444 protein-coding genes, 1 tRNA gene and 10 pseudogenes (2 of these 455 only partly in view) are annotated in these 454,169 nt (G+C 64.6%); 242 read left to right on the forward strand and 213 right to left on the reverse strand.

Going from position 1 to position 454,169, the window contains the following annotated elements; genetic code table 11:
• Positions 1-2,589: the 5' portion of an nSTAND1 domain-containing NTPase gene (locus tag LWC34_RS06515; protein ID WP_233723667.1), read on the reverse strand. Its footprint begins 921 nt before the window's first position; only the first 2,589 of its 3,510 coding nucleotides appear in the window; its start codon is at positions 2,587-2,589; its stop codon lies beyond the left edge, outside the window.
• Positions 2,590-3,258: 669 nt separating this feature from the next.
• On the opposite strand from LWC34_RS06515, the gene LWC34_RS06520 reads away from it, so the two are divergent.
• The 3 genes from LWC34_RS06520 (at position 3,259) to LWC34_RS06530 (ending at position 6,014) form a co-directional block, all read left to right on the forward strand.
• Complete coding sequence (locus LWC34_RS06520) at positions 3,259-4,122, forward strand: ArsR/SmtB family transcription factor (protein WP_233723669.1); 864 nt, start codon at positions 3,259-3,261, stop codon at positions 4,120-4,122.
• A gap of 16 nt (positions 4,123-4,138) precedes the next feature.
• Positions 4,139-4,348 (forward strand): MbtH family protein, encoded by a 210-nt coding sequence (locus LWC34_RS06525; RefSeq protein ID WP_233723671.1) that lies wholly within the window; start codon positions 4,139-4,141, stop codon positions 4,346-4,348.
• Between the two features lie 124 nt (positions 4,349-4,472).
• Positions 4,473-6,014 (forward strand): recombinase family protein, encoded by a 1,542-nt coding sequence (locus LWC34_RS06530; protein WP_233723672.1) that lies wholly within the window; start codon positions 4,473-4,475, stop codon positions 6,012-6,014.
• A 343-nt stretch (positions 6,015-6,357) separates the two neighbouring features.
• On the opposite strand, the gene LWC34_RS06535 is transcribed toward LWC34_RS06530, so the two are convergent.
• The 4 genes from LWC34_RS06535 to LWC34_RS06550 form a co-directional block, all read right to left on the reverse strand.
• Positions 6,358-6,660, reverse strand: a complete 303-nt coding sequence (locus LWC34_RS06535; RefSeq protein ID WP_233723673.1) for a hypothetical protein — start codon at positions 6,658-6,660, stop codon at positions 6,358-6,360.
• A 141-nt stretch (positions 6,661-6,801) separates the two neighbouring features.
• Positions 6,802-9,162: an AAA family ATPase gene (locus LWC34_RS06540; RefSeq protein WP_233723674.1), complete on the reverse strand. Its 2,361-nt coding sequence runs from the start codon at positions 9,160-9,162 to the stop codon at positions 6,802-6,804.
• Positions 9,159-9,410 (reverse strand): hypothetical protein, encoded by a 252-nt coding sequence (locus tag LWC34_RS06545; RefSeq protein ID WP_233723675.1) that lies wholly within the window; start codon positions 9,408-9,410, stop codon positions 9,159-9,161. The genes LWC34_RS06540 and LWC34_RS06545 overlap by 4 nt, the downstream gene beginning before the upstream one ends.
• Positions 9,407-9,712 carry a DUF2213 domain-containing protein gene (locus LWC34_RS06550; protein WP_233723676.1) on the reverse strand — a complete coding sequence of 102 codons (306 nt, stop codon included), beginning with the start codon at positions 9,710-9,712 and terminating at the stop codon, positions 9,407-9,409. Before LWC34_RS06550 ends, LWC34_RS06545 begins: the two co-directional genes overlap by 4 nt.
• Before the next feature lie 299 nt (positions 9,713-10,011).
• Between LWC34_RS06550 and LWC34_RS06555 the strand changes: the two genes are divergently transcribed.
• From LWC34_RS06555 to LWC34_RS06565, 3 genes are all read left to right on the forward strand, one after another.
• Positions 10,012-10,800: a GntR family transcriptional regulator gene (locus LWC34_RS06555; protein WP_233723677.1), complete on the forward strand. Its 789-nt coding sequence runs from the start codon at positions 10,012-10,014 to the stop codon at positions 10,798-10,800.
• A gap of 178 nt (positions 10,801-10,978) precedes the next feature.
• The gene (locus tag LWC34_RS06560) at positions 10,979-12,223 is read left to right on the forward strand and encodes an IS701 family transposase (protein ID WP_233726375.1); all 1,245 of its coding nucleotides are present in this window, start codon (positions 10,979-10,981) and stop codon (positions 12,221-12,223) included.
• A 618-nt stretch (positions 12,224-12,841) separates the two neighbouring features.
• A complete protein-coding gene (locus tag LWC34_RS06565; RefSeq protein WP_233723678.1) occupies positions 12,842-13,069 on the forward strand; it encodes a hypothetical protein in 228 nt (75 codons plus the stop codon).
• Positions 13,070-13,323: 254 nt separating this feature from the next.
• On the opposite strand, the gene LWC34_RS06570 is transcribed toward LWC34_RS06565, so the two are convergent.
• From LWC34_RS06570 to LWC34_RS56690, 5 genes are all read right to left on the reverse strand, one after another.
• Positions 13,324-14,415: an IS701 family transposase gene (locus LWC34_RS06570; protein ID WP_443667746.1), complete on the reverse strand. Its 1,092-nt coding sequence runs from the start codon at positions 14,413-14,415 to the stop codon at positions 13,324-13,326.
• A gap of 721 nt (positions 14,416-15,136) precedes the next feature.
• Positions 15,137-15,583: a Scr1 family TA system antitoxin-like transcriptional regulator gene (locus LWC34_RS58715; protein ID WP_372496429.1), complete on the reverse strand. Its 447-nt coding sequence runs from the start codon at positions 15,581-15,583 to the stop codon at positions 15,137-15,139.
• 47 nt (positions 15,584-15,630) lie between these two features.
• Positions 15,631-16,026: a hypothetical protein gene (locus tag LWC34_RS06575; protein WP_233723679.1), complete on the reverse strand. Its 396-nt coding sequence runs from the start codon at positions 16,024-16,026 to the stop codon at positions 15,631-15,633.
• 33 nt (positions 16,027-16,059) lie between these two features.
• Positions 16,060-16,386 carry a hypothetical protein gene (locus tag LWC34_RS06580; RefSeq protein WP_233723680.1) on the reverse strand — a complete coding sequence of 109 codons (327 nt, stop codon included), beginning with the start codon at positions 16,384-16,386 and terminating at the stop codon, positions 16,060-16,062.
• A 204-nt stretch (positions 16,387-16,590) separates the two neighbouring features.
• The gene (locus LWC34_RS56690) at positions 16,591-16,914 is read right to left on the reverse strand and encodes an AMED_5909 family protein (RefSeq protein WP_308199980.1); all 324 of its coding nucleotides are present in this window, start codon (positions 16,912-16,914) and stop codon (positions 16,591-16,593) included.
• Between the two features lie 175 nt (positions 16,915-17,089).
• Between LWC34_RS56690 and LWC34_RS06590 the strand changes: the two genes are divergently transcribed.
• The 3 genes from LWC34_RS06590 (at position 17,090) to LWC34_RS06600 (ending at position 20,801) form a co-directional block, all read left to right on the forward strand.
• A complete protein-coding gene (locus LWC34_RS06590) occupies positions 17,090-18,469 on the forward strand; it encodes a helix-turn-helix domain-containing protein (protein ID WP_233726376.1) in 1,380 nt (459 codons plus the stop codon).
• 87 nt (positions 18,470-18,556) lie between these two features.
• Complete coding sequence (locus LWC34_RS06595; protein ID WP_233722717.1) at positions 18,557-19,741, forward strand: ISAs1 family transposase; 1,185 nt, start codon at positions 18,557-18,559, stop codon at positions 19,739-19,741.
• Between the two features lie 295 nt (positions 19,742-20,036).
• The gene (locus LWC34_RS06600; protein ID WP_233723682.1) at positions 20,037-20,801 is read left to right on the forward strand and encodes a transposase family protein; all 765 of its coding nucleotides are present in this window, start codon (positions 20,037-20,039) and stop codon (positions 20,799-20,801) included.
• An 18-nt stretch (positions 20,802-20,819) separates the two neighbouring features.
• On the opposite strand, the gene LWC34_RS06605 is transcribed toward LWC34_RS06600, so the two are convergent.
• Entirely contained in the window at positions 20,820-21,383 is a 564-nt protein-coding gene (locus LWC34_RS06605; RefSeq protein WP_233723683.1) for an NUDIX hydrolase, read from the reverse strand.
• A gap of 493 nt (positions 21,384-21,876) precedes the next feature.
• Between LWC34_RS06605 and LWC34_RS06610 the strand changes: the two genes are divergently transcribed.
• The 8 genes from LWC34_RS06610 to LWC34_RS06645 all read left to right on the forward strand — a co-directional run bounded on the left by LWC34_RS06610 (position 21,877) and on the right by LWC34_RS06645 (position 27,863).
• Complete coding sequence (locus LWC34_RS06610) at positions 21,877-23,169, forward strand: sensor histidine kinase (RefSeq protein ID WP_233723684.1); 1,293 nt, start codon at positions 21,877-21,879, stop codon at positions 23,167-23,169.
• Positions 23,145-23,798 (forward strand): response regulator transcription factor, encoded by a 654-nt coding sequence (locus LWC34_RS06615; protein WP_233723685.1) that lies wholly within the window; start codon positions 23,145-23,147, stop codon positions 23,796-23,798. The genes LWC34_RS06610 and LWC34_RS06615 overlap by 25 nt, the downstream gene beginning before the upstream one ends.
• Positions 23,799-24,111: 313 nt before the next feature.
• Positions 24,112-24,591 (forward strand): GtrA family protein, encoded by a 480-nt coding sequence (locus LWC34_RS06620; protein WP_233723686.1) that lies wholly within the window; start codon positions 24,112-24,114, stop codon positions 24,589-24,591.
• A 26-nt stretch (positions 24,592-24,617) separates the two neighbouring features.
• The gene (locus tag LWC34_RS06625) at positions 24,618-25,847 is read left to right on the forward strand and encodes a glycosyltransferase 87 family protein (protein WP_233723687.1); all 1,230 of its coding nucleotides are present in this window, start codon (positions 24,618-24,620) and stop codon (positions 25,845-25,847) included.
• Positions 25,848-25,903: 56 nt separating this feature from the next.
• Positions 25,904-26,104 carry a hypothetical protein gene (locus tag LWC34_RS06630; protein WP_233723688.1) on the forward strand — a complete coding sequence of 67 codons (201 nt, stop codon included), beginning with the start codon at positions 25,904-25,906 and terminating at the stop codon, positions 26,102-26,104.
• The gene (gene tsaA, locus LWC34_RS06635; protein ID WP_233723689.1) at positions 26,089-26,583 is read left to right on the forward strand and encodes a tRNA (N6-threonylcarbamoyladenosine(37)-N6)-methyltransferase TrmO; all 495 of its coding nucleotides are present in this window, start codon (positions 26,089-26,091) and stop codon (positions 26,581-26,583) included. The genes LWC34_RS06630 and tsaA overlap by 16 nt, the downstream gene beginning before the upstream one ends.
• Before the next feature lie 566 nt (positions 26,584-27,149).
• Complete coding sequence (locus LWC34_RS06640; protein WP_233723690.1) at positions 27,150-27,326, forward strand: nucleoside/nucleotide kinase family protein; 177 nt, start codon at positions 27,150-27,152, stop codon at positions 27,324-27,326.
• A gap of 171 nt (positions 27,327-27,497) precedes the next feature.
• Positions 27,498-27,863, forward strand: a complete 366-nt coding sequence (locus LWC34_RS06645; protein ID WP_233723691.1) for a gamma-glutamylcyclotransferase family protein — start codon at positions 27,498-27,500, stop codon at positions 27,861-27,863.
• Here LWC34_RS06645 and LWC34_RS06650 read toward each other — a convergent pair.
• Genes LWC34_RS06650 through LWC34_RS06660 form a run of 3 tightly spaced genes read right to left on the reverse strand, consistent with a single transcriptional unit; the run spans position 27,853 to position 29,904 of the window.
• Positions 27,853-29,409 (reverse strand): alkaline phosphatase D family protein, encoded by a 1,557-nt coding sequence (locus tag LWC34_RS06650; protein WP_233723692.1) that lies wholly within the window; start codon positions 29,407-29,409, stop codon positions 27,853-27,855. The two genes, LWC34_RS06645 and LWC34_RS06650, sit on opposite strands and share 11 nt — an antisense overlap.
• 32 nt (positions 29,410-29,441) lie before the next feature.
• Entirely contained in the window at positions 29,442-29,648 is a 207-nt protein-coding gene (locus LWC34_RS06655) for a hypothetical protein (RefSeq protein ID WP_233723693.1), read from the reverse strand.
• Positions 29,649-29,661: 13 nt separating this feature from the next.
• Positions 29,662-29,904, reverse strand: a complete 243-nt coding sequence (locus LWC34_RS06660) for a hypothetical protein (RefSeq protein ID WP_233723694.1) — start codon at positions 29,902-29,904, stop codon at positions 29,662-29,664.
• Positions 29,905-29,907: 3 nt separating this feature from the next.
• On the opposite strand from LWC34_RS06660, the gene LWC34_RS06665 reads away from it, so the two are divergent.
• The 4 genes and pseudogenes from LWC34_RS06665 to LWC34_RS59390 all read left to right on the forward strand — a co-directional run.
• Entirely contained in the window at positions 29,908-30,360 is a 453-nt protein-coding gene (locus LWC34_RS06665) for a hypothetical protein (RefSeq protein WP_233723695.1), read from the forward strand.
• Between the two features lie 23 nt (positions 30,361-30,383).
• A complete protein-coding gene (locus LWC34_RS06670) occupies positions 30,384-30,770 on the forward strand; it encodes a GntR family transcriptional regulator (RefSeq protein WP_233723696.1) in 387 nt (128 codons plus the stop codon).
• Between the two features lie 7 nt (positions 30,771-30,777).
• Entirely contained in the window at positions 30,778-31,074 is a 297-nt protein-coding gene (locus LWC34_RS59385) for an adenosylcobinamide amidohydrolase (RefSeq protein WP_233723697.1), read from the forward strand.
• Positions 31,071-31,148 (forward strand): annotated as a pseudogene (locus tag LWC34_RS59390) (adenosylcobinamide amidohydrolase); the annotation flags it as partial. The gene LWC34_RS59385 and the pseudogene LWC34_RS59390, both read left to right, overlap by 4 nt.
• Before the next feature lie 93 nt (positions 31,149-31,241).
• Here the strand turns inward: LWC34_RS59390 and LWC34_RS06680 are convergent.
• The gene (locus tag LWC34_RS06680; protein ID WP_233723698.1) at positions 31,242-32,423 is read right to left on the reverse strand and encodes a TerC family protein; all 1,182 of its coding nucleotides are present in this window, start codon (positions 32,421-32,423) and stop codon (positions 31,242-31,244) included.
• Between the two features lie 424 nt (positions 32,424-32,847).
• On the opposite strand from LWC34_RS06680, the gene LWC34_RS06685 reads away from it, so the two are divergent.
• Complete coding sequence (locus LWC34_RS06685; RefSeq protein WP_233723706.1) at positions 32,848-38,808, forward strand: ThuA domain-containing protein; 5,961 nt, start codon at positions 32,848-32,850, stop codon at positions 38,806-38,808.
• 55 nt (positions 38,809-38,863) lie between these two features.
• A complete protein-coding gene (locus LWC34_RS06690) occupies positions 38,864-39,394 on the forward strand; it encodes a hypothetical protein (protein WP_233723708.1) in 531 nt (176 codons plus the stop codon).
• A 2-nt stretch (positions 39,395-39,396) separates the two neighbouring features.
• Here the strand turns inward: LWC34_RS06690 and LWC34_RS06695 are convergent, their stop codons facing one another.
• Positions 39,397-39,639 (reverse strand): zinc-ribbon domain-containing protein, encoded by a 243-nt coding sequence (locus tag LWC34_RS06695; RefSeq protein WP_233723710.1) that lies wholly within the window; start codon positions 39,637-39,639, stop codon positions 39,397-39,399.
• The gene (locus LWC34_RS06700) at positions 39,640-42,759 is read right to left on the reverse strand and encodes an AfsR/SARP family transcriptional regulator (protein ID WP_233723711.1); all 3,120 of its coding nucleotides are present in this window, start codon (positions 42,757-42,759) and stop codon (positions 39,640-39,642) included. It lies immediately after the preceding gene.
• Positions 42,760-42,858: 99 nt separating this feature from the next.
• Between LWC34_RS06700 and LWC34_RS06705 the strand changes: the two genes are divergently transcribed.
• From LWC34_RS06705 to LWC34_RS06715, 3 genes are read left to right on the forward strand one after another with little or no spacing between them, the layout of a single operon-like run.
• Complete coding sequence (locus LWC34_RS06705) at positions 42,859-43,401, forward strand: NADPH-dependent FMN reductase (protein ID WP_233723713.1); 543 nt, start codon at positions 42,859-42,861, stop codon at positions 43,399-43,401.
• Positions 43,398-44,558, forward strand: a complete 1,161-nt coding sequence (locus tag LWC34_RS06710; protein ID WP_233723715.1) for an MFS transporter — start codon at positions 43,398-43,400, stop codon at positions 44,556-44,558. The genes LWC34_RS06705 and LWC34_RS06710 overlap by 4 nt, the downstream gene beginning before the upstream one ends.
• A gap of 33 nt (positions 44,559-44,591) precedes the next feature.
• Positions 44,592-45,065, forward strand: coding sequence for a fibronectin type III domain-containing protein (locus tag LWC34_RS06715; protein WP_233723717.1), 474 nt, complete (start codon positions 44,592-44,594; stop codon positions 45,063-45,065).
• Here LWC34_RS06715 and LWC34_RS06720 read toward each other — a convergent pair.
• The 5 genes from LWC34_RS06720 to LWC34_RS06740 all read right to left on the reverse strand — a co-directional run bounded on the left by LWC34_RS06720 (position 45,055) and on the right by LWC34_RS06740 (position 48,852).
• Positions 45,055-45,228 carry a hypothetical protein gene (locus LWC34_RS06720; protein ID WP_233723719.1) on the reverse strand — a complete coding sequence of 58 codons (174 nt, stop codon included), beginning with the start codon at positions 45,226-45,228 and terminating at the stop codon, positions 45,055-45,057. The two genes, LWC34_RS06715 and LWC34_RS06720, sit on opposite strands and share 11 nt — an antisense overlap.
• A 62-nt stretch (positions 45,229-45,290) precedes the next feature.
• Complete coding sequence (locus tag LWC34_RS06725) at positions 45,291-46,085, reverse strand: DUF899 domain-containing protein (RefSeq protein WP_233723721.1); 795 nt, start codon at positions 46,083-46,085, stop codon at positions 45,291-45,293.
• Between the two features lie 89 nt (positions 46,086-46,174).
• A complete protein-coding gene (locus tag LWC34_RS06730; RefSeq protein ID WP_233723723.1) occupies positions 46,175-46,996 on the reverse strand; it encodes an SDR family NAD(P)-dependent oxidoreductase in 822 nt (273 codons plus the stop codon).
• A 110-nt stretch (positions 46,997-47,106) separates the two neighbouring features.
• Positions 47,107-48,003 (reverse strand): alpha/beta hydrolase, encoded by an 897-nt coding sequence (locus LWC34_RS06735; protein ID WP_233723725.1) that lies wholly within the window; start codon positions 48,001-48,003, stop codon positions 47,107-47,109.
• A gap of 27 nt (positions 48,004-48,030) precedes the next feature.
• On the reverse strand, positions 48,031-48,852 hold the full coding sequence (locus LWC34_RS06740) for an enoyl-CoA hydratase/isomerase family protein (RefSeq protein ID WP_233723727.1): 822 nt from the start codon (positions 48,850-48,852) through the stop codon (positions 48,031-48,033).
• 161 nt (positions 48,853-49,013) lie between these two features.
• Between LWC34_RS06740 and LWC34_RS06745 the strand changes: the two genes are divergently transcribed.
• The 10 genes from LWC34_RS06745 to LWC34_RS06785 all read left to right on the forward strand — a co-directional run bounded on the left by LWC34_RS06745 (position 49,014) and on the right by LWC34_RS06785 (position 54,525).
• On the forward strand, positions 49,014-49,466 hold the full coding sequence (locus tag LWC34_RS06745) for a winged helix-turn-helix transcriptional regulator (RefSeq protein ID WP_233723729.1): 453 nt from the start codon (positions 49,014-49,016) through the stop codon (positions 49,464-49,466).
• Positions 49,467-49,498: 32 nt separating this feature from the next.
• Complete coding sequence (locus LWC34_RS06750; protein WP_250109435.1) at positions 49,499-49,804, forward strand: hypothetical protein; 306 nt, start codon at positions 49,499-49,501, stop codon at positions 49,802-49,804.
• Between the two features lie 120 nt (positions 49,805-49,924).
• Positions 49,925-50,248, forward strand: a complete 324-nt coding sequence (locus LWC34_RS06755) for a PadR family transcriptional regulator (protein ID WP_233723733.1) — start codon at positions 49,925-49,927, stop codon at positions 50,246-50,248.
• The gene (locus LWC34_RS06760) at positions 50,245-51,495 is read left to right on the forward strand and encodes a DUF1700 domain-containing protein (RefSeq protein WP_233723735.1); all 1,251 of its coding nucleotides are present in this window, start codon (positions 50,245-50,247) and stop codon (positions 51,493-51,495) included. Before LWC34_RS06755 ends, LWC34_RS06760 begins: the two co-directional genes overlap by 4 nt.
• Positions 51,496-51,666: 171 nt before the next feature.
• Positions 51,667-51,987 carry a cytochrome P450 gene (locus LWC34_RS58720; protein ID WP_372496521.1) on the forward strand — a complete coding sequence of 107 codons (321 nt, stop codon included), beginning with the start codon at positions 51,667-51,669 and terminating at the stop codon, positions 51,985-51,987.
• Positions 51,890-52,333 (forward strand): GNAT family N-acetyltransferase, encoded by a 444-nt coding sequence (locus tag LWC34_RS06765; protein WP_233723737.1) that lies wholly within the window; start codon positions 51,890-51,892, stop codon positions 52,331-52,333. Before LWC34_RS58720 ends, LWC34_RS06765 begins: the two co-directional genes overlap by 98 nt.
• Positions 52,334-52,538: 205 nt before the next feature.
• Positions 52,539-52,892, forward strand: a complete 354-nt coding sequence (locus tag LWC34_RS06770) for an STAS domain-containing protein (RefSeq protein ID WP_233723739.1) — start codon at positions 52,539-52,541, stop codon at positions 52,890-52,892.
• Between the two features lie 18 nt (positions 52,893-52,910).
• A complete protein-coding gene (locus LWC34_RS06775; RefSeq protein ID WP_233723748.1) occupies positions 52,911-53,408 on the forward strand; it encodes a DUF1772 domain-containing protein in 498 nt (165 codons plus the stop codon).
• Entirely contained in the window at positions 53,392-54,165 is a 774-nt protein-coding gene (locus LWC34_RS06780; protein WP_233723750.1) for a DUF3592 domain-containing protein, read from the forward strand. The genes LWC34_RS06775 and LWC34_RS06780 overlap by 17 nt, the downstream gene beginning before the upstream one ends.
• Before the next feature lie 159 nt (positions 54,166-54,324).
• Complete coding sequence (locus LWC34_RS06785) at positions 54,325-54,525, forward strand: carbohydrate-binding domain-containing protein (protein WP_233723752.1); 201 nt, start codon at positions 54,325-54,327, stop codon at positions 54,523-54,525.
• On the opposite strand, the gene LWC34_RS06790 is transcribed toward LWC34_RS06785, so the two are convergent.
• Positions 54,526-57,189 (reverse strand): AfsR/SARP family transcriptional regulator, encoded by a 2,664-nt coding sequence (locus tag LWC34_RS06790; protein WP_233723754.1) that lies wholly within the window; start codon positions 57,187-57,189, stop codon positions 54,526-54,528.
• Positions 57,190-57,507: 318 nt separating this feature from the next.
• Between LWC34_RS06790 and LWC34_RS06795 the strand changes: the two genes are divergently transcribed.
• Complete coding sequence (locus LWC34_RS06795) at positions 57,508-58,947, forward strand: IS1380 family transposase (RefSeq protein WP_233723756.1); 1,440 nt, start codon at positions 57,508-57,510, stop codon at positions 58,945-58,947.
• 601 nt (positions 58,948-59,548) lie between these two features.
• On the opposite strand, the gene LWC34_RS06800 is transcribed toward LWC34_RS06795, so the two are convergent.
• Complete coding sequence (locus LWC34_RS06800; protein ID WP_233723758.1) at positions 59,549-60,361, reverse strand: SAM-dependent methyltransferase; 813 nt, start codon at positions 60,359-60,361, stop codon at positions 59,549-59,551.
• A gap of 74 nt (positions 60,362-60,435) precedes the next feature.
• On the opposite strand from LWC34_RS06800, the gene LWC34_RS06805 reads away from it, so the two are divergent.
• The 6 genes from LWC34_RS06805 to LWC34_RS06830 all read left to right on the forward strand — a co-directional run bounded on the left by LWC34_RS06805 (position 60,436) and on the right by LWC34_RS06830 (position 65,114).
• Positions 60,436-61,389, forward strand: a complete 954-nt coding sequence (locus LWC34_RS06805; RefSeq protein WP_233723767.1) for a phosphotransferase — start codon at positions 60,436-60,438, stop codon at positions 61,387-61,389.
• A complete protein-coding gene (locus tag LWC34_RS06810) occupies positions 61,356-62,297 on the forward strand; it encodes a DNA polymerase domain-containing protein (RefSeq protein WP_233723769.1) in 942 nt (313 codons plus the stop codon). The genes LWC34_RS06805 and LWC34_RS06810 overlap by 34 nt, the downstream gene beginning before the upstream one ends.
• 68 nt (positions 62,298-62,365) lie before the next feature.
• The gene (locus tag LWC34_RS06815; protein WP_233723771.1) at positions 62,366-63,514 is read left to right on the forward strand and encodes a S8 family serine peptidase; all 1,149 of its coding nucleotides are present in this window, start codon (positions 62,366-62,368) and stop codon (positions 63,512-63,514) included.
• Positions 63,515-63,527: 13 nt separating this feature from the next.
• Positions 63,528-64,247, forward strand: coding sequence for a nucleotidyltransferase (locus tag LWC34_RS06820; RefSeq protein WP_308199982.1), 720 nt, complete (start codon positions 63,528-63,530; stop codon positions 64,245-64,247).
• Complete coding sequence (locus LWC34_RS06825) at positions 64,231-64,398, forward strand: hypothetical protein (RefSeq protein ID WP_308199983.1); 168 nt, start codon at positions 64,231-64,233, stop codon at positions 64,396-64,398. The genes LWC34_RS06820 and LWC34_RS06825 overlap by 17 nt, the downstream gene beginning before the upstream one ends.
• Complete coding sequence (locus LWC34_RS06830) at positions 64,395-65,114, forward strand: metallophosphoesterase family protein (RefSeq protein WP_233723781.1); 720 nt, start codon at positions 64,395-64,397, stop codon at positions 65,112-65,114. Before LWC34_RS06825 ends, LWC34_RS06830 begins: the two co-directional genes overlap by 4 nt.
• On the opposite strand, the gene LWC34_RS06835 is transcribed toward LWC34_RS06830, so the two are convergent.
• Positions 65,076-66,050, reverse strand: coding sequence for a TIGR03557 family F420-dependent LLM class oxidoreductase (locus LWC34_RS06835; RefSeq protein ID WP_233723783.1), 975 nt, complete (start codon positions 66,048-66,050; stop codon positions 65,076-65,078). The genes LWC34_RS06830 and LWC34_RS06835 overlap by 39 nt on opposite strands.
• 56 nt (positions 66,051-66,106) lie before the next feature.
• Here LWC34_RS06835 and LWC34_RS06840 point away from each other — a divergent pair, with 56 nt between their 5' ends.
• Together LWC34_RS06840 and LWC34_RS06845 are read left to right on the forward strand one after the other, a co-directional pair.
• Positions 66,107-66,526, forward strand: a complete 420-nt coding sequence (locus tag LWC34_RS06840; protein ID WP_233723785.1) for a CBS domain-containing protein — start codon at positions 66,107-66,109, stop codon at positions 66,524-66,526.
• Positions 66,526-68,291, forward strand: a pseudogene (locus LWC34_RS06845) (thiamine pyrophosphate-requiring protein). The gene LWC34_RS06840 and the pseudogene LWC34_RS06845 overlap by 1 nt, the downstream one beginning before the upstream one ends.
• Here the strand turns inward: LWC34_RS06845 and nrfD are convergent.
• The 6 genes from nrfD to LWC34_RS06875 form a co-directional block, all read right to left on the reverse strand.
• Positions 68,280-69,068 (reverse strand): NrfD/PsrC family molybdoenzyme membrane anchor subunit, encoded by a 789-nt coding sequence (gene nrfD, locus LWC34_RS06850; protein WP_233723787.1) that lies wholly within the window; start codon positions 69,066-69,068, stop codon positions 68,280-68,282. The pseudogene LWC34_RS06845 and the gene nrfD sit on opposite strands and share 12 nt — an antisense overlap.
• Positions 69,068-69,826: a 4Fe-4S dicluster domain-containing protein gene (locus LWC34_RS06855; RefSeq protein WP_233723789.1), complete on the reverse strand. Its 759-nt coding sequence runs from the start codon at positions 69,824-69,826 to the stop codon at positions 69,068-69,070. Before LWC34_RS06855 ends, nrfD begins: the two co-directional genes overlap by 1 nt.
• On the reverse strand, positions 69,823-73,014 hold the full coding sequence (gene fdh, locus LWC34_RS06860; RefSeq protein ID WP_233723791.1) for a formate dehydrogenase: 3,192 nt from the start codon (positions 73,012-73,014) through the stop codon (positions 69,823-69,825). Before fdh ends, LWC34_RS06855 begins: the two co-directional genes overlap by 4 nt.
• A 6-nt stretch (positions 73,015-73,020) precedes the next feature.
• On the reverse strand, positions 73,021-74,727 hold the full coding sequence (gene selB / locus LWC34_RS06865) for a selenocysteine-specific translation elongation factor (protein ID WP_233723793.1): 1,707 nt from the start codon (positions 74,725-74,727) through the stop codon (positions 73,021-73,023).
• Entirely contained in the window at positions 74,718-75,983 is a 1,266-nt protein-coding gene (gene selA, locus LWC34_RS06870) for an L-seryl-tRNA(Sec) selenium transferase (protein ID WP_233723802.1), read from the reverse strand. Before selA ends, selB begins: the two co-directional genes overlap by 10 nt.
• A gap of 15 nt (positions 75,984-75,998) precedes the next feature.
• Positions 75,999-76,093, reverse strand: a tRNA-Sec gene (locus tag LWC34_RS06875).
• A 53-nt stretch (positions 76,094-76,146) separates the two neighbouring features.
• On the opposite strand from LWC34_RS06875, the gene selD reads away from it, so the two are divergent.
• The 3 genes from selD to LWC34_RS06890 all read left to right on the forward strand — a co-directional run bounded on the left by selD (position 76,147) and on the right by LWC34_RS06890 (position 79,944).
• Complete coding sequence (gene selD / locus LWC34_RS06880) at positions 76,147-77,124, forward strand: selenide, water dikinase SelD (RefSeq protein ID WP_233723804.1); 978 nt, start codon at positions 76,147-76,149, stop codon at positions 77,122-77,124.
• 61 nt (positions 77,125-77,185) lie between these two features.
• On the forward strand, positions 77,186-77,710 hold the full coding sequence (locus tag LWC34_RS06885) for a (2Fe-2S)-binding protein (RefSeq protein ID WP_233723806.1): 525 nt from the start codon (positions 77,186-77,188) through the stop codon (positions 77,708-77,710).
• Positions 77,707-79,944 carry a xanthine dehydrogenase family protein molybdopterin-binding subunit gene (locus LWC34_RS06890; RefSeq protein WP_233723808.1) on the forward strand — a complete coding sequence of 746 codons (2,238 nt, stop codon included), beginning with the start codon at positions 77,707-77,709 and terminating at the stop codon, positions 79,942-79,944. Before LWC34_RS06885 ends, LWC34_RS06890 begins: the two co-directional genes overlap by 4 nt.
• Here LWC34_RS06890 and LWC34_RS06895 read toward each other — a convergent pair.
• The gene (locus LWC34_RS06895; RefSeq protein WP_233723810.1) at positions 79,934-80,311 is read right to left on the reverse strand and encodes a winged helix-turn-helix transcriptional regulator; all 378 of its coding nucleotides are present in this window, start codon (positions 80,309-80,311) and stop codon (positions 79,934-79,936) included. The genes LWC34_RS06890 and LWC34_RS06895 overlap by 11 nt on opposite strands.
• Positions 80,312-80,382: 71 nt before the next feature.
• On the opposite strand from LWC34_RS06895, the gene LWC34_RS06900 reads away from it, so the two are divergent.
• A complete protein-coding gene (locus tag LWC34_RS06900) occupies positions 80,383-81,153 on the forward strand; it encodes an SDR family NAD(P)-dependent oxidoreductase (protein WP_233723812.1) in 771 nt (256 codons plus the stop codon).
• Here LWC34_RS06900 and LWC34_RS06905 read toward each other — a convergent pair.
• From LWC34_RS06905 to LWC34_RS06915, 3 genes are all read right to left on the reverse strand, one after another.
• A complete protein-coding gene (locus LWC34_RS06905; protein ID WP_233723814.1) occupies positions 81,041-82,279 on the reverse strand; it encodes an MFS transporter in 1,239 nt (412 codons plus the stop codon). The genes LWC34_RS06900 and LWC34_RS06905 overlap by 113 nt on opposite strands.
• 124 nt (positions 82,280-82,403) lie before the next feature.
• The gene (locus tag LWC34_RS06910; protein WP_233723816.1) at positions 82,404-82,709 is read right to left on the reverse strand and encodes an AzlD domain-containing protein; all 306 of its coding nucleotides are present in this window, start codon (positions 82,707-82,709) and stop codon (positions 82,404-82,406) included.
• Positions 82,706-83,386: an AzlC family ABC transporter permease gene (locus LWC34_RS06915; RefSeq protein WP_233723817.1), complete on the reverse strand. Its 681-nt coding sequence runs from the start codon at positions 83,384-83,386 to the stop codon at positions 82,706-82,708. The genes LWC34_RS06910 and LWC34_RS06915 overlap by 4 nt, the downstream gene beginning before the upstream one ends.
• Before the next feature lie 67 nt (positions 83,387-83,453).
• Here LWC34_RS06915 and LWC34_RS06920 point away from each other — a divergent pair, with 67 nt between their 5' ends.
• Positions 83,454-84,020: a helix-turn-helix domain-containing protein gene (locus tag LWC34_RS06920; protein ID WP_233723819.1), complete on the forward strand. Its 567-nt coding sequence runs from the start codon at positions 83,454-83,456 to the stop codon at positions 84,018-84,020.
• Positions 84,021-84,138: 118 nt separating this feature from the next.
• Complete coding sequence (locus LWC34_RS06925; RefSeq protein WP_233723820.1) at positions 84,139-84,951, forward strand: SGNH/GDSL hydrolase family protein; 813 nt, start codon at positions 84,139-84,141, stop codon at positions 84,949-84,951.
• Positions 84,952-84,976: 25 nt separating this feature from the next.
• Here the strand turns inward: LWC34_RS06925 and LWC34_RS06930 are convergent, their stop codons facing one another.
• Positions 84,977-86,269, reverse strand: a complete 1,293-nt coding sequence (locus LWC34_RS06930) for a PucR family transcriptional regulator (RefSeq protein ID WP_233723822.1) — start codon at positions 86,267-86,269, stop codon at positions 84,977-84,979.
• A gap of 119 nt (positions 86,270-86,388) precedes the next feature.
• Positions 86,389-87,333, reverse strand: coding sequence for an NHL repeat-containing protein (locus LWC34_RS06935; protein WP_233723824.1), 945 nt, complete (start codon positions 87,331-87,333; stop codon positions 86,389-86,391).
• 88 nt (positions 87,334-87,421) lie between these two features.
• Here LWC34_RS06935 and LWC34_RS06940 point away from each other — a divergent pair, with 88 nt between their 5' ends.
• On the forward strand, positions 87,422-88,246 hold the full coding sequence (locus LWC34_RS06940; protein WP_233723825.1) for a TetR/AcrR family transcriptional regulator: 825 nt from the start codon (positions 87,422-87,424) through the stop codon (positions 88,244-88,246).
• Here the strand turns inward: LWC34_RS06940 and LWC34_RS06945 are convergent.
• Positions 88,200-89,114, reverse strand: coding sequence for an NAD-dependent epimerase/dehydratase family protein (locus LWC34_RS06945; protein ID WP_233723827.1), 915 nt, complete (start codon positions 89,112-89,114; stop codon positions 88,200-88,202). The two genes, LWC34_RS06940 and LWC34_RS06945, sit on opposite strands and share 47 nt — an antisense overlap.
• Before the next feature lie 52 nt (positions 89,115-89,166).
• Between LWC34_RS06945 and LWC34_RS06950 the strand changes: the two genes are divergently transcribed.
• The 3 genes from LWC34_RS06950 (at position 89,167) to LWC34_RS06960 (ending at position 91,381) form a co-directional block, all read left to right on the forward strand.
• Positions 89,167-89,739 (forward strand): TetR/AcrR family transcriptional regulator, encoded by a 573-nt coding sequence (locus LWC34_RS06950; protein ID WP_233723829.1) that lies wholly within the window; start codon positions 89,167-89,169, stop codon positions 89,737-89,739.
• The gene (locus tag LWC34_RS06955) at positions 89,736-90,650 is read left to right on the forward strand and encodes an isopenicillin N synthase family dioxygenase (RefSeq protein WP_233723831.1); all 915 of its coding nucleotides are present in this window, start codon (positions 89,736-89,738) and stop codon (positions 90,648-90,650) included. The genes LWC34_RS06950 and LWC34_RS06955 overlap by 4 nt, the downstream gene beginning before the upstream one ends.
• 167 nt (positions 90,651-90,817) lie before the next feature.
• Positions 90,818-91,381, forward strand: a complete 564-nt coding sequence (locus LWC34_RS06960) for a LuxR C-terminal-related transcriptional regulator (protein WP_233723833.1) — start codon at positions 90,818-90,820, stop codon at positions 91,379-91,381.
• A 40-nt stretch (positions 91,382-91,421) separates the two neighbouring features.
• Here the strand turns inward: LWC34_RS06960 and LWC34_RS06965 are convergent, their stop codons facing one another.
• From LWC34_RS06965 to LWC34_RS06990, 6 genes are read right to left on the reverse strand one after another with little or no spacing between them, the layout of a single operon-like run.
• The gene (locus LWC34_RS06965; RefSeq protein WP_233723834.1) at positions 91,422-95,240 is read right to left on the reverse strand and encodes a ThuA domain-containing protein; all 3,819 of its coding nucleotides are present in this window, start codon (positions 95,238-95,240) and stop codon (positions 91,422-91,424) included.
• 11 nt (positions 95,241-95,251) lie between these two features.
• Entirely contained in the window at positions 95,252-96,091 is an 840-nt protein-coding gene (locus tag LWC34_RS06970; protein WP_233723836.1) for a sugar phosphate isomerase/epimerase family protein, read from the reverse strand.
• Between the two features lie 6 nt (positions 96,092-96,097).
• Positions 96,098-97,243, reverse strand: coding sequence for a substrate-binding domain-containing protein (locus LWC34_RS06975; RefSeq protein ID WP_233726378.1), 1,146 nt, complete (start codon positions 97,241-97,243; stop codon positions 96,098-96,100).
• Positions 97,244-97,251: 8 nt separating this feature from the next.
• A complete protein-coding gene (locus LWC34_RS06980) occupies positions 97,252-98,223 on the reverse strand; it encodes an ABC transporter permease (RefSeq protein ID WP_233723838.1) in 972 nt (323 codons plus the stop codon).
• Positions 98,220-99,215: an ABC transporter permease gene (locus LWC34_RS06985; protein WP_372496431.1), complete on the reverse strand. Its 996-nt coding sequence runs from the start codon at positions 99,213-99,215 to the stop codon at positions 98,220-98,222. Before LWC34_RS06985 ends, LWC34_RS06980 begins: the two co-directional genes overlap by 4 nt.
• On the reverse strand, positions 99,212-100,672 hold the full coding sequence (locus LWC34_RS06990; protein WP_233723839.1) for a sugar ABC transporter ATP-binding protein: 1,461 nt from the start codon (positions 100,670-100,672) through the stop codon (positions 99,212-99,214). The genes LWC34_RS06985 and LWC34_RS06990 overlap by 4 nt, the downstream gene beginning before the upstream one ends.
• A gap of 315 nt (positions 100,673-100,987) precedes the next feature.
• On the opposite strand from LWC34_RS06990, the gene LWC34_RS06995 reads away from it, so the two are divergent.
• From LWC34_RS06995 to LWC34_RS07005, 3 genes are all read left to right on the forward strand, one after another.
• Positions 100,988-103,990: an AfsR/SARP family transcriptional regulator gene (locus LWC34_RS06995; RefSeq protein ID WP_233723841.1), complete on the forward strand. Its 3,003-nt coding sequence runs from the start codon at positions 100,988-100,990 to the stop codon at positions 103,988-103,990.
• 208 nt (positions 103,991-104,198) lie between these two features.
• On the forward strand, positions 104,199-104,408 hold the full coding sequence (locus LWC34_RS07000) for a hypothetical protein (protein WP_233723843.1): 210 nt from the start codon (positions 104,199-104,201) through the stop codon (positions 104,406-104,408).
• A gap of 218 nt (positions 104,409-104,626) precedes the next feature.
• Entirely contained in the window at positions 104,627-105,895 is a 1,269-nt protein-coding gene (locus tag LWC34_RS07005) for an IS110 family RNA-guided transposase (RefSeq protein ID WP_233723845.1), read from the forward strand.
• Positions 105,896-105,903: 8 nt separating this feature from the next.
• Here LWC34_RS07005 and LWC34_RS07010 read toward each other — a convergent pair whose 3' ends face one another.
• The 8 genes from LWC34_RS07010 to LWC34_RS07045 form a co-directional block, all read right to left on the reverse strand.
• The gene (locus LWC34_RS07010; protein WP_233723846.1) at positions 105,904-106,398 is read right to left on the reverse strand and encodes a hypothetical protein; all 495 of its coding nucleotides are present in this window, start codon (positions 106,396-106,398) and stop codon (positions 105,904-105,906) included.
• Positions 106,399-106,472: 74 nt separating this feature from the next.
• Complete coding sequence (locus tag LWC34_RS07015; protein WP_233723848.1) at positions 106,473-107,318, reverse strand: STM4011 family radical SAM protein; 846 nt, start codon at positions 107,316-107,318, stop codon at positions 106,473-106,475.
• Between the two features lie 3 nt (positions 107,319-107,321).
• Complete coding sequence (locus LWC34_RS07020; protein WP_233723850.1) at positions 107,322-108,605, reverse strand: STM4012 family radical SAM protein; 1,284 nt, start codon at positions 108,603-108,605, stop codon at positions 107,322-107,324.
• The gene (locus tag LWC34_RS07025; RefSeq protein WP_233723852.1) at positions 108,602-109,402 is read right to left on the reverse strand and encodes an STM4013/SEN3800 family hydrolase; all 801 of its coding nucleotides are present in this window, start codon (positions 109,400-109,402) and stop codon (positions 108,602-108,604) included. The genes LWC34_RS07020 and LWC34_RS07025 overlap by 4 nt, the downstream gene beginning before the upstream one ends.
• Positions 109,399-110,472 (reverse strand): STM4014 family protein, encoded by a 1,074-nt coding sequence (locus LWC34_RS07030; RefSeq protein WP_233723854.1) that lies wholly within the window; start codon positions 110,470-110,472, stop codon positions 109,399-109,401. The genes LWC34_RS07025 and LWC34_RS07030 overlap by 4 nt, the downstream gene beginning before the upstream one ends.
• A complete protein-coding gene (locus tag LWC34_RS07035) occupies positions 110,469-111,419 on the reverse strand; it encodes an STM4015 family protein (protein ID WP_233723856.1) in 951 nt (316 codons plus the stop codon). The genes LWC34_RS07030 and LWC34_RS07035 overlap by 4 nt, the downstream gene beginning before the upstream one ends.
• A 33-nt stretch (positions 111,420-111,452) precedes the next feature.
• A complete protein-coding gene (locus LWC34_RS07040; protein ID WP_233723858.1) occupies positions 111,453-112,355 on the reverse strand; it encodes a cobalamin-binding protein in 903 nt (300 codons plus the stop codon).
• Entirely contained in the window at positions 112,352-112,762 is a 411-nt protein-coding gene (locus LWC34_RS07045; RefSeq protein ID WP_233723860.1) for a hypothetical protein, read from the reverse strand. The genes LWC34_RS07040 and LWC34_RS07045 overlap by 4 nt, the downstream gene beginning before the upstream one ends.
• 248 nt (positions 112,763-113,010) lie before the next feature.
• Here LWC34_RS07045 and LWC34_RS07050 point away from each other — a divergent pair, with 248 nt between their 5' ends.
• Positions 113,011-113,916 (forward strand): SGNH/GDSL hydrolase family protein, encoded by a 906-nt coding sequence (locus LWC34_RS07050; protein ID WP_233723862.1) that lies wholly within the window; start codon positions 113,011-113,013, stop codon positions 113,914-113,916.
• A 617-nt stretch (positions 113,917-114,533) separates the two neighbouring features.
• Here the strand turns inward: LWC34_RS07050 and LWC34_RS07055 are convergent.
• Positions 114,534-115,187: a metallophosphoesterase gene (locus LWC34_RS07055; RefSeq protein ID WP_233723864.1), complete on the reverse strand. Its 654-nt coding sequence runs from the start codon at positions 115,185-115,187 to the stop codon at positions 114,534-114,536.
• A gap of 21 nt (positions 115,188-115,208) precedes the next feature.
• The gene (locus LWC34_RS07060; RefSeq protein ID WP_233723866.1) at positions 115,209-115,598 is read right to left on the reverse strand and encodes a hypothetical protein; all 390 of its coding nucleotides are present in this window, start codon (positions 115,596-115,598) and stop codon (positions 115,209-115,211) included.
• A 368-nt stretch (positions 115,599-115,966) separates the two neighbouring features.
• On the opposite strand from LWC34_RS07060, the gene LWC34_RS07065 reads away from it, so the two are divergent.
• Positions 115,967-116,557, forward strand: coding sequence for an LppU/SCO3897 family protein (locus LWC34_RS07065; RefSeq protein WP_233723868.1), 591 nt, complete (start codon positions 115,967-115,969; stop codon positions 116,555-116,557).
• A 2-nt stretch (positions 116,558-116,559) separates the two neighbouring features.
• Here the strand turns inward: LWC34_RS07065 and LWC34_RS07070 are convergent, their stop codons facing one another.
• The gene (locus LWC34_RS07070) at positions 116,560-117,957 is read right to left on the reverse strand and encodes a DUF6298 domain-containing protein (protein ID WP_233723870.1); all 1,398 of its coding nucleotides are present in this window, start codon (positions 117,955-117,957) and stop codon (positions 116,560-116,562) included.
• 180 nt (positions 117,958-118,137) lie between these two features.
• Positions 118,138-118,725 (reverse strand): TIGR03086 family metal-binding protein, encoded by a 588-nt coding sequence (locus LWC34_RS07075; RefSeq protein ID WP_233723872.1) that lies wholly within the window; start codon positions 118,723-118,725, stop codon positions 118,138-118,140.
• A 94-nt stretch (positions 118,726-118,819) separates the two neighbouring features.
• On the opposite strand from LWC34_RS07075, the gene LWC34_RS07080 reads away from it, so the two are divergent.
• Positions 118,820-120,301 carry an alpha/beta hydrolase gene (locus LWC34_RS07080; RefSeq protein ID WP_233723874.1) on the forward strand — a complete coding sequence of 494 codons (1,482 nt, stop codon included), beginning with the start codon at positions 118,820-118,822 and terminating at the stop codon, positions 120,299-120,301.
• A 307-nt stretch (positions 120,302-120,608) separates the two neighbouring features.
• Here LWC34_RS07080 and LWC34_RS07085 read toward each other — a convergent pair whose 3' ends face one another.
• The 4 genes from LWC34_RS07085 to LWC34_RS07100 all read right to left on the reverse strand — a co-directional run bounded on the left by LWC34_RS07085 (position 120,609) and on the right by LWC34_RS07100 (position 125,822).
• On the reverse strand, positions 120,609-121,673 hold the full coding sequence (locus LWC34_RS07085; protein WP_233723876.1) for an ABC transporter substrate-binding protein: 1,065 nt from the start codon (positions 121,671-121,673) through the stop codon (positions 120,609-120,611).
• 21 nt (positions 121,674-121,694) lie between these two features.
• A complete protein-coding gene (locus LWC34_RS07090; protein ID WP_233723878.1) occupies positions 121,695-122,489 on the reverse strand; it encodes an ABC transporter permease in 795 nt (264 codons plus the stop codon).
• Positions 122,486-123,334 carry an ABC transporter ATP-binding protein gene (locus tag LWC34_RS07095; protein WP_233723880.1) on the reverse strand — a complete coding sequence of 283 codons (849 nt, stop codon included), beginning with the start codon at positions 123,332-123,334 and terminating at the stop codon, positions 122,486-122,488. Before LWC34_RS07095 ends, LWC34_RS07090 begins: the two co-directional genes overlap by 4 nt.
• Positions 123,335-123,842: 508 nt before the next feature.
• Positions 123,843-125,822, reverse strand: a complete 1,980-nt coding sequence (locus LWC34_RS07100) for an APC family permease (RefSeq protein ID WP_233723882.1) — start codon at positions 125,820-125,822, stop codon at positions 123,843-123,845.
• 238 nt (positions 125,823-126,060) lie between these two features.
• On the opposite strand from LWC34_RS07100, the gene LWC34_RS07105 reads away from it, so the two are divergent.
• From LWC34_RS07105 to LWC34_RS07125, 5 genes are read left to right on the forward strand one after another with little or no spacing between them, the layout of a single operon-like run.
• A complete protein-coding gene (locus LWC34_RS07105) occupies positions 126,061-127,047 on the forward strand; it encodes an ABC transporter permease (RefSeq protein ID WP_233723883.1) in 987 nt (328 codons plus the stop codon).
• Between the two features lie 15 nt (positions 127,048-127,062).
• Positions 127,063-128,829 carry an ABC transporter substrate-binding protein gene (locus tag LWC34_RS07110; protein ID WP_233723885.1) on the forward strand — a complete coding sequence of 589 codons (1,767 nt, stop codon included), beginning with the start codon at positions 127,063-127,065 and terminating at the stop codon, positions 128,827-128,829.
• Between the two features lie 55 nt (positions 128,830-128,884).
• Positions 128,885-129,868 (forward strand): ABC transporter permease, encoded by a 984-nt coding sequence (locus LWC34_RS07115; protein WP_233723887.1) that lies wholly within the window; start codon positions 128,885-128,887, stop codon positions 129,866-129,868.
• Positions 129,865-130,881, forward strand: a complete 1,017-nt coding sequence (locus tag LWC34_RS07120; RefSeq protein WP_233723889.1) for an ABC transporter ATP-binding protein — start codon at positions 129,865-129,867, stop codon at positions 130,879-130,881. The genes LWC34_RS07115 and LWC34_RS07120 overlap by 4 nt, the downstream gene beginning before the upstream one ends.
• A gap of 5 nt (positions 130,882-130,886) precedes the next feature.
• The gene (locus tag LWC34_RS07125; RefSeq protein WP_284051418.1) at positions 130,887-131,912 is read left to right on the forward strand and encodes an ABC transporter ATP-binding protein; all 1,026 of its coding nucleotides are present in this window, start codon (positions 130,887-130,889) and stop codon (positions 131,910-131,912) included.
• On the opposite strand, the gene LWC34_RS07130 is transcribed toward LWC34_RS07125, so the two are convergent.
• Both LWC34_RS07130 and LWC34_RS07135 read right to left on the reverse strand, forming a co-directional pair.
• On the reverse strand, positions 131,893-132,249 hold the full coding sequence (locus tag LWC34_RS07130) for a GntR family transcriptional regulator (protein WP_233723898.1): 357 nt from the start codon (positions 132,247-132,249) through the stop codon (positions 131,893-131,895). The genes LWC34_RS07125 and LWC34_RS07130 overlap by 20 nt on opposite strands.
• The gene (locus LWC34_RS07135; protein WP_233723900.1) at positions 132,246-133,103 is read right to left on the reverse strand and encodes a hypothetical protein; all 858 of its coding nucleotides are present in this window, start codon (positions 133,101-133,103) and stop codon (positions 132,246-132,248) included. The genes LWC34_RS07130 and LWC34_RS07135 overlap by 4 nt, the downstream gene beginning before the upstream one ends.
• A 78-nt stretch (positions 133,104-133,181) precedes the next feature.
• On the opposite strand from LWC34_RS07135, the gene LWC34_RS07140 reads away from it, so the two are divergent.
• A complete protein-coding gene (locus LWC34_RS07140; protein WP_233723902.1) occupies positions 133,182-133,934 on the forward strand; it encodes an ArsR/SmtB family transcription factor in 753 nt (250 codons plus the stop codon).
• Here the strand turns inward: LWC34_RS07140 and LWC34_RS07145 are convergent, their stop codons facing one another.
• Positions 133,935-134,588, reverse strand: a complete 654-nt coding sequence (locus LWC34_RS07145) for a hemerythrin domain-containing protein (RefSeq protein ID WP_233723904.1) — start codon at positions 134,586-134,588, stop codon at positions 133,935-133,937. It abuts the gene before it with no gap.
• Positions 134,589-134,835: 247 nt separating this feature from the next.
• On the opposite strand from LWC34_RS07145, the gene LWC34_RS07150 reads away from it, so the two are divergent.
• Both LWC34_RS07150 and LWC34_RS07155 read left to right on the forward strand, forming a co-directional pair.
• On the forward strand, positions 134,836-136,752 hold the full coding sequence (locus LWC34_RS07150) for a hypothetical protein (RefSeq protein ID WP_233723906.1): 1,917 nt from the start codon (positions 134,836-134,838) through the stop codon (positions 136,750-136,752).
• Positions 136,749-137,792, forward strand: a complete 1,044-nt coding sequence (locus LWC34_RS07155; RefSeq protein WP_233723908.1) for a right-handed parallel beta-helix repeat-containing protein — start codon at positions 136,749-136,751, stop codon at positions 137,790-137,792. The genes LWC34_RS07150 and LWC34_RS07155 overlap by 4 nt, the downstream gene beginning before the upstream one ends.
• A gap of 112 nt (positions 137,793-137,904) precedes the next feature.
• On the opposite strand, the gene vanX is transcribed toward LWC34_RS07155, so the two are convergent.
• The 4 genes from vanX to LWC34_RS07175 all read right to left on the reverse strand — a co-directional run bounded on the left by vanX (position 137,905) and on the right by LWC34_RS07175 (position 142,123).
• A complete protein-coding gene (gene vanX / locus LWC34_RS07160; protein WP_233723909.1) occupies positions 137,905-138,513 on the reverse strand; it encodes a D-Ala-D-Ala dipeptidase VanX in 609 nt (202 codons plus the stop codon).
• Positions 138,510-139,550, reverse strand: a complete 1,041-nt coding sequence (vanA, locus tag LWC34_RS07165) for a D-alanine--(R)-lactate ligase (protein ID WP_233723911.1) — start codon at positions 139,548-139,550, stop codon at positions 138,510-138,512. The genes vanX and vanA overlap by 4 nt, the downstream gene beginning before the upstream one ends.
• Positions 139,543-140,574 (reverse strand): D-lactate dehydrogenase VanH, encoded by a 1,032-nt coding sequence (gene vanH / locus LWC34_RS07170; RefSeq protein WP_284051419.1) that lies wholly within the window; start codon positions 140,572-140,574, stop codon positions 139,543-139,545. Before vanH ends, vanA begins: the two co-directional genes overlap by 8 nt.
• A gap of 304 nt (positions 140,575-140,878) precedes the next feature.
• Positions 140,879-142,123 carry an IS701 family transposase gene (locus tag LWC34_RS07175; RefSeq protein WP_233726375.1) on the reverse strand — a complete coding sequence of 415 codons (1,245 nt, stop codon included), beginning with the start codon at positions 142,121-142,123 and terminating at the stop codon, positions 140,879-140,881.
• A 470-nt stretch (positions 142,124-142,593) separates the two neighbouring features.
• Between LWC34_RS07175 and LWC34_RS07180 the strand changes: the two genes are divergently transcribed.
• Genes LWC34_RS07180 through LWC34_RS07190 form a run of 3 tightly spaced genes read left to right on the forward strand, consistent with a single transcriptional unit; the run spans position 142,594 to position 144,820 of the window.
• A complete protein-coding gene (locus LWC34_RS07180) occupies positions 142,594-143,424 on the forward strand; it encodes a transposase family protein (protein ID WP_233722715.1) in 831 nt (276 codons plus the stop codon).
• A 20-nt stretch (positions 143,425-143,444) separates the two neighbouring features.
• The gene (locus LWC34_RS07185) at positions 143,445-144,056 is read left to right on the forward strand and encodes a methyltransferase family protein (protein WP_233723913.1); all 612 of its coding nucleotides are present in this window, start codon (positions 143,445-143,447) and stop codon (positions 144,054-144,056) included.
• 23 nt (positions 144,057-144,079) lie between these two features.
• Complete coding sequence (locus LWC34_RS07190) at positions 144,080-144,820, forward strand: SIR2 family NAD-dependent protein deacylase (protein WP_233723915.1); 741 nt, start codon at positions 144,080-144,082, stop codon at positions 144,818-144,820.
• Here the strand turns inward: LWC34_RS07190 and LWC34_RS07195 are convergent.
• Positions 144,811-145,887 carry a damage-control phosphatase ARMT1 family protein gene (locus tag LWC34_RS07195; protein ID WP_233723917.1) on the reverse strand — a complete coding sequence of 359 codons (1,077 nt, stop codon included), beginning with the start codon at positions 145,885-145,887 and terminating at the stop codon, positions 144,811-144,813. The two genes, LWC34_RS07190 and LWC34_RS07195, sit on opposite strands and share 10 nt — an antisense overlap.
• Before the next feature lie 198 nt (positions 145,888-146,085).
• Here LWC34_RS07195 and LWC34_RS07200 point away from each other — a divergent pair, with 198 nt between their 5' ends.
• The 12 genes from LWC34_RS07200 to LWC34_RS07255 all read left to right on the forward strand — a co-directional run bounded on the left by LWC34_RS07200 (position 146,086) and on the right by LWC34_RS07255 (position 157,524).
• On the forward strand, positions 146,086-146,349 hold the full coding sequence (locus LWC34_RS07200) for a hypothetical protein (protein WP_233723929.1): 264 nt from the start codon (positions 146,086-146,088) through the stop codon (positions 146,347-146,349).
• Positions 146,309-147,745 (forward strand): sensor histidine kinase, encoded by a 1,437-nt coding sequence (locus tag LWC34_RS07205; protein ID WP_233723931.1) that lies wholly within the window; start codon positions 146,309-146,311, stop codon positions 147,743-147,745. Before LWC34_RS07200 ends, LWC34_RS07205 begins: the two co-directional genes overlap by 41 nt.
• Positions 147,742-148,401: a response regulator transcription factor gene (locus tag LWC34_RS07210; protein ID WP_233723933.1), complete on the forward strand. Its 660-nt coding sequence runs from the start codon at positions 147,742-147,744 to the stop codon at positions 148,399-148,401. Before LWC34_RS07205 ends, LWC34_RS07210 begins: the two co-directional genes overlap by 4 nt.
• A 57-nt stretch (positions 148,402-148,458) precedes the next feature.
• Positions 148,459-149,760 (forward strand): SLC13 family permease, encoded by a 1,302-nt coding sequence (locus LWC34_RS07215; RefSeq protein ID WP_233723935.1) that lies wholly within the window; start codon positions 148,459-148,461, stop codon positions 149,758-149,760.
• Positions 149,757-150,887, forward strand: a complete 1,131-nt coding sequence (locus tag LWC34_RS07220; protein ID WP_233723937.1) for a glycerate kinase family protein — start codon at positions 149,757-149,759, stop codon at positions 150,885-150,887. The genes LWC34_RS07215 and LWC34_RS07220 overlap by 4 nt, the downstream gene beginning before the upstream one ends.
• Positions 150,888-151,024: 137 nt before the next feature.
• On the forward strand, positions 151,025-151,753 hold the full coding sequence (locus tag LWC34_RS07225; RefSeq protein ID WP_233723939.1) for a class I SAM-dependent DNA methyltransferase: 729 nt from the start codon (positions 151,025-151,027) through the stop codon (positions 151,751-151,753).
• Positions 151,746-152,786 carry a FecCD family ABC transporter permease gene (locus LWC34_RS07230; RefSeq protein ID WP_233723941.1) on the forward strand — a complete coding sequence of 347 codons (1,041 nt, stop codon included), beginning with the start codon at positions 151,746-151,748 and terminating at the stop codon, positions 152,784-152,786. The genes LWC34_RS07225 and LWC34_RS07230 overlap by 8 nt, the downstream gene beginning before the upstream one ends.
• Positions 152,786-153,559 (forward strand): ABC transporter ATP-binding protein, encoded by a 774-nt coding sequence (locus tag LWC34_RS07235; RefSeq protein WP_233723943.1) that lies wholly within the window; start codon positions 152,786-152,788, stop codon positions 153,557-153,559. Before LWC34_RS07230 ends, LWC34_RS07235 begins: the two co-directional genes overlap by 1 nt.
• A complete protein-coding gene (locus tag LWC34_RS07240) occupies positions 153,556-154,536 on the forward strand; it encodes an ABC transporter substrate-binding protein (RefSeq protein ID WP_372496433.1) in 981 nt (326 codons plus the stop codon). The genes LWC34_RS07235 and LWC34_RS07240 overlap by 4 nt, the downstream gene beginning before the upstream one ends.
• Positions 154,533-155,561, forward strand: a complete 1,029-nt coding sequence (locus LWC34_RS07245; protein WP_233723944.1) for a pyridoxal-phosphate dependent enzyme — start codon at positions 154,533-154,535, stop codon at positions 155,559-155,561. Before LWC34_RS07240 ends, LWC34_RS07245 begins: the two co-directional genes overlap by 4 nt.
• Positions 155,558-156,721, forward strand: a complete 1,164-nt coding sequence (locus tag LWC34_RS07250; RefSeq protein WP_233723945.1) for an ATP-grasp domain-containing protein — start codon at positions 155,558-155,560, stop codon at positions 156,719-156,721. Before LWC34_RS07245 ends, LWC34_RS07250 begins: the two co-directional genes overlap by 4 nt.
• Positions 156,722-156,741: 20 nt before the next feature.
• Entirely contained in the window at positions 156,742-157,524 is a 783-nt protein-coding gene (locus tag LWC34_RS07255) for an alpha/beta hydrolase family protein (RefSeq protein ID WP_233723946.1), read from the forward strand.
• Here LWC34_RS07255 and LWC34_RS07260 read toward each other — a convergent pair.
• The gene (locus LWC34_RS07260; RefSeq protein WP_233723949.1) at positions 157,496-158,650 is read right to left on the reverse strand and encodes an MFS transporter; all 1,155 of its coding nucleotides are present in this window, start codon (positions 158,648-158,650) and stop codon (positions 157,496-157,498) included. The genes LWC34_RS07255 and LWC34_RS07260 overlap by 29 nt on opposite strands.
• Before the next feature lie 1,429 nt (positions 158,651-160,079).
• Between LWC34_RS07260 and LWC34_RS07265 the strand changes: the two genes are divergently transcribed.
• The 3 genes from LWC34_RS07265 (at position 160,080) to LWC34_RS07270 (ending at position 160,909) form a co-directional block, all read left to right on the forward strand.
• Positions 160,080-160,238: a hypothetical protein gene (locus LWC34_RS07265; RefSeq protein ID WP_233723952.1), complete on the forward strand. Its 159-nt coding sequence runs from the start codon at positions 160,080-160,082 to the stop codon at positions 160,236-160,238.
• Positions 160,239-160,301: 63 nt separating this feature from the next.
• Positions 160,302-160,652 carry a group II intron maturase-specific domain-containing protein gene (locus tag LWC34_RS58725; RefSeq protein WP_372496434.1) on the forward strand — a complete coding sequence of 117 codons (351 nt, stop codon included), beginning with the start codon at positions 160,302-160,304 and terminating at the stop codon, positions 160,650-160,652.
• Positions 160,649-160,909, forward strand: coding sequence for an Lrp/AsnC ligand binding domain-containing protein (locus tag LWC34_RS07270; RefSeq protein ID WP_233723954.1), 261 nt, complete (start codon positions 160,649-160,651; stop codon positions 160,907-160,909). The genes LWC34_RS58725 and LWC34_RS07270 overlap by 4 nt, the downstream gene beginning before the upstream one ends.
• On the opposite strand, the gene LWC34_RS07275 is transcribed toward LWC34_RS07270, so the two are convergent.
• Together LWC34_RS07275 and LWC34_RS07280 are read right to left on the reverse strand one after the other, a co-directional pair.
• A complete protein-coding gene (locus tag LWC34_RS07275) occupies positions 160,904-161,431 on the reverse strand; it encodes a UbiX family flavin prenyltransferase (protein ID WP_233723956.1) in 528 nt (175 codons plus the stop codon). The two genes, LWC34_RS07270 and LWC34_RS07275, sit on opposite strands and share 6 nt — an antisense overlap.
• Positions 161,432-161,487: 56 nt before the next feature.
• On the reverse strand, positions 161,488-161,682 hold the full coding sequence (locus LWC34_RS07280; RefSeq protein WP_233723958.1) for a hypothetical protein: 195 nt from the start codon (positions 161,680-161,682) through the stop codon (positions 161,488-161,490).
• Positions 161,683-161,862: 180 nt separating this feature from the next.
• Between LWC34_RS07280 and LWC34_RS07285 the strand changes: the two genes are divergently transcribed.
• Together LWC34_RS07285 and LWC34_RS07290 are read left to right on the forward strand one after the other, a co-directional pair.
• The gene (locus LWC34_RS07285) at positions 161,863-162,387 is read left to right on the forward strand and encodes a TetR/AcrR family transcriptional regulator (RefSeq protein WP_233723960.1); all 525 of its coding nucleotides are present in this window, start codon (positions 161,863-161,865) and stop codon (positions 162,385-162,387) included.
• Positions 162,384-163,538 (forward strand): FAD-dependent monooxygenase, encoded by a 1,155-nt coding sequence (locus LWC34_RS07290; protein ID WP_233723962.1) that lies wholly within the window; start codon positions 162,384-162,386, stop codon positions 163,536-163,538. The genes LWC34_RS07285 and LWC34_RS07290 overlap by 4 nt, the downstream gene beginning before the upstream one ends.
• On the opposite strand, the gene LWC34_RS07295 is transcribed toward LWC34_RS07290, so the two are convergent.
• Both LWC34_RS07295 and LWC34_RS57950 read right to left on the reverse strand, forming a co-directional pair.
• Complete coding sequence (locus LWC34_RS07295) at positions 163,525-164,166, reverse strand: response regulator (RefSeq protein WP_233723964.1); 642 nt, start codon at positions 164,164-164,166, stop codon at positions 163,525-163,527. The two genes, LWC34_RS07290 and LWC34_RS07295, sit on opposite strands and share 14 nt — an antisense overlap.
• Complete coding sequence (locus LWC34_RS57950) at positions 164,163-165,284, reverse strand: sensor histidine kinase (protein WP_233723967.1); 1,122 nt, start codon at positions 165,282-165,284, stop codon at positions 164,163-164,165. The genes LWC34_RS07295 and LWC34_RS57950 overlap by 4 nt, the downstream gene beginning before the upstream one ends.
• Positions 165,285-165,455: 171 nt before the next feature.
• Here LWC34_RS57950 and LWC34_RS07305 point away from each other — a divergent pair, with 171 nt between their 5' ends.
• Both LWC34_RS07305 and LWC34_RS07310 read left to right on the forward strand, forming a co-directional pair.
• Positions 165,456-165,638 carry a hypothetical protein gene (locus LWC34_RS07305; RefSeq protein WP_233723969.1) on the forward strand — a complete coding sequence of 61 codons (183 nt, stop codon included), beginning with the start codon at positions 165,456-165,458 and terminating at the stop codon, positions 165,636-165,638.
• 37 nt (positions 165,639-165,675) lie between these two features.
• On the forward strand, positions 165,676-166,182 hold the full coding sequence (locus LWC34_RS07310; RefSeq protein WP_233723971.1) for a right-handed parallel beta-helix repeat-containing protein: 507 nt from the start codon (positions 165,676-165,678) through the stop codon (positions 166,180-166,182).
• Here LWC34_RS07310 and LWC34_RS07315 read toward each other — a convergent pair.
• A complete protein-coding gene (locus LWC34_RS07315) occupies positions 166,120-166,800 on the reverse strand; it encodes a CDP-alcohol phosphatidyltransferase family protein (protein ID WP_233723973.1) in 681 nt (226 codons plus the stop codon). The two genes, LWC34_RS07310 and LWC34_RS07315, sit on opposite strands and share 63 nt — an antisense overlap.
• A 54-nt stretch (positions 166,801-166,854) precedes the next feature.
• Here LWC34_RS07315 and LWC34_RS07320 point away from each other — a divergent pair, with 54 nt between their 5' ends.
• From LWC34_RS07320 to ribA, 6 genes are read left to right on the forward strand one after another with little or no spacing between them, the layout of a single operon-like run.
• Positions 166,855-167,823 carry a zinc-dependent alcohol dehydrogenase gene (locus tag LWC34_RS07320; protein WP_233723976.1) on the forward strand — a complete coding sequence of 323 codons (969 nt, stop codon included), beginning with the start codon at positions 166,855-166,857 and terminating at the stop codon, positions 167,821-167,823.
• A gap of 29 nt (positions 167,824-167,852) precedes the next feature.
• Positions 167,853-168,251: a 6-pyruvoyl trahydropterin synthase family protein gene (locus LWC34_RS07325; protein ID WP_233726383.1), complete on the forward strand. Its 399-nt coding sequence runs from the start codon at positions 167,853-167,855 to the stop codon at positions 168,249-168,251.
• Positions 168,224-169,300, forward strand: coding sequence for a glycosyltransferase family 4 protein (locus LWC34_RS07330; protein WP_233723978.1), 1,077 nt, complete (start codon positions 168,224-168,226; stop codon positions 169,298-169,300). Before LWC34_RS07325 ends, LWC34_RS07330 begins: the two co-directional genes overlap by 28 nt.
• Positions 169,288-170,091, forward strand: a complete 804-nt coding sequence (locus LWC34_RS07335) for a class I SAM-dependent methyltransferase (RefSeq protein ID WP_233723980.1) — start codon at positions 169,288-169,290, stop codon at positions 170,089-170,091. The genes LWC34_RS07330 and LWC34_RS07335 overlap by 13 nt, the downstream gene beginning before the upstream one ends.
• On the forward strand, positions 170,088-171,005 hold the full coding sequence (locus tag LWC34_RS07340; RefSeq protein ID WP_233723982.1) for a lysylphosphatidylglycerol synthase transmembrane domain-containing protein: 918 nt from the start codon (positions 170,088-170,090) through the stop codon (positions 171,003-171,005). The genes LWC34_RS07335 and LWC34_RS07340 overlap by 4 nt, the downstream gene beginning before the upstream one ends.
• Complete coding sequence (ribA, locus tag LWC34_RS07345; protein ID WP_233723984.1) at positions 171,002-171,622, forward strand: GTP cyclohydrolase II; 621 nt, start codon at positions 171,002-171,004, stop codon at positions 171,620-171,622. Before LWC34_RS07340 ends, ribA begins: the two co-directional genes overlap by 4 nt.
• Positions 171,623-171,665: 43 nt before the next feature.
• On the opposite strand, the gene LWC34_RS07350 is transcribed toward ribA, so the two are convergent.
• Positions 171,666-172,361, reverse strand: coding sequence for a creatininase family protein (locus LWC34_RS07350; RefSeq protein ID WP_233723985.1), 696 nt, complete (start codon positions 172,359-172,361; stop codon positions 171,666-171,668).
• On the reverse strand, positions 172,361-173,191 hold the full coding sequence (locus LWC34_RS07355; protein ID WP_233723987.1) for a transglutaminase domain-containing protein: 831 nt from the start codon (positions 173,189-173,191) through the stop codon (positions 172,361-172,363). Before LWC34_RS07355 ends, LWC34_RS07350 begins: the two co-directional genes overlap by 1 nt.
• A 52-nt stretch (positions 173,192-173,243) precedes the next feature.
• On the opposite strand from LWC34_RS07355, the gene LWC34_RS07360 reads away from it, so the two are divergent.
• Positions 173,244-174,146: a nucleoside hydrolase gene (locus LWC34_RS07360; RefSeq protein ID WP_233723989.1), complete on the forward strand. Its 903-nt coding sequence runs from the start codon at positions 173,244-173,246 to the stop codon at positions 174,144-174,146.
• Here the strand turns inward: LWC34_RS07360 and LWC34_RS07365 are convergent.
• Positions 174,121-174,783: pseudogene (locus LWC34_RS07365) on the reverse strand (aminotransferase-like domain-containing protein); the annotation flags it as partial. The gene LWC34_RS07360 and the pseudogene LWC34_RS07365 overlap by 26 nt on opposite strands.
• Before the next feature lie 96 nt (positions 174,784-174,879).
• Here LWC34_RS07365 and LWC34_RS07370 point away from each other — a divergent pair.
• Positions 174,880-175,698 (forward strand): annotated as a pseudogene (locus LWC34_RS07370) (IS5 family transposase); the annotation flags it as partial.
• 49 nt (positions 175,699-175,747) lie between these two features.
• Here LWC34_RS07370 and LWC34_RS07375 read toward each other — a convergent pair.
• Positions 175,748-176,521, reverse strand: a pseudogene (locus LWC34_RS07375) (aminotransferase class I/II-fold pyridoxal phosphate-dependent enzyme); the annotation flags it as partial.
• Positions 176,522-176,550: 29 nt separating this feature from the next.
• Between LWC34_RS07375 and LWC34_RS07380 the strand changes: the two are divergent.
• Positions 176,551-177,138 (forward strand): LysE family translocator, encoded by a 588-nt coding sequence (locus tag LWC34_RS07380; RefSeq protein WP_233723991.1) that lies wholly within the window; start codon positions 176,551-176,553, stop codon positions 177,136-177,138.
• Between the two features lie 109 nt (positions 177,139-177,247).
• Here LWC34_RS07380 and LWC34_RS07385 read toward each other — a convergent pair whose 3' ends face one another.
• Positions 177,248-178,414: a cytochrome P450 gene (locus LWC34_RS07385; protein ID WP_233723992.1), complete on the reverse strand. Its 1,167-nt coding sequence runs from the start codon at positions 178,412-178,414 to the stop codon at positions 177,248-177,250.
• A gap of 90 nt (positions 178,415-178,504) precedes the next feature.
• Between LWC34_RS07385 and LWC34_RS07390 the strand changes: the two genes are divergently transcribed.
• The gene (locus LWC34_RS07390) at positions 178,505-179,104 is read left to right on the forward strand and encodes a TetR/AcrR family transcriptional regulator (RefSeq protein ID WP_233723994.1); all 600 of its coding nucleotides are present in this window, start codon (positions 178,505-178,507) and stop codon (positions 179,102-179,104) included.
• Here LWC34_RS07390 and LWC34_RS07395 read toward each other — a convergent pair.
• Positions 179,101-180,663, reverse strand: a complete 1,563-nt coding sequence (locus LWC34_RS07395; protein WP_233723995.1) for an AMP-binding protein — start codon at positions 180,661-180,663, stop codon at positions 179,101-179,103. The two genes, LWC34_RS07390 and LWC34_RS07395, sit on opposite strands and share 4 nt — an antisense overlap.
• 170 nt (positions 180,664-180,833) lie before the next feature.
• On the opposite strand from LWC34_RS07395, the gene LWC34_RS07400 reads away from it, so the two are divergent.
• Positions 180,834-181,628 (forward strand): putative protein N(5)-glutamine methyltransferase, encoded by a 795-nt coding sequence (locus tag LWC34_RS07400; protein WP_233723998.1) that lies wholly within the window; start codon positions 180,834-180,836, stop codon positions 181,626-181,628.
• Positions 181,629-181,794: 166 nt separating this feature from the next.
• Here LWC34_RS07400 and LWC34_RS07405 read toward each other — a convergent pair whose 3' ends face one another.
• Positions 181,795-182,283 carry a methyltransferase domain-containing protein gene (locus LWC34_RS07405; RefSeq protein ID WP_235728773.1) on the reverse strand — a complete coding sequence of 163 codons (489 nt, stop codon included), beginning with the start codon at positions 182,281-182,283 and terminating at the stop codon, positions 181,795-181,797.
• A gap of 246 nt (positions 182,284-182,529) precedes the next feature.
• Between LWC34_RS07405 and LWC34_RS07410 the strand changes: the two genes are divergently transcribed.
• Both LWC34_RS07410 and LWC34_RS07415 read left to right on the forward strand, forming a co-directional pair.
• Positions 182,530-183,294, forward strand: a complete 765-nt coding sequence (locus LWC34_RS07410) for a transposase family protein (RefSeq protein ID WP_233724003.1) — start codon at positions 182,530-182,532, stop codon at positions 183,292-183,294.
• Positions 183,295-183,316: 22 nt separating this feature from the next.
• Positions 183,317-184,357 carry a DUF5005 domain-containing protein gene (locus LWC34_RS07415; RefSeq protein WP_233724005.1) on the forward strand — a complete coding sequence of 347 codons (1,041 nt, stop codon included), beginning with the start codon at positions 183,317-183,319 and terminating at the stop codon, positions 184,355-184,357.
• On the opposite strand, the gene LWC34_RS07420 is transcribed toward LWC34_RS07415, so the two are convergent.
• Positions 184,346-184,993, reverse strand: coding sequence for an RraA family protein (locus LWC34_RS07420; protein ID WP_233724008.1), 648 nt, complete (start codon positions 184,991-184,993; stop codon positions 184,346-184,348). The genes LWC34_RS07415 and LWC34_RS07420 overlap by 12 nt on opposite strands.
• A gap of 95 nt (positions 184,994-185,088) precedes the next feature.
• Here LWC34_RS07420 and LWC34_RS07425 point away from each other — a divergent pair, with 95 nt between their 5' ends.
• The 3 genes from LWC34_RS07425 to LWC34_RS07435 are packed head-to-tail and all read left to right on the forward strand — an operon-like array spanning position 185,089 to position 188,223.
• Positions 185,089-186,240 carry a metallophosphoesterase gene (locus LWC34_RS07425; RefSeq protein WP_233724011.1) on the forward strand — a complete coding sequence of 384 codons (1,152 nt, stop codon included), beginning with the start codon at positions 185,089-185,091 and terminating at the stop codon, positions 186,238-186,240.
• A 4-nt stretch (positions 186,241-186,244) separates the two neighbouring features.
• Positions 186,245-186,973: a DUF4184 family protein gene (locus tag LWC34_RS07430; protein ID WP_233724014.1), complete on the forward strand. Its 729-nt coding sequence runs from the start codon at positions 186,245-186,247 to the stop codon at positions 186,971-186,973.
• A complete protein-coding gene (locus LWC34_RS07435) occupies positions 186,955-188,223 on the forward strand; it encodes a sulfite oxidase (protein WP_233724016.1) in 1,269 nt (422 codons plus the stop codon). The genes LWC34_RS07430 and LWC34_RS07435 overlap by 19 nt, the downstream gene beginning before the upstream one ends.
• On the opposite strand, the gene LWC34_RS07440 is transcribed toward LWC34_RS07435, so the two are convergent.
• Positions 188,210-188,734: an NUDIX domain-containing protein gene (locus tag LWC34_RS07440; protein ID WP_233724018.1), complete on the reverse strand. Its 525-nt coding sequence runs from the start codon at positions 188,732-188,734 to the stop codon at positions 188,210-188,212. The two genes, LWC34_RS07435 and LWC34_RS07440, sit on opposite strands and share 14 nt — an antisense overlap.
• Positions 188,735-188,862: 128 nt before the next feature.
• On the opposite strand from LWC34_RS07440, the gene LWC34_RS07445 reads away from it, so the two are divergent.
• Together LWC34_RS07445 and LWC34_RS07450 are read left to right on the forward strand one after the other, a co-directional pair.
• A complete protein-coding gene (locus tag LWC34_RS07445) occupies positions 188,863-190,455 on the forward strand; it encodes an IS1182 family transposase (protein ID WP_233724020.1) in 1,593 nt (530 codons plus the stop codon).
• 344 nt (positions 190,456-190,799) lie between these two features.
• Positions 190,800-191,369, forward strand: a complete 570-nt coding sequence (locus LWC34_RS07450) for a TetR/AcrR family transcriptional regulator (RefSeq protein WP_233724031.1) — start codon at positions 190,800-190,802, stop codon at positions 191,367-191,369.
• Here the strand turns inward: LWC34_RS07450 and LWC34_RS07455 are convergent, their stop codons facing one another.
• Entirely contained in the window at positions 191,370-192,515 is a 1,146-nt protein-coding gene (locus tag LWC34_RS07455) for a 4-hydroxybenzoate 3-monooxygenase (RefSeq protein WP_233724034.1), read from the reverse strand.
• 22 nt (positions 192,516-192,537) lie between these two features.
• Positions 192,538-193,047 (reverse strand): nucleotidyltransferase domain-containing protein, encoded by a 510-nt coding sequence (locus tag LWC34_RS07460; protein ID WP_233724036.1) that lies wholly within the window; start codon positions 193,045-193,047, stop codon positions 192,538-192,540.
• A gap of 458 nt (positions 193,048-193,505) precedes the next feature.
• On the opposite strand from LWC34_RS07460, the gene LWC34_RS07465 reads away from it, so the two are divergent.
• From LWC34_RS07465 to LWC34_RS07475, 3 genes are all read left to right on the forward strand, one after another.
• Complete coding sequence (locus LWC34_RS07465) at positions 193,506-194,078, forward strand: ArsR/SmtB family transcription factor (protein ID WP_233724039.1); 573 nt, start codon at positions 193,506-193,508, stop codon at positions 194,076-194,078.
• Positions 194,075-194,770, forward strand: coding sequence for an SRPBCC domain-containing protein (locus LWC34_RS07470; RefSeq protein ID WP_233724040.1), 696 nt, complete (start codon positions 194,075-194,077; stop codon positions 194,768-194,770). The genes LWC34_RS07465 and LWC34_RS07470 overlap by 4 nt, the downstream gene beginning before the upstream one ends.
• A gap of 93 nt (positions 194,771-194,863) precedes the next feature.
• Positions 194,864-195,997: an MFS transporter gene (locus LWC34_RS07475; protein WP_233724043.1), complete on the forward strand. Its 1,134-nt coding sequence runs from the start codon at positions 194,864-194,866 to the stop codon at positions 195,995-195,997.
• Here the strand turns inward: LWC34_RS07475 and LWC34_RS07480 are convergent.
• Positions 195,966-196,934, reverse strand: a complete 969-nt coding sequence (locus LWC34_RS07480) for a D-2-hydroxyacid dehydrogenase (protein WP_233724046.1) — start codon at positions 196,932-196,934, stop codon at positions 195,966-195,968. The genes LWC34_RS07475 and LWC34_RS07480 overlap by 32 nt on opposite strands.
• A gap of 18 nt (positions 196,935-196,952) precedes the next feature.
• Positions 196,953-197,372, reverse strand: a complete 420-nt coding sequence (locus tag LWC34_RS07485; protein ID WP_233724058.1) for a DUF5134 domain-containing protein — start codon at positions 197,370-197,372, stop codon at positions 196,953-196,955.
• A 68-nt stretch (positions 197,373-197,440) separates the two neighbouring features.
• On the opposite strand from LWC34_RS07485, the gene aroQ reads away from it, so the two are divergent.
• Positions 197,441-197,923 carry a gamma subclass chorismate mutase AroQ gene (gene aroQ, locus LWC34_RS07490; RefSeq protein WP_233724060.1) on the forward strand — a complete coding sequence of 161 codons (483 nt, stop codon included), beginning with the start codon at positions 197,441-197,443 and terminating at the stop codon, positions 197,921-197,923.
• Positions 197,924-198,045: 122 nt separating this feature from the next.
• On the opposite strand, the gene LWC34_RS07495 is transcribed toward aroQ, so the two are convergent.
• A complete protein-coding gene (locus LWC34_RS07495) occupies positions 198,046-198,468 on the reverse strand; it encodes a cupin domain-containing protein (RefSeq protein ID WP_233724062.1) in 423 nt (140 codons plus the stop codon).
• Between the two features lie 360 nt (positions 198,469-198,828).
• Here LWC34_RS07495 and LWC34_RS07500 point away from each other — a divergent pair, with 360 nt between their 5' ends.
• The 5 genes from LWC34_RS07500 (at position 198,829) to LWC34_RS07520 (ending at position 202,531) form a co-directional block, all read left to right on the forward strand.
• The gene (locus LWC34_RS07500; protein ID WP_233724063.1) at positions 198,829-199,089 is read left to right on the forward strand and encodes a LuxR C-terminal-related transcriptional regulator; all 261 of its coding nucleotides are present in this window, start codon (positions 198,829-198,831) and stop codon (positions 199,087-199,089) included.
• A gap of 86 nt (positions 199,090-199,175) precedes the next feature.
• Positions 199,176-199,481 carry a hypothetical protein gene (locus tag LWC34_RS07505; protein ID WP_233724065.1) on the forward strand — a complete coding sequence of 102 codons (306 nt, stop codon included), beginning with the start codon at positions 199,176-199,178 and terminating at the stop codon, positions 199,479-199,481.
• A gap of 83 nt (positions 199,482-199,564) precedes the next feature.
• A complete protein-coding gene (locus tag LWC34_RS07510; RefSeq protein WP_233724073.1) occupies positions 199,565-200,416 on the forward strand; it encodes an LLM class F420-dependent oxidoreductase in 852 nt (283 codons plus the stop codon).
• An 84-nt stretch (positions 200,417-200,500) separates the two neighbouring features.
• Positions 200,501-202,105, forward strand: coding sequence for a flavin monoamine oxidase family protein (locus LWC34_RS07515; protein ID WP_233724075.1), 1,605 nt, complete (start codon positions 200,501-200,503; stop codon positions 202,103-202,105).
• A gap of 84 nt (positions 202,106-202,189) precedes the next feature.
• Positions 202,190-202,531 carry an APC family permease gene (locus LWC34_RS07520; RefSeq protein WP_233724077.1) on the forward strand — a complete coding sequence of 114 codons (342 nt, stop codon included), beginning with the start codon at positions 202,190-202,192 and terminating at the stop codon, positions 202,529-202,531.
• Between the two features lie 41 nt (positions 202,532-202,572).
• Here LWC34_RS07520 and LWC34_RS07525 read toward each other — a convergent pair whose 3' ends face one another.
• A complete protein-coding gene (locus LWC34_RS07525) occupies positions 202,573-203,946 on the reverse strand; it encodes an aspartate aminotransferase family protein (protein WP_233724079.1) in 1,374 nt (457 codons plus the stop codon).
• Positions 203,947-204,045: 99 nt separating this feature from the next.
• Entirely contained in the window at positions 204,046-204,531 is a 486-nt protein-coding gene (locus tag LWC34_RS07530) for an Lrp/AsnC family transcriptional regulator (RefSeq protein WP_233724081.1), read from the reverse strand.
• Between the two features lie 153 nt (positions 204,532-204,684).
• Between LWC34_RS07530 and LWC34_RS07535 the strand changes: the two genes are divergently transcribed.
• Both LWC34_RS07535 and LWC34_RS07540 read left to right on the forward strand, forming a co-directional pair.
• Complete coding sequence (locus LWC34_RS07535; protein WP_233724083.1) at positions 204,685-206,052, forward strand: APC family permease; 1,368 nt, start codon at positions 204,685-204,687, stop codon at positions 206,050-206,052.
• Positions 206,053-206,070: 18 nt separating this feature from the next.
• The gene (locus LWC34_RS07540) at positions 206,071-207,501 is read left to right on the forward strand and encodes a gamma-aminobutyraldehyde dehydrogenase (protein WP_233724085.1); all 1,431 of its coding nucleotides are present in this window, start codon (positions 206,071-206,073) and stop codon (positions 207,499-207,501) included.
• Here the strand turns inward: LWC34_RS07540 and LWC34_RS07545 are convergent.
• On the reverse strand, positions 207,482-208,636 hold the full coding sequence (locus LWC34_RS07545) for a trans-sulfuration enzyme family protein (protein WP_233724087.1): 1,155 nt from the start codon (positions 208,634-208,636) through the stop codon (positions 207,482-207,484). The genes LWC34_RS07540 and LWC34_RS07545 overlap by 20 nt on opposite strands.
• Before the next feature lie 61 nt (positions 208,637-208,697).
• Between LWC34_RS07545 and LWC34_RS07550 the strand changes: the two genes are divergently transcribed.
• Positions 208,698-210,113 carry an aminotransferase-like domain-containing protein gene (locus tag LWC34_RS07550; protein ID WP_233724088.1) on the forward strand — a complete coding sequence of 472 codons (1,416 nt, stop codon included), beginning with the start codon at positions 208,698-208,700 and terminating at the stop codon, positions 210,111-210,113.
• Here the strand turns inward: LWC34_RS07550 and LWC34_RS07555 are convergent.
• The 5 genes from LWC34_RS07555 to LWC34_RS07575 all read right to left on the reverse strand — a co-directional run bounded on the left by LWC34_RS07555 (position 210,094) and on the right by LWC34_RS07575 (position 217,222).
• Entirely contained in the window at positions 210,094-213,060 is a 2,967-nt protein-coding gene (locus LWC34_RS07555; protein WP_233724090.1) for a glycoside hydrolase family 2 TIM barrel-domain containing protein, read from the reverse strand. The two genes, LWC34_RS07550 and LWC34_RS07555, sit on opposite strands and share 20 nt — an antisense overlap.
• Before the next feature lie 9 nt (positions 213,061-213,069).
• Positions 213,070-213,897, reverse strand: coding sequence for a carbohydrate ABC transporter permease (locus LWC34_RS07560; RefSeq protein WP_233724092.1), 828 nt, complete (start codon positions 213,895-213,897; stop codon positions 213,070-213,072).
• Complete coding sequence (locus LWC34_RS07565) at positions 213,894-214,784, reverse strand: carbohydrate ABC transporter permease (RefSeq protein WP_233724093.1); 891 nt, start codon at positions 214,782-214,784, stop codon at positions 213,894-213,896. The genes LWC34_RS07560 and LWC34_RS07565 overlap by 4 nt, the downstream gene beginning before the upstream one ends.
• Positions 214,784-216,058 carry an ABC transporter substrate-binding protein gene (locus tag LWC34_RS07570; protein WP_233724095.1) on the reverse strand — a complete coding sequence of 425 codons (1,275 nt, stop codon included), beginning with the start codon at positions 216,056-216,058 and terminating at the stop codon, positions 214,784-214,786. The genes LWC34_RS07565 and LWC34_RS07570 overlap by 1 nt, the downstream gene beginning before the upstream one ends.
• A 174-nt stretch (positions 216,059-216,232) precedes the next feature.
• Positions 216,233-217,222, reverse strand: coding sequence for a LacI family DNA-binding transcriptional regulator (locus LWC34_RS07575; protein ID WP_233724096.1), 990 nt, complete (start codon positions 217,220-217,222; stop codon positions 216,233-216,235).
• A gap of 107 nt (positions 217,223-217,329) precedes the next feature.
• Between LWC34_RS07575 and LWC34_RS07580 the strand changes: the two genes are divergently transcribed.
• From LWC34_RS07580 to LWC34_RS07615, 8 genes are all read left to right on the forward strand, one after another.
• Entirely contained in the window at positions 217,330-217,932 is a 603-nt protein-coding gene (locus LWC34_RS07580; RefSeq protein ID WP_233724097.1) for a hypothetical protein, read from the forward strand.
• Positions 217,929-218,612: a fibronectin type III domain-containing protein gene (locus LWC34_RS07585; RefSeq protein WP_233724098.1), complete on the forward strand. Its 684-nt coding sequence runs from the start codon at positions 217,929-217,931 to the stop codon at positions 218,610-218,612. The genes LWC34_RS07580 and LWC34_RS07585 overlap by 4 nt, the downstream gene beginning before the upstream one ends.
• A 14-nt stretch (positions 218,613-218,626) precedes the next feature.
• Positions 218,627-219,025, forward strand: coding sequence for a type III secretion system chaperone family protein (locus LWC34_RS07590; RefSeq protein ID WP_233724099.1), 399 nt, complete (start codon positions 218,627-218,629; stop codon positions 219,023-219,025).
• Positions 219,026-219,703: 678 nt separating this feature from the next.
• Positions 219,704-220,615, forward strand: coding sequence for an MFS transporter (locus LWC34_RS07595; RefSeq protein ID WP_233724100.1), 912 nt, complete (start codon positions 219,704-219,706; stop codon positions 220,613-220,615).
• 29 nt (positions 220,616-220,644) lie between these two features.
• A complete protein-coding gene (locus LWC34_RS07600; protein WP_233724104.1) occupies positions 220,645-220,884 on the forward strand; it encodes an MFS transporter in 240 nt (79 codons plus the stop codon).
• A gap of 13 nt (positions 220,885-220,897) precedes the next feature.
• Positions 220,898-221,776: a LysR family transcriptional regulator gene (locus LWC34_RS07605; RefSeq protein WP_233724105.1), complete on the forward strand. Its 879-nt coding sequence runs from the start codon at positions 220,898-220,900 to the stop codon at positions 221,774-221,776.
• Between the two features lie 42 nt (positions 221,777-221,818).
• Complete coding sequence (locus LWC34_RS07610) at positions 221,819-222,874, forward strand: tartrate dehydrogenase (protein WP_233724107.1); 1,056 nt, start codon at positions 221,819-221,821, stop codon at positions 222,872-222,874.
• Positions 222,871-223,737, forward strand: coding sequence for an alpha/beta fold hydrolase (locus LWC34_RS07615; RefSeq protein ID WP_233724108.1), 867 nt, complete (start codon positions 222,871-222,873; stop codon positions 223,735-223,737). The genes LWC34_RS07610 and LWC34_RS07615 overlap by 4 nt, the downstream gene beginning before the upstream one ends.
• Here the strand turns inward: LWC34_RS07615 and LWC34_RS07620 are convergent.
• Positions 223,727-224,077: a YybH family protein gene (locus LWC34_RS07620; RefSeq protein WP_233724110.1), complete on the reverse strand. Its 351-nt coding sequence runs from the start codon at positions 224,075-224,077 to the stop codon at positions 223,727-223,729. The two genes, LWC34_RS07615 and LWC34_RS07620, sit on opposite strands and share 11 nt — an antisense overlap.
• A 70-nt stretch (positions 224,078-224,147) precedes the next feature.
• Here LWC34_RS07620 and LWC34_RS58730 point away from each other — a divergent pair.
• The 3 pseudogenes from LWC34_RS58730 to LWC34_RS07630 all read left to right on the forward strand — a co-directional run.
• A pseudogene (locus LWC34_RS58730) lies at positions 224,148-224,270 on the forward strand (LysR family transcriptional regulator); the annotation flags it as partial.
• Between the two features lie 165 nt (positions 224,271-224,435).
• Positions 224,436-225,022: pseudogene (locus tag LWC34_RS07625) on the forward strand (LysR substrate-binding domain-containing protein).
• Positions 225,023-225,247: 225 nt separating this feature from the next.
• Positions 225,248-226,012 (forward strand): annotated as a pseudogene (locus LWC34_RS07630) (glycoside hydrolase family 16 protein); the annotation flags it as partial.
• A 259-nt stretch (positions 226,013-226,271) separates the two neighbouring features.
• Here LWC34_RS07630 and LWC34_RS07635 read toward each other — a convergent pair.
• The gene (locus LWC34_RS07635; protein WP_233724114.1) at positions 226,272-228,092 is read right to left on the reverse strand and encodes a M64 family metallopeptidase; all 1,821 of its coding nucleotides are present in this window, start codon (positions 228,090-228,092) and stop codon (positions 226,272-226,274) included.
• A gap of 114 nt (positions 228,093-228,206) precedes the next feature.
• On the opposite strand from LWC34_RS07635, the gene LWC34_RS07640 reads away from it, so the two are divergent.
• Positions 228,207-228,815, forward strand: coding sequence for a TetR/AcrR family transcriptional regulator (locus LWC34_RS07640; RefSeq protein WP_233724116.1), 609 nt, complete (start codon positions 228,207-228,209; stop codon positions 228,813-228,815).
• On the opposite strand, the gene LWC34_RS07645 is transcribed toward LWC34_RS07640, so the two are convergent.
• The 3 genes from LWC34_RS07645 to LWC34_RS07655 all read right to left on the reverse strand — a co-directional run bounded on the left by LWC34_RS07645 (position 228,790) and on the right by LWC34_RS07655 (position 232,552).
• Positions 228,790-231,003, reverse strand: coding sequence for a discoidin domain-containing protein (locus LWC34_RS07645; RefSeq protein WP_233724118.1), 2,214 nt, complete (start codon positions 231,001-231,003; stop codon positions 228,790-228,792). The genes LWC34_RS07640 and LWC34_RS07645 overlap by 26 nt on opposite strands.
• Before the next feature lie 341 nt (positions 231,004-231,344).
• The gene (locus tag LWC34_RS07650; protein ID WP_233724120.1) at positions 231,345-232,337 is read right to left on the reverse strand and encodes a LacI family DNA-binding transcriptional regulator; all 993 of its coding nucleotides are present in this window, start codon (positions 232,335-232,337) and stop codon (positions 231,345-231,347) included.
• Positions 232,313-232,552, reverse strand: coding sequence for a hypothetical protein (locus tag LWC34_RS07655; protein WP_233724122.1), 240 nt, complete (start codon positions 232,550-232,552; stop codon positions 232,313-232,315). The genes LWC34_RS07650 and LWC34_RS07655 overlap by 25 nt, the downstream gene beginning before the upstream one ends.
• A 160-nt stretch (positions 232,553-232,712) precedes the next feature.
• Here LWC34_RS07655 and LWC34_RS07660 point away from each other — a divergent pair, with 160 nt between their 5' ends.
• Entirely contained in the window at positions 232,713-233,531 is an 819-nt protein-coding gene (locus tag LWC34_RS07660) for an alpha/beta hydrolase (protein ID WP_308199988.1), read from the forward strand.
• Here the strand turns inward: LWC34_RS07660 and LWC34_RS07665 are convergent.
• From LWC34_RS07665 to LWC34_RS07675, 3 genes are all read right to left on the reverse strand, one after another.
• The gene (locus LWC34_RS07665) at positions 233,516-234,145 is read right to left on the reverse strand and encodes a YidC/Oxa1 family membrane protein insertase (RefSeq protein WP_233724124.1); all 630 of its coding nucleotides are present in this window, start codon (positions 234,143-234,145) and stop codon (positions 233,516-233,518) included. The two genes, LWC34_RS07660 and LWC34_RS07665, sit on opposite strands and share 16 nt — an antisense overlap.
• A gap of 61 nt (positions 234,146-234,206) precedes the next feature.
• Positions 234,207-234,476 carry a DUF6412 domain-containing protein gene (locus LWC34_RS07670; protein ID WP_233724134.1) on the reverse strand — a complete coding sequence of 90 codons (270 nt, stop codon included), beginning with the start codon at positions 234,474-234,476 and terminating at the stop codon, positions 234,207-234,209.
• Positions 234,477-234,502: 26 nt separating this feature from the next.
• Entirely contained in the window at positions 234,503-235,000 is a 498-nt protein-coding gene (locus LWC34_RS07675) for a DUF2000 domain-containing protein (protein ID WP_233724146.1), read from the reverse strand.
• Positions 235,001-235,073: 73 nt separating this feature from the next.
• On the opposite strand from LWC34_RS07675, the gene LWC34_RS07680 reads away from it, so the two are divergent.
• Positions 235,074-235,532 carry an Lrp/AsnC family transcriptional regulator gene (locus LWC34_RS07680; protein ID WP_233724148.1) on the forward strand — a complete coding sequence of 153 codons (459 nt, stop codon included), beginning with the start codon at positions 235,074-235,076 and terminating at the stop codon, positions 235,530-235,532.
• A 64-nt stretch (positions 235,533-235,596) separates the two neighbouring features.
• Positions 235,597-236,070, forward strand: a complete 474-nt coding sequence (locus LWC34_RS07685; RefSeq protein WP_233724150.1) for a PaaI family thioesterase — start codon at positions 235,597-235,599, stop codon at positions 236,068-236,070.
• Here the strand turns inward: LWC34_RS07685 and LWC34_RS07690 are convergent.
• A complete protein-coding gene (locus LWC34_RS07690; RefSeq protein ID WP_233724152.1) occupies positions 236,047-236,325 on the reverse strand; it encodes an enoyl-CoA hydratase/isomerase family protein in 279 nt (92 codons plus the stop codon). The two genes, LWC34_RS07685 and LWC34_RS07690, sit on opposite strands and share 24 nt — an antisense overlap.
• A gap of 131 nt (positions 236,326-236,456) precedes the next feature.
• Between LWC34_RS07690 and LWC34_RS07695 the strand changes: the two genes are divergently transcribed.
• Entirely contained in the window at positions 236,457-236,615 is a 159-nt protein-coding gene (locus tag LWC34_RS07695; protein ID WP_233724154.1) for a hypothetical protein, read from the forward strand.
• 81 nt (positions 236,616-236,696) lie between these two features.
• Here LWC34_RS07695 and LWC34_RS07700 read toward each other — a convergent pair whose 3' ends face one another.
• Positions 236,697-237,344 carry a TetR/AcrR family transcriptional regulator gene (locus LWC34_RS07700; RefSeq protein WP_233724156.1) on the reverse strand — a complete coding sequence of 216 codons (648 nt, stop codon included), beginning with the start codon at positions 237,342-237,344 and terminating at the stop codon, positions 236,697-236,699.
• Positions 237,345-237,442: 98 nt separating this feature from the next.
• Here LWC34_RS07700 and LWC34_RS07705 point away from each other — a divergent pair, with 98 nt between their 5' ends.
• From LWC34_RS07705 to gcl, 7 genes are all read left to right on the forward strand, one after another.
• The gene (locus tag LWC34_RS07705) at positions 237,443-238,108 is read left to right on the forward strand and encodes a DUF998 domain-containing protein (RefSeq protein WP_233724158.1); all 666 of its coding nucleotides are present in this window, start codon (positions 237,443-237,445) and stop codon (positions 238,106-238,108) included.
• A 402-nt stretch (positions 238,109-238,510) separates the two neighbouring features.
• Positions 238,511-239,014, forward strand: coding sequence for a DinB family protein (locus LWC34_RS07710; protein WP_233724160.1), 504 nt, complete (start codon positions 238,511-238,513; stop codon positions 239,012-239,014).
• A gap of 27 nt (positions 239,015-239,041) precedes the next feature.
• A complete protein-coding gene (locus LWC34_RS07715; protein WP_233724162.1) occupies positions 239,042-240,499 on the forward strand; it encodes an FAD-dependent oxidoreductase in 1,458 nt (485 codons plus the stop codon).
• A gap of 29 nt (positions 240,500-240,528) precedes the next feature.
• Positions 240,529-241,989 carry an aminotransferase class I/II-fold pyridoxal phosphate-dependent enzyme gene (locus tag LWC34_RS07720; protein WP_233724164.1) on the forward strand — a complete coding sequence of 487 codons (1,461 nt, stop codon included), beginning with the start codon at positions 240,529-240,531 and terminating at the stop codon, positions 241,987-241,989.
• Between the two features lie 169 nt (positions 241,990-242,158).
• Positions 242,159-242,974 (forward strand): hydroxypyruvate isomerase family protein, encoded by an 816-nt coding sequence (locus LWC34_RS07725; RefSeq protein ID WP_233724165.1) that lies wholly within the window; start codon positions 242,159-242,161, stop codon positions 242,972-242,974.
• Between the two features lie 13 nt (positions 242,975-242,987).
• Positions 242,988-243,866 (forward strand): 2-hydroxy-3-oxopropionate reductase, encoded by an 879-nt coding sequence (locus LWC34_RS07730; RefSeq protein WP_233724167.1) that lies wholly within the window; start codon positions 242,988-242,990, stop codon positions 243,864-243,866.
• 37 nt (positions 243,867-243,903) lie between these two features.
• Complete coding sequence (gene gcl / locus LWC34_RS07735) at positions 243,904-245,601, forward strand: glyoxylate carboligase (RefSeq protein ID WP_443667752.1); 1,698 nt, start codon at positions 243,904-243,906, stop codon at positions 245,599-245,601.
• Here the strand turns inward: gcl and LWC34_RS07740 are convergent, their stop codons facing one another.
• On the reverse strand, positions 245,602-246,108 hold the full coding sequence (locus LWC34_RS07740; protein ID WP_233724170.1) for a methyltransferase family protein: 507 nt from the start codon (positions 246,106-246,108) through the stop codon (positions 245,602-245,604).
• A 79-nt stretch (positions 246,109-246,187) separates the two neighbouring features.
• Between LWC34_RS07740 and LWC34_RS07745 the strand changes: the two genes are divergently transcribed.
• On the forward strand, positions 246,188-246,538 hold the full coding sequence (locus LWC34_RS07745) for a hypothetical protein (protein ID WP_233724172.1): 351 nt from the start codon (positions 246,188-246,190) through the stop codon (positions 246,536-246,538).
• A gap of 190 nt (positions 246,539-246,728) precedes the next feature.
• Here the strand turns inward: LWC34_RS07745 and LWC34_RS07750 are convergent, their stop codons facing one another.
• Positions 246,729-247,961 (reverse strand): IS110 family RNA-guided transposase, encoded by a 1,233-nt coding sequence (locus LWC34_RS07750; RefSeq protein WP_233723301.1) that lies wholly within the window; start codon positions 247,959-247,961, stop codon positions 246,729-246,731.
• 206 nt (positions 247,962-248,167) lie between these two features.
• Here LWC34_RS07750 and LWC34_RS07755 point away from each other — a divergent pair, with 206 nt between their 5' ends.
• Positions 248,168-248,902: a peptidylprolyl isomerase gene (locus LWC34_RS07755; protein ID WP_233724174.1), complete on the forward strand. Its 735-nt coding sequence runs from the start codon at positions 248,168-248,170 to the stop codon at positions 248,900-248,902.
• Positions 248,903-248,952: 50 nt separating this feature from the next.
• On the opposite strand, the gene LWC34_RS07760 is transcribed toward LWC34_RS07755, so the two are convergent.
• Together LWC34_RS07760 and LWC34_RS07765 are read right to left on the reverse strand one after the other, a co-directional pair.
• Positions 248,953-249,306 carry a YciI family protein gene (locus tag LWC34_RS07760; RefSeq protein ID WP_233724176.1) on the reverse strand — a complete coding sequence of 118 codons (354 nt, stop codon included), beginning with the start codon at positions 249,304-249,306 and terminating at the stop codon, positions 248,953-248,955.
• A gap of 78 nt (positions 249,307-249,384) precedes the next feature.
• Positions 249,385-250,266 (reverse strand): DMT family transporter, encoded by an 882-nt coding sequence (locus tag LWC34_RS07765; RefSeq protein ID WP_233724178.1) that lies wholly within the window; start codon positions 250,264-250,266, stop codon positions 249,385-249,387.
• A gap of 259 nt (positions 250,267-250,525) precedes the next feature.
• On the opposite strand from LWC34_RS07765, the gene LWC34_RS07770 reads away from it, so the two are divergent.
• Genes LWC34_RS07770 through LWC34_RS07820 form a run of 11 tightly spaced genes read left to right on the forward strand, consistent with a single transcriptional unit; the run spans position 250,526 to position 258,887 of the window.
• A complete protein-coding gene (locus LWC34_RS07770) occupies positions 250,526-250,897 on the forward strand; it encodes an NADH-quinone oxidoreductase subunit A (protein ID WP_233724180.1) in 372 nt (123 codons plus the stop codon).
• Positions 250,888-251,406 (forward strand): NADH-quinone oxidoreductase subunit B, encoded by a 519-nt coding sequence (locus LWC34_RS07775; protein WP_284051420.1) that lies wholly within the window; start codon positions 250,888-250,890, stop codon positions 251,404-251,406. The genes LWC34_RS07770 and LWC34_RS07775 overlap by 10 nt, the downstream gene beginning before the upstream one ends.
• On the forward strand, positions 251,403-251,882 hold the full coding sequence (locus LWC34_RS07780) for an NADH-quinone oxidoreductase subunit C (protein WP_233724182.1): 480 nt from the start codon (positions 251,403-251,405) through the stop codon (positions 251,880-251,882). The genes LWC34_RS07775 and LWC34_RS07780 overlap by 4 nt, the downstream gene beginning before the upstream one ends.
• Positions 251,879-252,838 (forward strand): complex I subunit 1/NuoH family protein, encoded by a 960-nt coding sequence (locus tag LWC34_RS07785; protein WP_233724184.1) that lies wholly within the window; start codon positions 251,879-251,881, stop codon positions 252,836-252,838. The genes LWC34_RS07780 and LWC34_RS07785 overlap by 4 nt, the downstream gene beginning before the upstream one ends.
• Positions 252,835-253,284 carry a NuoI/complex I 23 kDa subunit family protein gene (locus LWC34_RS07790; protein ID WP_233724186.1) on the forward strand — a complete coding sequence of 150 codons (450 nt, stop codon included), beginning with the start codon at positions 252,835-252,837 and terminating at the stop codon, positions 253,282-253,284. The genes LWC34_RS07785 and LWC34_RS07790 overlap by 4 nt, the downstream gene beginning before the upstream one ends.
• The gene (locus LWC34_RS07795) at positions 253,281-253,805 is read left to right on the forward strand and encodes an NADH-quinone oxidoreductase subunit J family protein (RefSeq protein WP_233724187.1); all 525 of its coding nucleotides are present in this window, start codon (positions 253,281-253,283) and stop codon (positions 253,803-253,805) included. Before LWC34_RS07790 ends, LWC34_RS07795 begins: the two co-directional genes overlap by 4 nt.
• Entirely contained in the window at positions 253,805-254,119 is a 315-nt protein-coding gene (gene nuoK / locus LWC34_RS07800; protein ID WP_233724189.1) for an NADH-quinone oxidoreductase subunit NuoK, read from the forward strand. The genes LWC34_RS07795 and nuoK overlap by 1 nt, the downstream gene beginning before the upstream one ends.
• A complete protein-coding gene (locus LWC34_RS07805) occupies positions 254,116-255,798 on the forward strand; it encodes an NADH-quinone oxidoreductase subunit 5 family protein (RefSeq protein WP_233724191.1) in 1,683 nt (560 codons plus the stop codon). The genes nuoK and LWC34_RS07805 overlap by 4 nt, the downstream gene beginning before the upstream one ends.
• Positions 255,795-257,261: a complex I subunit 4 family protein gene (locus LWC34_RS07810; RefSeq protein ID WP_233724193.1), complete on the forward strand. Its 1,467-nt coding sequence runs from the start codon at positions 255,795-255,797 to the stop codon at positions 257,259-257,261. Before LWC34_RS07805 ends, LWC34_RS07810 begins: the two co-directional genes overlap by 4 nt.
• Entirely contained in the window at positions 257,261-258,685 is a 1,425-nt protein-coding gene (locus LWC34_RS07815; RefSeq protein ID WP_233724195.1) for an NADH-quinone oxidoreductase subunit N, read from the forward strand. Before LWC34_RS07810 ends, LWC34_RS07815 begins: the two co-directional genes overlap by 1 nt.
• Position 258,686: 1 nt before the next feature.
• Positions 258,687-258,887: a hypothetical protein gene (locus tag LWC34_RS07820; protein WP_233724197.1), complete on the forward strand. Its 201-nt coding sequence runs from the start codon at positions 258,687-258,689 to the stop codon at positions 258,885-258,887.
• A gap of 40 nt (positions 258,888-258,927) precedes the next feature.
• On the opposite strand, the gene LWC34_RS07825 is transcribed toward LWC34_RS07820, so the two are convergent.
• The 3 genes from LWC34_RS07825 to LWC34_RS07835 form a co-directional block, all read right to left on the reverse strand.
• On the reverse strand, positions 258,928-259,377 hold the full coding sequence (locus LWC34_RS07825) for a type II toxin-antitoxin system VapC family toxin (RefSeq protein ID WP_233724199.1): 450 nt from the start codon (positions 259,375-259,377) through the stop codon (positions 258,928-258,930).
• Positions 259,370-259,633: an AbrB/MazE/SpoVT family DNA-binding domain-containing protein gene (locus tag LWC34_RS07830; RefSeq protein WP_233724201.1), complete on the reverse strand. Its 264-nt coding sequence runs from the start codon at positions 259,631-259,633 to the stop codon at positions 259,370-259,372. Before LWC34_RS07830 ends, LWC34_RS07825 begins: the two co-directional genes overlap by 8 nt.
• A 92-nt stretch (positions 259,634-259,725) precedes the next feature.
• A complete protein-coding gene (locus LWC34_RS07835) occupies positions 259,726-261,069 on the reverse strand; it encodes a S8 family peptidase (protein WP_233724202.1) in 1,344 nt (447 codons plus the stop codon).
• Between the two features lie 105 nt (positions 261,070-261,174).
• Between LWC34_RS07835 and LWC34_RS07840 the strand changes: the two genes are divergently transcribed.
• Entirely contained in the window at positions 261,175-261,585 is a 411-nt protein-coding gene (locus LWC34_RS07840) for a nucleotidyltransferase domain-containing protein (RefSeq protein ID WP_233724204.1), read from the forward strand.
• Here the strand turns inward: LWC34_RS07840 and LWC34_RS07845 are convergent.
• Genes LWC34_RS07845 through LWC34_RS07860 form a run of 4 tightly spaced genes read right to left on the reverse strand, consistent with a single transcriptional unit; the run spans position 261,550 to position 265,260 of the window.
• Positions 261,550-262,698, reverse strand: coding sequence for an NADH-quinone oxidoreductase subunit D (locus tag LWC34_RS07845; RefSeq protein ID WP_233724206.1), 1,149 nt, complete (start codon positions 262,696-262,698; stop codon positions 261,550-261,552). The two genes, LWC34_RS07840 and LWC34_RS07845, sit on opposite strands and share 36 nt — an antisense overlap.
• The gene (locus tag LWC34_RS07850; protein ID WP_233724208.1) at positions 262,695-263,609 is read right to left on the reverse strand and encodes an SAM-dependent methyltransferase; all 915 of its coding nucleotides are present in this window, start codon (positions 263,607-263,609) and stop codon (positions 262,695-262,697) included. The genes LWC34_RS07845 and LWC34_RS07850 overlap by 4 nt, the downstream gene beginning before the upstream one ends.
• Positions 263,610-263,615: 6 nt before the next feature.
• Entirely contained in the window at positions 263,616-264,164 is a 549-nt protein-coding gene (locus LWC34_RS07855; protein WP_233724210.1) for a PadR family transcriptional regulator, read from the reverse strand.
• A gap of 19 nt (positions 264,165-264,183) precedes the next feature.
• Positions 264,184-265,260 (reverse strand): M20 family metallopeptidase, encoded by a 1,077-nt coding sequence (locus tag LWC34_RS07860; protein ID WP_233724212.1) that lies wholly within the window; start codon positions 265,258-265,260, stop codon positions 264,184-264,186.
• A 25-nt stretch (positions 265,261-265,285) separates the two neighbouring features.
• Here LWC34_RS07860 and LWC34_RS07865 point away from each other — a divergent pair, with 25 nt between their 5' ends.
• The 6 genes from LWC34_RS07865 to LWC34_RS07890 all read left to right on the forward strand — a co-directional run bounded on the left by LWC34_RS07865 (position 265,286) and on the right by LWC34_RS07890 (position 271,836).
• Entirely contained in the window at positions 265,286-266,056 is a 771-nt protein-coding gene (locus LWC34_RS07865; RefSeq protein ID WP_233724214.1) for an SAM-dependent methyltransferase, read from the forward strand.
• A gap of 9 nt (positions 266,057-266,065) precedes the next feature.
• Positions 266,066-266,221, forward strand: coding sequence for a ClpX C4-type zinc finger protein (locus tag LWC34_RS07870; protein ID WP_372496436.1), 156 nt, complete (start codon positions 266,066-266,068; stop codon positions 266,219-266,221).
• 171 nt (positions 266,222-266,392) lie between these two features.
• Positions 266,393-267,970: an IS1182 family transposase gene (locus LWC34_RS07875; protein WP_233724216.1), complete on the forward strand. Its 1,578-nt coding sequence runs from the start codon at positions 266,393-266,395 to the stop codon at positions 267,968-267,970.
• A 262-nt stretch (positions 267,971-268,232) separates the two neighbouring features.
• On the forward strand, positions 268,233-268,691 hold the full coding sequence (locus LWC34_RS07880; RefSeq protein WP_233726385.1) for a (2Fe-2S)-binding protein: 459 nt from the start codon (positions 268,233-268,235) through the stop codon (positions 268,689-268,691).
• On the forward strand, positions 268,691-269,668 hold the full coding sequence (locus LWC34_RS07885; RefSeq protein ID WP_233724218.1) for an FAD binding domain-containing protein: 978 nt from the start codon (positions 268,691-268,693) through the stop codon (positions 269,666-269,668). The genes LWC34_RS07880 and LWC34_RS07885 overlap by 1 nt, the downstream gene beginning before the upstream one ends.
• Positions 269,665-271,836 carry a xanthine dehydrogenase family protein molybdopterin-binding subunit gene (locus tag LWC34_RS07890; RefSeq protein WP_233724220.1) on the forward strand — a complete coding sequence of 724 codons (2,172 nt, stop codon included), beginning with the start codon at positions 269,665-269,667 and terminating at the stop codon, positions 271,834-271,836. The genes LWC34_RS07885 and LWC34_RS07890 overlap by 4 nt, the downstream gene beginning before the upstream one ends.
• Positions 271,837-271,881: 45 nt before the next feature.
• On the opposite strand, the gene LWC34_RS07895 is transcribed toward LWC34_RS07890, so the two are convergent.
• From LWC34_RS07895 to LWC34_RS58735, 3 genes and pseudogenes are all read right to left on the reverse strand, one after another.
• Complete coding sequence (locus tag LWC34_RS07895; protein ID WP_233724221.1) at positions 271,882-273,195, reverse strand: nickel/cobalt transporter; 1,314 nt, start codon at positions 273,193-273,195, stop codon at positions 271,882-271,884.
• The gene (locus tag LWC34_RS07900) at positions 273,192-273,416 is read right to left on the reverse strand and encodes a hypothetical protein (protein WP_233724223.1); all 225 of its coding nucleotides are present in this window, start codon (positions 273,414-273,416) and stop codon (positions 273,192-273,194) included. Before LWC34_RS07900 ends, LWC34_RS07895 begins: the two co-directional genes overlap by 4 nt.
• Before the next feature lie 159 nt (positions 273,417-273,575).
• Positions 273,576-273,782, reverse strand: a pseudogene (locus LWC34_RS58735) (hypothetical protein); the annotation flags it as partial.
• 338 nt (positions 273,783-274,120) lie between these two features.
• Between LWC34_RS58735 and LWC34_RS58740 the strand changes: the two are divergent.
• Positions 274,121-274,291, forward strand: a complete 171-nt coding sequence (locus tag LWC34_RS58740) for a hypothetical protein (protein WP_372496437.1) — start codon at positions 274,121-274,123, stop codon at positions 274,289-274,291.
• Between the two features lie 58 nt (positions 274,292-274,349).
• On the opposite strand, the gene LWC34_RS07910 is transcribed toward LWC34_RS58740, so the two are convergent.
• Together LWC34_RS07910 and LWC34_RS07915 are read right to left on the reverse strand one after the other, a co-directional pair.
• Positions 274,350-275,912: a DUF4331 domain-containing protein gene (locus LWC34_RS07910; protein WP_233724227.1), complete on the reverse strand. Its 1,563-nt coding sequence runs from the start codon at positions 275,910-275,912 to the stop codon at positions 274,350-274,352.
• Positions 275,913-275,998: 86 nt separating this feature from the next.
• The gene (locus tag LWC34_RS07915; protein ID WP_233724229.1) at positions 275,999-276,403 is read right to left on the reverse strand and encodes a hypothetical protein; all 405 of its coding nucleotides are present in this window, start codon (positions 276,401-276,403) and stop codon (positions 275,999-276,001) included.
• Positions 276,404-276,413: 10 nt separating this feature from the next.
• Between LWC34_RS07915 and LWC34_RS07920 the strand changes: the two genes are divergently transcribed.
• The 3 genes from LWC34_RS07920 to LWC34_RS07930 all read left to right on the forward strand — a co-directional run bounded on the left by LWC34_RS07920 (position 276,414) and on the right by LWC34_RS07930 (position 279,596).
• Complete coding sequence (locus LWC34_RS07920) at positions 276,414-276,842, forward strand: hypothetical protein (RefSeq protein ID WP_233724239.1); 429 nt, start codon at positions 276,414-276,416, stop codon at positions 276,840-276,842.
• Positions 276,843-277,017: 175 nt separating this feature from the next.
• Positions 277,018-277,830 carry a hypothetical protein gene (locus LWC34_RS07925; RefSeq protein ID WP_233724241.1) on the forward strand — a complete coding sequence of 271 codons (813 nt, stop codon included), beginning with the start codon at positions 277,018-277,020 and terminating at the stop codon, positions 277,828-277,830.
• Complete coding sequence (locus tag LWC34_RS07930; RefSeq protein WP_233724243.1) at positions 277,827-279,596, forward strand: serine/threonine-protein kinase; 1,770 nt, start codon at positions 277,827-277,829, stop codon at positions 279,594-279,596. The genes LWC34_RS07925 and LWC34_RS07930 overlap by 4 nt, the downstream gene beginning before the upstream one ends.
• Before the next feature lie 109 nt (positions 279,597-279,705).
• On the opposite strand, the gene LWC34_RS07935 is transcribed toward LWC34_RS07930, so the two are convergent.
• Together LWC34_RS07935 and LWC34_RS07940 are read right to left on the reverse strand one after the other, a co-directional pair.
• A complete protein-coding gene (locus LWC34_RS07935) occupies positions 279,706-281,583 on the reverse strand; it encodes an enolase C-terminal domain-like protein (protein ID WP_233724245.1) in 1,878 nt (625 codons plus the stop codon).
• On the reverse strand, positions 281,580-282,686 hold the full coding sequence (locus LWC34_RS07940) for a LacI family DNA-binding transcriptional regulator (protein ID WP_233724247.1): 1,107 nt from the start codon (positions 282,684-282,686) through the stop codon (positions 281,580-281,582). The genes LWC34_RS07935 and LWC34_RS07940 overlap by 4 nt, the downstream gene beginning before the upstream one ends.
• An 86-nt stretch (positions 282,687-282,772) precedes the next feature.
• Here LWC34_RS07940 and LWC34_RS07945 point away from each other — a divergent pair, with 86 nt between their 5' ends.
• The 5 genes from LWC34_RS07945 to LWC34_RS07965 are packed head-to-tail and all read left to right on the forward strand — an operon-like array spanning position 282,773 to position 287,730.
• Positions 282,773-284,128, forward strand: coding sequence for an ABC transporter substrate-binding protein (locus tag LWC34_RS07945; protein ID WP_233724249.1), 1,356 nt, complete (start codon positions 282,773-282,775; stop codon positions 284,126-284,128).
• Positions 284,119-285,033 (forward strand): carbohydrate ABC transporter permease, encoded by a 915-nt coding sequence (locus LWC34_RS07950; protein ID WP_233724250.1) that lies wholly within the window; start codon positions 284,119-284,121, stop codon positions 285,031-285,033. The genes LWC34_RS07945 and LWC34_RS07950 overlap by 10 nt, the downstream gene beginning before the upstream one ends.
• Positions 285,030-285,842, forward strand: coding sequence for a carbohydrate ABC transporter permease (locus LWC34_RS07955; RefSeq protein ID WP_233724252.1), 813 nt, complete (start codon positions 285,030-285,032; stop codon positions 285,840-285,842). Before LWC34_RS07950 ends, LWC34_RS07955 begins: the two co-directional genes overlap by 4 nt.
• Positions 285,839-286,666, forward strand: coding sequence for an NAD-dependent epimerase/dehydratase family protein (locus LWC34_RS07960; protein WP_233724254.1), 828 nt, complete (start codon positions 285,839-285,841; stop codon positions 286,664-286,666). Before LWC34_RS07955 ends, LWC34_RS07960 begins: the two co-directional genes overlap by 4 nt.
• Positions 286,663-287,730 carry a Gfo/Idh/MocA family protein gene (locus LWC34_RS07965; protein WP_233724256.1) on the forward strand — a complete coding sequence of 356 codons (1,068 nt, stop codon included), beginning with the start codon at positions 286,663-286,665 and terminating at the stop codon, positions 287,728-287,730. The genes LWC34_RS07960 and LWC34_RS07965 overlap by 4 nt, the downstream gene beginning before the upstream one ends.
• On the opposite strand, the gene LWC34_RS07970 is transcribed toward LWC34_RS07965, so the two are convergent.
• On the reverse strand, positions 287,681-288,634 hold the full coding sequence (locus LWC34_RS07970) for an anti-sigma factor RsbA family regulatory protein (RefSeq protein ID WP_233724257.1): 954 nt from the start codon (positions 288,632-288,634) through the stop codon (positions 287,681-287,683). The genes LWC34_RS07965 and LWC34_RS07970 overlap by 50 nt on opposite strands.
• A 129-nt stretch (positions 288,635-288,763) precedes the next feature.
• On the opposite strand from LWC34_RS07970, the gene LWC34_RS07975 reads away from it, so the two are divergent.
• The gene (locus tag LWC34_RS07975) at positions 288,764-289,363 is read left to right on the forward strand and encodes a GNAT family N-acetyltransferase (protein WP_233724259.1); all 600 of its coding nucleotides are present in this window, start codon (positions 288,764-288,766) and stop codon (positions 289,361-289,363) included.
• 100 nt (positions 289,364-289,463) lie between these two features.
• Here LWC34_RS07975 and LWC34_RS07980 read toward each other — a convergent pair whose 3' ends face one another.
• From LWC34_RS07980 to LWC34_RS07990, 3 genes are all read right to left on the reverse strand, one after another.
• The gene (locus tag LWC34_RS07980) at positions 289,464-290,621 is read right to left on the reverse strand and encodes an NAD-dependent formate dehydrogenase (protein WP_233724261.1); all 1,158 of its coding nucleotides are present in this window, start codon (positions 290,619-290,621) and stop codon (positions 289,464-289,466) included.
• A 68-nt stretch (positions 290,622-290,689) separates the two neighbouring features.
• A complete protein-coding gene (locus LWC34_RS07985; protein ID WP_233724263.1) occupies positions 290,690-291,601 on the reverse strand; it encodes a LysR family transcriptional regulator in 912 nt (303 codons plus the stop codon).
• Positions 291,602-291,626: 25 nt separating this feature from the next.
• Complete coding sequence (locus LWC34_RS07990) at positions 291,627-292,601, reverse strand: 2-dehydropantoate 2-reductase (protein WP_233724264.1); 975 nt, start codon at positions 292,599-292,601, stop codon at positions 291,627-291,629.
• Between the two features lie 226 nt (positions 292,602-292,827).
• On the opposite strand from LWC34_RS07990, the gene LWC34_RS07995 reads away from it, so the two are divergent.
• The 8 genes from LWC34_RS07995 to LWC34_RS08030 all read left to right on the forward strand — a co-directional run bounded on the left by LWC34_RS07995 (position 292,828) and on the right by LWC34_RS08030 (position 303,052).
• Positions 292,828-294,399: a selenocysteine-specific translation elongation factor gene (locus LWC34_RS07995; protein WP_233724265.1), complete on the forward strand. Its 1,572-nt coding sequence runs from the start codon at positions 292,828-292,830 to the stop codon at positions 294,397-294,399.
• Positions 294,396-294,692 (forward strand): DUF6457 domain-containing protein, encoded by a 297-nt coding sequence (locus LWC34_RS08000; RefSeq protein ID WP_233724266.1) that lies wholly within the window; start codon positions 294,396-294,398, stop codon positions 294,690-294,692. Before LWC34_RS07995 ends, LWC34_RS08000 begins: the two co-directional genes overlap by 4 nt.
• A gap of 78 nt (positions 294,693-294,770) precedes the next feature.
• A complete protein-coding gene (locus LWC34_RS08005) occupies positions 294,771-296,504 on the forward strand; it encodes a thiamine pyrophosphate-binding protein (RefSeq protein ID WP_372496440.1) in 1,734 nt (577 codons plus the stop codon).
• A 20-nt stretch (positions 296,505-296,524) separates the two neighbouring features.
• The gene (frc, locus tag LWC34_RS08010) at positions 296,525-297,754 is read left to right on the forward strand and encodes a formyl-CoA transferase (RefSeq protein ID WP_233724267.1); all 1,230 of its coding nucleotides are present in this window, start codon (positions 296,525-296,527) and stop codon (positions 297,752-297,754) included.
• 4 nt (positions 297,755-297,758) lie between these two features.
• Entirely contained in the window at positions 297,759-299,891 is a 2,133-nt protein-coding gene (locus LWC34_RS08015; RefSeq protein WP_233724268.1) for an acetate--CoA ligase family protein, read from the forward strand.
• Between the two features lie 144 nt (positions 299,892-300,035).
• A complete protein-coding gene (locus LWC34_RS08020; RefSeq protein ID WP_233724270.1) occupies positions 300,036-301,523 on the forward strand; it encodes an Nramp family divalent metal transporter in 1,488 nt (495 codons plus the stop codon).
• A 3-nt stretch (positions 301,524-301,526) separates the two neighbouring features.
• Positions 301,527-302,069, forward strand: a complete 543-nt coding sequence (locus LWC34_RS08025) for a hypothetical protein (protein WP_233724272.1) — start codon at positions 301,527-301,529, stop codon at positions 302,067-302,069.
• The gene (locus LWC34_RS08030) at positions 302,066-303,052 is read left to right on the forward strand and encodes a TerC family protein (protein ID WP_233724274.1); all 987 of its coding nucleotides are present in this window, start codon (positions 302,066-302,068) and stop codon (positions 303,050-303,052) included. The genes LWC34_RS08025 and LWC34_RS08030 overlap by 4 nt, the downstream gene beginning before the upstream one ends.
• 41 nt (positions 303,053-303,093) lie before the next feature.
• On the opposite strand, the gene LWC34_RS08035 is transcribed toward LWC34_RS08030, so the two are convergent.
• Entirely contained in the window at positions 303,094-303,273 is a 180-nt protein-coding gene (locus LWC34_RS08035) for a hypothetical protein (RefSeq protein ID WP_233724276.1), read from the reverse strand.
• A 381-nt stretch (positions 303,274-303,654) separates the two neighbouring features.
• Between LWC34_RS08035 and LWC34_RS08040 the strand changes: the two genes are divergently transcribed.
• Both LWC34_RS08040 and LWC34_RS08045 read left to right on the forward strand, forming a co-directional pair.
• Entirely contained in the window at positions 303,655-304,092 is a 438-nt protein-coding gene (locus LWC34_RS08040; RefSeq protein ID WP_233724278.1) for a GbsR/MarR family transcriptional regulator, read from the forward strand.
• A gap of 368 nt (positions 304,093-304,460) precedes the next feature.
• Positions 304,461-305,900 carry an IS1380 family transposase gene (locus LWC34_RS08045; RefSeq protein WP_233724279.1) on the forward strand — a complete coding sequence of 480 codons (1,440 nt, stop codon included), beginning with the start codon at positions 304,461-304,463 and terminating at the stop codon, positions 305,898-305,900.
• Positions 305,901-306,234: 334 nt separating this feature from the next.
• Here LWC34_RS08045 and LWC34_RS08050 read toward each other — a convergent pair whose 3' ends face one another.
• Positions 306,235-307,413: an MFS transporter gene (locus tag LWC34_RS08050; protein ID WP_233724281.1), complete on the reverse strand. Its 1,179-nt coding sequence runs from the start codon at positions 307,411-307,413 to the stop codon at positions 306,235-306,237.
• A gap of 2 nt (positions 307,414-307,415) precedes the next feature.
• Positions 307,416-308,147, reverse strand: coding sequence for an MBL fold metallo-hydrolase (locus LWC34_RS08055; RefSeq protein ID WP_372496524.1), 732 nt, complete (start codon positions 308,145-308,147; stop codon positions 307,416-307,418).
• A gap of 81 nt (positions 308,148-308,228) precedes the next feature.
• On the opposite strand from LWC34_RS08055, the gene LWC34_RS08060 reads away from it, so the two are divergent.
• Positions 308,229-308,801 carry a CGNR zinc finger domain-containing protein gene (locus tag LWC34_RS08060; RefSeq protein WP_233724285.1) on the forward strand — a complete coding sequence of 191 codons (573 nt, stop codon included), beginning with the start codon at positions 308,229-308,231 and terminating at the stop codon, positions 308,799-308,801.
• A gap of 167 nt (positions 308,802-308,968) precedes the next feature.
• Here LWC34_RS08060 and LWC34_RS08065 read toward each other — a convergent pair whose 3' ends face one another.
• The 3 genes from LWC34_RS08065 to LWC34_RS08075 all read right to left on the reverse strand — a co-directional run bounded on the left by LWC34_RS08065 (position 308,969) and on the right by LWC34_RS08075 (position 311,315).
• Positions 308,969-310,546, reverse strand: a complete 1,578-nt coding sequence (locus LWC34_RS08065) for an IS1182 family transposase (protein WP_233724286.1) — start codon at positions 310,544-310,546, stop codon at positions 308,969-308,971.
• Between the two features lie 191 nt (positions 310,547-310,737).
• Positions 310,738-311,076: a TetR family transcriptional regulator C-terminal domain-containing protein gene (locus LWC34_RS08070; RefSeq protein ID WP_372496443.1), complete on the reverse strand. Its 339-nt coding sequence runs from the start codon at positions 311,074-311,076 to the stop codon at positions 310,738-310,740.
• Positions 311,064-311,315 (reverse strand): TetR/AcrR family transcriptional regulator, encoded by a 252-nt coding sequence (locus tag LWC34_RS08075; RefSeq protein ID WP_233724290.1) that lies wholly within the window; start codon positions 311,313-311,315, stop codon positions 311,064-311,066. The genes LWC34_RS08070 and LWC34_RS08075 overlap by 13 nt, the downstream gene beginning before the upstream one ends.
• Positions 311,316-311,435: 120 nt before the next feature.
• Between LWC34_RS08075 and LWC34_RS08080 the strand changes: the two genes are divergently transcribed.
• Positions 311,436-311,996 (forward strand): dihydrofolate reductase family protein, encoded by a 561-nt coding sequence (locus tag LWC34_RS08080; protein WP_233724292.1) that lies wholly within the window; start codon positions 311,436-311,438, stop codon positions 311,994-311,996.
• Here LWC34_RS08080 and LWC34_RS08085 read toward each other — a convergent pair.
• Positions 311,993-312,415, reverse strand: a complete 423-nt coding sequence (locus LWC34_RS08085; protein ID WP_233724294.1) for a MarR family winged helix-turn-helix transcriptional regulator — start codon at positions 312,413-312,415, stop codon at positions 311,993-311,995. The genes LWC34_RS08080 and LWC34_RS08085 overlap by 4 nt on opposite strands.
• A gap of 69 nt (positions 312,416-312,484) precedes the next feature.
• Between LWC34_RS08085 and LWC34_RS56710 the strand changes: the two genes are divergently transcribed.
• The 4 genes from LWC34_RS56710 to LWC34_RS08100 are packed head-to-tail and all read left to right on the forward strand — an operon-like array spanning position 312,485 to position 315,273.
• On the forward strand, positions 312,485-312,730 hold the full coding sequence (locus LWC34_RS56710) for an NmrA family NAD(P)-binding protein (RefSeq protein WP_284051422.1): 246 nt from the start codon (positions 312,485-312,487) through the stop codon (positions 312,728-312,730).
• Positions 312,731-312,738: 8 nt separating this feature from the next.
• Positions 312,739-313,320 carry an NmrA family NAD(P)-binding protein gene (locus tag LWC34_RS08090; RefSeq protein ID WP_308199990.1) on the forward strand — a complete coding sequence of 194 codons (582 nt, stop codon included), beginning with the start codon at positions 312,739-312,741 and terminating at the stop codon, positions 313,318-313,320.
• A 53-nt stretch (positions 313,321-313,373) separates the two neighbouring features.
• Positions 313,374-315,161 (forward strand): PPC domain-containing protein, encoded by a 1,788-nt coding sequence (locus LWC34_RS08095; RefSeq protein WP_233724296.1) that lies wholly within the window; start codon positions 313,374-313,376, stop codon positions 315,159-315,161.
• Positions 315,121-315,273, forward strand: coding sequence for a hypothetical protein (locus LWC34_RS08100; protein ID WP_233724298.1), 153 nt, complete (start codon positions 315,121-315,123; stop codon positions 315,271-315,273). The genes LWC34_RS08095 and LWC34_RS08100 overlap by 41 nt, the downstream gene beginning before the upstream one ends.
• Here the strand turns inward: LWC34_RS08100 and LWC34_RS08105 are convergent.
• Positions 315,270-315,734, reverse strand: coding sequence for an Lrp/AsnC family transcriptional regulator (locus LWC34_RS08105; protein ID WP_233724300.1), 465 nt, complete (start codon positions 315,732-315,734; stop codon positions 315,270-315,272). The two genes, LWC34_RS08100 and LWC34_RS08105, sit on opposite strands and share 4 nt — an antisense overlap.
• 156 nt (positions 315,735-315,890) lie before the next feature.
• On the opposite strand from LWC34_RS08105, the gene LWC34_RS08110 reads away from it, so the two are divergent.
• The 3 genes from LWC34_RS08110 (at position 315,891) to LWC34_RS08120 (ending at position 321,389) form a co-directional block, all read left to right on the forward strand.
• Entirely contained in the window at positions 315,891-319,265 is a 3,375-nt protein-coding gene (locus tag LWC34_RS08110) for an indolepyruvate ferredoxin oxidoreductase family protein (RefSeq protein WP_233724302.1), read from the forward strand.
• Positions 319,266-319,316: 51 nt separating this feature from the next.
• Positions 319,317-320,786, forward strand: a complete 1,470-nt coding sequence (locus LWC34_RS08115) for a long-chain-fatty-acid--CoA ligase (protein WP_233724304.1) — start codon at positions 319,317-319,319, stop codon at positions 320,784-320,786.
• A 72-nt stretch (positions 320,787-320,858) separates the two neighbouring features.
• Positions 320,859-321,389 (forward strand): DUF4287 domain-containing protein, encoded by a 531-nt coding sequence (locus LWC34_RS08120; RefSeq protein ID WP_233724306.1) that lies wholly within the window; start codon positions 320,859-320,861, stop codon positions 321,387-321,389.
• A gap of 25 nt (positions 321,390-321,414) precedes the next feature.
• Here the strand turns inward: LWC34_RS08120 and LWC34_RS08125 are convergent, their stop codons facing one another.
• The 7 genes from LWC34_RS08125 to LWC34_RS08155 form a co-directional block, all read right to left on the reverse strand.
• On the reverse strand, positions 321,415-322,545 hold the full coding sequence (locus tag LWC34_RS08125; RefSeq protein ID WP_250109436.1) for a S8 family peptidase: 1,131 nt from the start codon (positions 322,543-322,545) through the stop codon (positions 321,415-321,417).
• A gap of 30 nt (positions 322,546-322,575) precedes the next feature.
• Positions 322,576-323,784, reverse strand: a complete 1,209-nt coding sequence (locus LWC34_RS08130; protein ID WP_233724309.1) for an MDR family MFS transporter — start codon at positions 323,782-323,784, stop codon at positions 322,576-322,578.
• The gene (locus LWC34_RS08135) at positions 323,736-324,815 is read right to left on the reverse strand and encodes a PLP-dependent cysteine synthase family protein (RefSeq protein WP_233724311.1); all 1,080 of its coding nucleotides are present in this window, start codon (positions 324,813-324,815) and stop codon (positions 323,736-323,738) included. Before LWC34_RS08135 ends, LWC34_RS08130 begins: the two co-directional genes overlap by 49 nt.
• 92 nt (positions 324,816-324,907) lie before the next feature.
• Positions 324,908-325,231 carry a hypothetical protein gene (locus LWC34_RS08140; protein WP_233724313.1) on the reverse strand — a complete coding sequence of 108 codons (324 nt, stop codon included), beginning with the start codon at positions 325,229-325,231 and terminating at the stop codon, positions 324,908-324,910.
• A 43-nt stretch (positions 325,232-325,274) separates the two neighbouring features.
• Positions 325,275-325,880 carry a response regulator transcription factor gene (locus tag LWC34_RS08145; RefSeq protein ID WP_233724315.1) on the reverse strand — a complete coding sequence of 202 codons (606 nt, stop codon included), beginning with the start codon at positions 325,878-325,880 and terminating at the stop codon, positions 325,275-325,277.
• The gene (locus tag LWC34_RS08150; RefSeq protein ID WP_233724317.1) at positions 325,877-326,998 is read right to left on the reverse strand and encodes a sensor histidine kinase; all 1,122 of its coding nucleotides are present in this window, start codon (positions 326,996-326,998) and stop codon (positions 325,877-325,879) included. Before LWC34_RS08150 ends, LWC34_RS08145 begins: the two co-directional genes overlap by 4 nt.
• Before the next feature lie 210 nt (positions 326,999-327,208).
• Entirely contained in the window at positions 327,209-328,024 is an 816-nt protein-coding gene (locus LWC34_RS08155) for a LysR family transcriptional regulator (protein ID WP_233724319.1), read from the reverse strand.
• Positions 328,025-328,099: 75 nt separating this feature from the next.
• On the opposite strand from LWC34_RS08155, the gene LWC34_RS08160 reads away from it, so the two are divergent.
• Both LWC34_RS08160 and LWC34_RS08165 read left to right on the forward strand, forming a co-directional pair.
• Entirely contained in the window at positions 328,100-328,774 is a 675-nt protein-coding gene (locus tag LWC34_RS08160; protein WP_233724321.1) for a CTP synthase C-terminal region-related (seleno)protein, read from the forward strand.
• Positions 328,771-329,973, forward strand: coding sequence for an MFS transporter (locus LWC34_RS08165; RefSeq protein ID WP_233724323.1), 1,203 nt, complete (start codon positions 328,771-328,773; stop codon positions 329,971-329,973). Before LWC34_RS08160 ends, LWC34_RS08165 begins: the two co-directional genes overlap by 4 nt.
• Here LWC34_RS08165 and LWC34_RS08170 read toward each other — a convergent pair.
• The gene (locus tag LWC34_RS08170) at positions 329,951-330,265 is read right to left on the reverse strand and encodes an ArsR/SmtB family transcription factor (RefSeq protein ID WP_233724328.1); all 315 of its coding nucleotides are present in this window, start codon (positions 330,263-330,265) and stop codon (positions 329,951-329,953) included. The two genes, LWC34_RS08165 and LWC34_RS08170, sit on opposite strands and share 23 nt — an antisense overlap.
• A gap of 12 nt (positions 330,266-330,277) precedes the next feature.
• On the reverse strand, positions 330,278-330,703 hold the full coding sequence (locus LWC34_RS08175) for an SRPBCC family protein (RefSeq protein WP_233724330.1): 426 nt from the start codon (positions 330,701-330,703) through the stop codon (positions 330,278-330,280).
• Positions 330,704-330,861: 158 nt separating this feature from the next.
• Here LWC34_RS08175 and LWC34_RS08180 point away from each other — a divergent pair, with 158 nt between their 5' ends.
• From LWC34_RS08180 to LWC34_RS08195, 4 genes are all read left to right on the forward strand, one after another.
• Positions 330,862-331,470, forward strand: a complete 609-nt coding sequence (locus LWC34_RS08180; RefSeq protein ID WP_233724331.1) for a TetR/AcrR family transcriptional regulator — start codon at positions 330,862-330,864, stop codon at positions 331,468-331,470.
• Positions 331,471-331,623: 153 nt separating this feature from the next.
• Positions 331,624-332,109, forward strand: a complete 486-nt coding sequence (locus tag LWC34_RS08185) for a response regulator transcription factor (RefSeq protein ID WP_233724332.1) — start codon at positions 331,624-331,626, stop codon at positions 332,107-332,109.
• A gap of 10 nt (positions 332,110-332,119) precedes the next feature.
• Entirely contained in the window at positions 332,120-332,638 is a 519-nt protein-coding gene (locus LWC34_RS08190) for a gamma carbonic anhydrase family protein (RefSeq protein ID WP_233724334.1), read from the forward strand.
• A 74-nt stretch (positions 332,639-332,712) separates the two neighbouring features.
• Positions 332,713-333,564, forward strand: a complete 852-nt coding sequence (locus LWC34_RS08195; RefSeq protein ID WP_233722595.1) for an IS5 family transposase — start codon at positions 332,713-332,715, stop codon at positions 333,562-333,564.
• An 18-nt stretch (positions 333,565-333,582) separates the two neighbouring features.
• Here the strand turns inward: LWC34_RS08195 and LWC34_RS08200 are convergent, their stop codons facing one another.
• From LWC34_RS08200 to LWC34_RS08210, 3 genes are all read right to left on the reverse strand, one after another.
• Positions 333,583-334,443 (reverse strand): alpha/beta fold hydrolase, encoded by an 861-nt coding sequence (locus LWC34_RS08200; protein WP_233724336.1) that lies wholly within the window; start codon positions 334,441-334,443, stop codon positions 333,583-333,585.
• Positions 334,444-334,496: 53 nt separating this feature from the next.
• Positions 334,497-335,717 (reverse strand): glycosyltransferase 87 family protein, encoded by a 1,221-nt coding sequence (locus tag LWC34_RS08205; RefSeq protein WP_233724338.1) that lies wholly within the window; start codon positions 335,715-335,717, stop codon positions 334,497-334,499.
• A gap of 188 nt (positions 335,718-335,905) precedes the next feature.
• Complete coding sequence (locus tag LWC34_RS08210; protein ID WP_233724345.1) at positions 335,906-336,568, reverse strand: winged helix-turn-helix transcriptional regulator; 663 nt, start codon at positions 336,566-336,568, stop codon at positions 335,906-335,908.
• A gap of 101 nt (positions 336,569-336,669) precedes the next feature.
• On the opposite strand from LWC34_RS08210, the gene LWC34_RS08215 reads away from it, so the two are divergent.
• The 3 genes from LWC34_RS08215 (at position 336,670) to LWC34_RS08225 (ending at position 339,003) form a co-directional block, all read left to right on the forward strand.
• Positions 336,670-337,818, forward strand: coding sequence for an acyl-CoA dehydrogenase family protein (locus LWC34_RS08215; RefSeq protein WP_233724346.1), 1,149 nt, complete (start codon positions 336,670-336,672; stop codon positions 337,816-337,818).
• Between the two features lie 109 nt (positions 337,819-337,927).
• Positions 337,928-338,419, forward strand: coding sequence for a winged helix-turn-helix domain-containing protein (locus LWC34_RS08220; protein WP_233724348.1), 492 nt, complete (start codon positions 337,928-337,930; stop codon positions 338,417-338,419).
• Entirely contained in the window at positions 338,398-339,003 is a 606-nt protein-coding gene (locus LWC34_RS08225) for an IS630 family transposase (protein WP_233724349.1), read from the forward strand. Before LWC34_RS08220 ends, LWC34_RS08225 begins: the two co-directional genes overlap by 22 nt.
• Before the next feature lie 69 nt (positions 339,004-339,072).
• On the opposite strand, the pseudogene LWC34_RS08230 reads toward LWC34_RS08225, so the two are convergent.
• From LWC34_RS08230 to LWC34_RS08255, 6 genes and pseudogenes are all read right to left on the reverse strand, one after another.
• Positions 339,073-340,377, reverse strand: a pseudogene (locus tag LWC34_RS08230) (FAD-binding oxidoreductase); the annotation flags it as partial.
• Positions 340,364-342,214 (reverse strand): ABC transporter ATP-binding protein, encoded by a 1,851-nt coding sequence (locus LWC34_RS08235; RefSeq protein WP_233724351.1) that lies wholly within the window; start codon positions 342,212-342,214, stop codon positions 340,364-340,366. The pseudogene LWC34_RS08230 and the gene LWC34_RS08235, both read right to left, overlap by 14 nt.
• Complete coding sequence (locus LWC34_RS08240; RefSeq protein WP_233724352.1) at positions 342,207-344,987, reverse strand: type 2 lanthipeptide synthetase LanM family protein; 2,781 nt, start codon at positions 344,985-344,987, stop codon at positions 342,207-342,209. The genes LWC34_RS08235 and LWC34_RS08240 overlap by 8 nt, the downstream gene beginning before the upstream one ends.
• Positions 344,988-344,995: 8 nt before the next feature.
• On the reverse strand, positions 344,996-345,184 hold the full coding sequence (locus LWC34_RS08245) for a DUF6229 family protein (protein ID WP_233724354.1): 189 nt from the start codon (positions 345,182-345,184) through the stop codon (positions 344,996-344,998).
• Between the two features lie 87 nt (positions 345,185-345,271).
• Entirely contained in the window at positions 345,272-345,994 is a 723-nt protein-coding gene (locus tag LWC34_RS08250) for an AfsR/SARP family transcriptional regulator (RefSeq protein WP_233724356.1), read from the reverse strand.
• Positions 345,995-346,092: 98 nt separating this feature from the next.
• The gene (locus LWC34_RS08255; protein WP_233724358.1) at positions 346,093-346,269 is read right to left on the reverse strand and encodes a hypothetical protein; all 177 of its coding nucleotides are present in this window, start codon (positions 346,267-346,269) and stop codon (positions 346,093-346,095) included.
• A 189-nt stretch (positions 346,270-346,458) separates the two neighbouring features.
• Here LWC34_RS08255 and LWC34_RS08260 point away from each other — a divergent pair, with 189 nt between their 5' ends.
• Both LWC34_RS08260 and LWC34_RS08265 read left to right on the forward strand, forming a co-directional pair.
• Complete coding sequence (locus LWC34_RS08260) at positions 346,459-347,583, forward strand: hypothetical protein (RefSeq protein ID WP_233724359.1); 1,125 nt, start codon at positions 346,459-346,461, stop codon at positions 347,581-347,583.
• A gap of 41 nt (positions 347,584-347,624) precedes the next feature.
• Positions 347,625-348,536 (forward strand): helix-turn-helix transcriptional regulator, encoded by a 912-nt coding sequence (locus LWC34_RS08265; RefSeq protein ID WP_233724361.1) that lies wholly within the window; start codon positions 347,625-347,627, stop codon positions 348,534-348,536.
• A 39-nt stretch (positions 348,537-348,575) separates the two neighbouring features.
• Here LWC34_RS08265 and LWC34_RS08270 read toward each other — a convergent pair whose 3' ends face one another.
• The 5 genes from LWC34_RS08270 to LWC34_RS08290 form a co-directional block, all read right to left on the reverse strand.
• Positions 348,576-349,109, reverse strand: coding sequence for a hypothetical protein (locus tag LWC34_RS08270; RefSeq protein ID WP_233724363.1), 534 nt, complete (start codon positions 349,107-349,109; stop codon positions 348,576-348,578).
• Between the two features lie 15 nt (positions 349,110-349,124).
• Positions 349,125-349,430 (reverse strand): hypothetical protein, encoded by a 306-nt coding sequence (locus tag LWC34_RS08275; RefSeq protein ID WP_233724365.1) that lies wholly within the window; start codon positions 349,428-349,430, stop codon positions 349,125-349,127.
• Positions 349,431-349,444: 14 nt separating this feature from the next.
• A complete protein-coding gene (locus LWC34_RS08280; RefSeq protein WP_233724367.1) occupies positions 349,445-349,660 on the reverse strand; it encodes a hypothetical protein in 216 nt (71 codons plus the stop codon).
• A gap of 16 nt (positions 349,661-349,676) precedes the next feature.
• The gene (locus tag LWC34_RS08285) at positions 349,677-350,291 is read right to left on the reverse strand and encodes a hypothetical protein (RefSeq protein ID WP_233724369.1); all 615 of its coding nucleotides are present in this window, start codon (positions 350,289-350,291) and stop codon (positions 349,677-349,679) included.
• A 117-nt stretch (positions 350,292-350,408) separates the two neighbouring features.
• On the reverse strand, positions 350,409-350,804 hold the full coding sequence (locus LWC34_RS08290; RefSeq protein ID WP_233724371.1) for a hypothetical protein: 396 nt from the start codon (positions 350,802-350,804) through the stop codon (positions 350,409-350,411).
• Between the two features lie 202 nt (positions 350,805-351,006).
• Between LWC34_RS08290 and LWC34_RS08295 the strand changes: the two genes are divergently transcribed.
• The 3 genes from LWC34_RS08295 to LWC34_RS08305 all read left to right on the forward strand — a co-directional run bounded on the left by LWC34_RS08295 (position 351,007) and on the right by LWC34_RS08305 (position 355,046).
• Complete coding sequence (locus LWC34_RS08295) at positions 351,007-352,380, forward strand: S41 family peptidase (protein ID WP_233724373.1); 1,374 nt, start codon at positions 351,007-351,009, stop codon at positions 352,378-352,380.
• A gap of 96 nt (positions 352,381-352,476) precedes the next feature.
• Entirely contained in the window at positions 352,477-353,613 is a 1,137-nt protein-coding gene (locus LWC34_RS08300; RefSeq protein ID WP_233724375.1) for a glycosyltransferase family 2 protein, read from the forward strand.
• Entirely contained in the window at positions 353,613-355,046 is a 1,434-nt protein-coding gene (locus LWC34_RS08305; RefSeq protein WP_233724376.1) for a radical SAM protein, read from the forward strand. Before LWC34_RS08300 ends, LWC34_RS08305 begins: the two co-directional genes overlap by 1 nt.
• A gap of 90 nt (positions 355,047-355,136) precedes the next feature.
• Here the strand turns inward: LWC34_RS08305 and LWC34_RS08310 are convergent, their stop codons facing one another.
• Together LWC34_RS08310 and LWC34_RS08315 are read right to left on the reverse strand one after the other, a co-directional pair.
• Positions 355,137-355,292 carry a hypothetical protein gene (locus LWC34_RS08310; RefSeq protein ID WP_233724378.1) on the reverse strand — a complete coding sequence of 52 codons (156 nt, stop codon included), beginning with the start codon at positions 355,290-355,292 and terminating at the stop codon, positions 355,137-355,139.
• Positions 355,293-355,571: 279 nt separating this feature from the next.
• Positions 355,572-355,901 carry a substrate-binding domain-containing protein gene (locus LWC34_RS08315; RefSeq protein ID WP_233724379.1) on the reverse strand — a complete coding sequence of 110 codons (330 nt, stop codon included), beginning with the start codon at positions 355,899-355,901 and terminating at the stop codon, positions 355,572-355,574.
• Positions 355,902-356,090: 189 nt separating this feature from the next.
• Here LWC34_RS08315 and LWC34_RS08320 point away from each other — a divergent pair, with 189 nt between their 5' ends.
• Entirely contained in the window at positions 356,091-358,271 is a 2,181-nt protein-coding gene (locus tag LWC34_RS08320) for a galactose-binding domain-containing protein (RefSeq protein ID WP_233724381.1), read from the forward strand.
• A 41-nt stretch (positions 358,272-358,312) separates the two neighbouring features.
• Here LWC34_RS08320 and LWC34_RS08325 read toward each other — a convergent pair whose 3' ends face one another.
• Genes LWC34_RS08325 through LWC34_RS08335 form a run of 3 tightly spaced genes read right to left on the reverse strand, consistent with a single transcriptional unit; the run spans position 358,313 to position 360,958 of the window.
• The gene (locus tag LWC34_RS08325) at positions 358,313-359,224 is read right to left on the reverse strand and encodes a Rossmann-fold NAD(P)-binding domain-containing protein (protein WP_233724383.1); all 912 of its coding nucleotides are present in this window, start codon (positions 359,222-359,224) and stop codon (positions 358,313-358,315) included.
• Positions 359,221-360,345 carry an aminotransferase class I/II-fold pyridoxal phosphate-dependent enzyme gene (locus tag LWC34_RS08330; RefSeq protein ID WP_233724385.1) on the reverse strand — a complete coding sequence of 375 codons (1,125 nt, stop codon included), beginning with the start codon at positions 360,343-360,345 and terminating at the stop codon, positions 359,221-359,223. Before LWC34_RS08330 ends, LWC34_RS08325 begins: the two co-directional genes overlap by 4 nt.
• Positions 360,329-360,958, reverse strand: coding sequence for a helix-turn-helix transcriptional regulator (locus LWC34_RS08335; RefSeq protein ID WP_233724387.1), 630 nt, complete (start codon positions 360,956-360,958; stop codon positions 360,329-360,331). Before LWC34_RS08335 ends, LWC34_RS08330 begins: the two co-directional genes overlap by 17 nt.
• A gap of 86 nt (positions 360,959-361,044) precedes the next feature.
• Between LWC34_RS08335 and LWC34_RS08340 the strand changes: the two genes are divergently transcribed.
• The gene (locus LWC34_RS08340; protein ID WP_233724388.1) at positions 361,045-361,623 is read left to right on the forward strand and encodes a MarR family winged helix-turn-helix transcriptional regulator; all 579 of its coding nucleotides are present in this window, start codon (positions 361,045-361,047) and stop codon (positions 361,621-361,623) included.
• A gap of 1 nt (position 361,624) precedes the next feature.
• On the opposite strand, the gene LWC34_RS08345 is transcribed toward LWC34_RS08340, so the two are convergent.
• The 5 genes from LWC34_RS08345 to LWC34_RS08365 form a co-directional block, all read right to left on the reverse strand.
• On the reverse strand, positions 361,625-362,470 hold the full coding sequence (locus LWC34_RS08345) for a fumarylacetoacetate hydrolase family protein (RefSeq protein WP_233724390.1): 846 nt from the start codon (positions 362,468-362,470) through the stop codon (positions 361,625-361,627).
• The gene (locus LWC34_RS08350) at positions 362,463-363,353 is read right to left on the reverse strand and encodes a 3,4-dihydroxyphenylacetate 2,3-dioxygenase (protein ID WP_233724392.1); all 891 of its coding nucleotides are present in this window, start codon (positions 363,351-363,353) and stop codon (positions 362,463-362,465) included. Before LWC34_RS08350 ends, LWC34_RS08345 begins: the two co-directional genes overlap by 8 nt.
• Positions 363,346-364,779, reverse strand: a complete 1,434-nt coding sequence (locus LWC34_RS08355; protein WP_233724394.1) for an aldehyde dehydrogenase — start codon at positions 364,777-364,779, stop codon at positions 363,346-363,348. Before LWC34_RS08355 ends, LWC34_RS08350 begins: the two co-directional genes overlap by 8 nt.
• Entirely contained in the window at positions 364,776-365,558 is a 783-nt protein-coding gene (locus LWC34_RS08360) for an acetoacetate decarboxylase family protein (protein ID WP_233724396.1), read from the reverse strand. Before LWC34_RS08360 ends, LWC34_RS08355 begins: the two co-directional genes overlap by 4 nt.
• Before the next feature lie 106 nt (positions 365,559-365,664).
• The gene (locus tag LWC34_RS08365) at positions 365,665-366,327 is read right to left on the reverse strand and encodes a hypothetical protein (RefSeq protein ID WP_233724398.1); all 663 of its coding nucleotides are present in this window, start codon (positions 366,325-366,327) and stop codon (positions 365,665-365,667) included.
• A gap of 130 nt (positions 366,328-366,457) precedes the next feature.
• Here LWC34_RS08365 and LWC34_RS08370 point away from each other — a divergent pair, with 130 nt between their 5' ends.
• Together LWC34_RS08370 and LWC34_RS08375 are read left to right on the forward strand one after the other, a co-directional pair.
• Positions 366,458-367,771, forward strand: a complete 1,314-nt coding sequence (locus LWC34_RS08370) for a glutamine synthetase family protein (RefSeq protein ID WP_233724400.1) — start codon at positions 366,458-366,460, stop codon at positions 367,769-367,771.
• Positions 367,768-369,018 carry a cytochrome P450 gene (locus LWC34_RS08375; RefSeq protein WP_233724417.1) on the forward strand — a complete coding sequence of 417 codons (1,251 nt, stop codon included), beginning with the start codon at positions 367,768-367,770 and terminating at the stop codon, positions 369,016-369,018. Before LWC34_RS08370 ends, LWC34_RS08375 begins: the two co-directional genes overlap by 4 nt.
• Here LWC34_RS08375 and LWC34_RS08380 read toward each other — a convergent pair.
• Positions 369,015-370,370 (reverse strand): alpha/beta hydrolase, encoded by a 1,356-nt coding sequence (locus LWC34_RS08380; protein WP_233724419.1) that lies wholly within the window; start codon positions 370,368-370,370, stop codon positions 369,015-369,017. The two genes, LWC34_RS08375 and LWC34_RS08380, sit on opposite strands and share 4 nt — an antisense overlap.
• Positions 370,371-370,464: 94 nt before the next feature.
• Here LWC34_RS08380 and LWC34_RS08385 point away from each other — a divergent pair, with 94 nt between their 5' ends.
• The 4 genes from LWC34_RS08385 (at position 370,465) to LWC34_RS08400 (ending at position 374,059) form a co-directional block, all read left to right on the forward strand.
• Positions 370,465-370,857 (forward strand): hypothetical protein, encoded by a 393-nt coding sequence (locus LWC34_RS08385; RefSeq protein ID WP_233724421.1) that lies wholly within the window; start codon positions 370,465-370,467, stop codon positions 370,855-370,857.
• A gap of 182 nt (positions 370,858-371,039) precedes the next feature.
• Entirely contained in the window at positions 371,040-372,212 is a 1,173-nt protein-coding gene (locus LWC34_RS08390) for an acyl-CoA dehydrogenase family protein (protein ID WP_233724423.1), read from the forward strand.
• An 81-nt stretch (positions 372,213-372,293) separates the two neighbouring features.
• Positions 372,294-373,259: a helix-turn-helix domain-containing protein gene (locus LWC34_RS08395; protein ID WP_233724424.1), complete on the forward strand. Its 966-nt coding sequence runs from the start codon at positions 372,294-372,296 to the stop codon at positions 373,257-373,259.
• Positions 373,220-374,059, forward strand: coding sequence for a LysR family transcriptional regulator (locus tag LWC34_RS08400; protein ID WP_233724426.1), 840 nt, complete (start codon positions 373,220-373,222; stop codon positions 374,057-374,059). Before LWC34_RS08395 ends, LWC34_RS08400 begins: the two co-directional genes overlap by 40 nt.
• Here the strand turns inward: LWC34_RS08400 and LWC34_RS08405 are convergent.
• Both LWC34_RS08405 and LWC34_RS08410 read right to left on the reverse strand, forming a co-directional pair.
• The gene (locus LWC34_RS08405; RefSeq protein WP_233724428.1) at positions 374,009-374,788 is read right to left on the reverse strand and encodes an SDR family NAD(P)-dependent oxidoreductase; all 780 of its coding nucleotides are present in this window, start codon (positions 374,786-374,788) and stop codon (positions 374,009-374,011) included. The genes LWC34_RS08400 and LWC34_RS08405 overlap by 51 nt on opposite strands.
• A gap of 35 nt (positions 374,789-374,823) precedes the next feature.
• Complete coding sequence (locus LWC34_RS08410; protein ID WP_372496445.1) at positions 374,824-375,615, reverse strand: ABC transporter permease; 792 nt, start codon at positions 375,613-375,615, stop codon at positions 374,824-374,826.
• Positions 375,616-375,676: 61 nt separating this feature from the next.
• On the opposite strand from LWC34_RS08410, the gene LWC34_RS08415 reads away from it, so the two are divergent.
• A complete protein-coding gene (locus LWC34_RS08415; protein WP_233724432.1) occupies positions 375,677-378,076 on the forward strand; it encodes a TIM-barrel domain-containing protein in 2,400 nt (799 codons plus the stop codon).
• 15 nt (positions 378,077-378,091) lie between these two features.
• Positions 378,092-378,739: a TetR/AcrR family transcriptional regulator gene (locus tag LWC34_RS08420; protein ID WP_233724433.1), complete on the forward strand. Its 648-nt coding sequence runs from the start codon at positions 378,092-378,094 to the stop codon at positions 378,737-378,739.
• Here the strand turns inward: LWC34_RS08420 and LWC34_RS08425 are convergent.
• The 11 genes from LWC34_RS08425 to LWC34_RS08475 form a co-directional block, all read right to left on the reverse strand.
• Positions 378,705-380,111 carry an aldehyde dehydrogenase family protein gene (locus tag LWC34_RS08425; protein WP_233724434.1) on the reverse strand — a complete coding sequence of 469 codons (1,407 nt, stop codon included), beginning with the start codon at positions 380,109-380,111 and terminating at the stop codon, positions 378,705-378,707. The genes LWC34_RS08420 and LWC34_RS08425 overlap by 35 nt on opposite strands.
• A 117-nt stretch (positions 380,112-380,228) precedes the next feature.
• On the reverse strand, positions 380,229-381,431 hold the full coding sequence (locus LWC34_RS08430; RefSeq protein ID WP_233724435.1) for an Nramp family divalent metal transporter: 1,203 nt from the start codon (positions 381,429-381,431) through the stop codon (positions 380,229-380,231).
• Positions 381,432-381,501: 70 nt separating this feature from the next.
• Positions 381,502-383,193, reverse strand: coding sequence for a chaperonin GroEL (groL, locus tag LWC34_RS08435; RefSeq protein WP_233724436.1), 1,692 nt, complete (start codon positions 383,191-383,193; stop codon positions 381,502-381,504).
• 8 nt (positions 383,194-383,201) lie between these two features.
• Positions 383,202-384,227 (reverse strand): NAD(P)-dependent alcohol dehydrogenase, encoded by a 1,026-nt coding sequence (locus LWC34_RS08440; RefSeq protein ID WP_233724437.1) that lies wholly within the window; start codon positions 384,225-384,227, stop codon positions 383,202-383,204.
• Positions 384,224-384,892: a metal-sulfur cluster assembly factor gene (locus LWC34_RS08445; RefSeq protein ID WP_233724438.1), complete on the reverse strand. Its 669-nt coding sequence runs from the start codon at positions 384,890-384,892 to the stop codon at positions 384,224-384,226. The genes LWC34_RS08440 and LWC34_RS08445 overlap by 4 nt, the downstream gene beginning before the upstream one ends.
• Before the next feature lie 44 nt (positions 384,893-384,936).
• Positions 384,937-385,971: an amidohydrolase family protein gene (locus tag LWC34_RS08450; RefSeq protein WP_233724439.1), complete on the reverse strand. Its 1,035-nt coding sequence runs from the start codon at positions 385,969-385,971 to the stop codon at positions 384,937-384,939.
• An 81-nt stretch (positions 385,972-386,052) separates the two neighbouring features.
• Positions 386,053-386,436, reverse strand: a complete 384-nt coding sequence (gene mimD, locus LWC34_RS08455; protein ID WP_372496446.1) for a propane 2-monooxygenase effector subunit MimD — start codon at positions 386,434-386,436, stop codon at positions 386,053-386,055.
• A complete protein-coding gene (locus tag LWC34_RS08460; protein WP_233724440.1) occupies positions 386,433-387,602 on the reverse strand; it encodes a ferritin family protein in 1,170 nt (389 codons plus the stop codon). Before LWC34_RS08460 ends, mimD begins: the two co-directional genes overlap by 4 nt.
• Positions 387,599-388,648 carry an NADH:ubiquinone reductase (Na(+)-transporting) subunit F gene (locus LWC34_RS08465; RefSeq protein WP_233724441.1) on the reverse strand — a complete coding sequence of 350 codons (1,050 nt, stop codon included), beginning with the start codon at positions 388,646-388,648 and terminating at the stop codon, positions 387,599-387,601. The genes LWC34_RS08460 and LWC34_RS08465 overlap by 4 nt, the downstream gene beginning before the upstream one ends.
• 5 nt (positions 388,649-388,653) lie before the next feature.
• Complete coding sequence (locus LWC34_RS08470) at positions 388,654-390,303, reverse strand: ferritin family protein (RefSeq protein ID WP_233724442.1); 1,650 nt, start codon at positions 390,301-390,303, stop codon at positions 388,654-388,656.
• Between the two features lie 76 nt (positions 390,304-390,379).
• A complete protein-coding gene (locus LWC34_RS08475; RefSeq protein WP_233724443.1) occupies positions 390,380-390,610 on the reverse strand; it encodes a hypothetical protein in 231 nt (76 codons plus the stop codon).
• A 123-nt stretch (positions 390,611-390,733) separates the two neighbouring features.
• On the opposite strand from LWC34_RS08475, the gene LWC34_RS08480 reads away from it, so the two are divergent.
• Positions 390,734-392,491, forward strand: coding sequence for a sigma-54-dependent Fis family transcriptional regulator (locus LWC34_RS08480; protein ID WP_233724444.1), 1,758 nt, complete (start codon positions 390,734-390,736; stop codon positions 392,489-392,491).
• Between the two features lie 93 nt (positions 392,492-392,584).
• On the opposite strand, the gene LWC34_RS56715 is transcribed toward LWC34_RS08480, so the two are convergent.
• Positions 392,585-393,211, reverse strand: coding sequence for a pyridoxamine 5'-phosphate oxidase family protein (locus LWC34_RS56715; RefSeq protein WP_308199993.1), 627 nt, complete (start codon positions 393,209-393,211; stop codon positions 392,585-392,587).
• Here LWC34_RS56715 and LWC34_RS08490 point away from each other — a divergent pair.
• A complete protein-coding gene (locus LWC34_RS08490; protein WP_233724446.1) occupies positions 393,195-394,118 on the forward strand; it encodes a glycosyltransferase family protein in 924 nt (307 codons plus the stop codon). The genes LWC34_RS56715 and LWC34_RS08490 overlap by 17 nt on opposite strands.
• Entirely contained in the window at positions 394,084-394,725 is a 642-nt protein-coding gene (locus LWC34_RS08495) for a response regulator (RefSeq protein ID WP_233724447.1), read from the forward strand. The genes LWC34_RS08490 and LWC34_RS08495 overlap by 35 nt, the downstream gene beginning before the upstream one ends.
• Here LWC34_RS08495 and LWC34_RS08500 read toward each other — a convergent pair whose 3' ends face one another.
• The gene (locus LWC34_RS08500) at positions 394,726-395,886 is read right to left on the reverse strand and encodes a GAF domain-containing sensor histidine kinase (RefSeq protein ID WP_233724448.1); all 1,161 of its coding nucleotides are present in this window, start codon (positions 395,884-395,886) and stop codon (positions 394,726-394,728) included. It abuts the gene before it with no gap.
• An 81-nt stretch (positions 395,887-395,967) separates the two neighbouring features.
• Here LWC34_RS08500 and LWC34_RS08505 point away from each other — a divergent pair, with 81 nt between their 5' ends.
• On the forward strand, positions 395,968-396,117 hold the full coding sequence (locus LWC34_RS08505) for a hypothetical protein (protein WP_233724449.1): 150 nt from the start codon (positions 395,968-395,970) through the stop codon (positions 396,115-396,117).
• A gap of 58 nt (positions 396,118-396,175) precedes the next feature.
• On the forward strand, positions 396,176-396,634 hold the full coding sequence (locus LWC34_RS08510) for a DUF305 domain-containing protein (RefSeq protein ID WP_233724450.1): 459 nt from the start codon (positions 396,176-396,178) through the stop codon (positions 396,632-396,634).
• Between the two features lie 302 nt (positions 396,635-396,936).
• Here LWC34_RS08510 and LWC34_RS08515 read toward each other — a convergent pair whose 3' ends face one another.
• Positions 396,937-398,670: a DUF2264 domain-containing protein gene (locus LWC34_RS08515; protein ID WP_233724451.1), complete on the reverse strand. Its 1,734-nt coding sequence runs from the start codon at positions 398,668-398,670 to the stop codon at positions 396,937-396,939.
• 239 nt (positions 398,671-398,909) lie between these two features.
• Here LWC34_RS08515 and LWC34_RS08520 point away from each other — a divergent pair, with 239 nt between their 5' ends.
• Positions 398,910-400,226: an ISL3 family transposase gene (locus LWC34_RS08520; RefSeq protein WP_233724452.1), complete on the forward strand. Its 1,317-nt coding sequence runs from the start codon at positions 398,910-398,912 to the stop codon at positions 400,224-400,226.
• Positions 400,227-400,333: 107 nt separating this feature from the next.
• Entirely contained in the window at positions 400,334-400,954 is a 621-nt protein-coding gene (locus LWC34_RS08525) for a hypothetical protein (RefSeq protein ID WP_233724453.1), read from the forward strand.
• A 5-nt stretch (positions 400,955-400,959) separates the two neighbouring features.
• Here LWC34_RS08525 and LWC34_RS08530 read toward each other — a convergent pair whose 3' ends face one another.
• The 4 genes from LWC34_RS08530 to LWC34_RS08545 all read right to left on the reverse strand — a co-directional run bounded on the left by LWC34_RS08530 (position 400,960) and on the right by LWC34_RS08545 (position 404,616).
• Positions 400,960-401,550 carry a LacI family DNA-binding transcriptional regulator gene (locus LWC34_RS08530; protein WP_284051530.1) on the reverse strand — a complete coding sequence of 197 codons (591 nt, stop codon included), beginning with the start codon at positions 401,548-401,550 and terminating at the stop codon, positions 400,960-400,962.
• A gap of 73 nt (positions 401,551-401,623) precedes the next feature.
• On the reverse strand, positions 401,624-402,430 hold the full coding sequence (locus LWC34_RS08535; protein WP_233724455.1) for a carbohydrate ABC transporter permease: 807 nt from the start codon (positions 402,428-402,430) through the stop codon (positions 401,624-401,626).
• Positions 402,430-403,344: a carbohydrate ABC transporter permease gene (locus tag LWC34_RS08540; RefSeq protein ID WP_233724456.1), complete on the reverse strand. Its 915-nt coding sequence runs from the start codon at positions 403,342-403,344 to the stop codon at positions 402,430-402,432. Before LWC34_RS08540 ends, LWC34_RS08535 begins: the two co-directional genes overlap by 1 nt.
• Positions 403,345-404,616, reverse strand: coding sequence for an ABC transporter substrate-binding protein (locus LWC34_RS08545; RefSeq protein WP_233724457.1), 1,272 nt, complete (start codon positions 404,614-404,616; stop codon positions 403,345-403,347).
• A 313-nt stretch (positions 404,617-404,929) separates the two neighbouring features.
• On the opposite strand from LWC34_RS08545, the gene LWC34_RS08550 reads away from it, so the two are divergent.
• The gene (locus LWC34_RS08550; RefSeq protein ID WP_233724458.1) at positions 404,930-406,024 is read left to right on the forward strand and encodes an IS630 family transposase; all 1,095 of its coding nucleotides are present in this window, start codon (positions 404,930-404,932) and stop codon (positions 406,022-406,024) included.
• Positions 406,025-406,046: 22 nt separating this feature from the next.
• On the opposite strand, the gene LWC34_RS08555 is transcribed toward LWC34_RS08550, so the two are convergent.
• Together LWC34_RS08555 and LWC34_RS08560 are read right to left on the reverse strand one after the other, a co-directional pair.
• On the reverse strand, positions 406,047-406,430 hold the full coding sequence (locus LWC34_RS08555) for a hypothetical protein (RefSeq protein ID WP_233724459.1): 384 nt from the start codon (positions 406,428-406,430) through the stop codon (positions 406,047-406,049).
• A gap of 8 nt (positions 406,431-406,438) precedes the next feature.
• The gene (locus tag LWC34_RS08560) at positions 406,439-406,834 is read right to left on the reverse strand and encodes a hypothetical protein (protein WP_233724460.1); all 396 of its coding nucleotides are present in this window, start codon (positions 406,832-406,834) and stop codon (positions 406,439-406,441) included.
• 68 nt (positions 406,835-406,902) lie between these two features.
• On the opposite strand from LWC34_RS08560, the gene LWC34_RS08565 reads away from it, so the two are divergent.
• Together LWC34_RS08565 and LWC34_RS08570 are read left to right on the forward strand one after the other, a co-directional pair.
• A complete protein-coding gene (locus LWC34_RS08565) occupies positions 406,903-408,084 on the forward strand; it encodes an MFS transporter (RefSeq protein WP_233724461.1) in 1,182 nt (393 codons plus the stop codon).
• Between the two features lie 204 nt (positions 408,085-408,288).
• A complete protein-coding gene (locus LWC34_RS08570) occupies positions 408,289-409,587 on the forward strand; it encodes a GGDEF domain-containing protein (RefSeq protein WP_233724462.1) in 1,299 nt (432 codons plus the stop codon).
• On the opposite strand, the gene LWC34_RS08575 is transcribed toward LWC34_RS08570, so the two are convergent.
• Both LWC34_RS08575 and LWC34_RS08580 read right to left on the reverse strand, forming a co-directional pair.
• Positions 409,526-409,918, reverse strand: coding sequence for a winged helix-turn-helix transcriptional regulator (locus tag LWC34_RS08575; RefSeq protein WP_233724463.1), 393 nt, complete (start codon positions 409,916-409,918; stop codon positions 409,526-409,528). The genes LWC34_RS08570 and LWC34_RS08575 overlap by 62 nt on opposite strands.
• Before the next feature lie 214 nt (positions 409,919-410,132).
• On the reverse strand, positions 410,133-412,316 hold the full coding sequence (locus LWC34_RS08580) for a BTAD domain-containing putative transcriptional regulator (protein ID WP_233724464.1): 2,184 nt from the start codon (positions 412,314-412,316) through the stop codon (positions 410,133-410,135).
• Between the two features lie 206 nt (positions 412,317-412,522).
• Between LWC34_RS08580 and LWC34_RS08585 the strand changes: the two genes are divergently transcribed.
• Positions 412,523-415,294: an AfsR/SARP family transcriptional regulator gene (locus LWC34_RS08585; RefSeq protein ID WP_233724465.1), complete on the forward strand. Its 2,772-nt coding sequence runs from the start codon at positions 412,523-412,525 to the stop codon at positions 415,292-415,294.
• 73 nt (positions 415,295-415,367) lie between these two features.
• Complete coding sequence (locus LWC34_RS08590) at positions 415,368-415,889, forward strand: AMIN-like domain-containing (lipo)protein (protein ID WP_233724466.1); 522 nt, start codon at positions 415,368-415,370, stop codon at positions 415,887-415,889.
• Positions 415,890-415,965: 76 nt separating this feature from the next.
• On the opposite strand, the gene LWC34_RS08595 is transcribed toward LWC34_RS08590, so the two are convergent.
• Positions 415,966-418,965, reverse strand: coding sequence for a discoidin domain-containing protein (locus LWC34_RS08595; RefSeq protein WP_233724467.1), 3,000 nt, complete (start codon positions 418,963-418,965; stop codon positions 415,966-415,968).
• A gap of 130 nt (positions 418,966-419,095) precedes the next feature.
• Between LWC34_RS08595 and LWC34_RS08600 the strand changes: the two genes are divergently transcribed.
• The 4 genes from LWC34_RS08600 to LWC34_RS08615 all read left to right on the forward strand — a co-directional run bounded on the left by LWC34_RS08600 (position 419,096) and on the right by LWC34_RS08615 (position 426,999).
• Positions 419,096-420,325: a styrene monooxygenase/indole monooxygenase family protein gene (locus tag LWC34_RS08600; RefSeq protein WP_233724468.1), complete on the forward strand. Its 1,230-nt coding sequence runs from the start codon at positions 419,096-419,098 to the stop codon at positions 420,323-420,325.
• 119 nt (positions 420,326-420,444) lie between these two features.
• Positions 420,445-421,569, forward strand: a complete 1,125-nt coding sequence (locus LWC34_RS08605; RefSeq protein WP_233724469.1) for a VanZ family protein — start codon at positions 420,445-420,447, stop codon at positions 421,567-421,569.
• Positions 421,570-421,738: 169 nt separating this feature from the next.
• Positions 421,739-426,184 (forward strand): PDDEXK-like endonuclease domain-containing protein, encoded by a 4,446-nt coding sequence (locus LWC34_RS08610; RefSeq protein ID WP_233724470.1) that lies wholly within the window; start codon positions 421,739-421,741, stop codon positions 426,182-426,184.
• Entirely contained in the window at positions 426,181-426,999 is an 819-nt protein-coding gene (locus tag LWC34_RS08615; protein ID WP_233724471.1) for a hypothetical protein, read from the forward strand. Before LWC34_RS08610 ends, LWC34_RS08615 begins: the two co-directional genes overlap by 4 nt.
• A 55-nt stretch (positions 427,000-427,054) precedes the next feature.
• On the opposite strand, the gene LWC34_RS08620 is transcribed toward LWC34_RS08615, so the two are convergent.
• The 7 genes from LWC34_RS08620 to LWC34_RS08650 all read right to left on the reverse strand — a co-directional run bounded on the left by LWC34_RS08620 (position 427,055) and on the right by LWC34_RS08650 (position 434,790).
• A complete protein-coding gene (locus tag LWC34_RS08620; RefSeq protein WP_233724472.1) occupies positions 427,055-428,815 on the reverse strand; it encodes an alkaline phosphatase D family protein in 1,761 nt (586 codons plus the stop codon).
• A gap of 30 nt (positions 428,816-428,845) precedes the next feature.
• Positions 428,846-430,084, reverse strand: coding sequence for a threonine ammonia-lyase IlvA (ilvA, locus tag LWC34_RS08625; protein ID WP_233726388.1), 1,239 nt, complete (start codon positions 430,082-430,084; stop codon positions 428,846-428,848).
• 73 nt (positions 430,085-430,157) lie between these two features.
• Positions 430,158-430,754 carry a GNAT family N-acetyltransferase gene (locus LWC34_RS08630; RefSeq protein ID WP_233724473.1) on the reverse strand — a complete coding sequence of 199 codons (597 nt, stop codon included), beginning with the start codon at positions 430,752-430,754 and terminating at the stop codon, positions 430,158-430,160.
• Positions 430,751-432,304, reverse strand: coding sequence for an amidohydrolase (locus LWC34_RS08635; RefSeq protein WP_233724474.1), 1,554 nt, complete (start codon positions 432,302-432,304; stop codon positions 430,751-430,753). The genes LWC34_RS08630 and LWC34_RS08635 overlap by 4 nt, the downstream gene beginning before the upstream one ends.
• Positions 432,301-432,693, reverse strand: a complete 393-nt coding sequence (locus tag LWC34_RS08640; protein WP_233724475.1) for an acyl-CoA thioesterase — start codon at positions 432,691-432,693, stop codon at positions 432,301-432,303. The genes LWC34_RS08635 and LWC34_RS08640 overlap by 4 nt, the downstream gene beginning before the upstream one ends.
• Positions 432,690-434,078 carry an AMP-binding protein gene (locus LWC34_RS08645; RefSeq protein ID WP_233724476.1) on the reverse strand — a complete coding sequence of 463 codons (1,389 nt, stop codon included), beginning with the start codon at positions 434,076-434,078 and terminating at the stop codon, positions 432,690-432,692. Before LWC34_RS08645 ends, LWC34_RS08640 begins: the two co-directional genes overlap by 4 nt.
• Positions 434,071-434,790, reverse strand: a complete 720-nt coding sequence (locus tag LWC34_RS08650) for an enoyl-CoA hydratase/isomerase family protein (RefSeq protein WP_233724477.1) — start codon at positions 434,788-434,790, stop codon at positions 434,071-434,073. Before LWC34_RS08650 ends, LWC34_RS08645 begins: the two co-directional genes overlap by 8 nt.
• Before the next feature lie 88 nt (positions 434,791-434,878).
• On the opposite strand from LWC34_RS08650, the gene LWC34_RS08655 reads away from it, so the two are divergent.
• The 3 genes from LWC34_RS08655 to secD are packed head-to-tail and all read left to right on the forward strand — an operon-like array spanning position 434,879 to position 438,119.
• Positions 434,879-435,514, forward strand: a complete 636-nt coding sequence (locus LWC34_RS08655; RefSeq protein WP_233724478.1) for a TetR/AcrR family transcriptional regulator — start codon at positions 434,879-434,881, stop codon at positions 435,512-435,514.
• Positions 435,515-435,527: 13 nt separating this feature from the next.
• A complete protein-coding gene (locus LWC34_RS08660) occupies positions 435,528-435,905 on the forward strand; it encodes a hypothetical protein (protein WP_233724479.1) in 378 nt (125 codons plus the stop codon).
• Between the two features lie 33 nt (positions 435,906-435,938).
• Positions 435,939-438,119 carry a protein translocase subunit SecD gene (gene secD / locus LWC34_RS08665; protein WP_233724480.1) on the forward strand — a complete coding sequence of 727 codons (2,181 nt, stop codon included), beginning with the start codon at positions 435,939-435,941 and terminating at the stop codon, positions 438,117-438,119.
• Here secD and LWC34_RS08670 read toward each other — a convergent pair.
• On the reverse strand, positions 438,116-438,628 hold the full coding sequence (locus LWC34_RS08670) for a YceI family protein (RefSeq protein WP_233724481.1): 513 nt from the start codon (positions 438,626-438,628) through the stop codon (positions 438,116-438,118). The two genes, secD and LWC34_RS08670, sit on opposite strands and share 4 nt — an antisense overlap.
• Position 438,629: 1 nt before the next feature.
• Positions 438,630-438,938 carry a hypothetical protein gene (locus tag LWC34_RS08675; RefSeq protein WP_233724482.1) on the reverse strand — a complete coding sequence of 103 codons (309 nt, stop codon included), beginning with the start codon at positions 438,936-438,938 and terminating at the stop codon, positions 438,630-438,632.
• A 92-nt stretch (positions 438,939-439,030) separates the two neighbouring features.
• Between LWC34_RS08675 and LWC34_RS08680 the strand changes: the two genes are divergently transcribed.
• Positions 439,031-441,700, forward strand: a complete 2,670-nt coding sequence (locus LWC34_RS08680; RefSeq protein WP_233724483.1) for an ATP-binding protein — start codon at positions 439,031-439,033, stop codon at positions 441,698-441,700.
• Here LWC34_RS08680 and LWC34_RS08685 read toward each other — a convergent pair.
• Positions 441,694-442,467 (reverse strand): DUF1684 domain-containing protein, encoded by a 774-nt coding sequence (locus tag LWC34_RS08685; RefSeq protein ID WP_233724484.1) that lies wholly within the window; start codon positions 442,465-442,467, stop codon positions 441,694-441,696. The two genes, LWC34_RS08680 and LWC34_RS08685, sit on opposite strands and share 7 nt — an antisense overlap.
• 414 nt (positions 442,468-442,881) lie before the next feature.
• Between LWC34_RS08685 and LWC34_RS08690 the strand changes: the two genes are divergently transcribed.
• Positions 442,882-443,817 (forward strand): sporulation protein, encoded by a 936-nt coding sequence (locus LWC34_RS08690; RefSeq protein WP_233724485.1) that lies wholly within the window; start codon positions 442,882-442,884, stop codon positions 443,815-443,817.
• A 105-nt stretch (positions 443,818-443,922) separates the two neighbouring features.
• Here the strand turns inward: LWC34_RS08690 and LWC34_RS08695 are convergent, their stop codons facing one another.
• Positions 443,923-444,450 (reverse strand): ATP-binding protein, encoded by a 528-nt coding sequence (locus LWC34_RS08695; protein WP_233724486.1) that lies wholly within the window; start codon positions 444,448-444,450, stop codon positions 443,923-443,925.
• A gap of 215 nt (positions 444,451-444,665) precedes the next feature.
• On the opposite strand from LWC34_RS08695, the gene LWC34_RS08700 reads away from it, so the two are divergent.
• Positions 444,666-444,974, forward strand: a complete 309-nt coding sequence (locus tag LWC34_RS08700) for a hypothetical protein (protein WP_233724487.1) — start codon at positions 444,666-444,668, stop codon at positions 444,972-444,974.
• A 98-nt stretch (positions 444,975-445,072) separates the two neighbouring features.
• Here the strand turns inward: LWC34_RS08700 and LWC34_RS08705 are convergent, their stop codons facing one another.
• Together LWC34_RS08705 and LWC34_RS08710 are read right to left on the reverse strand one after the other, a co-directional pair.
• Complete coding sequence (locus LWC34_RS08705; RefSeq protein ID WP_233724488.1) at positions 445,073-446,455, reverse strand: alpha/beta hydrolase; 1,383 nt, start codon at positions 446,453-446,455, stop codon at positions 445,073-445,075.
• A 97-nt stretch (positions 446,456-446,552) separates the two neighbouring features.
• On the reverse strand, positions 446,553-447,500 hold the full coding sequence (locus LWC34_RS08710; protein ID WP_233724489.1) for a LysR family transcriptional regulator: 948 nt from the start codon (positions 447,498-447,500) through the stop codon (positions 446,553-446,555).
• Positions 447,501-447,856: 356 nt separating this feature from the next.
• Between LWC34_RS08710 and LWC34_RS08715 the strand changes: the two genes are divergently transcribed.
• Complete coding sequence (locus tag LWC34_RS08715) at positions 447,857-448,114, forward strand: hypothetical protein (RefSeq protein WP_233724490.1); 258 nt, start codon at positions 447,857-447,859, stop codon at positions 448,112-448,114.
• Here LWC34_RS08715 and LWC34_RS08720 read toward each other — a convergent pair.
• The 4 genes from LWC34_RS08720 to LWC34_RS08735 are packed head-to-tail and all read right to left on the reverse strand — an operon-like array spanning position 448,111 to position 451,580.
• Positions 448,111-449,562, reverse strand: coding sequence for a hypothetical protein (locus LWC34_RS08720; RefSeq protein WP_233724491.1), 1,452 nt, complete (start codon positions 449,560-449,562; stop codon positions 448,111-448,113). The genes LWC34_RS08715 and LWC34_RS08720 overlap by 4 nt on opposite strands.
• Positions 449,549-450,307, reverse strand: a complete 759-nt coding sequence (locus LWC34_RS08725; RefSeq protein ID WP_233724492.1) for an AfsR/SARP family transcriptional regulator — start codon at positions 450,305-450,307, stop codon at positions 449,549-449,551. The genes LWC34_RS08720 and LWC34_RS08725 overlap by 14 nt, the downstream gene beginning before the upstream one ends.
• A gap of 47 nt (positions 450,308-450,354) precedes the next feature.
• Positions 450,355-450,774 (reverse strand): TOBE domain-containing protein, encoded by a 420-nt coding sequence (locus LWC34_RS08730; protein ID WP_233724493.1) that lies wholly within the window; start codon positions 450,772-450,774, stop codon positions 450,355-450,357.
• Positions 450,775-450,812: 38 nt separating this feature from the next.
• Positions 450,813-451,580 carry a siderophore-interacting protein gene (locus LWC34_RS08735; protein WP_233724494.1) on the reverse strand — a complete coding sequence of 256 codons (768 nt, stop codon included), beginning with the start codon at positions 451,578-451,580 and terminating at the stop codon, positions 450,813-450,815.
• A gap of 399 nt (positions 451,581-451,979) precedes the next feature.
• On the opposite strand from LWC34_RS08735, the gene LWC34_RS08740 reads away from it, so the two are divergent.
• Both LWC34_RS08740 and LWC34_RS08745 read left to right on the forward strand, forming a co-directional pair.
• Positions 451,980-452,462 (forward strand): cation:proton antiporter regulatory subunit, encoded by a 483-nt coding sequence (locus LWC34_RS08740; protein ID WP_233724495.1) that lies wholly within the window; start codon positions 451,980-451,982, stop codon positions 452,460-452,462.
• Positions 452,463-452,485: 23 nt separating this feature from the next.
• Positions 452,486-453,664 (forward strand): cation:proton antiporter, encoded by a 1,179-nt coding sequence (locus LWC34_RS08745; RefSeq protein WP_233724496.1) that lies wholly within the window; start codon positions 452,486-452,488, stop codon positions 453,662-453,664.
• 148 nt (positions 453,665-453,812) lie between these two features.
• Here LWC34_RS08745 and LWC34_RS08750 read toward each other — a convergent pair whose 3' ends face one another.
• Positions 453,813-454,169, reverse strand: the 3' portion of a protein-coding gene (locus tag LWC34_RS08750) for a metallophosphoesterase family protein (RefSeq protein WP_233724497.1). It continues 138 nt past the right edge of the window; 357 of the gene's 495 nt are visible here — the last part of the coding sequence; its start codon lies off the right edge, out of view; its stop codon occupies positions 453,813-453,815.

Genomic DNA, 454,169 nt, shown 5'->3' on the forward strand with positions numbered 1-454,169 from the left:
GTGGCCGGTTTTCAGCACCTGCGGCGCGCCGAGTCCGGCCGGGTCCCACAGTCGCAGGTAGCCGTCCTGGCCGACGCTGGCCACCTGGTTGCCCTCCGGGCTGAACGCGACGCTCCAGATCTGCCCGGTGTGTCCACTGAGGACCAACGGGTTGATGTTGCCTGGGGCACTCCACACCCGGACCATGCTGTCGCTGCCGCCGCTGGCGAGCGCCTGCCCGTCGGGGCTGAACGCGATGGACTCCACGGTCCCGCCGTTTCCGGTCAGCGTCTGCGGCGGAGCGTCGCCCGTGAGCCGCCAGATCCGGATCATGCTGTCGCTGCCGCCGGTAGCAAGCACCTGACCGTCAGGGCTGAACACGACCGCCTCGACGGTCCCGCCGCTGCCGCCGTTCAACGTCTGCGGCGCGGCGTCGCCACCGAGGCGCCAGATACGGACGATGCCATCGCTGCCACCGCTGGCCATCTGCTGTCCATCGGGAGCGAACGTGACCGACCGTGCCGACCCAGGCTGACGCCGAACCTGCGGGTTGCTGGGATCCGCGAGGTCCCACAAACGAACGGTCCCGTCGTCACCCGCGCTCGCGAGCCGACTGCCGTCCGGATTGAACACGACGGTTCGCACCTGGCCGGTATGGCCACGCAGCAAGTGCACAGGATCGTTGTTACGCCCCAAATCCCACACCGCGACGGTCCCGTCGGAGCCTGCGGCGGCAAGGAAACGACCGTCGGGACTGAACGCCGGACTGCTCGCCGGTCCCGTTAGGCCGGTCAACGTCCGGGGCGAACCCGGCGCGGATGTCCCGTCGGCACGTTGCCACAGCCGCAACGCACCGTCCGTGCCGCTGGTGGCGAGTTGACGGCCGGACTTGCTGAACGCGACACCGAACGTGGGTCCCTGCCCGGTGTGCATGACCGCGCGGACCCGGTTGTCCACGATCGCCTGGCGTAGCGCGGTTGTCGCCTCTTCGGTGGGGGACAGTTGCACGGCCTCGTCGGCGAGCAGCAGTGCCAGTTGGGGATCACGGTCGAGCTGACCAGTGACCGTGGCCGCGAGTTCCCGGGACTGTGCGACGTCCCGCCCGTTGTTGATCTGCACGATCACCAGAAGCGCGACCACAGGAATGACAAGGGCTGCCGCGGTCCGCTTGATGATGGTGATCGGACGGCGTCGGCGGTGCTCGGCCACCTCCGCCGTCTTGACCTGCCTGCTGGCCGACAGGAACTCCCGCTCGAGGTCGTTGAGACGAGCCTGCGGAAAGTCGTCGTAGTTGTCCAGCCGCAGCCCGCGATACAGGAAGCTGGCCTCGCGGTCATGACTGTCCCACTCCGCCGCGGCCTCGGTGAGACTCCGGTGGCGGCGCAACAACTGCCGTTCTTCGACCAGCCAGGAACGCAGGGTTGGCCAGCCACGGATCAACGCCTCGTGCGTGACGGTCATGCTGTCCTCGGCGAGGGCGACCAACCTGGCCTGCGCCAGCCGTTCCAGCACGATCGGCACGGTCTTGTGCTTGCTTTTTGCGAGCAGTTCCTCGTACCCGACGCGCCGCCGCGTGTCCTCGGTGCCCTCGCCGAGCGCGGTCAGCCGGAGGAACAGCTCCTTCGCCAGCTGCTGCTCTTCCTCGGTGAACTCCTGATAGACGTGGTCAGCCGTCTTCGCGATCGCCCCGCGCACCCCGCCGACCTGCCGGTAAGCGGCCAGCGTGAGCACCTGGCCACGGCGTCGCCGCCACGTTTCCAACAATGCGTGCGACACCAGCGGCAGTGCGTCCGGCTGACCAGTCACTTCGGCGACGATCGCCTCGACAAGGGCCGCCTCGACCTTGAATCCCCGGTGCTCAGCGGGTTTGACGATCACCGAACGCAGCTGGTCCTCGGTCATCGCGCCGATCAGCACCTGGTGGTCACGCAGGGCGTCGACCAGCGGTGGGTGCTCGGCGCAGCGGCCGTAGAAGTCGGCGCGAACCCCGAGCACGACCTGCACTCGGTCCTGCGTCTCGGCCGCAGTGAGCAGCGCGTTGATGAACTCGGTCCGCTCCACCGGGTCCGTGCAGTGGGTGAAGATCTCCTCGAACTGGTCGACCACGATGATCAGCCGCTCATCGGGATCCGCCCGGAGCACCCGTTCGATGGCCGGGCCGTCCGTGTCGCCGGCGTCCTGAGGTTCCGGCAGCCGGGCCGCCAGCTCCGTCGTCGGGTGCGCGCCGGGGGAGAACAACACAGTCGTCACCGTGTCGTCGCGATCTTCCAGGGCGGGGATCAGGCCGGCGCGCAGCAGCGACGACTTGCCACTTCCGGACGGGCCGAACACTGCTACGAACGACGAGGTTGCCAGTCGTTCGCATAGTTTCTCGATGAGCGGTTCACGGCCGAAGAACAAGTTCGCGTCAGTTGACTGAAATGCCGTCAGGCCGAGGTACGGCGGTTTGTGTTCTTTGCTGTCGTCGAAATCCGCGGCCAATGCGTCGGCCGCGGCTTGCCAGCGGGCGGACCACACGGCTGGATCGGCGCCACACGCCTTCACATAGGCGAGTGTCACGTCGATCGTCGGCAGTTTTTCACCGCGTGCAGCCGACGCTAACGCTGTCATAGAATAGTGTGAACGTTGGGCCAATTCCCGGTAACTGGGTCGCCCGGCCAATTGGCGAAGTTTCCTCAGCTCCAGTGCGAAGTGCTGCACCGGCCCCGAGGCAGTGTCGATCGCTCGCTCCGGACGCCCCACAGTCTCTCCCTAATCCGTCCGTTCTCCAGGCACGCTACGTGCCGCCCTCTTGCACTGTTGGTGATCGCAACCTCATTGTGACCTAGCATCTCATCCGGGGTTCTTACTCCCTCTGGCCCAGTGGCGGCGTCCGGTTGGGTGAGTTTTGTGCTCACATTGATTGTTCGCGCTGGTTGAAAACCATGAACAACCTGTTCGTCACAGGAGACTAGCCACTGTTGATCTGCCTGAGTGCGGGACTGGGGGCAAGTGGGGTTGCGGGACCCCATGCGAACGTCGGTCCCCCGACTGTCGAACAGTGGATGGGGGTGTGGCGACAACCGTGTAGAAAAGACGAACTCGCCGGGTCGAATCGATCCGGCACCGCCGAATCCAGCTTGAGTGTCGCGGCCAGGCGAATCGGCTGGGATCCGGATTCGGTGTACTGGGGCGAATGTGAATACTTTCTTGGGGGTTGGTATGTTGAGAATTCATTTTTCAGCACAGGATCTTGCTCGCTTACGCATGGTCTCGAACCTGGGACCTGTGGTGGAGAGCGTGTTCGCGCTCGAGGTCTTCGGAACCAAAGGCGGCGCAGCTTTCAACGAATGGCGAAGGCAGGTTCGCCTGCAGCTTGGCGGCCGGCTCGAGCCGGTACAGCACCTGATCGCCCAGCGGCGGCCAGCCGGTGAAGTCCTGCGGCTGCTGGACCGTCCCGGCGGCGCCGGGACCGACCACGCCGCCCGCCAGCGGCTGACGAACACGGTCTTCGAGTTCTGCCAAGCCGCGGTCATCCCGTACTGGGAGGGCATGCGCGACCAGTTGGACGCCGTACGCGACGCGCGCGGCCGGATCGCGATCGCGAGCGGCGTCGACGGACTGCTTCGCACCCTGCACCCGAAGGTCCGTTGGAAGCCGCCGTACCTGGAGGTGCCGACCGAGTCCGAGCAGGACACCGAGGTCCGCCTCGGCGGGCGCGGGCTGCTGCTGAGCCCGTCGCTGTTCCTGCGTGGCACCGCCTGCGTGGTGCCGTCGGCGGAACGGGAAACGGGCAGGCCGGCGCTGGTGTTCTCCATCCCGGACACCGGCACGGTCACCGACGGCCTTAACGATCGTGAGCGGGCGCAGGAGAAGGCGCTCGGCGCGCTCGTCGGGCATACGCGAGCGGCCGCGCTGCGCGTGCTCACCGACAGCTGCACCACCGGTGAACTGTCCGAGCGGCTTGGCATCTCGTTGGCTGGGGCGAGCAAACATGCCACGGTGCTGAGGAAAGCCGGGCTGGTCACCACCGAACGCAACCGCAACACGGCGTTGCACAGCCTCACCTCGCTGGGGCTGGCCCTGCTGGGGCTCGCCGGAACAGCACCGGCGCGCGCCGGTGCGTCACATGCGATGGCACCTCTTCCGGCACAGGTCGGCTGAGGGAAAGGACAAGGACATGACCAACCCGTTCGACGACCCGGACGGCACCTTTCTCGTGCTGGTGAACGACGAAGGACAGCATTCGCTGTGGCCGTCGTTCGCTGGCGTGCCAGACGGCTGGTCGGTCGCGCTGGAGGAGACCGACCGGCAGTCCGCGCTGGACTACGTCAACCAGAACTGGACCGACATGCGGCCACGGAGCCTCGCCGAGACGATGGCGGACTGACTCCGCTGGGGGTGGGTATGCCCTGCCTCACCCACCCCCAGGGCCGGCACTGTGCCTGGTCAGAACTCGTGAGTGGTTAGACGGGTTCTAGCGAACCCTGATTTGTTGACCTACCGTGCTTGGTATGAGCACTGAGGGCAACGTTAGCGCAGGTCAGGGTGGCGATCGGGTGCCGGTGTACGACTCGTACGCGCGGTTGTCCCGGGTGCCGGAGACGGGCGAGTTGGAGAAGATCGAGACTCAGCACGAAGACAACCTACGGGTGATCGAGCGGCTGGGTGGAACCTTGGGCGAACGCCTGCAGGACGGGTTGTCGGCCTGGAAGCGAGGCGTTCGCCGCAAGGACTGGGAACGGCTGTTGGAGCGGTTGGAAAGTGGCCAGTCGGATGGTGTGGTGGTGTGGCACACCGACCGGTTGTTTCGTCAGCCCAGGGATCTGGAAAAGCTGATCGAGCTGGGCGAGAGTGGCTATCTGGTGGCCAGTGCGCACGGTGCGCGGAATCTTGCCGATCCGGACGACCGGTATTTCTTGCGGATTGAGGTTGCGCACGCGGCGCGGTCGTCGGATGACACGCAGCGGCGGACCAAGCGCCGGTTTGCGGCCAAACGGGAGCAGGGCATCCCGCACTACGGGGCGCGTCCGTTTGGGTTTGCGGGGCCTGACCGGTTGGCGGACAAGGACCCGAAGACCGGCAAGCGGCCTGATGTTTCGGCTGCTCTGGTGGAGCGGGAGCGTGCGGCGATCCGAGACGGCGTGCGGTTGCTGCTGGGTGGGATGTCGCAGGACAAGGTGGCGCAGAAGTGGAACGACGCGGGATTGCGCACGGCACGGGGCTATACCTTCACTGGGCTTGCTGTTCGTGACGTGATGTTGCGTCCCCGCAATGCTGGCTACATCGAACATGACGGCGAGATCGTGGGCCGGATTCGTGACCACGACCCGATCCTGACGGAGTCGGAGTTCGCCCGGCTTCAGGCGTTGTTCGCGGGGCGTCGCCGGGGGCGTCGCCGGGGGCGTGTGCCAGGCAATCAGTACGTAGGTTCCGGGGTTCTGACGTGTTCGTGCGGCAGGCCGATGTCCGGGCGTCCGCACAACGGCACGTACTCGGAGGATGGCGAGAAGCGGCGGCAGTACTTCTGCGCGAAGAACCGCCGGGGGTGCGGCAAGGTGGCCGTGGACATGCGGGCGATTGACGGAGAGTTGCTTGAGTTCGTTGTCCAGCGGCTGTCGGACCCGCGCTTTGCCGACGCGATCGCGACGGCGCGCAACGCCGTCGCGGACCGGCTAGGCCATGTCCAGAACGAGATCACCGAGTGTGAGAAGTTGCAGCGCGCGTTGTCGGATCGGCTGGGGCGTCGGGAATTGACGTTGGACGCGTTCGATACGGCCAACAAGCCGCTCGCGGAGGACCTGGCCCGGTTGAACGAAGAGCGGGAGAAACTGGAGCAAGGCGCTAGTGACAGTCCGGCGACAGTGCAGAGCGCCGAGGAGATTCGTCGGCAGTGGATAGACGCGGAGGTGCCCGACCGGCGTGCCATGTTGAAGTCTGCGCTTCGGGGCGGACTGCACGCCGTGGTGAAGCCAGCGGGCAAGAACGGCAAGCGCGCGTTCGACCGTAAACGCCTTACGATCGGCGAGCCGGAAAAGCCTGACACTGCGGCGTAGCGCGCAGGGTGAGCCCCGTGCCCTGGGGACATGCCCCAGGGCACGGGGGTTAGCTGTTGCGGCGGGCGATGTCGTTGAGTACCGCCGCAACGGCGGTGATGTCCTCGGGGGACATCGGAGGCAGGGCCGCGCACACTGCCCGCCAGTAGTCGGCTGATGTTTGGGCCTCGGTGGTGGTGCGTACCGTGGGTTGGTCTGCCGGGCGTGGATCGGGTATCGGGTGCGTCGCGGTTGGATCATCGGTGGTGCCTCCCTGTGCTGTTGTGGATTGATCGGTGGTGCGGTTGTTGGCCAGTGGTCATCACCTCCTTTCCGGCCCTTGGGTTGGTTGGTCGTGCGTGCGCTAGCCGGTGAACAGTCCGGTGAGCGCGCCGAGCGTGTTGGTGATCAGTTCGACGGTTCCGGACGCGAGGGCCGAGCCGAAGGTGGTGCCGGACAGCAGGATTCCGGCCACGCCGCCGAGCGCGGCGGTGGTGACCTGTGTGCCGGTGGTGATCTTGCGTCCGCGTGTGGGGCGGCAGAGGATCACGATCACGGTGATGATCACCGCGATGACCGGGATGGCGACGGCGCCACCGGCCGCCGGGCCGGTAGACCCGGCGTCAGCCGCGAGGGTCATCGGGACCGGATTTCCGGGGGTGGGCATGGATTTCACCCCCTTCCCGCCGACGGGGGTCTACCGGCCTACTGTGCTGGTCAGGGCCGGTTTTCTGGCCTCTACCCGCCGTCGGGCGGGGTCTACCGCCTACAGGTAGGCAGACCTCGGGTAGAGGCAGCATGTAGGCGCTCAGGACAGCCCCCAGAACGCCGCGATGATCTCGTTGCGGTAGTAGCCGTTGCGGTTGCGTCCGTCGCGTTTGATGCCCCGAGGCGTCACCCCGAGGGGGCGCAGCGTGGCGGCCAACTCCTCTGGAGTCCAGTCGGCGTACCGGTCGCTGTCGAGGCGTGCCAGGCGCGCCAACACCTCGTCGGTCCACAGTTTGGCCTCGGGGCCGAACGCGTCGATGACGTCGCCCACAGCGCGCCCGTCCACCGTCCCCGGCAACCCCGCCGGGCTTGCTATGGCGTCCGTGTCTGGCGTTCCCGTCCCGCCGCTGGTGGTGTCGGTGCGGCGGGAGCGGGCATGCCCCCACGACACCGCGTCAATCTGGGCGATGCCGTGCAAGGCACGGTGCGCGCCGCGTTCGGACGCCTCCTCGGCATCCAGGGGCCGGATTTTGGACACGATGGGATCGCGTGCCCCGGCGGCGTAGACGTAGCACTTCCCGGCATCCTCGGCCGATTCTCCGGTGGCGGGGTTGAGCCGGTCGGGCCGCCACCCTTCGGCGATCATGTTGGCGCCCAGCACCAGCCGGACATCGGCGTGACGGCAGGGCATCAGGATCTTCAACGCGGTGGTGTCCGCGATCGCCGAACCCAGGGTGTCCGAGGTGGCCTCGGCCGCCGCCAGGATCAGCGACACCCGCCCTTTACGGCCGATCCGCAACAACCGCACCGCCAACGCCTTCGCGCGGTCGGAGAGGTGGTGGTACTCGTCGACGAACACCACCACGGCCGCGTGCTGCGGGTCGGGTTGCCACGCGCCGGGCATGCCCAGCTCGCTGAACAGTTTCGGCCGTGACTCGGCCAACGCCACCGCGTCGGCTAGTGCTTCCTCGATCCCGGCGGGGGTGCGTTCCGGGCGGGCGATCGCATCGCCGAACACGTCCAGCCCGTCCCCGGCCGGATCCAGATCCCACACCTGGGCGTCGCGGCAGGCGGTGACCGCGTCCGCCAGCGCGCGCAGGGCCATGGACTTGCCCGCACCGGAGTTGCCGATCACCACCCCATGCACACCCAGCAGACACAACCCCAGATCGGTGCCGTCCATCCGTTGCGCGATGGTCAGTGTGTCGCGAAGCGACACCGACCCCGGTGCATGAAACGGTGCGGGAGTGAGGGATGCGAACGGGTCCCGCTCGGCCAGACGCAGCACCACCCGCGCCCGCCGGGTACGGTCGGTGGCCGCCAGCAGACCTCCGGTGGGGAGGTCCAATGTGGTCTCCAATTCGCCTAGTTTGGAGATCAACCCGGCGGGCGTGCCCCGGCGCAGGATCACCGGCACTTGCCAACCCCACGGCTGGCGGGCGGCGTCGCCGGTCATGCGCAGTTCGATGCCCTCGGCGCGCACCGCGCGGGCCACGCAGTCGGCGGCTTCGGCGCGGGTATGCGCGTCGGCGATCGGGTACGGCTCATCCGGCCCCGGCTCATCGTCCGGCGCGTCAGGACCACGTTCCGGGCGTGGACGGATAGCCCGCCCGACCCCGGCCAGCACCCCCACCGCCACCGCCACCAGCACGACGGTGGCGGGTGTGCCGTACCGGACCACGGCCCGGCCCACGAGCACACAGGTCACCACGCACGTGACGAGCACGCCGACCAGGCGCCGCACGGCCGCGCGACGCCATCTCTCCCGCAGCGTCTTCGCGTGCCGGGCACGGCCTTCGGCTTCCGCCTCGGCCAGGACTCCGGCGTACTCGGGGTAGGCGAGGATGAACCGCGCCAGCCGGGCCAACAGCCACCACAACCCGACCGCCGCCAAACCGATCGTCTTGGCGAGGGTGACCGGCGCCCACCGGACGAACCAGCGCACGAAACGCCACGCCAGGCGCAGCGCGAGTTGCGGCGCCGTGTGCACCAACCACCCGGCCGCGTCCCGGACATAGGGCTCTGCCTTGCGCCACAACCACTCCAAGACCGGACGAACGCGCCGCCAGGTCCATCGGGTGGCCCGGCGCAGGGCCACAGTGGCGCGGCGAATCCAGCGGGCACACAGCCGCGCCGCACGCGCGACGTATGACCAACCCGACCAGCCGACCACCGCCCGCGCGGCGATCGGCAGATACGCCAGGCCCGGCCAGTAGCCGACCAGCCACACCCACACCGCACGCGGCGCCGCGCACACCCGGAGCCGCGCGTGGCGCACCCGCCGGACGATCGGCGCCCAGCGGCCCCGTTCGGGTTCGGCACCGATCCGGCGAGCGCACGCCACACCATCCACGCACGCCGCGCGGATCGCCTCCACAGCGTTCCCAGGGTTGTCCGCGCCGTGCTCCCGGTCGGCATGGTCACGGTCGTGGTCGCGGGGGTTGTTGCGGGGAATCCTCAAAGGGCATCACCGCCCGCAGTCGCGCCGCCGATATCGGCGCCGCCGGGTGTGACCGGGGGGCATGCCGGGGCACAGGCGAACACCTGTCCACCGGTCACCGACCGGCCCACCGGGCGGTGCGCCACCCGCACCACCAGGTAATCCGCGCCGCAGACCACACAGGCCAGGCCGTCCGCCTGGTGCGCGGTCAAGCCCGTGAACGTCGCGCACGTCTCCGTGAACGCCTCCGTGACCGTGTCGGGGTTCATCGGGCATCACCACCCGTACCCGCCGTGGTGGCCGTCTCGGCGGCGTGCGCGTCGGTGAACGCGTCCGCGCCGCCGTGCACAGCCGTTGACTGCTCGGCCGTCACCGGTCGGGGCGGATTGGTCAGCTTGGCTCGCTCGGCTTCGGCGACGTACTCGGCGGCGATCCGCGCCACCATGTCCGCTTCGCGGGCGATCTGCCGGTACAGCCACGCCGCAGGCGGGCGCGCGGCGAACCGGGGCAACTCCTCGCCCAGATAGGCGAGGTGAAACAGCCTGGCCTGAAACTTTTCCCAGGTCTCCACAGGTGTAGGTGTCCTCTCGTCGGGGCGGTCGTCACACCACCCAACCAGCTTGTATGACGACCTATCGTATAGGTCGTCACAGACGTTACACTCATCCGGCGAGGTATGCCACACCTGGGCGACAAAATATGGACTACCTGTCTGATAGGTGATACAAACAGGAGGCAGCAGGACACCAGAGACACAGCAGACCGCCACAGACGCGACAGACACACACGACAGAGAACTCAGCCCACGGGCACACCACACACGTTCACGAAGCACGCGCGGCGAACACCACGAGGGAGCTATGAGCTGCGATGGCCAAGACAGGAACCGGCAAATACGAACCCGTGCTCGCGGACATCCGCGAACAGATCAGCAACGGCACCCTGCAACCCGGCGCGTGGCTGCCCAGCGAATCCGGCCTGATGCAGCACTACGGCCTGTCCCGCTACACCGTGCGGGAAGCCATCCGGCGACTGGCCGGTGACGGCCTGATCGTCGTAGTGGACGGCAAAGGCTCCTACGTGCGCCCGCGCTCCGACCGCGCCGCACACAACGACACCCGCGCCGTGTACACCCACAGCCAGCCAGACGGCACCGACACGTTCACCGACGCGGAAACCCCGCAATGGCACGAGATCGAAACGCCCGGCACGTACCGCACCAACGCCACCGTCGATCTCGCCCTTGCTCTGGGCGTGCCGGAACACACCCCGCTGTTCGTCCACGACCGGTTGCTGTCCACATCCGACACCCCGGCCGGTGCCAGCGGACGGCGGATGACACACCGCACCTACATCCCGATGCCCACCTGTACCCGCGTACAAGCCTTGGCCGACAACCCCTTCCGCACACCCGACGAGCTCTACGCGGCACTGACCGACGCGGGCATCACACCGCAGTGGACCGAAAGCGTCCGCGCCACCATCCCTGCCCCAGACGACACCACCGCGCTCCACGTCCCAGTCGGGAGCGCGGTCCTGATCACCCGCCGGACCACCACCGACACCGACGGGCGCCCGCTGCTGCTGGAAGAAACCCGCCGCAGCGCCCACGACACCCAGCTGACCTATCCACTCGCGCCAATCCAGAGGCCTGCCTAGTACGGCAGCCGGACTTCGTGATCTTGGCTGGTGAGGGTCCCTGAATACGGACGCGGCCACCAGTTGATCATGAGCAGTTGTGTGGACAACTCAAGATCGTGTGGTGGCCGCGGGCGCCATCGTAAACCCCGTTGAGGGTGTGGATCCCGTTGGCTGGCGGGAGAAGTTCGACGGGCTGATGGCTCGGGTGGCGAAGCGGTTTAAGCGGGTGGAACCGCGCCGGCGAGCACGAGCGTTCGTGGAGGGGCTGCTGGCCGACCTGCCGCGCAAGAACTGCTGGACGATCGCCGAGCACGCCGGGGACGCGACGCCGGACGGGATGCAGCACCTGCTGTCGCGGGCGGTGTGGGATGCCGATGAGGTGCGCGACGACGTGCGGGATGCCGCGGTGGAATATCTCGGTGACACCGACGCGATGCTGGTCGTGGACGAGACCGGCGACGTCAAGAAAGGGACGTGCACGGTCGCGACCCAGCGCCAATACACCGGTACCGCCGGGCGGATCGAGAACGCCCAGGTCGGGGTGTTTCTGACCTATACCACCAAGGTCGGGCACACACTGATCGACCGTGAGCTGTACCTGCCGCGCTCCTGGACCGGTGATCCTGATCGGTGCGCGGCGGCCGGGGTCCCTGAGGACACCGGGTTCGCGACCAAGCCCGCGCTGGCCTCGCGCATGATTCTGCGTGCCCTCGACGGTGGTGTGCCCGCCGGGTGGGTCGCCGCGGACGAGGTCTACGGCAGCAATCCGACGCTGCGTGGCGATCTGGAGAAACGGCGGGTCGGGTACGTGCTCGCGGTGGCCTGCGACCACCGGGTCAGCACCGCCACGGGCACCTATCGGGCCGATGAACTGCTCGCGCGGCTACCGAAACGTGCCTGGCAGCGACTGTCCGCGGGCAAAGGCGTGAAAGGACACCGGTTCTACGACTGGGCCTGGATCAGTCTCACCAGCGGTGATGACGAGCCCGCCGGGCATCGGTGGCTGCTGGTCCGGCGCAACCGCCGCACCGGCGAACGTGCCTTCTACCGCTGCTACGCGCCCGAAAGGGTGCCGCTGGCCACGCTGGTGCGGGTGGCCGGGCGCCGATGGACCGTCGAGGAGTCCTTCCAAACCGGCAAAGGCCAAACCGGTCTGGACGAACACCAAGTCCGCACGTGGACATCTTGGTATCGCTGGACAACCCTGGTGCTGCTCGCCCACGTCTTCCTCGCGATCGTGACGGTCACCGCCCGCGCCAGACCCGCTGCGGACGGGCTGATTCCGTTGACACTCAACGAAATCCGCCATCTCTACAACGCACTGGTGCTCACTCCGGCCACAGACATCCGGCACGTCCTGCACTGCTCACACTGGCGCAGGCGACACCAATACCGAGCCCAGCAAGCCCACTACCAGCACCAATCGCTCCAGGAACCATGAAGATCACGATCTACGACTGGAGTACTAGGCACGGCGAGAGCGACAATCCGGATGATCTCGGGGCGCTGTGCGGTCAGATCGGTTTGTCCAGCACGTGTACAGTGTCGCCGGTTTTCAGCGGGGCGCCGTCCGGGCCTTTGATGTGCGGGTTGATCCACACGGGCCGGTGTTCCTGCCGGGCGGGGTACCACTGGTTGCGCCTCGTGCCACTGGCCGGCGCCCGTCACCCAGATCTCGCGGCGGCGCAGGGTCTCGCGCAGCGCGATCAGCACGCACAGCTCATCGGGATGCCCTCGATCCGACCGTCCGTGCCGGTGACCGCCTGTGCTTGCGCCCTGCCCTGGCATCCCGCTTTCGTCGGCCACCACGCCGGTCATGCAACCGGCCTCAAGTGTCCCTGGTTATGCCGGTCAGGGAAGGATCAGACAGGGCGGCACGGTTGAAGGTCGACACAATCGGACATTGTGCTGCCCCACCCCGATACTTTTCGCGCTACTGGTCGGTCATGACAATTCGGGAATCGAAACGGGGTATGCCAGGGCAAACCCTATTGACTAGCGTCAGTCTCCAACCACACGATGGCACGGTCCGTGAACCACCAAAGATAAGGTCACATCAGTGCTTCGTAAGATCATCTGCGCGACAGCAGTCGGGTTGGCGGTTACCGCCACGCTGGGTACGGCCACCGCCAGTGCGGCCGAGTGGAAATACCAGGGGCGTTACATCAGCGAGTACTACTGCACCGACGCCGGCGCACGTGGCGTGTGGGACAACCGCTGGAAGGATTTCAAGTGCTCACCGTTCGCTGGCAGCAGCGATTTCGCACTGTGGACACAGACCTGGTGATTCAGTTCCCGCGAAACGCGGATCGCTGCATGATCGAGCAGTTTTAGCACAAGAGCTGCTGCGAGCGTGTTAGTACGGCAGCCGCACCTTGTGATATTTGAGGTGTTGTCGCTGGTAGTGGCTGCGGCGGGCTCGGGTTTGGTGGCGTCGTCGCCAGTCTGACCAGTGGTTGGTGTGGGTTTCGGGGTGGACCGGGTGGGTGAGGGTGGCCCAGAGTCGTCGAATTTCGTTACAGGACAACGGAATCAGTTGGCTTAAGGTGGCGAGATCGCCCCTTTTTGGTCATTGCGGCCGCGTTCTCGATATGCGGTGACGGCGAGGAACGCGGCGGCCAGCATCGCCAGGGTGATGTGCCGGTACCAGACGTCGTACTTGCGCACCTGATAGTGATCCAGTCCGGTCTCGTTCTTGGCGAACTGGAACGTTTCCTCGACCGCCCAACGGGATCCGGCTACCCGGACCAACTCGGCGACGGGTACTGGTTGGGTGCTGTGGCAGATGTAGTAGGCCAGCTCGCTGGGCTTGGAGATCGAGCGACGCACCAGCAGGAGGTGCTCGTCAGCGCCGGGGTCGATGAGCAGCCAATCGTAGAGGCGATGTCCCTTGCTGCCCTTACCGGCTGAGAGTCGTTGCCAGCCTCGTTTCGGCGCGGTCGCGGCGAGTTCGTCGGCTCGCTGAGGCCCGGTTGGAGTGGTGAACCGGTCGTCGCAGGAGACCGCCATGACGTAGTTGATGTCCTCGTCCTCCAGCCAGTCCCGCAGTCCGGGGTTGTCGCCGTAGGCTTCGTCGGCGGTGAACCAGCCCACCGTCTGCTTGCCGTGCTTGGCGATGAGTCGTTCGAGCATCCGCCGCGCCAGCTTCGGTTTGGTCGCGAACCCGACCGTGTCCGCGATGCCCGCCTCGGCACACCGCTCCCGGTCACCGGTCCAGGATTTCGGCAGGTAGAGCTCTCGGTCGATCAACGCCCGCCCCCGCGACGACACGTAGGTCAGGAACACGCCGAGCTGGCAGTTCTCGATACGCCCGGCAGTGCCGGAATACTGACGCTGCACGCCGGCGGATTTGGTGCCCTTCTTGAGAAAACCTGTCTCATCGCCCACCACGACCCCGCTGGGGTCGGCGAGAGTGTCCAGCACATAGGAACGTAGATCATCCCGCACCGCCTCGGCGTCCCAGCGGTAGAAGTTCAACAACCGCTGCATGCCATCCGGAGTCAGGTCACCAGCCTGCTCCGCGATGGTCCAGGAGTTCTTACGCTCGGCTGCCGAGAGCAGTCCCAGCAGGTACATCCGTGCCCGGCGACGTGAGTCCGCCTGCGCGAAACGCCCGGCCACCAGCGCGAACATCTCATCGAACCCCGCTCGCCACCGCGTGAGGCGATCATCAACTACAGTCTTCGACGCGGCCACCGCGTCTGCTTCGAGTCCTAACACACCTTGAAGTTGATCACGCGGTGGCCGCGTCCATGATCACGACCCCACACCAAGATCACACAGTGCGGTTGCCGTATTAGCCTCTAGCAGGCAGGTAGTACCGATGTTGCATGACGGTCCGCCGGTTGATCTGGCGGACCGTTTTTAGTTGGCGGGTGTGGGCGCCGATTCCACGGTTCCGGGGTGGGTGCTCGTCGGGAGGCAGACAGGCCTTTGTTACTGGTCAGCCGGGGGTCTGGGAGCCCTTCCGCGAGAAGCCATTCGCCCGCGCCCTGCGCTCGACGGCTGGCGCAACCAGCAGTTGGCGCGGAACCTGGCGTTCTCCACGATCGGCGGCCGGGAGAAGGCGGTGCGGGCAATTTGCCCGACACGCCGACGCCTTCCCCTGACACTGGACGGCTCACCAGGTGGACGAATGGCTGGGCGACCTGAGGGCGGTCCGCAACCTCAAACGCTCGACGCTCTCGTTGAACGAGATGTAACAAGTCGGCCAGGCCACGTAATTCGGTTCCGCCTTGTCAACCGCCTGGATTCTGAGTCGCCCTCTTTTGATTGCCGCCCCGTCCGCGCAATTGCGCGCCCGCGATTATGGGAAGTTCACGCACGGAGTTGAAAGTCATCTGTTGCTCTTTCGCTATCGCGCGAATGGACTTATCTCATGACTTGACAGGTACGATGCCAAGACATCGTCTGCGGACTCCAAAAACAGGCCGACAAAATGACCATCGACGTACACCAAAGGCCGATGCTGATCGAATTCCAATAGTCGGAACGCGCCGCCGAAGATCTCGCCGGACGGAACGACACGCAGAGACCATTGCGGCCACCCCACCCGCCACAATGCCTGGCGGATCTGCTCCGGCCCAGCACCCTGCACCGCCCGTTCGTGCAGCAAGAACCTCCGACGAGGCGTCCGCGGTGGTACCGCACTGTCGTTCGCAACAAGGTCACCCGGCAGGTCGAACGGATGAAAACTGATACATGAGGTCGCGTCGGATTGGTGAAAACTGAGTGACCGCAGAGACGCCAACCAAAGCCCCGACTCCTGGCTGCAAGCGGTGGTTTCCATTGACGCTAACATTCCTCGATACGAGTGCGGGGTAGGCGAAGATGAAAAGATCGAGCCCGCTATTCGATTGCCGAGTGGTCTGCCGAGAATTGATCGGCTGTCATCACCACAATCGCGCCGCTGACATAACGCACGATCCAATCACCACGGCGGCATTCAGCACCCGGGTGATTGACATGAAAGGACAACGACGACGTGATACGGCCCTGGGCCTTCGCTACCGATGCAGGAACATCGATCCCCAACCACTGAATCAACGCGGCCGTGTTAGTTCCCGTGAACTGCATCGCGGTGACTTCCACGTCCGGACCCGGCGTATCGCGCCGCACGCGATATCGCCCCGCTTTCCAGTTGTTCCCGGTCGCATCCTGGTCCATCACGCCCTTGCGCCCTTCCTTGGTTCTGCCGCTACATCTGTGGGTGTGGTGGGCGGATTGGCTCAGTAATCCGTCCACCACACCCACCCCCAGCAACCGCGCCCGACACGGTCAAGCAGCTCGGTGCCGACCGTCCGGCCGGTCCACCGGGCCGTCTCGCCGATGCGGGGGCGGATGGCCATCGACGTCTAACGACGCCACCAGCCGCGCCACACCCACCATGGACAGATCCACCCGAACGACCGGGCGGCCCGCGTCGGTCACGGTCGCGGCGACCATCACCACGTCCGGACCAATCCCGCTGCTCGTCAACGCGGCCCGCACACTCGCCGCCATGACCTCGGCTTCCTGGTATGCCTGCACCAACCTGGCTGCCTCTCCTGCTGCCACCGTCCACAGCACCAACTCGGTGGCCTCGCCCTGCGTGTCGCTGTGCATCGCCGCGTGTTCCCTTCACTCGTCGGAGCGAAAGGCACACCGGCCAGGCCGAACCCGGCACACAGGACCAACCACCCCGATACCATCGGTACCGGGGGGACGCGGTTCCCCCAGCCGGGCCACCCGTTGACTCTTCGCGGGGTTGGGGTGGCCCGGCCCGGTCGTTTCACATGACGCGTCGGTGCGACATGGAAACCCCGCCTTCTACGGCGGGTCGACCACTTTGGACTCCTCGATCCTGACGCGAAGCAAGTCGGCCTTTTCTTGCTCCAAACCCGCGCACGCCAACGCTTCCCAGTGGTGACGGCGGTCAGTCTCGGAAACCCGCCGGTACATGTCCGCGCGCGCCTGGTAAAAGTCGCGTTGCTCCCCTAGAGATGCGTCTTCTGGTGGAGTCATGGGCGTGACAGCGTTGGCGTCGGCAAGTGTGGTCGCCTTGGCGCCTGCGCGACGCGATCGCTGTAGTGGCGGGCTGGTACCCGTCTCTGTGGCCTCTGAGAGGAGGCGCATTGACTTGCTGGTGCCCATCGATCTCGCTCCCGACCCATCTGTGGCGTACACCAGAAATGTCCCGCGAATTGGGTCAGGGAAAAACGACGTTCATGCATACCGACGCGCCGCATACATGCCTTGTATATCCGCAGGTCACGAGTACGGTGTGACCTAGTACACTTGCGTTCAAGTGATCAATCGAGGGCGGGTCATGGCGGGTTCACCACACGGCCAGAGGTGCAGCTCCTGCGGGGCGCGGTTGGCTGCCGACAACAGGTCCGGAGCGTGCAGTCCCTGCGCACGTCGGGCGCCCGAAGCGGGTCCGCCTACGGTTCCTGATGACTTCTGGGATGCCCCTGAGCTGGGGGAAGCGTTCAAGAAGCGCCAGTTTGGCCGAGTGTTGCGCGCCTACAGGAAGGCTCATCCCACGGAAGTCACGCAAGCGCACGTCGCCAGTTGGCTGGGCATGACGCAGGCCCAAATCAGCAGGTTGGAGCGTGGCAAGTCACCCGCCAACGATCTCGAAAAGCTCGACCGTTGGGCACAAGTCCTGCGCATCCCGCAACGCTGCCTATGGTTCACACTGTCGGCAGAGTCACCCGATGAATATCGATCAGCCCCGCAAGTCTCTAACCTGCCTTCGTCGTCCACGACCGCAGAAGGAGATAGCGTGCAGCGCCGACAGTTTCTGAAGGCCGTCAGCGGCACCGGCGCGGTCATCGTTGGTGGATCGCTCCTTGCAACCGACGTCAGGCAGTCCATAACGGCCCCGCCTAACACTGTCGGTAATCCAGAGGTCGACATGGTTCGCGAAATGACACAAGCGTTCCGCCGTCTGGACAACCGGCACGGCGGTGGTCATGGCCACGTCAGGGCGGCTGTTCGCTCTTACCTGGAATCGACTGTTGAGCCATTGCTCCGCAATGGGCGAAGTAAAACCACCGTCCAACAAGACCTGCATTTCGCAACGGCTGAGTTGTATCAGCTTGCCGGTTGGATCGCTTACGACACTGGACAAGCCGGAGAGGGGCGACAGCATCTACGCCACGCGCTCCGGCTATGCAACGAAGCCGGAAACGATGCACTTGCGGCAGAAATGCTCGCTGCAATGAGTCATCACGCTGCATTTTTCGGCTCTGCGGAAGCCGCTGAGGATCTTGCGCTTGCAGCAAGGCAGACAGCGAAAAGGACTGGCCTGGCCACCCTGGAAGCCGAGACAGCCGTTATGGAAGCTCACGCCCTTGCCCTTCGAAACGACAAGAAAGGAAGTCTGACGGCGCTGCGTGATGCTGAAAAACACTTTGGTGGACGAGAGCATAATGACCTGCCGCAGTGGCTTGGATACTTTGACGGAGCATATCTGGCGGCAAAGTTTGCGCATACGTTCCGAGAACTGGGACAACCGCACGAAGCAGAGCAGTTCGCCCGTCGCTCGCTCGAAATGAGCGATGGCTACGAGCGTGGGCGGCTTTTCAACACTGCACTCCTCGCTTCAACTCTTGCCGATCAACGTCGAGTCGAGGAAGCATGCACTACCGCTTCCAGGGCTAAAGCAAAGTCGGTTGATCTTGGGAGTGGTGGGGCGGGGTGAGGTTTTCCCTGGTGGGTAAGGAGATGCGGCCCTTCGATGGGACGATGTGAGTTCTCACGCTCTTGATCGTCTGTCGAAAGGCCGCTGGTGTCAGTGTCGCATGCCGTCTGCGTACCCGTCGATGCGTCGGTCATGATGGGCTCGGCTGAGCTAGCCGACTTGGTCGCGTTGCTGGGCAAGGTCGCCGATCCCCGTAAACGCCGGGGGATTCGGCATCACATCGCCACGGTGCTGGCCGTGACGGTGCTGGCGGTATTGGCGGGGGCGAAGAACTACCGGGAGGCCGGTGACCGGGCCGAGGACTTGCCGCAGGAGTTGCTGGAGCTGGTCGGGGCGCGGCGGAGCGTCCTATCGGGACGGCGTGTGGCGCCGAGCGCGGACACGATCCGCCGGGTGGTCGAGTCGGTGGACGCCGAGGCCGCCGACAGGCTGGTGTGCCACTGGCTGGCTGATCGAGCGATGGCCCTGGCCGGCGACGACGGCTGTGCTGGCTTCGACGGGGTGGCCATCGACGGCAAGGCCGTGCGTAATTCCGGTGGTGTGCGCCTGTTCTCGGCGATGCGTCACGGCCAGGCGGTGGTCATCTCGCAGATCCGGGTCCCCGACGAGACGACCGAGACCACGCAGGTCAAGTCGTTGCTCACGGGTATGGATCTGGCGGGTGCGGTGGTCACGGCCGATGCCGCGCACACCCAGCGCGACACCGCGCGGCACCTGGTGTCCGACAAGCAGGCGGACTACGTGCTTGCTGTCAAAGGCAACCAGCCGACCCTGTTGGCCCAGGTCCAAGCCCTGCTGCCGCCTGCTGCCCCAGGGTCGGAGGACCATGTGGACGACGAGCGCAGCCACGGGCGGATCACCCGCCGGGCCATCTGGGCGACCGTCGCCGAGGGCGTCGATTTCCCTCATGCCGCCCAGGTCTTCCGCATCCGCCGGGACGTGTTCAACCTCGCCGGGCAACGCGTCCACAAAGAGATCGCATACGGCGTGACCAGCCTGAACACCGAGCGAGCGTCCGCTCGGGACATTGGTGGCCTGGTACGGGGTCAGTGGGGCATCGAGAACAAAATCCACTGGGTCCGCGACGTCGTGTTCGCTGAGGACCACCAGCACGCCTACACCGGCAACGGTGCTCACGCCATGGCCATGCTCCGCAATCTGGCCATCGGCCTGATCCGCCTGGCTGGACTCACCGAGATCAAACGCACCCTGGAATGGATCGCCGCCGACCGCATGAGAATCCTCCCGCTCCTGGCCGCATCTACCCCCTGAACAGCAACAACGACTTTGCTATTGCCCTGCTACCGCTTCCGTCGCAATCAGCATGACCGGAACAGTGCGATCCGTGCGCACGGTGGCGTACCTTGCCGATGTAGGTAAGAGGCTAGCGCCATTTCGAGCAGAATCTGAAGTAACTCGTTTGTATCAACAGATGGCGAACGCGGGCATCCCTACGCCGCACGCTTAGAGCGTTATTCTGGCGACTTGATCACCTCAAAATAGGACAACGACCCCAGGCAAGTAAGATCGTTTTCCTCTCGCAGAAGACAACTTACAGGCGGGGTCGTTGCGTTATCAGTCTACTACAGGGCTTGCTGCTGACCAGATCCAGGAGCTTGTCGCGCGCATCTGGCAGATCATCCAATGCCATGAGAACCAAGCGTGGCCTCCGACCGTGGGACTGTATCGCGCTGTCGTGATCACTTTGGTGTACGTCCGACAGAATCTGAACCAGGCGGCCGTGGGCGATCTGTTCGGCGTCAGTCAGTCGACCGTATCGCGGATCTATCGAGGCATTCTCCCATTGATTGGGCAGGCCCTGTGCCTGCACATTCCAAACCTCAAGGAGGCCATCCGCGGCCGGCTCGTCCTGGTCGACGGAACCGATGTCCCGACCGGCAACCGTGCTGGTCACGAAGACAACTTCTCCGGCAAGCGGCGCCGCGCGGGGCTGAACATCCAGGTCGCCGCCGATACGGAGGGAGGCCTGCTGGGAATATCCGCCCCTCTGCCTGGCTCGATGCATGACCGGAAAGCGTTCGCCGAGTGTGACTGGGAAGATCTTCTGGCCGAGACCTCAGTCATCGGTGACCCTGCCTATCAGGGCACTCACACGATTACGCCTCGCAAAAAGCCACAGGGCGGCGAGCTCTCGGCTGGCGACAAGGTGAACAATAAATTCATCTCCTCACTTCGATCCGCCGTCGAGCGATGCATCGCGCATATCAAGAACTGGAAGATGATTGCGACCGGCTATCGAGGACGCCTTTCCGAGCTCCCCAACATCATCCGGATCATCACATCGCTCGAGTTCTATCGACTCGGCTGGTAACCCTCATGAATAACGCTCTTAGTCTGCGTGTCGAAACGCGAGTACATGGAGCAGGCCAACAAGCGAAGCAGAACCGACAATTTCACCTTTTTCTATCCGCTCGCGTACGGACGACAACGGAATCCATGCAACACGTTCCGCTTCGTTAACGTCTTCTGGATCCCCGATATAGTCGGCGCCGTCGGCAACAAACATCAAGTTTTCCGCATCGGCCGAGCCGACTATTGGTTGGAATGAGACAAGTTTGCGCACATTGCGGGGACGCCAACCGGTTTCCTCTTCAACTTCACGAGCAGCGGTCACCATTGGTTCTTCGTTAGGATCGACATATCCGCCCGGTAGTTCCCAGACCCACCGATCAATGATGAACCGATGGCGCCACATCATGAGAACCCTGTCCTGGTCGTCAATGACAACCATCATCGCCGCTTTGGGCATCCGGAGGACGTACTGTTCGAACTGGACGCCATCCGGAAGTTCGACGGAGGCAATACTCAGCCGGAGCCGTCGGGTGTCGTCCACCACCCGTTCACCGTGGATTGTCCAGCGCGTGAGTTCTGTCTTGTTCTGCTCAGCCGTCACGGTCGTAGACGCTACCGTGACACGGGCGCAGCGGCGTGATACATCAAGAGGCGTCCGCCACGTTCGCGTCCGTCCCGGGCATCCGCGAACGTGATTGCAGCAGAGAAGCCCAGCGGTAGGCTCTCGGAAGCGGTGGAGTGTATCGCGCGATAAGCGTTGGAAGCTTCGCGATTGCCGAGGACAGGAAGGCTCTCGATGGAAGGTCATAAGACTCTGGCAACGTCAGCAGAGAGGCTCGAACGCATGCTAGCGGCTGTTCGAGCGGCCTCCCGTCCTGATGCATCGTCCGAAGAGGTCTACGAGCAACTGGGGCATGTCCTACGCGAGATGACGCCTCTACATGAAGAGGTGCTGTCAGTGCGGACCGAGGCGGGTCTGCGGGCGATCAACGACATGCCAGCAGACCCACCTACGAGGTAACCACAGGTCACGAGTGGGTAACCAAATAGGGCTTCCCTCTAACCCGCATAACCACTCACGAGGGGGAGCTGCTGTGGACCAGGTTCCCGGCAACGGCTGGCAGGCGATGGCCCGTGGCCCACGTTGGTTCCTCACCTCGGCGTGGCCATGGAAGTCCCTCGGCTATCTGTCCTGCAGCGTGCTCGTGGCCGCCGGGATGTTGTCGGTGATGGACAACTGGCTGAGCCGGGTCGACAGCGCGCCCGGGTATCTCACGGTCGTCGTCGCGGTCCTGCTGACGTGCTTCGTGCTGGCGATGCCGCTGGCTGGTGCCGAGCGGCGGCGGCTGCGGATGGTGGACCGGGAACTGGCCGACAACCCGCACGTCCAGCTGCTTTTCCCGCGTGCAGGGACGTGGTTGTTGGTGCGGTTGGGCGAGGCGGCGACCTGGCGGGAGTTCGGGTACGCCATCGCGTTCACGATCGTCCTGCCGTTCCTGGACCTCGCCTGCGTGTTGCTGCTGCTCATCGCCGTGCTGCTGTTGCTGGGGCCCGCGTTGCAGCTGATCCCTGGCGTCGAACCGCTGGTGGTGCTGGGGTGGCAGGTCGAAACCGTGGCCGATGGTGTCGTGGTCACGTTGACTGGCTTGCTCCTGCTGCCCGTCGCGGCATACGCGATCACGGTGATCGCGGCCGGGCAGGCTTCGTTCGCCAGGCTGCTGATCGCGCCGACCGACGCTGAACTCGCCGCCCGTGTCCAGGAGCTTTCCAGGTCGAGGACACGGCTGGTGGACGCTTTCGAGGCCGAACGTGAACGGATCGAACGCGACCTGCACGACGGCGCGCAGCAACGGCTGGTGGCGCTGACCATGACCCTCGGCATGGCGGAGCTGGAACTGGACGACGGTCCCGGGCGTCGTCTGGTCGTCAAGGCCCGCCGCGAGGCCGAAGGCGTGCTCGCCGAGCTGCGTGACCTGATCCGGGGCATCCATCCGCAGATCCTCACCGACCGCGGGATCGAGGCAGCGGTGGTCGAGATCGCCGACCGGTGCGTGATCCCGGTGCACGTGCGGATCGGCCTCACCGAGCGGCCAGCGTCCACAGTGGAGGCTGTCGCGTATTTCGCGGTCAGTGAAGGGCTTACCAACGTGGTCAAGCACAGCAAGGCCACGCGGGTGGAGATCACCGCGCGACGGTTGCACAACAAGCTGGTGCTGGCCGTCGTCGACGACGGCATCGGTGGCGCGGACCCGAAAGGCGGTACGGGCCTGCAAGGGCTCGCGGACCGCGTGGCCGTCGTTGGCGGCAGGCTGATGCTGCGCAGCCCGCAGCAAGGACCGACCGAGCTGATCGTGGAGTTGCCGTGGTTCGTACCCGTCTACGCATAGTCCTCGCCGAGGATTCCGTGCTGCTCTGCGAAGGACTCGTTGAGCTGCTCGGCCGCTTCGGCCACGAGGTCGTCGCCGCGGTCAGCGATGTCGACCGGCTGATCGAGGCGGTCGACGAACACAAGCCGGACGTCGTGGTCACCGACATGCGGATGCCGCCTGGCTTCACCGACGAGGGGATGCGGGCGGCGGTCGCGTTGCGTGCGACGCACCCGGAGCTGGGGATTCTCGTGCTCACCCAGTACGTGGCCACGGCGTACGCGTTCGAGTTGCTCGAACTCGGTGGCGGCCTCGGCTACCTGCTCAAGGACCGGGTGGGCGCGGTGACCGAACTCGTCGAGGCGGTGGAACGGATCGCGGCCGGGAGCACGGTCGTCGACCCGGACATCGTGCGTCAGCTGCTCAAACGCCAGCAGCAGAGCAGCCCGCTCGACCGGCTCACCCCGCGCGAACGGGAGGTGCTCGGGCTGATGGCCGAGGGCAAGACGAACGCGGCCATCGCCGCTGACCTGTGTGTCAGCCAGGCGGCCGTGGCCAAGAACATCGGGGCGATCTTCACCAAGCTCGACCTGAGCGAGGCGAACGGGCATCGGCGGGTGCTCGCGGTGCTCAGCCACCTGCGTGGTTGAGACGTTTGTGGGGAGGCCCGCGCGGACCTGTTGGGGGAGCAGGTGCGCGGGCCGAGCCACTCGAAGCCTCTGCGGGGGCGGCCTCTGCCAGCAAGACAACCAGAGCGACGGCGTGCCGTCGGTAGTGCGCGGTGGAGACTTCGAGTAGTACTGGGTATGCCGCCGAACGGGTGCTGCCACGGTATTTCTTTAGGGGGGTAAGAACGTGGTTCCGGCGGCGGAGATCAGCAAAGATGGTCTCCGGGTCGCCTTCCGGCCCGCCCGTGTGACGGCTCTGGGGTGACGGCGCCGTCCCGAATCCACGTAGGTGCTGATGCGGCAAGCCTTACTGGCTTGGCTCGACAAACGAGCCGAGCTGCTGAAGTTCATCATGGTCGGCGCGATCTGCTGGGTCGTCGACACCGGCGTTGTCTACACCCTCAAGCTGACGGTCCTCGGCGAAAAGCCGTTGACCGCCAGGGTTATCGGCGTGGTCGTGGCCACTGTGGCCTCGTACGCGCTCAACCGCGAATGGTCCTTCAGATCACGAGGCGGACGGCAGTGGCACTGGGAAGCCACGCTGTACCTGGTCTGCAGCGGGATCGGCGTGCTCGTGACCGTGCTGCCGCAGGCCGTTTCGCTCTACGTGCTGCAGCTGAGGGTTCCGTTCGTCAGCCCGGTCACGCAGGCCGTGGCCAATTTCATCACCGGACAGGTGATCGGCGTGCTGCTCGCGACCGGATTCCGGTTCTGGGCGTTCCGCCGGTTCGTGTTCCCCGAAGTCCGGACGCGTGAGCCGGAGCCCGTTGGCTGATCGAGGCTGTGTAGCCTGCCATTGCCATGACCACCACTGACGCCGTGATTCCCGCTCGGGTGTTCAAGATCGTGGCGTGGCTTGGCGTGATCTCATTCGTGACCTATGTCGCTTTGGTGATCCAGAGTCCGGTCACCAGGGCGCACCAGTACGACCTGGTGGCGTACCGAACCGCGGGCCTGCGGGTGCTGCAGGGAATCCCGCTCTACGACACCCCACTGATCGGGAACGTCAAGGGAATCTACGAGTACTTGTACCCGCCTTTCGCGGCGATCCTGTTCACCCCGCTGGCGGTCCTTGACGGGGTGCTGTTCACCATCGTCGGCTCGTTGGTCAACGGGGCCGTGCTGGTCGGCGTGATCTGGCTGGCTCTGAGCATGCTCGGGTACCGGCGTGACTACCGGCTGGTGTGGTTTTCGGTGTTCGCCGGATGCGCGTTGCTGTACTGCGAGCCCATTCGGCAGACGGTCATCTTCGGGCAGATCAACCTGGTGTTGCTCGCGCTCGTGCTGGTTGATCTGGCTTTGCCCGATCGGGTGCGGTACAAGGGCGTGCTGATCGGGATCGCGGCTGGGATCAAGCTCATCCCGGCTTTCTTCGTGCTCTACTTGCTGGTGACCCGGCGGTGGCGAGCGGCCGCGGTGGCCGGTGGCACTTTCGTCGCGACGGCCCTGCTGGGTTTCGCTGTGATGCCCAGGGATTCGGTGATTTTCTGGACAAGCGCGGTGATGGATCCGACCCGGATCGGTCCCGCGGACATGGGGCCGAACCAGACGCTGAGCGGGATGATCGCGCGGCTTGTCGGTGTCAGCGTTGAGCAACGTGTGCTCTGGGTGGTTCTCGGCGCCGTGATCGCGGTGATTGGTCTGCTTCTCGCTCGTCGGCTGAGCTTCGCTGGTTATGAGTTGCCCGCGATTGTGTTGTGCGGGTTGGTTTCCACGTTCGTGTCGCCGTTCAGCTGGCCGCATCACTGGGTGTGGCTTGGGCTTCTGGTGGTTTACCTGTTGCACCTTTCGCTGCGGCCCGGTGCGGTGGTTGAGCGGTGGGCCCTTGGCGGGACGCTGGCCGTCACGCTTGGCGGCGTGCTCGGGCTCATCGACTATCAGGTGCCGACGCTGCTGGCCGTGCCGGACTGGGCGCATCTCGGGTTCTTCTACCAGAACGCGTACCTGTGGCTGACGCTCGGCGTCTTCGTCGCGGTGTACCTACCACTCCGCCACAACCGAAGTGCCGTGCAGGCCACCCTTACGGCCTAGGTCCGCAAGGCAATGTGCGGCAACCTATCTACTCGCTGTCGAAGTTGCCATCATGTATGCGACCGTGCTCGGTGGCCGACGAGCCGCAAGCACCGGTCGGCGGCGTCAAGGACAGCGGATTCGGGCATTTCGGCAGCCAGTGGGGTGCTGAGTTCTTCCGCATATACGGGGACAACGTGCCGATTGTCGTCTGCTTGCGTTCCTGTGAGGTGAATGGTCCGATAGTGCGGGAGGTGATCGCGTGCGCTGTCCGTTGACGGTGATCGGCGTGGTGCGTACCGGCCCGACAGATCCCGCGGACACGCCTGTGCAGGCCGCGTTGAACAGGGTCGAGCACGGTGAGCTCGAAGTGGCTGAGGAGTTCGCCGCGGGTCTGGCCGATGTGGACGGATTCGACCACGTGTGGCTGTTGTCGTGGCTGGGGTTGGGCGACGAAGCGCGGCCGCCGATGGCTCAGGTGCCGTTTCTGTTGCGGCCGAAGCCCCGGCTGATCGGCATGTTCGCCACCAGGAGTCCAAAGCGGATCAATCCGATCGGACTGAGCCTTGTCCGGGTGATCGAGGTGCGTGGCCGTGTACTGCGGTTCGCCGGTGTCGACATGGTGGACGGGACGCCGATCATCGACGTCAAACCCTATGTGCCCGCGTTCGACCAGCCACAGGGACCGTCGCGATCCGGGTGGATCGAAGAAGTCGAACTCAACCAGGGCGTCACACCTGGCGAACTCGGCCGATGAAGGAACTCGCCGGACGCGGCCGACGCGCTTCTGGCCGAGGCCGAACGTCTCCGCGGTCTGACAGGAAGTAGCGTTTGCCTAGTGGTCACGATCGGAAGTCTGTCGGGGGTCTCGACGGCCCAGCTTCCCGCTAGCCAGATTTTCCTCTGGGCAGCACCGACCAAAGGGGCCGGTACAACACCGGTACCGGCCCCTTCGCCCGGCACACTCAGCGAAAACCTGGATCCGCCGAATACCCCCAACGAACTTCCGATCGCAACCACTCGTGAACCAGCGTGCGAAAGTCATCGGGCGGATCGCCGATCACCTTGTCGCCAGCCGAACGGATCATCCGCTGCGAGTGGCGGTCGACGGTGTCACGGCCGCGGGCAAGACCACACTCGCCGGTGAACTCGCCACAGCGGTTCAGTCTCGTGGACGCCCGTCGATCCACCTGTCGATGGACGGGTTTCACCACCCGTGGGCACACCGCCACCGCCAGGGCCGCGACTCCGCGATCGGCTACTACCAGGACGCCTACGACTTCGCCTCGTTCGCGCGGCTGGTCCTCACCCCGCTGGGACCCGGTGGCGATGGTCGCTATCCGCAATCGCGTCATCGACCTCGCCAGCGATCAGCAGATCGACGAGCCACCGGTACAGGCACCACCGGACGCGATTTTGATCGTCGACGGCAGCTTCCTCCAACGCGGCGAACTCGCAGGCCTCTGGGACGACGTCGTGTTCGTCGACACCGACTTCTAGATCGCAAGGAACCGCGGCGCCGAACGGGACACCCACCTGTTCGGCGGTCTGTCCGAGGCGCAGAGCGCGTTCGACAACAGATATCACGCGGCATCCCGGCTGTATCTTGACGAAGTCGATCCGGCCGCGCGGGCGGGCATCGTTCTCGGCAACGACAACGTCGATGACCCAGTGCTCAAACGAATCGGCGGCACGACAACGGACACAGCGCGCCTGTTGTCCTATGGCACTCTTCAGCAGCCGGATGTGCAGAAATCCAGCTTTGGCAGGCTTCTTGACGGCGTGCCCGACACGTTGCCCGGTCACCGCACGCATTGGGTCACGATCACCGATCCCGATGTCATTGCTGCCAGTGGGTCCAACCGTCACACGATCGTCCGGCCGACCGGTGACGATGAAGACAGCGTTGCGGGCACGGTCTTCACCATCACCACGACCGAGTTGGCTGCTGCCGACGACTATGAGGTCGACGATTACCGAAGGGTCCTCGTGCGACTGAGTTCTGGCACCGAAGCCTGGGTTTACCTCAGTCGCTGAGTTGGATGGTGGTCAACGAAGTCAGCCCGTCGGCACCGGCTTTTTCCAGTTCCACCACGGCTTTCCGCCCGCTGATCCGGAGGGTGGCCAGTGCGTTGGTCATGTACGGCCCGGCGATCTTGTTCCATTTCACGTGCGGTCGCAGGGAACGCTTTCCCAGCAGTACAGCCAAACCGCGCGACCAACCGAGCCGGAACAGCGGGTGGAAGAAGCGGGGAACACTGTTATGCATGGGAGAGCAGACGAGTTGGTACACCTTGGCGTTGACCGGTGCGTCGAAGCGCGCCTCGGCCGCGTAGAGATGGTGCACATCGCCCGACAGCACGCACACGGTCGCCGCTGAGCCCGAGGCTGAGCGCTGTACTAGCCGCGTCAGGCGATCGAACGAGGATTTGAACGCTGGCCAGTGTTCAAGGTCGCCTGCCTGCCGGATCTTCTCGGCGATTCGGCCTGACAGCCCTGGTTTCGCGCTGGTGGCTTCGTTGGCCGCTTGCATGGCGCTGATCGCGTGCGGCATCAGCCAAGGCAGCGACGAGCCGATCAGGAGGTGGTCGTACGAACCTTCGGCGTTGGCTTCGATCCAGTCGAACTCGTCGTCGCTGACCAGCGAACGCCTTCCGCCAGACAGAATCCGGCCTGCTCGGGTGTCGATCATCAGCAGCCGGACGCGCCCGAAGTCCCGCCGGAAGCTCCACCGGGTTGTCTTGCGGCCGTCCGACTCCTCAATGGCGGCGCGAGCGAACTCCCGTAGCACCTCGGTGGCGTCTTCGGCGGCGCGGACCTGCGCGTACGTCGTGTCGGTCGCCAGCTCGTCCGGGTGCAGGTTGCCCAGGTGCTGATACACCCAGTACGACGCGATAGCGCTGATTTCCCGCTCGGCCCACCAGTCTGTCCCGGCCATCTGCGCCCGCCAGGCCGCCGAGGTGTTCCAGTCGTCGATCACGTCGTGGTCGTCGAAGATCATCGACGTCGGCACGGTCGACATCAGCCAGCGCACCACCGGCGTCGACCACGCCTCGCGGTAGAGGTGCACGTATTCCTCGAAGTCCGCGACGCCTTCCGGCTCGCTGTCGCCGCGCCGGTCGATGATCCACTGCCTGGTGGCCTTGCTTGTCTCGTCGGCGTAGAGCTGATCACCGAGCAGTACCAAGGAGTCCGGCCACTCGGCTGGGTCCTGTTTGGACATTCGTTGTGCGTAGGCGGCCAGTGCGTCCGTGCCGAGCCTGCGCTGCTCCTCCGGGTCGTCGCTGTCCGGCATCCGGCACGACCCGAAGATCATCGTGAAGTCGTCAGAGATCGCTGGGATCCGGCTCGCTGGCAGACCGGGTTCGGGCCAGACCTGTGTGCCGTCTATGGAAACTTCGTACGGCGCGCCAGGCGTGAACCCGGTGACTACGATGAGCGCGTAGTGATGACCGCTGACCTGGAACGTCTTGGCCGAGCACCCCGCGATCGTGACCATGCACGGGCCGTCGGTCTGTACCCAGATCGTCGCTGACGAGGCGTCCACGTGCCGCAGCACGGGACCAAGCACAAGAGCGGTCACGCCATGAATTCAACCAGCATCAGTGATGATGCTCAGCCGGGCGCGTGGAGACCTCCGTTCCGGGCAGCACGCCGATACTCCGGTGGCATATCGCTGAAAGCCGACCAATTGCGGCGCCCGTGGTCGCCCGGCCAGTCGTCGAACGCGGCGATCACGGCATCGCGCAGGTCGCCGTCATCATCGCAGGAAGCCGCGTCCACCTCGACGATCTCGTAGTCCAGTGCGGCGAGATCGGCCACCAGCCGGGACAGCTCAGGGAATCTGCCGTGCCAGGGTCTTGACCACAGTGGTCATTGCTTTCGTCGGCGTGCGGAAGGCTATCTCGACCCAAGCGGTGGCTTGGTTGTCGAGGACTGTTGGGGGACCGTCGCGTTGGTCGGACCGGGCCTTGAAGGTCTTCGCCGCGGCCTGCTGGCCGATCACGCGCGCCACCGTGGCGAGGAAGATATAGGAGTTCGCGCCTGCCCCTTCGCCGATCGATTCGGCGTTCGCCACGGAATGCGACCAGTAATACAGGGCGTCGGCCCCGCGGCCGTACCGGACCATCCAATACCCAGCGAGATCCAGGTCTTCGGTGTGGTCCGGTACGTGCTTTCCGGGCTGCGTGACTTGATGATCGCGCCGGAGCGCGTCGTCTCCGACGACCCGTCCCAGTCGGCGCTCGAGGGCAAGCGCGGTGGGCTGGTGCTGGACAGCGGCCACCTCGACGCGGCAGGCAACGTGGTACCCAACAGCGGCTCGCGGATCGCCGAGTGCGGCGCACGCGGTAACGACGTCGTAGTCGGGGACCTGCCGACGTGCTACCGCGATCACGGGTTGGCGAAGTCCTTCGCTGACTACATTCCCGGCGAGGCGGCGACATCGATGCATCTGCTCGAAGGCGCGATCTTCCTTGGGCTCGCGGTGCTGTTGGTACTCGGCACGGTGTGGGCGGTTCGCAGGCAGGTGTGAGCAGGGCACCTATGCTGAACCACGTGATCGAGTTTCGCATCGATCGGCACTCCGGGGTTGCTCCGTACCTCCAGATCGCCCAGCAGGTCAAACAGGCCATGCGGATGGGCATGCTGGGGCCTGGCGACCAGCTGCCGACGGCAAGGGAGGTGGTTGAGGCCACCGCGGTGAACCCCAACACCGTGCAGAAGGCCTACCGCGAACTCGAACACGAAGGACTCGTCGAAGGCCGCAGGGGCACGGGCACGTTCGTGACGGTGTCGCTGGTCACCGACGCGGCCAAGCTCGGCGCGCCCCTGCGGCAGGATCTGGAACGCTGGATGGGCCAGGCGGTGACCGACGGTCTTGTGGTCGAAGAGGTCGACGCGATCTACACGGACGTGCGGGAAACGCACTACCCGTCTACTTAGGGCAACAGTGTTCTCGATTCTGTCGCCGGCCATCGTTGCCCAAGAAGTCAACGGGCGTCCTGCTTTGCTGTGGACGGTGCCCGATGGCGTGCGGGCGGTGTCGAAGGCCGTGGTCGGCGGCGGTATCGGTGCGTGCGAGTGGATCGTCAACGTCGAGGTGGATCACGAATACCATCGCGATCCCGTCGGGCATGTGGTTGAGCTCGCCAGCGAATGGGGTCTCGGCGGACCGGGTTGCGGTCTGCTCGCTGCCGTCGGTTGCCGGTGGGCCTTGGTGATGCTGCTTTGGTCAACGCGGTCGTGACCGCAACCGAAGCCAAGACTCAGGCGTTGTTCGACGCTGGCGTGCCAGGGACCGGCACGCCTAGCGACGCCGTTGTGGTGTGCTGCCCGGACGGCGGTGGTGAGCTTTACGGTGGCCCGCGGTCACAGTGGGGCTGCGGCTGGCAAATGCCGTTTATGAGACTACTTTTAGGGGCGCTGGACGCGAGCCTGAGCCGCGTGTGCCCGCTTGAGCAGAGCCATCAGTTTCTCCTCTTCACGGATACGCGCCCGGTATTTCTCCGGCAGCTTCTTCAGCTGCTCTTCCTCGGCTCGCAACTTCGCGAAGATCTCAGCCCGCAGCCCGGGATCATTCTCGACCTCGCAGTACTGCACGGCGTGCCGCCGAGCCTGCGCGATCACGTTCTGAGCGCGACCCCACGTGCTGGTCAGCGACGCGATAACCGTGATGAGCAGAACCCCGAAAATGACGGCCAGCGAAAGCCCTGTGCTGATCTCGACGACGCTCACCGGTTCGCCGCGGTTGATGAACGGCACGTTGTTCTCGTGCAACGCGTGCAGGACGAGTTTGACGCCGATGAACGCCAGGATCGCCGCAAGGCCGTACGCCAGGTAGACCAGCCGGTCGAGCAGTCCGTCGATGAGGAAGTACAGCTGCCGCAAGCCGAGCAGTGAGAACGCCGTCGCGGTGAAGACGAGGTAGACGTTCTGCGTCAGCCCGAAGATCGCTGGGATGGAGTCGAGGGCGAAGAGCAGGTCCGTGCCGCCGATGGCCACCATGACCAGCAGCATCGGTGTCATCACCCGCCTGCCGTTCTCGACGATGAACATCTTGTCGCCGTCGTATTTCTCAGAGGTGTGGAACAGCCGCCTGGCCAGGCGCACCAGGAAGTTCTCGGCGCTGCGGTCTTCGCTGCTGCTTGGTTTGATCAGGTTGCCCGCCGTGATCAGCAGGATGATCCCGAACAGGTAGAAGACCCACGAGAACAGGTTGATCAGGGTGGCGCCCAGTGCGATGAAGCCGGTCCTCGCGATCAGTGAGAACACGATCCCGAACAGCAGCACCTTCTGCTGGTCGGCCCTCGGCACCTTGAAACTCGCCATGATCACCAGGAAGACGAACAGGTTGTCGATGGACAACGCTTTCTCGGTGACGTAACCGGCGAAGTATTCGTAGCCCATGGTCGTGCCGCCGAACAGCAATACCCCGAAACCGAACAAGACCGCGATGCCGACGTAGATCGTCGACCAGACGGCGGCTTCGGGCAGCGTGGGCACATGGGCCTTGCGGACGTGGACGAAGAAGTCGAACAGCAACAGCCCGATGATCCCGGCGATCGTCAACAACCAGACAACGATCGATACGTCCATGCGCGATCTCCCGGTCGGCGGAGCGTGGCGTCCTCTGTATACACCACGCCCTCGGCTTGGGCTCGCGACGACGAGCCCCTCCCTCAGCGACTACGCGGGATTGTCGCCGTGGGTAAGCGTTTTCCGCGGTACGAACAGATGGTTCGTACCCATTGGACGCCGCTGGGTCGTGAGTGGTTATGCGTGTTCTAACCCGCATAACCACTCACGAGTCCTTATTTAGTTCACGTGATGAACAAAGGGTCGATTCGTTCATCGAGTGGACAAGATCCGGCCGGGCTCTTGACGTCGTCACCCTCGTGTCGTTAATTGGTTCAGGCACTGGACGAATAGAAGCCTGCGGTGCGGACGGGACGGGAAGGGAGTGGTCCGCGGCTTCGGGGCCGACGACGTGGTTACCCCCGCATCCCTGTTGGGAGAGTTGATGATCCGCAAAAGCCTGAGAGCCGCGGGCAGACGTGTGCTGTCTGTCGCGGCCGTGGTGGTTACAGGCTTATCCGTGGCGACAGCTGGCGCCACCGCAGCGCCCGAGGACGATCCGTCGTTCCGGGCGCTTGTCTTCTCCAAGACCGCCGGTTTCCGGCACGACACCATCCCTGACGGCATCGCCGCGATCCAGAAGCTCGGCGAGCAGCACAACTTCACGGTCGACGCGACCGAGGACGCTGCCGCCTTCACCGACGCGAATCTGGCCCGCTACCAGGTCGTCATCTTCATGTCCACGACCGGTGACGTCCTAGACGACCCCCAGCAGGCAGCCTTCGAGCGCTATGTCCGCGCGGGCGGCGGCTACGCGGGTGTGCACGCGGCGGCCGACACCGAATACGGCTGGGCCTGGTACGGCTCGCTGGTCGGCGGGTACTTCAAACAGCATCCCGCGCCACAGCAGGCGACCGTCAAGGTCGAGGACCCGGCGCATCCGTCCACGCAAGGCCTGCCGACCCTGTGGTCGCGGACCGACGAGTGGTACGACTACCAGACGAACCCGCGTCCGAACGTGCACGTACTGGCCTCATTGGACGAGCGGACCTACACCGGCGGCACGATGGGCACCGATCACCCGATCACGTGGTGCCAGGACTACGACGGCGGCCGTTCCTGGTACACCGGCCTCGGGCACACCAAGGAGAGCTACACCGAGCCGAACTTCCTGCACCTGCTGCTCGGTGGCATCCAGACGGCCGCGGGCGTCGTGCCAAGCGATTGCGCGGCCTCGCAGGACAAGAGCTTCGAGAAGGTCACGCTCGACGACAACACCTCCAACCCGATGATGCTGGACGTCGCACCGGATGGCCGCGTTTTCTACATCGACCGGCTTGGTGACGTCAAGGTCATCCGCCCGACCGGTGGCGTGGTCACCGCGGGTCATCTGAATGTGTTCACCGCCAACGAAAGTGGCCTGCTCGGCGTCGCGCTGGACCCAGGATTCGCCACGAACAACTGGATCTGGCTGTACTACTCGCCCGTGGGCAAGGACGTCGACCGGTTGTCACGGATCACCGTGAACGCCGACAGCACCTTGGACTTCGCGAGCGAGAAGACCGTGCTCGAAGTCCCGGTGCAGCGCGCGGAATGCTGCCATCACGGCGGCGGCATGGTGTTCGACAAGCAAACCGGCGACCTGTGGCTGGCCAACGGCGACAACACCAACCCGTTCGCCTCCGACGGCTACACCCCGATCGACGAACGGCCTGGCCGCTCGGCCTGGGACGCGCAAGCCACCTCGGGTAACACGAACGACTTGCGCGGCAAGGTATTGCGTATCCGGCCGCAGGCGGACGGCACGTACACGATCCCCGAGGGCAACCTGTTCGCGCCCGGTACGGCCAACACGCGAGCCGAGATCTACGCGATGGGCATGCGTAACCCGTTCCGCATCGGTCTGGATCCCAAGACCCACAAGCTTTTGGTCGCCAACTACGGTCCAGACGCGGGCAACCCGAGCGCGACACGCGGCCCGGAGAACACCGTCGAATGGGACATCCTCAACCAACCGGGCAACTACGGCTGGCCGTACTGCATCGGCAACAACAGGCCGTACAACGACTACGACTTCGCCACGAGCACGGCCGGTGCGGCCTTCAACTGCGCCAACCCGGTCAACAACTCGCCCAACAACACGGGCCTGACCAACCTGCCGCCGTCGCTTGCGGCAACGGTCTACTACCACTACCAGGCTGACCCGGCGTTCCCCGAACTCGGTGGTGGTGGCGCGCCGATGGCCGGTCCGGCGTACCGCTACGACCCGGCGCTGGCCTCGGACCGCAAGTGGCCCGCGTACTGGGACGGCAAGGCGATCTTCGGCGAGTGGAACCAGAACACCCTGTTCTCGTTCCAGCTCACCGAGGATGGCAGCAAGCTGGCCGACATCAGCCGGATCTTCGGCTCGATGGGCTTCAAGAAGCCGATGGACATGAAGTACGGCCCGGATGGCGCGCTTTACCTGGTCGAATGGGGCTCTGGGTTCGGTGGCGACAACACCGACTCGGGCATTTACCGGATCGACTATGTGCAGGGAAACCGGGCGCCCATCGCGAAGGCCGTGGCTGACCGTACGTCCGGTCCGGCGCCACTGGCCGTCGCGTTCTCCAGCGCCGGTTCACGTGACCCGGACGGCACACCGATCACCTACGCGTGGGACTTCGATGGCAACGGCACGACCGATTCCACCGAGGCCAACCCGACCGTGACCTACACGCAGAACGGCAACTTCAGCGCGACTCTCACGGTCAGCGACGCGGACGGCCGGACAGCCACCGCGAACGTGCCCATCACCGTGGGCAACAGCGCGCCAACGGTCACGTTGAACCTGCCGCCGAACGGCGGTGTGTTCGACTGGGGTGACCAGGTGCGATTCGGTATCACGATCACCGATCCCGAGGACGGCACGATCAACTGCGACGACGTGCGCCTGCAGTCCATCCTTGGGCACGACTCGCACGGTCACCCGCTCGACCAGTACAGCGGGTGCGGGGAATTGGTGCAGACAACCTTGTCGTCCGGGCACAGCGACAGCGACAACGTGTTCGCTGTGCTGGAAGCCAGCTACACCGACAAGGGCGGCGCGGGCGGCTCAGCGCCGTTGACCGGCCGCGCCGAGGCGATCCTGCAGCCCAAGCACAAGCAGGCCGAGTTCTTCAGCGCGACTGGCCGTTTGCCGGGCAGCAGCAGTTCCGGCGACCCCGGTGTGCAGGTGGAGACGGCGTCCGATCCGCAAGGCGGATTCCGCAACATCGGGTTCATCGAGCCCGACGACTGGTGGTCGTTCAACCCGGTCAGCCTGACCAATGTGGACGATTTGCGGTTCCGGGTGGCGTCAGGGGCCGCGGGTGGCGTCATCGAGGTCCGATCCGGAGCGCTTGACGGCCCGATTGTCGGTACCGCAACGGTTCCGGCGACAGGCGGTTGGCAGACCTACACCAACTCCACTGTGGAGCTGTCCAACCCGCCAACGCCTAGCGGGCCGCTGTACTTCATCGCCCGCCGGCCGGTCGGCAACAACACCAACGCGTCGCTGTTCAACGTCAACTGGGTCGACTTCGTCGGTCGTGGCGTGACCGAGAACCAGCGTCCAAATGTGACAGTGAGCGGAACACCGACTCGAGGAACATCGCCGCTGACGGTGAACTTCCAGTCAACCGCGACCGATCCCGAAGGTGACAACCCGCTGACCTACAAGTGGGACTTCGGGGTGGCGGGTGCACCGCAGCCGACAACGCCGAACGCGAGCTACACCTACCAAGCGCCAGGTAGTTACGACGCGAAGGTCACCGTGACGGACGCGAAGGGCGCGGCGAGGTCGGCGAGCGTGCCGATCATTGTGGACAGTCCACCGACGACATGCCTGTCCGGGCGGTCGGACTCCTTCGACGGCCCGCTCAGTCGTACCAAGTGGACAGTCATTCGGGAGAACCAGGACATGTCCGTCTCCGGCGGCAGCCTGCACATCCCGACGGCGTTGGCGGAGATCTACGGCACCAACAACTCCACACCGGTGCCGAATATCGTCGCGCAGCCGATGCCGTCCGGCGCTTGGCAGGCCACCACAAAGGTGACCTTGGCGGCCCGTGACGCTTATCAGCAAGCAGGTCTTGTGCTGTACGGCGACGACGACAACTACGCCAAGATGATGTTCCAAGCCCGTGGCACCGCGGACGCCAATGCCCGCATCTTCCAGTTCATCCGGGAAGACAAGGGCGTTCCGAACGAGGTGGCCGCGTCCAACACCGCCAACCTCGGTGCGGCGTTCCCGGACACCGCCTACCTCCGGCTGTCCAGCGACGGGACGTACGTGACCGCGTCCTATTCGGCGGACGGTCTGTCGTGGACTCCGATGCCGCAGACGGACAAACTGATCGCCGGGATTCCGAACCCGCGCATCGGCCTGATGTCCTTCGCCAGCACTGGAAACCGTCCGGTGATCGACGCGGCGTTCGACTGGTTCCAGATCGTGCCGGACGACACCGCGAGCGCGCCCGGCCCGAACGACGAGTTCGACGGGTCCGCATTGGACACCTGCCGGTGGGGCACGGTCATCCGCCCTGACCCGGCCGCTGTGCGCGTGACCGGCGGAAACTTCGAGATCGACACCAGCACGGGTGACATCTACGGCACGGGCAACACCGGACCGAAGAACTTCACCCTCCAGACACCGCCAAGCGGTGACTGGATCGTCGAGACCAAAGTGGACGCCAGCGCGCTCAACGAGCAGTACCAACAGGCTGGCCTGATCGCTTATCTCGACGACGGCAACTACGTCAAGCTCGACTACGTTGCCGACAACGCGGCCGGTTCACCGGTCACTCGTCGGATCGAGTTGCGCAGTGAAGTCGGGGACGCTGTTCAGGACCCACAGCCGTCGGCAGGTAACCTCACCCAAGGTGTCTGGTTCCTGCGTTTGGCCAAGCAGGGCAACACGTATCGCGGGTCTTACTCCGCGGACGGGACAACATGGACCGAGTTGGGGCAGACGGTGAACAACGCCGCCGTGGTCTCCGGCAAGGTCGGGTTGTTCGCACTGGGAACCAACCAAACGGCGCCGAAGACGGTCAAGTTCGACTACTTCCGTGCCTCGTGGGGCCAGCCAGCAGACTCGGAGGCCCCGGTGACAACCGCGGTCACCGATCCTGCCGCAGACTGGTCCAAGAGCCCGGTGACGGTCACCTTGGCCGCTACCGACTCGGGCAGCGGTGTAGACCGCACTGAATATAGTGTGGACGGTGGCTTGTGGACTCCGTACACGGCGCCATTTGTCGTTGGCTCCGATGGAACCCATCAGGTGAGCTACCGTTCCGCGGACAAGGCGGGCAATGTCGAGACTGCCAAGACCGTGACGGTCAAGGTGGACGCGACGGCGCCGACCGTGACCGCGGTGACCACTCCGGCGGCCCCGGATGGCCAGAACGGCTGGTTCACCGGCAGTGTCTCGGTTGCCGTAACAGGCGCTGACGCTACTTCCGGGGTTTCCACCACCGAGTTCAGCGTCGACAATGGACCGTGGACGCCGTACATCGACCCGGTCAGCGTCTCGGCGGACGGCAGCCACACCGTTGCCTACCGTGTCACGGACGCCGCAGGCAACACGTTCTCGGCATCGTTGCCCGTGAACAAAGATGCGGCCGCGCCGCTGACCACGGCCGAGTTCGCCGCGCCGAACGACGACGGATGGCACGCTGGTGCCATCCCGGTGACACTGTCCGCAGTGGACCCGACATCCGGAGTCGTCTCGACGCAGTACTCATTGGACGGAGGGCCGTGGCAGCCTTACACAGAGCCGGTGAACGTCACCGGCGACGGCACCCACACGGTCGCATACCGATCCACTGACCGCGCAGGCAACGTCGAACAGCAAAAAGCCGCAACCGTGAAGATCGACGGCACAAAGCCGACGGTCCTCATCTCAGGGGTGGCCGACGGCCAGATCTACGGCGACAGCCAAGATCTGCGGATCAGCTGGCAAGCGGTCGATCCCACCTCAGGAATCAAATCGGTAACCGGAGCACTGGACGGAAGACAATACACATCCGGTTCACTGCAGGCACTGTACGAACTGGGCCTCAACATCCACACCCTGTCGGTGACAGCAGTGGACAAGGCCGGAAACCAGACCGTGCAGACAGTGTCGTTCGGTGTCACCACATCGACACGGGACATCGGCAACCTGATCGACCGATTCCGAGCGGTGAGCTGGCTGTCCCAAGCCACCGCGAACAAACTGCACGCGCAGTTGACCAAGGTGCGCAAGGCCGAAGCGGCAGGCAACGACACGAAGACCGTGAAGGAACTCAAGGAGTTCCGCAAGGTAGTCGCCACGGTCCCAGCCGTCGAAGTCCGCCAAGTCCTCACCAGGGACACCGACGCACTGATCGCGCGAATCCCCCAGTAACCAGCCGGGTGGGACGCTCCCCGGAGCGTCCCACCCCTTCCCGTAAGGACAGCGCATGACCCGCGCGATCTCGCTGCTTGTGGCTCTCGTGGTGACAGCCTTGCTGACCGCGGGTCCCGCGCACGCCCACGGCGGACCAATCAAGCTCGAGGTACAGGGCGACGGCGGCCAAGGCGTCAACGCCACTGTGACCTACCAGAACGACGGCCACATGGTGACCGACCAGGTTGTCCTGAGCTACACCGCTGTCACTCCCGATGGTCGGACCGCGGGGCCGGTCCGCATGATCGCTTCGTCCGAAGGCCAGGCTTTCTACCGGAGTGAAGAACCGCTCCCGATCGGAAACTGGACGGTGACGGTGACCGCCACGCGGCCGTCCCAGGCCCAGAAAACCGTCGCTATCACGTCGACTCTCCTACCAACCCCGAAGCCCGTCGCGACCGACAGTCCAACCTCGACGATCGTGATCGTTCTTGTCGCAGTCGGCGCAGTTTTGATCTTGGGCGCGGTCACCATCCTCGGCCGACGCCGAGCCCGCCGAGTCAACCTGGCAGGCCCAGCGAAGGGCAAACTCCAGCGCTACTGAGCTCAGCGGCGGCCTGACTGGACAAGCAGCTGGTTTGCTTGGTCTTTGGACATTTGGCTCGTGTAGCCGCAGAACGTGCATTGCGTGGTGTGTTTGATCTTCACCGGGAACAGCGGGATGAAGAAGAGCGTGAACTTCGTGACGGCCTTGTGCAGCGGATGTGCCACGGAGTTGCCACATCGGGGGCACATCAGCATCAGCATCGCCAGGACGAAAACCTTGGTCCGGAAGCCGAAAATCACCATTTACGTCGCACTCCTCGTTTCCTGGCTGACCAGGCCTTCGATATCCAGATCTCTACCGCGCGCGAGTTCGGCGGCCAGGGCGTCCTCGCCGAGGGAAGCACGCAACAAAGCGGTGATCCGGTCAACGTCACCGCGTTCCGCAGCGGGCAGTGGGGCGCCGACGGATTCGCGGGCGGCGGTGGCCGCGCCGAGCAAATGGGCCGCCAATGTATGCGAGCCGGACAGGGCCCGGGCTTCCGATAGGCCTTCGAGGGCGTGGGCGACCGCACGCGGGTTACCGGTTGCCCATGCGGTCGTCAGTCCTTCGCGGTGGAGGTCCAGTGCCGCAGTGACGTCGCCGCGTTGGGCGGCGTTGAAGCCCAGTTCGGTCAGGCCGAATGCCACCCCGACGTCGTAGTTGATTTGACGTTCCCAGCGCAGCAACGGCTGGAGCAATTCCTCGGCGGCTTCGTGGCGGCCCTGTCTGCGGGCCAGCATTGCGAGGCCACCGCGGGCCATGTTCACGCTGGCCTCGCCGGATTTGTCGGTGGCTACCCGCAGTGAGCGTTCCAGGAACTCCTGGGCCGCCGCATGGTCTCCGGCGAGCATGGCGTGACGGCCCATCCTGGCCAGCTGTTGTGTCAAGAGTGGCCAGATCTCCAGCTCCTGCGCCATCTGCAGGGCGTCGTGCTGCAACTGGCCGGATGTCTGGTGGTCGCCAGCGAACTCGGCGAGCTGCCCCAAGGTCTCCGCGGCGTGGATTTGGCCCCAGCGGTCGCCGGTCGACGCGAAGATCTCCGCGGCGGTGGTGGCGTTCTGCTGAGCGGCGGCCAGGTCGCCGCGCATCAACGCGAGCTCGGCCAACGTGCATAGCCCTGCCGCGAGGCTCCATTGGTCGTCGAGTGACCGGAAGACGGTCAGGGCATCGGAGACCATGTCGGTTGCGGCCTCCGGTGTTCCGCTGCGGCCGACGTAGCCGAACAGCCAGCGAGCGCGGGCACGAGCCGCGGGGTCCTGGTACTGGTCGAGCACGGCCTGCCCGTGCTCCAACGGTGTGCTGTCACTGCCCTTCAGGTACGCGAACGCAATCTGCCACGCCTGCGCGTCAGCCCGTACGTCCGCTGGCGCGTCGGCGGCGACCGCCAGAGCAGTGGTGAGAGACCGGTGTGCCTCCTGATACTTGCCACGCAAGAACCCGTACCACGACAACGCGTTGACGAGCCGCAACGCAAGCACGGCCGAGTTGTCACGGACGGCCGTGGCCAAAGCTGCGCGCAGGTTGCCACCTTCGGCGTCGAGCCGTTGCAGCCATAGCCGCTGATCGGGTCCACGCAGGTGACTGTCAGCCTGTTCGGCGAACGCCACGTAGTAAGCCGCATGGGCCTGACGCACCGCGCTGTCCTCGTCAGCTTCGGCCAGGCGCTGACGCCCATAATCCGCGACGGTTTCCAACAGTCGGTAACGCACGCCATGAGGCGTCTCGGTTGTCACGACGAGCGAACGGTCCACGAGTCGCGCGAGCAGGTCGAGAACGTCATAAGCCTCGACGTCATCACCCGCGCAGACGGCCTCGGCGGAAGCGAGCGTGCTGCCGTCGGCGTGTACGGCCAACCGTCTGAGCACCGCGCGTTCGGTGCTGGACAACAGGTCCCAGCTCCAGTCGATCATCGCGCGCAGCGTCTGCTGGCGGGCAGGCGCGGTGCGGTGCCCGCTGGTCAGCACACGGAACCGGTCCTCCAACCGGACCGCCAGGTCATGCACGCCCAGCACACGCACCCGAGTCGCGGCCAGTTCCAAAGCGAGCGGAAGGCCGTCGAGCCTATGGCAGATCGCGGCGATGGCCTGGGCGTTGTCACGCGTGACAACGAATCCCGGAGTGACGGCCGCGGTCCGCGCCACGAACAACTGGACCGCGGGTGATTCGCTGACGTCCGCGAGGTTCTCCGGCAGGGCCAAGGGCGAGACTGGGAAGAGCTGTTCGCCCGCGATGGCCAAAGGTTCACGGCTCGTGGCAAGGACTTTCAGGGATGGCACGGACTTCAGCAGCACCTCGGTCAGCGCGGCCACAGGTTCGATCAAGTGCTCGCAGTTGTCCAGCAGGAGCAGAATCTGCTTACGCCGCAACGCTTCGGTCAGCCTTTCGGTGGATCTGCCCGAGGTCGTGTCGTCACGGATGCCCAGCGCGGAGCTCACCATGTCCGCGAGCGCGTCAGGCGTCGCGCCATCCCCATCGAACCCAGCGAGCTCGACAAGGCACACGTCATCAAGGCGCCGCGCGGATTCAAGGGACAGCTGGGTTTTGCCAACACCACCAGGGCCGGTAAGCGTCACCAGCCGGGCATGGTCGAGCAACCGGCCGATCTCGTCGAGTTCAGCCGCACGGCCGACGAGGTCGACGACCGGCGCAGTGATGTTCGATGCCTTGGGGGAGGGGGTCAGCGCGGAGTCCTGACGCAGGATCGACTCGTACAACGCGGCCAGCTCTGGACTGGGATCGACGCCCAGCTCGTCGGAAAGCCTTGTGGCCAGCGCGCGGTAGCACTCAAGGGCCTCCGCCTGCCGCCCAGACCGGTACAACGCGCGCATCAGCGCGGCGGAAAGCCTTTCATGCAAAGGGTTTTCCGAGACCAACTGGCTCAGTTCGCCAACCAGGCCACTGTGTTGACCGGCCTTCAACCGTGCCTCGGCGTGGTCTTCCAAAGCCGACAGCCGCAGCTCGGTGAGTTGCGCGATCGGCGGGCCCGCGAACGCCTGGTCAGCGAAATCCGCGAACGCCGGACCACGCCAGAGCTCCAGCGCCTCGGCCGGTCGTCCGGCACGCACCAGATTGGCGAACTGGTCGGCATCGACCGCGTCCGGCGAGGCACGGACCAAGTAGCCCGACGGGCCGGACACGATGATGTCCCGCTTGACATCGTCAAGGGCCTTACGCAGCTGCGAGACCTTCACCTGTAGCGCAGCCTGCGCGTTGCGTGGGGCGTCGTCGCCCCAGAGGTCGTCGATCAGCCGGTCAGCGGTCACCGGTTCGCCGCGGTGCACGAGCAGGACGGCCAACAGGGCGCGGACCTTGGCGCCGGGGATCGTGACCGGTGTCCCCTCATCCGTCCACACGGCAACCGGGCCGAGCACGCCGAACCGCATTTACCGAGCATATCGGCGCGGGCCGTAAGCGCGTGGAAAGAACGCCGTAAGTGCAGGCAAGCACGGTGAACACCACACCGAGTTGGAAGGACGAAAACGATGAACATCCTCGCGATCTCCGGCAGCCTGCGTACCGACTCACACAGCACCAAGCTGCTGCGCACCGCCGCCGGACTGACTTCGATTCAGCTGTGGAACGCCTTGGCGACCGTGCCGCCGTTCAACGAGGACCACGAGGACGCGCCCGCCGACGCGGTGCACGCCATGCGTGCCGAGGTGGCCGCGGCCGACGCCCTGCTCATCGCGACGCCGGAGTACAACACCACCATCCCCGGCCAGCTGAAGAACGCGCTGGACTGGATGTCCCGGCCGTACCTGGAGGGCGTGCTGGTCGACAAGCCGGTCGCGGTCGTGGGCGTCAGCCCCAGCGACTACGGCGCCGACTGGGCCCAGAACGACCTGCGCAAGGTCCTGAAGGTGTGCGGCGCCCACGTCGTCGAGCGGCACCTGTGCATTCCCCGCGCCGACACCGCGTTCGACACCGATGGCCAGCTGCGTGACACGGCCGCGCAAGCGACGCTCGCTCTGCTGCTGGACGACCTGGGCGCCCTGGTCAACGACCGTGCGGCGGTGTTGGCATGACGACCGCGGTTGTCCGAGTGGCGGCGCCGTGGCTGGCGTTGCTGGCGGCGCCCATGTCGTTCGGGATCGCCGGGCTCGCATTGATCTTGCCCGAGGCCGCCGATGTCCTCCAGGTCTCGCTGGCGTCAGCGACCGTCATCGTGGTCGCGTTCGGATGGGGAATAGCGGTCGGAACGCCGTTACTCGCCGGGTTGCTGAGTCACAAGGGCACCAGATTCACGTTGCTGGCGTGCGCTGCGCTCGTCGGCGCGGGGACGGTTCTCATGGTGGCGGTCCCAGCGCTGCCGGTGCTCGTGGTGGGTAGCGCGCTGCAGGCACTGGGTATGGCCGGGCAGGTGGTCATCGCCATGCATTTGGCGGGCACGCCCGCGGCGCTTGGAGTTGTCACGGCGTCAATGGCGTCGGTTGGTGCCGTTTCTCCGCTGGCCGGGTCCGCGGTCGCGGACCTGCTGTCGTGGCAAGCGGTCCTGGCGTTGCCCGCGCTCAGCCTGCTCGCGATACCGGCGATCATCGGGCGCGCGCTGCCCGCGCCACCCGCCGAGCGTCAGTTCGACGCGACGGGCGCGATTCTGGTGACCGCGCTCGTGACCGCGTTGACGGTCGTTCCGCATCAGCCGTTGATCGCGGCCGCGGCTGCGGTGCTGGCCGCGGTTCTGGTTGCCGCGCACTTGCGCCGTGAACCGGACGGGTTCTTGCCAGCCATCCTTGTGCGGACACCGGAGTTCCGGACGGCCGCGCTGCTGGGTGTGGCTTTGGCTGTGGCCAACTTCGGGATCCTGTACGCGGCGCCGCGGATGCTGGCCGACCGGTTGGCGTGGACGACTGGCGAAGTCGGGACCTTGATGGTCTTTCCGTACCTTGCGGGCGGACTGGCGTCCTGGTTCCTGATCACGGCGGCGGCCCGGATGCTGTTGGGTGGCCTCGCGGCAGCGGCGACGATAGCCGTGGTGATCGTCGTGTTGGGCTCGCCGGTCGCATTGCTGGTCGTCGCGATGTTCCTGGCTTCACTCGTGGCTGCCACCGGGCAGGGCGTACTCGTCGTCCGTGCCACTGGTGCGTTGCCTGACCGGTACCGTGCGACCGCGGTTGGCATGATCACCCTTTGCTACTTGCTTGGTGCGGCTTTCGGGCCCGCGATCGCGGCCCTTGCGGCGTAGGGGAGGCCTCCCCGGCTTCGTCGTTAGCGTCCGGTGCATGGCGAAGCGAAATGGGTCGCTCACCTTGGTCCTGGTCCTTGTGGTTGGTGTGGTGGTCACCGCGATCACCGGCGCGGTCAAGCCTGTGCCCGCGGGCCAGTTCGCGTTGACCGGCCACTGGGTCTTCAATTCGCTTCTGCAGACGGTGTTCCAACGCCGATCACCTCGTACCAGATCTCCTGGCGGGCAAGTACCGGCCAAACAGCATCGACGACTGCCGCAAGTGGACAGCGATCCGTCACAATTTCCAGTCTTACCAACGGAAGCTCGTACGTGTTCACTGTGGCCGCCGTCAACCGGGTCGGCACTGGCGCCGGTGCGAGCGCGCAGGCGACTCCAACGTCACCGACGAGCCCGCCTGGCGTACCGGCAAACCTCTACGCGCGCATCAAGACCGGCGACACGGACGCGCGCGTGACCTGTCCGCCGCCGCCCCGAATGGCGCGCCTGTCACGGCTTACATTGTGAGCTGGCGCAGGGACGACGGCTCCTTTTCCGGCTCGGCCAGGGTTTCCGGCACCACGCGGAGCTTTCTGATCGAGGACATCGGGATCGAGCGGCCCTTCACGGTGACCGTGGTCGCCGAGAACAGCGTCGGCAGGGGAAGCCCGGCGACATTCCGTAAAACCAAAGGAGATCGTCCCTCCTGAGGGCAAGAGCGGGTACGGTGGGGGCGTACCCGCTCTTGGCGGTTCAGGTGCCGTATTCGTCGGGCAGGCGCATCGCGGGCCCGCCGACCTGCAGGCCAAGCGGAGTCGCGCGTCCCTTCGGTTCCTCCCACTCTTCCTGGCGACCGAGCGCGGTCAGGTCGAGATATGGGTTGCCGTTGTGGAACTCCTCGATGCCACGGCCGTAAGTGGAATACGTGTGGAAGACCTCATCGCCGACGCGCAGGAACGCGCTGATGCCTGGATTGTCGCCGCGCCACGCTTCCTGCCACGGCGTCCCGGCCTCGGCAAGCTCTGCCTCGGTGCGAAAGTTGAGCACTACCGGGGCGATCCGGTCATCGATGGTCGCGTAGAAGTCGTAGTTGAAATCGCTTCCTTCCGAGGAATACCAAGGGAAAGTCCAACCCATCCGCGCGCGATACGCGGCGAGCTTCTCGTACGGCGCCCGGGTCACGGCAACGAGCGTGGTGTTGCGGACGTGCAGCTGCCGCAGGTTTCCGATGCTGTCGGCGCCGGAGGAACAGCTTGAACAGCCGGTGTCCTTGGGGTGTTCGGCGCCGTCGTCATCGATGTCGAATTCCCACATGAAGTGGTGGATCACCAGCTGTGGCCTGCCGTCGAACAGATCGAGCAGGCTGACGTGTCCGTCCGGGCCTTCGAAGGAGTATTCCTTGTCCACTCGGACCATCGGCAACCGGCGCCGGGCGGCGTTGACCCGGTCGCGGGCGTGCGTGAGCTCCTTCTCTTGCGCCAGAAGCTTTTTGCGGGCCGCGAGCCACTCGTCGTGTGACACTACGTCTGGCAAGGTTCCTTGAGACATCCAGCTTCTCCTTTCCGAGTCGGAACAGCCGGAATCTAGCCGAAACAGAAGAGAGGCACGTACGTCACAGAACGTATATCGACAGCCGCCTAGCGGGACAGGTCGAGCGCTTCGACTGGCCCGGACAGCGCGCCCTTGAAGTGGCGGCTGGCGTCGTCGGCGATCAGTTCGGCCTCGCCTTTATGCAGGGCAGCGACGATATCCGCGGCGACAACGGCAGGGTCGTTCTTGGCGTCGTCCACCTGCTTGACCAGGTCCGTGTCGGTCCAGCCGAGCTGGACGCCGAGAACCTGAACGCCTTGCGGGCCCAACTCCGACCGCAGCGAGTTCGTGAACGAGATCAAAGCCGCCTTCGCGGCGCCGTAGGTGCCCGACCCTGGGATGCCCGAAAGCCACGCGGTCAACGAATGCACGTTGACCATGGCATCGGCAGCGGCACTGGTGACGCCGACGAGTGCGTCGATCGGCGTGATGCCCAAGACGTCAACGGCCTGGGACGGCAGGTGCGGGAGGGTGCCGGGCGGCCGGATCCCGCTGGCACTTCCGAAAGCCAGCGGCACGCCTTTGGCGACGAGTTGCTTGACCAGAGGCGGATCCTCGGTGATGCCGCCATACGTCACATGCGTCATGGAATCGACGCCTGCGGCGGCCGCGTCGAGCACGGCCTGGCGGTTGTGCGTGTACGCCACCACAGGCAGGCCCCAGTCGTGCGCCTCCGCGACGACCGTACTCAGTTCTCGGAAGCCGTACTGGGATCGATATGGGCTGAAGAGGTCGCTGACCATGATTTTGATGAGGTCACAATTGCGCCCGACATCGTCATACCGACGCGCGAGCCACGCTTGGCCGCCATACGGCAGACGCACCCTGACCAACGGCTCATCATCGGCCAAACCGGCTTTGTCCGGCATGGGATTCAGGCGTCATATTCGGGCGCGAAGGGAAAGGCGATCGCGGAGCGTTTCACGGAACCGGACTTTACGCGGATGCGTTGTCCATGACGATGTCATGATCTTGCCACTCACCGAAGGTGTGTGCCGAACCACTCGATAGCGGCGCTGCTGGCCAGTTCGAACTCGTCGATGTACGGCGCGAAGTGTCCGCCGGGCAACAATTGCAGCTTTTTGGGTTCCAGTGCTTGTTCATAGGCGGCCAGTTGGGCGTCGGTCGGCGTCATCGTGTCCTGCTTGGCTGCGACCATCAGCAATGGAGTCGGGGAGACGCGGCTGATGTAGCTGCCTGGTTCGTACATCCGGATCATGCGGCCGGACCGGAGCGTGACCAAGTTTTTCGGAGCGGTAACGCCTGGAATCTCGGCTTTGTAGACAGCCTCGATTTCGGCGTCGTGCCAGAGTGCCTCAACGGCAGGGTCCTTGTCGGCGACCGCGATCACGCGGGGCGCCGCGCCCTGAACCTGGGCGCGTTCGTCGCCGTTGTACCACTCTTCCATCGCGGCGTGATCCTCCGGCAGGACGCGGCGCAAGTAGTCCTGATGCCCGGAGATGAAGGGAGCGTTGGCAACGACAGCTTTCAAACGCCGGTCCGTCGCGCCGAGCACGAGCGCGTGCCCGCCCGAATAACTGGTTCCCCACAGGCCGATCCGATCGGCATCCACTTCCGGGCGCGACTCCAGGTAGGAGATGACCCGGCGCCAGTCCGCGATCTGCTGCCACGGATTGACGTCATAGCGAGGTTCTCCCGTACTGGCACCGAATCCGCGGTGATCGTGCAGGATCGTGACGAATCCGGCTTCGGTGAACGCGGTGGCGAACTCCGGCAGCAGCGCGTCCTTGATACCAGCGAAGCCGATGCACATCGTCACAGTGGGCAGCGGCTTCGTCGCGTTGTCCGGGATGTACAGCCAGGCGCTCAGAACCGCGCCCTCTGCGGGGATTTCAACGTCGATACGAGTAACCATAGTCTGTTTCCTTTGCGGAGTGCGATTTCAGTGGGTTGTAGGAAGGTCGTCGGCGGCGCAGTGGACGCCAAGGTCGAACTCGACATGGCCGGCTTGCCCAAGACCACGCCGCTCCATCTCGGTCACCCGCGCCGCGGTACTCGGCCGAACCGCAGAGGCTTGGAAAGCGTCGATCATCGGCCAGATTTCCGCGTCATCGGGATTGCTCGCCACGTCAACGAATTCCTTGATCTCGGCGATCGCGCGCTTGTCGAACCGGGCGATCCGCCGTGCGAGGGTGTCGACGAACTCGTCTAGTTCCGCATCCGGAAGTGCGCGGTTGACGTACCCGTACAGCTCGGCTTGGGCGCCGGTGAAGTCGTGTCCGGACAGGACGATCTCAAGCGCCCGGCCACGGCCGAGCAGCCGTGGCAGCCTCGCCATCGGGCCGCCAGCCGGCACAAGGCCGAACGCGACTTCGGGCTGGCCGAGCCTGGCGTGATCACGTGCGGCGAACCGCATGTCGCAGGCCAGCACGAACTCGCTGCCCGCGCCGCGGGCCCGCCCGTTGATGGCGGCGATCGTGGCCACCGGCAGGCGGCTGAGGCGGTTGAGCACATCCAGCCACGGGTGCGTGCCCGCAGGGTACTTCCTGCCGAACGCACTGGTGTCCCAGTGCGCGAGGAAGTAGTCCGGGTTCGCGCTGTCGAACACGACCACGCGCACATCCGGGTCCTGCTCGAGCCGGGTGACCAGGTCGATGAGCGCACTGACGGTGTCGTAGTCGATCAGGTTGATCGGGGCGTGGTCGAACGTCGCCCGCACGTAGCCAGGGGCCGGCTGGTCGACCTTGATGTGTGAAGTGGCCATGGACTCGACGGTAACATCTGACTTTAGATGTTGTAATCAGCCATGGCAGCAAGACGCCATTGAGCGGACGAAATATCCAATTATATGGCGGTTTGATAGGTTGTAAGTTGCAACTCACGTATGCTCTGACTGAGAGTCGAGGTCCTGCGAAAGGGGGCGTGATGTCGACAGGAGCTCCGGCCGGGGACGAACCGGCGTGCTCGATCGAGCGCAGCCTCGAAGTGCTTGGCGAGCGGTGGACCTTTCTCATCCTCCGCGAGATATTCGCGGGCAGGCACAAGTTCGCGGACATCCGCGCCGCGCTCAGGGTCGCGCCGAACCTGCTCAGTGCGCGACTGAAGTCCCTTGTGTCCGCTGGAGTGTTGCGGACGATGACCTATCAGGAGCCGGGCAGCAGGCATCGGCAGAGCTATCACCTGACGCAGGCCGGTCAGGACCTGCGTATCGTGCTGGCCGCGTTGCAGCAGTGGGGCGACATTCACCGCCCGCGATCAGTCGGCCCTTCCGGTGTGCGGCGAACGAAATCCACGGATGAACCTGTGCGGGTCGGGTTCGTGACGGACAATGGCGGCGAAGTGCCCGCGTCGGATGTGAGCTTCCTGCTCAACAAGTGATCGCGCTTGCGCCGCACCACAAGAAAACCAGGGTGACCAAGACCGCCAGCACCTACGGCACGATCTTCCACGACAAGAACGACAACTACGGTGTCGACGAGGGTGAAGCGGTTGGCAAAACGCGGGTCGGCCTCCGGGATGTGATCACCGGCCGCGTGACCGCCTACGCCACGAGTGATGCCGCAGGGCGCCTCGATTTCACCAACGTGCCCGTGGGCCGCTACGCACCGCAGGTCTTCGGTCCATGGACGCCGCGCGACGACTGGCACATCGAAGTCGCGGCTGAGCCGTATCTTGTCCCGTTCGGAAGTTTGCGGGTCGTGCCTCGCCACAGCTGATTGAGACCGAGCCCACTGGCCTTGTCCAAGGTCAGCGGGCTTTTTCGTGCGTTGGGGGTGTGCTGTGCACACTACTGCGCAGTGCGTGGTAGTGTTCCTTGCGTAAGACTGGAGGGCGCGGTGGAGATCAGTCAGCTGCTCAAGGGTGTGCTCGATCTTGCCGTCCTCGCGGTACTCCGCGACGAGGACGGCTACGGCTACGACGTTCTGAGACGACTCAGGGCAGCAGGCCTCGACGAGGTGGGGGATGCGTCGGTGTACGGAACATTGCGCAGGCTGTACAAGGCAGGCCTGCTCACGTCCTATGTGGTGCCAAGCGAGGAAGGACCGCATCGCAAGTATTACAGCCTGAACGAGCCGGGCAGGTTGCGGCTCGCGGATTCCGGCAAGACCTGGCTGAGCTTCGCGTCGACGATGAACTCGCTCTTGGGAGAGGCAGCATGACAGACAAGCCGACCGCCGTGCGGGTTTATCTGGCGCGGGTCCGGACTTCGCTCGCCGACCTGCCCGCGAGCGAGGTCGAGGAGATCCTCGACGATGTCCGGCCGCACCTGGCCGATGTGGAGCTGGAACTCGGGCCGGACGCGCGGATCGACGCGATGATCGAACGGCTCGGCACGCCGGAGAGCTACGCCGCGGAGCTGCGTGCGTCCGGTGGTTACCCGCCTGCCTCGGAAGCGGCCAAGACCTACGCGGCATCTGGGCTCGTACGACCGCGGATCGCGTTGTGGGGCCTGGTGATCAGCGCTCTCGGATGTGGCGTGGTTGCCTTCGTCGCAGCCGTCAACCTCGAAGCGGATGCATTGCTTGCCTTGGCGTTGCCGCTGCCGATCTTCATCGCCAGCCTTGCGTTGTTGCTGACGAACGGTGTGGAGTCGGTACTGGCTCTGCCGGAGATGAAATGGCTGTCCGAGACCGTGGATCGGGCACGGGAGAAGGACGGCCCCGGCAAGGTGATCCGGTTCCTCGAATCGATGAAGCCTGCCTGGTGGGTTGTGTGCGCGGCGGTGCTCGTCGCGTTCGGGTTGATGCTGATGCTGCGACACCGCCAGGCCGTGCTTCTGCTGCCATTGCTGGCTGCGATTGGTGTTGCTGCAGTGTGGGCCGGGCAACGGGTTCGCGGTGACCGGCGTCTACTGTGGATGGTCGTGCCGGTGTCCATGTTCGCGGTCGGTGGGATGCTCGGCGGGTTCGGCGCCACCGCGGACCTGATCGGAAGCCGTACGTCGTACCCGACCGCGACGTCCAACTATTATTCGTCGTCTGACTCCTACGGCACCAAGCAGTTGACCTACGGCGGCAACACAGTGGAGAACATCTACGCGTTCGACGCGGAAGGCGAACCGCTGACGGACGTCTACCTCTACGACGAGCAGGGCAGGCCGATCACGCTCACCCGTTTCGGCTGCCGGGATACGAACGTCTCCCGCGAGAAGGTTGGCGAGGACAACCGGTTCCCGCGCCCGCAGATCGAGCGGACCGAGCAGCCGTTCACCGATGGCGAGGGCCGCGCAGCCGGTTACCGGACGAAGTGCCGTGAAAACAAGGAAGTTCCCTTCAGCGCGGCGATTCCCAAGATCCCAGCGCCTTCCGCGACACCATCGCCTACTCCTTCGTCGCAGCCGTCGACGCCGGTGCCCTCGTCGACTTCGACGAGCACACCACCGGCGAGTCCGACGCCGACGAAGTGAGGACGTGGACACCAGGAGCGGCAATCGGGGGCCGCTCCTGGTGTCCACACGGATGGGCTCTTGAACAGGCTTTACCGGCGGCTTAGCCTGAGGGAGGTTTCAGCTGCCGAGTGCTCACCGCGGAGCCTGCGATGATCGGACGATTCCTCGCGGAGGCGGGCGCTGCACCAGATCGCCGAAAACCCTGACATAGCCGGGAATCTGCACGCCGAAATCGACTCCGCACTCGCAGGTCGACCCGTCCAGCTCGCCGATTTCGCGCAACTTCCGTACACCCGCGCGGTGATCAATGAGGTTCTGCGCTGCTACCCGGTGTCGTTGGTCATGCGGCGCGCTCGCATCACGACACATCTCCGTGACGTGGAACGGAAACGTCCGACCATAGACTGCCCGCGTGACGATCACGATCCGACCAGCGTCCGAAGTGGACTTGCCAGCACTCCTTGCGCTGTACGCCGAACTGCATCCGGCCGACCCCACACTGTCCACTGAGGTGGCGCTGGACACTTGGCGTGCCATCGAGGCCCAAGCCGGGCGCGCGATCCTCGTTGCCGAATCCGACGGTGTCGTCGTCGGGACAATCGATTGCACGACCCTGCCGAACCTGACCCGTGGCGGACGGCCGTTCATGCTGGTCGAGAACGTCGTGGTCACCGAGGGACTCCGCCGATCGGGTATTGGTGTGGCTCTGGTGACGGCGGCGATCGCCTTGGCCAAAGAGACGCAGTGCTACAAGATCCAGCTGCTGTCACGGGCCAGTCGTACAGCGGCACACGCCTTTTATGAGTCGCTGGGCTTCCGTACCGTCGCTCAGGGATACCGTCTGTACTTCGATTGAGCATTTCTCACTCTTCGTGATCGCTTGCAGTCGGCGGCGCGGGGCCGTACGGTCGAACAAGACAGACCAACACTGAGAGCTAGTCGTTGAGCCCACAGCCGGCTTCTCTCGCCGCCGCTGCGGATTTTTGTGTTCGGGTCGGGCCGACGCCGTTTTCCTCCCGGGTGCACGACTTCGTGGTTGCCCTTTCATCAAGGAGCACCCGATGAGCACCGACATCATGACCGTGTCCACCAGCCATGACGGTGGTATAGCCGTCGTGCACGTCGCCGGTGAAGTGGACATGTCCTCAGTCGCACCCTTCGCCGACGCCGTGCGCGACGCGTTGGCGGAGCGACCCACTGGCCTTGTCATCGACCTGCTTGAGGTCACGTTCTGCGGCTCGCCGGGACTGCACGTCCTGGTCGAAGCCCGGGACGGCGCCACAACCAGCGACATCGAGATGTGCGTCGTCGCCGTGAAAGCACCGGTGCTGCGACCGCTGGACATCAGCGGGCTCACGCCGCTGTTCCACATGCGCCAATCAGTGCCCGACGCGGTGAAGGAACTCGCTGCTTGATTCTGGAATGCTCCTGTCATGGAGAACATCTCGCGCAAGGTTGCGCGGCTGGGGCAGGTGCACTGGTTGTTCGGCAACGTCTACGAAGCTGCGGTGGACGTGCCGCGCCTGCTCACGGACGCCCGATCGAACCGGCCGCCGAAGCTGCTTGGCGCCGGAAGCCCGTTGCGCTACTACCTTCCAGCACCCGCAACCCTTGCCGCCACCGCGATCACGCTGGTCAACAGCTGGCGGTCCGGTGGGGACAAACGCGTCATCGTCGCCGCCGCGGCGAGCACGGCGTCGGCCACCGCCCTGACGGCCTATCTCGTCCGGACCGTCGTTCTTCAGCTCCTGCACAGCAATGAGCCGCTGAGCGCGACGGAAACCCGCGCGCTCCTGCGGACTTGGCATCGGGGGAACCTGGTTCGCTTGCTGGCTCTGGCCATCGCGATGTGGGCGCTGCGTCAGGATTCACGCCGGTCCTCGGTTCCCATCAGCACGGACGAGGTTGATCGTTGTGGCAGAGATCGATGACGTCCGTCGGCTGAGACTGCGCACGGTCTGGGGAATGGACGACCTGACCGAGCTGACCCATCATCGGGCCGGTCCGGACTTGGCGACAGCGGCCGTCCGACGTTTGCGCCTCCGGTCACGGTTGTTCACCGTGACCGGCTTGTTGCTGCTGATCGGCTTCAGCCTGGGCGCGGCCCTGATCGAGCGCGAGGCGAACGAGCTGCTGCCGGGCTGGTGGCGGGTTGACGGCACTGTCGTTGACACCGGGCCCGGGTTCATCGATGTCAGGTGCGTGGTCGACGGCGTGGAACAGGTTGTGCCCGCCAAGCTGACGGGCAGCAGCCCCAACTACGAGATCGGCGATCCCGTCACCCTCGTGTACGACCCCGATGCCCCCAGGTACCAAGCCGACGATCCGCCGAACGCGTCCTTCCTGACCGCTGCCACGATGATTTCCAGCCTGGTCGGCGGCGTGTTCCTGTTGTCGGGTGGCCTGATCGCAGGCGGCCGGTGGAACCGGCGGATGCGTTCGGTGCGCAAGCAGGGCTGGCGGTCCGGTCGAGCCTTGGTCCGCCAGCGCCTGCGTGGCCGCATTGTCCTGACGATCAAATTTCCGGATGGTGACGTCCTGACAGCGGTGACCGTCCGGCCGGTCATCCTGCCGCTGCCGATGGGTTTGACCGCGAGCGACGTGTACGTCGGCGGTCAGGGGAGCGCGTTGTCCATCATGTTCCTGACCGGCCCGTTCGTGGTTGCCGCGAAGCCTGTCAGTGAGTGAACAGCGACATCGTGCGCGTGTACTGCCACTCAGCCTGCTCGACACCTGAGCACTCGCCGCTGTGCACTCCGGGGCAATCCCCGCGCGAAAATAACGCCACGCAGCCAACATTATGATCGAATGACGTTCAACAAAACCTGCCCGAAGATGTAAGAACCCGTGCCCTTGAACACCCGGATGGCGGGACAGGCGACATTCCGGTTCGTGATGGACGGAAACCCCGGCCCGGTGATCACCATCAACTCACCCGGCTACCAAACGCTGGACGCGGGCACGTTCACCCTCGACGCGAACTCCTACCACCCGGTCAGGCTCGAATTCCTCACTGGAAGCATGAACATCGACTACTGGACGAACTGATCATTCCCTAGCGAGATGATCACGCAACCGCGCGTGCCGGAATTGGTACACGCCACCGTTCTGACGCAACACCCCACGCTGATGCGCGTCTTCCAGGAAAGGAATCAGCCGCCACGGCAGATGTCCACGCAGCGCCAACCACATCCGGCTGAGCACGAACGTGCCCCAAGCCCGGGACAAAACGCTGATGCACGCGACGGAAAGCCCAAAGATAGTCCCGAAAGCGATGCCGACACCCACACCAGAGACGTTCGGATACACGGGCCCGAAAATGAGCCCACCGGCAACACCACTGGCGAAACCGTAAGCCAGCACGCCAATCCAGCCGAACCAGACGGCGCCGATGGCCGCGCCCGCCACAGCCCCACCGAGCGCGCTGATCACAATGTCAATCGTGCCAACGGTATGCCCCGCGGTTTCCAACGTCGGCACGCCCACGGCCATCCCGCCAGGGAAAGTCAACGCGAGCGCGAACGCGAGCCCCAGAACAAGCGCGGCGATGCGGTCTTGACGCAAGACAACCCGAGGGCTGGAGACCTCGTCCACCTCCGCCGGAGTGCCAAGCCAAACCCGAATCCCGACCGCAAGGCCGATCGCCACACCAACCCCGGCCACGATCGGCTTCGGCAGACCCATGCCGAGGCCCAGCGCGACGCCGATCACCGCGCCCGCGGCGAACCGGGCGAAAAATCGCGGCCACGACCCGCGAAAACGCAGCTCAACGCGTACAGGACTCGTGCGCGGCGCCACCCAGAACACCAGCGCGCCCGCTAGCCCGAAAGCCACCGCGTACGAACCGCCGTAAAGCGTCCACTCAGGCCGATCCGAGCCAAGGCCGCCAGCGACGGCCCCGGCGAGTCCGAACGCGACAGCCGAGGCGAGCCCAACCAGCAGGGTCCGAGCCGGGCGTGAGACCGCGCGCAGCAGCTCCCACCAGGCGATGTCGTGCGAGTCCGACCGGTTGAGCTGACGGGCCAGGAACCGCAGCCAGGTCTGTGCCTGCTCTGGCGGGTATTGCCGCAGAGCGGCCTCCGGTGGCGCGGGCTGCGAGGTGTAGGCGGTCGGGATGAACGCCTCAAGCAGGTGGTCCTCGATCGCTGCACGCGTCGGGAACCTCGCCTCGTCCAGCAACTCCGCGGGATCGGTGGTCGTCGCGGTGTAGACCGTGCGCGCGAGTGTGACCATCAATGGGCTGGTCAACGCCTGCGCCAGCGGCAGTTCGGGTCGAAGCTGGTCGAGCACCGGCTGCCAACGCTTCCTCGCGGGCGGCCCGGCGCTGAGCAGGAATGCGGTCGCGTCGGCTGGCTGGACCGGCTCGATCTCCACGACCGTCGCCTTGGTCAGCAGCACGCCGCCGCGGGCGACCGCTGCCTCGTATTCGGTGGTCCGGCAGGTCAACACCAGGTCGCCGCTGACGTGATCGAGCGCGTTGATCGCGTCGGCGTGCAGGGCTTCGGGCATCTCGTCGAGACCGTCGAGGATCAGCGTGATCCGGCCATCCGACACCAGGCGAGCAGCTTCGCCGCCCAGCGCCGGGTACTCCTCGGTCAACCGCCTGGCCAGCCACGAATGCACGTGCTCAGTGCGCGGATCCCAGCTCGACGCGGTCAGCAGCACCGGCACGGGATCGCCTGCGCGCGTGCGTTCCAGCAAAGCGAGCGTGAGCAGCAACGCCAGCACGGTCTTGCCCGCGCCAGGCTCGCCGAGGACCACCATTTGCCGGGACGGCGACGTGCGGAAAGTCCGTACCAGCTGGGTGAAGTCCCCGCGCGCCGCCGACACGGGCTCCTCGGCCGCGACCGGGCGGCCCGTGATCGACCACCGCACGCTCAGCGGATTCGGCCGCCGCAACGATCCGGCTTCCTTGGTCCACTGCCGATGCACCATCTCCGCGAGTTCACGGGCGGCCCGATCCGGAACCGGCGGCTCGCTCGGCACGAGCGTCGGATCTCCGGCGAGAATCCGCTGGTGCAGCGCCTGCAGCGCGGGCCCGGGGTCGGTGCCGAGCTCTTCAGCGAGGTACTGGCGCGTCTGCCGGAAGTGGTTCAACGCGTCCGCCTGGCGCCCGCTCTGGAACAACGCGAGCATCACCTGCCCGGCGAGCCGCTCGTCGAACGGTTGCTTGCGCGCCTCGCTCAGCAGCGGCCCGACGAGTTCCGAGTGGCGGCCGACCCGGAGCAGGACATCGGTGCGGTCGAGTTCGGCGGTCCGTCGCTCGTGCTCGTACGAGTCACGCATGGAGTTGATCCATGGCGTGTCCAGGCCCGCGAACGGTTCCCCGCGCCACAGCTCCATAGCCTGGTCGAACAGGTCGAGCGCGGTCTCGTCGTCCCCGGCTGACCGGGCTTGCGCGAGCAGCTCACGGAACCGGTGCATGTCGATCGACTGCTCGTCGACAACGAGTGCGTAACCACCCGAGCGCCGCACGATCTCGGCGTCGCTGCCGAGCGCCCGCCGCAGCCGGGTCAGGTAGCTCTGCAACGTTCCGCGCGCGCTGTGCGGCAGGCCTTCGTCCCACACGCGGTCGAGCAGCACGTCGGTCGACACGGGGTTGTTCGCCTCGATCAGCAGGACCGCCAGCACGCATCGCTGCCGCGCGTGGCCGATGTCGACCGGCTGGCCCGATGCGCTCACCTCGACGCCACCGAGCAGGCGAAATTCCACTGCCGACCCCCTTCACCTGCGGATTCAATGGTGATTCAAGAATTGTCCCTGCCCCGTGGTGCACCCTTTCACGTGAGGCGGGCCGCTGGTGCGGGGGGCCGCCTTGACTGGGGGATCCACTGGGGGGTGGAAGGGGCCGCGGGAGCAGCACGACGCTCCCGTCGGCGCCTGCCAAGCTCTTACTCTCGCGCGTTGGACCTGGATTCACCGAAGATCTTGGTGGGTTGGTCGTGTCGTGGACGGGCAGATGCCCTCTGACTTGGGACGATTGTTCTTATGACAGAAACATATCGGTCCGAGTGAGAGGGCATCTGCTGAGTGAAAGCATCGCATACGCGTGGCGCGGTGTCGGTGAGGTTCGACGATCCGGGGTTGGTGTCGCACGCGGGTGTGGTGGCGGTGATGCGGCTGGCCGAGGACGCGGGGTTGTCGGATCTGGCCGGTGAGCTGGTGCGGCTGGGTGGTTCGGTGGGGGCGAACGCGGGCGCGAAGATCAGCTCGATCGTGGCCGGGATGGCCGCGGGCGCGGACTCGATCAGTGATCTGGACCTGGTGCGGCATGGTGGGATGGCGGGGTTGTTCAGCGGGATCCGCGCATCGTCCACTGTGGGCACGTTTCTGCGCTGGTTCAGCATGGGTCATGTCGCTCAGCTGGAGAAACTCTCCGCCCGGCTGCTGGCCCGCTTGGCGGAGCTGACGCCGCTGCTGGCGGGGGCCGACCGGTTGGGGTTGCTGGATCTGGACTCGAAAATCAGCCAGGTCTACGGGCGGGGCAAAGACGGGGCCGCGTTCGGCTATACCGGGGTGTTGGGGTTGAACACGCTGGCCGCGACCCTGACCACAGCGGCGGGCAGGCCGGTGATCGTGGCGACCCGGTTACGGGGCGGCAACGCCGATACCCGCCGCGCGGTGAGCTCGCTGGCCCGCCGCGCGCTGGGCACCGCCCGCGCCGCGGGCGCGACCGGGCCGCTGCTGGTACGCGGCGATTCCGGGTTCTATGTCGGGGAATTGATCACGATGCTGGTGCGGGAGGGGGTCTGGTTCTCCATCACCGCCCCACAACATTCCGCGATCCGGGAGGCGATCGACGCGATCACCGAGCACGCCTGGCAGCAGCACACCTACCGCGACCCGGTCCTCGACCCGCACACCGGACAGCTGATCCACACCGCCCAGATCGCCGAGACCAGCCATACCGCGTTCACCAACCCGACCGTCAATCCCGGCCAGAAAACCACCGCCCGGCTACTGGTCCGCCGGACCCGGATCACCACCCGCGACGAGCAGGGCGAGTTGTTCCCAGCCTGGCGCTACCACGCGGTGTTCACCAACCTCCCACCCACCACCACCAGGCCCGCCACCACCGAGCCCGACACCACCGAGCCCGACACGGCCGGCTTCGACACGGCCACCGCCTGGCGTCTGCACGACCAACGCAGTGGCGCGATCGAACACGTCTTCGCCGAACTCGCGGCCGGCCCGCTGGCCCACTTCCCGTCCGGACTGTTCGCCGCCAACGCCGCCTGGCTGTCCCTGGCCGCCCTGACCCACAACCTCCTGCGCGCCACCGCCTGCCTGGCCGGCCCTGCCCACGCCCGAACACGGCTGACCACCCTGCGCCGCCGGTTGATCACCATCGCCGCCCGCGTCACCCGCACCGCCCGCCACATCACCCTGCGACTACCACAAGACTGGCCCTGGGCCACCGACTTCACCCACCTGTTCACCACCATCCACGCCCCACCCCACCCCGCCTGAACCCCTAACCACCCGCCTGACCAGGCCCAACCCGAAAGACCACAGTGGAAAAGCTGGGCAGACCAGCAACTCCCACACGACCACACCACACACCACCAGCCCACCACCACAACCACCCACCACCACGACCACAACCCAAGATCAACGGTGAATCCAGGTTGAACGCCGTGAAGGTGGCCTTCGCGGCATCTCGTCCTGTCACAGGTGGGACACATGTGACACCTGAATACAGATGAGACTGTGGCGGCGACTCATTGGTCCACAGTAGACGCAGCGCGTGGGTGACCCCGGTTCGCGACAGGCAGGGACCCGCATCGCCAAGGTATCTCTCTTTGTCCACGAGCTGGCGCGTGTCCACCATTCCTTCCCGGTGAGTCACACTGCTCGACTCGCTCTCAGCCCGGCTGGGTGCCGCTGTGCGCCGCGAGCGTTCAACTCACCACAAGGAATGGTGGACACGCGCGCTATCGCGAGGTACCCATTCGCTTCGCTCCGGAGCCCGGCCACAGCCAGCGGGAGGTGGGTATAGCCGGGTGGGCTCGCACAAGATGGGCATCCCCGAAGCTCGCAGGAGGTGGGCAACCCCCCCGAAACAACCCGATCAGGGTTTGCGGGCGACGCCTGTCATCAGCAGGTAGTCGCCGTCCACACGGTCGGTGGTCAACGGGCCGTCTGGCCACCATTCGAAGGGGTGGACCAGGCCGGGCTCGACGATCTCGGTGCCCTTGAAGAAGGACTCGATCTGCTCCCTCGTCCGGAACACGCACGTGTCCATCAGGGCCATGAACCTGGCTTGGACTTCTTTGGCCAGCTCGGCCCGGGAGCTGCCGTCGGCTGGGTCGAACAGGTGTGAGATCGCGATGTACGAGCCCGAAGGCAAGGCGTCGATGTACTTCGCCATCACGCCCGCGGGGTCGTCTTTGTCGGCCACGTGGTGCAGCGTGTTGCACTGGATCAGCGCCAGCGGGCGGGTCCAGTCCAGGTAGCGGGAGACGATCGGGTCTTGCAGGATCTCTTCGGGTTCCCGCAGGTCACCGACGACGAAGTGGGTGCGGTCGTTCTCCTCCAGCAGCGCGCGTCCGTGGGCGGCGACCATGGGGTCGTTGTCGACGTAGACGACCTGGGCCTCGGGGTTCAGGCGCTGTACCGCTTGGTGGGTGTTTTCCGCCGTTGGCAGGCCGGAACCGAGGTCGAGGAATTGGTCGATACCAGCGCCGCCTGCCAGGAAACGAGCCGCCCTGATCAGCCAGTACCTGGCTTCTCGACCTGTTCTGGCCGACTCGGGGGCGATCTGCAGAATCTGCTGGTAAACCTGCCGGTCGACCTCGTAGTGGTCTTTACCACCGAGGAAGGCGTCGTAGACGCGGGCGATGCTCGGGGTCGTCGGATCGATCTCGGGCAGGCTTTTCGACATGGCTCAAGGTTATCGGCTCGGCCCGGACGGTAATTGGCAGGCCGAGTAGGATGATCATCTGACACTGTGGTTCCGTGACGTCGGAGAAGGTATGGACCAGTCAGGCTTGGCGAGATTCCGCCGAGTCGTGGCTGGATGAGCAGCTCGCATCCCACGGGATCAGACGCACCGGCGAGCTGACCCAGCCGCGCGTGCGGCCGTGGGGGACTGTGCTCACCGCGCCGACGTCCGCTGGCGTGATCTGGATGAAGGCGCCGGGCCCGGAGGCGGCCTTCGAGGTCGGGTTGTACGAGGTACTCCGGGACATCGCGGCCGAGTGGGTGCTGGAACCGATCGCTCTCGACGTCGAACGCGGCTGGCTGGTCCTGCCTGACGGCGGCCCGACCGTGCGGCACGACCCGTACGAAAGCATGCTCAAGGTCCTGCCGCAGTACGGCGAGCTGCAGCGGCGGCTGTTTCCGCACGTCAACCGGCTGCTCGCGGCAGGTGTGCAGGACATGCGCGCGGACGTCATCCCGCAGCGGTTCGACGAGGCCGTGGCTACTGTCCGCAGGCGCCCGCACGAGCCGGAATTGGTCGACGAGATCGTGGCGCGCCGGGACGTGGTGGTCGAGCGGGCCGCGCAGCTCGCGGAAATGTCGATCCCGCCGAGCGTCGATCACAACGATCTGCACGTCGGGAACGTGTTCTTGGCCGGTAGACGGGCCAAGTTCTACGACTGGGGCGACAGCGTCATCGCGCATCCGCTCGCGAGCATGCTTGTCGTCGCGCAGACCATGGACGTGGATGAGGCGTCGATGCAAAGGCTGCGGGACAGCTATTTGGAGGCTTTCAGTGACCTTGCGACCCATCGCGAGCTCGTCGAACAGCTTGAGCTGGCGTGTTGGGTCGGCATTGTCGCGCGGACGTTGGTGTGGGATCGCGCGCTCGGCCCGAATCCGGCGAGATTCGCGTCCGCGCCGCTGGAAACGCTGTCGGGCATTAGGGTGACGCAATGGGCGATGAGGAGCGGGACGGCGTCAAGCTGACCAATCTGGACCAGTCGCTGTTCGAGGGCGCGACCAAACGGGACCTGGTCGACTACCTGGACGCCATGTCCGGCCGGATCATTCCGGTTCTCGCCGACCGGCCACTCACCGTGATGCGAATCCTGCGCGGCCAGGGGCCGTTCATGCAGAAGAACGTACCGAAGTACACGCCGTCGTTCGTGCCGACCGTGAAGCTGTGGGCCGAGTCGTCGCAGCGGACCGTGTCGTACGCGCTCTGCAACGACCGCCAAACCCTGCTGTGGTTCGGCAATCAGCGTGCGGTGGAGTATCACCCCGCGTTGATGACGGCAGGGGAGGATCATCCGACCCATATGATCCTCGACCTCGACCCGCCGGAAGGCGACTCGTTCGACCTTGTGGTCAAGGCCGCGCACCTGGTTCGCCAGGCACTGGCCGACTCCGGACTGCGAGGAACGGTGAAAACCAGTGGGGCCAAAGGTGTCCACATCTTCATCCCACTGGAACGGCACGGTATAGAAGATGTCGCCGCGGCGACCCGTGCCCTTGCCGCACGAGCCGAACGCATCGATCCAGCTTTGGCCACGACCGCGTTCATCCGGGAAGACCGGCACGGCAAGGTTTTCCTCGACTCCACGCGCGCGGGCGGCGCGACAGTGGTCGCGGCATACAGCCCACGGCTGCGCCCAGGCCTACCGGTTTCGTTCCCAATCCCTTGGGACGACTTGGAATCCGTATCGCCACGGGATTTCACCGTGCATAACGCCGTATCGCTGCTCGGGGACAGCGACCCATGGGCTGCGAACATGCCCGCGCCCCAACAGATTCCCGCCGACTTGATCGAAGAAGGCCACACCATCCCCATCGCCCGCGTCCAAGCGATGCACGAGGGCAAGCGCCGCAAGCGAGCCGCAGCTCAAGACTCGTGAGTGGTTATGCGTGTTCTAACCCGCCTAACCACTCACGAGGGGTGACCGGGTTGGGCAAGGGAGTGACTTTGCGCAACTCGATCGCGTCAGGCGTGACGTACGCGATCGCGTCGGGCAACTCCAACCAGAACGCGTGCAACTTCACCCCGGCCAAGGTGGCCGAGGCGATCACGGTGAACGCTTCCGACAGGAATGACGCGCGTGCGTCGTTCTCCAACTTCGGGACGTGCACGGACATCTTCGGGCCTGGCGTGGACATCACGTCATCGTGGATCACCAACGACACGGCGACCAACACGATCAGCGGAACCTCCATGGCCACACCACATGTGGCAGGTGGCGCGGCACTCTGGCTCGCTGATCACCCGAACGACTCGGCCGCCGCGGTGCACACCGCGCTCATCAACAACTCCTCGCTCGACAAGATCAGCAACCCGGGCACCGGTTCGCCGAACCGCTTGCTGTTCACCAACATCGGCGATCCTGGACCGGGCAACCCGTCGGTGACCAACCCGGGAAACCAGACCACAACCGTTGGTACCGCGGTGAACCTGCAACTCAACGCGTCCGGCGGAGCTCCGCCGTACACGTGGTCGGCCACCGGTTTGCCGCCTGGCCTAAGCATTTCCAGCGGCGGCTTGATCTCGGGCACGCCGACGACCGCAGGCACTTACAACGTGACCGCGACGGCCACGGACACCGCGACCAAGGCCGGTAGCGCGTCCTTCACGTGGACGGTCAACCCGGTCGGCGGCTGCACGGGCGCAGGCCAGAAGATCGCCAACTCCGGCTTCGAGTCCGGTGCCGCGAACTGGACTGCCACCAGCAACGTGATCGGGCAGCACGGTTCCGAGCAACCGGCACACGCCGGAACCTGGAGCGCATGGCTGAACGGCTACGGCTTCATCCGCACCGACCGGCTGTCGCAGTCGGTGACCATCCCGGCGGGCTGCACGTCCTATCGCCTGTCGTACTGGCTGCACATCGACTCGAATGAGACGACTGGGACCGTGCAGTACGACAAGCTGACGGTCCAGCTCGGCTCGAACACCCTGGCCACGTACTCCAACCTGAACGAGGCCGCCGGTTACCAGCAGCGCACCTTCGACGTCGGCGCCTACGCCGGCCAGACCGTGACGTTGACCTTCACCGGCACCGAGGACATCTCGCTGCAGACGTCGTTCGTCGTCGACGATGTCACGCTCGATGTGAGTTGACCCCAAGGAGTTGATGTTGGAAGCCCCGCGTGGATTCGTCCACGCGGGGCGCGGGTACGTAAGGGATATGGGTTCGGATGTCCAGGATGCGTTGATACGGACCGTGACCAAAGTGGCGAGCGCGCTTCGGCCGACCGGTGTGCGTTTCGCGTTGACCGGCGGCTGCGCTGTGTACGCGCGCGGCGGGCCGGAGACCGAGCATGACGTCGACATTCTGATTCTCGAGGAAGACGTGCCGACTGCCGTTCGGGCGTTGGTGAGCGAGGGCTTCCGGGCAGCGGACCCGCCAGAGGAATGGCTGACCAAGGTCTACGACGGCGACCGGCTGGTCGACCTGATTTTCCGGGCCAACGAACGCCAGGTCACGCCCGAGATGCTCGACGATGCCGAGGAGATCAGGGTCGGCCCGACGGTCATGCACGTCCAGCGCGCCACCGAGGTGATGGTCGGCAAGCTGCTCGCCCTTGAGGTCCACCGCTGCGACCTGGCGGCGTTGTTACCGATCGCGCGGGCGCTGCGGGAGCAGATCGACTGGCCTCGAGTGCGCGCGGAGACCGCGCAGTCGCCGTACGCCGAGGCTTTCCTGTTGCTGTGCGACCGGTTGGCCATCACGGACGATGAAGGGAAGCGGAGCGATGACCCAGCCGCAGTATCTGGTGGCGCGCCTGCGTACGACGTTGGCAGAGGATCCCAGAACGGCCGAGCAGGGCGTGCGCGTGACCGTGCGCGGTGACCACGTGGTGGTCAGCGGGGACGTCGCCACCGAGGAACGCCGTGCGGAAATCTCCGAGGTGATCAAGGACGTGGCACCGGAACTGGTGATCCACAACGACATCCGGGTCGTCGGAGCGGACGAGCCGACCAGGCGGGAGGAGCTGAGGTGATCAGGATCGCGGCAGTGGGTGACGTGCACCTTGGCGAGGACGCGCGCGGCCGCCTGCGTCCAGCCTTGGACAAGCTCGGCGACCACGCGGACGTCCTGCTCCTCGCGGGCGATCTGACCAGGCACGGAAGCCTGGACGAGGCACAGGTCGTCGCGGACGAGTTCGCCGACCTGCCGGTGCCGGTGATCGCGGTGCTCGGCAACCACGACTACCACAGCGACAAAGAGATCGAGATCGCGGATGTGCTGACCGAGCGCGGCATCCGAGTGCTCGAAGGAACGAATACGACGCTGCGGATCGGGAACTGCTCGCTCGGGGTCGGCGGGGTGAAGGGTTTCGGCGGTGGTTTCGCTGGCAAGTCGGGCAGCGTGTTCGGTGAGCGGGAGATGAAGGCGTTCATCCAGCACACGGTCGAGATCGCGGACCGGTTGCGGGCCACGTTGTCCGAACTGGACACCGACATCAAGATCGCTTTGACACACTACTCGCCGGTGGCGGACACGTTGCGCGGTGAGCCGCCGGAGATCTTCCCGTTTCTTGGCTGCTACCAGCTGGCCGAAGTGATCGACCAGACCAATGTGGACCTCGCGATCCACGGACACGCGCATTTCGGGACAGAGCAAGGCGTCACGGCAGGCGGCGTGCGCGTCCGCAACGTCGCCCAGCCCGTGATCGGCTCAGCCTTCGCCGTGTACTGCGTTGAGGGCGGGCAATAGCTCGCTCTGCGCGAATTCGAGGAAGCCGTCCTGGTGATCGCCGCCGATCTGCACGATCGCCAGGTCGGTGAACCCGGCGTCGGCGAACTGCTTGACCTGCTCGGCGATCGGCCGCACGTCCGGTCCACAAGGGATCGACTCGGCCACATCCTCCGGCCGCACGAACGAGGTCGCGGCGGCGAAGCTGGTTACGTCCGGCAGCTCGGCGTTGACCTTCCACCCGCCGCCGAACCAGCGGAACTGCTCGTGCGCACGCTTGATCGCGGCATCCCGATCGGGATCCCAGCACACCGGCATCTGCCCGATCTTGCGGCTCGGCGAGGACTTCTGCCCGTCCCACAGCTTGCACAGCCCAGGTTCCGGCTCGACCGCGATCATATGGTCAGCCAGCGGCGCGAAATGCGTGATCGACTGCTCGCCGGACACCGCGACACCGACGGGCGTCCGGACCGCCGGCAGATCCCACAGCTTTGCCGCGTCGACACGGAAATGCGTGCCGTTGTAGTTGAAGTAGCCGCCATCGAACAGACCGTGGATGATCTGCAACGCCTCCGCGAGCATCTCGTGGCGGACGTTCGCAGGCGGCCAACCGCGCCCGACAACATGCTCGTTGAGGTTCTCGCCTGAACCAACCCCAAGCGTGAACCTGTTGTCCGACAACAGTTGCATCGTTGCCGCCTGCTGTGCGACCACCGCTGGGTGGTAGCGCATGATCGGACAGGTCACATAAGTCATCAGTTCGACGCGTTCGGTGCACTGGGCGACCGCGCCCAGCACCGTCCACGCATTGGGCGCGTGCCCCTGCTCAGCGAGCCACGGAAAGAAGTGGTCGCTGGACACTTCGAAGGCGAATCCGGCGTTTTCGGCCTTCATCGCATGTTCGACCAGCTGTTTCGGACCGGCTTGCTCGGTCATCAACGTGTATCCGATACGCATGCGGGTTGGCTTCCCGTTGCCTGGGTACTCGAAACGAGACGCGAGAGGAGAGTGTGATGACGCGCGCACGCGAGATCATGACGCCCGATCCGACCTGTGTGCAGACCAGCCAGACTGTTCGGGACGCGGCGCAGCTGATGGCGGACAAGGGAGTCGGCGCACTGCCGATCTGCGGTGAGGACAACCGTCTCAAAGGGATGATCACCGACCGCGACATCGTGGTGAAGGTGCTTGCCGAGGGCAAGGACCCTCGTGCGGTCACCGCGGGCGAGCTTGCCCAGGGTGAGGCCGTGACCATCGGTGCCGACGACGAGGCCACCGAGATCATGAACACCATGGCCGAGCACAAGGTCCGCAGGCTGCCGGTGATCGACGGACACGACCTCGTCGGCATCATCAGCCAGGCCGACGTGGCCCGCGCACTGCCCGAACCGCAGGTCGGTGACCTGCTCGAAGCCCTTTCGGTGGACAGCTGATGACCGAGACCGTCGGCGACTACGTACTGCAACGGCTCCGGGACTGGCACATCGACCAGGTTTTCGGCTATCCCGGTGACGGCATCAACGGAATCGTGGCCGCGTTCGGCAAAGCGGACAACCGGCCACGTTTCGTCCAGTCGCGGCACGAGGAAATGTCAGCCTTGCAGGCGGTCGGCTATGCCAAGTTCAGCGGCAGGCCGGGCGTCTGCCTGGCGACATCGGGGCCAGGCGCGATCCACCTGCTCAATGGCCTTTACGACGCGAAGCTGGACCACGTTCCGGTCGTCGCGATCGTCGGCCAGACCGCCCGGACCGCCCGCGGCGGCAGCTACCAGCAGGAAGTCGACCTGCAATCGCTGGTCAAGGATGTCGCCAGCGAGTACTCGGTCGAGGTCACGGTCGCCGAACAGCTGCCCAACGCGCTGGACCGGGCGCTGCGCACAGCGATCACCCGTGGCGCGCCGACTGCCGTGATCATCCCCAATGATCTGCAGGAACAGCCCTACGAGCCGCCGAAGCACGAGTTCAAGCACGTGCCGTCGAGCAAGCCGGGGCTGGCGATGCCGAGCCTCGTTCCGCCGAACAAGGAGCTGGAACGGGCCGCGGAGGTGCTGAACGCGGGGGAGAAGGTCGCGATCCTGATCGGCCAGGGCGCCCGCGGCGCGACGCCCGAGATCCGCCAGGTGGCCGACATGACCGGCGCCGGCGTGGCGAAAGCATTGCTGGGCAAGGATGTTCTGGCTGACGACGTGCCGTACGTGACCGGCTCGATCGGTTTGCTTGGCACCCGCCCGAGCTACGAGATGATGCGCGACTGCGACACCTTGCTGATCGTCGGCTCGAACTTCCCCTACAGCCAGTTCCTGCCGGAGTACGGCAAGGCGCGGGCTGTTCAGATCGATGTGGACGGTACCCGGATCGGAATGCGTTACCCGACCGAGGTGAACCTGGTCGGTGACTCGCACACGACCCTTCGCGCGCTGCTTCCTTTGTTGCGGCGCAACGAAAAACGGGAGTGGCGGGAGAAGATCGAGAAGAACGTGCTCGACTGGTGGAAGACCATGGAACAACAGGCCATGGTCGAGGCCGATCCGATCAACCCGATGCGGATCGTGCACCGGACAATCTGATCGTCACGGCCGACTCGGGCTCGTCAACCAACTGGTACGCGCGCAACCTCAAGATGCGCGGCCAGATGCGCGGATCCTTGTCCGGCACGCTGGCCACAATGGGCGCCGGTGTGCCGTACGCGATCGGTGCGAAGTTCGCGCATCCGGACCGGCCTGTGGTCGCGTTGGTTGGTGATGGCGCGATGCAGATGAACGGGTTGGCCGAGCTGATCACGATCGCCCGGTACCAGGACCTGTGGGCGGACCGGCGTTGTGTGATCTGCGTATTCCACAACAACGACCTCAACCAGGTCACGTGGGAACTGCGGGCATTGGGCGGTGCGCCCAAGTTCGAGGAATCCCAGACGTTGCCGGACGTCAACTACGCGGCATTCGCGGCGTCACTCGGCTTGGTCGCGCTCAATGTGGACAAACTTGAGGACCTGGGTTCGGCCTGGGATCAGGCATTGGGCGCGGACCGGCCGTCGGTGATCGACGTGCGGTGTGACGCGGAAATCCCGCCGATCCCGCCACACGCCACGGCCGATCAGATCAAGTCGGTGACCGAGGCGATCCTCAAAGGCGACCCCAAGGGCGCCAAGATGGCATACGAGGGAATCAAGACCAAACTGGCCGAGCTGCTACCGAACTGAGTCCATTCCGGAGTAGTAGACCCCGACGCGGGTACACACTCCGGCAGCCAGATAGCTCGCACCAGCCAGAACAGTGGCAACCCTGCTGCGGCGGAGTAGAGACAGACCGGCTCCGGCGACTGTGAGCGCCTTCGCGGCGGTCAGCAGTCTGCTGGACCGGTACGTCTCAACTCGACGTTCCATCGCAGCCGAAGACCCTAGTTCCATTGCGCTGCCAATGAGCCCGAGCCGTACTGCGGGCTTCGATGACGCGGCAAGCAAAGAAGCCCCAGCGGCGCTCGTCATAGCGCTTCCGGCGAACACGAACGGCAGTTCGGGATAAGCCTGGTGCCAAGCGGGAACGGCCGTGTCGGCGAGCAGAACCGAAGTGTACGTACACATCGCGGGCCCGAGCACCCCGGCCGCCGCTCCGGAGAGCGTGCCGATCCGGCCGAACCGTCCACTCAGGTCGGTCGCCGCGGTCAAAGCTGTCAATCCGGAGAACGGCGCCAGGATCCATGAGCCGACGGACAGCGGTGAAGTCACCTTGAACACCCGCAGCATGTTCAGAAACCGTTCCGGGCGACCGAGATCGTTGATCAACGCGCCCACACTCGCCAGCGACCCAACGGCCGCCGCGATGCGAGCGGGCCGGACCAACTCGGGGTGACAGGCGATCTGGGCTCCCAATGCCAGCGAAGCCGACGCGCCTGCCATTCCGCCGAGGAACAGGTAGCCGGGAACGTCAGGGACCTTCCATACCGGTTTCTTGAGGATCGGCTTGCCGTAATAGCCCATCAGCGCCTCCCCAGGAACGACGCCGCGACCCCGGCGACGACGGCCAGCGCAGCGAACCCTGCCCGTTTCCACATGTCCGGCAGGTCCCTTGTGGTCACTACTGGATTCTCAGGTAGCCCGTAGACCTCGGGCTCGTCAAGCAACAGGAAGAACGCGCCAGCGCCACCGACCCCGTCGTCCGGGGAATGGCCGTACAACCGAGCATCGGTCTGGCCACGGGCATGCAGCTCGTCCAAGCGCTTGTCCGCACGTTCCCGCAACTCGTCCAGGGGTCCATAGTGGATGGACTCGGTGGGGCACGCGGTCGCACACGCAGGCATCAGGCCGTCGCCGATCCGGTCGTAGCACATCGTGCACTTCCAGGCGCGTCCGTCGTCCTCGCGGCGGTCGATCACACCGAACGGACAAGCGGGAACGCAGTACCCGCAACCGTTGCAGATATCGGCCTGCACGACAACCGTGTCGAATTCGGTCCGGAACAACGACCCGGTTGGACAGACGTCAAGACACCCGGCCTCGGTACAGTGTTTGCAGACATCGCTGGACATCAGCCAGCGGGTGTTGTCCTCAACGGTCTGTTCGATGAAGGCGACATGCCGCCAGGTGTTGGCGTTCAACGATCCCGTGTTGTCGTAGGACATGCCGAGCAGGTCCAGGCCGTCCGCGGGCACGTCGTTCCATGTCTTGCAGGCGACTTCGCAGGCCTTGCAGCCGATGCACACCGAGGTGTCGGTGAAGAAGCCCATTCGTTCGGTCATCCGCGCCTCCGGTATTCCGCGACGAGGTCGAGAAGTGCTTGCCCGCGTGGCCGCCTGCCCGGGATGATGTCGCAGGTCGCGGCCTTGGACTCCTGGATGTGGACGTTCGGGTCCATCGCGATGCCGAGAATGTCGTTGGCCGCGTCGCCAACGGACAGTCCATTCGGGCCCCAGTGGTACGGCAGGCCGACCTGATGGACCACTCGGCCACGCATCCGGAGCGGTTTCATCCGATGGGTCACCAAAACCTTGGCCTCGATGGCGGTCCGGGACGTGACGATCGTCGCCCAGCCTCGGTGTTCCAGCCCGCGTTCATCGGCCAGTTCAGGAGATACCTCGCAGAAGAACTCCGGCTGCAGCTCCGCCAGATACGGTAGTGTCCGGCTCATCCCGCCAGCAGTGTGATGCTCGGTCAGGCGATAGGTCGTGACTACGTAGGGAAATGCTGAGCCATTGTGCGGGTTTTCGGCGTGGTTGAAGGGCTGCAAGGTCGGGTTGGACTGCTGGCCGTACAACGCGTTCTGATAGGGCGATTCCAGCGGTTCGTAATGCGTGGGCAACGGTCCGTCGGCGAGCCCGGCGGGCGCGAAGAGCCACGCCTTGCCGTCGGTCTGCATGATGAACGGGTCGTCGCCGGCCAGGGCGTCCTGCGCTCGGGCGCCTTCCTCAGGCTGGAAATCCGGTGGTTTCGTCGGCTCGAAATCAGGCACATCCTCGCCGACCCAGCGGCGTTGCGAGGCATCCCACCAGACGTACTTCTTCCTTTCGCTCCAAGGCTTTCCCGAAGGATCAGCGGACGCGCGGTTGTAGATGATCCGCCGGTTGGCAGGCCACGCCCAACCCCATTCCGGCGCGACCCACGTCTGCTCCGAGCCGGGCTTACGCCGGGCAGCCTGGTTCACGCCGTCCGCCCGGACTCCACAGTAGATCCAGCACCCACAGGCCGTGGAGCCGTCCCCTTCCAGTTGGGTGTACGACGACAGCGGTCCTTCCGGGCCATTGCCGTTGATCTCTGCCAGCACAGAGTCCGCCGAAGGCTCGCCGAGCGGTCCTTCCTCGACGTAACTCCAGGTCAGGTGCTGCAACGGCAGGTCGCGAGGATCCTTGCTGTCCCGGACCTTGTGCCGGATCAGCTTGCCGAGGTGGTAGTAGAACCACAGGTCACTGCGGGCGTCGCCGGGCGGCTCGACCGCCTTGTGGTGCCACTGCAGAAGCCGTTGGGTGTTGGTGAAACTGCCGTCCTTCTCGGTATGCGCGGCCGCGGGCATGAAGAACACCTCGGTACCGATCTCTTCGGTGCGCAGCTCACCGGTCTCGATCTCCGGCCCGTTCCGCCAGAACGTGGCTGACTCGATCATCTGCAGGTCACGGACCACGAGCCAGTCCAAATTGGCCAGTCCGAGGCGTTGCATCTTGCCGTTGGCCGAGCCGACCGCCGGGTTCTCGCCGACCAGGAAATAGCCCTCGCACGCGCCCTTGATCTGCCGCAACACCGTGTCGTACGTGCCATGGTCGCCGGTCAGCCTTGGCAGATAGTCGAAGCAGAAGTCGTTGTCGGCCTTGGCATGTTCGCCCCACCAGGCTTTCAACAGGCTCACGGTGTAGCGGTCCATGTTGCCCCAGAACCCGGTCCGGCCTGCGTCGTTGGCCACAAAGGACTCAAGGTCGAGGTGCTCGCGCGCGTGCGGCATCGGGATGTAGCCCGGCAGGATGTTGAACAGCGTCGGAATGTCGGTGGATCCTTGAATGCTGGCGTGCCCGCGCAACGCGAGGATGCCGCCACCGGGGCGTCCGATGTTGCCAAGCAACGACTGCAGGATCGACGCGGTCCGGATGTACTGCACGCCAACGGAGTGCTGCGTCCACCCGACGGCATAGCACAATGCGGTTGTCCGATCCCGGCCCGAGTTGGCCGTGATCGCTTCCGCGACTGCCAGGAACTGCTCGGCTGGGACCCCGCAGACTTCTTCGACCATTTCGGGCGTGTACCGGGCGTAATGCCGTTTCAGGATCTGATAGACGCACCTCGGGTGCGTCAACGTTGGGTCGGTGTCCGGCTTGGCATCGATCACGGCCCCGCCGCTGCCGTGTTGCTCCGACTGTGCCGATTCCTGATGAGGTTCACCGCCGCCGGTCCGGTCGGACGGATCGCCAGCCTCGGCCTGCGCCTCCGCGCCCTGATACGCCCAACTCGAATGGTCGTAGACACGTTCGTCCTTGTTGTAGCCGGAGAACAGGCCGTCCAAGTCCTCGGTGTCCTGGAAATCCTCGTTGATCAGCGCGGCCGCGTTCGTGTACGCGACCACGTACTCACGGAAATCCTTCTCGTGCTGCAACACGTAGTTGACCAGCCCGCCGAGGAACGCGATGTCACTGCCCGCACGGATCGGCACGAACTCGTCCGCCACCGCACTGGTCCTGGTGAACCGCGGGTCGATGTGAATGACTTTTGCGCCACGGGCCTTGGCTTCCATCACCCACTGGAAGCCGACCGGGTGGCATTCGGCCATGTTCGACCCTTGAATCACGATGCAGTCCGCGTTCGCGAGGTCTTGCTGGAACGTCGTGGCGCCGCCGCGACCGAAGGAGGTCCCCAGACCGGGAACCGTTGAGGAGTGTCAAATACGGGCCTGGTTCTCGATCTGCACCGCCCCCAGCGCGGTGTAGAGCTTCTTCATCAGGTAGTTCTCTTCGTTGTCCAGCGTCGCGCCGCCGAGGCTGGCGAGGCCCATCGTGCGGCGCAGAGTCAGACCGTTCTCGTCTTGCTGCTGCCAGGTTTTGGCACGAGTGGCCAGTACCCGGTCGGCGATCATGTCCATCGCCGTGTCGAGGTCCAATTCCTCCCATTCGGTGCCGTGCGGCCGCCGGTAGAGGACTGTGGTGACGCGGGACGGGCTCGTGACCAATTGCTTGCTCGCGGAGCCTTTCGGGCACAGCCTGCCGCGCGAGATGGGGGAGTCGGGGTCGCCTTCGATCTGGGTGACTTTGCCCTGCGCCACGAACACTTTCTGACCGCAGCCAACCGCGCAGTATGGACAGATCGACTTGGTCACCGAGTCGGCTTCGGCTGTTCGAGGCGCCGTCCGTTCGGTGGCCGCGGAACGGACGGCTTTCCCTCGGCCCAGCGGGTCGTCGCCGGTGATCTGGCGGATCACCGGCCAGCTCTGAATCCACTGGCGCACGCCCATTTCATCCTACGGTACCCAGTGGACGCGTGGCGCGCAGATCGTACGCGTGCCGTCGGGATGGTGTTCGGTCACGCTGAGTGCGTCGAGCCGTTCGAGCAGGGGAATCACGACCCTGCGCGTGCTGCCTAGCGCTTGTTTGGCCTGGGTGGGCGTGAAGGGGCTGCCGGTGAGCGTCTTGATGGCCTGGTCCAGTGCGTCTGGCAGGAGTACGACACTGTCGGCGAGTTTGATCAGCGCGCCGGCCCGGACGGCGGCGGCGATTTCTTTCGGGCCGATTCCGAGTTCACGCAACTGACCCGCGTCGGGCGGGCGAAACGGCGTTTCCTTGAGGTGTGCCACGACTTGGTCGATCCCGGCTGGGAGCCGGACCGAGGTGGTGATGCGTCCTTCGTGGACGGTGAACCCGGCGCGACGGGCGAAAGTGGCCGCGAGAGCGATATCCGGGAGATCCAGCCGTTGGCGGAGTGCTTCGAGCGGCATCGGGCTGAGTGGATCCCATTTGTCCACTTCAGACCGCACAGTCGATGGTCCGCTTGCCGGGTCTGGCATCAGTGCCGCGGCCCGGTCGGCGTCGACATACCATCCGTCGGTCAATGCCATGTCCGGCTTTGACAACCCGAGCTTCCTGAGGTCCTCCGGCCGGAGGGATCCCTTCTTGGCCAGATGGAACGCGGTCAGATCCACCGCGGAACCGAGGTCTGCCGCCCGTCTCCGGGCATCACCGCGGCGGCTCAATGCGGGCGGATCGATGTCGAGCACGTCCGCGCCAGCCGCGATCTCGTGCCTGCCAGGATCGCGCAGCACTACCCGATCGCCGATCCTGAGTGGCAATGGAGTTCTCAGCCGCAGCCGAGCCGCGTGTGTACCGAGTGGACGGACGTGCACCGGGACCGCTGCCGAGCCGATGTGCAGCACCAAATGCCGGGTGAGTTCCGAGTGGACCCGGACGTCCACGACTGTCGTTTCAGTCCACGCGTCCGGAGTGCACAGTGCGTCGCCGTGCCGGATCGCCGACCGCTCGACACCTCTCAGGTTGAGGGCCACCCTGGCGACCGCGGTCACGCGTTGGGCCTGCCTGCCCAGCGTGTGGATGCCTTTCACCCGCACGGTCCTCGACCCGACGACGAGTTCGTCGCCAACCGAGATGGTTCCGGCCGCGAGTGTCCCAGTGACTACGGTTCCCGCGCCGTCGATCGTGAAACTGCGATCGATCCAGAGCCGGACGTCCGCCTGAGTGTCCGGTTGCGGCAGCCGCAGATCCGTCAGCGTGGCACGGAGTTCCTCGATGCCGTGGTCCGGACTCACGATCACGGCAGGGAAATCGAGGTACTGCTGGGCTTGACCAAGCGCTGGTTCGGGATCTGCGAGATCTGCTCGCGTGATCACCAGGATCCCGTGCCGCACCTGCAGAGCTTCAAGGACAGCAAGGTGTTCGGCGGACTGCGGCATCCAGCCGCCATCCGCGGCGACCACGAACATCACCGCGGGCACCGGGCCGACACCGGCCATCATCGTGCCGACGAACCGCTCGTGCCCTGGCACGTCCACGAACGCGAACTCGGTGTCGCCGATCGTGGTCCACGCGAAGCCGAGGCCGATCGTCAGGCCACGCCTGCGTTCCTCAGCCCATCGGTCCGGCTCCATCCCGGTGAGCCTGCGGACCAGCGTCGACTTGCCGTGATCCACGTGCCCGGCGGTCGCGATCACATGCACGCCAGCACCGCCGCGATCAGCTTCTCGTCGTCCTCAGGTGGCACTGTCCGCAGGTCAAGCAGACAACGGCCGCGTTCGACGCGCCCAACCACCCGGTGCTGCCGGAGTTTGACCGAGAGGTGTTCCGGCAGGCTGATCGCCAAGCTTGGCAGTTCGACGCCTGGCGCGCCGCCGCCACCAATCACGGCCGTGGATTGCACGATCTGCGAACCGGGCAACCGTCGCTGGATCGCCTGTGCCCGGCCAAGGTCCACTTCGGTGTCCAAAGCGGACACAACCGGCGGCGGAGGACCGTGCAGCGTCGCTTCCAAGGCCGCCAGCGTCAGTTTGTCCACTCTCAAAGCCCGAGCGGCGGGGTGGCGCCGGAGTTTCTCGACGAGGTCCACGTCGCCGAGCAGCAGACCGGCCTGTGGGCCGCCCATGAGCTTGTCGCCACTCGCCGTCACCAGGTTTGCCCCGGCACGCAGCACGCTCGTGGCGTCCGGTTCGTCCGGAAGCAGCGGATGTGGGCGGAGCAGGCCGGATCCGATGTCCACGACAAGCGGAATACCCAGCCCGGCAAGGGATGACACAGGCACGTCCGCGGTGAATCCGGCGATCTTGAAGTTGGACGGATGGACCTTGAGCACGAATCCCGTCTGCTCGGTGACGGCATCTTGGTAGTCCCGCGGGCTTGTCCGGTTTGTCGTGCCGACTTCACGCAGCCGCGCGCCGGTCGACGCCAGCAACTCGGGGATCCGGAAACCGTCGCCGATCTCGACCAGTTCACCCCGGCTGATCACGATCTCCTTGCCCGGTGCCAAAACCATGGCCGTCAGCAGCAGCGCGGCCGCGTTGTTGTTCACCACGTGCACACCGCCCGCGTTCGGAACGGCTTCGTGGAGCGCCTGCAGCGCGCCCCGGCCTCTTTTGGCGCGTTGGCCGGTTCGCAGGTCGAATTCGACGTCCGTGGTGCCCGCGGCCAGCACCAACGCGTCTCTTGCCGTCTGGGAAAGCGGTGCCCGGCCGAGGTTGGTGTGCACGAGCACGCCCGTCGCGTTGATCACCGGCTGCAGGCTGGTCGCGCCCCACGGCAGGCCGGTGATCGCTTCGTCGATCACGTGTTCCGGCTCGATCTCGCCGCTGCGAGCCTTGGTCTGTGCGGCCAGCACGGACTTCTTGACCAGAGGCTTGCCGAGCAGGTCGATCGCTTTGGCCAGCCGTGGATCCGCCAGGACGGTGTCCGTGCCGGGGATGTCACGGCGCCGGTCGGTCATCTGTGCGGTCCAGGGTGGCGGAGGCGGACGGGAATCGAACCCGCCAGCGACAGGTCCTGCCGCTCGACGGTTTTGAAGACCGAGCCGGTCACCAGACCGGATACGCCTCCCTGGACCATGCGCTCATCCTGCCAACTCCGGCCGTGCTCGGCAGGATGAAGCAATGACCAGGCTGACCCAGTACGCACACGGCGGCGGCTGCGCGTGCAAGATCCCACCGGGCGAACTCGAACAGATCGTGGCAGGCCTGCACGGCACAGGGGACGCGGAACTCCTGGTCGGCGTGGACACCGGCGACGACGCGGCGGCCGTGCGGATCGCCGGGGGAGTGGCGTTGATCGCGACGACCGATTTCTTCACCCCGGTCGTGGACAATCCGTACGACTGGGGCCGAATCGCGGCGGCGAACGCGTTGTCCGACGTGTACGCGATGGGCGGACGCCCGGTGCTCGCGTTGAACCTGCTCTGCTGGCCTCGTGATGTGTTGCCGATGGATCTTGCCCGCGAGGTGCTTCGAGGCGGGCTGGATGTGGCTGCCAAGGCGGGCTGCCATGTCGCTGGCGGACACAGCGTCGACGATCCGGAGCCCAAGTACGGCATGGCAGTTAGCGGGCTAGCCGACCCGGAATGGCTGCTGCGTAACGATGCCGGGGTCGCGGGAATGCCGTTGTCGCTGACCAAACCCCTGGGTATTGGCGTGCTCAACTCGCGGCACAATGCGACCGGCACAGAGTTTCCGCAGGCAGTCGAGGCCATGACCACCCTCAACCGAGACGCCTCGGAAGCGGCATTGGCAGCCGGAATCACGGCAGCCACGGACGTCACAGGCTTCGGACTGCTGGGACACACTTATAAGCTGGCTCGCGCCAGCTGTGTCACCGCCGTGATCGACTCAGCCGCCGTGCCATATCTGGAAGGCGCCCGGGAGGCGCTGCGCGATGGGTACGTCAGCGGTGGCAGTCGCCGTAACCTCGATTGGGTCCGGCCGCACACCGATCTGTCTACTGTGGACTCGGGTGAAGCATTGCTGCTCGCCGACGCCCAGACATCAGGCGGATTGTTGCTCGCCGGAGAGATTCCTGGCGCTCCGGTGATCGGCGAACTGGTTCCCAGACAGGAAAAAGTCGTGGTCGTGCGCTGAGGTCTGTCGATTCGCTGTCGGTTCGTGCTGTTCTGCCGCAATAACGGGCAAGATTCCGCCTATGGCTGAACGAACGATTCGCTTGAACGGTAAGCAGGTCTCGGGCCCGTACCGGTCAGTGGGAACCAGTGAAAGCCAGGCCTCCGAGCAATTGCTGTACTGGCTGCGGGAACGCCACGGCCAGCACGGTCCACGTTTCGGCTGCGGTGTCTCGCAATGCGGTGCGTGCACCGTGCTCGTCAACGGCGATCCGGTGCGGTCGTGCACACGTCAGCTGCACACCGTGCCAGAGCAAGCCGAAGTCCGGACACTGGACGGTTTGCGCGCGCACCCTTTGCAGCGCGCGTTCGTGGAGGTTCAGGCCGGGCAGTGCGCGTTCTGTGTGAACGGCATGGTAATGGGTGTTCTTGGTTGGCTTGAAAGCCGGATAGCCAGCGGAAACCGTACTGTGCCGTCGGATGACGAGATCAAAGATTTTCTGTCTGGGGCGTTGCCGGACAACGACGACAACTACATCTGCCGGTGTGGCACGCATACCCGCATCGTCAGAGCTGTCTCCTTGGCGGCGAAGGAGATGCTCCGATGATCGGGCGCCGGAAATTCCTCACTGGCGTTGTGGCGGTCGGTTTCACCCTCAGTTCGGCGCGTCCGGCTGGCCGGATCCGCGTGACCGCTGTCGGCGCGCCTGCCGCGGCAACCGAGTCCTGGCTCGTGCTCACCAGCGAGAAAATCACCTTGTACAGCGGAAAAGTCGATCTCGGCACCGGTATCCGGACCGCGTTGACCCAGATCATGGTCGAGGAACTGCGCCTCGGTGTGGCGGACGTGGACTACGTCGAAGGTGACACGTTGCTTGCCGTCGGCCAAGGCGGTTCGACCGGGTCCAAGAGCATCCAGAACGGCGGAGTCCAGCTGCGCCAGGCCGCTGCGACAGCTTTCAGTGAGCTTCGGCGCCGCGCCGGCTTGTACTTCAACGTCGATCCGGCACGGCTGCGGGCCGAACACGGTGTGTTCCGGTTCGGCGAACGAACAGTCCGCTACGCGCGCCTGCTGGCAAGCGAAGTCACCGTACTGCCGTTGAATCCGAGCGTTTCTCTTGTACCGCCTGCCGAGTATGTCGTGGTTGGAAAGCCTGTTCGACGGGTTGACCTACCTGGCAAGCTAGCCGCGACTTTCCAGTATCTGCAGGATGTTTCGTTGCCGGGAATGCTGCACGGGCGCGTGGTTCGCCCGCCTGGCCGCAATTCCCGCGATCCGGTGATCGGTGATGTCGACCGGGCTCGTGCCCTCGAAGGCTTTGTCGATGTGGTTCACCGGGATCGGTTCATCGGTGTGGTCGCGACATCGGAGTGGATCGCGGCCCGTGCCGCCGCGCCTGCCACCGGGATCACCGTCAGCTGGACGCCGGGTCCAGTGCTGATCCCGCAGGCATCGTTGCCTGACGCGCTGCGGGACCCGGTCAACCACTACCGGACGGTTGTCGAGATCCCCGCCGATCTCGATCCACTGTTCGCGGCGGGGCCGACTGTGCTGGAAGCCAAGTACTTCACGCCTTTCCACATGCACGGTTCGATGGGGCCGTCGTTGGCGGTGGCCGATGTCCGTGTGACACCGGATCCGGCAACCGGAATCCAGGCCACGATCTGGTCGAGCACCCAGAACGTCACCGAACTCCGTGGCACGCTCGCCCAGTTGCTCGAGCTCGATCCGGCCAGAATCCGTGTCATATTCACGGAATCGTCCGGCTGCTATGGCCACAATGGAGCCGACGACTGTGCTGCCGACGCGGCGCTACTGTCGCAAGCTGTCGGCCGACCGGTGCGAGTGCAATGGACGCGGCAGAACGAACACGGCTGGGAACCTCTTGGCGCAGCACAGGCCCACGACATGAAAGGCGCGGTCGGGCCCACGGGAATCACCGCTTGGTCGCACGTCAACTTCGCGCCGCCAGCCAACAGCAGGCCTTCGCGGACCAACGCGGGAACGCTGCTGGCGGGTGCGTTGGCAGGACGGCTGCCCGCACCGCTGCCTGCGTCCTCAGTGAACTCATCGGGACGCAACGCGCCTGTCACATACGGCTTTCCGCAACGCGTCGAAGCGCGACTGGTGAAAAGCTTCGAAACCACCGGCCCTGACTCGGCGCAACCAGTGGCACCGTTGACCTATCGGCTACCGAGGTCCACGGCTCTGCGATCACTCGGCGGATTCTCCAACAGCTTTGCCAACGAGAGCTTCTTCGACGAACTGGCCCACGCCGCCGGGCACGATCCATTGGAACTGCGGATCGCCTCGTTGCCGGATCCACGTGGCGTGGCGGTCTGCGAGGCGCTGCGAGATACGTGGCGTGGCAGGCCATCCGGTCCTGGAATCGGTGCGGGAGTGGCGTTCCAGCAGTACGAGGTCGAGAACGCCTATGTGGCTGTGTACGTGGAGGTGCGCGTCGAGACCGAGCGGATTCGGGTGACCAGGGTCGTGGTCGCGCACGACTGCGGCTTGATCGTGAACCCGGACGGCCTGCGTAACCAGATCGAAGGCAACGTCGTACAGGGGATCAGCCGCACGCTGAAGGAGCAGGTGCACTACACCGCCGACCGGGTCACCTCGGTGGTCTGGCAGAGCAGCCAGTTCAACCCCGGCCCGCAGTACGAGGTGCTGCGGTTCAACGAAGTCCCGGTGATCGAGACGATCCTGATCAACCGCGTCGACCAGCCACCGCTCGGCGCGGGCGAACCAGCGATCGGCCCAATGCCCGGCGCGATCGGCAACGCGGTGTTCGCCGCAACCGGCAAGCGGATCCGGACGTTGCCGCTCACTTTGTAGGGCTGTTGCGTACTGCCCATTCGGCAAGCGCGGACAGCGGCACCAACAGGCTCTGGCCCAGCGGCGTGAGGCTGTACTCGACACTCGGCGGAACGCTCGGGAACACCTCACGCCGCACAAGCTTGTCATCTTCGAGTATTCGGAGGGTGCGCGTGAGCATGCGTTGACTGATGCCCTCGATTGAGCGGTGCAGCTCGTTGTACCGGTAGGCCCGGTTGCCGAGCATGATCACGACCAACATGCTCCACTTGTCGCCGATCCGCTGGAACAGGCCGTTCACCGGGCAGACCGCGAGCTCATCCCGCGGCACAGGATTCGGCAATTCGTGCGCGAGGACGGCAGGCACATCGGTGTTCGTACCGGACATCAAACTGCCTTCTTTCGCACGTCGTCGCCTGCCACCCACGATAGGTGCACCACCCCAGCTTAGGAGGATTCGTGCGCAAGACCGTGGTGATCAGTGGCGGAACCGACGGCATGGGCCGCGCCACCGCGCTTGAGCGGATCGCACGCGGTGACCGTGTGATCGTGATCGGCAGCAATCCGGGCAAGGCCGTCGAAGGCGCACAGTTCCTGCAGGCAGATCTCTCGTCGGTCAAGGAGGTCGTGCGCGTCGCGGGCGAAATTACCGGGCCGATCGACGCCTTGGCGCTGTTCGCCAACCGGACGCAAGCCAAACGCGTGGAGACGCCGGAAGGATTGGAATACACGTTCGCGCTGTACTACCTGAGCCGCTATTTGCTGGGGGAGTTGCTGCTGCCGCAACTGGAGGCCAGCCCGCAGCCGGTGATCATCAATGTCGCTGGTGTCGGCACGAAGGCCGGGCGGGTCCACTGGGACGACATGCAACTGGAACGTAAATACGGCGTGATCACGGCCCAGTTGCAGGCCGGGCGCGCGAACGATTTGCTCGGCGTGTCGTTCGCGGCCTTGGGCCGCCGGACCCGGTACGTGCACTACCACCCGGGATTCACCCGCAGTGGCAGCGACAATCCCGTGATCAAGCTGTTGGCCAAGTTCTTCGCGCGAGAAGTGGCCGAATCCGTGCGGCCGGTTGTGTCCTGGATCTCCACACCACCATCCGCGCCGCTGACGGCTAATGACCGAGGGAAGGACGTTCCGTTGTCCCTGAAGACGTTGTCGCCGCACGACGCTGCCCGCCTCGACGCGCGTACCAAAGACTTAGCAGCGCTGGCAGACCTGTACTGATCATGAGCACGGCCTGTACTTCGAGCAGCCTGGTCAGGCTCCACACGTCGGCAAGCGGACCGGCGATGAGCATCCCGATCGCCTGGAACAGCGCCATGAACGCCATGGTCGACGCCAGCACCCGGCCCGATTTCTCCGGCACGCCAGCGGTCTGCAGGACCGTGATCGACCCCGACATGAAGAAAATGCCTGGCGCGCCTGTGATTCCGAACAGAACAAAGTAGACCGGAAGGCTGGTGGTCAGCGCGGGCATGTGCCAGATCGTGAACGTCATCACCCCCACGCCCAACCCGCCGACCGCGCACATGATCTCCGGCGATATCCGCCTGACCAAGGACGCGCCGATCGCCAACCCGGCAATGAGCCCACCGATTGCCTGAACCCCGCGTAACAACCCGACTTCCGCCTCGCCACCGCCAAGCGGCCCGGTCACGAACACCACGAACAGAACCAGGAACATGCCCTGCGCCAACGAACCCAGCGCCAACGTCAAACCGATGGTCTTCAACCGTCGCTCACGCCGGAACTCAGCCAGCCCGTCCAACCACGCTCGCCAGATCCGGTGCCGCAGCTTGGGTGCTGCCCGCACCTCAAACTTCTTCAGCAGCAACGCTGTTGTCAGCGCCAGCAATATGAGATAGCTGATGACCACAGTGGACAGGCCGCCGGTGGCGAGCGTGATGCCGCCGAGTGAACTGCCGAGCAGACGTGCACCGCTGCTGTTGAAACCCATCCACCCGTTGGCCGCGACAACTTTGCCCTTGGCGACCACGTACGGAACCAAGGCGGTGCGCGCGGGCTCGAATAAGGTCGCGGCCGCGGACTGGCTGACCATCACGACGTAGATCAACCAAGCGGAGTCCGTGACCAGCAACGGAACCGCGGCCAACGCCTGCCCAAGGCTGACAAGAGACAGCGTCCGCCCGCGATCCCAGCGATCGGCCACGAACCCGGCGACCGGACTGAGCAGGATCATCGGCAGAACGCCTGCGACCATGGCCAACGCGGTGGAGCTGGCCGATCCGGTCGCCTGGTAGATGAACACGGGAAGGGCGATCTGGAGCATCCACTCGGCGCACTCGCAGAACAAGCTCGCGAGCCACAACCGAGCGAATGCCCTGGTCATGAGCTCGGTTGCCCGTCAGCCTCGGCCCTCGGGCTCATGTGCACCGGCCGGTCATCACACCCTCACTGGGAAGAACCCTTTCGAGAAAGATGCTTTCAACTCATGGCCGATGTCAAGGCACGGCTTACGGGACCCCGAGCAGTCGGAGTCCGGCGGCCGTGCCCGCGGCGGCGATCACGACGATGACGAACGGAACCTTGCGCCAAGCCAGCACGCCGCCGACAAGCACACCGGCAGGCCGGGCATAACCCGCGAACCCATGCCCATCGATGAACGTCGAAACGGCTACAAGTGCCGAAAACAGCACGGCCACCCCGACCATCATCACCCGCTGGACCCGAGGCGAAATCTCTACTCGCGCCCGCAAAGCCGGACCGGCGAGCCGGAGCGCGAACGTACCCACGCCAAGCAGAACCACCGCCACGATCACGCCGCCACCGTCCGTCGGCCGAAGCTCGCAACCACCCCGAGCAAAGCGAGCAGCGCGGGCACCCCCGCAGGGACGAACGGCGCGGTCGCCAACGCGATGACCACGCCGACGGACACCGCGCGAAGCGTTGGAGCGTCCTTCAGGGACGGCAGCACGAGCGCGAGCAACACCGCGGGGAACGCGGCGTCCAACCCGAAGGCGTCCGTGTTACTGATGACAGTTCCGCCGAACGCGCCGAGTAGGGTGCCCGCATTCCAGCAAAGGAACAGGCCGATGCCACATACCCAGAACGCGGCTCGTCGCTGCCGTGGATCCTCCTGGGGCACGGTGAACGCGGTCACTTCGTCGGTGGTGATGTGGGCGCCAAGCAGACGGGTGCCCCAGCCTTTGCCCATCGCGTCACTGACCGCGAAGCTCAGCGGCAGCAGCCGGGTGTTTACGAGCAGACCGGTGATCACGGCCGCGATCGGATTGCCGCCCGAGGCGATGACCGCGACGAACATGAACTGGGAGGCGCCGGCGAACACGACCACCGACATGAGCATCGCCAACCACACCGGCAGGCCCGAGCCGACCGCGATCGCGCCGAATGACGCACCGACGAATCCGCAGGCCACGCACACTAACGCGATGTCTCGCGCCAGCTCTCGATCCAGGGTTCTCCATAACGAACGCATCGACCGTTATGCTGGACGCTAGGCGAAGCGTTTGTCAAGACGAACGAACGTACCGATGGAGCGAACGATGGCCCAATCTCCCGCCCAACTCTCGGTGATCTCCGTGATCGCGGCGTCCCTGCAACGCGAGCGCCGCCGCGCCGGACTGTCCCTCGCCGAGCTCGCACGCCGGGCCGGAGTCGCGAAATCCACCTTGTCCCAGCTCGAATCCGGCACTGGGAACCCGAGCGTGGAAACCCTCTGGGCGCTCTGTGTCGCGCTGGACGTGACGTTCGCCCAGATCGTCGAGCCGCCCGAGCCCAAGGTACACGTGATCCGCGCGAACGAAGGCCCGACGATCGCCTCCGAACACGCGGACTACGTTGCCAAGGTCTTGTCGGCCTGCCCGCCGAACGCGCGTCGAGACCTGTACCTCGTCACGGCCCAGCCGGGAACGGCCCGCGAATCAGCTCCGCACCGCGCCGGAACGTACGAGCATGTCGTCCTCAGCACCGGCCGCGCGCTGACCGGTGTGCTGGAGAACCTGGTCGAGATCGGGCCCGGTGATTACGTCGGCTACCCCGGCGATGTGCCGCACATCTTCAAGGCACTGGAACCCGACACGGTCGCGGTGATGGTGTCCGAGTCCGTCTGAGTTGTGCTCGATCACAAAAGCGCTGGGTCGATTGTGGAAACTCTCCTGGTTCTCGCCGTCCGCGGCCACTTCATCATGTGATGAGCACGTTACGACGGAGTAATCGTGGAGGTCACCGATGCGTGTGCTTGTGGCAGGTCTTGTGGTTGCGGCCGTCGTGTCGAGCGGGGGAGTGGCTGCGGCCGAGCCGCTCGAATACGTCGCCATGGGCGATTCGGCCGCGGCGGGACCGCTGATTCCGACGCAGGACCCGAACCTGCTGTGCCTGCGGTCCAATCGCAACTATCCGGCTGTCGTGGCCGACGCACTGGGCGCCGAACTCACCGACGTCACGTGTTCCGGTGCCGTCACCGACGACTTCGCAGGTAGCCGGTTCGGGATTCTGCCGCCCCAGTTCGACGCGCTGCGGCCGAGCACGGATCTGGTGTCGGTGACGATCGGTGCCAACGACATCGGCCTGTTCGGCGCGGCTTTGAGCTGCATCAACTTCCTGCCAGAGCCTGCGGGCGTGTCGTGCGCGGACCGTCTCGGCAACGGTCCCGCGAAGGCAGTGGACGCGTGGACATCGGAGTTCAGTGCGGCGCTCGCGGAGATCCGGCGCCGGGCTCCACATGCGACAGTCCTCGTCACGGGCTACGGAACCTATGTGCGGCCTGGCGGTTGCTATCCACGGCAACCGGTGTGGGCGCGTGACGCGGACTACCTGCAGGGCGTGATGAACAAGGTCAGCGCGGTGGCCAAAGCGCAGGCCACCAAGAACGGTGCGAGGTTCGTTGACTTCGCGGCCGTCACGGTTGGTCACGACATCTGTGCGGATCCTGCTGACCGGTACCTCGAAGGTCTCGTCCCGACGGCTCCGGCCGCTCCGCTGCACCCGAACGCCCAGGGTATGGCCGCGTTCGGCAAGGCGGTCACGGCCGCTGCCCGGTAACCAACGTGCTCGATCCGGCGACTGCTCAACCGCCGGATCGCAGCAGGCCGGTATGGCCGGTCATCGGCGGATGAACCGCCGTTCCCGCGCTGAGTGTCAGGCGGGCGGCCAGCGCGGCCTGCAGCAGGCTCACGTCCGAGGTTCTGGTGGCGTCAAGGCCGGTGAGTTCCAGGATTTTGCGCAGCCGGTAGTCCACAGTGTTCGGATGAACGTGCAATTCGGTTGCTGTGGAACGCCTTCCGCTGGAACGCAGGAACGTCGTCAGCGTCTGCATCAGCTCCTCGTTGCCTTCCAGCGGGCGCAGCACCGCGGCGAGGCGGTCGAGTGCCTCACTCGGCCGGGAAAGCTGGTATTCGAGCAGAACGTCGTCGAGTTGGTACACGCCAGGCGGTTTGCCGTAACGGATGGCCACATCCAGCACCTGCCTGGCAACTGCCAGCGCCGCCGCGACACCATCGGGACCGGCGGCGGCGACTCCCGCGGTGAGATCGGCGCCGGCGACCCGGCTGATGTCGGCGATCATCCGGCGCGGCCAGACCCAGTCCCGTGTGGACAACTCGGCCGCCGGTTTCGTACACGGCAGCAGGATGATTCCGCCCTCGGGAGTCAACGACGACAACACCGGGCCACGGGAGTGGCGTTCCAGTTCGGCCCGTGCCCGGCGCAGCTTGCGGCGCCCGGCGACGGCGGCGTCCACATCGGACGCTGTCTCGTCCGGGTGCGTGTCGAAGACCAGTGCCACGACGAAGAAGCACGGTGGCATCCGCAGACCTGCCTGCCCGGCCGCGATGTCGGCTGAGGCGCCGTTCACCAGCGCGGTGAGCAGTGTGTGCCGTGCGGAGTGTTCGTCGTCGAACATCGTCTGGCGTTCGTCGAGATATCCGGCGCCGACCGCGGGTGTCACGAGTTGGAGAAAACCCAGCGCCAGTGTGTTGACCGCCATCACGTCGTGCACCTCCTCCGGCCGGACCTCGGGCGTCATCGAACTCCACAGCACCTGGATACCGATGTGGTACGCGGTGAGCACCACGTCGATCGGAATGCCCTCCTCCGCCCTGCGCGCGGCGGATTCGCGGAAGAACTCCAGGTCCTCAGCGGTGGGCAGTTGCCGGGTACGCAGCACTGTCGCGAAAGCCCGCAGGGTCTGCTCGATCACGCCGGTGATGTCCCCGCTGAGTGCTTCGGCAGGCAACACGCGATAGGCCGGGATCCGCTTGGTGACCTCGGCGAGGACGAGCTCGGTGTACGCGGGCAGATCCGCGGTCAGCCGCTCGTGCAGTGGGCGCCCGCCAAGAACGAAGGGTGCTTTGTCATCCATTACAAACACCGGATCGAAATATTGGGAAATCGCCCACATCGCCTCCCGTGTTTAGTGATCAATCATTACACGAGTCGTTCCGAAGTCCAATTCGCCATCGACGCGGGCAACGAGCACGTCTAGAACCTCGGCATGCCGATGGCCGTGTGCGGCGAGTTCGGCGGCGCGGCGAAGCTGGCGTTGACGACGTAGAGCCGGTTGCCGAACGTGGCGACGGCGGTGGGGAAGTCGAACCGGGAATCACTGCTGCGGCTGACCACCCGTCCCGAGGTCCCGGAGCGGTCGATGTCCACTCTGGTCACTTGGTTGGCGAAGACTTGTGCCACGTAGAGACTGTTGCCGCGCCGCAGGATTCCGTCGTTGAAGTCCACCGATTCGCCGCCGAGATCGACCGCGGTGCTGTGCCCGGTGACAGGGTCGACCCGGTAGATCTTGCCGTCGGTCAAGTGCCCGATCAGCAGCGCGCGGCCATCGGGCGTCGTGGTGATTCCGTTGCTGTTGAGCTGGTCTGGCATGTGTGGCATCGCGCCGCTCAGCGGGATCGTTGTGCAGGCAGCGGGTAGTTCGCCGAACCGGCCGAGCGGCAGCTTGTAGAACTGGTGTCGCAGGGCATCGGTGAACCAAGCAGCGTCACGGGTCAGCACGACGTCGTCGACATAGCCGTTGCCCGTGAGCTGATAGGTGGCCAGCGTCCGGCCGGTTCGGGTGTCGATGACTCGCGCGTCGCCAGCGTCTCCTCCCGCGACGAACAGACGGCCGTGGCTGTCGTCGACCTTCATCCCCAGTGCCATTCGCCCCGGGCCCGCTGCCAGCACACGGCCGCGTCCGTCGAGCAGGTTGACCTGGTAGATCGAGCCGTCCGCCATCGAGCCGAAGTACGCCGTCGGCCATGCGCCGACCGTGATCCCCTCTGGCCGCAATCCGTTCGGCAGCTGGAGTGTGGTGGGCAGCGGCTGGGTGGCGTGCGCGGTCGGTGCAGAGACGAGAGCGGCCGCCACGAGCGCGGCGACGCACAGTTTCCGGATCAGTGGTTCCCCCAGCTCTTGAGCGGATGCTGACGCCACGGTAGAGACAATTGCGGTCACTTTGCGACCGCATTGGACCCGACCTACCGTGCTAACCTCTTACGCTGTAATGGGTTAGGAGTTGTGTGTGGTTGTTTACGCTGGTCAGGGCGATGTCAAGCGGACGATGGCCCTGTTGTGGCGGGTGTCGCCCGAGCAGCAGAAGGTCAACCCTGGCCCCAAGCAAGGGCTCACTGTCGACGAGATCGTCGACGCGGCCATCGAACTCGCCGACGCGGAAGGCATGAACGCGGTCTCCATGCGGACCGTCGGCAAGCTGCTCGGCCGCAGCGGGATGGCGCTCTATACCTACGTTCCCAGCAAAAGTGAGCTCGTTGACCTCATGTACGACCGCGCGCTCGGCGAGCTGTCGACCGAGTACGACTTTGAGCAAGGCTGGCGTGCGGCAGTGCTTGCATGGGCCGACGATTATTGGGGTTTCCTGCTCAGGCACCCGTGGGTGTTGCAGGTGTCGTCGGCGCGGCCGGTGTTGGGGCCCAACGAGTTCGCGTCCGTTGAACGGCTCGTCCGGTTGTTCGATGGCGTGGGATTGCCTGCGCTCGAACAGCGCCGGATCGTGGGGACGCTGTCAAACTTCGTGCGCGGTGCCGCGCAGATGGTCGCCGAGTCGCGGCAGGCGCAGATCGCCACTGGAGTGTCCGATGAGGACTGGTGGTACACCCGTTCTGCTGCCCTGCAAGAGATCGTGCCGGACCTTGACGACCGGTTTCCCTCGGTGGCCCGGGTCGAAGCCGAGGGCGCGACGCCGGTCGACCAGTGCGACGAAAAGCCTTACCTGGAAAGGGAAGCCGCCGAGACCTTCAAGGCCGGTCTCGTGGTGATCCTTGACGGTGTCGAAGCCGCCATTACGAAGGAATCGGCGAACGCCGCGGATTCTCCTTGTGCCACTTGAGCGTACGGGCAATTCCTTCGGTCAACTCCATCGCCGTGCCGCCGAACCGAGCGGTGAACTTGGTCGAGTCCACAAGGAACGGTTGCTCGAACTGGTAGAGGATCTCCGCGCCATGTTTGGCCACTGTGGACACCAACCCGAGTGTTTTCGCCATCTTCACCGGCAATGCGCGGAGTTTGTCCCTCCCGGCGATCGCCGCGAACTTCCGTGCGGTGGTCGGTTCGCTTGACGGCACGTGCCAGACCTCGCCCCATGAGCCAGGTTCGGCCGCGAGCGTGACCATGGTCTTGGCGAAGTCGTCGATGTACGTCGGCGTGATCGGCAGATCCGGATTGCCGAACCACATCGGCCGCTTGCCCGCGAACATCGGCGATCCGAACAGGGATTCCACCTTCGGGCCGTAAAGTTCGCCTGCCCGCGCGATCGCTACCTGCGCGTCGCCGCGTAGGTGCGCGGTCAGCAACATGTCCGCTAGCCAGGCGCGCAGCAACCCGAGATTGGACACGGGCAGCGACGGCGTGTCCTCGGTCATCGGCCCGTCGACCTTGCCGTACATCCATGTGTCATCGGCGAAAACCAGTACCGCGCCCGCCGAGCCGGCCGCCCTGATCAGCGACTGCTGAACCCGCGGGTACACCTCCAGCCACTCGGGCAGTGGCGGGCGGACGCAGTTGTACACGGCCGTCGCGCCAGCGCAGACCTCGCGCATCTGCTTCGCGTCCGCCGCGTTCGCCGCGACCAATTCGACTCCCTCGGGCACCCCGGCCCGTCCGCTGCGGTTGACCGCGCGGACCTTCTCGCCGCGTGCCAGCAGTTCCCTGACCACAACCGAGCCTGTGGCGCCGGTGGCGCCCACGATTACGTGCATTGCTCCTCCATTCCGCTACACTACTGTAGCGGAATCGGTGGAAGGGCGCGTGATGGCTCGGTTACAGGACAAACAGTTGGACGACGCGATCAGCCGGGCCACCCTCCGGCTGCTCGGCGAGGTCGGCTTCGAACGGCTGAGCATCGCCGCGGTCGCCACCCAGGCAGGCACCGCGCGGACGTCGATCTACCGGCGATGGCCGGACAAGGAAGCGTTAGTGCTCGCGGCGGTCCGGCACGAGTTCGCGAACCCCGTTGACGAGATCGACACCGGAACCCTGCGCGGCGACCTCCTTGGCCAGGCGCAAACGTTGGCCGACAGGCTCAGAAGTCAGGCAGGTGTGCTGTCGGGGCTGCTGATCGCGATACGTGACAACGGCGAGTTGGGGCGCCTGGTCCGGGAGAGCATCATCGAACGAGACCGCCGGATCATGACCGTGGCCATCGACCGGGCGACCGCGCGTGGCGAACTCGGCGGACCGGTCGACGACATCGTCACCATGGTCCCGATATCGCTGCTGTTCGCGCGGCTCATGCTGCTGGACGAGCCACTCGACGCCGCCTACCTGATCCGGATGGTGGACAAGGTCGTCATGCCGACGTTCCAGGCATATCGTGCGGCATGAGCATTCCCGTGATATCACTGCACGCCGCGCCCGAGCAGATCGGCGAGGCGTGCCGGACCCACGGCTTCTTCTACGTCACGGACCACGGGGTCGACGAGGACCTGCAAAGGCGCATCGAGCAGCAGAGCCGCGAGTTCTTCGCCGAGGACCTCGACACCAAGATGCGCATCCGGATGGAGCTCGGTGGCCGTGCCTGGCGCGGATACTTCCCGGTCGGTGACGAGCTCACGTCCGGCGAACCGGACCGCAAGGAAGGCCTGTATTTCGGCGCCGAACTGCCGCCGAGTGACCGGCCGCTGCATGGCCCCAACCTGTTCCCGTCAGACGAGTTCCGCACCACGGTTCTCGCGTACATGGCGGCTCTGACCGGCGTCGGCCACGCCCTGATGCGCGGCATCGCGCTGAGCCTGGGTCTCGACAGCGAGTACTTCGCCGACCGGTACACGCGGGACCCACTGATCCTGTTCCGGATCTTCAACTATCCGCCCGGCGGTGCCGAGGCGTGGGGCGTCGGTGAGCACACGGATTACGGCCTGCTCACGATCCTCAAGCAGGACCATCACGGCGGCTTGCAGGTGAAGTCCCAGGACACGTGGATCGACGCCGAGCCGATCCCGGGCACGTTCGTGTGCAACATCGGCGACATACTCGACCGGCTCACCGGCGGGCTGTACCGCTCGACCCCGCATCGCGTGGTCGGCACGCGTGACCACGACCGGCTGTCCTGGCCGTTCTTCTTCGACCCGAACTTCGACGCCGATGTCCGAGCTGTCGGCCAACGGGTCCTTGCTACCGAGCCGCGTTGGGACGGCGCCGACGTGCACGAGTTCGAAGGCACGTACGGCGACTACCTGCTGGCCAAGGTCTCCAAGGTGTTTCCCCAGCTCACGGACAAAATCCAAAAATCTTGACTGTCCACATGTCCTGCCCGCGTTGTGGCGACGGCCGCAGCGCTGCGACCCAGCGGCTGGAGCCGGCCTGCGAGTCGAGCCTGACTTACACCAAGGGACGCCGGGTAGCGCTGGCGAGCTGACCCGTTGTAGGGGATCTGTAGGGGACACAGCGCACTGTTGGGGATATGAAGGTCGTTCTGGCGGACAGCCACCCGATTGTCCGGTGTGGATTGAAGGCGATGCTCGCCAATGCGGGCGACATCGATGTCGTGGCCGATGTGGACAGCGCGGAGGCGGCGATCCCGGTGATCGCCAAGCACCGGCCCGAAGTACTGGTCAGCGAAATTCCTGTGCAGGTGAAGGGAACCGCGGTTGTCGTGTTCACGACCCGCGACGACGAGCACGCCATCCGGTCAGCGATCAAAGCGGGCGTCCGTGGATACATCCTGAAGACCGCGGATGACACGGAACTCGTCCGTGCCATCCGCAGCGCCGCGGCGGGCGAGCTCATCATTGGCCGCGCCGTTGCGCCCCGGCTGGCGGGGGTCTTCCAGCTGATCGAGCAGCCTTTCGCGACTCTCACCGACCGCCAACGGCAGGTCGCCGACCTGGTGGCGGGTGGTCTCGGCAACCACGCCATCGCCACCCGCCTAGGCCTGACCCCGAAGACGGTCCGCAATCACATCTCGCAGATCCTCACCACCCTCGGCCTGCCGACGAGAGCCGAGTTGTGCCAGATGGCCTCGTGACCTCGTGAGTGGTTATTCGTGTTAGAACACGGCTAACCACTCACGACCGGTATTTTTCCGCCAGTGCTCTGGCATCCCGGTCCAGCAAGATCGAGACTTCCTTGTCGGGTACCGTCATCCGGACATTGATCCGGAACTCGGTCAGCACCATCGAAGCCGCGTGCCCGCGTCCCTCGTTCGCCAGCTGCTCGGCCCGGTCGATCATCGGAATCAGATCCCGCTCCCGGTCGGGTGCGAACCGCCGGACCAGTGTCCGCAGATCCTGCGCGGAAGTCGTGACCGTGAAAGCGATCCGGTACAGCGACGTGCGCCCGGCCCGGTCGTAGGCGAGGACCTCGACCGAATGCCCAGCAAGCGCTAGCTTGTGCAAGGACAACGGCCCGGACGCGAGCGGGACCCCGTCGAGTTTCGCCTCACGATAGGCCAACCCGGAACCGGCATCCGTGGCATTCCATGCGATCGTGACCTGCTGCGAAGACCCGTAAGTCCCACCAGGATCGATCCCGGAGAAAGACAACTCGGGCGACACAGTGTCCACCTTGAACTCGGCTACCCGCTCAACCTCGACATTGCCCGAGGTGTCCGTGGACCGGTATCGCACGGCATGCGTGCCATCCGACACCGTGAACGGCTCCGTGTAACGAGCCCACGCTCCACCGTCCACACTGTACTCAGTGGATTCGACGTCCGAATCGTCGCTGGCCGCGAGCGTCACCTTTGGCGCAGTGATGTACCAACCATCCTTGCCGTCAGGCTGGGTCGTGGTCAGCACGGTCTGCGGCGCCCGACGGTCAACGACTCCGTCGCCGACGAATGTCATCGAGTCCACATAGAACAGGCTCGGTCGATCGCCACGGAACACCAGGAACAACTCCGTTGTCCCAGCCGGGCGCGCAATGTCCACAGCAGGCAGCAACACATAGTTGTCCCAGCCGCCAGTGTTCGGCACCGGAACGGTCGCGACGAGCGGGCCGGTGGTCGATCCGGCACGAAGCTCGACCGTGCCACCGCCGAACGGTGACGAGACACGCAGCCGGACCTGGTCGATCCCGGTGAAGTTGACCGGCTTGAAGGAGATCCAGTCACCGTCCGAGATGTCGCCGATCCGACGTCCTGACTCCGCGTCCGCTTGCGACACGACCCGGATGCCGGACGAGTCGTTGTAGTACTCGGCCTGCTTGTGCTTGGGCTGCAACACATGTGTAGCCCGTGCGGTCAGCGGCGGCACTCCCATGTTGCCGTTGTCGGTGTAGGAACTGTCGACCGAGTAGAAGATGTTCGCGTCCGCGTGCCCGGAGTCGAGCACGGTCGGGAACGATCCCCGGCACGCCTTGATCGGGTCCGTCGGATGCGCGTGCGCATCGTGTCCCAAGGCCGGGCTGACGGTCACCCTGGCACAGTCGATCCGCTGGTCTTCCGGATCGCTGACGTGGATGTTGAACGGTACCCGGTCGCCGAAGTCGAACATGCCACCGTTCACCGGTCGCGCGATCGACACCGTCGGCGTGGTGTTGCCGACCGAGACCGTGACGTTGGTCGATCCGGTTTTCCCTGTCGCGTCAGCGACTTCCAAATGCACGTTGTACGCGCCACGAGCGTTGAAAGTGTGCGTTGGATTGGCCTCAGTGGACGAACCACCGTCGCCGAATGTCCATTTGTAGGACAACGCGGTGCCTTCAGGATCGCTCGATCCCACGCTGGAGAAGTTCACTTGCAGCGGCACGCCGCCGGAAGTCGGCGTTGCCGTTGCCTTGGCGACCGGACGACGGTTGCCCTGCGAATAGTCGATCCGGTACAGGCCGGAATCGGGGTTGTCACGGCCATAACCGCCGCCCCACTCCAACAGGTACATCGCCCCATCAGGACCGAACTGCATGTCCATGGGCGCCAAGGTCTTCTGGCTGGCGTACCACTGGTCGATCTTCAACAGCGACCCTTGCGAGTCGAGGCCGAAGTTGAAGATCTTGTTGCGTGCCCATTCGTAGAAGAAGGGTTTTCCGTCGTAGTACGCCGGGAACTTGCGTTCCGACTGCAGGTTCGGGTCGAATCGGTAGACCGGACCGGCCATCGGCGCACCGCCGCCGGTCGCCAGTTCGGGGAATTGTGGCGAGGCGCCGTAGCCGTACCAGACTTCAGCGGCCTTGGCTGGCGGAAGATCCGTCAGTCCGGTGTTGTTTGGGGAATCGTTCTTCAGCGCCGCACAGTCGAACTTGGCGCCAGAAGTGTTCGTGGCGAAGTCGAAATCGTTGTACGGCACGTTGTTCGCCACACAGTACGGCCAGCCGTAATAGCCGGGCGAGCGGATGATGTTCCACTCCACCATGCCGTCCGGGCCTCGATTCGGGTCGGCAGTGCGGGCGTCTGGCCCGTAGTCGGCCGCGTAGATCGTGCCGTCAATGTCCACGGAGAACCGGAACGAGTTGCGGAAACCCATGGCGTAGATCTCGGGCTTGGTCTTCACCGTGCCCGGCGCGAACATGTTGCCTTGCGGAATCGAGTACCCGCCGGCGGCTTCCGGCTTGATCCGGAGGATCTTGCCGCGCAGGTCGTTGGTGTTCGCCGACGTCTTCTGCGCGTCGAAAAGGTCGCGGTCCGGCCGTTCGTCGATCGGCGCGTAACCACTGGACTGGAACGGATTCGTGTCGTCGCCGACGCCGATGTACAGGTTCCCACCAGGCCCGAAGGTCAGGTAGCCGCCGGTGTGCCCCGGTTCCTGCCTGCGGGACGCGGGCACGTCGATGATCTTCACCTCGGACGCCCGGTCGATGTGGTTGCCGTGCGCGGTGAACCGCGAAACCCGGTTGATCTCCGCGTCGCCCGGCGGCGAGTAATTGACGTAGATCCAATGGTTGGTGGCGAACGCCGGATCGACCGCGATGCCGACAATGCCGTCCTCGCCACCGGAGTACGTCGGCAATTCCATCGCGACCGGATTGGTGCCAGTCGTCGGGTCGTAAACCTTGACCTGGCCCAAAATCTCGGTGTAATAGACCCGGCCGTCGGGCGCCACGGTCAGCGCGGTCGGGGCCTTGGTGTTGGTGTCCAGCGGGACCTTCTCAAATGCACTGTCCACAGTGGCGGAACAGTCCGACGGAACGGCCTTTGCCGCTGTCTTCACGCCACCGAGCAGGTGCTGGGCGAACAAGGGCTCGCTGTACGCGCCCTGCGGATGACCCATCGCGGTGGACCAGACCTTGGCCAAGCCGACGTCACGGCACCACGAGATCGGATGATCGGGGCCCATCGCATCCGGGCCGGGGTTGTACGTCTGCTCGTCCGCGGTCACCAGAACATGCACTTTTCCACGAATGTTCTGATCGAAGTTGTACCACTCCTCGGGGCGCTGCCAGCGGTCGGGCAGCCCGGTGGTCGAGGCGTGCTGCTTGTCGGCGACCTTGGCTGTTCCCTGGAGCACGCCAGGGGAGTGGGACGGCATGTGCGCGCCCGCGTTGACCAAGTCGTCCCACCACGGGAACGTTTGCTCGATGCCCATGTCGGTCGCGTTGTGAATGGCCGCGATACCACCGCTGTTGGCGACGTACTTCTGCACGGCCTGCCGCTGTGCCTCGGTGTCCCAGACCATGCCCGAGGTCTGGAACATGATCACGACCTGGAAGCCCGCGAGGTTCGCGTCGTTGAACACCGTGGCGTCCTCGGTGTGCACGACCTCGAAGTTGTTGTCGGCAGCCAGTTGTTTGAACAGTGCCACACCGGCCGGGATCGAGTCGTGCCGGTATCCGGCGGTCTTGGTGAACAACAGCGCCCGGAATGCCGGTGCTTGCTGCGCTTGGGCTATCGCAGGGAAAAGGCCGAGTGTCAGTAACACCGCGGTCAGCACCGCGGTCACGCGTCTGCGCATGTGGAATGTCCTTACAGCAGGGATTTGAGGAAGGCGAGGCCGTCCGTGGCCAAGTCGTCTTGGCTGGTGGCGAGCGGGCGCCAGATCGACGCTGCCGTCGCGATGCTGGCATTGTGCGCGGTGAACGATTCGATACACAGTGGACCGTCGTACCCGGCGTCGCCGAGTGCGGTCAGCATGGCGCGCCAGTCGAGATGGTCGCGGCCGGGTGTGCCGCGGTCGTTGGCGCAGACCTGGACGTGTGCGATCCGGCCGGTCGCTGCCCTGATCGCGGCCGGGATGTCGGTCTCCTCGATGTTCTGGTGGTAGAAATCCAGTGCCACTCCGCAGGAAGGTAAGTCCGCCAACGCTTCCAAGGTCTGGGTGACCGTGTTGAGCAGGCTTGTCTCATACCGGTTGAGTGGTTCGACGGCGACCGTCACGCCTGCTTGTTGGGCGTGGTCGAGGACGGGCCCCAGGTTCTCCCGTAACTCGATGATGTCGTGCTTGCGCTCGATGTCGGTTGCTCGCCAGGTTCGGCCGACCGACGTGTACGCCGGGCCCGCGATCACCGGAGAACCGACTTGGGTGGCGACGTCCACACAGGACCGCAGGTAATCCTGTGTGGACGTCACCGTGCCGGCGTCCGCCCGGACGAGTTCACGCCCTGGAGGCATGACGAGCACGACGGTCGCGGCAAGGCCGAGGTCGTCGAGAAGCGCCTTGGCCGCGTCCGGTGCCCAGTCGCCCGGGTTTTCCACCGGCATCTCAATCGTGTCGAACCCCCATCCGGCGATCTTCGGCGCCAGTTCGCGCAGCGCCTCGTCGTCCAATGGGGACGTCCACACCCACGTGTTCACCCCGATGCGCATCGAGGCTTACTTCCACTTGTCGGGATAGCCCGGCATCTGCTGGCAGCCGCACAACGCGTAGTGCAACGGCGGCATGCCCTGGCTGCGATAAGTGTCCAATGTCGAGTCTGTGACGACTGGCTGTGGCAGGATCCATTCCTGCGGAACCTGTTCGCCCTTGAGGATCTTCAGCGCCGCGATCACCGGCGTCCGCCACTGGTAGGTCGGATACGTCGGCGCCTGCGCGGTCAGACCCTCGCTCTTCCACTTGTCCAGGAACTGCTGCTGGTCCTCGCCTGAGATCGCGGGCAGCTTCTTGCCCGCGTCCTCGAACGCTTCCAGCACCGGGACAGCGGCCGTACCGTCGTCCATCCAGATCCCGTTGATGTCGCCGCGCTGCAGGTAGTCCGAGACGATGCTCTTGGCCTTGGCGCCGTCGTTTCCGGTGAACTCGACGCCCGCGACCTGTACACCCTTGGCCTTGAAGATCCGTTCACCCGCGGCCCACCGGTGTTCGAGCACGTCAACGCCGGGCAGCACGCGCAGCGCGAGCACCTTGCCGCCTTGGCCGACCTTGTCCGACAGGAACTCCGCGGCGGTCGCGCCGAACGCGTAACCACCGATGGGGTGGATGAACGTGACCGGGCACTTGGTGTTCACGCCACGGTCGAACACGATCACCGGAATTCCTTTGACACAGGCCGCTTCCACGGCCGGAGTCAGCGTCGCGGTGGTGTTCGGCGACACGATCAGCGCATTGCAGCCGCCGGACGTCAGCTGCTGGATGTCACTGATCTGCTTGTCGTCCTTGGCTTCCGCGTCCAGCACGGTGAACTTGGCGACGTCCGGATGCAAGGTCGCCTCGACCTGCATGGTCTTCCAGCCGACCTGGCGCCATGGATTGTCCACTGAGGCGTTGGAGAAACAGATCTCGTACGGCCCGGCTTTGGCGTATCTGCCGGTGTCGACCATGGTCGGCTGCAGCGCCTGTTCCCATGGCTTGTCGGCGGGGCCTTCCGGTTTGGCGTCCCGCAAGGACAGTTGCCGGTCGTATTCGGCCTGGCTGAAGAACTCTTCCTTGACCGCGGTCGCCGTGGTCCCCGGCGGGGTGGTCGTTGGTAAGTCGGTCGAGCAGGCACTGAGGGCAAGCAAGCCGGCGACGCTGGCGGTCATCCACCGTTTCACGCTTTCTTCCTCCTCCAGTTGATGGCCGCGTAGGCGACGGCCGCGATGATGATCACGCCCTGCACGGTGGATTCCAGGCCACCGGCCACACCGAGCAGGTTCAGCAACGAGAACAACGATTCCAAAGTGAGCGCTCCGGCCATGGCGGCGACAACCGAGCCACGGCCGCCGCCAAGCACCACGCCACCGAGCACGACAGCGGTGATCACGCGGAACTCCAAGCCATCTCCGACCTGAGCGGAGACTCCAGCGAATCCGCCGAGCAGGATCGCGGCGACAGCGGCAGATAGTCCAGAGAGGACAAAAGCGAGCGTGCGCAGCCGTTCCACTCGGCCACCGCCGAACCACACCGCGGTTTCGTTGTCACCGACAGCGACCAGCGTGCGGCCGGTCGGGCTGCGCATGAACCACACGGCCGCGGCCACGATCACCGCGAGCACCACGACCGACCATGGCAGCTGGCCGATCACTGGAATGCCATCGATCCCTTGCCTGCCAATGACTCGGAAGGAGTCTGACAGCGCACCGCGTGGTGCGCCGCCTGTCCACAGGAACACCGCGCCATCCAAGACGAGCAGCATGCCCAGGGTGACGATGAAGGAGGGGACGAGCAGCCGGGTGGTGATCGCTCCGTTGACGAGGCCGACGAACGCGCCGATGCCAAGCATCAACAAGATCACCCACAGCGTCGCGGACTCGTCGCCGTCGATCAGCCGGGCCGCGATCACCACCTCGGCGGTGACGAGCGAGCCGACCGACAGGTCGAACCCGCCGCTGACGATCACGAAGTACTGTCCGATCGCCAAGATCATCAAAGGCGCCGCGCGCTTGAGCAACGCGAGGTACCCGGCCGGTTCCTGATAGGACGAACCCGCGAAGGCAAGAGCGACAAGCAAAACAGCCAGCACGGCCAGTACGGGAATCGTGCTCGACGCGAGTTTCGGGCGCTTGGTTTCGGTTTGCGTCATCTGGCCGTCCTCGCAAGCTGGCTACGGGCGTAGAGGGCGACCGCGACGATCAGGACCGCGCCGCGGACCACGTCTTTCAGGAACGGCGTCACGCCGAGGTCGTCGAAGATCGTGTCGAGCGTGGCCAAGATCAGGACACCGCCGATGGTTCCGGCGACACCACCGCGCCCGCCGGACAGCAGCGTGCCGCCGAGCACCACGGCCGCGATCGACTCCAGGTCGTAGCCGCCGTCGGTGCCGACATACGGCGCACCCGACCCTAGCCTGCTGACCAGGAACAATGCCGCGAGCCCGGCCATCACCGAGCACAGAACGTGCATTTTGACGATCGTGCGGCTGCTCCTGATTCCGGACAGCCGTGCGACTTCGATGTCGCCGCCGACCGCGTAGACGTGATAGCCGCCCTTGGTGCGGGTCAGATACCACCACGCGATCACTGCGAGTGCCAGCATGACCAATGTGGACACTGGGACCGGGCCGATCCGGTCGTACCCAAGGTGTTGGAAGCCTCGCGGCACCGAACCGGCTGGGCCCGTGTAGTTGTTCTCCAGATAGCCACGGATGATCAGCGCGAAGCCCAGAGTCGCGATGAACGCGTTCACCTTCAGCGCGGTGATCACCAGACCGTTCACCAGGCCGACGACCGCGGCGAAACCAATGGTCAGCAGTACCGCGGGCACGATCATGCCGGGATCGCCCGCCATGGTCTCGGCCGCGATCAGCGAGCAGAGGCCGACCAGGTAGGCCACCGACAGGTCGAGGGAACCGGTCAGGATGACCATGGTCTGGCCGATCGCGACCAGGCCAAGCACGGTGCCGCGGGTCAGGATGTTGAGGATGCCGCCGTGATCGAGCAGGACGCCGCCCTGCATCCCGACCAGGATGCTGCCGACGATGAGCAGCACCACGAGTGCGATGTAGACGGACGTGGTCGGCGTCAGCCTCGCGGTTCTGTTGTGCCGCACGGATTGTTTCGTTGCCGTCGCTGTCACGCCTGGCCTCCCGTCGCGAGGGCCATCACGGCTTCCTCGGATGAGTCGGCGGGCAGTTCACCGGCCAGCCGTCCGTCGTGCATGACGAGGATCCGGTCGCTCATCCCGATCAGTTCCGGCAGGTCGCTGGAGATCATCAGGATCGCGACCCCGCTGTCGGCCAGTTCCCGCAACAGCTCGTAGACGGTCTTCTTCGCGCCGACATCGATACCCCGGGTCGGCTCGTCGGCGATCAGGACCGTCGGCTTGACCGCGAGCCACTTCGCCAGCACGACTTTCTGCTGGTTGCCGCCCGACAGGTACCGCACCTCCTGGTCTGTGCCCCTGGACACCAGCCGGACCGATCGCAGCAGCTGCTCGACATCGATCCGGGCACGCCCGAAGGCCGCGTTGCGCACGAGCATTGTGTTGTCGCGGACTGTCTGGCGCAGCGCGAGACCTTCGCCTTTGCGGTCCTCGGTGAGATGGGCGATGCCGTGCCGGATTGCCGCCCGTGGGGACCGGATGTGCACCAGCTGACCGTCCACTTCGAACTTACCGGTGGTCAGCGGGTCGACCCCGCAGAGGGCGCGGGCCACCGCGGACCGGCCCGCGCCCTGCAGGCCAGCGAGACCGACGATCTCACCGGCGGATAACTCGATCGTGATGTCGTGCAGTCGCTTGTTGCCGCCGTTTCGGACCGATAGTCTTGTCGCGCCAACGGTTTTCGCGCGGTCCGGGAACATCGTGTTGAGCGGCCTGCCAACCATCGCTCGTACCAGCTCATCGGGGGAAAGCTGGTTCGGGCGAGTTGATGTGACGAGCAGGCCGTCTTTCAACACGGTGATGCGTTGGCTGAGATCGAACACCTCACGCATCCGGTGTGAGACGTACAGCACTGCGATCCCGCTCGACCGCAACCTGTCTACCAGGTCATACAGCAACTCGACCTCATGATCGGCCAGTGCCGCGGTCGGTTCGTCCATCGCGATCACGCGGGCGTCCATCGACAACGCCTTGACGATCTCCACGACCTGCTGCCGCGCCACCGGTAACCGGCGGACCTGGGTGCGTGGCGCGATCGCGTGCTCGCCCAGCCGGTCGAGCAGATCCGCGGTGTCGGCTTCCATCCGTCTGCGATCGACTTGCCCGCGCCGGACCGGTTCCCGGCCGAGGTAGACGTTCTCCGCGACGCTCCGGTCGGGTAACAGGGTCAGTTCCTGGTGCACGATCGCGATTCCGGCTCTTTGGGCGTCGCGCGGCGACGTGAACGACACCGTCTGGCCATTGAGGACGATCTCGCCAGCGTCCGGCCGGTGCACCCCGGCGAGGATCTTCATCAGGGTGGACTTGCCCGCGCCGTTCTCGCCGACCAGCGCGTGCACCTCGCCGCCGTGCAGATCGAGGTCGACATCCTTGAGCACGGTGACGCCAAGGAACTGCTTGCTGATCCCGCTCATCCGTACGATCGGCGCCATTGCCCACCCCAGTCCTCGACGGACTCCGGACAGAGACTGTGCTGTCGCTCACAGTCATGATCGGAACCTAACGAAGGACTTACGTCGTCGTCAAACAAAAGTCTCGTCGACTTCGGCAAAACTGACCAAAGTCCCTCGAATGCAGTAGTTGCCTGGTCACGGGTGACAGTGGGTGTCGATCGTGGGGGTGGATCGGAAATGGGCGACGGGCAACCCCTAGGGCTCGGCGGCCGATCCTGGTTATTTGTAGTCGGGATGTAGCGAGGTGCCCGAAGCTGCAGGATCTGTGGCACGGCGGGTGTTGGGGAGGTAGCCGTGGAATTTCAGCTGCTCGGGCCGGTCAGGGCGATCAGCGACGGCAGGCAGGTCGATCTGGGGGTGCGCAAGCAGCGGTTCGTGCTGGCGATGATGTTGCTGGACGCGAACAAGCTGGTGCCCGCCGACCGGCTGGTCGAGCTGACGTGGCCGGACGAGGCGCCGCGGAGTGCTCGTGGCGTGATCCACACGCATATCAGCAGGTTGCGGTCGGTGCTCAACGCCGCCGATGCTGAACGGCACGGCGTCGCGCTGATCAGCAACGGGCCGGGCTACATGATGAAGTGCGATCCGAAGCGCATCGACGTCAACAAGTTCATGGACTTGTGCACCGAAGCCCGGGGGCTTGCGGAGGAAGAGGCTCGGATCCGGGTGCTCGACGACGCGCTGGCTCTGTGGGACGGTCCGGCGCTCGCGTCCGTCGCTCCCGAAGAGGTGCGGGCTCGTCTGACTCGGCACCTCGACGAAGCCAGGCTATTGGCGATGGAAGAGCGGATCGACGCCCACATGCGGCTGGGCAGGCACGCCGAAGTGATCCACGAGCTCACCGAACTCGAGGCGCAGCACCCTTACCGGCAGCAGATCGTCGCGCAGTTGATGCTCGCGCTGCACCGCAGCGACCGCGGGCCGGACGCTTTGACCGCGTACCAGAAGCTGTATCACCGGCTGGACCACGAGCTTGGCGTCGAACCGGCGCCTGCCCTGCGTGACCTGCAGACACGGATCCTGCGCGACGATCCGGCGCTGAAGCTCAACCCCAAGGAGAAGATCAAAGCCGGGCCACGCCAGCTGCCGCCGGACGTCGACCACTACATCGGGCGGCAAGGGCACATCGACGAGATCTGCGAACTGCTGATCCCGCGAACCGACGACGTCCTGCCGATCGTCGCGGTGACCGGCAAGCCAGGCCTCGGCAAAACCGCGCTCGCGGTCAAAGCCGGGCGCAAGCTCGTCGCCAAGTTCCCCGACGGCCAACTGTTCATCGACCTGCACGGCAACAGCCCACGTCCGCGTGACCCGAGCGAAGTGCTCGCCAGGTTCCTGCGTGACCTTGGTGTCGACGGCGCCGATGTTCCGTCGACTCTGGAAGAGCGGGTCGGGCTCTTCCGGGACCGAACGGCAGGCCGGCGCATCCTGGTCGTGCTGGACAACGCGGCGACCGAGCAGCAGGTCCGGCTGCTGATCCCCGGCAACGCCGAGTGTGCGGTGCTGATCACCAGTAGGCGCCGGTTGACCGGCCTGGACATGCGCAAACTCGTCGATTTGGACGTGCTCGACCGATCCGACGCGCTCGAATTGCTGACGGATCTGGTCGGAACCGAGCGCCTGGCAACAGACGACACACACGCACAGCGGATCGTCGACCTGTGCGGCGGACTGCCGTTGGCACTTCGGATCGTCGGCACCAAACTGCGGTCCCGCCCGCACCTGACGGCTTCATCGCTCGCCGAACGTCTGGAAGACGAACGCACCCGCCTGGACGAACTGGTCGGCGGGGACCGGGAAATAAGAGCAAGTTTCCTGCTCAGCTACGACAGCCTGGACGAGGAACACCAGCGCGCGTTCCGGCTGCTGGCCTTGATGCCGGACAACGGCCTGCCCCCATGGGCGGTCGCGGCGGTTCTCGACGTGGACTACCGCACCTCGGAGCGCCTCGTCGAGGACCTTGTCGACGTCAACCTGGTCGAGGCCACGCCAGGCCGCTACCAGTTCCACGACCTGATGCGGCTGTACGCACAGGAGAAACTCGCGGACGACCCTTCCCGGGACGAGGCGCGGATCAGGCTGATCAACGCCTACCTGTACCTGGGCAAGCGAGCCGACGCGATGCTGGACTTCGGCGGCCTGCACCAATTCAACCCACCACAGTTCACAATGGACACCCCAGGTGTCCTCGCGGAAATCGACCGCGGCCCAGCGTTGTGGCTGGACCAGGAGTACCCGGCGATCCTGGAAGCCATCGAGCACGCGGCGGCAACCGGCATGGATGAGCTGACGTGCCAGCTCTCCGCGACGGTCGCGGCCTTCTTCGAGCTGCGCGCCCAGTGGGCGGACCTGAAGCGGGTGGGCGAGCTCAGCCTGGCCGCGGCCGGCCGATTCTCCAGTCCTTACTGGACGGCATACGCACAGTTCGCAGTGGGTTTGGCGGCCCGTGAGACCAGAGACTTCCGACGTGCGGAGGAATCGTTCCGGGCAGGCCTGCAGATCCTGCCGAAAGCTCACGACCCACTGCTCGAAGTCGTCACCCTGCTCTCGGTCGGAGTGGCCGAGCGCCTGCAGGGCCGATGGGACGAAGCAGCGAAGTACTTCGACGGCTGCCTCTCGGTCCTCGAAGCCCTCGACAAACCCCGCTGGCGCGCATACACACTGCGCGAATCCGGCGTGCTCGACCGCTACCGGGGCAACTGGGACCGCGCGGAACAGCGGCTTCGTGAGGCCATCGGGACTTTCGAGCGTCTGGGTGACCAGCGGTGGATCGGTGCCACATTGCGGGAACTGGGCATTGTGCGTCGAGGTGTTGGCGATTACGCGGGTTCACTCGAGATCCTGCTGAAGAGCCGGGATGCCTTGCGCGGCGCGGGTGACCTGCGGCGGGAGGGTGCTTCGTTGCGTTGCCTGGCGGAGACGCATCGGGCTCTTGGGTCGTTTGAGGAAGCCCGTGCTTGTGCCGAGCAAGGGTTGGACATTCTAGAGTTGACGCTGGACTCGCATGGTTTGGCGTGTACCCAGGTTGTCCTGGCCGACGTGTTGATGGACATGGGTGACATCTCCGGCGCGGGTGTGCAGCTTGAGAAGGGGCTCGTGGCGCTTCGCGTAAGCGGCGACCCGCGTTGGCACGGCAAAGCTTTGGTTACGCGGGCACGGTATTTGTCGCTGACCGGTGATGCGTGCGGGGCAGAGGTAGCCATTGACGAGGCCCGGACGCTGCTGCTCGACGTAGGCGCTTTCGAGGCAGGGCTAATCTCAGGGAAATTGGCTCGACTCGTAGGCCCAAGTTGCTGAACGGTCAGTGCCAGGCGCCTCCGCGCCCTTGATCTGACGGCCGGTACTGCTGCTGGTAGTTGGGCGAACAGGACTGGGATGGCTTGTGCTGCGGATGCCGGCTCGGCTGTTGCTGAGCCAGCTCGTGCGGTGCTGGCTGGTATTGGCCTCCCGGGTGCTCGGGTGGCTGATGCTGCCGATGGTGGCTCGGCTCGTAGTGTGATGGCTCGTGCTGCGCTGGCGGGTGCTGTGGATGCTGGGTGGACTGGAGCTGGGACAGCTCGTGCTGCGCTGCGTGTTGCTGGGCTGGGGTGTGCTCGGCTGGTGGGTGCGTCTGGTGATGGGATGGGTCATGCCGCGCTGGCTGATACTGAGGTGGCGCGGGTTGCCACTGCTGGTGCTGGGTTGGTGCGGGCTGGGCGGGTTGATGGTGCGTTAGTCAGTCTGTCCTCTGGTGAGGACGCCCGTTGAGGGGTGAAAATCGGTGTTGGCTGCCCGCTGACGTCGTTGTCTCTATGGTCTGTGAAGGCCGTGCGTTAGTCGGACGCTGGGAGCCCTTGGTGGGCCCTTGATTGTTGCTTCGAGCACGCGGATCAGATTCGTTGTTGCCTGGGCTCCCGCGGGTAGCCGCCCCGCCGGACGCTCGGGGAGAGGCCGATGTTGGAGCAGACACAGGACAACGAGGAGATCATCGCGCGGGTGGCCGCGTTGGATATCGGTAAGGCCGAGGTGATGTGTTGTGTCCGGGTGCCCGATGAGGCGCGTCCGGGTAAGCGGCTGCAGGAGGTCCGGCCGTACTCGACGATGACCCGGTCGTTGCTGGTGCTGGCTGATCGGCTGGCCGGGCTGGGCGTGACCCGGGTGGTCATGGAGTCCACATCGGACTATTGGAAGCCGGTGTTCTACCTGTTGGAGGCGCACGGGTTCGAGACCTGGCTGGTCAACGCCCGCGATGTCAAGCATCTGCCCGGCCGGCCGAAGACGGATCGATTGGACGCGGTGTGGTTGTGCAAGGTCGCCGAACGGCAGATGATCCGGCCCAGTTTTGTCCCGCCGTCACCGATCCGCCGGCTACGGGATCTGACCCGGTATCGGCGTGACCTGGTCGAGGTCTGCACCGCGGAGAAGCAGCGGGTGGAAAAGCTCCTGGAAGATGCCCAGATCAAGCTCTCGGTGGTGGTCTCGGACATCTTCGGGGTGTCCGGCCGGGCCATGCTGGCCGCGCTGGTCGCCGGGCAGCGGGACCCGAAGGTACTCGCGCAGCTGGCCCGCACCTCGATGCGGCGCAAGATCGGCAGGCTGGAAGAGGCGTTCACCGGGTTTTTCACCGATCATCACGCGTTCCTGTTGTCGACCATGCTGGCCCGGGTGGATGCCGGGATCGCTGACGTCGCCCGAGTGGATGCCGCGATCGAGGAGTTGATCGCCCCTTTCGCCACAGCGGTCGACCAGCTTGATGAGATCACCGGCGTCGGGCGCACCGCCGCCCAGGTAGCCATCGCCGAGATCGGGCTGGACATGGCACGCTTCCCAACTCCGGGCCACCTGTGTTCCTGGGCCAAGTTCGCTCCCGGGGTGTCGGAGTCGGCCGGCAAGAAGAAAGGCAAAGCTGCCACCGGGCACGGCAACCCTTACCTGGCCCGAATCCTGGGCGAGGCCGCAGTGTCCGCCAGCAGGACCAACACTTTTCTCGGCGAACGCTACCGGCGCATCGCTCGCCGCAGTGGCGCCAAGAAGGCCATCGTCGCGGTCGGCCGTTCCATTCTCGTGATCATGTGGCACCTGTTATCCGACCCCAACGCCCGGTTCCGTGACCTCGGCGCCGACTACTTCGTCCAGCACACCAACACTCAACGCAAGGTCCGCAACCACATCAGCCAACTGGCCGCTCTGGGCTATCGCGTCACCCTCGAACCCGCGGCCTGACAACCCAACTACCAACCCGGCTCCGCTGCGCTACGCCGGGTGCCTTCGGCCTGCCCACTCACCATCGATTTTCGGATCAGCGGCATGTGCTGCTGGTATTGCACTTGCTGGGTTTGGTTCTGTTGCCAGCTTTGCGGTCCGTTCGGCGGCTGGGGCCATGGGGTGGGCGCCGGGTGGTAGCCGCCATGCCCGTTGAACGTCGCGGGTTGGTGGGGGCCTGCTTTGCGGGCGCGTATGCCGAGTCGCATGTTGTGGGCGCCGATTGCGATGAGGGCGAGGCCCATTCCAATTCCGATGATCTTGCCGATGAGACCGTCGGTCCTTGATTCGTCCAGGTTGCTTTCGGATACGACTGTGCCGTTCTTCTCTCTGACACAGACGTCGCCCTGCCGCATCGTTTCGCCCCCACAGGTGACTGTGTCATCGAACAGGGCGAATGAGCCCCCGACGATGAAGAGCAGACCGAACAACAACGCGACCGACGACCAGACGATTCGTTTCACCAGCTGTCCTTGTGACCGACCTTGACCCCTTGCACGAGCGATGCTGACAGAGAGGCCTTTCGGTTTTCTTCCAGTCAGCCCGGCTGCGGGATGCGTTCAAGAATGCCGCCTGCGAACACGTCGTACAGGCCGGTCGGTTCCAGGTGGACGTAGCCGATGTGGCAGTCGCATGTGGACAGTGGGCATGGCCTTGGCTTCAGCGCGGCACGGAATGAGCCGTCGTACAGATTGCCGATGGTCTGCGGGACGAAATGGCATCTGCGCACGGTTCCGTCGCCGAGCACAGAGATCACGGTGTCCCCGGTCCGGCACGGCAGGCCCTTGCTGACGTGCGCATGCCTGCTGTAGTGGAACAGTGGGTCGATGTTTTGCCACTCGGCCGCCTGATCATCGGTGTATTCATGGCCTTCCGCGGCGTTCACCCAGAGGTAGACGTCTTGCGGTAACTCCTTTCTGAGGTAGCGTGCGTCGTCAAGGTGTTCGGGCAGGCCGACAATCCCGACGCTGAACCGGGCGCCGATTCGCGTCAGCTCCGCACACTTGCGCAGGAACCGATCCTGGGTCACCTGGGTGGGGTGGTAGGTGATCCAGAACGCCGCAGTGTCCAAGTCGCAGTCAGCGATCCAGGTCGATCGGCAGCTCATGTTGGTCTGGATCGCCACTCGCCGGACGTGGGGCATCCGGCTCAGCGCGACCATAGCGTCTCGGTACCACGACCGGACGAGTCCTTCGCCCCACGGCGTGAACAGTACCGACACCTCGTCCTGGGTGTTCTCGCTGACCCAACTGGTGAACCGGTGAAGTGCGGCACGGTCGCCGCGTAACTGTTCCGTGCTGTCCCGTCTTTTGGCGAACGGGCAGTACGCGCAGGCGTAGTCGCAAGATGCCAGCGGGCCGCGGTAGAGCATTGTCAGGTGCACGGCCTATCTCCGGTCGTACGCGGACATGGCTGCGCGGACGGCGGCGGAGAACAGCGACGGGCCGATCGCGTCCGACCAGGCGAGGCCGTCGGGCGTGAGGCGTAATCGGTCTTCGCTGTCGGTCAGCCAGCCACGGTCGGCCACTGCGGACAACTCGGGGAAATCAGTGGTCACCTCCGTGCCGAAACGTTTGCGGTACAAGGCTTTCTCCAAGCCGTCGGCTTGCAGCACGGACTGCAACAGATGTCGCCGTCTCTGCTCGTCCGCGTCAAGACGCACGCCTACCTCGGCTCTGGTGAAATCTGACAGCGGCCGGGAAACGTAGTCGTCAATGATCCCGCGCACGGCACTTGGGCTGACCGCGTAGTCGAACGAATAGTGCAAGCCGCGTGTGTACGACCGCGCGCCGCATCCCAGCCCAACCATGCCGTCGGATTGGCATGTGTAGTCCTCGCCACCTAACACGGGCGCGTCAGAGCGACGGAACATACGCATGGACTGCTGTTCGTATCCTGCCGCCAGCAAATGATCTCGGCCGAGCTTGTACAGCCGCATCCGCTGCTCATCCCATTCCTGCGGGGTTTCCCAACGTGCGAGGCCGGTCAACGGACGCACATACAGCGGATAGAGGTACAGCTCCTCCGGCCGCCATGTCAGCGCCGCGTCGAGGGAAGCCCGCCATGTGCTGTCTGTCTGGCCGGTGATGCCGTAGATCAGGTCGATGTTCAATACCGGGATTCCGGCTGCCCGGATCGCGTCGAGTGCTGACTCCACCGTGGCCCGTTTCTGGGGCCGGACCGCGGCTCGGGCTTCGGCGTCATCGAAACTCTGCACGCCGATGCTCACCCGGGTGGCACCTCGCTCGGCCAAGACCGCCAGGCGTTCAGGCGTCGCGGTGTCCGGCGACGTCTCGACCGACATCGGGATCCCGTCCAACGCGATGATGTCGAACAGCCGCTCCAATTCGGACGGTTCCAGGTACGTGGGTGTGCCGCCGCCGATCGCGGCCTGGACGAACTTCGCCCGCTCACCAAGCTCGTCTCGGACGGCTGCGGCTTGTCGTTCCACCGCGTCGAGATATGTCGTGACCAGCTCGGCCGGAGCGCCTGTTCTGGTGAACAGGTTGCAGAAGCCACACCGGATCTCGCAGAACGGGATATGGACGTAATGGAACAGTGCGTCCCGCGATTCGTCTGCCCACACATCACGCAAGCGCGGTCTGGGATCGAGCGGCCGGTACGCCGTCTTATGTGGATAGGCGTACACATAGTCCTGGTACGGCGTCATGCCTCCGCCTCCAGGGAGAACTCCGTGTACGGGACGGTCCAGACAACCTCGTGTCCCAGGCGATGACCGGTGTAACCGTCTTCACCGTAGGCCGTGCCGTGATCGGAAGTGATGATCACGAAGGTCGGCCTGCGCAGTGCCTCGAACAGCCTGGCCAGCTCGGAGTCGACATATTCGAGCGCCGCTGCGTGACTCGCGAGCGTGTCGCCGTCCGCCGCGGTCGCCCCGGTCAAGTGGAACCAGTTTGGCTGGTGCAACGCGGAAACGTTCATGAACAAGAACAATCGCTGGTCTGGTGGTTGCGCCGCGATGACCGCTCGCGCGCGATCGACTTGCGACCGCGTTGAAGCCGCTGACGTGACGCCGAACTCCGTCGACCAATGACTTTCCGCGAACATCCCCGGCAACACCGAGCCAAGCGCGCTCTGCTTGTTGAAGAATCCGACGCCGCCGATGCACGCCGTGTGATAGCCCGCTTTGGCCAAGCCGCTGACCATGTCCGGTGCGTCGAAGACCCACGTGTCTCCGACTGTGGTCTCGCTGCCCGCGAACTGGGCAGCGAAGAGCCGCGGATGCGGGCCTTGACCGTCTGGAGTCGGCAGGAATCCGGCGAACATCGCGGCATGCGAGGCGAACGTGAAATTGCCCGGCGCGTGCCGTCGCTCCCATTGCCCATCAGGCATCAGCCCGGCCAGGACGGGGATTCTTCCTTGCTCTGCCAGAGAATGCGCGACGTCGTAGCGCAGCGTGTCGATGGTGATCAGCAGCAGGTCGTGGCTGCCGATCACACTGTTCATGTTCGGCATGGCTCACCTGTGCATGCCGCGACCTGGGCCGCGTACGTATCCATCCCCGCTGCAGGGCCATCCGGCAGTCCGGTGAGTCTCGGCAGGAGGTCGCCGAACGCGTTCACCTCGCCGACGACATGGTGCCGCCACCCCAGCCCTGGCAGCAGATCAACGCCGACCATCAGCGACCGCCTGAACTGCGCCGCCGCTTTCTCGCAGGTGTCAAGCCACTCCCGCCAGCGCACCTCACCAATGACCGCACGTAGATCGGCGACGTCGATCCGGCTGCCGCCCAAGTGCAAGTTGGTGATGGGATGACGACTGGCTCGCACGACGGCATGCGTCGCCTTGCCCGCTATCACGACCACGCGAAGGTCGATGGTCCGACTGTCGAGCGATGCCTTGGGAAACCAGCGTTCCACGTGCACAGGATCGGCACACAACCGGTCGACCAGATCCACAGCCAGGTCGTCCCGATAGGTCTGCACCCTCAAGCTGTTCATCAGACCTTTGGGCGTCATGGCGGCTGAAGTCGTCGCTGCTACGCGTGAACCGTGCGCGGTCAGCGCGACCACTCCCGACGCTGAGGAGCCATGCGCGGGTTTGAGGAACACCTTGGTCCACCGCCGTTCGCGCATCTTCTCACGGAGCGATGCGTAGCCGTCAATGTCGTCAATCGTTGGCGGTACCGGTACTCCTGCCTGTTCCAGCATCGCGTGGCACCGTCTCTTGTCGAACATGGCGGCGATGTCGTCGAGGTCGTTGAGCAACCGTGCGCCAGGCGTGCCTGCCACGGTCTCGGCGAGCCGTTGCAGACCCCTGGTGAATCCCGCGTACCAAGCGCCGCTACCGTCCACTTGGTACGGATTCACGGATGGCCCACGCAGTAGCCGGTCGACATGCGCGTCTTCGCCGGGTGAGTCGACCCGGACGAGCGAATCGGTTGGTACCGCGCACGTTCCGGCGAGAATCTCCCGCCAGGACAGTACTTTCGCTGGTGGCAGACCTGCGGCACGCACGGCGTCGGCGAACATCGCCACCCGCCGGTTGCCGGGGTTGCCTACGACGACGAACTTCATTCCGACACTGCCGTGTAGTAGTAGGCTTCGCTGTCCTGATCGTAGAACTGTGGCTCCTTATGGTCGTCCAGGTTCACCCGGACTCCGGCAGGTTCCAATGCCGAGCGCAGTTGTTGCTGCATCTCCTCGGAGATGTAGTGGTGGTGCAGGTCGAGTTCGGTCAAGTGGGTCAGCTTCAGCAGATGTTGGGCGCCAGCGTCGGTGAGAATGCCCAGCGAGAGATCCAGCTGCTGAACCTGCCGCACGATGGCGGCGCTGGCGACGAGTTCGCACACCTTGTCCTGCTTGTCGCTGTTCTGCAGGCCGAGCACGCGGAGGCTGGGGAGCTTCTCGCCGTCCAGTAACGGTTGCAGGTCTTCCGGCCGCCAGTTGCCGCCGTACTCGTCGACCCCGAGCCACAGCCGAAGCTCCCGCAACGCTGGCAGATCGGACTGGGCGACACCGCTGACCACTTCCCTTGGCAGTCCGCCGGTCTCGATGACCAGTCTCTGGAGATTGTTGTGCCGCACCGGTTTCCACTCAAGCTCATCGCCCCCGCGAATGCCAACCTCGGTCAGGCCAGGCAGGTTTTCGAGCAGCGCGGTGACGTCGCTCTGCTCGATCCAGGAGATCTCGTTCTCCTCGAAGATCATGTCGCCGAGGAAGATCCCGGTCAGTGCGGAGAACTTTTCCTGTGCCGCCAGAATTCGCTCGATGACGATGGTTACCCGCACGCCCTCGCCGGGCTCGCCCCATTGCCCGATGACGAGTGCCTTGACCGTTGACGGGTCTACTGTGGACATGAATCTGTCCCAGAGTTCCGGGAAGCTCTCTTCACCGTCCCACGGTTCGATGGCCAGCCGCCAGGCCACGGGTTCCGCCGGTGGTTGCCATGCCTCGGCTGTTTTCAGCGGAAACGTCACCACGTCTAGGTCATGGAAGGTGCTGAGGTGTTCGTTGATGGTCATGGTGTCCCCCTCGGGTTCGTCTGCTGGGGAGCATCATGCACCCGACCACCGACAGTTTTTGTTTGGGGCCTTTGACCTGCTGTTATTTGTTCCGGTCAGTATGTCGGCGATCATTTCGGCGCCGTCGACGACCCGCGGGCCCGGGCGGTTGAAGTAGGCGGGACCGTCGAGAATCCATACGGCGTTTCGTTGCACTGCCGGGATTTGCGCCCAACCAGGACGTTCGGTCAGTACGTGCATCTCCGCGCGGGTGCGCTCCGGCGGGAAGCCGCATGGCAGGATGAGCAGGACGTCGGGCCGCGCGTCGAGCACAGCCTGCCACTCGATCGGCTTGGTGTGCTCACCGGCGGTTGCCAGCAGGGCAGTGCCGCCCGCGTGGGCGATCTGTTCGGGAACCCAGTGCCCCGCGGGCCAGATCGGATCCAGCCACTCGATCGCGACGACTGTGGGCCTTGTTTTCACCCGGTTGTGTAGATGTTCCAGGCGGGACCGCAGTGCCTGAATTCGTGCCTCTGTGTCTTGGACGCCGAGGACCTCACCGACTTGCTGGATACACGTCAATATCTCGGCGATGGTCCGTGGCTCAAGGCTGATCACCCTCGGTCCCACGTCGAGAATCCGGACTGCCTCGGCGACCTGCTTGTAAGACAAGGCGCATACGTCGCACAGGTCTTGTGTCAGCACGAGATCCGGCGCCTGCGTTGCCAGCAGGTCGGTGTCCAATCCGTAGATCGACGAACCGTGGTGCGCGCCGCCGACGGCTGCGGAGATCTCTCGGCTGCTCAGGGAGTTGTCCACACCACTTGCGGTCACGACAGGCACTGAGCTGACTTCCTCTGGCCAGTCGCATTCGTGTGTCCGGCCGACCAGATCGGCCGAGCGGCCGAGAACGTGCACGATGTCGGTGGCGGCTGGCAGCAAGGACACGATCTTCATGCGGCCGTGGCCCTTGTCCGCTCATTGATGGCCGACCAGAAGACAAAAGCCCACAGCGCCAGCCCTGCCAGTGCGTCGGTGAAGATCGTGATGAACCAGTACCACGGCACATCGGGCACGCCGACCATGAAGTGGGCCAATGTGACGAGCCCGGTCAGCGAGTAGACGAGCAGGCACGCCCGCGCGCCCCAGAGCCGTCCGCGCGTATACAAGATGTACCCGGTGAGGCCGATCGCGGTCAGTAGCGGCCAGAGGATCACGATCGCCAGTTGTGTGGTCGCGTTGCTGATCGAGGACGGTTGCGGATACTGCTCTATCTTCAAGTAGTTGTGTGTGTAGTGCAGTGCCGTGCTGATCACGCTGCCAGCCACAATGGCCCGGAGTGCGGCGGTTCCTGGAATGTCCATCGTCGTCCCCCCACCTTTTGTCGATACAGCGTAACCCGAAATATGGACCAAAGTCTTACCAACCATAGACCACAGTCCGATGCGCCACCGAAGACGAACCGGCATGATCGAAGCTGCGAACAGTGCACAGTGGATGATCGAAGTGGCGATCGCTCGCCACTTCGTGTCAGGGCCACGAAGTCGGATCCTGTGGCAAGGTGGGCGCATACCGGCACGAAAGCCGGGATCGTGGAAAAAAGGGGACAGGTATGCGGAAACTATGGGCGGCAGTTGTCGCCGGTGTTGTGGTGTCGACACTGGCGGCACCGCAGGCAAGTGCGACGGGGAACGTGATGAATGTCGTCGCGCTTGGCGATTCCTCGGCGTCGGGCGCGGGCGCGGGCGACTACCTCGACGGTACGGGAACACCAGGCGGGTGTTGGCGTAGCGCGAACTCGTACTCGGCCAACCTGGTTCCGCACCTGAGAGCAAACGGCCGCACGGTCAATTTCACCAACGTGACCTGCAGCGGAGCCGAGATCCCGGATCTCAGGCAGCAGTTCAAGGGGCAGCCGCCGCAGCTGGACAGCCTCAAGAAGGACACAAACGTGGTGTTCTTGACCGTGGGCGCCAACGACATCGCTCTGGCGGACTACGGGGGACTGTGTATCCAGGCAGCATGTGAGGGCGCGCCAACGGATGCGGTCTTACAGCGGATGGACGCGCTCGGCAAAAGCATGATCGGACTGCTGTCGGAGATCGGCAAGCGCAGCCCGTACGCGAAGGTTGTCGTGACTGGTTACGGTCGCCAGATGATCCCGGGCGAGAACGCACCGAACGTTCCGCTCGACCCGATCTGCGGCCCCGGCATCATCACAACACCGGAACGTGAAGGCGGTTCGACGATCGCCACCAAACTCGACGCGACCCTCCGCCTGGCCACGGTCGTGTCCCGGTGGAACCGCGTGAATTCGGTGTACGTCAGCCAGTTCGCCAAGCCAGGCGAGCTGACGCCGGAGTTCAGCGGCCACTCTTTGTGTGAAGCCAACGTGCCGTATTACCGCGGCTTCGACGCCCTGGCCCCCGGCCAGGAAGGCCCAGAAGCCGTGCTGCACTTGAACAAGCCCGGCCACGCAACCCTCGCCGCGTTGATCAAGCGCAAACTGCACTCGTGAGGCTTGTTCGTGTCTTTGTTTAGTGGAGGTGTTCGTGCCTATGACTTTGCCGCTGGGTGATGATCGGGCACTTTGCTGACGCTGACTGGCTTGTTGTCGTGGTGGCTACCCGTCCTTCGGTGGTGGCCACCCGATGACGGAGATTCGGTGGCGTTGGGCAGGGTCCGATGGTGGTAGCCAGTGGTGGGTTGGAAGGGCTGGCGCTTGGCTTGTGCCGGTGTTGGGCTCGTTGGTGGGGCGGGAAAGGGTTGGCACTTGTGGTGGTGGTTGGAACTGTCGGGGTAGGGGCTCGTCAAGTGGGGTGGTCTGTGCTGGGTGGCTCAGATGTCGCCCCGGGGCAACCGACCGACCCAAGCACCACCGCCCGGCCAGCAGGATCGCCGCACCCATCACCACCGCACCCCAGCCAGGCATCGTCCGGCGACAGCACTACTGCCCAGCCAATGGATCGCCACGTCAATCACTACTACCGCGCCAGAAAGAGGCTACGGGTGCTTGACTTTGACGGACCCCTTGAGGGTTATCCGACCATGGGTTGGCCATGTAGGTCAGTTGGAAACGGTAGCTACCGAAGCCTTCTTGGCCTGGTGCCTTTGCTGCCACCGTGGCATTGGTGGTCAGCGGTCTGGCGTTGTTCGCGACTGGCTGTTTCGTTGCCTCTCACTCAATCTTCGGCGTTCAGTGTGATCACGGTGATCTCGCTTGGCGCGAAGATTCGGAACGGCGGGCCCCAGAAGCCGCTGCCGCTGCTTGTGTACAGCTGGGTGCGGGATCCGTGTTGAGACAGGCCTTTCACTGTTCCTTGGTCCATCTTGACCAGGTAGTGGAAGGGCCAGATTTGGCCGCCGTGTGTGTCCGGAGATTTGGAGGTCGACTCGGTCGACTGCCTGACGGACCTGTTTGGGTTGGTGGGCGAGGAGAATCACTGGGAGGTCTGGGTCGGCGCCGTCTAGTGCGCGGGTCAGGTCCGCGCCGTGGCCGTCGATTCCTGAGGCTTTGGCTGTGGCGTCGTCTACACCTGCAATGACCAGTTTGGCTGAACCGCGTTGGACGACGATGTGCTTGTTGTGCAGTGGTTCCCAACCGAGGTTGGCCATGTGGTCGAGCCAGGCGTGGGCTTCGCTGAAGTATTCGTGGTTGCCGGTGATGTACACCTTTGCCAGTCGCGACTGAACTGTGCCGAGTGGGGCAGCTTGGTCTTTGCGGCGGGAGGGTGTTCCGTCGGCGATGTCGCCTGCGTGGGCGACGATGTCGGCGTCCAGTTGATTCACTGCGTCGGCCAGCTTGGCTGACTACTTTGCTCGGTTTAGTGGGCCGTAGTGGGTGTCCGATATGACCACGAGCTTCGCGCCGGTGAAGTCCTTGTGCAGTCTGGGGATTGTGATCGTGATTGAACGGATTCGCGGTACTCGCATGGCCTCGATGTAGCCCCAACCCAGTAGGACTATTGCGGCAATCACGACAAATCCGGCTACCAGACGGGACCTGAGTGGATCGTCGATTCCTAGTATGGGCAGCTCGAGGATCTGGCCGATGATCGACCACGTGAACAGCACCCAGATCGCGCCGAGCATCGTGTCGGCGATCCGGGCCGCCCAGTCCTTCGCGTGTCGGCTGTGGCCCAGGTACATCGTCACCGGGAACGTGACCAGTGCTACACCGAAGATCGCCGTTCCGGCCACGAAAACCGCTGTGGGTCAGGCGGATCCCGATCCGGTCATCGTCCACCACGGCACTCCGAACAGCAGTAGAAGGACCGTTAGGAAGATTGGCAATCGCACGATGACAACGATAACTTCGCAAGGAGTAGTGTGATCATTGGCCCGGTTGGGCTATTGCCTGATACTCCGCTGGGGTGTCGAAACCGGTACTTAGTGTAACCGTGACACCATTTCGTATCCAGTTCGAGTCCGGTTGGGTATGGACATTGGCACCCTCGCTTTCGGACAGTTACCCCCGCTGACTATGACCGGTTCGCCTGGTCTAGTGTTCGCACGCCTTAACTGCCAAGGAAGGCGGTCCTGGCACCGATAGAGGGGAACTTCCTTACATGTCCAGCGATATTCCTACCGCGCCGCCTGCTGCCGAGCAGCCCGGCTACCAGCCGCAGCCCGAGCCCAAGCGCAAGAAGGGCCTGCCGAAGTGGCTGGTCAGCCTCATCGCGCTGATCGTCGTCGGTGGTGGTGTGTACGCGTTCCAGTACTTCACCAACGACGCGGCCCAGGCCAAGGCCGGTGACTGCGCCACGGTGTCCGGTTCGAAGACGTCGCCGAAGTACGAGGCTGTCGCCTGCGATTCGGCTGCCGTCACCCACGTCGTGGGCAAGGCGCTCACCAACACCTCGGAGAACTGCGCTGTGGGTGAAGCGCGGTACGACGAGTTCACCATGACCGGCCGTGGACCGGACACGAAGCTCTGCCTGATGCCGAAGTGGGGCGAGGGCGAGTGCCGCACGATTCTCGACGACACCAATCTCGAGTACCCGAAGGTCGACTGTGCGGGAGCCAAGGGCAACGAGAACGCCGTGAAGATCGTGAAGGTCATGACGGGGTCGGTCGACCCGGCGACGTGCCCTGAAGGTTCCGGTGGCCTCACCTTCCCCGAGCCGCCGACCGTTTACTGCTTCGCCCAGCCCGAATAAGGTCACTGCTGCTTCAAGTACAGCACCGCGGGGCCGGTGAACGGAGGGGTGAGTTCCGTCGTCTTGCCACCGTGAATGCCTGACACGACAGTGGTTCGACTCGTCCGCGGGTCGAACCACTGTCCGTCGAAAAGCCCTGCTGGCATGGTCACCGTGAACGTGCCGCCGGGATTGAAGGTCAGTAGCTCCTGCGAATTCGCCAGGCAATACCCCGTTGAACACAGGTCCGGCTGGGGTTTGGCGGTTGCCAGGTCCATTTTGGCCGCATAGGCGCGGACGTGACCGAGGTTGGCCCGGATCGACATCTGGGTGTAGTCGTCCATCTTCCCGCCGATGCCGTAAGCGCCGTCGTACGGGTCCATGTAGATCGGGTTTTCCCCGCGGATGAAAGACTTCCACGGCCATGAACTGTCTCCGCACAGGCCGCACAAGTGGTCCGTGTCCGACAGGATGACTTTTGTTCCGTTGGCGACTGGCGGGTTGTTCTCGTCACCATTTGGGGAGATCCAGTCGGCGGGTGAGGCGAGCAGGTCGTTGTTGTCGCCGCCGGGATACGTCGACGTCATGCCGACCGGGTGGATTTTGCCTTTGCCGCGTTCGTAGGCCTTGATGACCTCGATCATCTTGTACTGCCACTGCACCGAGCCGCTTGGTCCTTCGTTGGCGATCTCGTACAGGACGTTGTCGAGGTCTCCGACCGTGTCGATCACCTTGCGCACGTAGGCTTCCTGCCGCGCGGTGACCGCTGGGATGGCGAGTGAGTGTGTCTCCTCGCCGCTGTCGTTTCCGTTCAGGTCACCGTCAATTCCGTTGACGTTGTTGGCTTTGTTGAACGGGTGACCTTTCCAGGGGTTGTTGTCGCAGAACTGGCCTTTGCACGACTCGATGCTCCAGCCGTTGAACAACATCACCGCGACGTAGATGCCGCGCTGGCCTGCGTCCACCACGCGTTGCCGCATGCGGGCGAAGTAGTCGGGGTTGAACTTGTCCAGGTCGAACTTCGGCTGTCCGTCGAGCCCTGGCGCGCTGCCTGTCCGCAGGTACGGCATGGGCGAGGTGAAGTAGTCGTCGCTGGCGATCTCGTTGGAGAACCGGGCCTGTTCCCACGTCCACAACCGGAAGAAGTTGTGGTTGTTGTTCTGCAGGAAGGTCAGGTATCCGGGGTAGTCGAATGCCTTCGGCGGATTCGTCCCGCCGGTGTCCTGCAGGTTCTGCCACGTGTGCGCCCCGGTCAACAGCACCGGTTTGCCGTCGGGCGTCGCGAAGTATCGCGGGTTGTCCACGCTGGGCTTCAGCGGACCGGTCGCGGCCGCCGGCGTGGACGGAACCGCCGGTGACTCGCCCACGACCATCACTCCGATCAAGATCATGCACAACGCCACTGGGACAAACCGGGCCATGATCGACACAGTATCGGCTGGAGCGTGATGCCGCCGTTATCGACGAGTCGAGGGTGGAAGCTGAGGCAGCCGGGTTGCTGGGGTGCAGCGGTTGGGGAGCCGAGTTGTGGTGATGCCGGGGTGTGGGGGAGTCCGGTTGCTGGGGTGCGGTGGTGGTTGAGGGAGCCGGGCTCTTCTCGCCTACCTGTGCGTCCAATACGGGTCGCGGCCGATGAAGCCGATCAGGCGGTCCTGCAGTGGCGCGTCCGGTGAGACCTGCACTTCCGGGCCGAGCACCTCTATCCCTGGACCGAAGGCGCCTGGGGTGCGGAACTTCGCCATCATTTCCGCTGGGATCGCCGTGTTCGCTGACCAGAGGCGCCGCACTTCCGCTTGGTCGATCGTCGGGTCTTGGCGCAGGGCTTTTGCCAGGTCCCAGCCGTGCAGGATCAGGTCGTCGATCAGGACCTGGTTGACGTGGTCCTGCGCCGTCATCGGTCCGCTGGGCGTCGGTGATTCGGTCGTGGCCATCGTGGGGTCGTCGAGCAGTGCCTCGACGTCCGTGCGAGCTGCCTGGAAGGCTCCCAGCGGATCTGATGGCGCGGGGCTGAGTTCGCGGCCGACGGGTCGGAGCATTGCGCCGTGCATCATGATGATGTGGTCGACCACGTCGCGTGCGGTCCACTTCTCGCAGGGTGACGGGTCGGCCCATTGGTCTGGGTGGGCTGCGGCGATTCGGCGTTCGAAGGCATCGGCGTGCTGGCGGTAGCGATCGGCGATGGCGTTCATGCGAAAGACCGTAATGTACGAACGGGCAGTTCCCTTGAGGCTTTCGCGTAACGCTCGTTCTAGATTGATCAAGGCTGACCTAGCGTTCGTCTTCGTGAGATTACTTATGGCTGTTGCCATGGCTTTGGTGTTCGTCGCACCGGCTGCGAACGCCACACCGACAACCTCCACCATCACCTGGGGTGCGTGCGCCGACCAGGCTCTGGCTGCCGCGGGCGCCGAGTGCGGCACGCTCAGCGTCCCGCTCAACCACAGCGCTCCCAATGGCGCGAAGATCTCCCTGGCGGTCTCCAGGGTCAAGCACAAGACGGCCGAGTCCAAGGGGACTGTTCTGGCCGTGCACAACCCGCTCGGCGGTGACGGTTACCTGCAGTCGCTGCGTGGTGCCCGCTTGCTGGGTGGTGACGCGTTCGACTGGGTTGGGTACGCGAGCCGCGGCGTCGCGCCGAGCTCACCCGCGGTCACCTGCATCCCTGGTCACCTGGGGTTCAACAAGCCGCCGCACATCCCGACCTCGCTCGCGATCGAGCAGCAGTGGCTGGACAGGTCGAAGTCCTATGCTGACGCCTGTGCTGCGAACCAGCGTGAGCTGCTGGAGAACATGAAGTCGACCGACATCGCCGCGGACATGGAGCTGGTTCGTGCCGCGCTCGGACTCGACAAGGTTTCGTTGTACGCCCAGGCGTATGGGACTTACGTCGCTCAGGTCTACAGCACGCTCTATCCCAACCGGGTCGCGCGGATGGTGCTCGACAGCACCGTCGACCCGCGCCGGGTTTGGTACAACGCGGCCAACTTTGATCAGAACCCGCCGTTGCAGCGCAACCTTGAGATCTGGTTCGAATGGCTGGCCAAGTACGACAACGTCTACCACCTTGGCAAGACCAAGGCCGAGGTCCAGCAGGTCTATCAGGAGCAGATCGATCGCGTGACGGCGCAGCCCGCCGCGGGCGCTGTGGGGCAGGCCGAGTGGATCGACCTGTTCCTGTACGTGTCCTACAGCCAGCAGACCTGGACCATGCTTGGTTCGGCGTTGGCGAACTGGGTGCACAACGGTGATGGCGAGACGGTCAAGGCGCTGTACGCCGGGTTCTACCTGATCCCCGCGGCAGACAACATCTACGGCACGCAGATGGCGACTATTTGCAGCGACAACGCGTGGCCGACGAGCTGGGCGCAGTGGCGCGCGGACACGTGGCGTACGTACGCGATCGCCCCGGATCCGACGTGGGGCAACACGTGGTTCAACTCGCCGTGCTTCTTCTGGCAGGCCAAGCGGGGCACGCCGGTGCGGATCGATGGCGCCCAAGTAGACAGTGCGCTTCTTGTCAGCGAGACGTTGACGGCGGCGGTGCCGTTCGAGGGCAGCCTCGAGGTGCGCTCACGGTATCCCGGCGCGCGGTTGCTCGCCGTGCAGAACGGCGTGAACTACGCCAACAGCCTGACCGGCAATGCGTGCGTGGACAACAAGATCGCGTCCTATCTGGCGACCGGCGAGCTGCCAGCTCGTAAGCCAGGCCGCCAGGCGGACGTCGTGTGCGCCGCGCAGCCGGATCCGGTTCCCGCGGGCGCATAGCCGGATTCACGTGTCCCGGATGTCCACACCGGACATCCGGGCGCGTGTCGCCCGAATAACCGGTGTTGTTCGCGCGACGAATGGGTAATCATGGACATCACGCGGAGGAGATGGCCATGGTGAGGTTGCGATGACCGCCCATTCAAGGCGCTTTGCCCGGCACTGTCGTGAGCATTTCGGGGAATCGCTCGACGACAAGGCGAAGCTGCCTGCCGAGGAGATCAAGGAAACTGCATGCCGTCGCCACGGCCGTCGAGGTCGTGGTGAGCGACGAGCCGCAAGCCATGCGCGGAGGCGGTGCCGACCATTACTGGAAGCCTCCGATGGCCGGTCGCAGCGGCAGGCCGAGGGCTTTCTGGGCACGCCACAACGGCATCAGATCGGCCCACTGACGCCAGTTCGTGCCGGGCGGCACGACCTTGAAGTTGATCTGGTCGGTGATGAACTTGTCCATGTCCGCGGTCTCGAAGCCGCCATCCTTGGTGTGGTAGTCCGGCGCGTTCTCGGCCGCGTACGCGTCCTTGAACTCCTGCGGGATCTGGAAACCCTTGGCGGCCATCAGGTTCAGCACGGTGTCCTTGTTCTGCGGATCGACGATGAACTGGCGCGCTTTGAGCGTCGCCTGCAGGAACGCGGCGACCGTCTCGGGGCTCTCGGCCAACAGCTTGCCTGCCGACCAACTGACCTGCGGCACCTGCGCGGTTTCCTGCAACAGGAACTTGCCGCCCTGTGCCTCGAGCATTCCCTTGTGGCGTATCTGGACAGCCGCGCCGTCGACCGTGCCGGACAGGATCGCCTGCAGACGCGAGTTGGACTGCCCGCCGGTGCTGACGATCTTCACGTCGGTGTCCGGGTTCATCCCCGCGTCCGTGATCAGCTTGCGGACCAGGAAGTCGTTGCGGCTGCCGAACTGGCCGCCGGTGATGGTCTTGCCGCGTAGATCCTGCGGCGTGTTGATGCCTGGCCGGACACCGAGAATGTTCGCCTCGCCACCCAGGTAGACGCTCAGCATGCGCAGTTGTGTACGGCTCTTCACGCCCGCGGCGATCGTGGTGTCCGTGTCGTACAACGCGAGGTCGAGCGAGCCGCCGATCAGGCCTGGCAACGGGTCTTCGGTCGTGACGATGTTGACGTTGTCGATGCCGACCTCACGGAAGAAACCGCGGTCCAGCGCGACAAGGACATCGTGGTGGAACAGGTAGTGCGGGTTGTCGACGCCGACCGTGAGTGTCTTGCGGACCTTGGCCGTGTCGATCGTGCTGACGATCTCGCTCTCGGTCTTCGGGATCACCTGCGCCGCTGGCGCCGGAGTGGTGTCCGAGCACGCCGCCAACGCGCCGACGAGGAGTAAAGCCAGAGGTATACGGCTCATCATCGAGCTCCTTAGAGGGGATTATCGGGCCGGCGATTCCCGCCAGGGAGCGGCACGGCGTTCGAGCCAGCGCATGCCCTGCACGAGGCCGACGGACATGACGGCGAGCAAGATCAAGGTGGCGTACAACATGGGCGCGTCGAACTGCTCACCCGCGCGGTCGAGCAGGAAGCCGAGGCCTTCCCCGCCGCCGCCGAGCAGTTCGCCGATCAGCATGCCGACGAGACCACGTGCGATGCCCTGGTTCACGCCGGAGATGACGAACGGCAACGTGAACGGCAGGATGATCTTGCCGTACAGCTGGATCCGGTTCGCGCCGAACGCGCGCCCGGCGCGTAGCAGCGACGGGTCGACGGTTTTCACGCCAGCCATGCAGTTGACCATGATCGGGAACACCGCGGACAGCACGATGATGGTCAGTTGCATGGCGTTGCCGAAGCCCATGATCAGGATGAGCAACGGGATGAACGCGACACGGGGGAGCGAGGTCATCGCCCACACGTACGGCGAAAGGATGACGTCGGCGACCTTGTTCGCGCCCATCAGCAGCCCCACCGGGATGCCGATGGCCGCCGAGATGAGCATGCCGATCAGGAAGTTCTGCAGGCTGTGGCTCAGCTGCGGCCAGATCACCCCGGTGGCGAACCCGTTGAACATCGTGCTGAACGTGTCGGTGATCCGGGGGAAGAAGAGCGGGTTGATCCACTCGGCCCGTGCGACGAGTTCCCACAGCACGAAGAAAACGGCGAGGTTGACGACCGTGATGGCGGTGTTGCGCAAGGGCGCGAACCGCGAGACCTTGATCTGTTCGATCATGACTGTTCCCTTTTCGCGCCAAGGGCTTCGCCCTGCAACAGCGACCAGATGTGCTCACGCAGTTCGGCGAACTGTTGCGAGCCACGGATATCCGAGTCCATCCGTGGCCTCGGCAGATCGATCGGCACGATTTCCTTGATCCGGCCCGGCCTGCTCGACACGACGACGACCCGGTCGCCGAGGGTCACGGCCTCGTCGATCGAGTGCGTGATGAACACGACCGTCTGCCGGGTCTGCGCGATGATCTTCTCGAGCTCGGCCTGCATGGCTTCGCGGGTCATCGCGTCGACCGCGCCGAAGGGTTCGTCCATCAGGAGCACCGATGGTTCGGTCACCAACGCTCTTGCTATGCCGACGCGTTGCCGCATCCCGCCGGAAAGCTCGTGCGGATAGGACTTCTCGAAGCCGGTGAGGCCGACGAGTTCGATGGCTTTGCGGATCCGTTCGTCCTGCTCGTCCTTGCTGGGTTTGGTGCGGCGGTTCTCCATCGCGAACCTGATGTTGCGCTGGACTGTTCGCCACGGCAGCAGCGCGTAGTCCTGGAAGACCATCGCCCGGTCCATGCCGGGGCCGCTGACCGGTTCGCCGCCGACGGTGATCTCGCCTTCGAGTGGCTGGACGAAGCCCGCGATCATGTTGATGAACGTGGTCTTGCCGCAGCCCGATGGGCCGACGATGGCAAGGAACTCGCCTCTGCCCACGTCGAGGGAGACGTCGCGCAGCGCGATCAGTCTGGTGTGGTCCCGCCGGTTCTCGTAACCAGCCGTGACGTGCCGCGCTCTGATGAACGGCTCGTCGGCGTGCTCGGTCGCCTCGTCCACAGGGTGCACCTTTGCCTGGGTCATCGCCGCTCCCGCGATTGTCACTGCAATCGATTGCGATCGTACGAGGAGGTAGTTCGGGCGTCAACGCCTGCTGTTTTGGCTGTTAGAAGCCTGTCATTGGTTACTCAGGTGCAACCGATTGCACGTCAAGGGAAGTCATTGACGGAAGGGGGCGGCGGTTTGCGGGAAAGAACGGGCCTGAGATGTGAGGGCCGTGTCCACCGTTCCTGAAGGCCGTGTCCACCGTTCCGTCACACCGTGTCCACCGTTGCGGAAGGCCGTGTCCACCATTCCTTCACGGTGAGTCACACTGCTCGACTCGCTCCCAGCCCGGCTGGTCGCCGTCGTGCGCCGCGAGCGTTCAACTCACCACCACAAGGAATGGAGGACACGCGCACTTCGTGCCGGTTCCCCTTCGCTTCGCTCGGAGGTTCTGGCCACAGCAAGCGCGAGGTGGGTGGGGCCGGATGGGCTCGCGCAGCCGTGGGCGAATTTCGGGAGGGGTTTGGGGGTATCGATTGGGTGAACTTCAGCCCACGTGGATTCGGGGGCGGCGGGTTGGGTCTGGTTCGCTGGTTCGGAGGATCTCTCGAACTACTGGTGGGGTGTCTCCTTGACCGAGGATCAGGTAGCGGAACAGGTGGCCTAGCGGGCTTCCTTCTGACCATTCGAAATAGCAGTGCGGTAGCACTCCGGTGGCGTCACGCAGGGCTAGCAGGATCGCGGCTATCGCGTTCGGGACGGCTGTGCTTTGGACTCGCAGGATTCGGTGGCCTTCGATCTCCACTCCGCGTACGTGCAGGACTCCGCTGAACTCCGACGGGTCGGTGACCTCGATTTCCAGGAACAGCACGTCCGCGGCTCCTGGCACTGGGTTCAGGCCGCGCTGTTCGCGCTCTTTTGCCAGGTACTCCGCACTGTCGCCGGCTTGTTTCTTGTTGGCGATGATGTCCAGTTCGCCGTCGTGGGTCAGGGAGTCTGTGACGTACTGGCGCGCGGCCGGGTCGAACTCGATGTGGTCGGCTCGTAGTTCCGTTGTCCGGGTCACCCGGGAGATCAGGGAGACGATCACTATTCCGGCGATGAATGCCGCTGAGATCGCGATGCCGTCCGGCTTCTCGATCACGTTCTCCACCAACGCGTACAACAGCACCAGGGTCAGCACGATGAAGCCGATCGAGGCCCAGCGCTGCCTGCGTTTCAGGGCCGAGACCATCACCGCGAACGAGCCGGAGACCATCATCGCCAGGATTCCGGTCGCATAGGCGCCTGCTTGTGCGTTCACATCCGCGCCGAAGGCGATCGTGATCAGGATGCTGATCACCGTGTAGACCACCACGACTGGGCGAACCGCGGCACCCCAATCGGGTGCCATTCCGTAGGACGGCAGGTAGCGGGGGACGATGTTGATCAGGCCTGCCATCGCCGATGCTCCGGCGAACCACAGGATCAGGATGCTGCTGATGTCGTAGATCGTGCCGAATGCCTCACCGAGGTGGGTGTGCGCGAGGTACGCCAGCGCTCGGCCGTTCGCGGCGCCGCCTGGCTGGAACTGCTCGGCCGGGATCAGCACGGTTGTGATGAAACTGGTCGCCACCAGGTAGACCGACATGATCAACGCGGCCGACGTCAGCAGCTTGCGGGTGTTGCGGATCCGCGATTCCAGCTGCTCTTCCGGGGTTGTCCCTGATGCGGCAACCAACGGCATCATGCTCACGCCCGTCTCGAAGCCCGACAGGCCGAGCACCAGCATCGGGAACGCCAGCACCGCCGGCCCGGCTATGTCGAAGAAGCCGCTGCCTCCTTCGGTCAACCGGTCCACCCAGCGGGACATCAGCTCTGGGCTTTCGAACACGTCAACCATGCCGACGCCGACGATCACCGCGTTGAGGGCCAGGAAGATCGCGACAAGTGGGATCGCCACGCCCACCGCTTCGCTGAAGCCGAGCAGGAACACGCCGCCGAGGATCAGCAACAGCACCGAGGTGACCAGAACTTCCTGGCCGTGCAGGAAACCGGGGGCGATCGGGTTTTCGAGCAGGTGCACGGTCGCGTCCGCTGAGGACAGTGTGATCGTCACGATCCACGACGTGGCAACGAATCCCAGCAACACCAGTACGAAGATCTTCCCGCGCCAGAACGGCAGCAGGTCTTCAAGCATCGCCACTGAGCCTTGCCCGTGCGGGCTTTCCCGCGCCACCCTGCGGTACATCGGCAGCATGCCGAGCAGGGTCAGCGCGACGATCAGCAGAGTCGCCAACGGCGACAACGCGCCTGCTGCCAGCGCCGCGATCGCGGGCAGATAGGACAGTGTGGAGAAGTAGTCGACGCCCGTCAGGCACATGACTTTCCACCAGGACTGCGGTTTCGCGTGCTCCGCACCGCTTTCCGGGCCCACTGGGCCGACTCGGTGGGCCAGCAGCCAGCGTCCGAACGGCTTCTTCGGCGGCGCCGCCGCTGCCGGACTCGCCACTTTTGCCGGGATTGCGAGCTCAGAATCGCTGGTCATGTGCCGTCTTCCTGTGGATGGCGTTGGCGGTGCCAACAATGCCCTACCGACCCGTACCGGCGGTATCCGGGTCAACCCCTCCTCTACCGGACACAGTGGACCAAATGGCGGGCACGGTGCGTGTGCGGACATGCACTGTCCGGCGACAATTTTCCTAACGGCTGAGGCGACTTGACTATCGGAAGCGGCGGACCGTAAATTTCCGCCGGAATACCTCTTATTCGATATCGGGGGGCACGTGGCCGACCTGCTTGTGGCCGAGCCGTCCGCAGGCGCATCGAAGCCGCCGATCGGCAGGTCGCCAGGACAGTTGGCCTGGCGAAGATTCCGCAGGGACAAGGCCGGCGTGATCGCCGGATGTGTCGTTCTTTTCTTCTTTCTCATCGGCCTTGGCGCGCCGGTGATCTCGTGGCTTTATGGAAAAGACCCGTACACCAAGTACGGCCTTGACCGGCCCGGTCTGCTCAGCGATACCGGAATTCCGATGAAACCTAATGGCGGAATCGATTCAGAATTCTGGTTCGGGCTCGAGCCCAAGCTCGGCAGGGACGTGTTCATGCAGCTGGTCTACGGCATCCGGACCTCGCTGCTGATCGCCATCGTCGTCGTCCTCATCGTGACCACGGTCGGCGTGCTCGTCGGCGTCACCGCGGGGTACCTCGGCGGCAAGACGGATTACTTCATCGGCCGGGTGATCGACACCCTGCTCGCCATCCCGTCGACGCTGTTCTTCCTCGCGTTCACGCCGGTCGCCCTCGCGTTGTTCGTCGCGCCTGGCAAGGAGGCGCCGGTCTGGCTACGGGCCACCGCGCTGATCCTTGTGCTCTCGGTGTTCAACTGGACACGGTCCGCACGGTTGCTGCGTGGCCAGGTGCTTTCCTTGCGGGAACGGGAATTCGTCGAGGCCGCACGGGTGTCCGGCGCGAGCTCGCGGCGGATCGTGGTCAAGGAGCTGCTGCCCAACCTGGTGACGCCGATCCTTGTCGTGGTCACGCTCGACGTGCCCGCGATGGTCACCACCGAGGCAGCGCTGTCGTATCTGGGCGTCGGCATGGTTGAGCCGACGCCGGACTGGGGCCGGATGATCCACACCGGGTCCGAGTACATCCAGACCGTGCCGACATATTTGGTCTTTCCGGGTGTCGCGCTGCTGGTTTTCGTACTCGCCTTCAACCTGCTAGGGGATTCTGTCCGGGACGCGCTCGACCCCACATCGCATCGCTAGGCACAGGGAGAGACAGTGAAGAGAAAGAGGATTCTCGGAGCGGCCGCCGCCGCGACGAGTGCCGTCCTGATCGCCTCAGGGTGCAGTGCCGGTGGGCAGAACGCGGCAACCGATCCGAACCGGGCGCAGGCTGAGGTCGCCAAGGTTTCCATCGACAAGGACGGCACCCTGTCCAAGGGCCCCGCGTCGCAGGTCCAGGGCTCACGCCAGGGCGGCAACATCAACATCCTGTGGCGCCAGGACATCGCGCACTACGACCCCGCGGTGGCGCAGTCGTCGCCGGACACCACCGTGCTCGAACTGATCTCACGCCGGCTGACGATGTACCGGATCGAGGGTGACAAGACCAACCTGGTCGGCGACCTCGCCACGAACGCGGGCGAGACCACCGACGGCGGCAAGACCTGGAAGTACACCCTGAAAGACGGGATCAAGTACTCCGACGGCACGCCGATCCTCGCCAAGGACATCAAGTACGCGGTCGCTCGGTCCTTCTCGTCGCTGTACGCCCGTGGCTTCCAGTACATCCAGACCTGGCTCGCCGACAGCGCGGAACCAAGCAAGGTCTATGCGGGCCCGTACGAGGGTGGCGAGCTGTCGAACGACAAGGTCGAAGTCCCCGACGACAAGACCATCATCTTCAAGTTCTCCCAGCCGCGCCCGGACTTCCCGTTCGCAGCCGCCCTCGGCGCGACGGCACCGGTTCCGCAGGCCAAGGACACCAAGGAGGCGTTGGACCAGACGCCGATCACCTCCGGCCCGTACAAGATCGCGTCCCACGAGGTGGACAAGAGCCTCAAGCTGGTCCGCAACGAGAACTGGGACCCGAACACCGACCCGATCCGCCACCAGTTCGTCGACAGCTTCACCTTCCAGTTCGGCCCGCTGCCAGCGGAGATCACCGACCGGCTGTCCGCGTCCGCCGGTGACGACCGCAACTCGGCCGGTATCTCCCAGACGGTCGCGCCGGAACGCTTCGAGCAGGTGATGAACGATCCGAAGCTCAAGCAGCAGATCATCGACAAGCCGTCGAACCAGGTCGACCTCTTCGTGATCAACAACAGCAGGGTCACCGACCTGAACGTGCGCAAGGCGCTGCTGACCGCGTTCCCCAAGGAGCAGGCGCGGTTGCAGAAGGGCGGCCCGTACCAGGGTGACTTCGCCACCACGTTGACCTCGCCGAGCACGCTGGGCTGGCAGAAGTACGACCTGCCAGGCGTGAGCGACGTCGACCCGAAGGGTGACCCGGAGAAGGCCCGCAAGATCCTGACCGACGCTGGCAAACTCGGTTACTCGATCTCGTTGGGCTACAACCAGACCCCGACCTCCGAGAAGGAAGCGCTTGCGGTCGCCGACGGCCTCGAGAAGGCCGGCTTCAAGGTCGAGAAGATCGCTATGCAGTCGAAGACCTACCTCGACGCCCGTGACAAGGTCGACAACAACCTGGACTTCTACTGGTCGGGCTGGATGGCCGACTGGCCGACCGCGGTCTCGGTCCTGCCGGAGCAGTTCGACGGCCGCAAGATCGGTGACGGCAGGGCGAACAACTCCCACTTCAACAGCCCCGAGATCAACGCGGAGATCGACCGGATCATGAAGATCACCGACTCCGTGCAGCAGGGTGCCGAGTTCAACAAGCTGGACAAGAAGATCATGGAGAGCGTGCCCGCTGTTCCGTACGTGTATCCGCGCAGGCAGGTCCAGTTCGGTACGAACGTTGGCGGCGCCTCTTTCGACTCGCACGTGATGATGAACCTGGCCAACCTCTACCTGAAGTCCTGACCTGTCCAGGGGACGGGCCCGCTCGGCCCGTCTCCGCACTGGAGATACCCGTTCGATGCTGGTTTTCCTTGTCCGCAGGGTGCTTGGCGCCATCGTGATCCTCCTGGTGATCAGCGCCATCACGTTCCTGTTGTTCTTCGCCGTGCCAGGCAACGAGGTGGCGGCGCTGTCCTGTGGCAAGGTCTGCACGCCTGCTCTGATCGACGAGATCCGCCGGAGTCTCGGCCTCGATCAGCCGATCTGGCAGCAGTATCTGACCTATCTCGGCGGGATCTTCGCTGGCCGGATGATCGGCAGCCAGATGTGTGACGCGCCGTGCTTCGGCTACTCGTTCGTCAACAAGCAGCCGGTCTTCCAGACCGTGGCCGACCGGCTGCCGGTGACGCTGTCGCTTGCCATCGGCGCGACCGTGCTGTTCCTCGTGTTCGGCGTCGGTCTTGGCATGCTTGCCGCGCTGCGTAAGGGAAAAATCGCCGACAAGCTGGCCATGGGCTTCGCGTTGATCGCCGGATCCATGCAGATCTACGTCCTGGCGCCGTTTCTGCTCTACGCCTTCGTCTACAGCACGGACTGGCTGCCCCGGCCGCATTACGTGTCGTTCTTCGAAAGCCCGGTCGACTGGGCGGTCGGGCTGATCCTGCCGTGGATCTGTCTCGCGTTCATCTTCATGGCGTACTACGCGAGGCTGACCCGCTCCGCCATGGTCGACGTGCTGAGCGAGGACTACATCAGAACCGTGCGCGCCAAGGGTTTGAGCACGTGGCAGGTGTACTTCAAGCACGCGTTCCGTGGCGCGATGAGTCCTATCGCGACAATCCTCGGCCTCGACATCGCCGGCTTGCTCGCCGGTGCGATCATCACCGAGACGTCGTTCAGCCTGATCGGAGTCGGCCAGCTGGCGGTCAACTCGGTCGTCTCCTCCGACCTGCCGATGATGATGGGTGTGGTGATGCTGGCGTCAGCGGCCGTGGTGATCGCCAACATCATCGTCGACGTGGTCTATGCCGCCATCGACCCGCGAATCAAGGTGACCGCATGACCATTCTGTCCGTGCGCGACCTGAAGGTGCATTTCTCCACAGAGGACGGTGTGGTCAAAGCCGTCGATGGATTGTCCTTCGACTTGGCCAAAGGGCGCACGCTTGGCATCGTCGGTGAGTCCGGCTCGGGCAAAAGTGTCGCGAACCTGGCCATTCTGGGCCTGCGCAACCCGGAGAAGACCACCGTCACCGGCGAGATCCTCTTCAACGGCAAGCAATTGACTGGTGCCAGCGAGAAAACCATGCAGAAGCTGCGTGGCAACGGTATCTCGATGATCTTCCAGGACCCGCTGACCTCGCTGTCGCCGTACTACACGGTGGGGGAGCAGATCGCCGAGACCTACCGCAGGCACACCAAGGCGACCAAGAAGAAAGCCTGGGCACGGGCCGTGGAGATGCTGTCCAAAGTGGGCATTCCACAACCGGATCGCCGGGCGAAGGAGTATCCGCACGAGTTCTCCGGAGGTATGCGGCAGCGCGCGATGATCGCGATCGCGTTGTGCTGTGACCCTGCGCTGCTGATCGCGGACGAGCCGACGACCGCGTTGGACGTCACTGTGCAGGCGCAGATCCTGGATCTGTTGCGGGAATTGCAATCCGAGTTCGAGACGGCGATCATTTTGATCACCCATGACATGGGTGTCGTCGCGCAGATGGCCGACGACGTGCTTGTGATGTACGCGGGCCGTGCGGTCGAACGTGGAACAGTGCGTGAGGTCCTGAAAACCCCGCAGCATCCGTACAGCTGGGGTTTGTTGTCGTCGATTCCGCACCTTGGCGGCGATGTGGACGTGCCGCTGGTGCCGGTCCGTGGCACGCCACCCAGTCTGATCGATCCGCCGAGCGGGTGCCCGTTCAACCCGCGCTGCGACTACCGCGACCGGATGCCGAACGCCCGATGCACGACTGAGCGGCCATTGCTGCTACCTGAGGCAGGGCACGCGTCGGCGTGTCATCTGTCCACATCGGACAAAATACTGATCAGGACCGACGAGCTGGAACGACTGGGCTGAACCACATGACGGACGTAGTCACACGGGAACTGCTTGTCGCGAGCGGGCTGAAGATGCACTTCCCGGTCAGAGGAAGTGGCCTGTTCAGGCGGAAAGCCGGTGTGGTGCAAGCGGTCGACGGGATCGACCTGAGCGTGCACGAAGGCGAGTCGTTCGGGCTGGTCGGTGAATCCGGTTGCGGCAAGTCGACGACCGGGCGGCTGATCACCCGGCTGCTCGAACCGACCGAGGGCACAATCACCTACGGCGGCACGGACATCACGCACGCCACCCGCAAGCAGCTGGCCCCGATCCGGTCCGAGATCCAGATGATCTTCCAGGACCCGTACTCGTCGCTGAACCCACGGCACACCGTCGGCACGATCATCGCCGGGCCGATGGAGATCAACGGAATCAACCCACCGGGCGGCACGCGGAAACGCGTCCAGGAGTTGCTGGAAACCGTTGGCCTGAACCCCGAGCACTACAACCGCTACCCGCACGAGTTCTCCGGTGGTCAACGGCAGCGCATCGGCGTCGCGCGGGCGTTGGCGTTGGCGCCCAAGCTGATCGTGGCCGACGAACCGGTGTCGGCGCTGGATGTCTCGATTCAGGCGCAGGTGGTGAACCTGCTGCAGCGGTTGCAGCGGGAGCTGGGGATCGCGTTCGTCTTCATCGCGCACGATCTGGCCGTGGTGCGGCACTTCTCGCAGCGCATCGCGGTGATGTACCTCGGCAAGATCGTCGAGATCGCGGATCGCGACGACCTGTACGGCAACCCACAACACCCGTACACCCACGCGCTGCTGTCGTCGGTGCCGGACGCGGATCCGGACAGCGAACGACACCGGGAGCGGATCCGTTTGACCGGTGACGTCCCGTCGCCCATCAACCCGCCGTCCGGCTGCCGTTTCCGGACGCGATGCTGGAAGGCGCAGGACATCTGCGCGTCGGAGGAGCCGCCATTGGTGCAGCTCAGCGGCGTGACCGAGGGGCACAGGGCGGCGTGTCACTTCCCAGAGTCCCGCCAGGTCACTCCCACGATTGGCTGACGGCTTCGATGGCCTTGTCGAGATCGGCGCCAAGTGCCTTGGCCTGGCTGACGAACTGCGCCGCCGCGTCCGTCAACGCGTCGGCTCCGGAACTCGGAACCGCTGCTATGACAGTGCCTTTGCGTCTCGCGGTGTGCAGAACGCCTGCCGTTTCCAGCTCTCGGTAGACGCGCGCGACCGTCCCGGCTGACAGACCAAGGTCGTTGGCGAGCTGCCGGATTGACGGAAGTGGCGTGCCGATGGCGAGTTCGCCTGACTGGATCAGCCGGACGAGCTGGTCACGCACTTGCCGCCACGGCGGCACCCCGTTGTCAGGGTCGACGAGGATCCGGGTCATGCCACGGACTGGATGTACGGCATCTTGGGCGAGGGATTGGCCACCCAGATCCACCCGGCCACGCAGATCAGCAACATCGGCAAGGACAGCGCCTCAAGGCTGCTCGTGCCCGCTAGCAGCCAGGGCGCCGGCACCGGCCAATGCGTGCCGCGCAGAACGCTGAACGGCCGGTTGGCCTCGACGACACTCGTTGCCATGAAAGCGATTCCGATCCCGACGGCGACTCGGGCGCTGCGTGTCCGCAGTGCGGCGTCGACGCGCAGGTCGGCGATCGAACCTCGGCGAACCGCCAGCCACACGATGCCCAGCACCGCGGCCGTCGCCAGCACGACGGTGATGATGACGACCAGCCACCTGGAATCGGTGACTCTGGCGTAGATATCGTCCGCCGGGATGCTGGTGGGCAGATTGGTGCTCAAGACTTCCCGGCCCCATTGTTGCGCGAACCTCGTGGCGACCGCGATAACTACCGCGAGCGCACCGAGCGCCAGCATCAGGATGACCGCCCAGCGTGGGACCAGGTCGCCCCAGTTGCGGCGGGTGAGGGTGGCGGAACGGGGGCCGCGGACCGGTCGGAGCGTGCCGATGATCTCGGCCAGCAGCAGCGCCAGGATGAGCGGCGGCCAGAAATTGTTACCGTCGGTGACGAATGGCGCGGCCATGAACAGCGGCGGGTACAGCATCCGCCGGTGCAGGAGGTACTGCCGGGCGAGCACTCCCTGCTCCTCGGTCGGGTCCTTGACACCCCACCGCTTGAGGAACCGCTGGCCGACTTTGACCGACGGCCACAGCACTACCAGCAGGACAACCCCACTCAACGCGTAGATAAGGACCATCTGCCAGTCCAGGTGCATGACCGCTCCTTTGTACTGAGTGCTTGGTACAAAGGAGCACGGCTTGACATGCAGGTAATTGCCTGCGTAACTTGACGTGTGGACAAGGTGTTCAAAGCGCTGGCTGACGACACTCGGCGGTACCTGCTGGACCGGCTGCACGAGCACAACGGGCAGACGCTGGCGCAGCTGTGCGAACAGCTGAACATGGCCCGTCAGTCGGTCACCCAGCATCTGGCCGTGCTGGAAGCCGCGAACCTGGTCAGCACGGTCAAGCGCGGGCGGGAGAAGCTGCACTACCTCAATCCCGTTCCGCTGCAGGAGATCCAGGAGCGGTGGATCGACAAGTTCGAGCGGCCGCGCCTGCGCATGCTCAGCGCGGTCAAACAACGAGCAGAGGACAAGATGAGCGACAAGCCGAGTTTCGTGTACGTCACCTACATCGAAAGCACGCCGGGGAAAGTCTGGGAAGCCATCACCGATCCGGAGTTGTCATTGCAGTACTGGGGGCACAGCAACATCTCCGACTGGCGAGTCGGGTCCACATGGGAGCATCGGCGCGCGGACGGCTCAGCCGCGGACGTCGTCGGCGTCATCGAGGAAAGCGTGCCGCCGCGCCGATTGGCATTCACCTGGGCCGATCCGTCCACTCCGGACGTGACGTCCACGGTCACGTTCGACATCCAGCGGTACGGCGAAATCGTCAAGCTGACAGTCACGCACGTCGACCTTGCCGACGAGTCGGAGCTGCGTCAGGTGGCCGGCGGCTGGGCCGCCGTACTGTCCAACCTGAAGTCCTTCATGGAGACCGGCAAGCCTATGTCGTTGCCGCCGTGGAAAGCGGGCAGCTGACTACGCGGCGACCCGGTGCAGGCGCTCCTTCGCGCGCCGGTGGATGCCTGTGCCGATGAGTTTGTGGAAAAGTCGGACAGGCGGAGGCAGCAGGCCGAGGAAACGCACCTTTTCCGTCGGTGTGGCGTCCTCAAGGATCATGCCGAGCATCACGAAACCGGCCGCGCCCTTGTCCATGCCGCTCTTTCCGTGATCTCCCAAGGCTTTCCACTCCGCCTCGGTGATGAACACGGACACCAGCGGCAGGACATGGCGTTCCTCGTCGTCCAGGTGCTCGTTGAGCCGGTGCGACACGTCGCTCAGCAGTACGGCGAGCTCGCTGGCGAGCTCACGGTCCGCGTCAAGTTGCCAGCGGGGTAGCAGGGCGTCGATCCGTTCGATCAGGCCGGAAACCGCCTCGTGCTGGCCTTCCATCCGTTGCACCAGCTCGGTGTCCAGTGTGCTCACTCGATCAAGCAGCTTGGGCCACAGCAGCTCGTCTTCGCCGGTGTGGTGGTGATGCAGGCCGCGCAGCAGCGCCGCCAGGTGGTCGCCGACCAGCTTCGCGCGGTCGCGATCGCCGTCGGTGACGTCGCAGACCAGGCCGGGCAGCAGCGCGAACTCGCGCCGGAACATCTTGTGCACGACTACCATTTCCCAGGTATCCACGTTCATGGCCGCATGCTGCTTGATGGTCTTTCCTGGTGACCAGGGACCGCGACCGTGATCCACTCAGGAAACTGTCCCGGCCGGCCAGGACTTCTGGGTCACCAAAGGTCCTTTCTTTCCCTATTTCACGTATCTAAACCGAGTAACCGCAATTGTTTGACGAATAGCCGTTTGGTGGGCTACAACAGGGACACCTCGGGTGTGAGTGCCGCCGCACATCTGCCGTCCCTGCCCGTCGCCACCGGAGGTTTTCATGTCATGGAAACATCGCGGTTTCCTCGCGCTCGGCGCGAGTGCCGCGATCGCTGCCGGACTTCTCACACTTCCTTCCCCTGTCGCCAATGGACAGCCCCTGACCAGCCTTGATCTGTCCGCTGGCAACCGTAGAGCACCCGTGTCCGGCCTGTATGACTGGACGAAAGCCGGCTATCGAGGTGGGCAGAACCTGCCCGGTTCCGGCGACATCAACTCAAACCAAACGTGCCAGATCACGCCGGAGGAGTTGAGCAGCCAATACAACGTCAAACCGAACGACACCGCCGATGATTCAACCGGTCTGCAGGCCGCCATCGACGCTATTCGCACTTCCTGTTCCAACTCGGCGAACTACAACAAACTGAGCCTGATCACGCTACCGGCCGGTGAGCTGGTTGTGACTAGGGAGATTCACGTCGACGCGGATTACCTGCTCATTCGGGGCGCCGGGACGACCGCCACGAAGGTGGTTTATCGGCCGGACGCCAACACGCTGTACGACGCCCTCACCCCGGACAAGTCGGACTGGGACGAGGACGGCATGACCTACGGCCAAGGCAAGGGCGGATGGCTCTGGCCCGGCCGTGGCCTGTTCCGCGTGCAGTCGCGTGGCGTGCACTCGAGCTACTCGGGCGACTACAGCTCGGCGCCTGCCAACCGCAAGGACATTTTCGAAGGCACGGTGAACGTGCACTGGAAGTCCGGCGTCAAACTGCGCGCCAAGGCCGGTGACACCGGATTCTCCGCGCGCACCGGCGACCAGGTCGTGCACCTGGCTTCCAGCGGGTCGATCACTGCCCTCACGGCCGGGTCGTTCGTGAACATCCGTGCGGCCAACACGCAGAAGTTCTACCAGGAACAGCAGGCGCTGCCGACGCCATGGCCGTTGCTGAACATGCACATGCGTCAACAGATCTTCACGATCGCCTCGGTCAACACCTCGCAGCGAACGATCACATTGGACAAGCCGCTCGAGTTCGACGTCCCGGTGAGCTCCACATCGGACGGTTCACCGCCGATCGCGGGTGCGACCTACGACTCGAAGGCCGCTCCGCTGGTGGATCCCGTTGTGGGCGTCGGGTTTGAGGACTTCACGTTCACACAGGACATGCCGAACCTGAACAAGGCCGAAGCGGTCAACAACTACGGCAACATGGACCCGCGTGCGCAGATGCACGGGATCGTGTTCAAGTGGGCCGCCAACTCCTGGGTCCGTGGCATGAAGGCGGAGATGACCGGCTCGCACCCGATCGTCACCGAGGAAGCCAAGAACCTGCAGATCGTGAACAACGAGCTGGACGGGTCCTGGAACAAGGGCAAGGGCGGCAACGGATACTTCCGTGGCTCCCGTGTCTGGGATTCTCTGTACGCGGGCAACATCTCGCGTAACCTGCGGCACTTCACGTTCCAGTGGTCGGCAGCGGGCAATGTCGTGATCGGCAACGACTTCGACTCGGACATGAACCTGCACGGCGGCTGGGAACGCAACAACCTGTTCGAACTCAACACCGCACGTCTGAGCTACGGGCACAGGCCGGGCAACTGCCGTGCCAACTGCGGTGACGAGGGCGGCAGCGGCCCCGACGACTCCAACTGGTTCCCGATCTGGTGGGGCGCGGGCAAGAAGGCCGTGAAGTGGTCTGGTGCCAGTGGCGCGAAGAACGTCTTCTTCAACAACACCATGACCAAGCAGACCGCAACCAACGGCCCGTTCAACGACTATTACCCGGACAAGCAACGGATCTACATCTTCGGTTGGAACGGCACCGGCTACAAGCACCTCGATGTGGATGGTACGCCGATCGCGGACTGGGCGAAGAACGAACAACGCGACTACACCGGCGGGCATGGCGTGGATGCGACCAAGACCGACAGCGCGCAGTCGCTGTTCCTCAAGAATGTGAGTCGCCGATGAAGACCACACTGGCACTCGCCGCCGTTGTTCTGACCACCTTCGTCGCTGTCACGCCGTCCGCCTCGGCGGCCAATGTGGACGTTTCCAACGCGGAGCAGCTCAAGGCCGCATTGGCAAGTGCCACACCAGGAACGACCATCAGGATGGCGGCGGGCACGTACCGCGGGGCGTTCTTCTCGCAGAAGGCCGGGACCTCCTCGCAGCCGATCACGTTGACCGGTCCGGCAAACGCCGTACTGATCAACGACGGCCCCAGCGGTACGGCGCCGTCCTGCCCGGCGCCTACCGCTGGCTGGGACTCCGGGTACGGGCTTTGGCTGTACGGCGCGCCGTACTGGAACCTGACCGGGTTCACCGTGGCAGAGTCCAAAAAGGGCATCATCCTCGACAATTCCCACCACACCACCATTGACGGCGTCTACGTGCACCACGTGGACGAGGAAGCCGTGCACTTCAGGCGTTCCTCAGGCGACAGCGTGATCCGCAACTCCCGGATCACCGACACCGGCTTGGTGCAGAAGGGGTACGGCGAAGGCGTCTACATCGGATCGGCGCACTCCAACTGGAAGTGCCACGGCAACAGTGGAGGCGTTGACAAGGCGGACCGGGTTCAGGTGCTGGACAACCGGATCGGCCCCAACATCGCCGCGGAACCCATTGACGTCAAGGAAGGAACGCAAGGCGGCGTGATCCGCGGCAACACGTTCAACGGCCAGGGCATCACCGGCCAGAACTCCGCGGACTCGTGGATCGACGTGAAGGGCATCGGCTACCTGATCGAGAACAACACCGGAACCTTCGCCAGCCCAGGCACACTCGCCAACGGCTACGAGACACACAATCCGAGCACCAGCCCGTCGTTCTTGAACGGGTGCGGAAACACCTGGCGTAACAACAAGTCCGACCTCGGCGGCGTCGGCGAGTACGCGATCAAGATCACGTCGACCTCGAAGTGCCGGGAACGGCCGAACGTGGTCTACGGCTCGAACACCGTCACCAGGGCGACCAAAGGATTGACCAATATCCCTGTCACGCCTTGATGACGGCCCGTGAGTGGCCCGGACGCCCGACACCCCAACCGGGCCACTCACGGGATCTGTCCTCACAGAGATCGAGCCCGTGGAATCGTCCACGGGCTCGATCTCTGTGTGCCTATTCGATGGGAAAGTCGAAGTAGGTGTCCGGGTAGGGCTCGTCTTTCAGGTTGTAGTGCCACCACTCGTTCTCGTACGCGACAAAACCGGCGGCCTCCATGATGGTGCGAAGGTGCTGGCGGTTGCGCTTCTCGACTTCGGTGACCCCTTCGGCGCCGTGATGGGAGATCACGTCCATCACATCGTGGTCGCCGCCCATGGCGGCAAGTTCACCCGACTCAAGGTGGTACAGCGTCAGGTCGACCGTGCTGCCCCTGCTGTGACCGGACTTTGTTGCGACATAACCCTTTTCGAACATCTCTGCTCGTTCGATGTTCGGATAGTGCCGCGCCTTCTTCCGGCCGTCCTCCGGCTCCTGTGCCCAGCGCATGAAGTTGTCCACAGCACGCTGCGGGCGATATCCGTCCCAGAGGAGCAAGCCGAAGCCGAGGGCTTCGGCCTCCTCTCCGGCTTTCCGCAGCGCGGCGCACAACGCCTTCGTGCCGACGATCCGGTTCGCCTTGTACCCGTCCACCGGCTTGCCGGTGAAGTTGTCCCAGGTGGCGTACTTGGCGTCCCAGCGAATTCCGGGGATCAGCTCGTCGACGAAGACAAAGTCGTCGTTCATTGAGTCTTTCCGGTCAGCGCCAGCGACACGAGCTGGTCGATCACGACGCCGAGCGGCCTGCCCGCGGCGTTCATCATGCGCGGGTACCGGCTGTACGAGGTGAGGCCGGGCAGCGTGTTGACCTCGTTGAGGACGACCGAGCCGTCTTCCTTCAGGAACAGGTCGACGCGCGCCAGTCCACGGCAGCCAAGAGCGCTGTAGATGGCCTTCGCCGTCTCCTGGACGAGGTCGCGCGATTCGGCCGAGATGTCGGCCGGAACCTGGATGGTCGAGTTCTCCGAACCGGTCTCCGGGCTGTCTTCCTGGTGGATACGGAAGAAACCGGACGACAGCGTGATCTGGTCCGGCTCGCCGGTGATCAGGTCCTGGTCGTTGCCGAGCACCGCGCAGCCGACCTCGCTGGCGACGACACCCTCCTCGATCAGCACCTTGGTGTCGTACTGCCGCGCGGTTTCCATCGCGCCCTGCAGCTCGTCCTTGCTGGACACCTTGGTCACGCCGAAGGACGACCCGGAACGGGCGGGCTTGACGAAGACGGGGTAGGGCAGCTGGTCGCCGTCGACGGTCTCATCGCCGTTGACGATCCAGAACTGCGGCGTCGCGATGCCCGCGTTGCTGACCACGACGTACGCGAGGGCCTTGTCCATGCACAGCGCGGAACTCTGGATGTCGCAGCCGACGTAGGGGATACCGGAGTATTCCAGCAGACCCTGCAGCGCGCCGTCCTCACCGAACTTGCCGTGCAGCACAGGAAGAATGACGTCCAGCTTGACCGGCTCGTACTGGCCCGCCTCATCCTGGACGAGCAGCCCGTGGACGCTTCTGTCCGGGGACAGGATGGCCGGGCGGCCACCGTTCTCCCAGTCACCGCCGGGGCCGTCACACAGCACCCAGGACCCGGTCTGCGTGATCCCGATCCAGAACGGCTCGTACTTCTCGGTGTCGAGACTCTTGGCGACCTCGTTCGCGGACTTGACGGAGACAGGGTGCTCCTCGGACAAGCCACCGAAGATGATACCGACCTTCAACTTATCCATGCTGCTTCCCGCTTTCGAAGTTCAAGCAGTTGATGAGACTGTTTTCAATCGTGTCGCTCAGTGCATGGTCTGTGAAATACGCCGTGTGCGGGCTGATGAGCACATTCGGCATTTCCTGCAGACGCACCAGCGGTTTGTTGTCGATGTGAATGTCGCGGCAGTCGGCGTAGAAGATGCCTTCCTCTCCTTCGAGGACGTCCAACGCCGCGCCGCCCAATCGACCGCTTTCCAGAGCTGGAATCAGGGCCTCGGTGTCAATGAGGGGGCCGCGGCCAGTATTGATGACGAACGCACCGTGCTTCATCTCCGCGATACGTTGCCGGTTGAGGAGATGGTGCGTTTCAGTGGTGAGCGGGGTGTGCAGCGAGACAATATCACTCTCTTGTAACAACGTGTCAAGGGAAACGTAGTCCGCGACGGCCGTCGGCATGGCGTCATGAGCGAGAATGCGGCAGCCGAAACCGCGCAGCCGGTCCATCACGGCCGCGCCGATGCGTCCCGTTCCGACGACCCCGACGGTCAGGTCGCGGAGTTCTTTGCCGCGTACGTCGTGCAGCCGGTAGTCGTGCACATCGGTCCGCCTGACCAGGGATTTCGCATTCCGGATCACCATCAGCATCAGCATCAGCGTGTAATCAGCGACACTGTCGGGTGAATAGGCGACATTGCCAACGGAAATGCCGACGCTCTGCGCGTACTCCACATCGATGTGGTTGAACCCGATGCTACGGGTGGAAATGTACTTAACGCCTGCCTGGCTCAGGCCGAGCAGCGTGGAATTCGTGATCCGCGTCTTGTGGCCCACGCTGATGCACCGATTGCCGAATGCCAGTTCGATATTGGCCTCGGATACCGCATCCGGTGTGATCGTCGGCAGAACGCCAAGGCGTGGCGCCATCTCGCGGAACAAAACAGCCTCGTCCTGTCCGCATCCAAAAATCGTGATTCCAATTTCCGGGACGGCCGACGACGCCAGCGATCGGGTGCGGTGGGCCGATGTTGGTGCTGGCTCGCTGTAGGACATGCCCAGCAGTGTAGGCAGCTGGTGTTGCCAGCACGTAAGTGGGTTTCGATATATCGGCGATACGTTACTGGCTGGTAGCATGCGGTAGTGTGCGTGGTTTGACCGTCAGGTCCGCCCCTTGTCCTGCTACCGCCTCTCACCTGCGCCGCAGTCGGCTGACCTCGGATCTTACCCGGGCTGCGCGACCCTGTCGTGCTCCACATCCATGAACGTCGTGCATAGTTTGGCGTATCCAGCCGATCCGGGACGCGCTGGGCGTGCTTGCCCACGACGCGCCTAGTACTCCAGTCGTAGATCGTGATCTTCATGGTTCCTGGAGCGATTGGTGCTGGTAGTGGGCTTGCTGGGCTCGGTATTGGTGTCGCCTGCGCCAGTGTGAGCAGTGCAGGACGTGCCGGATGTCTGTGGCCGGAGTGAGCACCAGTGCGTTGTAGAGATGGCGGATTTCGTTGAGTGTCAACGGAATCAGCCCGTCCGCAGCGGGTCTGGCGCGGGCGGTGACCGTCACGATCGCGAGGAAGACGTGGGCGAGCAGCACCAGGGTTGTCCAGCGATACCAAGATGTCCACGTGCGGACTTGGTGTTCGTCCAGACCGGTTTGGCCTTTGCCGGTTTGGAAGGACTCCTCGACGGTCCATCGGCGCCCGGCCACCCGCACCAGCGTGGCCAGCGGCACCCTTTCGGGCGCGTAGCAGCGGTAGAAGGCACGTTCGCCGGTGCGGCGGTTGCGCCGGACCAGCAGCCACCGATGCCCGGCGGGCTCGTCATCACCGCTGGTGAGACTGATCCAGGCCCAGTCGTAGAACCGGTGTCCTTTCACGCCTTTGCCCGCGGACAGTCGCTGCCAGGCACGTTTCGGTAGCCGCGCGAGCAGTTCATCGGCCCGATAGGTGCCCGTGGCGGTGCTGACCCGGTGGTCGCAGGCCACCGCGAGCACGTACCCGACCCGCCGTTTCTCCAGATCGCCACGCAGCGTCGGATTGCTGCCGTAGACCTCGTCCGCGGCGACCCACCCGGCGGGCACACCACCGTCGAGGGCACGCAGAATCATGCGCGAGGCCAGCGCGGGCTTGGTCGCGAACCCGGTGTCCTCAGGGACCCCGGCCGCCGCGCACCGATCAGGATCACCGGTCCAGGAGCGCGGCAGGTACAGCTCACGGTCGATCAGTGTGTGCCCGACCTTGGTGGTATAGGTCAGAAACACCCCGACCTGGGCGTTCTCGATCCGCCCGGCGGTACCGGTGTATTGGCGCTGGGTCGCGACCGTGCACGTCCCTTTCTTGACGTCGCCGGTCTCGTCCACGACCAGCATCGCGTCGGTGTCACCGAGATATTCCACCGCGGCATCCCGCACGTCGTCGCGCACCTCATCGGCATCCCACACCGCCCGCGACAGCAGGTGCTGCATCCCGTCCGGCGTCGCGTCCCCGGCGTGCTCGGCGATCGTCCAGCAGTTCTTGCGCGGCAGGTCGGCCAGCAGCCCCTCCACGAACGCTCGTGCTCGCCGGCGCGGTTCCACCCGCTTAAACCGCTTCGCCACCCGAGCCATCAGCCCGTCGAACTTCTCCCGCCAGCCAACGGGATCCACACCCTCAACGGGGTTTACGATGGCGCCCGCGGCCACCACACGATCTTGAGTTGTCCACACAACTGCTCATGATCAACTGGTGGCCGCGTCCGTATTCAGGGACCCTCACCAGCCAAGATCACGAAGTCCGGCTGCCGTACTAGTGGCGCGGCGCCGTTTTGTCCGGTTTCTGTCGACGGATGGGAGTGCTGAAATTCGGCATTGAAAATGCCGGGGAAACTGGATAAGGAATAACCACTGGCCGGTCTTTTGCGTAGTATCGACACAATGAGGTAATCTCACCAAGATTCTGGTTCGTTTGTTGAGCCGCGAAGCTGCTCGGACGAGCGCTGGTCGATGTGCTGGGGAGTGGTGAGACCCGGGGAAAGATGGGCGGGGAGCCCTTGGTAGAACTGGATTGCGAAGATCAAGTCCGGACCAGAAGGCTCCCCGTGATTGCGTATCGTGCCATGCTCGATGTCCCGCGTGAACTGGCCCTCTACCTCAGCCGGCTGCTGCACGCCGAACGCCGCCGACGCGGCACCCGCAAGAACAGCAGGGCGTTGACCTGCTTTCGCCACGCGGTGCTGGGCCTGCGCTGGTTCCGGCAGAACACCGACGTCCCCGCCCTGGCTCGCGATCACGGCATCTCCCGCGCCACCGGCTACCGCTACTTGGATGAGGTCGTCATCGTGCTCGCCGAGCAGGCGCCGGACCTGCATGAGGCCCTGCAGCGGGCCAAGGATGAGGGCACGGCCTACGTGATCCTCGATGGAAAGGTCTTCTCCGCCGATCGCTGTAGCGAGAAAACGTTGAGCGTGAAAGGCGAGCCGATCGACCTGTGGTACTCCGGCAAAGCCCGCGAGCACGGCGGCAACATCCAAGCGCTGTGCGCGCCGGACGGTTTTCCGTGGTGGGTCTCGGATGTCGAGCCCGGTTCACTCCATGACTTGACCGTGGCGCGCGAGCATGTGCTGGGTGCGCTGTACTGGGCCGCCTCGCACCTTGATCTGCCGACGCTGGCCGATGGCGGCTACGACGGTGCCGGCATCGGCGTGCACACCCCGGTCAAACAGCCTGCCGATGGCCAGGTCCTCGACGTGGACACCCGCACACGCAACGCTCTGCTGCGTGGCCTGCGGTGTCTGGGCGAACGTGGTTTCGCCCTACTCACCGGACGCTGGCGCAGCCTGCGGCATCTCACCGCCAGCCCCAGCAAGATCGGCGACATCGTCAAAGCCGCCCTTGTCCTCACGCATTTCGAACACGGCAAGATCGCGTGAAAGTCGCTGAGATCACCTCAATGGCAGCCCTGGCTCTGATCCTGTACGTGGTCTTCCTGTTCGGCGCCTTCGGCCTCCGGGTGGTTCTGCATCGCGGAATGACCGGCGCGTCCGGAATCAACGGTGTTCTTCGCGGTCGGCCCGGCTCGGCGATGTGGTGGGCCGGTGTGGCGCTGGTCCTGTCGATCCTGCTGTCCATCGCGGCGCCGATCGCCCAGCTCGCCGGCCTGGATCCGGTGTCGGCCCTGGTCACGCCGTCGATCCAGATCATCGGAATCGTGCTCGCGGTCCTTGGTTTCCTCGCAACCGTGGTGGCGCAACACATCATGGGGCCGTCCTGGCGCGTCGGGGTGAACCCGGACGAAACCACTGGCCTGGTCACCGCGGGTGCGTTCAACCTGGTCCGCAACCCGGTTTTCACGTCGACGGTTGTCAGCTTCCTCGGCCTGACACTGATGGCGCCCAACATCATCGCGCTGGTGGCGTTCGTTGGCGTGCTCATCTCCGTCGAACTTCAGGTCCGTGTGGTTGAAGAGCCGTACCTGCGGCAGATCCACGGCGCGACGTACATCGAGTACGGTCGCAAGGTCGGCCGGTTCCTGCCCGGGATCGGACGTTTCCGAAATCGGTAGCGGCTTTGCATATGCTCGATCGCATGAAGTGGGCACGAGGGGTGACACGGGTTTCGGTGCTGACAGGTGCCGGGATCTCGACGGATTCGGGGATCCCGGACTTCCGTGGACCGGACGGCGTATGGACGAAGGATCCGCGAATGGCGGATCTCTTCACGTATCAGAACTACATGGCCGATCCGACGGTCCGCGAACGCTTCTGGCAGAGCTACAGTGGACACAGCGCGTGGACTGCCTCACCGAACGCGGCGCACACCGCGCTGGCCGAGCTTGACCGTAGCGGCATGGCCGTGCGTGTGCTGACGCAGAACATTGATGGCCTGCACCAGCGAGCTGGCACGCCTGCGCGGAAAGTCCTTGAGCTGCACGGGAATATGCACGAGGCGATCTGTACGCAGTGTGCCCTTGTTCAGCCGAGTTCGCAGGTGCTGGCCAGGGTTGCGGCCGGTGAGGCGGATCCGCCATGTGCGGACTGTGGCGGCATTCCGCAGCTCGCGGTGGTCCTTTTTGGACAGTACCTGGACGTGGACGTACTGAGCCAGGCCCGGGACATCGCCGCGGTCAGCGGACTGTTCCTGGCGATCGGCAGCTCACTGGAAGTCGAGCCCGCCGCATCGCTGTGCCAGGTCGCGGTGGAGGCAGGTGCGAAACTCGTGATCATCAACCGTGATCCGACGCCGTACGACCACCTCGCCGTCGAACTGGTCAGGGAACCGATCGGTGTCGCGGTGCCGAAGATCTGCGCGGCACTGGCTCAGGGCTGATACATCTGGATCATCGCGTGCGTGCCTGCGGTCCGCTCGGCGGATTCGAGGTTGTCCGCGCCGACAAGCACTTCCGATTTCAGGATTCGCAGAGCAACCGTCGGCCCAGGCAGGTAGGACACGGTCTGCCGGAACGGAGTGGCAGGATCCCAGTAGCAGTCGCCGACGAGACGCCGGTAATTCAAGTCGCCCTTGAAGATGGTCAGGCCAGACTTGAGCTCATTGGCGAGATCGGCTGGCATGTCGTGAAAGGACAGTGGGGCGCAGTGGAACGGGTGGGTGCGAATCCTCAGCCGCCCGTCCGCTGCGGCCGCATGCAACCGCTGCCCAGCGCCGCCCGGTAGATCCTTCAGCCGCCGCATGCAGTCACTGACGTCGGTCATCGTCGCGTCGGAGACGTAGTACGGGTATGGCTTGGTGTGCAGCGTGACATCGGTGGCAAGGTCGTTGGTCAGGAGATGGTCCGCGAATATGAGGTCTGACAACAGTTCCCGACCCGCGTTGTCGAGGACGAACGTGACTGGGACGGGGCCGCGCCTGCGGAAGAAGTCATGGACCTTGGCGCTGTCGTCGGCGACCAACTGGTTGTGGATCTCAGTGTTGCCCGCGATGAGCTGGAAGCCAAGGTCTGCTCGGTTGCCGTACAACGAGGCCATCAGGGCAGCGTCGAAGTCCAGCGGATTCTCAAGCCAGGCGTAGTCTTCTTTTTCGTTGAGGGTATGGAGCTCCGCCGTTTTGAACGGGCCGAAGGGGTCGACTTTCGTTTCGAAGTAGCCGACCGCGCCGAGCAGGAGCCGATAGAAGTAACTTTCGGCCCAGAGGAAGGGTGCTTTCGGCCATGGGGTGCCAAAGTGCCTTTGATCCCAGGCCAGCCATTGCTCCCGGTCGAAGGCTGGTTCGGGTTCAGCGATCGTGCCGTTCTGGCTGGTTTCCAGGAGGTTGTCGAGGGCCGCTCGCTCCTTCGGCCCGTACGGATGCGCGTCCTTGAGCCTGTTGAAAAGCACTGCGTGCCGCTCGTGGAACACCTGGCGGGCGAATGGACTCTCAAGCGTGATGACCGGTGGCACCCGGCTAGCCTAGGGCTTGCGTGCACAAAGGCCCTCGTGAGTGGTTACGCCGGTTCTAACCGGCGTAACCACTCACGACCCCTGACCAGGCTGGAAGCCGAACAAGCCAAGTGGCCATCCATCCCCACCCAGGGCAAGATGAAGAGATCCTCATCTTGATCTCATCGACCAGTCATCCCCGAGACGCAAGGTAGGCGCATGGCCCGGATCAAGAGCATCGCGGCAGTCATCGCCGTGCTCCTTCTCCCGGGCCTGGCTGCCCTCGCGGGCCTCACGCTCGCCCCGGACGCCCGTCCGCCCCAAGTCAACCCGGTGGTCCGCATCGGCGAGTCGAACACGCCGCGGCCGACGGCTCCGACAACAGCGCCGCCGACAACGACGACGACCACGAAGTCTCCGCAGCCGCCTCCACCGATCGACGATGACGACGACGATGATGGGGACGACGATGGCGACGGGTAGCCGCCTGCCGGCTCGGGTCCGGATCATGGGCTGGCTTGTCCTGCTCATGCTTTCCGCCCTGAGCACGGTTGTCCTTGTCGTGCGGGAGTATCAGCTGCGCGAGATCGACGATCGGGTCAACCGGTCGCTCGAACAAGAAGCCGAGGAGTTCCGGAGCTACGCGGGCACCGGCCGCAACCCGGTCAACGGCCGGGTTTACGACCACCGGCACGAGCTGATGGAAGACCATCTCCGCGGCCAGTACACGGACACCGCCGAGGTGTTGGTCGCCGTCAGGGAAGGCCCGTCACCGCTGTCCAAGGACACCCAGGGCCTGCCGTCATCAACTGACATCGAGCTCGACGACAACCTCCTGCGGTCGATCATGCAGGATGGTGCCACCACCGGGACAACGATGACGCCCGGCGGGGAGATGCGATGGGTCAAGGTCGGGGTGCTCGCGTCCAATGCCCCAGCGGACGCCAAACCAAGCGCTTGGTTCATCGCTGGGTACTTCCTCGACCAAGCGCGGGCCGCTGTCACGTCAACCCTGCGCACATTGATAGTCGTCAGCCTGATCGGCCTGGTGCTCACGGCAGGAGTCGCGTGGGTCGTCGCCGGGTGGATTCTCGCGCCGGTCCGTACCGTCCGGATGGCGGCCGCCGAGCTGACCGAACACGACCTGACCAGGCGTATTCCGGTACAGGGGCGGGACGATATCTCCGCGCTCGCCGAGCAGTTCAACGCCATGCTCGATCGGCTTGAGCAGGCCTTCGCCACCAGGCGGCAGTTCCTCGACGACGCCGGGCACGAGCTCAGAACCCCGATCACGATCGTTCGCGGGCACCTCGAGCTCATGGGCGACGACCCGGCCGAACGGGCCGAGGTGATCCGGCTGTGCACCGATGAACTCGACCGGATGGCACGGATGGTCGACGACCTTCTCCTGCTGGCCAAGGCCGAGCAGCCGGACTTCATCAAGCTCGGTATGACCTCGGTACCCGAGCTGACCAGCGACATCGATGCCAAGGTGCGCGCGATCGCGGACCGCCGCTGGATACTGGAGTCCCTTGGCGAGGGGGATGCGCGGCTGGATCAGCACCGCGTCACCCAGGCAATGGTTCAGCTGGCCCAGAATGCCGTGCAGCACACCAACCCCGGCGACGAGATCCGGCTGGGATCGGCGCTCACCTGGAATCAGGTGCGTTTCTGGGTCACGGACTCCGGCCCTGGCGTCGGCGAGGAAGACCTGGCCAGGATCTTCGAGCGCTTCGCCAGGGGCGAGAACAGTACAAGGGACGGTGCCGGACTGGGCCTTGCGATCGTGAAGGCGATCGCGGACGCACACCACGGCGCGGTCACTGTGGACTCACCGCCGGAAGGTGGCGCGAGTTTCCGATTGGAGTTGCCGAGATGAGCCGGATCCTGATCGCGGAGGACGAACAACGCATCGCGTCCTTTGTGGATAAAGGACTGCGCGCCAACGGATACAGCACGACCATTGTGGCGGACGGCGACGCGGCGCTGGCAACGGCGGTCACCGGTGACTTCGACCTTGTCGTGCTCGACCTCGGCCTGCCACGCCGGGACGGTTTCGAAGTGCTGCAAGGGATGCGCAAAGCGAACGTGATGACCCCGGTGATCATCCTGACCGCAAGGGACTCCGTGCACGACACGGTCGCCGGGCTGGAAGGCGGCGCGGACGACTACATGACCAAGCCATTCCGCTTCGAGGAACTCCTCGCCAGGGTCCGGCTGAGGCTAAGGACCGAACGGACCCCCGAGCTGACTGTCCTGAGGCACGGCGATCTCACGTTGGACCTACGCACCCGCCGAGTCACCACACCTCAATCCACGGAGGACCTCACGGCTAGGGAATTCTCCTTGCTGGAGCTGTTCCTGAGGCATCCGGGTCAGGTGCTCGCAAGGGAACAGATTCTTTCGCACGTGTGGGGATACGACTTCGACCCTGGGTCCAATGTGGTCGATGTCTACGTGCGCACGGTCAGAAGGAAAATCGGCGCGGACTACATCGAGACGGTCCGGGGCATGGGTTATCGGCTGTCCACATGAAAGCCTCCTCATCTATGTGTCATCTGTGTTTAAGGTCCACCCCGCACAGTGGACACCATGGCAAGCCCGGCTGTGCTCACCTTGGTCATCTTCGCGATCGCGATCGTCGCGTGGATGATCGGCAAGCTTGACGACACGTTCGTCGGCTTGCTGGCCGCGCTCGCCTTGCTGTTCGTCGGGGTCATCGAGCGGGACGACTTGTTCGGCGCGCTCGGCGGGGACACGATCTGGCTGCTCATCGCGGCCTTCGTGATCGCGCAAGGACTCGCGGCGACCGGATTGCCTGAGAAAGTCGGTGCGATGCTGATCGCACGGGCTCGAAGTGTCCGTCAACTCGCGCATCTTGTCACGGCAGGGCTTGTCCTGACCGCCCTCGCGGTTCCGGCGACATCGGGCCGCGCGGCGTTGGCATTGCCTGTGTTCATGGCGCTCGCCGAGGTTCTCAAGGAACGGCCGAGGGTGGTCATGGCGCTCGCGTTGCTGATTCCGTCGGTCATTCTCCTGTCAGCCATTGCCACGTTGATCGGTGCGGGCGCGCACCTGATCACGAGTCAGTTGCTCACCGGGATTACCGGCGCGGGCATCGGGTTCGGCCAGTGGCTGCTGCTTGGTCTGCCATTCGCGGTGCTCAGTTCCCATCTGTGCGCCGAGATCGTGATCCTGTTGATGACAAAAAGGACAGACCGGCGGGAGAAGCTGCCGCGAGTGGAGCTCAACAAAGAGCCGTTCACGGCGGCGCAGACGCGCGTCACGGTCGTGCTCGCTGTGGTCATCGCTTTGTGGTGCACCGGGTTTCTGAATCCGGCGATCGTGGCACTCGTTGGCGCGGTCGTGATCACGTCGCCACGGATCGGCACGATCGGCATGAGTGCCGCCTTGGCGAAGGTGCCGTGGTCACTCCTGCTGTTCATGGCGAGTACCGCCGTGATCGGCAACGCACTGTCCACTTCGGGCGCAGCTGATTGGCTTGGCAAGGCTGCTTTCGGTGGTGCCACAGGCAATGCCGTTGTCCTGCTGATCACGGTCGTGGTCGTGAGTGCTTCCGCACACCTGGTGCTGCAGTCGCGGTCGGCACGGTCGGCTGTGCTGGTTCCGCTGGTCATCCCGATGGCGTTGGCCACTGGGATGAATCCGGCGGCGCTCGCGTTCGCTTCGACGGCCGCCGCGGGGTTCTGTCACACATTGCCGTCTTCGGCCAAACCGGTCGCGATGTTCGCGGCCACTGAGGACGTTCCTACTTACCGCAAACGCGACCTGGTCCGGCTTTCGTGTGTGCTCGGGCCGCTGATCATCGTCTTGGTCGTCGCGTTCGCGCTGTTCGTCTGGCCGTTGCTCGGCCTTCCCATGGAGGTGTCATGAGGTTCGCAGTCGCGCCAAGTGGTTTCAAGGAATCATTGGACGCACCGGCCGTCGCCGCCGCGATCGCGGCAGGCATCCGGCGAGTCGAACTGGACGCGGTGATCGACGAGATCCCGCTCGTCGACGGGGGAGAAGGCTCGGCAAAGGCGCTCGCGGTCGCCCGCGGCGGCCGGATCATCCCGGTCACGGTGACCGGTCCCGTCGGACGGGCAGTGGATTCGCACTTCGCGATGCTCGACGACCACACCGCCGCGCTCGACATGGCCGCGGCGGCGGGCCTGAGGCTCGTGCCTAGATCACACCGAGATCCCGGACTGACCACGACTTACGGCGTCGGCGAGCTGATCAGAGCAGCCCTCGACCATGGCGCCCGCACGATTCTGGTTGGCTGCGGCGACTCCGGAACCTGTGACGGTGGCGCGGGTGCGCTCGAAGCCTTGGGCGCCCGGATTCTGGACGTCGATGCCCAGGCATTGGGACAGAGTGGCTATGCTCTCACGGCCGCCGCCAAACTCGACGTGTCCTCATTGGATAGCAGGCTGGCCGACACCGAGATCATCGCCGCAGTCAACCCGTACAACCTGTTGACCAGCGTTTCCCAGGTATTCGGGCCGCAGAAGGGCGCGACCCCAGACCAGGTCGCCATCCTGGCTGAGGCGATGGACCGTTGGGCTGACGTCCTGGCGGGACACTGTGGTCTGGACCTACGGCCGATGCCAGGCAGCGGCGCGTCCGGCGGGCTGGGCGCAGGGCTGGCTGGGGCGCTGAACGCCAAGCTCATTCCGCGTTTCGACGTCCTGCTCGACCACACTGACCTGGACAGTCGGCTGGCCAAAGCCGATCTGGTGATCACGGCGGAAGGTACGATCGACTACCAGACCCCACGCGGCAAGATCCCAGCCGAGGTAGCGACCCGTGCCAAACGCCATGGCAAGCCAGTGATTGCTCTGGCGGGCACGATTGGCGACGGCGCGCACCACGCGTACGCCACCGGAATCGATGCCTACGCGGGAATCCTCTCGGCCCCGGTGCGCCTGGCCGAAGCGATCGATCACGCTGCTGAGCTGCTCACCGACGCGACCGAACGCGCACTGAAACTGGTCAACGTCGGCGCTGCGATGAAGTAATTCCGATATGGCGGGAACCAGCCGCCCGCATCGCCCGACTCCTACATAGAAGCAGGTCATGCCTCGTGAGTGGTTAGCCGCGTTAGAACGCGGCTAACCACTCACGAGGGGTCTTTTGAGTGGGAGGCTCTGGGGGAATGCGGTGGTACGAGAACGACGACTTATGGTCCGGCTTCGCCGAGACGATGTTCCAGCCGCACCGGGCGAAAGAAGCCGCTGACCTGGTCGCCACGTCACCGCTGCTGGACTTCGGACCGGCCGCGCGAGTGCTGGACCTGTGCTGTGGCCCTGGGTTGTGGCTGTTGCCGCTGGCGCAACGCGGATACCAGGTCACTGGCGTCGATCTCAGCCCGATCATGCTTGAGCACGCCAAAACCAGGTGCCCGGAAGCAGAGCTGATCTGCGAGGACATGCTGGAGTTCGCCCGGCCCGGCCAGTTCGACGTTGCGCTCAACGTGTTCACCAGCTTCGGGTACTTCGCCGAAGCCGAAGACAACCTGCAGGTCCTGCGCAACGCATACACATCGCTGGCCAAGGACGGCCAGCTGATCCTCGACGTGCTGGGCAAAGAGGTCCTGGCGAGCTGGGTCGGCAGGCCGAAGTCCGTTGACGTCGAAGGTGGTTACGTCGTCATGCGCGACACCGTCCTCGACACTTGGACCCGGCTGCGCACCGACTGGACCCTGATCAAGGGCGAGACGGCAAGGCACGCGGTGATCGAATGCTTCATCTACAGCGGCGCCGAGCTCAAAGCTCTCCTGCAAGAAGCCGGGTTCCAGGACATCGAGTGCTTCGGCGACTTCGACGGCGCGCCCTATGACAACTACGCGAAACGGTTGATTGTTCGTGGCTACCGGCGTGACTGAGCGGGTCCGGCTCGGGCCGGTCCTGCTGACGCTATCCGTGGCGTTGCTCGTTTCCATCGCCGCGGGCATCGCACTGGGCCCGACGGTCGTTCCGGTCGGTGAAGTGCTGCGTTATCTGAAAGCCGCGCTGACCGGCGGCACGATCACCGCGGACGAACTGTCCAGCTACACCATCGTATGGGAGGTCAGGACACCGCGCGTGCTGCTTGCCGTGCTGGTCGGAGCGGGGCTGAGTGTCGTCGGCGTGGTGATCCAAGCGTTGGTACGCAACGCTTTGGCCGATCCGTTCGTCCTGGGCATCTCCTCGGGTGCATCTGTTGGCGCGACGGCAGTGGTCGTGTTCGGCGTCTTCGCGAGCCTTGGCGTTTACGCGTTGTCCGCAGCGGCATTCCTGGGCGCGCTAGGCGCGTCGGTTCTCGTATATATCGCAGCAATGAGCAAAGCAGGGCTCACGCCGCTCAGGCTGGTCCTAACCGGAATCGCTCTGGCGTATGGGTTTCAGGCCGTGATGAGCGTGCTTGTGTTCCTTGCCCCGGACGGTCAAGCAGCGAGGACAGTGCTGTTCTGGCTGATGGGCAGCCTTGGTGGAGCGAACTGGGGATCCCTGCCGATCGCGGGCATCGCCGTGTTGCTCGCGATGATTGTGTTGCTACGAAACAGCAGGCCACTGGACGTGCTGGCGATGGGTGACGAGACAGCGGCAAGCCTGGGCGTGGACGCCGTACGGCTGCGGCGCTGGCTGTTCGTGCTCACCGCCGCAGTGACAGGGTTGATCGTCGCTGTCAGCGGAGCGGTCGGGTTCGTCGGGCTGGTGATGCCGCACCTGGTCCGGATCGTGGCCGGGTCGGGGCACCGCCGGGTGCTCGCGGTGGCACCGTTGGCTGGCGCGGTGTTCATGGTCTGGACCGACCTGGTCGCCAGGACATTGGTCGCGCCGGAGGAGCTACCGCTTGGCGTGATCACGGCCGTGATCGGGGTGCCGGTGTTCATCACGTTGATGCGCCGCCGGGGATACCTGTTCGGGGGCCGTTGATGGACATCTCGCTGACCGGTGTCTCGGTCGAGATCGCCGGGAAAACCCTGATCAAGGACCTGCACCTGGACGCGGACGCCGGGCAGGTCGTCGGCTTGGTCGGGCCGAACGGAAGCGGCAAATCCACGGCACTGCGGTGCGTCTACCGGGCGCTGACCCCGAGCGCGGGCGCTGTGTTCCTGGACGGCACCGACGTCGCGACCCTGACCCTCAGACAGAACGCGAAATACGTCGCCGCGCTCACCCAGGACAACCACACGGACCTCGATTTCACGGTCTCCGAAGTCGTTGCCCTCGGCCGGACTCCGCACCTGCGTGGAAACCAGGCATTGTCGGCCAAGGAACACGACCTGTGCCGGGAAGCGATGGCGCAGACCGATGTCCTGCACCTCAAAGACCGCAGCATCCTGACGCTGTCCGGTGGTGAACGGCAACGCGTGTTCATCGCCCGGGCGTTGGTGCAGGAACCCAAGGTCATGGTGCTTGACGAGCCCACGAACCACCTGGACGTCCGGCACCAGGTGGAACTGCTGTCGTTCCTGCGAAAGTCCGGGCTGACCGTCTTGGTTGCCATCCATGACCTGAATCTCGCGGCCGCCGCGTGCGATCACCTTGGTGTACTGGCCTATGGCGAACTCGTCGCCGCTGGCGCGCCGATCGACGTGCTGACGCCAGAACTCGTTCGCACGGTGTTCGGAGTGGACGCGACCATTGTGTCCCATCCCAAAACCGGTGTGCCGCAGTTGCTTTACGACCTCAAGGAGAGAGCGTGACCAAAATCCTGCCCCTTGTGCTGGTCGCAGGGCTATTAGCCGGGTGCGGTGCTTCCGTGCAGCAGACCGCGGATCTAAACGCGCCGGTCACGATCACCAACTGCGGACAGGAAATCAGCTACCCGGCGCCGCAACGACCGGTCGCGTATGACGTCAGCGGCACCGAGAAGATGTTCTCCCTTGGCCTGGCGGATCGCATGCGGGGGTACGTGATGAACAAACTCGGTGACCCGGCCATCGCCGGATCGCCATGGAAGGACGACTATACGAAGGTCCAGCGGCTGGGCACGTCCCGGATCACGCGGGAGATCGTGGTCGACGCCAAGGCGGACTGGGTGATCGCTGGGTGGGGATCCGGGTTCAGCGAGGAGCGCGGGATCACGCCGCAACTGCTCGACCAGGTCGGCATCCGCAGCTACCTGCACACCGAGACCTGCTGGAACTTCGGCGACAAGAAGACCACAGTGCCGCCGCTGGAAGCGTTGTACGCGGACCTGGCCAACCTCGGCAAGATCTTCAAGGTCGAGCAGCGTGCGACGGACCTGGTCGCCGACCTGAAGAACCGGGTGGCCAAGGTCCAGCAGTCCATACCGGCGAACGTGCGGCCCGCCAAGGTGTTCGTCTACGATTCGGGAACGGACCAGCCGTTCACCGCGGGCAAACACGCGGCGCCTACCGACATCATCGCGACCGCGGGCGGCCGAAACGCGTTGGGCGACTTGGAGAAAGGCTGGACATCGGTTGGCTGGGAGCCGGTTGTCCAAGCCGCGCCGGACGTGATCGTCATCATCGACTACGCCGACCAGCCCGCGGCCGACAAGCAGAAGTTCCTCGAAGCGCATCCGGCGTTGCAGGCTGTTCCGGCTGTGCAACAGAAGCGTTTCTTCGTCATGTCCTATGGGGACGCCGTGAGCGGCCCGCGCAATGTCAAGGGCGCTGAGGACTTCGCCGCGTACCTCAGGTCGGTCGGCCGATGAGTCTCGTCCACGAGCACATCACCGACGCGATCAAGGCGCCCGACCTGATCCGGTTACGGGACAACGTCATCCTGGCCAGGTTCGAGACGATGAAGGTCTATGCGGCGCTCGGCGCGGTCCGGACTCTGCTGGATCGGGGCGTCGTCCGGCCTGGGCAGACCCTTGTGGACAGTTCCAGTGGGATTTATGCCTTGGCGTTGGCCATGGCGTGCCACAGGTACGGGCTCAAGTGTCATATCGTCGCTTCGACCACCGTGGACGCGACCATGCGGGCGCAGCTGGAAATCCTTGGCGCGACGGTGGATCAGATGCCGCCTTCCCAGTCCCTGAGGCTGGATCAGGAACGTCGGGTGCATCGGGTTCATCAGCTGCTGGCGCAGCGGCCGGACGTGCACTGGATGCGGCAGTATCACGACAGCGTGCACTACGAGGGCTACAAGCACTTGGCCGAGCTCGTTTCGGCGGCCGTGGACGGGCCTTTGACGGTTGTCGGTGCCGTGGGCACGGGAGCATCGACCGGAGGGCTCATCGAACCTCTGCGGGAAAAAGATCCGTCTGTGCGGCTGTTGGGGTTGCAGCCGTTCGGCAGTATCACGTTCGGCAGCGAGGGTTTCACCGATCCGGACGCGATCATCGCCGGGATCGGCAGTTCGATCTGGTTCGACAACGTCCGGCACCATCTGTACGACTGTCTGCATTGGATGGACTTCCGGCATGCCATGGCTGGGACGATCGGGCTGCTGCGGGACCATGCCGTATTCGCCGGGCTGTCCACCGGGGCTGCCTATCTCGTCGCCGAGTGGGAGGCCGGGAGCAATCCGGACCGGACTCACTTGGTGATCGGCGCCGACACCGGACATCGGTACGTGGATCGCGTCTTCGCCCGGCATCGTGAAGCCCTCGACATGGAGTCGTTGCGTCCGTTGGAGATCACCTCACTCGACGACTTGACCATGCCGTGGTCGGTCATGGAGTGGCAGCGTCGGCCGTGGCCAGTTGTGCGACAGGAGGAACAAGCGTCGTGACCATTGTGGCCCTTGAGGCACTGATGTTCGGGCTAGGGCACATGGTTCGCGCCGCGGAAAAGGCAGGGGAGCGGTTGTGCCTGCTGACTGGCGTCCGTGAGATCTACCGGCACGAACTTTCCCGGCTGTCACTGGAAGTCGTTGACGTGGATACGACTGACATCGCGGCCTGTGCGGAAATCCTCAAGGAAATCCCGGACCTGCATGGACTGATCAACTCGACCGACACCTGGTTCGTCCCAGGCGCCAAGCTGACCGCCCAATTCGGACTGCCCGGGCGGAGTGTGGCGTCAGCGCAGTTCCTGCGGGACAAGCTGAAAGTCCGGCAGCGCCTGCATGAGCACGGTCTGAGCCCGGCTCCCGGCGACACGCTTCCGGCAGTGCTCAAGGACTCCGCGGGAACATCGTCGCGGAATGTCTGGCTGGTTCGGACGCCCGAGGAACTTGATGCCGCTTTGGCCGAAGCAGCGCAAGGTGACCTCAAGGGAGAGTTGTTCGCCGAGCCGTTGTTCGCGGGCCCGGTCTACAGCGCCGAAACCATCACCTGGGAGGGGCAGACGCGGCTGCTTGGCGTGCTCAGCCGTCAGGTGACTGGCGTACGCGAGGATGCCGCGGCATTCCCGGTCGCCTTCCCGGCAGACGAAAAGGCCGAGCTGGCGTCGTGGGTCAGCAAGGTGCTGACGGCCGTGGACTACGAGCAAGGGTTCGCGCACATCGAGTTCGTGTTCACAGTGGACGGCCCGCAGCTCGTCGAGATCAATCCCCGGATCGGCGGTGCCCTTGTGGGCGAAGCTTTGTGCCGGACGCTCCGCGCGAACGTCTACGATTCGATGATCGACATGGCGCTCGGTAAGGCACCCGTATTGCTGGAGCACGCCGAAGCGACTGGGCCCGCGGTGGCGTTCGCGCTCGTTTACCCCAAGCAGCAAGGCGTTCTCACAGCGATCGATGGCTTGGACAAACTGGCCGCCTACCCGGGGAAACCCGAGTGGTACCCGACCAAAGCCGTTGGCGATCGGATCGATCACCTGACCGATCAACGCGGCTGCGTTGGCATTGTGCTGACCGAAGGGCCGACCGCGGAACTGGCGATGCATCGCGCACTGGCCGCGGCCGCCGCGGTTTCGCCATCAGCAGAATCGGCAGACCCTGGTGCGTAAGCCCATTTAGGGTGACGGCCATGGGCGAGCCGATCACGGGCACAGCTGCGGGCGTGCCGTACACAGCATTGCCACCGTCCACCGAGACCAATGCCTTGGTGGTGTCGTGGCACATGATGGACGCGCCACGTACGAATGCCGCATTCGCAGCGGCGCTGCCGTTGAACGATGTTGCCGCGTGGCGTGTCCACTTCGGCCTGCCGTTCTGCGGTGCACGAATGGACAACGGCACGATGGACGCTGCACTGGAGCGCGCCAAGGCCGACTCGGTCCTGGGGTACTTCGCGCTGTTCATCCGCCTTGCGGTCGAGGAATTCCCCGCAGCCCTTGCCGATGTCCGGAAGCAACTGTCCATTGGAGACGGACTGCTCTTCGCGCTCGGCGGATCCCTCGGCGCTGCTATTGCGCTGCAGAACCTGACCAAGGTTTCCTTTGCTGGCGCGGCCATCGTCAACGGGTTGATCCGGGTCCGCGCGGGCGTCTCCCTTGCCGAAGACATCTGGGGCACGCCTTACCAATGGACTGAAGAGTCCGCTGCGGCAGCCGATGAGCTCGACTTCATCGCCCGCGCGGCAGAACTTGCCGAAACCCCGTTGCTCGTGGTCAGCGGTGAGGAGGACCATCCGGTCTTGCGTGCCGACGCCGCACAGCTCGTCGAGAAACTCCCGAACGCCGAGCTCGCGACCATCCCAGGCCTCGCGCACCCGCTCGCCGACGAGCCAGGAATGGAACCCGCGCCGCAGCTGCCCGTGGCCAAGAAGGTCGACGAGCGGCTCACCCAGTGGTTCGCTCAGTACGTCTGACCAGCAGGAACACCGGAAGCAACGTGAGGATCCCGGCGACGGCGGCGACGAACGGGTAGCCGCCGTAACCGAACAGATAGCCGGATCCGATGCTGGCGAACGCCGATGATCCCCAGATCACCGCGTCCACCGCGCCTTTGGCCCTGGTCTGCACCATGCTGCTGATCAGGCTGCTGCCGCCGACGAACATCAGGTTCCAGCCGTACCCAAGCAGGAACAGGGAAATCGGCAAACCGGCCGTGTGCGAGGTCGGCAGCGCGATCGCCAGCGCGGTGGCCGCGGTGAGCACCACGATCCCGCAGCCGATGGTGCCTCGGCCGCCGATCCGGTCGGCAAGCCGTCCGGTCAACGGCGACAGCGCGAACATCCCGAAGATGTGCGCGCTCAGGATCCAGCCGACGACGTCAAGGCCGTGGCCGAGGTGGTGCAGCTGAGGAGGCGTCATCGTCATGACCGCGACCATGGTCAACTGAGCCGCCACCATGGCCGCCAAGGGAAACCGAAGTTCCGCCCGCCGGAACACCGCCCAACCCTCGGGCTTCGTGGACTCCGTGACCTCGTCGGACGGCAGCATGAACGACACCAACGCGGCCAACGCAACCGCCGCACCTGCGACGATGAGAGGTCCGGAAAGCCCGCCGAACCAATCCGCGGTCGGCGCGATCAGCAGGGGACCGGTCAACGCGCCGATCGTGCCCGCCCACACCACGGACGAGAGAGCGAACCCCTTGCGCTCGTCCGGATACATATCGGCCGCGAGGTACCGAGAGAGTTGAGCGGCCCCATTTCCGAGACCCAGCACGAGCAGACCCGCCAACAACGGGATCAACGAGCCCACGACAGCGCCGATCGACGCGGCGAGCGCGCCAGCCGTGGCGGACCCATATCCGACGAGCAGGGCAAACCGCCTGCCGTGCCGCGACGTCAACGCACCCGATAACAGCGCACCGAGCGCGGTACCGATCACGCCCGCCGCGCTGGGCAAACCGCTGGTGGACGGACCGCTCGCCTCCACGGCGATCAACGTGCCCGCCGTACTGGCGAGCACCTGCGCTGTGTTCATCAAAGCCACGGTGGCGAAAAGCGCGGACATCGACCGCCGACGAGTGCTGATCCGCAAGTCCATGGTCAACGATGGTATGCAGGCAGCGAGGCATTTCGAATGGCTACAGCACGGACTTCGCCGCTGCTGACCATGCTCGTGCAAGGTGGAGGTGGCCGGTGACCTTCCGAACGGAAAGAGAGCTCACGGCAGGCTGTCGTTCAAGAGCTTGGCCGCCGGGTAGATCCTTCTGCGCCTGCCTTGGCCGCAATGCCACTGACTTAATTTTAAGCATTCCAGCTGGTCGCAAGCGGCGCAGGGTCGACTGCCGGTGACGTTTAATGTCCACAATGGACGATTGACCGTCACGTAAGTCCCACTTGCCCCACACGCCACTCTTGTTACCCAAGTTGGTGCCGTGAAGGTCACCTTCGCGGCATCCAACGCGCCAAAAGTTCCCCTCACGAACCGTCGCGGGCCTGAATGAAGGCCACTGTGGACAGTCCGCCGTGCGTCAGTGGCGCGGCCACACCCTGCTTGCAGGCCGGGCCACTCGCGTTCCGCACTTCCAGAGATCAACCTCGCGCCGCACGCCTGCAGGCCGCCTCTGAAGTGCAAGAACTCCCTTAAATTAATTTAAGTCAGTGGCATTGTTGCGCCAAGACCGTGAAAGGGGTCGTATGTAGGTAGCGATTCGCTTGATGCGTTGCTGTGCGAGAGATGAAGGTTTTGTGGCCCTTCGGCGTCGTTCTTCGGGGAGTGATGTCAAACCACCTCATGGTGCCTTGGCTGAAGGCCGTGGTGCTGAGCGATGAGGAAAAGGCGCCCGTCTGAGGTGTCAGGTGGGGGGCAGGAAGGCGAACGTAAGTGAACTGACGACGAAGTGTCGTTACTGAGAAACTGGCATCAAAACCGGGGTGACCAATGCGACCCCGGGATGAGTCTGGCGGGTGTCCCGATTATTGGCCAGGCGGTGTCCGGTATATAGGCAGCGCGAGCCTGTTCTGCGGCTTTCGTATGGAACTTGGGAAGGCGGATTTCGATATCGACACACTCGTGTATCGGGTGGCGAGAGGGAGAGCGCTGAGCGACTGAAATCGTGAGGTGTTGAGTACTGTTGCGGAATCCGTTGGCGGACCGACTCGTAGTAGTGATGAAACCCCTGCAATGGGGGCGGAGCGAAGGGGTCGGCTCATCTATGGTTTGTTCGCGCGAGCAACCAGGACACTGTTCCTGGGAAAACGAAGAGTGAGCAAGTCAGGTCAGAAGAACAGGTCGTTTCAGATACCGAAGCAGCTTGTGTGGGAGGCGTATAAACGGGTCAAGGCGAACAAGGGCGCCGCTCGGATGGACCATGTGTCCCTAGAAGATTTCGAGTCTGATCTGCGGGGAACCTGCCGACGGTGGCGGACCGGATAGCGCAGACGGTGGTGGCTCTGCGGTTGGAACCATGGACGGAGTCGATCTTTCATCGTGACTCCTACACTGCTCGACCGAGTATCAGGCACGTCGTGTGCGTGATGCTCTCGCGGACAGATTGGAAAGCTTGGGTCTGCGGCTGCATCCCGAGAAGACCAAGATCGTGCTCTGTAAGGACGACAATCGGCGAGACTCGTTCGAGCATACGTCGTTCACGTTCTTGGGGTACGAGTTCCGTCCGCGCAGCGCGTAGAACAAGAACGGGCAACTGTTCACAACATTCTCGCCTGCGGTCAGCCCGGACGCGGTCAAAGCGATGAGTCGAAAGATACGGAGTTGGCGAATCCATCAACGCAGCAACGCGGACCTCGCGGACCTGGCCGAGTGGATCAACCCAATCGTGCGCGGGTGGATAAACTATTACGGCAGGTTCAACAAGTCGAGATTGCAACGTCTCCTGCAACGCATTAACACCTACATAGTGCGATGGGCACGCAACAAGTACAAACGACTGAGGAGCTTCAAGAAGGCCAAGAAGTGGTGGCGCGGACTCGTCGATCGAGAGCCCGGGCTATTCACTCACTGGTCACCGGGTTCTGAAGATCAGATGAGAAGAGCCGTGCAACGGGAGACTGTTAAGCGCGGTTCTGTGAGGGGCCAGGGGTGAGATTCCCCTGGCCTACCCGGCTGCCTTGGCCGAGCGCGTCGGACGACTATCCGGAAGTCGTCGAGGTGCACAAGCTCAGCGGCGACCACTGCTCAAGAGTGCGAGCCGCGTCCCTTGAGCACTTCGAAGGCCTGCTCGAACGGATCGGCACGCACGGCGAGATGCGGTCATCGGTCGTGCTGTCCACGCAATACGACGGGCGCCCGGTCGCTGAATTCTTCCGTGCCTCATCCAGCCATGGTTGGCGAAGGTCATGACGAGGCCGAGTGATCGGTGATCGGTGTGAACTGGTCGATGGCGCGCCGGACGGTGTGATCGACCATGTCGTCGGCATCCTCGGGCAGCATGACCTTGGCGCCCAATGACGTCACATCGCGCATCAGGCGGGCGTGCATCAGGCTCAGCGAAGTCTCACGCAACACCAGGACCAGCTTCCTGTGCTGCTCAAGGTGCATGGTCGCGGCGCGGGAGAGCAGGTTGTCCGCCTGTGGGTTGGCGATGGCCGAGAGGCTCTTCACCGAGCACGGCGCCACGATCATGCCGTCGCTGCGGAACTCCGGGTCGGCGATCGGCGCGTCGAGGTCGCTGATGTCGTATACCGCGGTCGCCAGGCTGTGGACGGCGTCAAGGGTGCGTTCTTTCTCGTGCTCGATGCTCGCGCGCGACCATCGGCTGACCACGAGGTGTGTCTCGATGCCCCCGGCTTGCCCGAGCAGCTCGAGCAGCCTGATTCCGTAGATCGAACCCGAGGTGCCGGACATCCCGACGACTAAACGCATTCCGGAATCTTGCACCGCAGGTGGGCCCCCGGACCCGCTGGTGACTACTTCTCGCCTTAGCCGTTGTCCCGGTGTTGGTGCGCATCGATCCGCTCGTCGAGCTCGGCCAAGTCGTTGTGCAGGGCTGTCAGCTCGCGGGCGTGTCTATTCAGTTGCTTGGATTGCTGGTCGATGCGGGTCCGCAGGTTGTGCAACTCCTTGCCGGTCTGCGACTCAGGGACGGCGTTGGAGTCGTCGGTGTCGTCGGTCATATAGATATCTCCCAGCAGAACTGATCTTGTCCCCTCGCCAGGGCGTGGAGACCCCGCACGGATTCCCCGCGCGATCGAGGACTAAACGCATGGACTTCGCGTTCCTTGAACGTTAGGTTGGTCATACGCCTTGGGCGATCGTCCAAGGCGAATGACCAGGAGCGTGCGACGGTGTCGGTGATGGCTGAGCGTGGCCGGGACGTACGCCAGCGTCTGCTGGCCGCCGCGGTCGAATTGATCGCGCAAAAGGGCTGGTCAGCGGTGAGTACGCGGATCCTCGCCGAGCGAGCGGGGGTGGCGCCGGGGGTGGTGCACTACCACTTCTCGTCGCTGCAGGCGTTACTCACCGAAGCGGCCGTCGGAGCCATGCGGGCGGCCGTCGCAGGCCTGGAACCGGCCGAAGATCTGGTCGCAGGGCTGATCGATCCCCTCGAAAACTTCACCGGGGACGACCCGGTGTCGCTGGTGTTCGTCGAGACATATCTGGCCGCGACTCGCGATGCGGAACTTCGCGAGGCGATCGGCGCGCTGGTCATAGAGTTCCAGCAGAAGCTCGCCGGGTGGCTGGCCGAACGCGCGGTCGACCAACCGCAAGAAACCGCGACCGTGCTCGTGGCGGCGATCGACGGCCTGATGCTGCACCGCGCGTTGAACCCATCGGCGAAGGCTGATCTTCGGCCGGTGTTACGGAGGTTGCTCGGATGAGGATCGTGATCTGCGGGGCAGGCATCGCTGGGCTGACCCTTGCGAACCAATTGGCGGCCAACCACGACGTGACGATCGTGGAGAAGGCCCCGGGACCGCGGCCACACGGCTACATGATCGACTTCTTCGGTCCTGGTTACGACGTCGCCGAGAAAATGGACCTGCTGCCTGCCCTGCGGAAAACCGGCTATCAGGTCAGCGAGGCCGCCTACGTCGACGAAAATGGTCGCCGCAGGGCAGGCCTGCCGTTCGACGTCTTCGCCAAAGCCGTGGACGGCAAGCTGGTCAGTATCATGCGGCCGGACCTGGAGACCGTTCTGCGTGAACGCCTGTCAGTAGACCTGCGTTTCGGCACGACCGTGAGCCACATCAACAACGCCTCGGACAACGTGACGGTCACGTTGTCGGACGGAACCGCGATTGTCGCGGACCCGCTGGTCGGGGCAGACGGCATCCACTCCACGGTGCGCACGTTGACCTTCGGCAACGACGACTACCTGCGCTACCTCGGGTTCCACACGGCCGCCTATGTCTTCGACAACCCTGCGGTGCACGTCCAAGTAGGCGACAGGTTCTGCCTGACAGACACCGTCGGCAAGCAGTTCGGCTTCTACGCACTGCGCGACGGCCGAGTCGCCGCGTTCGCCGTGCACCGGACCGAGGATCCGACACTGCCCAAGGACCCATCGGCCGCGGTACGCAGCGTCTACGCAGATCTTGGCTGGGTTGTCCCGCAGGCGCTTGAGGCCTGCCCGGACGCGAAAAACGTTTACTACGACCAAGTCGCGCAGACCGTAATGCCTGAATGGAGCCGTGGCCGGGTTGTGCTGATCGGCGACGCGTGCCATGCGGTGTCGTTGCTCGCAGGGCAGGGCGCGTCCCTGGGCATGGCAGGGGCGTTCATCCTCGCCGTCCAACTCGACAAAACGCCCCTGCCGGAAGCGTTGACCAGCTACGAGAAGCTCTGGCGCCCGGTGGTGGAAGAGAAACAACAGGTTGCCCGCAACGGCGCCCGCCGGTTCCTGCCCGCCTCGGAGAACCACCTGCGTATCCGCCGGGCAGCGATGCGCCTGGCCCGGGTCCCGGGCTTCAGCCGCTACCTCGCGGGCACGATCGCGGGCAAAACCACCGCGGTGATCAACCAGCTCTAGAACACAAACCGGCCTCGTAAGCCATCAGTCCAGCCTGAGTCCGGTTGGTACACCGTAACTTCACCAAGATCTGCGAGATGTAGTTCTTCACGGTCCCCTCGCTCAGGTGCACACGCGAAGCAATCTGGGCATTGGACAACCCATCGCCGAGGCAAGCAAGGATCTCGGTCTCGCGGGCGGTCAACTCATCGAGCACAGTGGACGATCGACGCTCGACGGTGTTCGCGATCAGCTTGTGCGACACGGCAGGCGACAGCACGGTGTGCCCGTTGGCGGCGACCCTGACCAGGTCGATGAGATCCTTCGGTGGCGTCGACTTCAGTAAGTACCCGGCGGCTCCGTTGCGCATCGCCCGCAGGATGTAGTGATCGCCGTCGAACGTCGTCAACGCCACCACGGCCGGGCGCTGCTTGAGCTCATTGATCTTCTGGATCGCGGTGAGCCCGTCCACGCCAGGCATGTGCAAGTCCATCAGCACAACGGAAGGAGCGTGCCGCAACACCGCCTCGATAGCTTCGGCGCCGTCGTAAGCCTCGCCGACAACCTCCAGATCCTCAGCTGTGCCAAGGATTGTGCGCACGTGGGCACAGACCATCGGATCGTCGTCGACCATGAGAACTCGGATCATGAGGTTGGCTCCGTCAAGGTCGCCGAAACGTGGAAACCGCCTTCGGTCGACGGGCCCGCGTCCAAGGTGCCGCCGATCATGCCAACCCGCTCGCGCAGGTTGTTCAACCCCGAGCCGGACCCGGCCATCGCGAGACCTGGCCCGACCGGAGCGGAGTTACGCACGGAAACCTTTGTGTCAGTACGGCTGTAGGTCACGTGCACGCGAACGTTGGCGCCAGGCGCATGTTTGCGGACGTTGGTCAACGCCTCCTGCACAATCCGGTGCGCGGTCCGGCGTACCACCGCAGAGGCCTGCCCGACGGCGCCCTCCTCATGCAGTTCCACCGGTACGCCAACGGACTCAGACTCGGAGACCAAAGTGGACAGCTCGGGTACCGGCGCCTGGCTCATCTTGCCGGTTCCAGAGCCTCCTTGTTCCCGCAGGATCGCCACGACCTCACGCAGCTCTTCCAAAGCCTGGCAACCGTTCGCACGCAATTCCTCAGCCGCACGACGGGTTTCCGCGTCACGCGCGGTCATCTCCAACCCGCCCGCCTGCAGGACCATCAAGCTCACCCGATGCGTCACGACATCGTGCATCTCGGCGGCCAGTTTGGCCCGCTCGTCGGCTCTGGCTGAGGCCAGCAGCACCTTGTACATGCGGTCACGGGCCGCGATGGACATTCCGATGACCGCGGGCACGATGACCAGGAGCAGAGATGTGGCGATCCGGGCTCCATTCAGATCCCAAGGCCGCAGCGCCAGGATGAACAGCAGCCCGGTCGGTATCCACACGGCCGTCTGGCTGCGGTAATGCGTCATCGCACCGCATACCGCGAACGGCGTGACAGCCTGCGGGATCCACAATGTGCCCTGGTCACGGGCCAGGTCGATGATCGTTCCCGGCGCGATCGTCTCGGCGAGCGTCATCCCGACCGCGGTCGCCGCGGTGAACCAGATGACCGCGAGCGGGGCGATCCTGCGGCAGATCAGCGGCCCGACGGCCATCACCTGGATGGCGATCCCGATCCCGGTGTACGCGAGGTTCTCCACCGGGCCGACGATCGACACGATCAACAACGCCACTGCCCCGGCGATGCTCATGGCGTCGAACACCCGGTCACGCGTGATGGTCACGTGCCCAACGTTATTCGGAGTGGCACCCCACGTGGTGGAAGTCCTGACGAAAGTCACCCGGTTCATGACCTTCGTCAGTGCCGTTGGTGAGGTTGCGGACTGCCGACATGACCTGGTCACTCGCTGTGCTTGTGAGGCCATTGGGAAGAAGGGGGCCTCATTGTGAATGCCTTGGCACGCTGGTGCGTGCGGCGCCGGTTTCTGGTCATCGGGCTATGGCTGGCCGCACTGCTCGGCCTCGGCGCGGCGCAGTCGTCGACCGGGACCGCGTACAACGACAACTTCACCATCCCGGGATCCGAGTCGACCACGGCATTCGCCCTGCTCGAACAGGCATGCTCGTGCCCGCGTTGATGCACATGTTCGGCCGAGCGAACTGGTGGATGCCACGATGGCGCGAGGTCTGACCGGCGTGACGATCGAGGACATCGTCATCGACACCGCGGGCGACGGCATTGTCCTCGAGAACTGTCATAACGTGACCATCGCTCGCGTCACCGTCAACACCTGCGACGGCGATGGGATCCGCGTGATCGACTCGTCCGGTATCGCGATCATTGACTGCGTGATCTATGGCTACGACACCGGTTCCTGCGCCGATGGCACGTTCCGCTGCCGGACTGCGTGGCCACGCGGAGGGATCAACGTAATCGGTTCGCGGGACGTCACGGTGTCCACTGTGGTCTTCGAGCACTGCCGAGGGCTGCTTCTGGACACAGTGGACGACGTGAGCGTATGCGGCGTGAGCATGACCGATATCTGCGGCGACCCCCTGACCTTGCGAGGCAGGGGGCGCCGGCTCGACCTCAGCGAGATCGACGTCCGTAACGTGATGTCAGGCCCGCGAGCGGTAAAGCCAGATGCTGTCGCGGCCGAACGACCAGGTCAAGGTGCCTAGCGCGGCAATCACGATGAGCAGCGAGACCGTGTGGGGCAGTGCCCCGGAAGCCGCCGCCACCAAAGCGATTCCCTGCGCGGCGGCCACGGTCTTGCGCGCCATGCTGTGCGGCAGCGGGGCATTGAGCCACGAGAACACCCAACTCGCGGCGACGAATATGTACCGCATGGCGCCCATCACCAGCACCCAAGGCCCCATGAACTGGCTCACGAACACGCTCAGAACAAGAATCAGGAACGCGTCCACTTCCATGTCGAACCGCGCACCCAACGGCGTCGCACACCCCGTGCGGCGCGCGATCTGACCGTCGATCGCGTCGCCGATCAACGCGACAGCAGCGATAACGGACAAGATGGCCACAGGAGCAGGACGCCAGAACGAATCGACCACAAGCGCCGTCACGCTTCCCACGAGCGCGGCCCTGGCGAGCGTGACGCGGTTCGCCGCGCCCACGGTTTTCGCGCCCGTACGGAACAGAGCTGTCATCAACATGCCGCCCATCACGAAGGCATAGGCAGCCCCGGCCACCCACCCCTCGTAACCCAATGGGGTGACCATCGCAAGTACGGTGAGCAGCAGTAACTGTCCGACCACGGCCACAAGGGGCTCGACGGCCAACGCAGTCCTCCCACTACTTAAGGTGATCGAGACCTTGAGTGGAGGGTAGAACGAATGGAACGGGCGTTCTGGGTGCGTTCGGCTGGTCGTGGCGACATTGGGCCTGCTCATGTGCAACAACACGCACCGGACGAGGTGTTGGTTCGAACTATTTTCAGCGGAATCAGCAGAGGCACCGAAACCCTTGTCTTCCGTGGGGAGATCCCGCCGAGCCAGTACACCGCCATGCGGGCTCCCTTCCAGGAAGGGGACTTCCCGTGGCCGGTCAAGTACGGGTACCTCAACGTCGGTGTGGTCGAGGAGGGGCCAGCGGACCTGACTGGCAGGACAGTATTCTGCCTCTATCCACATCAGACTCGATACGTGGTCCCGGCGAGTGCCGTGACGGTCGTACCGGACAATGTTCCACCCGGACGGGCGATCCTCACTGGAACGGTTGAGACGGCCGTGAACGCCGTATGGGACGCGGCTCCCATGATCGGCGACCGGATCGCCGTGATCGGCGCCGGCATGGTTGGTGCGTCGGTGGCCAAGGTCTTGGCCGGTTTTCCCGCCACCAGGGTTCAGTTGGTGGATTCCGATCCAGCGAAGGCGGAGGTGGCAGCGGCACTGGGCGTCGACTTCGCGCTGCCGCAGGATGCCTTGGACGGCTGCGACAAGGTCGTGCACGCCACAGCGACCGAGGCCGGTCTGGTCAAGGCGCTGGAACTGCTCGCCGAGGACGGCGAGGTCATTGAGATGAGCTGGTACGGCGACCGCAAGGTGAACCTCCCGCTTGGGGAGTGGTTCCACTCGCGTCGTCTGACCATCAGAGCAAGCCAGGTAGGGAAAGTCGCCAAGGCCCGCCGTACGAGCCGTGATTACGCGGATCGGCTGGCTGTGGCCCTTGACCTGCTGGCTGACCCGGGGTTTGACGCCCTCATCAGCGGGGAATTCCCGTTCGATGAGTTGCCCCGGGTGATGAGTTCCTTGGCCAGCGGTGAACTGCCTGGCCTTTGTCACCGTATTAGGTACGACGGTTGACGAATCGAACCGAATGGGAGGGCCCCCGGGTGTTCAGCATCACCGTCCGCGATCACGTCATGGTCGCTCACAGCTTCCATGGCGAGGTTTTCGGACCCGCACAGCGGCTGCACGGCGCGACGTTCGTCGTGGACGCCACTTTTTCGCGAGCCGAGCTGGATGACGACAACATCGTCGTCGACATTGGACTCGCCACCGAGCAGCTCAAAGAGGTGCTCGCGCCGCTCAACTACCGCAACCTCGACGACGAGCCCGACTTCAAGGGCATCAACACGTCGACCGAGTTCCTCGCCAAGGTGATCGCCGACCGGCTGGTCGGCCGGATCGGCGAAGGCAAGCTCGGCGAAGGCGCCCGCGGACTGTCCGAAATCACCGTCACGCTGCATGAGTCCCATGTGGCATGGGCAAGTTACCGGCGACAACTGTGATCACCTTCGTTGTCCCTGGCGACATCGACGACCAGGCGGTGCCGAGCGGCGGGAACGTGTACGACCGTCGCATGGTCCGCGCGCTCGGCGCCACCGAGGTCGCGATAGCCGGGACTTGGCCGACGCCGGACGACAAAGCCCGTCAGGAACTGGCGAGCGCCCTCGCGAAGCTGGACGAGGGCGCCACGGTTCTGATCGACGGGCTTGTCGCCTGCGGCGTCCCGGAGGTCGTGGTGCCGCAAGCCCGCCGGTTACGCCTGGCAGTGCTTGTCCACTTACCTCTCGCGGACGAGACCGGCCTCGACCCGGACCTCGCGAAGGACCTCAACGCCCGGGAACGGGAGACGCTGCACGCCGCGGGCATGGTCATCGCGACCAGCCCGTGGGCGGCGCGGCGGATCGTGCAACACCACTGGCTCGACGCCGACCGTGTGCACGCCGTGCCGCCGGGTACCGACCCGGCTCCGCTCGCGCCAGGCACCGACGGCCGCTCACGGTTGCTGTGCGTGGCCGCGGTGACGCAGCGCAAGGGCCAGGATCGGCTTGTCGAGGCGCTCGATGACGTGCGTGACCTGCCGTTCAGCTGCGAACTGGTCGGCTCGCTGCGGCGGGACACGGATTATGTGCTGCGGCTGCACGAGATGATCAAGGAAACCGGGCTGACCGACCGGGTCAAGATGACCGGCCCGAAGACCGGCGCAGAGCTTGAGGCGAGCTACGCGGCCGCGGACCTGTTCGTGCTGCCATCGCACACCGAGACCTACGGCATGGTCCTGACCGAGGCGTTGGCTCGCGGAATCCCAGTGCTGGCAACGAAAGTCAGCGCGATGCCGGAAACCGTCGGCAAGGCGCCGGACGGCACCGTGCCCGGCATCCTCACCTGGCAGCTCGCGGACGCGCTGCGCCGGTTCTTCTCCGACCACAGGCTGCGCGACAAGCTGCGGGCCGCGGCGCACGCCAGGCGCGACACCCTGATCGACTGGGACGCAGCGGCGACGCGACTCGCCGACGTGCTGGCTGACCTGGAGGAACCGGCATGTCGGAGATGAGCAACAACACCACCTACCCGGCCGAGTGGTTGTCGCTGCGGGAGGACGCGGACGCGGCGGCCAGGTCGGCTGAGCTCGTCGAGCCGCTGCGGGCCTATCTCGGCGACCGGCCCGGCCTGATCATCCGTGACCTCGGCTGTGGCATCGGCTCGATGGGCCGCTGGCTCTCGGGCAAGCTGCCCACGCCGCAGCTCTGGATCCTGCACGACCGTGAGCCGGGTCTGCTGTCGCGTGCCGTGGCCAGGATGCCAAGGAACGTCACAGCCACGGGCGAGCTGCAGGACATCACCCGGCTGCGAGCGGCCGACCTGAGCGGGACGTCGCTGGTGACCGCGTCGGCCCTGCTCGACCTGCTGACCGCGCAGGAAATGGCGGCACTGGCGCAGGCCTGCGCCAAGACGCCGGTGTTCTTCGCACTGTCGGTCGTCGGCCAGGTCGAGTTCGACCCGGTCGACGCGCTCGACGCCGACCTCGTCAAGGCATTCAACGCACACCAGCGACGGTCCATTGAGGGCAGGCGCCTGCTCGGGCCCGACGCGCTGGACACCGCGGCCAAACTCTTCGAAAACCAAGGAGCGACCGTGCATCGCAGGCCCAGCCCGTGGCGGCTCGGCCCCCAGGACGCCGCACTGACCACTGAGTGGCTACGGGGCTGGGTGGCAGCCGCCGTGGAACACGCGCCTGGTCTTGCCAAGCACGCCGAGGCCTATCTCGACCGAAGACTTGGCTCGGACCTGCGTGTCGTCGTCCACCATGAGGACCTGCTCGCCCTGCCGGCAGGTATGTCATGAAGAAGCGCATATGGGCGTCGGCCAAGCTGCTGATCGGCGCCGGAATCCTCGTTGCGCTTTTCCTCCAACTGGGTACCCAGAGCTTTGTGGACGGGCTGCGCGTGATCACCGTGGGCGAGATCTTCGCGGCCCTCGGCATTGGACTGGCGACCACAGTGCTCAGTGCGTGGCGCTGGGTCCTCGTCGCCCGCCGCCTCGGCCTGCGACTGTCCCTTTCCCGTGCGGTGCTGGACTACTACCGCGCGTTGTTCCTCAACGCTGTACTGCCCGCGGGAGTGCTCGGTGACGTCCAGCGCGCGGTCGAACATGGACAGCAGGAAGGCGACCTCGGGCGAGGTGTGCGAGCCGTTGTCCTCGAACGCGTCGCCGGACAGGCCGTGATCATCGTCGCTGGTGTGGCCGTGCTGCTCGCGGTTCCGTCCCTCGGATTGCCCCGTGACATCATCTTGATCATCCTCGGCGTGCTCGCCGTGATCGCGATCGCGTTCGTGGCCGCGAAACGGTGGGTACGTGAGAACACCGGTCTGTCAAGGACCATCGCTGACATCAGAGCGGGACTGTTGGCCCGTAACGCGTGGCCTGGTATCACGCTACTGTCAGCGGCAGCGCTGGCCGGGCATATCGCCCTGTTCGTCGTCGCGGCCCACGCGGTCGGGTCGACGGCACCGATCGCCCAGTTGGTGCCGTTGATGGTGCTGTCGCTGCTGGCGATGGGACTTCCGGTGAACATCGGGGGCTGGGGACCGAGGGAAGGCGTGGCCGCGGTGGTGTTCGGTGCCGCCGGTCTGGGCGCCGCACAGGGACTGACCACAGCGGTGGTGTACGGAGTGCTCGCGCTGGTCGCGAGCCTGCCCGGAGCCGGAGTGCTGATCCTCCGTGCACCGGTGCTGCGGAGATTGGAAAAGGCACTATGACGGAACTTGCCGGCTTCACCCGACGAGCTGCCGAAACCCGGCTGCCCACCCGCTACGGAGATTTTCTCGCGGTGGGATATCAGGACCCGACGTGCGTGGACGAGCACATGGCGCTGGTGTACGGCGACATCACCGCCCGCGACCCGTTGACAAGGGTGCACTCGGAATGCCTTACCGGAGACGTGTTCGCGTCCACTCGATGTGAATGCGGTGACCAGTTATCGGCCGCGATGAAGGCGATCGTGGCCGAAGGCGCGGGCATCCTGATCTACCTGCAAGGCCACGAAGGCAGGGGAATCGGCCTGCTCGCCAAGCTGAAGGCCATGCGCCTGCAGGAAGACGGTCTGGACACGGTGGACGCCAACATGGCACTGGGGCTGCCGGTGGACTGCCGTGACTACCAGGCGGCCGCGGACATCCTGCAGGACCTCAACGTGCCAGCGATCCGCCTGCTGTCCAACAACCCGCACAAGGTCGAATCACTTTCGCAGTACGGAATCCGTATCTCAGAACAGGTTCCGCTGCTGATCGACGTGAACGACGACAACTTGCCCTACCTCAAGGCGAAGCGGGAGCGACTGGACCACTACCTGCCCCAGCTCGACGACCTCCTTTAGAACCATCGTGAGTGGTTATCCAGGTTAGAACACGGATAACCACTCACGAGGGTTCTAGGGCCGTCAGGACTGCGGCGAAGGATGCCACCAAGCTGGCCAGTACGTCGCGGCCTTTCTCCGGTGTGGCACGAGACGGCAAGCCGATCACGCCGGACTTCGTGTACGGCGCCAATCCCAGCGTCAGCATGTGGTCACGCTCGTCTGCCAGGTGGTCGTGTTGCGCGTAGTCCGGGCGCACGACCTCCGGGTGGGCATGCAGCAAAATGGACACTTCCAGCTCGCCCGCGTGCATGTCGCTGACCATCGGAGTCTCGATGCCGCCAGCGTTCCTGGCGTTGTTCCAGTCCACTTCGGTCGGGAACAACGCCATCCCAGTGGATTCCTGGACCACATTGGACAGCACGTAGTTGCCGCCGTGCCCGTTGATCAGCACGAGCTTCCCGATCCCTGACCGGCGCAGCGACTCGGCGATGTCCCGCACGACCGCGTACAACGTCGGCGCCGAGATGCTCACGGTGCCGGGCCAGGCCGCGTGCTCATGCGAACACGACATGGTGATCGGCGGGAGCTCCAGCACCGGATAGGCCGAACTGAGCGCACGCGTGACCGTCGACGCGATGATCGTGTCGGTGGCCAGCGGCAGGATCGGGCCGTGCTGTTCGTGGCTGCCCACCGGCAGGATCGCGACCGTTGGCTGCTGGTCACGCACGTCGACGGTGGTGTTCAGGGGCAGGAACATCAGAGGATCGTTTCCTCGCGTTTGCGGGCCATGTTCATCACCTTAGCCGGGACCCGGATCCGGTCGTCGTTACGCAGCATGGCCTGCAATTGCTCGGTCGGCGCGGCCGGATGTTCGGTCAATTCGGCGAGCCGGTCGAAGAACTCCATGTCCACTTCGTCCTCCGGCTCGGGCATCATGCCCCAGACGTCGAACGGCAGCAGCGGCATGCCGATCAGCGCGGCGGCGTCGCGGATCATGTTGGCCGCGATCCACCAGTAGCCAACCTCGTTGAACATCTTCAGGCCGAACGTGTCGGGGTCGGCTTTGCCCGTACGGCACAGCTGCCATGCGCGGCCCGCGGTCAGGAACCTGTCCCGTGGTACGTCGGTGACGTCGAAATCGATCGGGAACCGGGCCATCTGCACGTCGTCGATCTGACCGTCGACCAGCACCCAGCGGGTGCCGTTCCAATATTCGGCCACCCAGTGGTCGTCGTGGAACCCGTTGTTGAAGTACGAACCGAACCCGCAGCGCGCTCTTGCACTCAGGCCTTGCGATTGCATCATGGAAACGAGCAATGCGGTGAAATGACGGCAATTGACGGCTGTGCGTTCCTGCGGTGGCCGCGCGATGTCCAATGGGCGGTCGTCCTGACCGGTGATGGCCGTCAGCAGCTCTTCAACCGGCCGGATGTGCACGGTCTTCCTGTCCTCTTCGGACAGTTCTACGTCGTAGAAGTGCGTCAGGTACTCGTGGATCAGCAGCCCGTGGCCGATCGCGGTCAGCGCACGGACGTCGGTCGGCAACGACTGGAACAGGTCGGCGTGTCGGCCTGGTGAAGTGAGCATGCCGCCAGCTTGGCGGAATTTATGCTTAATTCGCAAGGTATTCTCGCGAACTATGACACCTGTGGTGCTCGACTGCGACCCTGGCCACGACGACGTGTTCGCGATGGTGCTGGCAGCCGCGCATCCGGCGATCGATCTGCGGGCGATCACGACCGTCGCCGGGAACGGGCCATTGGATCAGGTGACGACCAATGCACTGCGGATCTGTGCGTTGGCGGGCATTGACGTCCCAGTCGCCGCGGGCTTGTCCTCGGCGGGAAACGAGAACGCGCCGTCGATCCACGGCGAGAGTGCCTTGGATGGCGCGGATTTGCCGGAACCAGCTGAACTGCTGGTTTCTGCGGACGCGGTGTCGTTGACCGAGCGCTCGCTCTCAGAAGGGCCGCTGACGATCATCGCGACAGGACCGTTGACGAACGTGGCCGCGTTGATTCGCAAGCGACCGGATTTGCGGCCCCGGATCGTGTTCATGGGCGGCAGTTGCGGCCGAGGAAACTGGCGGCCATTGGCCGAATTCAACATCTGGGTCGATCCTGAGGCCGCGGACACCGTGCTGTCCAGCGGCCTTGACGTGACGATGTGCGGCTTGGACGTCACCCATCAAGCCACCGCGACGCCGGACGTTTTCGAGAGACTTCGTGCGCTGGCAACGCCATTGGCTCTGACGTTGGCGGATCTGTTGGGATTCTTCGCATCCACGTACCACTCGGTGTTCGGAATGCCGGATCCACCGGTCCACGATCCCGTCGCGGTCGCCGCCGTTGCCGAACCTGGTCTACTTCGAACAGTAGCCGCGCCAGTCACCATTGAACTCGCCGGAACGCACACACGCGGCGCCACAGTTGTCGATTTGCATGGTGTGACAGGCAATCCGGCCAACGCTCAGGTCGCTCTAGGGCTGGATCGCGGAGGTTTCTGGGATGTGATGCTCAAAGCCGTCGAACGGCTCGGCTGATCGTCTCGATACCTGCTGCGATATCGCTCGGCGTGTTGGCGGCGTATCCCAGGACGAGCCCGGGAGGGTACGGATTCTGGCAATGCCAGGACAATGGCTGCACTTTGACGCCTTGTTTCAAGGTGGCCGCGGCCAAGTCCACATCGGAGAATCCGGCGTCGAACGTGATCATCAGATGCAGTCCGGCGGCGACGCCATGGACGGTGGCGCCGGGCAAATACTCGCGGACAGCCTTGACCATCGCGTCACGGCGCCGAACATGGCGCCTGCGCAGGAATCTCAGCTGCCGCTCCAGCTCACCGGAAGTCATCAACTCGGCCAGAACCAATTGGGGGAGCGCGGCATTGCCAAGATCGGCAATACGTTTCGCCGCAATGGCACGATCCCGGTACTTCGTGGGCACAAGCAACCAGCCGACGCGCAGTGCGGGAGCGAGCAATTTGGACACACTGCCCGCGTAACACACGCGCTCGGCCAACATCGACCGCAACGCGGGCACAGGCGCCCGGCCGTAGCGGTGCTCGGCGTCGTAATCGTCCTCGATGATCAACCCGTCCCAGCGCATCAGCTGTCGCCGACGGTCCCCGTCAAGAATCACGCCAGTCGGGAACTGGTGTGCGGGCGTCATCATCACCGCGTTGGTGTCCCCCAGCATGTCCACCCTTAGAGGGCATCTGATCTTGGTTGGGGCGATATGTCTGTGTCGGGTGACGGCTGATACCTTGATCAACTTGTGGGGTCCCGGCGTGCGTACCGCAGCGACTTGTCCGATGCTCGCTGGGCGTTGATCGAGCCAACGCTGACGGCGTGGCGTGCTGCCCGGCGTGGGCCGGGAACCGTGATGCGCGTGCATGACTTGCGGGAGATCGTGAACGCGATCCTGTACGTGTGCCGGACCGGGATCGCCTGGGAGTATCTGCCGCACGACTTCCCGCCCTGCAAGACGGTTTATGACTACTACGCCAAGTGGGAAGCCGATGGCACAACGGAAACGCTGCATGACCTGTTGCGTGACCAAGTCCGCGTCGCGAAAGGCCGCGCTGCTGCCCCGACGGCGGCGATCATCGACTCGCAGAGCGTGAAAACCTCCTGCAATGTCAGCGAATCCAGTCAGGGTATCGACGCGGGCAAGAAGATCAAGGGCCGCAAACGGCACATCGCCACCGATGTGCTCGGCCTGCTGCTGGCGGTAATCGTGACCGCGGCGTCGGTGCAGGATTCCGCTGGCGGGCAACAGGTTCTCGATCATCTCGCCGCTGCGCATCCGACCGTGTCGGCGGCATGGGTGGACGGTGGCTACAACAACACAGTCATCCGTCATGGAGCCCAGCGGGGTATCCGGGTTGAGGTCGTCAAACGCCCTTCTGCCAAGGGATTCCACGTGTTGCCCCGGCGGTGGGTAGTGGAGCGCAGTCTGGGCTGGCTGATGCAACACCGCCGACTCGCGCGCGACTACGAAGCCCTGCCCCAGCGGTCGCGCACGATGGTCCACTGGGCGATGACTAACATAATGAGCCGCACCCTGACCGGGGAATCCACCCAAACCTGGCGAAACGATCCACCCAAAGCAGACATTCTTGCCAAACTAAGATCAGATGCCCTCTTAGGCCTGCCGAATCCACCGGCACGGCAGGGGTTTCCATGCCCGCGTTGCGCAGATGCTGCCGTACGCCCAAGGATCCGGGGTCTTCGACGGCGACCCGGGTGATCCCGTCGGCTTGCAGAACCTGGGCGAGCAGACCAAGCGCTTGCGCAACACCGGCGACAATGACGACTTCGCTCGGATCCACCCGGATCCCACGGGTCCTGGCCAGCCAGGTCGCCACAGCAAGCCTTAGCTTGGGTGTGCCCCTCGGATCGCCGTAGCCGAACTCGGCCGGTTCCAGGGTGTTGAACACCGTGCGTTCGGCCCGCAACCACGCCGTCCGCGGAAAGGCCGCCAGATCCGGCACGCCGGGGGAGAGGTCAATCCTCGACGCCGCGGCCCGAAACGAGTCGAACACATCCTCCGCCGGATCGGTCGCGAACACGTCAGCAGTCGATGGCGGCCGATAGGGCCTCGCCGTCGGCGCCACGGTCGGCACCGCGACCACCACCGTCCCGCCACGACCACGCCCGGCAACGTGACCGTCCTCGATCAGCCGCTGATACGCCTCGGTGACCAGGCCACGGGACACGTTGAGCTCGGCAGCCAGCACCCTGGTCGCGGGCAGCCGTGAGCCGATCGGAAGGCGCCCGTCCGACATCGCCAGCCTCAGTTGCCCGGCCAACCAGTCAGCCCGGCCACCAGGGGGTGCGTCGGCGATCGTCAGTTGCAGGAAATCCGACCCGGAAGTTATGGACCCCTCAACCGGGCCCGGTTTGGCCCTACTCATGAGACCATTGTGGCAGCACAGTAGCGACCATGAGTATCGCTTTCCTGGTCACAACGTTGATCGCGGTCGCAACGCCGGGCACCGGCGCTCTCTACACCGTGACCACAGGCCTCACCCACGGCCGCCGCGCGAGCGTGATCGCCGCGTTCGGCTGCACCCTCGGCATCATCCCGCACATGGTCGCTACCATCACCGGCCTCGCGGCCCTTTTGCACACCAGCGCCCTGGCGTTCGACATCGTGAGATACCTCGGTGTGGCGTACCTGCTCTACATGGCGTGGAGCACACTGCGTGACAGGAGCGCACTGGTTGTCGAATCGGCACCGGCGCAGTCAGCCTCGAAGATCGTCAGCTCGGCGGTGTTGCTGAACCTGTTGAACCCCAAGCTGACGATCTTCTTCGTGGCCTTCCTTCCGCAGTTCGCCAGCACACCCCAGCGAATGCTCGAACTCAGCACGGTGTTCATGCTGGTGACCTTCGTGGTGTTCGCGCTGTACGGGATCTTCGCGGCGTCCATGCGTAACCACGTGATCTCGCGTCCGCGCGTGATGGCATGGCTCCGCCGGTTCTTCGCAGTGTCCTTTGTGGCCCTAGGCGCCAAACTCGCTGTGAGCTAAGAACGCCAGACGCTGCCACGCCGCTCATATTCGAGAATGGTCCCAACCTGCTGAGCCTGCTTGGCGCCAACGAACGCTCAACCAACCACACGGCCCTCACATCCTTGGTTTACCAGGTGATTGGCAGCTCCTGCAGACCGTGCACTGGTGAGAACAGCCGGAACGGCACCTCTTCGAACGGCACAGCCAATGCCAGCGAAGGGAATCGCTGCAGCAAAGCCGGAAACGCGATCTTCATCTCCATCCGGGCGAGTGGCGCCCCAAGGCAGTGATGCAAGCCGTGCCCGAAAGCCATATGCGCGGAGATCCTGCGGGTGATGTCGAACCGTTCCAGATCCTCCCCGAGGATCGGATCCCGGTTCGCCGACGGCAGCGAGCAGATCACGACATCGCCCGCGGAGATCGTCTGGCCGGACAATGAGACGTCTTCGACCGCGATCCGGGGGATTCCGGAGTGGACGATCGAGAGGTAGCGCAGCATCTCCTCGATGGCCTCGTCGACCAGCCTGCCCGCCCGGACCTCCGCGAGTTGGTCCGGATTGCGCAGCAGTAGCAACGTGCCCATGGCGAGCATGTTCGACGTGGTCTCGTGCCCGGCGAGCAACAGCAGATCGGCCACGCCGGTCAGTTCGACGTTGTCGAGTTCGTCGCCGTGTTCGCGGATCAGCATCCCGATCATGTCGTCGCCCGGATTCTTGCGATGTTCGGCGACGAGTTTGGCCATGTACGCGCGCGACGCCTCCATCGCGGCGGTCCGCTCCGCCATGTCCAGGGTCATGTCCAGCCGGATGCTCGCGTAATGCTGGAACTCCGCGCGGTCTTCGTATGGCACGCCGAGCAGTTCGCAGATGACCAGCGACGGTACCGGCAGGGCGAAGTTGGCGACCAGGTCGGCGGGCTTGCCTGCCTGCTCAAGCGCGTCAAGGTGATCGTTCACGATCGTCTCGATCCGGGGCTGCAACCGCCGGATCCGCCGCACGGTGAACTCGGGCGTCAGCATGCGGCGCAGACGAGTGTGGTCGGGCGGGTCGTAAGCGAGCAGGAATCCGCTCTTGGCGAGGTTGCCGGTCGCACGGCCTTCTGGCGAGTTGCTGAACTTGTTCGCCTCGCTGAACACGATTCGGATGTCCGAGTAGCCGGTGACCAGCCAGGCGTTCTCCGCCCACGGCAGGTTGACCTTTTTGACCGGCTCGTCCTCGCGGAGTTTGAGCAGTTCCGGCGGGGGATCGAAGCCGTCACGCCGGGCATGGATGGGTACTTCTGGCGCTGAAGTCATCAATGCTCCCAGTAAGTGATATGCAACTATCGCTTAATGCCACGCTAGCACAACTGGTAGTCGACTATCAGTCTGTTAGCGTTGCCAGGTATGACCGGGTCTTCGCAGCGCCCGTTGCGTGTGGACGCGGCACGCAACGCCGAGTTGATCGTCCGGGCCGCATGGCGTGCGTTCGCCGAATCCGGCACCGAGGTCCCGCTCGACGAGATCGCCAAGCGCGCGGGCGTCGGCGTGGCGACCCTGTACCGGCGGTTCCCCACCAAGGACGACCTGCTGCTGGCCATCCTGGAATGGCGCTACGCCGAGCACATCCAGCCCGCCGTGGTCAATGGTCTCGTTGACCCGGATCCATGGCACGCGGTCGTCTCAGCGCTGGAGACCGCGCTGACCATGGCGGCGGAGGCGCATTCGGTCATCAAGTCGGTGCGCGATCCCGGTCATTTGCTGTCCGGGCTGAAGAACCGCTTCATCGCCGACTTCACCACCATCGTGCAGCGCGCGCAGGAAGCTGGCGTTGTGCGCGCGGACCTGCGTGCGAGTGACCTGCCCATGGTGGTGTTCATGCTGATCAGCACGCTTCGTGTGGCACCCGACCCGGTGGAGGGCTGGCGGCGCAGTTGCGCGCTGCTGCTCGCCGGGTTGCGTCCTGGCTCCGACGTTCCGCTGCCGGAAGCCATAGGCGACTGTTAGGCCTGCTGCCGGAGTTTGAACCGCTGGATCTTGCCGCTGCTGGTTTTCGGTAGCTCATCGAGGAATTCCACCGCGCGCGGGTACTTGTAGGGCGCGATCGTACGTTTCACGTAGTCCTGCAACTCGGTGACCTCAGATTGTCCCTTGTGGACTCCCGGGCGCAGCACGACGAACGCTTTGACGATCATCCCGCGATCCGGGTCCGGTGCGCCGATCACCGCGACCTCCGACACGTCCGGATGCCCGGCCAGCGCGCTTTCCACCTCAGGACCGGCGATGTTGTACCCCGAAGAGATGATCATGTCGTCGGTCCGGCCCTTGTACCAGAAGTAACCGTCGGCATCCCTGATGAACGTGTCACCGGTGACATTCCAGCCATTGTGGACATACGTCTGCTGCCGGGGATCGGCCAGATACCGGCATCCGGTGGGGCCCTTGACCGCGAGACGCCCCGGCGTGCCGTCCGCGACTAGGTTGCCGTCGTCGTCCACAATGGTCGCTTCGAATCCGGGGACGGGTTTCCCAGTCGAGCCAGGGCGAATGTCGTCGTCCGCTGCGGAGATGAAGATATGCAGCAGTTCCGTGCCACCGATTCCGTCGATGATCCGAACGCCGGTGACGCGCTGGAACTCGTCCCACACGGGCTGCGGAAGATGCTCGCCAGCGGACACGCACCTGCGCAGGCTGGTCAGGCTGGATGCCTTGCCGGTAGCCAACATCGCCTTGTACGCGGTCGGTGCGGTGAACAGCACGCTGGCCTGATGACGCACGATGGCGTCGGCCAGTTCGTCCGGTGTCGCGCGTTCCAGCAAGAGAGTCGATGCCCCGACTCGCATCGGGAAGATCACCAGGCCGCCGAGGCCGAAGGTGAAACCGATCGGGGGAGTGCCGGTGAACACGTCGTCGGCTTCGGGCTTGAGGATGTGCTTGCCGAACGTGTCCGCGATCGCGAGCACGTCCCGGTGCAAGTGCATGGTCGCCTTCGGCCTGCCGGTCGTGCCGGACGTCGCGGCGAGCAGAGCGACATCGTCGGCGGCCGTGTCGACGGCTTCAAAAACGTCGCTTTTGGACTCGCTCATGCGCTGTAGCTCGCCGGCGTAGGTGATCACCGGCAGCGTGGCGTCGGCAAGGGCGTCGGTGAACCGGTCGTCGCTGATGATCAGGCTCGGCTTGGTGATCTCGACCATCGTGTCGATCTCGAGCTTGCGCAGCAACGGCATGGTCGTCACCACGACCCCGCCCGCCTTGAGCACACCGAACCACGCCGCGACCAGCCACGGATTGTTCGGACCACGCAACAGCACGCGATTGCCCGGTACCAGACCGTAATCCTCGGTCAGGACACGCGCGATCTGGTTGCTACGCCGGTCAAGCTCGCCGTAAGTCCAGAGCTCGGTGCCCGTCCGTAAGCACGGTCGATCCGCGTCGACCGGGGACAGCAATGCCGTGGCGCAATTGAGCCGCTCAGGGGCCGCCGGGTCGAGCAGGAACTCCGGCTGTTGCTCCTCGGGCGGGAGGTTGTCCCGGCAGAACGTGTCCACGTGGGCGGAGCGCGCCATCGCACCCTCCTACGGCTTCGGGTATGTCACTTGGGTGACGACCGTCAATTTCACTCTACAAGAAAGCGGGTGTCAAGGGCGTGTACTGTGGGTCGCGGCAGACCGACCGAGGAGGTGAGACCCATTAACGCCATGTCAGGCCGGGTGCTCGCCCAGGTTCACCAAGCGCGGTGAGAGCGCGAGCGCCTGAGAATCATCGAAAGGCGCCGGAGATCTACCCCGAAACAGTTTCCCGACTGCGTGCCGTCGGCTGCGTATTCGCCGAAGACGAAGCACGCCTCTTGATCGACGCGGCACAAGACGCCGCTGACCTGGCCGAGATGATCGAGCGTCGAGTGGCGGGCTTGCCGCTTGAGCACGTCCTTGGCTGGGCCGAGTTCCACGGGCACCGGATAGCGGTGGATCCGGGCGTGTTCGTTCCCCGCCGCCGTACGGAGTTCCTGGTTTCCCAAGCGCTTGCTTTAGTGAGACCGGGGAGCGTTGTCGTCGACCTGTGTTGCGGCTCGGGTGCGGTCGGCGCGGCTCTGGCAGCCGCTGCCGAGGTTGAGCTGCATGCCGTCGACATCGATCCCGCGGCCGTGAAGTGCGCGCGGCGCAACGTGTCCAATGTGTACTTGGGAGACCTGTACGCGCCGCTGCCCGTGGACTTGCGGGGGCGGGTGGATGTCCTTGTGGCCAACGCTCCTTACGTTCCGACGGAAGCGATTGCGTTGATGCCACCGGAAGCCCGGGACCATGAGCCTTTGGTAGCGCTTGATGGCGGGGTTGACGGGCTTGATGTTCAGCGCCGGGTCAGTGCCGAGGCTGTGGATTGGCTGGCGTCCGGCGGGCATCTCTTGATCGAGACCAGCGACCGCCAAGCCGAGCACACGGCGGCGGCATTCGCGCAGCACGGCCTACAGCCCCGAATCGAGCGCTCAGCCGACCTAGCCGCAACGGTAGTCATTGGCGACAACCCAGCCTGACCCCGTGTCCACCGTTCCTGCACACCGTGTCCACCATTGCGTGCGTGTGAAATACACAGTGCGTCACAGCGTTGAGGGCGTCACAGCTTGCGCCAGACCGAGACGTGCTGACGGCTGTCGCTGGTGAAGGGCGTGCGGTCCCAGTTGTCGAAGCGTTCGTGCAGCGTCATCCCGGCCATCCGGTCCAGTTCCGCGGCCCAGACATAGCGGAACGGCATGGAGAACTGGCTCTGCACAACGCCATCGGCGAGTCGATAGTGACGGGAGACCATTGCCTGGTTCGCGATGTCGTACTCGTCGAAGCCCGCGCGTCCTGGGTGGTCAGGTTCGTGATCGTGTTGAACACCAGGTAGGCAAGCTGGAACTGGCCGGGAACCTTGGCCGTCGCGAAGTCGCCGACGGTCACGTCGATCCCAGCCGAGGCGGGCACGCGGGCGAGCATTTCCGGCGACAGGTCGATGCCGTGCACCTCAACACCGGCTTCGCTCAACCGCACCGCGATCCGGCCGGTGCCGATGCCGAATTCGAGCGCCCGCCCGTCGCCCGCCAACGGCCGCAGGAACTCCACGACCGGGGTGACGGGCCGGTCCTTGACGTCCGAGTCGTAGTCCTTCGCGACATCCTCACCGAAATGGTTCACGCCGCACTCTGGCATCAGGCAACGCCAGGCGACCACTCTATTTCGGGCAAATGGGTCTTGACGGACTCGGCGTGATCACTAGCGTGAAGAGCATCCACTATGGACCAAGGGGCACTCATGTCATGGTTGCTGAGCGCGGTTCTCATGGTGTTCAGCACTATGAGCGTTATTCTGGCGACTTGATCACCTCAAAATAGGACAACGACCCCAGGCAAGTAAGATCGTTTTCCTCTCGCAGAAGACAACTTACAGGCGGGGTCGTTGCGTTATCAGTCTACTACAGGGCTTGCTGCTGACCAGATCCAGGAGCTTGTCGCGCGCATCTGGCAGATCATCCAATGCCATGAGAACCAAGCGTGGCCTCCGACCGTGGGACTGTATCGCGCTGTCGTGATCACTTTGGTGTACGTCCGACAGAATCTGAACCAGGCGGCCGTGGGCGATCTGTTCGGCGTCAGTCAGTCGACCGTATCGCGGATCTATCGAGGCATTCTCCCATTGATTGGGCAGGCCCTGTGCCTGCACATTCCAAACCTCAAGGAGGCCATCCGCGGCCGGCTCGTCCTGGTCGACGGAACCGATGTCCCGACCGGCAACCGTGCTGGTCACGAAGACAACTTCTCCGGCAAGCGGCGCCGCGCGGGGCTGAACATCCAGGTCGCCGCCGATACGGAGGGAGGCCTGCTGGGAATATCCGCCCCTCTGCCTGGCTCGATGCATGACCGGAAAGCGTTCGCCGAGTGTGACTGGGAAGATCTTCTGGCCGAGACCTCAGTCATCGGTGCCCCTGCCTATCAGGGCACTCACACGATTACGCCTCGCAAAAAGCCAAAGGGCGGCGAGCTCTCGGCTGGCGACAAGGTGAACAATAAATTCATCTCCTCACTTCGATCCGCCGTCGAGCGATGTATCGCGCATATCAAGAACTGGAAGATGATTGCGACCGGCTATCGAGGACGCCTTTCCGAGCTCCCCAACATCATCCGGATCATCACATCGCTCGAGTTCTATCGACTCGGCTGGTAACCCTCATGAATAACGCTCTATGGTGACGGCATTGCCGGTCAAGGTGACCTCGAATTTCGAGAACTATTGGGGTGTCAGCCTCAACCGGGACTGCGGGTTTTCTGAACCGCTGGCCAACGGGCAGGCCCTTTGGTTGTTCTGCGATACAGCGTGGACCGATTTCAACGGCAGCCACTTCATTCCAGGATCCACCGCGGCGGTCGGCCCGTACACTCCCGGCGAAGTCCCCACCCAGTTGAACGAGTTGCCGACGCCGCCGGGCGCCCCGCCGACGCCGCCCTACAACGGCGGCCCGTCGCAATTCCTGCCCGCGCCACCAGGTCTGCTCAATCCCAGTGGCGAGCCGTGCACGCCGAACATCGGCCAATACCCGGCTTCGTGGATCACTGGGATCGTGACCACCAGCCAGAACAACCTGCTGATCACCTACGCGGATCTCTGCGTCACGCACACCGAGAAGCCGTTCTTCATCCAGGGATTCGGTATCGCCGAATACACGCCAACCACCAACACAGTGACCGCGCGGACGACAGTGTTCTCCACGCCAGGAACCCAGCTGCCTGCCGCGAAGGTCCTCGGATCGCCGATCTACAACGGCGGGTTCCTCTATCTCTACGGCTTCGAATGCACGAACTGGTTCAGCGGAGTCTGCGTCAACGGCGTCACGAACGTCGCCAGAACCGATTCCTGGCGTACAGCCGGGAATTACCAGTGGTACGGGCAGGGAGCGTTCGTCCACGACGACGCACAGGCGACCAACATCATTCCGTCGGCCGCTGCCGGGGTTTCGATCCACCGGTTCGGTGCCAATGGACTGCACGCCATCCTGCAGAAGGACCTCGGCGGCGGCTTCGAAGTCTGGCGAGCGGCCACCCCGGCTGGCCCGTGGTTCCAGCGTTCGACGGGCAAAGTCGCCTGCCAGGGCGGCAGCGGGCACGACTTGTGCCGAGCGCTGACCGGGCATCCCGAGCTGTCGACGGACACTCACATGATGGTCTCGTACTTCAACCCGGGAAGCGGTCACGTCGAGGCGGCGCTGTTCCCATGGGACTCAGTCGAATGAAAGCTTGCTCGGCTCGCCACGCTTGAGCGCGTCGACGTGCGCGGAGAGGTTGGTGCCGTCGCTCAAAGTGCCGCCCGCGATCAGGTGCTCGGTCAGCTTGGCCTCGGCTTCCTTCACCGCGTGTGCCGCGTCGAGCAAGTCCGAGACGCGATCGGGATCGACGACGAGGAGACCTTCTGAGTCGGCCAGGATCATGTCGCCTGGGTTCACGACCACCCCGCCACACGTCACCGGGATCTGCAGTTCGCCGAGCTTGCCGGTGGTGCCTGCCATCGGGGTGACGAACCGGCTGTAGATCGGCAGCTCGCAAGTCGACACGAAACCGATATCCCGGTAACCGGCGTCGACGATGATCCCGCCGAGGCCGCGCGTCAGTGCGCCACGAGCGAACATCTCACCGGCCAGCGCGAGTTCACGGGCGCCGCCGTCGACCACGATCACATCGCCTGGAGCTGCGGATTCGATGGCACGCAGGACGCCGAGGAAGTCCTCACGGCACCGCACGGTGTACGCGGGCCCGAAAATCCGTGGCTGCGCGGAGCGGAGCTTGATCGCGCTTTCCATCACCCTGAGTGTCTTGTCCGCGTCGCAGATCGCGGTGGTGTCCACCTCGCGAAATCGTGCTGCCAGCGCCATCGGTCCTCCTGGTTTGCTGCTCGACGAACAGGCTAAGCCGGACGCACGGTAGCTTGGAGCCCGGAAGGTCATCTTTGTCCGGAAGGTCACTGTCCTTGTTCTTTTTGTTGCTCGGTGTGCCTGCCGCGCTCGCTCACTATTACCTCTGGCGAAGACTCGTGCGAGACACGACGCTCACGGGGAGCCGAGGCAGGCTGTACGGAACTGTGGCGCTGGCCGGCGCCTTCGTGATGATGTTGGCCGCCCTGTTGCTCCAGCGGGATGTCGCGGTCCTGGCGTGGCCAGGATTCATGTGGCTCGCGCTGATGTTCTACCTGACGCTCGTGATGGGCGTGCTGGAAATCCCGAGGCTGCTGGTCAATCGCCGCGTCAAGGCGCCCGCGCTGGTCGGCGCGGACGAGCCGGACGCGGTCCCGCTGCCGAGCAGGCGCGTGTTCGTCGCCCGGTCCTTCGCCGTGGCAGGCGGGATCACGGCGGGCAGCATCGTCGGCTACGGCGCGACCAAAGCCCTCGGTCCGCCCGAGATCACGTCGGTTCCCGTGCCGATCCGTCGGCTCGACCCGTCGCTCAGCGGCTTCCGGATCGTGGTGGTCAGCGACATCTACATAGGGCCGCTCGCCGGGCGCGGACACACCGAGCGCATCGTCCGCATGATCAACGAGCAGCAGCCGGACCTGGTCGCGGTGGTTGGCGACCTGGTCGATGGAAGCGTCGACCGGCTCGGCGAGGCAGCGGCACCACTGCGTGACCTGGTCAGCAAGCACGGCAGCTTCTTCGTCACCGGTAACCACGAGTACTACTCCGGCTACGAGCCATGGCTGGCCGAACTCGAGCGCCTCGGCGTGAACCCGCTGCGTAATGAACGACTGGCCATCGAACGCGGCGGCGCCAGCTTCGACCTCGCCGGTGTCAACGACGTCGCGGGCCGCCAGTTCGAAGACGGTCCGGACATCGCGAAAGCCCTGGCAGGCCGCAACACCGCCAACCCCGTTGTGCTGCTGGCACACCAGCCGATCCAGGTCGAACAAGCCTCGCAGCACGGCGTCGACCTTCAGTTGTCCGGGCACACGCACGGCGGCCAGATGTTCCCCTTCCACCTGGCGGTTCCGCTGCAGCAGCCGGTCACCGCAGGTCTTGAGAAGATCGACGACACGTGGGTCTACGTCACCCGAGGCGCCGGATTCTGGGGCCCGCCAGTGCGAGTGGGCGCGCCGCCGGAGATCTCGATGATCGAGCTGACCACATAGGACGATGCCCTTCACGCTGGCGCATCCGGCCGCCGTCCTGCCCTTCAAACGCTGGCTATGGTTTCCCGCGCTCGCCGCGGGAGCCATGGCGCCGGATGTCGCCTACTACCTGCCGTTGCCGATCGACACGCACGCGCTTGTCAGCGTGGTCACCGTCGACGTGGTCGTGGGCGCGCTGATGGTCCTCGTAGCGTGGGTGGCTCAACGCCCGTTCCTGGCGTTGTGCGGTGACGGTGTCCGCCGCCGAGCAAACGGAATGAAGGCGCCCACGTTGCCAATCCTTGCGGCCTCACTGGTGGTGGGCGCGGCGACGCACGTGGTGTGGGACGCCTTCACGCACACGCACGGGTTCATCGTTCAGAACTGGTCGCTGATGCGGATCTCTGTGGTCGGGCCGCATCGGCTGTACAACGTCTTCGGATACGTCTCCGCGATCGGCGGGATGCTCATCCTGGGGATTGTGCTGCGTCGCTGGTATCGCCGGACGCCACCGAGCGAGCCGCGTCGGCCTGCGGCGCGGCGCAAACCCTGGATCTTCGCGGGCATCGGGGCGGCGACAGTCGCGGGCGCGGTCATCGCGCTGGCTGACCTGGTGAGCCAGGTCAGCACTTACGACTGGGTACGCCAGTTGCTGCTCGGCAGCATCCAGGGCGCCGTGGCTGCGTTCGCGTTGTACGTGCTGGCGTTCTACGTCGTCAAGCCAAAGTCCGCTATGTGGACGCGCTGGAAGTAACCGGCGGCGGGCCAGAGACTGCCCGCATGCTGACCGACGAGTCGACATACGACCAAACGCGACACCAGCAATGGCTAGCGGGCCAGGCACGTGGCGTGTCCCGCCGTACCGTGCTCAGGATGTCGGCCCTGGCCGGGACCGCATTGGCCGTTGGGACACCAGAAACAGCGTCCGCGGCCGGTCCGATCGTGAAACCGCTGCCTCCTGAGCTGTTCGAGGTCTACGGAACCAACGCGGAAACCCGGTGGGAATCGTTGAGCGGTCAGGGATACCTCACGCCGATCGACCGGTTCTTCGTGCGCAACCACACATCCACGCCCACGATCGACGCGAACACGTGGCGGCTCAGGGTGTTCGGCAGTGGACTGCGCCACGGACCCGTCGAGTTCAGCTATCGCGAACTGCGTCGCATGCCAACCGAGACCACGACGGCGTTCATCGAATGCGCGGGCAACGGCCGCAGTTACTACACCAGCCAGCAAGGGCAGCAAGTGGCTGGCACGCCATGGAAACTCGGTGCGATCGGCGTCGCACGATGGCGCGGCGTCAAACTGTCGACCGTGCTCGCCAGAGCCGGGCTCAGCAGGAACGCGGTCGACGTGCTGCCGTCCGGGCTTGACGCCGACTTCGTGACCGGCGGCGTCAACCTCGGCAGGGTCCGCAGGCCGCTGCCGATCGACAAAGCGCTGGACGACGTGCTCCTGGCGTACGAGATGAATGGCCAGCCGCTGCCGCCCGACCACGGGTTCCCGGTCCGGCTGGTGGTCCCGTCCTGGGTGGGAATCTCGTCGATCAAGTGGCTCGGCGAGATCGAAGTATCCGAGACGCCGCTCGTGTCGCCGTGGAGCACGCAGTTCTACCGGCTCATCGGCCCCACTTACCCAGCCGAGGGCACAGTGGTCGCATGCCAGGTCGTCAAGAGCGCGTTCGAACTGGCTCGTGGCGCGACCTTGCAAGCAGGGCAGCGGCACATATTGCGCGGCCGTTCGTGGTCAGGCAACGGCCGGATCTGCAAGGTCGACGTCAGCGTGGACGGCGTCCACTGGCATCCCGCCAAGCCAACAAGCTACGCGCACGAGCGCGCCTGGCTGCAATGGGAATTCCCGTGGCACCCCAAGCAATCGGGCGCTTACGCGCTTCGCGCACGGGCAACCGATTCCACCGGCGTGACTCAGCCTGACGTCACGCCGTACAACACGCAGGGCTACCTGTTCGACGCGATCGTGCCGCATCCGGTCACTGTGGTTTGAACTCCGCTGGCCCGTCGAAGCCGAAGAATTTCAGCGCGGCCTCCTCGTGCAATGAGAACGCGAGTCCACGCGGACCGAAGATCACGCCGCGCTCGGACGCCTCGCTGTTCGGCGTGAAAGGTGGCAAATCGGCCGCTTGAACCTCGGGAGCGACCGAGAAAAGCAGTACGTGCCGTGGATCCGGCTCGGTCGAGGTGAACCACAGCGGCCGCAGGGTCGCCGAGTCCACGAGCATCCCGGCCTCCTCGCACAGCTCGCGCGCGCCCGCCTGCTGCCACGTCTCGCCTTGGTCGACGAAGCCGCCGACCAGCGCGAGCTGCCCGACCGGCGGGATGGATCGCCGCACCACGAGCAGACCGGTCCGGGAACCGTCCTTGACCGGCACGAGGACGATGGCGACCGGTGTCGGGTTCGCCCACGTCTGCATGCCGCATCCAGGGCAGACGCGGGGATAGGTGGACGTGTCGGTGTAGGCGGTCCCGCAGGATGAGCAGTAGGCGTCGCGCTTCATGACGTGCAACCTAGTGGTCACGATCGGAAGTCTGTCGGGGGTCTCGACGGCCCAGCTTCCCGCTAGGAGGCCGCTGAATAATCGGCGTGTCGCCCCAGGATGTGGGTTTGAGCTGGGAGAATCGTTTCATGCAGGGTGTGGAGCGTGGTGATCGGGAGCTGCTGGACGCGGAGGCGCTGGTCGGTCATCTGGTCCCGGCGGGGAGCATGTTCGCGTTCCTGGCCGGGCATCGCCGGAATCTGTTCCCCGATGGAGAGTTCGAGGATCTGTTCCCCTCGGGCAAGGGACGGCCCTCGATCCCGGCGTCGGTGATGGCCTCCATCCTGGTGTTGCAGACCCTGCATGATCTCTCGGATCGGGAGACCGCTGAGGCGGCCCGGTGTGACCTGCGGTGGAAGGTCGCGACCGGGATGGCATTGGACGACAAGGGATTCGACCCCTCGACGCTGGTGTACTGGCGCAAACGACTGGCCACCTCGGGGCGGCCGCATCGGATCAACGACGCGGTGCGCACGGTCGTCGAGGAGACCGGGATCCTGCGTGGCCGCCGCAAGCGGGCGGTGGATTCCACGATCCTGGCCGACGCGGTCGCCACCCAGGACACCATCACCCAGCTGATCTCGGCGATCCGGCGGGTGGATCGGCAGGTGCCCGGCGCGGCGGGGCAGATCGCGAAGGTGTGTACCGGCCATGACTACAGTCGGCCGGACAAGCCGAGGATCGACTGGGACGACCCGGCCGCCAGGGACGCGCTGGTCTCCGCGCTGGTCAACGATGCGAACGCGCTGGTGGCGGCGCTGGCCGATACCGAACTGGAAGGCGACGCGGAGTTCGCGTTGGCGTTGCTGGCGTTGGTCGCCGGTCAGGATGTCGAGCCCGCCGAGGGCAGTGACGGCACTGATGGGCGGTGGCGGATCGCCCGCAAGGTCGCCCCGGACCGGGTGGTGTCCACAGTGGATCCGGATGCGCGGCATACCCGCAAGTCCCCGGAGAACCGGCGGGACGGGTATCGGGCGCACGTGGCGGCCGAGCCCGAGACCGGGATCGTCACCGACGAGAAGGTGACCACGGCCGCCGGCACGGAGAACTCCGACCCCGCTGTGGCCGAGGAGTTCCTCGACGCCGAGGACGGCAAGCGCGCGTGGTACGGCGATTCCGCCTATGGCACAGGGGATCTACGCGGTGGGATCGACGATGCCGGGCATGAGGCGGTGATCAAGCCCAAGCCGCTGCGGGCTCCGGTCGAGGGCGGATTCACCGTGGACGACTTCACCGTGGACGACTTCACCGTGGACGACTTCACCGTGGACGAGCAAGCGGGCACGGTCACCTGCCCCAACGACATCACCCGCCCGATCAGCCGGACCCGGGTCGCCACCTTTGGCGCTCTCTGTCGTGCCTGCTCACTGCGTGCACAGTGCACCACGTCCAAGACCGGCCGTAAAATCGTTCTGCACCCACGAGATGACCTGCTGCGCCAAGCCCGACGCGACTGGGCGGACAAGCCCGAACTGCGCGAGAGCTACAGGACGTTCCGCCCCAACGTGGAACGGGTCATCTCCCAGATCGCCAGCCGCGGTGGCCGACGTCTCAAACTCCGATATCTAGGCACCGGCAAGAACAACGCCTGGCTCAAACGCCGCACCGCAGCCTTGAACCTCCGCAACCTCATCGGTCGCGGCCTGACCCATACGGCGGGCGCTTGGACCCTGGCTACCTGAGGGAAACCACGGCCCAACCCCCAGTCTTGGGAGTTGTGAACCTCGTCGAGCAACCGCCCTGGGCTCCCTGAACGCCCAGCATCACCCATAATCAGCAAGGCCCAGGTCCTCGCCTGCCATCACTCGGTGACAACCAACCCGCAAACCACCCTAATTCAGCGGCCTCCTAGCCAGATTTTCCTCTGGGCAGCACCGGCCAAGGGGGCCGGTACAACACCGGTACCGGCCCCTTTGCCCGGCACACTCAGCGAAAACCTTGGATCCGCCGAATACCCCCAAACGAACTTCCGATCGCAACCATTAGCGCGTTTGACAAACTCAAGACGACTGGTCACATTGGGGGTATGCCCAGGGCGAGTGTTCGTGAGGTCATCGTAGAGACGGCCGTGCAGGAGATTCACAAGTACGGCTACGCGGCGTGCTCGGTCGATACGATCACCAAGGCCGCGGGCGTGCCGAAAGGCTCCTTCTACAACCACTTCAAGAGCAAGGAAGACCTCGGCGCGGAGGTCGTCCGCCGGTATGCCGCCGAGTCCGAGTGGAACCGCACGACGCCGGGACTGTCACCGCTTGAGCGGCTCAGGGCGCGTTTCACCACGATGAAGGACATCCTGATCGGCAACGAGTACACCCGAGGCTGCCTGATCGGAAACATGGCCGCCGAGCGTGCCGACCACAGCGACGTCATCAGGACGCAGGTCGCCCTCAGCCTCACCTCGTGGTCCGACGGAATCACCGAGGAGATCGAACAGGCACAGGCCGCGGGTGAGATCAGCGAAAAGCTGGACGCCCGTCAACTCGGCCGGTTCGTCCTGAACGCATGGGAAGGCACGTTGCTGCGGGCGAAAGCCGACAAGAACACCCAACCGATCGAGGACTTCTTCACGGTCGTGTTCGACACGGTCCTGCGGTAGTCAGAAGTCGGCGCGCTGCCCAATGTAGATCTCGGCAAAGGACTCCGCGGCCTTCCGGGACCCCAGCAGTCGTCGCAGCCGCGCACGGGAGAGTTCGTTCATGAACGGGTCCGGCGACCCGTGGAAGATATCCGACAGCCACTGGGAAAACTCCTGATACTGCCACACCCGGCCAAGGCACGCGGCGGTGTAGTTGTCCAATGTGGAGTCATCGCCCGCGTAGTGTGCGATGAAGCCCTCAGCCAACAGAAGCGAGTCGTGAACGGCTAGATTCATGCCCTTTGCGCCAATCGGGGCGACGAGATGCGCGGACTCGCCAGCAAGGAAAAGCCGCTCGTGTGACATCCGGTCGAGCACGTAGTTGTGCATGTCCAGCACACGTTTCTCGATCAACGGCCCTTCGATGATCTTCCCGTCGGTCACGGTAAGCCGAGCGTGCAACTCGGTCCACACGCGCTCATCCGACCAGTCAGCATCGGTATCAGTGGGGGAGCACTGCAGGTAGTAGCGGGTGACGGTCGGCGTGCGCGCCATGTGCGCGGCGAAACCACGGGGATGAATCCCGAATATGACGCCATCAGCCGACGGCGGCGCCTCGGCAAGCAATGCCAGCCAACCGATGCCGTAGTCGTGCCGGGCGATTTGCGCTGGTACGTAAGCCTGTGTGACACCTCGTGCGCCATCGCATCCGGCCACGAAATTGCAGTCGATCCGGTGATCACCTTCGTCGTCGGTGAACGTGACGAACGGTTCGGTCGCCAGATCGTGCAACGTCACGTCGTGTACGCCGAACCTGACCTCGCCCCGATAGGCGGCGACCAGATCCTTCACCAGTTCCTGTTGCGGGTAAACGAAATGCCGTTGCCCGGTGAGCTCGACGTAGTTGAACGAATGCCGCTCACCCTCGAACCGAAACTCGAACTGCCCGTGCTGAGGCGCCCGTTCGAGCAACCGACCGGCCAGCCCATGTCGCTCGAGTTCCCGCACCGCCCATTCCTCGATGAACCCGGCTCGAGGACGTTGCTCAATGAACGCACGCGTCTCCCGCTCAAGCAGAAGACAGCCGACACCCGCCTGATGCAGCAGGTTGGCGAGGGTAAGTCCGGCAGGCCCCGCCCCGACGATGACGACCTGAGTACGCCCCATGGCCTGAAACTAACATCCGCCATCAGAAGTGCGTATGAATGCCAAACGCCTCGCGCAACTGAGCCATGTCATGCCGATCGCGTTCACTCGGCGCGTATCCCTGATGAAAGTGAACCTGCTGTTCAGCGGACAAGCATGGAACCTCGCGGCCTTCAATGACGCCGCTCGTGAAGCAGTTGGCGGGGTAGATGAAGGGCTCGTCCGGTTTCGGGGATGCCTGCCGAGCGCTGCCGTCGGGTTGAAACACCAAAGGATGCAGGTCGATCTCGCGCCCGTCCTCGTGCGTCTGCACGAACCGGATCGGCCGCCAGTCCAGGGTTTCGACGAACCCGGCAGCGGCAAGGGCTTCGAGGACGCCGTGTTCGTGCTCGTGCCGGTGCATGAGGTCGAGGTCCCGATGGTCGCGGGTCTGATGGCCGATCAGTGCGTCGATGCCCCACCCACCACCGATCCACACGTCAAAGCCTGCCACTAAGTCCAAGACCCGCAGAACATCCCGGCCATCCACACCAGCAAGCATGCTCCACCGCAACAGGAATTCCCCAGGGGACCCCCTGATTTAACGCTACACCGGGGGTACGACAGTTTCGGGCGGATGAGCTCGTTCTACGGGCCGTAGATGAGGTTCGTGCAGGCCGGACTTCGCTGGGTGCCTTGAAACCTTGGCTCTGCGGGACCCTGTTGGCCCTTGGAGACCATCGGTCTGCGGGACCCCGCTGGTCCTTCGAAGCCTTCGGTCCGCAGAACCCCACCTCAGAGGCTTCCTTTGCGAACCCGTAGGACTCCCTGAAGCCTCAGCGGACCTGTGGGCGCAGGGCGGGGTGGCGAGTGGCAGTCGCGGAGTCTCGGGGGTGCAACCGGGATGCCGCCGACCCTCACAAGATCGACTCAATACCGTGAGGGCCGAGTTACTGGCGTTGAACGCCGTGAAGGTGACCTTCACGGCACAAGTCCTTGACAAGATTTCTTTTCCGGACGAGTATCACTGTCATGGAGTCGATCGCTGAGGTTACCGACACCGGCGCTGTGCAGGCGATGGCGCATCCGATGCGGTTGCGAATCCTTGCCGCGCTCAGGGAACCGAGTTCGGCGGCGGCCGTCGCGCGGGATCTGGGCGAGGCGCGCCAAAAGGTCAACTATCACGTCAAGGAGCTCGAACGGGTCGGCCTGGCCCAACGGGTTGGCGAGCGGCGGGCGGGCAACCTGGTGGAAAGCCTCTACCAGGCCACCGCCGCCACCTACGTCATCTCGCCTCGCCTCGCCTGGGTCGACCGGCCGCGCATCGAGGCTCTCGCTGAGCAAGTGGCGCTCGAAAACCTTGTCGCGGTGGGGGAGCGGTTGCAGCAGGCGGCCGCGTTGTTGCTTGATCGGGCGGCCTTCGACGGCGAGAAGATCGCCAGTGCCGCCGTCGAAGCTGAGGTGCGGTTCGCTGATGCCGCCCAGCGAGCCGAATTTCTCAAGGAGTACATGGCGGCCGTCGGGCCGCTGCTCAAAAAATATGGGGACCCGCAAGGCGATGCGTATCGGGTCGTCCTCGCTGTTCATCCGGAGGAGAAGTCATGACGTACGGCAAGTTTCAGAAAACCTTCGCGTTGTCCGTCCCGGTTGACCGGGCGTGGCAGGCGTTCACCGACGCGAAGGACCTCGAGGTGTGGCTGACCGGCACCGTTCAGGAGGCCGACGTTCGTCAAGGCGGGCGGATCGCGTGGGCCGAGGATGATTACGGCAGGCTCGTGTGGGACATCGTCGAGGCGGATCCACCCAACAAGCTTGTGTACAAGGAAAGTTCGAGCATCCTGCCCGTCCCCACCGATGTCACCGTGACCTTCGAGGAAAGCCAGAGCGGCACCAAGATCACTGTTACCCAGGCGGGATTCGGGGAGGGCGAGAACTGGCAGACCCATCTCGACAACGTCGGGCTTGCCTGGGTGCAGACGTTGGCGGCGCTCGACCTCTACCTCCGCACCGGGGCGCGCTTCGACCGGTTCTTCACTTTCCAATCCGGACTGGGAATGCTCACCGACGACCTGCTCGCGGGTCCGGTCGTACTGTCGGTTGATGACGGTGCTTTCGCTGCCAAAGCTGGGATTCAGCGTGGCGACATCATTCTCAAGCTCGGCACCGCGCCGGTCTTTTCGCGCAGTGACCTGTGGCTGTTCAACCGGGAACATCCGATCGGTGAGGAGGTTGAGGTGACGTACGCGCGGTCCGGTGAGGTGCTGACCGCTCGTGCCGCGCTCACCGAGCCGACGTAAACCCGAGTCGAACATACGTTCGAACGTCTGCTAGGGTCTCCGGGCGGCGAAAGGGGAGAGATGGTCCGGGGCCCGATCTGGTCTGCTGCGGTCGTGTTCCTCTTGGGACTCAACCTCAGACCCGCGGTGACAAGCCTCGGGTCCGCGCTGCCGGACATCCCGACCGCGTCGGGGATCGCGGCGGTCCTGGTCGCACTTCCCTTGTGGGTGTGCGGAATCGGTGGTTTTCTCACCCCGTGGTTACAGTCCGCGACCGGTGCACAAAGGACAGTTCGGTTCGCGCTCGTCCTTCTGGCTGGCGCGCAACTGGTCCGTGTCGCCGATGGCCCGGTGCTGCTCGTGGCCGGGACTGTCCTGGTATGCGTGGCAATCGCGTTGATCGCGACCATGCTTCCCTTGCTGATTCGTGGAAAGTCCACGGCGTTCAGTGTTTGCTACACGCTGTCACTTGGCTGTGGGAGCACGGCGGGAGCGCTCGTCACGCCATGGATCGTGAGCCAATCGTCGTGGCGTTTCGGTCTGGCCGGGTGGGCGATCCTTGCTGCCATCACGGTCCCGTTTTCCCGGCAGCTGGACGGGGGTAAGCCGAATCGGGGCACAACGCGGAAATCATGGAGTTTGACGGTCTACTTCGGACTTGTCTCGACCGTGACGTTCTTGGTGATGGGGTGGTTACCGGCGATTCTGCGGGACGCGGGAGTGTCGGCGGATGTCGCGGGCGCGTGCCTGAGTCTCGCCATGATTCTCGGCCTGCCGATGATGTGGCTGGTGCCGTGGTGGGTGCATCGCGAAAGCAGTCAGCACGCGTTGCTCGCTTTACTTGTGCTGCCAAGCGTAGTCAGTGTCGCAGGGTTGCTTGTGGCGCCAGCCTTCATGCCGTGGTTGTGGGCGTCTGGGCTCGGCATCGGAATGGGCGGCATCGCCTTGGCGTTGACCATGATCCCGAGACGGGCGGATCCGCAAGGGACAACAGCGTTATCGGCGATGGTTCACGGAGGCGGATATCTCATCGCCGGGGTCGGCGCGCTCGCTTGTGGACTTGTGCACACCCTCACACAGTCATGGGACATGTCGCTCGTGATGGTGCTCGTGGTCCTCTGTGGACAGGCAGGAGCCGGAATGATCGTGGTACGGCCAAGCGGCAAAGCTGTTCCGCGGCAACGGACTGCCGCTTGGCCTGAGCGGGTGGCGCGAATTAGTGCCAACGAGCCTTGTCCACGACGTTGATCAACGGCTCACCCGAGGCAAACCGCCGAGCGTTCTCCACGGTGACCGCGAACCTGCGCTCTGTGGCATGTGGACCAGCACCAGCCACATGCGGGGTGATCAACACGTTCTCGCGTGTCCACAGTGGATGATCTGACGGGAGTGGCTCGGTTTCGAAGACGTCGAGCGCGGCCCCGGCGAGCCTGCCTGCCGCCAGCGCGTCGTCGAGCGCGTCGAGACGTAGTGTCGGACCGCGGCCGATGTTCACAAGGAAAGCGTTGCCGCGCAGGCGAGCCAGCCGCGAGGCGTCGAACATTCCCTCGGTCTCGGGCGTGTGCGGCACCGTGATGATGACCAGGTCGGCCTGACCGAGTTGGTCATCCAAAGCCGAGGCAGGCAGGATTTCGGCGAACCCCGGCACCGGGTCGGTTTGCCGCGCGTCAACACCGACCACACGCGTTCCGAATGCCGAAAGCATCCGGCCGACTTCGTTGCCGATCGCCCCGACTCCGACGATCAACGCGGACGATTCGGCAAGCGCCAGCACCGAGCCGGGATCCCAGTCCGGTGCCCAATCGGACCGGATCTGTGCACGAACGTACTGTGGCAGCCCACGGGCCAATGCCAGCACGAGTGCCATGGTGTGCGTGGCGACATGGTCGGTGTACGTGTCGCGCATATTGGTGATCTGGACCGGGTGCTCGATGAGTTTGGGGTGGTAGAACCCGGGAGGCGGCCCGGCTTGCGGAGCCTGCAACCACCGGAGCTGCCCGGCGTGCGCCAGAAGCTCCTCGGGCAGCGCGCCGTAGGCCGCGTCCGCCTCCCGTAGCGCCTCGGCTGCTTCCGTCTCAGTATCCGGACGCAGCACGCGAAGGCCGGGAACGGCCTCAGCCAGCCGCTGTGGCCAAGTCTCGGTCTCGTCCTGATGCGGGGGTACGAACACCAACGTGAAGCCCATGCCAGGCATTATCGCCGCTCACATCGCCAGAAGCATGATGCCTGTGCCCGCGCTCATGGCCGCGTGGCCCGGTTTCCCGGCCAGTGGGATCGTGACGATCAGGAGATACCAGGCGAAAGCCGCCATGATTTGATGGCCAACGGGCAGCACCATCCACGCCATGCTCGCGCCCATAAGCGAGTCGTGCACCGCGCGCAAGCCGTGCAGTTGGTCAGACATGGTCGCCAGCCCGGCGAACCACACCGTGATCGCCGTGAAAACGGCTACCGGGAGCCAGACCGGCACCGGCACACCCTTGACCATCGCGACCATCGCCAAGCTCATCAGCGCGTGGCCGCCGTTGGTGACCCGATCGGCGCCGCGGGCCGTCACGCACCCGATCGTGAACCAGACACCGGTCGCCAGGAATAAACCGGTCAGCAGCCAGTTTAATGACATAAGTGCACCTCCATGCCAATACAGACCGGACAGGAGACGAAAACTGATCGGACGGCTACCGTGAATTCGTGCGCCTCGTAGGTTCTTTTGAGTTGCTCGCCGAACTGGCGGTGCGACGGGTGCTGCTCGGCGATCTGGTCGCGGCGGCGAAGTACAACACGGGCACGCAGATCCACGACCCGGTGCGGGAACAGCAGATCCTGGACGCGGTGGCGGCGGATTCGGTGCGGCTGGGCATTCCAGTCGAGCCGCCGAGGCGGTTGTTCCATGCCCAGATCGAGGCGAGCAAGATAGTCCAACGTGGACTTTTCGCTAGGTGGGATCGGTATCCGCACGAGCGGCCGGCCCGCACGCCGGATCTTGCCCGCGAGGTACGCCCGCAACTCGACCGGCTGACTACGCAGATCATGGACCAGTTGCACGCTGCGGTTGACGTCTGGCCACCAGCAACGCTGTCCCAGGATTGGCGGCTCGGCGACATTGTTCAACCGTTGGACGAACTGCACCGGCGCGCGGTGACTGTCTCGCTGCGACCGATCCTGCTGCCATGACAAGCGTGAAGCCGGTGCCCCGCACCGGCTTCACGCTTTTTTCACAGGCTTTCGGAAATGAATCAGTCATGGACAAGTATGGTGATGGTCAAGTCATATGACGATTCCGAAGTGCGGACGTCCTATTGGAAGTCGCAGCCGGGGTTGGGCTCGTCCACTGCCAACGGTGCCCCCGCGGGCAGGACGTAGACGACGTCCAACACCATCGGTGTGGTGCCAAGGTTGCGGCCCACGTGCACGTTGTCCGCACCGGCCTGCTCGATAAGCGCGTCCCCAGCGTGGTAGATGCCGTCGATGGAGCAGTCCGACTTGTTGTGGGTCAGCGTTCCGCTGCGCACGTAGGCGTACAGCGTCCCGTCGTGGTGGTGCCAGCCGGTCGTTCCACCGGGCGCGATGGTGATCTCCCTGACGATGATGTCCTTGCCGGCGACCGTCGTTTCGCTGATGATTGTCCCGGTGACCCCGCTGGACGGAGTGGCGTTGGCCGCGGTCGCGGACAAGGCGACCGTGGTGAGCACAGCTCCGGCGAGTGCGGCTAACCGCATCTGTTTTCTCCTCTCGTCATGGTCCATTCTGAGTCCATAGACATCATGGACTGTCCACTCTCGACATCCATCCTGGCCCGATGCCCGAATGGTCACCACACAGTGCGCGAAAACTCCAGGCCGAACGCCTTGCCGACCGCCTTTCCGGGTGTAGCGTCGTTCTTGTCGCACTGCGATGGGGTGCGACAGCCTCAATAAACGCTTACGAACAGATATGAGGGCAGGGCTCGTATCTGCTCACAGCTCGGTGCCGATGCCCCCTTCGGCACGGGGCCAGCGTATGAGGCACGGCCTGGTGTGGTGTCGGCGCTGGCATCACACCAGGCGTCCTACCGACGCCGTATCGGGAGCCGAACCGAAATGAAGCCCTCTACTACTCCACGAGTTGTCGTTCTCGACCGGGAACAGCGGGAATTGCTGCGCCTGCTCGCCACTGGCCTGCCGGACACCGCGATCGCCCGCCGGATGTCTCTCGCGCCGCGCACGTTGGCGCGCCGGATCTCCAGCCTGTACCAGATGCTCCAGGCGGACAACCGGTTCCAGGCCGGTGCCGCGGCCGAACGCCTTGGCCTGCTTGTGAATGCCAGGGTCGACGAGCATCCGAAGTCTGTCGCCGTCTAGAGCCTTCGTTCGAACGTATGTTCGAACATGTGCTAGGTTCTCCGTTGGTGCTTACCGTGCTCGCAAGCCGACGGGGAATGGGCGACATGCGGAGTCGAGTGATCAGGATCTACCAGCCGTGGCCGACGCCCGTCCGTGCCGCGTGCTACACCGATCCGGCTGTGCTGCCGGAAATCGATGCCTGGGTGGACAGGTTGCGAGAGCGGGGCCTCGTCCCGCCGGACGTCGACTTCGTCATCCGGGATGGCGAGGTTGGCGTGCTGAACGATCGCGATGGCGAGCACGAACTTCGGCCAACCGGGTTTTTGGTCTTTGGTCGCGGGAGGTTGCAGGTACTGGACGAGTCGACGTTCTTCGGCCAGTACCACGACCCCGCGATGGGTGACATCTAGCGGAACGTGTTCTATCCGCGGTGCGGCGCGCCTTGAAGCTTGGGCGTTGCGAAACTGGAACGTGTTCTAATACTGTGCCCGATGTGCGGTTTGGCATCGTGCTGTTCACAAGTGACCGGGGCATCGCGCCCGCGGTGGCGGCTGCTGCCGCCGAGCGGGCCGGGCTGGATTCCTTCTATGTGCCGGAACATACGCATATCCCGATCAAACGGGAGTCGCCGCATCCGCGCACCGGGGATTCGTCGCTGCCGGACGACCGCTACATGCGAACCCTCGATCCTTGGGTGGCGCTTGCCACTGCCGCATCGGTGACCAGTCACATCAGGCTGGCGACTGCTGTGGCGCTGCCGGTTGAGAGCGATCCCATAACGCTGGCCAAGACAATCGCGAGCCTGGATCACCTGTCCGGCGGCCGCGTGACGCTTGGCGCGGGATTCGGCTGGAACGTGGACGAACTCAGTGACCACGGTGTTCCTGGCGCGAAGCGGCGGACCGTGCTGCGCGAGTACCTCGAAGCCATGCGTGCACTGTGGACGGACGACGAGGCCAGCTACGCGGGCGAGTTCGTGTCTTTCGGTCCGAGCTGGGCGTGGCCAAAGCCAACGCAGGCGCATATCCCGGTGCTGATCGGTGCCGGCGGCACCGAGAAAACCTTCAAATGGATCGCCCGGTCGGCCGACGGCTGGATCACCACGCCGTACGAAGTGGACATATCCGACCAAGTGGCCACGCTGCAAGCGATCTGGCGGGACGCGGGTCGTCGTGGCAAGCCGGAAGTCGTTGCGTTCGGTGGACGGCCGGATCGGGATCGCCTGGCGCACTGGGCGTCCATCGGCGTGACCGAGGTCGTGTTCGGCTTGCCCGACCGTGCCGCGGACGATGTCGAGGCCTGGATTGGCCGCTTCGGTGAACGGCTCGGGCTGCAACCGAGGTAACCGCGCCTCGCGATCGTCGAGGGCTACGGATTTCGTCGTATCAAGGCGTTGACAGTGCGGTATTCGTGCTGTTGCATCTTCGCCATGCCGCGTACCGAGATGTTCCGCTTCGTACGTCAAGTTGCGGTGGACCATGCTGTCGCCGAGCGACTCGGCATGCCTGTCCTCGAATTCCGCGAGGCACGGCTGGCACGCGCCGCCGAAGAACGGACGTTCAGCCGTCGCGATGCCCTGAAAATCGGTGGTGTCCTCGCGGGCGCCGCGATGCTCGGTCTTCCGGAACCGGCAAGCGCGGCCACGCAACCCAAGGTCGCGATCATCGGCGCTGGCCTTGCCGGGCTGAACGCGGCGCTCGCACTTGCCGACGCTGGCGTGAAATCCACGGTGTATGAGGCCGGCGACCGGGTCGGCGGCCGGATGTTCTCACAACGCACGTACTGGGACGCCGGGCAGATCTCCGAACATGGCGGCGAATTCATCGACACTGATCACCAAGCTGTGCGGGACCTGTGTGTCCGCTTTGGCCTCGGGCTGACCGATATCCGCGCGGCCGCGCCGAAAGACAGCCGGGACGTGCTGTACTTCGGCGGACGCTACCGCTCGCACAAGGAGTTCGTCGAAGACTTCCGGCCCGTGTACAAAGCGCTGGAAGCGGATGTCAAGAACGCGCCAGACGCGCCGACATGGGACGCGACCACGCCTGGCGCGACGGCACTGAGCAATATGAGCGTGGCCGAATGGATCGCGACCCGCGTGCCCGACGGCTGGCTCGCGAAGTTCCTCGAAGAGGCCTATGTCGTCGAATACGGCAGGCAAGCCGACGACCAGACCGCCGTCAACCTCGTGTACATGATGATCGACCAGGCTGATCTGGAAGATCCGAACGTCTGGGGCGCGTCCGACGAGCGCTATCACATCACTGGCGGAAACCAGCGGCTTCCGGAAGCGATCGCGGCCGCGTTGCCCAAGGGAACGATCGAACACGGCTGGCGTCTTGAAGCCATCAAACGCAATACCGACGGCAGTCAGACCCTGACCTTCGAAGGCGGCAAGACCGTCAAGGCGGATCACACGATCCTGACCGTGCCGATCGGCGTGCTGAAACACATCGACTACCGGCGCGCGGGCTTCGACGCCAGGATGAAACGCGCGATCAGCGACCTGCACATGGGCTATTGCTCCAAACTCAACATGCAGTTCGGGGAACGCGACTGGCTCGGCCGAGGCGTCTGGCCGGGGATCTCCAACGGCGCCAGCTTCTCCGACCTTGGCTACCAACAGATCTGGGACGCGACAGCCGGACAATCGGGTACGAAAGGGATCGCGATCCAGTACGGCGGCGGCGACAGTGCCCTGCGATACCGGCCGTCACAGCCGTTCCTGGATTCACGCAACGGGTACGTTCGGGCAGCGGCCCGGCAGAACCTCGACCAGTTCGCCAAGGTCATCCCTGGCGTGGCCGCGGACTGGACCGGCAAGGCAACGCTGGCCGCGTGGCACCTGAACCCGAACTCGTACGGCGCCTACAGCTGTTATCCGGTCGGGTACTGCCATCGCTACGCCGGTTACGAGGGCATGCGGCAAGGAAACATCCACATCGCCGGTGAACACACCTCAGTGGACTTCCAGGGATACATGAACGGTGCCGCGGAAAGTGGCACACGCGCGGCCGCGGAAATCCTGGGCTGACCATGGACCGTCTCAAGCCCAACTCCGTCGGCCTGCTCGGCGTCGTTTTCATGGCCGTGGGCGACCGCGGCGCCGATCACCGCGATGACCGGAAACGTTCCCGTAGCGGTCGCGTTCGGCAACGGCATCGGCGCGCCCGCGGGCTACATCTTCGCGACTGTCGTGCTGACGGTCTTCAGCATCGGATTCGTCGCGATGGCACGGCGAATCACGTCGGCGGTCGCGTTCTACGGCTTCATTTCCCACGGCCTTGGCCGGGTGATGGGATTGGCCAGCGGGCTTTTGGCGGTACTGGCGTACGTCGTGTTCGAGGCGTCCATTGTGGGCATCTTCGCCTACTTCGCCGACACCACGATCAACGCGCAGCTGGGCCTGGATCTGCCGTGGCAGCTCTACGCGGGGTCAGTGCCTGCTCACCCCTCGTGAGTGGTTAGCCGCGTTAGAACACGCCTAACCACTCACGAGGTTTAGAGGCGGTCCCAGGCTTCGGTGAGGACCTTGCGCAGGATCTGCTCGATCTCGTCGAACTGCTGCTGCTCGCAGACCAGCGGCGGCGAGAACTGGATCACCGGCTCGGCCCGGTCGTCGGCACGGCAGTACAGCCCGGCATCGAACAGCGCGCTGGACAGGAACCCGCGCAGAACCCGCTCGGACTCCTCGGCCGAGAAGGTCTCCTTGGTCGCCTTGTCCTTCACCAGTTCGATGCCGTAGAAGAAGCCCGCGCCACGAACATCGCCAACGATCGGCAAGTCGCTCAGCTTGTCCAGAGTGGACCGGAAGGCGCTTTCGTTGGCCAGCACGTGGTCGTAGATACCTTCGTTCTCCATGATGTCCAGGTTCGCCATCGCGACCGCGCACGACACCGGGTGCCCGCCGTACGTCGAACCGTGCAGGAACGTTGTGGTGCCTTGCAGATACGGCTCCATCAACCGGTCGCTCACCAGAACCGCGCCCAGGGGCGCGTATCCGGAGGTGAGTCCCTTCGCGACAGTGATCACGTCCGGCTGGTAGCCGTAACGCTTGGCGCCGAAGTCGTGCCCCAGCCGCCCAAAAGCACAAATGACCTCATCGGACACAAGCAGAACGTCGTACTCGTCGCAGATCTGGCGAACCCGCTCGAAGTACCCGGGCGGCGGTACGAAGCAGCCGCCGGTGTTCTGCACGGGCTCAAGGAAGACAGCCGCGACCGTGTCCGGGCCTTCCATCTCGATCGCCGCGGCGATCTGGTCGGCGGCCCACCGGCCGTACGCCTCGGGGTCGTCGCCGAACACCGGCGCGCGGTAGATGTTGGTGTTCGGCACCTTGACCGCGCTGGGCACCAACGGTTCGAAGTCCTGCTTGGCCGCAGGGATGCCCGTGATCGACAGCGCGCCCTGTGAAGTTCCGTGGTACGCAAGCGAACGGCTGATCACCTTGTGCTTGGTTGGCTTGCCGGTCAGCTTGAAGTACTGCTTGGCCAGCTTCCACGCGGTCTCGACGGATTCGCCGCCGCTGACCGTGAAAAAGACCCGGTTGATGTCGCCGGGGGCTTGCACGGCCAGGCGCTCGGCCAGCTCCACCGCCTTCGGGTGGGCGGTGCCCCACAACGGGAAGTAGCCGAGCTGGCGCGTCTGCTCTGCCGCTGCCTGCGCGAGCTCTTCGCGGCCGTGCCCGACCTGGACCGCGAACAGGCCAGCGAGGCCGTCGAGGTAGCGCTTGCCTTCGGCGTCGAAGACGTACGCCCCCTCGCCGCGCACGATCACCGGCGGCGGCGTGTCAGCGAAGGTCGAGTGGCGCGTGAAGTGCATCCACAGGTGCTCACTCGCGGAACGGGCCAGGCGTGCGGCGTCGTAGGCGGTCATGCCTGCTTTATCGCACACCTGCTACGGATACGCAAGTGAATCACCCTCGTGACCGTCGTTTTCGAGATTCAGATCGCGACCAAACTACGGATTTCGTAGTTACCGGGTGCCCCACTGGTAGGACTGCTTGCGCAGCTTCAAGTAGACGAGGGTTTCCGCGTTGCGCACGCCGGGAATCGTGCGGATCCGGGTCGAGATCAGTTCCAGGAGGCCCTCGTCGTCGGGGCAGATCGCCTCGCAGAGGATGTCGAACCGGCCGGCGCAGACCACCACGTAGTCGATCTCGTCCATCTCGGCGAGCGCATCGGCGACCGGTTCCAGCGGGCCTTCCACGTTGATCGCGATCATGGCCTGCCGGAACAGCCCGACCTGCATGGGATCGGTGACCGCGACGATCTGGATCACGCCGGTGTCGGCCAGCCGCTGTACCCGCTGGCGCACCGCGGCCTCGGACAGCCCGACGATCTTGCCGATCGTCGAGTACGGCATCCGGCCGTCCTGCTGCAGTTGCTCGATGATCTGTTTGGCGATGTCATCGAGTACCGGGGTCGCTGTCCGCTCGACTGCCGAGTTCTTCCGGTTCACGCAGGCATTATGACCGGTCGGTCAGCTCGGCTCGGCTATCCGGCGCAACCGGGATGTCAACAACGGATTTCGTAGCTTTCTGGCCGTTGACATTGCGGTATCCGCGTTGTTTAGTGCGTCACACCACTGTGTCGTGACGCGAGGAGAGTGTGGATGACCGATACGGCGACTCCCGCCAAGGCCGCGCTCGGCAGTTCCGAGCCGCGGCGGCTGACCAGGTCGATCGGCGTCCTCGGCGGAACGCTGTTGACGTTGAGCTGTCTGACGCCAGCGTCCTCGCTGTTCGTCGTGGTGCCGCCGCTGCTCGGCGAGACCGGCACCGGAACCGCGCTGACCATCGCATTAGCCGCGTTGCTCTGCATCGGCGTCGCCCTTTGTTATGCGGAGTTAGGCACGCTCGTACCCAGCGCCGGTGGTGAATACGCGATGGTCGGCATCGTCGCGGGCCGGTTCGCCGGCTGGATGATGTTCGTGTTGTCGTTCGTGATCGTGTTGATCATTCCGCCGATCATCGCGCTGGGCACGGCCGACTATCTGCATTCGGTGATGGACGTGGATCCGCGGATCGCGGGCGCGGTCGTGATGCTGCTCGGCACCTTGATGGGCCTGCTCAACCTGCGGGCCAACGCCTGGATCACCGGCATCTTCCTGGTACTGGAGATCGTCGCGATCGCCGTGGTGGCGTTCCTCGGCTTCGGCAACGTGCAGCGCCCGGCATCTGTGCTGGTCAACCCCGTCACGACCGATGCCGTCGACACGATCACGATCATCGCCGGGCTAGCAGTGGCACTGTTTGTCCTGCAGGGCTTCACCACGGCTGTCTATCTGTCCGAGGAGATGCACAACCCGCGCCGGACAGTCGTGCGGACAGTGCTGTGGACGCTCGGCATCGGCGCGTTGGTGGTGATCATCCCGGTCATCGCGATCACGCTGGGCGCGCCGGACATCGAAACGCTGACCGGCGGTGACATCGCCGCGATGGTCACCAGTTGGAGCAACACCGGCGTCGGTGTGTTCGTCAGCCTCAGCATCGCGTTGGCGATCATCAACGCGGTGATCGTGATGGTCATCCAGAACTCCCGCGTGCTGTACGCCTCCGCCCGTGACCGAGCCTGGCCGGACGCTCTGAACAGGGCATTCGGCGTGGTCAGCAACCGGTTCTCATCGCCGTGGGTGTCCACTGTGGTCGTCGGAGTCGGCGGTGCGGCACTGTGTTTCGTTCCGGTGGCCACGCTCAGCGGCGTGACCAGCGTCGTGGTCGCCGCGCTCTACCTTGGTGTCGCCATCGCCACGCTTGTCGGCCGCCGAGGCGAGCACCGCGGCAAGCTCGCGTGGCGGATGGCAGGCTGGCCGGTGCTGCCCGCCCTGATTGCCTTTGTTCTGATCTATGTCGTGGTCCAGCAGGCGCCCGAGGACTTGTGGATCACGCTTGGCGTGCTCGTCGCGGCTACCGTGTACTGGGTGGCCTACCTTCGCAGGCGACCAGCCGACCGCTGGGTCGTCACCGTTCCGACCGAATGACAAAGACCGGAGATTCTGGTGTCTGACAAGCAAGTCTTCCGCAACTTCGTCAACGGCGAGCACACCGACGCGGCCGACGGGCGCACGCTCGACCTCGTCAATCCGGCGACCGGTGAGGTCTACGCGACCTCTCCGCTGTCCGGCCAGTCCGATGTGGACGCTGCGTTCACCGCGGCCGAGAACGCGTTCGAGACATGGCGGGACACCACTCCGGCCGAACGTCAGCTCGCGTTGCTGCGGATCGCCGACGCCCTTGAAGCGCGCGCCGAGGAATTCGTGCAGCGCGAAGGCGAGAACACCGGCAAGCCGATGGCCGTGACCCGGGTGGAGGAGCTGCCGGTCGCCGTCGACCAGGTCCGGTTCTTCGCTGGCGCGGCCCGTGTCCTTGAAGGAAAGTCGGCAGGGGAGTACCTCAGCGGCTTCACCTCGTACGTCCGGCGCGAGCCGGTGGGTGTCTGCGCGCAGGTCACGCCGTGGAACTACCCGCTGATGATGGCGATCTGGAAGATCGCGCCCGCCATCGCAGCGGGTAATACGTTGGTGCTCAAGCCTTCGGACACCACGCCTGCCACGACGGTCCTGCTGGCCGAGTTGGCCGCCGAGTTCCTGCCGCCTGGCGTGCTCAACGTCGTCTGCGGCGACCGGGACACCGGGCGGTCGCTGGTCACTCACCCCACGCCGCAGATGGTGTCGATCACCGGCTCGGAGCGCGCGGGTATCGAGGTCGCGGGCGCGGCTGCGGCTGACGTCAAGCGTGTGCACCTTGAACTGGGCGGCAAGGCACCGGTCGTGGTGTTCGACGACGCCGACATTGCCGCCGCAGCCAAGGCGATCGCGGCCGCTGGGTACTTCAACGGTGGCCAGGACTGCACCGCCGCGACCCGCGTTATCGCAGGTGCGGGCGTGTACGACGACTTCGTCGCGGCCCTCGCCGAGGCGGCTTCGGAAACACGCACCGGCAGCCCGGACGAGGACGTCTACTACGGCGCGTTGAACAACGCCTCGCAGCTGGCGAGGGTCAGCGGGTTCATCGACCGGTTGCCCGACAACGCGACCATCAACAGCGGCGGCTCTGTCGTGGGCTCTCGCGGCTACTTCTACGCGCCGACCGTGGTTTCAGGCCTTCGCCCAGGTGATGAGATTGTCACCGACGAGGTCTTCGGCCCGGTCATCACCGTGCAGAAGTTCGCCGACGAGGCCGAGGCCACGCGGCTGGCCAACGGTGTGCGCTACGGCCTGGCCTCCTCGGTGTGGACTCGTGATCACGCCAGGGCGATGCGGATGTCCCGGCGGCTCGACTTCGGCTGCGTGTGGATCAACACGCACATCCCGATGGTCGCGGAGATGCCGCACGGTGGTTTCAAGCACTCCGGCTACGGCAAGGACCTGTCCATGTACGGCCTCGAGGACTACACCAGGATCAAGCACGTCATGTCCGCTTTGGACTGAGTGCTTGCTCGATGTCGGCCCACAGGTCGTCCGGATGTTCGACGCCGACGGCGATCCGGACCATGTCCTGGCTGACACCGGCGGTTCGCAGCTCGTCGGCATTCAGGTGCCGGTGGGACGTGGTCGCCGGGTGCATGGCCGTGCTGTCCGTGCCGCCCAAGGAAGGGGCGTTCATGATCAATTCCAAATTGGACATGAACCGTTGTGCTTTGTGGACTTCCACGGCAATCGTGGCGCCGTAAGCGCTCAGCAGTTTGGTCGCCCTGGCGTGGCTGGAATGTGTTGGCAGGCCTGGATAGTGGACCACGGACACCGCCGGGTGCGCCGCCATGCGTTCGGCGAGCCTGGCGGCGCTCTCGCACGCGCGCGCGATTCTGAGCGGCAATGTCTTGAGGCCGCGGATGATCAGCCAGGCCGCGAACGGGTCGGCGACGACGCCGAGCTTGACCGCCTGCTGCTGGGCCTGGCGATAGAGCGCATTGCCGGCGAACACTGCGACACCGCCGACGACATCGTGGTGTCCGCCGAGGTACTTGGTCGCCGAGTGGATCACGATGTCGGCGCCGTACTCGATCGGCCTGCACAGCAGGGGCGTGGCGAACGTGCTGTCGACCGCGGTGAGCAGGCCGTTCTGCTTGGCCTCCGCGGCCAGTGCGGGGATGTCGGGCACGTGGCCGATCGGGTTCGCGATGGTCTCCAGGTACAGCAGCTTGGTCTTCGGGCGCAGTGCTTGTCGTACTTCGTTCGCGTCGACGCCGTCGATGTACGTGACCTCGATGCCCCACTTTTCGACGAGCTGGTTGAAGATCGCGACCGTGCCGCCGTAGAGCGCTTTCTGGGCGATGATGTGGTCGCCGTGTTGCAGGATCGTCTGCAGGCTGACCGCGATCGCGCTCGATCCCGAGGCCGTGACCAGCGATTTCTCGCCGCCTTCCAGGTCGGCCATAGCTTGCTCAAGCGCTCGGTTGGTTGGGTTGGCGTAGCCGCTGTACGCGAAGGAATCCGGATCCGTCATCGCCTCGGCCAGCTGTTGCGGGCTCTCGAACCGGAAGTTCGACGACTGGTACAGCGGCACGGCGACCGGCTGACCAGGGGCGGGAGCGGCGAGACGGGCCGCGCGGGTCTCTGGATGCATTCTCGTGAGTCTGGTCCGCGAATTGGACCTATGGCAGAGCCAATCTGGCAGAATTGGTTTGGTGACGAGACCGGATGACCTGGTTGCTCGGCTTGGCCGCTGGTCGGCTGGCCGCGGCCCGCTGTATCTGCTGCTCGCCGGGCGCATCCGGCGTCTGATCGACGAGGGCGAGCTGCAACCGGGCGCGCCGTTGCCCCCGGATCGCTCCTTGGCTTCGGCTCTCGCCGTTGGGCGTACGACCGTCGTGTCCGCGTACGACCTGCTGACGCAGGAAGGCCGGATTGTCCGGCGGCAGGGGAGTGGGACTCGGGTTGCTCCGGCTGCGTTGCAACCTGACCCGCAGCCTGATGCCGCGAACCCGTTGTTCATGCACCTGCTGGAACCGATGGGCAAGATCGTCCAGCTGACTTGTGCTGCGCCGAAGGCTATGCCTCGTGCCGTGACCGAGGCTTATAGTGCGGCGCTGGCCACCGAGATCACTGATGACACTGGCTATCATCCACTCGGCTACCACGGACTGCGTGTGGCACTCGCGAACCGTTTCACCGCACGGGGATTGCCTACCAAGCCTGGGCAGATCCTGGTGACTACTGGCGGCCAACAAGCGCTTGCTTTGCTTGCCAGGCTGTTCGTCGCGCCTGGGGACCGGGTTGTCGTTGAGACGCCGACGTATCCGGGCGCGCTGGATGCTTTCCGTGAGACCACGCCGTCCTTTTTGCCCGTGCCGGTTGGTGATGCCGACGGGTTGGTGCGCGCTATGCGGCGTCGGCCCGCGGCGGTTTACTTGATTCCCACGCATCACAATCCGACTGGATTGGTGATGTCCACTTTGACCCGTCAGCGGTTGGCTGCTTCGGCCTTGGAATTGGGCGTCCGGTTGATCGAGGATGAGGTGCTCGCCGACTTGAGTTTTGACGGGTCGTTGCCGCTTCCTATTGCCGCATATGGGCCTGCGGTGACGATCGGTTCGCTGAGCAAGGTCGTCTGGGGTGGACTGCGCGTCGGTTGGGTACGTGCTTCCGAATCGGTGATCATGCAATTGGCTCGGCACAAGGCTGTGCATGATTTGGGCAGTAACTACATTGGACAGGTCGCTGCGGCTTCCTTGGTGTCTTCTTTGGACACTTTGGGCGCTGCTCGGTCCTCGGTGTTGCTGTCGCAGCATTCGATGCTGTGTTCGGCTTTGCGGGAACACTTGCCTTCGTGGGAGTTCACTCCGGCTTCAGGCGGCCAGAGCCTGTGGGTCCGGTTGCCTTTTGGCGACGCCGTGTCATTTGCCCAATTGGCTTTGCGGCACGGTGTTGCCGTGTTGCCCGGCGGTGCGATGGACGCGTCGGGCGCCAGCAAGGACTATCTCCGGATTCCTTTCCTGGAACCCTCGGACGTTCTTGCTGGCGCCGTGGAGTCACTGGCCGCAGCTTGGCACGAGTACAGGCCTGGCGCTCCTGGGGAGTCGCTTACGACCCTAGTCGTGTGAAGGTCAGCTCGATGCTCGCTTTGTGTGCGTGCAGTTGGTATTGCGGCAGGACGCCTGGCCCGCAGGATGCCGTGCCAAGGCCGTTTTGCGCGATGTCCAGGTTCAGGTAGATCCAGTCGGTCGGTTCCAGGTCCGTTGTGTGCTTGGCTGCGTCAAGGTGTTCGCTTGTCCAACGCCTTGCGGTGAAATCGAAGTTTCCCGCGATCTTGATGCCTTCGGCTTGGTCGTTGGTGAGCTTTGCCCAGCGGACTTCTTTGCGGTTACCGTTTTCCTGTGGGAACACGTAGGGCGTCTGCATCTCGTCCACTGTGGACTTGTAACGGCCGATGGCTGAAGCTTGCTTGCTGTCCGCGTAGGCCTCGTTCGGGCCGCCGCCAAACCACTCGACGTTGCCGAATTCCTTGGGGATCGCCATCCTCAGGCCAAGGCGGGGCAGCGTGCATGGCCATTCGCCTTCTGGCTCGATGTCGACCTTGAGGTTCAGCGTGGTCTCGTCGCCTGTCCATGTGTAGGTGACGTGCATGCCGAACGCCCTTGCCGGTGGGGCGACCCGGGTTTTCCCCACTCCGTTTTCTTCGCTGATCAGCCTGTGCTGCAGGCGATGCAGGCCGTTCTTGCGCCAGATTTTTTCGTCGGACGGCTTGTCGTTCTCGGTTGGTGCTCGCCAGAGGTCCAGCTTGGGAGCTTGCATTGGGATTCCGCCGATGTGCTGCGGGGTTTCCACGGGTTCCAGGTTGTGACGGCGATATCCTTGCCCTTGCCCTTGCCCTTGCCCTTGCCCTTGCCCTTGCCCTTGCCCTTGCCCTTGCCCTTGCCCTTGCCCTTGCCCTTGCCCTTGCCCTTGCCCTTGCCCTTGCCCTTGCGGTTTCTGGCGGGCTTTGACGTTGAGTTGTCCCCATGCGATCGGGTGATTTGCGGTCGCCCAAGCCGTATCCTTGGCCAAGCTCGCGGTGACGGTCACCCATGACTCGCCATCGGTTTCCGGCATTTTCGGCAGCTCAAGGATCGTTTCCGCGCCGGGCCCGACGGTCGGCGTCGGCAGCATGCCCGAAGCGACCTCAACCCCGTCCTCCTCGAGTTTCCAACCGAAACTCAGCTGCTCAAGCCCGGAATAATCATAATGATTAGCCACAACAACTTTGAGGTTGTCCACAGCCTCCGCAGAACCCTTCTCGCCGCCCCCCACCCCCGATACGCTGGAAGCGGGACGCCCCCCGGGAAGGGCGGGGGCTGCCTGGGTGGCGGTTTCTGCTGGTGAGGGCGAGATTCGGACGGGTTCGAAGATCTTCTTGAGTTCGTGCAGGCCCGGGGAGGGCGTGCGGTCCGGGAAGACCAGGCCGTCGATCACGAAGCTGCCGTCGTGGATCGTCTCGCCGAAGTCGCCGCCATAAGCGAAGTACGGTCGGCTGTCGGCATCGACCTGACGGATGCCGTGGTCGAGCCATTCCCAGATGAAGCCGCCCTGGCATCGCGGGTACTTCTCGAAAAGCTCACGATATTCCAGCAAACCGCCGGGGCCGTTGCCCATCGCGTGCGCGTACTCGCACTGGATGAACGGCATCGTGGTCGTCCGGCCGATCTCGTCGACCTCGGCGTGCGAGGCGTACATCCGACTGTAGATGTCGACGTACTCGCAACCGGCGTCGCCCTCGTAGTGCACGGGCCGAGTCGAATCCCGCGAACGCGTCCATGCGGACATGGCGGCGAGGTTGCGGCCGGTGTGGGCTTCGTTGCCGAGGGACCAGATGATGATGCTGGGGTGGTTCTTGTCGCGCTCGACCATTCGCTTCATACGGTCGAGGTAGGCGTCTGCCCACTGTGGATCGTCGCTGGGATTGCGCGCCCAGCCGACCTCGGAGAAACCATGGGTTTCCAGGTCGCACTCGTCGATCACCCATAGCCCGTACTCGTCGCACAGGTCGAGGAAAGCCGGATCCGGCGGGTAATGGGAAGTCCGTACCGCGTTGATGTTGTGCTGCTTCATCAACAGTACGTCGGTCAACGCGGTCTCCAGTGGAACGGCCCGACCGAGCTCTGGGTGGTGTTCGTGCCGGTTGACGCCCTTCAGCAGGATCCGCTTGCCGTTGACCTTGAGTTCGCCGTCCTCAATGGTCACAGTTCGGAATCCGATGCGCAGCGGTACGCGTTCGTGGTCCGAAGCGAGATAACCCTCGTACAGTCGAGGAGTTTCGGCGGTCCACGGTTCGACAACGCCCGCGTCGATCGACGAGTCGGTGGACGCGCGCAGGATTCCCAGTTCTGGAATGGACAGCCATGCTGGACCGTCCACTTCGACCCGAATGTGGCCGCGGCCGGAGACGTGGTCGTAGTCCGCGCGTAGCCAGTAGTCGCTGATTCCGCCGGTTGGTCGGGCCAGCAGTGTCACGTCACGGAAGATGCCGGAGAGCCACCACATGTCCTGGTCTTCGAGGTAGCTTCCGGAAGACCATTGGTGTACGCGCACCGCGAGTACGTTTCCGTTTTCCCGCAAAAGGGAACCGACGTCGAATTCGGACGGCAACCGGCTTCCGCGGGTCACGCCCAACTCGGTGCCGTTGAGCCAGATCCGTCCACATGAGTCGATGCCGTCGAACCTCAGCACCACGGGCTGCGTGAGCCATGCGGCTGGCACGTCGAACGTCAGTCGGTAGTCACCGGTTGGATTGTCCGACGGCACATAGGGTGGGTCGACCGGGAACGGATATTGCACGTTCGTGTACGCGGGTTTGCCGAAGCCGTGCATCTGCCAGTTCGATGGGACGGCCAAAGTGGACCAGGCCGTGTCGTCGAACGAATCGTGCTCGATGCCTGATGGGGCTTCGGCTAATGAAGGTGAGAGGTGAAAACGCCAGTCCCCGTTGAGCCTTAACGATGGCGCGTCCGAGGAGAAGGCGGCGCGCGGTGGTAGCGCACCGTATCCCGGGGACACGTCGTCGATGTAGGACATGGTCACCTTTCAGCCTTTCACCGCTCCCGCGGCGATGTTCTTGATGAAGTGGCGTGCTCCGAACAGGAACACGATCAGCAGCGGAATCACTGCCATCAATGTTCCGGCCATGACGAGGCTGTAGTCGGCGCCGTAAAGGCCGTTCAACTGGTTCAACGCGACCTGCAAGGTCGTGTTGGTCGGGTCGACCATCACGATCAGCGGCCACAGGTAGTCGTTCCATGTTCCGACGAACGTGAAGATGCCAAGGAATGCCAGTGCTGGCCGCAGGATCGGCATCGCGACCGTCCAATAGGTACGGAAGAAACCCGCACCGTCCACTTTGGCCGCTTCGAGCAGCTCGTCCGGAATCGCTTGCGAGGCGTACTGGCGCAGCCAGAAGATGCCGAACGCGTTCGCGGCCGCCGGGACGATCAACGCCTGGAGGCCGCCGACCCAGCCGATCGATGCCATGATCGAATACTGTGGGATCGCCGAGAGCTGCGTCGGCACGACGAACGTGGCGAGCAGGATCGTGAACAGCAGATTCCGGCCGGGGAAGGCGTATTTGGCGAACGTGAAGGCCGCGAGCGAGTCGAAGAACAGCACCAGCACAGTTGTTCCGACCGAGACGATCACCGTATTGAGCAGCGCGCCGAAGAAGTCGATGCGGTTGAGCACTTCCTTGATGTTGTCGATCAGGTGCGTGCCGAACGTCAACTTCGGTGGTGTGGTGAAGATGTCCCCGGTGGTGTTGGTTGCCATCACCGCGAGCCAGTAGTACGGGAACAACACCACGATCGTACCGATCGCCAGCAGGATGCCGATGGTCAGCTTGCTGCGCAAGGTCGGGTTCACTTCTTCACCTCCGCCCGCTCAGGCCGGTTGATCAATCGCCAGTTGATGATCGCGAACAGCAACACGATCACGAAGATGCCCCAGGCGATCGCGGCGCCGTACCCGAAGTCGTTCTCGAGGAACGCCTGGTTGTAGAAGTACAGAACCATCGTCATACCCGCGTCTTCCGGTCCGCCGCGTTCACCGACAAGGATCTGCGCCTCGGCGAAGATCTGCAGGCCGTTGATCGCCGACATCACCACGGAGAACAACAACACCGGGCGCAGCAACGGAAGTGTCACCTTGAAGAACGTCTGAATTGGACCGGCGCCATCGATCTTCGCTGCTTCGTACATCTCCTGTGGGATCGCCTGAAGGCCGGCGAGGAAGATGATCGCGTTGTAGCCGACCCAGCGCCAGATGATCATCACCGAGATGGCGATCTTGATGCCCCACGGATCGGTCGACCACTCCACCGGGTCGAGGCCCAGCCAGGACATGAAGGCGTTGAGGATGCCGAACTCTGGCGAGAAGATCGAGCTGAACACAATGGACATGGCCACAATGGACGTCACGTTCGGCGTGAAGTACGCGATCCGGTACGCGCCTTTGAAACGCACCGCCGAGTTCAGTCCCACCGCGATCAGCAGCGCCAAGATCGTCATCGGCACCGTCGACATGATCCAGATGATGAAGGTGTTGCCGACCGAGTTCCAGAACTCGAGGTCGGTGACGAGGAACTCGAAGTTCGAAATGCCGATGAACTCGGTCGGCCCGATCCCGTCCCACCGCTGGAAAGCCAGGTACAGCGAGTACAGCACCGGATAGGCGCCGAACACCGCGAACAGGATGAAGAACGGCGAGATCGCCAGGTAGTGCGGCAGGTACTTCAGCCTTTTGCTTGGCATCAGAGCACTCCTCGCCGCTGCAGCAACCGGGTGATCGATCGTTGGGCGTCGCGCCACGCCTGCCCGGGATCCTTGCCCGCTGACTCCACATTGACCAGTTCGTCGGTGATGATGTTGCTGATGTCGATGTCCTGCGGGCTGAAGTAGGCCGGTTTGACCTCTTTGGCCGCCTGCCCGAAAACGTCCACTGTGACCTGTCCGCCGAAGAACGGATCCGGTTGGCGCATCAGCGGATCGTCGAACGCGCCAGGTGCGGAGGGGAACAGGCCAGCGTCCACATAGTGTCGGGCCTGGTTGGCCGGGCTGAGCACCCAGCTGACGATCTCGAACGCCTTCTGCGGATCGGCGCAGTGGCTGGTGAGCGCCATGAACGACCCACCTTGGTTGGCGGCGCCGCCGGGGCTGCGGCAGATTCGCCACGCGCCCGCCGTCTTCGGCGCGGATTCCTTGATCTCACCGGTGATCCAGGAGGCGTTGACCAAGCTCAGCTCTTTGCCGTTGCTCCACGCGGCATGCCGGTCGACCGAGCCCGACTCCTGCCCGGTGTCAACGAGTCCCGCGGTCAGTCCCTTGCGGACGGCGGTCAGCGCGCGATCCCACGCCAGTTGAACATGTGCTTGGTCGCCGATGTAGTGGTGTTGCCGGTCGAGGAACTTCTGTGGCTCCTGTGCGATCGAGTACGTGAACACCGTTTTGGCGTCGGTGATCATGTACCGGCCGGGCAGTGCCTTCTGAATCTCCTCGCTGAAGGCGAAGTACTGGTCCCATGTGGACACCGCGCGGGCGACGTCATCCGGCTCGCTCGGGAACCCGGCCTGCTGGAACAGGTCGTGCCGGTAGAACAACGCCGCGGGGCCGGTGTCGATCGGGAAGCCGAGCAGTTTGCCGTCCGGTGTGGTGCCTGCCTGCCACTTCCACGGCAGGTACTGGTCTTTGAACCGGTCCGCGCCCAGCGTGTTCAGGTCGATGAACTGGTCGGCGTCCTCGAAGTACCCGGCGATGTCGTCGTTGAGCATCGTGATGTCCGGGATGTACGCGTCGCCGGAGATCGCGGCAAGCAGCCGGTGCCGCAGGTTGTGGCCCACATTGGACGGATTGAACCGCGCGTCGGCGAACCGGGCCCTCGCCTCGTCGAGCACGTTGTCCGACAGACCACGCGTCCAGTACCAGAGCGTGAGCCTGCCAGGACTGGTGGTCTGCGGACTCGTACACCCCGCGAGCGCCAACAGTGACGCCCCTGCTCCGGCCAGGAATCCACGTCGATTCACGGCCACGAAATCACCTCCGGCCAGCGCTGCCCAGGCTTTCCGTGAACGGTCACGTGACCGGTCACGTCCGGCGAGTCTGAGCCGCGAGCGTCCCAATGTCAAGCATCACCGCACGTCACTGCTCGTGAGTGGTTATGCGGGTTAGAACACGCATAACCACTCACGAGGGATGATCAGGGGTTATGCGGAACCTCGCAGCATGAGCGTCGCCTTGATGGTCGCCGGTTGCGGCTTCGAGCCGCTGAGCAGCTGGCCGACCTGGTCGATCGCGATGGCACCGACCTCGCGGGTGTCGATCCGGACGCTGGACAGCGGTGGTTCGACCATGTTGCCGATCGCGAGGCCGTCGAACCCGATCACGGCGAAATCGGCGGGGACACGCCTGCCGAGCAGTCGCGCCTGGAACATCGCGCCGATCGCGATCACGTCGTTGTACGTGAAGATCGCGTCGAGCTCGGGATGCTTCTCGAGCATGCCCGCCATGGCGCGCTGCCCGCCCTCAATGGACTGGGGCGCTTCGCCGACGTACGTCGGCAAACCGTGTTCACGCATCGCGTCGCAGTACCAGCCGTAGCGGGCGCTTGGCTGGTGGTGGTGATCATGGTCGAGCATGCCGATCCGCTGCCTGCCAGTCGATGCCAGATGCGCGATCGCCGCGTGCACGCCTTCCTCGCCATCGACCCGGATCTCGCCGAAGCGCCCGCCGACTTTCGTGCGTCCTATCTGGACAACCGGCATTCCGCTGGTGTATTGGTCAATCACGTCGTCCGGCTGGCTGAAGTAGCCGACCACGGCGTCCACTTGGGAGCCGACCATGGCCAGAGTGGACAGTTCCTGGTGCTCGTCGTCGGCGGTGTCGTAGACCACGACGTGCCAGTCCTTGCGCCGCGCGGCTTCCAACGCGCCCGCCGCGACCTCGGTGAAGTACGGGTTCAACAGGTTCGGGATGACCAAGCCGACAGATGTGCTGTCCTGCCGGACAAGGCCGCGCGCGAACCGGCTCGGCCGATACCCAAGCCTTTTGGCCGTGTCGAGCACACGCTGCTTGGTCGCGCCGTCGATTTCGCCTTTGTCGTTCAGCGCGCGGGAGACCGTCTGGTACGACACCCCGGCCGATTTCGCGACATCGCGGATCGTGATCCGCTTGGGTGCGCCCGGCCCATCCGTCATTTCAACGACGTTAGCAGCAGGCGACGCGACACTCTTGCTTCGCAACGATCGGTGCCCTTACTCTGTTGTTCCCACCGCCTCTGGGAACCCTGCACCGGAGGACATCTGTGGCAAGAAAAACCCCCATTCTCGCCGCTGCGCTCGCGTCCGCTGGCAGCCTTGTGCTGTCCGCGCCCGCGGCCAACGCGCAGGTCGAAACTGGGCCGTGGAGTTCGTACAGCCCTGGATTCTCGGTCCAGCAGCAAGGGTGTGGCACGGTCAGCGGCCTGACCTTCAGCCTCAGCTGCACATCCACGAGTGGCGTGCAGCGCGCCGAGCGCCGCTACGACACGTACTGCGGTGGCGTGCGCCAGTTCCAGGGCACGTTCCGGATCAACAGCATGACCGGTGACCGCCTCAGCCTGAAGCAGACGTTCGGGCCGTCGGACGCCGACTTCATGCTCGCTGTGGACAGCGGCAGGCGGTTGTACTCGGTGCGCAACGGCGGAGCCACCATCTCGCCCGCCGGAACCGCACCGAACGGTCGGTCGGTCACGGTCAACACCGTTCACTCCGGGTCGACACACCGGATCTACATCAACGGCTCGCAACGGCTGTCGTACGCGGGCCTGAGCGGCTGCCACTACGACAAGTTCGGTGCCTACCGCACCGACAGCGGTCGCGGTGCGATCTCAGTGACCTGGAGCAACGTCAGGTTCTGGCAGCGGTGATCAAAAAGCTGGTAGTGGTGTCGCTCGTGGTGCTTGCCGGATGTTCGGCAAGCCCCACGGGCGATGCCCCGAACCTGACGGCAACCCTGCGAACCCCGATCACAATCGACCTGGCGTGGAAAGCGCCGGACACCGCGGCCGCTGGGCAAGTCGTCGAATACGCCAACGAGGAAAAAGGGGAGTACACGATCCTCGACTTCCTGCCGTTGACGCAAACGACCTATCAGCACAAGGACCTCATCCCACAGACGAAGTTCTTCTACCGGGTGAGGCCGTACTACGGAACCGCGTCTCCGGAGATCGCGCTGATCCTGCCACCCGGCGACATCACTGGAACCGAGTCCGAAGAAGGCATGCAGGCGTCGACCCGTCCAGGCCCACCCGCGCGCGCCACAACCCGTGACGCCCAAGGCGCGCCGACGGACTTCACGGTGACGATGTTGCACGCGAACGGCGTGAAGCTGACGTGGACAGACCACACGACCGATGAGGACGGCTTCCTCGTCGAGTTGAAGGCTGACGGGAAACCGGACTTCGTGAACGTCGCGATGGCTGACCCGAACGTGAACACCTTCGGCCTGATCACCCAGCCGGACGAGAAGAAAGCGACATATCGGGTGCGCCCCTACAAGTTCGGCGCGCCGACGAACATAGCCAAGCAGACAACGGGAGCCGCTTAGTAGAGTTCCGCCTCGTGGCAACGTGGGACGAACTGGCCGAGTACGTGCGGACAGAATATGAGGTCATCTCCGAGCAGCCGGGGGAGATCCGCCTGCTGTACACGTTCGATGAGGAAAGCGATCGAACCCAGGTGATGATCATTGCGCGGGAGGAGCTCGACCGGAAGTACGAATGGGTCCAGATCGCAACGCCGCTTGGCCTGGCGCGGAACGTGGATCTGCACGCGTTGCTCACGGCCATCGGGCACACGACTGTGTCGGGCGGCGCGGCGATCATGGGCGACCACATCGTGATCCGGCACTCGCTGCCACTCGAGAACCTGGACATCAACGAGTTCACCGACCCGTTGACGCTGATCGCGGGCGCGGCGGACGAGCTGGAATCAGAATTCTTTGGCGGCGACGAGTACTGAGCGGGCATACTCGCGGTTGTCCTGACGGCTGGCGAGGGGAGTCGAAGTGCGCATCGACATGGCAACGATCACCGCTTCGACACGAGGCCACTGAGGCAAAAAGCCCAGCTTTGCGGTCGAGGTTCTAGCTGGATCGAGGGCAGCTTGGTTGCCTGAAGGCCGAGCTCAGCGGTCAAAGAACCTAGCTGTGCGATCGAAGTCCTGGCTGGTTCGAGGGCGGCTTGGCTGGCTGAAGGCCGAGCTCAGCGGTCAAAGAATCCAGCTGTGCGATCGAAGCCCTGGCTGGTTCGAGGGCCGCTTTGCCGCCCGAAAGCCAAGCCCAGCGGTTAAAACCCCAGCTCTGCCAACGAATCGCCCGCAAAGCGGCCCCCGCCCTTCCCGGGGGGCACCCCGCCACGCCAGTCTATCGGGGGTGGGGGGTGAACTGCGGTTAGGTCGCGCGCGATGGGGATAACTCGTTGGCTGTGGACAACTTGGCTCCGTTGATCTTTGTGCGGGGCTCGGTGTCGATGGTTACCGCTAGGCTTGATTCCGGGGGCCGGAGGCCGATGTAGGGCTGGGGCCGCCGATCTAGGGCTGAGGCCGACCTGGGGCTTGGAGTCGACCTTCTGGCTTGAGCCGAACCTCGTGAACGAAGCGGTCGATTGTCCATGACCGTTTCCCATCCGAGGAGTTCCTGTGCGAGCCCGGATTTCCGCGCCCTCCGACTTTGCCAAGCTGTGGACCGCGTCGGCTGTTTCCAACATAGGCGACGGGGTGACGATCGCGGCTGGACCGCTGCTGGTCGCCCAACTGACTGAAAACCCAGCCTGGGTGGCCGGTGCCGCCTTCATGCAACAGTTACCGTGGCTGTTGTTCGCTCTGATCGGTGGTGCCTACGCGGACCGAGTCGACCGGCGCAAGCTTGTCGTCCAAGTCAACGTCCTGCGTGGCCTGGCACTCGCCGCGCTCGCGGCGACCACAGCGGCCGAAGTCGTCACCATTCCCATCATCTACACCATTTACTTCCTGCTCGGCCTTGGCGAGACATTCGCCGACACCGCCGTCGGAGCAATGCTGCCTGTGATTGTGCCCAAAGAAAAGCTGGCGTCAGCCAACGCAAAGCTGATGGCGACCTTCACCATCGGCAATCAATTCCTAGCAAAACCTTTGGGAGCATGGCTCTTCATCACCGCAGCGGCATTGCCTTTCGCGTTCGACGCGGTGAGCTTCCTGATCGCGGCAGCCCTGATTGCCGGTATCGCCAAGACGCCCGAACACCCCAAGAAACAAGCGGACGTCAAAGAGGGCATTCGCTGGCTGATGAACCATCGCGTGCTCAAAACCCTGGCCATCACCATGAGCCTGGCCAACGTAGTCTTCTGCGCGGCCTTTGCCATCTTCGTGCTTTATGCCCAACGACGGCTCGGGTTGAGCGAAGTCGGTTACGGCTTCCTCCTCACCACATTCGCCATCGGTGGACTGATCGGGACGACAATCGCACCGCGTCTGCAAAGAAAGGTTCCCAACCGAACCTTGCTGAGAACCGGCCTAATCGTCGAGACGCTCACGCACCTCACGTTGGCCATCACCGATAACTGGCTACTGTAGTCGCCGCCCTGACCCTCGTAATCTTCGGCGTGCACACAATGGTGTGGGGCGTCATTGTCGTCACGATGCGCCAGCGCGTTGTGCCCGATGGCCTGCTGGGCCGGGTTACGAGCGTCTACATGCTGCTCGACGTTGGAGGCGCGGCCCTGGGTTCGTTGCTCGGCGGCCTGTTCGCGCAGGCGCTCGGCGTGACGGCGCCGTTCTGGATTGGGGCGGGGGTGATGGTTCTGATCTGCGTTGCCGCGTGGCGGCCACTGCGTGCAGCGTGAATCATCGTCCAGCATGGACGCCAGGCAGTTGGAGTACTTTCTCGCGGTCGTCGACCACGGTGGAGTCAACCGGGCGGCGTCAGCCCTTTTCCTGACGCAGCCGTCGCTGTCCCAGGCGATCCGTGCGTTGGAGCGGGACCTTGGGCAGGAGTTGTTCCATCGCGTCGGCCGCCGGCTTGTCCTCACTGACGCTGGGCGTTCGTTGGTTGAACCGGCGCGGGACGTGATCAGGAGCCTGGCGGTCGCACGGGACAGCGTGTCGTCGGTCGCCGGGCTCGCCACCGGCTGCGTCGAGATCGCCTCGATGCCGTCACAGGCCGTCGAACCGCTGAGTGGGATGATCAAAGCGTTCACTGAACATCATCCAGGACTCCGGGTGACGGTCCGATCGGCGTTCACGGCGCCGGACGTGATCGAGATGGTCCGTACGGGCATCGCCGAAGTTGGCTTGCTGGGTACAAGCGAGGAGCCCGTCGCGGTCGGACTGACGATGAAGTTGTTGCGGCCACAGCGGTTCGTTGTTGTCGCACCGAACGGATCGTTTTCGAGACGGAAGGTGCTCAAACGTTCCGACTTGGACGGCCAGCGCGTGATCGTCGGCCAGATCGGGACCGGCATGCGCCGAGTCGTCGACGAGATGAGGGCGGATGGGATCGAGCTGACCGCGGTCGTCGAGTCGGAGCATCGGGAGTCGATCCTGCCGCTGGTGCTCGGCGGCGTTGGGCTGGCGGTTGTCACAGAATCGTGGGCGCCGTTGGCTCGGCAGGCGGGCGCCGACGTGCTCGATCTCGAGCCGGCCGCGTATCTGAACATCGCGCTGGTCAGCCGTAAGGCCTGGCTGAGCCCCGCGGCCGAGGCGTTTATAGGCATCGCCTATAGGTCTGGACGTTAATGTCACTTGGACGTGTCGCTCCGGAGGTGGTGCTATCGGACGATGACCACGCACCGCATCGCACTCATCCCCGGCGACGGCATCGGCCAGGAGGTGACGCCCGCGGCCTGCGCGATCCTCGACACCGTGGGCAAACGCCACGGCTACGAACTCACCTATGACACTTTCGACTGGTCGTGCGCGCGCTACCGCAATGTGGGCGCCATGATGCCCGGCGACGGCCTCGACCAGATCCGCCACCACGACGCGATCTTCCTCGGAGCTGTCGGCGACCCGGCTGTGCCCGATCACGTCTCGCTGTGGGGCCTGCTGATCCCGATCCGCCGCCAGTTCCAGCAGTACGTCAACCTCCGGCCGATCCGCGTGTTCGACGGCGTGCCGAGCCCGGTGCGCGCGGCCACGTCCGAGGTCGACTTCGTGGTGGTCAGGGAGAACGTCGAGGGGGAGTACAGCGAGATCGGCGGCCGGATGAACCGCGGCTTCCCGTCCGAGATGGCAGTTCAGGAAGCCGTGTTCACGCGCGCTGGCGTGACCAGGATCGTCGACTATGCCTTCACGCTGGCGCAAGGGCGCCGTCAGCACGTCACCTCGGCGACGAAGTCGAACGGAATCGTGCACACCATGCCGTTCTGGGACGAAGTCGTCGCCGAACGAGCGGGCGGCTTCCCGGACATCGCGTGGACGCAGGAACACATCGATGCGTTGTGCGCCAAGGTCGTTCTTGATCCAGCGCGGTTTGACGTGTTCGTCGCGTCGAACCTTTTCGGTGACATCCTCAGCGACCTCGCGGCGGCGGTCGCGGGCAGCATCGGCATGGCGCCAGCGGCGAACCTCAACCCCGAACGCGACTTTCCGTCCATGTTCGAACCTGTGCACGGCTCGGCTCCGGACATCGCGGGGCAAGGCGTGGCCAACCCGGTGGGCGCCGTGTGGACCGGCGCGATGATGCTGCGGCACCTCGGGCACACGGAGGCCGCGGATGAGATCGAGCAAGCGATTGCTTCAGTATTTGCCAAGACGAACCTGCGGACCCGTGACCTCGGCGGCACGGCAACCACCGCGCAGTTCGTCGACGCGTTGCTGGACATCCTGCCGTGAGGCTTCCCTTTGACTACCAGCAGATCGACGTCGGCGATGTGCGTGTCAACTGTGCGATAGGCGGTGTGGGGCCGCCAGTGCTGTTGCTGCACGGATACCCGCAGACGCACATCATCTGGCATCACGTGGCGCCAATTCTCGCCAACGACTTCACTGTGATCGCAACGGATCTGCGTGGTTACGGGGACAGCTCGAAGCCCGTGCCGAGTCCATCCAATGTGGAGTATTCAAAGCGTGCGATGGCCGATGATCAGCTTGGCGTGATGCGGCAGTTGGGTTTCTCGGAGTTTCATGTCGCCGGGCACGACCGGGGTGGCCGAGTCGGGCACCGGCTGGCGCTCGATCACCCCGAAGCCGTGAAAGCCTTGGCAGTGCTGGACATCGTACCGACCAGGTACACGTTCGAGCACGCGGACAAGCAGTTCGGCCTCGGCTATTTCCACTGGTTCTTTTTGGCCGCGGGCAACGGGATTCCCGAGCGTCTGATTGGGCAGGACCCTGAGTTCTGGATCAAGGCGCGGATGACCAGCAGGCACGGCGGCGGCACGCCGTTCGAACCGGCGGCGATCGACGAGTACGTGCGATGTTTCTCCGATCCCGCGGCGATCAGCGCGTCATGTGCCGATTATCGCGCCGCGGCAACGATCGACCTCGAGCACGACGCCTCCGGCGGCACGGTATCCATGCCATTGCTCGCTTTGTGGGGCGAGCACAGCTTTGTCGGACAGACCTACGACGTGCTTGCGGTCTGGCGCTCGTACGCCGATCGGGTTGAGGGCATGGCGTTGCCAAGCAACCATTACCTCCCGGAGGAAGCGCCGCAGGAAACCGCTGCGGCGCTTCAGAAGTTCTTCACTTCGTAGCCCGTTCCGGCCGGTCGAGGATACGCAGCCAGGTCCCGTCGGGTTGCCGACGCGCGACCTGGGTGCGTCCACCGGTGCCGTCCGCTGGCACGGTCGCGGTCAGCGCGATGTCGCCGCTGATCAGCGTCGGCAGCGGTTGCTCCACTGTGAACTGCGGGCGTGCGGCGACCAATTGCTTGAGCACCGCACGGATCGCGTCACGACCGACCGTTGGGTTGCCTGCGGGGAAGTCGAGGACGGCGTCTTCGGCGTACAGCTCGGCCATGCTGTCGGCGTCGCCTGCGTTTGCGTACTCGACGAACAGCCTGGCCAGGTCTTCTGGGTTCATTGCCTTCTTCATGACTTCAGCGTGCGCCCGGATCAGCTAGAAGTCCAAGAGCTAGATCGTCTAGAAGCTAGAATCGTTGGTTATGGAGCTCAGGCAGCTGGCGTACTTCGTCGCGGTGGTCGAGGAAGCGAATTTCACCAGGGCGGCGGAGCGGATGCACGTGGCGCAGCCCGGGATCAGCGCGCAGATTCGCCAGCTGGAAAAGGAATTCGGCCATCAGCTGCTCGACCGGTCCGGCCGTACTGTCCGGCTGACTGAGATGGGCGCCGCGGTTTTGCCGCACGCCAGGGCGGCGTTGCAGGCTGTGGATGGGGCGAAACTGGCCGTCGACGAGCTGGCGGGGCTGGTGCGCGGGCATCTGGCGATCGGCATGGTCACGTCACATCCCGTCGACATTCCGGCTTTGCTGGCGCGGTTCCACGACGACTTCCCGGCCGTGGAGATCTCGCTGGTCGAGACCAATTCCGGCACGCTCGTCGATGATCTTCACGCCGGGCGTCTTGACGTGGCGATCGTCGGGCTCGCGGCGGATCTGCCTGGTCTGGACCTGCACATGCTTTCCGACGAGCGCCTTGTAGCCGCGGTCGGCCGTGACGATCCACTCGTGAAGGTCAAGCGGATGCCGATCACGGACCTGCGTGACCGGCCGCTGATCTGTCTTCCCGGCGGGACAGGCATCCGCGCGATTCTGGAAAACGCCTGTACCGCAGCGGGTTTCCGGCCTCGGGTGGCGTTCGAGGCGGGGATGCCGTCCGTTTGGCCGATCTTGCCGCGAATGGGCTCGGGGTCGCGATCTTGCCGCAGTCGCTGGTACGGAATCGGTCTGACTTGCACGCGATCGCCGTGACCGGCGCTGAGCTGCGTGGACGACTGGCATGGGCGTGGCGGGCAGGAGGCCCGCTGAGCCCGGCAGCGCGGGTCTTTGTCGAGTTGATCTCAACGACGGACAACTTGTGAGAGCGCTCCCCTTGCCCTGAGTGGTCTGGACCGCCATACTTTGTTGGCTGCCACAACAAATCGTGTCCTGGACGCGATCCCTGCGCTTTCGTTGTGTCATCGGGGTTTTTCGCGTGCCAGTGCGCCGCCGGGAAGTCCAGAAGAGAGGTGACAACGATGTCCAAACCCTTCTCCCGAATATCACGCGTTGTGGTCATTGCCGCGATGGCCGTCGTGTGCGGGCCGATGACACTTGTCCAATCGGCCGGTGCCGACGTCGGCATCGCGGCGACGACGTTCGCCGACGAGTTCAATGGTGCGGCGGGAACCGCTGTCGACACTCGCAAGTGGAACATGGAAGTCGGCGACAACGTCAACAACCACGAGCGGCAGTACTACACCAACCGCACGGCCAACGCGGCCATGAACGGCCAGGGCCAACTGGTGATCACCGCCCGCAGAGAGAACCCGGGCAACTACAACTGCTGGTACGGCCGGTGCACGCACACTTCGGCCCGGCTCAACACGTCCGGCAAGTTCAGCCAGACGTACGGCACCTTCGAAGCACGGATCAAGATGTCACACGGCCAAGGGATGTGGCCGGCGTTCTGGTTGCTTGGCAACGACATCGGCCAGGTCGGCTGGCCAGCCTGCGGCGAGATCGACATCATGGAGAACATCGGCCGCGAACCGAACACCGTTCACGGCACGATCCACGGCCCCGGATACTCGGGCGCAGGCGGGATCGGCGCGGCTTTCAACGGCCCGCGTTTCGCTGACGGTTTCCACACGTTCCGGCTGGAATGGTCGCCAAACCTGCTGGTGTGGAAGGTCGACGGGCGCGAGTTCCAGCGTCGCACCCCTGCTGACCTCGGTGGACGGCGTTGGGTCTTCAACAAGCCGCACTTCGTCATCCTGAACCTCGCCGTCGGCGGCTACTGGCCAGGCGATCCCAACAGCAGCACGCCTTTCCCGAACACCCTCACGGTGGATTACGTGCGAGTGACCAACTAGCGCTCGCCGGGGTGTGTCCTCGGCTTTGCAATGGGGCAGTCGAGGGCACACTCCACCACCAGGTATTCAGAAAAGCCGTGTCCACCGTTCCAGCACACCGTGTCCACCGTTCCGGAACATCGTGTCCACCGTTCCGACACTGTGAAATTCCCCGTCCGCTCGTCAGCGTGTATCTCGCTGTGCCGGAATGGTCATTTCAGTGTGCCGGAATGGTGGACACGGTGTGTCGCAATGGTGGACACGGCGTTTGGTTCTACTATGGACGGTTTAGTGTGACGATGAACTTGCCTGCCTCGCCGATGTTTCCTGCTGGGTCGACGGCGCGGTATTCGATCGTGTGCCTGCCGTATCCCGGTGGGACATCGTCCCATGGGGACAGTCGAGGTGTGCCGAGCTTGCCGTACACCAGGTTGTCGATGTTCGTGCCCTCCGCGGTGAACAGGAAGGGCGCGTTGGCGTCCGTCGGCCAGCCGAAGTAGTTGTACCATCCGTCGCCGTTGACACGGAATTCCATGATCCCGGCGCCAGGTGTGTCGTCTGTGGACGTCAGCTTCATCGTGAATGGACCGTCGAAGACGTACTCCGGCGGCTGGCCGGGCCGGTTGACCGTGCTGACCGGTTTGGACAGTTCGAACTTGGCGGCCGGGTCGGTGGCGTCCACCTTCCAGGTCAACGTCTTGCCGGGAATCGATGCCGTGAGCGTGTGGGATCCCTTGAGCGGCAACCGCTTCAGCTCGAAGTCACGGTCGTTGCCCGGCGTCGGCACCCTGCGGCCGTCAACAGCCCATGAGACTTCCGCGGGCTTTGACGTCTCGACGTACACGACGTCCTCATTGCTCACCGGCCGATCGGTCGGCGTCGACGAGGTGAACACCAGGGGAGTGGTGTCCGGCGGTGTCTTGATCGTTGTGTCCACTGTCCATGTGCGAGTCTTGGTCAGCGCGGTGCGAATGGCCGGATCACGCACGAACGGCGTCGGATCGACCACTGTCGCCGTCAGTGTGTGCTTTCCGGGGCTCATCCGGACCTGCCGCAGATCGACACTGCGGGCGCCGTTGGTCGGCAAGTCGCGATTGTCCAGGCGCCAGGTCACATTCAATGGGTGCCCGACCGGGTGCAGGGTTTCCACGAAGACCGCGCGATCGGCACCGATGGGCGCCGTGTTCGGTGTTCCACCCTGCAGAATCGATGTCTTGCCGGAGATTCGCTGGGTCATCCGCTCGCGGCTGATCTGGTCGAAGTAGTACCCGAGCGACTTCATCATCGAGTGCTTGCTTGGCCGCCAGACACCGGTTCCGCTGTACAGGCCGCCTTCGTACCGGTCGATCGTGCCACCGGATTCACTCGGTTCGCCGAGCCACCGCCACCATTTCGTGCGCTGCGCGCGCATCTGTTGGGGTGTCAGCAAAGAATGGTGAATCGACGGCGGTTCGGCGCCGGTGTACCGATCACCGCGCACGCCACGGGAGTAGTAGTCGTATTCGTCATCAAGGTCGCCCAGAGAGTGACCGAGCTCGTGCGGCGTGATCAACGCGGAGAGCGCGTTCCCACCAGAGGCTGTGGCGTACACACCGCCAGCACCGCCATAAGTATTGCTGTTACCAATCGCCAGCAGCTGACGGTTTCCCGAGTTCGTACCGGTCACGAGATTGGCGTACTGAGTCAATGCCGCGTTGTTCACAGTTAACAGCCGCTGCACGCTCGCTGCATTGCAGCCGCCCCAGAAACCCATGCCCAGCGGCGTGTTGCGGCGCGGCGAAGTCAGGTCCGGGTCGCAGCTCACGCCGGACTCGGCTGATGGCACTTCGACCGAATAGACGTTGAGATAACTACGGTATGTCTTGAATGGCTCAAGGGTGAGCAACACGTTCACATGCCGGTCCACGTGTTCCCGGAACTTCGGCATCTCCGCTGCGGTGTATCCGTCGCCGACAATCACGATGTTGAAGCGTTTGGCCGGGTCGCCGGTGATCCGGACCGGGACGACGGTCGCGGCTTCGGCATTCGCCGGAGCCGGTAACGCCACCAGGAAAGGGATCACGACGACACCCGCGGTTACGAGCGCACGTCTCCACATGTGCCCGCACGCTATGCAGGGCCGCTCACCCTTGTGCAGAGCCGAAAGTCGCGAATTCGACTGATCGTCGCCGATTGGCCGTGAACTGCTGTTCCCGCAGGTTATGCTCTTGTGGTGGCGCGTGTCCCTGCAGAACAACGTCGCCGGCAGTTGCTCAGTGCTGCCTTGCGGGTGGTCGCTACGGAGGGCGTGGCTGCCGCGAGCACCCGCCGGATCGCAGGCGAGGCCAAACTTCCGCCTGCCGTCGTGCACTACTGCTTCCGTTCGATCGAAGACCTGCTCGATGCTGTGACGGCGTTGCTGTTCGGCGAAATGGCCGAATCCGCGGCGGTCGCCCTGCGGGTGCAAGGCGGAGTCGAGCCGTCGATCAAGGCGGCGTTGCACGGGCTTTGGGCGCCGTACCGAGCGGATCCGGCGCGATACAAGGCAGTGTTCGATCTGGTTCAGTACGCATTACGCCGACCTTCGGCGACCATGATCGTCCGTGCGTACGAGGACCGGATTTGTGGCCTCGCCGAACGTTTCCTGCTCGACGTGGCCGAGCGCAACAATACGACATTGCGGGACCCGGCCGAGGTGATCGGCCGGGTCCTGCTTTCCACTGTGGACGGCGTTGTCCTCGCGTGGCTGATTGATCGGGACGATGCCAAGACCGAGGCCGCACTGGATTGGCTCGCGACCTCGATCGCGGCCGGGATCACGGATAATTCGGCACGTAGCTGACTTGGTTCGCGAGGTTGGCCACGGCGCCGGTGTCATTGACGACCCGGTTGATCGTGCCGACGCCGCCGAGGGAAACCGATACCAGGCCATGGAATCGCACGCCTGGCGTGTTCGGCACTTCGAACGACCGGCTCGCCACCACACCCGGATTGACGTTGAAGTAGCAGTAACTGCCGACGCCCCAAGCCTCGTGCGTTGTCACCGAATTGGCGACCTTGTACGCGGCCCATCCTTGTGTTCCACCACCGGGTGATCCCCATTGCGCCTGATTGGGCGGGTCGTAAGGCATCTCGTTCTGGAAGAAGTACGTCCGCCCGCCATTGCCGTTCCAGATCACCTGGTACTGCTGATAATGCTCGACGAAAAGGCCGTACATCGTGACGTTGTTGCCGTTGACGACCAAACCGTTCGCGGCGGTGTTCTGGTCCCACCCGATGCCGTCGCCGTGATCACCGCGCCACAACCAGAGATGGTCGCCGATCACGTTGTGACTGTTGATCCGCAGGCTCGTCGACGCCTTGCCCACGCCAGGGCCGCCGATACGGAAGAACACGTCGTGCAACGAGGTCGGATTGGCGCTGTGATTGGCGGTCGATCCGGCCGGGCCAACCTCCATCAGCACCGGTGAATTCGTCGGACCGGCGTCAATCAGCAGACCGGCGACCTTCACACCGTCCACATCGGCCACGGTGATCGCGGGCAAACCGGTCCGTGGCGTCAAAGTAGCCAGGCCGAGGCCGAGGATGACGGTGTTGGGCCGCGTCACCCGGATCGTGTCGTTGAGGTTGTACACGCCAGGCGTGAACAACAGGTGCTTTCCTTGTGCCAGCGCGGCATTGATCGTGGCGACCGGTGAACTGGGCTGCACGACGTAGAACTGGCTCAGCGAAGTCGACTGACCCGCCGGGTTTCCGCTAGCCCACGAGGTGCCGCGGGCGTTCTGGCGTAACGCGGGAACGAACACGTTGTAGTTGCCAGCGGCGTCGAAGTAGAGGAACGGCTTCTCCCGGATCACCGGCGTGTTCGCGACGACGGTGTGCGACGGGTTCGGGAAGTTCTGGGGCGGCGACCCGTTCGCGCCCACGAACACCATGTTCCACACCGACCCGGACCAGCCGCCATTGAGATCCGAGTTGCGGGTCAGGAACTGTTGCTGCGAGCCGGATTCCACCAGCCCGTCGATCCGTGAGTCAGCGAACAGGCCGCCGCTGGCCCAGCCCATGTAGCCATCCCACAGCTGGACCTGGCCGCGCAGGTGCATCCGCCGGTAAGGGGCGGCCTGCGCGACAGCCCACCGCTCGATCTGACCGGCGGGCAGCGTAACCGACATGTTTTCGGCGGCACGCCAGAAGTTCTGCGTCGCGTTGCCCTTGTAGTTCGGGTCCTCGCCCTGCTGCAGCCAGTCGGCCTCGACCCGGACATGCCCGTTGAGGTTGACCTGGTCCGGCAGTAGCCCAAGCCCGGCGACCTGGGTGTAGAACCGCAGATTGACATCGGCGTTGTAGGTGCCAGGTTTGAACAGAACGGCGTACCGCTGCGGCCCGAACTGGTTGGTGTGCATCTGCGTCGCGATGGCGTTGAGCCGGTTCTGAATCTCGCTCTGCGGAGTGGACGGGCTGTAGATGAACGTGTTCGGCCCGAAGTTGGGGTTCCGCGGATCCGTTGGCGGGACAGTAGGATCGGTTGAACCGTCGTCGACGTTGACGCTCAGCTCCCACAGCGAGTGGCCCCATGCGGTTGCTCGGGCGGTCCCGTTGATCCTGACATAGCGGGCGGTCCCGACGACATCGATTGACTGATTTCCGCCAGTGCTCGCCGTCGTGGAATAGGCGTTGTTCCAAGTCGTGCCGTTGGTGGAGAGCTGAACCTGGTACGCGCTGGAATAAGCGGCCTCCCAACTCAACCCAACCCGGCACACGGCGAGCGCCGAACCAAGGTCGACCTGAATCCATTGCGGGTCGGAGAAAGCGCTGGACCAACGGGTGCCTGTATTGCCGTCAACGGCCGCACTCGCTGGCGTACCAGCGTTTTCGGTCGAGGAGGCGGTGGCAGGACGGTTGAGTGCGGCGTTGGCCGTGCCGCACGCGGCCGAGGCTTGGTTGGCGGTGATGATCAGGGTGAACGTGCTGAGCAAGGTGACCGTCGCTGCCGCGAGAGCGGATAAGCGACCAGGCCGGGACGACTTCATCTGCCTGCCTCTCGTCGTCGGGAGGTTTATGCAGCGTGTGCAGGGTTGATCGATACAGAGAGCGCTCTCCCGGTATGGCTCCGGAACCGGTTACGGGGATGTGTGGAGTTAACAACGCGGAAATCCGCCAGTCAAGGGGGTGGGCGGGGAAACGCTGTAGCTGCAAGGCTTTCGTGGCTCGTGGCTCAGCACGTCCCATGACCGGACCAATCGGCCTAACCGGAGCGCCAAGAATCTGCGCGAAGCCGCTGCGCTGTCCGCGGCCATCGACGATGTCCAGTGCGAGCTGGATTCACGCGGGCATGCGGCGCGCCGGATCAACTGGGTGCGGCTGAGGCGGGCTACGCGGATTCCCGGACGACCAGCGATGTCGGAATGATCTGTGGCTCCTCCGGCAGTGCTTCGCCTGCCAGCCGCGAGAGCAGCATCAGCGCCGCTGCCTCGCCCATCTCGCGCGAAGGCTGCCGGACGGTGGTGAGGGCCGGTTGGGTGTGCGCGGCGACCGGGATGTCGTCGAAGCCGATCACGGCAACGTCATCCGGCACGGAACGGCCGGCTGCGCGCAAGGCGTCCAGTACGCCGACGGCCATCAAGTCGTTCTGTGCGAACACACCGTCGACCGTCGCACCCGAGTCCAGAATGGACTGGAACGCGTCTCGGCCGCCGTCACGGGTGAAGTCGCCTTCGACGAGCAGACGTGGGTCAACCGGGATACCGGATTTGTCCACTGTGGCCTGGAAGCCGTCGGTTCGGTCCCGTGTGCAGCCGAACTGACCGGGGCCGGTGACGACGGCGAGGTGCTTTCGGCCGGCGTTCAGCAGATGCTGGGCCGCGGAGGCCGCGCCTTCCCAGTTGCTCGTCGCCACTGAGGGGAATTCCGGGTGGTGGCCGCGGTCGTCGATCATCACCATCGGGAAGCCGGACTCGTGCAGGCTGCTCAGATAGCTCAGGGTGTCGGGTGGTTCGACCAGCAGCAGCCCGTCGAACGCGTTCGCCGACACGTGTTTCCTGAACTGGGTCAGGGATTCCGCGCCACGGTTCACCGTGTTCAGCAGCAGCCCGTAGCCCTTTGCTTCCAGCACGTCGGCCACGCCTTGCAGCACGTCGCCCATCCACGGCCAGGTCAAGCCGGGGACGAGCATGCCGACAGTCTGGGTACGGCCCTTGGCCAGGCCGACCGCGCGGGCGCTGGGCGTGTAGCCGGTCGCGGCGATCACTTCCCTGACCCGGATCGCGGTCGCGGCGTCGACATCGCCCTTGTTGTTGAGCACCCGCGAGACGGTCGCCTTGCTCACTCGTGCCCGGCGGGCTACTTCAGCGATAGTGACGCGCACGTGATCAGAATAGCCATTTCCGCAGCCAGGACACGGCGGCCCGCTGCATTTCCGGATCGAACCTGTGCTGTCCAGGGTAGAACTGCCCGGTGTATCCCGCTGACCGGGTCGTAGATCCCGGCCAGCTGCGCATCGGCGGCGCGCATCCCGCTGAGCGGGAACAGGTCGTCGTCGAGCAGGTACTGCACGAGCAACGGGATAGGCGCCCGCAACAACGCCGCACGGCACCCTCCACCGGACAGCCCGACGTCCGATCGGCCCGTCGACCAGGTCAGTACGCGACCGCAGGTAGCGCACCGCGACACGGTCCTCGTAGGACACCACGTCGGTCAGGCTGCGGCCGATGATCGTGCAGAACTTGGCAATCACGTGCTTGTGGGGACCGCAGCATGCGGCCACCGTACGGAGGCCGTCGCTCGGGCGTGGATCACTTCGGGGCAGCAGATCGGGCGGGTTGTGCTTGACTTCACCAAGAGGTCGCCGGGCACGAAATTGGGGGCACAGCTGATGGCCACGTACGTCTTGATTCCTGGTGCGGGCGGGCATGCGTCGTACTGGCGATTTGTCGAGCCGGAGCTGCGTGCTCGCGGGCATGACGTTGTCGCGGTCGAGCTGCCCGCCGGTGACGACAGCGCCGGTTTCGACGAATACGCCGACGTCATCGTGCAGGCGATCGGCGACCGCACGGACCTGATCATGGTTGCCCAGTCCCTAGGTGGCTTCAGCGCGCCTTTGGTCTGTGCGCGGCTCAAGGTGGATCTGCTTGTCCTGCTGGCCGCGATGACCCCGAAACCCGGTGAATCGGCCGGGGAGTGGTGGAGCGCGACCGGCCAGGGCGAGGCGGAAGCCGCCGTCAAGCAAGCTCTTGGTCATGCTGCAGACGGTCCCTTCGACCCGGTTTTCTCCTTCCTGCACGACATTCCGTTGGATGTGGCCACCGAAATGATGGCCGAAGGCGAGATCGTCCAGTCCGGTACGCCGCTCGGCAAGCCGTGGCCGCTCACCGACTGGCCGGACGTACCGACCAAGTTCTTGCTCGCGCGGGACGACCGCTTCTTCCCAGCCGAGTTCCAGCGCCGGATTGTCAAGCAGCGCCTGGGTTTCCAGCCGGACGAGATGCCCGGCGGGCACCTCGTCGCGCTGGCCCGGCCGCTGGAACTCATGGAACGCCTTGAGGCTTACCGTCTCAGGTAAGCCCGTTCGATCACTGTCCACGTCGTCGTGGTGAGCAGGTACAACCCGGCGGCCAGCGGGACGACCGCGACGGCGAAGGACGTGCCGAACGGCAAGAGCCGCAAGAACTTGGGGGTTTCCGCGAGCATCGCGCGTGCGGCGAAGTAACCGACGACAAGCAACGCCACGAACAAGCCGATGAACACGACCGAGCCGGAACTGAAGAAGTGGCTGCCAAGCGGCGCCCCGAACAGCACTTGGGACAGCAGGTTGTTCGGTGTTCCGTCGAACGAACCGGCCGTGAAAAGCCGGTACAGCACCATGAACACCGGTATCTGCAGCAGCATCGGCAGGCATCCGGCGAACATCGAGACGCCGTTGTCCTGGTACAGCACCATCATCTCCCGTTGCATCCGCTCGGGATCCTTCTTGTGCTTCTCACGCAGTTTCGCGGCTTGCGGGGCGAGCGCGGCGCGGGCCTTCTCGCCACGCATCGCCGAGCGGGCAAGGGGATGCAGCATCACGCGGACGGCCACGGTGAACAACACGATCGCCGCGGCCGTTCCGGTCCCGGCAGCGATCAAGGAAACTAAGTCGTACGCGCCATGTGCGGGCACGTCAAGGAAATCGAACATGTGGGCAGCACTCCGTCATGCCAGAAAGGATTGGAGGACAAACGGAAGCGGCTGCTTTCAGCTACGCAGCCGCGAGGGCTGCGCCGGGTGCTCGAGGACGCGGACGACCTGCGGCGTCCGGGTCTCGTAACCGCAGGAAGACGCTCTGACGAGCGCGTTCCCGCAAGGAAATCGCCCGTACCCGGGCGGGAGCGGCTGTCGGCACACCAATGCGGGTCAGGACCGCGACACCGGCGATGACCGCCGCGACAATGGTGTCTGATGTGTTGCCCGACAGCAGAATGAGCGCGACCGGGAGGAACATCGCGAACAGCATCTGCAGCTGCGTCACGGCGTCCTCCTTCCTGGGCAGTGCTTTCAAGATAGCAGGTCGAGGCCTTTGACCAACTTGCTGACGCGGTTGCGCGGTCCGACAATGCTGACCGCGCACGTGGCCAAGTCGGCTGGCTTGGTCTCAGCGAGTTCGGCCATGTACTCGGCGTAGACCCGGTTGGTCTGCGCGATCATCGGCATGTCGGTGACCAGAACACCTTCGCTCGAAACGGCTTTGGCCCGCAGCTCGGCGAGTTGATGTGCGGTGGCGTGCAAAATGGTGCATCCGGCCCACGGCAGTCCTGGATGGAGATGGCCGGACGCGTCCGGAGCTTCGGGGCCGATGATGCCCGTGACCGCTTGGCCGGTGGACGCGGCGATGCACGCGACCGCGTTGACCATCCGGCCAGCGGGGATGTCGCCGTCGACGATCACCACCCATTTCAGCCGGGCAGCCCTGGTCGGCTCGTCCAGCACGACCTCATCCGGGGCGAAACCAAATACGTCATCGGACACGATGGACCTCTCACTCATGCGGGACATGTCGAAAACGCTAATCTGATTCCTGGGAGAATTCCAAGCAGAGCGAACTTAATTCGGTAGCGAGGTGACCGTCGTGGATCTCGACGAACTTGATACGGCGATCCTGCGTGAGTTGCAGGTGGACGCTCGACGGACCAACCGTGACATCGCGGCCGCGGTTGGTGTCGCGCCGTCGACGGCGCTTGAGCGCACGCGCGGGCTCCGCGACCGTGGCGTGATCCGCGGTGCCGTGCTCGACGTGAACCTCGCCGCGATTGGACGCGCTGTCCAAGCGCTCATCGCGGTCCGGATCCGGCCGCCGTCACGGCGGAACATCGAAGCGTTTCGCAACTGGATCACGTCGTTGCCCGAAACCATCGGAGTGTTCGTGGTGTCCGGCAGTGAGGACTTTCTCGTGCATGTGGCGGTACGGGACAACCAGGACCTGTACGCGTTCGTGATCGACAAGCTGACCGCGCGTGCCGAGGTCGCCGACGTACGAACGAGCGTGGTCTACGAACACTTGCACAGCACCAAGATCGAACCCCGATGAGTGGCGTTCACACTTTTTCGCTGTGAACCTGGTGTGCGGCCCGCAGTCGTGCATAGTGACGCGCATGCCGACGCCAACGGGATTCTTCTGGGACATGATGGCCGGCCGCACGCCCGCGCCTGCCGCCGCCGACACACTGGGCTGGAAGCTGCGCGAGGTCGACCCGGACGCGGGAACGATCGAGGTTGAGTTCGCCGCGACGGACAAGTTCACCAACCCCGCCGGGCACGTCCAAGGCGGTTTCCTCGCCGCGATGCTCGACGACACCATGGGCCCCGCGCTGGCCGCGACGCTCGGACCCGGCCAGTTCGCCCCCACGCTGGACCTGCATGTGCAGTTCCTTCGGATGGCGTGGCCGGGAACGTTGATCGGCCGTGCGACGGTTGTCCGCCGTGGCAAGCAGGTCTGTCACTTGCGCGGTGAACTCACCGACAGCGCCGGGCGTGTGATCGCGACGGCCGTGGCCACTGCCATGGTGCAGCGCGGCGAACGTGTCCGTGACCGGAGTACGACGTCAGCCGAAACGCTTATCGGCTGAGATCCCGAACATCTCGTGCGTCAGCCCGAACCCGAAGTCCTGCACGAGCCGCCGTTTCCATGGCCGCTGCACGATCGCGTGCGTCAGCCTGCGGGCGGCCCGCGGCTTCGTCATGATCATTTCAGCGATCTGCCATGCCCGCGGTAGGAGTTCGTCGGTCGGTAGCACCTCGTTGACCAGCCCGAGCTCCAGCGCGGTAGCCGCGTCGATCTGGCCGCTGGTGTACAGGTAGTACGCGGCTCGCTTGGTGCCCATTAGCTCCTGGAACGTCAGATGCAGGCCGTCGCCCGGCGCGACACCGGTGAGGAAGTGTCCGCTCGTACGCGAAATCCGGCTCGCTCGGCAGCGTGTCGCCTGCTTCGGCCGGTGCGATCCAATCGCCGCCGGTGCCGGTCAGGATCAGCATCTCGTTGCGCGGGTCGTTGCCGATCTCCTGCCACGCCTGGCCCCACGCGTTGTGCGCGCCGAAACCGAACTGCGCAGGCCCGCCATCGGTGTGGATCCGCAGCTCGATGATCCCGTTCTCGCGGCGCATCACGAAGTAGTCGCTGTACTTGCGGGAGTAGTCGGCGAAGTCCGGCCGCTGCACGTACATACCGCGACTATACGGAGACTGCCTCCGTTTGTCACGAGGTGCTATACGCGGCAAGGAAAACGCGGACGCCTTCGTCGGCGAGGTGGTCGAGTTCCTCGTCGGTGAACGGAGCCGTGTCGCCGAAGAACATCGCCTTGTCCAAGGCTACGCCGAGGACCAGGAATGCGAAGTGCTTGGCGGCCAACGCGGGGTCGGGCACGCGCAGCAAGCCGCGTTCGTCCAAGTGCTTCAACTCGGGCGCCAGGGCGGTGAGCACGCGTTCCGGCGCTCGTTCGTAGTACGTGCGCGCGAGTTCGGGGAAGCGGGAGGCTTCGCCGACCAGTAGCCGCCGCATCTGCAGCACCTGCGGGCGCATCACCGAGTGCAGGTACTGGCGGGCCAGCACGGGCAGGTCGGCGGCCAGGTTCTCGGTGTTGTGCAGCTTGTCGCCGATCAGCTTGATGAAAGCGTCCACTGTGGTCGTGACGCTCATGATGATCTCGCTGAACAGGCCTTCCTTGTCCGTGAAGTTCTTGTAGACGGTCTGTTTGGAGACCGCTGCGAGCGCGGCGACCTCGTCCATGCTCGTGCCCTGGTAGCCGTGGCGTAGAAAGAGCGTAGTGGCCGCCTCCATGATCAACCGTCGTTTACGGGCGGAGCGGCCCTCTTCGTTTCCGACACCCACACCCGCGATTTCCATGATCAGCCTCCTTGTCGAAAATGGTACTAGACGGCTCAGTACCCGTCAGAGTACTGTACGGTCTAGTTCCAGTTAAGCCGCTGAACAGGGGAAATGTCATGACACACGCCATCTGGACTCCGCAGACCGTCGGAACCAACTGCGAGCTGCCGGTCCGTATCACCAGGTCCTTGCTCGGCTACGGCGTGCTCGCCGGCCCGTTCTACGTCGTCGTCTCCGTACTGCAAGGGCTCACCAGAACCGGGTTCGACTTCACGAAACACCCGTGGAGCGTGCTGGCCAACGGCGACCTCGGCTGGATCCAGACCACGAACCTCATCCTCACCGGCCTGATGGTCCTGGCCGCCGCGGTCGGCATGCGCCGGTTACTTCGCGGGGGAGTAGGCGGGACGTGGGGGCCCGGATTGATCGGCGCCTTTGGGGTGAGCATGGTCGCCAGCGGGATCTTCGCCGCTGACCCGGTGCCCGGGTTCCCGAGCGATGTCGTCTCCCTGCGGATGCCGAGTATGTCCAACACACTGCACTTTGCGTTTGGGGCGATTGGGTTTGTGTGCTTCGCGGTCGCCACTTTCGTCATCGCCAGGAGGTTCGCTGGTCTTGGGTGGGCGATGTACTCGCGGATCACCGGCGTGGCGTTTCTGCTTTCCTTTGGTTCCATGGCTCTCGGCTCGGTCGGTATCCTGATCTTCACTGCTGGGGTCATTGCCGCGTTCACGTGGCTCGCAACAACTTCTGTGCGTCTTTACCGTGGCGCGGACAGGTGATCGTTGCGCGCGGCCGTGTCCACCGTTCCTGAAGGCCGTGTTGACCGTTCCTGAAGGGTGTGTCCACCGTTGCTGAAGGGCGTGTCCGCCTTTGCTTGCGATCGTGTTGGCTGCCGCTTGCGGGGCTTGCACCTCAGGGCATCTCTCATTGCACCGCCCTCACGCGTGTCCACCATTCCTTCATGGTGAGTCAAACTGCTCGGCTCGCTTCCAACCTCGCTGGTCGCCGCCGTTGCGCCGCTCGCGCGTTCAACTCACCACAAGGAATGGTGGACACGCGGACGCGCACGCGCGCGCACGCTTGGTTGCAGCTGGTGGGGTGGTTTTTGATTGCGGACGGAATGTGACCTATATGGCTTCTAGTGTTGTCCTCAACAGGGCAAACAAGGAAGGCGGCAGACAATGAGCAGCACCACCACCGTGACCGGCGAGCGTGCGGACTTCCTGCAGATGCTGGCCAAGCACCGCGGGTTCTTGAGGTTCACGGTTCAGAACTTGACCGATGAGCAGGCGAACCGGCGGACCACGGCGAGTGAGCTGACCCTCGGTGGGCTGATCAAGCACGTCGCCGCCACCGAACGCGGGTGGGCCAACTTCATCCTTGAGGGGGCCGCTGGGATGTTCAAGGAGACCATCGACTGGGAGGCTCAGTTCTCCATGCGCGAGGGTGAGACGCTGGCCGAGTTGCTGGCGCAGTACGAGGAGATCGCGCGGCGGACCGATGAGCTTGTCGCCAGCGTTGACCTGGACGAATCGCACCCGCTGCCGGAGGCTCCGTGGTTCGAGGCTGGCGCTGCTTGGTCCAACCGCCGGGTGCTGATGCACATCATCGCTGAGACTTCTCAGCACTCGGGGCATGCCGACATCATTCGTGAGTCGCTGGATGGTGCCAAGACGATGGGTTGACGGGCTTGGACTGGGTACTCGGAAGCCGTGACCACCACAACGGCAGCTCAGTCCCTCTGGCTCAAAGCCCTTCCGGCCGATGGCTACCCGCCTCTTCAGGCCGATGAGACGTTCGATGTCGCCGTGATCGGCGGCGGCATCACCGGCATGACCACCGCCTTGCTGCTCAAGCAGGCCGGCCTGCGAGTCGCTGTGCTCGAGGCCGGCCGGGTGGGCGCTGGCGTGAGCGGCAACAACACCGCGAAGGTGACCGCTCTGCAGTCCACTATGTACTCCACGATTGTGGACAAGCACGGTGAATTCGCTGCGAGGGACTATGCGGCGGCGAGTCTCGCGGGCGTTGAGAAGGTGGCGGAGCTGGCCGTCGACTGCGATTTGCAGCGTCGGCCCGCCTATACCTACGCTCTGGCGCCCGGCGAAGTAGAAGCTGTGGAACAGGAAGCGCAGGCGGCAGCCAAGGCAGGGCTTGCGGTTACGTCCGAATCCATGGATGTGCCGTTTCCGGTGCACGCCACGGTCAAGCTGGCCGACCAGGTCCTGATCCACCCCTTGAAGTACGTTCTCGGCCTTGCGAAACAGTTCGTTGGCGACGGTTGTCAGATTTTCGAGAACACCCGGGTGTCCCAAGTAGAGGGTGGACGCGTCAGGACGCCAGGCGGGACAGTCGAAGCCGAGAAGGTCGTGGTGGCCACGCACTATCCGATCCTCGATCGTGGACTGTACTTCGCGCGCCTGGAACCGATGCGTTCTTACTGCATAGCCGCGAAACTCAGGTCCGGCACGCCACCGGAAGCGTTGGCCATCAACCCGGGAATGCCGACACGGTCGTTGAGTTCATCGGGTGATCTGCTGATCGTGGCGGGGGAGAGCCATCCTGTCGGTCAGCCCGGTGTCAGTCCCCGGCGGTACGAGGAACTGGCGAATTTCGCCCGTGAGTATTGGGATGTCGAGGAAATCACGCATCGATGGTCCGCGCAGGACCCGAGTTCCTACGACAAACTTCCGATGATCGGCCGCTACAACCGGTTGTCCGACCGTGTCTACGTGGCCACCGGGTTCATGAAGTGGGGTTTGGCGACCGGCACGTTCGCCGGGATGATTCTCGCGGACTTGATGACTGGCAAGGGCAATCCGTGGGCCGAACGGTTCGATCCGCATCGCCTCACGCTCAACTACGTCCCCGAGTTGGTCCGGATGAACGCCAAAGTCGCGGTCGACTTGGTCGGCGATCACTTGGTGACGACCGACAAACCGGCAGCCGATGTCCGGATCGAACGTGACGGGCTCGGCAAAAAGGGCATCTATCGCGATCCGGACGGCAGCGAGCACGCGGTTTCCTTGCGCTGCACGCACCTTGGCTGCTTGTTGAGGTTCAACGCCGCGGAGACCAGTTGGGACTGTCCGTGTCACGGTTCACGGTTCGATGTGGACGGTAATGTCCTTGAAGGACCCGCCACCAAACCATTGCCGCAGCGCGACGTTTGAGATCACGCGTCGCGGGTGACCCAGTGGGCATGGACCACAGCCGTGCTCCGGTGCTTGAAGCGTTGCAGCGCTACCACGAGCAAGCGTTTGTGCCGTTCAACGCACCCGGCCACAAGCAGGGTCGCGGGATCGACCCGCGAGTGCTCGAAGTCGTCGGCAAGGATGTCTTCCGCTCCGATGTGCTGACACCGAACGGTTTGGACACCCGGCGAGTCGGCAACAGTGTGCTGCAGGACGCGCAGGACCTGATGGCCGACGCGGTCGGCGCGAGCAAGACGTTCTTCTCCACCTGTGGCAGCTCGTTGTCGGTGAAAAGCGCCATGCTCTCGGTCGCCGGTCCTGGCGAGAAGATCCTTGTGGTCCGGCACGCGCACAAGTCCGTGATCGCCGGTTTGATCATCAGCGGTGTCGACCCGGTGTGGGTGCGTCCGCGCTGGGACACCGAGCGGCACATGTCCCATCCACCAGGCGCGGAAGACGTCCGGGCGGCCTTCGGCAGGGAACCCGAAGCCAAGGGCATGTTGATGGTGACGCCGACGGATTACGGAACGTGCGGCGATATCACCGCGATCGCCGAGGTGTGTCACGAGTTCGACCGGCCGTTGATTGTGGACGAAGCGTGGGGCGCGCACCTGCCGTTCCACGGCGATCTGCCGCCGTGGGCGATGTACTGCGGCGCCGACCTGTGTGTCACGAGCGTGCACAAGATGGGCGCGGCCGTCGAACAAAGCTCGGTGTTCCACCTGCAAGGCGACCGGGTCGATCCGGCTGTCCTGAAGATGCGGGAGGACCTGCTTGGCACCACGAGCGCGTCGTCGCTGGTCTACCTGGGTTTGGACGGCTGGCGCAGGCAGATGGTCGAGCACGGCAAGGAGCTGCTTGGCGCCGCGCTGTCGCTGGTGGGCTCTGTCCGGGCCGAAGTCGACCGGATCGCTGGGCTGCACCTGGTCGGGGACGAAGTCGTCGGGCCTGCGTACGCCTCGTCGTTCGACCCGCTCAAGGTGATGGTCGATGTCACCGAGCTGGGCATCAACGGCTACCAGGCGGCCGACTGGCTGCGCGAGGAGCGGCGGATCACTGTCGGCCTGTCGGATCACCGCCGGATCGTCGCCGCGTTCACCCACGCCGACGACCAGGAGACAGCAGCGGCCTTCCTGCGCGCGATGAAGGATCTGGCCAAGTCTGCCGAGTCGCTGCCTAGGCCGCCGCGGGTCGATCTGCCGACGCCTGGCGAGTTGGAGCTTCGCACGGAAATGCTGCCGCGCGACGCCTTCTTCGGCGAGACCGACCAGGTCCCGGTGGACAAGGCCGTCGGCCGGATCGCAGCGGAGATGATCACGCCGTACCCGCCCGGCGCGCCCGCTGTGCTGCCTGGCGAGGTCATCACCACGGCCGTTCTGGACTATTTGCGGTCGGGTCTCGCGGCTGGGATGTACATCCCTGACGCCGTCGATGGCGAGCTCACGTCAGTCCGGGTGGTCGCCACCTAGCTCGCTATTTTCCCAGCTCAGCCCTCGTGAGTGGTTATGCGTGTTCTAACACGACTAACCACTCACGAGGGCTTTTTGGGTGTTCGCATGGTTGACGGGGTCCGGTCTGTGGAAGTACTGTTTCGTCAGATGGAAGGTGAGTTCCGTAGAGCGAAATTAAGGAGCGACGGTGGACCATCGCTTCCGGTATGACGTGAACCTGTCGATCTTGTTCACCGAACTGGACGTGAATAGCCGGGCGGCCGCGGCGAAAGCCGCGGGTTTCAGCGCGGTCGAGTTCTGGTGGCCGTTCAGTGCAGCCGTGCCCAAAGACGCCGATGTGGACGCATTCGTCCGCTCGGTGCGCGAAGAGGGCGTGCGGCTGATCGGCTTGAACTTCTTCGCCGGTGACATGCCCGGCGGCGACCGCGGTGTGCTGTCCAATCCCGCGCGCAGTACGGAGTTCAGGGAGAACATCGAGGTCGCTGTCGAGATCGCCGACCAGCTCGGCTGCCGCGCGTTCAACGCGTTGTACGGCAACAGGATCGACGGTGTCCTGGCCGATCAGCAGGACGAGGTGGCGCGCGAGAACCTGGCGATCGCGGCGAAAGCGGCGAGCCGGATCGGTGCGACTGTCCTGATCGAACCGTTGAGCGGCGCACCGGCGTATCCGCTCAAGACCGCGGCCGAAGCGCTTGCTGTGATCCAGCGAGTACGCCAGGAAGGCGGCGTCGACAACGTCGCTTTGCTCGCGGACCTGTACCACCTGGCAGTCAACGGCGACGACCCCGCGCGCGTGATCGACGACTACAGCAAACACATCGGCCACGTACAGATCGCGGACGCGCCTGGCCGCAACGAACCGGGCACGGGCGGCCTCGACTTCGCCGATCTGTTCGAGCGGCTCGCCGAAAACGGCTACGGCGGCTACATCGGCTTGGAGTACAAGCCAAGCGGTGCGAGTGCTGACAGCTTCGACTGGCTTCCCCGCGACTTGCGGGCGTGACTGAAGAGGAATCATGACGACGGTTGGATTCATCGGCCTTGGCATCATGGGCAGCCCGATGGCCGCACACCTGGTCAACGCAGGACACGAGGTAGTCGGCTTCGACGTTGTGCCGGAGTCGCTGACCAAACTCGCCGAGGCTGGCGGCAAACCGGCCGCGAGCGTGGCGGAGGCAGTGGCTGGCGCCGATGTCGTGATCACGATGCTGCCCAACCACCCGCACGTCGAGTCGGTGGTGTTCGGCGACGACGGGGTGCTGCAGAACGCCAAGGAAGGCACTCTGCTCATCGACATGAGCACGATCCGCCCGGAAAGCTCACTGGCGATCGCGGAAGCCGCCAAGGCAAAGGGAATCCGCGTGCTGGACGCACCCGTTTCCGGCGGTGAGGCAGGCGCGAAGAACGCGGCACTGTCCATCATGGTCGGTGGCGATGCCGCCGACTTCGAGGCCGCGAAGCCCATTCTCGACGTACTGGGCAAGACGGTTGTCCATGTTGGACCACACAGCGCCGGTCAGGTCGTGAAGGCGGCCAACCAGCTCGTGGTCGGTGGCACGTACGCCTTGGTCGCCGAGGCGATCGTGCTGCTCGAAGCGTCCGGAGTGGACGCGAAGACGGGTCTTGACGTGCTCGCGGGCGGTCTTGCCGCAAGCCGGATCCTCGACCTCAAGCGTGATTCGATGGTTGCCAGGCAGTTCCAGCCGGGCTTCCGGATCGACTTGCACCACAAGGACATGGGCATCGCATTGGCCGCCGCCCGGCAGGCCGACGTGTCGCTGCCGGTCACCGGCCTGATCGCGCAGCTGGTCGCGGCTGCACGGGCGATGGGTCACGGCTCACTCGACCACTCGGCCCTGCTCAAGGTCACTGAGCAATTGTCCGGCCGCGGTTAGCTCAGAAAGGACATCGCAGATGCCTAAAGTTCCCGCGATGCAAGCGGTTGTCGAAGTCCTCAAGTCCGAGGGCGTGGACACCGCGTTCGGCTGCCCCGGAGCCGCGATTCTGCCGCTGTACAAGGCCCTTGAGGTGGTCGGCGGAATCGAACACCTGATCGTGCGGCACGAAGAGGGCGCGACCCACATGGCCGACGGCTGGGCGCGCACCAACGGCAAGGTCGGCGTCGCGATCGGCACGTCCGGTCCGGCCGGTACCAACATGATCACCGGTTTGTACACCGCGATCGCCGATTCGATCCCGATGATCTGCATCACCGGCCAGGCGGTGTCGTCCAAACTGCACCAGGAGGCCTTCCAGGCGGTCGACATCGTCGAGATCGCCAAGCCGGTGACCAAATGGGCGGTGCAGGTCAAGGAAGCCGCCCAGGCGCCGTGGATCTTCCGTGAGGCGTTCCGGATCGCGCGATCTGGCAGGCCGGGGCCGGTCCTGATCGACCTCCCGCTGGATGTGCAGAAGCAGGAGATCGAGTGGGACGGCTCGATCGACGCGCCGCTGCCGATCAGTGCCGTTGAGCCGCACGGCCCCCGGGTCGAGCGCGCGCTGGACATGTTGCTGGCCGCGGAAACTCCATTGCTGTTGGCGGGCGGTGGCGTGATCCTCGGTGAGGCGCACGAGGAACTGAAGGAACTCGCGGAGTACTTGCAGATCCCCGTGCAGGCAACGCTGATGGGCAAGGGTGCGCTGGATGAGGATCATCCGCTGTACGCGGGGATGACTGGAATTCAGACGTCCCAACGGTATGGCAACGCGTCGTTCCTCGAGTCCGATGTGGTGCTCGCGGTCGGCGCGCGGTTCGGTGACCGGCATACCGGTGACCTGCCGACGTACCGAGGCGAGCGGAAGTTCATCCACGTGGACATCGAGCCGACCCAGATCGGCAAGGTGTTCGCGCCGGATCTGGGCATAGTGTCGGACTCGAAACTGTTCCTGCAGGCCATTTTGGACCTGGCCAAGGCACGAAACGCCGGTCGTGCCGCGGGTTTCTGGGTGGCTCGCGTGCAGGAGTTGAAGGCGACGCTGACCCGTCGCGAGGACTTCGACGTCGTGCCGGTCAAGGCGCCGAGGGTGTTCAAGGAGATCAACGAGTTCTACGGTCCGGACACGTACTTCGTGACCGCGATCGGGCTGTACCAGATCTGGTCGGGCCAGCACCAGTTGGCGCACAAGCCAAGGCACTACCAGGTCTGTGGCCAGGCCGGTCCGCTCGGTTGGGAAATCCCCGCCGCGATCGGCGTGAAGAAGGCGTTGAAGAATACCGAGCCGGACGCGGAAGTCGTTGGCATCGTTGGCGACTACTCCTTCCAGTTCCTTGTGGAAGAGCTCGCCGTCGCCGCGCAGTACGACGTCCCGTTCGTGCTGATCATGCTGAACAACGAATACCTCGGCCTGATCAGGATGGCCGAGGACCACGGTGGATACGACATGAACTACGAAGTCGACATCCACTACGACACGGTCGGCACGGACAACATCAAGGTGATGGAGGCCTACGGCTGCTCCGGTCGTCGCGTCACGCAGCCGGGTGAGATCTCGGATGCGTTGGCGTGGGCCCGCAAGCAGGCCGAGGCCACCAGCAGGCCGGTGCTCGTCGAGATCATGATCGAGCGTGAGGCGAACACCGCGAACGGTGTGTCCATCGCGAACGTTCGTGAGTTCGAGCCTCTGCCGTAGTTACGCGGACTTGGGTGGCTGCCACGGTCGGATCCGGGGCAGCCACCCGGGCACGGCAGCCTTGTACACTTCGTACTGACTGCCGAAGTTACGCCGCAGCACGGGTTCCTCGTGCCAACGGACCATCGCGTAGAACGCGGCACTGACGATGACCGCGTACAACGGCAGGATCCACTGGCCAAGGATCAGTGCCTGGCCGATGATCGTGCTCAACACCGCGAGGTACATCGGGTTGCGCACGTATCGGTAAAACCCGCCAACCACAAGCCTTTCCGGCGGTGCGATGGGTGCGGGTGTGCCGAGTCCCTCCGCGACGAACCGGACGAACGCCGAGATGAGCACGGCGAGCGCGGCCGCGAGGAGGATCCAGCCGATCACGCGCAGCGGCAACCAGATCGGTTCAGCGTCCCATCTGGTGAGTAACCAGGGGATGAGACCAGCGACAATGCCTGGTGCGAGAACGAAGAATCCGGCTGAACCCGCAGCGGCCACGACTCGGTTGCGCACGAGGTAATTGTGCGACGACTGAACCATTCTACGATCGAGTAGATCGCCGGTTTCACCCGGATAGCCTACGATTTAACCCATGCGCCTGATAGCCGACGCGACAAAGAAGTCCGGGCTCATCTGGATCACCCGTCCGGGCGAAACCCGCGCCGTCCCAACCTGGCATCACTGGCACAACAATGCGGCATACGTCCTTGTGAACTTGTCGGACGTGGATTGCGTTACGGTGATCACGCGTGACAAGGCAACAGGTGCGCGAGCTGTGGAATGGGAGGCTCGAGTGTCCAGGGTCGCGCCGGGCACCGATGAGTGGGACACCCTCGTGCCCGACATCCACGCCGCCCGCCTCAATTCGGCACCCATCGATGCGGAAACCCCGCTGTTCCGATTGGACCCACCAGCATCGGAAGAGCCCACGGCGACGGTTTGAGGGGGCGCAGCGGCCATGCTGCACCGCAACAGCAATTCCCGAGGGGGTCCCCCTGATTTTTACGTTACCAAGGGGGTACGACAGTTTCGGGCGCGCTGACCGGCGCTTGTAGGCTCTTCCTGGGGTTTGGTCCACAAGGGGGATTCCCAATGAAGTTGTCAAGTAGTTGGGAGCTGCGGTGGTGAGGGGGTCACGCTGCCGTTGCGGCGGGGGTTGCTTGGTAGGTGGTGCCGTCGCGCAGCAGTGCCCACAAGACGTTCAGCCGGCGGCGTGCCAGGGCGAGGACGGCCTGGGTGTGTCGTTTGCCTTCGGCTCGTTTGCGGTCGTAGTAGGTCCGCGAGGCGGGGCAACAGCGGATGCTGACCATGGCGGAAAGGTAGAACACGCGCAGCAGGCGTCTGCTGTAGCGGCGGGGGCGGTGCAGGTTGCCGTTGACCCGGCCGGAATCGCGGGGTACTGGTGCGAGTCCGGCGACGCCGGCCAGCCGGTTGGGACTGCCGAAAGCGGTCATGTCGCCGCCGGTGTAGGCGAGGAACTCGGCGGCGAGCTGGATGCCGAAGCCGGGCAGGCTGAGGATCACGTCGGCGTGTTTGTGCTGGCGAAACCGGCTCTCGATCAAGGTGTCGATCTCGCTGATCTCCTCGTCGAGAGTCATCACCCCCTTCGCCAGCCGCGCGACCATCGCGGCGGCCAGGTCTTGTCCGGTGATGGTGGTGTGTTGCGCGTTGGCGGCGTTCAGCGCGGTCTGGGCGACGGTGCTGGGGTTGCGGACTTTTCGGTTGCGCAGCCAGGTTTCCAAGCGGTTGGCACCGATTCGTCGCAATGCCGCAGGGGTTTGGTAGGCGGTCAGCAGCACCAGGGCGGCTTTGGAGGTGCTGTAGTCGAAGGCGCGTTCCAGGGCCGGGAAGTAGTCCAGCAGTTGCGCGCGCAGCCGGTTGATGGTGCGGGTGCGGTCGGCGACCAGATCGGCCCGGCGGCTGGTCAGGATCCGCAGTTCGACGCTGACCGGGTCGCCGGTGTGCACGACGTGCAGATCGTGGCGCATCCGGGCCTGGTCGGCGATCACGGCGGCGTCCTTGGCGTCGGTTTTGCCGTCTCCGCGGTACATGCCGGCCGCGTAGTGGACGGTGCGCCCGGGGATGTAAAGCAACCGCTGGTCGTGGTTGACCAGCAAGGCGATCAGCAACGCCGCCCCGCCGGAGTTGAGATCGACCGCCCAGGTCAGCTCTCCATCCAACTCGTCTGCCAGCGCGGTGACCTCGCCGACCAACTCCAGCAGCGGAGCCTCGTCGTTGGCCACCCGCCGCGACAACAGCCGCTTGCCGGCGGCGTCGATCACCACGCAGTGGTGATGGGTCTTGCCGGCATCGATGCCTGCCCATACTCCGGGCACGAGCGTCACCTTCCTGTTCGTCAGGTTCATGGTCCCAGCAAACGACCACGCCGTCGTGTCCTTACACAGCGATTTGTTCGCGCATCCCAATTAGCGGTCGGGTCGTCGTGGGGTGCTGGGCGGCCAATCCCCCTGGGCCATCCACGGCGGACGCATGGAAGCCATACCCAGCACCCCTGGGTCGTCGGAACCCTACGACCAGCCCCGATCGACACAGGAAGAAGGTAAGGAGAGGCATGGCTGCCCGAAAGCCGTTGATCATTGCTGCCGCGGTGTTGCTCGTGGTCGCCGCCGTGGCCATCTGGGTGCGATGGCCGTCCCCGGTCACTGGCATCGCCGTTGGGGCGCCTTCATCGGAACTGCCGGGCGCGAACTGCACGTACCGGCCGGACCCGATCGGAACGAAAACCAAGGACGTCGGCAAACCCGACGGCTCGCGGACGCGGACCACAGGCACCGTGCCCTTGACGTTGAAGACCACCCAAGGCGACATCGGCATCACGTTGGACCGCGCGCAGGCGCCATGCGCCGTGCAGAGCATGCTGTTCCTGGCCCAAAAGAAGTTCTACGACGACACACCATGCCACCGGCTCACGCTCAGCCCCACGCTCTCGGTGCTGCAGTGTGGCGACCCGAAAGGCGAAGGCAGGGGCGGGCCCGGGTACATGTTCGACAGCGAATACCCGGTTGGCCTGCCCCAAGCCGAGGAACAAGGCTTGTGGATCTATCCGGCTGGAACTGTGGCCATGGCCAATCGGGGCAGGGACACCAACGGCAGCCAGTTCTTCATGGTGTACGCGGACGCCACGTTGCCCCGCGAATACCCGGTGATCGGCACGTTCGACGCCACAGGCAAAGCCACCATCGAGAAGATCGCGGCGGCGGGCGTCATCCCGTCCGATTACGGCGGCGACCAGGACGGCCAGCCGAAACTGCCCGTCACGATCACCGAGGCAATCGGCGGGAAATGAAGAAAGCCCGCCGGGTCTTCAAGAAGACCGGCGGGCTTGGCTTCAGACGATCAGGCGAAGTCCTCGTCTTCGAAGACCCGGCGGATCTCGACCTCGCCCTCCTGGAACGGGATCCGGCGGGCCCACTCGACGGCTTCCTCCGGCGAGGACACCTGGATGATCCAGTAGCCCGCGACGAGCTCCTTGGCCTCAGCGAACGGGCCGTCGATGACCTTCGACGCACCGTTGGGCCCGTACTGCACACGGAACCCGTGGGAGCTGTCCCGCAGGCCGTTGCCGTCGAGCATGACGCCTGCCTTGACGAGTTCTTCGTTGTACTTGCCCATCGCCGCGAGCTCTTCCGGCGAGGGCATGACGCCTGCTTCGGTCTCCGGGTTGGCCTTGACGATCATCATGTAGCGCATCTGGAAGCTCCTTGTCTCGGTCTGACACTGACGCGTCGATCGAGCAGACGCCACATCGACAAGAACTTCCAAGATTTTTTAGACGGTGACGAGTTCCCTGGTCGGCGGGGGTGTCGGGGCCGCTGGGACGTGCTGGCGCAGGCGGCTGAGCACGACGACACCGGCGACGGTCACCACGCAGGCAGCGAGCACGCCGACATTGGCCAGGAACGAGGTCGGCAGCTGCTCGTTCAGCACGATCACGCCGATCAACGAGCCAGTGATCGGGTCGGCGACCAGCAGCGTCGCGTAACTCAGAGCGAACCGGCCGGTGCGGTACGCGTTCTGCTGGAACATCAGTCCGAGCGCGCAGAACACGACAGCGAGCCCGATGACCCAGAAGACGGACGCGGACATGTCGTTGAGGGCCGAGCTGCCACCAACGCGCGTGAGGGCCGCGAACACGCCGTACGCCACGCCAGAAGCGATCGCGAGGAACAGCGCGTTGACCGCGCCAGTGCTACGGCGAGCCATGACCGCGGCGCCGAGGATGATGGCGAGGGTCGTACCGCACAGCACAGCTGCGGAACCACCGTCGAGGGTTGGCCGCGCGGACTCGTGCGGGAGCAGCAACAGCAGGCTGACCAGCCCGGCGCTCACCGCGAACGTTCCGAACATCTCTGCGGCACGCACGCGCCTGCGGTCAATGGCCGCCGCGATCAGGACCGCGATCGGCAAGCCGCTCATCCCGAGCGGCTGCACGATGGTCAGCGGGCCGTTGGACAGCGCGATGATGTGCATGACCGCGCCGCCGAGCGTGGTCGCCGAACCGAGCACCCACTTCGGCCTGCGCACGAGCTGACCGAGCAGCTGCAGGAACCCGAGGCTTTTGCAGCAGTGCGTGGCCGCGTTCTGCTGCAAAGCAGCACCCAGTGCGACGAGCGGGGCTCCGGCTACGGCCGCCACGAGCCAGAACGTCACCGTGCGAACTCCAAAAGCGTGACGCGGCGCGAAGCCATAACTAGAGATCGAGTCGAGATCGAATCGAAATGCACTTGCGCACCCTAATGGGTGACCCCTAAGGGGCGTGTGAGGTGGTCCCCTAACCCCCGCTCACCAGTAATAAGGCCTATGTCAATCCGACATATCCGGCTTGCGGGCTTCCGGTGGACGAAAGGCGATCAATCGACCAAGATGTGATCTAACGCACAGTGCGGCAGGCCCTCCCGGAGGTGACCACGTGCACGGCTATTTCGGAGCATACGGATTGGTCGCGTTGCTCCTGGTAGTCGGCGCTGTGTTCGTAACAGTGGCGTTGACAGCGAACCGCGTTTTGCGGCCCGAGCGGCCGACGCCCCAGAAACTGCTGACGTACGAATGCGGTGTCGACCCCGTCGGCGGCGGTTGGGCGCAGTCGTACGTGCGCTACTACGTCTTCACGTTCCTCTACGTGGTGTTCGCCGTCGACGCCGTCTTCTTGTTCCCGTGGGCGACCGTTTTCGCCGCTCCTGGCTTCGGTGCCGCCACGCTCGTCGAGATGTTCGTGTTCCTCGGCTTCCTGGCCGTCGGAATCCTGTACGCCTGGCGCAAGGGGGTCCTGTCATGGGCGTGATCGATCTCGGAATGATCAACCAGGTTCCGAAGCCGATGCGGTTCATCCTCAACTGGGGCCGCCGGTATTCGCTGTGGGTGTTCAGCTTCGGGCTGGCGTGCTGCGCGATCGAATTCATCGCTACCTCGATGAGCAGGCACGACTTCATCCGGCTCGGCGTGATCCCGTTCGCGCCAAGCCCGCGCCAGGCCGATCTGATGGTCGTGTCCGGCACGGTCACCGACAAGATGGCGCCCGCGGTCCAGCGGCTCTACGAACAGATGCCCGAGCCCAAATACGTGATCTCGTTCGGCGCCTGCTCGAACTGCGGCGGGCCGTACTGGGATTCCTACTGCGTCACGAAAGGCGTCGATCAGCTCATCCCGGTCGACGTCTACGTCCCCGGCTGCCCGCCGCGTCCGGAAGCGCTGCTGCACGGGATCATGAAACTACAGGCGAAAATCGGCGACGAGCAGTGGACCGAGCGCGGATCGCCCCAATATCCCACCTTTGAGCGGGTGGCCGAATGAACGAGGACGTCGCCCCGGAGGAATGGATAGCCGCGCTCACCAGAGCGCGGGACGCCAGGCACTGTGACTTCTTCGATTTCCTGACGGCCGTCGACGAGCTGGCCGACGGCATCCGGATCGTCGCGCACGTCTTCTCGACGAGCACCAAAGAGCATGCGAAGATCCGGACCCTGTTGCCGCCGGACGCGCTGACCCTGCCGACCGCCACAACTGTCTACAAGGGAGCGAACTGGCACGAGCGGGAAACCTGCGAGATGTTCGGCGTGCACTTCGAAGGACATCCGAACCTGATCCCGTTGCTGCTGCCGGACGGCTTCGAAGGCCACCCGTTGCGCAAGGACTTCGTACTGGCAAGCCGGGTCGCCAAGCAGTGGCCGGGTGAGGTCGACCCGGGTCAGTCCCTTACCGAGCTGAAGAAGCCGAAGCGGCGGCGCAACCTGCCGCCTGGCGTGCCTGAGAACTGGGTGCGGCCATGACATTACTGGAGATCGTGCTGCGGCTGGCATTGGTGGTTGCGGCCTTCCTGCTGCTGCCGCTACTGGTGGGCCAGCTCGAGCACAAAGCCATGGCGCACATGCAAGCCAGGCTCGGACCGATGCACGCGGGCGGATTTCACGGCTGGGCGCAACTGATCGCGGACGGCGTGAAGTTCGTCCAAAAAGAACACGTCGTGCCGACACAGGCTGACAGAACAGTGTTCTCGCTGGCGCCCGCTGTTGCTTTGATTCCCTACCTGGTTGTTCTGGTCGTCATTCCGGTCGGGCCGGGCTTGGTCGCGCTCAACCTCGACATCGGCTTGTTCTTCGTGCTCGCCGTGATGAGTGTGAGCGTGCTCGGGTCGGTGATGGCCGGCTGGTCGAGCGGCAACAAGTACGCGCTGCTCGGCGGACTGCGCAGCGCCGCACAGCTGATGGCGTACGAGTTGCCGCTTGTCCTTGCGGCGTCGTCGATCGCGATGGCCGCGGGCACGCTTTCGTTGTCCGGCATTGTCGAGGCGTGGTCGCCGTGGTGGCTTGCCTGGCAGGCACCGGCTTTGCTGATCTTCTTCGTCGCCGGGCTGGCCGAGTTGCATCGGCCGCCGTTCGACATGCCGGTCGCCGACTCGGAGATCGTGCTCGGTCCGTACACCGAATACACGGGCCTGCGGTTCGCGCTGTTCCTGCTCGCCGAATACGCCGGGATCGTCGTGCTCTGCGCGTTGACCACGGTGTTGTTCCTCGGCGGCTGGCGCGGGCCGTTCGGCAACGATGAACTGGGCCCGATCTGGTTCCTGATCAAGCTGTTCATCCTGGCCTTCGTGGTGATCTGGCTTCGGGTCAGCAACCCGAGGCTGCGGGCCGACCAGTTGCAGAAGCTGGCGTGGCAGGTGCTCGTCCCGCTGAGCCTCGCCCAGCTCGCCCTGACCGGTGTGGTGAAGGTGGCGATCTCATGAAAGGGCTGCTCAAAGGCCTTGTGGTCACGCTGCGGACGATGACGCGCCGATCGGTAACCCGGCAGTACCCCGAGGCCAAACCCGAACTGCCGCCGCGCAGCCGGGGCGTGATCGGGCTGCTTGCGGAGAACTGCACGTCCTGCATGCTCTGCGCGCGCGAATGCCCGGACTGGTGCATCTACATCGAATCGCACAAGGAAACACTGCCAGCGCAGGTCGAAGGCGGCCGCGAACGCAGCCGCAACGTGCTCGACCGGTTCGCGATCGACTTCTCGCTGTGCATGTACTGCGGGATCTGCATCGAAGCGTGCCCGTTCGACGCGTTGTTCTGGTCGCCGGAGTTCGAGTACGCCGAGCACGAGATCGGATCGCTGACCCACGAGATGGACCTGTTGGGCCACTGGATGCGGACGGTGCCGCCACCGCCGGAAATCGAGCAGGCATGACCGCCGCGGAGATCGTCTTCGTGCTGCTCGGCGTGGTCGCCTTGGGCTCGGCTGTGCTTGTCGTGACCACGAAACAGATTGTCCGTGCGGCGCTCTATCTTGTGGTGAGTTTCGGTGCCATAGCAGCGTGCTTTCTCGTGCTCACAGCGGAATTGGTCGCGTGGGTGCAGGTGCTGATCTACGTCGGCGCGGTCGTTGTGTTGCTGCTCTTCGGGATCATGCTCACGCGAGCGCCGATCGGCCCGTCGTCCGATTTGGACAGCCGGAACAAGCCTGCCGCGATCGCGGTCGCCGTGGCCACGGCAGGAGTGCTGGTGACGGTCCTGGTCAGCGGTTTCAAGGATGCGTATTTCGACGTGGGGGAGCAGACCGCCGGGTCGGCCAGCTCGATCGGAGCGGGCATCTTCCGGTACTGGGTGCTGCCGTTCGAAGTGCTGTCGGTGCTGCTGCTCGCCGCGTTGGTCGGCGCCATTGTCTTGTCCCGCACGGACATCGGGCCGCCGAAGGACGGTGATGCCTGATGCACGTCCTCTACCCGGCGGTGTTGTCGGCGCTGCTGTTCTCGATCGGCATCTACGGCGTGCTGGCCAGGCGTAACGCGATCCTGGTCCTGATGTCGGTCGAGCTGATGCTCAACGCCGTCAACCTCAACCTGGTCGCGTTCGACGTCTGGCTGGCCGACAAGCTGGGCTCCGGGCAGATCCTGACGCTGTTCGTGATCGTCATCGCGGCCGCGGAAGTCGGCCTCGGCCTGGCGATCATCCTGCAGGTCTTCCGCAACCGCGCGACGATCTCGGTCGACGCGCTGACCGAACTCGCCGAGGACAAGCAATGATCGCGCTTCTGGCCATCCTCGGCACCGCCCTCAGCGCGGTCGGCGCGATCCTCCTCGCTTTCGTCGAGCCGTTCGAGACTTATGCGCTGCTCACGCCGACCGGGACCATCCCGATCACGGTGGGCCTGCGGGTGGACGAGCTGTCGTCGACCGTGGCGGTGATGGTCACCATGGTCGCGCTGGCCATCCAGATTTACTCGGTCGGGTACATGAAGCACGACGTGCGGTATCCGACGTTCGCGACACTGGTCGGGCTGTTCACGCTCGCGATGCTGACCGTGGTTCTGTCGGCCGACCTGATCATGCTGTACGTCGGCTGGGAGATCATGGGCGTCTGCTCGTACTTCCTGATCGGCCATCACTGGGAGAAACCGTCAGCGTCGGCGGCCGCGATCAAGTCGTTCCTGATGACCAGGTTCGGTGACGTCGGTTTCTTGTTCGGGATCTTCGTATTGGGCGTCGCGGCCGGGTCGTTCCGGATCACGGACGTGATCGCGGCGGTCCCGACCATGTCCTCGGGCACTGTGTTGACTGCGGCACTGTTGTTGCTGGTCGGGGTCGTGGGCAAGGCGGCACAGTTCCCGTTGCACAGCTGGTTGCCGGACGCGATGGCTGGTCCTGCACCCGTCAGCGCGCTGATTCACGCGGCGACGATGGTCGCGGCGGGTGCTTACGTGGTGGCGCTGTTGTATCCGGTGTTTCTCGCGGCCCCGCTGGCGCTGGACGTCCTTGCGGTGATCGCGGTGATTTCCATGCTTGGTGCGGCTTTGGCGGCATTGGTCACGGATGATCTCAAGCGGGTGCTGGCGTATTCGACGATCAGCCAGCTGAGCGTGATGTTCGCGGCTCTGGCGGTCGGCGGCCGGACCCAGGCGATCGCGCACCTGTTGTCCCACGCGGCTTTCAAGGCCTTGCTCTTCCTTTGTGCGGGTGCCGTGATTGTCGCTGTGGGCAGCAATCTGACGTCGGACATGGGTGGGCTTCGTCGGCGGATGCCGTTGTCGTTCCTGACAATGACCGTTGGTTTCGCCGCGCTTGCCGGGATACCTCCAACGGTCGGGTTTTTCAGCAAGGACGCGGTGATCGCCGCGGCTGAGCACGCGCCGAACTGGTTGGTGTTCATCGGGTTGTTGCTGACCGTCGGGTTGACGGCGGCGTACACGACTCGGGCCTGGTTGCGGACCTTCTTCGGGGCGGGTCCCGATGTCCGCGAGGTCTCCAAGATCATGACCATTCCGTTGACACTGCTGGCTTTGGTGGCTTTGCTGCTTGGTTTCGTCGGACTGTGGTTCGAGTCTTTGCGGCCAGAATTGCTCAGCGCGGTGCTGTCGTTGGTGCTGGCCGCTCTTGGTGTCCTTGGGGTGTTCCTGATCTGGCGGGGTGACCCTGCTCAGGATCCCGCGGACTCGCTTGGCCGGTTGCGTGGCGTGTTCGGTTCCGCGTTCGGTACCGACACGTTGTACGAGCGAACGGTTGCTCGGGGCGTGATGCGGCTCGCCAACGAGGTTGTCCGCGTGGACGATTCCGTTGTCGGGAAGTCGGTTCGAGGGACCGGGCTCGGGGCACGGGCGCTTGGCGGTGTGCTTCGGCGGACCCAGAACGGAAATCCCCAGTTCTACGTGACCGCCGTGCTTGCTGGCGTTGTGGTGATTGCGGTGGGGGTGGTGATCCTGCAATGAACGTGTTGTTGCTCGCTGTCCCACTGGCCGGTTGCCTTCTCGTGCTGTGGCTGCGCCACCTGGCTGTGGGTGTCGTGGTCACGGGCATCACTTTCGCCGTCTCGGTGGTGATCGCGTTCTCGGTCGACTACGCGCGGCCAGGCATGCAGCTGGAGACGGATCTGCCGTGGATTCCGCCGCTCGGGTTGCGGTTTCACCTTGGGGTTGACGGTGTTTCCGTTCCGTTGATCGTGCTTACTTCCTTGCTGTGCTTCTTGAGCATGATCTATCTGGTTCGGCGTGTGCCTGAGCGGGCGCATTCGTTCATGTCCCTGTTGTTGCTGACCGAGGTCGGCATGCTCGGCACGTTCGTCGCACTGGATCTGTTGTTGTTCTTCGTGTTCTTCGAAGTCGTGCTGATCCCGATGTACGCGCTGATCGCGGGCTGGGGCGGGGCTTCGCGTGGGCCCGCGGCCCGGCAGTTCATCCTCTACACGTTGCTTGGTTCCGGTGTCCTGCTGGTGGGCCTGCTCGTGATCTACGGCCATACGTCCACTTTGAACATGGTGGAACTGGCCGCGCAGGATGGCTCGGGCATGAGCCGCGCGGTCCAGGTGATCGCGTTCATCCTGGTCGCGGGCGGGCTGGCGGTGAAGGTGCCGATGTGGCCGCTGCACACCTGGCTGCCGGACGCGCACAGCGAAGCACCGACGGTCGGATCTGTGCTGCTGGCCGGGGTTTTGCTCAAGATGGGGACGTACGGCCTGATCCGGATCGCGGTGCCGATCTTGCCGGATGGCGCACTGGCTGTGGCTCCCTTCCTTGGGGCGTTCGGCGTGATCGGGATCGTGTACGCGGCGCTGGCGTGTCTCGCTCAGCGGAACCTCAAGCGGCTGATCGCGTTTTCGAGCGTCGGGCACATGGGATTCGTGCTGCTGGGGATCTCGACGTTGACTCCTGCTGGCATCAACGCGGCCCTGTTCGCCAACATCGCGCACGGATTGATCACGGGCCTGCTGTTCTTCCTGGTCGGCGGAATGGCGGAACGTTTCGGCAGCACGGATATGGCTCAGATCGGCGGTGGGACGCTGACGTTGGCGCCTCGGCTGAGCGTCCTGTTGATCATTGCTTCGGTGGCCAGCTTCGGCTTGCCGGGCTTGGCTGGGTTCTGGGGCGAGATGCTGGCGATGCTGGCCGCCTTCGACCCGGCACCGGGGCTCAATCGCGGCCTCTACCTGGTCTTCATGGTGGTCGCGGGGATCGGGGCCGTGCTGACGGCCGCCTATTTCCTTGTCATGTTGCGCGAGGTCGCTCAGGGGACGTTCGCGGCATGGCGACGTGACCAGGGGATCCTCGATGTGACGCGGGTGGAGTGGGCGGCGTGGACGCCGCTGGTGGTACTGGTGTTCGTGGTCGGGATCTGGCCGGGGCTCGTGCTCGGGCCAACCGCCGAGGCCGTCGGGTTCTACCTGGGAGGGCTGTGATGGTCCAGACGGTCGACTACTTGGCGATCGCGCCGCCCCTGATTCTGGCTTTGTTCGGCTTGGCGGCTTTGTTCGTGCGCTATGCGGGTTTCGTGGGTCTGATCCTTGCCGGTGCCTTCGAGGTTGTGTTGTTGTTCAGCGCTCCACGTCGGACGTTCTGTGTGGACAGTTCATGCTCCTTTGTGGTCGACGATTTCACGCTGCTGTTCCAGACCGTGACGTTGATCGCGGGGCTCGTGGTGCTGTTGACGGCTCACGTGGAGATCCGAGACACCAGGTTGCCAGCGGGGGAGTTCCACTTTCTGACCCTGGCGGCGATGGCGGGTGCGTTGACTCTGGCCGCGGGCCGGGACCTCGTGACTTTGTTGGTGTCATTGGAGGTTGTTTCGCTGCCTCTGTTCGCGCTGGTGGCGTTGCGGCGCTATGACGGCCGGTCGTCCGAGGCTGGCGTGAAGATGTTCTTGGTATCCGTAGTGTCGACGGCTGTGATGTTGTTCGGTATCAGCCTGGTTTACGGCGCCACGGGATCGCTTTTCCTTGACCGCATCGGGGCAGTGCTGGCCACACCGTCTCCTTTGGAGTCCGTCGCCGGTGTTGGCGTGGTTCTCGTCTTGGTCGGCTTCGGGTTCAAGGTGTCCGCGGTTCCGTTCCACTTCTGGGCGCCGGACACCTATCAGGGTTCGCCGGTCGCGGTGGCCGCATTCTTGTCCGTGATCTCGAAGGCTGCCGGTTTCGCTGGCCTGGCTCTGGTCCTGAGTATCGCTTTTGGACCGTTGGCTTCGGTGTGGGGCCCGTTGGTCGCCGTGCTCGCCGCTGTGTCGATGACCGTGGGCAATCTGGTCGCGTTGCGCCAGAAGACCGCGATGCGACTGTTGGCCTGGTCCTCCATCGCGCAGGCCGGATACATGCTCGCGCCGCTGGGCGCGGCCGGTGGCGGTGCGCCTCTGGACGGTCTGGTCGCGGCCACAATTGGCTATGTCGCCATCTACGCCCTGATGAACATCGGCGTGTTCGCGGTGATATCGGTCGTCGGGTGGATCGGCGAGCATGGGGGAGGGACGCTTGACTCGTACCGTGGCCTAGCTCGCACGCACCCACTGACAGCCGTGGCGCTGGCGTTTTTCCTGGCATGCCTAGCCGGTCTACCACCAGGACTCGCCGGACTGTTCGCCAAAATCGTGGTATTCCAGGGAACGATCCTCGGCGGTTACGGCTGGCTCGCCGTGATCATGGCGGTGAACACAGTGATCGGCCTCTTCTACTACCTATCCTGGGCCACCCGCCTGTTCGCCCCTTTGCCGGAAGGAGCAGCTTTCGACCGCATCGCCCGCCCCGTCGGCGCCGCGATAGGAGTTGCCGCAGCAGGGACCGTACTCATGTCCGTGGCACCGCAGCTCGTCCTCGGCATCTCTCTCGGAGGCTGAAATGCAAGCAACCGTCGCCACCTACTCACCCGAAACCCGCAGCGGCACAGTTTTGCTGGACGACGGCCGCCAGCTTTCGTTCGACGCCAACGCCTTCGACCGCAGCGGCCTGCGAATGCTCCGGCTCGGTCAACGAGTAGTCATGCGCGTCGTCGACGACCATGTCGAAGCCATCAACCACATCGCCCTTCCGCTGGACTGACCTCGTGAGTGGTTAGACGGGTTAGAACGCGCGTAACCACTCACGAGGGGCTTATCAGATCCAGTTTGGGAAAGTACGTTCGGAAACGCTCAGTGTCCCGAGTGAGCAGCCTGTAGTTGTTGACCGCGGCGTGTGCGCCGATATAGAAGTCAGGCAGAGGCGAACGTCGGGCGCCGCCGCGTCTGCGGTATGCCACAAAGGCCCGTGATGCGAGAAACCCTGCTTGGTAGGGGAGGGGCTCGCGAGCGAAGTCCGTCGCGGGAAGCGCCTCGTCGAGGTCTTCGATCGTGTCGAAGCCCGCCGAAACCTCGGCGTAGATGATCGGATTGATAGCGAGGTCGCCTTCGTCCCTCGCCGTCGCGATGGCTTCCTCAGCCCAATCAGCCCACTGTGGATCGTCGGTGAGTACGTCAAGCAGGACACAGGTGTCGACCATCGTCACGGTCGTGCCATTGCCGGGAGCGACCACCTGAAAACGTCGCTCAGTCACCACGAAGGAGTTCCATCAGCTCGTCGGTACTCATCTTGGTCGTCGCCCGTCCTCGCATTCCTTGTGCGAGGCGACGGCCGCGTGTTTGACCACCTTGGATGCGGACGATCCGGAGACTGGTGCCGTCTTCGACGACTTCAACCTCGTCGCCTTCGCGGAGGTGATACTTCTCCCGGAGCGCGGCAGGGATCGTGACCTGGCCTTTGCTGTTGAGCCGCATGGTGACCTCCTCCGCGACACGTAATACGTCTACCACGTATTACACCCTATCCGCAGCTTGGTTGTCGAGGCCGCAGGTCGTGAGTGTTTTGGCCGGTTAGAACCGGCCAAAACACTCACGAGGGTTGATCAGGCGGCGGCTACGCTTGCGCGAGCGTCGAGCAAGCCGATCCCGCATCCGCCGACGCAGCTACCGGGCATGGCCCGAGCCCGGAGTGCGGTCTGTACCTGAGCGGGCGTCAACTGAGGCAGGCCCGCGGCGAGCTTCTTGTGCTGCATCAGCGCAACCGTGCCCGCGACGTGCGGGGCGGCCATGCTGGTGCCCTGGTAGAACGCGTACGACTGCGCGCCAGGAACGGTGGTGCCAGCGTTCAGAGTGGACAGAACACCATTCGCAGCCGCAGGTGCGGTCTCCCCGCCAGGAGCGGTGATTTCCACGGTCGCGCCGAAGTTGGAGTACACGGCACGGTTGCCCTGGCGGTCGCTGGCGGCGACGGTGATCACGCCGGCGCAGTTGGCCGGGGTGGAGTTGGCGGCGTTGGCGTTGGCGTTACCCGCGGACACGACGACCGAAGAACCGCGGTTGCGGGCACCGTTGATCGCGGCCTGGAGAGCTGCCGGGCATGCACCCGAGCCGCCGAGGCTCAGGTTCAGCACCCGTGCCGGGTTCGCGTTGTTGGGAACACCAGCAACGACACCGCCGGAAGCCCACGTGATGCCGTCGATGATGTCAGCGAACGTGCCACCGCAACGACCGAGCACGCGCACCGGAACGATCTGGGCACCCGGCGCGACACCGGCGACGCCAGCAGCGTTGCCACGAACGGCGGCAATGGTTCCCGATACATGGGTACCGTGCCAACTGCTGTTACGGGCAGCGCTACCGGCACCGCATTCGCCCGCTGCCTGCCAGTCGCCCTGGTCTTGGGCGTTGGCGTCACGGCCGTTGCCGTCACGGGCGGCGGCCGCGTTGGTGATCATGTCGTAGCCGCCGATGTAACGGGAATTCAGTTCTGTGTGGCTGGTGCGGCCTGTGTCGATGACTGCCACACGCACGCCCGCTCCGGTCAGGCCGCTGTCCCACGCGGTGTCCACGCGGGCGCCCGCGGCTGCCTCGAAGTAGTGCCACTGCTGGGGATACATCGTGTCATTCGGTGTCAGGTCGGCGTACATCTTGCCGTTGACTTCCGCGTACTCGACGTCCGGTCGTGCCTTCAACGACGCCAGCAAGTTGTTGGTGCCTCTGGCATCCAGTGCCTTGTTCGGTGAAACCAGAACCGCGCCAACTGAAACCTCGCCGACGACGCGCAGGCCTAACGCCTCAGATCTAGCTGCGACACCGTCACGGAACTTGACGATGAACTCCGGGGCATCCGAGGACGGTGCCGCGGTTGCCAGCGGCGTGAGTGTCAGCAGGGTCATTGCCGCGCCAAGGCCTGCGATCGCCAGGCGGCGGGTCAATCCACTCGTCATGTTCTCCCAATCCTTGCCGGTGGAGACGCTTCTTCGTCGTCTCCCGGCACATAGGACGGTCCTGATCGCCCCCAGATACATATCTGGCAAAAGTAAACTTGCCGGGTGATCAACGAAATCCTCGACCGGGTCGTGTCGTGGGCACGCGCCCGTGTGGACATCGCGGGCGTCCTACTCGTCGGTTCGTACGCCCGCGACGCCGCGAGACCCGACTCTGACGTCGATATTGTGATACTTACCGAAATACCGGACCAGTACACGGAAGGCTGGTACGACGAGGTCGAAATCGGCCCGCTGACAAGGAATCAAGCCTGGGGGCCGATCACCGAATGGCGGCTGATTAGCTCGTCCGGACTAGAGGTCGAATTCGGTGTCGGATCGCCCGACTGGGCCTTGACGGATCCCGTCGACGCGGGCACGAGAAGAGTTGTCGCAGATGGAGCGAGGATCTTGTACGACCCGAAAGGCCTGTTGGCCAAGCTACTTGTCGATGTCGCCGACCACAAAGAACATTGAACCGAGGATCGCGATCATGTCGGCGAGCAGCGCACCCCGCATCAGCTCGGGAATCGCCTGCACGTTGTTGAACGACGCCGATCGGAGTTTCATCCGCCACGGTGTTTTCTCACCGCGCGACACGAGGTAATACCCGTTGACGCCCAACGGGTTCTCGGTCCACGCGTACGTCTCGCCCTCGGGGGCTTTGAGAATCTTCGGCGTTCGCACGTTGATCGGGCCGGGTGGCAGTGCCGCCAGCCGGTCCGCGCACGCCTCGGCGAGGTCAAGCGAGGCGTAGATCTGGTCGACGAGACACTCGAACCGGGCGAGGCAATCGCCCGATGTCCGGGTCACCACTGGAATGTCCAATTCGTCATACGCGAGGTACGGCTCATCCCTGCGCAGATCGAAGTCGAGCCCGCTGGCCCGTGCGATCGGACCGGAAACACCGTACGCGGCAGCACTTTCCCGTGACAGGACGCCGATTCCCTTTGTCCTGGCGTGAAAGATCTCGTTGTCACGGATGAGCCGCTCGATCTCGCGCGAGCCACGGCGAACGTCCACGATGGCCTGTCGCACCCGGTCGAGCCAACCAAGCGGTAGGTCTTCCTTCAGGCCGCCGACCCGGTTGAACATGTAGTGCATCCGGCCGCCGGAAACCTCCTCCATCACCGCCTGGAGGGTCTCGCGCTCGCGGAAAGCGTAGAAAATCGGTGTGATGGCACCGAGTTCGATGGGATACGAACCCGCGAACATCAAATGGTTGAGCACCCGATTGAGCTCGGCGAGCAGCATCCGTGCCCACACCGCGCGCACAGGCGGCTCGATCCCGGTCATCCGTTCTACGGCAAGCACGACGCCAATTTCGTTGGCGAACGCCGAGAGCCAGTCGTGCCGATTCGCCAGCACGATGATCTGCCGGTAGTCACGGACCTCGAACAGCTTCTCGGCACCGCGGTGCATATAACCGATGATCGGTTCGACCTCGGAGATCTGCTCGCCGTCAAGACGGAGCCGCAGCCGCAGGACACCGTGGGTCGCCGGGTGCTGTGGCCCGATGTTCAGCACCATGTCCTCGCCGCCGAGGTGCGTGGCGCCCGAGCCGATCGCGACAGTGCGTTCCGTGCTCATAGCCCGATCTTTGCACTCAACGAGTGCACAAGCCATCCAAACGAGCCGAGTCCGTGGCGGTCGATCAACTCGGCTTCCTCGCCCGCCCGCTGCAACTCACGTAGATACCCTTGCGGATCGGCCCTGGCGAGCTCGATAGGCGGCCGCTTGCCGATAATTCCCAATGACCGCAACGCATCCCGCTGTGTGGTCAGCCCGGTTTCGGGCACGGCGGCCGCACACGAATCGAGGGCGACGTGCGCGGTGATATCGCACGAACCGTCCGGCACAGGCGCGACCTGGCGACCCTGCCGGTAGCCGGTCAGGGAACCGTAGAAAGGTCGGCTGTCGAGAGTGTGCCCGTAGTCCGCGGCCACCACCACACCCCGATGAACGCGTTTGACCAGGTCAGCCCATGCCTCGTCGCGAGGACGGCCGATTTCGGCGCGTTGTCCCTCCTCGGCGAGCGGCCACCAACGCTCCAACCAGGCCACATCGGCTTCGTCGGGCGGGCCGCCGAGGCGTTCGGTGCCGTCGCGGGACACCTCGACCAAGTGCGGGCCGTCCGAAGCCAGTTCGACCACGTCGACCGGGATGTTGTCGAGCCATTCGTTGGCGATCACCAAGCCGGTGATCTCGTCCGGCAGTTCGGCCACCCATTCGATGCGAGCGGGGAGGTCCGCAGGTCGCGGGGCCTTTTCGACCGCGATCAGGCGTGCGTCGGTATCGAGCTGGGCAAGCAGGCCGCCGTCGCCCGCGCCCACGTCGACTATCGAGGCAGCGTCGGGCATCAGGCTCAGCAACGCCGCCGCGAACCGTGGTGACGCGTGCACGGACGTGCGGAAATGCCGGGCGGGTTGCCCAGCGGATCGGTAGAACCCGTCCTTGGCGTACAGCGCCCGCTCGGTCGCCGCACGCCAGGACATCCACATGACCCGTCAGCGTAGTTCGACCGTCTTCTCTTGGCGGTTTTCCACAGGTTTCGGGGTGTGCTTGGCGAGCGTCGCCTCGCAGTGGTCGAGCCAGCGGATCTCCGCTTCGGACTGGAAGATCATCGATTCGAGCACCAGCTGCCACGCCAGATCGGTGTCGGAAAGCGACTTCAACCGCGTGTACTCCTGCAAGGCCCGCATGGTCGAGGTTCGCTGCGCCTGCATGATCGCCCGGACGTCGACACCAGGAGTGGTCACAGCAAGCGCTAGCTTGATCGCGAGTTCGTCACGCGGCCGGTCGGACCGGCTGATCGGCGTGCTGAACCAGGTTTTGAGGTCCGCGCGCCCGGCACCGGTGATCTCGTAAGGGCGCTGCCCGCTCTCGTTCTCCTCCAGCGCGCGCACGAACTCGTCCCGCTCAAGCCGGGAGAGCGTGGTGTAGACCTGCCCGATGTTCAGCGAACCGCCGGTGGACTCCTGGAACGCGGCACGGAGTTGGTAGCCGTACATGGGGCCGCGTTCGAGCAATGCGAGCAGACCATACTTGACTGACACAGTCACTGAGTATGCATACTCAGTATGTACGGGACAAGAGGAATTCCCGAAGTGCCTGGTAGTAGGGCTCAATGGTGGTGATGTCGACGTACTCCTGCGGGCCGTGCAGACCATCGCCGCCGATCCCGAAGATCACCGCGTCGATACCGTGCTGGTAGTAGAACCGGCCGTCCGCGGCGCCGTGTTTGACCAGGAAATCCCCGTCAAATCCCTGGTTGCGGGCCGCTTGCTGGAGTTGCTTCACCTCGGCCCGTGCCCGATCGGCCTTGTGCGGCGGATCGGCGAAGATGACGGACGCGCTCACCCCGGGCTCACAGAAACTCTCCAGGTACGCGACGATTTCCTGGTCGGTCCGGCCGTTGAGGGCGAGGTCCTCGGGCGGAAACCGGATATCGAGGCGAGCTTCCGCGTTGGCCGGGACTTGGTTGCGTGCACTGTTGTCGGTCTCGATGCGGGCGACGTTGATCGTGGTTTGCCAGACCTCCTCCTGTGGCAAGGGATACCGCGCGAGCAGGTTGTCGATGCTGCGCATGAGCTTGAGCAGGGCGTTGTCGGCGTTCCATGGGTACGCGCTGTGCCCGGCGCGGCCGGTGGCGCGCAGGTTCGCGCCAAGGATGCCTTTGGACTCGGTGACCAGGCGTAGCCCGCTCTGTTCGCCGATGATCACGAAGTCGCCGACAACACCCTGGTCAAGCTGGTATTTGGTGCCGTCACGGCCGCCAACCTCCTCATCGGTGACGAGCTGTAGCGCGATCGGTAAGTCGTGCCCGAGCTCGCGGAAAACCAAGGCCTCGACAAGGGCAGCGACCTTCATGTCGTGTGCACCCCTGGCATAGAGGCGATCGCCCTCGATCCTGGGCACGAACTGGTCCGCGCGGCCGGGGACCACGTCGAGATGGCCATTGAGGATCACCGGAAACCGTTGTTTGTTGGCGTAGACCAAGGCACTCGGCTTGCCGTTGGACTCGAACCGCTCGACGGTGAACCCCGGTCCAACGAAGTCGAGCACGAACTCCAACGCCCGATGCAGCTCGGTGGGCTTGTCGGCGGTGGACGGAATCGCCAGCAACCGCATGGCGGGCGCGAGAAGATCCATCAAACCAGGCTAGTGTCGAGGCGCCATGGAAACGACCCGTGCGAGCGTCACGCGAGTGCACAACGCCATGCTCGGCGGCACTGACAACTTCGCCGCCGACCGCGCGGTCCGCGACCACCTGCTCACCATCGATCCCGGCTTTCCCAACGCCGCCCGAGATGCCCGAGCCTTCCTTTTCCGAACGGTCCGATACCTGACGAGCGCGGGCATCACGCAAATCCTGGACTGCGGGCTTCGGCTACCCATCCGCGAGAACAGCCACACCGTCGCCCCGGGCGCCGAGGTGGTCTACGCCTCCGTGGACCCCATAGTCCTGGCCCACGCCCGGGAAGGCATGCCAGCCAACGCACACGTGACCGAAGCGAACATCAGTCGCGCGGACCGAGTCCTTTCCGACCCGACAGTCCGCGGGCACCTGGACTTCAGCAAGCCGATGGGCCTGCTGCACGTCCTGACCCTGCACCACGTGCCGGACCACGATGACCCCTGGCTCACGATGGCCCAATACATCGAAGCCCTGGCCCCAGGGTCGTACGTCGTCCTCGCCCATATGCGAGATCCCGGCCCCGAGCACGAACTGGCAGCCACCATCAAACGCGTCGGCACCGCCTACCGGGAAGGGATCGGCACCGGCTGGCCTCGCAGCACGGAGCGAATTCTCGACCTCATGCCCGGCCTTGTCTTGCTCGGGCCAGGCCTCGTTCCCGTCGGCAACTGGCGGCCGGACGGGCCACAGACCAGCAACCCAGGCCCCATGCAGCGCTTGTTCGTTGGCGCTGTCGCGCGCAAGCCCTAGTCTGGGCAGATGAGTACCAAGACGAAGCTGGCGTGCAGCTTTTGTGGCAAGTCTGAGGACAAGGTCGCCAAGTTGGTCGCCGGTCCTGGCGTGTTCATCTGCGATGGCTGTGTCGAGTTGGCCAGTCAGGTGATCGCGGAGTCCAAGGCGCACGACGAGGCCTGAGCTCCTCCTGGTGCGTTGCCCGCCCGGTTATGCTGCGATTACCCGCCGCCACCGGACTGCCGCAACCCACCACAGGAGGTTCGATGGACACCAGCGATGGCTGGTCTAGGAGGCCGCTGAATAATCGGCGTGTCGCCCCAGGATGTGGGTTTGAGCTGGGAGAATCGTTTCATGCAGGGTGTGGAGCGTGGTGATCGGGAGCTGCTGGACGCGGAGGCGCTGGTCGGTCATCTGGTCCCGGCGGGGAGCATGTTCGCGTTCCTGGCCGGGCATCGCCGGAATCTGTTCCCCGATGGAGAGTTCGAGGATCTGTTCCCCTCGGGCAAGGGACGGCCCTCGATCCCGGCGTCGGTGATGGCCTCCATCCTGGTGTTGCAGACCCTGCATGATCTCTCGGATCGGGAGACCGCTGAGGCGGCCCGGTGTGACCTGCGGTGGAAGGTCGCGACCGGGATGGCATTGGACGACAAGGGATTCGACCCCTCGACGCTGGTGTACTGGCGCAAACGACTGGCCACCTCGGGGCGGCCGCATCGGATCAACGACGCGGTGCGCACGGTCGTCGAGGAGACCGGGATCCTGCGTGGCCGCCGCAAGCGGGCGGTGGATTCCACGATCCTGGCCGACGCGGTCGCCACCCAGGACACCATCACCCAGCTGATCTCGGCGATCCGGCGGGTGGATCGGCAGGTGCCCGGCGCGGCGGAGCAGATCGCGAAGGTGTGTACCGGCCATGACTACAGTCGGCCGGACAAGCCGAGGATCGACTGGGACGACCCGGCCGCCAAGGACGCGCTGGTCTCCGCGCTGGTCAACGATGCGAACGCGCTGGTGGCGGCGCTGGCCGATACCGAACTGGAAGGCGACGCGGAGTTCGCGTTGGCGTTGCTGGCGTTGGTCGCCGGTCAGGATGCCGAGCCCGCCGAGGGCAGTGACGGCACTGATGGGCGGTGGCGGATCGCCCGCAAGGTCGCCCCGGACCGGGTGGTGTCCACAGTGGATCCGGATGCGCGGCATACCCGCAAGTCCCCGGAGAACCGGCGGGACGGGTATCGGGCGCACGTGGCGGCCGAGCCCGAGACCGGGATCGTCACCGACGAGAAGGTGACCACGGCCGCCGGCACGGAGAACTCCGACCCCGCTGTGGCCGAGGAGTTCCTCGACGCCGAGGACGGCAAGCGCGCGTGGTACGGCGATTCCGCCTATGGCACAGGGGATCTACGCGGTGGGATCGACGATGCCGGGCATGAGGCGGTGATCAAGCCCAAGCCGCTGCGGGCTCCGGTCGAGGGCGACTTCACCGTGGACGACTTCACCGTGGACGACTTCACCGTGGACGAGCAAGCGGGCACGGTCACCTGCCCCAACGACATCACCCGCCCGATCAGCCGGACCCGGGTCGCCACCTTTGGCGCTCTCTGTCGTGCCTGCTCACTGCGTGCACAGTGCACCACGTCCAAGACCGGCCGTAAAATCGTTCTGCACCCACGAGATGACCTGCTGCGCCAAGCCCGACGCGACTGGGCGGACAAGCCCGAACTGCGCGAGAGCTACAGGACGTTCCGCCCCAACGTGGAACGGGTCATCTCCCAGATCGCCAGCCGCGGTGGCCGACGTCTCAAACTCCGATATCTAGGCACCGGCAAGAACAACGCCTGGCTCAAACGCCGCACCGCAGCCTTGAACCTCCGCAACCTCATCGGTCGCGGCCTGACCCATACGGCGGGCGCTTGGACCCTGGCTACCTGAGGGAAACCACGGCCCAACCCCCAGTCTTGGGAGTTGTGAACCTCGTCGAGCAACCGCCCTGGGCTCCCTGAACGCCCAGCATCGCCCATGAATCAGCAAGGCCCAGGTCCTCGCCTGCCATCACTCGGTGACAACCAACCCGCAAACCACCCTAATTCAGCGGCCTCCTAGGCGGCATTTCTTCGGGCGAGCCGCTGCTGCTACGGCGGGCGTCGCCATTGTTGGCGGACAAGCGCCTGAGGCCGTCGCGGATGACGGCCTTGTGGAGGTTTCCTGCGTCATCAACGGGAAGCCCGAAACGCTGCGGATCGACCCACGCGTGACGTTGCTTGACGCGCTGCGGGAGCGGTTGAAGCTGACCGGCACCAAGAAGGGTTGTGACCGCGGCCAGTGCGGCGCATGCACTGTGCACGTGGACGGCCGCCGGGTTGTGTCCTGTTTGACCCTTGCGGCAACGTTGCGCGGCAAGCGGATCACGACGATCGAAGGCCTGGCGAAGGGCGACGAACTGCACCCGGTGCAGCAGGCATTCGTCGAGTGCGACGGTTTCCAGTGCGGGTTCTGCACGGCCGGGCAGATCATGTCCGCGACCGCGGTGATCGACGAGGGACGCGCCAAAACCGACGACGAGATCAAGGAAGCCATGTCCGGCAACATCTGCCGGTGCGGCGCGTACCCGAACATCGTCGCCGCGATCAAGCAGGCCAGGGGTGACGCCTGATGCACGGCTTCGCCTTCGCCGCACCGACGACCACCACCCAGGCGCTCACCGAAGCAAGCGACCGATCGGCTTTCCTGGCCGGTGGGACGACGCTGGTCGACCTGATGAAGCTGGACGTGATGACGCCGGCCAAAGTCATCGACATCAACGACCTCCCGATGCGCGGGATACAACGCGGCCGCGACGGCGTCACCATCGGTGCGCTGGAGCGGATGACCGACGTCGCCTTGAGCCTCGACGTCGCCAGGCTGTACCCGGTGGTCTCGCAGGCGTTGTTCGCCAGCGCGTCCGGGCAGCTGCGCAACATGGCGAGCATCGGCGGGAACCTGTTGCAGCGTACGCGATGCGACTACTTCCGTGACGTGACCATGCCGTGCAACAAACGCCAGCCAGGCAGTGGATGTCCCGCGCAGACTGGGGAAAATCGTGGGCACGCGATCCTCGGGACGAGCAATGCCTGTGTCGCCACGCACGCGAGTGACCTCGCTGTCGCATTGGTCGCGATGGACGCGAAAGTCCGGTTGCTCAGCAAAGAAGGCGAGCGGACTGTCGCATTGAATGACTTCTACCGGCTCCCTGGGGACACGCCGTCTGTTGAGAACGTTCTCAAACCGGGCGAATTGGTCACGCACGTCCACCTGCCCCGGCTGGACTGGGCCAGGTTCTCCGCATATGTGAAAGTCCGGGACCGTTCGTCGTACGAGTTCGCGCTCGCCTCAGCCGCGGTCGTGCTGGACATCCGGGGCGACAAGGTGTTCGACGCCCGGATCGCGGTCGGGGGAGTGGGCACCAAACCATGGCGACTGCCCCAAGTGGAGCAAGCGCTAAAAGGTAATCTTGCCAACGAAGACAGCTTCACGGCCGCTGCGGAGAAAGCTGCCGAGGGTGCAAGGCCGTTGGAACACAACGGGTTCAAAGCCGTTCTTGTGCAACGAACGATCGTGCGCGCGCTGATGTCAGTGCGAGGTGTGCGATGAGCGTTGTGGGACAACCTGTTGATCGGGTCGACGGTCCGCTGAAGGTCACCGGAAACGCGCTGTATGTGGCGGACAACAAGGTTGATCGCCTGGCGTACGGCTACCTGGTCACCAGCACGATCGCGTTAGGCACGATCACCGGCATGCGCACGGAAGACGCGCTCAAAGCGCCCGGTGTGGTGGCGGTGTACAGCCCGGACAACCCGTTGAAACTGTTCGCGTACACCCAGAACCAGAACGACGAGAACAAACCTCCGCTGCAGGACAAGGAGATCCGCTACCACGGCCAGGTGATCGCCATGGTGGTCGCGGAGACCTTCGAGCAGGCCCGAGACGCGGCCGGGCTGATCAAAACCACCTACGCCACAAGGGAACCGGCTGCCCGCTTCGATCCAGCCAAGGCCACTCCACCGCTCAGCGGGACGTCGGAGGTCAACGTCCTCGCTCCCGGCGTGCCGTCGATCGACGCGGCCCTCGCGGCAAGCGAAGTGACGGTCACGGCGACGTACACGACACCAGTGAACCATCACATCGCGATGGAGCCGCACGCCACGCTGGCCAGCTGGACCGGTGATCACCTGACGATCTACACCGTCAGCCAGGGCGTGCGGCTGGTGACCGCCCGGCTCGCGACGACACTGGGAATCGACCAGGCCAAGATCTACGTGCACAACCCGCACGTTGGCGGTGGTTTCGGTAACAAGTGGGGCAACTGGGCCCAGGTTCCGGTCACCGCGGCGGCGGCACGTGTGCTGGGGCGTCCAATCAAGACAGTCATGACCCGGGAGCAAACGTTCACTGTGGTCGGACACCGCCCTGCCTGCGCGCAAACGGTGTCGCTTGGCGCGAAACGCGATGGCACACTCACGGCGATCAAGCACGTCGGCATCTCGTCGTTGTCCCCAGCCAGCAACTTCTACGAGCAGGTCGCGAACACCTCGCTGGCGATGTACGCGAGCCCGAACATTCACGTGGCCCGCAGGATCGTGCGCTTGGACGTGCCACCGACCACGATCATGCGAGCGCCCGGCGAGTCCAACGGGTCTTTCGCTCTGGAGAGTGCCCTGGATGAACTGGCCGAGAAGCTGGGCATGGACCCCCTGGAAATCCGCCGGAAGAACGACTCGCCGGTAGCGCCAAACAACGGCAGGCGTTGGTCGAGCAAGCATCTCGACGAGTGCTACCGCATTGGTGCCGAGAAGTTCGGCTGGTCGCGTCGCAACCCTGTGCCGAAGTCGGTCATGGACGGTGACTGGTACGTCGGTATGGGGGTCGGTACCGCGACCTACTCGGCAGGCAGGGGAGACGCGTCCATAAAGGTCCGCTTCCAGTCCGACGGTACGGTGAAAGTGTCTGGCACCGCGGCGGATCTCGGCACTGGACAGTCCACAGTGTTCTCGATCATCGCTGCCGACAAGCTCGGCATCCCGGTCGGCAGGGTGATTGCCGAGCTGGGTGACTCGACTTCGCCGACCGCTGCGAACGCGGGCGGCTCATCGTCCACATCGACCAACGGGCCTGCCGTCCAGGTAGCGACCGACGCGGCCATCCAGGCACTGGTGAACTTCGCCACCGAGACACCGGGATCGCCATTCCAAGGCAAGGAAACTCGTTACGCGAACGGATTGTTGGTCGCTGGTGGACAGTCAATGACCTTCGGTGCGCTGCTGGCTGAATTGGATGTCCCGGCCGTTGAAGCGACCGCGACTTCCCCACGGCTCAACGACCCGGTCTACGCCTACCGGTCCTTCGGAGCGACCTTTGTGGAGGTCCGCGTCAACCGATGGACCGGCGAGCCGAGGGTGTCCCGGATGCTGTGCGTTGTGGACGCGGGCACGATCGTGAACCAGAAGACCGCGCACAGCCAGATCGTCGGCGGCCTGATCATGGGCATGGGACACGCTCTGCTTGAGGACACTCGGCTTGAGCCATCCGGCCGGTTCGCCAACACCAACATGGCGTCCTACCTCGTCCCGGTCAACGCGGACGTGCCACCGATCGACGTGCACTTCCTCAACTATCCGGACACCAAGCTGAGCGCGCTCGGTGCCAGGGGAATCGGCGAGTTCAGCATCGTGGGCGCCGCGGGCGCGATCGCCGAGGCGGTCCACAACGCCACCGGCAAACGTATTCGGGAGTTGCCGATTACGCTGGACAAATTGCTGTGAGAGCCTGTCGTGAGTGGTTATGCGCGTTAGAACGCGCATAACCACTCACGAGGGAATTAGGGCGCGGATGGTCAATCCGGTGCCGACAACAAGGACCATCGCCGAGGTCAGTACTGGGACGAAGCGGGTGTAACGTTGGATCCCGTTCGACAACCGGTCCATTCGATCACGGACCTTCACCAGAAGCAGCCCGGCGGTGGTCAAGGTCGCGGCCATTCCCAAGCCGTACGCGACAACGAGCAGCACACCGAACCACGTCCGTCCTAACGCGATCGCCCCGAGCAGCACGACCAAAGCCGACGGGCTGGGCACGAGCCCACCGGCCACACCCATTCCCACAAGACCGGCCTTGCTGAAATGCCCATGGCCATGACCGTGCCCATGTCCGTGGCCGTGCTGCTTACGGAAAGCTGATCGGAACAGCACCACGCCGATGCCGGTGATGAGCAACCCGCTGGCCACCCCGAGCCATTGCAGGACCGTTTCACCCGCAAGGACACTGGAAACACTGATCAACAGGCCAAGAATGAGCACGCCCGCGGTATGCGTCAGAGTCACGGTCGCGCCCACCAGAACGGCATCCCGCGGCGTTCCCTTGCGGCCCACCAGATAAGCGGCAATGACCGTCTTGCCGTGCCCAGGAAGCGCGGCATGGGACGCACCGAGCATCAGCGCGAGCAGGACCGCCAGAACACCCAGCCACAGCGTCAGATCCGCCGTACCGACAAGGTCGTTGAAAGCCGCGGCCAGCCCAAACGAACTCTCCGGCGCCGCGATTGGCCCAGTCGGAGCCGATCCCGCGCCCGGCTCCGCCATGAGTTCAACGCTACGCATATCCAGCGGTGAGGACAGCAAGTCCTCTGGATAGCTGCGCAGCTCGTTGCTGATGCTCTGCGCAGGCACATCCGAGTCGACCCGGACGCCGGTCCCGGCCGCAGTGATCTCGTGCCAGCCGACCCGGTCGGCACGATACGAGTCTGTGAACGCCAGCCGCACATGCCCGCGGATCTCGGCTGGCGCGCTCAGGTCACAGGTCAAACGGGTCGTCGCCAGATCTGCTTGGCCCTTCGTGAATTCGATCTGCGCGGAACGGACCGCGAACGACAGTTGACGCGAGTCCACAGTGGCTCGCACCGCTCCAGCCAGGTCCTGGCACTGGCGGCCAGCGTCGCCGAGCTTCTCCTGAAGAGTAGGGATCTCAGCGAAGTCCACAACGGACTTCACGTCAACCCGGTCAGGATGCAGGTGCAGGCCGTGATAGTGGTTGACACTGAAGTTGCCGAGCGGATGAGCCGACGCCGTTCCGCTCGGCCACAACAGCAACAGGCCGAGGACTACGACCACCAAACGCTTGATCATCGAATCGCTCCGAGAATGGCGTTTCGGTGTTCGAGCACAGTCGCGTTACGCCAGCCCAACGCGACCGCCTTGTCTGAATAGGACAGCGCATCGGCGTGACGCCCGTTGAGATGCAGCGCCCAAGCCATGGCGTCAGCGACGAAAACACTCTGCCGCTTGGTCCATTCGGCCTCAGCCAGACGCAACGCCGTCGCCTTGTCGCCACGATCCGCAGCGACCATCGAAGCGACCAGATCATCGCTCGCGCCCTGGGACTCCAGGAGCTTCTGCTGCTTGGCCAAGATGTCGTACTGCTGGTCCGCCTCGGCCTTCCGGCCAGTCTGGGACAGCAGCCTGGCGTAGTCCGGAATGTACTGTGGCGCCCGTGCGGTCAGCTCCCGATAGCCGTTGATTGCCTCGTCCACACGGCCTTGCGCCGCATGAACCTTGGCGCGACCATGTAGCAAAGCCAGATCTTTCGGCGTGGTCGCCAGACCCTGCTCGAAGTGCGTGCGCCTGCTCGACCTGGCCGATGTTCCAGGCCAGTTCACCGAGCTGGTATTCGCAGAACGCGGCCTCGTCCGAGGAGGTGGCCGAGTCAAGCCCACGCCGCATCGCCGAGCGCGCTTCGGCTTGCTGACCGTGCAGCTCGAAGTAGTAAGCGGCGCGGGTGAAAGCAGCCACGTTGGGCTTCAGATCCAGCATTCGCTGCACGGCGTCCATCGATCCTTTGTCATCGCCCAACTGCGTCAACGCATCCGCGAGGACGCCGTAGACCTCAGCTGTCTCAGGCATGAGGGCCTGCGCCCGAGTCGCCCAGTCTTTCGCCTCAGCGAAGTCGTGACGGGCGTTGGCAAGCGCGCCCATCCCGGTCATGGCTTCGCCATTGCCTTCCGGCATCAGCTTCACGGACCGGTCCAGTGCGCCCTGCGCTTTGGCGTAATAGTTGGGGTCGGTCGTGGTACGGGCCAGTTCGACGTACGAGCTGCCGAGCTGGGCCCAGCCTGAGGCGTCACCGGGAACCCGGTTGAGCCTGGCCTGCAACGAGTCCACGTTCTGCTTGAGCCGGTTGGTCCGGCTGATCGGCTCGACCGCGACACTGGACTCATTGGACTGAGTGAGGGTGACCGCGGCGGCGATCAGCGCCACCGCCGCGACCACGATCAGGAAAACCCTCATGACTGGCGCGTCCTGCGCTTGCGCCACATCCAGAAACCGCCACCAGCCAACGCAAGGGCACCGAAGGCGCCACCAATCATTGGACCGGCAGGCATGTCACCGATGACGCCAGCGCTCGGCGCGACGTCGACCATCACGGTGTTCGAGTTCACCGCGGTGTTGTGTGGCAGTGCCACGTAAGGGAACTTGGGCTCGAACCACTTGTCGTTGGCGTCCACTTTGTCCCCAGCGGCCAGCTCAGGCACGATCTGGCCGGTCTGCGCGGCACCCGCGAGCGCCTGCAGCTCGATGTCGACCACGTCGTCGGCGAGCCTGCGGCCGTTCGGGAACCCTTGCAGGTCACCGCCGAGCACACCGAGCCGGTTGGGCTTGTCGTTGGGCTGAATGGACGTGTTGAGCCGCAACATCTCCGACGGCACGAACTTCTTCGGGTTCGCGTCGGCGTTGTTCAGCTGCGAGTTCAGATCCGCCTTGATCGGGCCGTTCGCCTTGGTGGTGATGCCGGTGAGGAAGATCTCGACAAGGTCGTTGCGCGGTGTCGCCGGTGCCTTCAGCTTGTAGATCGCTTCGAGCAGCTTGGGCACCTCAGGGTTGGTTACCCGGTCCAGTAACGGTTTGATCGTCCCGTCCTTGTCCGGAGTCAGTCCGTTGAACGCGTCCTTCAACGCGACCGACGACACGACTTCGTTCACCAACGGGTTGCCCAGCCGGGAAACCTGGACGAACGGGCCTTCCGGCTTCGCCTGGCCGGGGGACAGGCGCAGGGTCTTGCGCTCGGTGTCGCTCCAGATCCCGATAACCGGGTTGCGCTTCGGGTCGCCCTTCAACGACAACTGGGACTTCGGCACCTGGATGGCGATCGTGTTGACGTTGTAGCCACGCAAGGTGTCCTGGCCGACCTCGCTCAGGTTTCCGCCGTACAGCAGGTCGAACACGCGCAGGTCGAGGAAGAACGAATCCTCGGCCGCGCCGACGTACGTCTGGCCGCCGCCAGGCAGCTTGGTGATGGCCTGGTCGCGAAGTGGGCGGTAGTCGGGGATCGACGCTGGGCCCACATTGGACGGTGCGACCCTGCCCTTGCGGATCAAGGTCTTGTCGTTGCCCTTGTCGTCCATCAGTTCGAGCTTGTAGTTCTGCCGGAACAGCAGATTCTCGTCGTCGAGTGAGGTGACCGGACCGTTGTTGTACAAGAAGGTGCTCTTGCCGCGCCGGTCGTCGTTCTCGAAGGTCCAGCGATAGGTCAGATCCGGCTTGGCGTCACCGTCGTTGTCGATGTTGATGTCGTAGTTCGCGTCGGCGGCCCACGGATAGAAGTTCGGGCCGCCGTTGGGTTCCTGCAACCCGAACCAGTTGGCCACCAACGTGACCGTGTCAGGGTTGTCCGGGCTGACGAACGCGTACACGTCCGTGTTGTCGACCGTGGGATCCGCCGCGATGAGCGGTGCTTCCCGATGGCTTGAGGCACTCGCGGAACCGGGGATGAACCCGGCGAGTCCGCAGCTGAGCAGTAGTGCGGCGGCCATCGCCAGCGGCTTTCGCCGCCCACGTAAGGCAATCATGACTTTCCTCCCCGCCCCGGCAGGCAAAGAGCCGGGCGCACCATGTCTTCGGTGCGCCCGGCTCAGCGGATTGCGAGGATTTTCGGTTATCTGAAGCGGAGCACCGCGACCCCGGCGAGCACGAAGAACACCAGGATGATCAACGAGCTGCTCTGGCCACCGGACGAGCTGGTCAGCAGCTGGTCAACCGCCGCGGTCAGCACCACACCGCAGTTCGCGGTGACCCAGTGCCTGCCTGCCTCCAACCGGGTGAACTGGACGTCGGCGACGAAGTTGCCGTCGGCGTCCGCGATCGTCGCGCCGATCCGTTCTCCTTTTGACATCAGTGTTACGGGCGCGCCGGGCGAGCATCCCTTGCCGGTCGCCCGCAACGTGTCACCCGGGCTCATGGTCACGCGGTCGAGCTGCAGCGTGCCGTCCGACGTCGGCTTCGGGTCCGCTGTGGACAGTGGCGGCAGCTCGGTCGGCGGGATCGACGGCGGTGTCGTCACCGGCGGTGTGGTGACCGGTGGCCGGGACGGCGGCGTCGTTACCGGCGGCCGGCTCGGCGGATTGGTGACCGGAGGCGTCACCGGCGGTGTCACCGGTGGCGTGACCGGGGGATTGCTTGGTGGATCGCTCGGCGGGTTCGACGGCGGTGGCGTCACCCGGAACGGCACTCGGGCAATCAATTCCAGACTGGGACAGGTTCCGGTGATTGTGTGGCTGTCCACCTTGGCGTCGGTGGGCACCTTCGCTGCGACCGTCCCGCTGGCAAGGCCCGGCGCCGCGCTGGCGATCTCCACGCCGTCGAAGCGGAACACGATCCCGGTCTTACACAAGGATCTTCCGCTGTTTCTCGAGAACCCGGACCAGCCAATGGTGATGTTCGACCCGGCCGGACCGCTGGCCGGGCTGACCGTCACCGCCGGGTTGGGCGCGGGCGGCTGACTACTGCTGGTCTGCGCGTCCGCGAACGGTGCGGCGACCAAAAGTACGGCTAAGCCGCCCGAAAGGGCAGCGATTGTTCGCGAACCAGTGCGCATGGCTACTACTCCCCTGAATACGTCCGCCACAGGTTGTAGCATCCCCATCCAGTTATCAACACCGACAATCGGGATGCCCAATGAGACGCGTGATTGCGGCAGGGGTTGCGCTCGGCGTGTCCGCTGTCCTTTTCGGTGGGTTGTCGTCGCCAGCGGCCGCCGCCGAGCCACTGAGGATCACGATCGCCTTTGATGGCAAGGACATCACCGGAAACACTGTCACAGTGGAACCGAGCAAGCCGGTCGAGCTCACGGTGACCGCGACGAACGATGGCGACACACCGGTGAACGTGCGCAGCGTGCGCGTGTCCGGAGTGGCGCTCGCGTTGACCTTCTTCTCGTACGACACAGTGGTTCGCTACGACGTCCCGGCACGTCAGACGGTGACCAGGACACTGGTCCTCGACCTGGCCGAGCTGGAAGGCCAGGCCATCGGCCTGCTGCCGGCGACAGTGGAAGTCCTGAACACGCAACGGGAAGTGATCGGCAGCTCGAAGACGGTCACCGACGTGCGCGGTTCACTGTGGTCGGTCTATGGCGTGTTCGGCCTCGCGCTGTTGGTGCTCACCGCCTTCATCTGGGTGACAGCGCTGATCGCCCTTGCGCGCCACAAGCTTTCGCCCAACCGGTGGAAGCGGGCACTGCGCTTCTTGCCAGCGGGCATCGGAACTGGCCTTGTGGCAGTGGTTTCGCTGTCGGTGCTGCGGCTCGTGCCGCCGGAGCCGACGGTTGAGATCCCAATCGTTATCGCGGCTGCTGCGATCGGCCTAGTGCTCGGATACCTGACGCCGCACCCGATCGCGCCGCCGACCGCCCCGATGGGCGGCCCGGATGATCCCACGATCGGTCTGACCACCCGCCGAATGGACAGCACCACCGAGGCTTACGGATGACAGCGCCGCTGAGCATGGTCAATGCCTTGCCGCAGTACACGATCGGCGGGCAGATCGGCTCCGGCGGAATGGGCGAGGTCTTCTCCGGCGTGCACCGGACGCTCAACCGTCAGGTGGCGATCAAGCAGTTGCCACCCGACATGGCCGGGCGTGTCGGTGCCTTCGTCCAGTTCGACCGCGAGGCAAGGGTTCTCGCCAGTCTCGACCACCCGCACATCGTGCCGGTCTACGACTACGTGCAGAACCTGCTCGTGATGGAGAAGCTGGACGGCGGCACGGTGTTCGACCGGTTTCACGCCGGGAAGATCGACCAGGAACAAGCCTGCGCGATCACGCTGGCGATGCTGTCCGGACTGCACGCCGCGCATGTCGCGGGTGTGTTGCATTTGGACGTCAAACCGAAGAACCTGCTTTTCAACACCGCTGGTGTGGTGAAGGTCGCGGACTTCGGCATCGCGCAGGTGATCAGCGAAGGTGCGACGCTTGTCACGCACGGCGGTCAGATCCTTGGCACGCCCGCGTACATCGCCCCAGAACAGGCGATGGGCAATGCGCTGACCCCGGCCGCGGATGTCTACGCGGCCGGAACAGTGTTGTACGAACTGCTCAGCGGTGAGTTGCCGTTCGACCGGGATCGCGGTGCGCTGGCGTTGATCCGCCAGCATATGTTCGCCGACCCCAAGCACATCGAACGTGTCCCCGAACCGTTGGCGACTGTCGTGATGCGCAGCATCGCGCGTGAACTTCCGGCCAGGTACAAGGAAGCTGAGGCATTCGCGACCGATCTGGCCTCGGCTGCGACGAGTGCGTACGGCCAAGGCTGGCTGGAACGATCCGGTATTCCGGTGCTGCACCTCGCGCCTCGGGTCGTGGCCGCTTTGGCGACTGGCGCGGCACCGCGTGAAGAACTGACGATCGCCACGCCGAAGATCGGCGGTGTCACGGCCGATCCGACCATTGTGGACCCGGATTCGCCCACGTTGAAACGCCCGCGCGTGCCCGGCTGGATCGCGGCGGCTGCTCTGCTTGGCGTAGTCGTGGTGTCCTTGCTCGCGCCAGCGACCTTGTCACACGACAGCACCTCGGCGATGTCGGTGCGTAATGCGCCGAGCATTGGACCGGCGACCGTTGATCTCACGAAACCCATTGAGGTCACCGGAGATGACGTGGTCGACGGTTCGCTGACGATGTCGATGTCCGGCGCGGGCATCCCGCTCGGCTCGGGATCGAGTCAGGTCGAGCCCGATCGTGACCGAAAGTTCACCACCGAGATCACGATGCCGCCGATCGCCCGCTGGCTCGTCGGCGGCACGGTGACCGGGGAGCTTCGGTGGACGCCGAAAGGCGGCGGCCCACAGGCTGTCCAGACGTTCACCCTCAAGGCGGAACAACATCCGCTGGTCACCGTGATGGGTACCGGAAGTCTGCTGCTGGCGCTGTTTTCCGTCGCCTACCTGGAATCCACTTCGCGGACAATCCGCCGCGGCTACCGTCGTCCGTCTGCTCGGTACAGCGCAGGGCTGCTCGGTGCGTTGATCGGCTTGGCGATTTGGCTGTTCACGTCGGTGATGCTTGGCCACGAACTGAGCATGGTCTTTGGCATCGTGGCGGTCGTGATGGCCGGAGCCGGTGGCGCGTGCCTGATCATCGCGACCGAACGTGCCACGATTGTTGCGCGCCATCGGGCACTATGGCGGGATGGACGGCAAGGCGTACTTGGAGAAGGTGATCAGCGATCGACTGCGGGCAGCACGGGAACAGCCTGAACCCGGCCTCGGCGCCTCGCTTCTGCTGCCGGAGATCCAAGGGATGGCGACCGGCCTGATCGCCGCGGGCGTACTGACCCCGCAGGACGCCGAGCGCCTGCTGACCGACCTACGCAAAACCATGGAACGCGCCGGATGGATCGGGGTGATCCGGCAGTTTTCCGCGCGAACCAGTCATTTCGGGCCTGTTGTCCGCCGAACGTCCGATGCTGCGCCGGTCAGCCGACCCGTCGTGCCCGCCTTGCCGCCGGATTCCCACGACCTGCTCAGGGTGATTCCGTTGGTCGGCAGGAACATCAAGCATGGCGACGTCATCCGGACGCTCATCAGCCTTGAGGTGTGGAGTGACGTGCTGATCCTGCGATCGGCCGTACCGCAGGACGGCGAATGGCGGCCGGACATCACCCGCCAGCTGTTCGACGGCCGGATCCGTTGGCGCGCTTGGGACGACCAAGGCACGCAGTATCGAAGCACAAGCGTGACCGGAGGTGGCAGTTCCGGCACCGGTGATCTCATGTTCGAGAACCGGGCGTTCTTCCCAAGTCCGCCCGAAGAGGCAGACCTTCTGACAGTGATAGCCGAACACCCGGACCAGCAAGCGGCCATCGAACTCCCACTCCACTAGCCACAAACGCCTCCCCAACCACCGTGTCCACCGTTGCTTGCGGCCGTGTCCACCGTTCCGGCACACCGTGATGCACGTTCCGACACACCGTGTCCACCGTTGCTTGTGACCGTGTCCACCGTTGCAGCACACCGAAATACACATTCCGGCATGCCGAGGTTCTTGCTGCGGCATCGCCAGGCTGGAGCCAGGCAACTCATGGTGCTGGAACGTCGATTTCATGGTGTCGGAATGGTCGACACAGTGTTCTGGAATGGTGGACACGGTGTGTTGGGTGGGGTCAGGGGCGGTGGGGGTGGCCGTCGGTTGCTCTGAGTAGGGCCCAGCGGTCGTGTTCGCCGGGCTCTGGTGGTGGGTAGTGCTTGGCTGCTGCTTCGTCGAAGTCCACGCCGAGGCCGGGGCTCGTTGAGGGGTGTAGGGCGCCTTGTGCGGGGATCGGGGTGCCGGGGAAGACTTCGAGAGTTTCCGGACCGGTGTCAGGCCGCCGAGCGTGGGAATTCGTATCCTGGCGAAGTCGATTGCCCGTGCCTGAATCAACGGCAGGAACTGGGTGACGTCGTGGAACAGCTCACCCATCGCCAACGGAACCGGCGAAGCCCGGAAATCCGGGAAATAGCTGGCGTCCTCGGGAGCTAACAGGTCCTCAAGGAAGAACAGGTCGAGTTCCTCCACTGCGGACAGCAAACTTCGTGCCTGTGCGGGTGGCAGGCGCTCGTGGACGTCGTGCAACAACTTCAGCGAGTCTGGGATGCCTGACCTGACCGCGCTGAGGACACTGGGAACGAAACGGAGATATGCCAACGAATCCCAGCGGCCATCCCGTGACCGGGACAAGGCGCCTGCACCATACGTGTCCGTCCCCGGCACGGCGACTTGGACACGGATGTGCCGGAAACCGCGCTCCGCCGCGGCATGCACGCCGTCGATGATCTCGCCGACGTCACTACCGTCCACATGGGTATAAGCCGATGCGTACTCACGGACTCGTCCGCCCAGCAAGGAGAACAGCGGCATCCCAGCGGTCTTCGCCTTGATATCCCACAGGGCTACGTCGATTCCGGCGAGCGCGTTGCCTTCGATCGAGCCGCCGCGCCAGTAGCCGGAGTTGAGCAGAAGCCGGTGAATGTCCTCAATGTCCGCAGGATCGCGGCCGATTACCGTTGGCCCGAGGTAGTTGTCGATTACCGACCGCACAGCCAAAGTACGCTGCGGATCGCTCACGCACCCCAAGCCATACAAGCCAGGAGTCGAAGTCTCGACGCGCACGATCAGGTACGGCGATCCCTGTGGCGCGGTCAGAAACGTCCGAACCGCGGTGATCCGCACTCCCGTGCCAGGCCACGGCGCCGACGCGAGTATCAACGGCCTTCCCAAGGCGCGCCAACGACTCGAAGGTGTCCCGGCGCTGATTTGCGGTTCTTCACGGTCACTGGCAGCACGATCATCTCGGGATCGGCCGGTCCTTCGGTGACCCGCGAGTGCAACAGTCTCATCGCCCGGCGGCCCAATTCCCGAGACGGGAGCTCGACCGCGGCGACCGTCAACGGCAGCACATCGAACGGTCCCGCATCGTCCATTCCGGCCAGATCCACGTCACCGGGAATGTCCAATCCCAATGCAGCCAGATCGTGCGCCGCCGTGGCGAGGGCGTAACCGTTGGAGCACAAGAACACTGTCGGTGGCTGCGGTCCATTGAGGAGCTCGCTCAACATCGCCCGGCGTTGTTCGACCGGCTGGCTTCGATAGCGACGCAGTACCGTGAGATCAGGTCGAGCCGGGATGTTGTTCTCCCGCAAGGCTTGGAGGTGTCCGGCCAGGCGATCACGGACACTTGTCGCGTCGGTTTCGTCCCAGAGCGTCGCGATCACGCGATGACCGATCTCGATCAGCTCGACCGTGAGGTCGTGGCCAGCGCCGAAATTGTCGACGAGCACCGCGTCCGTCGCCAGGTCCGAACGGTAACGGTCGACCATCACCAACGGCACCCGTTGTGCGCGGACCTCTTCGTAGACACCCTCGATCCTGCTGCCTTCGGCCGGGTAGATGATTATCCCGCTCGCGTTGTGCGCCAATGCCTGCCGCAACGCGTGTTCCTCACGCGCTGTATCGCCTTCACAGTGCGTCAGATACAGCCGGTAGCCGAATTCGGCGCAGCCTGCTTCCACTCCGGCGAGCAACTGGGACACGTGCGGGCCGTGGTACTGCAGGATGCACGCCACGGTCTGGTCGCCGGGTGCTGGTTTGCGTTCCGCGACAAAGGTTCCCTGGCCGCGCCTGCGGATCACGTGACCTTCCGCGGCGAGTTCGTTCAGCGCGCGCACGGCCGTGGCATGGCTGACTCCGAAGCGTTCGCAGATCTCCCGCTGGGTCACGAACGGCTTGCCGGGGGAGTACTCGCCTGCCGCGATGGCAGCCAAAAGCTCCCGCTTCACCTGCTGGTAGAGCGGTGGTTGGGCTCCTGTCACCGGACGACTTTAACATGCTAATTGTCCTTGACATGCTAAATCTGCCGACCTTACGGTTGCCCCCATACAGGCACTGGGAGGACACCGTGGTCCGGCTTCTGGCTGCTTTAACCGCATCGGCTCTGCTCATCAGTGGGTGCAGTGGTTCGTCGTCCGGCGGCGATTCCGGCGACGTCACGCTGGAGATGTGGACCTTCAAACAGACCCACGTCAAACCGCTCGAGGCAGCGGCGGCGACGTTCAAACAGCAGTCCGGGATCACGGTCAAGATCACCGCCTACACCCCTGACGACGCCTTCAAGAGCAAGGTCATGAGCGCCGCGTCCACCAAAAATCTGGCGGACGTGATGGAGGTGCACGCGGCAGGCGAGGATTTCGTGCTTGGCGGCGCCGGAATCCTCGCCGACATCAAGGACAACGTGAACGAGGGCTGGAAAGCCCGGTTCCTCAGTGGGACATCGGACGCCGGTCTGGTCTCCGACCTGCGCTATCAGCGGTCCTTGCAGCCGAAAGCGGCCGACGCGGGCATCAAGCTCGGCCAGCTGTTCAGCATTCCGTTCACCACGGGTGCCTTCGGAATCGTCTACGCCAACAAGACCAAGCTGACCGCCGCCGGGCTCGACCCAAGCAAGCCGCCGACCACGTGGTCGGAGTTCATCTCGTGGCTGAAGACCGCGCAGGAGAAGGACGCGCAGTCCGGCGGACTGACCTTGGGGCTCAAGTCGTCCAGCACGGGCTTCAATTGGGCGCTGCAGCCGCTGGCGTACGCCTACCTTGGCAAAGACCGCTACCAGGCGTTGTTCGGCAAGGACGCGGCCAAGACGTTCGGCAGTCCGGACGGCCAGCAAGTGCTTGCTTTGTACGACCAGCTCACTCCCTATTGGACTCCGGGAACGCAGACGCTGAGCATCGACGACGCTGACCGAGCGTTTGCTCAGGGCAAGTCGACCTTCAACATCGGCGGCACGTTCACCCTCTCGGCCATCCAGCAGGAAGGCATGAAGGCAAGCGACGTGCTCGCGTTCAGCCTGCCAGCGGCGTCGGACGGCGTGGTGAAGAACCTCAAGCTCGCGCCACTCGCGCTGACCGGCCTGTCGATGTCGGGGCAGACCAAGAATCCGGACGCGGTCGTCAAATGGATGGACTTTCTGACCACAGTGGACCAGGCAGGCGCGTTCGCCAAGGCATCGCTCGACCTTCCCGGCGTCGACCTGGGCGACAAGGCAGGCGAGCTACTTGGCCCGGACTTGGCTGCGCTGCAGCAAAGTTTCGGCAAACCGGGACCGGAAACGTACGACGCGTTCGACACGGCGTTCCAGAGTCCGGTCTACGACCAGATGATCGCGGGTGACGCGCTTGTCAAGATGTCGCCCCTGAAGCAAGAATCGCCCGAGTCGACCAACCGTCAGCTCGGCACGATCATCGCCGACTCGTGGAAGTAAAGCGACGCCGCAAGATTCGCGAGGCGCTCACCGGGTACGCGTTCATCGTCCCCGCGGTGATCTTCTTCGCGGTGTTCGGCGTGTACACCCTCGGCTACAGCCTCCTGCTGAGCTTCGCGCGGTGGAACGGGTTCAGTCCCAAATGGACTTGGGTGGGTTTGGACAACTACCTGGATGTGCTGTTCCGGGATCCGAATGTCGCGCCATATGTCCAAGACGCGGCTGTGCACACGCTGTTCGTGATGATCGCTGTGCCGGTCCTGTCGGTGATCGTCGGCTTGCCGGTCGCGCTCGCGTTGAACCGCGTCACGTTTCTGCGAACCACGTTGCGGACGGTGTTCTTCCTGCCGTTCGTCACCACTGGCATCGCGGTGTTCTATGCGTGGAGCTACGTCCTACAGCCGCAGGGGTCGCTGAACTTCATCCTCGAATCGTTGGGGCTGGGCACATTGGCTCAGCCCCAAGGGTTCCTCGGTAACCCGGCGACCGCGCTGCCGACGTTGATCGCGGTCATGGCATGGTCAGGGATCCCGATCGCGATCCTGCTCTACCTCACCGGTCTGCAGGCGATCGATCCTGCCGTGCTCGACGCGGCCAGAGTGGACGGAGCGACTGGCTTTCGCACCACGACATCGGTGATCTGGCCGTTGCTCCGGCCGATCACCGCCGCGGTGATCCTGCTGGGGCTGCGCGACGCGCTGCAGAACTTCCAGGTGTTCCTGCTGATGACCAACGGCGGGCCGGGCGGGCACACCAACGTACTCGGACTGGAGATCTACAAGCAGGCGTTCTTCAAAGAGTTGCGGCCGACACTGGGCATCGCCAGCGCGATCGGCTGGTTGCTGTTCGGCGTGGCGATCGTGCTGGCGTTCGTGAACGTCCGGATGCTGCGGAGCCGCACATGAAAGCCCGCGTGATCGCGTATGTTCTGCTGGGCGTCTATGCCCTGATCAGCCTGTACCCGTTCGCGTGGATGGTGTCGGGTGCGTTCAAAGACCGCAAGGAAGTGCTCGAAGGCGGCAATCTGATCCCGGACAGGCCGACGCTCGACACGTTTGCCACGACCTGGGGCGAGCTGGATTTCCTGCCGTACTTCGTCAACAGCCTGCTGGTCACTGTCGCCACCGTGATCGGCGTGTTGGTGGTGTACTCACTGGCTTCCTATGCCTTCGCGGTCCTGAAATTCCCTGGCAGCAAGCTGATCTACGCCGGGTTCGTCTCGTTGCTGTTCGTGCCGGGGATCACCGTGTTGCTGCCGGTCGTGATCCTGCAGCAGGAACTTCAACTCCTCGGCACGCAGCTCGGCCTGGTGCTGCCGTTCGTCAACGGTACGGCACCGCTGGCGATCCTGTTGCTGACCAACGCCTTCCGCTCGGTGCCGAGCGAGCTCCGTGAATCCGCGCGATGTGATGGCGCCAGCGAACTGCGCACGTTCCTGTCGATCTACTTGCCGGTGTCCCGCCCGGCGCTGATCGCGATCGCGTTGCTGACCGCGGTGCCCACGTGGAACGAGTATGTGCTGAGCAGGGTGTCGCTCAACGACGCGGCCGTGTTCACCTTGCCACTGGGGCTGCAGAGCCTGACCTCGACCACGTCGCCGCAGTACAACGTGATCATGGCGGCGTCGCTGATCATCGTCTTGCCGGTGATCGTGCTGTTCGTCTTGCTGCAACGGTACTTCGTCAATGGACTCGTAGGGGCGGTCAAAGGGTGAAGGTGCTGGTCACCGGGGCTGGCGGGGCACTTGGCGGCTTGGTTGCCGAGCAGCTTTCCGCCGGGGGACACAGTGTCCGGGCGCATGACAAGAAGACGATCTCCGGGTCGGTCGGGGACTTGGCGGATCTGACCCACGTTCAACACGTTGTGGCCGGTGTGGACGCGGTCGTGCACTGCGCAGCCATTCCGTCCCCTGTGGACCATCCGGACGACGAGATCTTCCGCAACAACGTCCAATCGACGTACAACGTTCTCGACACCGCGGGCCGGGCCGGAGTCGGCAGGATCGTCTACATCTCCAGCGCGTCCGCCCTAGGCCTGGCGTGGTCGCAATTGGACGCCTCGCCGATCGAGGCACCGGTCACAGAGGACCATCCCTTTGTCGGAGACGACGTCTACGGCCTGTCCAAACAGGTCGGTGAAACGATTGCGGCAGCCGCGAGCAGGCGTTGGCGGACAACGATAGTCAGCCTGCGGTTCCCGTTCATCGGAACAGGAGAGCGGCTGGAACACCACCTGAAGCCCATCCACGACGATCCAGGCGTCGACCGCGGCGGGTTGTGGGCGTGGCTGGACATGCGTGACGCGGTCAGGGCAGTCGAGGCCGCGCTGACTGTTCCTCTTGACGGACACCACCTGCTGAACGTTGTCGCGCCCGATACGACCGCTTTGGTTTCGACGGCCGAATTGTTGGGCACCTACCACCCGACGGCCGTGATCACGCGGCCGTTTGGCGAATTCGAGTCGGTGTACTCCGGTCAGCGGTGTCGTAGGGTGCTGGGGTTCGAACCGATCTACGGATGGCGAGGAGTGGTTCGATGAGGATCGGGATCGTCGGACTCGGTGTGATCAGCAAGGTGTACCTGGAAACCCTGCGGGAGTTCGCCGAGACCACGGTCACCGCCGTCGCTGACCTCGTGCCGGAGCGTGCGTCAGCGGTCGTGGGCGCCCGGGCGACCTCGGTTGACGAGATCTACACGGCCCCGGACGTCGACCTGATCCTGAACCTCACAATTCCGACTGCCCACAGCGCGGTGGCCCGAAGCGCCATCGCGGGCGGCAAACATGTCTACGGCGAGAAACCGCTAGCCATCTCGACTGTGGAATCGCGGGAAATCCTGTCGCTGGCCGAGAATGCGGGCGTGCAGGTGGGCTGCGCGCCGGATTCCGTGCTGGGCACCGGAGTGCAGACCGCGCGGGCCACTTTGGACAGTGGTGGGATCGGTGCTCCTTTCGCCGCAACGGCTTTCATGACCACACCTGGGCATGAGCGCTGGCACCCGGACCCGGAGTTCTACTACCGGCACGGCGGTGGGCCGCTGATGGACATGGGTCCGTACTACATCAGCGCTCTGGTTACCTTGCTCGGCCCAGTTCGCCGGGTGGTCGGAATGGCGTCAACACCACAGGCGACGCGGACGATCGGCAGCGGACCTCGTGCCGGAACAGTCTTTCCGGTCGAGGTGGCTACGCACGTGACCGGCGTCTTGGAACACAACACCGGTGCACTGTCCACAATGATGATGAGCTTCGGCGTATGGGCGGGACAGCTGCCGCGTATCGAGATCTACGGAACCGAGGGCGCGTTGTCCGTCCCGGATCCCAACGGATTCGAGGGCACTGTGTCTGTGTTCCACCCATCTGATCCACAGTGGAGTGTCGTCCAGCCGTCCGCCGGATACCTTGGTGCGAACCGTGGTTGTGGTGTCGTGGACATGGTCAGGGCGATCGATCATGGAATGCCGTCGCGGGCCAGCGGCGAACTGGCACACCACGTCCTCGACGTGATGGAGTCACTGCTGGCTGCGGCGGATTCTGGGAAGTCGGTGGACGTCCTCAGTATGTGTGACCGCCCAGCAGCGGTCCCCTTGGGCGGGGGAGACTGAAGTAGACGCGGACCGTCGTCCCGGTCGGCGTGGTGTGCATCCTGACCAGGTCGGCCAGCTGGTTGACCAGCAGCAGCCCACGTCCACCGAGCTGCCTTGCCAGCGCGGGAACCCGCCCGGCGAGCGGATTGCGGATGTAGCCGGCGTCGCTGACCTGGCACAACAGGGTGTCCGGCTCGATCCAGAGATAGACCGTGCCGATCCCGCCGCCGTGCCGCACGCTGTTGGCGGCCAGCTCGTCAACCGTCAGCACGAGATCGGTGGTCCGATCGGGCGCGAGCCCGGCGTGGGCGGCGAACTTCTTGACGCACCTGCGCAGTTCGCCGAGGCTGGTCGCGTCGACCATCCGGCACTCGGCATCGTGTGGCGCGACCAATGGCTGGTTGTACGTCGCGACAACAACATCGGGCGCGAACGACGCACTGGCCCGTGGCCCGTCGGTGTCGATCACGGTCGGATGCGTGCGAAACGCATCTGCCAGGACAGTGGGGGAGAGGCCTTCGGTGTCGTACGGGCACAGAATCGTGGCCCTGCGACCCGCGAAGGCACGATTGATCAGCGCCTCATGCTGGGCGCAGGCGGGATATTCGACGACAGAGCGATCCGGCCAGATCGGCTCACCGATGATCCGGACCCGGCCTCTGTGCTCGTCCGCGAACGCCCGCAGCACGCCGGGAATGATCCGGCCGGGATTACGCCCTTCCTCGGTCATGTCCAGCAGCTTGACCTGCGCGGCCGACGTACCGAGCGATTGGCGGATCAGATCCAGTTGCGGCCCCGGCACGGCGACAGCCACCGGCTCGCCCTTCGCCAGTCCTTCGGCGATGAACGGGACAGTTCCGGCGATGTACTCGTCGGTGCCGCGATAGAACAGCGCCGGGTGCACAAATGGATCTTGTGCCATCAAGCCCCTTTGTGTCAGGGAAGAAGTCCGTCTACGATCCCACGCCCGGCTGACGTCCGCACGACGCGGTCAGGCATATCCGTAAGGTCACAGAACATGTGCGTTACGTATGCGAAGTAAGTTGTCCCCGTGATCACCGTGAGGCCTGGCAGGCTGGATGACCTCGACGCCCTGTACCGGATCTGTCTGCAGACCGGGGACGCGGGCGAGGACGCCACCGCGTTGCACGAAGACCCGCAGCTGCTCGGCCACATTTTCGTGGGCCCGTACGCGGTGCTCGAACCGTCACTTGCGTTCGTGGCCGAAGACGCGGAAGGTGTCAGCGGGTTCATCCTCGGCGCTTTGGACACTCGGGCCTTCGAGGCGGAGATGGAGCGTGACTGGTGGCCGGAGCTTCGGGAGCAGTATCCGGACCCGATTTCGCCGGTTTCGGAGGACGAGAAGCTGATGCGGACGATCCATCACCCGTTCCGGACGCCCGAGAAGTACCTGGACTCGTACCCGTCACACCTGCACATCAACCTGTTGCCTCGGACACAGGGGCAGGGGGTCGGCGGGCGGCTGATGCAGACGCTTTTCGACGCCCTGCGGGCCAAGGGTTCGCCCGGTGTGCACCTTTCGGTGTGGTCGCAGAACCACCGTGCCATCGGGTTCTACCGGCATCTGGGGTTCACGGAGATCGACAACACCGGGGATGGGTGCACCTACGCGATGGACCTGCGGGCATAGCGGAAGGGCCTGCCGGAGATGGCGGCAGGCCCCTGTTTTCCCAGCGTGCTCCTCGTGAGTGGTTATCCGTGTTAGAACACGGATAACCACTCACGAGGGTTTATTTGGTTGAGTAGGAGTGCGCGCCTGTCCCGGCGAGCTTGCCGCCGTCGACGATCAGGTACTCATCCCGGATCGGCGTTCCGTCAAACCAAGATTCCAGGATTTCCCGGGTTCCAGCGGCATACCGGGCCTGAGCCGACAGGGACGACCCGGAAATATGCGGTGTCATCCCATGGTGGGGCATGCTGCGCCAAGGGTGCTCGGCAGGCGCGGGCTGCGGGTACCACACATCCCCGGCATATCCTGCCAGCTGGCCGCTCTCCAAGGCCCGCACGATCGCGTCGCGGTCGGCGATCTTTCCCCGGGCCGTATTGATCAAGTACGCCCCGCGCTTCATCGTGCTCAACAGCTTGTCCCCGAAGAGCCCCTCGGTCTCCGGGTGCAGGGGCGCGTTGATTGTCACGACATCGAGGTGCGGCACCATCTCCTGGGCGCTCGCGTGGAAGGTCAGACCCAGCTCCTCCTCAACCGCGGCTGGCAGGCGGTGCCGGTCGGTGTAGTGCAGTCGCACGTCAAAAGGCGCCAGCCGACGCAACACGGCCAACCCGATCCGGCCAGCCGCAACGGTTCCGACCTGCATGCCCTCAAGGTCATAGGACCGGGCCACCGCGTCCGCGATGTTCCAGCCCCCGTCCACGACGATCTTGTACGACGGGATGTAGTTGCGCACCAACCCGAGGATCATCATCACCACGTGCTCGGCCACGCTGATCGAGTTGCAGTACGTCACCTCGGCGACCGTGATCCCCGCGTCGATCGCCGCCGACAGGTCCACGTGGTCCGAGCCGATGCCCGCGGTCACCGCCAGCTTCAGGTTCGGCGCCTTCGCGATCCGCTCCGGAGTCAGGTACGCGGGCCAGAATGGCTGGGAGATAACAACATCCGCGTCGACCAACTCACGTTCGAACACCGAGTCGGGGCCGTCCTTGTCCGACGTCACGACCAAAGTGTGGCCCTGCGATTCCAAATAGGACCGCAGGCCCAACTCGCCCGTCACGCTGCCGAGCAAGTGCCCCGGCGTGAAATCGACGCCTTTCGGGGAAGGAAGGGTCTGGCCGTCCGGGTAACGCTCGATCACCGGGAGGTCGTCGCGGGCGTACGTGGCCGGGTAGCCGTCCACCGGGTCGTCATAGAGAACGCAGAGGATTTTCGCCATGCCATCAGCGTTCTCCCGACCAGACACCCTGGTCAAAGCGAACTTGTCTATCCCGCGAGAGGTAGAAACTATCGCAGGTGCGCGGCCAGCGCCGCCCGCACGTCCACGCTCGCGCTGACATCGACAAGAGACCGCGCCACAATCGGCTCCGGATCCCGGTCGGCGATCACCAGCCCGATCCGCGGCGACGGTCTGATTCGTTCAAGAGGAACCACACGCATCCCTTGGGGCACACCGAACATGTTCAGCCACGCGTGGGAGATCACGCTGCACCAGTTACGGGTCGCGACATGCGCGTACAACGCCGACACCGTGTCGGTCTCGATCGACGGCACGGCCATTGCCCCAGCGGAAGCGAACATCTCGTCAAGAATGCGGCGATTGCGCATCTGCTCGGACAACAGGCACAGCGGCTGCTTCGCCGCTTGCGCCCAGCCGACCACCTGCTGCTCGGCCAGCTCGTGGTCCACTGGCACGAGCAGCAGGTATTTCTCTTCGTACAAGGGGAATGTACGAACCCGGCCGAGTGGCTCACCGTCCAAATAGGTCATTCCGACGTCCAGTTCGAACTCGGTGAGCCGGTGGACGATCTCCTGCGAGGACAATGACTCGATGGACACCCTGGCACGTGGGTAACGCGCGCAGAACGGTGTGGTGAGCAACGGGGCCACGGTCAGGGTGGTCGGGATCGCCCCGATTCGGAGCGTCCCGGCCAGCCCATTCTCCATTGTGGACAGATCTTGTCGTAACTCCTCGCACTCGGCGAGGATCCGGTGCGCCCAGAGGAGCACCCGTTCGCCTTCCGGCGTAAGCCCGTCGTATCTGTTACCCCTGCGGACGATCGGCACATCGAGCTCATGTTCGAGCTTGCGGATCGCCGCGGACAGCGACGGTTGCGAAACGTGACACGCCTGCGCTGCGCGCGAGAAATGCCCCTCGCGAGCCAAGGCCACGAGGTACTCGAGCTGACGCAGCAACACGGCCCGAAGGCTACCCGAAACGGGATTAGGCGGCGGTCAACTGCTCATTCAACAGGTCAGCCACCGCGCCGATAGTGCGCAACGTGGGTACCTTGACGCCGGTCAGATCGGCCAGCTCCACTACCGCCTTGATGATCACGTCCAACTCGAGGGGCTTGCCCTTCTCCAGATCCTGGAGAGTGGACGTCTTGTGCTCACCCGCTTTCTCGGCGCCGGCGAGCCTGCGCTCGACCGACATCTTCGGGTGGCACCCGAGGCTGGCGGCAACCTCGAGGGTCTCGGTCATCATCCTGACGACCAGTTCGCGGGTCTCGTCGTGACGGCAGATCGATGCCATCGTGGCCCGCGACAGTGCGCTGATCGGGTTGAACGCGATGTTGCCCATCAGCTTGATCCAGATGTCGTTGCGAAGATCGGCCTCGACCGGGCACTTCAGCCCGCCCGCGATCATCGCGTCGGAGAACTCCTTGCAGCGGACGGACATCGTGCCGTCCGGCTCGCCGATCGAGAACCGCGTTCCTTCGAGGTGACGGATCACCCCTGGTTTTTCGATCTCGGTGGCGGCGTAGACCACGCAGCCGACGGCCCGGTGGACCGGTAGTGCCTCGCTCACCGAACCACCCGGATCCACGCTCTCGATCCGGTGGCCCTCATAGGGACCCGGCAACCCGTGGAAGTACCAATACGGGATGCCGTTCTGCGCGGTGATCAGTGTTGTTGTGTCGTGCAGCAACGGCTTGACCATCGGTCCCGCTGCTGCGTACTGGTTGGCTTTGAGGCCGAGAAAGACGTGATCGACTGGCCCGACCTCTTCTGGGTTGTCGGTAGCGTACGGATGGACCTCGAAGTCTCCGCGAGGAGACAGTACTTTGAGACCCGACGCCTTGATCGCCTGCAGATGAGCTCCACGGGCGATCAGATGAACCTCGACTCCAGCTCGCTGGAGCCCGGCTCCGACATACGCGCCGATTGCACCGGCGCCAAGAACAGCAACTCTCACGGGCGGCTCCGTTCTTGCGTCGATAGTGTATTCAGTATACCGTATGAACACCTTCGGTCAACGGTGTCGAGGAGGCATGCCGAATGCCTGGTGTGAGGCGGTATGAGTGATGTGGGTGATAGCCACAGCCGGCCATGCCGACCACGGAAAGTCGACACTGGTGGAACGGCTTACGGGGATGGCGCCGGCACTGGGATCGGCCTGGACGAAATTGCCGTCCGGGCGCATGGTCGAATTGGTCGATTTGCCCGCGGCGGACGCTTTGACTGGCATTTGCCCGGTCTCCGCGGTGCTCCTTGTGGTGGCCGCCGACTCGGGCTGGATGCCGCAGTCAAGTGAGCATTTGGCGGCACTGCACGCGTTAGGAATTCGTCAAGGTTTGCTCGTCGTCACCAGAAGCGATCTCGCCGACCCGCTGCCGACGCTGCGCAGGGCGCGCGCGGAGCTGGCAGGCACGTCGCTCGCGGAGGCCGAACCGGTCGTGGTCAGCGGTTTGACCGGCGAAGGCATCCCTGAACTGCGCAACGCGCTCGACCGGCTGGCCGACCGGATGCCGCTGCCCGACCCGGCCGCCGCGGTGCGATTGTGGGTCGACGAGACCGCGGGAACAGTCGTCACAGGGACGCTTCCGGTTGGCACTTTGCACACCGGTGATGAATTGGTGGTCGCGCCGACCGGGCGCCGTGTCCGAATTGAGTCATTGGAGTCACTCGGACAGCCGATGACCGAAGTGACCGGTGCCGGCCGGGTGGCCTTGAAAGTGGACGGAATCAATCCCCGCCGGATGCGCAGGGGACAGGCTTTGGTCGCGCTCAACAGCTGGAGATTCGTGTCCGTTATCGACGTCCGGCTCAAGATGCTGGACAAATCCGGGATGCCCGCGCGAGAACTGGTCTTGCACATCGGTTCGGCTGGAATACCCGCCCATGTCCGTCATCTCGGTCCGTCCGTCGCGCGGTTGACGCTGCGCTCGCCATTGCCGCTGCGGATCGGCGACTCCGGCCTGTTGCACGATCCGCAGCGGCATCTCGTCGTCGCCGGCGTGACCGTCCTGGACATCCTGCCGCCGGACCTGCGTCTGGGTGGCGCGATGGTCGAACGTGCCGTCGAATTGTCCAAACGGGACATCACGACGGACGGGATGCAGGAGTTGCGCAGGCGCGGGATGGTTCGGCGAAGCGACCTTGTGGCTATGGGCTGTACGGTGCCGCGCGCGCCATCGGTGGGGGAGTGGCTGTTCGATCCGGACCGCTTCCAGAAGCTGCGCCAGACGTTGCTCGAGGCTGTGCGTGAGTACGCCGCACGCCACCCCGAGGACCCGGCGATGCCGAAACCCATTGCCGCACAGGTGCTTGGGTTGCCGGACCGCCGTCTGGTCGAGCCGCTGGCGCGGGCGTCGCGCGGCCTCGGCGTGCGTATGTTGGGTGGGCGCCTTGTGCTCGGCCCACGCGACGCGCTGGAGAAGCTGATCGACGACCTGGCGATGGAACCCTTTGCCGCGCCGGAACAACCGCGCCTCAACGAGCTCGGCCTGACGGCCAAGCGCCTGAATGCCGCGGTGGCAAGGGGAATGCTGATCCGTCTTGCCGATGGTGTGTACCTGAGGCCGGACTCGATCGACCTGGCGAAGGCCGTATTGACCGAACTGCCGGAGACCTTCACGGTCGCCGAGGTGCGCACGGCGTTGCGGACGAGCAGGCGAGTGGCTGTTCCGTTGCTGGAACTGCTGGACGCGCGGGGGGTGACCGAACGGCTCGACGCAAGTCAACGGCGACTGCGGAAGGGGCGAAGGTCGTGAAGTTTTCACTTTCACAACAGAACAAGAACAACAGTGTCAACAAGAACAGCAGCGTCCTTGACGAGTGGACGGAACTGGCCGTCACCGAACTCGGTGTCGGACCGGACGAACTGGACAGACACGCGCTCTTTACTTTGGCGCGCTGTGTCGCGAGAGACGTGGGCGGCTCGGCCGCGCCACTGACTTGTTATCTACTCGGAGTCGCGGTCGGGCGAGGAATGTCCTTGTCCGAGGCGACATCCCGAGTGTCCACATTGGTGGAACGCTGGCGCGGCGTCGACTGGCGAGATTGAAGTCTGGACAAAGGGACATTAAGAGGTCCACTATGAAGTACATACGGTATGCAGTATGCGACCCGAGGAGATGACCAGATGGCACAAACGGCCCAGGCGGTGCCCGAGAATGCAGGTGTCGAGGCCACCAATGGTGCCGCTGAGCCCGAGATGATCTCTGGTGGTCACCTCGTGGCTAAGGCGCTCAAAGCCGAAGGCATCGATGTGATCTTCACGCTCTGCGGCGGTCACATCATCGATATCTACGACGGCTGTGTCGATGAAGGCATTGAAGTGGTCGACGTACGCCACGAGCAGGTGGCGGCGCACGCGGCTGACGGATACGCCCGCATCACCGGCAGGCCCGGTTGCGCAGTCGTCACCGCGGGACCCGGAACCACCGACGCGGTGACCGGTGTCGCGAACGCGTTGCGTGCGGAGAGCCCGATGCTGCTGATCGGCGGCCAGGGTTCGTTGAGCCAGCACAAGATGGGCTCGCTGCAGGACCTGCCGCACGTCGACATGATGACCCCGATCACCAAGTTCGCCGCGGGTATCCCGGACACCGCGCGGATCGCCGACCTGGTGTCGATGGCCTTCCGTGAGGCCAACGCGGGCGCCCCCGGCCCCTCGTTCCTCGAGATCCCCCGCGACATCCTCGACGCGAAGGTGCCGCTGGAGAAGGCCCGCATCCCCGAGGCAGGCCGCTACCGCGCCTCGACCCGTTCGATCGGCGACCCTGCCGACATCGAGCGCCTCGCGGACCTGATCGTGCACTCCGAGAAGCCCTGTGTGCTGCTCGGCAGCCAGGTCTGGACCACTCGGGGCAGCGACGACGCGATCGACTTCGTTCGCACGCTGAACATCCCGGCTTTCATGAACGGTTCTGGCCGCGGCACGTTGCCTCCTGGCGACCCGCACCACTTGCAGCTGGCGCGCCGCTACGCGTTCCAGAACTCGGACCTGATCATCATCGTCGGCACCCCGTTCGACTTCCGGATGGGTTACGGCAAGCGGCTTTCGCCGTCGGCCACGGTCGTGCAGATCGACCTTGACTACCGCACGGTCGGCAAGAACCGCGACATCGACCTCGGCATCGTCGGTGACGCCGGCGCCGTTCTCGCCGCGGTCACCCAGGCCGCGTCCGGCCGCACCTCGACCGGTGCCGCCAACCGCAAGGCGTGGCTCGAGGAGCTGCGGGGCGTCGAGGACGCCGCGTACCAGAAGCGCTTGCCGCGTCAGCACTCCGATGCCACCCCGATCGACCCGTACCGCCTTGTGCACGAGATCAACGAGTTCCTCACCGAGGACTCCATCTACATCGGTGACGGCGGCGACATCGTCACGTTCTCCGGCCAGGTCGTGCAGCCGAAGTCGCCGGGGCACTGGATGGACCCGGGTCCACTCGGGACGCTCGGCGTCGGCATTCCCTTCGTCCTCGCGGCGAAGTACGCCCGCCCGGACAAGGAGGTCGTCGCCCTGTTCGGTGACGGCGCCTTCTCGCTGACCGGTTGGGACTTCGAAACCCTTGTGCGCTACAACCTTCCGTTCGTCGGCATCGTCGGCAACAACTCGTCGATGAACCAGATCCGCTACGGCCAGATCGCCAAGTACGGCGCTGACCGCGGCCGCGTCGGCAACACCCTCGGCGACGTCAAGTACGACGAGTTCGCCAAGATGCTCGGCGGCTACGGCGAGGAAGTGCGTGACCCCAAGGACATCGGGCCCGCTCTGCTGCGCGCCCGCGAGTCCGGGCTGCCCTCGCTGATCAACGTCTGGGTGGACCCCGAGGTCTACGCGCCAGGCACGATGAACCAGACCATGTACAAGTAGCAGGGAGGGCATCGACTGTCATGGGCAAAGCACTAGACGGTGTTCGAGTCCTGGACTTCACTCATGTCCAGTCAGGGCCCTCCGCCACCCAGATCCTGGCGTGGCTGGGCGCTGATGTGGTCAAAGTGGAGGCTCCGACCGGCGACATCACCCGCAAGCAGCTGCGGGACCTGCCGGACGCGGACAGCCTCTACTTCACGATGCTGAACTGCAACAAGCGCAGCATCACGCTGAACATGAAGAGCGAGCGGGGCAAGGAGCTCTTCACCCAGATGATCGGCAAGTTCGACATCATGGTTGAGAACTTCGGCCCCGGTGCGGTGGACCGGATGGGGTTCCCGTGGGAGAAGCTCCAGGAGCTCAACCCGCGCCTGATCTACGCGTCCATCAAGGGTTTTGGCGAAGGTCCGTATACGCACTACAAGGCGTACGAAGTCGTGGCTCAGGCCATGGGCGGCTCGATGAGCACGACCGGCTTCGAAGACGGCCCGCCGCTTGCCACGGGCGCGCAGATCGGCGACTCCGGTACCGGTATGCACGCCGTGGCAGGCATTCTTGCCGCGCTGTACCAGCGTGAGCAGACGGGACGCGGCCAGCGCGTGACGGTCGCGATGCAGCACGCGGTGCTCAACCTGGCCCGCGTCAAGCTTCGCGACCAGCAGCGCCTGGCCCACGGCCCGCTCAAGGAGTACCCGAACAAGGAGTTCGGCGACACGGTTCCGCGCTCTGGCAACGCTTCCGGCGGTGGCCAGCCGGGATGGGCGGTGCGCACCGCGCCGGGTGGGCCGAACGACTACGTCTACGTGATCGTGCAGCCCGTCGGCTGGGAACCGATCACGCAGCTGATCGGCCGGACCGACCTGACCGAGGACCCCGAGTGGGCGACCCCGGAGGCCAGGCTGAACAAGCTGGACAAGATGTTCCAGATGATCGAGGAATGGTCGATCAACCACAGCAAGTACGACGTGCTTGCGATGCTGAACAAGCACAACATCCCGTGTGGACCGATCCTGTCCACAAAGGAGATCATCGAGGACGAGTCGTTGCGCGCCAACGACATGGTCGTCGATGTCCCACACCCGCAGCGGGGCACGTTCACCACGGTCGGTATGCCGATCAAGCTGTCCGACTCGGTTGCGGAGGTCGAGCGCTCACCGCTGCTCGGCGAACACAACAAGGATATCTACGTCCAGGAACTGGGCGTCGCCGAGGAAGAGCTGACCGAGCTCTCCGCGAACGGAGTGATCTAGAGTCATGAGTTACGACGCCGAGACGGTCCGGGAGATCCTGGACAAGGTGCGGGCTGAAGGCCGCGATTCGCTGACCGCCCCTGAGGGCAAGCGCGTCTGCGATGCCTATGGCATCCCGACACCCGGCGAAGGACTGGCCGCGACCGCCGACGAGGCGGTCGCGCTGGCCGAGAAGATCGGCTTCCCGGTCGTGCTGAAGATCGTGTCGCCGGACATCCTGCACAAGACCGAGGCAGGCGGCGTGCTCGTCGGAGTGTCCGATTCGGACGCCGCACGGGCCGGCTTCGACCAGATCATCGCCAACGCGAAGAACTACAAGGCTGACGCGCAGATCGACGGCGTTCAGGTGCAGCAGATGGTCGGTGGTGGCCAAGAAGTCATCATCGGTGCGACGACCGACCCGACGTTCGGCAAGGTCGTCGCTTTCGGACTCGGCGGTGTGCTCGTCGAGGTGCTGAAGGACGTCACCTTCCGCCTGGCGCCGGTTTCGCAGGACGAGGCTCTGTCCATGTTGGACGGCATCGCCGCCGCGGAGGTCCTCAAGGGAGCTCGTGGAGCCGACCCCGTCGACGCGGACACGCTCGCCGACGTGCTGCGCCGAGTGTCCGAACTGGTCACTGACTTCCCCGAGATCAGCGAGTTCGACCTCAACCCGGTGTTCGCATCGAAAGATGGCGCGGTGGCCGCGGACGTGCGGATCATCCTGCAGACCGGACCGGTTCCGCAGAAGCGCCAGATCCCGCAGGAGGAAATCCTGCGGGTGATGACCAAGATGATGAACCCGACCGCCGTTGCCGTGATCGGTGCCTCCGACCAGGATGGCAAGATCGGCAACTCGGTGATGAAGAACCTGATCAACGGCGGCTACCAGGGCGGGATCCACCCGATCAACCCGAAGGCCGACGAGATCATGGGCCGCAAGGCCTACAAGTCGGTCAAGGACATCCCCGGTGACGTCGACGTCGCGGTCTTCGCCATTCCGGCGAAGTTCGTGCCCGCCGCGCTGGAAGAGTGTGGCGACAAGGGAATCCCGGCAGCCGTGCTGATCCCGTCCGGCTTCGCCGAGACCGGAAACCACGAGCTGCAGGACGAGATCGTCGAGATCGCCGAGCGGCGCAACATCCGGATGCTCGGCCCGAACATCTACGGCTACTACTACACGCCGCAGAACCTGTGTGCCACGTTCTGCACGCCGTACGACGTGAAGGGTGGCGTCGCGCTGACGTCGCAGTCCGGCGGTATCGGCATGGCGATCCTCGGATTCGCCCGCTCGACCAAGATGGGTGTCTCGGCGATCGTCGGTCTTGGCAACAAGTCCGACATCGACGAGGACGACCTGCTCACGTACTTCGAGCAGGACGAGAACACCAACGTCATGGCGATGCACCTTGAAGACCTCAAGGACGGAAGGGCTTTCGTCGACGCGGCGAAGCGGATGACCAAGAAGAAGCCGGTCATCGTGCTCAAAGCGGGACGTACCGACATGGGTGCCCGCGCGGCGAGCTCGCACACGGGTGCCTTGGCCGGTAACGACAAGGTGTACGACGACATCCTCAAGCAGGCCGGCGTGATCCGCGCGCCCGGACTGAACGAGATGCTGGAGTATGCCCGTGGCGTGCCGCTTCTGCCCACGCCACAAGGCGAAAACGTTGTAATTATTACTGGCGCGGGTGGTTCGGGTGTGCTACTTTCGGACGCCGTCGTCGCCGAAGGACTGTCCTTGATGGACATTCCGCCGGACCTCGACGAAGCGTTCCGCAAGTTCATTCCGCCGTTCGGTGCGGCGGGCAACCCGATCGACATCACCGGTGGTGAACCGCCGTCAACGTACGAGGCCACCATCCGCCTGGGACTTGAGGACCCCAGGATCCACTCGCTGATTCTCGGCTACTGGCACACCATTGTCACACCCCCTATGGTGTTCGCCGAGTTGACCGCGCGAGTGGTTGAGGAGGCCAGGGCGAAGGGCATCGACAAGCCGGTCGTGGCATCACTCGCCGGTGACGTCGAAGTGGAACGCGCTTGCGAATACCTGTACGACAGGCGCATTGTGGCGTACCCGTACACCACCGAGAAGCCGGTGGCTGTACTTGGCGCCAAGTATCGGTGGGCCAGGGCGGCAGGACTGCTCGGCTGACAACCGTTCAGTAGTAAAGCTCCTCGCGGCGGGTACTTCCGGCTCTTGACACGAAGTACCCGCTTCGAGGTAGAAGGGGCAAGTAGCACAGGGGTTGTCCGACCGGGAAGTACATCGATATTCCTCAAAGGAGAGGGGTCTGAGATGGAGACCTCGAAAACCCCGGCAGCCGGGCCGAATGTAGTCGCCGGCGAGGAGAGAGTGTGGCGGGCCGGTCGGCTCGATCCCATGCCTATCCGCCCATTGCCAGAAGCGCCGCCGTCGATCCACCTGTTGGGACCGACAGTGTTCTTGGTGGCGCTCGGTGTCGGCATGGGCGAGTCGTATATGTGGCCGAGGCTGGTGCTGGTCTTCGGCCCCGACATCAGGTGGCTGTTCCTAGTCGGTGTCACCCTGCAGGCAGTGGTGATGCTCGAGATGGCGCGCTACGCGATGGCGACAGGCGAGAGCATCTTCACCGGTGCGGCTCGCGTCTTCAAACCGATCATGTGGTTCTTCTTCGGTGTGGCGATCCTGGTCTATATCTGGCCAGGCCACCTATCCGCCGGAGCGGCGGCGTTCGAAGAGATAACGGGCATACCTTGGGTTGTGTCGGCCTGCGTTGGCCTGGTCCTGGTGGGCATTCTGTTCAGCCTCGCCAGGGTCGTCTACAACCTGCTTGAGAACGTGCTCGCGATCCTGATCGGCCTGCTTGTCGTCGGTACCGCCGTGATCGCGTCGATGGTGGGTAGCTGGAGTGACCTGACCAGCACCATCAGCGGGATGTTCAGCATCGGCTACTTCCCGTCCGAGATGATGACCTCGGCATGGTTCCCGGTCGTGGTGGGATCCATCGCGTTCGCGGGCCCGTCCGGAATGCAGCAGATGTGGTACACCCTGCACCTGCGGGACAGTGGCGCCGGTATGGGCGCGCACATCCCGAAGATCAGGGGACTGCGGCACTCCGGCGAAGAAGAGGAGATGCCCAACCGCGGGTTCATGTTCGACACGGACAACCCGGACGAGATGCGCAAGTGGAAAGGGTGGCGGCGCTGGGTCACCTTCGACGCGCTGCTTCTCTTCTGGGGCATCACGATGCTCGTCACCGTTTCGTTCACCGTGCTCGCTCAGTCGGCCGCGAGGGCTAACCCAGACGTCCGCACGCTGATCGAGGGTGACGACCGAGGTGCCGCACTCGATGCCATGTCGGCTGCGTTCGCGCAGGCGGGTGGTCCGGTGCTCGGCACTGTCTTCTTCGGATTCATCGCGCTGATCGGTATGAACGCGACCCTTGGTCTGTTCGACTCGTTCTCGCGTGGCCAGGCGGACATGACGTACAACTTCGTCAAGGGCGCCAAGCGGTTCAAGATGTCGCACCTGTACGCGGGCTTCCTCTGGGGTCTGATCGTGTTCGGCATCATCACGCTGGTCTCCGGCATCGCCGAAGGACCAGAGGCCGTGCTGGACATCCTCGCGTTCCTCTCCGCGTTCGCGATGGGTGCCTACTGCGTGGTGCTTCTGTTGGTGAACAACAAGATGCTGCCGAAGCCGATCCGTCCGAAGTGGTACACCAACCTCATCATCGGTTTCGGTGCGGTGTTCTACCTCGGCATGTTGTTCTTCAGCCTGATCCAGTTCGGGGTGGTGATCTAGCCGATGGAGACCGCACGAGTACGCGAGTTGGCGCAACTGGGCCTTCCCGGCTTCGCCGTCGGCTTCTTCGCTGGCGCCGCGGCGGGTTTGATGGCCGGGATCGTCGGTCAGCCGATCGGCTGGGCGATGGTGGCGATGCTGACCCTCGGAGTGCCGCTCGGGGTGCTCGGTGCGGTCTACAGTGTCCTCGTGGCGCTCGGCAAGGTGCGGATCGGTCAGTTCGCGCCCGCCTTCTTGTTCTGGCTGATCGGTTTCCCCCTCGCGAGGCTCTCGCAGGAGGTACTGACCCGCCTGGTGCTGACCGGAGAACCCGGCTTCCCGCCCGATGTCCTTGGTTTCCTCGCATACCAAGGGTTGATCAGCGCGGGATTCGCGTTCGGGTTCCTCTGGATGCACGAACGCCTGGCTCCACAGTGGTGGCGCCGGTTGTCCGAACATAACCCCGCTGCCTTGCGGGTCTATGAACGCTACGCCTCACATGCGCGTGTCATGTGGGAGGCGCGAGAGGCCCGTAAACGCAGGCGGGAGGCGAGCAAAGCCCGATGAACATCCCCACATGGGTATGGCTGGTCACAGTGGCCGGTCTGTCCGCAATGATCCTGTTCGACTTCTATCTTGTGTCGCGCAATCCGCGGAAACCCTCCATGCGGGAATGCACCTTGTGGGTGTCCGCGTACGTCGGTCTCGCTGTCCTTTTCGGACTCGGCGTGACCCTGTTCGCGGGTGGACAGAGTGGTGGTGAGTTCTTCGCAGGCTGGATCACCGAGTATTCGCTCTCGGTGGACAACCTGTTCGTCTTCATCATCATCATGGGTGCCTTCGCTGTACCGAAGCAGTTCCAGCAGAAGGTGCTGTCGATCGGGATCGTCCTGGCACTGCTGATGAGGGGCCTCTTCATCGCAGTGGGTGCCCAGGCCGTCTCCCGATTCGACTGGCTGTTCTACATCTTTGGCGCCTTCCTCATCTACACGGCCTGGAAGCTGATTCGCCACCAGGACGACGACGAGGAAGAGTTCAAAGAGAACGCGGTTCTCCGTATAGCCAAGAAATTCCTGCCAGCCACGGACTCCTACGATGGCGCCAGGATGACCACCCGGATCGACGGGCGCAAGATGGTCACCCCGATGCTGATCGTGATGATCGCCATCGGCACGACCGACTTGCTCTTCGCCCTTGACTCGATCCCGGCCATCTTCGGCCTCACCAAAGAGCCGTATCTGGTGTTCACCGCGAACGCGTTCGCCCTGATGGGCCTTCGCCAGCTCTACTTCCTGATCGGCGGCTTGCTCGACAAGCTCGTCTACCTCAGCAAGGGGCTGTCGATCGTTCTCGCCTTCATTGGCGTGAAGCTCGTGTTCGAGGCTCTGCACCACGACGGTGTGAGCTGGGCTCCGGAAATTCCCATCTTGGTCTCGCTCGGCATCATTCTCGGCACACTGGCGGTGACGACGGTGGCGAGCTTGCTCAAGGTTCGGCGGCAACCGAAGGAAACGGAACCCGAGTCAGTGACCGTCTCAGCGGCTGACTGACACGCGGTAAACAGAAGAGGTGGACGTCAGGGCAGTGCTTGTCAAACTGCCTTGGCGTCTGCCTTCTTGGTGTCACGCAGGTAGGTCTCGACCTCAACGGAGAGATCCCGCTCGGCGCGCGCCATGGCGGCCGTGAGTCCCACACCGAGCTTGCCGCCGTCCGCCGAAGCGCCCAACGGACCGCTGGCGAGAGTCTCGAAGATCTCCCGGATCCTGCTCATCTGACCTTCACTCCTTTTCGCTTTCATCGATCATCTTTGTCGACTGCCTACAGCATACAATCCGTACGAGCGTCCTGGTCGGTGTGTACAGTCACATCACTCAAAGTGACGAATTGTCACACTTGGCGTTGCTTGTGTGGTTGATCTCTGCTAGTCGGCTATGCCCGGATTGAAACCGTTTGTCCTGCGGTAACAGTGGAGTACCCACGCTCGAGGACTGCAATCGAATGGTGCCCAAGGCCACGGCCCGGATCGGGTCGCATTGGTCACAGCGGACAATGCGTGCATATTGCTTCCATCCGGTTTAAGCCGTGGTTGAACGATGTTTTGCCGGCATCCCAGCAGGTCTACCGTGAGGTAGGACGTTTAACTGGGGGTGGCATGGCGGCCAACGACGAGCTCGTAGCCTGGGTCGAGCGAGTGACTGAGTTCCTGGTGGAAGAGTGGGGCATGCCCCCGATCACCGGCCGTATCGTCGGCTGGCTGATGGTCTGCGACCCGGCGGAGCAGTCAGCGGGGGAGATAGCGGACGCGATCCGGGCCTCACGAGCCTCGCTGACATCGAATATGCGGTTCCTGACCAGCGTCGGGCTGGTCCGGCGGACCCGTCGGTTGGGGGACCGGACGGCGTACTACCGCATCGAGGACGACGCGTGGCACAAGGTCATCCAGCGCAAGTTGGACAGCCTCGGGGCGTTCGGCGAGATCGCCGATGAAGGCCTGAAGCTGGTTGGCGAGAGCGAGCGTATTCACGCCGCGCACAAGTCCATGCTGTGGCTCAAGAGCCTGGCCGAACTGCGCCCACGTACGGAGGTCTAGCCCGGCGGCGGGCAGAGCTCTGTCTCATGCCGTGAAGGCCACCCTTGCGGCGTTGAACGCGCCAAGGGAGGCCCTCGCGCATGCCAGTAACTTGGGCCTGGCCTTGGTCGAGACTTGAGGCGGGCACGGGCCGTTGACCTGTGAATGTTTTGCGGCTGGCACGGGTAGGCCGGTGCTGGGGCTGGCTGGCGAGGGCTTGGCGTGGCGTGGCGTTCAGGGGTGTGAGGGCCGAGTTGGGTGCGTTGAACCTGGATTCACCGAAGATCTTGGTGGGTTGGTCGTGTCGTGAACGGGCAGATGCCCTCTGACTTGGGACGATTGTTCTTACGAGAGAAACATATCGGTCCGAGTGAGAGGGCATCTGCTGAGTGAGAGCATCGCATACGCGTGGCGCGGTGTCGGTGAGGTTCGACGATCCGGGGTTGGTGTCGCACGCGGGTGTGGTGGCGGTGATGCGGCTGGCCGAGGATGCGGGGTTGTCGGATCTGGCCGGTGAGCTGGTGCGGCTGGGTGGTTCGGTGGGGGCGAACGCGGGCGCGAAGATCAGCTCGATCGTGGCCGGGATGGCCGCGGGCGCGGACTCGATCAGTGATCTGGACCTGGTGCGGCATGGTGGGATGGCGGGGTTGTTCAGCGGGATCCGCGCATCGTCCACTGTGGGCACGTTTCTGCGCTGGTTCAGCATGGGTCATGTCGCTCAGCTGGAGAAACTCTCCGCCCGGCTGCTGGCCCGCTTGGCGGAGCTGACGCCGCTGCTGGCGGGGGCCGACCGGTTGGGGTTGCTGGATCTGGACTCGAAAATCAGTCAGGTCTACGGGCGGGGCAAAGACGGGGCCGCGTTCGGCTATACCGGGGTGTTGGGGTTGAACACGCTGGCCGCGGCCCTGACCACAGCGGCGGGCAGGCCGGTGATCGTGGCGACCCGGTTACGGGGCGGCAACGCCGATACCCGCCGGGCGGTGAGCTCGCTGGCCCGCCGCGCGCTGGGCACCGCCCGCGCCGCGGGCGCGACCGGGCCGCTGCTGGTACGCGGCGATTCCGGGTTCTATGTCGGGGAATTGATCACGATGCTGGCGCGGGAAGGGGTCTGGTTCTCCATCACCGCCCCACAACATTCCGCGATCCGCACGGCGATCGACGCGATCACCGAGCACGCCTGGCAGCAGCACACCTACCGCGACCCGGTCCTCGACCCGCACACCGGACAGCTGATCCACACCGCCCAGATCGCCGAGACCAGCCATACCGCGTTCACCAACCCGACCGTCAATCCCGGCCAGAAAACCACCGCCCGGCTACTGGTCCGCCGGACCCGGATCACCACCCGCGACGAGCAGGGCGAGTTGTTCCCAGCCTGGCGCTACCACGCGGTGTTCACCAACCTCCCACCCACCACCACCAGGCCCGCCACCACCGAGCCCGACACCACCGAGCCCGACACGGCCGGCTTCGACACGGCCACCGCCTGGCGTCTGCACGACCAACGCAGTGGCGCGATCGAACACGTCTTCGCCGAACTCGCGGCCGGCCCGCTGGCCCACTTCCCGTCCGGACTGTTCGCCGCCAACGCCGCCTGGCTGTCCCTGGCCGCCCTGACCCACAACCTCCTGCGCGCCACCGCCTGCCTGGCCGGCCCTGCCCACGCCCGAACACGGCTGACCACCCTGCGCCGCCGGTTGATCACCATCGCCGCCCGCGTCACCCGCACCGCCCGCCACATCACCCTGCGACTACCACAAGACTGGCCCTGGGCCACCGACTTCACCCACCTGTTCACCACCATCCACGCCCCACCCCACCCCGCCTGAACCCCTAACCACCCGCCTGACCAGGCCCAACCCGAAAGACCACAGTGGAAAAGCTGGGCAGACCAGCAACTCCCACACGACCACACCACACACCACCAGCCCACCACCACAACCACCCACCACCACGACCACAACCCAAGATCAACGGTGAATCCAGGTTGAACGCCGTGAAGGTGGCCTTCACGGCGTTGCGTTCCGTGGTAGGTGGGGCTGGTGTGACATGTGTGGCTGATGAGGCGATTTTTTGTCCTTAGTGGACCTTAAGGTGCTCGGAAGCGGTCAGCCCGCGGACTTGGTTAAGTTCCTGGCATTGGCGTTGAATGCCGGGAGGATCTTAGAAGGTCCGGCTGTGGATGGCAGCGGGGACGATGGCGATGGCCAGGATGCCGCTGCTGAGGGCCAAGAACGGGTAGCTGGCGGCGGTGACGACGAGTCCTGAGGCCATTCCGCCGGTTGCGGCCGCGATCGCGACGGAGACATCGACCGTGCCTTGAACCTTGGCGCGAGTGGACGTAGGGGCCGCGTCGGCGATCACCGCGGTGCCGCTGACCAGTCCGAAGTTCCAGCCGATGCCGAGCAGGGCGAGGGCCACCGCGAACTGGAGGATGGCGTCGTCCGGCACGCTGGCTGCGACGATTCCGGCCGCCAGCAAGGTCAAGCCGGACGCGGCGGCGATCTTTCGCGGCCCGTAGCGGTCGACGAGCCAGCCCGTCAACGGGGATGGCAGGTACATCGCGCCGATGTGGACGGCGATGACGAAGCCCGAGGCGGCCGTGCCGTGGCCATGGTTGTGTATGTGGACGGGCGTCATCGTCATCACCGCGACCATGACCAGTTGGGTGAGTGCCATGATCGATGCCCCGAACAGCAGGCCCTGTCCTTCGGGCGTCGGGCGTGACGGGGTGGTGTGGGAAGCCAGCAAGAGCGGATCGGGGCGGAGCCAGATGATGAGTATCAGCGCCGCCGTCGCGTAAGCAATGCTTGCGAGCACGAACGGTCCGGCTAAGTACGGGATGCCCAGACGGTCGGTGAGTTCGCTCGTAAGCGTCGCGAGATTGGGGCCGACCATGCCGCCGACAGTCGTGGCGACGAGCGCGGTCGATACGGCGCGTGCACGGCGGGTTGGAGCGGCCTGGTCCGCACCGGCGTAGCGCGCCTGTAGGTTTGTCGCCATGCCGACGCCGTAGACGAACAACGCGAGCAACAGCATCGCGGCGCTATCCACGACGGCGGCCGCTACGACGCCAAGGCTGCCGACGGCTCCGGTCAGATATCCAGCGGCGAGGCCGGGGCGGCCGTGGGCCTGGGAGATGCGGCCTATTGCCACCGCGGCCAGCGCGGCACCGGCCGTCGACGCCGCGCTGGACAACCCGACAAGGCTCGTTGTGCCGAGCATGTCTTGGGTGAGCAAACCGCCGTATGCCACGCCCGCCGTCAGTCCCACTCCGCTCAGCACCTGTGCGGCGACCAACACCGTCAGGATGCGGCGCTGTGTGGGGGCTTGAACCGACATGGTCAGCCGATGTCCAAACGGTCGATCAGGCCTGCTGCGGTGAACGCGGCGACCACGTTGTCACGGCCTTCGGTGAAGTGGGCCCAGCTGTCGCAGTGGATGACCACCGAGCGGCTCGCGCCCAGGATCTTGGCGGCCTCGGCTGCTTGTGCGCTGTCGAGCACGAGTGGCTCGCCGTCGAACAGGACCGGTATGCGGGGTGCGCCAGCGAACAGGATCGCGGTGTCCACGGGGCCGAAGCGGTCGACGATCTCGCGAACCGCGTCAAGCGAGGCGTTGTCACCGCTGACGTAGACCGTTGGCAACCCGTCTCCGGTCAGGACGAATCCGACGACCTGGCCGGTGATCGGTTCGACGTCCGCACGCCGCCCTGGGCCGTGGATGGCGGGCACGCCGGTCACGGTGATGCCGCCTTTGAGTTCGACCGATTCCCAGTCGGCCAGGCCTTTTGCCTTGTTTCCCAGTCGTTGCGCGCCGGTGGGTGTGGTGAGGGTGAGCGGGACGGTGGTCAGCAGCGCCCGGCCGGAGTTGTCGAGGTTGTCGGGGTGCTCGTCGTGGGACAGCAGGACGACGTCGACCTGAGTGACGGTTCCTGACGGCGGCGCGGTCTTCGTCAGGCCCCTGCGCCCATCCCGCGCGTAGTCGCCGGGCGGGTCGAAGGTGGGGTCGGTCAGGAACCGCAGTCCTCCGTACTCGAACAGAGCGGTTGGGCCGCCGAACACGCGCACAGACACCACAGGGGACTCCTCATGGATGAATGATGAACTATCCGTGAGAACGTTAGTGGTTTCTCACGGATAGGCGCAAGCTTTACCATGAGAACTGTGTTGCCACCCGCGCCTGGAGCCGAGCGATACCCAGCTCTGGACTTCGTCAACAGCACGATCGCCTTGCCTGGCGGGCAGTTCATCGACTTCCTTGGCACTCCCGAAGGCGTGAACGAGTGGCTCACCGAGCACGGACTGGCTCCAGCCGACGCGGGCGTACAGGAGATGTGCGCGGCGCAGCTACGGTCGCTACGCGAGCACCTCAGGTCCCTGTTCGCCGCGCGCGTCGCCGGGCTGACGGCGTTGCCAGCGGCGCTCGCGGCCGTCAATGACGCGCTGAGTCGGGTGCCTACGGCAGCACTGCTGTATTGGGACGAGAAGAGCGGTCCGTACCGCGCGACGCCCTGTCCTACCAACGAGATTCTTGACCGTGCGCTCGCGGCCCTGGCGGCCAATGCGGCCGACCTGCTCACCGGTCCTGACGCGGAGTCGCTCATTACGTGCGATTCGCCGCCGTGCATCCGCTACCTGTTGCGGCACGGCCGTCGGCACTGGTGCTCCACGCGTTGCGGTGACCGGGTGCGCGCCGCCCGTGCTTACGCGCGGCGCAAGGTGGTCTAGGAGGCCGCTGAATTAGGGTGGTTTGCGGGTTGGTTGTCACCGAGTGATGGTGGGCGAGGACCTGGGCCTTGCTGATTCATGGGCGATGCTGGGCGTTCAGGGAGCCCAGGGCGGTTGCTCGACGAGGTTCACAATCCCCAAGACTGGGGGTTGGGCCGTGGTTTCCCTCAGGTAGCCAGGGTCCAAGCGCCCGCCGTATGGGTCAGGCCGCGACCGATGAGGTTGCGGAGGTTCAAGGCTGCGGTGCGGCGTTTGAGCCAGGCGTTGTTCTTGCCGGTGCCTAGATATCGGAGTTTGAGACGTCGGCCACCGCGGCTGGCGATCTGGGAGATGACCCGTTCCACGTTGGGGCGGAACGTCCTGTAGCTCTCGCGCAGTTCGGGCTTGTCCGCCCAGTCGCGTCGGGCTTGGCGCAGCAGGTCATCTCGTGGGTGCAGAACGATTTTACGGCCGGTCTTGGACGTGGTGCACTGTGCACGCAGTGAGCAGGCACGACAGAGAGCGCCAAAGGTGGCGACCCGGGTCCGGCTGATCGGGCGGGTGATGTCGTTGGGGCAGGTGACCGTGCCCGCTTGCTCGTCCACGGTGAAGTCGTCCACGGTGAAGTCGTCCACGGTGAAGTCGCCCTCGACCGGAGCCCGCAGCGGCTTGGGCTTGATCACCGCCTCATGCCCGGCATCGTCGATCCCACCGCGTAGATCCCCTGTGCCATAGGCGGAATCGCCGTACCACGCGCGCTTGCCGTCCTCGGCGTCGAGGAACTCCTCGGCCACAGCGGGGTCGGAGTTCTCCGTGCCGGCGGCCGTGGTCACCTTCTCGTCGGTGACGATCCCGGTCTCGGGCTCGGCCGCCACGTGCGCCCGATACCCGTCCCGCCGGTTCTCCGGGGACTTGCGGGTATGCCGCGCATCCGGATCCACTGTGGACACCACCCGGTCCGGGGCGACCTTGCGGGCGATCCGCCACCGCCCATCAGTGCCGTCACTGCCCTCGGCGGGCTCGGCATCCTGACCGGCGACCAACGCCAGCAACGCCAACGCGAACTCCGCGTCGCCTTCCAGTTCGGTATCGGCCAGCGCCGCCACCAGCGCGTTCGCATCGTTGACCAGCGCGGAGACCAGCGCGTCCCTGGCGGCCGGGTCGTCCCAGTCGATCCTCGGCTTGTCCGGCCGACTGTAGTCATGGCCGGTACACACCTTCGCGATCTGCTCCGCCGCGCCGGGCACCTGCCGATCCACCCGCCGGATCGCCGAGATCAGCTGGGTGATGGTGTCCTGGGTGGCGACCGCGTCGGCCAGGATCGTGGAATCCACCGCCCGCTTGCGGCGGCCACGCAGGATCCCGGTCTCCTCGACGACCGTGCGCACCGCGTCGTTGATCCGATGCGGCCGCCCCGAGGTGGCCAGTCGTTTGCGCCAGTACACCAGCGTCGAGGGGTCGAATCCCTTGTCGTCCAATGCCATCCCGGTCGCGACCTTCCACCGCAGGTCACACCGGGCCGCCTCAGCGGTCTCCCGATCCGAGAGATCATGCAGGGTCTGCAACACCAGGATGGAGGCCATCACCGACGCCGGGATCGAGGGCCGTCCCTTGCCCGAGGGGAACAGATCCTCGAACTCTCCATCGGGGAACAGATTCCGGCGATGCCCGGCCAGGAACGCGAACATGCTCCCCGCCGGGACCAGATGACCGACCAGCGCCTCCGCGTCCAGCAGCTCCCGATCACCACGCTCCACACCCTGCATGAAACGATTCTCCCAGCTCAAACCCACATCCTGGGGCGACACGCCGATTATTCAGCGGCCTCCTAGCCAGATTTTCCTCTGGGCAGCACCGACCAAAGGCGCCGGTACAACACCGGTACCGGCCCCTTCGCCCGGCACTCAGCGAAAACCTGGATCCGCCGAATACCCCAACGAACTTCCGATCGCAACCACTAATCGAGGAGGGACAGCGCGTGATTGACGGCGTCGGTGAGCCTGTGCCGGTCGGGTCGCTTGGCGATCACGCGGATGCCTTGGATGAAGGTGATCAGGAAATGGGCTAAGGAGCGCGGATCTTTGTCCGGGCCTAATTCGCCCTGGTCCTGGGCACGAACCAGCGCGCCGAGGATGGCGGCCTCCAGTCCGCCGATGCCGGTATCGACGCGGCGGGCGGCTTCGAGGTCATGCGGCAGGGATTCGATGGCCGCGTTGGTCACGAAACAGCCCTTGCGGTCCGGATCGTCAAGTGCTTCCTCGGCGAAGCTCCTGACCAGCTGTTTTACTGACGCCAACGCGTTGTCTTCGGGAAAAGGGTCGCACCCGCTGTGCCACTGACACGTTCGCAGTAGAGGTCGAGGGCACGCAGGTAGAGGTCGTGTTTGGTGCCGAACGTCGCGTACATGCTCGCTCGGCCGATCCCGAGGTGGTCGACCAGATCCTGGATCGACGTGGCCTCGTATCCCTTACGCCAGAACAGGTTCAGCGCCGAACGCAGGACGGCGTCCGGATCGAACTCTTTGGTCCTGGGCATGCCACCACCCTAGGCCATATTGGAACGATCGATCAAGAATGCGGCGCGACCGCGCCAGGCGATGAGTTTCGCGAGCTTCGATGGTCGTACTGTCGAAACCCGCTATCGAGGAGGACTCTGATGCGCAGCGTGATCTATTCGTTGGCCGTCTCGCTCGACGGCTACATCGTCGGGCCGGATGGCAGCTTCGACTGGACGGTGCCCGACGAAGAGGTCTTTCGCTTCTCCGTCGAGGAGATCAAGGGCGTCGGCGTTCACCTGCTGGGTCGGCGGCTGTACGAGACGATGCTGTACTGGGAGGACGCCGAGCAGAGCCGGTCGCTCGACGAGGCGGAAATCGAGTTCGCCAGGCTGTGGAAGCCGCTGCCCAAGGTGGTCTTCTCCACCACGCTGTCCGAAGTGCGGGGCAACGCCCGGCTGGCTTCGGGCAGCCTGGCCGAGGAGATCGAGCGGTTGCGCGCCGAGCCGGGGGAGGGCGACATCGCGATCGGCGGCGCGACTCTCGCCGCTGAGGTGGCTGAATTGGGCCTGATCGACGAGTACCGGGCCAGGGTCTACCCGGTGCTGGTCGGCGGCGGCATTCCGTACTTCGCCCGGCGCGAGCGTCGGGTCGATCTCGAGCTCGTGGAGACCCGCGCCATCGGCAAGGTCGTCTACCTGCGCCACCGCGTGGTGCGCTAGCAGGTTCGTCCACTCAGGAATGTTCGCAACAGCGCGGCAAGCTGATCACGCTCGGCCGCGCTCAGCCCGCGGAAAATCTCCTCGCTGACCTGCTGCTGGAGCTGCTTGATCCGGTCGAGCGCGGCGAGGCCTTCCTTGGTGAGCACGAGTTGGAACGCGCGGCGGTCGCTGGGATCGGGTTTCCTGGCGACCAGCCCCTCCGACTCGAGTGAATCCACCGTCGCGGTGACCGCGCGCCCGGTCACACCCAGCAAATCCGCCAGGTCACGCATCCGGACGTCCGTGCGTTCGCCGAGCGTGGTCAACAGTCGAACCCGGGCTGGGGACAGGCCGTGCTCGCCGAATCGAGCCCGTCCTTGCTGCGAGAACGCTCGTGCGGCCGCGTTGAGCAGCTCGCCGAGCTCGGTTGCGCTTGACACCGAACAAGTCCCGTCGTAGATAATAGAATATGTAACTATCGACTAGTTCAGTATATCTGGGGAGCTGGGATGACGGACAAGCGGGTCATCGTGGTGGCGGGCGCGACCGGCAATCAGGGGGGCGCCGTGGTCAACGCGCTCGTCGACCGCTGGCACGTGCGGGCGTTGACGAGAGACACCTCCAGTGCGGCCGCGCGAGCTTTGACCGGGATTGAAGTTGTCGCAGGCGACATGGCAGAGCTTGACTCTCTGAGAACCGCGTTGAAGGGGGCGTACGGCGTTTTCGGTGTGCAGAACTCGCGCACGGCAGCCTGAAAGGTGAAGTGCAGCAAGGTAAGACGCTGATCGACGCCGCCAAGGCCGCCGGTGTCAAGCACTTCGTGTACTCGTCGGTCGGCGGCGCCGAACGAGTCCGCGGCATCCCGCACTTCGACACCAAGTGGGAGATCGAAAACCACCTGCGCGCCAGTGGAATGGCGTGGACGATCCTGCGGCCGACCACGTTCATGGACGTGTTCACGATGCGGGGCGCGAGCGTCGGCCTCGGCATGATGGCGACCGCGATCGGGCAGGAGAAACCATTGCAGATGATCGCCGTTCTGGACATCGGCGTGTTCGCGCGGCTCGCGTTCGACGATCCGGATACCTATGTAGGCCAAGAGATCGAGCTCGCTGGCGACTCGCTGAGCGTTCCCCGGATCGCCGAAGTTCTGCACGGCGCCGGTCGAAACGGGAAATACCGTCGGATGCCCAAGCTGATGCTCAAGGCGATGGGCAAGGAGTCCCGGATGTTGTTCTGGTTCGGCGAATCCGGCTACGCCGCCGACATTCCGGCGTTGCGTGCCGCGCATCCTGGCCTGCTGACGTTGGAAGACTGGCTTTCAGTCGTGCTTGAAACCCGTTGACCGCACTCGGTGATCTCGATATACCCGCCCGGGGATCTACTGGGAGGTCAACCTTGCGAAGAAGTGTGGTTGTCGTTGCCGTGGCCACAATGGTCTCGGCTGGGGGAGTGGCATTGGCTGGCCCGGCGTCCGCTCAGGACATTGCCGAGGCCAAAGCGCGCCAATTGGCTGCAGGCGTACAGATCGTGCCGAAGGGATCGCACGCTTCTGGCATCGACCCGCTGCTGGCGTATCTACCGGACTTGTCCAATGTGGACATCGCGGGCGCGCGGCGGGCGCGTGTTGCCGAGCAGGCGGCGTTGCGGGGCCGGTCGCCGCAGGCAAAGCGTTACACCGAAAGGGAACCGGTCGGCGTGCGTGGTCGTAACGACACGGACGCGACCGCTGATTTCCTGTTCGGTTTCGGCTCGGCCGCGTACGAGAAGTTCTTGCTTTCCGGGAACCTTGTTCCGGATTCCGAGACGAAGACGTTGCCTCCGTTCGCTGAGGACAATGGTTCGATCGCGCTGGCGCCCGCGGTCGGTATGGGCCGCCGGATCCGGACCAGCGGCGTGATCGGCGACGGGCCACACGGCAGCGGCGGCGACAAGAAGGGGGACTACGACTTCTACAAGGTGTCCGGCCTCAGCTCGGTCACCATCGATGTCGACACGCCCAACAGCGACCTCGACTCGGTGGTCGCGGTCTACAACGCGGCCGGGACGCAGATCGCGACCAATGACGACCAGGGCCCGGACAGCTCCGACAGCCTGGTGACCGTGCCGCTGTCCACGCCCGGTGACTATTACATCCTGGTCAGCGGTTTCGGCGAGAACGGCACCACGTTCCCGCAGAACCCGTCTGACTCGGGCAGCGGCCTGGGCACGGGTTCGGAGGGCGCGTACACCGTCACGTTGTCCGGCCCGGAGACCTACGACAAGGACGTTTACTCGTTCGTCTTGCGCGCTGGTGACGTGATTGGGGCGGCCGTCACGGGCGGCGCGACGCGTCTTGAGGTGCACGACTTCACAGGGCGTGAGGTATTCGGTTCGTCGCAGGACTTCACCATGCTGCACCCGGCGAACTCACCGTTGCCCCGTGGTGGCAACGCGGTCGTCGACTTCGTCGCGCCGACGGCAGGCAAGTACACGCTGCACGTGCGCAACGGGGAAGGGTCATACGAGGCCGCGATCGAGGCGTACCGGCCGGGGCCTGAGACGAAGCCGCGCGGCACCGTCCAGACGCTCTTCCTGGACTTCGACGGCGCCCAGATCGACGTTGGGATCTTCAACGCCGGAGCGACCGGTGTGCGCACTTTGTCCCCGTTCTCGACCTTCCTCAAAGGCTGGGGTTTGACTCCGGCAGACGAGAACGTCCTTATCGACCGGATCATCGACGTCGTCAGGGAGAACATCGAGAAGGATCTCGCGCAGAAGTCGACCAACCGGAACTTCGGCGTCCGGATCCTCAACAGCCGGGACCACGCCGATCCGTTCGGCCAGCCGAACGTGAGCAGGCTGATCATCGGTGGCTCGATCGCCGAATCGGGCATCCCGACCGTGGGTATCGCGCAGTCGATCGACCCCGGCAACCTCGGCACCGAGGAATCCGCGCTGCTGCTGCTTGACGTGCTGAGCGGCCCCACCGGGCGGACTTCGCTGAACACGTACCTGACCTCGGCAAGCGACAAGATCAAGTTCGTCGCGCAGGGCGTCGGCAACATCGCCGCGCACGAGGTCGGGCACTTCATCGGCAGCTGGCACGTCGACCAGTTCAACGAGGTCGCCGGGCTGATGGACCAGGGCGGCAACCCCCACGCTGATGTTCGGCGTCGGCCCGGACAAGATCGGCGGCACCGCTGACGACGTCGATGTCGACTTCGTCGAGGACGTGCTGAACCCGAACGAGGGCTTCAGCGGGTTCGAGGACACCCTCAACCGCAGCGGCTGGGGCCTGTCCCGAGGCCGTGGCTAGCCGCGGCTCGGCCAGTTCTGCTGGTCACGGGACCAGGCGTCGAGCACGATCAGCGTCTTGGTCCCGGTGACCCGGTGGCTGCGGCGGATCTCGTCGATCCGTTCCTGCAGGTGCGCGAGGTCCCGGACGCGTAGCCAGATCAGCGCGTCCGGGTCGCCCGCGATGGTGAACACCGCCTGCGTTTCCGGCATGGCGGTCGTTGTCTGGACGATCTCGGCCACATTCGTCGTGCCCGAGAAGCGGAGTTCGGTGAAGGCCTCGATTCCCCAGCCGAGCTTGGCGTGATCAACTTGCACTGTGTACCCGAGGATCACGCCCGATTCCTGCATCCGGTCGATCCGGCGCTTGACCGCCGCGATGGACAGCGAGACCCTGCCTGCGATGTCCGACAACGTCCGGCGCGCGTCCTGCCGCAGCAGCGCCAAGATCTCGTGGTCGGTCGGGTCAAGCTCGACATCCATGAGCGGTGACTGTACGCGGCGCGCAAAAAGTGTGCGCGGTATCGCAATGCGGCCCCGGGTTTTTTGCGTCTTTGTGGCGCCAGGGTGCCAGGGTTGTTGCGCCACGCACGGAGTCGCTGTGTGGTGTGCGCAACACGCGTGCCAGGGAGGCCAGGCATGACCTTCACTCTCGAAGACCGCTATGTCCGGGAAACCGGGACCGCTTATCTCACTGGGATCCAGGCCCTGGTGCGGGTTCTGCTCGACCGGATCCGGCACGACCGTGCCGCGGGCCGGACGACCGCAGCCTTCGTCTCGGGCTACGAAGGGTCGCCGCTCGGCGGGTTCGACCTGGAACTGGGGCGCCGCAAGAAGCTGCTGGACACGTACGGCATCGTGCACAAGCCGGGGCTGAACGAAGAGCTGGGCGCGACGGCCGTGATGGGCAGCCAGCTGGCCGCGAGCACGGGCACGCAACGACCCGACGGCATCGTGGGCATGTGGTATGGCAAGGCGCCCGGCTTGGACCGCGCCTCCGACGCCTTGCGGCACGCCAACCTCGCGGGCACCGACCCGCGTGGAGGAGCGGTCGCTTTGGTCGGTGACGACCCCAATGCGAAGTCCTCCACCGTGCCGAACGCATCCGAGCTCGCCCTCGCCGACCTGGAAATCCCGGTTTTCTTCCCGTCCGACTCACAGGACCTGCTCGAATACGGCCTGCACGCGGTCGAAATGTCCCGAGCGAGCGGTCTGTGGACGTCGATGAAGGTCGTCGCGAATGTCGCCGACGCCGCAGGAACCGTTGTCCTGCCACACGGCTGGGCCGCGCCCGAGCTGCCTGCCAACGCGTACAAGCATGTCCCGTCCGCGCGCCTGCTCGGTCAGCAGCAGACTGCCTTGGAGCGCAGCTTCTTCGACACGCGTATCCCGCTGGCCATGGAGTACGTCCGCGTCAGCGGCGTGAACCAGATCGTCGAACGCGGCACGACCGACATCGGAGTGATCACCTCAGGTAAGTCCTATTTGGACGTACAACAGGCCTTGCGTGCGTTGGGCATGTCCGGCCGGGTGCGTGTGCTCAAGCTGGGCGTGATCCACCCGGTCGAGCCGGAGATCGTCAAACAGTTCGCCAACGGGCTGAGCGAGATCGTCGTGGTCGAGGAAAAGCGGGCGTTCGTCGAGACGGCCGTGAAGAACATCCTCTACGGCATGCCGGACGCGCCGAGGGTGCACGGCAAGCAGGACCCAGAAGGCCGGACTTTGCTGGCACAGTCGGGAGAACTGAGCCCCGAGCAGATCGCGGGCGCGTTCGCCAAGCGGCTCCAGGGTTTCGAGCCTGTACGTGCGTGGCAGCAGCGACGCAAGCGCGAACGGATCTCCGTGCCCTTGCTGGCCAGGACGCCGTACTTCTGCTCGGGCTGCCCGCACAACTCTTCGACGAAGGTGCCGGAAGGCACCCTGGTCGGTGCCGGGATCGGTTGCCACACCATGGCTTTGTTCATGGAACCCGACCAGGTCGGCAACGTTCTCGGCGTGACCCAGATGGGCGGCGAGGGCGTGATGTGGATCGGCATGAGCCCATTCGTCGACTCGACGCACCTCGTGCAGAACATCGGCGACGGCACGTTCACGCACTCCGGCAGCCTCGCCGTGCGCGCAGCCGTTGCCGCTGGCGCGAACATCACCTTCAAACTCCTGCACAACTCCACCGTGGCGATGACCGGTGGCCAGCAGGCGGTCGGCGCGCTGCCGATCGAGAAGATCGCGGCGATGATGCTCGTCGAGGGCGTCCGCAAGATCATCATCACTAGTGACGAGCCCGACCGCGTCCGCAAACTGGCGCTGCCACGCGGGGTCGAAGTCCGCCACCGCGACGAAATGCTGAGCAGCCAGGAGGATCTGGCCGCGGTCGGTGGCGTGACCATGCTCATCCACGACCAGGAGTGCGCGGCCGAGAAGCGTCGCAAGCGGCGTCGCGGCAAGGTGCCGACGCCTGCGACCAAGGTCGTGATCAACGAACGCGTCTGCGAGGGCTGCGGCGACTGCGGCGCGAAGTCCAACTGCCTGTCGGTCCAGCCGGTCGCCACCGAATTCGGCCGCAAAACCCGGATCCACCAGTCGTCCTGCAACGTCGACTACTCGTGCCTGTCCGGCGACTGCCCATCGTTCCTCACGGTCGTCCCAGGTCAGCGGCCCGAACACCGCGAACTGCCCGACATCGCGGCCGGCGAACTGCCTGAGCCGGTCCTGACCAGCGAAGACTTCACGGTACGGATCACCGGTATCGGCGGGACCGGCGTGGTGACCGTGTCCCAGATCCTCGGCACGGCGGCAGCGATCGACGGCAAGCACGTCCGCACCCTCGACCAGATCGGCCTCGCGCAGAAGGGCGGCGCGGTCGTCTCCGACGTCAAGGTCACGGCCGAACGCGTTGAGCAAGCGGCGAAACTGGCCTCCGGCGAAGCGGATCTCTACCTGTCGTGCGACGCCCTGGTCGGCGCAGACCCGACGCACCTCGGCGCGGCGGATTCTGAGCGGACGACCGCGGTCGTATCGACCACGGAAGTGCCGACCGCAGCGATGGTTGTGGACACGAGTGTGTCCTATCCGGACTCCCACGACGTCCGCTCGGTGATCGACTCGGCATCGCGCCGCACGGTCTACCTCGACGCACGCGGCCTGTCCGAGGCGTTGTTCGACGACGACCAATACGCCAACATCCTCCAGGTCGGCGCGGCATTCCAGACCGGCGCGATGGCATTGTCCGCGGACGCCATCGAGCAAGCGATCCGGCTCAACGGCACGGCCGTCGAACGTAACCTGCAGGCCTTCCGGCGCGGCCGTCAAGTCGTTGCCTCCCCCGATGTCCTCGCCTCGCTTCTTGCTCCGCCGGTGGTTGAGGCCCCGCTGCACCCGTCGACCGAGCGGATCGCCGGGATCGTCAAAGCTGACGGCGAATTGGCCAGGCTGGTTCGGCTGCGTGTCTCGGAACTCATTGCCTACCAAGACGAGCGCTACGCGACCGAGTACGCGACCTTCGTCGAGCAGATCCGCGCGACGAGTCCGATCGAGGTCGCCGAAGCCGTCGCCCGCAACCTGTACAAGCTGATGGCCTACAAGGACGAGTACGAAGTCGCCCGGCTTTCGCTCGACCTGTCCGGTGTCGAAGAGCAGTTCGGCAAGGGCGCCAAGGTTTCCTACCGGCTGCACCCGCCGGTCCTGCGTGCGATGGGAATGAAGCGCAAGATCAGCCTCGGCCGCTGGTTCCGCCCGGCGTTCCGGCTGCTGACCGGAATGCGCAAGCTGCGCGGCACCAAGCTCGACGTGTTCGGTTACGCCCATGTCCGCAAGGTCGAACGTGAGCTGATCAGCGAATACCGCGACGCCGTTCGCCACGCCAACCCGGCCGTACAGCTGGAATTGGCCGAGCTGCCGGACATGGTTCGCGGTTACGAGCACATCAAGCTCGACAACGTCGCCGCCTACCGGGAACGGATGACCGAGCTGCTCACCGCCCCCGCGGTGGAAAGCCCGGTGGGCTCGGCCGCTTAATGGCATCTATTCGCACACCTGGCTGACATCACTTGGGCGTATAACAAATGTGTGATTTCGGACTTGGTGGGGAAATGGGCCGCAGCCGATCCAGACCGAGTCGCCGTGCGGTTCGACGGCGGCACAACGACTTGGGGTGAACTGGACGAACGGATCCGGCGCAACGCCAACGGTCAATTGAAAGCCGGGCTGCGGCCTGGTGACCGGGTGGCGTTCCTTGACAAGAACCACCCGGCCTGCCTGGAGACCACGTTCGCGTGCGCGCAGATCGGCACGGTCAACGCCGCCGTCAATTTCCGCCTGGCGCCGGAGGAACTGGCGTACGTCATCAACGAATCGCAGGCGCGCCTGTTGTTCGTCGGCCCGGAGTTCCTGCCGGTCGTCGACCAGCTCGACCTCCCGAAGGTCGAGCGGATCATCGTCGACTACGAGGATTTCCTTGCCGATGACGGGGAAATCAGCCACGAGCCAGCCGCCGGCGACACCTTTCTGCAGCTTTACACGTCCGGTACCACGGGCTATCCCAAGGGCGTCATGCTGACCCACCGCGCCATGACCGCCCATTCACGCAACACGAACGCTCTCGGCTTCACCCGTGACTCGAAAGTCATGGTCCCGATGCCGTTGTTCCACGCTGGTGGGATCAGCTGGGCGCTCGGTGCGTTGTGGGCAGGCGCGGAGATCACGATCATCCGCGAGGTTGTGCCGTCGGCGATGGTCGAGCAGTTCCGGCACGTGACGCACACCTTCCTGGTGCCGGCGGTGATCGGCTTCCTGCTGGACGTGCCCGGCGAGATCACCGGCATCAAGAACATCGCATACGGCGGTTCGCCGATCCCCACTCCGTTGCTGCGCAAGGCTTTGGAGCGATTCCCGGTCGACTTCTACCAGATCTACGGGATGACCGAGGCATGCGGGATGTTCTGCCTGCTCGGCCCCGAAGATCACCATCAGCCCTCGCTCCAGTCGTCCGGCGGGCGCCCGGTTGACGGCGTCGAGCTGCGCATTGTCGATCCGGTGAGCGGCGAGCCCGTTCCGGTTGGGGAGCTTGGCCAGATCCAGGTCCGGACCGAGCAGGTGATGGCCGGGTACTGGCAGCATCCCGCGGAGACAGCCGCGACTCTGGTTGACGGGTGGTTGAACACCGGCGACGCCGGGCGGGTCAACGCCGAGGGGTACGTGTTCGTCGAGGACCGGGTCAAGGACATGATCATTTCCGGTGGCGAGAACATCTATCCGGCCGAGATCGAACGCGTACTCGGTGGCCATCCCGCGGTCAAGGAAGTCGCCGTGATCGGCGTGCCGGATGACAAGTGGGGCGAGACCGTGAAGGCGATTGTGGTGGCTGACGGCGACCTGGATCCCGCCGCGCTGATCGCGTACAGCCGCTCGCGTCTCGCCGGGTACAAGGCTCCGACCAGCGTGGACTTCGTCGAGGAGCTGCCACGCAACGCCACCGGCAAGATCCTCAAACGCAGCCTGCGCGCGCCCTACTGGGCGAACCGGGAACGGTCAGTCTGAAAAAGTTTGGGAGATGATGTCGAGAACGCCGTGCCGGGTTCTACGTCTCGGGTGACACCCGAGGAGGACATGATGAACAAGCAGGTCAACCGCCCATCCGTGGACGCCGTCCGGACCGCGACCGGCCGTGAATGGGACGAGTGGAACGCCGAGCTGGACGCCTGGGACGCGACCGGACGCAGCCACAAGGAGATCGTGGCCTGGCTGATGGGCGAACGAGGTGTCGGCAGCTGGTGGGCGCAGTCGATCACGGTTGCCTACGAGCAGGCACGCGGGCTCCGTGCACCGGGAAGCGGACGGGATGGCCTGTTCACAATCAGCGCGAGCAAGACCGTCGACGTCCCAGTCGACGAACTGTACAAGGCCTTTATGGACACCGCAGGCGAGGAATTGCGTGTGCGCACTTCGCAGCCCGGTCGATCCGCGCGCTTCGACTGGCAGGACGGCCGGACACGCGTCAACGTCGGGTTCACGGCCAAAGGGCCGAACAAGAGCGTTGTGGCGCTGGCACATGAGCGGCTGGAGAGCCCTGAGGAAGCCGAGCGGATGAAGGCGATGTGGCGCAACCGCCTCACCTCTCTCGTGAGTGGTTATGCGGGTTAGAACACGTCTAACCACTCACGAGCTTCTACTGCGGCAACGTGTAAAGCAGGCGGTTCGGGGTGGTTGGCCGCAGGCCGCAGATTTTGTCCTTGGTGGAGTTGGCGATCAGCGCTGCTTCCACCTGAGCCGGTGTCGCGGTGGGGTGGGTCGCCAGGTACAGGCCCGCCCCGCCGACCGCGTGTGGCGTGGAGAACGAGGTCCCGGTCAGCGTATTCGTTGCGGTGTCTGAGGAATTCCAGATGCCAGTGATGTTCACGCCGGGTGCGTGCAAGTCGATCAGCGGCCCGTAGTTCGACGCGCTGTGCACGCAGTCGTTGGCGTTCGTCGCCGCGGTCGTGATCGCTTCCTTCACCCTCGCCGGTGAGAAGTTGCCCGCGTCGCTGCCGGAACTTCCCGCTGCCACACCGTAAGTCACACCGGACGCGATGGATCGGCGCACGGCGTCGTCGAGTGCCTGGTTGGCGGCGCCACCGAGGCTCATGTTGGCCACGGCGGGTTTCTTGGCATTGCGGGTGATCCAGTCGAGGCCCGCGATCACGGTCGACATGCTGCCCGAACCGTTGCCGCCGAGCACCTTCACCGGCACGACAGTGATCTTCTTGGCCACGCCGAACCTCGTGCCGCCGATAATTCCGGCGATGAACGTGCCGTGTCCGTTGTCGTCGTTGGGATTTCCGTCGTTCTCAACGAGATCGACACCCGGTGCGACCCGACCGGCCAGATCCGAGTGCGTGCGCCGGACGCCGGTGTCGAGGACGTACGCGTGCACGTTCGCCGCTTCGGTCACCCACCGGTATTTGCCGTCCAAAGGCAGGTTTCGTTGGTCGATGCGGTCGAGGTTCCACGTCGGGTCGAGCTGCTCGCCGAACGCGTGGACTTCGGAGTCCGGCACCACGTAGGACACTGACTTGTCGGTTGACAGGCTGCGCAGCTGGGATTTGGTCAACGCGGCCGAAAAACCGTTCAGCACACTGTGGTACGTGTGCGTGACGTCAAACCGGCTGGCCAGTGTGTCGACCTGGCCGGTCTGGTTGAGCACCACGATGTAGCGGTGCGCCGGTTCAGCAGTCGCCTGAACCGGCGCGACCAACGTGAGTGCCAAGGCGGCAATTGCCGTGCGCTTACCGAATCCCATAGTCGACGTGTAGTCGCTCACAAGGAGTTGGGCAAGGTTCACCAATTGCCACTAGCTGACGGTTACAAAGGTACGACTGCGCTCCAAGGCGACCAGGCCGAGCACGCAAACACCGCCGATGACGAGCAATCCGATCCACCCGGTGGTTGGCGAAAGATCGAAAACGGTGCCAGCGAACAGGTTTCCGAGCATGATCCCGACGCCGACAATGGTGTTATAGAAACCGTAATGGGTGGCAACCAAGCGATTGCCCGAGAGTCGGACGATCGTGTCCATCTCGAACGGGAACACCACAGCCGTGCCCAACGCGAGCAACGCCGACGACACCAGCAACGCCGCATCGCCAGGAACAAGCAACGGCGGCAGAAACGCGGACGTCAGCACGGCCGCGCCGATCGCGATCGACCGGCCGGGACCCCACCGATTCCGGAACCACGCCGTAATCCGCAACTGTCCAGCGATCGCAACCACGGCCGACACCACGAACAACGCCATGACCAGGCTCTGCGAGCTGGCCTGCAACGGCAGAGCCAGATACACCTGGAACGACAGCACATTCGAGCCGACCATGACCAACGCGAACCACAGGAACGGCCGGTTGCTCACGACAGTCCGCCAATCGCCCAGCATGGTCCGCCGCTCGGTCTCGGCGGCATGACTGGGCAACGCGCGTAGCTGCAATACGGTCAACATGGCGAAGACCGCGGCCGCGACAAGGCACGTCAGCCGGAAGTCCACAGTGGTCAACGCGAGCCCCACGAGCGGGCCTAGCAAAATCCCGCCCTGATAGAACACGTTGAACAACGCAAACGCTTCCACCCGGCGCTCGCCCGCGTCCGCCGCGAGATACGCCCGGACCGCCGGATTGAACAACGCTCCGGCGAATCCAGTCGCCGCGGAGGCAATGATCAACGCGGGCAACGAGTTCACCACGCCGAGCAATGCGAACCCGGCCGTCCTGAGCAGACATCCAGCCACGATCAGCGGCTTGTACCCGAACCGGTCCGCCAGCGTGCCGCCTAGCAGGAACATGCCCTGCTGGGAGAAGTTGCGGACGCCGAGGACGAGCCCGATCGCCCAACCAGCCAGGCCGAGCGGCCCGGCGAGGTAACCCGCGAGATAGGGCATCAGCATGTAGAAGCCGACGTTGATGGTGAACTGGTTGACCATCAACAGCTTGCTTGGCCGGTCGAACGACCGGAACTGCCGGATCACCGGGCACCAGCCAGCGGATCCGTGACAGTCGCGCACCTCGTCCATCGCTCGACAACCCGGTCCTGGGGACTGTCGATGATGTCCGGTTCGGCCGGTTTGGTGTCCAACAGGCCGTGTTGCACGCAGAACTCGTCGTTGTAGACCGTGTCGAAGTACCTATGTGGACCGTCGGGGAAGACAGCAGCGATGCGGGTCTCCGGCGAGCTTTTCTTTGCCAGCCAACCGGAAACGAGCGCGACCGCGCCGACACTCCAGCCACCGCTGGCGTGATGGGTGGACGCGAGCTTGCGGCACATCCACACGGCTTCGGCAGGCGCGACCCAATGTACCTCGTCGAAAGCCGCGTAGTCCACATTGCTCGGATAGATGCTGGACCCAAGGCCGCGCATCAGCCGGGTGCTCGCGGGCTGGCCGAAGATGGTCGAGCCAATCGTGTCGACGCCAACCAAGCGCATGTGCGGGCAGAATTGTCTGAGCACACGGGCGATCCCGGCGGAGTGACCGCCAGTGCCGACCGAGCACACGAGCACGTCCACCCGGCCAAGCTGAGCGACGAGTTCCATGGCCAACGACGCGTACGCGGCCACATTGTCGGGGTTGTTGTACTGATCTGGGCACCACGACCCGGGGTTGGCGCGCATGACCTTCTCGACGCGGTCACGGCGGGCTTGCTGCCAGCCGCCGGTCGGGTGCGGGTCTTCAACCAGCTCGACGTGGGCGCCGTATGCCGTGAGCAATCGGCGCACGATCGGCTCCATGCCCGGGTCGGTGACCAGAGTGACCGGGTGCTGGTAGACGGTCGCGGCCAGCGCGAGGCCGAGGCCAAGCGTGCCGCTGGTCGATTCGACGATCATGGCTCCTGGCTTCAGGTCGCCGCGCTCAGTGGCCTTCTCGACCATGTGCAGCGCGGGCCGATCCTTCATGCCGCCGGGGTTGTTGCCCTCGAGTTTCGCCCAGTAGCCACGACCGTCCTCGCTGACCCACAGCACCGGCGTGTTGCCGACGGCGGTGGCAGGGGAGTGGCAGTTCGCGGCGGGCACCAGCATTTGGGCAGGCGTGTATAGCACGGTATTCATGAGGCTGTCTGTCTCACAACGTTTAGGTGGGGTAGGAGGGTCTGTCGTGAGTGTTTTTGCTGGTTAGAACCGGCAAAAACACTCACGACCCCTCAGGTCCGCGCTATGGACAGATCAATGAGGACAGTGCGGCCGGTCCTGCTGCGCGGTTGGGCAACGCGGACAGGTGCGACGGCGGTCGCCAGATGCTCGGGCTCGACCGAGACCGGTGCCGTGACCGGTATCGGGGCTACTGTTGTTGGGACGGCGGCGAAATAGTCATGCGAGTGCGGTTCCGTCTCATGGTGACAGTGACCGTCGAGAGTGGACACGACACCTGTCGACTCGGGATGGTCTTCCGTGTGCGGTGCGCAGGAAGCGATCACGAGCCACAGGAACGGCAGCAGTAGGAGAATGGCCAACCGTCGTGTCCTCATCGTGATCAACGGTACCAGCACGCACCCGATCAGTCACACACGGTCAGAGCCACCCATGCTCGTGAGCAGTACGGATCGCCTCAGCCCTGGTGGACACGCCAAGCTTGTGGATCACCGCGGCGATGTAGTTGCGGACCGTCCCGTTGGACAAGTGGGTCTGCTTGGCGATCACGGCGACAGGAGTGTCGAACTCGGCGAGCCGGAGAACCTCCAGTTCCCGAGGTGTCAGCGGGCACTCGGGAGCGGTCAGCGCGTCCGCGGCGAGCGACGGATCGACATAGCGATCGCCGCCGTGAACCCGCCTGATCACGTCGGCCAACGTGCCACCAGGTGATCCTTTACGCACGAAGCCCTTGGCGCCCGCGGAAAGAGCTTGTTTCAGGTGCTGTGGCCTGCCGTGCCCGGTCAGGATGACCACCGCGCAGTCCGGCATGGCTTTGGTCAGTTCCGCGGCGGCTTCGATACCGTCGAGGGTGGGCATTTCAAGATCGATCACGGCCACGTCCGGCTTGTGCGCCAAGGCGGCCTCGACGGCTTTCCGGCCGTCGGACGCGTGACCGACCACTTCGAGATCCGGCTCCAAGTTCAGCAATGCGGCCAATGCCGTGCGGATCAGGTCCTCGTCGTCGGCGAGCAGTACCCGGATCACGGCTTTATCGAAGCTTCCAGCGTGAACACGCCGTTCTCCTGGCGCGTGCGCAGCCTGCCGCCGGTTTCGGCCAGCCGGTCGGCAAGCCCCGCGAGCCCGGAGCTGTGCGGATCGGGTGCCACGTCGCGGGCGCCGTCGTTCGCCACGGTCATCCGCACCTCCTCGCCTTCGCGTGTCACGTCGATCCTGCACCACTTGGCTTTGCTGTGCCGCAGCATGTTCGTGCTGGCCTCCCTTAGGACCGCAGCGAGCCGCGTGGCGATGACCTCAGGCAACTCGTCGGGCGGTTGCGTGACCGTGCACCGCACGCCCGACGACTGCAGTACCTCGGCAATCGCTTCCAGCTGTTTGCCCAGGTCAACAGCGCGGTAACCGTGCACGGCAGCTCGAAGGTTGGCCAGTGCCTTGACCGCCAGCTGCTGCACTTCGGCCGCTTCACGCGCGGCGTCTCCCTGTGCGAGCCGTGCCGCCAGTTCTGCTTTGAGCGTGATCAGCGACAAGTCATGTCCCAGCACGTCGTGCACGTCACGTGCGAACCGCAGCCGCTCCTCGCTCGCGGCGAGCTGAGCCTGCGCTTCGCGGCCTTTACGGGCCTGCAGCAGCATGTCCCAGAGCCACAGGTGCGCCACGCTCATCGCGATCACGGCCGCCGCGACGCTGGCCACGATCACCAGCGCCGGGATCAGCCGGTCAGCCAGCAGCCCAGCGGCCACGAAGACACCAAGGGACACGGCAATCGCAGGGATTCGGCCGACTTTGAGCATCGGCAGCGACCCGATGATCGAGCCGCCGATCCACGCCCACGTCTCCCACCGACCGCCCCCAACGGGAGCCGCGAGGGGCAGCGTCAACACCGACGCGATCCCGAAGGCGAGCAGTAAACGCCTGCGGGCGCCCTCGGGCAACCATGGCGTGACGGTCGCGTAGAGCGCGCCCGCCTGCGTGGCCGCGAACGCCAGCACACTGATGATTCCGAGCACGATCCAGAGCGGACGTTGGTCACGCAGTATCCCGATGCCCGGCATGATCAGGCTGGTCAGCACGGTCACCGCCAGCGAGCCCAGCGTCACCGCCCTGGCCCGGCGCAGCATCGGTTCCACCGGCAAGATGCTATTCATACCTTCAGCCTGACGAAGCACATGCACAAAACCGATGTGCGGATGTCACCAATCACCCATGCCCAACCGCCCCCACCGCCGTGTCCACCGTTCCGGCACACCGTGTCCACCGTTCCGGCACACCGTGTCCACCGTTCCGGCACACCGTGTCCACCGTTGCTGCACCACGAAATCCCCGCCGGTGCTCGCCGGGGTGCAGGAATGTGTATTTCAGTGTGTCGGAATGGTGGACACGCCGGAGGAGGGGATGGATATCAGTTCGACGCGGTGTACTAGACGCGTGATGGGCACTGCGGGCAAACCATCAACCATGGGCTGTGGCAACAGAATCAGGCCATGACCGGCGGCAGCCATCTGCAGTAGCCCGGGGACGTGCGTTCCTTCGTAGCGTAGGGCTGCGCGGAAACCATCCGTGCCGCTTGCACTACGCAGCTGTGCCAACGGAATCGCGGACTCAGGCGCGTCGATCCATTGCGCGTCAGCCAGATCCGCCAGGTTGATCCGTTTACGGCGAGCCAATGGGTGATCGTGCGGAAACACCACGACCAACGGCCGTTCCGCAACGCCCACAGTGGCCATTGGCGCGACATCCGGAAGGTTCAACGGATCGCTGGGCGCCGCGATCCCGTCGACAAGGCCGAGATCGAGCGTCCCCTGCGCGACACCCGTCACGACCTCGGCGCGCGGCAGTACCCGGACGTGGTTCGCGGCGACGATGTCGGCCATGAACGCCAGTGGCGACAAGCCCACGACGAGCCTGTCCGGTGGTGCCTGGACCATTTTGGTGATTTCCGCCCTGGCAGCGTCCAGTCGCAACAGGATCGGTCCGGCGTGCTCCAGCAGCCGCTGCCCCTCAGGCGTCGGCACGACCGGGCGCCGATTGACCAGCGAAGTCCCCAAATCGGCCTCCAACGCGGCGATGTGTTGCGAGACAGCGGACTGGGTGTAGCCGAGCTCGCTGGCGGCGCGGGAGAAGGAGCCGCAGCGGGCGACGGCCACGAACGTCCTCAACAGGTGCGGATCCACGTGTATAAGTATCTCTGATACTCGGTGCAGGGATCATCGTTGGTGCTGAACTCGCTTGCGGGTGAGGATGACGGCATGACAGCACGACTCGCGTTGGTGGGGGACCGGTCCGCGGCGGTCCGCGCGCACACCAGGATTCCGTTGCTCCTGCCAGACCTGGACCTGGACGCCTACTGGATCCCGACCGAGGACGTCGACGAAAGCCTCGCCGGGTTCGACGCCATCTGGCTGGTGCCGGGCAGCCCGTACCGCAGCGAAGCAGGCGCCTTGCGGGCCGTACGAATCGCCCGTGAACAGCGCATTCCCTTCCTCGGAACTTGCGGCGGTCTGCAACACGCGCTGCTGGAGTTCGCCCGCGATGTGTGCGGGTTGGACGTACACCATGCCGAAAACGACCCGAATGCCGACGACCTGTTGATCGTCGCATTGACATGTTCGTTGGTCGGCCACGAAGGCGCGGTCACGGTAGTCCCGGATTCGTTGGCGCACAGGATTCTCGGCGCTGGCCGGACTGTCGAGCGGTATCACTGCGGCTACGGCCTGAGCGAGAAGTACTTGCAGCAGCTGCAATCGCACGGCCTGCGTGTGACGGGAACGGATGAAGCGGGACAGCTGCGGATCGTCGAACTCGACGACCACCCGTTCTTCCTGGCCACGCTCTTCCAACCGGAATTGGCCGAGAGACAACCACATCCGATTGTGCGGATGTTTGCCACAGCAGCGCAGGAGCGTGCCACTGTAGTCAGGTGACGACCCTTCCGGCGAAGCGTTCTGTCCTGCGAGACACCAAATTCCTCCGCCTGTGGCTGGCGACCACCGCGTCCGCCGTCGCGACCTGGGCGTTGCCGTTCATTCTCGGCCTGGCCGTGCTCGAACGGACGCTGACCGTGCCTGGTCTCGGCGTTGTGCTCGCGGCACGAATTGTCGGATTCCTGGTGGCCGTGCCAATTGGCGGCGTGCTCGCTGACCGGTATTCACGTCGGCTCATCGTGTTCTGGGCTGGAGTTCTGTCGCTGGTGAGCACGCCTTTGCTGGCGTACGGCTGGTTGCCGGTGATGGTGGCGGCTGCCGCGTTGCTGGGCGCAGGTCAGGGGGCGTGCAGGCCCGCCTTCCAGGCGTTTACGGCCGATGTCGTGGACTCCGAGCAGCGGCAGCAGGCGAACGCGGCGATGACTTTTGCCGTACGTGTCTCGACCCTTGTCGCGCCTGGACTGACCGCGCTGCTTGCCACCGTGGCGAGCACTTCCGGGATATTGCTGGGAACCTGCGCGCTGTGGTTGATCGTCGTGCTCGTCCCGCCTGGCGGAACGAGCCAGGTCACCCGCGAACGTGCCAAGTTCCACCGGGAATTCCTTGACGGTCTGCGGGAAGCGCGCAGGCACCCATGGTTTCTGGCCGGACTTGGCGCGTTGACCCTCACGGCCGCTGTGGGGCAATCCTCGATCGCCGTCGCGTTGCCGTTGGTCAGCCGTGACCGCTATGGCACGGAAGCCGTTCTGGCCGCCGCGACGACCGCGTACTCGGTTGGTGCACTGGTCGGGGCGTTGATCATGGCCCGGTGGCGGCCACGAAACCAGGGCTGGGCAGCGTTCGGCGGGCTCGCGCTGTTCGGGCTCGCGCCGCTGAGCATGCTGTTTCCGGTGCACCCGGTGGTGATCGTGGCCGCCTTCGTCGCGGTCGGGATCGGCATCGAACTGTTCAACGTGCCGTGGTTCACCGCGACGCAACGGGAAGTCGAGCCTGCCAAGCTGGCTCGTGTGTCCTCATTGGACTTCATGGTGTCGTACGGGCTCGCGCCGATCGGCCTTGCCTTGTTCGCGCCCGCGATCAACGCTTTCGGGCTGAGCGCCGTCCTTGCCGCGTGCGCCGCGATGTGTGTGCTGGCACCGGCATTGGCCGCCGTGGTGCCCAGTTCAAGGCACCTGGCTAGGACTCCGCGATCCGCTTGATGGTCTGCAGTCGACGGTCCCATTCGGCCGCGAGGCCAGCCATCCAGTTCGCGGTCTCGGCCAGCCGGTCGGACTTGACCGAGTAGCGGACTTCCCGGCCGTGCCGTCCGCCGTCGACAAGGCCCGCCTGTTGCAGGACGGACAAGTGTTTGACGATCGCCTGCCTGGTCACCGGGACGTCGGCGGCCAGTGTGGTCGCGGTGGCTTCACCGCGGGCGACGAGGGCGTCGAGCAGGCGCCGACGGGTTGGATCCGCTAGCGCCGCCAGCACCTCGTCGACACCGTTGGTCATCATCCGCTCCCGTCACGCCTCGACGTAGGTACGCAGTTCGTCGAGTTCGATACGCCATCCTTCCGTGTTGTCCTTGTGTGACTGCTCCTGATCCCGGTCCAGCGTGGTGAAACCGCTCTCGACCACGCGCAACCGCGTGCCACCGCCGTCTTCGGACAGCGTGAACTCGACCAGCGTCTGGTTGCCTGGCGCGGGTTCGGTGTCCGCGGGACGGGCCCACCAGTAGGAGAACCGGTGCGGCGGCTCGACGGTTTCGACCTTGCCGCGGAAGCGTCCGTGTGCGTCCCAGCCGAACACGATCGCGCCGCCCGGCCGCAGGTCGACCTCGGCATCGTCGCCGAACCACTCCTTGATGTGCTTGTCCTCGGTCAACGCGGCCCACACCTTGTCGACGGGTGCGGCGATGGTGATGTCGCGCTGGATGGTGTCGGAAACCATGAGTCCCTCCCAGGTTCGTCGTGCAACCCGATGGTTGCACATCCAGTCAGTAATGTGCAACCGCTTAGTTGCACCCGCAGGTAGAAGGTCGTGAGTGGTTATGCGCGTTCTAACCCTGCTAACCACTCACGACAGGCCAAAGTGCGTGCACGCAAGATATGGTTTCGGGTGTGAGCGGACTGCGTGAACGCAAGAAGATCGCTACTCGCGAGGCCATCAGCGGCGCGGCATTGCGGCTGGCACTGGAACACGGTCCGGAGAACGTGCGAGTCGATGACATCGCCGAGGCCGCGGGCGTCTCGCCGAGGACGTACAACAACTACTTTTCCAGCCGCGAGCAGGCGATCGTCGCGGCCATCGGCGCCGAACGAGCCCACCGGGTCGCGGACGCACTGCTGGCAAGGCCCGCTTCCGAGTCTCTGGCCGAGGCTGTCGTGGCGGCGGTCGCGGAGCAGTACACGAGCGAGCCGACAGGCGACGCGCTCACGTTGATCACCACGGCACCCGCGCTGCGCGAGGAGTTCGTCAAGACGGTCTTGTTGATCGAGTCACCACTGGCGTCCGCTCTCGCGGCGCGGACAGGCAGTGACGACGAACTGGCCACCGAAGTGCTTGCCGCCGCGATCTCGGCCGCAGCGCGAGTGGCTGTTGAACGTTGGGTGACCCGTACGGAATCGGGCCTTGTTGTGGTTCCCGGTGTCCCGCTGGCCGATTTGTTGCGGAATGCGTTGTCGCACTTGGTGCCCGCGATGGATGCGCTTGTTTGACGGCTATGAAGACCGCCCGTTGAACCCCACTCAAAAACACGGCAAGCCACATCGGGCCACTTGAGAAGCCTTGCGAAGCCACACACGCCTGGTTACTCTCGGCCATGGGCGTGCGGAGGGACCTGGTCTCGGGGTGAGAGGTGGGTCGTCTTAGTGGACAACGAAGTTTTCCGGTCGGTCAATGCGATGCCTGGCATGTGCGCGGCGCAGGTCGACGCGCGAGGCGTCGTGGTGACGGCCAGTCAGCAGTTGTACCGGCGACTCGGCTGCCACCCGGATGACCTGCGTGGACGGTACTTCTTGGACGTCGTGCGGCGAGCGGGCCTGCGCGGCGAGACGATCATCGTGATGGTCGCGCCGGAACCGGTGAACCAACCGGAAGCTACTGGGACGCGGACAAAGAAGATGCTGACCAAAATGGACTCGCGAATCCTCGAAGGCGTTGCCGCCGGTGTTTCGACGGCCAAACTCGCGATCATGGTCGATTTGAGTCGCGGTGGCGTCGAGTACCACGTGACGAGTCTGCTCAGGAAACTCAGCGCGCCGAATCGGACTTCCCTTGTGTCAAAGGCTTATGCCGAGGGAATTCTGGAAGCCGGGACGTGGCCGCCGAAGGTGGCGGCCGAGTTCGTGAAGTAAGTTCCGCGGCATGCCGCTGTTCTCGTTCGAAGGCAAGAGCCCACAGGTACATCCGTCGGCTTGGATCGCGCCGACCGCGACTCTGATCGGTGACGTGATCGTCGAGGCCGATGCTTCAGTCTGGTACGGCGCGGTGATCCGCGCGGACTTCGGCCGGATCGTGATCCACGAAGGCGCGAACGTGCAGGACAACGCGGTGATCCACACCGGGCCGAACGGTTGCTCGGTCGGCCGCGGCGCCACGGTCGGGCACCTGTGCCTTGTCCACGACTGCGTGATCGGCGACTACGCCATCGTCGGCAACGGTTCGACCGTGCTGGACGGTTCGCGTGTGGGGGAGCGGGCGATGATCGCCGCCGGATCGACCGTCACTCCGGCCTCGGAGGTGCCTGCCGAGGTGATGGCGATGGGCTCGCCAGCCAAACGTCACATCCCGCTCACCGACAGCGCGCGCGAATGGATCGACACGAATCCCGCGCTGTACCAAGAGCTTGCCCGCCGACATGCGGCGGGCATCGCCGAGGTGTGATGTCTTAGAGGGCATCTGATCTTGGTTGGGGCGATATGTCTGTGTCGGGTGACGGCTGATACCTTGATCAACTTGTGGGGTCCCGGCGTGCGTACCGCAGCGACTTGTCCGATGCTCGCTGGGCGTTGATCGAGCCAACGCTGACGGCGTGGCGTGCTGCCCGGCGTGGGCCGGGAACCGTGATGCGCGTGCATGACTTGCGGGAGATCGTGAACGCGATCCTGTACGTGTGCCGGACCGGGATCGCCTGGGAGTATCTGCCGCACGACTTCCCGCCCTGCAAGACGGTTTATGACTACTACGCCAAGTGGGAAGCCGATGGCACAACGGAAACGCTGCATGACCTGTTGCGTGACCAAGTCCGCGTCGCGAAAGGCCGCGCTGCTGCCCCGACGGCGGCGATCATCGACTCGCAGAGCGTGAAAACCTCCTGCAATGTCAGCGAATCCAGTCAGGGTATCGACGCGGGCAAGAAGATCAAGGGCCGCAAACGGCACATCGCCACCGATGTGCTCGGCCTGCTGCTGGCGGTAATCGTGACCGCGGCGTCGGTGCAGGATTCCGCTGGCGGGCAACAGGTTCTCGATCATCTCGCCGCTGCGCATCCGACCGTGTCGGCGGCATGGGTGGACGGTGGCTACAACAACACAGTCATCCGTCATGGAGCCCAGCGGGGTATCCGGGTTGAGGTCGTCAAACGCCCTTCTGCCAAGGGATTCCACGTGTTGCCCCGGCGGTGGGTAGTGGAGCGCAGTCTGGGCTGGCTGATGCAACACCGCCGACTCGCGCGCGACTACGAAGCCCTGCCCCAGCGGTCGCGCACGATGGTCCACTGGGCGATGACTAACATAATGAGCCGCACCCTGACCGGGGAATCCACCCAAACCTGGCGAAACGATCCACCCAAAGCAGACATTCTTGCCTAACTAAGATCAGATGCCCTCTTAGAGGACTTCGCGTAGTTTGGCTGCGAAAGCCTCTGGCTGACCGGCGTACCCGAACTCCTCGCCAAGGAATCCACCGTGGTGGCTCGGGAACACGGTCACCTCTTGGCCGAGCAACTCGGCTGTGGCGACCGCGGTTCGTCCAGTGAAGACGTCCTTGGACTCCTCGCCGACCGCGATCACCACACGCGTCGGGGCTGCTGCCAGCGCCTCGACATCGGGCCGGTACTGGACGATCGAGATGGCACGGTCGGACAGCAACGGGTCGTCACGCGTGCCGTCGTCCTCGGTCGGCATGCCGAACTGGGCCGGGTCGGGCGCGGGCTGGGCGAAGTACTCGTCGGTGAACTCGCCTTTCCACGCCGTCATCCCGATGAAGGTCGCCATCCCGGCGCCGAAGCCCTTGGCCTGGTAGGCCTCCAGGTAGCCGTTGAGGGCGCGCTCCGCAGCTTCAGCGTCGGGCAAAACGTGCACCAGCGGCGGCTCGTGCGCGACCAGCGTGACCACGTCGTTCGGGTATTCGGCGACCCACGCGAGCCCGGTCACCGCGCCGCCGCTGCTCGCGAACACCTCGACCGGGCCCGCGCCGAGTTCCTCGACCAGCGCGTGCAGGTCGCTGGCCTGGACCTCCGGCCTGCTGTCGACCCGGCCGTCCTTACGGTTGCTTCGGCCGAGGCCACGCGGGTCGTACGTGATCACCGTGCGATCGGGGAAGTACGAGGCCAATCTCGTGAAGCCGGTCGCGTCCATCGGCTGGCCGATCATGACCAGCAACGGGCGGCCGTCCGCGGTCGGCAGCGGGCCGTGCACGTCGTACGCGAGGTCGACCTCGGCGGTTTCCAGGATTTTCGTCGTAGCCATGCCAGTAGAGACCCTTCAAGTGTGGAGAACTCATCGGGACCCTACGCGGAGATTCAGCTCAGTCCGGACAACTCCGGTGAACTGGTCTTGCCAGGAAAGGCAACAGGCGCGGGCTGTTTGGCAACACGGACGGCGAGAACCACGAGCACCGCGATGGCGAAGATCGGATAGCTGTTGCCAGCGAGCTGCTGCCAGAAGTCCCAGGTCTTCTCACGGTTGGCCGTCGTCGGCCACCACCAGTGCGCTGACAGGGAGAACACGACGAGGCCGCTGATCGCGAGGACCCTCGAATGCCACGCCAGCGCCAGCAGCAGCGGCACACACCAGACCCAGTGGTGCGACCACGAAATCGGCGAGACGAGCAGCATGACCAGGGCGTTGATGCCGACGGCGAGCGCGATCTTGCCGTCCGCGAGCACGTTGCGCATCGCGAACACGCCCAGCACGAGCGCCACGGCACACAATGTCAGCCAGACGATCGTGCGCAGCGGTGGTTCCTCGCCGAGCCGCAGCAAAACCGCCAGAATCGACTGATTTCCGGCATATCCGGCACCGACGCGGTCGCTGCCGAACATCGCGCCTGTCCAGAACGTGACCGAGTTCTCCCACGTGACCAGCGCGCCGATGATGCCGAACGCGATGAACGACAGCACCGAGACGACGGCCGCCCGGAAGTCCTTCCGCAGTAGCAGGATCAGCAGGAACGCCAGCGGCGTCAACTTGATCGCCGCCGCGAGCCCGATCAGCAGACCCCGAGGCCAGCGCGGCTTTGTGACCAGCAGGTCGAGCATGACCAGTGCCATCAGGAAGATGTTGACCTGGCCGAAGAAGATGTGGTCCCTGACCGGCTCGATGAACAGCGCGAACGGCAGGATGACCGCGGTCAGCCACCAGGCATTCGCAGCGCCGAGCGAGCGCAGCACCAGCCCTATCACCAGGGCGACGCAGCCGATCGTCAGCAGCGTCCACAGCGCGCTGACCAGGCCGAACGGCAGCAGGCCGAGCGGCGCGAGGATCGCGGCGGCGAATGGCGGGTACAGGAACGGCAAGCTGATCCCGACCGCCGTCTCCGGCATGCGGCCGTACAGGTCGCCGCCGTCCCACCAGACCTGCAGCCCGATCCGGTACGCGTCGATGTCGATCCGGTAGACGTCGAACGTGAAGCCGTCGTCCGTCCGAGCGGTCAGCATCCAGAGGATGGCGAACAGATTGAGCGCGGTCACCAGCGCGACGCCGAGCGTGGTCGGCCGCGCGGCGGCACGTAGCAGGCTCAACGTCGATCCCCCCGACCGTGAATGCAACTCACCCGTGGCTTCCCGATCCGTGCGGCAACTGTGTAGGTAATAGATGCCGTAGCCCTGCAGAAGGTTGGCTCACGTGAGCATGATCATATTTGCCCACTCGGCCATGGCCAGCGTATCGGATGGCCGTCAAGCACTCTGAGCCCGGGTTTCTCGCCTGGTCAGCCGCTGCGAACGGCCCGCACGATGGGTGCGACCGGGCTGAGCATCAGCCACGTCGGCAGGCCGCGAATGATCCACCGAGCGCCGGTGAGGCCGATCGAGCCGGACTTGACCGCGTCGAACAGGTCGATCTCGCCCTCCCACATGCGGTAGAGAGTGGGCAGGTCAGCCCGAAGAACGGCATCGATGTCGAAGCCAGGCTCGGTGTAGCAGATGGAAGCGTCACCGGGTTCGAGCACGAGCCAGAACTGCTTGCGACGGTCGGTGATGTCGATTTGGATGACGGCGCGTTTAGTCAGTTCGCTCGTGTCGATCCGGCCGTGCATCCACCACATCAGCACCTCGGGGTCGAGTTCGTAAGGCTGCGGGTCGCCGAAAGCGTGCCGCGCGCCCCACTCGCCAAGGCCGAAGACGATCGGCCGAAGGTCAGCGCCTGCCTTGGTCAGCGCGTAACCATCATCCGTTCGTGTGACGAGCCCAGCTTTGTGCAGTTGGCGGAGGCGTTGAGCGAGAAGGGCGCGTGAAATCCCGGGAAGGCCGCGTGCGAGCTCGTTGAACCGAGTGGAACCGATCAGCATGTCGCGCACGATGAGCAACGTCCACCGGTCGCCGAGTAACTCAACGGCGCGGACGATCGGGCAGTACTGGGCGTAGGTCCGCATGTTCATATGTCGTGACCAGGCACGATATCCGTTACGCCGGGTTCAGTTTTAGAACTACCTGAACGCTCTGGACCTTCATACCGTCGTGTGCCATGACGACAATGACGCTTCAGACAGGCACGTACCCGACACCAGTCCGCGACGACGACACCCAGTTCGTCGACCTGGCAACCCGAGCCGGCGCGATCGCCGCGGAACACGCGGCTGCACACGACCGCGACGCGACATTTGTGGCAGAGGCCTACGCGGCAATGCAGGAATACGGCTACCTGGCCCTCGCAGTGCCCAGAGAGTTAGGCGGGTTAGGCGCGACGATCCGCCAAGTCTGCTACGCCCAAGCAGAACTGGCCCGGCATGACGGCGCGACAGCGTTGTCGGCGGCGATGCACAACTACCTGACGTTGATGCAATGCTACCGCCGCCGAATGGGCGCGGGTGACGCCGAGACCGTGTTGCGAAAGGTCGCCGAGGGCATGGTGATCGCCACGAGCGGAGGCTCAGATTGGCTGTGGCCAACAACAGTTGCCATCCCCACGGATGACGGTTACCGGGTGACGGGCCGGAAAGCCTTCTGCAGCCAGGCACCTCGGGCGAACGTGGTCGCCACTTGCGCGGTGCTGCCGGACCAGTCGGAGGTTCTGCACTTCAGCGTGCCATTGGACGCGCCAGGCGTGCGCATCGAGGAAACGTGGGACACGCTGGGGATGCGGGGAACGGCCAGCCATGATGTCGTGATTGAGGACGTTTTCGTACCTGCCTCGAAGATCGCGGGCCGTCGGGCTTACGGCGAGTTCGGGGTGCCGTTGCTGGCTGCGACTGTCCACTTCGCACCTGTGGTCGGGGCCACGTATTTCGGGATCGCGGCTGGGGCCCGAGATTTGGCCGTGTCCAAGGTTTCCGTGGATCGCCGGGCAGCACAGGTCTACCGTCAGGTTGGGTTGATGGATGCCAAGCTGCGTGGGGCGTGGTGGGCTTTGATGGGGTCGATCGACGAGCTTGGCTCGGACTACACGGTGAATCCGCAGACGTTGACGACCGTGATGCTTGCCAAGCGTCAGGCTGTGCTTGAGGCCGTCGAGGTCGTCAACCTGGCGATGGATCTGCTGGGTGGGCGGTCCTTCTTCCGCCGAGCCGGTATGGAACGCGCCTTCCGGGACGTTCGTGCCGGGACTTTCCATCCTTTGAACCCCGAGGTCACGCTGTCCTATGCGGGCAAGGTGGCACTGGGCGACTCAGGGGTCACGGAGTAGCTCAATGCCCTCGTGAGTGGTTACAGATCATGAAAGGCCAGGGTTGATCTTGTCCTTGGGCGGCGTGTCCTCCCGGATCCTGATCGATTCATGATCTACGCAGGGATGGATGAGGTACGCGGATGGAGGTGGCCTTTCCGAGCGGGGCAGGGCCACACGCGAAGCTGTCCGGTTGCAGGCGGCCCAATGGTTCGCCCAGGACGTGCCGGCCGCCGAGATCGCCCGCAGACTGCGGGTATCCACCAACGCGGTCTATACCTGGCGGCGTCGATGGCGTGCCGAGGGTGAGGCAGGGCTGGCGTCGAAGGGACCGGGCGGATCGTCCTGCCGGCTGGACCAGCCACGACTGGACAGGCTGGCCCAGGCTTTGGAACAAGGCCCAGCCGTGCATGGGTTCGGCGAGGATCAGCGCTGGACCCTGGCTCGGGTCGCCGATCTGATCGCCCGGCTGTTTCACACCCGCTACACGCTGCGCGGGGTGTCGTATCTGCTGCACCGCATGGGGTTCTCGCCACAAGTACCCGCCCACCGCGCGATCGAGCGCGACGAGCAGGCGATCGCCACCTGGCGGCGGGAGGTATGGCCGGCGGGAAAACGGTAGCGGCGCAGCAAGGTGCTTGGCTGTGTTTCGAGGACGAGGCCGGGCAAACGCTGCGCCCGCCGAAAGCCCGCACCTGGGGCCGCCGGGGCCAGACACCACAGATCCCGGTGTCGGGCAAGGGTTCGGGCCGGGTATCGGTCGCCGGGCTGGTATGCGTCCGGCCCGGACACCGGCCCCGGTTGATCTACCGTGTCCGGACCCACCGCGGCCGCAAGGGGGAACGGCGCAGCTTCGCCGAAACCGACTACGCCGCCCTGCTGGACGCCGCACACCAGCAGCTCGGCGCCCCGATTGTGTTGATCTGGGACAACCTCAACACGCACACCAGTCACGCGATGCGCAAACTGGTCGCGGCCCGCGACTGGCTACACGTGATCCAACTCCCGCCCTACGCCCCGGACCTCAACCCGACCGAGCACGTGTGGTCCCACGTCAAACGCAACCTCGGAAACCTCATCGTGCACGGCATCGACCAGCTCACCGCCATCGTGAAGAACCGACTCAAACGCATCCAGTACCGACCCGGGCTGATCGACGCGTTCTTCGCCCACACCAGACTGAACCTCGAACCACAACCGCCGTAATCCTGGCCTTTCAAGATCTGTAGCCGTGTTAGAACGCGGATAACCACTCACGACAGACCGAATGGCCTGGTCGAACAGGAAAAGGTGGCCAGGGTCGTAGCGGGACTTAATCTCCCGTAGCCGGGGGACGTTGGGGCCGTAGTAGGCCGTCTCCCAGTCAGGTAGTGACGCGTCGGGGAAGTTCGCGTACGCACCCGTGCCACCGAGTGTCGCCCAGCTTGCCTCCAGCCAGGCGAGGGCTTCGTGACCGCGCCTCATGGCACCGTTCGGGCCGACTAGAACCGTGTGTTTAACCATGAACAACGGGTCGCGGTGCGGGAATGCGGTGTCGGGGCCTGTGCTGTACGCGCCGCGCCAGGGGGTGAAGGCGACTTCACGCATCTCGCCAGGAACACGTCCCGCGACGAAATGTGCGAGGAGCGCGTCGAAGGATGGCAGCGGTTCTTTGAAGAACGCTGTCTTCGCGGTACTCATGCCTGGGCGTGTGTGGACGAGGGGGATGCTCGATGGGTCGTGGGCGGCTGCGGAGTAAGGGGTCGCGTGCAGTAAAGCGGCTTCCGTAGCCGAAAGGTGCTTCACTTCGGCGAGGTTGGGTGATGGGAGGCGGGCCAGCAGTTCTGTTGGGTCGCCTGCGCCGATCAGCAGCATTTCTGGTGGGTCGTCGATGTAGTCGGGGCTCAGCAGGATCAGTTCGGCTGACGTGGTGGGCGGTGCGAATGGTGCCCAGTCCTGCCAGGCGTCGATCAACGCGGCTGACAGGTCCCATGAGTAGCGGAAATGGGTGCGGGGTGCCGATTCGACGGTTGAAAAGGTCGCGCTGGTGACTACGCCGAAGTTGCCGCTACCCGCGCCTCGCAGCGCCCAGAACAAGTCGGGCTCTGAGGTCGCGGACGCTGTGACAACTTTTCCGGACGCGAGAACGACTTCGGCGGACACCAGATGATCACACGTCAGGCCGTGCATTCGGCCGTGGCTGCCGAAGCCGCCGCCGAGGGCCGTGCCGATCAAGCCGACCGAAGGGCACGATCCGGTCGGGACCAGCAGACCCAAGGGCGCGAGGACCGAAGCTAACTGTCCTGTTCGGACCCCGGCGCCGACGGTGACCAAGGAATCAGACAAGGTTGTCGACGAGGCGGGGGATAGGTCGATGACCAGGCCTGTGCTGCTGGAATAGCCCGCGTTGCTGTGGCCGCCGCCTCGGATCGCGAACGGCCAATCGCGATCGGCTGCGAGTGTGAGAGCTTCGAGGACGTCGTCGGGTGTGGCGCAGCGGGCGACGGCTTGGGGAAGGACTTCGTGCCGTGTTCCGATGAACTGGTTGCGGGACAATGCATAGCGCGGATCTTCCGGAAGTACGAGATCAAGCATTGGCATACATCTTCGCTTGGAGTTCGTGCAGTTCGGCGTAGCGACCGCCCAATGCCATCAGGTCCGCGTGGGTGCCTTGTTCGACTAGTTTTCCTTCGTGCAGAAGGTAGATCTGGTCCGCGTGACGCACGCTGGCCAGTCGGTGGGTGATCAAGACGACTGTTCGGTCCTCGGCAAGGGAACGCAACGACTCGTACACCGCCAACTCTGCCTTGGCGTCCAACGGCGCCGTGGGTTCGTCCCAGATGAGCAGTGGGGCGTCACGGAACAGGCCACGGGCCACCGCGAGGCGTTGCCATTGGCCGCCGGAGAGCTCCTGGCCGCCGCGGAACTGCTTGGACAGCAAGGTGTTCCAGCCTGCTGGGAGGCGGTCGACGACCTCATCGGCGCCAGCCTGGACGGCGGCAGCTAGTAAAGCCACTGGATCGTCACGATCATGACGTCCTGCTTGGACGTTCGTGCGAGCGGTGTGTGGCCAGCGGATGGGGTCCTGGAGGACCATCATCACCCGGTTGGCGATCGATGGTCGGTCCAATGTGTGCACATCCGTCCCGTCCCAGCACACGAGGCCTGAAGTGGGCGTGTACAGGCCCGCGATCAGCTTGGCCAGGGTGGTTTTGCCTGATCCGTTCTCGCCGACGAGTGCGATGGTCTGGCCGCGTTCGATGGTCAGTGACACGTCACGCAGGGCCGCCTGTGGGCTTGTCGGATACGTGAAGCTCACATTGGACAGCTGGACCCTGCCAGGATCGGCGACTACTGCGGGCAGTGCCACCGGGTGGCGTTGCGCGGAATCCAGGAATGCCAGGTAGTCGGCTACGTACATGCCTTGCTCGACCAGCTGGTTCGAGGCAAGGACCAGGCGGTTCAAGGCAGTCGTCGACGCGCGGATGGCAATCACCGCGGTTCCGGCAACGGCGAGTGGAACCCAGGAAGCGTGAACCAGCAGTCCTAGAACGACATACGTGACGGCCAACCCGACTCCGGCGAGCGTTCGGCCGACACCGCGGACCCGGGCTTGAGCGACCCCGCGCCGGATGTCCTCGTCGCGCAGTGGATCCGCGACAATGCGGTACTCGTTCATGACGAATGGTTCGGCCTGGCATGCCCGGATTTCCGCGGCTGGCTCGCGTTCGGTGGCCAGTTCGGCCACCATCTGCACTCGTCTGTCCAATGTGACCGCTCGGGCCATACTCGCGTATGCCAGCATTGCTGATCGTTGTACGGCCCACGCGTCAGGTATGACCGCGAGTAGTAACACTGGTAGCAATACTGGGTGCAGTACCGCGAGGCTGCTGGCCGCGGCGATGATTCCCAGCACTGAACCGATGAGCTCGACCATGTTGTCGGCCGACCGTTCGATGTAGAACAGTCCACGATCACGCGCTCGGTGCATCCGGTCGTAGAACTGGGAATCGTCGAACGCGGCCAATTCCACGCTCAAACTCGCCTGATACAGCCGTTCCTCGGCCAACCGACGCACGGCAGGGGTGATCCGGGCGTGCGCGATCGCGACACCTATATCCATCGCGCCGCGCAACGCGTACGCCCCACCGACGAGCAGCAAGGACGGAAGCGCGGCGACGACACGGTCGGCGGTCGGGCCTGAGGAGAACAGTTCGGTCAGGACTCCGGCCGTGGCGAACAGCCCGAAGGCCGCCGCCAGGCCGGAGGTGACCTGCATGATCGCGATGAGCAGGGCGGACCGGGGCGCCGCGGCCCAGATCATCTTCAGCACTGGCCACGTGACACGCGGCAGGCTGCGGATGACTCGGCGCGGCCCCTCGGTTTTCTCGTCGATCTGCCAATGTGGGGTGTTCAGCTCCCGCGGGTCCTCACTCACCGGGCACCAACATCGATGGCAGCGTGCAATCCGGGTGCATGCGCAGCAATTGATACGCCACACCGCCGGATCCGGACATCAGGCTCGGCGAGTACACCTCACGCGCCAGCCCGGTCGTCGTTCCGTGGGTCTCCAGGCTGGTGATGATCTGGGCGGTCCTGGCCGAACCGAGCAACTCCCAGGACCCCATGTCGCCGTGGCACAAGGTATGCGTCCAGCCGAAGCCGCCTTCTTCCGTTGCCACAACGGCTCGCCGCAGGACGTCGTGGTTACGGTCCGGTGCGAAGCCCCTGGCCAGCAGATCCGCGGCGGCGAGCCCGACACCAAGGGCGCCATGGCACCACGCGGCCACGGTTGACGTCGGCTCACGCGGGTCCAACCACCCGCCGCGCTCCACCGAGTACCACGTTTCCTCGAACGCCGCGGCTTCGTCGGCCAGCACGGCGAACCGGGCTTCGCCGGTCACGAGCGACAAGCGGGCCAGTGCCCAGCCGATGCCCGTTGACCCGTGTGCGAAGCCGCCGATCCCGTCGGGGAAGTTGGCCACAGACCAGCAGACCTGGCGGGGAGCTGGGCGTAACACTGTTGCGGCAAGGTGATCGCCCACCTTGACCGCCAGATCGGTCCATCGGTCGTCACCGGTCCGCTTGGCCAGCATCAGCAGCGGCACGATCGACCCGGCCGAACCGACGACGAGGTCGGGGCCTTCGCTGGCGTCGATCGCCGCAGGCAGTTGCTCGGCGAGGAACAACGCGTCCTCGACGTGGCCGAGCGTGAGCCAGCACGAGATCTGCGAGCCAAGTCCAATGTAGCCACCGGGCGGGTCGGGCCGCCGCTTGGTGTGCGTCGCCTGCTCGGCCCACCACTGTTGGGTCCGGCGCGCGGTCTGGATAACGCCGTCCAGCAGCCCGTCTGCCTCAGGTACGGGGTCTGCTCGCCCAGCCGCGACTTCCCGCGCGTAACCGTCCAGCAAGACTGCCACGCCGAGCGTTCCGCTGTACAAGTCCGGCGTGAGCGGTGTGGTCTGCCAACCGGAACGGTCCAAAATGGGCGCGAACCACGTTACGGTTCCATCGCTGCCACGGACCGCTTCCTCGGCCAGGGTGCGGATTTCGGCGGCGGCTAGTGCCCGGCGCCGAGCGTCTACATCAGACTCGATGACGGGCGCTTCCATCTGGCGCAGGTCGGGTTCGGCGCCTTGGTTCAGGTAGGCGCTGACCAACGCGGCGTGGGTGACCCGGCGTTCCAGTGCGAAATCGGCCTCACGCCAGCGCTGCAGGCAGAGCTGGATCTGGTCCTGCTGTGGCCCGCACACGGTTCCGGCCGGGGTGTGCAGCCAGCCTTCGGCCGGTGTCGTGGTGAACACCGGGATGTCACCGATCAGCAACTCGGCGACTTCGGCAGCGTGCACGGCCTGCTCAGCCGGGCCGCGGGTGTTCATCGAGTGCCGCGCGATCAGTGCGAGGGCCTTCTGTTCGGAAGCGGCCTGGTTGTGCAGGCCGACCGGGTGCCACAGCATGCGGGCGAGTTCCGTGTACGCCTCGGAATCGCGGACGACAACGCGCACGACGCAGCCAGAAAACCCTTGAAGAAGGGGTTCCAGGCAACCCGAATGGTCCAGCGCGTTGATCCGTTCAGCCATCTCGTCGAACCCGGCGACGACGTCACCCCAATAGCGACCGAGTTGCGGATTGCGGCTCGGCAAGTTCTGGGTCGGCGGAAGTTGTTGTGGCGTAATGGCGATTCTGGCCGTGTCGGTTCCGGCGCCGACAAGGTCTGGCAGGCCGATGTCCGGCTGTTGCCCGGGCAGCATGCCCATCGCGGAACCGTCCACACCGCGCCAGCCAAGACCTGCCCCACGACCGGGCAGCAGACCGGTCCGCATTACCGTGCCGTTCAACAGTTCGGCCGCACGGTCAGTCGCTTCACCAGCGCCAGTCGGCGGATGCGGCGGCCGGGGCGTGAAGATGCTTTCACAGTCCACGACGACTGGGATCGGGCCGCAGGCGATGATGTTCTCGGCGTGCAGGTCTGTTCCGGAGACCAGGCGCATCACCGCGAGCCAGTGGCCGAGGTTGCGGTAGAACGCGCTGAGTTCGGAATCGCTGTCACAGTAACGGTGTGCCACGTGCTCGGCCCATCCGTAACCGTCCATCACCAGCGCACTCGGTACCCTGATGCCTTGCGGGTCAAGGACTTCCAACAGCTTGGCGAGCTGGGCGTCGACCTCCATCGGCCGTGGCTTGTAGACCACTGTCCCACCGGCACAGTGCATCAACGTAACGGTGTGACCGCCACGGTGGCTGTCACCTGCGCCGATCTCGATCTTCAGCAGTTCGCCGACATCGTTACCGAGCAACGAACCCAGCTTCGAACGGTCTTCGGCGAACCGGGTGGCCATGGTCAGCACGGCCGCGCATCGGTTGTCCACCACCACCTGCAGACGTTCGAGCAGGTGCGGATAGTGCTCGGTCAGCCCGTGCCAGAACGCCGGTTCGGCTGCGGTTCGCAGGAACTCGTGCCAGCGGCCGACCGGGTCGGGCGCGGTGAGTTTGCCGGTGACCCGTGCCGCGTTGAGCTCGAGCACGATGACCCGGTTCACCTTGCGGCGCACCGAATCCAGCAGGACCTCGCGGGTCGCGTCGACAAACGTGCCGACCTCGGTGTCGACGAGGCCGGCGAGCCCGGCCAGGCGGCTGTCCAGCCGGTGCAGGGCCGGTCCGATCAGCCATTCCACAGTACGGTCGAGCTCGCCGACCTCGTCAATCGCCATGGAATGACTCAGCAGCAGAAAACCGGCCGGGACGCGGTGCACGACGAGCACCGGCTACCGGGCGGGTTGCAGGCCACAATGTCACCCTCGGCGAACTCACCGCTCGCGAAGATCGGGCCAGCTGGGCTGTCCAGGTCGATACCTTCACGCCAGCGGGCGACGAGCTCCTCGGCGTCGGCAAGCATGGCAGCTGTCATGGTTTTCCCCTTTCCTTGCTGGGTTGGGAAAAACGACACTAAGAACGCCGCGCATACAGCCGCGCACACAGGTGTGCATACAGCGGCTCAACCGCGCCGGGCCAGTTCGTTCAGCTCGGTGGTCGCCTGCGTCGGCCGGACTCCGAGCTCGCGGTCCAGCAACGACCACAGCCGCTGATACTCCTCCAGAACCTCGCTTCGCCGCCCGGTCGTCCACAATGCGAGAAGCAGTTGGTGCCACAGCCGTTCCCGCAACGGATGCTCGATCACCAGCCCCTTCAAGATCGGCACGAGATCGTGCTCGTGCCCCAAGGACATCCGGACCTCGACGAGCTCCTCGGTCGCGGACAGCCGCAAGTCCTCAAGCATCGCGGCTTCGGCTTCCAGCACAGCCGGAATCGACATGCCCTCCAGCACATCCCCGCGCCACAACCCGACTGCCTCGGTGAGCAACCGCGCCGCGTCCGGCCCGGTGTGCTTACGCGCCTGCGCGACAAGTTCCCGGAACAGCAAGGCATCGACCCCGTGCGGCGCCGTGACGAGCATGTAGCCGTCGTCGAGTGTCTCGATGCTCGGCTTGGTCCCGCCCGCGAGCAGGCGACGTAGCTCGGCTATGTGTGACCGGACGTTGGCCGCCGCGGACGCTGGCGGTTTCGTCGGCCACAACCCATCGATGAGCCACTCGAGTGTGAGCGGCCGATTCGGCCGCAAGGCGAACAACCCGAGCAAGACCCGGGCCATCCGCCGGAGTGGACGTAACGCATTGCCGCCGACGTGCACCATCGGCCGCCCCAGCACCATGATCTCCATCAACCGCCCCCGTGCAGAACGTCACGGGTTCAGCTATCCCTTTTCCGGCGCGAATTGCCACGGCCGTACGGGGGAAATCTGTTGCAGTAACAGTGAAATCAGTGCGTCGAGGTCCGGTCGTCCAGCGCTGCGTAGCGGCATCCGGGCTGACCGTAGTTGTGCACAGCCCGGCCGCCGGAGAACGCCCGGCACGTGCACGCCCCAGGGGACTCGAAATCCTCGGCCGAGCGTCGACGTCGTCGTCCCGCGGGGTGGTTGATGAATCGGCGAGCCATGACGGACGCTCCTCTCAGCGGAGTGGGCGTTGATCTGGAGTGCTCTTTGACTGCCCGTGGTCCCGTGTGCTGAAACGTGTTCTCGCTGCTAGTCGCCCGATCGGCCCAGTGTTGTCCCCGCGGGGCACCTTTCTGCCATGCCGGTTTCCGCCAGCGAAACGACGTGATTTCCGGTTGATACTCCATTGCGTGCCAAGACCCTTCCGATGGCTAGCCGCCGCGATCGCAGTGCTGACGTTGACGTTCGGCATGGCGGTTCCCGCCACCGCGGCGCCACAGGATCTCGTCGCCCAGATCAAGGCGCTGCTGCCCGCCGACTACGAGGCCAGGCTCGCCGAGGCCGAGCAGAAGGCCGGGATCAGCGAAAGCGACCTGCGCGACGTGGTCGAGCAGGCGATCGACCCCGACCCGGGGTGTTCGAGCACCCCGCTGAGTGACTGGCTGGCCGCGTCGATCAAGGAACTGCCGCTCAACGACCTGATCGTGTTCATCTTCAGCGGCGCTGTGCAAGTGCCGACGTACGACGCGGTCTTCTACTCCAAGCCCTACCAGCCGCAGTACTACGGCCCGCGTGGCGAGTTCACGTGGCAGGTCACCTCGACCTTCCGGCACCTGCAGGTCTTCTGGGACATCAAGTCGTGGCAGATCCAGCTGGCCGCGATGCACGGCGACGCGCTGAGCGACGTGGCCCGGATCGCGAAGACGCTGAAGTACACGCTCAAGGTCACCGACGAGACCGCGGCGCAGCTCGGCGGGCTGATCAACCAGCTGATCAAGGCCAACCCGGCGTACCGGGACGGCAGGCACCCGCTGTTCACGTTCAACTCGGTGGCGTACTCGGCACAGGGCAAAGAGGACTATCCGGGCCTCGGTGTGCTGCCCGACAAGATCGTGATGGGCGACGGCGTAATGTCCGGATTCGCCGCGATCGGCCTCGGCGACGTGGCACCGCAGGCGATCATGGCGCACGAGTTCGCCCACCACATCCAGTACGCCCGTGACCTGTTCAAGACCACGTTGACCGGTCCCGAGGCTACCCGGCGGCTCGAACTGATGGCCGACGCGTACGCCTCGTACTACCTGTCGCACCCGCTCGGCGCGAACATGCGGCGCAACCGTGTGCAGGACTTCCAGGCAACGTTCTACAACATCGGCGACTGCCTGTTCACTGACCCGAGCCACCACGGCACGCCATCGCAACGCCAGCGCGCCTCGGAATGGGGCTACGGCCAGGTGCAGAGTTTCAGGATCATGTCCACGATCGAGTTCGCCAGGCGGTTCGAACAGGCGCTACCAGCGCTTGTCCAGGGCTGAGGGTGTTCTACCAGCGCGTTCCCAGTGGTAGAACAGGTCGCATGCAGCCGCTACAGGCCCTCGGTATCTCGGCTGACGCGGAACGGGTGTACCTGGACCTCGTCTCGGGCTCTCCTTCGGCCGAACTCGAGCACGCGGCGACAACAATGGCCGTCGCCGAGCTCGAAGCCGCAGGCCTGATCGAACGCAGCGGCGACACGCTCGTGGCCTGCCCGCCACAGCTGGCGATGGAGGCGCTTGCCGAGCGCTACGCGGCTCTGGCCCGGCAAAGCGCCGCCATGTTGACCCGTATCTGGAACAAGGCCAGCGAGACCTACCTGGAGGTCCTGCCGTCCTATTCGGCCGGTCGCGCGGTCCTTGACCGCGTGCAGACAGATGCGCAGTCGCAGGTGCGGGCTATCAGCGTGGGCAATCTTGGGCCCGACGGGCACAAGATTGTCGATGGGCTGTTCGACGCTCTGGCCCGTGGAGTGTCCTATCAGGTCGTCTACGGCACCCGGGTGCTGCACGACCCCGAGGCGCTGCGGATGGTTCAGCGATGCGTGGACGCGGGGGAGCAGGCCAGGGTCTTCCCACACGTGTCGATGAACCTGACCATTGTGGACGAGCGATGGGCACTGCTCACCGCACGGTCCGATGAGGACATTGCGGCGGTTGTCGTGCATCGGTCGCCCTTGTTGACCGGCTTTGTCGGGATCTTCGACGCCTACTGGCGGATGGCCGTGCCCATCACCGCAGGCACGGAGACTGTGCCTGACGGGGACACGCCGAGCCGGGATACTCAGCGGCTGCTGACGTATTTGAGCGCTGGGCTGACGGATGAGGCCATTGCCAGGGAGTTTGGCGTGAGTGAACGGACTGTGGCTCGGCGGATCAGCCGGTTGCAGGAGATTCTGGGTGCGCAGACCCGTTTCCAGTTGGGCGTGCAAGCATCGCGGCATGGCTGGCTGTGAGGGCACGTTCCGTGCTCTTGTGCTGGCGTTCCCCCTTGGTTACTGCTTCTGTCGTTCCAGTGCGCGTTCCGCCTCCCGGCGCCATTCCCCGCGCCGCATGATCAGCGGGATCGCCGCCACGCACACGGCCAACCAGAACCCCGCTGCCCTGACGTAGAACGGATCCTCCGTGGGCACAAAGGCGATGACGGTCCCCGCCACCGCCATAGACAAAGCAGTCACGATTCCGATGGCCGATGTCTTGGTCCTGCTGAGCACCCAGCGGACGTAACCGCCGACTGCCGGTTCGTCGTCGGTTTCGACCGCACTGCCGTGGTGCACGATCCGCCAGGCCTTGATTTTCCGCTCGAAGTCCAGGCCTGGTGGGAAAAGCGCGCGCAGATTGTGGTGGGTGACCGCCGCGCCGATCGCGCCGTTTCCGCCGACGGCCAGCGCGAGGATCAGGTAGCGAACCTCGAAGTCCATGGCTGCCACCAGAAGCCCTGTCAACGTGAGCCCGGCCGTCATCAGGCCCTTCAGCGCCGCATACCTGCGGACAGGCCCGAACTGTAGCCTGGCCCACCATTCGAACATCCGGAATTCCCCCAGTTATCTTGCCAGCAGCCGAAGTACGTGCTCGGACCTCCGGCGCCACCTCTCAACGCCCAAGACGGTTGGGGCCAGCCCCAAGAGACACAGAATCAGGCCGAATCCGGCGAATCTGCCGAATACTGGGTCGTCCTCGAATGTGACGATGACGATGACCAACAGCAGTACTATCGCCCCGGTGAAGATCGTCGCAGCCACGGCGGTCTTGGGGCGCGAGAGTGTCCAGCGCGCGTGGTGTGCGGCTGCCGACATATCCATGGCGTATTCGAAAGGCCCGCCATCGCGCACGATCCGCCAGACTCGCATCCTGGCATCGAGGGTCAAGCCGGGCGGAAAAGCCGCAGCTTGCCGTGCCCAAGAAAAACACCAAATCCCGCGCCTACTCCTGACGCGACCGCGTAGATCAAGTGTTCCGGCTTGACGGCGAGCGCTGCGATCAACCACAAGACCCACAGCAGTGCGGTCATGAACAAGCCCATTGTCAACGCATACCGGCCGCGCGAGCCGAACTGCAGTCTGGCCAACCATTCTTCCATCGCTGATCCCCCTCAGTCACTGCGGACCGTACGTGCCCTTGAGTAGTTGGAACACTTGATCGTTGACGCGCCGCGCAGTCTTTGCATGCTGGCTGCGCCGGATGAGCAAAGGCACCGTTACGAGCAGCATCGCGGCCGCGATCACGTACATCGCAGTGTCGTTCCACGAGTCGCTTGTGAACGCGGCTTGGACGACCACAAGCGCAGCGATAGGTCCGAACGAGGCCAGCACCGGCGCGGGGGAGCGTGGACTGAACCTCCACCTCGCGTGGTGCGCGACCTTCGGAGCCAACTCTGGATCGTCCACCGGGCCGCCATTACGGACGATCCGCCAGATGTGCATCTTCTCGTCGATACCGGTGCCCGGCGGGAACGCGTCCTCGAAAATCCTGGGACGAAAGCCTGTGCTGTAAGTAATGGCCAGTCCGTAGAACGCGGCGAGCGGCAAGAAATACAACTCGAAGCCGGTCGACGCGATGGCCCACGTGCCGACCAGAACACCGACGTTGACCAAGCCAACCAGCAGCGCCATCGTCACGGGCTGTTCGAACTGTCGCCTCGCCCACCATTCAGCCATGTTGTACGCCAAGCAGCTGAACTGCTTGCGAGTGAACATTTTCGGCGTTCTCACGGCACTTGATCTCACGTGCGATCACGGGAACCGTCGCGGCCACGCAGGCAAGCCCAATCAGCATGGCCATATATTCGGGCCGGTCGTAGCGAAGCCTTGCCCACTTCTCCACCATACTCACCGCCATTGAGGTACACCGAGCACATGTACAGCGTGCCAGTGAACTCTTTCAGCATTCTTGCGGTACTTGATGTCACGGGCGATTGCCGGGATCAAACAAGCTGGTAGGGCGTCTATCGAGAGGAACCACATGCCACTGGCAGGCTCGCCGATGGCGATGTGCGCGATCGCAGCCAGGAGCAGTAGCGCCGGGACCGTGCCGATAATCGTCGCCCGGCGCGCGGGATCCATGCGCCTGAGACGCCACTGTGCATGGTGGATGACGGCCGGTGCCGCGTGAACATCGACCGGGCCGCCGGTGCGGAAGACCGCGAACAACTCGAAACCCGGTGGTTTGAGCCACCGCAACACGACCATTGCGAGCACACCCAACAACACCGGCAACACAGCCATCGGTACTGGGCTGTTCGTGCTGCTGTCTTGCCCACCATTCTTCCATCGACGACCCCTCCCCTTGGTGACGTACATCGTGTTCCACGCACAAGGGTGTTACCGAGGTTGCCTGGAACGGGCCAGAATACTTCACATGCGGCTGCCGCGGTGTTAACGATTCCGTTCGCGTTCGTGTAACGGCACCCGAAGCACAGTCGCCACCGTGAAAACCTTGAAACTACTGACACTCGCTGTCGTGGCCGCCATCGCGAGCACCGCCACGGTGAGCGCCAGCCCGGAAACCACCACACCGTCAAGCTGCCGGACTCCGCCGGAGCAGCCGCCGCCCGTGACACCGACTACCGTGACCACGATCGGTCAGGCGTATTACTGCATCTTCGACAACTACTTCAGCGGTCCCGTGCTGGACAGCCGTGACCTCTTACAAGCTGCTTTCGCCGCACTCACCACCGAACTGCAACGTCTCGGAAGAGATCTGGCGAACGCGAACGCTCCCGTCCTGACCGGCAAGCGGGACGCGGACTGGCGGGCGTTCAGCCGGGCCTACCAGGACATCATCGCCAAACTGCCAGCTGACGTGCACCAGGCCATCGCCGAGGTGACGATCAACGCGATGGTCGACAGCCTCGACGACAACCACGCCAGGTGGATGCGTCCGATGCAGTCGGACGCCGTGCCAGTTGGCTTCTTCCCTTCGCACCTAAGAGGTCCAGGGCGCACGGACCCCACGGCGACCGGACCGGCATTCGTGATCGACCTGCTGCCAGGCAGCACGGCCGCGAACGCGGGTATCAAGCTGGGCGACGAGATCCTCGCGGTCAACGACGTGCCACTGTTCATCGAAGGCGTCGCGGTGCCCAGGGTCGCTGAGTGGGTGATGAGCGCCAAGGCAGGGCAGCAGATCAAGCTGACCATGCGCAGGCCGTCGACCGGCGAGACCAAGACGTACGACCTGATCGTGATCACGCCGCCGCAGCCGCCGCAGCGAGATGTGGTCACGTCGAAACTGCTGCCTGGGGACATCGCGTACGTATCTATGCGCGGGTTCGCGCCCGGTGCCGCGGACAAGGTGCTCAAAGCCATCAAGGACCTGGGCAAAGTGCGTGGAGTCGTGCTTGACCTGCGGGGCAACGGCGGTGGATCGCCGGATGAGGTCAAGAAGCTGGTCAGCTCGTGGGTGCACGGCAAGACGTACAGCTATTGGTGCGACGTGAAGGACAAGTGCGCGCCCAACCGCACCGATGATTCCGTGCCGTTGGTGAACTTGCCGTTGGTCACGTTGACCGATCGCCGATGCGCCTCGGCGTGCGACGCCTTCTCCAGCGCGGTCAAGAGCCTGAAGTTCGGCACGCTTGTCGGGGAACGCACCGCCGGCGCTGTCTCCGGTCCTGGGGCCGGGTGGGTGCTGGATGACGGCAGCATGCTCGGGCTGCCGAAGATCCACGAGGTCGGCCCGGACCGGGCGAAGGTCGACACCGTCGGCGTGCCGCCCGACCACTTCGCGCCGATCACCGCCGCCGACCTTTCCGCAGGCCGTGACCCCGGGGTGGCGAAGGCGTTGGCGCTGCTCAAGTGACGTTCACGCGGGAGCAACGTCCGATCCGCTAGGCACGCGGCATGCGAGTACTGGTGGCTGAGGACGAACTACCACCAGCGCGGGATGGATCGGTCGATGTACGAGGTTGTGCTGGTGGACAACAATTCCACTGACGACACTGTTTCGATCGCTGCTGAGTTCGCGACCTCGCATCCCGACCTTGCTGTGCACGTCATTCCTGAGTCTGAGCAAGGGGTTTCTTGTGCCCGCCGGACCGGCATGCGGTTCGCGAGCGTCCGCAGCCGCGGACGTGTCAATGCTGAGGAACGGTTCTACCTCGTATCCGCAGACGCCGACTGTCGCGTTGATGAGGACTGGTTGTACGAGTTGTTCGTGGCCATGGAATCCGGCAAGGCCGCGATCGGGGTCTGCGACTATTACTACTCCGCCTCGCATTTCGCCGGGCGGCCGCGGTTGTGGGACGCGATCACGAAGACCTTGCGATGCCGGGCGGTGACGTTCGCCCTGTTCGGCGGATTCCCTGACGGCAAGGGATTCGCGGTCGACCGGGACGTGCACGACCGGGTCGGCGGGATCGAGATCTGCTACCAGTTGCAGGACGGCCGGTTCGTCAACCACCTTTCTGACGACTGGGACTTCGGCATCAAGGTCCGCGGCAGCGGCGAGGATATCGGTTACGTGCCACGATCCGGTGTGGAGATCAACCCGCGCCGCGTCGATCACGCGATCGACGAGGTGATCGCGGGCCGGGCATACGGTTCGGACGGAATCATCGTGATGCGTGACATCCGCCCGCGAACCGCTGGTGTCGCCGTCGATCTCACTGAGGAACAGGCACAGCAGGCGTGGGACTATTCCGTCAAGGACTTCACGCCGAAGAACACGATCCTGCCGGTCCTGCTTACGCCGTCGCTTTTGGACGATGGTGCGGTGATCGAGTTTTTCGGCCCGTCGCTGGCCGAGCGCCTGGCTGCCCGGATCGCCGAGATCAAAGACGAGATGCGGATGACGGACTTCACGCCGATCCATTCGTACAAAACACCGTCCTACCGGCTGTATTTCGAGTTCGCCGACGAGATCTTCGCGCGCCTCCGGGCGACGGTCGGCGAGGACATCGGCTATCCGCCGCCGCTTCCGCCGTGCCTGCAGGACGTCGCGCCGGACCGGTTCACCGAGTTCGTGAAGTACTACTGCGAGGACAGGGAATCCGGCGAAGCGCACAACTACTTCGGCAATGGAGGTGTGTTCTGATGGACTACGCAACGGCATTGGCTTCATTGCGCGTGCTGGACCCGTCGCGCCCTCGTCCGAAAGTGGCGGACGCCTTGTCTATGCCGGAGAACCGGCATTTGCTGGAGTACGTTGTGGAGGATCCGTTCGGCGCGCACGTATTCCCTGGCAACGAACCAGACTACGAGCCCACGGACTTTCTGGCCGATTTGGACACACAACTCGCTGACACGGCGCCGATCCACTTGTGGTCGTACATACCAACTTGCGCGTACCGCTGCCGCTTCTGCCAGTACCCGGTTGTGCTGGCCAAGGGAGAGAACGCCGATACCAAGGCTCGTCAATGGGTCGACTGGAACATCAAGGAAGCCAAGTCGTGGCTGCGTGAAGTGCCTTCGTTGCGAACGGCCCCAATCGGTGAGTTCAACGTGTTCGGTGGAACGCCGTCACTGTTGCCTCCGGACGCGATCCGCAGGCTGCTGGACTTCTACCAGTCGAACTTCGCCTTCGGCCCAGAAACAGCGATCAGGTTTGAAGGCGACCCAAGCACATTCACCCCGTCCAAACTGGAACTGCTTGCCTCACTTGGTGTCACGAAGATCTCCAGCGGAGTCCAGTCCTTCGACGACAAGGTGCTAGCCGAATGCGGCCGAGAGCACAGCGCTGAAATGTGCGTGTCGTTTGTCCGTACCGCACAGTCGATCGGCTTCCCGTGGATCAGCATCGACCTGATGTACGGCCTGCTGGACCAAGACGTCGACAGCGTCCGTCGAGACCTGGAGACTGTGCTGTCATTGGAAATGACCGCAGTCGTCTGTACAAAGCTGCACTTGAAGACCTATTCGGACACTCGAACTGGCGTAGCGGGTGTGCAACCGGCCGCATGGCAGATCCCGTCCTATCGGGACAAACTTGTGCGCGACGGGCACCGCTGGCCTTCATTGGGTGAGCAGTACCAGATGCGTGAGGTCCTCACCGAAGGCCTGCGCGACGCGGGATATCGCGAGCATCCGACGATGTACTTCGCTCGTGACGGCCATGGCCCGGAGGAGTGGAAGTCCATCATGGTCGACCAGGAGAGGCAGGAGGCAGAGGTCGCGATTGGACTCGGCGGCAGTTCAAGCTGCCGTGCTTCGGAAGCGATAACTGACGTGCACTGGCAGCGCTATGGCGAGGCTGTCGACTCGGGCCTTGTTCCTTTGGGCTCAGCGACCCGGTTTTCCCCAGTGGCCCAGGAAGCACGAGCGATCAAGATGGCCTTGTCGACCTTACAACCCGTTCGGAATGACGTGCACCGCCGCCGATTCGGCCGTGATGTGCAGGATGGGCCGTGGCGTGATCAGCTGGATTCGCTGGTGTCGCGCGGTTTGCTGGTGGCGGACGACGCGGGAATACGGTTGACCCCGGATGGTGAAGTGTTGGTGGAAGCGATCATCAACGCGGATTTGCAGTGAGGTGGAAGAGCCGCCGACTTGCTGTGAGCGGCCGACCGCCGATTTCCTGTGATGTGGAGCCCGGTCGCCATTGACCGGGCGTCCGTTTGGTTACTTGTATGCGCCCGCGACGATCTCTACGGCGTACTCCGTCATCGAAGCTGCGGTGTTTTCAGCCGGAGCTGAATCGGAAATCGTGGCAGCCACACCGAAAACGGCACCCGCCGCAAGCGCGGCGGCGGCAACGGCCTGGACAATCCGCTTCATGGTCTTGCCTCCCTGTGAGTCCTGAAAGGAGAGTCCCACAGGTCGCTTGCGGTTTTCTTGCTATTGATCAGGATTGGAAGTGAGGAGGAACACAAGGCGTCAGAGGGGGTAACCGATGGTGCCAGATAGTGAGTTGCCCGCTGCCGGAACGGGCAACTCATGGTGCCAGGCCGGAAGCTCGCAATGCCGAACCGGGCACTTCGCCGGACAAGGGACTTGATGGCCGGACTGTGCACTTGGCGGCCGGATGAGCCTTCGCATGGTGCTGGATCCGCTATTTCATTGTGCCGGAATGTGTATCTCCCTGTTCTGCAACGGTGGACACGGTGTGCTGGAACGGTGGACACGGTGTCGTCCAGCTGCCTGCAGGTACGGGATTGGGTCGCCGGTGTAGTTCTTCACGGCGCCGACGATGTTCGCGCCGAGTGCGTTCGCGATGGCGATGTCGCCGAGGCCGAGGCCGAGTGCCACGACGCGTTGTGGCTTCTGTTTGATCACTGCGTCGCCGAACGCGGTTTTGATCGTCACCGAGAACATTCCGGTTGGCGTCGCTTCTTGGCTGGTCGCGCCGCGCCCCGTCAGCAGCGCGCCTGCCAGTACCAGTGGCAACGCCCGCCCAATAAATATAGGTAAGCCTAACCTTTCTAGCGGTCGACCAGGCTTGCATCTAGGTAATGTCGAAAGATTTCTGAGGATCGTCGTAGTATTGCGTCTTGCTGTTCTGGATTCGTATGATCCTGCACAAAGCGCAGCACAGAAGTCCGACACCCCTGCACGTCGGAAAGGTGTGTGCCAACGATGTCTCCCACCTATGTCGGCGCCCGGGCGGCGTTAGCCGTCGCGGCGCTGACCGCATCTGGACTCGCCATCGCAACGAGTCCCGTCAATGCCGCGGCATGCCCGACGACCATTTCGGGCGGCGCCTCGGTGCCGTTCCGGACGGTCGAGGCCGAGTGTTCGTCCACCAACGGCACGTTGGTCGGCCCTGATCACACGCAAGGCACTGTCGCGTCCGAAGCCTCTGGGCGCCAAGGCATCCGGATCGGCCAAGGTCAGTATGTCGAGTTCGTTCTGCCAACAGCGGCGAACTCCATCAACGTCAGATACAACCTGCCGAACGGCAGTAGCGGCAGGCTTTCGGTGTACGTCAACGGAACCAAGCTCAGCGCCGGGCTTGCCGTGACGACCCGGTACACCTATGTGGACACTGGTTGGATCACCGGTTCGCGAACCCACCACTTCTTCGACGAGTCCCGGCTGCTCTTCGGCCAGAACGCCGCCGCGGGTGCACGGGTCCGCGTCCAAGCCGACGGCGGTGACGTCGGCCAGGCCACGATCGACCTCGCCGACTTCGAGCAGGTCGGCGGAGCCGGAACACGACCCGCGAACTCCTTGTCCGTGACCGACTACGGAGCCACGCCCAACGACACATCGGACGACGCCCAAGCGTTCCGCAACACGATCGCGGCCGCACGCTCCCAAGCCCGCGAAGTCTGGATCCCACCGGGCCGATTCGATGTCAGGTCTGCGTTACAGGTCGACCAGGTCGCGATCCGCGGCGCCGGGCAGTGGCACACCTCGTTATACGGCAACAACATCTTCAACAACGGCAGCGCGCAAGGAAACATCCGGCTGCACAACTTCGCGATCTTCGGTGACGTGACCGAACGCGTCGACAACAACCCGGACAACGCGTTCCACGGCGCGATCGGCACAGGTTCGGTGGTGTCAGGCTTATGGATCCAGAACACCAAGTGCGGTTTCTGGATCATGAACGGCCCGTCGAACAACGTGACCATCGAGAACAACCGGATCATGAGCACGCAGGCCGACGGCCTGAACTTCGACAGCGTCGCCACGAACTCCACCGTGCGGAACAACTACTTCCGCGGTAACGGCGACGACGGCATCGCGTTCTGGTCGAACGGTGGCGCCGACTCCGGCAACACGATCGCGAACAACACCGTGATCCAGCCGAACCTGGCCAACGGAATCGCGCTCTACGGCGGCTCCAACAACACCGTGACCGGAAACCGCGTCCAGGACACCAACGCCCTCGGCGGCGGTATCCACATCGGAAACAGGTTCAACTCGTCGCCGTTGTCGGGCACCACGACCGTGTCCAACAACGCGACCCTGCGAGCAGGCGCGCTAGACCCGAACTGGCAGTTCGGCGTTGGCGCGCTGTGGATTGACGCCCGTGACTCGGCAACCAACTCCCAGATCAGGATCACGGGCCTGAGAGAGGTCCAAAGCCCTTACGCCGCAATCCATTTCATCGACGGCAACGGCCAAGGCAAACCGATCCAAGGCGTGACGATCGACGGTGCGACCATCCAAGGTGTTGGCACGTTCGTCGTTCAGTCACAGACCCAAGGCGCGGTCGGGATCAGCAACCTGACGGCGTCCGGGATCGGCGTGACGGGAACGTACAACTGTCCATACCCGACGAACATCCCGAAGATGACATTCACCGGCGCGGGCAACAGCGGATGGACCGGGACTTGGACGAACTGTGCGGTGTGGCCACCGCCGAACTCCGGCGCGCCGCAGCCGCCTGGCCCAGGCAGCAATGTCGCCCTCGGCAAGTCGATCACGGCAAGCGGCTCGCAAGGCGGCTTCCCGCCGGGCAACGCCAACGACGGAAACACCAGCAGCTATTGGGAAAGCACGAACAACGCGTTCCCACAGACGCTGACGGTCGACCTTGGCGCGGCAACCGCAGTCAACCGGGTCACGCTGAAATTGCCGCCATCCTGGGGCACACGCACCCAAACGCTGACCATCCAGGGCAGCAGCGACGGTGGCTCCTACAGCACGATCGTGGCTTCTCGCGGATACACCTTCGACCCCGCGAGCGGCAACACGGCTTCGGTCAGCTTCGGTACGACGTCCCCACGGTTCGTCCGGCTGCACTTCACAGGCAACACCGGATGGCCAGCGGGTCAAGTGGCCGAACTCGAGATCGCAGCTGCTTGAGCCTCGTGAGTGGTTAGGCGTGTTCTAACGCTGATAACCACTCACGAGAGTAGAGCTGTGGCGACGGCTGCGTCGGCGGCGCCGATTCCGGTCAGGTCCGCAATGGACAGACCGGATCGGTGCCGTACGCCGTCACGCAGGACACTTCCCACCGATACGTCGGCATCCTGAGCGACGATGCCTGCGCGGACGGCGTTGCCGAAGTCGCCGTGGTGCAGGCATTGTTCGTGATCATCGGTCGCGATGATCGAAGCCGACGCGAACAGTTCCGACGGGAGTTCGCCCTTGCCGGGCAGGTCTGTGCCGAGAGCCGTGACGTGCAAAGCAGAGCTGAACGCTGAGGCCGGTGCCAGGGGAGTGGTGGCCGCGGTTGCCGTGATCACGCATGGGACTCCGCTGATATCGCCCGGAGAAGCCGAGATCCCGTCCTCCGTGAGCTCCCGGCACAACCGGGCGACCTCGGCGGGCCGCCGACCCCACACCCGAACCGAACTCAGAGGACGAAGTTCACGCAGCCACACCACCTGAAGACGCGCCTGCAAACCCGTCCCCATGACGGCGATATCGCTGACCTCAGGCGGAGTCAGGGCATGTGTGATCAACGCGCCAGCCGCCGCGGTCCGCCAAGCCGTCAGCCAACCCTGGTCGGCCAAGATCGCCGCAGGCACGCCATTCGTCGCGTCAACCACCATGACCAGGCCATTGTTGTTGGGCAGCCCCAACTCCGCGTTGCGGTAGAACCCACTGGCGATCTTGACCGCGAAGTGCCGCGCACCCGACATGTACCCGGCTTTGACGTGACAGTCACCGTCCACATCAGGAAACACGAGGTGCATCGGCGGCGGAGTCTGTGTCTGGCCCGAAGCATGCGCGATCAAGGCGTCCCGGACCGCGCCGAACACCAGGTCGAAGGAAGCCATCGCGCGAAGCGCGGGCAGATCGATGATCTTCACGAACGCTTCTCCAACCACGTGGCCCACCGATCAAGGGCGGCTTCCGGCGACTTGCGGCCGAGCCCCACCCGGAACCGGTCGGACGGCGTCTCAGTCAACGAGGACGCGTAGATACTGGCCGGAAGCAACAGAACCCCTTCCTGCTCAACGAGTTCAGTGCACATAGCCTCGACGCCGTCGGCCCCTAGGTACTGAGGAAAACACACGCACCCACCTTGCGGCGGAGACCACGAGAAAAGCTCGGGGAACTGCGCGAAGAAAGCGTCGAACAAAGGAATGTTGGTGGCGATGATGGACCGGTTGCGAGCAATGATCTGATCACGAGCCGCCAGCGCGATCAACGCCAGAATCTCGCTGGGCGCGGAGTTGCAGATGGTCGTGTAATGCTTGGCGCGCTCAAGCCGTTCCAGCATCGACCGATCACGGCATGCGATCCAGCCGATCCGCAGTCCAGGCAAGCCATAAGCCTTGGACATCACGTTGAGGGACATCGCCCGAGCCGAAATATCGGCGGCCTGCGGCAGGGAAATGGCCCCAAGACCCTGGTAGACCTCATCGCTGAACAGGATGATCCCGCGCTCGTCACAGATCTGTGCGAGCCGTCGCCAGACAAACTCCGAAGGCACAGCACCGGTCGGATTGTTCGGGAAGTTGACCGAGATCATCCGCGTATTCGGCCGAATCGCGCTCACCACGGCGTCCAGATCCAGTGCCCAGGAGTCCGAAGGCTGCAGGGCGACCCCGGTGACGTCGCAAATGGACAGCGGAATGGTCTCGGCGGCCTGGTAGTTCGGCGTGATCACGATGACGTGGTCGGTTGGCTCAAGCAAGGTCTGCATCGCCAGGTAGATGCCCTCTTCGGCGCCAGCGAAACACAGCACCTGATCCGGCGTGACGTCCGAATACGTGTCCGCGATAGCCGAACGCAATGCAGGCATGCCCCAGGTTTCGGTGTAACCGAGGCGAAGCGTGTCCCAGCGCTCCCGGCTTTCATCACTGGCCATTGCCAACAGCTCCGACAAAGCGAGAGTTTCGGCGTCGGAGGCCGTGAGGTGGTAGCGGGCCGCGAACTCCCACTTCGAGAAGTACGTCTCGAGCCGGAAGTCAGGAAGTACGGGCATCGGGGGTTTCCTTCCGGGATTCGGCAAGTAGTTGGTAGACGGCCGATCGCGAGATACGCAGCGCCCGCGCGACCACGGGGACAGATCGGCGCTGGGTGAAGATCCCGGCCGCGTCCAACTGCCCGACCAGGACGAGCCGGTCCTGTTTGGACAAGTTGTCCAGCTGGGTGCTGTGTTCGCGGACGTACTCGCCGACCAGGTCGTTGAGCGTCTCGGTCCAGTCGTTCTCGAACAAGGCTTTGGGTTGTTCGGTGGTCGGCGCGGCGAACGCGGCCAGGAAGCGGGCGGCCTCGTCGAACGCGGTCCGGTCGACGTTCACGCAGAACACCGCTTCGGCGTGCCCGGAGGCATCCCTGATCACCGCGCTCACGCTGGACAGGCGCCTGCCGTCGGCCAGCGACTTCGGGTACGGGCCGTAGACGTCACGGCTGGCCGGCCGGATCCCGTCGAGCTCGCTGAGCAGCGACGGATCGCCGATCGTCCGGCCGGACATCGGGTTCCAGATCGCCGCGATCGTGCCGGTCACCGGGTCGTGCAGGACGACCTCGGCGTGCGGGGACAGCAGCCGGGCCATCGCCTCGGCCGCGGGCGCCAGCCGTTCGAACACGTCCATGCCGTGGACAATACGTCTTGGGTGGACAAAATGTCCAGACCGGTCTGTGGTCAGTACGCTGGTCTTGCGGCCAGTAGACTGGGCCGATGCCGGGCCACCGATCGATCAACGAGGCCGAGAAGCTGGCCGAGGCCAAGCTCGGCGGGATCGCGATCAGCCGTGAACAGATGGCCACGGTCGCCAACATCCACCGCGCGGCGATGGCCGTGCGCCAGCACTTCGAAGGCGGCGTGCTGCGCGAAGTCGACCTGACCTGGACCACGTTCGTGGTGCTGTGGGTGGTCTGGGTCTGGGGCGAGTCGGAAACCCGGCACGTGGCCGAGGAAGCCGGGATCTCAAAGGGAACCCTCACCGGCGTGGCGAAAACCTTGGAGTCACGGGGTTTCGTGCAACGCGCCGCGCACCCGTCGGACGGCAGGCTCGTGCTGCTCAGCCTCACCGAGGAAGGCGAGCAGCTGATGCAGCGGATCTTCCCGGCCTTCAACGCCGAAGAGGTCTTCGTGACCAAACAGCTGAGCCCGGACGAGTTGCGCAGCACCGCCGAGTCGCTGCGCAAGGTCGTCCGTCAGGTTGAGATGCATGGCGACGAGCGGCGCCAGGAAATCCTGGCGGGCTCAACGTTGCCGCCGCGCCGCAGCGGCCGTCGCCCCAAGAACCCCAGCTGACTCACTTCCGAGGCGGTCGGATGCCCCGGAATTCCCAGTCGCCGCCCAATGCCGTGGACAGCACTTCCTCGGATTCCGTTGGCTGCGCGCCGATGTCGGTACGGATCGCGGTCGGGCCGGACACGATGTGGTTGGTCAACCTGCCGAGGCCTTCCACCTCCACCTCGACCACGTCACCCGGCTGCACCGGCCGGGAATTGGCTGGGGTGCCCGACAGCAGCACGTCGCCGGGGTGCAGCGTGATCGTCCTGGCGATGTCGGCGACGAGATAGTGCATGTCCCACTTCATCTCGTCGGTCGATCCATTCTGGACAACGTTCCCGTTCACGTACGTCCTGATGTATTTCCCGTGGAAATCCCAGTCGGTGACCAGGCCGGGGCCGAGCGGGCACAACGTGTCGGAACCCTTGACCCGCAACATCGAACCCGCGTCCGTGTCACGGAAATCGTGCAGGCCGAAGTCATTGGCGACGGTGTAGCCCGCGATGTACGCCCCGGCGTCCTCCGGAGCGATGTTGCGGCACGTCCGGCCGATGACGATGGCGACTTCACCCTCGTAGTTCAGCCATTTGCAGCCTTCTGGCCGGACCACCGCGCCTTGGTGGGCGTTCAGGGCCGACGTCGGCTTGTGGAAGTACGTTGGCGTGTCCGACAACGTGATCTGGAATTCCTCCACCCGGCTGCGGTGGTTGAGGTGCACAGCGACCACTTTGGACGGAACAACCGGCGGAAGATGTGTTGCCTCAGCGGCTTTGACCCGACGGCCGTCGCCGGAGACGAGCTCGTCGCCGTCACGGACGGTCTCGACGACGGCGCCATCGAGCAGGATTCGACGGTACTCAGGCATTCGCGGTCCAGCCTCCTTGTGGCCGATCGAACCAGAGATGCGCTTGCCCGGTTCCGATCGCGTTCTCGTACTCGCCGTACTGCCGGGCCGGTGCGGTGCACCGCTCCTCGCCCAGCGCGCCTGCCAGCATGATGTAGTGGAAGAACTTGGCTTCCGGCTTGTGTTTCCAGAAGTCCGGCATGGTCTGCAGGACCTTGTCGTGCCTGCCTTGGATGAACCACGCGATCCGCTCGTAGTCGGCGTCCCTTGCCTCCGGCGTGCGGATGTGCACGGGATCGCTGGCCTCGTGGCTGCGCAGTTCGCGCAACGGCCAGAACGTGTGGGACATCGCGCCGGACGCGATCACGAGCACTTTGCGATCCGTCGCGGCGATGCCGTCGGCGAGGGCACGGCCGAGCCTGAGGTGGTCTTCCATGTCGCCGGTCTGGCACACGCCGATGGTGATCCATCGCTTGTCCGGCAAGCCTTCGCCGAGGAACTTCCACAGGTTCAGGGTCGCGTAGTAGATCGGCAGGTAGTCGTCGTCGATCGGGGTGATCCAGGTGTCGTGCTTGTCCGCGAAACTGGCGATAGCTTGGGCGAGTTCGGGATCGCCGGGGAAATCGTATGGCATCCGGCACATTCCGCGCGGCAGTTCCTCCGAAGTGAACAGTCCGGCACGCCGATTCTGCGCGGTGACAACGAATTCGACGGTCGTGGCCCAATGCGAGTCAAGGACGACCACGGTGTCGTAGTCGAGTGTCTCGAATACGTCCTCGCGCAGCTGCTGCAGGCCAGTGACGAGCGAGATCTCCTTGCCCTCGTTGATATCCAGGCGGTCTTCGAGTGGCAGCACAATGGTTGGAACGTGCGCGAGCAGGCCTGCGCCGACAATCTCACCCACGGTCGTTCCACCCCTTCGGCGCGGTCACGGTGTTCTTCAGATCGCAGTAGAAGTCGAAACTCCAGTTCCCGCCCTCGCGGCCGATACCGGACTGACGTGAACCACCGAACGGTGCCTGCAGGTCACGCACGAAGAAGCAGTTCACCCAGACCGTTCCAGCAACCAACTGCTTGCTCACGCGGTCGGCGCGCTCCTTTGAGCCAGTCGCCAGGGTTGCTGCCAGGCCGTATTTGGTGTCGTTGGCCAGCGCCACGGCCTCGCCCTCGGTCGTGAAGGTCTGCAGCGTCAGGACCGGGCCGAACACCTCGTCCTGCACGATCTCCGAATCCTGGGCGACATCGGTCAGCAGGGTCGGCCGGTAGTACAGGCCGCCGAGATCCTCGTTCGGGCCGCCGCCGATGACCGCCCTGGCGCCCTGAGCAAGCGCTCGCTTGACGTAGCCGTCGATCTTGGCGAGCTGATGCTCGTGCACGTTCGGGCCGATGTCCGTCGCCTCATCCCGCGGATCGCCTTGCCGCAAAGCCGAAGCCTTGGCCACAAAACGCGCGGTGAACTCGTCCGCGATCTCCTGTTGGACGAGGATGCGGGTAGCGGCGAGGCAGACTTGCCCGGCGTTGTCGTACTGCTCGACCGCCAGGTCGACGGCAAGATCCAGGTCAGCGTCCGTGAAGATCAACAAGGGTGATTTGCCGCCGAGTTCCAGGCTGAGCGGCGTCAGGTTGGCTGCCGCGGCTGCCGCGATCCGCTGAGCAGTCGGCACCGAACCGGTGAAACTGATCCGCCGGACGTCCGGGTGCGCGACCAGCGGACCGCCGACTTCGGCGCCGTAACCCTGGACGACGTTGAACACGCCATCCGGAAGGCCTGCCTCGGCTGTGATGTCGGCGAGGATCGAGGCCGTGCGCGGCGACCACTCGGCAGGCTTGAGAACCACGGTGTTCCCGGCTGCCAAGGCGGGCGCGATCTTCCACGTGGCCAGCATGAGCGGCGCGTTCCATGGCGTGATCAACGCGCATGGCCCTGCGGGATCCCAAGACACGTGGTTGGTGTGGCCGCGTGTGTCGAAGTCCTTGTGCTCCAACTGAACGAGCCAGTCGGCGAAGAACCGGAAGTTGTGCGCGACCCGCGGCATCACGCCTCGGCGGTGCGACCGCAGCAGGGCGCCGTTGTCCTCGGTTTCGGTGATCGCCAGCTCTTCGAGACGCTTCTCCACGCCGTCCGCGATGGCGTGCAAAATCTCCGCACGCTCTACTTTGGACGTCCGTGCCCATGCCGGGAACGCCTTCTTAGCTGCCTCAACAGCCTGAGAAGCCTCGGTCGCGCCGCCACGGGCGACCTCGGTGAGCACGCGGCCGTCGATAGGGGAGATGTCGGTGAACGTCTCCGCGGATCCGACGCGTTCGCCGCCGATCCAGTGCTCGATCATCGGTTCTCCAACACCTTGCCGCCGTCCCACACCACGCCCACCTGACGGAAGTACGCCGCGATCGGCTCGTCCACGGTCAGCCTCGCGAGTTCCTCGGTCGGTGCCTCGAACAATTCCAGCTCCGCTTGGGCGCGCCACGCCGGACCTGCCTCGAACGACTTGGCACCGGACTCGATCACTTCGTTCAACGCCTGGCCGTCACCCGCGATCGACGGCAGTTGCCGGTGGTGTGCCATCGGGTGGCCGTTGACGAAACCGTTGGTGTCAGAGGGTTCCTTGAGCGTGATCACGGCCTGAGCAAGCCTTCGGTCGGCCGCGGCGAGCGTGGCGCCGAACCGGGCGCCCGCTTCGAGTTTCGGCGCCGGGCCGTACGGGTGCGGCCGGGTCAGATGGATCGAACCGAACTTCTTCGGATAGCCCTGGTGGATCCCGCGCGCGATGGCGAAATCCTTGTCCACCCAGATGTAGACGCAGCGCGAGTAGGTCGTGCCCTGGTAGCGGCACCGCACCACCACGAACGCTTCCTTGTACTGCGAGCGGACCGGATCGAGCAGTTCGTCCCGACTGTCCGAACAGGACTGCCAGTCCGCCCAGATCAACGCGACCGCACCGGGATCCTCCTCGGCGAGCTCCAGCGGTTCGGGCAGCAGCTCACGGACGCGGTCGGGGTTCGTGCGGTACTCGACCGTCAGCAGGTCGCCCGAGTAGTGCCACGGCGGCGACGGGATCAGCGACGACGCACCCGTCGCAGTCTTCGGGTAGAAGAATCCGCTGGTCATCACGCTCCTCTATGGTCATCGTTTGGCCTCAAACAATGTAAGGTGACGGCCGATCAGGGTCAAGGGCGGGTGTCGACGCGCTCGGTTACCAGCGAAGTACCGCGGCTCAGTTCAGCCACGCGAGCAGGCCCTGTTTGTAGTTCTCCCGCACCAGCGAGATCGGCATGCGGTCCTCGGCCCGCCGCAGCACGGCCTCGACACTGAAAACCGTCCGGTTCGGGTCAAACGTGGTCTCTGTGGCGTTCTCGCGCAGTTCCGAAATGTCCTCCTGCGGCCAATCTCCAGGCAGTAACTGCCAATCGAACGTCGTACGCAACGTGGTGCGGCTGGGCGTCAGTGACTGAACGACAGTGCCGAATGGGGTGGTTGTGCGGTCCAATTGGACGTTCATGTCCGAGGTGAGGCGGTCGGGCACGTACCAGTTCTCGGCTTCCGACAGCAGGCGATCGCCGCAGGTCAACCGGACTCGGCGGTAGCGGACCTGCTCGACGGGGCCGACTTGCAGGTCGGCTCGTTGGGCGGCACTGAGCGGGGCGGTCGCCCCGGCCTCGTTCGTCGCGACGATTCGGGGCTCGGGCGCCAGCTGGTGGTCGCGGCACCAGGTCTGAAGCGTTGTTGTGGCCGATGAACTGGCCAGGATGGCGGATCTGGCTTGCTCGGCGACGGCATAAAGTCGCAGGTTGCGGTCAAGCTTGGTGTCCATCTCGCCTGGTGCGATCAGGAATCCCGCGACCAACCCCACCGCCAAGGCCGCCACGATGGCAATCACAGAGCGGAGTCTCACTTACTCAGTGTGGCGGGCCCGGGTTGTCTCGGCAATCGCGACAATGGCCTTGTGGTGCGGCACCGGACCGCATACGGTTTGACCCCAAACGATGGGCTGCCCGAGGGAGACATCGGTGAGCATCAGTCAGCTCGTGGACCGGCTGTCCAGTGAGGGAATCGACGTCGTGCGCGTCTCGTACCCCGACATGATCGGCACGGACCGCGCCAAGGACGTCCTGATCGAGCACCTCCCGTCGGCTTACGAGCACGGGCTCGCGTTCTGCCGCGCGGTGTACCACACGAGCCCGCAAGGCGACACGGTCGCGGTTCCCGGTGGCCTGGATGCGGGACTGCCGGACATCGCGGTCCGTCCCGATCTGTCCACTGTGGTCCCAATCCCGTGGGAACCGGGTGTGGCTTGGTGTCTTGCGGACTCGTCTGCCCCGGAGTCGCCAAGGGATCTGCTGCGATCGGTGATCGCGCGTGCGGCTGAGCATGGGGTGCGTCCGGTGATCGGCCCGGAGTTGGAGTACTTCCTGTGCGATCCCGACCCGTCATCCCCGAGTGGATGGCGCCGGTACACATCGGTCACGGGCGCGGTGTACACCGCTGGTCTCCGTGCGGACCCGGACAATCATTTGCTCCGGACCCTGCGGAACGTCCGTGACCTGGGAATCGGGGTGACCGGCGGGAACCACGAGTACGACGGCGCCCAGTTCGAGATCAACCTCCAGCACTCCGACGCGTTGTCCGCCGCGGACAGGGCCTTCCGGTTCAAGTCCGCGATCAAGGAGTTGGCCCGTAAGGAGGGCAGGCTCGCCACCTTCATGGGCAAGCCGTTCAACGACGCCGGTGGATCCGGATTCCACTTCCACCTGTCGTGTGAGAACGACTCTGGCAACTGCTTCGACGACCCGGCCGCACCCTATGGACTGTCCATAATGGCCCGTCACGCGATCGCCGGAGTGCTGAAGCACGCTCCCGCGCTGGCCGCGTTGGCCAACCCGACCATCAATTCCTACAAGCGTTTCGGCCCCGACACGTTGGCGCCGTGGCTGATTGACTGGGGTCTGGACAACCGTAGCGCGATGGTCCGGATCCCGCCGGAACGTGGTGCGGGCGCGAGGTTCGAGCTGCGCCTCGGGGACGCGAGCGCCAATCCGTACCTGGCCATCGCCGGAACCATCGCCGCGGCTCTGCTTGGCGTGCTGGCAGGCGATGAACCGCCCGTGCCGCTTGAGGGTTACGGTTACGACACAGCCAAATCCCCTGTCCTGCCGTCGAATCTGACTGCGGCGTTGGACGCCTTCGAAGCGGACACCGCGTTGACCGAGATGCTTGGCAAGGACTTCACCACGTCGTTCCTGAGCTACAAGCGAGACGAGGTCGAACGGTTCCAACGCTACGTCACGGACTGGGAGTTCACCGAATACGGTTACCACCTATGAACAGGCTCGAGGACGTCGATCTCGTCAACCTGGACAACTTCATCGACGGTGTGACGCCGTACCGGATGTTCCACACACTGCGACAGCACGATCCTGTGCACTGGCAGCCCGAACCGGCGCCGAATTCCGGTTTCTGGGCGGTCACAAGGCATGCGGATGTCGTCGCGGTCAGCAAGGACACGGACACCTTCACCTCGACCAGATTCACCAACCTGGAAGAGGTCGACGACGACCAGATCGCCATCCGGGCGTCTCTCCTCGAAACCGACGGCCTGCGCCACCGGGCACTGCGTGGCCTGTTGCAACGCCAGTTCGCCGCGCCCGCGATCAACCAGTACGCGGATTTCCTGCGTGGTCTGACCGCCCGCACCTTGGACGCGGCCTTGCCGAAGGGGCGCTTTGATTTCGTCGCCGATGTGGCCGCTGACTTCCCGATCAACGTGCTCGCGCGCCTGCTGGACGTGCCGGACGACGACACCGAGCAGTTGATCGACTGGGGCAACCGGATCATCGGCAACACCGATCCCGACTACGCGGACGTGCTGCTGGACAGCGAGGACAGCGAGAAGTACCGCGACCTGCCGTTCCGGTCGCCCGCGTCCATCGAGGTCTTCGAGTACGGCAGGGAATTGGCTCGCCAGCGGCGTGGCGGGGCGGGGACTGACCTGGTCTCCCGGCTCGTGAACGAAACCCCGCGTGACGGCATTCCGCTCTCCGCGCGGGATTTCGACAACTACTTCCTGCTCCTTGTGGTCGCTGGCAACGAGACGACCAGGCACGCGATCTCGCACGCGATGCTCGCCCTGCTGCAGAACCCGACCCAATTGGAGAAGCTCAGGGACGACCCGTCGCTGATCGCGGGCGCGGTTGAGGAGTTCCTGCGCTGGGCCTCGCCGATCTATCACTTCCGGCGCACCGCGACCCGTTCCGTCGAACTCGGCGGCAAACAGATCAAGGAAGGCGACAAGGTCGTCATGTGGTACGCCTCCGCCAACCGTGACTCCGACGTTTTCGACGACCCCGACACGTTCGACGTGACCAGGGGCCGCAACGCGCACGTCACGTTCGGCAAAGGCGGCCCGCACGTCTGCCTCGGCGGGGTGCTGGCTCGTGTCGAAATGCGAATCATGTTCGAGGAACTCGTCCCACGGCTGGCCGACATCCGGCTGACTGGCGATGTTCCCCGTGTCCGATCGAATTTCGTGAACGGGATCAAGAAACTGCCGGTCGAGGTCACGCTCGCTTAGCAGTCCTTGCTGACACGGGTCCCGTGCACGAGGAACGCGGTGACAGCCTCGTTGCCACAGGCGTTGCCGTTGGCGAAGTACGCGCCATGTCCGCCCGCATTGACCGACACCAGCGGTGCTGTCAGCGCTTCACGCATCTTCAGGCCCGCGGAGTACGGCGTGGCCGGATCGCGAAGGTTCTGGATCATCAGAACCTTCGGCGAAGGCTTGACCCTGGTGGCGGGCTCGGCTGGCGGGTACGGCCAGAACGCACACGCCGTGATGTTCTGTGGCATGCCCGCGGTCAACGGGTATTCGAGCCGGTCGCGGGCCACCGCTTTGGCGTAGGTGCTCACCGATCGCGGCCAGGCGACGTCGTTGCAGCCGGTGGCGATCAGGACCGAGTACGTGTTCTGGTACTGGTCCGGCGGAGGAACCGGGATGGTCGGCAGCGGATCGCCTGCGCGTGCCGCCCTCATGAACTCGGCCATCAAGGGGAACGTCGTGTCCGCGTACAACGCCTGGAACAGGTAGGCCCGGACATCAGGCTGCGTTTCGGCGAGTTCGAGGTAGGTCTGGCGGACCGCCGCGGGCGTGTCGCCGAGGCCGTACGTGTTCGCGCGCTGCGCGGCCCATGCGGCGAAGTCAGGGAAACGGTCCTCCGCGCCGATCGCGAAGTTGTTCACCCAGCCGTAGGCGACGCGACGCGGGTCAGGGTCGTCGCTGCTGTCCAACACAACGCGGTCCACTCGGTCAGGGAACATCGTCGAGTAGACGGCGCCGACGTATGTGCCATAGGAGACGCCCCAGTACGAGAGCTTCCGTTCGCCAAGGGCCCTACGGATCTGGTCGATGTCCCTGGCCTCGTTGCGGGTCGTTATGTGCCGGACCAGCGGGTCGCGTGTGCACGCCTTGGCGACGCGCTCGGCGCGGGCGATGTTGGCCGTGATGTCACCACCGGGCCCTGGCCACGCTTGGAAGTTACGCGGATGGGCGTCGTCGCCGGTCAAGCCACAGGTGATGGGCGTGCTCTGACCGACGCCACGTGGATCGAATCCCACGAGGTCGTAGCGGTCCAGCACTTCACGCGGTAGCCGCATGCCGTGGGTGAGTGGCCGATAGAGCCCTGAATTGCCGGGACCACCCGGGATCAGCAGCAACACGCCACGACGGGTCTCGGGCTTCGCCGTTCGAATCCGGGAGATCGCCAGCCTGATCCGGCCGTCACCTCGGTAGTCCAAGGGGACCTCGATGGTCGCGCATTCTTGGCGTTGGTCACCTGCGCACGGCGCCCAGTCCGGCCCGTTGTCCGCCATCGCGGGCGTCGCTGACACGCAGCCGACCAGCAGGGTGATCGATAAGAGTCTTCGCATGTGTTCAGACTGGAGATTCAGCCTGCCGTGAACCATCCGGCCCGCCTGACCCATGCCGGTAGTGCCACCCCCACGACCATGAGATGCTGCACGCGTGAGCAGCTGGACTGAAGTGATCAACTATGTCCGGACCCGCTACGAGGTCCTTGAGGAGAACGACGACTGGCTGCGGTTTCGCCTGGACACCGACGGTGAACGCAGCCAGCAGGTCTCGGTGCACCACGTACCGGACGCGGACGGCGGCGCCTGGCTGGAGATCTCCTCGCCAGTCGGCTGGGCGGACAAGATAGACCTGCGAAAACTCCTCGAACTCGCCGGTTCGACGGTAGTCGGCGGGGTTGCGGTCGTCGACGGCGTCGCGCTGCTCAAGCACACCGTGCCGGTTGAGGACTTGAGCGTGCGTGAGGAGTTCGAGCGCCCGCTGAAGCTCGTAGTCGCCAGGGCGGACAGCTTTGAGCGAGAGCTCGCAGGGACCGACCACTTCTAAGCCAACTCCGCGGCGATGGTCGCCAGCGGCGCGCAGCAGCATTGTGCCTGGTCAGGCCTCGTGAGTGGTTAGCAGTGTTCTAACTCCGCTAACCACTCACGAGGGATGTGCAGGAAATTTCGCATAGGTGTGCTGGAAAAGGTCTGCCGGGGCTGGCGGCCTGCGTGATCGACTTGCCCACCATGAGTGGATTGCACGTCAGCGACGAGTTCGACACCGTCATCGCGGGGTTGGACGCCGTCAGCCCCATCATCCTTGCCAACGCCGACACAAACGACGAACAGGCGGGTCTCACCAAGGAAACCATCAAGGCCGTGCACGAGAGCGGCATCTTCAAGGCGAGCATTCCGCACGAGCTCGGCGGATACGAGCTTTCGCCGACCCAGCTGATCGAGCTCATCGCCAAGGTGTCCTATCTGGACGCATCGGTCGGCTGGATCTGCAACGCCATGCAGACGATCACCGGCAGCACCGCCGCGTTCCTCGGGCAGGAAGGCGTTGAGGAGCTGTATCCGGACGTCGCCAACGACCAGTTCGCGCTGGTGGCAGGGCAAGGAACCCGGTTCGGCACCGCGACAAGGGCCGAGGGCGGGTTCCTGCTCACCGGCCAGTGGAGCTTCGTGTCCGGGATGGCGTTGGCCAGCCATCTGCTTGCCGTGGCTCCCTATGAGCCGACTGGCCAACTGCTTGTGCTCATCTTCCCCAAGAGTGAAGTCACGGTGGTCGACAACTGGGATGTGATGGGGCTGCGTGCCACCGGCAGCATCGACTACCACTGCGAGAACCTTTTTGTCCCCGATTCCCGCATCTACGACCTGTCCACGGCCAAGCCACGCATTGGCGGCGCCTTCTACGAGCTCGGGTCAACCAACACGACCTCGATCGGCCACGCGGGCTGGGCGCTCGGCGTGGGCACGCGCATGCTCGACGAGATGAAAAAGCTGGCCGAGGTGAAAACCGGCCACCCTGGTGCCGCGGTCGACACCAGCCAGTTCTACGCCGAGTACGCGCAAGCAGAGGCGAAACTGCGGTCATCGGTGGCGTGGACACGGGAAGTGTGGCAGAGCAACGAGGCCACAGTGGACAAAGGCGACCCATTGAGCACCGAGCAGCAGACGACGACCAAGCTGATGCAGATCCACGTGACAACCTCAATCCAGGAAGTCGGCCTGACGGTGTACAAATGGGCAGCGACGGCGGCGTTGCGGCGCGGCGACCTGCAGCGGTTCTTCCGGGACCTGCATGCCGGTACCCAGCACGTCACGTCGGGACCGGTCGTGTTGCAGAACTGCGGCAAATGGCTTTCCGGCCTCGCCCCGACCGCGCACTGGGAGTTCATGCGACTGCTCGGCTGACGTGCCCCGCGGGGACAGATCGCCAGGGCAAGACGGGCACAGAAGTGGCAGGCAGCCGGGCTGTGGCGGATGCTCGGAGATGTGCAGGTTCACGAGTACTCCGGGGAGGAGTTCGAAGACATCGCCAGGGACAGCTTCATGCCGGTGAGCTTCCGGGCGGGTCCAGGCTTTCGCACGGGCCGCGTCGCGGTGCAGGAGATGGGCGAGGCCGTCACGCTGTCGCGGGGCGACTCGGGTGGACCGCATCGCATGCTTCGGACCGCGAAGTCGCCGGGAGACGACCTGCTGCTGTTCATGGTTCATCTGGACGGCGAGATCGGCGTGCACCAGAACGACCGCTTCGCCCAACTGGCACCAGGCACAGGAGTGTTGAGCGAGTCGCGTGGCCCGTGGGAGATCGTTGGCTCGACGCAGAGCACCTGCATGATCCTGACGTTCGCCCGCGAGCTGCTCCCGCTGCGCACGTCGGAGATCACCGACAGTTGCGCGCGCGGCATCGACCCGGCGGCGCCGGGAATGCAGATGGTGTCCGGCTATCTGGATCGGCTGTTCGGGATGGCTGAGCATCTCACCGCGGAGCAGCGGCTCGACGCAGGCCGGGCCGCGATCGACCTGCTGGCCATGGCGCTGCGGGACGTCCAGCCGTCCGTCCCGAGCGGCGATGGTTCGGCGGGCGTGGTGCTGGAGATGATGCGGACGCATGTGCGCGAGAACCTGGCCGATTCAGGGCTGCGGGTTGAGGAGTTGGCCCGTCGACACCACGTCTCGGTCCGGCATGTGTACAACCTGTTCGAACGGATCGGCACGACGCCTGGTGCGTATCTGCGTGAGCAGCGGTTGCTCACGGCCCGGGCGATGTTGTCGGATCCTCGTGCTCTGCGGCTCGGGATCTCGGATATCGCCGACGCTGTTGGGTTTTTCGGCCGCAGGACGTTCGAACTGGCGTTCCGGCGGGAGTTCGGGATGACGCCGGGTGCTTGGCGACGGGAACATCTACCCTCGGATGCATGGACCGGGTCGAGACACGCGAACTGTCCTACTTCGTGACCCTGGCCGAGGAGTTGCACTTCGGCCGGGCGGCTGACCGGCTCGGGATGGCGCAACCGCCCCTGTCCCGCGCGATCAGCCGCCTGGAACGCCGGATCGGCGTGCAGCTGTTCGACCGGTCGACCAGAGCCGTCACACTGACCCCGGCAGGCCAGGTCTTCCTGACCGAGAGCCGTAAAGCCCTGGCAGCCGTCGACACCGCCGTGCGTCGGGCGCAGCGCGCTGGGCACGTCGACCGGCTCATCCTCGCAACGAGGCCAGGCACAGCTTCCGGCCTGTTGCCCGCCATGATCCGCGAATACCGCAAGCAGCCCGGCGCCGCCGAGGTCAAGGTCGTCTTCACCACGGACCAGATCGGCGCGCTGCGCACCGGCGCCGCGGACATCGGGCTCGCGTGCGGCACGACCGACACCGAGGGCTTCGAGACCATCCTGCTCGCCGAGGAGAAATCCGTCGCGCTGCTCCCGCCGCACCACAGGCTCGCTGGTCAGGCGGCTGTCACCCTCGAAGACCTTGCCCGCGACCCGGAATTCGTGCACCAGCCGCCGCTGGAAACCCTCGACCACATCGTCGAGTCGGTGGCCCTTGGGCGGATCACGGTCGTTGTCGGCGAAGGTGTGACCAATCGACTCGGTCACACCGCTGTGGCCGTGCCGGTTATCGACAGCCCGCCGATCTCGGTTTTGCTGGCGTGGCCGCGTGGCATTCCGTTCGAGGCTCGCAACGCCTTTGTGAAAACGGCTCAGAAGCTAGTGACTGCCCCACGTAATGGTCTCGGTCACGCCGCCGTCAACGGTTAGTTCGGTGCCGGTGATGTAGCTGCTCTCCGAGGATGCCAGGAAAAGCGCGGCCGAGGCTTGTTCTTCTGGCTGGGCCATTCGCCGGAGACTGGCATTGGACGTTTGCTTGGCCTTCCACTCTTGAACAGCGTCCTCGCTGTCGATGCCGTTCTGCTTGAGCACCGCGTCCATCGCGGGTGTGTCGGTGCTGCCGGGCGCGAGGGCGTTCACCCTGATGTGCCGGTCCTTGAGCTCGTTCGCCCAGGTCCTGGCAAAGCTCCGGACGGCGGCCTTCGACGCGGCGTAGGTCCCGAGTCCTTCCTGGCCGCCGCGGCCGGCCATCGAGGTCACCAGGACGATCGAGGCGTGGTCGGCGAGCTTCGGCAGGGCTTTCCTGACCGTGTACACCGTGCCTTTCACGTTGATGTCGAAGATCCGCTGGTAATGTTCGTCGGTGACGTCTTCGAGCCGGACGAATTCCCCGAAACCGACGTTCGCGACCACGACGTCGATATTCCCGTCGACGGCTGCGTACAGCCGGTCCATGTCCTCGGAACTCGTCGCGTCGGCCTGGACACCGATCGCGCCGTGACCGACCTTCGCGACAGCCGAATCCAATTCCTGCTTACGCCGGCCGGTCATATACACGCGGGCACCTTCGTCAGCGAATCGCTGCGCGATCGCCAATCCGATTTCGTCGCTCGCGCCGGTGACTATCGCGACTTGTTGTCTAGCTGACCCATGCCTCAATTCAGCGCCAGGTTTCAGCCGGGTGCAATGACGATTCAGGTATGGGGTGATGACTCCGAAGGTATCGGTCGCCGGACCCGCTCGGACGCGATCAACTCGACGATCACGAGCACGCCGACCGCCTCGACGAGCAGCAGGCTGATCAGGACGACCAGTTGCGTCGCACCGGCTTGCATCGGCGATGCGCCACCGAGCAGGACGCCGACGAACGCGCCAGGCAACGTCACCAGGCCGACGGTTCTGGTCTGGTCCAGCGCTGGAACAAGCGCTTGCCCGGCCGTTGGGCGGCAGATCAGCAAGGCGGCGTCGCGAGGCATGAAACCCAACGCCAGCGCGGCTTCGTACTCGCCTCGGCGGGTTTTCAGCTCGTCGAGTGCACGGCGTCCGGCGAGCGTTGTGGCTGTCATGGCGCCGCCGATGAGAATCCCGGCGATTGGCACGACGGCAATCGGCGTCGCCGGGACCAAGCCGGACAGGACCAGCGCGGCCAACGGCGGTGCGACTCCGGCCGCGATCGCCGCGGCGGCCCAGATTGCGTCCGACCAGTCGCCGAAGCGTCGTCCGGAAGTGATGGCCGCGACCGTGAACATCATCAGCACGAAAGCGGCGGTCAGCCAACCCGAGTGCAGGACGGCGGTGATCAGCAGTGACACCGCCGCGAGTTGGACCGTCGCCCGGACAGCGGCCGTGAGAATGGCGTGCCACGCGCCGAGCCGCCCCAGCCAGACGAGCGCTGCCGCCGCGGCGGCGAACACCGTGAGCACGACTGCCAGTGATGGGCCGAGTTGGATCACGTGGCCAGCGTATGGGCTTCCGCCAACAGACATCGGATGGGTAGGCTGCGTATCAGCACTGACTCCGCCGCACGGAGTTGCGAGGAGAGAACGCGTGCGCGTGCTGCTGGTCATTTTTGTGCTGCTGACTTCCGGGCTACCGGCCGTCGCCCAACCCGTTCAGCCAGGTTTGCACTGGAAGGTCGATCATTCGCCGTTCCGGTTGCAGTTCTTCGACAAGGGCCGTCCGTTGATTGGCCAGGCCGCCGGTCGGATGTCCTACACCCTCGCCGACGGCAGCACGCATTCGCTCACGAACATCGTGCGTACCGAGGGCTCCACGTATGTCGTGGCGACCGATGAAGCTGCTCGTACCGCACAGGTTTCCGTGCAGCGGACGCCTCGTGGCGTGCGGGTCGAGTGGCGGCTTACGCCTGCCTCCGATGTCGTGCAGGTCCACGAGACGCTCACCGGCGATGACGCCGAGCATTTCCTGGGCGGTGGCGCCAACTTCATCTACACCGACCTGCGGCATCGCGTGCTGCTGAACAAGGCGTTCTTCACGGGCGCGTCGACTTTGGGGCGCTGCAACAAGAGTGGCATGCCGAGCCCGTTCTTCCTGAGCTCGCGCGGTTACGCGGTGTTCCCGGAGACCGATGCCATCGGGCGGATCGCGTTCCCGAACGCCGTCGACGACCCGCCGCACTGTTCTTCGACGCCGCCACCGTGCCCGGTCGAGCTCGGTCAGCCAGATCGGACGCAACTGTGCTTCAAGACCAACAAGCTGGACTATGAGATCTACTCGGGTGGACCGTCCCAAGTGGTCAGCGCATACAGCGCCAGGGCCGGACTGCCGAAGTTGCCGCCGGTCCGCCAGTTCGCTCTGACCCATTGGCGTGACACGGTTGCCGATCAGGCCACTGTGGTCGATGACGTGAACCAGTTGCTGGACCGGGGAATCCCGCTGGCCACGGAGTGGATCGACAACCCGTGGGAGATCTCGACCAAGCTGCCGGGGGAGAGCCAGAACAGCCGGTACGCCTGCAACGGGACGCTGACGTTCGACCCGGTCCAGTTCCCTGACCCGGCCAAAATGGTCGCCGATCTTCGCTCGCGCGGGGTGCATCTGGGCATCTGGATTTCACCGCACGTGCGTACGGTCGCTGCTGAGCGGCCGTGTCCGGTGCCCGACTATCCGCCGGGTTCGTTCATTCAGACCTCCCGGACCGATCCGTTGCAACTGGACTTGACCAACACTGCGACTCGCGCGCACTTCGAGGCGAAGCTGGAGAAGCTGTTTTCCCTGGGGATAGACATGGTCAAGGCCGACAGGGGAGAGGAGTTCGAACTCGAGGACGCCACCTTCGCCGCAGGCCCAGGAACCGTGCTGATGAACACCAACCCGGTCCGCTACGCCGAGACCACGGTTTCCGTGCTGCAGAAGCTTTACGGCGACAAGTTCACGACTCTGTGGCGTGGCGGGTACACCGGGCTACCGTCCATTGTGAACGGCGTCTGGGGTGGTGACCCGCAGGCGACTTACGACGGTCTGCGGCTGTCTGTCCGACGTGGACTGAACTCCTGGCTGTCCGGCCATCCTGCCTGGGGCACTGACACCGGCGGCTTCAATGGCGGCGGCCCAGGTGCTCCGAGCCCGACGTTGTTCACTCGCTGGTCCCAGTTCTCCGCGGTGTCACCAGTCTTCGAGGTTGGTGGCGCAGGCCGCAATGCGACCCCGTGGCGTTACGACGACGCGACCGTCGCGCGCTTCCGGGACAGTGTCCTGCTGCACTATGCACTCTTCCCGTATCTGTACGGATTGGCCCAGAATTCGGCTCGGACTGGTGAACCGATTGCTCGTCCGATGGCTTACAACTATCCGGCAGATGAGAATGCCTGGTCGGCGGATCAGCACATGATGATCGGCTCGGATCTGCTGGCGGTTCCGTCCACTGCGGACCGCAACGAGGCCGATGCCGCTGCGGGCCAACCGACTCCGGTGGATGTGTACCTGCCCGCAGGCCGTTGGATCGACCTGTTCACTGGGGCCGTCCATGAAGGAAAACAGCGGCTGGTTCGTCCCTCCACTCTGGACGATTTTCCGCTGTACCTTCGCGCGGGCGCGGCGATCGGCTTCAACCAACGGATCGACGGAGTCTGGCCGCAGCCGTGGGGCCTCAACGACCTCGACCGGCACGACCGCAGTGGCTGGACGTACGCCCCGGGTGCGGGCTTGACCCATTCCACCAGCCCGACCGGCGGTACCTTTGTCGTCCACAGCCGTTACGGCACGACGACCATGCTCGTCGCCAACGCTCCAGCGGAGACCCAAGTAATGGTCACGACCTCGGTCAAACCGAAGAAGGTCATGATCGACGGCCGTCCCACCCCGGAGACGACTGGGCCACTGGCGGCGGTCGACGTGGGATGGACCATGAAGCCCGGCCCGTTCGGCGGGCTGCTGCTGAAGCTGAAACCACGCACGGGAATCAGCGGAGTGACGATCACCCACTAAGTAGACTCACGGGTCATGGGATCGTCCGCGAAGCGTGCTCACCCTGACCCGGACAAACGTGCCGCGGTCGAACGCCGTGTGCTGCAGGCTACCGAGGAGCTGCTGCTCAGTGGCGTCACCTACGACGCGCTCGGGGTCGGGCGGATCGCGACGGCCGCTGGTATCGCGCGCTCGACGTTCTATCTGTACTTCGCCGACAAGCCGGAGCTGATCAAGCGGCTGGCTGAGAAGCTGAAGGAAGGGCTGTTCGAACTGGGCAGTGACTGGGCGCCGTCCGACGGTTTGGCCGCGCTCGCGGCGATCTACGTGCGGATGATCGAGTATTATCGGCCACGGATGCCGATTCTCGCTGCGATCTCCCAGGTCGTGGCGAGCGACCCGGATGTACGGGACGCGTGGCAGTCGACAGTGGAGCGCTTCGCCGACCACATGGCGGCATGCATCGCCGACGAGCAGCGCGCCGGGCGCACGTCAGCCGACATCGACCCGCTGCTGGCGGCGCACGTGATGACCTGGGGTGGTGAACAGGTCATCACCCGGCAGGCGGCATCCGGTGATCCTGACCGGGATGCCGCCGTCGCACAGGAATTGGCGATCCACCGGTGGTACGGCGTGTTCCGCCGCCCGGTTATTTCGCCCGATACTGCAGCTGCACCTCAGTGAAGCTCTCGATACCCCAGTGGCCGCCCTCCACGCCGATGCTGCTCCACTTTTGCCCTGCGAAGGGGAAGGACGGGTCGATGGCGTTGTGCGTGTTGGTCCAGACCTGGCCTGCTTCCATTTGCTCGGCCACCGCCGTGGCGCGGTCGATGTTCGTGCCCCACACCGACGCGCCGAGTCCGAACGTGGTGTTGTTGGCCCGTTCCAGTGCTTCGTCGACCGTGCGGTAGCCGATCACCGGCAGCGCGGGACCGAACTGTTCCTCGTCTTCGATCCGTGTGTGCTCCGGCAGGTCCGTGAGGATGGTCGGTGCGAAGAAGTAGCCAGGCCGGTCGATCGGCCCTCCACCGGCGGCTGCTTTGGCGCCGTGCGCGAGGGCGTCAGCGACCAACTCGGTCACCCGCTTGTACTGCGGCAAGTTGTTCTGCGGCCCCTGCTCGGTCTCCGGGTCGGTGCCGACGCCGATACGCGTTGCGCGGGCGCGTTCGGCCAGCGCCTCGACCAACGCGGGCTTCAAGGCCTCGGCCACATAGACACGTTTCGGCGCGATACACGTCTGGCCGTTGTTGGCGAACGCGGTCGCATAGACCTTGGTGGCGACGGCCTCGACATCGGCGTCGTCGAGCACGATCACCGGGTCGTTGCCGCCGAGCTCCAGCGTCATCCGCTTGAGATCGGAGGCCGCGGCCGCGGCGATGCGTTTGCCGGTGGCGATCGAGCCGGTGAAGGTGATCTTGCGGGCGAGCGGGTGCTGGGTCATCAGCGCGCCGAGCTCGTTGCCACCGCTGACGACATTCAGCACACCGGCAGGCAGCACGCCCCGCAGCACCTCACCCATGGCGAGCGACGACAGCGGCGTGAACGGCGACGGCTTCAGCACGACGGTGTTGCCCGGCCGTAGCGCCTGCGCGATCTTCGCGAGCGAGATGTAGATCGGGTAGTTCCATGGCGAGATGGCGGCTACCGGGCCGATCGGCCGACGGACCGCTTCGGCGTACTCGTTCTCGTTGTCCTTGAGCACCTCACGCGGCAAATCCAAGTCCGCGCAGTACCGCAGCCACATAGCGCCGCCGTGCACCTCGAACGCCGATTCCGCAAGGGGCTTGCCGTGCTCGGTGGTCAGCACCGCAGCGATCTGGTCGGCGGATGCGTCAAGGGCGTCCGCGGCCTTGTGCATCAACGCGCGCCGACCGTCCTCGTCCTTCCGCCACGAGGTCTTGAAGGCGCGCTGAGCTGCCGCGAATGCGTCGTCGAGCTGCTCGGCTGACGTCTCGGGCGCCGTCGCGAACACCTCACCGGTCGACGGGTCGATGACGTCGAAGCTCGCGGTTCCCGCGATCCCCTCGCCGTTGATGGTCAGGGTGTGTTCGGACATTTCGGTCGCCTCCGTGACGTGCTTTCCCCCTTGCGCTTTTCAGCCTAGCGCGCCATCGGACACTATGTCCGATAGTGGCGAGATCTCGCAGATCTCGGTGAGAAAGCCCAGGTCAGGTCAGCCGATGACGACCGAGCCAGCCAGATACAGGTTGAGGCAACTGATCACCACAGCGAAGAACCCGGCGACCGCGGTCGTCAGCTTCCGGTTCGCGTACGGCCCCATCACGTCAGCCCGCCGGGTCAGCAAAACCAGCGGAATCAAGGCAAACGGTATGCCGAACGACAGAACAACCTGTGAGATGACCAAGCTCTCGGTGACGGGCAAGCCCAGCGAAAGCACCACGAGCGCGGGCAGCATGGTCACGCCACGCCGAACCAACAGCGGGATGCTGCGTCGGATGAATCCGCTCATCACGACCTGACCCGCGTAAGTGCCCACACTGGACGAAGACAACCCGGATGCCAGTAGCGCCACGGCAAAGGCAAGCGCGGCCCCGCCGCCGAGCAAGCGGCCGAGTTCGGAATGCGCGAACATGATGGGATCGGCCTCGCCGAGACCGGGCAGAACGGCCGCGGCGAGGACGAGCATGGCGACGTTGATCAGCCCGGCGGTGCCGAGGGCGAGGAACACGTCGAGCCGCTGGGAGCGCAGCACCGAGCGTGTTGGCGGCAGCTTGCGGACCTTCGTCAACGCGGAGTGCAGGTAGATCACGTGTGGCATCACGGTCGCGCCGATGATGCCCACCGCCAGCAGCAGCATCTCGTCGCCGGACGTCGAGTACACCAGGTCGGGAGGCGCGGCGCCGCCGCCAACTGACAGCAGTGAATAAGCGAAGCCCAAGAAGACAATCCCCAGCAACCCGGCGATGGCGATCTCAAAGGGACGGTAGCCGCGCCTGGTCAACTCAAGAAGTCCGAACGAGACCACAGCCGTGATCAACCCTGCGATGGGCAACGGCACACCGAACAGCAGGTACAATCCCAGCGCCGCACCAACGAATTCCGCGAGATCCGTTGCCATGGCGACAAGTTCTGCTTGGACCCACAGACCTATGGTCACTGGCTTGGGATAGCGTTCACGGCACTGCTCGGACAAGTCCATTCCCGTTGCCACGCCAAGCTTTGCTGACAGGTACTGCACCAGCATCGCCACGAAGTTCGCCGCCACAACGACCCAGACGAGGGCGTAGCCGAACTGTGCTCCCGCGGTGATGTTCGTGGCGAAGTTGCCGGGGTCGATGTAGGCCACTGCCGCAACGAATGCAGGCCCGAGCATCGCCACCGTACGGGGCCGCGCTGATGCCGCTACTCCCGCCATAACAGGGCAGCCTTTCTCCGGGTCGTGAGTGGTTATGCGCGTTAGAACGCGCATAACCACTCACGAGGAACTAGCCGACGGATGGCCCGAGGCCAAGCGACTGTGGGGTGCTCGAGTCAGGCGATGGCTGGTGCAGGCCTTCGTCCAGTGGACCGAACTCGGTCATCAGGGCCGCACTGCCGCCCCACGGGGTTTGCTCTTCGGCGATCAGCGAGTCCGTTGTCAACAACAGACCTGCTACCGAGGCGCCGTTCTGCAGGGCGGATCGGCAGACCCGCAGCGGGTCGACGATTCCCATCTCGATCATGTTGCCGTAGCGCTCGTGCAACGCGTCGAAACCTTCGTCGTGGCTGAGTTGCTTGGACTGGGCCAGGATATCGGCTGCTTGGTGGCCCGCGTTGGCTGCGATCAGGAATGCTGGCTCGGACAACGACCGTTGCACGATGCCCACACCGATCGCGTAGTCGGTTTGCACGTCCAGGTCGTCAAGGACGTGGGCCGAGTGCAGCAAGGCAGCGCCGCCACCTGCGACGATGCCCTCGGCCATGGCGGCACGGGTCGCGGACAGGGCGTCCTCGACGCGGTGCTGCAACTCCTTGAGCTCCGCTGGGGTTGCCGCGCCCACCTTGATCACCGCGACCTTGCCGGTCAACGCGCCGATTCGTTCGGTGAGGACGTCTTCGTCCACTCCGAACTGGGCACGTTCGAGCTCAGAACGCAACTGGGTCACGCGGAATTCGACGTCTTCCGCTGTGCCGTAACCGCCGATGATGGTTGTGCTGTTCTCGGTGACCCGGACCTGCTTGGCGCGGCCCATCTGGTCGAGGGTCATGGTCTGGAGCGTGAACCCGGACTGGCGGGACAGCACCGCTCCGCCGACCACCGCGGCCAGGTCTTCCAGCTTGTGCAGGCGACGGTCGCCGAAGCCAGGCGCGCGCACGGCCACGGCCTTGAAATTGCCGTTGACGTGGTTGTGCACGAGCATCGACAGCGCTGTGCCCTCGACGTTTTCCGCGATCAGCACGAGTGGCCGGGGCGCGCGCATGATCTTGTCCAATACCGGCATCAGTTCCTGGACTTTGGTGATCTTCTCGCTGCACATCAGGATGTACGGGTCGTCAATGACCGCTTCCAGCCTGCCCGGGTCGGTCACCAAATATGGCGAGATGTACCCGTTGTCGAACTCGAAACCCTCGACGAAGTCCACGGACATCCCGATCCGTGGCGATTCCTCAACCGTGACCACGCCGCCGTCGCCGACTGTGTGCAATGCGCTGGCGATGACCTCGCCGACGGCGTCGTCGTCGTTCGCGGAGATCGCGGCGACCCGCGCGTAGTCCTGCTCTGTCCTAATCGGATGGGCAACACTCTCCAAATAGGTCACGAGCTTGCCGACCGCGAGATCGATGCCGCGCTTGACCAGCACCGGGTTCGCACCCTTGCCGATGGCCTGCATGCCTTCGCGAACGATCGCTTGGGCAAGGACAGTTGCGGTAGTTGTTCCGTCACCGACCACGTCGTTGGTCTTGATCGCGGCTTCCTTGACCAGCTGCGCGCCCATGTTCTCGAACTGGTCTTTGAGATGGATCTCCCGTGCGATCGTCACGCCGTCGTTGGTCACCACGGGCGATCCGGTGATCTTCTCGATGATCACGTTGCGGCCCTTCGGGCCCAATGTGGACTTGACCGCGTCTGCCAGCTTGTCGACCCCCGACAGCAGCAGGCTACGGGCATCCGGGCCGAAGCGCAGTTCCTTGGCCATGACACTCCTTAGGGGGTGAGGATGGCACGGCCGCGGACCCGGCCGGCATCGAGGTCGGCCAGCGCGTCGAGCGCGGCATCGAGGGGAAATTGCTTGGTGTGCAAGGTGACTTTGCCTGCTTGGGCGAGAACCATCAGCTCGACGAGGTCGTTGTACGTGCCGACGAGGTTGCCGATCACGTTGCGCTCGGTGGAGATGATGTCGATCGTCGGGAGGTCGATGTTGCTGCCGTAACCGATCACGAAATGCGATCCGTTCCGGCGTGTCATCGCGAAAGCATCCTGTTGCGCGCCTTGCTCGGCGACGAAGTCAAGCACCACCTCGGCGCCATTTCCGCCAGTCAGGTCAAGCACTGCTTCGACCTGCTTGCCATCGGCGACAACCGTGTGCTCGGCGCCCAAACTGGACGCCAGCTTCAACGCGTCTTCGTTGCGGTCGACCACGACGATGTTCGTGGCGGTCAGCGCAGCAAGAGCTTGGATACCGATATGGCCGAGGCCGCCGGCTCCATTCACGACACACGTCGTTCCGGGATACAACAACGGAACTGCTTTGCGGACCGCGTGATACGCGGTGATTCCCGCGTCCGCCAGCGCCGCCACATCCTCTGGACGCGTTGACGGATTGAGCTTGATGCACGCACGTGCGGACGTCAGCAGGTATTCGGCCATCCCGCCATCGGTGTTGATGCCTGGGAAAGTGCTGTTCTCACAATGCATGTCGTTGCCTGCGCGGCATGCATGGCACAGGCCGCAGGTTGGCGTTGGGTGCAGGATCACCGTATCGCCGACGGCCACATTGGACACCGCTGAACCGACTTCATGGACCCAGCCCGCGTTCTCGTGACCGATCGTGTACGGCAACCGCACGCCGGACTTCTCCGCCCACTGTTCCTCGATGATGTGCAGGTCGGTACGGCACACCCCGGCCCCACCGATCTTGACCACCACGTCGAACGGTCCTGTGATCGTAGGTTCCGGCACGTCCTCTACGACGGGCTGCTGGTGATAAGCGTGCAGCCGGACGGCCTTCATGTCTCGTCCTCCGGGTATCTGACCCGCAGCATGCCTCGGCACACTCCGGAATTGGCTTCTTGACTGACCCTGGTCACCCGGGCCAGCCCGAGGTGCCGACGCAGGTTCGCCACCGGAATGGGCGAACCGTCGGCCGGGTCGATGAGCAGCGGATCCTGGTCCGTGCACGGCAGACCAAGCTCACGCCTGCGGTCCCGCAACCGTTCGAGGTCAGGGCCCGCCGGAGCGTCGCCGAGAGTCATCGCGGCAAGCTCCACAGGGGACAGACGCAGGGACCGGCACATGCGATCGGTACCGGCCAGCACGGCCCTGCGCAGAAAGTCGGCACGCAAGGAATCGAGTTCCTCGACGGCCTCGCCTTCGAAGGATCGCACGAAACCCTTCCGCGCGGCGACGCCGTTGTTGATCACGTCGGATGCGAAGTGATCGGTCAGTCTAACGTCCACAGCGGACACGCCCGGCACGCAACGCACGGCGTCATAGGCGTCGGCCACCATCAGGAACGCGAAATTCGGGGCACAGAAGTAGGTTGGGAGCCGCAGCCGCACCACAGCCTTGCCATCGGACGAGACCCAGCAGTGCGCGACGAATCCCAGGTCTGTCAACGGTTCGTCGAGTTCCGGGTCGAGGACTGTGCCGAGCGCCGCCCAGACAGCCTCCGCCAAAATTGAAGCGGAGGCTGTCTGGGCTGCGCTTTTGAGCGCGCCGGTCACGACGGGACGCCAACGGGTTCAACTGTTGGCTCCGCCGTCGGCTGCAGCTCGGCCGGAATGTCGATGTCGTACAACCGGGCCGCGTTCAGCCCGAGGATCTTCTTCTTCACGTCGGTGTTCAGCTTGCCGTAGTCGGAGAACTCCTCGCCGTCCGGCATCTGCCAGTCGACGAAGCCCTCGACCTGCCAACGGGGTTCCCAGATCGCGTAGTCCGCGCCGAAGATCAGCCGGTCCTCGCCGAGCCAGAACATCAGCTCGCCCATCACCTTGGCGAAGAACCGCGGCCGGGCGTGCATCAGACCGCCGACCACAACCGCGAGACCCGCGTACACGTTGGGTTCCTGGGTGGCCATGAAGCAGAAGTCCTCGATCCGCGGCAGGCCGACGTGTTCCACGATGAAGTTCAGCTCGGGGAAGTTGGTTGCCGCGTAATCCACATCGGACACGTCGAAAGCGTCCTTGTCCAGTGGCCAGATGGTCGGTCCCTTGTGGACGTGGATGTTCTTGATACCCAGTTCCTGGCATTTCTCCAGATACCGGGCCGACTCGGGGGACTTCAGGTTCCAGCCGCGGGAGTCGCCGCGCCACTCGGCGGTGTAGAGCTTGACTCCCTTGCAGCCCCAGCGCTTCGCGCGCTCTTCGAGTCCTTTGAGGCCATCATCTCCTTCCCGTGGGTCCCATGTGGTGTTGACGATGAACTTGCCTGGGTGCCGTTCGGCCATGGCACCGTCGGCCTCGGTGGTGTTGAACCCGTCCTTGTACCACTGCCGCAGGTTCGTCGGCTGGAAGATGGCGACGTCGACGTGCCCCTCGTCGAACAGGTCCTTCATCATCCTTTCTTCCGAGTACTTCATGAACTCTTCGATGGACCAGTGGGTCTCGGCAGGCCCGAGGCCCTGGTAGGCGTGGAAACACTCGATCCAGCCCTTGGCGTACTGCTCCTGGCCGGCCACCCAGTTGTCCGGGCTGGCATCCCAGAAGTGGGTGTGGCTGTCGACCACGAAATACTTCTCGCCATCTTTCTCGTACATGATGTCTCCGCTGGTCGGCCCTCGTGAGTGGTTACGCGGGTTAGAACACGCGTAACCACTCACGAGGGGTGTGGTGGGGAATCAGTTGCGGGCGACCAGGTCGAAATCGAGGTACTCGGCGGCGTCCTCCGGATTGGCGAACATGATCGTCCGATCGTCCTCGTGGATCATCCGGCCGTAGTGCGTCGACATGCTCTCTTCGAACTCCGCGGCGTTGAACCAGCCTTCCTCCTCTCCCGCGGCCTCGTCGATCTCGGCGTAGACCACGTCCATCCGGCCGGTGGCGTCGACCCTGATCATCGACGGCAGCGGGGTGATGGTGACGTTGTCCTTGTGCCGCATCACTTCGGCGACGATCGCGCCGACCTGGTTGTTCATCAGGGTGAAGCCGCACATGTTCGACGCGGTGTTGTTGGACGAGAACGGGCTGTCGACGGTCTTCTTCAGTGGTGATGTCGCGGTCACTGGCCCAACTCCTTCGGCGCTTGCAGGTCCAGTTCGGTCAGGATGGCGTTGAAGCGGCTCTTCGCCCGGTCGAGCCCGTCCTCGAATCGCGGCGGCAGTGCGTCCGGCTGCGACCACAACGGCTGCAGCGTGCGCACGGCCGTGATGCAGCGCGGCACCCATGTGGACAGCCACTGCTGCATGATCTTCTTGTTCTCCGTGCCGAACTCCTTGTCGTCGACAAGAAGCCGGAACATCGGCTTGGTGTAGCGAAGATCCCGTTCGGCGTAGTCGTACTCCTCCGCGCCGATCAGCGTCGGCGTGATGAAGTCGCCATTGGACGGTGCCGCTTGCTGAACGAGGTTGCTGCGGAACATCTCACCGACCAACGGCTCGAACACGATGTTCGCCGCGAAGATCGCCTCACACCAGTCCCAGATCCCGGTCAGCTGTTCGGCGGTCTCCCGCACGCCCTGCCAGACCGTGTCGTTGTTCCAGGTCTCCAGGTGTGCCGAGCCGTCGAACCCCTCCAGTTCCTCGCTGAGGGTCAGGTTGTACAGCGCGAGGTCCTGGGCCGCCCGGATCCGGTGCATGCTGTTCACCGAGATCGCGTTGTTGTGCATGTTCGTTGGCGCCCTGCGGTTGGCGTTGGCGAACAGGTACAGCCCGAGGCCGTGGTCCACATGCATCCACGCGCCCACGTGCTGCGCCACGAACTGCGTCCAGTTGCGGTTCCACTGCTCGAACGCCTTGGCTTGCCTTGCCGCCTCGATGTTCTGGTTGAGCTGACGGACCACATTGGAGTTGTACCGGTAGAGCGTCAGCTCCCATTCCTCGTTGGGGTCACGGAATTCGTGCCAGCCCAGTGCGGGCCAGTCGTAGCCCTTGCCGCCGGAGCCGGGACTGCGTTCCGGCACCGGACGATCCGAACCCCATGCCTTGAGGACTGTCCATTCGAGAGGGTAACCACCCTTGCCGTCGGCGAAGCCGTAGAGCCAGCCCTGCGACAGGTAGTGCCGTGGATCCGGCTGCACTTCGACGGTGACGTCCTCGTAGTGGCTTTGCTTGCGCTTGGCCGGGGTGAAGTAGTTGAACTGGCGCGCACCTGAATCAGGGAATACCTTCGCTCCCGCTTCCGCGTCGGTGAAGACGGGTTTAGGAACGCTCCGCTCTTGGGTTGATGTCATCGGTCCTCCGCTTCACCGGTCGTGGTGAACTTGTCGTAGAAGATTCGCTTGTCGGCCACGCCGAGCACGGGCAGCAGCTCGATCGCCGCCTCGACCATCGGCGGCGGCCCGCAGACGTACGCGTCGGTACCGGTGAGATCGCCTTCGTGGCGCCGCACGACGTCCGTGATCAAGCCGACTTCGCCGTCCCACTCCTCGCTGTCCTCCGGCTCGGACAACGCTGGCACGTAACGGAAATCCGGCAACTTCCCGGCCAGCTCGGCCAGCTCGTCGGTGAAGCACAGATCCTTGCGCCGCCTGGCGCCGTAGTAGAACGTCGCCTTGCGGTCGATACCGCGCTCCGCCATCGATCGCAGCAGCGCAAGGATCGGTGCCATGCCCGCTCCGCCTCCGACGAAGACAACGTCCGTGCCGGGCGCGTCGCGTAAGGTGAACACCCCGAACGGCCCGGTGATCTCCAGCTGGTCACCGACCGCGACTTCGGTGTCCAGGAACTGGGAGAACAGGCCGCCGGGGTAGATCCTGATCACGAATTCGAGCAGCCCGTCCGGCCCGCTCGACGTGTTCGCCATGGAGAAGGACCGGGTCTCGTCCTTGCCGGGAATCGCGAAGTCCATGTACTGGCCTGGAAAGAACTTCAGCGATTGCGGCTCGATCAACCGCACGACCAGATGCCGCATGTCGTGGGTGACCCGGTCCTTGGACACGACCTCCACCCTGGCCTGCTGGATTGGCAGACCCGAATGGATCATCTCCTCGTCGTAGTTGAGCAGCTCGATCGTCAGGTCCTCGTACGCGTGCGCCCGGCACAGAAGCGTGAAGCCTTCTTCCTTCTCGTAGTCGGGCAGCGCGAACGTGGAGTACCGGTCGTGCTCGACGTCATCGCCATCGAGGATGAACGACTTGCAGGCGGCGCACTGGCCTTCCTTGCACCCGTGCATCAGCATGACGCCTTGCTCGGCCGCGGCGCGGAGAATCGTCTGGTCCTCGTCGACCTCGATCTCCACACCGACCGGCTCGAAGCGAACCTTGTGCTTGTCGCCCATGGCAATTACTGAGCAGGGGCGGGACGGCCGGCAGGGCCCTGCCGGTTGTAGTCGGCGACGAACGCCGCGCGCTGTTCGTCGGTCATCTGGTTCAAAAGGACGTTCGGGCTCTGCACCTCAGGCATCCGGCGCAGGTGGTCCAGTGTCCACATCTTCTTCGGGTCGAGATCCAGGTGTGGCTGGGCGACCATGGTCTTGCCGTCGTCACGCACGAAACCCATGTCGGACACGACATCTGCCCAGTTCCAGCCGTGGTACAGCGTCTCCCACTCACGCGAGCCGATGAGCTGACCCATGTTCGGGGTGCTGCGGCCCTGGAAGGTCGGCCGGAACGCCTCGGCGTCGGTCCACCGGCAGGCCTCGTGGCAGTACGTCCGCCATTGACCGTCCACTTTGTCCACGACCATGTCCTCGCGGACCAGGCACGGCACCATGCAAGTCCAGCAGCGGTGCGGGTACACGTAGTCGACGTTCTCGGCGACGATCGGGTGGTGTCCATTCGGGACGGACAGGCGGTTGTAGTTCTCCCACCACTTGCCGTACCGGTCGTACCAGCCCGGGTACTTGTGCTCGAACCACTCGAAGTCCTTGTCCGTCATCGGGTCGATGCGCCAGTAGTTGGCCAGCCACCCGGTGGCGAAGAACTGGGCCACCTCGTGCACGTAGCCCTTGTTCCAGATCTGGTTCCAGGCCTCCTCGATCAGGTCGTGCGGGATCACGAGACCGTACTTCTCCAGCGGCACAAGGTAACTGCGGTAGTAGTCGTCGTAGATCCACCGACGCCACATCTCCGCGTAGCTTTCCCTGTCCCTACGGCGGTCCTTCGTGCCGTACTCGATGAACGTACCGATCGCCGCGTCGACAACTCGGTGGTTGTTCCACCACGCGTACCGCAGGTCCCGCTCGAGCAGCTGGTGGTTCGACTCGTCGGACAGCGCCATCAGCAGTGTGGCGTAGCCATTGCTGATGTGCCGGGACTCGTCGGACTGCACCGAGTGGAAAACCGTCGGCAGCAGATAGTCACCGTTGGCCGCGGCCTCGGCCGGCATGGCGACGAAAAGCGTGTTGGTGAAGGCGGTTTCGGCGACGATCGTGAGGTAGATGCTCGCCGCGGTGATCGCGTCACCGGTGATGAAGCCTTCGGCGAACTGGCGGCCGATCGTGCCGCAGTAGTCGTTCTGGAAGTTGCGCAGGCTGGAGTTGAAGCCCGCTGGGTCGATGTAGTTGTTCATGTACAGGCGCTTGAGGTTCTGTTGGATCGTCGAGTGCCGTACCTCGTCGATCATCTGGATCGCCTGACCGTTGTGCAGCTCGGGGTTGGGTACCGTGCGGAACAGCAGCGGCATCGCCCGCGCCGCGGAGATCTCCGGCAACGGAATGATGCTCAGGAACAGCTTCTGCCATTCCAGCCAGCGTTCCTGCACCTGCCGGAACATGTTCCCCCGGATCGCGCCGTCCTCGGCGCCGTATACCCGGTGGTCCTTTTCTTCCTGCATGGGGAAGTAGGAGCGCAGGACCTGCTTGAGCGGATCCTTCTTCTTGGCCTTGCGGAAGGTGTAGTCGGTCCCGTAATGCGACACCGGCGTGTGGTATGCCGGTTCCCAGGACAGTTCCTGGATCTTCTGGTGGGCTCTCGCCACACTTTGGCGGCTCATGTCACTTCCTCTCCGCCGGGTTGCTCAGCGATTACAACCCTCAGTGACCGGGCTCACGCGTCTCAATTTGAGACGGTTACGGCTGCTCGAACATCGACGCGCGCAGTTGCGCGAGGTGTTCTTGAACGTTCTGAGCGGCGCGGAGATCACCTTCGGCGCGCGGCTGGATGCCGAAGGCGCGCAGCAAAGCCGCGGCAGGTTCACCCGGATGGCCGGATTCGCCGAGCGTTGGGTGCAACCCCTGCTCGACAAGGTGGTGGAAGACGACGTTGACAACGGTCCACGGGTTGTAGGTCTCCTCGGCCATCTCCCCATCTGACGCCTGCTTGCCAAGGGCGGGTGTCTCAATTTGAGACACTTTGCCCTGCGGGTTGGGCTTACCCTGTGGCGAGGACGCAGCGTGCTCGCGGCGGCGGGCAGGAGGACTCGCGTGGAGAAAGCACGGCCAGTGCCGGCCGACGAGAATGGGCTCGCCCGTACCCGGGTTCAGTTCTTGACCTCCGAGTCAATCGAGCGTGAACGGGTACGGGATCCGATACTGGCCTCATGGATGCGATCGCGGTACAGCCACGTTCCCGCTGACCGGATCGATCTGCCGTACATCTCTGACCAGAACCTCGACACGCCGTTGATCCGGGCCGCCGAGCCGGTTTTGGAGCGGCTCGGCGAGCAACTCGACGGCCAGCCGGTGAGCCTGATCCTGACCGATCCAAATGGTGTGGTGCTCACGCAACGTACCGGCGATCCGGACCTGCACCGCCATTTGCAAAGCGTCGAACTGGCGCCCGGTTTCAGCTATGGCGAGCAATTTGTCGGAACGAACGGAATCGGTACAGCGTTGGAGGACGGCAGACCGACGCACGTATTTGGGCATGAGCACTACGCGGAGAACCTGGAAAACCTCGCGTGTGCTGGCGTGCCGATTCATGATCCGATTTCCGGCAAGACAATCGGCGCGGTCGACCTGACGTGCTGGCGTAAGGACGCCGGGCAGTTGCTGGTGGCGCTGGCGCGCACGACCGCCGAGCAGATCCGTCAAGCCATGCTCGGCAACACCGATGTCCGCGAACTGGCGTTGTTTCAGGCTTATTTGCGTGCCTGCCGTCGGACGACCGGGATCTTGCTGGCGTTCAACGATGATGTCGTGATGATGAACGACCGGGCTCGGCGGCTGCTGGATCCCGCGGACCAGGCGGTTCTGCTCGGGCATGCTTCGCAGGCGTTGGCCGATGGCCGGAGTCGCGCGACTGTTGTGCTGCCAACGGGTTCCAAGGTCCGGATGGAGTGCCGTGCGGTTCCCGGCCCGCGCGGTGGTGACGCGGGCAACGTGGTGCGCGTGAAGCTTGTGGAGACGGAGGATGAGGGCGCCTCCGCAGTGCCGTTGCCGATGTTCCTGCCTGGTGTGGTGGGTTCGGCGCCGTTGTGGCTGCGGGCGTGTCACGAGGTCGATGCGGCTTATGGTCGTGGGGAATGGCTTGCACTGGAAGGGGAGCGGGGCGTCGGCAAGTCCACTTTGGTCCGCTGTGTGCATCAGCGCCGCAATCCCACCGGCAGGCTGCACCTTGTCGACAACGTGACCCAGATCCGGCAGGACCTGCTCGACGATCCGGTCGATTCGTTGATCATCAGGCATGTTGACCATCTGGAACCATCGGCTTTGCGCGATCTGGCAGCGGTTTTGGCCGAGGTACGGGCTTCGGGCAAGCGGATGTGGGTCGCGGTCACTGTGGACGATGACTCGGTTGAGCTCGATGACCTGCTCGGGTTCTTCCCGCGTACGGTCCAGATTCCGCCGCTGCGCAGGCACGTCGAGGACTTGCGGGAGCTTGTTCCGCTGTTTTTGAGCAGGCTGAGCCGGGGCGGGCAGCTGACGTGTTCGCCCGCGGCGATGCATCTGCTGATGCGTTCTTCATGGCAGGGCAACGTTCCGCAGCTGTATCAGGTGCTGAAGTACGTGGCTCGGCGCAAGCGCAGTGGCGTCATTCAGCCTTCGGATCTTCCAGCCGAGTATCGGGCGGTGGCCAGGCGGCCGCTGAACCGGTTGGAGTCGATCGAGCGGGACGCCATCGTGCACAGCCTTGAAGATGCGGACGGCAACAAGAACCGGGCGGCCCGGTTGCTCGGCATGTCACGGGCCACCCTGTATCGCAAGATCCACGAATATGGGATCGTGGCGCCTTCCAAGTAGGGCCTGTCCGATGATTTGCTCATGAGCCGGGATCGGGGTCCGGCAGACACGGCCTCAGGCCCTCGTGAGTGTCTGCCGGGGCCTGGCGGACACTCACGTGGGCAGCCTCCGGCCGGAGACTATCTCTACTGAGATACGTAGGTAGCAGTCTTCCGCATCTTGGGTCCACGCCCGTAACCCCAGTTGCTTGACCGCGTCCAGTTCTGTCGGGTCGGTGACTTTCACCGCGTGTCCGATTGCGACAACACTCCATCCACTCCGGACACCGGTGTCCTTGAACTCGTCCGCCTCGAACGCGACGACCTTTCCAGTGGCCGCGTGCGCGAGCCGGCTGTGCGCGGACGTCCGGATGATCACCGTCTGCTCAAGCAGTGTGAAAGTGACCGGCTGCACGGCGGGCAGGGCGCGGTCGGTGTACACAACCCTTCCTACAGGGACTTTTGCCAACAAACGGAAGCACTCCTGCCCCGAGAGCAGTTCCAGTCCCGCGGAGTCCACGATGACCCACCCCCAATTCCTTCTTCCCAATGCCCGAACCGGCTGAGCGTCCGCACTGTCGCTGCGGACGCCCAACCTGGACGAGGAGCCGGCTTGGCACGATCTTGCCTGTTCACCGGCTGCGGCAACCGAGTCGAAAGTCCCTAATCTCCTAGAGGACATCGCCTCAGGCGCACCGGCCAGGTGGACCGCCACGATGAAGGCCATGACCCTGATCGCCATCGCACTGCTGCTTGCGTGGCCCCTGTACAACGTCTTCCTCGCGTTCTTCGCTTGGCGGGCACCACGCCCAAGACAGCCCGAACACACCACCGGCTTGCATTTCTGGATCGTCATTCCAGCGTCGCGGGAACTGGCACTGGATTCGCCGGAATATCCGGTAAGAACCCTTGTCGCCGAGGACGGGCTCAACGCCGCGTACCAGCTAATCCGGGACACCGCTTTCGAGCAGGGCATTGAGCGGCGAACCGTGATCGGCGTGCTCGACGGGCAGCCGGAACCTGGCCTGATCGCGGAAGTCGCGCGTTACTTCGGCGGGCGCAACGTCGGCGCGGTGCAATGCCGGGTCCGGATTCATGCACAGACCAGCCTGCTCGGGTTTCTGCAAAATCTGGAATTCGCGGTGGTCGGTGACTCGTCGCAACGGATGCGTGACCTCATCGGCAGTGTCGAACTGGGGGAGAACGGCCAGTTCGTACGACTGGACGCGCTGGCCAGACTGGGTGACCGGCCCTGGTCAGGGTCGCTTGAGCACCGGCTTTATCAGGCCGGAATGAGCATCCGCTACGCCACTGACGCGGTGATCAGTCAGGACGCACCACCCGTGCGACTCGGGAAATGGGCGCCCGCTGTGATTAGCGGTGCTCTGGTCGCGGTCACGCTGCTGACCGGAACGTATGTGTGGCTCGCTGCGCTGTTGGTCCCCGGATTGATCTGGGGCTTGGTCCATCGCGTGCGGTTCGGTGACTCGTCGTGGTGGCGGACGCTTGTTGTCAGCGTGTTGTATCCGATTTATCTGGGACTTCGCCGCAGATCCCCCACTTGTGTGACAAACGTAGTTCCGTCGGCCCAGCCTCGGCTACTACCGTGGGCGGGTGGCAATCCGGGTCTTTCTGCTCGACGACCATGAAGTAGTCCGCAAGGGCGTGGCGGCCCTGCTCGGCACCAATCCGGATATCACCGTGGTCGGCGAGGCATCGACCGCGGCGGAAGCGCTGGCCATGGTGCCCGCGCTCCGACCGGACGTCGCGGTGCTCGACGTCCGCCTGCCCGACGGCGACGGCGTCCAGGTCTGCCGTGACCTGCGTGCGGACATGCCTGACCTGAAGTGCCTGATGCTGACGTCGTACTCGGATGACGAGGCTCTGTTCGAGTCTGTGATGGCTGGGGCCGCGGGGTACGTGCTCAAGGAGGTTCGTGGGGGCGACCTCGTGCGGGCCATCCGGACGGTGGCCCAGGGCGGGTCGCTGCTTGATTCCACGGCGACCACTCAGGTGCTGATGCGGTTGCGGAAGGGACCGACCGACAAGCTGGCCGAGCTGACTGAGCAGGAGCGCAGGGTGCTTGAGCTGATCGGTGAGGGAATGACGAACCGGCAGATCGCCGAGCGCCTGTTCCTTGCCGAGAAGACGGTCAAGAACTACGTGTCGAATCTGCTGGCCAAGCTCGGCATGCGACGCCGGACCCAGGCGGCTGTGCTGGCAACGGAGCTCCGGCAGAACCGTCGCAGGCCCTGATCACTTCAGCGGAACGCGCCAATGCAGGACCGTCCCCGGTTCCGCTGGCGTGAGCGAGAACGTTCCACCCAGCCTTCGCGCGCGGACAGCCATGTTGCTCAGGCCGCTGCGCCGCCCGCCTTTCGGGATCCCGATGCCGTTGTCGGTCACGCGTAGGGACAGCTCGTCACCAGCCGTGACCTCGATGGCGACCATCGTCGCCTGGGCATGTCTGGCCACATTGGACAACGCTTCCCGCAGCACCGGCAGCATCTGCTCGCCCGCGTCGCTGGACACCGACGTGTCCACCGGGCCACGGAAACGGACCGAGGCCTTGAAGCCCAGGGTGTGCTCCGCAGCCTCGACAGCCTCAAGGACCAGCGATCGCAGGCTCTCGGCGGGCGCGTGCTGCAGGGCGAAGACGGTCGTGCGGATCTCCTGGATCGTCAGGTCAAGGTCGTCGACGGCCTGACGGATCCGGTCGGTGGCGTCCGCCGGGTCGGTCGGGATCACCGCGGCCGCGGCCTCCAACGCCATCCCGGTCGCGAAGATCCGTTGGATCACCAGATCGTGCAGGTCCCTGGCGATCCGGTCCCGGTCTTCGAGCACCACGAGCCGCTGCTGATCCGCGCGGGCGGCGGCGTACTGCAGCGCCAGGGCAGCGTGCGCGGCGAAGTTCTCCAGCAGGTCCAGGTCGGACTGCCCGAACAGCGGCTCGTCCCGCAGACGGCAGAGCAACAGCACGCCGAGAACGTCTTCACCAGCTTTCAGCGGGACGATCGCCGCCGAGCCGAGGCCTTTCAGGTCCGATGGCGCCACGGAACCGCTGTCACCCTGGAAGGTCGCGGCGGCGTCGCCGTAGTTGTCGATCAGCAGTGGTTCACCCGAGGCGAAGACGAGCCCGGACGCCGTGCCCTCGATGGTGATCGACGTCCCGGTGAGGTGTTCGGCGCCTTCGACCACGTGGAAGACCAGGGTGCCTGGGTGCGCGTCGTCGGCGACCGCGATCGCGGCCAGTGGCGCGCCCGCGACCTTGCGTGCGTGCGACGTGATCAGTTCAAGGTCAGATCCGTTGCCTGCCAACAGGGCAGCAGTGATCTCATTGGACGCACGCAGCCACGCCTCCCTACGCCGCGACTCGTCGAGCAGCCGGGCGTACTCGTGCGGTGTCTTCTGGCCCACGCACACAGAGTAATTGGACTCTGTCGGATGCACCCCATTCGGACGAGAGTTATGGCTTGTGTTCGAGGAGGGAGCAGAGAAATGTTGCTGGCAATCAAGTTGGGATCGTTGGTACGTCTGGTGGCGACTGTTCTGGTGGTGTCTTTCATTCTGTTCGCGATGCTGAGCCACAACGGCGCGACGCAGACGCCGATACCGCCACCGGATCCCGCGCCGACCAAACAGGCATGAACCGCACGCGTGTCCGGGCCGTGTCTCGGGTTTGCGTGTCCTCCTCATTGTTGTTGGCTTGCTGCTGACAGGTTGCGCGGCTGAGCCAGTCGATCACAATTCGACGGACGTGCTTTTCACCCATCGGATGATCGCGCACAACGCACAGTCGGTGGAAGCGGCGAGACTCGTCCAGGGGCGGACAGTCAATGCCAGAATCATCAAACTGGCCACCCAGATCGAGCAAAGCGCATTCAATCCGCAACTGGCCGAATGGGCTCGGCAATGGGGCGCGGCGCCAGATCTCGGCTCGGTGCCCGGCGAGATCGGCGATCTGGGTGAGCTGACAGGGCTGTCGGGACACGGGTTCACCAGTCGCTGGCTTGACACGATGATCGTGCACCACCGCGGCGCGATCACCATGGCGGAGAACGAACTCAGCCACGGCATGAACCCGGCTGCCCGGGCGTACGCCCAGCAGGTGCTGGACTCCCGGCAGCCGAGGTTGCCCGAGATGCAAGGAATGACCGGCGGTTAGACCGGCGGGCCTTCTGGTGGCTTGTGTCGTAGGTTGCCGCGTTTGTTCGGCGGAGCCGGTCTCCGCTGGCCAGGATCGATCTGAGGTGGTCCGAGTGACTGCGGATGAGGCATTTCCTCGGCGGGAGGACCGCCTCCTGCGTCGTTTAGCGCTGGTCACGCCCGCGACTGTTCGCGAGGGCCGAGTTACTTGCGTTGAACGCCGTCAAGGTGACCTTCACGGCATCAACGTGGTGACGATTGATCACCCATTATGGACAGACCGGAAGCCCGGTTACATGGTCGACGACTTGAGACGAGCCACTAGACGACTTCGATGCCTTCCTCGCCGAACGTGATCCTCGTTGTTGTGTTGAACCAGTGGACTTCCAGGCTGTTTCCGGTGATTATGGTGCCGGTTTCCGGGAGTTGTTCTCGCTCCTCGCTGAGGACGGCAAGGGCCGCGAAGATGGCGGTGCCTTCAACTTCGGCTGTCAGCCTCGGGATTGTCACCCATGGCGTGTACGCGGTTCCTTGGGGTGCGCGGACTTCGTCCTTTCCGGTCCAGCCGTGGACTGGGACGAGCTGGGAGTGCAGTTCTGTGGCCCAGCCGGTTTCCTCGACCCGGGTTCCATGGGGTGCCTTGTGGACTCGGTGCACGCGTAGCTCGTAACGGCCGTGGGCGATAGTGATGCTTTCGACCTTGAGCCCAGGGAACATGGGCGGGCCGCTGGGAAAAGCGGGCCGATGCCAGGACGCGGCCCAGTTGTCAGCGGCATGGATGGGATGGATGCGCCTGCGGACACTCCTGTTGCCGTTGATCACGACCGCGAAGTGGTTGTCCGCGACATTGGTCTTGGCGGTCGGCCCGGTTTTCGTGGAGTACGCGAGTCGCCCGTAATGTGGGTCATCGTCTGCGGCGAATTCACCCTCGTGCGGCTTGATGTGATCGCTGCCGTGGTTGTGCAGCCTTGCGATCCCGTCAGCCACTTGGATCAGGAACCCCGGCGCCGGGACAGCCAAGGTTTTCTCTTCTATGGACTCTTCCTGTGCCGTCCACAGTGGATGGTCTTCTTGGGCAAGGAGACAAACGAACGCCTTGGACGCCCAGTACGGCGAGGCAGGGCCCGAGTAGTTCTGCAGCGTGGGCTCATGCGGTCCGTGCCACCCGAGGCTGAGCAGACCGTCATCGGTCAGGGAGTTGTTGTTGAGGAAGTAGTCCAGCGAGCGGTTGATCAGCCCTTGAGACTGACCGGGAGACAGGGGAGTGTGGCCGGTGACCGCGCCAAGGGCGACAGCTGACGCAGCCGCGAACCTGTAGGTGAGGGACCGTCCGAAGTGGATCGGTGCACCATCCGAACCGAACAGCAGGGAGAAGCTTTCCAGGTGCTCCTTGAGCCTTTGCCCGTGCGGAGTTTCCTTGTTGCCCAGATAGGCGTCGAGCACGGGGTAGAGGTGCAGCGCCCAGCCGTTGTAGTGGTCGAAGGCCCGGCCGTCGCCGTCGGAGTACCAGCCTTGGCCTCGGTACCAGCTTTCGAGCAGGTCCAGGGCGCGCTCTCGGGCGCGGTTCGTGACCTCGTCGCCTCGGCCCACATCTTCCAGAAAACCCGCGACCGTGAAGGGGAAGAGATACCAGTTGTTCGGCGCGGGGACGTTCGTCAGCGCATCCCGCAGCCAGGCCTCTGCCTGGTCCTGGGTGCTGTCGTCGAGCTTGTCCCAGAGCCACGGCCGAGTCAGCCGGAGCCCAAGGGCGACCGAGGCAGACTCGACCATCGGCTGCCCGAAGACATCGTGGCCTTGGATCTTCGGCCAAGCTCCGGCCGCACCGGCTTGCAGTCCTTCCGCGTAGCGGTCCAGCCAGCGGTCTTCCTGCGTGCCTGCGGCCCGGAAGGCCGCGGCGAGGAACGTCCGGGCATAGCCTTCGAGCCCGTCCGACTGCACCCCGCTCTTGGACGGCCGCCCCGGCAGGTCAAGCAGGGCGCTGTCCGGTGTCGCCCACCGCCAAGCCGCCTCAAGCAGCCGGTCAGCGGTCGAGATCCAGTGCTCACGGGTGCTCATCTGGAAAGTCAACCCTTCACTCGGTGTACCGGCATTCTGTCATGAAAAACCCAGGTATTCGGCTGGTACGAAAAGATGGACATTCGACATCTTTTCGGTCTCCGAGGCATACAGGCTCTTCGAACTTGGCCGGGGTTTGACTGGGTCGTGAGGTTTCTGCCCAGTGTGAGGGCCCGTGGCTCTGTGCGTGATCATTTCTGTTGTCTACGCAGGAAGATCACGACAGAAGAGCCACGGGCATGGTTAACGATACGACCCGTCTGCTGGGCCTGGCCGGCCTGGTTGTCGTTCGGGTCGATGAAGCAGCACACGGTGGGCCGGTGGTCCATCTGGTCACCGCAGACGAGCAGGCCCGTGCTTGCCCGGGATGCGGCGTGACAGCGACCAGGATCAAGGAGTGGGTGACCACACAGCCGAGGGATCTGCCGGTGGTTGGCAGACAGGTCGATCTGCGGTGGCGCAAACGTCGCTGGCACTGTGACCAGCAGGACTGCGGCAGGAAGACGTTCACCGAGGCGGTCGAGCAGGTTCCGGCGCGGGCCCGGGTGACCGGTCGGTTGCGGCGGGCGGCCGGTGCGGCGGTGGCCGATGGTGGGCGCACGATCGTGCAGTCCGCTCGGGATCACGGCTTGTCCTGGCCGGTGGTGTCGGCCGCGTTCACCGCCCACGCCGCCGCGGTGCTGCCGGACAGGCCAGACCCGGTGGCGGTGCTGGGGATCGACGAGATCCGCCGGGGCCGTCCGCAGTGGACCTGGAACGACGACCAGCAGTGCTGGGAGGTCACAGTGGATCGGTGGCATGTCGGGTTCGTGGACCTCGCGGGCGGGCAGGGCCTGCTCGGGCAGGTCGAGGGCCGCACCAGCGTGGCCGTGCGGGACTGGATCACCCAGTGGGACCAGGCCTGGCGCCAGGGCATCCGGGTCGTGGCGATCGACATGTGCACCGTCTTCGCCGCCGCGGTCCGCGCCGTGTTACCACAGGCCAGGCTGGTCGTGGACCACTTCCATCTCGTGCAGTTGGCCAACCAGGCCCTCACCGAGGTCCGTCGCCGGGTCACCCTGCAGGTGCGGGGCCGGCGAGGCCGCAAAGGCAACCGGGAGTGGGAACTGCGCAACCGGCTGACCCGCTCGGCCGCCCGGATACACGAGAAACACCTCGACCCGATGATCGACGACCTGCGGGCACTCCCGACGGGGATCGGCACACCGATCCTGACCGCGTGGAACGCCAAGGAAGACCTGCTCGACCTGCTCGACCTGGCGCGCACCCACCCGGACCGGGCCGTGATCTGGCCCCGGCTGTCGCGGTTCTACGAGCGGTGCGCCACAGCCGGCCTGCCCGAACTGGAGCGACTGGCCAGCACGGTCTCGGCCTGGTGGCCCGAAATCCTCGCCTTCCTCGACACCGGCATCACCAATGCAGGATCCGAGGGCACCAACCGGGTCATCAAAACCGTCGCCCGCGACGCCTACGGCTTCCGTAACCCGGTCAGTCAACGTCTGCGCACCCGCTGCGCCACCACCCGCAAAGGCCGAGGATGCCTCAACCCCGCATAACTTCGAAGAGCCGGCATACACCGGTAACACCGTTGGTGTCGCTGGAGACACCAACGGGCAGATGGTGGAAACGTCCCAAGCGGTTTGTCAAGCCGGAGGTGCAGACAATGCGCGCGATGGTTCTGTTTGCTGTGCCCATAATTGCGGCAGGGATGGTTGCCGGTTGTGGAAACAACACGGCGAATCCGCAACCACCGGACATCAACGCGGTGCACTCCTCCGGCCTCGCGACCCCGCCCAGTTCAACGACCACCGCGCCAACGAAGAGCTCGCCAGTGACCTCGGCCCGCGGCAACATCAAGAAGACGGTCGGTGAGGTGGCAGCGCTGTGCACTGACACCAACTGCACCGACCTCTCGGTGACCTTCACTCTCGACAAGATCGAGGTGAATCCGAAGTGCACCGACAAATACTCGGCGGACGCCAAGCCTGAGAACGGCCACTTTGTCGTGTTGTCGTTCACGATGAAGACAACGGACAAATTTTCCGGCCACGCCCAATACTTTTCGCTGAACCCCTTTGAGTTCTCGATCGTCGGTCCGGATGGCATCACGATCCAGAACACGTCAAGTTCTCAGTGTATGGCTATGTCCGAGATGCTGCCATTGGGAAACTACTCCCCGTCGTCGCAGTACATCGGCAAAGTCGTCCTGGACACCAAGCATGCCCACGGGGTGGTCGTGTTCAAGCAAGGTTGGATGGATGGCGGCTGGGAGTGGGAATACTGACCCACTCACGCCGAGTCTCGGATGATCAACTCCGTCGGCAGGATGCGCGACGTGGGTTCGTCGCCGTTGATAAGACGGACGAGCATGCGGGTCATCTCCCGGCCGAGGGCTTCGTTGGGTTGGCGGACCGTGGTGAGCGCGGGCTGCGTGTGCTGGGCGGTGACGATGTCGTTGAAGCCGACAACGGCGACGTCCTCCGGCACGGCAAGCCCGCGGGAACGCAACTCCGTCAAAGCCCCTGCCGCCATCGCATCCGAAGCGACGAACACCGCGTCCAGATCCGGGTACGAGTCCAGCAGTGAGCCCATCGCCGAAACCCCGCTGGCCTCGCTGAAGTCCCCATGGGCGACCCGGTTGTCGGCCAAGCCAGCCAGGGCCATCGCCTCGCGATAGCCCAGATACCGGCTCACGCCCACATGCATGTCCAGCGCGCCAGTAATCGTGGCGATCCGGTGGCGGCCGGTAGAGATCAGATACTCGACGGCCTGCCGAGCCTCGCCGCGGTTGTCAGCATCGACGTAAAACGGCGGAGTCTGATCCAAGGAGCGGCCGCCGTGGACAACCGGGACCCCGCCCTCAGCGGCGATCTTCGACAGTGGGTCCCTGTCGACACGCCGGCCCGTCGGGCGACTTCGTCAAGGGTGGGTCTCACCTGCTCAACACTATCCTTCATGCTTTCACCGCCCCCTCCATGATGCCGCCGATGATCTGCTTGCCGAAGGCGAGGAACACCAGGAACAGTGGGACGATCGCGATCAGCGCACCGGTGAACATCAACGTGTAGTCGGTGTAGTACTGCGTCGAGAGCTGGGCCAAGGAGAACTGCACGGTCGGGTTGTCGGCTTCCAGCACCGCCAACGGCCACAGGAATTCGTTCCACGTACCCATGAATGTGAACAGCCCAAGTACCGCCGCGCCTGGTCGAAGTGCTGGCAGCACGACTGTGCAGAAGATCCGGAACGTCGAGCAGCCGTCGACCTTGGCTGCTTCGATCAGTTCGTCGGGCACGGCACGTTGGGCGTACTGGCGCATCAGGAACACACCGAACGCGGACACCAGAAACGGCACGATCACCGCTTCGAGCCTGTTCTGCCAGCCTAGTTCGACCATGATCATGTACAGCGGGATGATGCCCATCTGCACCGGGATCATCATCGTCGCCAGGATGATCATCAGCAGCACGTTCTGACCGCGGAACCGCAGTTTGGCGAACGCGAACCCGGCCAGCGAGCTGAAGAACACCACCGCGACCGTCACGATCACCGACACGATCGCCGAATTGACCAGGCCGAGCAGGAAGTTGGCGTCTGGTGCGGTGAACAGCCTGGTCACGTTCTCGCCGAAGTGCGGGCCAGGCAGCAAGGGCGGCGGCCAGTCGCCGACGATGTCGTTGGAACGCGTGGCCACCACGAACAACCAGTACAGCGGGAACGCCGACAAGGCGATCGCCACGACCAACGTCAGGTAGACGAGCATCAGCGCCCCCTGCGCGTGATCAGGAAGTTCACCGTCGCCAGCAGGGTGATCAGCAGGAAGAGCATCCACGCGATCGCCGAGCCGTAACCGAGGTCGAAGTCGCGGAACGCCTTCTCGAACATGTACATCGCGACCGTCTGGAACTGCCGCAGGCTGCCGCCGGAGATCGCGAAACCGCCCTGCCCGAAGATCAGCGGCTCGGTGAACAGCTGCATTCCGCCGATCATCGACACAATCACGGTGAACACGATCGCCGGGCGGATCATCGGCACGGTGATGCTGAAGAACTGCCGCACCTTCGACGCGCCGTCCACGGTCGCGGCTTCGTAGAGTTCACGCGGCACGGACTGCATCGCGGCCAGGTAGATCAGCGCGTTGTAGCCGGTCCAGCGCCAGTTGACCATGGTCGCGATCGCGGTCCACGAGGACCATTTGTCCGCGCGCCAGTCGATCGCGTCGATGTTCACCAGGCTGAGCAGGCCGTTCGCCATTCCGGCGTCGCGGTCGAAGATCTGGCTGAACACGATTCCGACCGCGGCGACCGACGTGACGATCGGCAGCAGCACACCCATCCGCAGGAACGTCAGACCGCGCAGTTTCTGGTTGAGCAGACTGGCCAGGATCAATGCCAGCAACAGCTGCGGAACCGTGGCCAGCAGCAGGATCCCGAGGGTGTTGACGACCGCGTTCCAGAAATCCGGGTCGCCGAACAGCGTGACGTAGTTCTGCAGCCCGACGAACCCGTTGCTGCCGCCGAGATCCCAGTCGTGCAGCGAGACCCACGCGGTGTAGCCGAGCGGGAACAGGCCGAAGATCAGGAAGATGATGAAGAAGGGCGCGACGAACAGGTAGGGCGACGCGGTGGCGTCCAGTTTGGATAGACGCCACCCGCGTCGCTGTTCCGTATCGGCCACCTACTTGACCAAGCGCTTGGCGTCGTCGACGGCCTTGGCCCATGCCGCATCCGGGGTGAGCTTGCCTTGCTCGACCGCGGTCAAGGCGTTGCCAACCCGGTCACCGATCGGGTTGTTGTCCGGTCCCAAGTAGACCGGCCGCAGCGCTTTCACGCTCTCGCCGAAGATCTTGCCGACCGGCGCGTTGCTGAAGTAGGCGTTGGTGAAGTTCTGCACCGCCGGGTCATCGATGGCCTGCGGCGAGGACGGGAAGTTGTTCTTGGCCTTGAACGCTGCGATCTGGCTCTGCGGGCTGGTCAGGAACTTCACCAACTCGGCGGCCTGGTTCTGGTTCTTGCTCTGGGCAGGCACAGCGAGGAACGAACCTCCGCGCACCGCGCCGTTGCCAGGAACCCTTGCCACGTCCCACTTTCCGGCGTTCTCCGGCCCGGACTGCTGCTCGATGGTCGCCAGCATCCACGATGGGCACGGGATGGTGGCGAACTTTCCGGTCTTGAACCCGGCGTTCCACTGTGGACTGAACTGGTCGACGTTCGCCGACAGTCCGGCTTTGATCATTTCCATCGTCTTGTCCCATGTGGCCTTCACGCCGGGATTGGTGTCGATGACGAGTTTGTTGTTGCGGTCGTAATACGTGTGATCGCCTTGCTGCAGCATCATGTTCAAGAACGGGCTGCCGGACGAGTCGTAGAACTGTGAACCGGTGTTCGCGGCGATCAACCGTTTGCCGGTGGCCAGGTAGGCGTCCCAGGTCGGCCAGAGTTTGCCGACTTCATCCCGGTTCGTCGGCAGACCGGCTTTGGCGAACAGGTCTGTGCGGTAACACATTCCCTGCGCGCCGACGTCTGTGCCGAGGCCGACCAGCCTGTCGCCGTTGGGAGTGCTGGCCTGCTGCCACTTCCAGTCGAGGAAGTTGCCGCGCAGCTGTGCGGCGCCGTGGTCGAGCAGGTTGACGAACTGGTCCGGTTTGGCCATGAACTGGGTCAGAATGCCCTCTTCCAGGGCAACAACGTCACCGGCACCCGAACCGGTCGCCATCCACTGCTGGAGCTTGGGCAAGTAGTCGCCAAGTTTGCCGATGTTCTCCTGTTTGATGGTGACGTCCGGATGCGTGGCCTCGTACTGCTGGTAGAGCTGCTCATAGCCGAACTCGCCGAACGTCTTGACGACAAGCGTGGTCTTGCCGGAGCCCGGCTCGGCTGTCGATCCGCCGCTGCAGGCGGTCAGCACCACAATGGACGCCGCCAGTAGCGACCCGAGTCGAACGGCCATGATCAATCCTCCAGCTCGTTGGCGGTAACAGGCTGGCTCACGACGATGTGAAACACCTTCACCTGTAGCGATATCGCGGCATGTGTCAGCGTGATCGATCTTGATCTGAGTCAGATGTGACGCGCAGGCTGAACGGTATCGCTGTGTCGAGGCATGAGGCAACTTCACGCGATTGACACGATCCGGTCAATGTGGCTGTTTCTGTACACAGTGGACTTCGACGGGCCGGGTGCCTGCCCGCTCAGGTCGCCTAGTGTCGTGTGATTCTGTTTGCTTTACATTGGTGTGACTGGTGATGGTGTTGGCTGTTGGCATGGAGTTGACAGCCGACGAGCGGGCCGAGTTGCGGGCGCTGGTGAACAGTCCGGACGTAGCGGCGACGGTCGCGACGCGGGCGCGGATCTTGATGTGGTCGGCGGAAGGGCGGGCGAAGAAGGAAATCGCGGAGCTGGCTGGTGTGTCGAGGCCGACGGTGGATCTGTGGCTGTCACGCTACGCGGCAGACGGTGTGGGCGGGTTGCTGGACCGGCCGCGCGGGGCCGGGCGGGAGCAGGTTCCGGTGCGGGTGCGGGCGCGGATCCTGGCGGCCAGCCGCACAAGCCCACCCATCGAGACCGGGTTGTCGCACTGGTCGAGCCGGGAGATGGCCGCGTGGATCACCCGCGTCGAAGGGGTGTCGGTCTCGCATCACTATGTGGCGAAGCTGTGGCGCGACAACGGGTTGCGGCCGCATCGACAGGGCACGTTCAAGCTCAGCAAGGACCCGGAGTTCGCCGACAAGGTAGCCGACATCGTTGGTCTGTACCTGGACCCGCCGGGCGGCGCGGTCGTTCTCAGCGTCGATGAGAAGACCCAGATCCAGGCGCTGGACCGGACCCAGCCGCTGCTGCCGATCACCTTCGACGCCAGCGAGCAACGCACCCATGACTACCGCCGGCACGGCATCACGAACCTGTTCGCCGCACTCGACGTGGCCACCGGCGAGGTCTACGGCGAATGCCACCCGGTCCGCGACGGCGCGAACTTCCTGGCCTTCCTCAAGAAAGCCGTGAAACCGCACGCGGGCAAGAACGTCCATGTGGTGCTGGACAACTTGTCCATCCACGGCACGCCCGAGGTGATGGCCTGGCTGGAGGCCAACCCGCATGTGCGGTTCCACCACACCCCGAAAGGCTCGTCGTGGATCAACCAGATCGAGATCTGGTTCGGCATCATCACCCGCCAGGCCATCCGCCGCGGCACCTTCACGTCGGTCAAAGTCCTCATCGGACAGATCCGTGACTACATCAACCACTGGAACGCCAAGGCCAAGCCCTTCATCTGGACCGCCACCGCCGAGGAGATCCTGGCCAAGGTCCGCGTCGTCCAAGCCAGTGTCAAGAAGCTGCTCAACAACAACGCGAAGTAAAGCCAACAGAATTACAAGACAACTAGTGGCCTTCTTCAACGTGAAAGGTGCCGTGCTTCCAAGACACTTGGTACGTGCCGCCGGTCGGCCAGTCCGACGAGACCCGGCGACGAGCGTGCCCGAGCTTGCCGAGTTCTCGTATGACAAGGTCAGCCTCGAGGAAGTACTTCACCTCGATGGGGGTGACGGGCACGATGTCGAAGTACTGTGCGTCGTCACCCCCTTGCCAGTCAACGAACTCCGTGAAGATGGCGATGAACTCCTGGCCGCATTCTGGGCACTTGCGCACCGAGACGCCGAAGTGCGAGTCGGAGACGATCCGTTGTGTCGTCTCAAGGTTCTTGGTGCAGTACTCCATCACGGTCTCGGCGTCCTCGCCGTAGCACTGCGCGCACCCGAATTCCATGCCGAATCCTAGCGGGTTTCGGGGAGGGTGACGGCACCTTTGAACCATTGGTAGGTCTCGCTTTGCCGGTCGACTTGTCGTTCGTGGTAGAGCCACCGGCGGGGCGAAAGGTCTTCGATGTCCGCGCGCAGGATTCGTGAGTCTGCAAGAGACGCGGCTTCGGCCCGAGTGATGGGCACGAGGGTGTCGTACTCGGCGTCGTGGCTGCCTTCCCAGTTGATTTCCTCGAGGTAGACGACCACATAGTCCTGTCCACAGGACTCGCATTGCCGCAGGTGCACAACCTCGGTCGGCCAGCCGAGCGTGAGCGTTCGCAGCACGGCCGCCTTCTGCAGGCACCGTGGCATCACCACACCCGCGTCCTCAGTCTCCGCACCGAAACACTCGGCGCACCCGAAGTCCATGCAGGCCACTGTAGATGTAGACCAAAGTTACTGCATGTGCTCGATTCGCCACTGTAAGCTGCGAGGTTGTGCGCGGTGACAGCGGGGTCCGGCTGACGGCTGTCCTGTGCGTGCGCGAGTTCCGGGGCTTGTGGCTCGCGGAACTGTTGTCAGTCGGTGGAGATCAGCTCGCACGGGTCGCCGTCGCGGTCCTCGTCTACCGGGAAACAGAGTCGGCGACGTGGACAACGCTCAGCTACGCCATGACGTTCCTGCCGAACCTCCTGGGCAGCGTGTTCCTGGCAAGTCTTGCCGATCGGTTCAAAAAGCGGGAACTGATCGTCGCGACGGACCTGTGCAGGGGAGTGCTCGCCGCGGCAATGGCAATTCCAGGATTGCCCTTACCGGTTCTCGGCGTCCTCATCGCGTTGCTGTCGTTCGCGGGAGGGCCGTTCAAAGCCGCCCAACTGTCCCTGATGTACCAAGTGCTCGGCAGGCAGTACGTCCAAGGGCTCTCGGTCCGTTCAATTTCCACGCAACTGGCCCAGCTCATCGGGTTCGCGGCCGGGGGAGCGGTGCTCACCCTCGTCAGCCCGTACGCGGTACTCGGATTCAACGCGGTCACCTTCGTGATCGCGGCAGCCTTGGTGCGGTTGACAGTGCACAGTCGCCCCGGCACGAACCACAGGAGAAGCACCAGCGGTGTCGTGCAACTGATCTGGCGGGATCCGAGGCTTCGCGGCCTGATCGCGTTGGCCTGGATGGTCGGACTCTTCGTGGTGCCGGAAGGGTTGGCCGCGCCGTACGCCGGCGAACTCGCGGCAGGCCTCGCTGCCGTCGGATTTCTGATGGCCGCCGACCCCGCGGGCAGCATCATCGGCGCATGGCTGTCCGCTCGAATGACCGAGCGGGCGCGGGAACGCATGCTCGTTCCGTTCGCGATTCTCGCCGGGGTTCCCCTCATCCTCTGCGTTCTGCAACCCGGGGTCTTGATTTCCGTGTTGCTGTGGGGGATTTCCGGTGTCGCTTCGACCGCGTACCTCATCGAAACCCAGGCCGCTTTTGTCAAACGGGTCCCCGAGTATTGCCGGGGAACCGCCGTGGGCTTGGGCAGTGCGGGTGTCCAGGCATCGCAGGGTGTCGCGATCGCGTTGGGCGGTGTTGTCGCCGACGCTCTCAGTCCGAGTGCGGCCGTCGCGTTGGCCGGCCTCAGTGGCGCGGGAATTGCCGTCCTTGTCGGTATGTCGTGGCTTCGCGCCCGCCAGGGGTGATCTCGGATTCTGTCCTCGCGACGATGGGTGTCTGGCGAGCGCGAGGCACACGTCGGTGCTCACCAGTCCTTTCCGCGCATCTCTGTCACCTCCCTTCTGCAGCTAGTACGGTTTGTGTCCGGGCAGTTACACTGTTCGATCGGCGGGAGGTGAGAAGAAGTTGTGACTATGTTCCGCTTTCGAGGCCGACGACACAAAGGGCTCGTGAACCCCGCGAGCTGGCCGGTGTGGTCGCTCCCGCGTCATCTTCTCTGCTATGTCCTCGCTGTCGACGCGTTCGCGGTCATCATCACGGCTGTTTTGCTGATCACCAACCCGCCCGCGGCGCGCGATCTTGTGATGGCTGCGGCGATCATTGGCCTTGGCCTGGTGAACGCCGAGATATCCCGGCATGTCGAGCGTATGCGCCGGAGGTTTTCCGACACTCCGCACGTCAATCTCACCTCGATCTGGACCGTCGCGGCCGCTTTGGTTCTCTCACCCGGATTCGCGGCCGCGGTTGTCGCGGTCCTGTATCTGCACTTGTGGATTCGCAGCTGGTATCGCGTACGTGGCGTACACGCCTATCGACTGACGTTCAGCGCGGCCACGATTGTTCTCGCCTGCCACGCGGCCACCGGAATCCAGCAGCTGCTCGGACCGGAAACCCTCGTCAAAGCGGTATTCCCCGGAGCGCTGTGGGGTATTCCCCTTGCCATCGCCGCGTTCTCGGCGGTGAACACCGGGCTGATCGCCGGTGCCATCGCGTTGTCCGAGCGGACGCTGAAACCGGTGCGGATTCTGGGGAGCTGGCACGCCAACGCGTTGGAATTCGCGACCATCTGCCTTGGCGCCCTCGCGGCGATCCTGCTGGCGTGGAAACCGTTGCTGGTCGCGTTGTTCATCCCCGCGCTGCACGTATTGCACCGCAGCTTGCTGATTCGCCAGTTCGAGCAGGCCGCGGCGACGGACCCGAAGACCGGCTTGCTCAATGCGGCCGCGTGGCACACCGTCATCACGAAGGAGTACGAGCGAGCCAAGCGCGAAGGCGCCACGCTTGGCGTCCTGATGATCGACCTCGACCACTTCAAGCAGGTCAACGACGGTTACGGCCACTTCGCGGGCGACGAAGTCCTCGAAGCGGTCGCCCACGCACTACGCGCCGAGACCCGCCGTTACGACGTGGTCGGCCGGTTCGGCGGCGAGGAGTTCGTGGTCGGCCTGCCCGAGGTCGAAGACAAGGAACTCGTCGAGATCGGCGAACGCATCTGCGAGCGGGTCAGGAAACTGCGGGTCACGGTCAACGACAACGAAGTGGTCGACGGCCTGACCGTGTCCATCGGCGCTGCCGCATATCCAGCGACCAGGGGCGGCCTGGATCAGCTGCTGCTGGCGGCCGACCTTGCCGCGTTCGGTGCCAAGGACGCGGGCCGTGACCGGGTCGTGGTGAGCAGGCCGCAGGCTAAGGGGCGCGGCGCTGCCGCGCGGAGGAAAGTTCAGCCTGGTGGTCCTGAGCCCATTTGATCAATGGGCGGACCGATCTGAGCAGCGAACTGCCCATCGTGGTCAGTTCGTAGTACACCGGCTGGAACAAGGCGTCCGGTGTGTTCTGCCGTTGCACAATGCCGTCCCGTTGCAGCCTCGACAACGTTTCCGTGAGCACTTTCCTTGTCAACGGCCGGACATGGTTGACCCAACCGGACCGTTCCTCGACGGCATTGATCGCATTCAGCAGATCGGTGAAGTTCAGTGGTCCGGGCGCCAATGACGCGAGTACGGCAGGCACCCATTGGCCGTTGAGCACAGCCATCGCGTCAAGCAGGCTTTGCCGATACGGGACATTTTCGCCTGCCATCGCGCACCCCCTTCGACGGGAGCCCTAGCGTACCTCCGAATGAGTGAACATCGCCGAGTTACCTCAAGGTGTCACCGGCACTCACCTTGCGGTAACACGACGCCACCGGGGTAGGAACGAATTGGGCGAGGGCAAGGGGGGGGGCACAGCGGCCATGACTCGATCTCCAGCGCCGGAGACCATCCGCGCATGTGGCGTTCCGGCGGATCTGGAGTCATGGCCGCTTCCGCGTGACGAACGGATGTGTCCCTTCCCGGATAATGTGGGTGAAGCGGTGCATCGGGATCGATGCAAATGAATTGGGCTGGGTTGTTGTGGGTGTTTTCGGCACCCGTGCGCCGGCAAGCACACTGGCGGCCCGTGATCGGGCGGCCCGGTAGAAATCAATCAGGTTCTCCTGGCCCTGGTTTTCCCTGCCCGCTTTCTGCCTCGCATAGGCGCGCAACAGATCGTGGAACCGGAATCGTCCGTTGACGTCCTGGTCGAGCAGATGCGCGTCGACCAGTTCGGCGAGCAGCGTGCTGGCTTTCTCGCGGGAGGTGTTCAGCAGCACCGCGGCCGCGTACACATCCAGGGTGTTTCCGGGCAGAAAGCCGAGCAACCGGAACAGCCGGGCGCCTTCGTCGGACAACTTGTTGTAGGACCAGGAGAACACCGGGCCGATCGAAGCGTACGGATCGTCGCCCGCGTCCAGCAGGCGCAGCCGGTGCTGTTCGTCCGCGAGCTCCTCGGCCAGATCGGCGAGTTCGAGATCGGGCTTGCGCGCCGCCAGGTCCGCGACCAGCCGAATCGCCAGCGGCAGGTGGCCGCACTGCTTGATCAGCACGTCAGCGGCCCGCGGCGCGGTGGCGACACGCTGGCCGATCAGGGTCGTCATCAGCGCACGGGACTCGGCCAGGTTCAGCACCCCCACGTCGATCAGTCGCGCGCCATCGCGAACCGCGAGGCCACGCAGGGACTCGCGACTCGTGATCACCACGAACGCCTCGGACGTGCCCGGCAGCAACGGCCGTACGACATTGGCGGCGCGCGCGTTGTCCAGGATCATCAGCAACCGACGGTCCGCGACCATCGTGCGGAACATCGCCGAACGCTCACTGACATCACGCGGTATGGAGTGAGTCTCCACACCCAGCGCACGCAGGAACGCGGCGAGCGCGTCGGCGGGATCGACCGGCTCGTCAGGGTCGTAGCCACGCAGGTTGACGTACAACTGGCCGTCGGGGAAGTGGTGCTTGTTCTGGTGCGCCCAATGCAGGGCCAATGCCGTCTTGCCGACACCGCCGGTGCCCGCGATCGCGGCGATCACCATCGCGGCCGAATTTCCGCTGCGGACCTCGGCCAACAACGAATCCAGCGCCGCGAGCTGGCTCCTGCGGCCGGAGAAACCGACCACGTCGGCAGGCAGCTGTGCGGGCACGAGCCGGTTCGCCTTGGCCGGAACGTCCTGGCGTAGCACGCGTTCGTGCGCACTGCGCAGCTCGGCGCTGGGGTCGACGCCGAGCTCACTGCCCAGCAACTGCCGTGCGCCCGAGTAGAGGCTGATCGCGTCGGCCTGCCTGCCCGCGGCGGCCATGGCGAGCATGACCCGTGCCAGCAAGCCCTCGTGCATCGGCGCTTCGACGATCAACGCCTGCAACCGGCGGATGACCTCGTCCTGGCGCTTTGGCTCGACAACCGCGTCCGCATATGCCATTGCCGCGCTTATCCGGCGTTCTTGCGCCGAGACCGCGGCCGGATGCAACCGCAACCGGTCCGGCAGATCCGCGAGCAATGGGCCGCGCCACTGGTCCAATGCGGCCGCGAGATTCTCCGGCTTTTCACCTTGTTGGACCAACGCGTCGAATGTCGCGATATCCAGTTCTTGCGCACCAAGGGCCAACCGGTAGCCGCTTGGCGCCGTGACGATTGCGTTGTGCCCATGGGAACCGCCATTCCCGAGCGCTTTCCGCAGCCGGGTGACGTACGTGTGGATGAGGTTCTGCCAGGTCGCCGGTGGTTTGGTGCCCCAGAGCAGCTCCACGATCTCGTGCTGGGAAACGGTGATGCCGTAGCGCAGAGCCAGCAATCCGAGCAGGCATCGCTGCTTTTCCGCGCCCAGTTCCTGAACCTCACCTGCCAGCCGGACGACCAATGGCCCGAGCACACTCACTCGAATGGCCGAGTCCGAGCATGAGCACGCGATCGCCGGGTCAATCCCCAACGCGCTGATCACGCGGTCGATCGACTTGGACTGGGTGTCGGGAAGCTTGCCTTGTTCGATTTTGCCGATGGTCCGGACACTCAGCTCGGCGAGCTCGGCCAAATCGCGTTGGGTCAATCCCAACTCCACGCGTCGTCGCCGAACCGCCACCCCCAATGCCGTGCCAGCCATCTCGAACTCCCCCGCCTGTCGCACACCAGCATGGCAACCATGCCAGAAAACGCGACAAAGATACCGATCTTGTCCCGAAGATGCCGATAACTGCTGGTCCAAGGCTCGTGACCTGCGGATATCGAGTACAGGTCCAGTCCAGTCGCGGTGGTTATCCTGCAGTGGCAATGGGACGGGAGTGCAATGCGGTATGTGCGTCGGGCGGGTTTGGACCCGGTTTATCCCGAAGTGTGGACAGTGAACGCGGCGTGATGGGGCCGGAAACCGATATCCAGGTCCTTGGGCCATGGGAGATCCGGCGTGACGGCGAGGTCGTGGCGATCCCGCCGGGGCAGTTGCGTGTCCTGCTGGCCGCGTTGGTCGTCTCGGCCAACCACCCAGTCACCACGGACACGCTGGCCGAACGACTGTGGCCCGACGAGCAGCCTGGCAACGCTCGCGGGTCCTTGCACACCTATGTAGGCCGTCTCCGGCAGCTACTTGGCCGCAACGTCATCGAGCGCGTCTCCGCCGGTCGCTACCAGCTTGGCGTCAAGTCTGACCGGGTCGACGTCTATCGGTTCCGCGAGCTGCTGCGCCAGTCCCGTGCGCAGGTGGACTCGAAGCAGGAACTGGCACTTCTTTGTGAGGCGCTGCGGCTGTGGCGCGGCAGGCCGTTCTCCGACGTGGCCTCGTCCTGGGTCGATCGGGATGTCGTGCCGCGGCTGACCGAGGAGTGGTTCGCCGCGACCGAGCGGCGGATCGACATCGAGATGGACGTCCGGCAGCCCGAGTCGATCATCGCCGAACTGCACGAGCTGACTGATCAATATCCAACCCGCGAATCGCTGTGGGTCCGGCTGATCTCGGCCCTGCACCGGGCTGGCAGGCGAGAAGACGCGCTGGTCGCGTACGCCCAGGTGTTCCGGATTCTCAGCGACGAGTTCGGCATCGATCCTGGCGCCGAACTACAGCGGCTGCGGCGTGAGATCCTGCAGGGAAACCGGATGACGCTGCCTTGGTCGCCAGCGCCGCGTCAGCTCCCGCACGACATCGCCAAGTTCACCGGCAGGCAGGAAGAGCTCACCAAGCTCGACGCGCTGCTGACGAACCTCGACGGCGCGCCGATCATCGTCTCGATCGACGGCGCCCCAGGGATGGGCAAGACCGCGCTGGCTCTGCACTGGGCGCATCGGGTGGCTGACAAGTACTCCGACGTCCAGCTCTACCTCAACCTGCGCGGCTATGGCCCGGGTGAGCCGATCCGGCCGAACGCGGCGACTGAGGCGCTGTTGCGTGAGCTCGGGGTGCCTGGCGAAGCCATTCCGTCCGATGTGGACGAGCGGTCGGCGTTGCTGCGCAGCAAACTGTCCGACCGGCGCCCGTTGATCCTGCTGGACAACGCGCGGGACGCCGGTCAGGTGCGGCCGTTGCTGCCGGGGTCATCAGCGCTGGTGATCGTCACGAGCCGGAACCAGTTGCGTGGGCTGTCGGTGCGGGACGGCGCCCATCGCGTGACGCTGAACCCGATGGCGCACCGGCAGGCCATCGACCTGCTGTCGTCGGCCATCGGGCCGCACCGCGTGGCCGAGGAGCCCACAGCGGCCGCACGGCTGGTCAAGTTGTGTGACTATTTGCCTTTGGCACTGGCGATTGTGGCTGAACGCGCCCATCGCACCGATTCGTTGGCCGACGTCGTGCTGGCGCTGGAGGACGAGAAAGCGCGGCTGGACAATCTCGGCAGCGGTGATGGTGATCCGCATACGGATCTACGTGCGGCGCTGTCGTGGTCCTATCGCGCCTTGCGTAAGTCGGCTGCGTTGATGTTCCGCAAGCTCGGTTTGTTGCCTGCCAACGACATTGGGCTTGACACGGCCGCTGCGTTGAGTGGATTGCCGCGTGGGCAGGCGAAGGACGCGCTCGACCAACTGATCGCGACCAACCTGCTGGAGCAGCCGCAGCCGGGACGCTATCAGATGCACGACCTGATTCGCTTGTATGCGACCAACTTGGTGATGACCTACGAGTTGCAGGCCGAGCGGGAAGAGGCGGTCGAGCGCGTGCTCGACTGGTACCTGCACGCAGCCGTAGCTGCGGACAAAGTCATGGTCCCGCACCGCAACCGCGACTTCGTGGCGCCGTACAAGGCTCGGATCCCGCCGCCGGTCTTCGTCGATGCCCAGGAAGCGGCCGCTTGGTTTAATGAGGAGTACGAGTCCCTGCGTTCGGTCACCGCGTGGGCCGTGGCCAACGGGTGGGACGGTCATGCGTGGCGGATCGCGTTGGCGTTGACGACCTTGTTCGACAGCGTGGTGCCGTGGCGCGAGGGCCTCAGGTTCTTCCAGTCCGCATTGGACAGCGCAAGGGCCGCGGGCGAGCGGGTGGGCGAGGCGTACTTGCTCAATTCAGTCGGCTGTATCCACCTGGACAAGGAGGAGTACCACCGGGCGAAGTCCTACTTCGAACGGTCACTTGCTCGATTCCGTGAGCTGGACATCGATCGCGGCTTGGGCATGACGCTCGGGAACTTGTCGATCACCCATGCGAAGCTCGGCGATGGCGAGAGCGCTCGTGACTACGCGAAGACCGCGTTGAAGCTGTCCGAGGATCTCGACTATCCCCGTGGTATCACACAGAACCTGGACAACCTCGGCATCGGGCTGACGATGTCCGGCGACTACGCCGGGGCGGTCGAATGCCATCTTCAGGCGCACGAACGCTTCCAGCGCACCGGCGATGTGACGATCGAGGCGTTCAACCAGCACAATCTTGGCCTGGCGTACGCACGTCTTGGTAATGTCCCACAAGCGATCCGGGCCTTCCATACCTCGATCTCCTTGCACCGCACCACCGCCAACCGTCGCTGGGAAGCCGCGACCATGGTCGACCTTGGGGTCGCGCTCAACGACGCTGGGCACTCCCGGATCGCCCGTGGCGTACTGAAGTCGGCCATGGGCATCATGTCCGAGCTGGCGGACCCACGGGCCACGGACATCGAAGCGCGGCTCGCCACAATGGTCTAGCAACCCCGGGCATGATCGAGCGTCCTCTTGGGAAGCCGGATTTGCCGGCGCATTCTCGAGGGAGTCGAGAACGATGTCACGAACGACATTTCTCTTGTTGATCACAATGCTGGCCGCGTTCCTGGTGCCGACGTCCGCGACCGCGGCACCCTATTGCGGCATCACATGGGGTTCACTGCCCAAGAGCGCACCGACGTCGGTAACGGGTGAACTGGTGAACATCCGCTCGGGCAGGCACGACTGCTACGACCGTCTGGTGCTGGACTTCCGGTCCCGTGTCGACGGATTCCACGTGTCCTATGTGGATCAGATGACCGAGGACCCGACCGGGAACCCGATCCCGTTGCGCGGCGGCGCGAAGCTGTCGGTCGCTGCTTTCGGGCCCGCGTACGACGCGAACGGTCAGCCGACGTACACCTTTGCCAACCGCCGTGAGCTCCTCAATTTCGCCGGGTACCAGACCTTCCGACAACTGGCCTGGGCTGGTTCGTTCGAGGCGGTCACCACGGTCGGCCTCGGTGTTCGCGCGCGATTGCCGTTCCGCGTGCTCACGTGGGACAACAAGGTTGTCGTGGACGTCGCCCACATCTGGTAAAACCCCAGGTCCACCCTCGTGAGTGGTTAGCCGTGTTCTAACACGAATAACCACTCACGAGTCGCACGCTGGGAATTTAGCCTGCGCCGTAGGGGTAGAGCGGGTTGCCGTAGGTGCTCGGTGGTTGTTGACCGGCGTCGATTCGGGCCCTGATCTCGTTGCGTTGTGCGGGAGTCGCGGCAAGATCGTATGGTAGGTCCCACTGTTCCGTTGCGTCAGCGGGAATGTCACTGCCGCCTGGCCTGAGAACATCACCCAATGCTCGCGGCAACTGCCACGGCAGCTTGCCGCGAGCCGTGTAGTCGCCGAACAGCAGGCTGGCCAATGCCGGGCCCATCTCCTCGCCGCCGCGGTACGTGACCACGATGGCGCTCGCGAGGCCATGCCATTCTGTGATGACGTACGGCCGAGGCATGACTAAAGCGACTACCACAGGGATGCCTTGGCGTTGGAAGTTCTGGATCACCGCGACCTGATCCGGTGGCAGATAAGGCTGTTCCTTCACCCAGTTCGTACCATGGGTGTACGACGCCTCGCCGACCGCGACCACCGCGAGCTTCGGTGCCGGACCCGTGTCCTGATAGACGTTCACGCCTGCCTGGGATGCTCGTGCCTTGATCGCGTCAAGGATGTTCAGCGAGCCGTACTCCTGGTGGAAGTAGCTTGTCCAGACACAGCAAGCGTTTGAGTCCGTCGCGCGTGGCCCGGCGACGACGATGTTGTCACCGCGGTTCAAGCGAAGTGGCAGAACACCGTTGTTTTTCAACAAAGTCATCGACTCGCGCGCGGCTTGGTTGGCCAGGGCGGTGTACGCCGGTGTGTGGAAGCGATATGGGCCGTTGACCGGATCACCATACGGATTCTCGAACAGTCCCAATTGGAACTTCAGCCGCAGCACCCGGCGAACGGCGTCGTTGATCCTCGCCGCGGGCACGTTCGCGGTGAACGACCCGATACTGAAACCCGGCGCGCCTGGGTCGGCGCCGCCCATGACATCGGATCCCGCGTTGGCCGCGCCGACCCAGGAGCCGGAAGGCAGCCAGTCGGTCGTGATCAGGCCGGCGAAGCCGAGATTCTGCCGCAGATAGGCGAGGATCTTCGCGCTGTCGCCCGCCCCTGGGCCGCCGGGATCGAGGAACGAACTGCCCGCGTAACCCGGCATGATGTTGACCGCACCGGCTTCCATCGCGGCGCGGAACGGAACCATGTGGTACTTGATGGTCACCGCGTCGAACACAATGAGTGCCTCGCCGCCAGCGCCTTCGCCCGGCCAGTGCTTGACCGTGGCGAGCACGGACGAGGGGTTGAGCTCAGGGCCGCCTTGCAGTCCGGCGACCAAAGCCCGCACCTGCGCGGCCGCGACTTCAGCGTTTTCGCCGTTGCCTTCCTGGATACGCGGATACAGCACCTTCGTACCCACCTCGGCGAGCGGGCCGAGCACGCCGCGTGCACTGACTTCGAGCTGCTCACGGCGTTGCATGTCACCGAGTTTGTAGTCCAGCGGGTAGTTCTTGCCTGCCGCAAGGGCACTTTGCAATGGGTATGTGGTCTTGTAGCCGCTGATCGTGTCGCCTGCGGAGATGAACGGGATGCCGAGTCTCGTGCCTGAGGACGCCAGCAGGATGGTGTGCAAGTCCTGCGCTTCCGCGGGCCCGAAGTGCCACCCAGCCCGCGGGAATGCCTGCGCGTTGTAGAACATCTGATACGCCTTCTCCTCGGCCGTCATCCGCCCGAGAAGGTCATTCACGCGGGCCCCGACCGGCTGGCGCCAGTCCTCGTACGGCTCGATGGCGCCGTTGCGGTTCAAATCCCTGCTGCCGTTGACGATCGACACGCCGTCGGCGACGTTTTCCAGCGTTGGCACGTAGACGCTGAACTGCCGGATGTTGGACGGGCTTCCGTCACTGGCCACCACGAACCACTTGTAGGTCCACCGGTCGGTGATATCCCAGGTGGGCGTGTAAGTCGTGCCGCTTACGTCGGCGACCTTCGTATACAGGTCGATGAGGTTGCCGGACGCGGCGAAGTTGTAGTCCTCACGGCTGACGTTGATCCACACCTGGTAGCGGGTCGCGCCAGGCATCGCGTTCCATGCCAGTGTCGGGCGCCGGGTGGTCGTGATCATCGCGCCGTCGGCCGGTGCTGCCAGCGCGAACCGGCCGGTGTTGGCTGGCGCTTTTGTCGGCGGTGACAGCAAAGGCGGCGTGGTTGTGGTGCTGTCGACCGTGCCGAAGATCTGGAATTCCCAGAGGGAGTAGCCGTATCCGGTTGCTCTCGCGGTGCCGAGCATTCGGACGTATCTGCCGGTGCCGGTGGTGGTGAGTGTTTCGGTGCCGCCGGTTCCGGTTGTGGTGGTGTGGATCGGTGTCCAGTTCGTGGTGTCGTTCGATGTCTCGATCCGGTAGCCCTTGGCGTACGCGCCTTCCCAGACCAGCCTGACCTGGTTGATGATCGCCGGTCCGCCGAGGTCGACGCGGATCCACTGCGTGTCACTGAATTCGCTGGACCACCGGGTTGTCGTCCTGCCGTCGAGCGCGGCGGCAGGCGCGTTGCCGCCCTCCCATGACGAGGCGGTGACCTGCTTGAACTCGGAGATCAACGTCCCGGCGTCCGCGGTGAGCTCGCCGAAGACCTGGAACTCCCACAGCGAGTAGCCCCAGCCAGTCGCCCTTGCGGTGCCGAGCATTCGGACGTATCTGCCGGTGCCGGTGGTGGTGAGTGTTTCGGTGCCGCCGGTTCCGGTTGTGGTGGTGTGGATCGGTGTCCAGTTCGTGGCGTCGTTCGATGTCTCGATCCGGAAGGCGCTGGCGTACGCGGCCTCCCAGGACAGGGTGACGCTGTCGATCCGTGCGGTGCCACCAAGATCGACCTGCACCCACTGCGGATCGGTGAACTGGCTGGACCATCGGGTGGCGGGATTGCCGTCGGTGGCGCTGGCGGCCGTGGTCGCGTCGTTCTCGATCGACGACGCGGTTGTCGTTTTGCCTTGGGACAGCAGAACACTCGCCGCCTGCGCCGTCACGACCAGGGACAGCAGCATGACGACAGCGAGCGCCAAACCCAGAACTCGGCGCATAGTCAGCTCCCATGCAGGGTGATGAATCTGGGAGAGCGCTCTCCGAGACCTAGCGTGTCCGACGGATCGCCCTTAAGTCAAGCCATGTGGACCTATACGTGCCTCCCATGGCGTTGAAACTGTGGGGGACATGCGCCGAATCGGGATCATTGGAGCGGGCCAGGCAGGCCTCGTGCTGGCACTGGGTTTGCAGAAACGCGGCTACGAGGTGACGGTCGTCGCCGAGAAAACAGCGGATGAGGTCAGGCAAGGGCGGCTGATCTCCAACCAGTGCGTCTTCCATCCGGCGCTGCAGCGGGAACGTGAGCTCGGCATCAACTTCTGGGACGACGAAGTCCAGCCGGTCGAAGAAGTCGCGTTCAAGGCAGCGGGCGCCCCTGGCACGACGGAACCCGTGATCTCCTGGGGGCAGAAGTTCGATCACCAAGCCCAGTCAGTGGATCAGCGGGTGAAGGTCTCCGACTGGATGACCCTGTTCGAGGCCCAGGGCGGCGAAATCCGCTACCAGAAGGTGACTCCGGCTGACCTCGACTCCTACGCCGTCTCGTTTGACCTGGTCATCGTGGCCGCGGGCCGTGGACCTCAGTTCGATGCGTTGTTCCCGCGTAACGCTGAACTTTCGCCGTACTCGGAGCCGCAGCGGGCGATCGGGATCGCCTACGTCCGCACGAAGCATCCGATGTTGCCGGGTTTGACGTTCAACCTCGGCCCGTTCGGTGAGAACTTCGTGCTGCCAGTGCTTTCCGTGCAGGGGAACGTGCATGGGATTGGTTTCTTCGGCCTTCCGGGAAGCCCGATGGATGTCTGGCAGGACGTCAAGGACATCGACCAGCACATGGAGATCGGCCTTCGCCTGTTGCGTTCTTACTTCCCTTGGGACGCGGGGATTCTGGAGGAAGCCGAGCCCGCGGGCCCGCTGGAGGCGTTGTATGGGGCGATCACGCCGATCGTCCGGCATCCCGTCGGCAAGCTCCCGTCCGGCAAGTTGGTGCTGGCCATGGGGGACACCGCGGTGACCAACGACCCGGTCGGCGGCCAGGGCGCGAACATGGCCGCGCACGCGGCAAGGTCGTACCAGGAGGCAATCCTCGCCCAGGGGGACAAGGAGTTCGACGAGCAGTTCATGCACGAGGCATTCGGGAAGTACTGGGCTGTGGCCCAACATGCGACCGCGTTCAACAACGCCCTGCTCGCCCCGCCCCCAGAGCACGTCCTCGCCACCCTGGCCACAGCACAGCGCGTGCCCGAGGTCGCCCACAGGTTCGCCCACCTGTTTGAAAACCCGGTCGGCTACACCGGATGGCTGGACAACCCAGCAGCGTCAATGAAGTACCTGGCCGAAGCCACAGTCCGAACCTAACCCCCGCCGTGTCCACCATTCCGACACAGTGTGTCCACCTTTGCAGAACATGGAGATGCACATTCCCGCACCCCAAGATCACACGTATTAAATTCCCCCTGGCTGGGTAACAATGCGTCGTGGTCGCAACCTACCTGCTGCCGGTCCAGACGGCGTTGCTGCTGTTCCCGATCGTCGTGCTGCTCGTGATGCTGCCGGTCGCCGTGGTCAGCTACCGCCGCAGAGGCCGCGCAGGAGGTTGGGCGACGGTCATCTTCTACGCCTTCCTGTTCTACCTCCTCGCCGCGGTCATGCAGACGATCATGCCCCTGCCACGGAACCCGGAGTGGTACTGCGCGACCCAGAACTACGCCAGCACGCCCCAACTCCGGCCCTTCTACTTCATCGAAGTGGTCGACCAACGGGCGAGAGGCCGCTGGACGCCGGGGGCGATGATCCGCAACCCAGCGCTGTGGAGCACCGCACTCAACGTCGTCCTGCTGATCCCGCTCGGCTTCTTCCTGCGCTACATGGCAAAGAGCCGTTTCCTCGCAGCCACCGCGATCGGCTTCGGCACCTCGCTGCTGTTCGAACTGACCCAGTTGACCGGCCTGTGGTTCGTCTACCCATGTGCCTACCGGCTGTTCAGTGTGGACGACCTGATCCTGAACACGGCCGGAGCAATGATCGGCTGGCTGATCGCAGGCCCACTGATCCGCGTGCTACCCAACCTCGAACCCGATCGAGACCGGAAGCGTTACGCGGCAAGGGTAACCCCAAGCCGCCGCGTCTTCGCGCTCCTGGCTGACATCGTCGGATTCGCCACGCTGACCGCGTTCGTCCTCGGCATCATGACGCTGCTCGGTAGCTCACCGAAGGGACCAGTCGTCGTAGTCCTGGCCGGAGTCTGGTTCCTGCTCGTGCCAACCCTGACCGGGTCCACGCCAGGCAAACGCGCGATGCTCCTGCGGATCGAACGCACCAACGGCCATCGGGCAGGCCCGATCTCGTTGGCGGCGCGCTACGGAATCCTGTTGTCTCCGTTGTGGTTGCTGTGGATCGCGCTGTCCGTCGACGAATGGGACGTTTTCGCCAACCCCGAGCAGTTGCTTATTCCCGTTGGTGCCGTGGTTTCTTTGTTCGTGGTCGGCATCTGGACCCCGCTCGCGGTGTTCTTCGGTCACGAATCCGCGCCCTACGAGCGCCTTACTCGCACCACCAATGTCGCGATCGTCGCGGCTCGAACAGAAGTTCCTGTTTCATGAACATGTGAAGAGTGGAAACTGTTTACAAATGATTGAATGTTGGTGTTCTCACTGTAGAAGGTGTATGCGGTCAGTCATCCAACTGGTCGTTACTTGTCGTACGACCTTGTGCTCGTAGGCATTTGTTGACAGGATCTCCTGTTGCTTTCGAGGAGGGGATCCAGTGGTTATGACGGCGACGCCCGCTGACGACGCTCTGCGGAAAACGACCAGTTTGATGGAGTATCTGGCCGAGGTCACTGATGCCGCGGAGCGTGATCCGGTACGTGACATACTTTCGGATCAATCCGGCGCGCCGGAACCAATTGTCTGGCTGGACGAACTGCCGGACGGCGTTCAGCTGAACCAGCGGCCAACCGACGACGTCGTGCTCAGGGTTCGGCCACCGAAGATCGTCCCTGAACCACCGCCACCAGCAGATGTGGCTGGCTGGATCCACTCGGATCTGCCACGTGGTGCGGATGGCCTTGAACCTGTTCTGATTGAGCGCGGTCCAGCGGGCGCGCCGGCCGATGAACTGCGGGAACCACCAAACAGCGTGGTCAGAGGTTTTACGCAATGGTTGTCAGCTTGGCGGTCGTGGTCGAAGGAACAAGTCAGGGAGCGTGCCAAGCGGCAGCTCTATCAGCAGCTGGAAGAGGCAGCGAAAAAGCTGGAACAGCAAGATGACGAGTACGAATTCGTCCTGGCTGTCGGCTTGGTGCAATGGGAAGCGCCGGACGGTGAAGGTATCCGCCGTCACCTGGTGAGTGAGCCTGTCCTGGCTAACCTCGATCGGTTGACGGCCGAGATAACAGTTTCGTTCGTCAGCGGGAAGAGACGATTCGAGGACAAGGAGATATTTGCTGGCCAGGACGTTTACCACGCTGATCGAGGCCGTGCCGTGAGACAGGACGTGCTCGATTGTGACGGCGACATTTTCAGCGACCAGGTCATGCGGTACACGCACGACTGGCTTGGACTCACACTCGATGTGCCGTTCGAATCCACTGCGGCACGGCGACGAGACAAAACGCTGCCAACAGCACTGACGGTGTCCAGCGCGCCGGCATTGCTGCTTCGGCCGCGTAGCCGTGCGTTGCTCGCCGAAGCGTATCGTCGAATCGCGGAAGCGCTGCGTGAACCGGGCGCGCAGGTGCCTGTGGCGCTCGCCCAACTGGTCGCGGAAACCAATACTGAGCAACGACAAACGTGGCTCATGGAGCAGGGCGCCGCAGCCGGGGACGTGCTCGGCACCGATCCGCTCTTTCCGCTGCCGACCAACGATGAGCAGATGCGCGTTATCGAGCTGCTGCGAACCGAGACCGGTGTGGTGGTCCAAGGACCGCCAGGCACAGGAAAGACGCACACCATCGCCAATCTCGTGTCGGCGCTGCTGGCCAGAGGCCAGCGAGTACTGGTGACCAGTCAGAAAGATCAGGCACTCAAAGTGCTGCGGGAGAAGATCCCGGACGAACTGCGCAAGTTGTGTGTACTGCTCGCGGGTGGGAGCAGGGACGCGGCCAAGGAGCTCGAACAAGGACTGCAGTCGCTGTCCAACGCGATCGCCTCACCGACGACGGGTGAGTTGCCGAAGAAGATCAGGGAACTTGCAGCCGAACGGCATGAGATGCGATCTCGTGCCGCCGGTCTGAACAACAGGATTCGGGAACTACGTGAGGTGGAGAGTGTTAGACATCCCGCGGTGACCCCGGGTTTCAGCGCGACCAAGTACGCGGGGACGTTGACCGAGATCGTTCGTGAGGTCAAACGCGACGCTCCCACCTGCGACTGGATACCCACAGTGGATCCGTCGTTGCCGGACTTGCCGCCATTGCAAGTCCCGCAACTGTTGACGCTCTTGAGGTTGCTGCGCTCCGACACGCCAGCTCGTCGTGCACGAGCAGGTCAGGAGATCCCATCCGCAGACGAGTTGCCGCAAGCGGGTGAGCTCGCGGACACCATCTTGTCGGAACGTCAGGCCCTCGAAACAGCACACACCGACACCAGTGAGACAACGACAAGGCTTGCCGAGCTCGGCCTCGATCGGCTACGTGACCTGCAGGGACTTCGCGACGAGGTCCGGATGCTGCTGGCGGGACTCGGTTTCGGTGCGGACCACACCGTGAGACCGGAACGGGACTGGGTCGGACGAGTGGTCGACGACCGGCTCGCGGGACGGCGAACCGGACTGTGGGGCCATCTGTACGAGGTGCTGGGTGAGGCCGCTCGCCTGCAGGCCCAGCTGCAGACGCGAGGCGTCTCGTTCGAGGTCGAGATCGAGCCGTTCAAGAGCCTTGGTGCCGGTCGTGGCCTGCTGCAGGCCGGTAAGCAGCTCAGAGATCACGTGGCACAAGGCAGAAAGCTACGTTCGGTACTGCCGAAGTCTGCGGCACAGAAACAGGCGGCCGACTTCCTCGCCGCTGTCCGTGTCGATGGCAAGCCACCGACTGAGCTGCCTCAACTAGAAGCCGCCCTTGGGCAGTTGGAGGCCCAAGTCGCTGCAGCACAACTGGTGCGCAAGTGGGCGGAAGCTGGCGTCGTTCTGCCGGAGAATGGATTGACGTGGACGTTGTCCGAGCTGGCCGACAACGAGCAGATGCTTGTTGCCGCAGAACAGCTCGGAGAGAAACACGACCGTGTACGTGATCAACTGGTCCGCTCTGGGCTCGCTATCGATGTGTCCACCGTCGCGAACCTGACCGCGGTGTTGGACGCGGTGCCCGGGGCGCTGAAGTACGTTGAACTGGAACAGGCGCGGACCCAAGTCGACGCGCTCTATCGTAGGGTCCACGGGCTTGCGACCATGCCTGCGGCATGTCCGGAACTGGGGGGCCTACTTCAAGCCATCGGCGCACGTGATCCCGAGGCTTACCGTCGTGGGCTGGACGCGGTGTCGTCGGCCAGAGCCGAGCACGCGGACGAACACCATCGGGCGAGTCTGGCAAGGACACTACGTGGGATCCACCCCGTGCTGTACGACGTACTGGAAAGTACTGCCGGGCAAGAGGAGTGGGAGACCAGACTGAATCAGTTGGCTTCGGCATGGGCGTGGTCGAAGGCGCAGCAGTTCGTGCGGAAGTGGCGCAACGCCGATGAGGAACGACGGCTTGTCCGCGAATTCGACCAGGCCGAGGCCAGAGTCAAGCAACTGACAACGCAGTTGGCCGCTGCGGAGGCGTTGCACGCGTGTGTGAGCCGGATGAGTGACCTGCACGCCAGGGCGCTACGCAGCTACGGCGAGCACATGCGCAATGTTGGTGCGGGTTCAGGAAAGAAGGCCCGTGAGTACCGCAAAGCCGCACGGGCAGCCATGGAGAAAGCCAAGGACGCAGTGCCCGCGTGGGTGGTCCCGTTGCCCAATCTGCTGGAGAACATCACCCCGAACAAGGACGCGTTCGACGTCGTGATCGTCGACGAGGCCAGCCAAGTCGGTCTTGAGCAACTCTTCCTGCTGTGGATGGCGCCCAGGGTGATCGTTGTAGGTGACGACAAGCAGTGCACTCCAGGTGAAAACCGGATGAGCAAACTGGACGATCTCTTCGAGAGCCTGCGCAACCACCTCGCGGACATAGACAACGACATCAGGACAGCCTTCACCTCCAAGTCGAACCTGTACGGCGTGCTCACCGCGCGGTCAGGGAAGAATGCCGTCGTCCGGCTGAGGGAGCACTTCCGGTGTATGCCTGAGATCATCAACTGGTCATCGCGCGAGTTCTACGGCGAGGACGACAGCAGCCTGATTCCGTTGCGGGAACGGACCGCGGCAGATTTGGACCCCTTGAAGGTTGTGCATGTTGAGGACGCGTACGTCGATGGAAGGGACGCGGCAAGGCGTAATACCGTAGAGGCAAAACGGATAGTCGACGAAATGGTGTCCTGTATCGCGGATCCGCGCTACCAGGGCAAGACATTCGGCGTCGTAGTCCTTTTGGGAACCGGCCAAGTCAAACTCCTTGAACACGAGATCAGTGCCGCTATCAGTGCGGAGGAACGCGCTGCGCGGGAGATCCGGGTCGGCAACGCGCCCAACTTCCAGGGCGATGAACGCGACATCATCTTTTTGTCCACAGTGGCCACCGAGGCGCCGAGGTCCCAGGCGGCACCGATCTGGCAACAGATCTACAATGTCGCGGCGAGCCGGGCGAAGGACCAGATGTGGCTGTTCACTTCGGTTCCGCCGCATGAGTACAAGCCTGGAGATCTTCGGGCCTCACTGGCGAGCTACATGCTCGACCCGCCATCGGTTTTCGGTACTTCGCCGGCGTTGGAGGAGGTCAGCGAGACGGAGCACTGCGAGCCGTTCGAGTCACTCTTCGAGCAGCGGGTGTTTCGGGAGATCAAGAAACGCGGCCACCACGTGGTGCCGCAGTACGCTGTCGGCACCCGACGGCTGGACCTCGTTGTGGTCGGGGATGGAGGCAGGTTGGCCGTGGAGTGTGACGGGCACCGCTGGCACACTTCGCTTACCCAACAAGCCTCCGACGCGCGGCGCGATCTCGAGCTGCGTCGAATGCGCTGGGAAGTGGTCCGGATCAGGGAAAGCGAGTTCGAGTTCGACCCGGAAAAAGAGCTGGCGCCGCTGTGGCAGCGGCTTGACGAACGAGGCATCCACCCGCGAGGAGGGGACAAGTGAACGACACCGCGGAGATTGCAGTGGAACTCGACGACAACGTGCTCGACCGCTTGGCAAGTTTGATCTGTGGCGATGACAGCACGCCGTACTACCGCCCTGGTTACAAGATATCGGCATTCCTTGAAGCAGCAGGGTGGCGCCGCGTTGGCGAGGTGGAAGGTCCGCGCCGGGCGTGGGTCTCGGACATGCTCAAACGACGACGCCGCGATTCGCAGGCACTGCAGGGCGTCATTCTCCGGCTCGCCGATCCGCGGGAGTATCTCGACGAGGACGACGTCCGTGTGTTGGTCGTCAAGGAGCTCAACCAGTTGCTTGCCGTCGAGGGGTATCAGGTCGTGTACTCGGGCAGCAGACCGAAACTGGTTGAGCGCCCGCAAACCATGCAACGACCGGAGATGCGTGAGCCGATCGAGCTCGTCGCCGATCTTGGCGACATCGTCAGCGATGCCGAATTCGGCAAGCACCTCAGGGCGAGGTTGGACGAGGCACACACGTGCTGGAGTGCGGGCGCGTGCACGGCAGCGATCATCATGCTTGGCAGCCTTCTTGAAGGTGTGCTCTACGAGTTCGCGATCAGCAGGCGCGGTGAAGGTCCTAGACCCAGTGACCACCTCGAATCGTTGATCAATCTGGCGCAAGAGAAGAAGTGGATCGCGAAGGACGTGAGTGACTACGCGCACGTGCTTCGGGATCATCGCAATCTGGTTCATCCGAAGAAACAGATCACGCAGGGATACACACCGGAAGACGACACGGTACGGATCGCATGGAACGTGGTCGTCGCTGCCCTCAACGACCTTGCCGAAGCTGGCTGAAATCCTCGTGAGTGTTTTCGCCGGTTAGAACCGGCGAAAACACTCACGAGGAAACCTAGGCCGGTTCGTCTGGCCTGGCGCCGACCGGACCGGCAGCCAGAGTGGCTTTCTTTGTCCCAGCAAGGGTTTGCCAGCTGGTGGTGTACGCGGTCGTCACATCCTTGTGCACGCGTGGGTCAGGTTGGGCGGTCGTCGGCACGGGCGTGTGGTGGAAGTCGGCTTGCACCCGATCCGGTGTCACGTCGATCAACGCATAGCCGTGACCGACACCATCGAGGTACTTGATCCACGGGTTACGGCCGCTCAACACACCGGTGAGTTGCCGCGTTGTGGCAACCACTGTCTCCGGTGGTGTCCCGGCGGGAACCCTTGTGCGGGCCAGTTCGTAGAAGCCGTCGCTTGTCACGGAAGGACAGACGAACTCGACACCGACCGAAGTGTAGTCCGCCGAAGCCTTCGACGGGATCTCGACCGCCCACGATGAATGGATGTCGCCCGTCAGCACCACCACGTTGTTCGACGCGGCAGCGATGTGGTTGATCAGTTCTGTTTGCTGCGCGCGGTAACCATCCCACTGGTCGGAGTTGATCAAGGTCATGGTGGGTGGCAGGTTCAACAACGGCCCGGGGATCATCAATGGGCTCAACACGGTCTGGTTGCCAATCAGGTGCCATGGCTTGCCGCGCGACGAGCCCTTGAGCCATGTCATCTGCTCCGACTCTAGCAAATGCCTGGCCGGGTCGTTGAGCTGAGCCTCTACTTCGGGCGCGCCGATCGGGATGAAACCACCGCCTCGCGTCGAGAACGGCGGCACGTTCACCTGCTCTGTCCGGTTCTGGCGAGTCTCCAGAACGGACAGATCGCCGAGTGGCCCGAAGCTGAAGCTGCGGAAGAACCTGGTGCCCTGGTGCGGAATCACGCGCTGCTCCGGCAACCGGAACGGCATCCACTCCAGGTACGCCTGATACGCCACCTTTCGCCTGCTCTGGAACGAGCCTTCGGTCTCGGGCGAATGGTTGACGGCACCGTCGTTCCACGCGTTGTCGGCGACCTCGTGGTCGTCGAAGATCGTGATGAACGGATGCTGCCGGTGGGCCAATGCCAGGTCCGGATCGGCCTTGTGCAGTGCGTGCCGCAGCCGGTACCCGGTCAGGTCGATGGTTTCGGTTTCCGGGATGCCGTCGCGCACCCCGATCAGCTCCGGCGGCCCGGACCGGTCGGCGCCATTGCCGTACTCGTAGAGGTAGTCACCGAGGTGCAGGACGAAATCGAGGTCGTCGCGCTGTCCCAAAGCGCGGTACGCGGCGAAGTAGCCGCCGGTGTAGTTGCTGCACGACACGAGCCCGAATCGCAAGGCGTGCAAGCGATCGCGCTCGTCAGGCGCAGTCTGTGTGCGGCCGACGGGACTCGTCTCACCTTCGGCGTGGAATCGGTAGTAGTAGCGTGTGTACGGCCGCAAACCGGTGACGTCGACCTTCACGGTGTGGTCGGAGGCCGCGGATGTCAGCACTCCGCCGCGCTTGATCACATGCCGGAACGCCTGGTCTCGTGCGACCTCCCAGCGCACGAAGATCGGGCGGCCGAGCCCGCTGCCGGGCGTCGCGATTTGTCTGCCTTCACAGGGTGGTGTGGCTCTCGTCCAGATCACCACGGCGGTCCCCAGTGGATCGCCACTGGCCACGCCGTACCCGAAAATCCCGTTGGACGCGGGCGCGGCGGCAGCTTCGAAGTCGAATACCCGGAACGACCCGGCGATGGCGGCCGCGCCGAGCGCGGCCCCTTTCAGAATCGACCTGCGGCTGGGCGTTGCGTTCATGCGCGCCACCCTAATGACCAGCGGGCACGCTCAAACGACGAACGTGAAAAGTGGGCTGTCCGGCGGGACGCGCTCGATCCGATGGGGGACAGCGCTCATCCGCTTGAGCATCGCCTCGAGGTTCTCCGGAGCGCCGAGTTCGATGCCGACCAGCGCGGGTCCCGTCTCCCGGTTGTTGCGTTTGACGTACTCGAACAGCGTGATGTCGTCGTCCGGGCCGAGGACGTCGTCGAGGAACCGGCGCAGCGCGCCGGGCTCCTGCGGGAACTCGACCAGGAAGTAGTGCTTGCGGCCCTCGAACACCAGCGCCCGCTCGACGATCTCGGCGTACCGGCTGACGTCGTTGTTCCCGCCCGACAAGATGCACACGACCGTCGAACCCGGCTTGAGACCCAGCGGCAGGCCAAGGGTGGTCGTGGCGAGCGCGCCCGCGGGCTCACTGATGATCCCGTCGGACTGGTACAGGTCGAGCATCTCGACGCAGATCTGGCCTTCCGGCACCGCGACAAGGCGTGGCCGCCCGGCGTTCACCACGGCGAACGTGTGCTGCCCGACCTTGCGGACCGCGGCGCCGTCCACGAAGGGATCGAGGTGGTCCAAGTCGACCGGCCCGCCGTGCTCCAGGGCGGCGGCCATGCTGGTCGCGCCGAGCGGTTCGGCCCCGATCACGGTGACCTCGGGATGGTTCTCACGCAGCCAGATCAAGGTGCCTGCCAGCAGCCCGCCGCCACCGACCGGGACGATCACGGTGTCGGGCGCGCGCCCGAGCTGCTCGATCGCCTCCTTGATGACCGTGCCCTGGCCAGCGATCGTTCGGGGGTCGTCGAATGCCGGGACCAGCGTCATGCCGGTCGCCTGGGCGTGCGTGTGCGCGAGGTCCGCGGCCTCGTCGTACGTCTCGCCTTCGACGATGATCTGCACGAACTTGCCGCCGAGGCTCGCGACTCGTTCGCGCTTCTGCCGTGGCGTGGTCCTGGGCAGGTACACCCGCGCCGAGATCCCGAGCGAGGCGCACGCGAACGCCACACCCTGGCCGTGGTTGCCTGCGCTGGCGCACACGACGCCGCGCTCGCGCTCCTCTTTGGTCAGGTTGCTGAGCAGGTTGTACGCGCCGCGGCCCTTGTAGGAGCGCACCTTGTGCAGGTCCTCCCGTTTGAGCCAAACGTCCAAGTCGTACCGCTGCGACAACCGCTCGTTGCGCTGCAATGGACTTGGTTCGATGACTCCGGCGAACCGGCGTGCCGCTGCTCTTACATCCTCGGCGACCACATCGGCCGCGTCGGGGCGTTCTGCGGACAAACCGCCGCTCCTGTCCTGCTTTGTTCGGGCTAGACCCCGCAGTCTACGTCCCGGACAGGCCGCTGGCTCTCAGGGTGTCGCTCACCACTGGATCAGTGGCCGTCAAGCCGTAGCGGTACCGGTAGACCGCCAGCATCGTGTCCCGCAGGTCATCGCCCACGATCGGCGCCGTCTGAGGCTGCGTCAGATCCGCGGCCATCAGCAGCATCGGGTGCGGTTCGTCCTCATTGGGCTGGTGATATCCCTTGATGGGCAACAAGACCGCGTCGAGTCGCGTGTAGAACGAGATTCGGCGCTCGCGGATCGTCCGCTCGGCCTCGTCGATGCCGTCCTCGGCAGGGTCCTCGACGTCGTAGACGATCCGCGTGAATCCGGCCATTTCCCGGCGAACCTCGTCCCACAGGACCGCGCCGAGGCCACGACCCCGCTCGCCGACCACGAAATACCGCAGGAACACCCAGCCCGTCGGGCCTAGTTCGCGCAGTACGGCGAAACCGCGAGGGGAACCATCGGTCAGTACCAGTGCGCGGTCAGCGAGAAGGTCCTCGAACGGGGTACGCAGGCGTGCGCTGAAACCGTCCTCATAGATCTTTCGGACCTGCGCCAGATCTGGCAGGGAGGTCGCGGGGACGAGCTTCACCGGAACACCCCGCCGACCATGGTCCGCAGCACCTCGATGTCCTTGATGCGGCCGGGTTCCACGGTGGCCGGACTGTCCGAAAGCACCACCAGATCCGCCAGCTTGCCCACGCTTATCGTGCCTTTCCGATGTTCCTGTTTGGACGCATATGCCGAGCCGTACGTAAAGGCGCGCAACGCCTCCAGCCCGGTGATCGCTTCCGATGGGTTGAACGGGACGCCCGAGGCCGTTTGTTGGTTGACCATGTCGTGCATGCCGAGCAGGGGAGCGCCGGTGACGACTGGCCGGTCGGAGCTGCCAGGTACCACGATCCCAGCGTCCAACAAGGACCTTTGCCGGTATGCCCATTGTGTACGTTCCGGCCCGAGGGCGCGCAGCATTCCGTCGCCGATCTCGTTGACGAACCGTCCTTGTGGCACAGGGATCACGCCAAGATCGCGCGCTCGGCGCACCTGATCCGGCCGGGCCACTCCGAAGTGCTCGATCCTGTGCCGCCTTGTCGGGTCACCAGCGGCTGCGTAGGCATCGAGGACGAGGTCGATCGCCGCGTCGCCGATCGCGTGTGTCGCCACGCGCCAGCCCGCTTTGTGCGCCGCCAGGATTGTGGACCTGAGCGCGTCCGGATCTCCTTGCAGGTAGCCGCGTTCGCCTGGTGTGTCGGAGAAGTCGTGACACATTGCAGCCGTGTGGCCGATCAGCGAGCCGTCGGAGAAGACCTTGACCGGGCCGATGCTCAGCCAGTCGTCGCCGAAGCCGGTGCGGATTCCCAGATCGAGGCCGATGCCGAGCTCGGTCACCGGGTGCAGGACGTCCGCGGCGACCATCAGCTCCACTCGGACGTGTAGTTTTCCCTGCTCACGGGCGCGGTGATAGGCCTCGAGCTCGACAGGGGACTTGCCGATCCAGCCGCCGCCGATCCCGGCCTCGGTGCAGCTCGTGATGCCTTCCCGCAGGTACCGTTGTCCGGCGCGGTCGATCGCGTCGACCAAAGTGCCCACTGGGTACGGCAGGATCAGCGGATTCACCAGCTGCTGGGCCTGTTCCTGGAGCAGACCGGTCGGCCTGCCGGAACCGTCCACAACGACCAGTCCGCCGTCCACTTCGATCGCCCGCTCGGCGATCCCAAGTTCCTTCAGGACAGGCGAGTTGACCACGCACATATGCCCGGAGGTGTGCTTGACCAGGACTTTGCGGCCTTGTGCGGCGCGGTCGAGGCCTTCACGGGTCGGATGGCCGCCGCACTTGTTCTGGTCGTAACCCGACGCGATGATCCACTCACCCGGCGGTGCTTGCGCGATCGCGGCGTACAGGGCGTCAAGGCTGGTGACCCGGACGTCTACTTCGGACAGGGTGAGCCCGTACCAGCTCATGTGGTTGTGGGCGTCGTGGAATCCGGGCGTGACCGTGGCGCCGTCGAGATCGATGACCTGTCGGGCAGGGACTTCCTCAAGGGCCACGATCCGGTCGCCGAGAATGGCCACCTCTCGTGTGTCCGGACCGTCCAAGGTGATCACGTTGGCGTTCTTGAGCAGGAGATCGGCTTTGATCATTGCTGCAGCTCCGTGAACATCTCCCGATACCAGTCACTCCACGGGGTCGGCTTGCCCTCAGTGTCCACTTTGACGATCACCCGATAACCGCGAGCATGGTGTCCACACTGGAATCCATAGACCGCACTGGTTGTGCCGATCTTGTCGGCGGTCAGCTCGATCGGCAGGATTCCCGGTGACGTGAACGCGGCGAGGAACTCGATATGCAGTTCCCTGACCACGTACCTCAAATCCTCGTCGCGGTCGGCAGACTGCGCCCAGCCTTTACCGAGCCGTTCGAACAACGCGGACTGCGCGCGTTCGACGTGCACCGCGAACCGTGAGTTGTGCAGTGTCCCGTTGAGATCGAGTTCGTCGAAGAACACCGGACTGTCCCATTTGAAGCTCACCGCAGCCGCTCCTTCGCCACGCGTTCGGACGCCGTACGCGGCAGGTCGGTCCGGAATTCCCAGTATCGCGGAACTTTGAACGACGCCAAACGGTCCGAGCAGAACTCCGTGAGTTCGGCTTCGGTGACATCGCCCACGATGAACGCCTTGACCTCCTCGCCACGGATCTCGTCCGGCACGCCGACCACTGCCGCGAGCCGTACCGCGGGGTGGCTCATCAGGACTTCCTCGACCTCATGCGCTGCGATATTCTCGCCGCTGCGCCGGATCATGTCTTTGATCCGGCCGAGGTGGTAGACGCGCCCGTCTTCGTCGATCCGAGCGAGGTCGCCCGTGTGGAACCAGCCGTCGTCGAACACGTCCGGCTTTCCGAGATAGCCATCCATCATTCCCGGACCACGCAACAACAATTCACCGTTGACGATCTTGGCCTCGCGGTGTGGGGCGGGCTTGCCCAGGCAACCGGTTCCGATGAAGGAGTCGTGATCCTCGTCCGTGATGCGGATGTCCGCGCCGGTCTCGGTCATCCCGAACGCCTCGTACCAGCCGACGCCCCAGCGGTCTTCGAGTTCCTTGTGGAGCGTCGGCGGAATCGCTGACGACTGGACAACCCGGACCCGATGATCACGGTCGGCTGGGTCTGGCGCCATTTTCAGCAGCAGGGTTGGCATGGCGCCGAGGCAATAGAAGTAGGTCACGTGGTGTTGCCTGGCCTTGGCCCAGAAGCTGGACGGATGGAATCCGTCCACTATGACCAGTTCCGCCCCGGCGAGCAACGCGGTGATCACGTTCCACTGTGGATCGATGTAGTGGAACGGTTGTGCCGTCAGCATGACGTCGTTCTCTGACAGGTAAGGGAAGTGGTTCACCAGGCTCTGGCCGAGCTGTTGCCAGTACTCGTGGGAAAGGACGCAGCCCTTGGGGTTGCCGGTGGTGCCGGAGGTGTACTGGATGTTCACCACTCGGCTGACTGGTCCCTGGACGAAACCTGCTTTCGGGGCAAGGGTTTCGACGTAGTGAACTGGTGGCGCGTCGATGGATTCCAGCAGCGGCCGGAATTCCTCTGTGGTCGCCACGGCCGCGGCTTCGGAGGAACGCAGCAGGTAGGACGCGTCGACGGACCGGTACTTGACGTTGACCGGGACCATCGCGGCGCCGAGCTTGATCAGGGCGAGCCAGATCAGCGGGAACTCAGGCTGGTTGCGGAGCAGCACGGCGACCCGGTCGCCTCGCTGAATTCCTTTGTCTCGCAGCGCTTGTGCGTAACCCGATGACAGCTCGTGCACCTCGGCGAAGGTGAACCGGCTGCCCGGATCGAAGGTCCACGCGGTTCTCGCAGGCCATTTCCGTGCCGCTTCGGCGACGACTTCGACCAGGTCAGCCATGTCGGTACTCGCCGGACACGCTGGTCAGGATGGCATGGTCGACCTCGGTGGCCAGCGCTTCGTCCAACGTGGCGTCCAGGCCTCGATCAAGTGCTTGCTTCGCCAAGCTGACCGAGACAGGCGGCCTGTCTGCGATCTGCGCGGCCATCTCCAGCGCGACCTTCTCGTGCTCGCCCGGAGGTACCACCCGGTTGATCAGGCCCATGGCCGCGGCCTTCTCGGCGGGGATGCGCTCACCCAGCACGAGGAGTTCCTTGGCGCGGGCCGGCCCGACGATCTTGGGAAGGAGCGCGGAGATGCCTCCCGTGACGCTCAACCCCACCTCGACCTCGGGAAACCCGAACTGGGCGTGCTCGTCGGCGACGATCAGGTCGCAGCCAAGCGCGAACTCGCAGCCCGCGCCCAGCGCGTAACCGTGCACCGCGGCGATCACGATCCCGGGGAACGCCCTGATCTTCCTGGTCACATCCTGGATCTGTGCAAGGCGCTGCCGGGTTTCCAGGCTGGTTTCCGCCGGCGTCGGCTCCTTGAGGTCGTGACCAGAACAGAACGCGCGGCCACGCCCGGCCAGCACGATCACTCTGGCCTCTTGTGCCTGGTCAAGGGCTTGGAGCAGGCCTTCGGTGAGCGCGGGCACGACCGCGTTCAGGCGTTGCGGCCGGTTGAGATGGATACGGGCGACGCCGTCCCGGCATTCGTAGTCGACGACCACCGCACATCCTCCCGTTGTTCGATCGATCGATCGATAGACCCTGACGGTAAGCTGGGCCTGCCGAGCCGGTCAAGAGAGCGGGGTAGTGATGTCGCAGACCACGGAGCGCCGGGTGCGCCAGGCCGCGATCGAACTCTTCGCGACCAGAGGCTTCCACGGCACCGGCATCCGCGACCTGGCGGAGGCCGCAGGCCTGTCCTCGGCGACCCTGTATCACTACATGGGGACGAAGGAAGACCTGCTGGTCTCGATCATGCGCGGCAGCCTCGAACGCCTGATCACCGCGGCCCAGCGGGTGACCTCGGATGCCTCGGACCCGCTCGACCGTATTTCCCGCCTGGTCGCGCTGCACGTGTTCACGCACGCGTCGCAACAGTTGGAAACCCGGGTGGTCGATGGCGAGATCCGTGCCCTGTCGGATGCGCGACGGCCGGAGATCATTTCGCTGCGTGACGCGTATGAAGCCTTGTGGCAGTCCGCGATCGACGATGGCTGCACGCGCGGGCAGCTGCGCCCGAGTTCCCGCCGAGTGGCACGGTTGGCGTTGTTGGAGATGTGCAGCGGGATTTCCCGGTGGTACTCGCCAGATGGTCCGTTCACTTTGGACGACTTGGCCAGGCGTTACGTGGAGATGGCGCTCGGTTTGCTCGGCGCGGCGGATCCGTTGCCGGAACTGAAATTGGAGCCGGTGCAGGAGGTTGTGGCTGTCGTGTGGGGGGATTGAGTACAGTGGCGGCATGACAGCCCGGCGCCTGCTTCTGCTGCTGGTTGCTGCTGTCCTTGTGTCGCTCGGTGTGCTCGTGGCCAAAGGGTCTGTGCCGGTCACGGAAGTGGGGCACCCTGCGGCCAATGTTCCTTCCGACCGCGAATCCGATACTGAGACCGTCGCGCTCGATCAGTCGGTGGTGCACGGGATTCCGCCGGTCAGGGATGTCGGACGGCCCGCGGCCGACCCCGGTTTGCTGAAAGTGCAGTGCCGCACCGAAGCCCAGACCGCCGAGCCCGTGCTGATGCCGCTTGGTGTGCAAGATGAGGTTGTGCCGCTGGTTTCGCGCGACGCCGTGCTTCTGGTTGCGGATGGTCGTGCTCCGCCAGTCCGACAGGTCGTTGCGTAGCACCCTGTCCGACAATCCATATAGGAGCCTTCTTTGTCGCGCGCACAAGCGCGGCCGAGGATGACTGGGCGCGTGATCACGTGCCTGGTCGTCCTTGCCGCGGCTGTCTACCTTCTTCTCACCACCGCGCCCCGTCTGGGGCTGGACCTGCGTGGGGGTACGCAGGTCGTTCTGGAAACCAAAGCCGAGGTTGACGACGAAGCCACCGAGCGGACCCTGGAAGTGTTGCGGCGCAGGGTCGACGCGCTCGGTGTTGCCGAACCGATGCTCGCCCGTTCCGGCGACAACCGGATCATCATCGAACTCCCAGGCCTGCAAGATCCCAAACAGGCTGTTGAAACCATTGGCAAAACCGCTCAACTGGCCTTCCATTCCGTAACTGGCCCGGCCGAGCAACTCGGGCCCGTTGCGTTGACTGGCGAAGGAGTCGAGGACGCTCGGCATGAGACGAACCCGCAAGAAGGCCCAGGCTGGTTTGTCAGCATCGGCTTCGCTAGCGACGCGACCACCAAATGGGAGCAGCTGACCGGCCAAGCCGCATGCTTTCCGGCTGGCGACCCGAGGCGACAGGTCGCGATTGTCCTTGACGGCAAAGTGATCTCCGCGCCCCAAGTCGACGTGCGGGCGCAGTGCAACGTTGGGATGATCGGCGACCGGATCCGGATCACCGGACAGTTCAACCAAGCCGAAGCGAAGGACCTGGCCCTCCTCATCAACGCGGGCGCTCTCCCAGTTCCGGTCGAAATCGTCGAGCAGCGGACGGTCGGCCCGACTCTTGGCGTGGCGGCGATTGAGGACAGTGTCCGAGCCGCGGTCATCGGGTTGGCACTCACGGCCGCATTTCTGATGATCGTCTACTGGTTCGCCGGGTTCATCGCCGTACTCGCATTGCTTTGCTACGCCTTGGTTTCGTACGCGGCATTGCTAGCCATCGGGGCAACGCTGACCTTGCCCGGTCTTGCCGGGTTCGTCCTCGCGATTGGAATGGCGGTCGACGCAACGGTTCTCGTGTTCGAACGGGTCCGAGAGGAACGAGATAGCCCGCTACCCAAGGCGATCGAGAAAGGATTCAAGGGCGCCCTGTCGGCGATCGTCGACTCCAACGTGACGACCCTGATCGCCGCAGGTCTGCTGTTCCTGCTCGCATCCGGTCCCGTGCAAGGCTTCGGCGTCACGTTGACCATCGGCGTGCTGGCGGCGATGTTCACCACCTTGGTCCTGACCCGTGTGCTCATGCATTTCTCTGTAAGCTCGCCCAAAATCTCCGGCTTGACCAGGGACGGCCGAGTAAGGCAATGGGTGAACCGCGGGAGCCCGAACTTCCTGTCCACACCGCGCACATGGTTGGTCGCGGCCGCCGCCGCAGTGCTGATTGCCTTGGCGGGCATGATATTCGCTGGACCCAAGCTCGGCGTCGAGTTCACCGGTGGGCGCGTCCTCGAATACAGCACCTCGGCCGACGCCAACCAAGTCCGCGAAGCCGTGGCAGAGGCCGGTTTCCCAAGGACGATCGTGCAATCCTCGGGCAACAACACCGTTTCGGTGCGGACCGAGCCGATCGATCAGGCAGCCATGGAACGGATCCGTGACGCTATTTCGGCAAAGGGACAAGCCACCCAGATCAGGGATGAGCAGATCGGCCCGAGTCTCGGCGCAGAGCTGCGGATCAAGGCCCTGATCGCATTGGGACTCGCGGTCGCCGCCCAGTTGACCTACCTGGCCATCCGGTTCGACTGGCGGCTTGGCGTCGCGGTGGTTGCCGCGCTTGCCCAGGACGTTGTGATCATCCTGGGCATTTTCGCGTGGCTCGGCAAAACCATGGACGGCGTCTTCCTTGCCGCTTTGCTCACCGTGATCGGATATTCCGTCAACGACTCCGTCGTTGTGTTCGACCGGGTTCGTGAGCTGAGGGGCAAGCGCCCGAAGGATCCGTTCGCGAGAACTGTCGGCTCCGCTGTTTTGCAGACGTTGCCGCGTACGGTGAACACCGGAATTGGTGTCCTCTTTGTCCTCGGGGCGCTGCTCATCCTCGGTGATGGTTCTATTGCTGACTTCGCATTGGCTCTGCTACTTGGCTTGCTCGCAGGTACGGTGTCCACAGTAGCCACTGCTGGGCCCGTGGCCATCCTGCTGGACCGGCGTTGTCCAGGCGCAGCGCGTGCGCCCAAGCGAACAGGCCAGCGAGTCCGGACCGGGAGTGGGGCGGTGGTTTAGCCGACATGACGCACGCTCGCGGTGATCGTGATGTCGACGATCCGGCCGATCAGGAACCGGGGCGCCCGCAACGCGATGTGCCTGCGGTCGAACTTGGCGGTCGCGACCATCAGTACCGTGCCCTCGTCCGTCACGGACGACCGGAGGTCGCCTTCGATCGGCGCGAGCATGCCGCGAACGCCCAGCTCGCCGGTGACGTGCCAGCCTTCGTCGGTCGCGGTGACCGCGGTTGACCGGAACGTCATCGTCGGGTACGCGTCCAAGTCCAGCAGGCTGGGCTTACGCAGGTGCTGGTCACGGCGGGGAATGCCGGTGTCGATGGCGCTGAGGTTCAGCGTTCCGCGCACCGACGTCGGCGCCCCGTCCGGTCCGACCTCGACGGACCCGTCGATGATCGGCACGGTGCCGTTCGCCTGCTTGCCGAAGTTGCCGCCGACCACGAACGTGGCGACGCTGCTGCCCGGGGCGATGACCCAGGTGCCTGCCGGAAGGGTGACTGCGGTGGTCATCTCATGCTCCTTGGAGGTGTGCCGCGACCACAGGGAACAGCTCGACCCGGTCCGGCCCGCGCAGCAGGGCGACGTCCTCGCCGGGCAGCAGGTCCATGCTCATGATCGCTTTCTGGATCTCGCGCAGGGTCTGCTCGCTGTCGGCGATCGTGACGGTGAACCACGATCCGTCCTCGCGCTGCAGGACGTAGCTGCTGACGTTGTCGAACGTGGCGATCAGCGGCTCGATGCGGTGCGTGCCGGCGAATTCGGCCGCAGCGATCTCTTCCGGACTACGGGGTCCGTCGAAGTAGGTGAGTTGTGCGTGCATGCCAAGAAGTCTCTGGTCACGCGGCACTGAGCGGATCAGTGTCAGTACCGAGGATTGGTACTGAACTTGCCCCCGGTAGCGATACTGATGGCATGGATCTGCCGATCGTCGGACGCGCGGACGAGCTCGCCCAGCTGCGAGCCGCGTTGCTGTCCGCGTCATCAGGATCGGGCAGGTTGGTGCTGGTCAGCGGCGATGCCGGGATCGGCAAGACGCGCATGGCCACGGCGCTGACCGAGATGGCCGCCGAGTACGACGTGCCCGTCGCGCGTGGGTACGCAGTGGACGATCCGGGGATGCCGCCGCTCTGGCCGTGGCGCAGGCTCGCTCGTGACGTCCCCTGTTTGGCTGAAGCTCTGGCGGCGGACACGGCGTTGGGCTCTGCGTCGGCCCGGTTCGCGATGTTCACCGACGCGACCGATGTACTGGCCGGCACCGCCAAGACAGGCATGGTGCTCGTGCTTGAGGACCTGCACTGGGCCGACCGGATGTCGTTGCGCCTGCTCAGCCACCTCGCCGGGGAACTGGCCGGGACGAAGTTGCTTGTGCTCTGCACCTTCCGTGACGCCGACGGCACGCCACTGGCCGAGTACCTGCCGGACCTGATGCGAGCGGGCGTGAGCAAGTCGATCCGGTTGGCCGGGCTGTCCACCCAGGACATCGCGCACTGGCTGCGGATCGAGGCGATGGACGTGGCCATGGCTTCGCAGCTGGAAGCAAAGACCAACGGCAACCCGCTGTACGTGCGCCTGCTCGTCGACTGTGGACACGACATCAGCGGGCACCCGGAGCTGCGCAGGCTCGTGCTCGCCCGGGTGCCCGAAGAGGCAAAGGAGTTGCTCGGCGCGGCCAGCGTGCTGGGGGAGGAGATCGATCTCCCGCTGCTGACCAAGGTCTGCGGACTGGCCGAGGACCGTGTTGGTGAATTGCTCGATCAGGCGGTACAGGCGGGAATTCTTCGCGCGCTACCGTCCATTTCGTTCGTTCACGCACTGGTCCGTGACGCGCTCTACGAACAACTGGCGCCGTCCCAACGATTGACGCTACACCAGCGTGCCGCCGAAGCTCTGGAGGAGTCCGGTACGGCCGGGCAGGTCGCCAACCATTGGCGGCGTGCTGGTGATTTGACGAAGACCGTGCACTGGGCACGCAAGGCCGCCGCGTCCGCTATGGACGATCTGGCGTACGAGGAGGCGGTCGAGTTCGCCAAGCTCGCGTTGCAGTTCCCAGATGGACAGTTGACATTGGAGCTGGCCAAGGCCGAGTACATGGCCGGGCAGATCCATGCGAGCCTTGTCCACTGTGAACAAGCGGCAAGGCTTGACCCGGCACTACTTGCCGAGGCCGCACTCGTGATCACCGGACTCGGTGACAGCAAGACATTGACCACAGTGGACAAAATGTGCGCGGCCGCGTTGCGGGCGCCCCAACCCGACGCCATCCGCGCGCGGCTGTTGGCCAAGCGAGCGCTTGCTGCGGCCGAAACAGGTACGGCCGCGGAGAGGTCCCGAGAGCTGTCCGCCGAAGCGCTTGCCGTGGCCGAAGCCAGCGGAGACCCCGATGCGATCCTGGACGGGATCCACTCACGACACATGACCTTGTGCGCGCCGCAATTCCTCGCTGAGCGCACGAAACTGGCCGAGCGCGCCGTCGAACTCGCCGAGGTGGCACGGCAACCGCTTGCCGCGATGTGGGGGCACGTCTGGCTGGTCGACGCGTCGTTCCAGCGTGGCGACCTCGCCGCGGTCGACTACGAACTCGGCCAGATCGAACAGTTCGCCACAACCAATCAGCACGCGTTGGCGTGGTGGCACGTGACGAGGTTGCGTGCGACGCGAGCCGCGCTCGTCGGCGACATCGAGCAGGCGATCGAGTACAACGAATCGGCGCGCCGGATCGCCGAGCGGATCGACACCGAGGCCACAGCAGGCCTGTATTTCGCGTTCCTGAACCAGATCCACCTGCTGCGCGGCTCGATCAGCGATGAGGACGCGGCCGCGGTGCTCGCGGTACTCGGATCCGTGCGTGACGTCGTGCTCGCCAGGGTGTTCACGCCGATCACGTACGCACTGGCCGGAGACATGGCCGCGGCGACGGCGACGTTCGAAGAGTTCCGGCACATGCCCGATACTGTCCAAATCGGACCTCGATGGGCGCCGTTGGTCTACCACATCGGGATCTGCGCGATCCTGCTCGACGACGTGCCGACCGCCGACAAGGTCTACCGCATCTTCGCGCCGTTCGAACCAGACTTCGGGACCGACGGATCGGGCGCGGCGTTCTGTGGCGGCTCGACCGCCCGGTGGGTCGGCGATCTCGCGCTCGCGACAGGCCGCGTGACCGAGGCGATCGGGCACTACCGCGATGCTGTTTCGATGAACGCGAAGATTGGCGCTCGTCCGTTCCTCGCGTTGAGCAAACTGGGGCTGGCCAAGGCATTGCTGCAACGAGGCGAGCATACCGACATACCCGAACTGCGTCGGCTGGCGGCTGAGGCGGCGGCCGAGTTCCGCCGCCTCGACATGCCCAAACCGCTAGCTGCCGCGGACACGCTGCTTCGCGGAGCGTCCAACGCAAGCCCGCTGTCCCGCCGTGAAACGGAAGTAGCCGAGCTCGTCGGGCAGGCCCTGTCGAACCGGCAGATCGCCGAACGGCTGGTGCTGTCCGAGCGGACTGTCGAGTCACACGTGCGCAGCATCCTCAACAAACTCGGCTACAGCACCCGTACCGAGATAGCGACCTGGAACCTCAGGGCTCAGTAAGGCGTCTTCTCCCCGGCCTCCACCGCGAACGGCAGGTTGTTGCCCGCAGGCGGCAACGGGCACGTGGCGAACTCGGTGAACGCGCACGGCAGGTTCAGCGCGCGGGTGAAATCGATCGTGACCGTGCCGTCTTCGGCGATTTCGGGGATCCGTACTTCCCGGTTGGCCGCGTACGTCGTGACACCGCTTGTGGCGTCGGTGAAGAGAAGCGTGAGTCCCTGGATTTTGCCGTTGAACGCGGCCAGGGTGTGCTCTTGGCCGTCGAATTCGAAGCGCACGATTCCTGGCACGGTGTAGACGTGGCTGAGGCCTTCGACAACCGCGCCGACCGTCGTTGGGCGTGGTTCGTCGAACGGTTCGTACTTGCCTTGCAGTACCCACTCGGGCTTCGGCTCGTAGGCCGGGACGCCGCGGAAGTCCTGCAGGGCTTTGGCTTTCGGGTCGTGCACGCGGATCAGATAGCCGGAACGCCTCGCCACCTCGATCTCGACGTCGCCCGCGATGACCCGGGTTCCTGGGCCGCTGTTGATCAGCTCGAACCTGCGGACGCCGGTGATCGGTTCACCGGTGTAGGTGAGGTCCTTGCCTTGCGGGTCGACGTAGGCCGCGTCCTGGTCCTGCCACCAGACCCCGGGTACGTCGCCGTAGGTGCGTGGAGTTTCGTCGAGCCAGTCGAGCGAGGTCAACGCCAGCCAGCCGTACGGCTGGGCGAGGTCCTGCTCGCGGCGGGTGTGCCAGTCCTGCCACTCGGAAACGAAGTTCGACATAGGAGGTGTAACGAGCACCTGCGCCCGCTATTCCGCGTCCCGCATGACGAGATCGCGGCATGCCCACCGCTGCTCCACGCCGTGTCCTCCATTCCGACATGCCGTGTCCACCGTTGCTGAAGGCCGTGTCCACCGTTGCTGAAGAGTGTGTCCACCGTTGCGACACGGCCTGTCGTCTGTTCTGTGCCTTGATCGCTCCATCGCTACCCGGCCGGGCATTTCATAGCGCTGGAATGGTCATTTCGGTGTGCTGGAACGGTGGACACGGTGTGCTGGAACGGTGGACACGGGGTGTCGGAACGGTGGACACGCGGGGCGTCAGCCGGGCGGGCGATTTGTCCGGAACTTCTGAGCCCTAGAGTTGCGTTGGCATTATGTCCGCCCCTGCCGTTCAGTGAAGGAGAAGACCTCCGGATGGTGTTCAAGAAGATGCTGCAGAAGCTCGGAGTCGGCGGGCCGTCCGTCGACACCGTGCTGGCCGACCCCAGGGTCACCCCTGGCGGGACGCTCACCGGCGAGGTGCGGATCGTCGGCGGTGAGGGCGAGGCCGAGATCGAGCACATCGCGTTGTCGCTGGTCACCAGGGTCGAGCGTGGGGACCAGGGCCAGCACATGGTGGAATTCCACCGTGTCGTCGTCGCCGGCCCGACGAAGCTGGCGGCCAAGCAGGACCGCACCATCCCCTTCAGCATCCCTGTTCCGTGGGAGACGCCGATCACCGAGGTCGGCGGCCAGCGCCTGCCCCGGATGGAACTCGGACTGCGTACCGAGCTGTCGATCGCGAAGGCCGTGGACAAAGGCGACCTCGACCCGGTCTACGTGGTTCCGCTCGAATCACAGGACGCCGTGCTCGAAGCCTTCGGGCAGTTGGGTTTCCACTTCAAGTCGGCCGACCTCGAAGCAGGCCGGATCTACGGAATCCGGCAGGAACTGCCGTTCTTCCAAGAGATCGAGTTCTACCCGCCGCAGCAGTTCGCCGGTCGGATCAACGAAGTCGAACTGACCTTGGTTGCCTCGCATGAGGGCCTGGTGGTTGTCCTCGAGGCCGACAAGCGTGGTGGCTTCGGTGGCGGTGGCCAAGACGTGATCGGCCGCTGGGAAGCCTCGCACCGTGAAGCGGCCGAGCTGGACTGGGCGCGGATGTTCCACGAGTGGATGGACAAAGTTGCCAGCAGGCGCGCCAGCATGTTCGGCGGCCACGGCGGTCATTACGGCGGCCACGGTGGTCACCGCGGTGGTGGCATGGGCGGCATGATCGCCGGTGCCGCGGCCGGTGTCGTCGGCGGCATGATGATCGGCGAAATGATGGACGGCTTCGGCGAGGACGAAGGCGGCGGCGAAGAAGGCTGACACGGAATTCGCCCGGGTACGCCAAGTACCCGGGCCGTTCCCCTGAACGGAGACCTCGCCGTTATGAGCGAAGGCCGCGGTCCCCGCGCAATGCCCGGCCCATGATCAGGAGACCTTGCGCGCCACCTGCAACCGGTCGCTACCTCCTACTGGCCGCAAGTCTTCGATCGGCCATCCCAGTACTACCGTCGTGCCGCTCGCGGTCGACGTCACGTCGAATTCGTCCGCGAGGGCGGCCATCAGCAGCAATCCCCGCCCCCGGGTGCTCGGTTCGGTTCGCGGCGTGCGCCATGTGCCGCTGTCGGACACGACCGCCCACGCGCAATGCCGTGACCGGTCACAACCGGCGAACAGGGCCACCGGGCCAGCACGGTTCAAGTACGCGTGCTCGATCGCGTTGGTGGTTGCCTCATCCAGTGCGAGGACGATGTCCTGCGTCAGGGCGACGTCCAAGTCCAGCTTGCTCGCCCATCGGTTGATCTCCTGCCTGGCGGATCCGAGTTTGCTTGGATCGGCGGAAAAGCGCAGGTAGACGTGTGGTTGCGTGACATCGGCGTCCGCCAGGACCCTGGCCGCCACCTTGGGCAGCGTCGAACCCCAGTCCTGTAATGAGAGCGCAGCCTTCTTTCGCATCGTTGCCAACACCTTCGACTCCGCTGACAAGTCCGCCCATGGCTTACCCGTTCCGTCGTAGATCTATTCCTCCGTTTAGCGGCACCGGGTTTTTACGCAGCGTGAGCACGGCTGGTTGCGCCCCTCGATCAGGGGATCATCGTTTGGGGCGGGCTTCCTGCGGGAAAATTGATCTCGGCGGACAACGGGGTCCGCCACCCACAAGGGGAGTGGCCTTGACCATCACTCATCGGGGGAACCTGCCCGCCGTCGCGCTCACGCCCGGCCTGCGGCTGCGTACCGAAATCGGCGTCGCGCTGCACGACCTTGAGCAAGAAGCGGATGTCCGAACGGTCCTTGACAACCTTCGCGGCGCGCTGGCCTACACCGCCGCGATCGGCGAGACGGCCATGATCGCGAGAGCCGCGGAGAACGTCAGACAAGCCATCGCCAGGCTGGACGCGGGGCTCGTCACGTCCGCGTCCTCGTCATTGACCGAGGCGCTGTCGACATTGAGCCCGAAAGCAATGGCGCCGGTTCACTGAAAACGACCCCTGCATGCAGGGTGCAGGGGGTCGTCAGGTCTGTCTGGTGGAGACCGTGGGTGCCGGGCCAGTCGGGGTGGTCCGGCACCCACGGGGTCTTACGGGGCGATACCGATGTTCGGGTAGAACCTTTTCCAGATCTTGGCCTGGAACTCGGTCAGCGCCGGCCAGCCGAACGCGCCGATCCGTGGGGGCACGCGGGATTCGTAGCTGTTGGGCGTGAATCCGGGCTCGAAGAAGCAGCCCTTGTGGTACTTCGCGTCAAACGTCGGGCACGATGCCGCGACCGAGGCGGGCGTGGGCTTCTTACCCGTGTGCACCCAGGTCGACAGGGCCGAAATGGCCGAGGCGTACCCAGAGTCACTCAACGAGCTGTGCTCGCTCTCCTGAGTGAAAGTCTGCACGAGGTAGCGCGCGTTGCCCGCATTGGTCACCGTCGCCTTGTATGCGGCCTCATGCTCGATGAACGCGGTCGGGTCGTTGATCGCGTGCATCGTCAGCACCGGCACCTTGATGTTGCCGGTGAGGTCACTGTCGTACGAGAGGTCACGAACGGCTGACGGGTCGGCAAGGAAGCGTTGCACGCCAAGGTTCAGCGCCACATCGTCGTGCGAGCCGGTGTACCAGACGCCCAGGTTGGTGAACGGGTTACGGCCACCGAGCCGGTTGGACACGATGTCGCGGAAGGTGAACGTGGAGAAGTTCAGGTGCGACGTCAGCGTGCGCTCCGGGATCTTCGTCACGCTGAGGATGTCCTTGAGGTTCTGCGCCTGCTGCGCCGTGCGCTCTTCCGGCTTGGACTCGATACCGGTGCATTCCTGCAGCCGCGACCGCAGGCCGGTGCCGGTCATGGTCGAGTCCTTGCGCAGACCCATCCACAGTGGATACTGCGGCTCGGTCGGCCTTGGGTGGTTCTGGCAGTAGTACTGGTAGATCACACGCAGGTCCACGCGGTAGTTGTAGCCGCGGGTCGCGCCTGCCATCACGCCGTTGGTCAGCAGGACACCGTCGTATTTGTACTGTTCGGCGGCCTTCGCGGCGATGTTGCCGCCCCAGGACTGGCCGTGCAGCAAGGTGGTCTTCGGCTTGCCGAAGGTCTTGGTGAACAGCGTGCGGAGGTTCTCAGTGTCCAGAATGGCCATTTGGGTGCCGTAACCGCCGCGGCGGTACGCGGAACCTGCCCACGCGTAGCCCTCGTTCGCCATCACGGCCCAGCGCTTCAGGTCGTCGAAGCTGCGCTCCTGCGTTGGCGCGCCGAGGTCGGGCCCGCCGTGGGTGTGCAGCACCAGGGTGCCGTTCCAGTTACGGGGGACGGCGATCATGTAGAACGCGCCGTTGCTGTCTTTGCCGCCGTAGCACGTGGTTTCCACGGACACGGTGTCCGGGCACGCTGCCGTCGGCAACTGGTCCGCAGCAGCCGCTGCAGCAGGAATCGCTGTCAGTCCGACCGCTAAGGCGGCGATAAGTGAAACCGTCTTCATGAGTCCTCCGCGAACTGCGCCCCGTCGCGCTGGGCGTGACCGTAGCCACATTGGCCGCGACTCGCAGAGGTTACGTTCATTGAGTTCATGCCGCGAATTAATCGTCGACGTTGAAGGAAACGTCCCTTGCGGTGTCCACGAAGGAACGGATTGCCGCATTACGGGCCGAAGTGCGCCAAATCGGCACAACGACCATCGGCGGCATGTCGTGGATCGGCACGACGGAAAGCCCAGGGAACGCCAGCCGATCGAGTGCGGTACTGACCGTGACGTGCAGACCGTGGCCGCGGGCGACCGATGTCAAAGCGTCCTCGACCGTCAGCACGGTCCGGCCAGCCATCTGCGGGATGTCCTGGCTCAGCCGATGGAGGGACACGCCGGATGGCGTGACGTCCGGTATCCAGGAGTCCAGCAACTCCGTTGGCCACGAATTGCTCGGGCTCAGCAGCGGATAGCCGACAAGCCGCTCGATGCTGATCGATTTGAATTCAGTGAGCGGATGGCCCGACGGGACGATCACGCCACGGCGCACCTGATGCAGCACCGGACCGACCGTCCGGCCGGGCGCCTCGATGGCCTTTCCGTCACCGCCAGGGCTCCACACCAGCTTGATGTCGGTGTCCTGTGCCGCGAACGGGCCAGCCGACCCGATATCGAAGTTGACCATCGCGCGGAGTTTGACCGTGAATCCGGGATGGCGGTGTTCGAAAGCGGTCACGATCCTGGTGACGGCTTTCGCGCCGATCGAAGGCATGTAGCCGACGGACAGTTCGACTTGGACGTCGTGCGCGGCGACCTGACAGTCGGTCAATGCCGAGATCAGCGAATCGAAACCGTGTCTCGCGCCATCGTGGAATTTCTCGCCGAGCGCGGTCAGCCTTACGGTACGGCTGGTTCTCTCGAACAGCGCGCCGCCGATCTCGCGTTCGAGCGCCCGGATCAGTTGACTCACCCGGCCCTGCGTGACGTGCAGGCGATCCGCGGCCCGGCCGAAATGCAGCTCATCGGCAAGGACCAGGAAGGTCTCCACTTCCCGTAGTTCCACTGCGGCCCCTCGCGCTCGACCTGGTCGATGACGACGCTCATGGTCAGGTTAGCGGCAACTGCGCGTGCATCCGATCGCAGCTTCGGTTACCGGGCACGCCCCAAGGAGATTGGCATCGTCCAACAAAAGTTGTGACAGTTCGGCAATGTGGCATGCGGCGCGTCGAGCCGAGCAGGAAACAGAGGTTGATCAGGACAACCCAGGTGTCGTCCCGAGTTGGCTCGCCGCGGGAAAGCAGGCGGTCGGCTGGCTGATCGACACTGTCGTTCAAGGGGTTTTCGACCAGGAGATCCGCGCCTCAGTCGGCCGCGCGGGCGTGTTCGTGTCGCTGGCAGGGAGACCACCAGCAGTACGCGTTGGCCGCGAAGTCGCCGAAGTGGGCGAAAACGTTGAAGAACGGCGCGATCATCGGGCCGTACGACATGATGAACCCTGGTCATCGGCTGCTGGGGTTCGCGGATGGTGCCAGTGGGCGGGCTGTTCAGGCCGCCGCGGAGATCGTCACGGCGACGAGGGACGAGATCGAGGAGGATGACGCGTTCGCCCGGCACGTGCTGTATCCGGTGCGGGAGAAGAAGAACATGTACGACGACATCGGGACAGCGGGTGCCTAGTTTCCAATGACCAGGGACTTGTGAAACAGCCCTTCTCCTCGCGCTTCCTCCCATGCCGTTTTACGGTTCAGCCTGCCTGTTCCGCCTGGGTCGTCCACGATCACGTAGTCCTCGTCGACCGACTGCAGGCGCATCCAGTGGTTGTACTGGCCGACCGCGACCGGCATGCCCGCGTCCAGGATCGGGCCGAACGTCGACAGCGCCCATTCCTTGTAGCCCTCCAACGGAACCGAGGCCTCGTCCGCATCCGCACCCGGCAGTGCGCGGCCTGCGGCGACGATGTCCGGCGTCGCGCCTTTGCGTTCGGCGGCTTGGCGTTTGTTCAGGATTTCCCAGACCATGCTGGTTTTCTTCTTGCCGATGGCGTGCAGTTCGTTCTGCTGTGGGCTGTAGACCGATTCGGCCCGCACGCCGAACTTCGCGAACATCTCCTGAAGCGGCTTGTTTCCCTTGGCTATCCAGTACAAGGCTTTCAGTCTGGCCTGCTCGATCCGCTCGTCGGTCGGATCCTTGGTGCCGCCGAGCTTTTCAACGGTCGCCACCAGTTGCATGAAGTCGGCGAGGCGTGCGCGTTCGAAGTCGGTCTCGGTGCTCAGTTTGCGTTGCGCCCAGTCTTCGACGATCCGCATCGTTTCCCAGTCGCCTTGATAGTCGTCGGCGCTCATTCCCAGGTGTTCGAGGCACATCGCGACCACGGTGACGTTGCACGTGGCTCCTGCGGCCTGCGCACTGACGATGCCCGCGTTGGCCGCTTGCGTGTAGAACGGGGCGATCGCGTTGAGGCGACGAAAATAGGTGGCCTTCTGGGTCGCGTCTTGGACGCCGTTGATCGCCGCGCGGACCGCGCCGATCCGCTCGACCAACTGGGCGCGCTCGGGGCCTTTCTCCTCGAAGGTTTGCTGGTAGACGGGGGCTTTGCGCTTGGTTGCCTGCTGGCCCAAGGCTTCGAGGGCGTCGAGTTCCGCCTCGATGTCGCTGATAGCGGTGGCAGGGGAGGTACCAGAAGGAGGTGCCGGTGGGGAGGAGGTGGCTGGAGCCATTGGTGTCGCGCCGCCTCCCGGAGCTGTCGATTCCGCTGATTCTCCTGGCCGCTCGTATCCCTTCAACGCCTTGAACGTCCGGCCGTCTGGATCAACCCGTCCGTCCGCTTTGGACCACTGCAGCACTTCTTGCTGGAACTTCCTGATGCCCGTGCCGAGATTTGGTTCGAGGTATCCGGCCGACGCAAGCAACCGGATCACCACGGCGATGTCACCAGGCTTGTTCTCGCCGCCGATTCCCACCGAGCCGCTGATCTCCTGCCCGAGGACCCCTTGCACGACCGTACCCACCGCACCCATCAACCGGCTGATCGCTTGGTTGCCCGCAGCGAAGAAACCGGGCCCGCGGACCGGCGAGGCCGACTCCTCGTCCGATTCCGAAGAGGACAGACGCTCAGCCTGTCGCATGTCCGACCTCCGGCCGCAGGATCTGGCAGAGCAGGTCACGGCTCGCCTGATCCGGGCCACGGCTGGAGGAGGCCAGTGTCATCCGTAGCCGCTGGTACGCCGCAACGGCCCGGGTGGGCTGATTCGCCAGGACACAAGCCCGCATCAACACGCGGTACGCGGGCTCATCAAGGGGATCAGAAGCCACGAGGGTCTCGGCAAGTACCTGGGCCAAGCGTGGCGCGCTGGTCCGCAAAGAGCACTCGGCGGCCACGTGCCGAGACCGCCGCAGCAAGGATTTCTGCACGTCACGAGCCTGCTCGGCCCAAGATGCCGTGCGGTGATCGGTGAGCACGGGCCCGTCGTCAAGCAGCCGCATAGCCTTTTCGGCAATGAGCAGGCCGTGCGCGGGCTGGGCCTCCTTCAACAGGCGCTCCGCCTTGAGCACGCACGTCGCAGCCTCGTGCAAATCCACATGCACCGAGTCGCCCAACTGGTAGCCACGCCTGCCGCCGACGATCGTGTCCTGACCAAACCGGCCACGCAGGCGGCTGACAAGCGTCGCCACGTTTGCTTCGGGCTCACGTGGCGGCGCGTCCTCCCACAACGCCGTGACCACGTCCGTCATCGGCACCGCGCGGTCACGTTGCGAGCCGAGCAGCGCGAGCAACGTCCGCGCTTTCCGGCTACCGACCGCATGGGCCTCCCATGCGTCCGCTGTGTTGGACACCCTCACCACGCCGACCAGCCGCAAGTACCAGCTCATACCCATACGGCGTGACGCCCGCGTGCCACGGGGGTGCCACACAGTTTCTAAACAGTTGTCAGCGAGATCTCTGTCGACTTGATCAAGGCCACGACCTGGGCACCTGCGGTCAGCTTGAGCTCGTCCACGGCGTCACGGGTGATCGCGGCGGTCAGTTCGCCGCCGTCGACCGACACCTTGACCGTGGCCATAGCGCCACCAGACGCGACGCTGGTGACTTCACCGCGCAGCTGGTTACGGATGCTGATGCCGGGGATCGGTTCGGTGGACAGCGCCACCTCGGTCGACTTGATCAGCGCGCTGACCGGCGTGCCATCGGCGAGACCCAGCTCGTCGACGGCCTCGCGGGTGATCGCCGCAGTGATCTCTTGCCCGCCCGCGAGCCGCGTCTTGACCGTCGCCATGACCTCGCCGGGCTGGACCGCGCTCACCGTGCCGGAGAGCTTGTTACGAATGCTCAGTGCCATGAGCACGGACTGTAATGCCGGTCAGGCAACCCCGCGACTCAGTCGTACGCCGGACGGTTCGCGCGCCAGTAGCCGCAGAAGTAGATCTGCTTCTTGCCCACGGCACGCTCGTTGACCAGGTAGCGACGGATCGACGTGGCCAATTTGGACTCACCGGCGACCCACGCGTACAGCTCGCCCTCGGGGAATTCCACCGAATCGAGGGCTTTGATCACCTCGATGCCGCGCTTGCGGCCACGGTTGAGCCACGCCAGCTCGACGCCGTCGGGCACCGTGAGGTCGATCTGGGTGAAGGAGTCGGCGACCTCGAGATATACGAGCGCCTTTGTCTGCGGCTTAAGGCTTTCCAGCATTCCGGCGATCGCGGGCAGCGCCGTCTCGTCGCCGACGAGTAGTTGCCAGTCGGCATCTTGCGGCGAGTATTCCGAACGGTCGGACAGCACGCCGATCCGGTCGCCGGGAGCTGCCGCGCACGCCCACTTCGAGGCAGGGCCGCTGTCGCCGTGCAGGACGAAGTCGATGTCCAGTTCGCCGCGCTCGTGATCGATGCGGCGAACCGTGTAGTTACGCATGACCGGACGGCGTTCGACCGGCATCGCCTGCAGCTCTGGCCACCAGTCCTCGGTGACCGGCAGGCGGAAGTCCTCCGCGACCGGGAAGAAGACCCTGGCCAGGTGATCAGGGCCGGCGTACTCGAAGTTCGGGACGTCGTCACCGGCCAGTGTGATCCGGGCCAGTTGCTCGGACAGTCGCTGGACGGCCGTGACTGTCACGAACATCGGTCGCTGCCGGTTTTTCACGCTCATCCGCACCCCTCCCAGGCTTCTGTCGGTTAGCCTAACCTAACTTTGATCGTCGGGGGAACGGAGAAAGACCTGCATCCTGCTGCTCGACCTGACCGGCATCACGGTGTCCGCTGGGGCGTTCGTCGGTGCGCTGGGTACAGCGGTGATCATTTACCTGCTCGCGTGGCGACGCGCTGACATGGCTCACCGGCAGTCTGGTTGGTCGCACGTGGACAGACGTCACGCCATTGGCGCTCATCCTGCTCATCACGATTCCGCTCGTGGTGCGGCTTTCCCATTCGACCGCGCTTGTGACCTCGGCGCTGGACTTGCCTTGGGTGTCCGGCTCGGCACCGCATTGCAGCTGGTGCAGGGGTTCGATGCGGTGTTTGACCCAGCTGTCGAGCTAAAGTCGATAACGTGAACGTCGAGGTGACACCTCTGCCGGGTTTGGGCACACGCCAGGACTTCGTCTCGCGCGGCGGCCGCAGGATCGGAGTGATCACGTACCGCGACGGCAAGATGGAGATGATCGTCTCCAAGCAGGACGACACGGACTCGTGTGTCGCGTCGATCCCGCTGACCGTCGAGGAGAGTGCGACACTGGCGACCTTGCTTGGCGCGCCACAGCTGGTTTCGCAGTTGCGTGACCAACACAGGGAAGTGACCGGCATCAACACCCGCCAGCTCCCGCTCGCGCCGGGGTCACCGTACGACGGCAAGACTCTCGGGGATACGGCGTTGCGTACGAGGACAGCGGTGTCCGTCGTCGCGGTGGTGCGCAACGGCACCGCCCACCCCTCGCCCCGGCCGGACTTCCGGCTCCTCGGCGGCGACATGCTCGTCACGGTCGGTACAGCCGACGGGCTGAGCAACGCCGCCGATGTTCTCGAGTCCGGCTGATCTGATCCACCACAAGGGGACAAGTGCACGACACCGCCATCTCCCTGATCGAACTGGGAGCGGTTTTTTTCGGCCTGGGGTTACTCGGACGTATCGCGTGGAAAATCGGCATATCGCCGATCCCGCTGTACCTGATCGGCGGGCTCGCGTTCGGCGCTGGCGGACTCGTCCCGTTACACGGCATCGAGGAATTCGCCTCGCTCGGCGCCGAAATCGGCGTGATCCTGCTGTTGTTGCTGCTGGGTCTTGAGTATTCGGCGGACGAACTCGTCACCGGAATGCGCCGGTCCTGGCTGGCGGGTGTGCTGGACATCGTGCTCAACGCCACGCCCGGCGCGCTGGTGGCGCTGTGGCTGGGCTGGGGCCCGGTCGGGGCGATCGCGATGGCTGGGGTCACGTACATCTCCTCGTCCGGGATCGTCGCGAAAGTCCTCGGCGACCTTGGCAGGCTGGGTAACCGGGAAACGCCGGTGGTGCTGTCGATCCTGGTCTTCGAGGACCTGGCGATGGCGGTGTACCTGCCGATTCTCACGGCGTTGCTGGCCGGTGCGACCCTGGCAGGCGGGCTGACCGCGGTCGGGATCTCGCTGATCGTGATCACGATCGTGCTGATCGTGGCGCTGAAGTTCGGCCGCTACGTCTCGATGCTGGTCGACAGCCAGTTGCCCGAGGTGTTCCTGCTCCGGGTGCTCGGGGCGGCGCTGCTGGTGGCCGGAGTCGCTTCGCAGCTTCAGGTTTCGGCCGCGGTGGGCGCGTTCCTACTGGGTATCGCGATTTCTGGTTCTACGGCAGAGAACGCGACCAAGCTGCTTGAGCCCTTGCGGGACTTGTTCGCGGCGATGTTCTTTGTGGTTTTCGGGCTGAACACGAACCCGACGACCATTCCGCCTGTGCTGGGGTACGCCGTGTTGCTGGCTTTCGTGACTGCCGCGACGAAGGTGGCGACGGGCTGGTTCGCCGCTAAACAGCAGGGGATTGGCCGGTTGGGGCGGGCTCGGGCGGGTGCTGCTCTCGTGGCCCGGGGCGAGTTCTCGATTGTCATCGCTGGGCTTGCGGTGACCGCTGGGGCTGTGGATGAGCAACTTGCCGCGCTGGCAACGGCTTACGTGCTGTTGATGGCCGTGCTCGGTCCAGTGGCCGCTCGTGTTGTCGAGCCGGTGGCCCGTGGGATGCAACGGAAGCTGCGGCCAAGGCCTGCTTAGGTCTTCATGGGCCGCCACGATGGGCTTGCGATCTTCGGTGGTTCGGTCACCCATACTTTGACGTTGAGCCAGGTGGCTGGCCATCCGCTTGGCGGAAGTGTGTGGTGACGGTTCCACTGCCAGCCGGAGCGAATCAGCCAATGCACGGCTAGTCCGTTACCGGAATGATCCTCGCGTCGACGAGTTCGCCGTTGGCGATGTCCAGGATCCCAATGGTGCCTTGGGGTTGGCGGCGGCGGTCGGTCGGCGACCCCGGGTTGAAGATCCGTACGCCGTCGCCGGTCTGGTCCATCGGGATGTGCGAATGCCCGAACACCACGAGGTCCGCGTCCGGGAACCGGCGGCGCATCCGTGCGGTCCGACCGGTTGCCTGGCCGCTGTCGTGGATCATCGCGACTCGCAGGCCATCCAACTCCACTTCCAGCGTCTCCGGTGCGCCCCACGCGGCCACGTCCGGTCCATCGTTGTTGCCCAGCACGACATGCACCGGTGCGAACGCTGCCAG

This window comes from Kibdelosporangium philippinense, from assembly GCF_021390435.2.
Lineage (GTDB): Bacteria > Actinomycetota > Actinomycetes > Mycobacteriales > Pseudonocardiaceae > Kibdelosporangium > Kibdelosporangium philippinense.

Coding starts and splice junctions, on each gene's coding strand:
- LWC34_RS06745 (WP_233723729.1), top strand. CDS start 49,014: ATGTCGACAGGAGCTCCGGCCGGGGACGAACCGGCGTGCTCGATCGAG.
- LWC34_RS06555 (WP_233723677.1), top strand. CDS start 10,012: ATGGCCAAGACAGGAACCGGCAAATACGAACCCGTGCTCGCGGACATC.
- LWC34_RS06950 (WP_233723829.1), top strand. CDS start 89,167: ATGGCTCGGTTACAGGACAAACAGTTGGACGACGCGATCAGCCGGGCC.
- LWC34_RS07350 (WP_233723985.1), bottom strand. CDS start 172,361: ATGTTCCTGCCCCTGAACACCACCGTCGACGTGCGTGACCAGCAGCCA.
- LWC34_RS08720 (WP_233724491.1), bottom strand. CDS start 449,562: ATGCGACAGGCTGAGCGTCTGTCCTCTTCGGAATCGGACGAGGAGTCG.
- LWC34_RS08210 (WP_233724345.1), bottom strand. CDS start 336,568: ATGCGGACCTACGCCCAGTACTGCCCGATCGTCCGCGCCGTTGAGTTA.
- LWC34_RS06980 (WP_233723838.1), bottom strand. CDS start 98,223: ATGACGCAAACCGAAACCAAGCGCCCGAAACTCGCGTCGAGCACGATT.
- LWC34_RS08200 (WP_233724336.1), bottom strand. CDS start 334,443: ATGGCTACGACGAAAATCCTGGAAACCGCCGAGGTCGACCTCGCGTAC.
- LWC34_RS07575 (WP_233724096.1), bottom strand. CDS start 217,222: ATGACGGATGGGCCGGGCGCACCCAAGCGGATCACGATCCGCGATGTC.
- LWC34_RS08490 (WP_233724446.1), top strand. CDS start 393,195: ATGACCCTGATCGCCATCGCACTGCTGCTTGCGTGGCCCCTGTACAAC.
- vanH (WP_284051419.1), bottom strand. CDS start 140,574: ATGTCCTACAGCGAGCCAGCACCAACATCGGCCCACCGCACCCGATCG.
- LWC34_RS07485 (WP_233724058.1), bottom strand. CDS start 197,372: ATGTCATTAAACTGGCTGCTGACCGGTTTATTCCTGGCGACCGGTGTC.
- LWC34_RS07065 (WP_233723868.1), top strand. CDS start 115,967: ATGTCCAGCGATATTCCTACCGCGCCGCCTGCTGCCGAGCAGCCCGGC.
- vanA (WP_233723911.1), bottom strand. CDS start 139,550: ATGGATAAGTTGAAGGTCGGTATCATCTTCGGTGGCTTGTCCGAGGAG.
- LWC34_RS07525 (WP_233724079.1), bottom strand. CDS start 203,946: ATGACCGCCTACGACGCCGCACGCCTGGCCCGTTCCGCGAGTGAGCAC.
- LWC34_RS06570 (WP_443667746.1), bottom strand. CDS start 14,415: ATGTTCGCGCTGGTGGCCGGGCGTTTCGCGCAGGCGGACTCACGTCGC.
- LWC34_RS08175 (WP_233724330.1), bottom strand. CDS start 330,703: ATGGTTTCCGACACCATCCAGCGCGACATCACCATCGCCGCACCCGTC.
- LWC34_RS08410 (WP_372496445.1), bottom strand. CDS start 375,615: ATGTCTGTTGGCGGAAGCCCATACGCTGGCCACGTGATCCAACTCGGC.
- LWC34_RS06590 (WP_233726376.1), top strand. CDS start 17,090: ATGGCGGGTTCACCACACGGCCAGAGGTGCAGCTCCTGCGGGGCGCGG.
- LWC34_RS07260 (WP_233723949.1), bottom strand. CDS start 158,650: ATGGACTTGCGGATCAGCACTCGTCGGCGGTCGATGTCCGCGCTTTTC.
- LWC34_RS07720 (WP_233724164.1), top strand. CDS start 240,529: ATGGACCACAGCCGTGCTCCGGTGCTTGAAGCGTTGCAGCGCTACCAC.
- LWC34_RS06535 (WP_233723673.1), bottom strand. CDS start 6,660: ATGCCCACCCCCGGAAATCCGGTCCCGATGACCCTCGCGGCTGACGCC.
- LWC34_RS08380 (WP_233724419.1), bottom strand. CDS start 370,370: ATGCGAAGACTCTTATCGATCACCCTGCTGGTCGGCTGCGTGTCAGCG.
- LWC34_RS07335 (WP_233723980.1), top strand. CDS start 169,288: ATGTCGGAGATGAGCAACAACACCACCTACCCGGCCGAGTGGTTGTCG.
- LWC34_RS08015 (WP_233724268.1), top strand. CDS start 297,759: ATGAGTTACGACGCCGAGACGGTCCGGGAGATCCTGGACAAGGTGCGG.
- LWC34_RS07610 (WP_233724107.1), top strand. CDS start 221,819: ATGACCACGCACCGCATCGCACTCATCCCCGGCGACGGCATCGGCCAG.
- LWC34_RS07495 (WP_233724062.1), bottom strand. CDS start 198,468: ATGCGGTTAGCCGCACTCGCCGGAGCTGTGCTCACCACGGTCGCCTTG.
- LWC34_RS07040 (WP_233723858.1), bottom strand. CDS start 112,355: ATGAAGATCGTGTCCTTGCTGCCAGCCGCCACCGACATCGTGCACGTT.
- LWC34_RS07635 (WP_233724114.1), bottom strand. CDS start 228,092: ATGTGGAGACGTGCGCTCGTAACCGCGGGTGTCGTCGTGATCCCTTTC.
- groL (WP_233724436.1), bottom strand. CDS start 383,193: ATGGCCAAGGAACTGCGCTTCGGCCCGGATGCCCGTAGCCTGCTGCTG.
- LWC34_RS07390 (WP_233723994.1), top strand. CDS start 178,505: ATGACCGGGTCTTCGCAGCGCCCGTTGCGTGTGGACGCGGCACGCAAC.
- LWC34_RS06695 (WP_233723710.1), bottom strand. CDS start 39,639: ATGGTGATTTTCGGCTTCCGGACCAAGGTTTTCGTCCTGGCGATGCTG.
- LWC34_RS06665 (WP_233723695.1), top strand. CDS start 29,908: ATGCGACCAGTAATACAGGGCGTCGGCCCCGCGGCCGTACCGGACCAT.
- LWC34_RS07050 (WP_233723862.1), top strand. CDS start 113,011: ATGCGGAAACTATGGGCGGCAGTTGTCGCCGGTGTTGTGGTGTCGACA.
- LWC34_RS06960 (WP_233723833.1), top strand. CDS start 90,818: ATGAAGGTCGTTCTGGCGGACAGCCACCCGATTGTCCGGTGTGGATTG.
- LWC34_RS08330 (WP_233724385.1), bottom strand. CDS start 360,345: ATGCCCGTACTTCCTGACTTCCGGCTCGAGACGTACTTCTCGAAGTGG.
- LWC34_RS07890 (WP_233724220.1), top strand. CDS start 269,665: ATGAGCGTTGTGGGACAACCTGTTGATCGGGTCGACGGTCCGCTGAAG.
- LWC34_RS08050 (WP_233724281.1), bottom strand. CDS start 307,413: ATGTCGGTTCAAGCCCCCACACAGCGCCGCATCCTGACGGTGTTGGTC.
- LWC34_RS08555 (WP_233724459.1), bottom strand. CDS start 406,430: ATGGAATTCGGGTGCGCGCAGTGCTACGGCGAGGACGCCGAGACCGTG.
- LWC34_RS06630 (WP_233723688.1), top strand. CDS start 25,904: ATGCGACCGTGCTCGGTGGCCGACGAGCCGCAAGCACCGGTCGGCGGC.
- ribA (WP_233723984.1), top strand. CDS start 171,002: ATGACGGAACTTGCCGGCTTCACCCGACGAGCTGCCGAAACCCGGCTG.
- LWC34_RS08425 (WP_233724434.1), bottom strand. CDS start 380,111: ATGTCCGAACACACCCTGACCATCAACGGCGAGGGGATCGCGGGAACC.
- LWC34_RS07965 (WP_233724256.1), top strand. CDS start 286,663: ATGAGGATCGGGATCGTCGGACTCGGTGTGATCAGCAAGGTGTACCTG.
- LWC34_RS06530 (WP_233723672.1), top strand. CDS start 4,473: ATGAGCACTGAGGGCAACGTTAGCGCAGGTCAGGGTGGCGATCGGGTG.
- LWC34_RS07225 (WP_233723939.1), top strand. CDS start 151,025: ATGCGGTGGTACGAGAACGACGACTTATGGTCCGGCTTCGCCGAGACG.
- LWC34_RS08275 (WP_233724365.1), bottom strand. CDS start 349,430: ATGCGAGTCTGGCGGATCGTGCGCGATGGCGGGCCTTTCGAATACGCC.
- LWC34_RS08250 (WP_233724356.1), bottom strand. CDS start 345,994: ATGGAGATCATGGTGCTGGGGCGGCCGATGGTGCACGTCGGCGGCAAT.
- LWC34_RS08430 (WP_233724435.1), bottom strand. CDS start 381,431: ATGGCGGGAGTAGCGGCATCAGCGCGGCCCCGTACGGTGGCGATGCTC.
- LWC34_RS07675 (WP_233724146.1), bottom strand. CDS start 235,000: ATGTCCCGCATGAGTGAGAGGTCCATCGTGTCCGATGACGTATTTGGT.
- LWC34_RS08110 (WP_233724302.1), top strand. CDS start 315,891: ATGACCTTCACTCTCGAAGACCGCTATGTCCGGGAAACCGGGACCGCT.
- LWC34_RS07285 (WP_233723960.1), top strand. CDS start 161,863: ATGGCTGAGCGTGGCCGGGACGTACGCCAGCGTCTGCTGGCCGCCGCG.
- LWC34_RS08505 (WP_233724449.1), top strand. CDS start 395,968: ATGTTGCTGGCAATCAAGTTGGGATCGTTGGTACGTCTGGTGGCGACT.
- LWC34_RS07780 (WP_233724182.1), top strand. CDS start 251,403: ATGAACGAGGACGTCGCCCCGGAGGAATGGATAGCCGCGCTCACCAGA.
- LWC34_RS07290 (WP_233723962.1), top strand. CDS start 162,384: ATGAGGATCGTGATCTGCGGGGCAGGCATCGCTGGGCTGACCCTTGCG.
- LWC34_RS07235 (WP_233723943.1), top strand. CDS start 152,786: ATGGACATCTCGCTGACCGGTGTCTCGGTCGAGATCGCCGGGAAAACC.
- LWC34_RS07035 (WP_233723856.1), bottom strand. CDS start 111,419: ATGACCATCAACGAACACCTCAGCACCTTCCATGACCTAGACGTGGTG.
- LWC34_RS08705 (WP_233724488.1), bottom strand. CDS start 446,455: ATGAAGACGGTTTCACTTATCGCCGCCTTAGCGGTCGGACTGACAGCG.
- LWC34_RS58715 (WP_372496429.1), bottom strand. CDS start 15,583: ATGTTAGCGTCAATGGAAACCACCGCTTGCAGCCAGGAGTCGGGGCTT.
- LWC34_RS07385 (WP_233723992.1), bottom strand. CDS start 178,414: ATGACTTCAGCGCCAGAAGTACCCATCCATGCCCGGCGTGACGGCTTC.
- LWC34_RS07970 (WP_233724257.1), bottom strand. CDS start 288,634: ATGGCACAAGATCCATTTGTGCACCCGGCGCTGTTCTATCGCGGCACC.
- LWC34_RS07190 (WP_233723915.1), top strand. CDS start 144,080: ATGAAGTGGGCACGAGGGGTGACACGGGTTTCGGTGCTGACAGGTGCC.
- LWC34_RS07145 (WP_233723904.1), bottom strand. CDS start 134,588: ATGAACGTGGATACCTGGGAAATGGTAGTCGTGCACAAGATGTTCCGG.
- LWC34_RS07455 (WP_233724034.1), bottom strand. CDS start 192,515: ATGGGGCGTACTCAGGTCGTCATCGTCGGGGCGGGGCCTGCCGGACTT.
- LWC34_RS08040 (WP_233724278.1), top strand. CDS start 303,655: ATGGCGGCCAACGACGAGCTCGTAGCCTGGGTCGAGCGAGTGACTGAG.
- LWC34_RS08725 (WP_233724492.1), bottom strand. CDS start 450,307: ATGAGCTGGTACTTGCGGCTGGTCGGCGTGGTGAGGGTGTCCAACACA.
- LWC34_RS06975 (WP_233726378.1), bottom strand. CDS start 97,243: ATGACCGCCAGCGTCGCCGGCTTGCTTGCCCTCAGTGCCTGCTCGACC.
- LWC34_RS08465 (WP_233724441.1), bottom strand. CDS start 388,648: ATGGGCGACAAGCACAAGGTTCGCTTCGAGCCGGTCGGTGTGGAGATC.
- frc (WP_233724267.1), top strand. CDS start 296,525: ATGGGCAAAGCACTAGACGGTGTTCGAGTCCTGGACTTCACTCATGTC.
- LWC34_RS58725 (WP_372496434.1), top strand. CDS start 160,302: ATGAGTCGAAAGATACGGAGTTGGCGAATCCATCAACGCAGCAACGCG.
- LWC34_RS08655 (WP_233724478.1), top strand. CDS start 434,879: ATGTCGCAGACCACGGAGCGCCGGGTGCGCCAGGCCGCGATCGAACTC.
- LWC34_RS07310 (WP_233723971.1), top strand. CDS start 165,676: ATGGCGCGAGGTCTGACCGGCGTGACGATCGAGGACATCGTCATCGAC.
- LWC34_RS08310 (WP_233724378.1), bottom strand. CDS start 355,292: ATGAAGCGGATTGTCCAGGCCGTTGCCGCCGCCGCGCTTGCGGCGGGT.
- LWC34_RS07810 (WP_233724193.1), top strand. CDS start 255,795: ATGAACGTGTTGTTGCTCGCTGTCCCACTGGCCGGTTGCCTTCTCGTG.
- LWC34_RS08290 (WP_233724371.1), bottom strand. CDS start 350,804: ATGGCTGTGTTGCCGGTGTTGTTGGGTGTGCTCGCAATGGTCGTGTTG.
- LWC34_RS07480 (WP_233724046.1), bottom strand. CDS start 196,934: ATGGGCTTCACGTTGGTGTTCGTACCCCCGCATCAGGACGAGACCGAG.
- LWC34_RS08375 (WP_233724417.1), top strand. CDS start 367,768: ATGAACAGGCTCGAGGACGTCGATCTCGTCAACCTGGACAACTTCATC.
- LWC34_RS06685 (WP_233723706.1), top strand. CDS start 32,848: ATGATCCGCAAAAGCCTGAGAGCCGCGGGCAGACGTGTGCTGTCTGTC.
- LWC34_RS08450 (WP_233724439.1), bottom strand. CDS start 385,971: ATGTACGAGAAAGATGGCGAGAAGTATTTCGTGGTCGACAGCCACACC.
- LWC34_RS08220 (WP_233724348.1), top strand. CDS start 337,928: ATGAGGTACGCGGATGGAGGTGGCCTTTCCGAGCGGGGCAGGGCCACA.
- LWC34_RS08280 (WP_233724367.1), bottom strand. CDS start 349,660: ATGGAAGAATGGTTGGCCAGACTGCAGTTCGGCTCGCGCGGCCGGTAT.
- LWC34_RS07025 (WP_233723852.1), bottom strand. CDS start 109,402: ATGAACAGTGTGATCGGCAGCCACGACCTGCTGCTGATCACCATCGAC.
- LWC34_RS07215 (WP_233723935.1), top strand. CDS start 148,459: ATGGCAAGCCCGGCTGTGCTCACCTTGGTCATCTTCGCGATCGCGATC.
- LWC34_RS08080 (WP_233724292.1), top strand. CDS start 311,436: ATGCGCAGCGTGATCTATTCGTTGGCCGTCTCGCTCGACGGCTACATC.
- LWC34_RS07075 (WP_233723872.1), bottom strand. CDS start 118,725: ATGAACGCCATCGCCGATCGCTACCGCCAGCACGCCGATGCCTTCGAA.
- LWC34_RS06905 (WP_233723814.1), bottom strand. CDS start 82,279: ATGACCAGGGCATTCGCTCGGTTGTGGCTCGCGAGCTTGTTCTGCGAG.
- LWC34_RS08670 (WP_233724481.1), bottom strand. CDS start 438,628: ATGACCACCGCAGTCACCCTTCCGGCAGGCACCTGGGTCATCGCCCCG.
- LWC34_RS08160 (WP_233724321.1), top strand. CDS start 328,100: ATGACAGCACGACTCGCGTTGGTGGGGGACCGGTCCGCGGCGGTCCGC.
- LWC34_RS08355 (WP_233724394.1), bottom strand. CDS start 364,779: ATGATCGAGCACTGGATCGGCGGCGAACGCGTCGGATCCGCGGAGACG.
- LWC34_RS07910 (WP_233724227.1), bottom strand. CDS start 275,912: ATGATTGCCTTACGTGGGCGGCGAAAGCCGCTGGCGATGGCCGCCGCA.
- LWC34_RS06990 (WP_233723839.1), bottom strand. CDS start 100,672: ATGGCGCCGATCGTACGGATGAGCGGGATCAGCAAGCAGTTCCTTGGC.
- LWC34_RS06915 (WP_233723817.1), bottom strand. CDS start 83,386: ATGCGTTCGTTATGGAGAACCCTGGATCGAGAGCTGGCGCGAGACATC.
- LWC34_RS08270 (WP_233724363.1), bottom strand. CDS start 349,109: ATGTTCGAATGGTGGGCCAGGCTACAGTTCGGGCCTGTCCGCAGGTAT.
- LWC34_RS06840 (WP_233723785.1), top strand. CDS start 66,107: ATGACGCGCGCACGCGAGATCATGACGCCCGATCCGACCTGTGTGCAG.
- LWC34_RS07620 (WP_233724110.1), bottom strand. CDS start 224,077: ATGAAGAAGGCAATGAACCCAGAAGACCTGGCCAGGCTGTTCGTCGAG.
- LWC34_RS06545 (WP_233723675.1), bottom strand. CDS start 9,410: ATGAACCCCGACACGGTCACGGAGGCGTTCACGGAGACGTGCGCGACG.
- selD (WP_233723804.1), top strand. CDS start 76,147: ATGACCAGGCTGACCCAGTACGCACACGGCGGCGGCTGCGCGTGCAAG.
- LWC34_RS06680 (WP_233723698.1), bottom strand. CDS start 32,423: ATGGACGTATCGATCGTTGTCTGGTTGTTGACGATCGCCGGGATCATC.
- LWC34_RS07440 (WP_233724018.1), bottom strand. CDS start 188,734: ATGAAGCGCGACGCCTACTGCTCATCCTGCGGGACCGCCTACACCGAC.
- LWC34_RS06770 (WP_233723739.1), top strand. CDS start 52,539: ATGAGCACCGACATCATGACCGTGTCCACCAGCCATGACGGTGGTATA.
- LWC34_RS07130 (WP_233723898.1), bottom strand. CDS start 132,249: ATGACCCGGATCCTCGTCGACCCTGACAACGGGGTGCCGCCGTGGCGG.
- LWC34_RS08105 (WP_233724300.1), bottom strand. CDS start 315,734: ATGGATGTCGAGCTTGACCCGACCGACCACGAGATCTTGGCGCTGCTG.
- LWC34_RS07465 (WP_233724039.1), top strand. CDS start 193,506: ATGGAGTCGATCGCTGAGGTTACCGACACCGGCGCTGTGCAGGCGATG.
- LWC34_RS08470 (WP_233724442.1), bottom strand. CDS start 390,303: ATGAGCCGCCAAAGTGTGGCGAGAGCCCACCAGAAGATCCAGGAACTG.
- LWC34_RS08600 (WP_233724468.1), top strand. CDS start 419,096: ATGCGCCGAATCGGGATCATTGGAGCGGGCCAGGCAGGCCTCGTGCTG.
- LWC34_RS07820 (WP_233724197.1), top strand. CDS start 258,687: ATGCAAGCAACCGTCGCCACCTACTCACCCGAAACCCGCAGCGGCACA.
- LWC34_RS08390 (WP_233724423.1), top strand. CDS start 371,040: ATGAGTGGATTGCACGTCAGCGACGAGTTCGACACCGTCATCGCGGGG.
- LWC34_RS56715 (WP_308199993.1), bottom strand. CDS start 393,211: ATGGCGATCAGGGTCATGGCCTTCATCGTGGCGGTCCACCTGGCCGGT.
- LWC34_RS08170 (WP_233724328.1), bottom strand. CDS start 330,265: ATGACCAACGGTGTCGACGAGGTGCTGGCGGCGCTAGCGGATCCAACC.
- LWC34_RS07755 (WP_233724174.1), top strand. CDS start 248,168: ATGGCTGCCCGAAAGCCGTTGATCATTGCTGCCGCGGTGTTGCTCGTG.
- LWC34_RS08005 (WP_372496440.1), top strand. CDS start 294,771: ATGGCACAAACGGCCCAGGCGGTGCCCGAGAATGCAGGTGTCGAGGCC.
- LWC34_RS08520 (WP_233724452.1), top strand. CDS start 398,910: ATGGTTAACGATACGACCCGTCTGCTGGGCCTGGCCGGCCTGGTTGTC.
- LWC34_RS07255 (WP_233723946.1), top strand. CDS start 156,742: ATGGGCGAGCCGATCACGGGCACAGCTGCGGGCGTGCCGTACACAGCA.
- LWC34_RS07030 (WP_233723854.1), bottom strand. CDS start 110,472: ATGAAGTTCGTCGTCGTAGGCAACCCCGGCAACCGGCGGGTGGCGATG.
- LWC34_RS06890 (WP_233723808.1), top strand. CDS start 77,707: ATGATCGGGCGCCGGAAATTCCTCACTGGCGTTGTGGCGGTCGGTTTC.
- LWC34_RS07120 (WP_233723889.1), top strand. CDS start 129,865: ATGACCATTCTGTCCGTGCGCGACCTGAAGGTGCATTTCTCCACAGAG.
- LWC34_RS08020 (WP_233724270.1), top strand. CDS start 300,036: ATGGAGACCTCGAAAACCCCGGCAGCCGGGCCGAATGTAGTCGCCGGC.
- LWC34_RS07085 (WP_233723876.1), bottom strand. CDS start 121,673: ATGAGCCGTATACCTCTGGCTTTACTCCTCGTCGGCGCGTTGGCGGCG.
- LWC34_RS08320 (WP_233724381.1), top strand. CDS start 356,091: ATGTCTCCCACCTATGTCGGCGCCCGGGCGGCGTTAGCCGTCGCGGCG.
- gcl (WP_443667752.1), top strand. CDS start 243,904: ATGCAAGCGGTTGTCGAAGTCCTCAAGTCCGAGGGCGTGGACACCGCG.
- LWC34_RS08560 (WP_233724460.1), bottom strand. CDS start 406,834: ATGGACTTCGGGTGCGCCGAGTGTTTCGGTGCGGAGACTGAGGACGCG.
- LWC34_RS07500 (WP_233724063.1), top strand. CDS start 198,829: ATGAAGCCCTCTACTACTCCACGAGTTGTCGTTCTCGACCGGGAACAG.
- LWC34_RS07155 (WP_233723908.1), top strand. CDS start 136,749: ATGAAGACCACACTGGCACTCGCCGCCGTTGTTCTGACCACCTTCGTC.
- LWC34_RS08620 (WP_233724472.1), bottom strand. CDS start 428,815: ATGAACGCAACGCCCAGCCGCAGGTCGATTCTGAAAGGGGCCGCGCTC.
- LWC34_RS06625 (WP_233723687.1), top strand. CDS start 24,618: ATGACCACCACTGACGCCGTGATTCCCGCTCGGGTGTTCAAGATCGTG.
- LWC34_RS07175 (WP_233726375.1), bottom strand. CDS start 142,123: ATGGCTCGGGTGGCGAAGCGGTTTAAGCGGGTGGAACCGCGCCGGCGA.
- LWC34_RS07845 (WP_233724206.1), bottom strand. CDS start 262,698: ATGAGCACGGAACGCACTGTCGCGATCGGCTCGGGCGCCACGCACCTC.
- LWC34_RS07380 (WP_233723991.1), top strand. CDS start 176,551: ATGAGTATCGCTTTCCTGGTCACAACGTTGATCGCGGTCGCAACGCCG.
- LWC34_RS07705 (WP_233724158.1), top strand. CDS start 237,443: ATGACACACGCCATCTGGACTCCGCAGACCGTCGGAACCAACTGCGAG.
- LWC34_RS07395 (WP_233723995.1), bottom strand. CDS start 180,663: ATGGCGCGCTCCGCCCACGTGGACACGTTCTGCCGGGACAACCTCCCG.
- LWC34_RS08525 (WP_233724453.1), top strand. CDS start 400,334: ATGCGCGCGATGGTTCTGTTTGCTGTGCCCATAATTGCGGCAGGGATG.
- LWC34_RS06835 (WP_233723783.1), bottom strand. CDS start 66,050: ATGCGTATCGGATACACGTTGATGACCGAGCAAGCCGGTCCGAAACAG.
- LWC34_RS06560 (WP_233726375.1), top strand. CDS start 10,979: ATGGCTCGGGTGGCGAAGCGGTTTAAGCGGGTGGAACCGCGCCGGCGA.
- LWC34_RS08225 (WP_233724349.1), top strand. CDS start 338,398: ATGGCCGGCGGGAAAACGGTAGCGGCGCAGCAAGGTGCTTGGCTGTGT.
- LWC34_RS08595 (WP_233724467.1), bottom strand. CDS start 418,965: ATGCGCCGAGTTCTGGGTTTGGCGCTCGCTGTCGTCATGCTGCTGTCC.
- LWC34_RS07710 (WP_233724160.1), top strand. CDS start 238,511: ATGAGCAGCACCACCACCGTGACCGGCGAGCGTGCGGACTTCCTGCAG.
- LWC34_RS07875 (WP_233724216.1), top strand. CDS start 266,393: ATGCAGGGTGTGGAGCGTGGTGATCGGGAGCTGCTGGACGCGGAGGCG.
- LWC34_RS08460 (WP_233724440.1), bottom strand. CDS start 387,602: ATGACATCAACCCAAGAGCGGAGCGTTCCTAAACCCGTCTTCACCGAC.
- LWC34_RS06800 (WP_233723758.1), bottom strand. CDS start 60,361: ATGTCGAAAAGCCTGCCCGAGATCGATCCGACGACCCCGAGCATCGCC.
- LWC34_RS08340 (WP_233724388.1), top strand. CDS start 361,045: ATGCCGGGCCACCGATCGATCAACGAGGCCGAGAAGCTGGCCGAGGCC.
- LWC34_RS06970 (WP_233723836.1), bottom strand. CDS start 96,091: ATGCGCATCGGGGTGAACACGTGGGTGTGGACGTCCCCATTGGACGAC.
- LWC34_RS06810 (WP_233723769.1), top strand. CDS start 61,356: ATGGGCGATGAGGAGCGGGACGGCGTCAAGCTGACCAATCTGGACCAG.
- LWC34_RS07895 (WP_233724221.1), bottom strand. CDS start 273,195: ATGATCAAGCGTTTGGTGGTCGTAGTCCTCGGCCTGTTGCTGTTGTGG.
- LWC34_RS06820 (WP_308199982.1), top strand. CDS start 63,528: ATGTTGGAAGCCCCGCGTGGATTCGTCCACGCGGGGCGCGGGTACGTA.
- LWC34_RS07280 (WP_233723958.1), bottom strand. CDS start 161,682: ATGACCGACGACACCGACGACTCCAACGCCGTCCCTGAGTCGCAGACC.
- LWC34_RS08025 (WP_233724272.1), top strand. CDS start 301,527: ATGGAGACCGCACGAGTACGCGAGTTGGCGCAACTGGGCCTTCCCGGC.
- LWC34_RS07005 (WP_233723845.1), top strand. CDS start 104,627: ATGTTGGAGCAGACACAGGACAACGAGGAGATCATCGCGCGGGTGGCC.
- LWC34_RS08440 (WP_233724437.1), bottom strand. CDS start 384,227: ATGAAGGCCGTCCGGCTGCACGCTTATCACCAGCAGCCCGTCGTAGAG.
- LWC34_RS06700 (WP_233723711.1), bottom strand. CDS start 42,759: ATGCGGTTCGGCGTGCTCGGCCCGGTTGCCGTGTGGACGGATGAGGGG.
- LWC34_RS08645 (WP_233724476.1), bottom strand. CDS start 434,078: ATGGCTGACCTGGTCGAAGTCGTCGCCGAAGCGGCACGGAAATGGCCT.
- LWC34_RS07750 (WP_233723301.1), bottom strand. CDS start 247,961: ATGAACCTGACGAACAGGAAGGTGACGCTCGTGCCCGGAGTATGGGCA.
- LWC34_RS06740 (WP_233723727.1), bottom strand. CDS start 48,852: ATGGCCACTTCACACATCAAGGTCGACCAGCCGGCCCCTGGCTACGTG.
- LWC34_RS08215 (WP_233724346.1), top strand. CDS start 336,670: ATGACGCTTCAGACAGGCACGTACCCGACACCAGTCCGCGACGACGAC.
- LWC34_RS08475 (WP_233724443.1), bottom strand. CDS start 390,610: ATGGCCGAGGAGACCTACAACCCGTGGACCGTTGTCAACGTCGTCTTC.
- LWC34_RS08100 (WP_233724298.1), top strand. CDS start 315,121: ATGTTCGGCGTCGGCCCGGACAAGATCGGCGGCACCGCTGACGACGTC.
- LWC34_RS06735 (WP_233723725.1), bottom strand. CDS start 48,003: ATGGTTACTCGTATCGACGTTGAAATCCCCGCAGAGGGCGCGGTTCTG.
- LWC34_RS07900 (WP_233724223.1), bottom strand. CDS start 273,416: ATGGTCGCTGCGGATCGTGGCGACAAGGCGACGGCGTTGCGTCTGGCT.
- LWC34_RS07700 (WP_233724156.1), bottom strand. CDS start 237,344: ATGGAAATCGCGGGTGTGGGTGTCGGAAACGAAGAGGGCCGCTCCGCC.
- LWC34_RS08130 (WP_233724309.1), bottom strand. CDS start 323,784: ATGGACGAGGTGCGCGACTGTCACGGATCCGCTGGCTGGTGCCCGGTG.
- LWC34_RS07790 (WP_233724186.1), top strand. CDS start 252,835: ATGAAAGGGCTGCTCAAAGGCCTTGTGGTCACGCTGCGGACGATGACG.
- LWC34_RS07565 (WP_233724093.1), bottom strand. CDS start 214,784: ATGCCAAGCAAAAGGCTGAAGTACCTGCCGCACTACCTGGCGATCTCG.
- LWC34_RS08610 (WP_233724470.1), top strand. CDS start 421,739: ATGACGGCGACGCCCGCTGACGACGCTCTGCGGAAAACGACCAGTTTG.
- LWC34_RS06930 (WP_233723822.1), bottom strand. CDS start 86,269: ATGGATGACAAAGCACCCTTCGTTCTTGGCGGGCGCCCACTGCACGAG.
- LWC34_RS08545 (WP_233724457.1), bottom strand. CDS start 404,616: ATGGCCGTTCGACTCGGGTCGCTACTGGCGGCGTCCATTGTGGTGCTG.
- LWC34_RS07690 (WP_233724152.1), bottom strand. CDS start 236,325: ATGGGCACCAAGCGAGCCGCGTACTACCTGTACACCAGCGGCCAGATC.
- LWC34_RS07870 (WP_372496436.1), top strand. CDS start 266,066: ATGAGTACCAAGACGAAGCTGGCGTGCAGCTTTTGTGGCAAGTCTGAG.
- LWC34_RS06710 (WP_233723715.1), top strand. CDS start 43,398: ATGACGACCGCGGTTGTCCGAGTGGCGGCGCCGTGGCTGGCGTTGCTG.
- LWC34_RS08180 (WP_233724331.1), top strand. CDS start 330,862: ATGGTTTCGGGTGTGAGCGGACTGCGTGAACGCAAGAAGATCGCTACT.
- LWC34_RS07320 (WP_233723976.1), top strand. CDS start 166,855: ATGGAACGGGCGTTCTGGGTGCGTTCGGCTGGTCGTGGCGACATTGGG.
- LWC34_RS08140 (WP_233724313.1), bottom strand. CDS start 325,231: ATGAGGACACGACGGTTGGCCATTCTCCTACTGCTGCCGTTCCTGTGG.
- LWC34_RS08135 (WP_233724311.1), bottom strand. CDS start 324,815: ATGAATACCGTGCTATACACGCCTGCCCAAATGCTGGTGCCCGCCGCG.
- LWC34_RS08265 (WP_233724361.1), top strand. CDS start 347,625: ATGCAGCCGCTACAGGCCCTCGGTATCTCGGCTGACGCGGAACGGGTG.
- LWC34_RS07125 (WP_284051418.1), top strand. CDS start 130,887: ATGACGGACGTAGTCACACGGGAACTGCTTGTCGCGAGCGGGCTGAAG.
- LWC34_RS07430 (WP_233724014.1), top strand. CDS start 186,245: ATGCCCTTCACGCTGGCGCATCCGGCCGCCGTCCTGCCCTTCAAACGC.
- LWC34_RS07775 (WP_284051420.1), top strand. CDS start 250,888: ATGGGCGTGATCGATCTCGGAATGATCAACCAGGTTCCGAAGCCGATG.
- LWC34_RS08550 (WP_233724458.1), top strand. CDS start 404,930: ATGGAGTTGACAGCCGACGAGCGGGCCGAGTTGCGGGCGCTGGTGAAC.
- LWC34_RS06730 (WP_233723723.1), bottom strand. CDS start 46,996: ATGCCGGACAAAGCCGGTTTGGCCGATGATGAGCCGTTGGTCAGGGTG.
- LWC34_RS08240 (WP_233724352.1), bottom strand. CDS start 344,987: ATGGCGATTGACGAGGTCGGCGAGCTCGACCGTACTGTGGAATGGCTG.
- LWC34_RS08030 (WP_233724274.1), top strand. CDS start 302,066: ATGAACATCCCCACATGGGTATGGCTGGTCACAGTGGCCGGTCTGTCC.
- LWC34_RS07355 (WP_233723987.1), bottom strand. CDS start 173,191: ATGCTCACTTCACCAGGCCGACACGCCGACCTGTTCCAGTCGTTGCCG.
- LWC34_RS07865 (WP_233724214.1), top strand. CDS start 265,286: ATGGAAACGACCCGTGCGAGCGTCACGCGAGTGCACAACGCCATGCTC.
- LWC34_RS07805 (WP_233724191.1), top strand. CDS start 254,116: ATGATCGCGCTTCTGGCCATCCTCGGCACCGCCCTCAGCGCGGTCGGC.
- LWC34_RS07745 (WP_233724172.1), top strand. CDS start 246,188: ATGCGCCTGATAGCCGACGCGACAAAGAAGTCCGGGCTCATCTGGATC.
- LWC34_RS08075 (WP_233724290.1), bottom strand. CDS start 311,315: ATGCCCAGGACCAAAGAGTTCGATCCGGACGCCGTCCTGCGTTCGGCG.
- LWC34_RS07360 (WP_233723989.1), top strand. CDS start 173,244: ATGACACCTGTGGTGCTCGACTGCGACCCTGGCCACGACGACGTGTTC.
- LWC34_RS06705 (WP_233723713.1), top strand. CDS start 42,859: ATGAACATCCTCGCGATCTCCGGCAGCCTGCGTACCGACTCACACAGC.
- LWC34_RS07505 (WP_233724065.1), top strand. CDS start 199,176: ATGCGGAGTCGAGTGATCAGGATCTACCAGCCGTGGCCGACGCCCGTC.
- LWC34_RS07645 (WP_233724118.1), bottom strand. CDS start 231,003: ATGAAGTCGTCCCGGCCTGGTCGCTTATCCGCTCTCGCGGCAGCGACG.
- LWC34_RS06855 (WP_233723789.1), bottom strand. CDS start 69,826: ATGACCGAACGAATGGGCTTCTTCACCGACACCTCGGTGTGCATCGGC.
- LWC34_RS07405 (WP_235728773.1), bottom strand. CDS start 182,283: ATGCCAGAGTGCGGCGTGAACCATTTCGGTGAGGATGTCGCGAAGGAC.
- LWC34_RS56710 (WP_284051422.1), top strand. CDS start 312,485: ATGACGGACAAGCGGGTCATCGTGGTGGCGGGCGCGACCGGCAATCAG.
- LWC34_RS06945 (WP_233723827.1), bottom strand. CDS start 89,114: ATGCACGTAATCGTGGGCGCCACCGGCGCCACAGGCTCGGTTGTGGTC.
- LWC34_RS07545 (WP_233724087.1), bottom strand. CDS start 208,636: ATGCATCCAGAGACCCGCGCGGCCCGTCTCGCCGCTCCCGCCCCTGGT.
- LWC34_RS07605 (WP_233724105.1), top strand. CDS start 220,898: ATGGACGCCAGGCAGTTGGAGTACTTTCTCGCGGTCGTCGACCACGGT.
- LWC34_RS07850 (WP_233724208.1), bottom strand. CDS start 263,609: ATGTGGATGTCCTGGCGTGCGGCGACCGAGCGGGCGCTGTACGCCAAG.
- LWC34_RS07470 (WP_233724040.1), top strand. CDS start 194,075: ATGACGTACGGCAAGTTTCAGAAAACCTTCGCGTTGTCCGTCCCGGTT.
- LWC34_RS08685 (WP_233724484.1), bottom strand. CDS start 442,467: ATGTCGAACTTCGTTTCCGAGTGGCAGGACTGGCACACCCGCCGCGAG.
- LWC34_RS07150 (WP_233723906.1), top strand. CDS start 134,836: ATGTCATGGAAACATCGCGGTTTCCTCGCGCTCGGCGCGAGTGCCGCG.
- LWC34_RS08065 (WP_233724286.1), bottom strand. CDS start 310,546: ATGCAGGGTGTGGAGCGTGGTGATCGGGAGCTGCTGGACGCGGAGGCG.
- LWC34_RS07860 (WP_233724212.1), bottom strand. CDS start 265,260: ATGGATCTTCTCGCGCCCGCCATGCGGTTGCTGGCGATTCCGTCCACC.
- LWC34_RS06885 (WP_233723806.1), top strand. CDS start 77,186: ATGGCTGAACGAACGATTCGCTTGAACGGTAAGCAGGTCTCGGGCCCG.
- LWC34_RS08245 (WP_233724354.1), bottom strand. CDS start 345,184: ATGACAGCTGCCATGCTTGCCGACGCCGAGGAGCTCGTCGCCCGCTGG.
- LWC34_RS06920 (WP_233723819.1), top strand. CDS start 83,454: ATGGCCCAATCTCCCGCCCAACTCTCGGTGATCTCCGTGATCGCGGCG.
- LWC34_RS07925 (WP_233724241.1), top strand. CDS start 277,018: ATGAGACGCGTGATTGCGGCAGGGGTTGCGCTCGGCGTGTCCGCTGTC.
- LWC34_RS07100 (WP_233723882.1), bottom strand. CDS start 125,822: ATGACCAGCGATTCTGAGCTCGCAATCCCGGCAAAAGTGGCGAGTCCG.
- LWC34_RS08255 (WP_233724358.1), bottom strand. CDS start 346,269: ATGGCTCGCCGATTCATCAACCACCCCGCGGGACGACGACGTCGACGC.
- LWC34_RS08590 (WP_233724466.1), top strand. CDS start 415,368: ATGTCACGAACGACATTTCTCTTGTTGATCACAATGCTGGCCGCGTTC.
- LWC34_RS08690 (WP_233724485.1), top strand. CDS start 442,882: ATGGTGTTCAAGAAGATGCTGCAGAAGCTCGGAGTCGGCGGGCCGTCC.
- LWC34_RS07835 (WP_233724202.1), bottom strand. CDS start 261,069: ATGACGAGTGGATTGACCCGCCGCCTGGCGATCGCAGGCCTTGGCGCG.
- LWC34_RS07785 (WP_233724184.1), top strand. CDS start 251,879: ATGACATTACTGGAGATCGTGCTGCGGCTGGCATTGGTGGTTGCGGCC.
- nrfD (WP_233723787.1), bottom strand. CDS start 69,068: ATGGGCTATTACGGCAAGCCGATCCTCAAGAAACCGGTATGGAAGGTC.
- LWC34_RS08680 (WP_233724483.1), top strand. CDS start 439,031: ATGGATCTGCCGATCGTCGGACGCGCGGACGAGCTCGCCCAGCTGCGA.
- LWC34_RS07815 (WP_233724195.1), top strand. CDS start 257,261: ATGGTCCAGACGGTCGACTACTTGGCGATCGCGCCGCCCCTGATTCTG.
- LWC34_RS06760 (WP_233723735.1), top strand. CDS start 50,245: ATGACAGACAAGCCGACCGCCGTGCGGGTTTATCTGGCGCGGGTCCGG.
- LWC34_RS08730 (WP_233724493.1), bottom strand. CDS start 450,774: ATGGCACTGAGCATTCGTAACAAGCTCTCCGGCACGGTGAGCGCGGTC.
- LWC34_RS06965 (WP_233723834.1), bottom strand. CDS start 95,240: ATGCGCAGACGCGTGACCGCGGTGCTGACCGCGGTGTTACTGACACTC.
- LWC34_RS56690 (WP_308199980.1), bottom strand. CDS start 16,914: ATGGGCACCAGCAAGTCAATGCGCCTCCTCTCAGAGGCCACAGAGACG.
- LWC34_RS08300 (WP_233724375.1), top strand. CDS start 352,477: ATGTACGAGGTTGTGCTGGTGGACAACAATTCCACTGACGACACTGTT.
- vanX (WP_233723909.1), bottom strand. CDS start 138,513: ATGAACGACGACTTTGTCTTCGTCGACGAGCTGATCCCCGGAATTCGC.
- LWC34_RS08695 (WP_233724486.1), bottom strand. CDS start 444,450: ATGCGAAAGAAGGCTGCGCTCTCATTACAGGACTGGGGTTCGACGCTG.
- LWC34_RS08060 (WP_233724285.1), top strand. CDS start 308,229: ATGAGAACTGTGTTGCCACCCGCGCCTGGAGCCGAGCGATACCCAGCT.
- selA (WP_233723802.1), bottom strand. CDS start 75,983: ATGACCGACCGGCGCCGTGACATCCCCGGCACGGACACCGTCCTGGCG.
- LWC34_RS08420 (WP_233724433.1), top strand. CDS start 378,092: ATGGGATCGTCCGCGAAGCGTGCTCACCCTGACCCGGACAAACGTGCC.
- LWC34_RS07070 (WP_233723870.1), bottom strand. CDS start 117,957: ATGGCCCGGTTTGTCCCAGTGGCGTTGTGCATGATCTTGATCGGAGTG.
- LWC34_RS08575 (WP_233724463.1), bottom strand. CDS start 409,918: ATGGCAGGCGAAAATGTCCCGTATCGGCAAAGCCTGCTTGACGCGATG.
- LWC34_RS07185 (WP_233723913.1), top strand. CDS start 143,445: ATGGCAGCCCTGGCTCTGATCCTGTACGTGGTCTTCCTGTTCGGCGCC.
- LWC34_RS07930 (WP_233724243.1), top strand. CDS start 277,827: ATGACAGCGCCGCTGAGCATGGTCAATGCCTTGCCGCAGTACACGATC.
- LWC34_RS07095 (WP_233723880.1), bottom strand. CDS start 123,334: ATGACCCAGGCAAAGGTGCACCCTGTGGACGAGGCGACCGAGCACGCC.
- LWC34_RS08735 (WP_233724494.1), bottom strand. CDS start 451,580: ATGAGCGTGAAAAACCGGCAGCGACCGATGTTCGTGACAGTCACGGCC.
- LWC34_RS07520 (WP_233724077.1), top strand. CDS start 202,190: ATGACCGGAAACGTTCCCGTAGCGGTCGCGTTCGGCAACGGCATCGGC.
- LWC34_RS07450 (WP_233724031.1), top strand. CDS start 190,800: ATGCCCAGGGCGAGTGTTCGTGAGGTCATCGTAGAGACGGCCGTGCAG.
- LWC34_RS08360 (WP_233724396.1), bottom strand. CDS start 365,558: ATGACCAGCGGATTCTTCTACCCGAAGACTGCGACGGGTGCGTCGTCG.
- LWC34_RS06895 (WP_233723810.1), bottom strand. CDS start 80,311: ATGTCCGGTACGAACACCGATGTGCCTGCCGTCCTCGCGCACGAATTG.
- LWC34_RS07295 (WP_233723964.1), bottom strand. CDS start 164,166: ATGATCCGAGTTCTCATGGTCGACGACGATCCGATGGTCTGTGCCCAC.
- LWC34_RS07760 (WP_233724176.1), bottom strand. CDS start 249,306: ATGCGCTACATGATGATCGTCAAGGCCAACCCGGAGACCGAAGCAGGC.
- LWC34_RS08305 (WP_233724376.1), top strand. CDS start 353,613: ATGGACTACGCAACGGCATTGGCTTCATTGCGCGTGCTGGACCCGTCG.
- LWC34_RS07330 (WP_233723978.1), top strand. CDS start 168,224: ATGGGCAAGTTACCGGCGACAACTGTGATCACCTTCGTTGTCCCTGGC.
- LWC34_RS07220 (WP_233723937.1), top strand. CDS start 149,757: ATGAGGTTCGCAGTCGCGCCAAGTGGTTTCAAGGAATCATTGGACGCA.
- LWC34_RS07090 (WP_233723878.1), bottom strand. CDS start 122,489: ATGATCGAACAGATCAAGGTCTCGCGGTTCGCGCCCTTGCGCAACACC.
- LWC34_RS08035 (WP_233724276.1), bottom strand. CDS start 303,273: ATGAGCAGGATCCGGGAGATCTTCGAGACTCTCGCCAGCGGTCCGTTG.
- LWC34_RS07995 (WP_233724265.1), top strand. CDS start 292,828: ATGGTCGAATTGGTCGATTTGCCCGCGGCGGACGCTTTGACTGGCATT.
- LWC34_RS07885 (WP_233724218.1), top strand. CDS start 268,691: ATGCACGGCTTCGCCTTCGCCGCACCGACGACCACCACCCAGGCGCTC.
- LWC34_RS08120 (WP_233724306.1), top strand. CDS start 320,859: ATGAACAAGCAGGTCAACCGCCCATCCGTGGACGCCGTCCGGACCGCG.
- LWC34_RS08675 (WP_233724482.1), bottom strand. CDS start 438,938: ATGCACGCACAACTCACCTACTTCGACGGACCCCGTAGTCCGGAAGAG.
- LWC34_RS06620 (WP_233723686.1), top strand. CDS start 24,112: ATGCGGCAAGCCTTACTGGCTTGGCTCGACAAACGAGCCGAGCTGCTG.
- LWC34_RS07445 (WP_233724020.1), top strand. CDS start 188,863: ATGCAGGGTGTGGAGCGTGGTGATCGGGAGCTGCTGGACGCGGAGGCG.
- LWC34_RS08345 (WP_233724390.1), bottom strand. CDS start 362,470: ATGCCTGAGTACCGTCGAATCCTGCTCGATGGCGCCGTCGTCGAGACC.
- LWC34_RS08515 (WP_233724451.1), bottom strand. CDS start 398,670: ATGAGCACCCGTGAGCACTGGATCTCGACCGCTGACCGGCTGCTTGAG.
- LWC34_RS07245 (WP_233723944.1), top strand. CDS start 154,533: ATGAGTCTCGTCCACGAGCACATCACCGACGCGATCAAGGCGCCCGAC.
- LWC34_RS06580 (WP_233723680.1), bottom strand. CDS start 16,386: ATGCACAGCGACACGCAGGGCGAGGCCACCGAGTTGGTGCTGTGGACG.
- LWC34_RS07665 (WP_233724124.1), bottom strand. CDS start 234,145: ATGTTCGATTTCCTTGACGTGCCCGCACATGGCGCGTACGACTTAGTT.
- LWC34_RS06690 (WP_233723708.1), top strand. CDS start 38,864: ATGACCCGCGCGATCTCGCTGCTTGTGGCTCTCGTGGTGACAGCCTTG.
- LWC34_RS07555 (WP_233724090.1), bottom strand. CDS start 213,060: ATGTCCTACATCGACGACGTGTCCCCGGGATACGGTGCGCTACCACCG.
- LWC34_RS08400 (WP_233724426.1), top strand. CDS start 373,220: ATGGACCGGGTCGAGACACGCGAACTGTCCTACTTCGTGACCCTGGCC.
- LWC34_RS07730 (WP_233724167.1), top strand. CDS start 242,988: ATGACGACGGTTGGATTCATCGGCCTTGGCATCATGGGCAGCCCGATG.
- LWC34_RS06955 (WP_233723831.1), top strand. CDS start 89,736: ATGAGCATTCCCGTGATATCACTGCACGCCGCGCCCGAGCAGATCGGC.
- LWC34_RS08150 (WP_233724317.1), bottom strand. CDS start 326,998: ATGAATAGCATCTTGCCGGTGGAACCGATGCTGCGCCGGGCCAGGGCG.
- LWC34_RS07135 (WP_233723900.1), bottom strand. CDS start 133,103: ATGCACCTGGACTGGCAGATGGTCCTTATCTACGCGTTGAGTGGGGTT.
- LWC34_RS07275 (WP_233723956.1), bottom strand. CDS start 161,431: ATGCGTTTAGTCGTCGGGATGTCCGGCACCTCGGGTTCGATCTACGGA.
- LWC34_RS07980 (WP_233724261.1), bottom strand. CDS start 290,621: ATGGCGAAAATCCTCTGCGTTCTCTATGACGACCCGGTGGACGGCTAC.
- LWC34_RS06525 (WP_233723671.1), top strand. CDS start 4,139: ATGACCAACCCGTTCGACGACCCGGACGGCACCTTTCTCGTGCTGGTG.
- LWC34_RS07020 (WP_233723850.1), bottom strand. CDS start 108,605: ATGACGCCGTACCAGGACTATGTGTACGCCTATCCACATAAGACGGCG.
- LWC34_RS06925 (WP_233723820.1), top strand. CDS start 84,139: ATGCGTGTGCTTGTGGCAGGTCTTGTGGTTGCGGCCGTCGTGTCGAGC.
- LWC34_RS07420 (WP_233724008.1), bottom strand. CDS start 184,993: ATGGCGCTGGCAGCACGATTTCGCGAGGTGGACACCACCGCGATCTGC.
- LWC34_RS06775 (WP_233723748.1), top strand. CDS start 52,911: ATGGAGAACATCTCGCGCAAGGTTGCGCGGCTGGGGCAGGTGCACTGG.
- LWC34_RS08335 (WP_233724387.1), bottom strand. CDS start 360,958: ATGGACGTGTTCGAACGGCTGGCGCCCGCGGCCGAGGCGATGGCCCGG.
- LWC34_RS07795 (WP_233724187.1), top strand. CDS start 253,281: ATGACCGCCGCGGAGATCGTCTTCGTGCTGCTCGGCGTGGTCGCCTTG.
- LWC34_RS07955 (WP_233724252.1), top strand. CDS start 285,030: ATGAAAGCCCGCGTGATCGCGTATGTTCTGCTGGGCGTCTATGCCCTG.
- LWC34_RS07200 (WP_233723929.1), top strand. CDS start 146,086: ATGGCCCGGATCAAGAGCATCGCGGCAGTCATCGCCGTGCTCCTTCTC.
- LWC34_RS07205 (WP_233723931.1), top strand. CDS start 146,309: ATGACGACGACGATGATGGGGACGACGATGGCGACGGGTAGCCGCCTG.
- LWC34_RS07115 (WP_233723887.1), top strand. CDS start 128,885: ATGCTGGTTTTCCTTGTCCGCAGGGTGCTTGGCGCCATCGTGATCCTC.
- LWC34_RS07685 (WP_233724150.1), top strand. CDS start 235,597: ATGCCGACGCCAACGGGATTCTTCTGGGACATGATGGCCGGCCGCACG.
- nuoK (WP_233724189.1), top strand. CDS start 253,805: ATGCACGTCCTCTACCCGGCGGTGTTGTCGGCGCTGCTGTTCTCGATC.
- LWC34_RS07210 (WP_233723933.1), top strand. CDS start 147,742: ATGAGCCGGATCCTGATCGCGGAGGACGAACAACGCATCGCGTCCTTT.
- LWC34_RS08535 (WP_233724455.1), bottom strand. CDS start 402,430: ATGCTCGTCTACCTGACGTTGGTCGTGGCGATCGCCTTGTCGGCGTTC.
- LWC34_RS07515 (WP_233724075.1), top strand. CDS start 200,501: ATGCCGCGTACCGAGATGTTCCGCTTCGTACGTCAAGTTGCGGTGGAC.
- LWC34_RS08660 (WP_233724479.1), top strand. CDS start 435,528: ATGACAGCCCGGCGCCTGCTTCTGCTGCTGGTTGCTGCTGTCCTTGTG.
- LWC34_RS07340 (WP_233723982.1), top strand. CDS start 170,088: ATGAAGAAGCGCATATGGGCGTCGGCCAAGCTGCTGATCGGCGCCGGA.
- LWC34_RS08635 (WP_233724474.1), bottom strand. CDS start 432,304: ATGATCAAAGCCGATCTCCTGCTCAAGAACGCCAACGTGATCACCTTG.
- LWC34_RS07045 (WP_233723860.1), bottom strand. CDS start 112,762: ATGGACATTCCAGGAACCGCCGCACTCCGGGCCATTGTGGCTGGCAGC.
- LWC34_RS06725 (WP_233723721.1), bottom strand. CDS start 46,085: ATGTCTCAAGGAACCTTGCCAGACGTAGTGTCACACGACGAGTGGCTC.
- LWC34_RS07535 (WP_233724083.1), top strand. CDS start 204,685: ATGACCGATACGGCGACTCCCGCCAAGGCCGCGCTCGGCAGTTCCGAG.
- LWC34_RS08190 (WP_233724334.1), top strand. CDS start 332,120: ATGCCGCTGTTCTCGTTCGAAGGCAAGAGCCCACAGGTACATCCGTCG.